General features: G+C 70.2%; 418 protein-coding genes, 3 tRNA genes, 3 rRNA genes and 18 pseudogenes (2 of these 442 cut by a window edge). 247 read left to right on the top strand and 195 right to left on the bottom strand.

What is annotated here, in order from left to right:
- On the bottom strand, window positions 1–249 hold the 5' portion of the coding sequence (locus OG978_RS19715; protein ID WP_326766492.1) for a fluoride efflux transporter FluC. The gene continues 162 nt to the left of window position 1, outside the view; the window shows 249 of its 411 coding nt (coding positions 1–249); its start codon is at window positions 247–249; its stop codon lies beyond the left edge, outside the window.
- A 105-nt stretch (window positions 250–354) separates the two neighbouring features.
- A complete protein-coding gene (locus OG978_RS19710) occupies window positions 355–810 on the bottom strand; it encodes a carboxymuconolactone decarboxylase family protein (protein WP_326766491.1) in 456 nt (151 codons plus the stop codon).
- Window positions 811–999: 189 nt separating this feature from the next.
- Between OG978_RS19710 and OG978_RS19705 the strand changes: the two genes are divergently transcribed.
- Window positions 1000–2502 carry an alpha/beta hydrolase gene (locus OG978_RS19705; RefSeq protein ID WP_326766490.1) on the top strand — a complete coding sequence of 501 codons (1503 nt, stop codon included), beginning with the start codon at window positions 1000–1002 and terminating at the stop codon, window positions 2500–2502.
- An 89-nt stretch (window positions 2503–2591) separates the two neighbouring features.
- Here OG978_RS19705 and OG978_RS19700 read toward each other — a convergent pair.
- Window positions 2592–3218: pseudogene (locus OG978_RS19700) on the bottom strand (phosphoribosyltransferase); the annotation flags it as partial.
- A gap of 118 nt (window positions 3219–3336) precedes the next feature.
- On the opposite strand from OG978_RS19700, the gene OG978_RS19695 reads away from it, so the two are divergent.
- On the top strand, window positions 3337–4152 hold the full coding sequence (locus OG978_RS19695; RefSeq protein WP_326766489.1) for an HAD-IIA family hydrolase: 816 nt from the start codon (window positions 3337–3339) through the stop codon (window positions 4150–4152).
- 17 nt (window positions 4153–4169) lie between these two features.
- On the opposite strand, the gene OG978_RS19690 is transcribed toward OG978_RS19695, so the two are convergent.
- From OG978_RS19690 to OG978_RS19680, 3 genes and pseudogenes are all read right to left on the bottom strand, one after another.
- The gene (locus tag OG978_RS19690) at window positions 4170–4967 is read right to left on the bottom strand and encodes a VOC family protein (RefSeq protein WP_326766488.1); all 798 of its coding nucleotides are present in this window, start codon (window positions 4965–4967) and stop codon (window positions 4170–4172) included.
- A gap of 92 nt (window positions 4968–5059) precedes the next feature.
- A pseudogene (locus OG978_RS19685) lies at window positions 5060–5419 on the bottom strand (helix-turn-helix domain-containing protein); the annotation flags it as partial.
- A gap of 161 nt (window positions 5420–5580) precedes the next feature.
- Complete coding sequence (locus OG978_RS19680) at window positions 5581–6570, bottom strand: ArsR/SmtB family transcription factor (protein WP_326766487.1); 990 nt, start codon at window positions 6568–6570, stop codon at window positions 5581–5583.
- 56 nt (window positions 6571–6626) lie between these two features.
- On the opposite strand from OG978_RS19680, the gene fabG reads away from it, so the two are divergent.
- Together fabG and OG978_RS19670 are read left to right on the top strand one after the other, a co-directional pair.
- On the top strand, window positions 6627–7397 hold the full coding sequence (gene fabG, locus OG978_RS19675) for a 3-oxoacyl-ACP reductase FabG (RefSeq protein ID WP_326766486.1): 771 nt from the start codon (window positions 6627–6629) through the stop codon (window positions 7395–7397).
- A gap of 2 nt (window positions 7398–7399) precedes the next feature.
- Window positions 7400–8602 carry an MFS transporter gene (locus OG978_RS19670; protein WP_326766485.1) on the top strand — a complete coding sequence of 401 codons (1203 nt, stop codon included), beginning with the start codon at window positions 7400–7402 and terminating at the stop codon, window positions 8600–8602.
- Between the two features lie 89 nt (window positions 8603–8691).
- Here the strand turns inward: OG978_RS19670 and OG978_RS19665 are convergent, their stop codons facing one another.
- Window positions 8692–9999 carry an FAD-dependent oxidoreductase gene (locus tag OG978_RS19665; protein WP_326766484.1) on the bottom strand — a complete coding sequence of 436 codons (1308 nt, stop codon included), beginning with the start codon at window positions 9997–9999 and terminating at the stop codon, window positions 8692–8694.
- Between the two features lie 243 nt (window positions 10000–10242).
- On the opposite strand from OG978_RS19665, the gene OG978_RS19660 reads away from it, so the two are divergent.
- Window positions 10243–11229 (top strand): hypothetical protein, encoded by a 987-nt coding sequence (locus tag OG978_RS19660; RefSeq protein ID WP_326766483.1) that lies wholly within the window; start codon window positions 10243–10245, stop codon window positions 11227–11229.
- A 19-nt stretch (window positions 11230–11248) separates the two neighbouring features.
- Here the strand turns inward: OG978_RS19660 and OG978_RS19655 are convergent, their stop codons facing one another.
- On the bottom strand, window positions 11249–11617 hold the full coding sequence (locus OG978_RS19655) for a hypothetical protein (protein ID WP_326766482.1): 369 nt from the start codon (window positions 11615–11617) through the stop codon (window positions 11249–11251).
- A 363-nt stretch (window positions 11618–11980) separates the two neighbouring features.
- On the bottom strand, window positions 11981–12175 hold the full coding sequence (locus OG978_RS19650; protein WP_442817716.1) for a hypothetical protein: 195 nt from the start codon (window positions 12173–12175) through the stop codon (window positions 11981–11983).
- Window positions 12176–12345: 170 nt separating this feature from the next.
- Here OG978_RS19650 and OG978_RS19645 point away from each other — a divergent pair, with 170 nt between their 5' ends.
- On the top strand, window positions 12346–13185 hold the full coding sequence (locus OG978_RS19645; protein ID WP_326766480.1) for a helix-turn-helix domain-containing protein: 840 nt from the start codon (window positions 12346–12348) through the stop codon (window positions 13183–13185).
- Window positions 13182–13391 (top strand): DUF397 domain-containing protein, encoded by a 210-nt coding sequence (locus tag OG978_RS19640; RefSeq protein WP_326766479.1) that lies wholly within the window; start codon window positions 13182–13184, stop codon window positions 13389–13391. Before OG978_RS19645 ends, OG978_RS19640 begins: the two co-directional genes overlap by 4 nt.
- A 79-nt stretch (window positions 13392–13470) precedes the next feature.
- Here OG978_RS19640 and OG978_RS19635 read toward each other — a convergent pair whose 3' ends face one another.
- From OG978_RS19635 to OG978_RS19580, 12 genes are all read right to left on the bottom strand, one after another.
- Window positions 13471–14088 (bottom strand): CAP domain-containing protein, encoded by a 618-nt coding sequence (locus OG978_RS19635; RefSeq protein ID WP_326766478.1) that lies wholly within the window; start codon window positions 14086–14088, stop codon window positions 13471–13473.
- A 471-nt stretch (window positions 14089–14559) separates the two neighbouring features.
- Window positions 14560–15339 (bottom strand): enoyl-CoA hydratase/isomerase family protein, encoded by a 780-nt coding sequence (locus tag OG978_RS19630; RefSeq protein ID WP_326766477.1) that lies wholly within the window; start codon window positions 15337–15339, stop codon window positions 14560–14562.
- Complete coding sequence (locus tag OG978_RS19625) at window positions 15336–16466, bottom strand: cytochrome P450 (protein ID WP_326770090.1); 1131 nt, start codon at window positions 16464–16466, stop codon at window positions 15336–15338. Before OG978_RS19625 ends, OG978_RS19630 begins: the two co-directional genes overlap by 4 nt.
- Before the next feature lie 430 nt (window positions 16467–16896).
- Window positions 16897–18288 (bottom strand): cytochrome P450, encoded by a 1392-nt coding sequence (locus OG978_RS19620; protein WP_326766476.1) that lies wholly within the window; start codon window positions 18286–18288, stop codon window positions 16897–16899.
- 116 nt (window positions 18289–18404) lie between these two features.
- The gene (locus OG978_RS19615; protein ID WP_093547819.1) at window positions 18405–18995 is read right to left on the bottom strand and encodes a GTP-binding protein; all 591 of its coding nucleotides are present in this window, start codon (window positions 18993–18995) and stop codon (window positions 18405–18407) included.
- Window positions 18970–19344 carry a DUF742 domain-containing protein gene (locus OG978_RS19610; protein ID WP_326766475.1) on the bottom strand — a complete coding sequence of 125 codons (375 nt, stop codon included), beginning with the start codon at window positions 19342–19344 and terminating at the stop codon, window positions 18970–18972. Before OG978_RS19610 ends, OG978_RS19615 begins: the two co-directional genes overlap by 26 nt.
- Complete coding sequence (locus tag OG978_RS19605; protein ID WP_326766474.1) at window positions 19341–19745, bottom strand: roadblock/LC7 domain-containing protein; 405 nt, start codon at window positions 19743–19745, stop codon at window positions 19341–19343. Before OG978_RS19605 ends, OG978_RS19610 begins: the two co-directional genes overlap by 4 nt.
- Window positions 19742–20971, bottom strand: coding sequence for an ATP-binding protein (locus tag OG978_RS19600; protein WP_326766473.1), 1230 nt, complete (start codon window positions 20969–20971; stop codon window positions 19742–19744). Before OG978_RS19600 ends, OG978_RS19605 begins: the two co-directional genes overlap by 4 nt.
- Before the next feature lie 373 nt (window positions 20972–21344).
- The gene (locus OG978_RS19595) at window positions 21345–22280 is read right to left on the bottom strand and encodes a GNAT family N-acetyltransferase (protein ID WP_326766472.1); all 936 of its coding nucleotides are present in this window, start codon (window positions 22278–22280) and stop codon (window positions 21345–21347) included.
- Window positions 22281–22395: 115 nt separating this feature from the next.
- Window positions 22396–22743, bottom strand: a complete 348-nt coding sequence (locus OG978_RS19590; protein ID WP_326766471.1) for a YciI family protein — start codon at window positions 22741–22743, stop codon at window positions 22396–22398.
- Window positions 22740–23675, bottom strand: a complete 936-nt coding sequence (locus OG978_RS19585; RefSeq protein ID WP_326766470.1) for a Vgb family protein — start codon at window positions 23673–23675, stop codon at window positions 22740–22742. The genes OG978_RS19590 and OG978_RS19585 overlap by 4 nt, the downstream gene beginning before the upstream one ends.
- Entirely contained in the window at window positions 23672–24019 is a 348-nt protein-coding gene (locus tag OG978_RS19580) for a hypothetical protein (RefSeq protein ID WP_326766469.1), read from the bottom strand. Before OG978_RS19580 ends, OG978_RS19585 begins: the two co-directional genes overlap by 4 nt.
- Window positions 24020–24291: 272 nt before the next feature.
- Between OG978_RS19580 and OG978_RS19575 the strand changes: the two genes are divergently transcribed.
- Entirely contained in the window at window positions 24292–25164 is an 873-nt protein-coding gene (locus OG978_RS19575) for a LysR family transcriptional regulator (RefSeq protein ID WP_326766468.1), read from the top strand.
- A gap of 132 nt (window positions 25165–25296) precedes the next feature.
- Here the strand turns inward: OG978_RS19575 and OG978_RS19570 are convergent, their stop codons facing one another.
- The 3 genes and pseudogenes from OG978_RS19570 to OG978_RS19560 form a co-directional block, all read right to left on the bottom strand.
- The gene (locus tag OG978_RS19570) at window positions 25297–26220 is read right to left on the bottom strand and encodes a hypothetical protein (protein ID WP_326766467.1); all 924 of its coding nucleotides are present in this window, start codon (window positions 26218–26220) and stop codon (window positions 25297–25299) included.
- A 387-nt stretch (window positions 26221–26607) separates the two neighbouring features.
- A pseudogene (locus OG978_RS19565) lies at window positions 26608–26910 on the bottom strand (Lrp/AsnC family transcriptional regulator); the annotation flags it as partial.
- Window positions 26862–27518, bottom strand: a complete 657-nt coding sequence (locus OG978_RS19560; RefSeq protein ID WP_326766466.1) for a TetR/AcrR family transcriptional regulator — start codon at window positions 27516–27518, stop codon at window positions 26862–26864. The pseudogene OG978_RS19565 and the gene OG978_RS19560, both read right to left, overlap by 49 nt.
- A gap of 127 nt (window positions 27519–27645) precedes the next feature.
- Here OG978_RS19560 and OG978_RS19555 point away from each other — a divergent pair, with 127 nt between their 5' ends.
- A complete protein-coding gene (locus tag OG978_RS19555; protein ID WP_326766465.1) occupies window positions 27646–28614 on the top strand; it encodes an alpha/beta fold hydrolase in 969 nt (322 codons plus the stop codon).
- Between the two features lie 304 nt (window positions 28615–28918).
- Here OG978_RS19555 and OG978_RS19550 read toward each other — a convergent pair whose 3' ends face one another.
- From OG978_RS19550 to OG978_RS19540, 3 genes are all read right to left on the bottom strand, one after another.
- Window positions 28919–30160, bottom strand: a complete 1242-nt coding sequence (locus OG978_RS19550) for a PP2C family protein-serine/threonine phosphatase (RefSeq protein WP_326770089.1) — start codon at window positions 30158–30160, stop codon at window positions 28919–28921.
- 286 nt (window positions 30161–30446) lie between these two features.
- Window positions 30447–30878 carry an SRPBCC family protein gene (locus OG978_RS19545; RefSeq protein WP_326766464.1) on the bottom strand — a complete coding sequence of 144 codons (432 nt, stop codon included), beginning with the start codon at window positions 30876–30878 and terminating at the stop codon, window positions 30447–30449.
- Between the two features lie 155 nt (window positions 30879–31033).
- The gene (locus OG978_RS19540) at window positions 31034–31330 is read right to left on the bottom strand and encodes a hypothetical protein (RefSeq protein WP_326766463.1); all 297 of its coding nucleotides are present in this window, start codon (window positions 31328–31330) and stop codon (window positions 31034–31036) included.
- 222 nt (window positions 31331–31552) lie between these two features.
- Between OG978_RS19540 and OG978_RS19535 the strand changes: the two genes are divergently transcribed.
- Window positions 31553–31705, top strand: a complete 153-nt coding sequence (locus OG978_RS19535; protein WP_326766462.1) for a hypothetical protein — start codon at window positions 31553–31555, stop codon at window positions 31703–31705.
- A gap of 54 nt (window positions 31706–31759) precedes the next feature.
- On the opposite strand, the gene OG978_RS19530 is transcribed toward OG978_RS19535, so the two are convergent.
- The 9 genes from OG978_RS19530 to OG978_RS19490 form a co-directional block, all read right to left on the bottom strand.
- Window positions 31760–32686, bottom strand: a complete 927-nt coding sequence (locus OG978_RS19530; RefSeq protein WP_326766461.1) for a hypothetical protein — start codon at window positions 32684–32686, stop codon at window positions 31760–31762.
- A 45-nt stretch (window positions 32687–32731) separates the two neighbouring features.
- A complete protein-coding gene (locus OG978_RS19525; protein ID WP_326766460.1) occupies window positions 32732–33526 on the bottom strand; it encodes a hypothetical protein in 795 nt (264 codons plus the stop codon).
- Between the two features lie 496 nt (window positions 33527–34022).
- Entirely contained in the window at window positions 34023–34652 is a 630-nt protein-coding gene (locus OG978_RS19520; protein WP_326766459.1) for a sigma-70 family RNA polymerase sigma factor, read from the bottom strand.
- 250 nt (window positions 34653–34902) lie between these two features.
- Complete coding sequence (locus OG978_RS19515; RefSeq protein ID WP_326766458.1) at window positions 34903–35733, bottom strand: hypothetical protein; 831 nt, start codon at window positions 35731–35733, stop codon at window positions 34903–34905.
- A gap of 136 nt (window positions 35734–35869) precedes the next feature.
- Window positions 35870–36388, bottom strand: a complete 519-nt coding sequence (locus OG978_RS19510; protein ID WP_326766457.1) for a copper chaperone PCu(A)C — start codon at window positions 36386–36388, stop codon at window positions 35870–35872.
- A complete protein-coding gene (locus OG978_RS19505; protein ID WP_326766456.1) occupies window positions 36388–38667 on the bottom strand; it encodes a heavy metal translocating P-type ATPase in 2280 nt (759 codons plus the stop codon). The genes OG978_RS19510 and OG978_RS19505 overlap by 1 nt, the downstream gene beginning before the upstream one ends.
- On the bottom strand, window positions 38667–38885 hold the full coding sequence (locus OG978_RS19500; RefSeq protein ID WP_326766455.1) for a hypothetical protein: 219 nt from the start codon (window positions 38883–38885) through the stop codon (window positions 38667–38669). Before OG978_RS19500 ends, OG978_RS19505 begins: the two co-directional genes overlap by 1 nt.
- Before the next feature lie 203 nt (window positions 38886–39088).
- Window positions 39089–39748, bottom strand: a complete 660-nt coding sequence (locus tag OG978_RS19495) for a DUF5134 domain-containing protein (RefSeq protein ID WP_326766454.1) — start codon at window positions 39746–39748, stop codon at window positions 39089–39091.
- Window positions 39745–41241, bottom strand: a complete 1497-nt coding sequence (locus tag OG978_RS19490) for a PepSY-associated TM helix domain-containing protein (RefSeq protein ID WP_326766453.1) — start codon at window positions 41239–41241, stop codon at window positions 39745–39747. The genes OG978_RS19495 and OG978_RS19490 overlap by 4 nt, the downstream gene beginning before the upstream one ends.
- Window positions 41242–41829: 588 nt before the next feature.
- Between OG978_RS19490 and OG978_RS19485 the strand changes: the two genes are divergently transcribed.
- From OG978_RS19485 to OG978_RS19475, 3 genes are read left to right on the top strand one after another with little or no spacing between them, the layout of a single operon-like run.
- Complete coding sequence (locus tag OG978_RS19485; protein WP_326766452.1) at window positions 41830–42885, top strand: ABC transporter substrate-binding protein; 1056 nt, start codon at window positions 41830–41832, stop codon at window positions 42883–42885.
- Window positions 42886–42941: 56 nt separating this feature from the next.
- The gene (locus OG978_RS19480; protein WP_326770088.1) at window positions 42942–43907 is read left to right on the top strand and encodes a FecCD family ABC transporter permease; all 966 of its coding nucleotides are present in this window, start codon (window positions 42942–42944) and stop codon (window positions 43905–43907) included.
- Window positions 43904–44791 carry an ABC transporter ATP-binding protein gene (locus tag OG978_RS19475; RefSeq protein ID WP_326766451.1) on the top strand — a complete coding sequence of 296 codons (888 nt, stop codon included), beginning with the start codon at window positions 43904–43906 and terminating at the stop codon, window positions 44789–44791. The genes OG978_RS19480 and OG978_RS19475 overlap by 4 nt, the downstream gene beginning before the upstream one ends.
- Before the next feature lie 365 nt (window positions 44792–45156).
- Here the strand turns inward: OG978_RS19475 and OG978_RS19470 are convergent, their stop codons facing one another.
- A complete protein-coding gene (locus tag OG978_RS19470; protein WP_326766450.1) occupies window positions 45157–46431 on the bottom strand; it encodes an LPXTG cell wall anchor domain-containing protein in 1275 nt (424 codons plus the stop codon).
- Window positions 46432–46987: 556 nt separating this feature from the next.
- Between OG978_RS19470 and OG978_RS19465 the strand changes: the two genes are divergently transcribed.
- Window positions 46988–47371, top strand: coding sequence for a hypothetical protein (locus OG978_RS19465; protein WP_326766449.1), 384 nt, complete (start codon window positions 46988–46990; stop codon window positions 47369–47371).
- A gap of 15 nt (window positions 47372–47386) precedes the next feature.
- Window positions 47387–47620: a glycosyltransferase gene (locus tag OG978_RS19460; RefSeq protein WP_326766448.1), complete on the top strand. Its 234-nt coding sequence runs from the start codon at window positions 47387–47389 to the stop codon at window positions 47618–47620.
- Between the two features lie 236 nt (window positions 47621–47856).
- On the opposite strand, the gene OG978_RS19455 is transcribed toward OG978_RS19460, so the two are convergent.
- A complete protein-coding gene (locus OG978_RS19455; protein WP_326766447.1) occupies window positions 47857–48111 on the bottom strand; it encodes a hypothetical protein in 255 nt (84 codons plus the stop codon).
- 540 nt (window positions 48112–48651) lie between these two features.
- Between OG978_RS19455 and OG978_RS19450 the strand changes: the two genes are divergently transcribed.
- Window positions 48652–49251, top strand: coding sequence for a hypothetical protein (locus OG978_RS19450; protein WP_326766446.1), 600 nt, complete (start codon window positions 48652–48654; stop codon window positions 49249–49251).
- A gap of 155 nt (window positions 49252–49406) precedes the next feature.
- Here OG978_RS19450 and OG978_RS48330 read toward each other — a convergent pair.
- Together OG978_RS48330 and OG978_RS19445 are read right to left on the bottom strand one after the other, a co-directional pair.
- Window positions 49407–49764: pseudogene (locus OG978_RS48330) on the bottom strand (IS1380 family transposase); the annotation flags it as partial.
- 407 nt (window positions 49765–50171) lie between these two features.
- Window positions 50172–50750, bottom strand: a complete 579-nt coding sequence (locus tag OG978_RS19445) for a TetR/AcrR family transcriptional regulator (RefSeq protein WP_326766445.1) — start codon at window positions 50748–50750, stop codon at window positions 50172–50174.
- 165 nt (window positions 50751–50915) lie between these two features.
- Here OG978_RS19445 and OG978_RS19440 point away from each other — a divergent pair, with 165 nt between their 5' ends.
- Window positions 50916–52403: an MFS transporter gene (locus OG978_RS19440; protein ID WP_326766444.1), complete on the top strand. Its 1488-nt coding sequence runs from the start codon at window positions 50916–50918 to the stop codon at window positions 52401–52403.
- A gap of 82 nt (window positions 52404–52485) precedes the next feature.
- A pseudogene (locus OG978_RS19435) lies at window positions 52486–52689 on the top strand (NAD(P)H-binding protein); the annotation flags it as partial.
- 514 nt (window positions 52690–53203) lie between these two features.
- Here the strand turns inward: OG978_RS19435 and OG978_RS19430 are convergent.
- Together OG978_RS19430 and OG978_RS19425 are read right to left on the bottom strand one after the other, a co-directional pair.
- Complete coding sequence (locus OG978_RS19430; protein ID WP_326766443.1) at window positions 53204–53875, bottom strand: nucleotidyl transferase AbiEii/AbiGii toxin family protein; 672 nt, start codon at window positions 53873–53875, stop codon at window positions 53204–53206.
- Window positions 53872–54219, bottom strand: a complete 348-nt coding sequence (locus OG978_RS19425; protein ID WP_266690031.1) for a transcriptional regulator — start codon at window positions 54217–54219, stop codon at window positions 53872–53874. Before OG978_RS19425 ends, OG978_RS19430 begins: the two co-directional genes overlap by 4 nt.
- Before the next feature lie 480 nt (window positions 54220–54699).
- Here OG978_RS19425 and OG978_RS19420 point away from each other — a divergent pair, with 480 nt between their 5' ends.
- Window positions 54700–55830 (top strand): site-2 protease family protein, encoded by a 1131-nt coding sequence (locus OG978_RS19420; RefSeq protein ID WP_326770087.1) that lies wholly within the window; start codon window positions 54700–54702, stop codon window positions 55828–55830.
- 134 nt (window positions 55831–55964) lie between these two features.
- Window positions 55965–56147, top strand: coding sequence for a hypothetical protein (locus OG978_RS19415; protein WP_326766442.1), 183 nt, complete (start codon window positions 55965–55967; stop codon window positions 56145–56147).
- Between the two features lie 260 nt (window positions 56148–56407).
- Here the strand turns inward: OG978_RS19415 and OG978_RS19410 are convergent, their stop codons facing one another.
- The 4 genes from OG978_RS19410 to OG978_RS19395 all read right to left on the bottom strand — a co-directional run bounded on the left by OG978_RS19410 (window position 56408) and on the right by OG978_RS19395 (window position 57879).
- Window positions 56408–56677 carry a hypothetical protein gene (locus OG978_RS19410; RefSeq protein ID WP_266914929.1) on the bottom strand — a complete coding sequence of 90 codons (270 nt, stop codon included), beginning with the start codon at window positions 56675–56677 and terminating at the stop codon, window positions 56408–56410.
- Window positions 56678–56715: 38 nt separating this feature from the next.
- Window positions 56716–56982, bottom strand: a complete 267-nt coding sequence (locus OG978_RS19405) for a hypothetical protein (RefSeq protein WP_326766441.1) — start codon at window positions 56980–56982, stop codon at window positions 56716–56718.
- A 101-nt stretch (window positions 56983–57083) separates the two neighbouring features.
- The gene (locus OG978_RS19400) at window positions 57084–57299 is read right to left on the bottom strand and encodes a hypothetical protein (protein WP_326766440.1); all 216 of its coding nucleotides are present in this window, start codon (window positions 57297–57299) and stop codon (window positions 57084–57086) included.
- A 4-nt stretch (window positions 57300–57303) separates the two neighbouring features.
- Window positions 57304–57879 carry a DUF5994 family protein gene (locus OG978_RS19395; protein ID WP_326766439.1) on the bottom strand — a complete coding sequence of 192 codons (576 nt, stop codon included), beginning with the start codon at window positions 57877–57879 and terminating at the stop codon, window positions 57304–57306.
- A 276-nt stretch (window positions 57880–58155) separates the two neighbouring features.
- Here OG978_RS19395 and OG978_RS48325 point away from each other — a divergent pair.
- Window positions 58156–58651, top strand: a pseudogene (locus tag OG978_RS48325) (DUF5994 family protein).
- A gap of 12 nt (window positions 58652–58663) precedes the next feature.
- On the opposite strand, the pseudogene OG978_RS19380 reads toward OG978_RS48325, so the two are convergent.
- From OG978_RS19380 to OG978_RS19370, 3 genes and pseudogenes are all read right to left on the bottom strand, one after another.
- Window positions 58664–59079, bottom strand: a pseudogene (locus OG978_RS19380) (PP2C family protein-serine/threonine phosphatase); the annotation flags it as partial.
- 102 nt (window positions 59080–59181) lie between these two features.
- Window positions 59182–59385, bottom strand: coding sequence for a cold-shock protein (locus tag OG978_RS19375; protein ID WP_008735947.1), 204 nt, complete (start codon window positions 59383–59385; stop codon window positions 59182–59184).
- Window positions 59386–59627: 242 nt separating this feature from the next.
- Complete coding sequence (locus OG978_RS19370; protein ID WP_189543364.1) at window positions 59628–59966, bottom strand: MerR family transcriptional regulator; 339 nt, start codon at window positions 59964–59966, stop codon at window positions 59628–59630.
- A 913-nt stretch (window positions 59967–60879) separates the two neighbouring features.
- Between OG978_RS19370 and OG978_RS19365 the strand changes: the two genes are divergently transcribed.
- The gene (locus tag OG978_RS19365) at window positions 60880–61239 is read left to right on the top strand and encodes a hypothetical protein (RefSeq protein ID WP_326766437.1); all 360 of its coding nucleotides are present in this window, start codon (window positions 60880–60882) and stop codon (window positions 61237–61239) included.
- A gap of 113 nt (window positions 61240–61352) precedes the next feature.
- Here the strand turns inward: OG978_RS19365 and OG978_RS19360 are convergent, their stop codons facing one another.
- The 6 genes and pseudogenes from OG978_RS19360 to OG978_RS19335 form a co-directional block, all read right to left on the bottom strand.
- On the bottom strand, window positions 61353–61664 hold the full coding sequence (locus OG978_RS19360; protein ID WP_326766436.1) for an SCO5918 family protein: 312 nt from the start codon (window positions 61662–61664) through the stop codon (window positions 61353–61355).
- A 58-nt stretch (window positions 61665–61722) separates the two neighbouring features.
- A complete protein-coding gene (locus OG978_RS19355) occupies window positions 61723–62121 on the bottom strand; it encodes a hypothetical protein (RefSeq protein ID WP_326766435.1) in 399 nt (132 codons plus the stop codon).
- A gap of 46 nt (window positions 62122–62167) precedes the next feature.
- Window positions 62168–63691, bottom strand: coding sequence for a DEAD/DEAH box helicase (locus OG978_RS19350; RefSeq protein ID WP_326766434.1), 1524 nt, complete (start codon window positions 63689–63691; stop codon window positions 62168–62170).
- Window positions 63692–63987: 296 nt separating this feature from the next.
- Window positions 63988–64191: a cold-shock protein gene (locus tag OG978_RS19345; RefSeq protein WP_072489439.1), complete on the bottom strand. Its 204-nt coding sequence runs from the start codon at window positions 64189–64191 to the stop codon at window positions 63988–63990.
- 1076 nt (window positions 64192–65267) lie between these two features.
- Window positions 65268–65705 (bottom strand): annotated as a pseudogene (locus OG978_RS19340) (UDP-N-acetylglucosamine 1-carboxyvinyltransferase); the annotation flags it as partial.
- Between the two features lie 20 nt (window positions 65706–65725).
- Window positions 65726–66130, bottom strand: a complete 405-nt coding sequence (locus tag OG978_RS19335; RefSeq protein ID WP_442817715.1) for an ATP-binding protein — start codon at window positions 66128–66130, stop codon at window positions 65726–65728.
- Window positions 66131–66338: 208 nt separating this feature from the next.
- Between OG978_RS19335 and OG978_RS19330 the strand changes: the two are divergent.
- Window positions 66339–66617 (top strand): annotated as a pseudogene (locus tag OG978_RS19330) (helix-turn-helix domain-containing protein); the annotation flags it as partial.
- Between the two features lie 115 nt (window positions 66618–66732).
- On the opposite strand, the gene OG978_RS19325 reads toward OG978_RS19330, so the two are convergent.
- A tRNA-Gly gene (locus OG978_RS19325) sits at window positions 66733–66806 on the bottom strand.
- Window positions 66807–67271: 465 nt separating this feature from the next.
- Here OG978_RS19325 and dcd point away from each other — a divergent pair.
- Window positions 67272–67847 (top strand): dCTP deaminase, encoded by a 576-nt coding sequence (gene dcd, locus OG978_RS19320; protein ID WP_072487843.1) that lies wholly within the window; start codon window positions 67272–67274, stop codon window positions 67845–67847.
- Window positions 67848–67853: 6 nt separating this feature from the next.
- A complete protein-coding gene (locus OG978_RS19315; RefSeq protein ID WP_326766432.1) occupies window positions 67854–68363 on the top strand; it encodes a phosphoribosyltransferase in 510 nt (169 codons plus the stop codon).
- Window positions 68364–68432: 69 nt separating this feature from the next.
- On the opposite strand, the gene OG978_RS19310 is transcribed toward OG978_RS19315, so the two are convergent.
- The 3 genes from OG978_RS19310 to OG978_RS19300 all read right to left on the bottom strand — a co-directional run bounded on the left by OG978_RS19310 (window position 68433) and on the right by OG978_RS19300 (window position 72616).
- Complete coding sequence (locus OG978_RS19310; protein WP_326766431.1) at window positions 68433–69392, bottom strand: Yip1 family protein; 960 nt, start codon at window positions 69390–69392, stop codon at window positions 68433–68435.
- Between the two features lie 184 nt (window positions 69393–69576).
- Window positions 69577–71844 (bottom strand): (Fe-S)-binding protein, encoded by a 2268-nt coding sequence (locus OG978_RS19305; protein WP_326766430.1) that lies wholly within the window; start codon window positions 71842–71844, stop codon window positions 69577–69579.
- A gap of 106 nt (window positions 71845–71950) precedes the next feature.
- Entirely contained in the window at window positions 71951–72616 is a 666-nt protein-coding gene (locus OG978_RS19300; protein ID WP_326770086.1) for a sugar transferase, read from the bottom strand.
- 360 nt (window positions 72617–72976) lie between these two features.
- Between OG978_RS19300 and dnaK the strand changes: the two genes are divergently transcribed.
- The 4 genes from dnaK to OG978_RS19280 all read left to right on the top strand — a co-directional run bounded on the left by dnaK (window position 72977) and on the right by OG978_RS19280 (window position 77203).
- Entirely contained in the window at window positions 72977–74830 is a 1854-nt protein-coding gene (dnaK, locus tag OG978_RS19295; RefSeq protein WP_326766429.1) for a molecular chaperone DnaK, read from the top strand.
- Window positions 74827–75477: a nucleotide exchange factor GrpE gene (gene grpE, locus OG978_RS19290; protein ID WP_326766428.1), complete on the top strand. Its 651-nt coding sequence runs from the start codon at window positions 74827–74829 to the stop codon at window positions 75475–75477. The genes dnaK and grpE overlap by 4 nt, the downstream gene beginning before the upstream one ends.
- A 93-nt stretch (window positions 75478–75570) precedes the next feature.
- Window positions 75571–76755 (top strand): molecular chaperone DnaJ, encoded by a 1185-nt coding sequence (gene dnaJ, locus OG978_RS19285; protein WP_326766427.1) that lies wholly within the window; start codon window positions 75571–75573, stop codon window positions 76753–76755.
- A 1-nt stretch (window position 76756) separates the two neighbouring features.
- Window positions 76757–77203: a heat shock protein transcriptional repressor HspR gene (locus OG978_RS19280; protein ID WP_072487850.1), complete on the top strand. Its 447-nt coding sequence runs from the start codon at window positions 76757–76759 to the stop codon at window positions 77201–77203.
- Window positions 77204–77303: 100 nt separating this feature from the next.
- Here the strand turns inward: OG978_RS19280 and OG978_RS19275 are convergent, their stop codons facing one another.
- Complete coding sequence (locus OG978_RS19275) at window positions 77304–78290, bottom strand: helix-turn-helix transcriptional regulator (RefSeq protein ID WP_442817714.1); 987 nt, start codon at window positions 78288–78290, stop codon at window positions 77304–77306.
- Window positions 78291–78418: 128 nt separating this feature from the next.
- Here OG978_RS19275 and OG978_RS19270 point away from each other — a divergent pair, with 128 nt between their 5' ends.
- Window positions 78419–78769 (top strand): hypothetical protein, encoded by a 351-nt coding sequence (locus OG978_RS19270; RefSeq protein ID WP_326766425.1) that lies wholly within the window; start codon window positions 78419–78421, stop codon window positions 78767–78769.
- The gene (locus OG978_RS19265) at window positions 78766–79086 is read left to right on the top strand and encodes a (2Fe-2S)-binding protein (protein ID WP_266914966.1); all 321 of its coding nucleotides are present in this window, start codon (window positions 78766–78768) and stop codon (window positions 79084–79086) included. Before OG978_RS19270 ends, OG978_RS19265 begins: the two co-directional genes overlap by 4 nt.
- Before the next feature lie 121 nt (window positions 79087–79207).
- Here the strand turns inward: OG978_RS19265 and OG978_RS19260 are convergent, their stop codons facing one another.
- Entirely contained in the window at window positions 79208–79612 is a 405-nt protein-coding gene (locus OG978_RS19260; protein WP_326766424.1) for a pyridoxamine 5'-phosphate oxidase family protein, read from the bottom strand.
- Window positions 79613–79863: 251 nt separating this feature from the next.
- On the opposite strand from OG978_RS19260, the gene clpB reads away from it, so the two are divergent.
- The 3 genes from clpB (at window position 79864) to OG978_RS19245 (ending at window position 84742) form a co-directional block, all read left to right on the top strand.
- Window positions 79864–82464 (top strand): ATP-dependent chaperone ClpB, encoded by a 2601-nt coding sequence (clpB, locus tag OG978_RS19255; RefSeq protein WP_326766423.1) that lies wholly within the window; start codon window positions 79864–79866, stop codon window positions 82462–82464.
- A gap of 379 nt (window positions 82465–82843) precedes the next feature.
- Window positions 82844–84136, top strand: coding sequence for an MFS transporter (locus OG978_RS19250; protein ID WP_326766422.1), 1293 nt, complete (start codon window positions 82844–82846; stop codon window positions 84134–84136).
- 45 nt (window positions 84137–84181) lie between these two features.
- On the top strand, window positions 84182–84742 hold the full coding sequence (locus OG978_RS19245; protein ID WP_326766421.1) for a YbjN domain-containing protein: 561 nt from the start codon (window positions 84182–84184) through the stop codon (window positions 84740–84742).
- Window positions 84743–84813: 71 nt separating this feature from the next.
- Here OG978_RS19245 and OG978_RS19240 read toward each other — a convergent pair whose 3' ends face one another.
- Window positions 84814–85983 (bottom strand): pyridoxal phosphate-dependent aminotransferase, encoded by a 1170-nt coding sequence (locus OG978_RS19240; protein ID WP_326766420.1) that lies wholly within the window; start codon window positions 85981–85983, stop codon window positions 84814–84816.
- A 737-nt stretch (window positions 85984–86720) separates the two neighbouring features.
- Between OG978_RS19240 and OG978_RS19235 the strand changes: the two genes are divergently transcribed.
- From OG978_RS19235 to OG978_RS19160, 16 genes are all read left to right on the top strand, one after another.
- Complete coding sequence (locus OG978_RS19235; protein ID WP_326766419.1) at window positions 86721–87242, top strand: DUF2617 family protein; 522 nt, start codon at window positions 86721–86723, stop codon at window positions 87240–87242.
- 94 nt (window positions 87243–87336) lie between these two features.
- Complete coding sequence (locus OG978_RS19230; protein ID WP_326766418.1) at window positions 87337–88935, top strand: polyamine aminopropyltransferase; 1599 nt, start codon at window positions 87337–87339, stop codon at window positions 88933–88935.
- 135 nt (window positions 88936–89070) lie between these two features.
- Window positions 89071–90147 (top strand): hypothetical protein, encoded by a 1077-nt coding sequence (locus OG978_RS19225; RefSeq protein ID WP_326766417.1) that lies wholly within the window; start codon window positions 89071–89073, stop codon window positions 90145–90147.
- A 25-nt stretch (window positions 90148–90172) separates the two neighbouring features.
- The gene (locus OG978_RS19220; RefSeq protein WP_326766416.1) at window positions 90173–90973 is read left to right on the top strand and encodes an aldose epimerase family protein; all 801 of its coding nucleotides are present in this window, start codon (window positions 90173–90175) and stop codon (window positions 90971–90973) included.
- A gap of 41 nt (window positions 90974–91014) precedes the next feature.
- On the top strand, window positions 91015–91554 hold the full coding sequence (pyrE, locus tag OG978_RS19215) for an orotate phosphoribosyltransferase (protein WP_266731675.1): 540 nt from the start codon (window positions 91015–91017) through the stop codon (window positions 91552–91554).
- Window positions 91555–91767: 213 nt separating this feature from the next.
- Window positions 91768–92799 (top strand): class II fructose-bisphosphate aldolase, encoded by a 1032-nt coding sequence (fbaA, locus tag OG978_RS19210; RefSeq protein ID WP_326766415.1) that lies wholly within the window; start codon window positions 91768–91770, stop codon window positions 92797–92799.
- Between the two features lie 127 nt (window positions 92800–92926).
- Complete coding sequence (locus OG978_RS19205) at window positions 92927–94102, top strand: MalY/PatB family protein (RefSeq protein ID WP_326766414.1); 1176 nt, start codon at window positions 92927–92929, stop codon at window positions 94100–94102.
- 11 nt (window positions 94103–94113) lie between these two features.
- On the top strand, window positions 94114–94917 hold the full coding sequence (locus OG978_RS19200) for an ankyrin repeat domain-containing protein (RefSeq protein ID WP_326766413.1): 804 nt from the start codon (window positions 94114–94116) through the stop codon (window positions 94915–94917).
- 63 nt (window positions 94918–94980) lie between these two features.
- Window positions 94981–96507: an MFS transporter gene (locus tag OG978_RS19195; protein ID WP_326766412.1), complete on the top strand. Its 1527-nt coding sequence runs from the start codon at window positions 94981–94983 to the stop codon at window positions 96505–96507.
- 103 nt (window positions 96508–96610) lie between these two features.
- A complete protein-coding gene (locus tag OG978_RS19190; RefSeq protein ID WP_326766411.1) occupies window positions 96611–97024 on the top strand; it encodes a DUF3151 domain-containing protein in 414 nt (137 codons plus the stop codon).
- A gap of 151 nt (window positions 97025–97175) precedes the next feature.
- Entirely contained in the window at window positions 97176–98024 is an 849-nt protein-coding gene (locus tag OG978_RS19185) for a tryptophan 2,3-dioxygenase family protein (protein ID WP_326766410.1), read from the top strand.
- Between the two features lie 13 nt (window positions 98025–98037).
- Window positions 98038–99249 carry a kynureninase gene (gene kynU / locus OG978_RS19180; protein ID WP_442817840.1) on the top strand — a complete coding sequence of 404 codons (1212 nt, stop codon included), beginning with the start codon at window positions 98038–98040 and terminating at the stop codon, window positions 99247–99249.
- A 118-nt stretch (window positions 99250–99367) separates the two neighbouring features.
- Window positions 99368–100243 (top strand): alpha/beta hydrolase family protein, encoded by an 876-nt coding sequence (locus tag OG978_RS19175; protein ID WP_326766409.1) that lies wholly within the window; start codon window positions 99368–99370, stop codon window positions 100241–100243.
- A gap of 142 nt (window positions 100244–100385) precedes the next feature.
- Complete coding sequence (locus OG978_RS19170) at window positions 100386–101660, top strand: sensor histidine kinase (protein WP_326770084.1); 1275 nt, start codon at window positions 100386–100388, stop codon at window positions 101658–101660.
- A complete protein-coding gene (locus OG978_RS19165) occupies window positions 101657–102343 on the top strand; it encodes a response regulator transcription factor (RefSeq protein WP_326766408.1) in 687 nt (228 codons plus the stop codon). Before OG978_RS19170 ends, OG978_RS19165 begins: the two co-directional genes overlap by 4 nt.
- Window positions 102344–102410: 67 nt before the next feature.
- Entirely contained in the window at window positions 102411–103643 is a 1233-nt protein-coding gene (locus OG978_RS19160) for a cytochrome P450 (RefSeq protein WP_326766407.1), read from the top strand.
- 142 nt (window positions 103644–103785) lie between these two features.
- Here the strand turns inward: OG978_RS19160 and OG978_RS19155 are convergent, their stop codons facing one another.
- The 3 genes from OG978_RS19155 to OG978_RS19145 are packed head-to-tail and all read right to left on the bottom strand — an operon-like array spanning window position 103786 to window position 106758.
- Complete coding sequence (locus OG978_RS19155) at window positions 103786–104157, bottom strand: hypothetical protein (protein WP_326766406.1); 372 nt, start codon at window positions 104155–104157, stop codon at window positions 103786–103788.
- 28 nt (window positions 104158–104185) lie between these two features.
- Window positions 104186–105820, bottom strand: a complete 1635-nt coding sequence (locus tag OG978_RS19150; protein WP_326766405.1) for an ABC transporter permease — start codon at window positions 105818–105820, stop codon at window positions 104186–104188.
- Window positions 105817–106758, bottom strand: coding sequence for an ABC transporter ATP-binding protein (locus OG978_RS19145; protein WP_326766404.1), 942 nt, complete (start codon window positions 106756–106758; stop codon window positions 105817–105819). The genes OG978_RS19150 and OG978_RS19145 overlap by 4 nt, the downstream gene beginning before the upstream one ends.
- A gap of 100 nt (window positions 106759–106858) precedes the next feature.
- Here OG978_RS19145 and OG978_RS19140 point away from each other — a divergent pair, with 100 nt between their 5' ends.
- On the top strand, window positions 106859–107407 hold the full coding sequence (locus OG978_RS19140; RefSeq protein WP_326766403.1) for a GbsR/MarR family transcriptional regulator: 549 nt from the start codon (window positions 106859–106861) through the stop codon (window positions 107405–107407).
- 179 nt (window positions 107408–107586) lie between these two features.
- Here OG978_RS19140 and OG978_RS19135 read toward each other — a convergent pair whose 3' ends face one another.
- The gene (locus OG978_RS19135) at window positions 107587–108444 is read right to left on the bottom strand and encodes a diacylglycerol kinase (protein ID WP_326766402.1); all 858 of its coding nucleotides are present in this window, start codon (window positions 108442–108444) and stop codon (window positions 107587–107589) included.
- Window positions 108445–108630: 186 nt separating this feature from the next.
- Between OG978_RS19135 and OG978_RS19130 the strand changes: the two genes are divergently transcribed.
- Entirely contained in the window at window positions 108631–109914 is a 1284-nt protein-coding gene (locus OG978_RS19130) for an adenylosuccinate synthase (RefSeq protein ID WP_326766401.1), read from the top strand.
- A gap of 56 nt (window positions 109915–109970) precedes the next feature.
- On the opposite strand, the gene OG978_RS19125 is transcribed toward OG978_RS19130, so the two are convergent.
- On the bottom strand, window positions 109971–111500 hold the full coding sequence (locus OG978_RS19125; protein WP_326766400.1) for a substrate-binding domain-containing protein: 1530 nt from the start codon (window positions 111498–111500) through the stop codon (window positions 109971–109973).
- 295 nt (window positions 111501–111795) lie between these two features.
- Window positions 111796–113274: a helix-turn-helix domain-containing protein gene (locus OG978_RS19120; protein WP_326770083.1), complete on the bottom strand. Its 1479-nt coding sequence runs from the start codon at window positions 113272–113274 to the stop codon at window positions 111796–111798.
- Between the two features lie 338 nt (window positions 113275–113612).
- Between OG978_RS19120 and dnaN the strand changes: the two genes are divergently transcribed.
- Both dnaN and OG978_RS19110 read left to right on the top strand, forming a co-directional pair.
- Window positions 113613–114770 carry a DNA polymerase III subunit beta gene (gene dnaN / locus OG978_RS19115; protein ID WP_326766399.1) on the top strand — a complete coding sequence of 386 codons (1158 nt, stop codon included), beginning with the start codon at window positions 113613–113615 and terminating at the stop codon, window positions 114768–114770.
- 7 nt (window positions 114771–114777) lie between these two features.
- Window positions 114778–115605 carry a phosphotransferase family protein gene (locus OG978_RS19110; protein ID WP_326766398.1) on the top strand — a complete coding sequence of 276 codons (828 nt, stop codon included), beginning with the start codon at window positions 114778–114780 and terminating at the stop codon, window positions 115603–115605.
- Between the two features lie 79 nt (window positions 115606–115684).
- Here OG978_RS19110 and OG978_RS19105 read toward each other — a convergent pair whose 3' ends face one another.
- Window positions 115685–117673, bottom strand: a complete 1989-nt coding sequence (locus OG978_RS19105; protein ID WP_326766397.1) for an Ig-like domain repeat protein — start codon at window positions 117671–117673, stop codon at window positions 115685–115687.
- A 141-nt stretch (window positions 117674–117814) separates the two neighbouring features.
- A complete protein-coding gene (locus tag OG978_RS19100) occupies window positions 117815–118051 on the bottom strand; it encodes a DUF397 domain-containing protein (RefSeq protein WP_326766396.1) in 237 nt (78 codons plus the stop codon).
- Window positions 118052–118069: 18 nt separating this feature from the next.
- Here OG978_RS19100 and OG978_RS19095 point away from each other — a divergent pair, with 18 nt between their 5' ends.
- A complete protein-coding gene (locus OG978_RS19095) occupies window positions 118070–118348 on the top strand; it encodes a hypothetical protein (RefSeq protein ID WP_326770082.1) in 279 nt (92 codons plus the stop codon).
- A gap of 84 nt (window positions 118349–118432) precedes the next feature.
- Here the strand turns inward: OG978_RS19095 and OG978_RS19090 are convergent, their stop codons facing one another.
- Window positions 118433–118585 (bottom strand): hypothetical protein, encoded by a 153-nt coding sequence (locus tag OG978_RS19090; protein ID WP_326766395.1) that lies wholly within the window; start codon window positions 118583–118585, stop codon window positions 118433–118435.
- Between the two features lie 24 nt (window positions 118586–118609).
- On the opposite strand from OG978_RS19090, the gene OG978_RS19085 reads away from it, so the two are divergent.
- Entirely contained in the window at window positions 118610–118786 is a 177-nt protein-coding gene (locus OG978_RS19085) for a hypothetical protein (RefSeq protein WP_326766394.1), read from the top strand.
- Window positions 118787–118805: 19 nt separating this feature from the next.
- Here OG978_RS19085 and OG978_RS19080 read toward each other — a convergent pair whose 3' ends face one another.
- The 3 genes from OG978_RS19080 to OG978_RS19070 form a co-directional block, all read right to left on the bottom strand.
- The gene (locus OG978_RS19080; RefSeq protein WP_326766393.1) at window positions 118806–120683 is read right to left on the bottom strand and encodes a serine/threonine-protein kinase; all 1878 of its coding nucleotides are present in this window, start codon (window positions 120681–120683) and stop codon (window positions 118806–118808) included.
- A gap of 178 nt (window positions 120684–120861) precedes the next feature.
- Entirely contained in the window at window positions 120862–121344 is a 483-nt protein-coding gene (locus tag OG978_RS19075; protein WP_326766392.1) for a MarR family winged helix-turn-helix transcriptional regulator, read from the bottom strand.
- Window positions 121341–121946, bottom strand: a complete 606-nt coding sequence (locus tag OG978_RS19070) for a DJ-1/PfpI family protein (RefSeq protein WP_326766391.1) — start codon at window positions 121944–121946, stop codon at window positions 121341–121343. Before OG978_RS19070 ends, OG978_RS19075 begins: the two co-directional genes overlap by 4 nt.
- 223 nt (window positions 121947–122169) lie before the next feature.
- Here OG978_RS19070 and OG978_RS19065 point away from each other — a divergent pair, with 223 nt between their 5' ends.
- From OG978_RS19065 to OG978_RS19055, 3 genes are all read left to right on the top strand, one after another.
- Window positions 122170–123543: an aspartate aminotransferase family protein gene (locus tag OG978_RS19065; RefSeq protein WP_326766390.1), complete on the top strand. Its 1374-nt coding sequence runs from the start codon at window positions 122170–122172 to the stop codon at window positions 123541–123543.
- Between the two features lie 119 nt (window positions 123544–123662).
- Window positions 123663–124433: a GntR family transcriptional regulator gene (locus OG978_RS19060; protein WP_326766389.1), complete on the top strand. Its 771-nt coding sequence runs from the start codon at window positions 123663–123665 to the stop codon at window positions 124431–124433.
- A 113-nt stretch (window positions 124434–124546) separates the two neighbouring features.
- Window positions 124547–125197 (top strand): hypothetical protein, encoded by a 651-nt coding sequence (locus tag OG978_RS19055; protein WP_326770081.1) that lies wholly within the window; start codon window positions 124547–124549, stop codon window positions 125195–125197.
- Window positions 125198–125286: 89 nt separating this feature from the next.
- Here the strand turns inward: OG978_RS19055 and OG978_RS19050 are convergent, their stop codons facing one another.
- Complete coding sequence (locus OG978_RS19050; protein WP_326766388.1) at window positions 125287–126072, bottom strand: SLATT domain-containing protein; 786 nt, start codon at window positions 126070–126072, stop codon at window positions 125287–125289.
- Window positions 126073–126428: 356 nt separating this feature from the next.
- Here OG978_RS19050 and OG978_RS19045 point away from each other — a divergent pair, with 356 nt between their 5' ends.
- From OG978_RS19045 to OG978_RS19010, 8 genes are all read left to right on the top strand, one after another.
- Window positions 126429–126764, top strand: coding sequence for a YbaB/EbfC family nucleoid-associated protein (locus tag OG978_RS19045; protein ID WP_072487886.1), 336 nt, complete (start codon window positions 126429–126431; stop codon window positions 126762–126764).
- Window positions 126765–126823: 59 nt separating this feature from the next.
- On the top strand, window positions 126824–127423 hold the full coding sequence (recR, locus tag OG978_RS19040; protein WP_266417409.1) for a recombination mediator RecR: 600 nt from the start codon (window positions 126824–126826) through the stop codon (window positions 127421–127423).
- 131 nt (window positions 127424–127554) lie between these two features.
- Window positions 127555–128214 (top strand): DUF5063 domain-containing protein, encoded by a 660-nt coding sequence (locus tag OG978_RS19035; RefSeq protein WP_326766387.1) that lies wholly within the window; start codon window positions 127555–127557, stop codon window positions 128212–128214.
- A gap of 345 nt (window positions 128215–128559) precedes the next feature.
- Window positions 128560–128937 (top strand): nuclear transport factor 2 family protein, encoded by a 378-nt coding sequence (locus tag OG978_RS19030; RefSeq protein WP_024757633.1) that lies wholly within the window; start codon window positions 128560–128562, stop codon window positions 128935–128937.
- Window positions 128938–129267: 330 nt separating this feature from the next.
- Window positions 129268–130539 carry an aspartate kinase gene (locus OG978_RS19025; protein WP_124719579.1) on the top strand — a complete coding sequence of 424 codons (1272 nt, stop codon included), beginning with the start codon at window positions 129268–129270 and terminating at the stop codon, window positions 130537–130539.
- The gene (locus OG978_RS19020) at window positions 130536–131600 is read left to right on the top strand and encodes an aspartate-semialdehyde dehydrogenase (RefSeq protein ID WP_326766386.1); all 1065 of its coding nucleotides are present in this window, start codon (window positions 130536–130538) and stop codon (window positions 131598–131600) included. The genes OG978_RS19025 and OG978_RS19020 overlap by 4 nt, the downstream gene beginning before the upstream one ends.
- Before the next feature lie 358 nt (window positions 131601–131958).
- Complete coding sequence (locus OG978_RS19015) at window positions 131959–132534, top strand: SigE family RNA polymerase sigma factor (protein WP_326766385.1); 576 nt, start codon at window positions 131959–131961, stop codon at window positions 132532–132534.
- Window positions 132535–132665: 131 nt separating this feature from the next.
- Window positions 132666–133922 carry a hypothetical protein gene (locus OG978_RS19010; RefSeq protein WP_326766384.1) on the top strand — a complete coding sequence of 419 codons (1257 nt, stop codon included), beginning with the start codon at window positions 132666–132668 and terminating at the stop codon, window positions 133920–133922.
- 95 nt (window positions 133923–134017) lie between these two features.
- On the opposite strand, the gene OG978_RS19005 is transcribed toward OG978_RS19010, so the two are convergent.
- Both OG978_RS19005 and OG978_RS19000 read right to left on the bottom strand, forming a co-directional pair.
- The gene (locus OG978_RS19005) at window positions 134018–134929 is read right to left on the bottom strand and encodes an SURF1 family protein (protein ID WP_326766383.1); all 912 of its coding nucleotides are present in this window, start codon (window positions 134927–134929) and stop codon (window positions 134018–134020) included.
- Between the two features lie 159 nt (window positions 134930–135088).
- On the bottom strand, window positions 135089–136969 hold the full coding sequence (locus tag OG978_RS19000; protein WP_442817713.1) for a S9 family peptidase: 1881 nt from the start codon (window positions 136967–136969) through the stop codon (window positions 135089–135091).
- A gap of 70 nt (window positions 136970–137039) precedes the next feature.
- On the opposite strand from OG978_RS19000, the gene OG978_RS18995 reads away from it, so the two are divergent.
- Both OG978_RS18995 and OG978_RS18990 read left to right on the top strand, forming a co-directional pair.
- Window positions 137040–137876: a class I SAM-dependent methyltransferase gene (locus OG978_RS18995; RefSeq protein WP_326766381.1), complete on the top strand. Its 837-nt coding sequence runs from the start codon at window positions 137040–137042 to the stop codon at window positions 137874–137876.
- A gap of 41 nt (window positions 137877–137917) precedes the next feature.
- Window positions 137918–138307 carry a nuclear transport factor 2 family protein gene (locus OG978_RS18990; protein ID WP_326766380.1) on the top strand — a complete coding sequence of 130 codons (390 nt, stop codon included), beginning with the start codon at window positions 137918–137920 and terminating at the stop codon, window positions 138305–138307.
- Between the two features lie 54 nt (window positions 138308–138361).
- Here the strand turns inward: OG978_RS18990 and OG978_RS18985 are convergent, their stop codons facing one another.
- Window positions 138362–138934, bottom strand: a complete 573-nt coding sequence (locus OG978_RS18985; protein WP_326766379.1) for a winged helix-turn-helix transcriptional regulator — start codon at window positions 138932–138934, stop codon at window positions 138362–138364.
- A 46-nt stretch (window positions 138935–138980) separates the two neighbouring features.
- On the opposite strand from OG978_RS18985, the gene OG978_RS18980 reads away from it, so the two are divergent.
- Window positions 138981–140390, top strand: coding sequence for an MFS transporter (locus OG978_RS18980; protein WP_326766378.1), 1410 nt, complete (start codon window positions 138981–138983; stop codon window positions 140388–140390).
- Between the two features lie 77 nt (window positions 140391–140467).
- Here the strand turns inward: OG978_RS18980 and OG978_RS18975 are convergent, their stop codons facing one another.
- From OG978_RS18975 to OG978_RS18965, 3 genes are all read right to left on the bottom strand, one after another.
- Window positions 140468–141274: an SGNH/GDSL hydrolase family protein gene (locus OG978_RS18975; protein ID WP_326766377.1), complete on the bottom strand. Its 807-nt coding sequence runs from the start codon at window positions 141272–141274 to the stop codon at window positions 140468–140470.
- A 508-nt stretch (window positions 141275–141782) separates the two neighbouring features.
- The gene (locus tag OG978_RS18970; RefSeq protein WP_326766376.1) at window positions 141783–141953 is read right to left on the bottom strand and encodes a hypothetical protein; all 171 of its coding nucleotides are present in this window, start codon (window positions 141951–141953) and stop codon (window positions 141783–141785) included.
- Window positions 141954–142097: 144 nt separating this feature from the next.
- The gene (locus tag OG978_RS18965; RefSeq protein WP_326766375.1) at window positions 142098–142559 is read right to left on the bottom strand and encodes a TetR family transcriptional regulator C-terminal domain-containing protein; all 462 of its coding nucleotides are present in this window, start codon (window positions 142557–142559) and stop codon (window positions 142098–142100) included.
- Here OG978_RS18965 and OG978_RS18960 point away from each other — a divergent pair.
- The gene (locus tag OG978_RS18960) at window positions 142546–143154 is read left to right on the top strand and encodes a hypothetical protein (protein ID WP_326766374.1); all 609 of its coding nucleotides are present in this window, start codon (window positions 142546–142548) and stop codon (window positions 143152–143154) included. The genes OG978_RS18965 and OG978_RS18960 overlap by 14 nt on opposite strands.
- Before the next feature lie 21 nt (window positions 143155–143175).
- Here the strand turns inward: OG978_RS18960 and OG978_RS18955 are convergent, their stop codons facing one another.
- The 3 genes from OG978_RS18955 to OG978_RS18945 all read right to left on the bottom strand — a co-directional run bounded on the left by OG978_RS18955 (window position 143176) and on the right by OG978_RS18945 (window position 145674).
- The gene (locus OG978_RS18955; RefSeq protein ID WP_326766373.1) at window positions 143176–143847 is read right to left on the bottom strand and encodes a TetR/AcrR family transcriptional regulator; all 672 of its coding nucleotides are present in this window, start codon (window positions 143845–143847) and stop codon (window positions 143176–143178) included.
- A 329-nt stretch (window positions 143848–144176) separates the two neighbouring features.
- Window positions 144177–144269, bottom strand: coding sequence for a CysS/YqeB C-terminal domain-containing protein (locus OG978_RS48320; protein ID WP_442817712.1), 93 nt, complete (start codon window positions 144267–144269; stop codon window positions 144177–144179).
- Between the two features lie 160 nt (window positions 144270–144429).
- A complete protein-coding gene (locus OG978_RS18945; RefSeq protein ID WP_326766371.1) occupies window positions 144430–145674 on the bottom strand; it encodes a DUF418 domain-containing protein in 1245 nt (414 codons plus the stop codon).
- Between the two features lie 206 nt (window positions 145675–145880).
- Here OG978_RS18945 and OG978_RS18940 point away from each other — a divergent pair, with 206 nt between their 5' ends.
- Both OG978_RS18940 and OG978_RS18935 read left to right on the top strand, forming a co-directional pair.
- On the top strand, window positions 145881–146450 hold the full coding sequence (locus tag OG978_RS18940) for a GNAT family N-acetyltransferase (protein ID WP_326766370.1): 570 nt from the start codon (window positions 145881–145883) through the stop codon (window positions 146448–146450).
- A complete protein-coding gene (locus tag OG978_RS18935) occupies window positions 146447–147349 on the top strand; it encodes a PaaX family transcriptional regulator C-terminal domain-containing protein (protein ID WP_326766369.1) in 903 nt (300 codons plus the stop codon). The genes OG978_RS18940 and OG978_RS18935 overlap by 4 nt, the downstream gene beginning before the upstream one ends.
- 401 nt (window positions 147350–147750) lie before the next feature.
- On the opposite strand, the gene OG978_RS18930 is transcribed toward OG978_RS18935, so the two are convergent.
- The 6 genes from OG978_RS18930 to OG978_RS18905 all read right to left on the bottom strand — a co-directional run bounded on the left by OG978_RS18930 (window position 147751) and on the right by OG978_RS18905 (window position 158237).
- On the bottom strand, window positions 147751–149022 hold the full coding sequence (locus OG978_RS18930) for a TIGR02679 family protein (RefSeq protein ID WP_326766368.1): 1272 nt from the start codon (window positions 149020–149022) through the stop codon (window positions 147751–147753).
- Window positions 149019–153263 (bottom strand): TIGR02680 family protein, encoded by a 4245-nt coding sequence (locus OG978_RS18925; protein ID WP_326766367.1) that lies wholly within the window; start codon window positions 153261–153263, stop codon window positions 149019–149021. Before OG978_RS18925 ends, OG978_RS18930 begins: the two co-directional genes overlap by 4 nt.
- Entirely contained in the window at window positions 153260–154585 is a 1326-nt protein-coding gene (locus tag OG978_RS18920; RefSeq protein WP_326766366.1) for a TIGR02678 family protein, read from the bottom strand. Before OG978_RS18920 ends, OG978_RS18925 begins: the two co-directional genes overlap by 4 nt.
- Window positions 154582–156297, bottom strand: a complete 1716-nt coding sequence (locus OG978_RS18915) for a TIGR02677 family protein (protein WP_326766365.1) — start codon at window positions 156295–156297, stop codon at window positions 154582–154584. Before OG978_RS18915 ends, OG978_RS18920 begins: the two co-directional genes overlap by 4 nt.
- A gap of 826 nt (window positions 156298–157123) precedes the next feature.
- Window positions 157124–157197 (bottom strand) — tRNA-Pro (locus OG978_RS18910).
- A 101-nt stretch (window positions 157198–157298) separates the two neighbouring features.
- Window positions 157299–158237 carry a metallophosphoesterase gene (locus OG978_RS18905; RefSeq protein WP_326766364.1) on the bottom strand — a complete coding sequence of 313 codons (939 nt, stop codon included), beginning with the start codon at window positions 158235–158237 and terminating at the stop codon, window positions 157299–157301.
- A 79-nt stretch (window positions 158238–158316) separates the two neighbouring features.
- Here OG978_RS18905 and OG978_RS18900 point away from each other — a divergent pair, with 79 nt between their 5' ends.
- Window positions 158317–158781, top strand: a complete 465-nt coding sequence (locus tag OG978_RS18900; RefSeq protein WP_326766363.1) for a GatB/YqeY domain-containing protein — start codon at window positions 158317–158319, stop codon at window positions 158779–158781.
- 107 nt (window positions 158782–158888) lie between these two features.
- Here the strand turns inward: OG978_RS18900 and OG978_RS18895 are convergent, their stop codons facing one another.
- Window positions 158889–161141: a transglycosylase domain-containing protein gene (locus OG978_RS18895; protein WP_326766362.1), complete on the bottom strand. Its 2253-nt coding sequence runs from the start codon at window positions 161139–161141 to the stop codon at window positions 158889–158891.
- A 387-nt stretch (window positions 161142–161528) separates the two neighbouring features.
- Here OG978_RS18895 and OG978_RS18890 point away from each other — a divergent pair, with 387 nt between their 5' ends.
- Window positions 161529–161879 carry a WhiB family transcriptional regulator gene (locus OG978_RS18890; RefSeq protein ID WP_326770080.1) on the top strand — a complete coding sequence of 117 codons (351 nt, stop codon included), beginning with the start codon at window positions 161529–161531 and terminating at the stop codon, window positions 161877–161879.
- Window positions 161880–161892: 13 nt separating this feature from the next.
- On the opposite strand, the gene OG978_RS18885 is transcribed toward OG978_RS18890, so the two are convergent.
- Together OG978_RS18885 and OG978_RS18880 are read right to left on the bottom strand one after the other, a co-directional pair.
- Window positions 161893–163317: an ArsA family ATPase gene (locus tag OG978_RS18885; RefSeq protein ID WP_326766361.1), complete on the bottom strand. Its 1425-nt coding sequence runs from the start codon at window positions 163315–163317 to the stop codon at window positions 161893–161895.
- On the bottom strand, window positions 163314–164300 hold the full coding sequence (locus tag OG978_RS18880) for an ArsA family ATPase (protein ID WP_326766360.1): 987 nt from the start codon (window positions 164298–164300) through the stop codon (window positions 163314–163316). The genes OG978_RS18885 and OG978_RS18880 overlap by 4 nt, the downstream gene beginning before the upstream one ends.
- A gap of 71 nt (window positions 164301–164371) precedes the next feature.
- Here OG978_RS18880 and OG978_RS18875 point away from each other — a divergent pair, with 71 nt between their 5' ends.
- From OG978_RS18875 to OG978_RS18860, 4 genes are all read left to right on the top strand, one after another.
- A complete protein-coding gene (locus tag OG978_RS18875; protein WP_003967454.1) occupies window positions 164372–164530 on the top strand; it encodes a DUF4177 domain-containing protein in 159 nt (52 codons plus the stop codon).
- Window positions 164530–165000: a RidA family protein gene (locus OG978_RS18870; RefSeq protein WP_114245273.1), complete on the top strand. Its 471-nt coding sequence runs from the start codon at window positions 164530–164532 to the stop codon at window positions 164998–165000. Before OG978_RS18875 ends, OG978_RS18870 begins: the two co-directional genes overlap by 1 nt.
- A gap of 146 nt (window positions 165001–165146) precedes the next feature.
- Window positions 165147–166085 (top strand): NUDIX hydrolase, encoded by a 939-nt coding sequence (locus OG978_RS18865; RefSeq protein ID WP_326766359.1) that lies wholly within the window; start codon window positions 165147–165149, stop codon window positions 166083–166085.
- Entirely contained in the window at window positions 166082–166912 is an 831-nt protein-coding gene (locus OG978_RS18860; protein WP_326766358.1) for an MBL fold metallo-hydrolase, read from the top strand. The genes OG978_RS18865 and OG978_RS18860 overlap by 4 nt, the downstream gene beginning before the upstream one ends.
- Before the next feature lie 71 nt (window positions 166913–166983).
- Here OG978_RS18860 and OG978_RS18855 read toward each other — a convergent pair whose 3' ends face one another.
- Window positions 166984–167658: a Crp/Fnr family transcriptional regulator gene (locus OG978_RS18855; RefSeq protein ID WP_014046869.1), complete on the bottom strand. Its 675-nt coding sequence runs from the start codon at window positions 167656–167658 to the stop codon at window positions 166984–166986.
- A 382-nt stretch (window positions 167659–168040) separates the two neighbouring features.
- On the opposite strand from OG978_RS18855, the gene nth reads away from it, so the two are divergent.
- The 3 genes from nth to OG978_RS18840 all read left to right on the top strand — a co-directional run bounded on the left by nth (window position 168041) and on the right by OG978_RS18840 (window position 171030).
- Window positions 168041–168868, top strand: coding sequence for an endonuclease III (gene nth, locus OG978_RS18850; RefSeq protein WP_326770079.1), 828 nt, complete (start codon window positions 168041–168043; stop codon window positions 168866–168868).
- A gap of 79 nt (window positions 168869–168947) precedes the next feature.
- Entirely contained in the window at window positions 168948–169736 is a 789-nt protein-coding gene (locus OG978_RS18845; protein ID WP_326766357.1) for an NUDIX hydrolase, read from the top strand.
- An 88-nt stretch (window positions 169737–169824) separates the two neighbouring features.
- Window positions 169825–171030 (top strand): MarP family serine protease, encoded by a 1206-nt coding sequence (locus tag OG978_RS18840; RefSeq protein WP_326766356.1) that lies wholly within the window; start codon window positions 169825–169827, stop codon window positions 171028–171030.
- A 107-nt stretch (window positions 171031–171137) separates the two neighbouring features.
- Here OG978_RS18840 and OG978_RS18835 read toward each other — a convergent pair whose 3' ends face one another.
- From OG978_RS18835 to OG978_RS18810, 6 genes are all read right to left on the bottom strand, one after another.
- Complete coding sequence (locus OG978_RS18835; RefSeq protein WP_326766355.1) at window positions 171138–171341, bottom strand: hypothetical protein; 204 nt, start codon at window positions 171339–171341, stop codon at window positions 171138–171140.
- Between the two features lie 106 nt (window positions 171342–171447).
- On the bottom strand, window positions 171448–172557 hold the full coding sequence (locus OG978_RS18830) for an alpha/beta fold hydrolase (protein WP_326766354.1): 1110 nt from the start codon (window positions 172555–172557) through the stop codon (window positions 171448–171450).
- Window positions 172554–173087 (bottom strand): phage holin family protein, encoded by a 534-nt coding sequence (locus OG978_RS18825; protein WP_326766353.1) that lies wholly within the window; start codon window positions 173085–173087, stop codon window positions 172554–172556. Before OG978_RS18825 ends, OG978_RS18830 begins: the two co-directional genes overlap by 4 nt.
- Before the next feature lie 44 nt (window positions 173088–173131).
- On the bottom strand, window positions 173132–174541 hold the full coding sequence (gene nhaA / locus OG978_RS18820; protein WP_326766352.1) for a Na+/H+ antiporter NhaA: 1410 nt from the start codon (window positions 174539–174541) through the stop codon (window positions 173132–173134).
- A gap of 294 nt (window positions 174542–174835) precedes the next feature.
- Window positions 174836–176833, bottom strand: a complete 1998-nt coding sequence (gene acs / locus OG978_RS18815; protein WP_326766351.1) for an acetate--CoA ligase — start codon at window positions 176831–176833, stop codon at window positions 174836–174838.
- Between the two features lie 154 nt (window positions 176834–176987).
- Window positions 176988–179582, bottom strand: coding sequence for a SulP family inorganic anion transporter (locus OG978_RS18810; RefSeq protein ID WP_326766350.1), 2595 nt, complete (start codon window positions 179580–179582; stop codon window positions 176988–176990).
- Window positions 179583–179866: 284 nt separating this feature from the next.
- Between OG978_RS18810 and OG978_RS18805 the strand changes: the two genes are divergently transcribed.
- Complete coding sequence (locus OG978_RS18805; RefSeq protein WP_442817711.1) at window positions 179867–181267, top strand: hypothetical protein; 1401 nt, start codon at window positions 179867–179869, stop codon at window positions 181265–181267.
- Between the two features lie 167 nt (window positions 181268–181434).
- Here the strand turns inward: OG978_RS18805 and OG978_RS18800 are convergent, their stop codons facing one another.
- Window positions 181435–182430, bottom strand: a complete 996-nt coding sequence (locus OG978_RS18800) for an ATP-binding protein (RefSeq protein ID WP_326766349.1) — start codon at window positions 182428–182430, stop codon at window positions 181435–181437.
- A gap of 102 nt (window positions 182431–182532) precedes the next feature.
- Here OG978_RS18800 and OG978_RS18795 point away from each other — a divergent pair, with 102 nt between their 5' ends.
- On the top strand, window positions 182533–183357 hold the full coding sequence (locus OG978_RS18795; protein ID WP_326766348.1) for an oxidoreductase: 825 nt from the start codon (window positions 182533–182535) through the stop codon (window positions 183355–183357).
- Window positions 183358–183863: 506 nt separating this feature from the next.
- Here OG978_RS18795 and OG978_RS18790 read toward each other — a convergent pair.
- Window positions 183864–184703: an HAD family hydrolase gene (locus OG978_RS18790; RefSeq protein WP_326766347.1), complete on the bottom strand. Its 840-nt coding sequence runs from the start codon at window positions 184701–184703 to the stop codon at window positions 183864–183866.
- Between the two features lie 565 nt (window positions 184704–185268).
- Here OG978_RS18790 and ssd point away from each other — a divergent pair.
- The 7 genes and pseudogenes from ssd to OG978_RS18755 all read left to right on the top strand — a co-directional run.
- A complete protein-coding gene (gene ssd, locus OG978_RS18785) occupies window positions 185269–186330 on the top strand; it encodes a septum site-determining protein Ssd (RefSeq protein ID WP_326770077.1) in 1062 nt (353 codons plus the stop codon).
- Complete coding sequence (locus OG978_RS18780; RefSeq protein ID WP_326766346.1) at window positions 186327–187475, top strand: TadA family conjugal transfer-associated ATPase; 1149 nt, start codon at window positions 186327–186329, stop codon at window positions 187473–187475. Before ssd ends, OG978_RS18780 begins: the two co-directional genes overlap by 4 nt.
- A gap of 14 nt (window positions 187476–187489) precedes the next feature.
- Window positions 187490–188353, top strand: a complete 864-nt coding sequence (locus OG978_RS18775; protein ID WP_326766345.1) for a type II secretion system F family protein — start codon at window positions 187490–187492, stop codon at window positions 188351–188353.
- The gene (locus OG978_RS18770) at window positions 188350–189162 is read left to right on the top strand and encodes a type II secretion system F family protein (RefSeq protein ID WP_442817710.1); all 813 of its coding nucleotides are present in this window, start codon (window positions 188350–188352) and stop codon (window positions 189160–189162) included. Before OG978_RS18775 ends, OG978_RS18770 begins: the two co-directional genes overlap by 4 nt.
- 58 nt (window positions 189163–189220) lie before the next feature.
- On the top strand, window positions 189221–189421 hold the full coding sequence (locus OG978_RS18765; protein ID WP_326766344.1) for a DUF4244 domain-containing protein: 201 nt from the start codon (window positions 189221–189223) through the stop codon (window positions 189419–189421).
- Window positions 189408–189791: a TadE family type IV pilus minor pilin gene (locus OG978_RS18760; RefSeq protein WP_326766343.1), complete on the top strand. Its 384-nt coding sequence runs from the start codon at window positions 189408–189410 to the stop codon at window positions 189789–189791. The genes OG978_RS18765 and OG978_RS18760 overlap by 14 nt, the downstream gene beginning before the upstream one ends.
- 149 nt (window positions 189792–189940) lie before the next feature.
- Window positions 189941–190162 (top strand): annotated as a pseudogene (locus OG978_RS18755) (Rv3654c family TadE-like protein); the annotation flags it as partial.
- A gap of 40 nt (window positions 190163–190202) precedes the next feature.
- Here OG978_RS18755 and OG978_RS18750 read toward each other — a convergent pair.
- Complete coding sequence (locus OG978_RS18750; protein ID WP_326766342.1) at window positions 190203–192812, bottom strand: DEAD/DEAH box helicase; 2610 nt, start codon at window positions 192810–192812, stop codon at window positions 190203–190205.
- Window positions 192813–192890: 78 nt separating this feature from the next.
- Between OG978_RS18750 and OG978_RS18745 the strand changes: the two genes are divergently transcribed.
- From OG978_RS18745 to OG978_RS18635, 22 genes are all read left to right on the top strand, one after another.
- Window positions 192891–193244: an STAS domain-containing protein gene (locus tag OG978_RS18745; protein ID WP_003967428.1), complete on the top strand. Its 354-nt coding sequence runs from the start codon at window positions 192891–192893 to the stop codon at window positions 193242–193244.
- A 381-nt stretch (window positions 193245–193625) separates the two neighbouring features.
- Window positions 193626–194108 carry an ATP-binding protein gene (locus OG978_RS18740; RefSeq protein WP_326766341.1) on the top strand — a complete coding sequence of 161 codons (483 nt, stop codon included), beginning with the start codon at window positions 193626–193628 and terminating at the stop codon, window positions 194106–194108.
- 357 nt (window positions 194109–194465) lie between these two features.
- Window positions 194466–196934 (top strand): sodium-translocating pyrophosphatase, encoded by a 2469-nt coding sequence (locus tag OG978_RS18735; RefSeq protein WP_326766340.1) that lies wholly within the window; start codon window positions 194466–194468, stop codon window positions 196932–196934.
- A 346-nt stretch (window positions 196935–197280) separates the two neighbouring features.
- A complete protein-coding gene (locus OG978_RS18730; protein WP_326766339.1) occupies window positions 197281–197904 on the top strand; it encodes a small secreted protein in 624 nt (207 codons plus the stop codon).
- 162 nt (window positions 197905–198066) lie between these two features.
- A complete protein-coding gene (locus tag OG978_RS18725) occupies window positions 198067–199581 on the top strand; it encodes a class I SAM-dependent methyltransferase (protein WP_326766338.1) in 1515 nt (504 codons plus the stop codon).
- 382 nt (window positions 199582–199963) lie between these two features.
- Window positions 199964–200161: a hypothetical protein gene (locus OG978_RS18720; RefSeq protein ID WP_326766337.1), complete on the top strand. Its 198-nt coding sequence runs from the start codon at window positions 199964–199966 to the stop codon at window positions 200159–200161.
- A 355-nt stretch (window positions 200162–200516) separates the two neighbouring features.
- Window positions 200517–203390, top strand: a complete 2874-nt coding sequence (gene topA / locus OG978_RS18715; RefSeq protein WP_326766336.1) for a type I DNA topoisomerase — start codon at window positions 200517–200519, stop codon at window positions 203388–203390.
- 383 nt (window positions 203391–203773) lie between these two features.
- Window positions 203774–206905: a dTMP kinase gene (tmk, locus tag OG978_RS18710; protein ID WP_326766335.1), complete on the top strand. Its 3132-nt coding sequence runs from the start codon at window positions 203774–203776 to the stop codon at window positions 206903–206905.
- Window positions 206906–207150: 245 nt separating this feature from the next.
- Window positions 207151–208356: a DNA polymerase III subunit delta' gene (locus OG978_RS18705; protein ID WP_326766334.1), complete on the top strand. Its 1206-nt coding sequence runs from the start codon at window positions 207151–207153 to the stop codon at window positions 208354–208356.
- Between the two features lie 127 nt (window positions 208357–208483).
- Window positions 208484–210028, top strand: a complete 1545-nt coding sequence (locus OG978_RS18700) for an alpha/beta hydrolase (RefSeq protein WP_326766333.1) — start codon at window positions 208484–208486, stop codon at window positions 210026–210028.
- A 118-nt stretch (window positions 210029–210146) separates the two neighbouring features.
- A tRNA-Thr gene (locus OG978_RS18695) sits at window positions 210147–210220 on the top strand.
- 1579 nt (window positions 210221–211799) lie between these two features.
- Entirely contained in the window at window positions 211800–211997 is a 198-nt protein-coding gene (locus OG978_RS18685) for a hypothetical protein (RefSeq protein WP_326766332.1), read from the top strand.
- 15 nt (window positions 211998–212012) lie between these two features.
- Window positions 212013–212207, top strand: coding sequence for a hypothetical protein (locus OG978_RS18680; protein ID WP_326766331.1), 195 nt, complete (start codon window positions 212013–212015; stop codon window positions 212205–212207).
- 153 nt (window positions 212208–212360) lie between these two features.
- Entirely contained in the window at window positions 212361–214247 is a 1887-nt protein-coding gene (locus OG978_RS18675) for an alpha/beta fold hydrolase (protein ID WP_326766330.1), read from the top strand.
- Window positions 214244–214828, top strand: a complete 585-nt coding sequence (locus tag OG978_RS18670; RefSeq protein WP_326766329.1) for a hypothetical protein — start codon at window positions 214244–214246, stop codon at window positions 214826–214828. Before OG978_RS18675 ends, OG978_RS18670 begins: the two co-directional genes overlap by 4 nt.
- Before the next feature lie 127 nt (window positions 214829–214955).
- Window positions 214956–215717 carry a class I SAM-dependent DNA methyltransferase gene (locus tag OG978_RS18665; protein ID WP_326766328.1) on the top strand — a complete coding sequence of 254 codons (762 nt, stop codon included), beginning with the start codon at window positions 214956–214958 and terminating at the stop codon, window positions 215715–215717.
- 48 nt (window positions 215718–215765) lie between these two features.
- On the top strand, window positions 215766–215945 hold the full coding sequence (locus OG978_RS18660) for a hypothetical protein (RefSeq protein WP_326766327.1): 180 nt from the start codon (window positions 215766–215768) through the stop codon (window positions 215943–215945).
- Entirely contained in the window at window positions 215870–217663 is a 1794-nt protein-coding gene (locus OG978_RS18655) for an ABC transporter ATP-binding protein (protein WP_326766326.1), read from the top strand. Before OG978_RS18660 ends, OG978_RS18655 begins: the two co-directional genes overlap by 76 nt.
- Window positions 217660–219120 (top strand): phytoene desaturase family protein, encoded by a 1461-nt coding sequence (locus OG978_RS18650; protein ID WP_326766325.1) that lies wholly within the window; start codon window positions 217660–217662, stop codon window positions 219118–219120. The genes OG978_RS18655 and OG978_RS18650 overlap by 4 nt, the downstream gene beginning before the upstream one ends.
- Window positions 219120–219263: a hypothetical protein gene (locus OG978_RS18645; protein WP_326766324.1), complete on the top strand. Its 144-nt coding sequence runs from the start codon at window positions 219120–219122 to the stop codon at window positions 219261–219263. Before OG978_RS18650 ends, OG978_RS18645 begins: the two co-directional genes overlap by 1 nt.
- A 550-nt stretch (window positions 219264–219813) precedes the next feature.
- Window positions 219814–220638, top strand: a complete 825-nt coding sequence (locus tag OG978_RS18640) for a M23 family metallopeptidase (protein WP_326766323.1) — start codon at window positions 219814–219816, stop codon at window positions 220636–220638.
- 884 nt (window positions 220639–221522) lie between these two features.
- Window positions 221523–222752 (top strand): serine hydrolase domain-containing protein, encoded by a 1230-nt coding sequence (locus OG978_RS18635; RefSeq protein ID WP_326766322.1) that lies wholly within the window; start codon window positions 221523–221525, stop codon window positions 222750–222752.
- 33 nt (window positions 222753–222785) lie between these two features.
- Here the strand turns inward: OG978_RS18635 and OG978_RS18630 are convergent, their stop codons facing one another.
- Entirely contained in the window at window positions 222786–223466 is a 681-nt protein-coding gene (locus OG978_RS18630; RefSeq protein WP_326766321.1) for a phosphotransferase, read from the bottom strand.
- A 182-nt stretch (window positions 223467–223648) separates the two neighbouring features.
- Between OG978_RS18630 and OG978_RS18625 the strand changes: the two genes are divergently transcribed.
- The 3 genes from OG978_RS18625 to OG978_RS18615 all read left to right on the top strand — a co-directional run bounded on the left by OG978_RS18625 (window position 223649) and on the right by OG978_RS18615 (window position 225594).
- Window positions 223649–225022, top strand: coding sequence for an alpha-lytic protease prodomain-containing protein (locus OG978_RS18625; RefSeq protein ID WP_442817709.1), 1374 nt, complete (start codon window positions 223649–223651; stop codon window positions 225020–225022).
- A gap of 146 nt (window positions 225023–225168) precedes the next feature.
- Window positions 225169–225357, top strand: a complete 189-nt coding sequence (locus OG978_RS18620; protein WP_326766320.1) for a hypothetical protein — start codon at window positions 225169–225171, stop codon at window positions 225355–225357.
- 42 nt (window positions 225358–225399) lie between these two features.
- On the top strand, window positions 225400–225594 hold the full coding sequence (locus tag OG978_RS18615) for a hypothetical protein (RefSeq protein ID WP_326766319.1): 195 nt from the start codon (window positions 225400–225402) through the stop codon (window positions 225592–225594).
- On the opposite strand, the gene OG978_RS18610 is transcribed toward OG978_RS18615, so the two are convergent.
- The 6 genes from OG978_RS18610 to OG978_RS18585 all read right to left on the bottom strand — a co-directional run bounded on the left by OG978_RS18610 (window position 225557) and on the right by OG978_RS18585 (window position 234500).
- Window positions 225557–227251 carry a bifunctional 3'-5' exonuclease/DNA polymerase gene (locus OG978_RS18610; protein WP_326766318.1) on the bottom strand — a complete coding sequence of 565 codons (1695 nt, stop codon included), beginning with the start codon at window positions 227249–227251 and terminating at the stop codon, window positions 225557–225559. The two genes, OG978_RS18615 and OG978_RS18610, sit on opposite strands and share 38 nt — an antisense overlap.
- A 109-nt stretch (window positions 227252–227360) precedes the next feature.
- Window positions 227361–228419: a type III polyketide synthase gene (locus tag OG978_RS18605; protein ID WP_326766317.1), complete on the bottom strand. Its 1059-nt coding sequence runs from the start codon at window positions 228417–228419 to the stop codon at window positions 227361–227363.
- A 510-nt stretch (window positions 228420–228929) separates the two neighbouring features.
- Window positions 228930–230135 (bottom strand): cytochrome P450, encoded by a 1206-nt coding sequence (locus tag OG978_RS18600; RefSeq protein WP_326766316.1) that lies wholly within the window; start codon window positions 230133–230135, stop codon window positions 228930–228932.
- Between the two features lie 208 nt (window positions 230136–230343).
- Window positions 230344–231345 (bottom strand): DUF1259 domain-containing protein, encoded by a 1002-nt coding sequence (locus OG978_RS18595; protein ID WP_326766315.1) that lies wholly within the window; start codon window positions 231343–231345, stop codon window positions 230344–230346.
- A gap of 192 nt (window positions 231346–231537) precedes the next feature.
- Window positions 231538–233697: an ABC transporter permease gene (locus tag OG978_RS18590; protein WP_326766314.1), complete on the bottom strand. Its 2160-nt coding sequence runs from the start codon at window positions 233695–233697 to the stop codon at window positions 231538–231540.
- Window positions 233691–234500, bottom strand: coding sequence for an ABC transporter ATP-binding protein (locus OG978_RS18585; RefSeq protein ID WP_326766313.1), 810 nt, complete (start codon window positions 234498–234500; stop codon window positions 233691–233693). Before OG978_RS18585 ends, OG978_RS18590 begins: the two co-directional genes overlap by 7 nt.
- 105 nt (window positions 234501–234605) lie before the next feature.
- Here OG978_RS18585 and OG978_RS18580 point away from each other — a divergent pair, with 105 nt between their 5' ends.
- Together OG978_RS18580 and OG978_RS18575 are read left to right on the top strand one after the other, a co-directional pair.
- Window positions 234606–235802, top strand: a complete 1197-nt coding sequence (locus OG978_RS18580) for a DUF2786 domain-containing protein (protein WP_326766312.1) — start codon at window positions 234606–234608, stop codon at window positions 235800–235802.
- A gap of 66 nt (window positions 235803–235868) precedes the next feature.
- Entirely contained in the window at window positions 235869–238040 is a 2172-nt protein-coding gene (locus tag OG978_RS18575) for an FUSC family protein (RefSeq protein ID WP_326766311.1), read from the top strand.
- A 30-nt stretch (window positions 238041–238070) separates the two neighbouring features.
- On the opposite strand, the gene OG978_RS18570 is transcribed toward OG978_RS18575, so the two are convergent.
- Window positions 238071–238553 (bottom strand): hypothetical protein, encoded by a 483-nt coding sequence (locus OG978_RS18570; RefSeq protein ID WP_326766310.1) that lies wholly within the window; start codon window positions 238551–238553, stop codon window positions 238071–238073.
- 265 nt (window positions 238554–238818) lie between these two features.
- Between OG978_RS18570 and OG978_RS18565 the strand changes: the two genes are divergently transcribed.
- Window positions 238819–239061, top strand: a complete 243-nt coding sequence (locus tag OG978_RS18565; RefSeq protein ID WP_037690973.1) for a DUF397 domain-containing protein — start codon at window positions 238819–238821, stop codon at window positions 239059–239061.
- A 92-nt stretch (window positions 239062–239153) separates the two neighbouring features.
- On the opposite strand, the gene OG978_RS18560 is transcribed toward OG978_RS18565, so the two are convergent.
- The gene (locus OG978_RS18560; RefSeq protein WP_326766309.1) at window positions 239154–239657 is read right to left on the bottom strand and encodes an ATP-binding protein; all 504 of its coding nucleotides are present in this window, start codon (window positions 239655–239657) and stop codon (window positions 239154–239156) included.
- 328 nt (window positions 239658–239985) lie between these two features.
- On the opposite strand from OG978_RS18560, the gene OG978_RS18555 reads away from it, so the two are divergent.
- The 4 genes from OG978_RS18555 to OG978_RS18540 all read left to right on the top strand — a co-directional run bounded on the left by OG978_RS18555 (window position 239986) and on the right by OG978_RS18540 (window position 243738).
- Window positions 239986–240867 carry a helix-turn-helix domain-containing protein gene (locus OG978_RS18555; RefSeq protein WP_326770074.1) on the top strand — a complete coding sequence of 294 codons (882 nt, stop codon included), beginning with the start codon at window positions 239986–239988 and terminating at the stop codon, window positions 240865–240867.
- 54 nt (window positions 240868–240921) lie between these two features.
- Window positions 240922–242379 (top strand): aldehyde dehydrogenase family protein, encoded by a 1458-nt coding sequence (locus tag OG978_RS18550; protein ID WP_326766308.1) that lies wholly within the window; start codon window positions 240922–240924, stop codon window positions 242377–242379.
- A 147-nt stretch (window positions 242380–242526) separates the two neighbouring features.
- On the top strand, window positions 242527–243078 hold the full coding sequence (locus OG978_RS18545; RefSeq protein ID WP_326766307.1) for a DinB family protein: 552 nt from the start codon (window positions 242527–242529) through the stop codon (window positions 243076–243078).
- A gap of 18 nt (window positions 243079–243096) precedes the next feature.
- A complete protein-coding gene (locus OG978_RS18540) occupies window positions 243097–243738 on the top strand; it encodes a PadR family transcriptional regulator (RefSeq protein WP_326770073.1) in 642 nt (213 codons plus the stop codon).
- A gap of 20 nt (window positions 243739–243758) precedes the next feature.
- On the opposite strand, the gene OG978_RS18535 is transcribed toward OG978_RS18540, so the two are convergent.
- Both OG978_RS18535 and OG978_RS18530 read right to left on the bottom strand, forming a co-directional pair.
- On the bottom strand, window positions 243759–245183 hold the full coding sequence (locus OG978_RS18535; protein WP_326766306.1) for a glutamate decarboxylase: 1425 nt from the start codon (window positions 245181–245183) through the stop codon (window positions 243759–243761).
- A gap of 209 nt (window positions 245184–245392) precedes the next feature.
- On the bottom strand, window positions 245393–246709 hold the full coding sequence (locus OG978_RS18530) for an ion channel protein (protein ID WP_442817708.1): 1317 nt from the start codon (window positions 246707–246709) through the stop codon (window positions 245393–245395).
- A 107-nt stretch (window positions 246710–246816) separates the two neighbouring features.
- Between OG978_RS18530 and OG978_RS18525 the strand changes: the two genes are divergently transcribed.
- The gene (locus OG978_RS18525) at window positions 246817–247575 is read left to right on the top strand and encodes a MerR family transcriptional regulator (RefSeq protein ID WP_326766304.1); all 759 of its coding nucleotides are present in this window, start codon (window positions 246817–246819) and stop codon (window positions 247573–247575) included.
- Between the two features lie 60 nt (window positions 247576–247635).
- Here OG978_RS18525 and OG978_RS18520 read toward each other — a convergent pair whose 3' ends face one another.
- The gene (locus OG978_RS18520) at window positions 247636–248001 is read right to left on the bottom strand and encodes a YbjQ family protein (protein WP_326766303.1); all 366 of its coding nucleotides are present in this window, start codon (window positions 247999–248001) and stop codon (window positions 247636–247638) included.
- A gap of 170 nt (window positions 248002–248171) precedes the next feature.
- Between OG978_RS18520 and OG978_RS18515 the strand changes: the two genes are divergently transcribed.
- Entirely contained in the window at window positions 248172–248885 is a 714-nt protein-coding gene (locus OG978_RS18515) for a DedA family protein (RefSeq protein WP_326766302.1), read from the top strand.
- A gap of 24 nt (window positions 248886–248909) precedes the next feature.
- Here the strand turns inward: OG978_RS18515 and OG978_RS18510 are convergent, their stop codons facing one another.
- Window positions 248910–250619 carry a threonine/serine ThrE exporter family protein gene (locus OG978_RS18510; protein WP_326766301.1) on the bottom strand — a complete coding sequence of 570 codons (1710 nt, stop codon included), beginning with the start codon at window positions 250617–250619 and terminating at the stop codon, window positions 248910–248912.
- Between the two features lie 202 nt (window positions 250620–250821).
- A complete protein-coding gene (locus OG978_RS18505) occupies window positions 250822–251316 on the bottom strand; it encodes an inorganic diphosphatase (RefSeq protein WP_003968257.1) in 495 nt (164 codons plus the stop codon).
- A 56-nt stretch (window positions 251317–251372) separates the two neighbouring features.
- Here OG978_RS18505 and dacB point away from each other — a divergent pair, with 56 nt between their 5' ends.
- From dacB to folE, 6 genes are all read left to right on the top strand, one after another.
- Complete coding sequence (gene dacB / locus OG978_RS18500; protein ID WP_442817707.1) at window positions 251373–252908, top strand: D-alanyl-D-alanine carboxypeptidase/D-alanyl-D-alanine endopeptidase; 1536 nt, start codon at window positions 251373–251375, stop codon at window positions 252906–252908.
- Window positions 252909–252957: 49 nt separating this feature from the next.
- A complete protein-coding gene (locus tag OG978_RS18495) occupies window positions 252958–254091 on the top strand; it encodes a zinc-dependent metalloprotease (protein ID WP_326766299.1) in 1134 nt (377 codons plus the stop codon).
- A gap of 198 nt (window positions 254092–254289) precedes the next feature.
- Window positions 254290–255372 carry a tRNA lysidine(34) synthetase TilS gene (gene tilS, locus OG978_RS18490; protein WP_326766298.1) on the top strand — a complete coding sequence of 361 codons (1083 nt, stop codon included), beginning with the start codon at window positions 254290–254292 and terminating at the stop codon, window positions 255370–255372.
- A 99-nt stretch (window positions 255373–255471) separates the two neighbouring features.
- Window positions 255472–256011 carry a hypoxanthine phosphoribosyltransferase gene (gene hpt / locus OG978_RS18485; RefSeq protein WP_072487175.1) on the top strand — a complete coding sequence of 180 codons (540 nt, stop codon included), beginning with the start codon at window positions 255472–255474 and terminating at the stop codon, window positions 256009–256011.
- Between the two features lie 228 nt (window positions 256012–256239).
- Entirely contained in the window at window positions 256240–258270 is a 2031-nt protein-coding gene (gene ftsH / locus OG978_RS18480) for an ATP-dependent zinc metalloprotease FtsH (protein ID WP_326766297.1), read from the top strand.
- 154 nt (window positions 258271–258424) lie between these two features.
- The gene (gene folE / locus OG978_RS18475; RefSeq protein WP_326770072.1) at window positions 258425–259030 is read left to right on the top strand and encodes a GTP cyclohydrolase I FolE; all 606 of its coding nucleotides are present in this window, start codon (window positions 258425–258427) and stop codon (window positions 259028–259030) included.
- Between the two features lie 74 nt (window positions 259031–259104).
- Here the strand turns inward: folE and OG978_RS18470 are convergent, their stop codons facing one another.
- The 6 genes from OG978_RS18470 to OG978_RS18445 all read right to left on the bottom strand — a co-directional run bounded on the left by OG978_RS18470 (window position 259105) and on the right by OG978_RS18445 (window position 264085).
- Complete coding sequence (locus OG978_RS18470) at window positions 259105–259587, bottom strand: DUF3180 domain-containing protein (RefSeq protein ID WP_326766296.1); 483 nt, start codon at window positions 259585–259587, stop codon at window positions 259105–259107.
- 114 nt (window positions 259588–259701) lie between these two features.
- On the bottom strand, window positions 259702–260313 hold the full coding sequence (gene folK, locus OG978_RS18465) for a 2-amino-4-hydroxy-6-hydroxymethyldihydropteridine diphosphokinase (RefSeq protein WP_326766295.1): 612 nt from the start codon (window positions 260311–260313) through the stop codon (window positions 259702–259704).
- Window positions 260310–260669 carry a dihydroneopterin aldolase gene (folB, locus tag OG978_RS18460; RefSeq protein WP_326766294.1) on the bottom strand — a complete coding sequence of 120 codons (360 nt, stop codon included), beginning with the start codon at window positions 260667–260669 and terminating at the stop codon, window positions 260310–260312. The genes folK and folB overlap by 4 nt, the downstream gene beginning before the upstream one ends.
- A 203-nt stretch (window positions 260670–260872) precedes the next feature.
- Complete coding sequence (locus OG978_RS18455; RefSeq protein WP_326766293.1) at window positions 260873–261355, bottom strand: nuclear transport factor 2 family protein; 483 nt, start codon at window positions 261353–261355, stop codon at window positions 260873–260875.
- Window positions 261352–262212, bottom strand: a complete 861-nt coding sequence (gene folP / locus OG978_RS18450) for a dihydropteroate synthase (protein WP_442817706.1) — start codon at window positions 262210–262212, stop codon at window positions 261352–261354. Before folP ends, OG978_RS18455 begins: the two co-directional genes overlap by 4 nt.
- A 31-nt stretch (window positions 262213–262243) precedes the next feature.
- Entirely contained in the window at window positions 262244–264085 is a 1842-nt protein-coding gene (locus OG978_RS18445; RefSeq protein WP_326766292.1) for a phosphatidylglycerol lysyltransferase domain-containing protein, read from the bottom strand.
- 138 nt (window positions 264086–264223) lie between these two features.
- Here OG978_RS18445 and OG978_RS18440 point away from each other — a divergent pair, with 138 nt between their 5' ends.
- Window positions 264224–265348, top strand: coding sequence for an alpha/beta hydrolase (locus OG978_RS18440; protein ID WP_326766291.1), 1125 nt, complete (start codon window positions 264224–264226; stop codon window positions 265346–265348).
- Between the two features lie 39 nt (window positions 265349–265387).
- Here OG978_RS18440 and OG978_RS18435 read toward each other — a convergent pair whose 3' ends face one another.
- Entirely contained in the window at window positions 265388–266575 is a 1188-nt protein-coding gene (locus OG978_RS18435; RefSeq protein WP_326766290.1) for an ABC transporter ATP-binding protein, read from the bottom strand.
- Between the two features lie 129 nt (window positions 266576–266704).
- On the opposite strand from OG978_RS18435, the gene OG978_RS18430 reads away from it, so the two are divergent.
- From OG978_RS18430 to OG978_RS18415, 4 genes are all read left to right on the top strand, one after another.
- Complete coding sequence (locus OG978_RS18430; RefSeq protein ID WP_326766289.1) at window positions 266705–267415, top strand: ABC transporter permease; 711 nt, start codon at window positions 266705–266707, stop codon at window positions 267413–267415.
- Between the two features lie 3 nt (window positions 267416–267418).
- Complete coding sequence (locus OG978_RS18425; RefSeq protein WP_326766288.1) at window positions 267419–268093, top strand: ABC transporter permease; 675 nt, start codon at window positions 267419–267421, stop codon at window positions 268091–268093.
- Window positions 268094–268143: 50 nt separating this feature from the next.
- Window positions 268144–269133, top strand: a complete 990-nt coding sequence (locus OG978_RS18420) for an ABC transporter substrate-binding protein (RefSeq protein ID WP_326766287.1) — start codon at window positions 268144–268146, stop codon at window positions 269131–269133.
- A gap of 115 nt (window positions 269134–269248) precedes the next feature.
- The gene (locus tag OG978_RS18415) at window positions 269249–270265 is read left to right on the top strand and encodes a hypothetical protein (protein WP_326766286.1); all 1017 of its coding nucleotides are present in this window, start codon (window positions 269249–269251) and stop codon (window positions 270263–270265) included.
- A 38-nt stretch (window positions 270266–270303) separates the two neighbouring features.
- Here the strand turns inward: OG978_RS18415 and OG978_RS18410 are convergent, their stop codons facing one another.
- Entirely contained in the window at window positions 270304–271446 is a 1143-nt protein-coding gene (locus tag OG978_RS18410; RefSeq protein ID WP_326766285.1) for an NADH-quinone oxidoreductase subunit D, read from the bottom strand.
- 58 nt (window positions 271447–271504) lie between these two features.
- On the bottom strand, window positions 271505–272485 hold the full coding sequence (locus OG978_RS18405) for an SAM-dependent methyltransferase (protein WP_326766284.1): 981 nt from the start codon (window positions 272483–272485) through the stop codon (window positions 271505–271507).
- A 96-nt stretch (window positions 272486–272581) separates the two neighbouring features.
- On the opposite strand from OG978_RS18405, the gene OG978_RS18400 reads away from it, so the two are divergent.
- Window positions 272582–273784 carry a sensor histidine kinase gene (locus OG978_RS18400; RefSeq protein ID WP_326766283.1) on the top strand — a complete coding sequence of 401 codons (1203 nt, stop codon included), beginning with the start codon at window positions 272582–272584 and terminating at the stop codon, window positions 273782–273784.
- Between the two features lie 43 nt (window positions 273785–273827).
- The gene (locus OG978_RS18395) at window positions 273828–274502 is read left to right on the top strand and encodes a response regulator transcription factor (RefSeq protein WP_326766282.1); all 675 of its coding nucleotides are present in this window, start codon (window positions 273828–273830) and stop codon (window positions 274500–274502) included.
- A gap of 21 nt (window positions 274503–274523) precedes the next feature.
- On the opposite strand, the gene OG978_RS18390 is transcribed toward OG978_RS18395, so the two are convergent.
- The gene (locus OG978_RS18390; protein WP_326770070.1) at window positions 274524–275624 is read right to left on the bottom strand and encodes a DUF5937 family protein; all 1101 of its coding nucleotides are present in this window, start codon (window positions 275622–275624) and stop codon (window positions 274524–274526) included.
- 105 nt (window positions 275625–275729) lie between these two features.
- On the opposite strand from OG978_RS18390, the gene OG978_RS18385 reads away from it, so the two are divergent.
- Entirely contained in the window at window positions 275730–276026 is a 297-nt protein-coding gene (locus tag OG978_RS18385; RefSeq protein WP_326770321.1) for a hypothetical protein, read from the top strand.
- A gap of 53 nt (window positions 276027–276079) precedes the next feature.
- Here the strand turns inward: OG978_RS18385 and OG978_RS18380 are convergent, their stop codons facing one another.
- Window positions 276080–277297: a threonine aldolase family protein gene (locus OG978_RS18380; RefSeq protein WP_326766281.1), complete on the bottom strand. Its 1218-nt coding sequence runs from the start codon at window positions 277295–277297 to the stop codon at window positions 276080–276082.
- A gap of 190 nt (window positions 277298–277487) precedes the next feature.
- On the opposite strand from OG978_RS18380, the gene OG978_RS18375 reads away from it, so the two are divergent.
- The 10 genes from OG978_RS18375 (at window position 277488) to OG978_RS18330 (ending at window position 285764) form a co-directional block, all read left to right on the top strand.
- Window positions 277488–278444: a Rossmann-like and DUF2520 domain-containing protein gene (locus OG978_RS18375; protein WP_326766280.1), complete on the top strand. Its 957-nt coding sequence runs from the start codon at window positions 277488–277490 to the stop codon at window positions 278442–278444.
- A complete protein-coding gene (gene panC, locus OG978_RS18370; RefSeq protein ID WP_326766279.1) occupies window positions 278441–279562 on the top strand; it encodes a pantoate--beta-alanine ligase in 1122 nt (373 codons plus the stop codon). Before OG978_RS18375 ends, panC begins: the two co-directional genes overlap by 4 nt.
- Complete coding sequence (locus OG978_RS18365; protein ID WP_326766278.1) at window positions 279559–281301, top strand: L-aspartate oxidase; 1743 nt, start codon at window positions 279559–279561, stop codon at window positions 281299–281301. The genes panC and OG978_RS18365 overlap by 4 nt, the downstream gene beginning before the upstream one ends.
- Before the next feature lie 2 nt (window positions 281302–281303).
- Entirely contained in the window at window positions 281304–282347 is a 1044-nt protein-coding gene (gene nadC, locus OG978_RS18360; RefSeq protein ID WP_326766277.1) for a carboxylating nicotinate-nucleotide diphosphorylase, read from the top strand.
- On the top strand, window positions 282347–283144 hold the full coding sequence (locus tag OG978_RS18355) for a type III pantothenate kinase (protein ID WP_266417696.1): 798 nt from the start codon (window positions 282347–282349) through the stop codon (window positions 283142–283144). Before nadC ends, OG978_RS18355 begins: the two co-directional genes overlap by 1 nt.
- A gap of 138 nt (window positions 283145–283282) precedes the next feature.
- Window positions 283283–283867, top strand: a complete 585-nt coding sequence (locus OG978_RS18350) for a hypothetical protein (RefSeq protein WP_326770069.1) — start codon at window positions 283283–283285, stop codon at window positions 283865–283867.
- A 59-nt stretch (window positions 283868–283926) separates the two neighbouring features.
- Window positions 283927–284106 (top strand): hypothetical protein, encoded by a 180-nt coding sequence (locus OG978_RS18345; protein WP_326766276.1) that lies wholly within the window; start codon window positions 283927–283929, stop codon window positions 284104–284106.
- Window positions 284107–284215: 109 nt separating this feature from the next.
- Window positions 284216–284704, top strand: a complete 489-nt coding sequence (locus tag OG978_RS18340; protein ID WP_326766275.1) for a BlaI/MecI/CopY family transcriptional regulator — start codon at window positions 284216–284218, stop codon at window positions 284702–284704.
- Window positions 284705–284713: 9 nt separating this feature from the next.
- Window positions 284714–285271, top strand: a complete 558-nt coding sequence (locus tag OG978_RS18335) for an amino-acid N-acetyltransferase (RefSeq protein ID WP_326766274.1) — start codon at window positions 284714–284716, stop codon at window positions 285269–285271.
- 157 nt (window positions 285272–285428) lie between these two features.
- On the top strand, window positions 285429–285764 hold the full coding sequence (locus OG978_RS18330) for a histone-like nucleoid-structuring protein Lsr2 (protein ID WP_326766273.1): 336 nt from the start codon (window positions 285429–285431) through the stop codon (window positions 285762–285764).
- Here the strand turns inward: OG978_RS18330 and OG978_RS18325 are convergent.
- On the bottom strand, window positions 285743–286348 hold the full coding sequence (locus tag OG978_RS18325) for an SCO3374 family protein (protein WP_326766272.1): 606 nt from the start codon (window positions 286346–286348) through the stop codon (window positions 285743–285745). The genes OG978_RS18330 and OG978_RS18325 overlap by 22 nt on opposite strands.
- Before the next feature lie 428 nt (window positions 286349–286776).
- On the opposite strand from OG978_RS18325, the gene OG978_RS18320 reads away from it, so the two are divergent.
- Window positions 286777–289305, top strand: a complete 2529-nt coding sequence (locus tag OG978_RS18320; RefSeq protein ID WP_326766271.1) for an ATP-dependent Clp protease ATP-binding subunit — start codon at window positions 286777–286779, stop codon at window positions 289303–289305.
- 93 nt (window positions 289306–289398) lie between these two features.
- On the opposite strand, the gene OG978_RS18315 is transcribed toward OG978_RS18320, so the two are convergent.
- Both OG978_RS18315 and OG978_RS18310 read right to left on the bottom strand, forming a co-directional pair.
- Window positions 289399–292623, bottom strand: coding sequence for an NACHT domain-containing protein (locus tag OG978_RS18315; RefSeq protein ID WP_326766270.1), 3225 nt, complete (start codon window positions 292621–292623; stop codon window positions 289399–289401).
- Window positions 292620–292982 (bottom strand): trypco2 family protein, encoded by a 363-nt coding sequence (locus OG978_RS18310; RefSeq protein ID WP_326766269.1) that lies wholly within the window; start codon window positions 292980–292982, stop codon window positions 292620–292622. The genes OG978_RS18315 and OG978_RS18310 overlap by 4 nt, the downstream gene beginning before the upstream one ends.
- A 464-nt stretch (window positions 292983–293446) precedes the next feature.
- Between OG978_RS18310 and OG978_RS18305 the strand changes: the two genes are divergently transcribed.
- Complete coding sequence (locus OG978_RS18305; protein WP_326766268.1) at window positions 293447–294157, top strand: M23 family metallopeptidase; 711 nt, start codon at window positions 293447–293449, stop codon at window positions 294155–294157.
- Between the two features lie 18 nt (window positions 294158–294175).
- On the opposite strand, the gene OG978_RS18300 is transcribed toward OG978_RS18305, so the two are convergent.
- Window positions 294176–294760 carry a TetR/AcrR family transcriptional regulator gene (locus OG978_RS18300; RefSeq protein ID WP_326766267.1) on the bottom strand — a complete coding sequence of 195 codons (585 nt, stop codon included), beginning with the start codon at window positions 294758–294760 and terminating at the stop codon, window positions 294176–294178.
- A gap of 128 nt (window positions 294761–294888) precedes the next feature.
- On the opposite strand from OG978_RS18300, the gene OG978_RS18295 reads away from it, so the two are divergent.
- A complete protein-coding gene (locus OG978_RS18295) occupies window positions 294889–296493 on the top strand; it encodes an MDR family MFS transporter (RefSeq protein ID WP_326766266.1) in 1605 nt (534 codons plus the stop codon).
- Between the two features lie 79 nt (window positions 296494–296572).
- Here the strand turns inward: OG978_RS18295 and cseC are convergent, their stop codons facing one another.
- The 6 genes from cseC to OG978_RS18265 form a co-directional block, all read right to left on the bottom strand.
- A complete protein-coding gene (gene cseC, locus OG978_RS18290; protein ID WP_326766265.1) occupies window positions 296573–297955 on the bottom strand; it encodes a two-component system sensor histidine kinase CseC in 1383 nt (460 codons plus the stop codon).
- Entirely contained in the window at window positions 297952–298656 is a 705-nt protein-coding gene (gene cseB / locus OG978_RS18285; protein ID WP_326766264.1) for a two-component system response regulator CseB, read from the bottom strand. Before cseB ends, cseC begins: the two co-directional genes overlap by 4 nt.
- Window positions 298657–298666: 10 nt before the next feature.
- Window positions 298667–299401, bottom strand: a complete 735-nt coding sequence (locus OG978_RS18280) for a hypothetical protein (protein ID WP_326766263.1) — start codon at window positions 299399–299401, stop codon at window positions 298667–298669.
- Window positions 299389–300003 (bottom strand): SigE family RNA polymerase sigma factor, encoded by a 615-nt coding sequence (locus tag OG978_RS18275; protein ID WP_326766262.1) that lies wholly within the window; start codon window positions 300001–300003, stop codon window positions 299389–299391. Before OG978_RS18275 ends, OG978_RS18280 begins: the two co-directional genes overlap by 13 nt.
- Before the next feature lie 176 nt (window positions 300004–300179).
- Window positions 300180–301082, bottom strand: a complete 903-nt coding sequence (locus OG978_RS18270; protein ID WP_326766261.1) for an A/G-specific adenine glycosylase — start codon at window positions 301080–301082, stop codon at window positions 300180–300182.
- A gap of 145 nt (window positions 301083–301227) precedes the next feature.
- Entirely contained in the window at window positions 301228–301875 is a 648-nt protein-coding gene (locus OG978_RS18265) for a phosphatase PAP2 family protein (RefSeq protein WP_326766260.1), read from the bottom strand.
- A 214-nt stretch (window positions 301876–302089) separates the two neighbouring features.
- On the opposite strand from OG978_RS18265, the gene OG978_RS18260 reads away from it, so the two are divergent.
- Entirely contained in the window at window positions 302090–302863 is a 774-nt protein-coding gene (locus OG978_RS18260) for a hypothetical protein (RefSeq protein ID WP_326770068.1), read from the top strand.
- A gap of 107 nt (window positions 302864–302970) precedes the next feature.
- On the opposite strand, the gene disA is transcribed toward OG978_RS18260, so the two are convergent.
- Entirely contained in the window at window positions 302971–304095 is a 1125-nt protein-coding gene (gene disA, locus OG978_RS18255) for a DNA integrity scanning diadenylate cyclase DisA (protein WP_093547386.1), read from the bottom strand.
- Between the two features lie 80 nt (window positions 304096–304175).
- Window positions 304176–305588, bottom strand: a complete 1413-nt coding sequence (gene radA, locus OG978_RS18250; RefSeq protein ID WP_326766259.1) for a DNA repair protein RadA — start codon at window positions 305586–305588, stop codon at window positions 304176–304178.
- 186 nt (window positions 305589–305774) lie between these two features.
- Between radA and OG978_RS18245 the strand changes: the two genes are divergently transcribed.
- Window positions 305775–307700, top strand: a complete 1926-nt coding sequence (locus OG978_RS18245) for a BACON domain-containing protein (protein ID WP_326766258.1) — start codon at window positions 305775–305777, stop codon at window positions 307698–307700.
- Window positions 307701–307737: 37 nt separating this feature from the next.
- Here the strand turns inward: OG978_RS18245 and OG978_RS18240 are convergent, their stop codons facing one another.
- Window positions 307738–308589 carry a hypothetical protein gene (locus tag OG978_RS18240; RefSeq protein ID WP_326766257.1) on the bottom strand — a complete coding sequence of 284 codons (852 nt, stop codon included), beginning with the start codon at window positions 308587–308589 and terminating at the stop codon, window positions 307738–307740.
- A gap of 40 nt (window positions 308590–308629) precedes the next feature.
- Between OG978_RS18240 and OG978_RS18235 the strand changes: the two genes are divergently transcribed.
- The 4 genes from OG978_RS18235 (at window position 308630) to ilvD (ending at window position 313211) form a co-directional block, all read left to right on the top strand.
- On the top strand, window positions 308630–309577 hold the full coding sequence (locus OG978_RS18235; RefSeq protein ID WP_326766256.1) for a Ppx/GppA phosphatase family protein: 948 nt from the start codon (window positions 308630–308632) through the stop codon (window positions 309575–309577).
- Between the two features lie 106 nt (window positions 309578–309683).
- Window positions 309684–310511 carry a sugar phosphate isomerase/epimerase family protein gene (locus tag OG978_RS18230; protein ID WP_326766255.1) on the top strand — a complete coding sequence of 276 codons (828 nt, stop codon included), beginning with the start codon at window positions 309684–309686 and terminating at the stop codon, window positions 310509–310511.
- A complete protein-coding gene (locus OG978_RS18225; RefSeq protein WP_326766254.1) occupies window positions 310508–311215 on the top strand; it encodes a TetR/AcrR family transcriptional regulator in 708 nt (235 codons plus the stop codon). Before OG978_RS18230 ends, OG978_RS18225 begins: the two co-directional genes overlap by 4 nt.
- A 145-nt stretch (window positions 311216–311360) precedes the next feature.
- The gene (gene ilvD, locus OG978_RS18220; protein WP_326766253.1) at window positions 311361–313211 is read left to right on the top strand and encodes a dihydroxy-acid dehydratase; all 1851 of its coding nucleotides are present in this window, start codon (window positions 311361–311363) and stop codon (window positions 313209–313211) included.
- A gap of 55 nt (window positions 313212–313266) precedes the next feature.
- Here ilvD and OG978_RS18215 read toward each other — a convergent pair whose 3' ends face one another.
- On the bottom strand, window positions 313267–315465 hold the full coding sequence (locus OG978_RS18215; protein ID WP_326766252.1) for a protein kinase domain-containing protein: 2199 nt from the start codon (window positions 315463–315465) through the stop codon (window positions 313267–313269).
- Window positions 315466–315597: 132 nt separating this feature from the next.
- On the opposite strand from OG978_RS18215, the gene OG978_RS18210 reads away from it, so the two are divergent.
- From OG978_RS18210 to proC, 6 genes are all read left to right on the top strand, one after another.
- On the top strand, window positions 315598–315933 hold the full coding sequence (locus OG978_RS18210; protein ID WP_442817705.1) for an SH3 domain-containing protein: 336 nt from the start codon (window positions 315598–315600) through the stop codon (window positions 315931–315933).
- 103 nt (window positions 315934–316036) lie between these two features.
- Window positions 316037–316576: a hypothetical protein gene (locus OG978_RS18205; RefSeq protein ID WP_326766251.1), complete on the top strand. Its 540-nt coding sequence runs from the start codon at window positions 316037–316039 to the stop codon at window positions 316574–316576.
- A gap of 64 nt (window positions 316577–316640) precedes the next feature.
- The gene (locus OG978_RS18200; protein ID WP_326766250.1) at window positions 316641–317426 is read left to right on the top strand and encodes a class I SAM-dependent methyltransferase; all 786 of its coding nucleotides are present in this window, start codon (window positions 316641–316643) and stop codon (window positions 317424–317426) included.
- Window positions 317427–317458: 32 nt separating this feature from the next.
- Window positions 317459–318226 carry an ABC transporter ATP-binding protein gene (locus OG978_RS18195; protein WP_326766249.1) on the top strand — a complete coding sequence of 256 codons (768 nt, stop codon included), beginning with the start codon at window positions 317459–317461 and terminating at the stop codon, window positions 318224–318226.
- Window positions 318223–319023, top strand: coding sequence for an ABC transporter permease (locus tag OG978_RS18190; RefSeq protein ID WP_326766248.1), 801 nt, complete (start codon window positions 318223–318225; stop codon window positions 319021–319023). Before OG978_RS18195 ends, OG978_RS18190 begins: the two co-directional genes overlap by 4 nt.
- 74 nt (window positions 319024–319097) lie before the next feature.
- Window positions 319098–319907, top strand: a complete 810-nt coding sequence (gene proC, locus OG978_RS18185; protein ID WP_326766247.1) for a pyrroline-5-carboxylate reductase — start codon at window positions 319098–319100, stop codon at window positions 319905–319907.
- 1 nt (window position 319908) lies between these two features.
- Here proC and OG978_RS18180 read toward each other — a convergent pair whose 3' ends face one another.
- Window positions 319909–320493 (bottom strand): cysteine hydrolase family protein, encoded by a 585-nt coding sequence (locus OG978_RS18180; RefSeq protein WP_326766246.1) that lies wholly within the window; start codon window positions 320491–320493, stop codon window positions 319909–319911.
- 50 nt (window positions 320494–320543) lie between these two features.
- Between OG978_RS18180 and OG978_RS18175 the strand changes: the two are divergent.
- From OG978_RS18175 to OG978_RS18110, 14 genes and pseudogenes are all read left to right on the top strand, one after another.
- Window positions 320544–320666, top strand: a pseudogene (locus OG978_RS18175) (AraC family transcriptional regulator); the annotation flags it as partial.
- A gap of 272 nt (window positions 320667–320938) precedes the next feature.
- Window positions 320939–322174 (top strand): IS110 family transposase, encoded by a 1236-nt coding sequence (locus OG978_RS18170; RefSeq protein ID WP_326763311.1) that lies wholly within the window; start codon window positions 320939–320941, stop codon window positions 322172–322174.
- A gap of 191 nt (window positions 322175–322365) precedes the next feature.
- Window positions 322366–322749, top strand: a pseudogene (locus OG978_RS18165) (helix-turn-helix domain-containing protein); the annotation flags it as partial.
- Between the two features lie 639 nt (window positions 322750–323388).
- Window positions 323389–324914 (top strand): 16S ribosomal RNA (locus OG978_RS18160).
- Between the two features lie 295 nt (window positions 324915–325209).
- Window positions 325210–328335, top strand: a 23S ribosomal RNA gene (locus tag OG978_RS18155).
- 77 nt (window positions 328336–328412) lie between these two features.
- Window positions 328413–328529: ribosomal RNA gene (rrf, locus tag OG978_RS18150) — 5S ribosomal RNA — on the top strand.
- Together the 16S, 23S and 5S rRNA genes form the textbook arrangement of a ribosomal RNA operon.
- A gap of 71 nt (window positions 328530–328600) precedes the next feature.
- The gene (locus OG978_RS18145) at window positions 328601–329245 is read left to right on the top strand and encodes an HAD family hydrolase (RefSeq protein WP_326766245.1); all 645 of its coding nucleotides are present in this window, start codon (window positions 328601–328603) and stop codon (window positions 329243–329245) included.
- A 42-nt stretch (window positions 329246–329287) separates the two neighbouring features.
- A complete protein-coding gene (locus OG978_RS18140) occupies window positions 329288–330499 on the top strand; it encodes an MFS transporter (RefSeq protein WP_326766244.1) in 1212 nt (403 codons plus the stop codon).
- On the top strand, window positions 330468–331640 hold the full coding sequence (locus OG978_RS18135) for an acetoin utilization protein AcuC (protein ID WP_326766243.1): 1173 nt from the start codon (window positions 330468–330470) through the stop codon (window positions 331638–331640). The genes OG978_RS18140 and OG978_RS18135 overlap by 32 nt, the downstream gene beginning before the upstream one ends.
- Window positions 331641–331762: 122 nt before the next feature.
- Complete coding sequence (locus OG978_RS18130) at window positions 331763–332578, top strand: phosphatase (RefSeq protein ID WP_326766242.1); 816 nt, start codon at window positions 331763–331765, stop codon at window positions 332576–332578.
- 128 nt (window positions 332579–332706) lie between these two features.
- Window positions 332707–332919, top strand: a complete 213-nt coding sequence (locus OG978_RS18125) for a helix-turn-helix domain-containing protein (protein ID WP_014046653.1) — start codon at window positions 332707–332709, stop codon at window positions 332917–332919.
- A gap of 110 nt (window positions 332920–333029) precedes the next feature.
- The gene (locus tag OG978_RS18120) at window positions 333030–333128 is read left to right on the top strand and encodes a 30S ribosomal protein bS22 (RefSeq protein WP_003948845.1); all 99 of its coding nucleotides are present in this window, start codon (window positions 333030–333032) and stop codon (window positions 333126–333128) included.
- Window positions 333129–333316: 188 nt separating this feature from the next.
- Entirely contained in the window at window positions 333317–334411 is a 1095-nt protein-coding gene (locus OG978_RS18115; RefSeq protein ID WP_326766241.1) for an NAD-dependent epimerase/dehydratase family protein, read from the top strand.
- A gap of 15 nt (window positions 334412–334426) precedes the next feature.
- Window positions 334427–335494 carry a lysophospholipid acyltransferase family protein gene (locus OG978_RS18110; protein WP_326766240.1) on the top strand — a complete coding sequence of 356 codons (1068 nt, stop codon included), beginning with the start codon at window positions 334427–334429 and terminating at the stop codon, window positions 335492–335494.
- A 63-nt stretch (window positions 335495–335557) separates the two neighbouring features.
- Here OG978_RS18110 and OG978_RS18105 read toward each other — a convergent pair whose 3' ends face one another.
- From OG978_RS18105 to OG978_RS18095, 3 genes are all read right to left on the bottom strand, one after another.
- Window positions 335558–336751, bottom strand: coding sequence for a DUF5667 domain-containing protein (locus tag OG978_RS18105; protein WP_326766239.1), 1194 nt, complete (start codon window positions 336749–336751; stop codon window positions 335558–335560).
- Window positions 336752–336976: 225 nt separating this feature from the next.
- Window positions 336977–337753 carry an ECF subfamily RNA polymerase sigma factor, BldN family gene (locus OG978_RS18100; protein ID WP_326766238.1) on the bottom strand — a complete coding sequence of 259 codons (777 nt, stop codon included), beginning with the start codon at window positions 337751–337753 and terminating at the stop codon, window positions 336977–336979.
- 361 nt (window positions 337754–338114) lie between these two features.
- A complete protein-coding gene (locus OG978_RS18095) occupies window positions 338115–339068 on the bottom strand; it encodes an HAD family hydrolase (RefSeq protein ID WP_326766237.1) in 954 nt (317 codons plus the stop codon).
- A 147-nt stretch (window positions 339069–339215) separates the two neighbouring features.
- On the opposite strand from OG978_RS18095, the gene OG978_RS18090 reads away from it, so the two are divergent.
- The 14 genes from OG978_RS18090 (at window position 339216) to OG978_RS18025 (ending at window position 353755) form a co-directional block, all read left to right on the top strand.
- Window positions 339216–339491 (top strand): glutaredoxin family protein, encoded by a 276-nt coding sequence (locus OG978_RS18090; RefSeq protein ID WP_326766236.1) that lies wholly within the window; start codon window positions 339216–339218, stop codon window positions 339489–339491.
- Between the two features lie 272 nt (window positions 339492–339763).
- A complete protein-coding gene (locus tag OG978_RS18085) occupies window positions 339764–340531 on the top strand; it encodes a redox-sensing transcriptional repressor Rex (protein WP_326766235.1) in 768 nt (255 codons plus the stop codon).
- Window positions 340528–342024, top strand: coding sequence for a glutamyl-tRNA reductase (locus OG978_RS18080; protein ID WP_326766234.1), 1497 nt, complete (start codon window positions 340528–340530; stop codon window positions 342022–342024). Before OG978_RS18085 ends, OG978_RS18080 begins: the two co-directional genes overlap by 4 nt.
- Window positions 342021–343007, top strand: coding sequence for a hydroxymethylbilane synthase (hemC, locus tag OG978_RS18075; RefSeq protein WP_326766233.1), 987 nt, complete (start codon window positions 342021–342023; stop codon window positions 343005–343007). The genes OG978_RS18080 and hemC overlap by 4 nt, the downstream gene beginning before the upstream one ends.
- Window positions 343004–344674 (top strand): bifunctional uroporphyrinogen-III C-methyltransferase/uroporphyrinogen-III synthase, encoded by a 1671-nt coding sequence (locus tag OG978_RS18070; protein WP_326766232.1) that lies wholly within the window; start codon window positions 343004–343006, stop codon window positions 344672–344674. Before hemC ends, OG978_RS18070 begins: the two co-directional genes overlap by 4 nt.
- A gap of 136 nt (window positions 344675–344810) precedes the next feature.
- Entirely contained in the window at window positions 344811–345806 is a 996-nt protein-coding gene (gene hemB / locus OG978_RS18065) for a porphobilinogen synthase (protein WP_326766231.1), read from the top strand.
- 108 nt (window positions 345807–345914) lie between these two features.
- Window positions 345915–346142 (top strand): hypothetical protein, encoded by a 228-nt coding sequence (locus OG978_RS18060; RefSeq protein WP_326766230.1) that lies wholly within the window; start codon window positions 345915–345917, stop codon window positions 346140–346142.
- A 126-nt stretch (window positions 346143–346268) separates the two neighbouring features.
- Window positions 346269–346451 carry a hypothetical protein gene (locus tag OG978_RS18055; RefSeq protein ID WP_326766229.1) on the top strand — a complete coding sequence of 61 codons (183 nt, stop codon included), beginning with the start codon at window positions 346269–346271 and terminating at the stop codon, window positions 346449–346451.
- A 64-nt stretch (window positions 346452–346515) separates the two neighbouring features.
- On the top strand, window positions 346516–347715 hold the full coding sequence (locus OG978_RS18050; protein ID WP_326766228.1) for an aminotransferase class V-fold PLP-dependent enzyme: 1200 nt from the start codon (window positions 346516–346518) through the stop codon (window positions 347713–347715).
- Window positions 347700–349034, top strand: a complete 1335-nt coding sequence (locus OG978_RS18045; protein ID WP_326766227.1) for an ABC transporter substrate-binding protein — start codon at window positions 347700–347702, stop codon at window positions 349032–349034. Before OG978_RS18050 ends, OG978_RS18045 begins: the two co-directional genes overlap by 16 nt.
- 5 nt (window positions 349035–349039) lie before the next feature.
- A complete protein-coding gene (locus OG978_RS18040) occupies window positions 349040–350008 on the top strand; it encodes a carbohydrate ABC transporter permease (RefSeq protein ID WP_326766226.1) in 969 nt (322 codons plus the stop codon).
- A complete protein-coding gene (locus tag OG978_RS18035) occupies window positions 350005–350820 on the top strand; it encodes a carbohydrate ABC transporter permease (protein ID WP_326766225.1) in 816 nt (271 codons plus the stop codon). Before OG978_RS18040 ends, OG978_RS18035 begins: the two co-directional genes overlap by 4 nt.
- A 5-nt stretch (window positions 350821–350825) precedes the next feature.
- On the top strand, window positions 350826–352661 hold the full coding sequence (locus OG978_RS18030) for a glycoside hydrolase family 36 protein (RefSeq protein WP_326766224.1): 1836 nt from the start codon (window positions 350826–350828) through the stop codon (window positions 352659–352661).
- A gap of 65 nt (window positions 352662–352726) precedes the next feature.
- A complete protein-coding gene (locus OG978_RS18025) occupies window positions 352727–353755 on the top strand; it encodes a LacI family DNA-binding transcriptional regulator (RefSeq protein WP_326766223.1) in 1029 nt (342 codons plus the stop codon).
- Window positions 353756–353768: 13 nt separating this feature from the next.
- Here OG978_RS18025 and OG978_RS18020 read toward each other — a convergent pair whose 3' ends face one another.
- The 3 genes from OG978_RS18020 to OG978_RS18010 form a co-directional block, all read right to left on the bottom strand.
- Window positions 353769–353900 (bottom strand): hypothetical protein, encoded by a 132-nt coding sequence (locus tag OG978_RS18020; protein WP_326766222.1) that lies wholly within the window; start codon window positions 353898–353900, stop codon window positions 353769–353771.
- Window positions 353901–354157: 257 nt separating this feature from the next.
- Entirely contained in the window at window positions 354158–354502 is a 345-nt protein-coding gene (locus OG978_RS18015; protein WP_326766221.1) for a hypothetical protein, read from the bottom strand.
- Window positions 354503–354550: 48 nt separating this feature from the next.
- Window positions 354551–355342, bottom strand: coding sequence for a DUF4253 domain-containing protein (locus tag OG978_RS18010; protein WP_326770066.1), 792 nt, complete (start codon window positions 355340–355342; stop codon window positions 354551–354553).
- 214 nt (window positions 355343–355556) lie between these two features.
- Between OG978_RS18010 and OG978_RS18005 the strand changes: the two genes are divergently transcribed.
- The gene (locus OG978_RS18005; protein WP_326766220.1) at window positions 355557–355997 is read left to right on the top strand and encodes a hypothetical protein; all 441 of its coding nucleotides are present in this window, start codon (window positions 355557–355559) and stop codon (window positions 355995–355997) included.
- 178 nt (window positions 355998–356175) lie between these two features.
- Here OG978_RS18005 and OG978_RS18000 read toward each other — a convergent pair whose 3' ends face one another.
- The 5 genes from OG978_RS18000 to OG978_RS17980 all read right to left on the bottom strand — a co-directional run bounded on the left by OG978_RS18000 (window position 356176) and on the right by OG978_RS17980 (window position 359361).
- Window positions 356176–356838: a maltokinase N-terminal cap-like domain-containing protein gene (locus OG978_RS18000; protein ID WP_326766219.1), complete on the bottom strand. Its 663-nt coding sequence runs from the start codon at window positions 356836–356838 to the stop codon at window positions 356176–356178.
- A gap of 30 nt (window positions 356839–356868) precedes the next feature.
- Window positions 356869–357120 carry a DUF397 domain-containing protein gene (locus OG978_RS17995; RefSeq protein WP_326766218.1) on the bottom strand — a complete coding sequence of 84 codons (252 nt, stop codon included), beginning with the start codon at window positions 357118–357120 and terminating at the stop codon, window positions 356869–356871.
- Window positions 357117–357902 (bottom strand): helix-turn-helix domain-containing protein, encoded by a 786-nt coding sequence (locus OG978_RS17990; protein WP_326770065.1) that lies wholly within the window; start codon window positions 357900–357902, stop codon window positions 357117–357119. The genes OG978_RS17995 and OG978_RS17990 overlap by 4 nt, the downstream gene beginning before the upstream one ends.
- A 117-nt stretch (window positions 357903–358019) precedes the next feature.
- On the bottom strand, window positions 358020–358823 hold the full coding sequence (locus OG978_RS17985) for a HEAT repeat domain-containing protein (RefSeq protein ID WP_326766217.1): 804 nt from the start codon (window positions 358821–358823) through the stop codon (window positions 358020–358022).
- A 124-nt stretch (window positions 358824–358947) separates the two neighbouring features.
- Window positions 358948–359361, bottom strand: coding sequence for a winged helix-turn-helix transcriptional regulator (locus OG978_RS17980; RefSeq protein ID WP_326766216.1), 414 nt, complete (start codon window positions 359359–359361; stop codon window positions 358948–358950).
- 85 nt (window positions 359362–359446) lie between these two features.
- Here OG978_RS17980 and OG978_RS17975 point away from each other — a divergent pair, with 85 nt between their 5' ends.
- Window positions 359447–360259: an NAD(P)H-binding protein gene (locus tag OG978_RS17975; protein ID WP_326766215.1), complete on the top strand. Its 813-nt coding sequence runs from the start codon at window positions 359447–359449 to the stop codon at window positions 360257–360259.
- A 55-nt stretch (window positions 360260–360314) separates the two neighbouring features.
- On the opposite strand, the gene OG978_RS17970 is transcribed toward OG978_RS17975, so the two are convergent.
- The 3 genes from OG978_RS17970 to OG978_RS17960 all read right to left on the bottom strand — a co-directional run bounded on the left by OG978_RS17970 (window position 360315) and on the right by OG978_RS17960 (window position 362053).
- Window positions 360315–360788: a hypothetical protein gene (locus tag OG978_RS17970; protein ID WP_326766214.1), complete on the bottom strand. Its 474-nt coding sequence runs from the start codon at window positions 360786–360788 to the stop codon at window positions 360315–360317.
- A gap of 26 nt (window positions 360789–360814) precedes the next feature.
- A complete protein-coding gene (locus OG978_RS17965; protein ID WP_326770320.1) occupies window positions 360815–361246 on the bottom strand; it encodes a hypothetical protein in 432 nt (143 codons plus the stop codon).
- Window positions 361247–361321: 75 nt separating this feature from the next.
- Window positions 361322–362053 carry a DUF4232 domain-containing protein gene (locus OG978_RS17960; protein ID WP_326766213.1) on the bottom strand — a complete coding sequence of 244 codons (732 nt, stop codon included), beginning with the start codon at window positions 362051–362053 and terminating at the stop codon, window positions 361322–361324.
- 312 nt (window positions 362054–362365) lie between these two features.
- Here OG978_RS17960 and OG978_RS17955 point away from each other — a divergent pair, with 312 nt between their 5' ends.
- Window positions 362366–363826 (top strand): helix-turn-helix domain-containing protein, encoded by a 1461-nt coding sequence (locus OG978_RS17955; RefSeq protein WP_326766212.1) that lies wholly within the window; start codon window positions 362366–362368, stop codon window positions 363824–363826.
- A 47-nt stretch (window positions 363827–363873) separates the two neighbouring features.
- Here the strand turns inward: OG978_RS17955 and argS are convergent, their stop codons facing one another.
- Window positions 363874–365646 (bottom strand): arginine--tRNA ligase, encoded by a 1773-nt coding sequence (gene argS / locus OG978_RS17950; RefSeq protein ID WP_326766211.1) that lies wholly within the window; start codon window positions 365644–365646, stop codon window positions 363874–363876.
- 181 nt (window positions 365647–365827) lie between these two features.
- Between argS and lysS the strand changes: the two genes are divergently transcribed.
- Window positions 365828–367594: a lysine--tRNA ligase gene (gene lysS, locus OG978_RS17945; RefSeq protein ID WP_326766210.1), complete on the top strand. Its 1767-nt coding sequence runs from the start codon at window positions 365828–365830 to the stop codon at window positions 367592–367594.
- Window positions 367595–367686: 92 nt separating this feature from the next.
- Here lysS and OG978_RS17940 read toward each other — a convergent pair whose 3' ends face one another.
- The 3 genes from OG978_RS17940 to OG978_RS17930 all read right to left on the bottom strand — a co-directional run bounded on the left by OG978_RS17940 (window position 367687) and on the right by OG978_RS17930 (window position 371303).
- A complete protein-coding gene (locus tag OG978_RS17940; RefSeq protein WP_326766209.1) occupies window positions 367687–369129 on the bottom strand; it encodes a DUF2637 domain-containing protein in 1443 nt (480 codons plus the stop codon).
- Window positions 369130–369348: 219 nt separating this feature from the next.
- Complete coding sequence (locus OG978_RS17935) at window positions 369349–370218, bottom strand: DUF3558 family protein (RefSeq protein WP_326766208.1); 870 nt, start codon at window positions 370216–370218, stop codon at window positions 369349–369351.
- Window positions 370219–370418: 200 nt separating this feature from the next.
- The gene (locus tag OG978_RS17930; protein ID WP_326766207.1) at window positions 370419–371303 is read right to left on the bottom strand and encodes a DUF3558 domain-containing protein; all 885 of its coding nucleotides are present in this window, start codon (window positions 371301–371303) and stop codon (window positions 370419–370421) included.
- 170 nt (window positions 371304–371473) lie between these two features.
- Here OG978_RS17930 and OG978_RS17925 point away from each other — a divergent pair, with 170 nt between their 5' ends.
- Window positions 371474–372667 carry an RtcB family protein gene (locus tag OG978_RS17925; RefSeq protein WP_326766206.1) on the top strand — a complete coding sequence of 398 codons (1194 nt, stop codon included), beginning with the start codon at window positions 371474–371476 and terminating at the stop codon, window positions 372665–372667.
- A 257-nt stretch (window positions 372668–372924) separates the two neighbouring features.
- On the opposite strand, the gene OG978_RS17920 is transcribed toward OG978_RS17925, so the two are convergent.
- Window positions 372925–374550, bottom strand: coding sequence for an Ig-like domain-containing protein (locus tag OG978_RS17920; RefSeq protein ID WP_326766205.1), 1626 nt, complete (start codon window positions 374548–374550; stop codon window positions 372925–372927).
- Window positions 374551–374816: 266 nt separating this feature from the next.
- Here OG978_RS17920 and OG978_RS17915 point away from each other — a divergent pair.
- Window positions 374817–374948: pseudogene (locus tag OG978_RS17915) on the top strand (RtcB family protein); the annotation flags it as partial.
- 123 nt (window positions 374949–375071) lie between these two features.
- Here the strand turns inward: OG978_RS17915 and OG978_RS17910 are convergent.
- Window positions 375072–375830 (bottom strand): SDR family oxidoreductase, encoded by a 759-nt coding sequence (locus tag OG978_RS17910; RefSeq protein ID WP_326766204.1) that lies wholly within the window; start codon window positions 375828–375830, stop codon window positions 375072–375074.
- Between the two features lie 54 nt (window positions 375831–375884).
- The gene (locus tag OG978_RS17905; protein ID WP_072488097.1) at window positions 375885–376220 is read right to left on the bottom strand and encodes a YnfA family protein; all 336 of its coding nucleotides are present in this window, start codon (window positions 376218–376220) and stop codon (window positions 375885–375887) included.
- 301 nt (window positions 376221–376521) lie between these two features.
- Between OG978_RS17905 and OG978_RS17900 the strand changes: the two genes are divergently transcribed.
- Window positions 376522–376920, top strand: a complete 399-nt coding sequence (locus tag OG978_RS17900) for a hypothetical protein (RefSeq protein ID WP_326766203.1) — start codon at window positions 376522–376524, stop codon at window positions 376918–376920.
- A gap of 28 nt (window positions 376921–376948) precedes the next feature.
- Here the strand turns inward: OG978_RS17900 and OG978_RS17895 are convergent, their stop codons facing one another.
- Window positions 376949–378406, bottom strand: coding sequence for an FAD-dependent monooxygenase (locus OG978_RS17895; protein ID WP_326766202.1), 1458 nt, complete (start codon window positions 378404–378406; stop codon window positions 376949–376951).
- 127 nt (window positions 378407–378533) lie between these two features.
- On the opposite strand from OG978_RS17895, the gene OG978_RS17890 reads away from it, so the two are divergent.
- Window positions 378534–379106 (top strand): TetR/AcrR family transcriptional regulator, encoded by a 573-nt coding sequence (locus tag OG978_RS17890; RefSeq protein WP_326766201.1) that lies wholly within the window; start codon window positions 378534–378536, stop codon window positions 379104–379106.
- Window positions 379107–379197: 91 nt separating this feature from the next.
- Entirely contained in the window at window positions 379198–379683 is a 486-nt protein-coding gene (locus OG978_RS17885) for a MarR family winged helix-turn-helix transcriptional regulator (RefSeq protein ID WP_326766200.1), read from the top strand.
- A 49-nt stretch (window positions 379684–379732) separates the two neighbouring features.
- Here the strand turns inward: OG978_RS17885 and OG978_RS17880 are convergent, their stop codons facing one another.
- The 3 genes from OG978_RS17880 to OG978_RS17870 all read right to left on the bottom strand — a co-directional run bounded on the left by OG978_RS17880 (window position 379733) and on the right by OG978_RS17870 (window position 382396).
- On the bottom strand, window positions 379733–380476 hold the full coding sequence (locus OG978_RS17880; RefSeq protein WP_326766199.1) for a Mut7-C RNAse domain-containing protein: 744 nt from the start codon (window positions 380474–380476) through the stop codon (window positions 379733–379735).
- A 115-nt stretch (window positions 380477–380591) separates the two neighbouring features.
- Window positions 380592–381446 carry an NAD(P)H-binding protein gene (locus tag OG978_RS17875; protein ID WP_326766198.1) on the bottom strand — a complete coding sequence of 285 codons (855 nt, stop codon included), beginning with the start codon at window positions 381444–381446 and terminating at the stop codon, window positions 380592–380594.
- A 173-nt stretch (window positions 381447–381619) separates the two neighbouring features.
- Window positions 381620–382396, bottom strand: coding sequence for a phosphodiesterase (locus OG978_RS17870; protein ID WP_326766197.1), 777 nt, complete (start codon window positions 382394–382396; stop codon window positions 381620–381622).
- A 221-nt stretch (window positions 382397–382617) separates the two neighbouring features.
- On the opposite strand from OG978_RS17870, the gene OG978_RS17865 reads away from it, so the two are divergent.
- Entirely contained in the window at window positions 382618–383055 is a 438-nt protein-coding gene (locus OG978_RS17865) for a GNAT family N-acetyltransferase (RefSeq protein ID WP_326766196.1), read from the top strand.
- A gap of 2 nt (window positions 383056–383057) precedes the next feature.
- Here OG978_RS17865 and OG978_RS17860 read toward each other — a convergent pair whose 3' ends face one another.
- The 7 genes from OG978_RS17860 to OG978_RS17830 all read right to left on the bottom strand — a co-directional run bounded on the left by OG978_RS17860 (window position 383058) and on the right by OG978_RS17830 (window position 388988).
- The gene (locus OG978_RS17860) at window positions 383058–383588 is read right to left on the bottom strand and encodes a GNAT family N-acetyltransferase (RefSeq protein WP_326766195.1); all 531 of its coding nucleotides are present in this window, start codon (window positions 383586–383588) and stop codon (window positions 383058–383060) included.
- A 90-nt stretch (window positions 383589–383678) separates the two neighbouring features.
- The gene (locus tag OG978_RS17855; RefSeq protein ID WP_326766194.1) at window positions 383679–384503 is read right to left on the bottom strand and encodes a helix-turn-helix domain-containing protein; all 825 of its coding nucleotides are present in this window, start codon (window positions 384501–384503) and stop codon (window positions 383679–383681) included.
- A gap of 10 nt (window positions 384504–384513) precedes the next feature.
- Window positions 384514–384756, bottom strand: a complete 243-nt coding sequence (locus OG978_RS17850; protein WP_326766193.1) for a hypothetical protein — start codon at window positions 384754–384756, stop codon at window positions 384514–384516.
- A gap of 129 nt (window positions 384757–384885) precedes the next feature.
- The gene (locus tag OG978_RS17845) at window positions 384886–386034 is read right to left on the bottom strand and encodes a hypothetical protein (protein WP_326766192.1); all 1149 of its coding nucleotides are present in this window, start codon (window positions 386032–386034) and stop codon (window positions 384886–384888) included.
- A 142-nt stretch (window positions 386035–386176) separates the two neighbouring features.
- On the bottom strand, window positions 386177–387085 hold the full coding sequence (locus OG978_RS17840) for a universal stress protein (protein WP_326766191.1): 909 nt from the start codon (window positions 387083–387085) through the stop codon (window positions 386177–386179).
- A 45-nt stretch (window positions 387086–387130) separates the two neighbouring features.
- Window positions 387131–388132: an Acg family FMN-binding oxidoreductase gene (locus OG978_RS17835; RefSeq protein ID WP_326766190.1), complete on the bottom strand. Its 1002-nt coding sequence runs from the start codon at window positions 388130–388132 to the stop codon at window positions 387131–387133.
- Between the two features lie 199 nt (window positions 388133–388331).
- Window positions 388332–388988: a TetR/AcrR family transcriptional regulator gene (locus OG978_RS17830; protein WP_326766189.1), complete on the bottom strand. Its 657-nt coding sequence runs from the start codon at window positions 388986–388988 to the stop codon at window positions 388332–388334.
- A gap of 141 nt (window positions 388989–389129) precedes the next feature.
- Between OG978_RS17830 and OG978_RS17825 the strand changes: the two genes are divergently transcribed.
- Window positions 389130–389687: an NAD(P)H-dependent oxidoreductase gene (locus OG978_RS17825; RefSeq protein WP_326766188.1), complete on the top strand. Its 558-nt coding sequence runs from the start codon at window positions 389130–389132 to the stop codon at window positions 389685–389687.
- A gap of 130 nt (window positions 389688–389817) precedes the next feature.
- Here the strand turns inward: OG978_RS17825 and OG978_RS17820 are convergent, their stop codons facing one another.
- On the bottom strand, window positions 389818–390408 hold the full coding sequence (locus OG978_RS17820) for a hypothetical protein (protein WP_326766187.1): 591 nt from the start codon (window positions 390406–390408) through the stop codon (window positions 389818–389820).
- Window positions 390409–390537: 129 nt separating this feature from the next.
- On the opposite strand from OG978_RS17820, the gene hemL reads away from it, so the two are divergent.
- The 8 genes from hemL (at window position 390538) to OG978_RS17780 (ending at window position 399130) form a co-directional block, all read left to right on the top strand.
- The gene (gene hemL / locus OG978_RS17815) at window positions 390538–391854 is read left to right on the top strand and encodes a glutamate-1-semialdehyde 2,1-aminomutase (RefSeq protein ID WP_442817704.1); all 1317 of its coding nucleotides are present in this window, start codon (window positions 390538–390540) and stop codon (window positions 391852–391854) included.
- 86 nt (window positions 391855–391940) lie between these two features.
- Complete coding sequence (locus tag OG978_RS17810; RefSeq protein ID WP_326770064.1) at window positions 391941–392588, top strand: histidine phosphatase family protein; 648 nt, start codon at window positions 391941–391943, stop codon at window positions 392586–392588.
- A gap of 364 nt (window positions 392589–392952) precedes the next feature.
- Window positions 392953–394203: a hypothetical protein gene (locus OG978_RS17805; RefSeq protein WP_326766185.1), complete on the top strand. Its 1251-nt coding sequence runs from the start codon at window positions 392953–392955 to the stop codon at window positions 394201–394203.
- 67 nt (window positions 394204–394270) lie between these two features.
- Window positions 394271–394882, top strand: a complete 612-nt coding sequence (locus OG978_RS17800; RefSeq protein WP_326766184.1) for a TlpA family protein disulfide reductase — start codon at window positions 394271–394273, stop codon at window positions 394880–394882.
- A gap of 4 nt (window positions 394883–394886) precedes the next feature.
- A complete protein-coding gene (locus OG978_RS17795; protein WP_326766183.1) occupies window positions 394887–395651 on the top strand; it encodes a cytochrome c biogenesis CcdA family protein in 765 nt (254 codons plus the stop codon).
- 5 nt (window positions 395652–395656) lie between these two features.
- Window positions 395657–397438, top strand: coding sequence for a cytochrome c biogenesis protein ResB (gene resB / locus OG978_RS17790; RefSeq protein ID WP_326766182.1), 1782 nt, complete (start codon window positions 395657–395659; stop codon window positions 397436–397438).
- Entirely contained in the window at window positions 397435–398535 is a 1101-nt protein-coding gene (ccsB, locus tag OG978_RS17785) for a c-type cytochrome biogenesis protein CcsB (RefSeq protein ID WP_326766181.1), read from the top strand. Before resB ends, ccsB begins: the two co-directional genes overlap by 4 nt.
- A 49-nt stretch (window positions 398536–398584) precedes the next feature.
- Window positions 398585–399130, top strand: coding sequence for an SRPBCC domain-containing protein (locus tag OG978_RS17780; protein ID WP_326766180.1), 546 nt, complete (start codon window positions 398585–398587; stop codon window positions 399128–399130).
- A gap of 7 nt (window positions 399131–399137) precedes the next feature.
- Here OG978_RS17780 and OG978_RS17775 read toward each other — a convergent pair whose 3' ends face one another.
- From OG978_RS17775 to OG978_RS17765, 3 genes are all read right to left on the bottom strand, one after another.
- Window positions 399138–400703 carry a hypothetical protein gene (locus OG978_RS17775; RefSeq protein ID WP_326766179.1) on the bottom strand — a complete coding sequence of 522 codons (1566 nt, stop codon included), beginning with the start codon at window positions 400701–400703 and terminating at the stop codon, window positions 399138–399140.
- A complete protein-coding gene (locus OG978_RS17770; protein WP_326766178.1) occupies window positions 400696–402810 on the bottom strand; it encodes a hypothetical protein in 2115 nt (704 codons plus the stop codon). Before OG978_RS17770 ends, OG978_RS17775 begins: the two co-directional genes overlap by 8 nt.
- Before the next feature lie 149 nt (window positions 402811–402959).
- Window positions 402960–403355, bottom strand: coding sequence for a PLD nuclease N-terminal domain-containing protein (locus OG978_RS17765; RefSeq protein WP_326766177.1), 396 nt, complete (start codon window positions 403353–403355; stop codon window positions 402960–402962).
- 213 nt (window positions 403356–403568) lie between these two features.
- Between OG978_RS17765 and OG978_RS17760 the strand changes: the two genes are divergently transcribed.
- Together OG978_RS17760 and mqnP are read left to right on the top strand one after the other, a co-directional pair.
- Window positions 403569–405026, top strand: a complete 1458-nt coding sequence (locus OG978_RS17760) for a menaquinone biosynthesis decarboxylase (protein ID WP_326766176.1) — start codon at window positions 403569–403571, stop codon at window positions 405024–405026.
- Complete coding sequence (mqnP, locus tag OG978_RS17755) at window positions 405023–405940, top strand: menaquinone biosynthesis prenyltransferase MqnP (RefSeq protein ID WP_326766175.1); 918 nt, start codon at window positions 405023–405025, stop codon at window positions 405938–405940. Before OG978_RS17760 ends, mqnP begins: the two co-directional genes overlap by 4 nt.
- Before the next feature lie 30 nt (window positions 405941–405970).
- On the opposite strand, the gene OG978_RS17750 is transcribed toward mqnP, so the two are convergent.
- Window positions 405971–406594: a rhomboid family intramembrane serine protease gene (locus tag OG978_RS17750; protein WP_326766174.1), complete on the bottom strand. Its 624-nt coding sequence runs from the start codon at window positions 406592–406594 to the stop codon at window positions 405971–405973.
- 133 nt (window positions 406595–406727) lie between these two features.
- On the opposite strand from OG978_RS17750, the gene OG978_RS17745 reads away from it, so the two are divergent.
- Window positions 406728–407399 (top strand): UbiX family flavin prenyltransferase, encoded by a 672-nt coding sequence (locus OG978_RS17745; RefSeq protein ID WP_326766173.1) that lies wholly within the window; start codon window positions 406728–406730, stop codon window positions 407397–407399.
- Between the two features lie 8 nt (window positions 407400–407407).
- Here OG978_RS17745 and OG978_RS17740 read toward each other — a convergent pair whose 3' ends face one another.
- Window positions 407408–407542, bottom strand: coding sequence for a hypothetical protein (locus OG978_RS17740; protein ID WP_256088659.1), 135 nt, complete (start codon window positions 407540–407542; stop codon window positions 407408–407410).
- A 132-nt stretch (window positions 407543–407674) separates the two neighbouring features.
- On the opposite strand from OG978_RS17740, the gene OG978_RS17735 reads away from it, so the two are divergent.
- The 6 genes from OG978_RS17735 (at window position 407675) to OG978_RS17710 (ending at window position 413007) form a co-directional block, all read left to right on the top strand.
- On the top strand, window positions 407675–408130 hold the full coding sequence (locus OG978_RS17735) for an Lrp/AsnC family transcriptional regulator (RefSeq protein WP_266418001.1): 456 nt from the start codon (window positions 407675–407677) through the stop codon (window positions 408128–408130).
- Between the two features lie 97 nt (window positions 408131–408227).
- On the top strand, window positions 408228–409391 hold the full coding sequence (gene mqnE, locus OG978_RS17730) for an aminofutalosine synthase MqnE (protein WP_326766172.1): 1164 nt from the start codon (window positions 408228–408230) through the stop codon (window positions 409389–409391).
- Between the two features lie 113 nt (window positions 409392–409504).
- A complete protein-coding gene (locus tag OG978_RS17725) occupies window positions 409505–410032 on the top strand; it encodes a GNAT family N-acetyltransferase (RefSeq protein WP_326766171.1) in 528 nt (175 codons plus the stop codon).
- Between the two features lie 152 nt (window positions 410033–410184).
- A complete protein-coding gene (locus OG978_RS17720; RefSeq protein ID WP_317866102.1) occupies window positions 410185–410439 on the top strand; it encodes a DUF4229 domain-containing protein in 255 nt (84 codons plus the stop codon).
- Between the two features lie 430 nt (window positions 410440–410869).
- The gene (locus OG978_RS17715; protein WP_326766170.1) at window positions 410870–412216 is read left to right on the top strand and encodes a dicarboxylate/amino acid:cation symporter; all 1347 of its coding nucleotides are present in this window, start codon (window positions 410870–410872) and stop codon (window positions 412214–412216) included.
- Between the two features lie 161 nt (window positions 412217–412377).
- On the top strand, window positions 412378–413007 hold the full coding sequence (locus tag OG978_RS17710) for a TetR/AcrR family transcriptional regulator (protein ID WP_326770063.1): 630 nt from the start codon (window positions 412378–412380) through the stop codon (window positions 413005–413007).
- On the opposite strand, the gene OG978_RS17705 is transcribed toward OG978_RS17710, so the two are convergent.
- A complete protein-coding gene (locus OG978_RS17705; RefSeq protein ID WP_326766169.1) occupies window positions 412961–413842 on the bottom strand; it encodes a MaoC/PaaZ C-terminal domain-containing protein in 882 nt (293 codons plus the stop codon). The genes OG978_RS17710 and OG978_RS17705 overlap by 47 nt on opposite strands.
- A 56-nt stretch (window positions 413843–413898) precedes the next feature.
- Between OG978_RS17705 and OG978_RS17700 the strand changes: the two are divergent.
- The 11 genes and pseudogenes from OG978_RS17700 to OG978_RS17650 all read left to right on the top strand — a co-directional run.
- Window positions 413899–414780 (top strand): annotated as a pseudogene (locus OG978_RS17700) (AMP-dependent synthetase/ligase); the annotation flags it as partial.
- Window positions 414781–414846: 66 nt separating this feature from the next.
- Complete coding sequence (locus OG978_RS17695) at window positions 414847–415809, top strand: phosphotransferase family protein (protein ID WP_326766168.1); 963 nt, start codon at window positions 414847–414849, stop codon at window positions 415807–415809.
- A gap of 541 nt (window positions 415810–416350) precedes the next feature.
- A complete protein-coding gene (locus OG978_RS17690) occupies window positions 416351–417214 on the top strand; it encodes an isocitrate lyase/PEP mutase family protein (protein ID WP_326766167.1) in 864 nt (287 codons plus the stop codon).
- A gap of 167 nt (window positions 417215–417381) precedes the next feature.
- On the top strand, window positions 417382–417882 hold the full coding sequence (locus OG978_RS17685) for a hypothetical protein (RefSeq protein WP_326766166.1): 501 nt from the start codon (window positions 417382–417384) through the stop codon (window positions 417880–417882).
- Window positions 417883–418072: 190 nt separating this feature from the next.
- On the top strand, window positions 418073–419017 hold the full coding sequence (locus OG978_RS17680; protein ID WP_326766165.1) for an LLM class F420-dependent oxidoreductase: 945 nt from the start codon (window positions 418073–418075) through the stop codon (window positions 419015–419017).
- Between the two features lie 10 nt (window positions 419018–419027).
- Window positions 419028–419825 (top strand): SDR family NAD(P)-dependent oxidoreductase, encoded by a 798-nt coding sequence (locus tag OG978_RS17675; protein ID WP_326766164.1) that lies wholly within the window; start codon window positions 419028–419030, stop codon window positions 419823–419825.
- 159 nt (window positions 419826–419984) lie between these two features.
- Window positions 419985–421106: an LLM class flavin-dependent oxidoreductase gene (locus OG978_RS17670; protein ID WP_326766163.1), complete on the top strand. Its 1122-nt coding sequence runs from the start codon at window positions 419985–419987 to the stop codon at window positions 421104–421106.
- Window positions 421107–421273: 167 nt separating this feature from the next.
- Window positions 421274–423013 carry an N-acyl-D-amino-acid deacylase family protein gene (locus OG978_RS17665; RefSeq protein ID WP_326766162.1) on the top strand — a complete coding sequence of 580 codons (1740 nt, stop codon included), beginning with the start codon at window positions 421274–421276 and terminating at the stop codon, window positions 423011–423013.
- A gap of 22 nt (window positions 423014–423035) precedes the next feature.
- Complete coding sequence (locus OG978_RS17660) at window positions 423036–424499, top strand: aldehyde dehydrogenase family protein (RefSeq protein WP_326766161.1); 1464 nt, start codon at window positions 423036–423038, stop codon at window positions 424497–424499.
- 247 nt (window positions 424500–424746) lie between these two features.
- Window positions 424747–426312 (top strand): APC family permease, encoded by a 1566-nt coding sequence (locus OG978_RS17655; RefSeq protein WP_326766160.1) that lies wholly within the window; start codon window positions 424747–424749, stop codon window positions 426310–426312.
- Window positions 426313–426534: 222 nt separating this feature from the next.
- Window positions 426535–427710 (top strand): macrolide family glycosyltransferase, encoded by a 1176-nt coding sequence (locus OG978_RS17650; RefSeq protein WP_326766159.1) that lies wholly within the window; start codon window positions 426535–426537, stop codon window positions 427708–427710.
- A 22-nt stretch (window positions 427711–427732) separates the two neighbouring features.
- On the opposite strand, the pseudogene OG978_RS17645 reads toward OG978_RS17650, so the two are convergent.
- The 3 genes and pseudogenes from OG978_RS17645 to OG978_RS17635 all read right to left on the bottom strand — a co-directional run.
- Window positions 427733–427969 (bottom strand): annotated as a pseudogene (locus tag OG978_RS17645) (SIP domain-containing protein); the annotation flags it as partial.
- Window positions 427970–427976: 7 nt separating this feature from the next.
- Window positions 427977–428618, bottom strand: a complete 642-nt coding sequence (locus OG978_RS17640; RefSeq protein WP_326770062.1) for an endonuclease — start codon at window positions 428616–428618, stop codon at window positions 427977–427979.
- Between the two features lie 14 nt (window positions 428619–428632).
- On the bottom strand, window positions 428633–429277 hold the full coding sequence (locus tag OG978_RS17635) for a DNA polymerase ligase N-terminal domain-containing protein (protein ID WP_326766158.1): 645 nt from the start codon (window positions 429275–429277) through the stop codon (window positions 428633–428635).
- A gap of 255 nt (window positions 429278–429532) precedes the next feature.
- Between OG978_RS17635 and OG978_RS17630 the strand changes: the two genes are divergently transcribed.
- On the top strand, window positions 429533–430129 hold the full coding sequence (locus OG978_RS17630; RefSeq protein WP_326766157.1) for a TetR/AcrR family transcriptional regulator: 597 nt from the start codon (window positions 429533–429535) through the stop codon (window positions 430127–430129).
- On the top strand, window positions 430126–431145 hold the full coding sequence (locus tag OG978_RS17625; protein ID WP_326766156.1) for a DMT family transporter: 1020 nt from the start codon (window positions 430126–430128) through the stop codon (window positions 431143–431145). Before OG978_RS17630 ends, OG978_RS17625 begins: the two co-directional genes overlap by 4 nt.
- Here the strand turns inward: OG978_RS17625 and OG978_RS17620 are convergent.
- Window positions 431117–431566 (bottom strand): annotated as a pseudogene (locus OG978_RS17620) (CehA/McbA family metallohydrolase); the annotation flags it as partial. The gene OG978_RS17625 and the pseudogene OG978_RS17620 sit on opposite strands and share 29 nt — an antisense overlap.
- 219 nt (window positions 431567–431785) lie before the next feature.
- Here OG978_RS17620 and OG978_RS17615 point away from each other — a divergent pair.
- The 4 genes from OG978_RS17615 to OG978_RS17600 all read left to right on the top strand — a co-directional run bounded on the left by OG978_RS17615 (window position 431786) and on the right by OG978_RS17600 (window position 437407).
- Complete coding sequence (locus OG978_RS17615; RefSeq protein WP_326766155.1) at window positions 431786–432631, top strand: LLM class F420-dependent oxidoreductase; 846 nt, start codon at window positions 431786–431788, stop codon at window positions 432629–432631.
- Window positions 432632–432761: 130 nt separating this feature from the next.
- Window positions 432762–434243: a peptidoglycan D,D-transpeptidase FtsI family protein gene (locus tag OG978_RS17610; protein ID WP_326766154.1), complete on the top strand. Its 1482-nt coding sequence runs from the start codon at window positions 432762–432764 to the stop codon at window positions 434241–434243.
- 1125 nt (window positions 434244–435368) lie between these two features.
- Window positions 435369–436352 (top strand): ArsR/SmtB family transcription factor, encoded by a 984-nt coding sequence (locus OG978_RS17605; protein WP_326766153.1) that lies wholly within the window; start codon window positions 435369–435371, stop codon window positions 436350–436352.
- 365 nt (window positions 436353–436717) lie between these two features.
- Window positions 436718–437407: a hypothetical protein gene (locus OG978_RS17600; protein ID WP_326766152.1), complete on the top strand. Its 690-nt coding sequence runs from the start codon at window positions 436718–436720 to the stop codon at window positions 437405–437407.
- Between the two features lie 24 nt (window positions 437408–437431).
- On the opposite strand, the gene OG978_RS17595 is transcribed toward OG978_RS17600, so the two are convergent.
- The 4 genes from OG978_RS17595 to OG978_RS17580 all read right to left on the bottom strand — a co-directional run bounded on the left by OG978_RS17595 (window position 437432) and on the right by OG978_RS17580 (window position 440473).
- The gene (locus tag OG978_RS17595; protein ID WP_326766151.1) at window positions 437432–438079 is read right to left on the bottom strand and encodes an HAD family hydrolase; all 648 of its coding nucleotides are present in this window, start codon (window positions 438077–438079) and stop codon (window positions 437432–437434) included.
- A complete protein-coding gene (locus OG978_RS17590; RefSeq protein WP_326766150.1) occupies window positions 438076–439029 on the bottom strand; it encodes a helix-turn-helix domain-containing protein in 954 nt (317 codons plus the stop codon). Before OG978_RS17590 ends, OG978_RS17595 begins: the two co-directional genes overlap by 4 nt.
- A gap of 335 nt (window positions 439030–439364) precedes the next feature.
- Window positions 439365–439610 (bottom strand): DUF397 domain-containing protein, encoded by a 246-nt coding sequence (locus OG978_RS17585; protein ID WP_326766149.1) that lies wholly within the window; start codon window positions 439608–439610, stop codon window positions 439365–439367.
- On the bottom strand, window positions 439607–440473 hold the full coding sequence (locus tag OG978_RS17580; RefSeq protein WP_326766148.1) for a helix-turn-helix domain-containing protein: 867 nt from the start codon (window positions 440471–440473) through the stop codon (window positions 439607–439609). The genes OG978_RS17585 and OG978_RS17580 overlap by 4 nt, the downstream gene beginning before the upstream one ends.
- A gap of 134 nt (window positions 440474–440607) precedes the next feature.
- Here OG978_RS17580 and OG978_RS17575 point away from each other — a divergent pair, with 134 nt between their 5' ends.
- The 4 genes from OG978_RS17575 to OG978_RS17560 all read left to right on the top strand — a co-directional run bounded on the left by OG978_RS17575 (window position 440608) and on the right by OG978_RS17560 (window position 443300).
- A complete protein-coding gene (locus OG978_RS17575; protein ID WP_326766147.1) occupies window positions 440608–441120 on the top strand; it encodes an ATP-binding protein in 513 nt (170 codons plus the stop codon).
- 64 nt (window positions 441121–441184) lie between these two features.
- Window positions 441185–441361 carry a hypothetical protein gene (locus tag OG978_RS17570; RefSeq protein ID WP_326766146.1) on the top strand — a complete coding sequence of 59 codons (177 nt, stop codon included), beginning with the start codon at window positions 441185–441187 and terminating at the stop codon, window positions 441359–441361.
- Window positions 441362–441369: 8 nt separating this feature from the next.
- Window positions 441370–442581 (top strand): JmjC domain-containing protein, encoded by a 1212-nt coding sequence (locus OG978_RS17565; protein WP_326766145.1) that lies wholly within the window; start codon window positions 441370–441372, stop codon window positions 442579–442581.
- Complete coding sequence (locus tag OG978_RS17560; protein ID WP_326766144.1) at window positions 442491–443300, top strand: aldo/keto reductase; 810 nt, start codon at window positions 442491–442493, stop codon at window positions 443298–443300. Before OG978_RS17565 ends, OG978_RS17560 begins: the two co-directional genes overlap by 91 nt.
- On the opposite strand, the gene OG978_RS17555 is transcribed toward OG978_RS17560, so the two are convergent.
- Window positions 443288–444127: a hypothetical protein gene (locus tag OG978_RS17555; RefSeq protein WP_326766143.1), complete on the bottom strand. Its 840-nt coding sequence runs from the start codon at window positions 444125–444127 to the stop codon at window positions 443288–443290. The genes OG978_RS17560 and OG978_RS17555 overlap by 13 nt on opposite strands.
- A 246-nt stretch (window positions 444128–444373) precedes the next feature.
- On the opposite strand from OG978_RS17555, the pseudogene aac(6') reads away from it, so the two are divergent.
- A pseudogene (gene aac(6') / locus OG978_RS17550) lies at window positions 444374–444840 on the top strand (aminoglycoside 6'-N-acetyltransferase).
- 49 nt (window positions 444841–444889) lie between these two features.
- On the opposite strand, the gene OG978_RS17545 reads toward aac(6'), so the two are convergent.
- Both OG978_RS17545 and OG978_RS17540 read right to left on the bottom strand, forming a co-directional pair.
- On the bottom strand, window positions 444890–445693 hold the full coding sequence (locus tag OG978_RS17545; protein ID WP_326766142.1) for a MerR family transcriptional regulator: 804 nt from the start codon (window positions 445691–445693) through the stop codon (window positions 444890–444892).
- Window positions 445686–446222: a VOC family protein gene (locus tag OG978_RS17540; protein WP_326766141.1), complete on the bottom strand. Its 537-nt coding sequence runs from the start codon at window positions 446220–446222 to the stop codon at window positions 445686–445688. Before OG978_RS17540 ends, OG978_RS17545 begins: the two co-directional genes overlap by 8 nt.
- Window positions 446223–446387: 165 nt before the next feature.
- On the opposite strand from OG978_RS17540, the pseudogene OG978_RS17535 reads away from it, so the two are divergent.
- The 4 genes and pseudogenes from OG978_RS17535 to OG978_RS17525 all read left to right on the top strand — a co-directional run bounded on the left by OG978_RS17535 (window position 446388) and on the right by OG978_RS17525 (window position 448196).
- Window positions 446388–446757 (top strand): annotated as a pseudogene (locus OG978_RS17535) (type II toxin-antitoxin system RelE/ParE family toxin).
- A gap of 2 nt (window positions 446758–446759) precedes the next feature.
- The gene (locus tag OG978_RS17530) at window positions 446760–447128 is read left to right on the top strand and encodes a helix-turn-helix domain-containing protein (protein WP_326766140.1); all 369 of its coding nucleotides are present in this window, start codon (window positions 446760–446762) and stop codon (window positions 447126–447128) included.
- A 4-nt stretch (window positions 447129–447132) separates the two neighbouring features.
- The gene (locus OG978_RS48315) at window positions 447133–447231 is read left to right on the top strand and encodes a DUF6191 domain-containing protein (RefSeq protein ID WP_442817703.1); all 99 of its coding nucleotides are present in this window, start codon (window positions 447133–447135) and stop codon (window positions 447229–447231) included.
- Window positions 447232–447245: 14 nt separating this feature from the next.
- Window positions 447246–448196, top strand: coding sequence for a GNAT family N-acetyltransferase (locus tag OG978_RS17525; protein WP_326766139.1), 951 nt, complete (start codon window positions 447246–447248; stop codon window positions 448194–448196).
- Between the two features lie 74 nt (window positions 448197–448270).
- On the opposite strand, the gene OG978_RS17520 is transcribed toward OG978_RS17525, so the two are convergent.
- Entirely contained in the window at window positions 448271–448969 is a 699-nt protein-coding gene (locus OG978_RS17520; RefSeq protein ID WP_326766138.1) for a tectonin domain-containing protein, read from the bottom strand.
- Between the two features lie 247 nt (window positions 448970–449216).
- The gene (locus tag OG978_RS17515; RefSeq protein WP_326766137.1) at window positions 449217–449450 is read right to left on the bottom strand and encodes a hypothetical protein; all 234 of its coding nucleotides are present in this window, start codon (window positions 449448–449450) and stop codon (window positions 449217–449219) included.
- 157 nt (window positions 449451–449607) lie between these two features.
- On the opposite strand from OG978_RS17515, the gene OG978_RS17510 reads away from it, so the two are divergent.
- Window positions 449608–451585, top strand: partial view of a bifunctional FO biosynthesis protein CofGH gene (locus tag OG978_RS17510; RefSeq protein WP_326766136.1) — the 5' portion only. Its footprint extends 605 nt past the window's final position; only the first 1978 of its 2583 coding nucleotides appear in the window; it begins with the start codon at window positions 449608–449610; its stop codon lies beyond the right edge, outside the window.

Raw genomic sequence — 451585 nt, 5'->3', positions numbered from 1 at the left:
GAACCCGCCGAGCACCCCCGTACCGAAGAACGGCCGCACCAGCCGGTGTGCCGTCCACGCCTCGCTGATCACCACCGTGAACACGCCGATCACCGCGCATCCGACGGCGTTCACGACCAGCGTCGTCCACGGGAAGCCGCCCGGGGCGGTGGGCCAGAACAGCGCGGCCCCGTAGCGGGCGGATGCCCCGATCGCGCCGCCGAGCGCGACCACCGCGACGACGGAACCTTGGGGATTCCGGGCTCCCATGGGCACATGTCTCCTGCCTGCTGCACGCACCAGGCTATCGCCGCCGCCCTCGGCGGGCCCACCGCACCGTCGGCGGGCCCGCCGGCCTCTTCGTCGGTGTGTGGCCTACCAGGTCTTGCCCGGGGGCTGCTTGGTGGTGACGTTGATGCGGTTGAAGAGGTTCGTCAGACCGATCGCGAGGACCAGGGCGGCGAGCTCCTTCTCGCTGAAGTGGCGGGCGGCCTCGTCCCAGATGGCGTCGGGCACCGGGTCGGAGCGGTCGCTGAGCCGGGTCGAGTGCTCCGCGAGCGCCAGCGCGGCCCGCTCGGCGTCGGTGAAGTACGGCGCGTCGTGCCAGGCCGACACGGCGAAGAGCCGCTCGTCGCTCTCACCGGCCTTCCTGGCGTTGCGTACGTGCCCGTCGACGCAGAAGGTGCAGCCGTTGATCTGGCTCACCCGCAGACCGACCAGTTCGAGCGTGGTCTCCGGCAGTCCGCCCTTCTGGATGGCCTTGACCAGGCCCAGCACGGGTGGCAGGGCCTCGGGAAGGACCTCGGCCGGGTTCTGGATACGTGCCTGCATGACGTCTCTCCTTCGATATCCGTCGCGGCCGCGTTCTCGCCGCGCCCTCACTGCACTGACGGACGGCGAAGCGGAAGTGTGACAAGCGGGCCGTTTCCGCCATCGCCCCGTCGACCGGGGGCTATCCCCACCGCGCACCGGCATGCCTCCCGGATGGGCCGGGGAGCCCGGCTCAACAAGGCTTGCTGCATGACGACTTACCGCAAATCCGCCGCGTTCCTCGCCCTGTCCGTCACCGCTGTCGCCACCGCCATCACCGGGGCCGTGACCCCGCCTGCCCACGCCGAGGGCGCCGCACCCGCGCTCTCCTGGCGGCCCTGTGCCACGGCCGGCGGTCCCGCCGCGCAGGAGTGCGCCGAACTGCCCGTACCGCAGGACTACCGGGACCCGGACGGCCCGCAGCTCTCCCTCGCGGTGACCCGGGTACGCAGCGACCGGCCCGCCGCCCGGCGCGGGACTCTGATGGTGATCGCCGGCGGTCCGGGCTCCTCCGGGGTGCAGCGGGTGACGGAGAAGGGGGAGCGGCTGCAGCGGGAGACGGGCGGGCGGTACGACATCGTGAGCCTCGACCCGCGCGGGGTCGGCGGCAGCACGAAGGCGAGCTGCGGGCTCGCCCCGGAGGACCGGGAGCTGGTGAACCTGCGGTCCTGGCCCGGCGCCGACGGCTCGATCACCGAGAACGTGACGCGCTCCCGGCGCACCGCCGAGGCCTGCGCCCGCAACGGCGGCCCGGTGCTGCGGAGCTTGACCACGGCCAACGAGGTACGGGACATCGACCGCTTCCGGCAGGCGCTCGGCGAGGAGAAACTGTCGGCCTGGGGGAGCTCGTACGGCACCTATGTGGGAGCCGTGTACGCGCAGAAGTACCCCCAGCACACGGACCGTTGGGTGCTGGACAGCAGCGGCGACCCCGACCCGTCGCGCGTCGGGCAGGGCTGGCTGGCCAACATGGCGGTGGGGGCGGACGACCGGTTCCCCGACTTCGCACGCTGGGCCTCGGACCCGGCCCGGGACGAGGAGGGACTGCGACTCGCGCAGCGGGCCGAGGACGTACGGCCGCTGGTGCTGGATCTGGCGGCGCGGCTGGACCGTGAACCGAGGGAGTCCACCACGCCGGGCGTCCCGCTGACCGGCAACCGGCTGCGCCAGGCGCTCCAGATGGCCCTGTACGACGACGACGCCTTCGCCGAGCTGGCGGAGCTCGTCCAGGCGGCCCGGGACACCTCGGTGACGCCGGTCCTGCCCGCCGCGCTGAGCGGGCCGCTCCCGGACGCGGACGCGGCGGTCTCGATCGGCGTGGTCTGCAACGACGTGCGTTGGCAGGGCACGGTCGCCTCGTTCCGGCGCGCCGTCGCCGCCGACCGCGTGCAGCACCCGCTGACCGCCGGGGTGCCGGCGAACGTCACCCCGTGCGCCTTCTGGAAGGACGTCCCCGCCGAGGAGCCGACCAGGATCACGGACCAGGGACCGTCCAACGTCCTGATGATCCAGGGCCTGCGCGACCCGGCGACCCCGTACTCCGGCGCCCTGAAGATGCGCGCGGCCTTCGGGGACCGGGCCCGTATGGTCGCCGTCGACCACGGTGGGCACGGCATGTACCTGGGCAACGGGAACGCCTGCGGCGACCGCGCGGTCACCGAGTTCCTGACCACAGGGACGCGGCCGGAGCGCGACGCGTACTGCGCGGACTGATCGCGACGGGGCCGCGACCCGGCGGGGCCGCGACCGGGCGGAGCCGGCCCCGCTCAGTCGCAGCCCGGCGTCACATGTCCGCTGTTCCTGGCCTGTGCCAGCAGGGAGACGACCTCCTCGTCGGACGTCTGCGAGAAGTCCCGGTACCACTCGCCGACCGCGTAGAACAGGCGCGGCATCGACAGGCACACCACCTCGTCCGCGCTCCGGCGCAGCCGCACGACCGCATCCGGCGGCGCCACCGGCACGGCCGCCACCACCCGCGCCGGCTGCTGTGCCCGTACCACCAGGCAGGCCGCCTCGGCCGTGGCGCCGGTCGCGATGCCGTCGTCCACGACGATCACCGTCCGGCCTTCGAGCGGGGTCCGCGCCCGCCCGGCCCGGTACACCTGCGCCCGTCGTACGAGCTCCGCCTCCTCGACCCGTTCGACCGCCGCGAGATCCTGCTTGCCGGCCCACAGTCGCCCGACGACGTCGTCGTTGACGACCCGCACCCCGCCCTCGCCGATGGCGCCGAACGCCACCTCCTCGTGGTGCGGTACGCCGAGCTTGCGGACGACGATCACATCGAGTTCGGCACCGAGTGTCTGCGCCACCTGGAAGGCCACCGGGACTCCGCCCCGGGGCAGTCCGAGCACGACGGGGTGCTCCCGCTCAAGGTGGCGGAGCGCCTCGGCCAGCTGCTGGCCCGCGTCGACGCGGTCGGCGAACAGCACGGCGGTTCACCCCCAACCAGGGGAGGCAGGGCAACGCATACGTACGTGCCCCACCGGCTTCCCTACTTCGAAACAACCCCATGTGCGGCGACCCCGCAACTCGGGCAAGGTCTGTTGTATGGGACGAAACGGAGCGGTCCTGATCGATATCGACGGGGTGCTCACGGTGGCGTGGAAACCGCTGCCCGGAACCGTCGCGGCGATGCGGCGGCTGCGCGAGGCGGGTGTCCCGCTGGCCCTGGTCACCAACACCACCTCCCGCACCCGCGCCTCGATCGCCGCGGAACTGGCGGGCCAGGGCTTTCCCGTCGCGGCCGAGGACATCCTCACCGCCCCGGCCGTCACCGCGGCGCACCTGCGCGAACACCACCCCGGCGCCCGCTGTCTGCTGATCAACTCCGGGGACATCCGGGACGATCTGACGGGCGTGACCCTGGTCGACGAGGACGAGGCGTCCGGCCACGACGAGGCGCCGGACGTCGTCGTCATCGGCGGGGCCGGGGACGCCTTCGGCTACGCGGAGCTGAACCGCGCCTTCCGCCACCTGCAGCGCGGCGCCGAGCTCGTAGCCATGCACCGGAACCTGTACTGGCGCACGGCCACCGGGCTCGATCTCGACACCGGGGCCTTCCTCCTGGGGCTGGAGCGGGCGGCCCGCGTCGAGGCGGAGATCACCGGCAAACCGGCCGGATCGTTCTTCGCCGCGGCCCTGGCCCACCTCGGCGTCACCGCGTCCGAGGCCCTGATGGTGGGCGACGACATCGAGTCCGACGTGCTGGCGGCCCAGGCCGCGGGGCTCACCGGGGTTCTCGTCAGAACCGGCAAGTACCTCCCCGAGACGCACCGGGCGGCCGAGGGCACCCCGGACCACGTGATCGACTCCTTCGCCGACCTTCCGGAACTGCTGGAGCGGCTGGAGCGGCCGGGGGAGTGAGGGCCGGGTGACCCGCCTCAGGACACCGGTGACGTCTTGGGCACCTCGCCCTCGGTCGTGTTCACGTCGATGACGGAGAACGCCGCACCCTGCGGGTCCGTCAGCGCCGCGAACCGGCCGAACGGCATGGTCATCGGGCCGAACCGCAGCACCCCGCCGCGCTCGGTGGCCTTCGCCACCGCCGCGTCGCAGTCGGCGACGGTGAAGTACACGTTCAGGAACGGAGGCACCTCGGGCGGGAACTCGTCGCCCATCTTCATCCGCCCCATGACGGTCTTGTCGCCCAGGTTGAACATCCGGAAGTCGACGTGCTCGTCCTCCATCTTCACCATCGAGTACGGGAAGACGGCGGGGAAGAAAGCGTCGGACTTCTCGGGCTCCCGGGTGAAGACCTCCGCCCAGCAGAACGCACCGGGCACGGCCTGTGCCTCGAAGCCCTCGTGGGTACCGGCCTGCCACACGCCGAAGGCGACTCCGCTGGGGTCGCGGGCCAGCAGCATCGTGCCGAACTCGCCGACCTGCATGGGGTCCATCAGCGTCTCGCCGCCGTTGTCCCGGATCTTCGCGGCGGTGGCCTCGGCGTCCGGTGAGGCCAGGTACAGACACCAGGCCGACTGGCCCTCCTGGCCGGGCATCGGGGGCACCACCGCGGCGACCGCCTTGCCGTTGGCGTACGCCTGCGTGTAGTTGCCGAACTCGGACGAGGACTCGCCGAACGTCCAGCCCAGCACATCACCGTAGAAGCTCTTCGCTCCCTCCAGGTCGGCGAACGTCGCGTCGGCCCAGCACGGTGTGCCCTCCGGTTGTACAGCCATGACCCTGACTCCTTCGCGCTCGGTGGGTGGTCCGATTTGTCACGCTAGCCAGCGGACCGCTTCCCCGCGCGCTGGGAACGCGGGCCCCAGGGCTACCCAGGCGTGCTCCGGCCCTGCGGCGGGTCCACCCGCACCAGGCCCGACTGGTAGGCCATGGCGACCAGCTGGGCCCGGTGCCGGGCGCCCAGCTTCGTCATCGCCCGCCCGACGTGCGTGCGTACGGTCAGCGGGCTGACGTGCATCCGGGCGGCGATCTCGTCGTTCGACAGGCCCTCGGCGGCCTGCGCCATGACCTCGCGCTCGCGGGCGGTCAGTACGTCCAGGGACTCGGGCGCGGCGACACCGCCTTCCGGGCGGGCCAGGTAGCGGGTGATGAGGGCCCGGGTGGCGGTGGGCGACAGGAGCGTGTCGCCCGAGGCCACCGTCCGGATCGCGTCCAGGAGTTCCTCGGCCTCTCGCATCGCATCGTTGGAGAACGACCTCGTAGCCACCCGCACCAGCCTGCGTCGCATGATCCGCGACGAGAACCGCTCCTGGCGACCGCCGAGCGCGCGCCACGCGCGCCGAGGTGGGCTGACGGATCAGCGAACAGCCGGTCCTCGCTTCATCGGGCTCAGGGGGGCTGACGCTGGCCGGTCAGTTGGTCGCCGAGGGGGCTACGGCGGTACAGGACCTGTCGTCCGGCGCGAGCCCGGGTGACGAGGCCGGTGGCGTACAGGACGCGTAGGTGCTGGGACACGGCGCTCGGGGTGACCCTGAGGCGGCGGGCGATCTCGACTGTGGGCAGCGGCTCATCGAGGAGGCTGAGCAGTCTCGATCGGGGCGCACCCAGAAGGGACACGAGGGCAGTCGCGTCAGCGATGGGCGCTGGGACCCAGAGCGTCGCCACTCCGCGACTGGGGTACGCCAGCATCGGCGGTTCCTCTGGGCTGACGGGGGGCGCGGGCTTGTGAGCGAACACAGACGGTACGAGCAGCAGCCCTCGGCCGGACGCCGCGACGCGGTGTCTGCCGATCATCTTGTCGATGTGCAGCACGCCGTTGTGCCATCGCAGATTCGGGTGCATGTCGGCGAACAGCAGGCGGGCGCCTCCCATGGCCAGTCGCCGCGCACGGTAGGTCATGTCGGCTTCCAGCAGCAGCTGCATTTGCGGCCACATCGGCTTGATGGCGGCCTCCCAGTACTGCCGCAGGAGCTCGCAGAGGGCGTCGCGGAGTCTGACGACCGGCGCGTCGTCGGCAGCGGTGGCAGCGTGCAGAGCCCTGGGGAGCGGGTCCGGCGCGTGCGTGGCCAGCAGATCGCGGCGGACCAGATCGGGGGAGGTCTGGCGGACGACGGCCAGTTCTTCTTCGAAGGCTGGGGCGAATCTTGCAGGCCGCGGCGTCAGGAAGTCGGGAAGGGTGCGCCTCGTCGCTACCAGGGACATGAGCAGGTCGGTGTCGAGCGCGCTGAGTCTGCCGAGAACGGACCTGCGCCATGGGAGGTGCAGCGCGGACAGTCCCGGCTCGCGCAGCACCCGCAGGCTGAGCACGGTCTCATGCAGGGGCGACACGGCGAACCGCGTGTCCGCGAGGTCCTCGACCCCAAGCTCAAAGCTGATCATTAAGCCAGAAGCTACATCGATGGGCAGCGGAGTGCGGGTGCCGTGAACTTCCACGCATGACACATACAGCTCACGCACAGCGCGTAGCGATCGTCACCGGAGCGGCACGCGGTATCGGCGCAGCTGTGGCCAAGCGACTTGCGCGAGACGGCTTGGCAGTCGGAGTGGTCGATCTGAACGAGGCAGAGTGCGCCGCTACCGTCAAAGCCATCACGAGCAGCGGCGGGACAGCGGCAGCGGTCGCCGCCGACGTCGCTGACGAGATGGCCGTGACCGCTGCCGTCGCCCAGATCGCAGCCGAGTTGGGGTCACCGACCGTGCTGGTCAACAACGCCGGCATTGGCGGCCCTGACGTCGGCGTCGCGGAGATGACCACGCAGCAGTGGGACGCGGTCACGGGGGTCAGCCTGCGGGGGGCGTTCTTCCTCACACGGGCCGTGAGCCCGCACATGATGGCGGCCGGCTGGGGCCGGATCATCAACATGTCGAGCATCTCCGCGCTCGGCGATTCCGGTCGCGCCGACTACGCCAGTGCAAAGGCCGGTCTCATCGGCTTCACCAAGACGCTCGCCCTCCAACTCGGACGACAAGGCGTCACCGCCAACGCCATTGCTCCCGGCTTCATCGTGAGCGACATGACCAGGACCTCCGCCCGGCGACGAGGCCGCGCCTTCGAAGAGCACCAACGCCTCGCCGCGCAGTCCATCCCGGTCGGCCGAGTCGGCCAACCGGAGGACATCGCGCATGCCGCGTCCTTCCTCACGAGTCCCGGGGCGGGGTTCGTCTCCGGCCAGGTCATCTACGTCGCAGGCGGGCCGGTGGACTGAAGATGAGCCGCCGGTTGGTCCTGATCCTGGCCGTGACCTGCGCCGTCGGCGTGGGCAACATCTACTTCCCGCAGGCGATCAGCCCGCTGGTCGCCGCCGGACTGCGCGAGTCGCCCGATTCCGCCGCCCTGCTGGTGACCGCCACCCAGGTCGGCTACACGGCCGGGATCTTTCTGCTGGTGCCGCTCGGCGACCGGCTCCCCTACCGCCCGTTCCTCGTCACCCTGCTCGCCCTTACCGGCGCGGGCCTGCTCGCCGCAGGCTGCGCTCCAGCCCTGCCGCCTCTCGTCGCCGCCAGCGCGCTCATCGGCGTCACCACCGTGGCCGCCCAAATCGTCGCTCCGCTGGCGGCCGGGCTGGTGGCCGCCGACCGCCGCGGAGCGGTGATGGGCACCTTGTTGAGCGGGTCAATCGGCGGCATGCTGCTGGCCCGCACCTTCAGCGGGACGCTCGGCGAATGGCTGGGGTGGCGCGCCCCCTACTTGGTGGCCGCAGTCTTGGTCCTGCTCCTCGCGACCGTCCTGGCCTACACGCTGCCGGCCACGACTCCGCCGTCGCACCAGCCGTACCCGGCACTCCTGGCTGAGTCCCTGCGCCTGCTCCGCAACGAGCCGGATCTGCGCCGCTCCTGCCTCTACCAGGCAACGGTCTTCGCCGGGTTCTCGGCCGTCTGGACCTGTCTGGCGCTCCTTCTTACCGGCCCGGCCTACGGCCTGGGCGCCCAGGCGGTGGGGATGCTTGCCCTGGTCGGCGCGGCGACCATGCTGTGGACCCCGTTCGCCGGACGCATGGTGGACCGCAGGGGGCCCGATCCTGTGAACCTCGTCTGCATGCTCGGGATCCTCGTCTCAGCTGCAGTCCTCACTGCGGGCGCCCAGGGCGGAGCACTGGGTCTCACCGCCCTGATTCTCGGCACGCTGCTGCTCGACGTCGCGATGCAGTCCGGCATGGTCGCCAACCAGGCCCGGGTCTTCACCCTGCGTCCCGACGCCCGCAGCAGGCTCAACACCGCCTACATGACCTGCGCTTACCTGGGCGGCAGCGCGGGTTCCTGGCTCGGAGTACGCGCCTACGGCCAGGCCGGGTGGCGGGGCGTGTGTGCGCTTGTGGCGTTGCTCGCCGTACTCGCCCTGGCCCGCCACCTCGTGGCGCTGTACGGCCGAAGGCCCCAGTTGGACGAGATCCCAGCCACGAGTCGGCGTTGACCCGTTGTTCACTTGCAGATGACCAACGTCCGTTTCCGGTAGTCCATCGCATCGCCGTGCCCTACGTCCCTGACAGCTGCACAGTGCGTTCACATGGCATCCGGCCACGGGGCCTCCGCGACCTCGGCGTCGGCGGGCAGCGCGGGCACGATCGCTCCGGAGCGTACGAGCACCCGGTGCAGGTCCGGCATCGGCACCGCGGTGACATCCGTCCCCCGGTCCGCGGACATCGCCGCGAGCGCACCGGCCGCCTGCCCCGTCGCCATGGCCGTGGCCTGCACCCGCAGCGCGGAGTTCGCCGCCTGGTCGGACCCGATGCAGCGCCCCGCGACGACGGCGTACGGGTTGTCGTTCGGGACCATCGCGTCGCGGGGCACGGTCGGGACCACCCCGTGGCGCAGGTAGGTCTTGTCGATCCCGTCGCCGTCCGGGCGGTGGATGTCGATCGGATAGAAGCTGTTGCACACCGAGTCGGCCCAGACGCGCCCCGCCAGGTAGTCCTCCCCGGTCACGGTCGTGCGGGCCGCGATCGTGACGCTCTCGCGGACCCCGACCTCCGACGCGCGGAAGTCGAGCCGGAGGTCCTCAAGACCCGGCAGGGTGCGCAGGAAGCGGTAGATGCGCAGGACCGCCGCCCCGCCCGCGAGCTCCCCGGCGGTACGGCCCTCGCTGGTCGCGCCCTCGATCCCGACGAGATGGATCGCGTTCTCGCCCCGCTTCGCCAGGAACGGCAGCAGTGGACGCCCCCGGGAGCCGAGGTCCGAGGGGAGCAGCGCCCCCGACTCGACCGCCTCGGCGTGCCTGCGGTCGAGCTCTTCGTGGTCGAGGCCGTCGACGTCGTAGCCGGACAGCCGGATGTCGATGGTGCCGGGCTGACGGTCCTGGTTGCGCCGACGCCCCAGCCCCGCCAGGCCGATCACGTCCGCGTCACCGGTGCAGTCGACGAGCCGCCGGGCGGCGAACGATTCGAGCCCGTCCTTGCCGCACAGCTGGAGCTCCCACCGGTCACCGGTCCAGCGCGCCGACGCGGGCATCGTGTGCAGCCGCAGATCGATGCCGCTGGTGTGGACCTCCTCCAGGAGCAGCGCTCCGTACAGCGGTGCGTTCACCCGCACCTGGCGCTGCCAGTGCGGGCGGTCGTCGTCGCGGAAGTCCGGCAGCTCGTCGCCGCCCAACTCGACGGCCCTGCGCACGAGTTCCCAGCCGATCCCGGCGATGACCTGCTCGCCCCAGGCGTGGAAGAGCCCCGGGAACGCGACATTGGCGCTGGTGGTCGTGCCGCCCAGCCCGGCGTTCTTCTCCACCAGCAGCGTGCGCGCGCCGAGCCGGGCGGCCTGGACGGCTGCCGGGACCCCCGAGGGTCCGCCGCCTATGACAACGATGTCGTACGTTCGCATGGAAGTCTCACGCCTCAGTCGCGGGATTGATACGTTTCAATCGTACCGATCGAACCCCGCCGCAGACGAGGGGCACGTGTCATCGCGCGAAGTTCCGTCCGCGTGGCGGGAGATGGAGAAGGTGCGCTACGGTGACCACATCATCACGCTCTGTGTGCTACCGCGCACATAGGGCGGCCCCCGGCGGTGCGACAACACCAATCCGAGGGCCTACACAACCAGTGGAGAACGGACCCACCGGAAATGTTGCGTCATGCTATCGCGCCCTCCGCGCGCTATACGAAGGCATCGCACGATGTCGTCCGCCATCCGCGTCTGAGCAGTGACGCGAAGATCCTTCTCCTGTACGTCCAGGGCCTCCCCGGCGATGCCAAGTGCAAGCCGTTGGGCGAACTCGCCCGCAAGCTGGGCATCAAGGGCCGCGCGTACCAGAAGGCGAAGGGACAGCTCGTCGAGCACGGCTACGTCCACGAGTGGCGGAGCCAGGGCGAGGGAGGCCGCTGGCTGACCGAGCAACTCGTCGCGAACAACCCCCTGACGAGTGAGCAGGCAGGACACTTACGGGGAGCCCCGCCTACCGCCTCGCCCACCGCCCTTCCCGCAACCCCGCCACCGAGTACGCAGTTTCCGACGGTCGGCGAACCGGCCCCTCGGGTGGTCGGTGGCTATAACCCGGTAGAAGACCACAGTGATAAGACAACTCCCCACCCACCCTCCGAACCTGAGCCCACGACAGTTTCCACACCCGAACCGACCCCGCAGGCCACCACAGCAGACCCCATCCAACTGGCCCGAGCGGAACGGGTCCTGCTCTCCCTGCGCCACACCCGCCGTGAACTGCACCTGGGCGTACGCGAGGCCCGCGACCTCGCCGCAGAGGCCGTCAAGTGGCTCGAACGCGGCCTGAGCGAATCCGACCTCCGCCACGCCCTGCTCGCCGAACGCCCGCAGGACGGCGTCCGCTCAGCCGTCGGCTTCCTGCGCTACCGCCTCGTCCAGAAACTCCCCGAGCCCCCGGTCCAGCACCAGCCCCAAGAACGCCCGCCCCTCCCCGAACTCGTCGAATGCACAGGCCCCGGAGACCCACACGTCTTCCGCCCCCTGTTCGGCGAATCCGAATGCCCCTCCTGCCGAAGCGCCGCCGCCGCAGCCGAGCCCGAACCCATCCCCTGGCGCGAACGCATCGCCAGAATCAACGGCACACCGGCAGCTCTACCGGCTGAGGCCTGACCGGAGACGAAGGCCCTGCCTAGGGGGCGTGGTGCGGCAGCGGGACTCCGTGGGTCGTGAATGCCTCGGTGAGGGACGCGTACCGGTCGGCGGTCAGCCGGTCGCGCTTCCAGATCACCTGTGCGGTCTGCGTCGTACAGGAGATGGCCGACCGCAGCCCGCCCGGACGTCCGGCGCGGAGCTCTTCGCGACGCGGGGCGAAAGCGTCGCGGACCTGCTTGTTCAGTGCGCTGAAATGTGCGGCGGAGAGCTTCGGCACGGCGGAATGGTCGTACGCGCCCGATGCCACCGCCACGGCGGTGGCCTGCCGGATCGCGTCCAGCGTCCGTTCGGGCAGCCGGGCTGCCACGGCGACGAAGGACGCCACCTCAGGGGGAACCATGGACATGCGCCCACCGTATCCGGCGGACGATGCGGCGGGACTTCCGGGCATCCGGCAGGCGGGATTCGCCCCGTGGAGCCGTCGTACTTCTTGCCTTGCCAGTTCGGTCATCAGTGCCGCGAGCGGGTCCGTCACGTCCCATGAGTGTGCGGCGGGATGCTGACCGAACAGCGTGCACACCCTTGTGTGCCGGACGGGCAGTCGGCGGATGACGGCGCCGCACGGGGGCAGTTCGGCAAGGCGGTACGCGCGGTGCGTGGTGTCACCGGTCCAGAACAGCCACAGGTCCCGCGTGGCAGGTGTCTCGGCCGGCCAGAGTTGTGCAGCGTGCTCGGGCCAGGAACTGTGCCGGCACGTCGGGATTCGTGCTCACAGTCCGCCCCGGCTGCTTCTGAGGTTCCGCAGCGCGTTTTCGGTGGTCAGGCGCTCGGCGGGGGTGAGTGCGCGGACCCACTCGGGGTCGGCTTCCCACTCGGCCCCGCCACCGACCGGCCGAAGAGACCAGTAGGGGCCGGAGAGCCCGCGGAACTCTCCGAGTCGGCCGCCATTCTTTCCATCTGCCATGAGGGTTCCGGGGGTTGGAACGTCGGGGGGTTCCTGACCGTTCGGTGAGCCGCTCTCTGCGGACACGGACCGCTCCTCTCCGTAGTGGTTCCACTACCAGGGGCACCCAGCGTGGCCTACAGTCGGGGTCCCTTCAACTAGCCAGAGGGGAAGGAAGGGGCGAGTAATACATGGTCAACCGCAAGGAGTTAAGTCCTGGACGGAGCCCGCAGGCGGCCTACGGGGCACGCCTGCGCAGTTCGCGTGAGGCTCGCGGCTGGAGCCAGGAAGAGCTGGCCGGGCACGCGGGATATTCCAGCCAGCATATTTCCGCTGTGGAAACTGCCCGCAAACCGCCAACCCTGCGATTTTCGCGCAGCCTGGATTCCGCCCTCGGGCTCGTCGGGACGGCAGACGCCTTCGAACGTGCATGGGGGGAAATCCGGAACGGCAGCCTGCTGGAAGGCTTCCCCGAGTACGTCGGCTATGAGGGCCGGGCCGCGGAGATCCGGCTGTACGAAGTGGGCGTCATGCCCGGCTTGCTCCAGACGCCTGAGTACGCGGCAGTACTCGCGGAGAGTGCCGTCAAGCGGGGTGCGATCACGAGCGACCAGGCGATGGAGCGGGTCTCGGTGGTCGCCGAGCGGCAAGCCGCGCTCGTCCGCACGCGTCCGCCGCTGGTCCTGGCGGTGCTGGACGAAAGCTGCATCCGTCGGCCCGTCGGCGGCCCTGCCGTCATGGACGCGCAACTGGCGCGATTGGTCGAGTTCGCCGAGCTGCCGAACACCGTGCTCCAGATCGCCCCGTTCGACATGGCGGAGCGCCGACCCTTCAATTTGCCGCTGTACATACTGACGCTGCCGGACCGTCAGCTCATGTCGTACGCGGAGTCCGCCCACCAAGGCCATCTGGACCGGGAAAGCACTTCGGCACTGCCCATGTTGACGGCCTACCATCAACTACAGGCCGAATCGCTGTCCCAGGCGGCGTCCGTGGCCATGATCAGCCAGTTACGAAAGGGCTCCCCGTGACGACCGAATCCCCCCGCTGGTTCAAGTCTTCGTACAGCGACAACGGCGGCGCCTGCATCGAGGTCGCCGCCAACCTCGTCGGCTCGCTCGGCGTGGTCCCCGTCCGCGACTCCAAGAACCCGAGCGGCCCGGTGCTGAACGCCTCCGCCGCCTCGTTCGCCTCCTTCGTGGCGGGCGTCAAAGACGGAGAGTTCGGCACCGTCTGACCAACCGCCGCAACGACGAAAGCCCCGCCGCGCTCCCGGAGTCGGGAATGTGGCGGGGCTTTGGTCACGCTGCCGGGACTCAGCCCGAGGCCGTCCCGAAGTCCTGCGTCCAGTAGTCACCGGGCTGGGCGAGGCCCACGCCGATCTCCTTGAACGAGCAGTCGAGTATGTTGGCCCTGTGGCCGGGGCTGTCCATCCAGCCCGCCATGACGCTCTCGGGGGTGGAGTAGCCGTAGGCGACGTTCTCGCCGTACGAGCTCCAGTCGTAACCGGCGCGCGTTATCCGGTCGTCCGGGGCCGAACCGTCGGAGCCCGTGTGGGACATGTTCTCGTGGGAGGCCATGTCCGCGCTGTGGGCCTGGGCGGCCTTCGTCAGCTCGGCGTTCAGGGTCAGCGGCGAGCAACCCGCCTTGTCGCGCTCGCTGTTGACGAGCTTCAGCACGCGCGCGGCGGCATCGGTGGCCGGGGCGGCCGGGGTGGAAGCCGCCGGGGCGGACGCCTTCGGTGCGCTCACGGGTGCTGCGGCCTGCGGCGCGCCCCGGTGCTCGGTGTGGGTCCACTGCTGCGACGCCTGGGCGGCGGGCCGCTCCTGCGGGGCGTAGCAGGCCATGGCGGCGGTGGGGATGCCCACGGCGCCCGCTGCGACGACAGCGATGATTGTCTTCCGGTAGGACGTCTTCCTGCGGTGCTTCCTCATGTATGTGACCTCGCTCGATGTTCGCGGAGCAGCCCTGTGTGGTCCGGCTCCGCGCAGCTCCCGCGCCCGGCTTCGAAGGCGCCTTGCGGTCGTCATTGTTGGAAGGGCCTCGAAGCGGGGCAACAAGCGGAAGTACTATCCCGGACCGTAGACCCGGACAGCGCTTGAAACGGGCGCACAGGCGTGCTGTGCGGGCCGCCGGGACCCGGTGGAGGCGCTGCTGCCCCGTCAGGAGCCTTTGCTCCGTCGAGGAACGGGCGAGCGCGCCGGGTGGACCGAATGCCATCAAAGCATGCACGGATATATCACCGCCAAGGCGGACAATATTCGCCGTGTCGCCGAGGGGCCATCTACTATCCGGCGACCCGAGCCCCGGTAACCCCTGTGGCCGATGTCACTGGTGTGACGGGGGCACCGGGACCGCGGAGACGTCGGCCGGCCTCGGCCGGGAGGCCGATGGGCACCCTGCCCCTACCGTCGCCGGGTCGCCGCGGCGACGGTGGCCATGAGCTCCGCGTCCAGTACCGACGGATCGGCCAGCCGGGTCGGGGCGGCGTACGAGTTGAGCAGCGCCTTGGTGACGCGCAGGGCGGCCTCGGGGCGGCGCACGATCGGCTTGGACCACGCGGTGACCGCCGCGTCGAGATCGCTCTCGGGCACGATGCGCTGCAGGACCGACAGCTCGTGCGCCTCGGCGGCGTCGAAGGCGCGTCCGGTGAGGATGAGTTCGCGGGCGCGGGCGGCGCCGACCTCGTGGATGAGCCGGGGCAGTACGCCGCCCCAGGCGGTGGGCAGCCCGAGCGCCAGCTCCGGCAGCCGGAAACCGGCGGTGTCGGCACCCACGCGCAGATCGCAGGCGAGGGCCAGCGCGAGACCCGCGCCGATGGCCTTGCCCTGGATCCGGGCGATGGTGACGGCCGGGTTGGTGGAGATCGCCTCGCAGACCCGGCGGGCCTTGTCACCGGCGATCCGGATGCCCCGACCGGTGGGGTCCTCGTCGAGCCAGTCGGCGAACTCGTTCCGGTCGCCGCCCAGACAGAAGTCGTCGCCGGCCCCGCTGAGCACCAGCACCCGGACGTCCGGGTCCGGTACGGCCAGGACCCTCAGCAGATCGTCCAGCATCGCCTCGGTGACCGCGTTGCCGGTGGCGGGGGAGTCCAGCTCCACGCGGAGGACGGCGCCCTCGCGCTCGGTGCGCACCGTGCTAGGCCGCCGGTTCGGGGACAGGTACTGCGACAGCGAGAGCTTCATATCGCCACGCTCAGCGAGGTGACCCGCCGGAAGACCAGCCGGGACGCGTAGTCGGCCGGCGCGGCGGTGCGCAGGGTGGGGAAGCGTTTCAGCAGCTGCGTCAGGAGCGTGCGCGCCTCCAGGCGGGCGAGGGCCGCGCCCAGGCAGTAGTGCACCCCGCCCCCGAAGGTCAGGTGCGTCCCGGTGCGCCGGACGTCGAAGGCGTCCGGGTCATCGTTGCGCCGGGGGTCGTGGTTGGCGGCTCCGTACATGACGTGGACCATGCTGTCCTTGGCGATCGGGACGCCCGCCAGCACGGTGTCGTCCGCCGCGATCCGGGTATTGATGTGGATCGGCGGGTCGTACCGCAGGACCTCGTCGACGGCGGCGTCGATGTATCCGGGGTTCTCCCCGAGCCACTCCCACCTGCCGGGTTCCTTCAGGAGCAGATCCACCATGGCCGACAGCAGTGTGGCGGTGGTCTCCAGCGAGGCGATCGTGACGAACATGGTGAGCCGGTAGAGGATCTCGTCCGCCGCCTCGCGGTCGGGTTCCCGGGCGTCCCAGAAGTGGATCCAGCCGGTCAGGACATCGTTGCCGGGGTTGGCCCGGCGCTGTTTCACCATATCGGTGAAGTAGCTGCGCAGATGGACGGTCGCCTCGGCGGACACGGCGAGCTGGCTCTTGGTGGGCAGCAGCTCCTGGGCGTGCACCTGGTTGTGGGTGATCTCCAGGATGTGGGCGTAGTCCTCCGGCGGTATCCCCAGCCAGGAGCCGATGGTGCTGATCGGGAGCTGCTCGCTGACCGTACTGACGAAGTCGGCCTCGCCCCAGCGCAGTTTGTCGGCCAGCTCGTCGAGGAGCCGGGTGACGTGCTCCTCCACCTGCGGGGTCAGCCGCGCGATGGTCGACCGGTCGAAGAGGTTGCCGAGACTGCGGCGCTGACAGGTGTGCTCGGGTGCGTTGAGCCGCGAGAGGGTCTTGGTCATCTCCTGCGTGGCGACGGCCTCCCAGCGCTCGGTGTCCGCCTGGCGTTCCTGCCAGGCGAAGTCGGGCGCCAGCCAGTTGCGCCCGCGCAGCACCTCGCTGCACGCGTCGAAGCCCGTGACGAAGTACGCGTCCCAGGGAGCGCGTACGACATCGCCCATGGACCTCAGATCGGCCAGCAAAGGGTAGGGATCAGCCTGCCCCTCCGGTGATTTGAGACGTCTCAGGAGGGAGATGAGGGCACGGCGGTCGACGGGGGGACTGTCTGTGCCACATATTGCGCTCACGCAGAGTTCCTTGACCTGGGCTCATGGTTACCGGCAGAACCTACCCCTCCGCATATGTCAGCCATGCGTGGATCATTGTTGCCCGTATCACAGAGAAACCCTGCCTCGATCCCTTGCCATTTGCCGCGTGCGCCTCAACTCCCTCTTCGGTCACTCCAGTTGTACGTGTCAAAGACCGGGTTATGCGTACAAGTCCTCCGTCACGCCCCGGAAGGCGTCCGTCACATCCGGAAGGCGTCCGCCACGCCCGGAGGGCGCCCGAGGGCTCCGGAGGAGGACGCCCATCACCGTCCGTGACTGTCCATCACACCCGGAACACGTCCAGGAAGGAACTCCACCAGCCCTTGGTCTTCTTCTGCGGCTCCGCGTGGTCGTAGTGCGCGGCCGGCGTCTCGTCCGGGGCGGCGTTCCGGGACGGAACGGGCGACTGCGCCGCCGAAGTCGTGGTCCGGCGCGCCGGGGCGGCGCTGAAGTGGACCGGCAGCGACACCAGGGCCCGGTGGAAGGGCCCCGGGCGCCATTCGACCGCGGAGGGCGGCACGGCGAGGGTGAGGTCGGGCACGGTGTTGAGGATCTTCTCGATCGCGGTGAGGGCGATGAGCTGGGCGGGAGACTTCGCCGGGCATACGTGCGGGCCCGCGCCCCAGGCCAGATGGGCGCCCTTGCTCAGGGTCTGGCGGGCGTCGGTGAGCGCGGGGTCGCTGTTCGCGGCGGCGAAACTGATCAGTACCGGGGTGTCCGCCTTCAGCGTCACACCGCCCAGGTCGATGTCCTGGACCGGGTAGTGCGTCGCGTAGTTGGCTATCGGCGGGTTGTTCCACAGCACGTCGTCGAGGGCGTCCTCGACCAGCATCCCGGTACCCCGCCGCTGCGCGGCCCCGGTGTCGCTGGACAGCATGAGCAGCAGCGCGTTGGCGATCAGATTGCGCTCGGGCTCGACCCCCGCACCCATCAGCATGACGAGCTGGTCCTTGAGCTCCTCGTCCCGCAGCCCTGCCGGGTGCTGGATGAGCCAGGAGGTGATGTCCTCGCCGGGCTGCCGCCGCTTGAGCGCGACGAGCTCCATCAGGCACTCGGTCAGCTCGGCGTTGGCCCGGAGCACGTCCTCGCCGTCGAAGATCGCGGACATGCTGCGGGTCAGCCGGTCGCCGATGTCGCCGGGGCAGCCGAAGAGCTGATTGAACAGCAGCAGCGGCAGCAGCTTGGCGTAGTCGCCGAGCAGGTCCGCGCTGCCGCGCTCGATGAACTGGTCGATGAGGTAGTCGGCGATCCGCTCCACATCCCGGCTGAGCCGGGTGGTGTTGAGCCGGCCGAGGCTCTCGGTGACCGCCTTGCGCAGCCGAAGGTGCTCGGTGCCGTCCGTGAACAGGCAGTTGGGCCGGTACGCCATCATCGGCACCACCGGGCTGTCCAGCGGTACGCGGCCCTCCCGCAGCGCCGCCCACCGCCGCGAGTCCCGGGCGAAGTAGGACGGGTTCTGCAGCACCCGGAGCGCGGCCTCGTGCTGCACGACCAGGGTGGCCTCCACGCCGGGAGCCAGCTCGATCGGAGCGGCGAGTCCGTGCGCCCGGAATTCGTCGTACACGCGCTGCGGATCGGACGCGAACTCCGGCCCGTAGAGCGACGTCTGGCGCTCACCGCGCATCGGGCACCCGGTGGGGGCGCTGTACGGGGTGGATCCCGGCGACGAGTCCATGTGTGATTCCTCGATGTGATCGCGGGCCCCGGAGGGCCCGGACGGCGGACGGAGAACGGGGCCCGGAAACCATGGCCCGACTCATGCCATTCGAATGGCAGTCGGACGACAGCTTCTCAGGCCACGTGTGCCAGAAGGTGCTGGACCAGAGTGATCAGGGCCCGCGCGGACGACTTCTCGTCCCGGGCGTCGCAGTACACGACCGGGGTGTCCGGCAGCAGATCGAGAGCCTCGCGCAACTCCTCCTCGGCATGCCGGGAGTACGGATCGAAGCTGTTGACCGCGACCGCGTACTCCAGCCCGTACGTCTCGACCAGGTCGATCACCGGGAAGGTGTCGGCGAGACGGGCCGGATCGACGAGGAGCAGCGCGCCGAGCGAGCCGCGCGCCATGTCCTCCCACAGCTCCACGAAGCGCTGCTGGCCCGGCGTGCCGAACAGGTACAGCACCAGCTCGTCGCTGAGCGTCAGACGGCCGAAGTCCAGCGCGACCGTCGTGGTCACCTTGTCGGGTGCGCCCCGCAGATCGTCGATGTGCGCGCCGGCCTGCGTCATCCGCTCCTCGGTGCGCAGCGGAGTGATCTCGGAGAGGGTGCCGATGAGCGTCGTCTTGCCCACGGCGAAGTGCCCGACGACGAGGATCTTCGCCGCACGCCGCACCGCGTCCGGCACATAGATGCTGTCAGCCGAACCGGACGTGGAGTCCATGCAACACCTCTTCGAGGATCTTCCTGTCAACGAGCTGAGCCGGCGGTGGCGCCTTGCGGCGCATCAGATGACCCTGTTCCGCTAAGTCGTTCAGCAGCAGCCGCGCCACACCCACCGGCTGCCCGAGGTGGCCCGCCACCTCGGCCACCGACAGATAGCCGCCGGAGCACAGCTCCCAGATGGCCCGGACCTCGGGGCTGGGGTTCGGGGGCGGCTGCCGGTCGGGTGCGATGGTGACCAGGGTGACGAGGGAGAGCCCCTCCGCATCGGGCAGGCCGCGCCCGCCGGTGATGACGTAGGACCGTACGAATCCGCTGCTGACCGCCTGCTCCTCGCCCGGCATCGTCATGCGTCGATCCCCGCGTCCTGGCGGGGAGGTGTGGTCATCGCCTTCCCCAGCGCGGTGACCTGTTGCTGCATGCGGAAGGACATGGCCTCCATGTCCACATCGGCCGCGGCGGCCGCCGCGAGGTAGGCGCCGGTACCCGCCGCGATCAGGAAGATCCAGCCGTGGTCGTACTCCAGCAGCGTCTGACGCCAGCGGCCCGGGGCCTGGGCCCCGATGAAGGGCGCGACGGCCCGGCTCAGCGACTGCATGGAACTCATCGCGGCCGCCACGGTCTCCGCGTCGTCCCGGCCGATCTCACTGGAGTTGGCCAGCAGCAGACCGTCGGCGGAGACGAGGATCGCATGCCGTGCGCCGGGCACCTGGAGAACATCGTTGAGCACCCAGGACAGATCGGGGTTCACTGGAACTCGGGTCCTTCCGTCGTCGTCATGTCACGCCCGGACCGTGTTCCGCGCTGGAACGCGCCCAGACGGGAAGCGGTCTCCTCGTTGCTGCGCACCGGCCCGGGCTCGGCCGACGGCACCACGGACACCGGGCTCTTGCGACGGCGCTTGGGCAGGCCACCGGCGGTGGTGGCGGCGGGCCCGATGGGCTGCGGAGCGGGGGCCGGCTGCGCGGCCGGCGGGAACAGCGGTGTCGGAGACGGCGCGGGCGCCTGACGCCGGGGGAGTGCCGCCACGTCCGCGTCGTAGTGGCCGACGGCGACCGGGGGCGGCGAGGGCACATCGCCGGTGAGCAGCTCGTCGGGCAGAAGAACCACCGCGCGTACACCTCCATAGGGCGATACGGAGTCCACCGAGACCCTGAACCCGTAGCGGGCGGCGAGCACGCCGGAGACGGCGAACCCGAACTGCGGGGGAATGCCCAGGCTGGAGACGCTGATCGCGGCCTGCGGCGCGAGGAGAGCTGCCGCGCGGTCCTTCTCCTCCTGGCCCATGCCGAGACCGGCGTCGTCGACGATGAGGCAGACGCCCGTCGGGACGGCCTGGATGTTGATCTCCACCGGGGTGCCGGGGGCGGAGTAGTTGGTGGCGTTGGCCAGCAGCTCGGCGAGGACGACCGCGACGGGTTCCACGGCCTTGCTGACGACCGAGAAGTTCACCTGCCCGTTGACCCGCACCCGGTCGAACTGCCGGATACGGCCCTGGGCGCTGCGGGCCACGTCGAAGACGGAGGCGACGGTCTCCCGGCGCCCGAGCCAGCCGCCGCACAGCACCGCGATGCCCTGCGCCCTGCGCCCGAACTGGCTGTTGGCGTGGTCGATGGCCATCAGGTCGGCCAGCATGCCGGGGTCGTCGCCGTACTTCTTCTGGGCGTTCTCGATGACCACCTGCTGCTCGTCCGCAAGACCCTGGAGGGTACGCACGGCGGCCTTGAGGACCGCCTTGGTCTCCTCCTCGGCGTCCTTGCGGACGTCGGCCAGCTCGGCGGAGTACTGGTGCGTCAGACCTGTGTGGGCGACGTGTAGTTCGTCCCGTTGCCGTTGCAACATGTCGCGTTGCTGATGGAGTTCGGCGTTCTGTCTGCGCAGCCCGATGTTGGTCTTGCGAGCCCGCATAACGGCACCCACGGCGACCAGCGCAACGACAACCAGCGCCCACAGAAGAGGGCCCTGTGCAAATGTCATGAGACTCACTTCAAGTGCCATGGCTATGGATACGGCTTGACACTCCCTCATGTGCCACAGGCACCGGGCTGGTCGAGCCACGGCTTGCGCCACCCAGGGAAGGCCCCTCCGGATGTGGGGCCGAGGAGTTCATCCCTCCCGGAATGCCCCCATACGCCATCAGCCCACTGGAAGTAAGATGATCTTAACATCGGTCAGGCAGGCAATTGTCAAGACCGACACGCCAGTTGCACTCCTGACGCGAAATGTTCACATCCGGGGTGCCCGAGGCGGCCCGGAGAGCAGGCGGGTGGATCGCGGTGCGATCGCCACGATCGTGGCGATGCGCATCGACGTCGCCTGATCCGCATCGCGGGTCAGGCCCGTGGCAGGGTCAGTCCCAGACCAGGTTGAGGGAGCGTTCGAAGTTGACGTATCCGGCGCGGGCGAAGGACTTCGCCATGGGGACGTTGCCGAGGTCCGTCGAGGCCCTGATCCGGTCGACGCCCTCGGCGGCCAGGATGCGGGTGCCCTCGGCGAGGATGTCGTCGATGTAGCCGTTGCCGCGGTGTGCGGGCAGGACACCGATGTACGCGATAATCGGGTGGTAGCTGTTGCGGGCCGGAACCACGAAGCCCACCGGACCTCCCCCATCGGGGAGTTCGGCGATGCGCCACCACTCGTGCGGGCTCTTGAACCCGGCGAACTCTCCGTCGTAGTGCCGTTCCGCCGCTTCGCGCGGGCTCAGTCCGGATGCCAGGTCCGCCTGGCCGTGGGCGTCGAGGGTGCCCTCCATGACCGGGGTCATCAGGGCGATGAGGTCCTCGCGGTGGGCCACCGGGCGGAAGACGAGACGCCCTCTGGACTCCGGGAGCAGGGACGACGGGGTCCACTGCAGCCGTAGGCGCTCGACCAGCAGCCGTGCTCCGGTGCTCTCCAGCACGCGCGTGCGGGATTCGACCACCTCGCGGGCCGCGGGGTCCTCATGCCAGTCGGGCGGGACGAAGCGGCCGTACTCCGGCAGCTTCGCGCCCGCCGGGAAGACGGTCGACGTCGCCGTCTCGAACAGCCGCAGGCCGATCTCGTCGCGGTCGGCCCGGGGCAGCGTGTCGTCGATGTCGAAGAAGTCGAACTGCAGCGGGACGTCACCGCCCGGGGTCGTCCACCAGGCGAGCCGGGCGAGGAGACGGTCGCCGTCCAGGGCCACCCATGCCCACTCGGGGCGGCGGCAGCCGTTGGCGAAGTCCGCGGTCAGTTCGTGGTCGAGAACGTAGGAGAGCCGGCAGAAGAGATCGATCTCCTCGGGGCCGGTCAGAGGCCGGTAGCTCACCGATGTCAGTTTCAAATCAACTCCTGTGAAGGGATACAGCGCTCCGGGCCCGGTATGTCGTGCTGGTCGGGCACGTTGGGTGTCCGTGCCGTGGGCGTCGAGGGCCGCATGCCGCTCAGGCCGATTCGAGGATCGGGCGGATTTCGAGCGCCTCGGGGGTGGGGAAGCCGCCGGCCAGCTCGATGGCCTCGGCGTGGTCGGCCACCTCCAGCACGAACCAGCCGCCGAGGGTTTCCTCGCCGCTGTGCACGGGCCCCTCGGTCACCGCCGCGGACCCGTCCGCCGTCTTGCGCACGGTGACAGGGCCTTGGTGCTCGGTGTCGAGGGCGTCGCCGCCCGCCAGCTTGCCCGCTGCCGCGAGCTCGCCGATCCAGGTCTCGTACGCCTTTCGGTAGGCGGCGCGGTCGGCCTGGATCAGGGCGCGTGACGCATCCGTCTCGAAGATCACGAGGGCGTATTTCATGGGGTGTTCCTCTGTTCGGTGTTCTTGGTGGTGAGGGTGGTTCCGGTGGTGGTCGGTTCGATGCGGGCCAGTGCGCCCGTCTCCAGGGCCGTCCACAGGGCGCCGTCCGGGCCCACCGTGATGCCGTGCGGCTCGGAACCCGGGGTCGGCAGGTCATGGACGGTGACCGTGCCGTCGGAGGTGAGCGAGCCGACTCGGTTCCCACCCCATTCGGTGAACCAGGCCGTTCCGTCTGCGTCGGTCGTGACGGCGTGCGGCCTGGCGGAGCGGTCGGGCAGCGGGTACTCGGTGATGCGGCCGTCGGGTGTCAGCCGGCCGATCTGACCGGCCGCGATCTCGGTGAACCAGACACTTCCGTCCGGGCCCACGGCGATCCCCACCGGTGCGGCCGCCTCGGTGGGCAGCTCGTGGACCGTGATGCGGCCGTCCATGCCGATACGGCCGATGGCGTTGGCCTGGTTCATGGTGAACCACATCGAGTCCCCGGCCGCGGCGATGGCGGAGGGGAACGCTTCGGTGCGGGGCAGTGGATACTCGGTGACCGTGCCGTCGGTGGTGACGCGGCCGATGCGGTCGGCGGCGGTCTCGGTGAACCACAGCGCGCCGTCCGGCCCCGCCGCGATGCCGAAGGGCCCGCACTCCGCGGTCGGCAGCGCGAACTCCGTCACCTGGCCGGCGGGCGTGATCCGCCCGATCCGGTGCCCCCGGTACTGCGTGAACCACAGCGCACCGTCCGGCCCGTTACAGATGACCGTCGGACCGCTGTCCGGGGCGAGCTGATGACTGGTCGGCTCCTGTCCCGGGATCAGCCGGCCGATCCTGCCGCTGTGCACCAGGGTGAACCACAGCGCGCCGTCCGGGCCCGTGGTGAGCGCGTACGGGCCGCTCTCGCGGTCGGACACCGCGAACTCCTCGACGGTTCGGGGCGTCACTGCTGCTCCAGATCTTCGGTGGCGGCGATGCACTCGATGTCCTTGGGGGATCCCGCCATGATGGTCCGGGCGTGCTCGGTCACCAGCGCCCCCATCGACGGGTGGGCGGCGCCCGTCATCAGGAACCGGGTGCCCGTCGTGATCCCACAGTACTTGCCGGTGATCAGCCGTTCGGGACCGTACGCGTACAGCACGTTGCGCTGTGCGAAGTCGGTCGCGCCGTCGGGGTCGCCGTAGTAGGTGAAGTCACCCGCCACGACCTTCGTCCCGTCGACCAGTGGCTTGAGGAAGACGACACGCTCGTGGGCGGACAGGGGGTGGACGGTGCTCGGATCAGGTGTCACGCGGGAATCTCTCCGTGAGGGTTCGTACTCGGCGGGCGGAGCACAGGGCGGCGAGGTCTCACGCCCGATGAGGTGCGCGCCTTCCGGGCCATCGGCCGACTTGAGCGGGCATCTCCTGCCGCCTCGCGCCGGCTCGTGTCACCCGAGGGAAGCCTCCCGGCCTGGTCCCCAGCATGCGCACCGGGGCAGCCCGGGAACAACGGCCGGTCTTGTTATGGTCGTTAACCCATAGGTTAACGACTCCGGGGCCCGGAATGGAGTCGGGGGACAGGGTGGAACTGCGGGACATAGAGATCTTCCTGACGCTCGCGGAGGAGCTCCACTTCGGCCGCCGCGCCGAGCGCCTGCATGTCTCCCCGGCCCGTGTCAGTCAGGCGATCAAGAAGCAGGAACGCGCCATTGGCGCCCAGCTCTTCGAGCGCACAAGCCGCCAGGTGCGGCTGACCCCCGTCGGAGAGGCGGTGCTCCAGCGGCTGAAGCCGGCATATGAGGGTATCCAGGACGCCCTGGCGGAGGTGATCAACGTCGCCCGCCAATCGGCCGGCACGCTGACGCTGGGGGTCATGGGCGCACAGATGCACGACATGGCCCCGGTCCTGACCCGCTTCCGGTCCCGGCACCCGTCCGTCGAACTCCGTTTCCGGGAAGTGTTCTTCAGCGATCCGTTCGGAGCCTTGCGGGCCGGCGAGGTCGACGCGGTGACCACGTGGCTGCCGGTTCGCGAGCCGGACCTGACCGTCGGGGCGCTGCTGCGCGAGGAACCCCTCCATCTGATGACGGCCGCGGGCCACCCGCTCGCCCAACAGGAGTCGTTGAGCATGGAGGTGCTCGGCGATCACATCGTGCCGCGCCTGAATGGCCCCATACCCGCCTACTGGGAGGCCGCCGTCCTGCCCGCCCGCACTCCGGCCGGACGCCCCGTCCGCCGCGGCCCGGCCGTCACCACCTTCTACGAGATCCTTGCCCTCGTCGCGGCAGGCGACGCGGTCTGCCCCGTCCCCGACGAGGGACGGCGCTACAACGCGCAGACCGACGTCGTCTACCTCCCCCTCCACGACGCTCCGCCCGTCCAGTGGGCCCTGATCTGGCGCACGGACCGCGCGACCCCGCTGGTACGTGCACTCGCCCAGGCGGCGACAGACTGAAGGAACTCGATCGCGCGTCGGAGATGTGCCGGCGCCGGCCCCCCGCCCCGCCCGCGATCGGTCGCTCCGCCGGCCGACGCGTCGCATCGCGGGCGGGCCCACCCGCGATGCGACGCGTCATGTGTCAGTGGGTCAGGACTTGACCAGGGTGATCGAGGTGGTGTTGTCACCGGCGTTGACGGTCACCGGGTAGTCGCGGTCGTCCGCCGAGCCGAAGCCGCGGAACATGGCGGTACCGGGGCGGAAGGACAGCCCGGGCTCCATCGCGGTGACGGGAATGGTGACGTTCCACGGAACGGGGGCGCCCGGGGTGCAGTCGACCGTCTCGCCCTCGTACCTGCCGACCGCCTCGCCGCTCTTCTGAGTCTGGGCGACCAGGCCCGAGAGCGATATGCGGGCCGGCTTGTTGCAGGTGGCCGTGCCGCCGACGGTGACCTCTCCGGTCTTGCTGTCGACCTTGCCCTCGGGGTTCAGGCCGAGCCCGATGGCCAGCTCGGCCGGGGGCTCGGCGGTGCGGGCGTGGACCTCGCCGCGCAGGGGCAGCGTGGAACCGTTGCAGTACTGCTCGAAGGTGGCGTCGAGCTCGCGGATGTAGCCGTAGGGGCCGTAGGAGATGTGGGAGACGGTGAAGGAGCCGGTGCTGGTGTTGCACCAGCGGTCGTCCGCGCCGAACTCCAGCTGCGGGTCCTCCGGTTGGGCGTAGGGCCAGCGCGATGCCCCGGTGTAGGTGGCGCCTTCGGTCAGCTTCTGGCCCTCGGGGGCCTGGAGGTGGAGGGACCAGCGCTTGCCTTCGGGGGTGACGATCGTGACCCCCACGGCGCTCTGGGCGGTGGGTCCCGAGACGTCGAACATCTCGACCGACCCGGCCGTGAACTCCTGGGACTGACCGTCGGAGACGAACTCACCCGCCTCGCCGCTGAACGCCAGCGACCCGGAGACCGCCTCGTGGGCCTGCGCGGTGCCGGACAGTGGAGCCGCCGCCACTGCCAAGGCCATCGCCGCCGTGAGAACGGCCGCCGCACGGGCCGCCCTGCGCCCGGTCATGCTGCTCTTCATCAAGCTTCTTCCTCCTGGGAGAACGTTGCCCGTCCCGGTGGACCGGAACGGGGCTGCACACACGTCACCGCATGGCAGGTACCGGTCGGACCGGACCCAGGGGGGCGGCTGCAATCTCTCCTCGGCGACGCGGGAAGGAAGCTAACAGCACCCACTGACAACACCGATGAGGGGCATGCGGAACGTCATCAGCGGGGGTGGACGGGGCGGGCGGAGGCAAGCGGAGGACGATCAGCCCACGCAGGGGACGAGCACGCGGCTCCGACCATTCCAAGCTCGACCACTATCCGAGACGGTCGGTCTTGAATAGTGGATGCGATGCCATAGTTTCAACCTGCACGCACCAGGAAGGAACAGGGAGGACCGCAGTGCGCCGTTGGATGATGCGGTCGCGGTCCTGACCTTCACGAGCACCGATGCGCTGCCGGCGATGACATGTGCCTCAAGGATCTCGGGGAGCGCGGCGAAGTGCTCGGCCGAATCACCCATCCAGGACGTGGAGTCGACCGTCACGTAGGCCAGTACCCCGTATCCCACCGCCGCCGGATCGACCTCGACCGCGGTACGCCGGATCACGCCGCGCTCCCGCAGCTTCCGGACGCGTTCGTGAGTGGCGCCGGCCGAGAGCCCGACGGTCTTGCTCAGCGCGGCGTATGGCTGGGTGGCGTCCTGCTGGACCGGGGCGGGCAGCCACCCGAGGACGTGAAGATGCGGTCCAGGTGGTGGCGCAGTACCTCGGTGGCCGACTCCGGCTGCCGCTGGCCCACCAGGATGCTGGTGCCCATGGCCGCCGCCATGGCGAGCAGGCCGATGGCCTCCGTGCGTGCGTCCACGCCGGGATCGGCCAGGCCGGCCTCCTGGGCCTGACGCAGCAGGCCGGTCAGGGCGTCCTCGGCGGCGTCGGGGTTGTCGATGAAGGGCTGGGCGGCCAGCGCCTCGTCGGTCACGGACAGGATCGCGTACGAGGTGTAGAGGAGGTGGAAGGTCCGGCTCTCCTCGTCGGTGGGGAGAGAGGTCAGCAGCAGCGCCTCGGCGGTCGCGCGCGGCCCGGGGTCCGCGCCAACGGCCCGGAGGCGGGCGCCTACTCGTGCGGTGAACCGGTCGGTCAGGTGCTGGAGCCCGTAGAGCAGCAGCTTCTCCTTGGTCCCGAAGTAGTACTGCACGAGCCGCAGCGATACGCCGGCCTCGGCCGCCACGTCCCGCATGCCGACCGCGTGCAGTCCGCGCCGTCCGGCGACCCGGACGAGCGCCTCGGCGATCTGGCCCCGCCGTTCCTCGTGGTCCACGCGTTTCGGCATCTCTCGTGTCTCCACCCGTCGGTCGTGCCTGCGCGGTCCGGCTGCCCGGACCTCTTCATGGTACCGCCGTACCAGCATAGTGATACGGTCGTATTACGAAGGATGAATCCTCATCGGAGGTGCTGCCGTGCCCGAGAACACAACCCGCGTCCGCCGTGATGTCGGCCGCTATGTCAACGATGCCCTGCGCGACCGGTACTTCGCCGCCTGTGAGGCCGTCTACGCGCTGGGTGCGCCGGCCCGTTCCGAGACGGACGTCGAGACCGGCTTCGGCACCACGCACGTCTACCGGTACGGCCCCACCGACCCGGCAGCCGAGACCCGCACTCCGGTCGTCCTGATCCACGGTGCCGGAGGCTGCTCCGCGCAGTGGTACCCCAACACCCGGGCGCTCGGCGCCGAGCGCCCCGTCTACGCCCTCGACACCCCTGGCGACCCCGGCCGCAGTGTGCACCGGGAGCCCATGTGGCAGCCCGAGCGCGCCGCCCAGTGGATGGACGAGGCCCTCGACGCGCTCGGCCTGGACCGGGTCCACCTCGTCGGCTCCTCCTACGGAGGCTGGCTCGTCATCAACCAGGCACACCTGCGGCCCGGCAGGCTCGCCTCCGTCACCGCCCTCGATCCGGGCGGCCTGGAGAAGGTGGGCCTGCGCTTCTTCGCCTGGGTCTTCGCCAGCCTCTTCGCCACCTTCGCACCCAAGGCGCTGCGCCCACGCCTGGCGGCCTGGCTGGAGCAGCCGGTCCTCATCGTGCCGGAGTTGCGCGCGATGGTCCGGACGGGCGTACGGGCCTTCCGCATCCGCCGCCCCGCGCCCCTGCCGCTGTCCGACGAGCAACTGGGCTCCATCCGGACGCCGTTCAACCTGATCATGGGCAAGCGCAGCCTGCTGGTGCACCCGCAGCGGCAATTGGAGCGGGTGCCACGCCTGATCCCCGGAGCCCGCGCCGACATCATCGCCGCGACCGGTCATGGACCGCAGCTCGACTTCCCCGACCTGGTCAACGCCCAGATGCTGAGCTTCATGGAGGACGTCGACGCCCTCGGCCTCGGCCTCGACCCGTCCGCGAGCCGGGGCGGCGGTCCTGCTGTCGGCTGAAAGGCGCTGAACGGTGTAAAGCTCCCCCGCTACCCGCTACCCGCTATCCGCGACCGCGCAACCAAGCGACCCGGCCGGCGACGATCGGCCTGCTCCGAATGGGGCCCGAGGGTTGCCCCCGCCGACTTGGCAAGCGAGCCGGCCGCGTCGAGGACCGTAAGAGCAGGATGCGTGCTGTGGCCGCCCGGCCACGTGGCCGGGGACCCGGAAATCAGGGGTCATGGAAGGCGCGGCGACGACGACCACTTCGCCCTCTTGGCGGTGCCGTCGCCCCGCCCCCTGTCGGTGGGCGGCGGCTGTCGGCTCAATCGAGGGTGGCGAGATGATCGGCGTCGCCGCCGCGCCACTCGATGAGGAAGATGGTCGCGTCGTCGCTGGTGACGCCGCCTCGTTCCTGTTTCAGGGCGTGGGAGAGCGCGCGCACCACCGGCCGCACCGCCGTGTGGTCACGGACGGCTCGGTTGGTCCACTCGATGAGTTGCTCCTCACCGAACTCTTCCCCACCGGCTTGATGCTCTTCGATCAGGCCATCGGTGAAACACAGCAACCGGTCCCCGGGCTGCAGCATCCGCTCGCTGACCACCGGCTCCTCACCGCCGAAGCCGACCGGCAATGTGGTCGGGCTCTCCAACCGGTCCACCACGGCGCGGCCACGGATCAGCAGCGGTGCCGGGTGGCCGGCATTGACCCATTGCAGCCGGCCCGTGGCGGTGTTCAGACGCATCATCTGCGCGGTGACAAAGTGATCGTTGCCGAACTGCTCACCGATGGCCCTGTCCATGAATGCGTACACCTGGGACAGGCCGGTGTTGGCCCGTCGCGTGTGGCGGTAGGCCCCGATGGCCACCGTCGCCATGGTCGCCGCGTCCAGGCCGTGGCCCATCGCGTCGATCATGGCCACATGAAGGATGTCGCCGTTGAGGGCGTAGTCGAAACTGTCGCCGGCCACGTCGTACGCGGGCTCCAGAATTCCGGCTACCTCGACCTGCGGAACCGTCATCGACAGCGGAGGCAGCAACGACCACTGGATCTCTGCGGCCACGCTCATCGAGGTGCGGCGTCGGGCCTGGAAGAACAGGTCGGTGTAGGCGTCCTTGGTCACGATCATGTCTGCGACCAGCCCGGCGAGTCTGCGCAGCAACCGCCGGTCGTCGTCGTCGATGCTGTCCAGGGTGATGGCCATCGCCCCGACCTGGTCACTGCCGTCCAGCAGCGGCAAATACATCCGCACGGTGCCGTCCTGCGGTACCTCTACCGTTCTGCGGCTCAGGAACGCCTCCCCGGCGGGGGACCCCTCGACCGGTTCGGGGCCCTCAACCATCAACCCCCGGCCCGGCAGCGGCACCAGCAGCGTCTGTTCGTAGTCCTGCAAGAGGATCGAGACGTCCCGGCCACCGACCCTGGCCACCTCTTCCGCAACGAGCGGGGCGATCAACTGCGGCGGCATCTCGTGAGCCCGGTCCAGCAGCAAACCCAGCAACCGCTCACCAAACCCCTCTGACCGGTCCACCCCGAATTTGCCCGGCTTTCGCCCGCCTTCGGTCATCGGTGCTTGCATCCCCTTCATACCGCGGCATGGGAATTCAGTGGGTGGTCGGTTGTGTGGCGTCGGTACTAAGCGGTGCCACCCCGGATGGGGAGCAGCTTCTCCCTCCCTCCAGGTGCGGGCGCCTTCAGCGCCGACATGGGGCCTGACCAGGCCAGGCGCTGGCGGGGCGGCCCGTCCGGGGGCGCACGGGGCACCGTTGCTGACCGCTGTTTGCCGTGCTGAAGGGCACGGATGGGGCACGACGGCCGCGGACCGCACTGCCGTCATACTCGGTGGGGGCGCCTCACCGTTCCCGTTCCACCAACTCCTTGAAGTGCTCGAGGTCGTCCCGTACAAGCCGTTCGATCGCGGTCGCCTGGGCGAATCCCTTCGGCCCGCCGAACGCCTCCTTGACGGTGCCCGGGTCGTACTCGATCCGGGCCTGGACTCGGGTGTGCTCCTGGTCGATGGGCAGCAGTGAGAAGGTTCCCGCCAGGTCGGGACCGCTCGTGGTCTGCCACTCCATCCTGTGTTCCTTGCCACGGTCGGTGATCTCGGCTTCGAACTCCTGAACCCGGCCGCCGACGTCGACGTCCAGGCGCGTCCGGTGCCCGTCCTCCGAACGAGCCTCGCGTACTCCTTCGACGAACCGCGGATAGGTCTCCGCACGGTGGAGGCGTTCCCAGGCCGCAGCGATCGGAATATCGACGTCTATCTGTTCTTCGAGAGTGCTCATCGGCCACCTCGCAACTCGATTGACGGTTTACGGGGCCATATCTCCATTGTCGCCTCCAGAGGGTCGATGGGGGCCGGCGTCGATGTCCGTGGGCCGGCGGACCGGTGCTGTCCGTCCTCGGCGTTCCGGGGCACGGGCACAAGGACCGCGGGGGTTCAGGCGGGCCCGACTCCGAGTTCGCGGCCGCGGTAGAAGCCTTCCTGCTCCTCGACGATGTAAGGGGCCATGGCCTCACGCCGCTGCGTCTCGGCCGCGGAGGCCCGCCAGGAGTCGCACGCTTCCTTGGTATCCCAGAACGACACCCCGGTGATCTCTTGCCCGTCCTCGGACCAGTACGCGTAGGCGCGGCGCAGCTCCCGCGGGTACGGGTCCGGGCGCCAGGCCCTCTCGAACTCCTCCAACGCGCCCGGCTTGATGCGGCGTGTCGTCACCCAGACAAAGTGCTCCACCATCGCGGCCTCCTCCGGAACGCCGGTACGACTTGATGGCGCCCTCTCGAGCCATCGTAGGTTTGTGGCACCGCTTCCGCCCCTGCTGCCGGGGGAGCGCGGTCGCCCCAGGTCGCTGAGCGGGCCCGAGCGACGGGCAGGAGCTGACGAGCAGGCGTCGGTGTCGTACCCCATCATCAAGGGAAGTCGGCTGTTCCAATCGCCGAAGGCGAAGGCGGTGAAACCGTGCTCCTGATTCACGGCAGCACATGTGACTCCGGTGACGGGCCGCCCCGGTGCGACCCGTTCACGGCGTCGCACCGGGTGATCGTGGCCGAGTTCGACTTGCCGGTCCTCGGCTGGATCGCGGCCCTGCCGGCCCCGGCCGCCCACGGCTGACCCGTCATGGACCTCAGCCCGACGTGTCCGCACTCAAGGTGAGCGGCGCAGCCGTTACTTCCTGTCGAGTTGGAGCGAGCCGCTGTAGTCAGCCGTGATCGTGTGGCCGTAGAACGGGTCCGTGCCGGTGGTGCGGGCAATCACGGTGGCCTCGCCGCGCTGGAACGGTGCGCTGCCCGTGGGCGTCGCCTGCGCGGTCCACGGTGTGGGTTCGCCCGGCACACACGCCACCTTTGTGCTGTACGAGCCGCGGACCGTGGAGGCGTCGACGGTCTGGCTCACTGTGCCGTACGACTCGACCGTGACAGGCGAATTGCATGTGACCGTGCCGTGGACGACAGCCTTCCCGGTGCCCCTGTCGGCGATGCCGTCGGCGGCGACCTGCAGCCCAACCACGGTCTCGGCGGGCGGCTCCGGACTGTTCAGGCGAACTTCGCCGCGCACCGACTCTGTGGCTCCCGGACAATGCTGCTCGAAGGAAGCGTCGAGAGCCTTCACATAACCGTGGGTCGCGAACTCCACGGAGCGGATGGTGAAGGAGCCCTCGGCAAGACAGTCCCGGCCGTTGCCTCTGAGCTCGATCCGGGGCTCGCCCGGGGCCGGATTGGCCTTGGCGCCGGTGTAGGTGCCGGGCACCAGCGGCTGGGACGGGCCCCACGGTGCCTCAAGGTGCAAGGACCACGTGTCGCCGTTGGCACTGTCGACAAACACGCCGACGCCGGTTCCGAGACCGTCGCTGGTGGTGTAGCCCTGGACGGTCATTCCGTCCTGGGAGCCCTCGCCATCGGTGTAGGAGTACGACTGTCCGGCGCTGATGTACTCGCCGGCATCCCCGCTGAAGGCGAAGGTTCCGGACTCGACGTCGTATGCCTGTGCAGTGCCGCCGCCCAGCAGGCCCGACGCAACAGCCGTAAAGGCCAGCGCGGCAGCGAGGCCGGTGGTGATGCGCGTGTAGGCGTTCTTGTGCGCGCGGAATCTCAAGAAAACTCCAAGGGTAGATAGAGGGAGTGAAGTGCGGCAGCCGGTTCAGCTCTTGCGGAGGGACACGTTGGCCGTCCCGAGGTCGGTGACGACCGTGTGCTCGTACACCGGATCAGTTGCCTGCGCCTTGAACTCGACCGTGGCATCACCCCTTTCGAAGGGGACGCCGCCGACGATGGTCCCGTCCGCCGCCCAGGCGGCAGGCGTGCCCGGTGTGCAGTCCACCCGCGTGTAGTACGAGGCAGTCGCAAGGCCACCCTTGGCCACGACTTGGTCGATGCTGCCGTTCACCAGCACGTTGACCGGTTCGGTGCAGGTCACGGTGCCGTGCACGGCGGGTTTCCCGCTTGCTCCGACCGTGCCGGAGGCGGCGATGTCGACGCCCAGCGTCAGCTCCGCGGGCGGCAGTGGGTTGGTGAGGTGGACCTGGCCAGTGAGCCCGGGGTCAGTGCCCTCGCAGTTCTGCTCGAAGCTCGCGTCCAGAGCTTCCACATAGCCGCGCGGTCCGAGGACCAGGCGGTCGATGGTGAAGGATCCCTCGGACTCACAGCCGTAGAACGTGCCGCTGACGGAGAGCTTCGGCGCACCGAGCGTCGGTGTATCGGCGGCGCCGGTGTATGTTCCCGGGGCCAACTGCTTCCCGTACTCCGCCCCCATGACGACACTCCACCGATCGCCGCTGGCGCCGTCTTGGACGATGACGGTGATCTGGTTCCCGTCGTTGTCCCAGCCGGCGTACATGGCGTCGGCCGAACCTTCGCCGTCGGTGTACGAGTAGGAGTAACCGCCGCCGACGGGGTCCCCGACTTCGCTGACGACATCGAACGTCCCGGATTCCACCTCGACGGCATACGCCGGAGAACTCGCCAGAAGGCCCGTTGTCACCGCCCCAATGGCCAGGGACGCTCCGATGGTCCGGGCGAGCCGGGTGAACGCGCGTAACCGGACAAACATGTTCTTTATCCCCCAAGGGTGATTGATGAGCTTGCTGGGAGCTCCTGCCGTGGGGGGCGGCGTGAGGAGTATCCCAACCCCGAAGCGATCTTCACAACCCTGCGCCCACTCCGTGATCAAGGGGGTGGCCGGGCCCACCGGCTTCGACCGCCGGCGTGATCAGGTCCGCCACACCTCCCGCTGCCTGGCCTGCGCCTGGACCTACTCCACCGACACCTACGCAACACCCGCCGCGCCGGTCCGGCGGCCCGCACTGTGTACGGTGCGGGGCCGACTACCGAGGGGGTGCGCGCCCGCGTCGCGCGCGCCCGCCCCGGTGGTGTGCGCTAGGGCCTGTCCGGCGGATCAGCGCCCTGTCCGACCCTGATCCGCCGGGCAGGCCCTAGGCGGCCGGCGCCAGGGCCTCCGCCTCGCCGCGCTCCAGCTGTGCGGTCAGGGCGGTACGCGCGCGGGCCACCCGGGAGCGGACCGTGCCGACCGGGCAGCCCGCCGCGCGGGCGGCCTCCGCGTAGGAGAGCCCGAGCAACTGGGTGAGAACGAACGCCTGCCGACGGTCGTACGGGAGCGCGGCCAGGAGTTCCTGGAGCGCCACCCCTTCCTCGAAGCCGGGCAGCCCTGTCGGCTGGGCGCGCTCGACGGTCGCGCGCCAGTCGTCGGTGTCGGCGAGCAGGGGCCGCGCGGCGGCCCTGCGGAAGTCGTCGACGACGGTGCGGCGCGCGATGGTGAGGAGCCAGGTACGGGCCGAGGAGCGGCCCTCGAAGCGGTGCAGAGTGCGCAGCGCGCGCAGGAACGTGTCCTGCGCGAGGTCCTCGGCGGCCTGCGGGTCGGCGGACAGGTGGGCCACGTACCGCACGACGTCGCGGTGCAGGGCCCGTACGAAGGCGTCGGCAGCCTCGCGGTCCCCGGCGCGGGCGGCGAGCGCCCAGCCGGTCGAGACGGTGTCCTCCGCCGTCCTGTCGCGCGGGACGGAGGCGCACTGTGACCCGCGCGGGGCGGGCAGTGTGGTGTTCATCGCCAGGTGTGTCCTTCACGGATCGGTCCGGCACCCGGGCGTCCGGTCACGGCGCGGGGTCGCGCACCGCGGCTACGGCGCGCGGGGCGGCGCGGGGGACGGGGTCCGGGTCTCCGGTGAATGGGGCACCCGGGCCCTTCGGGGCCGGGTGTGCCGGAGGACTCCCGCTGCGTGCGGGCGCGGCGGCGGACCGGTCGGCGACCGGTCGCGTGCCAGGGGGTGTACGTCCTCCGGAATGCCTGCCGCGTCCTCAGAACGCGGCGAGCACCCCGGGCGGCCCGCGCCGGTCCCGCGCGCGAGCGCACCGCAGGCCCAGCGGCAGCCGGTCGCTCAGGCCCCGGTGGGGGCGCAGGCGGCGGCGCGGGGTCGGCAATGGCGCTGTGAGAAGGGGATGAAGGGGAGTGAGTAGCCAGCCCGCGACCGCGCGCAGGACCTGGAAGGCGGCGCGTTCGCCGCGGGCCAGCCACAGGCCGCAGACGAGGGCGGCAAGGACGTGCGCGGCGAGCATCCCCGTCGAGGACATCCCGGCCATGTCGTGGCCCAGGTGGACCATCGAGCCCATGTGGCCCATGGCGGAGGCGTGATCCATGCCGGCCATGTGTTCCATGCCGGTCATCGCGCCGCCCGCGGCCGAGTGGTCCATGCCTGCCACGTGGTGCATGCCCGCCATGGCGTCCGTCGGCGCCGCGCCCGCTCCGGCCTCGTACGAGCCCGTACCGCCGTACTCCGTGCTGTCGCCGTCCGTTGAGGACAGGTTGTCGTACAGGAAGCGCGTGGGCGATGTCGTGGTGGCGGTCCGCGTGACCGTACCCCCGATGGTTCCGAGGGCGGACTGCGCGGCGGCGAAGGCGTTGTGCAGCACGCCCTGGGTCGCGACGGCGAGGCCCGTGACAAGCCAGGGGCCGCGTTCGCGGGCGGCGAACCACCAGCCGGGAACCGCGAGCGCAAGGAAGCCGGTGGCGAGCACCCAGAAGGGAATCGGGGCCTCGGACATGAGGACGTGCCCGGTCGCGGCGAGCGTGACGGAGACGGCGGCGAACATCGCCGCCCTCACCGCGCGTCCGACCGGTCCCGCTTCCATGGCGCCTCATCCTCCCATCGCGGGGGGCCGGGCGACATGGCAGGGCGTCCGGCTTGCCGTCAATGCCGGAAACGCGCCTGCTGGAGCGGAGTTCCGGCATATGCGGCGGGAACAGGAGGCGGTGCGGGGCATGGCGCTACGGGCGAAGAGGGCGGTCCGGCTCCGTACCCGGCCGGACCACCACCGCCCGGACCTTCAACGGCTTCCCGTGCGCGAAGCGCAGCGTGAAGGAGACCTCTTCGCCGGGCCGCCACGTCCCCTTCGGCCGTACGGTCACGTCGATCCCGTGCGGGGTCATCGTGAGCCCGTCCTCGGCCGGGACGGTGGCGGAGTCCACCGGCTGCCGGTAGGCGGCGCGGGAGGACGTCATGCGGTGTTTGCTCAGCGCGGGAGGCGCGGCCGTGTCGGGCGAGGTGACCTTCACGAGCCGGTCGGCGGAGCCGCCGTCGTTGGTGAGGGTGAAGAAGGCGGCGGTCTCAGGCGTCGAGCCGAGCGGCTGGTAGACGTACGCCTTCGTGACGGCCACGTGTGGCGGGCTCCCGGCACGTCCGCTCGCCGTCCAGGCGCCGAGACCGGAGAGGGCGAGGGCGCAGGCGAGGACGGGAACGCCGACGGCGGCGAGCGGGGCGCGCAGGCGCGCGGAGGGAACGGGCATCAGAAGGCCGCCCTCGGGGAGGGGCGTCGGCGCCGCGCGACGGCGGCGGGCTGCCAGCGGCGCAGGCGGAGGCTGCCGAGGACGACGAGGACCGAGCTGAGGGACATCGCGGCGGCGGCGAGCATCGGGTTGAGCAGGCCCACCATGGCGAGCGGGATGGTGACGACGTTGTAGCCGAAGGCCCACAGCAGGTTGCCGCGGATGGTGGCGAGGGTGCGGCGGGCGAGGCGCACGGCGTCGGCGAGGGCTTCGATGTCGTCGCGGACGAGGGTGACATCGGCGGCGCCGATGGCGACATCGGTGCCGGTGCCCATTGCGATGCCGAGGTCGGCCCCGGCGAGTGCCGCCGCGTCGTTGACGCCGTCCCCGACGACCGCGACCCGCTTCCCCTCCGCGCGCAGCGCGCGGACGAGTTCCGCTTTGCGCTCGGGGGTGCAGCGGGAGTACGTCTCGTCGATGCCGAGCGCGGCGGCGACGGCCCGCGCGGGCTCCTCCTGGTCCCCGGTGGCGAGGACGGGGTGCACGCCGAGGCGGCGGAGCCGGTCCACGGCGTGGTAGCTGCCGGGGCGTACGACGTCGCCGAGCGCGAGGACGGCCTCGGGCCGCCCGTCGACACGTACCAGGACGGGGGTGTGGGCGGCTTCCAGTGCGGTGGCGAGGGCCGCGCCCAGCTCCTCGGGCAGCTCGCCCCCGGGGGCGCCGACTTCGACGAGCCGTCCGTCCACGTGTCCGCGCACGCCGTTGCCGGGCGTCGCGGTGAAACCGCTGAGTGCGTCGGGCCGGACTGCGCCCCCGGCGAGGGAGCGCTCGGCGTGGAGGACGAGGGCCCGGCCGAGCGGGTGCTCGGAGCCGGTCTCGACGGTCGCCGCGAGCCGCAGCACCTCCTGCGCGCCGGGGCCTTCCGCGCGCGCGGTGAGGGCGGTGACGGTGAGGTGGCCGGAGGTGAGGGTGCCGGTCTTGTCGAGGACGACGGTGTCGATCTGCCGGAGGGCTTCGAGGGCTTGCGGTCCCTTGACGAGGACGCCGAGCTGGGCGCCTCGGCCAGTGGCCGCCATGAGGGCGGTGGGGGTCGCGAGCCCGAGTGCGCAGGGGCAGGCGACGACGAGGACGGCGACGCATGCCGTGAAGGCGGGCTGCGGGTCCGCGCCCGCGCCGAGCCAGAAGCCGAGCACGGTGACGGCGAGGGTGAGGACGACCGGTACGAAGACCCCGGCCACAGTGTCGGCGAGCCGCTGGGCGCGGGCTTTCCCGGCCTGGGCCTCGGTGACGAGGGCCGTGATGCGGGAGAGTTGGGTGTCGGCGCCGACGGCCGTGGCGCGTACGAGCAGGAGCCCGCCCGCGTTGACCGAGCCGCCCGTGACGGCGGAGCCGGCCGCGACCTCCACGGGCTGCGTCTCGCCGGTCACGAGGGACAGATCCACGGCGGACGTGCCCTCCACGACCTCACCGTCCGTCGCGACACGCTCCCCGGGCCGTACGAGGAAGACCTGGCCCACCGCGAGGCGCGCGGCCGGGATGGTGCGCTCCACGGCCCCGTCCCGTACCGTCACCTCCTTCACGCCGAGCTCGGTGAGCGCGCGCAGGGCGGCCGAGGTGCCGCGCCGGGCGCGGGCCTCCAGGTGGCGGCCGAGGAGGACGAAGAGCGGGACGCCGACCGCCGCTTCGAGATAGACGTGCGCCATCCCGTCCGAGGCGGTGGGCAGCAGCGTGAAGGGCATCCGCATGCCGGGGGCGCCGGCACCGCCGAGGAAGAGCGTGTACGAGGACCAGCCGAAGGAGGCGAGGATGCCGAGCGAGACGAGCGTGTCCATCGTCGCCGCGCCGTGCCGCAGCCCGCGCCAGGCCCGCTCGTGGAAGGGCCACGCGCTCCAGAAGGCGACGGGCGCGGCGAGCACGAAGCACAGCCACTGCCAGTTGCGGAACTGGAGCGAGGGCACCATCGACAGGACGAGGACGGGGACGGCGAGCAGCGCGGTCACCAGCAGCCGCTGCGGGACACCGGGGCCGGTCGCCTCGTCGTCCCGGTCCTTCCCGGACGCGGGCGGCTCGAGGAGGCGGGCGGTGTACCCGCCCTTCTCGACGGCGGCGACGAGCGCGTCCGTACCGAGATCCGCCGGGTGCTCGACGCGGGCCGTACCGGTCGCGAGATTGACGGTGGCGCGCACGCCCTCCAGGGCGCCGAGCTTCTTCTCGACCCTGCGCACGCAGGCCGCGCACGTCATGCCGCCGACGACCAGATCGGTCGTGGCGAGGGCGCGCGGAGCGGTCTCCCGGCCCATCAGTGGCCCGTCCCGCTCATGCCGCCCATGTCGTGCGAGCCCGGGGCGTCATCCTGGTGCGAGACCCCGCGCATGTCGGGGGCGACCGGCCCGACGAGGTGCCCCACCCCGTACGAGACGGCGAAGAGCGCGACGAGCAGAAGCAGGAAACCCCCGAGCGGCGCGTACGGCACGGGGGTGGAACGCCGTCCGGCGGAAGGCGTCACCGAGTGGTCCATGAGGGAGGCTCCGGCGAGAGTGCGGGTCGTACGGTCCAGAGGTCGGCCGGACCGGGCCGCGAGTTCCTCCGCAGTCGAGTGATGTGCATCACATAACGGACACCTGTCACGCGCGTCCCAGGAGCATCACGGTCCGGGACGCGCGCCCGGCGCCCGGGGCCGCACGAGCCGAGGCCCGTTCAGCCGGCGTCGATTCCCGCGGATCACACCATCACGACGAACATCACCGCCATGCCCAGCGCCATCAGCCCGTGACAGCCCAAGTCCCACGCGGCGTGCACCGCGCCGCCCGAGGCCGCGCCGCTCGCCGTGCGGGGCGCGAGGCGGCCCGTGTCGAAGCCCTTCGCGAGCCACCACAGTGCGAGCGCCAGCAGGACGAGGGCGAGCAGTCCCGCGCTCCAGCGGTCGCCGGTGTCGCTGAGGGTCATCGTTGCGGTCGCGCCCGGGGCCGACATGTCCATCCCGGGCATGTCGTGCGCGTGGCCCCCGCCTGTCGCGTCCATGGACATGGCCGAGGACATCGCGGCGACCATCCACGCCATCGCTCCGGTCATCGCGGCGTGCGGCAGTGCGTTCACGAGGGTGCGCGCCCGCGGTTCGGTTCTGCTCGGCAGAGCGAGGGCGATCAGCACGAACCAGGCCGCGGCGGCGGAGAAGAAGACCACCTGCGGCGTGCCGGGCAGGTCCATGCCCCAGGACCAGGACATCGCCGACATGGCGAGGGCCATGACCGCGTGCAGAGCGTGGGCGAGCCGCGCGGTCCATGGGTGGGAGCGGGCCGCGAGGGCGCGCCACAGGCCGTAGGCGGCGAGCGCGCAGAAGAGCAGCGTCAGAATCCAGCGCAGCCCGGTGGCGGCGATCATCGGGCCATCTCCTTCGGTGTCTCGGCGCGCGCTTCCGTGCGCTCGCGCTCGCGTCGGCGTGCCTGCGCGACCGCCAGGTCTCCGAGCAGGAAGCAGACCAGGGGCAGCCCGAACAACGGCAGGTAGTAGGCGAGGACGGCGGCCGCGACGACGAGCGGCGCCATGACCCTGCCCGGCACCCGGCGCCAGGCTCCCCGCGCCGGCGGACGGCCGAACCGCGTCCCGCTCGCCCGGGTGGGCCTGCGTAGCCACCACATGCGGTAGCCCCAGAAGAGCATCCCGATGAGCGCGACGGCGATGAGCGCGAGGACGATCTGGTTGGCGAGACCGAAGAGCAGGCCCATGTGGGCGTCGATGCCCCAGCGGGTGAGCTTGGCGAGGACGGGGAAGTCGTCGAAGACCAACTTGTCCGTGACTTTGCCGGTGGTCGGGTCGATCGCGATCGAGTCCTGCTGCTCCGGCCAGTGCCGCGTGTTCTCGCGGACGACGTACGCGCTCCTGGTGTCCGCGGGCGGGCTGATGACGAGCTTGCCGAGCAGCCCCTCGGAGCGGGCGATGCGGACGGCTTCGTCGAGATCGACCCTCGCGGTGGCGGCATCCGCGGAGGAGTCACCCGAGTCCGCCCCCGTCGAGCCGCCGTGCGTGCCGTGACCGAGGGTCGAGGAGACGGAGGGCGTCGCCCCGCCCAGCGAGTCCTGGATCTTGCCGATGTTCGCGCCCGCGTGCGCCGACCAGGTCAGCCCGGTTGCCGAGAGCGCGAGGAAGCCGATCGACACCCACAGCCCGACCGCCCCGTGCCAGGACAGCGTGCGCCTACGTCCCTTCGGGCCCCGGCGCGGCACGAACAGCTTGCGCAGCCGCTCCCGGCTGCGCGGCGCCCCGAGCCACAGCACGAGCCCGCCGAGCACCTCGACCCACAGCCAGCTCGCGGCGATCTCGCTGTAGTTGCGGCCGAAGTCGCCGAGGTTCAGGGTGCGGTGCAGACCGTCGAACCAGGACCGCACGGGCAGCCACTCGCCGAAGGTGCGCAGCGTGCCGCGCACCTCTGCGTCGTACGGATCGACGAAGGCGGTCTGTGCGTAGCCTTCGGGCAATCCCTTGACGTCGAAGGTGACCCGGGTCGTGTCGCTGTCCCCCGCACCCTTCGTGACGGAGACGAGCTGCCCGTCGGGTATCGCCTCGCGGGCGGCGTCCACCTGAGCGGTGAGCGGCTTCGGTTCGCCGTGCGGGGTGACCTTCAGCTCGTGGCGGTAGACGACGGACTCGATCTGTGGGGTGGCCGTGTAGAGCAGTCCGGTAACGGCCGCGACGAGGAGGAACGGGCCGATGAGGATGCCCGCGTAGAAATGCAGGCGGAGCAGGAGGGGGCGCAGCCCGCTCCAGGTGCCGCCGCCGTTGCTCGGCGCGGACGTGGTGAAGTCCTCGACCGGGGCGGTCTCCTCGGCCGAGCGTTGCCGGGGCGGTGGTGACGCGGCAGGCGTGGTCTCGGTCATCGATTCTTCCTCGTGCGTGGACCGGTGGGACGGTGACGTACAGGAGTCGGTGCGAGAGGTGCGAGAGTTCCCGCACGCAGGGCGTGATGCAGGTCACAGGGTGGTGTGCGGTGCCGCCGCGCGCCCGGACGGACCTGTGGCAGAAGTTGTCCGAGAGGCGAAGTGCGCTGAGTGGCGAGGGAGTTGGCTCAAGGAGTCGGTTCGAGGCGGCCGCTGGTTCCCGGTACTGGCTGGGGCGATCCTCACGGGCGAACCTGGCCCGGCACCTCCTGTCCGACCAGCGGGTACGTGCCAGATCGACGCCGCCGGGCCACGGGGAATGTGCCTTCCCGAGCGTGGTCCGGTCCCTCGCCCGTCGGTCGCGGGCTGTCGCCATGCCCGCCCCCGGTACGGACCGGAGGCCCGCCGGGCCGGGCGCCGTCCCCGGTCCGGTCGCTCCGTGCGTACGGCCTTCCCCGCGCCCACCGCGCCGGGCAATCGCCTACATCACGTACATCACACCCCCGACCGCCGGGAACTTCCCCGCCCCTGCCCCCGACTCCTGCAACAGCGCCTTGACGCGCCCACTTGATCACCGAGGAGAACCCCATGCCGACACCCAGGCCGGCAGCCGTCGCCCTCGCCACCCTCCTGTGTCTCGCCGCGGCCGGCTGTTCCGAATCGGACTCCGGCTCCGGCGCGGACGGCAAGAAGACGGGCGCCGCCCAGAAGGCGTCCCCCGCCGCGCGGGGCGAGTACCCCGTCACTCTCAAGAACTGCGGGCTGAACCAGAAGTTCGACAAGGCCCCCAGCCGGGTCGTCGTGATGAACGGGGCCTCGGTCGCCGAGGTGTCCACGCTGCTCGCCCTCGGCCAGGGGGACCGGATCGTCTCCAACCAGCAGTCCTACGGCATGTCCGAAGTCCCCGGGCGCGCCGAGGAGATAAAGAAGCTGCCCACGGGCGGGGTGAAGCCGAACGACGCCTTCGACATCCCGCGCGAGGCCATGATCGGTCTGCGTCCCGACTTCGTGCTCTCCACCATGTCCTACGGTTTCGATGCGAAGAACGGCTTCGCCACCCGCGAGCAGCTCAAGGAGGTCGGGGCGCGCACCTACGTCTCGCCCGAGGGCTGCGGCCAGGACAACCTGAACATGACGATCGACGACAGCTACACACTGCTGCGGGACATGGGCAAGGCCTTCGGCGTCGAGGACAGGGCCGAGAAGCTCGTCGCCACCGAACGGCAGAACATCGCCGACGTGGCGGAGAGGGTCGGCGACGCGAAGAAGCCGAAGGTCATGGTCATCTTCTCCAACATGACGATGGGCGGCAACGACTTCAGTTCCGTCGCCGCCCACGGCATCTACAACGACATCCTCGCCAAGGCCGGCGGCAGCAACGCCTTCGCGAGCGCGTCGAAGACCTCCTTCGCCGACCTCAGCAAGGAGAAGGTCGCCGCCACCGACGTGGACGCCCTCGTGGTCGTCAGCTACAACGACCCGGACCCGACGGCATACGCGAAGAAGCTGCTCAAGGAGTTCCCCCAGTGGCCCGCAGCCAAGAAGAACAAGTTCGTGGTGCTGTCCGACTCGATGTACCTCGGCCCCAGCAACGACATGGCGGTCGAGAAGATCGCCAGGATGCTGCACCCCGAAGTCTTCTGAGCCGTCTTCCGTTGTGGACCTGCGTCCTCGTGCTCACCGCCGCGCTGCTGGTCTCGATGGTCCTCGCCGTCGGCATCGGCACGGTCAACGTGCCGGTCGGTGACGTGTGGACGGTCCTCGTCCACCACGTCACCGGCCGGGGGCCCGTGGACGACGTCGCCCTCGACCAGATCGTCTGGCAGTTCCGCACCCCGCGTGTCGTCCTCGCGGCGGTCGTGGGGGCGGGACTCGCCGTCTCCGGCGCCGTCCTCCAGACCCTTGTCTCCAACCCGCTCGCCGATCCCACGGTCCTCGGTTTCTCGCACGGAGCTTCGCTGGGCGCGGTCCTCGTGATCACGCTCGGCGGGGCGGGGCTCGGCGGACTCGGCGTCTCCGGAGCGGCGTTCGTGGGGGCACTCCTGGCAGGGATGCTGGTCTTCGCGCTCGGACAACGCAGGGGACGGCTCGCGCCCACGCGGCTCGTGCTCGCCGGGGTCGCGGTCGGCTACGTGCTGCTGTCGGCGACGAGCTTCGTGCAACTGCGGGCCACACCGAACGAGCTGCGCGGCGTCATGTTCTGGATGCTGGGCAGCGTCGCCGGCGCCCGCTGGAGTCAACTGCCCACCGTCACCGCCGTGGTGGCGCTCGCGGCGACGCTGCTCGCCCTCTTCGGGCGGCGCTTGAACGCACTGCTCGCCGGGGACGAGTCGGCGACATCGCTCGGCGTGGACGTGCACCGCACCCGCGCGGTGCTGCTCGTGTTGAGCGCACTCCTGACCGGGACCGTCATCGCCGTCGCGGGCGGCATCGGCTTCGTCGGCCTGATGATCCCGCACCTGGTACGGCTCGCCCTCGGCGCCGACCACCGCAGGCTGCTCCCGCTGAGCGCACTCCTCGGGGCCGTCTACCTCGTACTGGTCGACCTGCTCTCCCGTACCGTCAACCGGCCCAACGAGCTGCCGTTGGGCATCCTCACCGCACTGCTCGGCGCACCGTTCTTCCTCTGGCTGCTGCGCCGCAACAAGGGGCTCGACGCCGCATGAGACTCACTGTGGACGGCCTCCACGTCACCCTCGACGACACCCCGGTCCTGCACGACGTCGGACTTGACGTGTTGCCAGGCCAGATCGTGGGCCTCGTCGGCCCCAACGGGAGCGGCAAGTCCACCCTGCTGCGTGCCGTCTACCGTTCGCTGCGGCCCGTCGCCGGGGGCGTCGAGGTGGGCGGGCGGGATGTGTGGCGGCTCTCCTCGCGGGCCGCAGCCCGGCACGCCGCCGCTGTCCTCCAGGACGGTGCGGGCGCGGGCGGCCTCACCGTCGCCGAGACGGTGGCGCTCGGCCGCACCCCGCACCACGGGGTGCTGGGACGCGACGGCGAGAGCGACCGGCGCGTCGTCGCCGGGGCGATGGAGAGCTGCGGCATCGCGTCGCTCGCCGACCGGGACTTCTCTGCCCTCTCCGGCGGCGAGCGCCAGCGCGTCCTGCTCGCCCGGGCCCTCGCCCAGGCTCCGGAACTCCTCGTCCTGGACGAACTGACCAACCACCTCGACATCCGGGCCCGGTTCGAACTCCTCGGCCTGATCCGGAACACCGGCGTCACGACCCTCGCCGTGCTGCACGACCTCGACCTGGCCGCCCGGCTCTGCGACGGCCTCGTTGTCCTCCACCACGGCTGTGTCATCGCCGCGGGCCCGGTCCTCGACGTCCTCACTCCGGACCTCTTTCACGAGGTCTTCGGGGTCCGCGCCCGCGCCGAACGACACCCGGACGGTGTCATCCGGGTCACGTACGAGGCGGACCCGCTCGCGGCGACTCGATCCGGGGCGACGCCCAAGGACACGATGGTGCGCGCCGCCCGAGAAAGTGAACACGAGCAGCAGGAGAAAGGGGCAGGGGCAGGTGGTGCAGAGGCGGTGCGTGACACCTAGAAACGTCTGGACAACCAAAAGAGCCCAGGTCGCCGGCCTGGACTCTCTTGCAAGAGCGGGTGACGAGAATCGAACTCGCGCTCCGAGCTTGGGAAGCACCTGGTGTTCGGAATTCTGTATCCGTTCCGAACTGCGAAAACACAACCGTGTGGGGGGGAATCCTCGGTCCCTCATTGGGTGTTGCTGCTCACCGCTCCGACTGGCACGTAGTGGTACGGCCGGTCATGGATTCAGGACTGGGCGTCTTGGAGGTCCTGGGAGGGTGTGGACTCCGTCGGCGGTGCGACTGCTGCGGGTGACGGCGAGAAAAGGGGTGGTGACCGGCGCGTGGGGCGGGGTGCCCGGTCGGCATCCCGCCTCATGCGTCAGGCGTGTGAGCCGGCCTTGCGACGGCGTACGAGGAACACCGCGCCCCCGCCGATCGCTACGGCTGCGCCGCTCGCGAGCGCAAGCTGCGACATCGCGGAGGACGAGCCCGTGGCAGCGAGGCTGCCGCTCACCCGACGGGCCGGCGCACCGCTCTGCGCCTTGAGGTCCGAGGTGTTCGGCTCGGTCGTGCTGGGCTTGGCGTCGTCGACCTTGCCGGGCTTGCTGCCCGCGGCGGCGATCAGGAACTCATAGCCTTCGAGGTCCGGGTTCCCGCCGCAGGTGCCGTCGTCGTTGAAGTAGTCACCGGCGACGAAGGTGACGCCGTTGCCTGCGGGGGCCGAGGCGTCGATCGTGAGGCGCATCTTGATGTCGGCGTGGGTGCCGGCCTTCAGCGGGCTGATGGCGTCCATGTAGTGCTTGTTGTCGACGGTCTTCCACTTCGAGGACGAGGCGGAGGACCACTGCAGGTGCACCAGGTCGTCAATGGTCTTGAGCCCGCTCCGGTCGGTCGCGTGGACGTAGGCGAACGGGAGCACCTCGTCCATCGTCTTGTCGGTGCCGTTGGTCACCCGGAGATTGAAGACGACCTTCGTGCCGGCGACGACGGTGGACGGCAGACCCGTGACGACCGTGGTGAGGTCGGCCTCGGGGACGCAGTCCTCACCGTCGTCGCCGCCCTCCTCCTTCGCCTTGGCCAGCGCCTCGTCGGCGGCGGTCTTGTCAGCGAGCGCCGCCTTGGTGGCCTTCTGCGCCTGGTCCAGCTTCCGGGCCGCGGCGACCCGTTCGTCGTCCCGCGCGTCCAAGGCTTCCACGGCCTCGACGTCGGCGGTGGTCTTGGCCGCGGCGGCGGTCTCGGCGTCGGCCTTCGCTTCGGTGAGCTTGGTCGCGGCAGCGGTCTTCTCCTCCTCGGTGGCCGTCTCCGCGAGGGCGTCGACTGCGGCCTGGGCGTCGAGGACCGCCTGGTCGGCGACCGTCTTCGCGGTGGCGGCCTCCACCGCCACGGCCTTGGCGGCCTTGGCGGCCATGGCCAGAGGACTGGTGTCGGACAGGGCTGCTTCCAAAGCCGCCTTGGCGGCACTCTCGGCCTCTACGGCGTCGTCGTACGCTGCCGTCGCGGCGGCAGCGGCCTTTTCCAGCTCCGCGATGGACGGCTTGTCCTGCGTCTGCGCTGTCGGCTTGTCGTCGGCGAACGCGGGGGTGACCGACAGCAGGAGGGCAGGCATGGTCACTGCGGCGGCAACAGCTGTGGCAAGAATCGGGCGAATCTTCACAAGAGCCCTTCGGTGTCCGAAAAAGAGAAGAAGGGGTCGCAGCGGAATGGGACACGCGGATGCGACTTGAGGTGATCGTATGGCCAGGGCAAGGGGGGATCATCACGAGTTCTTCACCTGTTTCGGCCACTACCACAGCACCGTGACCGACAGAAAAGGCAAAAGGGTGCAGTTGTATTCACTGCCTGCACTTTCACTGTGATCAATGCCACGGGGCCCTGGACGCGGTGTTCTGTGCGTCCCCGGCGCAGCTACGGCAGCACCTGGCGCGCGGCGGCAGGGGAGGGAGCCGAGGCTCACCCGCCGTACCCACAACGCTCCCGGCCCTGTGACGGTGAGGCGGTCGAGGACATACAAAACGTTCAGGGGGCCTTGAGTACGCCGACGATCACGGCGATTCGTGCCGGGTCGATGACCCCTGGTACGAACACCCTGCCGCAGTCCGCTCGTTGGCAGGCCGCTGCCGGGGTCTGCGGAAGGCCGCGGTTGACCGCTGCCAACCGCCCTGACCGGCACGTAGTGGCACGCGCCGGTCGGGGCTCGTACCCTGCGTTTCGTGCGTGGCGAACTCTCGCAGGAAGGCTCGGCCCACCTCGTCGCGCAGGCCCGGCCGACCGCGCTCGTCGCCGGCCTGCTGCACTCCGTCTCCGCCACCGGACTGGGGGTCCTCGCCGGCCGCCCCCACTACGGGCTCGCCGTGTCGGAGTTCGTCCGAGCACGCGCACCCCGCACCGCCGGAACCCGCCTTGCCGTGATGTACCCACCCTTCGCTTCGCCCGGACCGGGTACGGACGCGGTCCGCACCGGCTCCGTACTGATGATCAAGCCGATCCCGGCGAAGGGGTCGGAGCTACTGCACCAGCTCGTCCGGCTCATGCCGGAACAGAACTTCACCCTGGTCGAAGGCTGGTGGGACACCGCTGCCGGCTTCGCCGCCTAGCCGAACGTGACGTACGTGCCCCGCGTGTACGACATGGAGCCCCTGTACCGCAGCCACCGGCTGCTGCTGGCCCCGTCCGCTGTGGAAGACGCCTTCCCCCGCGTGATCACCGAGGCCGCGCTGCACGGCGTCGCGACCATCGGAACCGATCGGGGTGGAATCCCCGAGGCCATCGGCGACGCGGGCTCATGGGCGCGCGTGATCCGGAACGCTGACCACGAGGCGCTGGGCATGAGGCGCTGGGCATGAGGGCTCTGGGCCGGGCGTACTTGTGGCCGTGCAGTCCGGCTCCTTTGAGGAGCTGCGCGGCTGCCTTCGCCGCCTGCTCGGTGACCGGTTCCACCTTGATCCGCGACAGCGTCCAGTTGAGGCGCGGATTGCGAGAGCGGCTGACCTCCACGATGGTGTTCGCCCCGATGACAAGGTCGGCACCCATATTGTGGAACACCTTCAAACATTGCGAGGAACTTGCGGTCCTGTGCGACTCAGGCCGAAAGTCCTTCCGCGTCCTTGGAGGAGGCAGCGGCACCGGAGATCTTCGACTGGGCCTCCGTCAGTTCCTCGTCACTGAATCCCCCGTGCTCTTCTTCATGGCGTCGCAGGTCGCCGCCCAGCAACTGGTGCCGGATCTGGCGTGCCACTGCTTCCGCCACGTAGCCGGAAATGTTGTCCGTGAGCTTGTGGAGCTCCGCCACCTGGTCGCTGGGCAGGGTGACGGTGATGCGGGTCGTTGAGGACATGCGGCAAGCATGCTGGAGTATGCGCCTCTCGTTGCCGCCCTCTGAAAGAGGAGAGGCGAAACGCGCGAGCCGGACGGAGATGCGGTGCGCACGGTTTTGTTCTGCGGGGGGCACCGGTGCTATTCCTTCGACTCCGCCTGGGCTGTGGGTGAAGAGACGGCGGCCCCGCGAAGGCGGCCGTAGGGGCGAGGCGTGAAGTGCCTGATCGGAGAGGTGACCGCCGTGGTTCGCTCGATCGGGTCGCCGGGTCGCCGGTCGCCATTCGACCAAGGCCGCTCCCATTTCACTTGGCGGCCGACTTAGTTCGAAAACCCGGACGAATCGGTGAGTCACCTCTTGGATGGATCTCACCGTATTTCTCTGCGGGGCTGTGTTTCGTCGGTGATTCGAGAGGATTTGTCTGCTGTTCTGTCGGAAGAAATTACTCGGCGGGTTGACTGTACTATCGTGAGCGCGAAGGTGTGCGTAAAGGGACTGGCTGTTCGCTTTCGTGGTACAGTTCTAATGAATTTATAGGACGCCGCGAAAAAGGGGAATGGCGTGAATACCGAGAAGGTTACGGCTCGACGTCTTACGGCCGGAGAGGTCTCAGAATTGGACCTCCAGGACGACGTCTTCGTCTCGGCGGGGATGGATGGCCTTCCTCTCGACTGCTACGCCCCGGCTTTCCTCACGAAGCCGGGTAAGAATTTCGAGGGAGGGTCCTTCACTGCGAGGACGATCTTCGGTGAGGAAATTCATGTTCTCCCGGACAATGCCGAAGAGCGCGGGATCTGGATTGCCGACAAGGCAGGGGAAGAAATCGAGGTTCTCCAGAGTGCCGGTGTCCTCCTGAACCTCGCCCTCTTCGTGCCCGACGGGAACAAGGAATCTCTGGATTCGCTCTACTCCGCCGCACGGGACGCGTTCGGCGCGGGGATCGTTCAGCGCTGGAGCGAGGAAACCGTCGCGGTGCCGGACGTCAAGGTCGATCTGTACGAGGAGCCGGCCCGGGGGCGGAAGAACACGAACAGCCAAAATCGCGACCGCCGTGCCCTGGACATCTACCCGACCCGAGTGCGGTTCCTGGAGCCCAGCGATGGCTGGAGGTTCATTGTCGAACCGCACAAGGAGATCGTCGATGACACACCGACGATCTGACCCGATGGCAGGTTAGCCTCGATTTTCGCGGGAGCCCGTCAGCTTGCTGACGGGCTCTTCTTCGTTTGTTGGGGCGTGTAGGCAGGCCGCTGACCCGATTGTCGCGTTGGGCGGGCGCCGGGGTTCAGGCTCGTCGGGCTAGATGGATCTGCTGATCAACCGGGGTTCGGGAGGGCGTCGAGTCGCTTGATCGTGCTGGTGATGACATCGGTCCAGTCCAGTGGCGGGTGAATCGCAGGCGTCGTCGGCGGGCGGTGGTCATCAGCTGGGTGGCGGCTGAGAAGAGGCGGAGTCGCACACGGCGGGATTCCCGGAGCCGGGCCGGCCAGGCGGGCGAGCTGGACGATCTCCAGCCAGACCTGGTTCTGGGCCGTGCCGTGCGTGGGCCGGTGGCGCGCGCATTGCTGATGCGGTCCGCGGCGCGGCACGGCCCTGTCGGTGTCGCAGTGCCGACTGCGCGATCGGAGTGTCCTTGGTGTTGGTGGCGAAGCGGGTGAGCCGCAGGCCGCCAGCCTGTCGGCCAAGCGGCGTCATGTATGCCATTGATACAGGTCGGATGGGTCCCTATGGCATGCGAATGGCACGCGCCATGAAAGCGGTCTAGATAACAAACAAGGCCCAGGTCATCGACCTGGGCCTTCATCATGGAGCGGGTGACGAGAATCGAACTCGCGCTCTGAGCTTGGGAATCACTCGGCGCTCAGGCGCAAATATGCCACCTGACCTGTGGGAACAGGCTGATGCCGCCCGGGTCCGAATGTCGTATCGGCACCCATTCTGACCGCTCTTTACCGCCGCTACTGGCACGTTATGGCACGGCCGCAGCCGATGCGGCCCGCAGATCGCCGCCTGGCGGGTGACGTAGAAACCAGGCTCCGTACCGGCTGCGTCCGCTTCGGGCGTGTTGGGTGCTGGGCACCTCATGTCCCCGGATGGTTCAGGGTGCGCACGAACTGCTCTGCGAGCTGCTCGGTGTCGATGTTGTCCGCGCTGCGCCCGGACAGGATGTGGAAGAAGGGCGGGCCGATCAAGAGTGCGGTCGCCTGTTCGAGCGAGAGGGTGGTGCCGCTCGACTTCCGTGCCGCCTCTACGACCTCTGCCGCGCTTTCCCCGAGGATGTCGCGGGAGGCGAGCAGCGCGGCGACGTCTGCGTCGTGCTGGGCTTCCCCCATGAGGGCGCGGTAGGCCGCGCCTGCGTGGGAGCGGGACAAGAAGGTGACGAGCGCGTCGAGATATGCCTTGAGGTCCTTGCGGGGGTCGTCGCTGCCGGACACGGACAGTTCGTGCCGGGCGTCGATAGCGCTGGCCTCATAGAGGACTTCCGCCTTGTTCGACCACCAGCGGTACACGGTCTGACGGCCCACGCCCGCCCGCTCGGCGATGCCCTTCATGGTCAGGGCCGCGTACCCGACTTCGACCAGAAGGTCGTCGACGGCGTGCAGCACGGCGACGCGTGCGCTTTCGCTGCGGGGCCGTCCGCGGCCACTTCCATCCACCATGCCGCCACTCTATACGAGGCACGGTGTCTCGCATGTGTTACTTTTACGGTGCACGGTGACTCGTAAATGAGTGTCCGGCCTTCGCTCGCCCGGTCCCGGGAAGGGCCTGCCGGGCGGTGTCCGGCCGTGCTCCGTCTACTGCAATCCCAGAAGGAATCGAGAGCAATGGCTCCCATACCGGAGGGCGCTCTGCGCCCGGCGCGGCGGTCCGGCCCGGTGCTCGCCTGCGTGAGCGTGTGCACTGCCCTGGTCGTCGGATTCGTTGCGGCGATCAACCTGGCAGTGCCGCAGCTGGCCGCGAGTTCACTGAAACCGACCTCGTCGAACCTGCTGTGGATCGTCGACGCCTATGTCGTGATCTTCGCCTGCCTGGTCATCCCTGCCGGTGCGGCCGGCGACAAGCTCGGCCGCAAGGGCGTCCTCATGGCGGGGCTCGGAATATTCGCGTTCGGCGCCGTTGTGTCGGCCATGGCGCCGAACGTGGCGATCATGCTGATCGGGCGCGCCATTGCGGGCCTCGGCGCCGCGTGCGTCCTGCCCAACTGCGTCGGCGTCCTCCTGCACGCCACCGCCCCCGAGCGGCGCCCTCACGCGCTGGCCGTCTGGGCGGCGGCCACCGGTATCGGCGGCGTCGTCGGCAACGTCGGAGGCGGCGCGGTGCTGAGCGCGGGCTCCTGGCGCGCGTTGTTCGAGGCGGTCGCCCTCATCGCGGCCTGCTGCTTGGCGTGGGTGGCACGGTCCGCGCCGCGCAGCGCTCGGCTCGAGCGCACCCTCGACCTGCCCGGCACGCTGTTGTTCGTGGCGGCCTTCGTGGCACTGCTGATCGGAATCATCGAAGGGCCCGAACTGGGCTGGGGCAGCACGGTCGTCCTCATCGCCTTCGCCTGCAGCATTCTGCTGAGCCTGTGTTGGGTGCGTGTCGAGCTGCGCGCCCCCCATCCCATGCTCGACCCACGGCTGTTTCGCAGCGTGGCGCTCAGCAGCGCCGGCCTCGGCATGACCATCACATTCTTCGGAAGCTTCGGGCTCTTCTACGTCAACGCCTCACTCCTGCAATACGGGCGCGGCTTCTCCGTCCTGCAGGCAGGGCTCGGGGTCATCCCGCTGACCGTCCCGCTCCTGGTGGGCACCCGCTACGTTCCCGGGCTCATCCGCCGCATCGGCATCCCCGCGACACTCTCCGCGGCCTTCGCGCTCACCAGCGCCGGCCTGCTCGGCCTCTCGTATGCCTCGACCATGGCCTACCCCGTGTACGCGGCCGGTCTGTTCGTCATCGGGCTCGGCATCATGCTGGCCGCGCCCTGTCTGACCGCTCAGATCGCTTCTGCCCTGCCCGTGGAGAGGGCGGGCATCACCGGAGGTCTGCAGTCCGCGACCCGCGAACTGGGCAGCGCTCTGGGTGTGGCTGTCGTCGGCACCATCCTCACAGCCGGGTTCACACACCACCTGCCTGCCGACCTGAGCCGGCACACGCCGCTCCCGCGTACGGTGCGGGAAGCGCTCACGCTGGCCCCGGCCGACCACACCGCCGTCACCGAAGCGTTCACCCACGGCGCCAACACCGCGCTGCGCGCCTCGGCCCTCGTCGTGCTCCTGGCCGGAGCCCTGGTCGTCGCCGGCGCCCGCCGCGCCCACCGGACCGCCCCGCGGTAGCAGAGGGGCCTCACGCCACCTGACTCGGCGCTGGCCTCGTGATCAGGGCACGCTCACCACCAGCGCGAAGGAGGACAAGCTCATGCGTGCATTTGTCGCTGGAGCGACCGGTCGGATCGGATCCGCCGTTGTCGACGAACTCATCTCGGCGGGCCACCGGGCCACCGGCCTGGCCCGATCCGACCAGGCCGAGCAGGCTCTCGCGGCCAAGGGCGCCGGCGTCGTCCGCGGTGACCTGGACGATCCCGCCTCGCTGCGGCGAGGCGCCGCCCAGGCGGACGCGGTCCCGCAGCCTCGGCCTGCCGGTCGACTTCGTCGCCCCACAGGACGCCGGAGCCCATTTCGGCTTGGTCGGCAGCTTCTTCGCCTCCGCCATGACTGCGTCCAGCAACGTGACTAGGCAGCTTCTCTCCTGGGAGCCCACCGGGCCGTCCTTGCTCGCGGACATTGATGCAGGTGCTCCCACCTATAGCACCGCCCGAAGGAGCCAGCACCGTGCCCACGCATCCCTGCACCCTCGCAGAACCACGTGTCGGCGGCGCCCTGACCCGCATGTTCGAAGCCGCCGCCCGTGACGATGGGACCGCGGCTCGTCTGTGGAGCATCCAGCCACGGCGCTTGCTCAGTGGGCAGGTTGCTGACCTGCTTGTTTGGTGCTCAGAAGTGGGGATGGTGTGGGTTCTGGTGGCCGTGCTTGACCGCTGTTGTCCGCTCCGAAGGGCACGGATGGGGCACGGCGGCCGAGGGGCGGGCAACTGCCGCGAAGTATTCCTGTCGAGTGGTCGGTATCCGTGAGGGCGTCAGTCCTCGTGCGGAGTCTCCAGCTCCTGGAGCCGTTCCCCGATGTCGTCGGCCCATGTCTGTGCCCACTGCCGCAGCCCGGTGATCGCTTGCTCGTCGAGTCCGTAGGCGGCGAATTCCGTGTCGTCGATCCAGTCGGCTCCGCCCAGCCGAGCTTGAAGCTCGCTGAGGTCGAAGGAGTCGCGGGCATGGCGCCGGCCGAGCTCTTCGAGTTCGACGGGGTTCCAGCGGTCCGTGGCGGCCTGTACATCGATCAGATCCCTGGCGAGTCCACGGTCGGCCAAGGCGCGGACCTTGGTGCCGACGACATCTTCGAGGGACAGCACCAAGCCGTGCTCGGTGTGTACGGGTGGTCGCCAGAGTGCTTCCTTGAGGATGTCGACCTCGCACTCTTCACGGCTGGCAGGATCGGTGACGATCAGACGTGCGGACAGCGGGTCTGTTTCCAGGGCTCTTACGCGCCATCCGCGCTGCTCCAGTCCGGTACGTACGACGGTAGCGATGTCCTCCATACGATCTGGGTTCTCGGTTGCGACATCGAGGTCCTGGCTGAGCCGGTCGACCAAGCCGTGTGCCTGGACCGCATAGCCGCCGGTGAGCGCGAGGGGGTAAGTGCCGCCCACAGCGAGCACGTCTGCAAGCAAGCGGCGGTGCAGGTCCGTGAGATTCACGCAGCGGCCTGAGTGCTGTGAGCCAGCTCGCCGAAGGCGCTCTCCCAGACCTCACGGACATCACGGCTGACCAGTGTGCGCAGTGCGGGCCACAGGCCGACGAGAAGGTCCCGGTTGAGGTATTGGACCAGGTCGTCGTGCTGGCCCTCGGCCAGGACGATGCGGTAGTAGCTCATCCGCAGCCGAGGACGGTCGAGGTCGAACGTGGTCAGCCCCGACCATGCAAGGTGGAGCGGCAGACTCACTGCGCCGTGTTCGGGGCCGGCAAGCTCGGAGAGCGCTGCGGGTAGGCGCCGGGCGAACTTCGCACGACGGAGATCGGAAAGACCGGGCTGTGATGCCATACGTCGATTATCCAGGAAGAGCCGACAGCGAGCTGCTTGATCCGTATACAACACTCCTGCGAGCAGGAGACGGGCCCCACCGGCGCCACCCCGCCCGGGGCGAAGCTGCCAACAGAAAAGCACCGGGCCGTTGGCCTGGAGCTCTTTCATGGAGCGGGTGACGAGAATCGAACTCGCGCTCTGAGCTTGGGAATCAACCAGCACGTGATCGCCAGACATGTTCCTGAGCAGCGGAAACGCTGCACAGGTGTGTTGCTGGCCGACGGCCGGACGGTGCCCTGTGGTGACCGCTTTTTCCCCTACGTGGGCGGGCGGGCTCTTCGGGTAGTTCGCCGGTCAGCAAGCTCGTCCCGGGCCCTGGGTGACTGCGGGAGATTCCGAGAGCGACAATTGTGGGTAGGCGCCGTGCTGGTCGGTCCATGGAGTCGGGTCGCAAAGTCCTGTCCGGTGGACCGGGTGCCGAGCCGGCGGGAGACGACGATGAACGGCTCGGTCCGTGTCGGACAAGTTGTCGGGGTACCACTGCGGATGCACTGGAGCGTGCCGCTGCTGGTGGTCCTGTTCGCGTACGGTCTTGGCCGCCAGACCCTCCCCGCATGGACTCCAGGGCGCTCGGATGCGGTGTACACCTTCGCCAGTGCCGTGGGGGCCGTGCTGCTCATGGGCAGCCTCCTGCTCCACGAGACGGCACACGCTGCGATTGCCCGCAGGAAGAAGATCGCGGTACAGGATGTGACGCTGTGGGCGCTGGGCGGGGTGACCCGGATGGGGCGACCGCCGACGGCCGCGGTGGCTTTCGCAGTGGCGATCAGCGGGCCGCTCACCAGCCTGGCCATCGGAAGCGCCGCGCTCGGAGCGGGAATCGGGCTGCACGCGATGTCCGGCTGGGCGGTGCCCGCCGCCGTTCTCGTGTGGCTCGGCTGGGCGAACCTGTTCCTGGGCGCATTCAACCTCCTTCCCGCTGCGCCGCTCGACGGCGGAAGGGTGGTGCAGGCGCTGTTGTGGTGGCGTACCGGAGACCGGGAACGTGCGGATCGGGCGGCCTCCCGAAGCGGTCAGGTCGTGGGCGGGCTGCTGATGGCCTTCGGCTGGATCTCCTTCCTGCGCGGGGCGCCGGGCGGGCTGTGGCTCGTCTTCGTCGGTCTCTTCATCACGGTCGTCGCCGGCGCCGAACGGCAGCGCGCCGTGATCCACACAGCACTGCGGGGCATCAAGGTCGCCGATGCCATGTCCAGCCCGGTGACCACCGGCGCCGACTGGCTGACCATCCGGCATTTCATCGACGAGGTGGCAGTGAGCTCCCGCCATTCCGCCGTGCCGCTGCTCGATTTCGAAGGCCGTCCCAGCGGGATCGTTCAGATACGCAAGCTTGCCCGGATACCGGGAGCGCGCCGGGAGGCGTTGCGCGTGCACGAGGTGGCGATCCCGCTGTCACAGTGCGCGGTTGCCGCCCCGAGTGATCTTCTGAGTGAGGCTCTCGACAAGCTCCGCCCGGGTACTGGCATGCGCATTCTCGTCGTGGACGGGCACCATCTGGTGGGGATCGTCACCGCGAAGGACATTTCACGGCTGACCCAGCAGCACGCGCTGGGGGGCCGAGGGACAGACTGAGCCCTGCGCGACCTCGTAGCGGAAGCCCGCTCCGATTGTCAGGGCCGTCCGTGCCGGAAGTGCACGAACCAGTTCTGGGCTGCAGTCCGGCAGGGCAACACCATCTGAACGGAACACTCTGCGCCGCTGCCGACGTGCACGTCTACGCGTACGGGACCGCCGCACAGGACGCGGCCGGCGGGGTCCGCATCGATGTGGGCCAGGTCGGCCGGCCTCCGGGAGAGGGGCGTCCGAACCGTGCCCACCTCCTGGCCCCGGGGCTCCTGGACGCCTTCGCCCCGGAGGACCGATCCGCCGGCTGTGAGGCGGCGACATGACGTCGGGCGCGTGGGCCTTATGGCGGCCGTCGTCGCAACGGCCCCAGCGCATTCACTCCGCCGGGGCCGCCCCTTCCGGATCGTCACACGTGAGAGTGCTCGATCCAGATTCAATTGTACGACTGCGGGCCGGATAGGCCGGGAGGGGAGAGCGGGCCATCGGGCAACCCCGTCCCCCTCGTTCCTGTGCGCAAATGGGGCCGTGCAGGCCGTGCGTGCCGGGCCGAGCGGTGGACGGGCCGGCCCTCGGACAGTCCGGCTCAGTCGCGTTCTTCTTCGGCCTCCATGCGGCGGATTCCCTGGTGGGTCAGGGAGACCATCGCGGGTGTGTTGCCCGGTTCCCAGTCGACAGTGATCAGGCCCTCGCCGGCGAGGTAGGTGCAGGCGGCGGCCAGGTCTTCCTCCGGGATGCGCAGGTCGTTCCGCAGCTTCCGCCCAAGAACTCCGAGGAGACGGTTGCCTTCGGTGGCTTCGTAGAGGGCGGTCAGGACGCGCTCGCGGTAGACCTGCCGCTCGCGGAGGGTCGCCATGATCGAGTCCTTTCGTGCACGTGAAGGTCCGATGCTCCTCAGACTTCGTCGCCCTGGGCGCTGGTGTGCGCGGACGGTCTGCTGGTGGTGAGCCAGGAGCGGGCGGGGCCTGCGGCGGATTCGGTGTCCACGGTGAGGTGGAGCCGGGTGCCGCCTTCGGGGGCGGGGTAGCTGCGCTGTTCCGTTCCGGCGAAGCAGCGGCGGATTACTTCGGCGACCGCGCGGGCGGCTTCGGGAGTTGCGGCGACGATCCGGATCTCGGCGTGTCCTGCCTGCGGCAGGGCCTCGTTCTCGACGGCGTACAAGACGGTGTGCTCCCTTCGGGGCGAAGTGAGAGGCCGACGGGTGGGTGTCCCGGGTGCCGGGTGCCCCACCCGCGGCCTTCGGTCGGGGGAGTGGTCTGAGGTCAGAGCCAGATGCCCGTGAGCCTGCGGCTGGAGGCTTGCCCTGTCGAGCTGTGGTGGCCGTGGTCGTGGCCGGGTGGCCGGCTGATGGCCGGGAAGGGATCGCTGAAGTGGTAGACCGCGATGCGTGCGTCGTGCTGTTCGTTGAGCCGGTGGATCAGGCGCATGCCGAGCGCGATCAGGAGGGCGCCTGCCGCGAGCGTGATCAGGGTCTCCATGTCGTCATCTCCGCGTGTTCCCCGGCAGGGGCTGCTCCGCGCCGGGACACCTGTGACGGAGGGGCGGCAGGGCGGACCCGCCATCGGTCTCCCAGACTTCCTGGCTGCTTCGGGCGTCCCGCATACGGCGGCCGGTCGCGGCTTCTTCGGACATCAACACACCGGCGGTGAGGACGCTGCCGGGGACGGCAGCGGCGGTCATCAGCCGGGCGGCTGCGGCGGGCTCGGTCTCGGGCGGGATCACCAGCAGGTCGCAGCGGCCTGCGGTGCGGGAGAGCAGGATCACCTTGTCGGGATCCTGTTCGGTGAACCAGCCCACGTGCACGATGTGCCCGGTGACAGGAACCTTGTGCGGGACGACGGGCCAGCGGGTGGGATTCACCATGGCACGCGTGATGCGTCCCCAGCGCCCATCCAGCGCTTCGACCAGGGACGGAAGCTCGGTGAACAGGTCCTGCGAGTAGGGCCACCAGGCACCGTCCAACTGGCCGGCGAGGGTGGTCTTCGGCGTGAGGGAAATGCGCGTCGGGAGCGCGGGAGCTAGCGCCCGTGCCACTCCGCGTTCGACGGTCGTGGTCATGATGCGGACCCGTCTCCGGGCCGTCCTGCAGGGCGGCCCAGTGTCTTGATCGCCGGAAACGACGTCCGCGGAGCGGGTGTTCGAGTTACTCCCGGTATCTTCAGCGTACTCCGCGCCGCGGTCGGGCGAGCCGTTCTGGCCAGGTGTTTTCCGACCGGGAACACCGCCCGGCTGATGCTCGTGGGCATGACCACAGGTACGCGGAGTACGGTATTAGCGCGGCGGTATCTCGCCGGCCATGAGGTGTCGCGGCCCCGCGCAGGCAGGCGGACCGCCATGGCCGAATCTGACACCCCCACCCCTCGGAAGCTCCTTCCGGACGAGATCCACCGAGTGGTGAATCCCGGCACGGCCCTGCACCGGCTGCGGACGACGCACTCCCGCGAGGGCGTCCTCGACGGCGCGTGGTGGCCCCGCTCCCGGGACGTTGCGGCCGAGCTGCCCGCCCCGATCCAGGCGCTCACCACGCACCTCGGCCCCGTCACGCGGGTCGGCCTGGACACGGACGCCTGGGAGGAGGTCCCGACTCGTGTCGTTGTCGACGACCGGGTCGTGCACCTCGACTCCTTCCCCCGTCGGCGACGACACCGTCCTCATCACCCGTGGCGACAACGACCACTTCGCCCTCCTGGTGGTGCCCCCGGACACGACACCCGACGCGGCACGTGACGCCATGGCCCGTGCGGTCGACGCCGGTAACGTCACCCGGGCCGCCGAGATCCTCGTCGCCACGCTTTCCGAGCGGGTGACCCACCGCCAGGAGTCGGCGTGACACGTCCCTCCGTCATCCTCGCCACTCGACCAGGACGAGCGTGGCGTCGTCCGAAGTAGCTTCGCCGCGTGCCCGCTTGAGGGTGTGGGAGAGGTCCCGTGCCACCGAGCGGACCTGCCGTTCCGCCTTCTCCAGTTGGTTCACCCAGTCGATCAGCTGGTCCTCGCCGAACTCTTCCTGTCCGCTCTCGTGTTCCTCGATCAGCCCGTCGGTGAAGCAGAGGACGCGATCCCCCGGTTCGAGCGTCACTTCGCTGACCTGCGGCTGTGCTCCTCCGAAGGCGACGGGCAGGGTCGTGGGGCTGTCCAGGCGGCCTACGACGCGGTGCCGGCGAATCAGCATGGGGGCGGGTGCCCGGCGTTGACCCACTGGAGGCGGCCGGTGTTCGTGTCCAGCCGCATCATCTGCGCGGTCGCGAAGTGGTCGGGCGATTGCGTGAGCGAGCCCCGGACCGGGGCGGTCCGGGGCCGCCATAGCCTGCCTGCGGCCGGACCCAGGAGGATCCCGGTTCCGCCGGAGGGGTGGGAAGGTCAGGCCGGGTTGATGTTCTCCGCCTGGGGGCCCTTCTGGCCCTGGGTGACGTCGAACGTCACGACCTGACCCTCCTGGAGCTCACGGAAGCCCGAGGAGTTGATCGCCGAGTAGTGGGCGAAGACGTCCGGGCCGCCACCGTCCTGAGCGATGAAGCCGAAGCCCTTCTCCGCGTTGAACCACTTCACAGTTCCTGTAGCCATGTCTCATGCCTTCCAGTCGATTAACGTCTTCCGCTGCATGCGGAAGGCGGAGGTGATCGCCCTGGTTCCTGCGGCACAGCACAGCAAAACGCCCACACCGAAGGGGTGGGCAGAGGGAACTTCCGAACCACGACAACTCACCGGGACGGTACACGTCCGCACACTCCGTCACCAGAGGAATCGCCTGCATCTGTGCGCGGTGCCCGCCGGTGTCCTGTGGTGTCCGGCGGGCGCGCACCGCCTCAGTCCTCGGTCGGCGGCTCTGCCGATTCGGCGGCGCGGCGGTACTCGGCGTTGATGCGTTGCGCCTCTTCGAGCTGGTCTTCCAGGACGACGATGCGACAGGCGGCCTCGATGGACGTGCCCTGGTCGACCAGTTCGCGGGCGCGGGCGGCGATGCGCAGTTGGTAGCGGGAGTAGCGGCGGTGTCCGCCCTCCGAGCGCAGGGGGGTGATCAGGCGGGCTTCGCCGATGGCGCGGAGGAAGCCCTGGGTGGTGCCGAGCATCTCGGCGGCCCGGCCCATCGTGTAGGCGGGGTAGTCGTCGTCGTCAAGACGGCCGTACGAGTCGTCTGCTGTCACTTGCACCTCTCTTGTGGAACGCATGGAGGGGCCCTGGTGCCGAACGGCACCAGGGCCCCGAAGGAACTACTACACCACCTGCCGGCCCTGTTACTGCACCGGCATTCTGTGTCCGCAGCCCCGACCTGGCTGCTGTCGGGAATGCGGGGATCGCGGTTGCTTGACCGGAGACCACCTCACTATCGATGTCCTGCGGTACCCGGGCTCAATGCTCCGGCCCGGGCGATCCTGATGGCGCGGGCTCCTCCGTTCTTCCCTCGGTGATCAACTACCTACCATGGGGCACTGCGTACTGCTGGTGATGCGAACTGCTCAGCGGCCTGTGACAGCGCCGCTCTTCGGCAGCCAGCCCCGTTGCCCTTCCTGCGTCTGCTCTGGCTTGGAACCCCACTGCCGAACTTCCCGGTGCGCGCGTCCGCAGCCGACGCCTTCACCGAGGTACCGCTCAGTCACTTCACTGCTGGGTACTGCGAACTGCACTCACGGGTGCCGCAACTTCCATGACAGCGGTCCCGCTCCGGCGGCCCCTCACTGCGGGCCACCCGGTCCGGCCGTCAGTCCCGTCGCCGTCCTGCAACAACCCTGGCTTCGAAACTCCACTGCCGCACCGTCCTGCAACTACATGTACTGCCGGCAGTTCTTCTCTGCCAGGCCCTGCTGTCTCTCTGGGGTACGAGAGAAACCATAACCACGCCACCACTCAATGTCTACTCCGGCCAACAGAGGTTTTCGCGTGTCCCGTGAGGAGGTAATTGACCTCGCCGGAGGCTCCGGCTGGCCCGTGGCCAACCGGCTCGCCAGAGCGACCGCGGTCACCCGCCGGGTCTCTGAGGGGAAGACAGTGACTGCCCGTCTTGCTCGGCAGCACGACCGGTCGAGGGGACGGGACGACTCGTGAATAGGATCGGCTCTCATGTCGAAGCCTGACGAGCTGCTCGTTGACGTCGCCACGCTGGTGGAGTCCGGGCACAGCAATCAGATGTCCCTGACCGTGGTCAGCGGTGGTGCTGTCATCACCGGCCGGCTGGCTCCCGAAGCCGTGTGGAGGCAACGGGTGTCGGAAGTCCTGACGGACTCGTCCCGTCTGGGCGAGTTCTCCGCCATGTTCACCGCTACGACGCGGGGGGATGGGCCGCCCGCCTATCTGCACTTCCATATGGCGCGGATCCTTCAGGGCACGGTGGGGATCCCGGAGACGGGTGGGATGTACCGCGTCTCGATCGCGGATGTCAGCGCCTGGACCATGGGCGACTTCAGCTACTCCGATCACTGACGTCGCGCCGCGTAGAGAAACTCACCGGTACGCGAGAGGGTCCGACCAGCGTGTGCCGGTCGGACCCTCTTGGCTGTTCGGGTGTCAGCTCGCGCTTCTCATCGGTCAGACGGTCAGACGGCCGCCGGGACGCCGAGCATCGCGGAGGCGTGCTGGAGCGGGCTGAGGGCGCGGGTGGGCGCGGCGGCCTGGGGAAGGCTGCGGCAGGTGAAGCCGAGCTTGGTCATGGCACGGAGGACTTCGTCGGCGCTGAAGTCGCGGCGGTCCTGGCGGGTGATGACCTCGCCGACCTGCTTGACAGGGTAGGCGCGGCGGCCGATGGTCACGGACTCGCCGACGACCTCCTCGGGCTTGACGCCCTTCATGGAGTCCAGGACGCCGCTCCTGGTGAGTTCGAACGGGAAGCGGGCGATAACACAGCGCACGATGCCTCACAGGGATCACAGAGAGAGGAAGGAGATTGTTCCGCCGTGGTGAGACGGTTCAGAGGGCCAGGGCGAGGACGCCCGACGCGCTGTCCTGTTCGTCCACGGCGGACGGGGTAGCGGGTCGGCGGTGGTGCGTGGCGTGCTCGGCCATCATGGTGGCGGGCGAGGTGTGCGGCCCGCGGTCGCCGAGGATGTCGCGCAGCTGGAGCCGGTCCGTGTAGGCGGGGCTGTCGCGGACGGTGGTGAGCTGGGCCTGGGTGACCAGTCCGGTGCACAGACCGTCGTTGTCGCAGACCATTAGGTGTCCGGTCCTGGCGCTGGCCATGACGGACAGGGCCACCTCGACGGTCATGTCGTCGCAGACCTGTGGCCCGGCCGTGTTCATGGTGTCGAGCGCCGTCCTGGGCACGGGGGTGGCGTTCGCCGAGTGGGGCTGCATCTGGACCAGCGTCACAACGTACCTCCTGCAGAGATGGGTCAGTTTCCTGATCACGAAGGTTCTAGGCCGCCGCATCGAAGGTGGACTGCCGCATGGTCCCGCGCCGGGCAGCCGAAGCGGGGCTGCGTCGGCCGGGTGAGGCCGCGCCGCGCTTGCGCCGCTCGGGTACCGGCGCGGTGATCGTCACGGGAATGCCGGAGGGGGTCCGGGCGCCGGTGATCCGGCTGAGTGCCTCTTCGCCGGAGCGGACCTGGGTGGTCTGGGGCACGATGCCGGCGGCCGTCATGAGGCGGGTCATGTCGCGGCGCTGGTTGTTGGTGACCAGGGTGACGACACTGCCGGACTCGCCGGCCCGCGCGGTACGGCCGCCGCGGTGGAGGTAGTCCTTGTGGTCGGTCGGCGGGTCCACGTTCACGACGAGGTCGAGGTGGTCGACGTGAATGCCGCGCGCCGCGACGTTCGTCGCGACCAGGACGGTGACGTGCCCTGTTTTGAACTGGGCGAGGGTGCGGGTGCGCTGCGGCTGCGACTTACCGCCGTGCAGGGCGGCAGCCCGGACACCGCTGGCGAGGAGGTCCTGGGTGAGGCGGTCCACGGCGTGCTTGGTGTCCAGGAACATGATCACCCGGCCGTCGCGCGCCGCGATCTCCGTCGTCAGCCGGTGCTTGTCGGCACCGTGCACGTGCAGGACGTGATGTTCCATCGTGGTGACCGCACCCTGGGATGGGTCCACGGAGTGGACGACGGGGTCGGTGAGGTAGCGACGGACCAGACGGTCGACGTTACGGTCCAGGGTCGCAGAGAACAGCATGCGCTGGCCCTCGGGGCGGACCTGGTCCAGGAGCGCGGTGACCTGCGGCATGAAGCCCATGTCGGCCATCTGGTCGGCCTCGTCCAGGACGGTGATGGCGACCTGGTTCAGCCGGCAGTCACCGCGGTCGATGAGGTCCTTGAGGCGGCCAGGGGTGGCGACGACGACTTCGGTGCCGCCCCGCAGAGCACTCGCCTGCCGGCCGATCGGCATCCCGCCGACGACAGTGGCCAGGCGCAGCTTCACAGCGCGGGCGTAAGGGGTGAGGGCATCGGTGACCTGCTGAGCGAGTTCCCGGGTGGGTACCAGAACCAGGGCCAGCGGCTGACGGGGCTCGGCGCGCTGCCCGGCGGTGCGGGCCAGCAGGGCCAGGCCGAAGGCGAGAGTCTTGCCGGAGCCGGTCCGGCCGCGGCCCAGGACGTCACGGCCCGCCAGAGAGTTCGGCAGCGTCGCGCCCTGGATCGGAAACGGCATGGTCACGCCCTGCGCGGTGAGCGCGGCCAGCAGGCTCCTCGGCATGTCGAGGTCGCTGAACACCTCGACTGCGGGCAGCGCCGGAGTGATCGTCTCCGGCAGGGCGAACTCTCCCTGCATCGCGGCGGGCCGCCGGCCACCCGAACGGCTCGGACCTGCCGAACGGTTCGGACCTGCCGAACGGTTCGGGGCGGACGAACCGAAGCGACTGCCCCGAATCGAACCAGCAGTGGAGTCGTACCCGTGGCCGCCGTTGCGGCGGGCACGGGAGGAACGGCTGTTCGTGCGTGTGGGGTTCATGCAGAACCTTCCTTGATACGGCGCGTATCAAGGAATTCCGCAGCGTAAGAGCAGCGCGGGGAATCACAGGCACGGACCGAATGGAATGCGAACGTGGCCCGCGGGAAATCCGTGTCGACGTACGCGAAAATGGGAGATGGCGTGCGAAATAGAATCCGGTGCATCGCCGGGCGCGGCTCCGAGGAGCCTGTGCGCCTCAATATTTTATTCCCGTGGGCGAACCACTGCGGAAATGCGTGCAGCTGGGGCCCGCACCCCGAGGGATGCGGGCCCCAGCTACGAAATGCGCGCCAGCGTCAGGCGGAAACGATGTTCTCGGCCGTCGGGCCCTTCTGGCCCTGCGCGATGTCGAAGCTGACCTTCTGACCTTCCTGCAGTTCGCGGAAGCCCTGGGCGGCGATGTTCGAGAAGTGGGCAAACACGTCAGCGCCGCCACCGTCCTGCTCGATGAAGCCGAAACCCTTTTCCGCGTTGAACCACTTCACGGTGCCAGTAGCCATGTCATATCTCCTTTGGGCAGTACACCGGAATCCGTACTGTACGGAAACCGCGTCGCCGCGATGATGCCCCGCCCGGAAAATGACCGGAAATACAAAGCGCTTCCCTGTGGCATGGAGGCCGACCGGAGGTGCTTGAAGTCTTTTTGGGTACCAAAACTGCAACCGAGTCCGACAGTAGCACGCCGTGGTGGCTTGTGTGTGTCAAATATTTCCCCGTACGTTCTGCGGCAGAAATTCTCCCAGTAGGGGCCGTTAAATTCTGTGGCCGCCGGCACAGGTATTCATTTACCTTGAGTGCAGCGTTCTTCGAAAGTAAGGAGGTCAATCGGTTGCGACGTCTGCAGTCCATCGGAACCTGTGTCTGCGGGCCCGGGGCTCCGGGGAGCCCTCCCAACAGCTCGCAGGAGACCTTGTGGCCGCGAGCCTGCCGGCATCGTCCGGTCAACCGTCCTTCGGGATCGAGCAGCGGTACTGAGCTCCCTCCCGCCGTGGAACCGGTCGTGAGCTTCCAGGAGCCCCCGGCGATGTCATCGGCCCACCCCTGAGACTCATGGACGCCGTTCGGGGGTCTGGTGGTTGTTGAGTCCGTACGCGGCGCGTTCGATGTCATTGATCCAGTCTGTGTCAGCAAGCCGGACTGAAGGTCTGAGACCGGTGAAGCGGAATGGCTTCCAGACGGCGCTGGCGGGACAACAGCCGGTGCGGGCCATGCGGGGCCCTCCGAGTAACACCCATGAACAGTGCGGCATGACAGCGCTACTGCCCCAGGGGCGGATCCGGCCCGAAGTCGGCGACCTGCATTGTGGCGGCGCCTCCGGGCGGGCTATTGAGTACGCCACGGACACGTACCGGGATGCCGGAGTCATGGCAGCGGATTGCCTCGTGATAGCCGGCGTCGGGAAGGTCCATCCAGACCGTGCGGCTGCGTCGCTGGATGAGGGCTTGGACGCCCACCCTGCCTGTCTCGTCGTCCGGATGTCGGTTGAGGTGGGTGACCAAGCCGAAGATCACGTTCTCGCGGCTGTAGACACTAGTCTTGAGCTGGTCGGACACCCGTTCCACGATCGCGATGGCATCTCATCCACGCGGACGCGGTCGCCGAAGGCTTCATACACCTTGAAGTGCTGCTCCATGCCGCGGTCGCCGATCCGGCAACCGCCCGGCCAGGGAAGCCGGGCCCGGCCGCACCGGGCGATCAGAGCGGGGACGAGGTAGTACGAGGCACGGATGCTGGACGCGGCCTCGCCCAGGCCGCCGGGCGTCGGGGTCGCCTCGCCGGGGAGAACGAGGACGGTGTGGCTGTCACCGACCGGATGGGCGGTGTCCCAGCCCGACTGCCGCAGTAGGTCAAGCAGCGTCTGGACGTCGGAGCTGGCAGGCACGTTGTCGAGACGGATGGGGCGAAGGAGGGCTGCCGCAGCCGCGACGAGCGGGAGCGCGGCGTTCTTCGAACCGTCGACCGTCACAGCACCGGCGAGGGGCCGACCGGGCCGGATCGCGATGACCTGAGACATGACGACGGGGACGCGGGTACTCACGTACAACTCCTCTGCATAGGAAGGGACAAGGCGGCAGTAGCCCCGGCAGGAGGTGGGGCAGCCATGTCGATCTCGGCCCAGCAGCATTTACCGGACTCCGTCGACGCCGTGCCGAAGCGGTCTGCGAGGACGCCGACGAGGAAGAGACCGCGTCCGCCTTCGCCGTCCTCGTCCGGCAGCGCCGGTTTCGGCAGAGTGCGGCTTGCGTCGCTGACCTCCACCCGCAGAACCGCGTCGGAGAGCTGGGCTACGACGCTGATCGGCTGATGCCCGGCGTAACGGACCGCGTTCGTGACGAGCTCGCTGACGACCAGCTCGGCCGTGTGGACGGCTTCCGACGTTGCGGGCACCGCCGGCCAGGCGGCTATGGCCTCCCGCATCTGGCGTCGTGCCGTGGGCACGGCTACCGGTGTTGGCGGGAGAGCGAAGGTGAGCTGGTGCGCTTCCACGAGCGGCCTCCAGGAGTCGGATCGACCACCCCAAGGAACCGCCCTGGATGCTCCGTTCGCGACGCTCTGTGCCCGTACCGCATCGTCTATGCAGAAGCTGCATGACGCCCCTGTACCACCCGCCTACGCTCGACCGCAGGGGCATGCTCGATGCGGACGGATGGCAGACGTGAAAACCGAGGCCGAGAAGATCGGCGAGACGATCAAGCACGCCCGACAGCGCACCGGCCGCTCGCAGACGGACGTTGCCTCCGCGCTGGGCTACCACCAGTCGAAGCTCAGCCGCCTGGAGAGCGGACGGGGGACGGAAGACACCCGGGTCTTACGCGCCGTCGCCGCCGAACTCGGCATCCCGCTCCACATCCTCGGCCTGAGCGACCCCGCCCCGTCAGCAGCACTGACCGACGATCCCGAGACAGAAGACATGCGCCGCCGCACCCGCCGGAACTCAACCTGACGTCCCGTTACAGCGCGTATGGCACGCGAATGGCACGCGGGCCCGGAGTGGTCTAGACAACAAACAAGGCCCTGGTCTCCGACCAGGGCCTTCGTCGTGGAGCGGGTGACGAGAATCGAACTCGCGCTCTGAGCTTGGGAAGCTCATGTTCTACCATTAAACTACACCCGCGAAGCGTTCCGCTCGGGCGGCGCTACCGTCCCACACTGTACCCCATGCCAGGTCCCCGGCGTTTGAGCCGTGGGGCCTTTTTGTTGTCGGTGGAGGGTGGATGCGGGTGCCGTGGGCGGGAGTTGGGGGCGTAGCGTGGGTGGTCGGAGTGCCGTGTGGAGCGGCGTCCTGTTCATCCCCTAATGTGGCTTTCTCGTCCAAGGCTTGTTGGGGAAGGGACTTGATGGACTCCATGGAGCGCACCGTCGTCCGCTGTGCCGAAGGGCACGTTTTCGCTACCGCTTCGTTCCCGATGCAGCAGCTCGGGGCCGGGCGGATCGGTCCCGGGCGGCTTATTCGCTGTCCGCGTTGTGCGCGGTTGCGGCATGCCGTGCCCGTGGTGTTCGAGCGGCGGTAGCGGCGGCGGCAGGCGCGCGGGTGGTCCCGGATTGGGGTGGGCCCGCGCGTTCTGCGTATCCTCGGGGCGTGCTTCTCTCAGATAAGGACATCCGGGCCGAGATCGACGCCGGACGTGTGCGCATTGATCCGTTCGACGCGTCGATGGTGCAGCCCTCGAGCATCGATGTGCGGCTCGACCGCTACTTCCGGGTGTTCGAGAACCACCGCTATCCACATATTGATCCGGCCGTCGAGCAGGCCGATCTGACTCGCATGGTCGAGCCGGACGGGGATGAGGCGTTCATCCTGCACCCCGGTGAGTTCGTGCTCGCTTCGACGTACGAGGTCATCTCGCTGCCCGACGATCTTGCGTCGCGGCTGGAGGGCAAGAGTTCGCTGGGGCGGCTCGGGCTTGTGACGCATTCGACCGCAGGGTTCATCGACCCCGGTTTCTCCGGTCATGTGACGCTGGAGCTGTCGAATCTCGCGACGCTGCCGATAAAGCTGTGGCCGGGGATGAAGATCGGGCAGCTGTGCATGTTCCGGCTGAGTTCTCCGTCTGAGTTCCCGTACGGCTCCGAGCGGTACGGGTCGCGCTACCAGGGCCAGCGCGGGCCGACCGCGTCGCGGTCGTTCATGAATTTCCATCGGACCCAGGTGTGATGGCCCATGAGCGGTGACGTGGACGACGTGCGGGAGAACCTGACCTACGAGGGGTTCGGTCGTGCCGTGCGTGAGCTGGCGCAGACCGTGGCGGACGACGGGTTCGAGCCCGATGTCGTGCTCAGCATCGCTCGCGGCGGGGTATTCGTCGCCGGCGGGCTCGCCTACGCCCTGGACTGCAAGAACATTCACCTGGTGAACGTGGAGTTCTATACCGGGGTGGGCACCACCCTGGAAATGCCGGTCATGCTGGCGCCCGTTCCGAATGCCATCGACTTCTCGGACAAGAAGGTCCTGATCGCCGACGACGTCGCCGATACCGGGAAGACGCTGAAGCTGGTGCGTGATTTCTGTATCGATCATGTTGCCGAGGTGCGCAGTGCGGTCATCTACGAGAAGCCGCATTCGCTCGTGAAGTGCGAATACGTGTGGAAGAAGACCGACCGCTGGATCAACTTCCCGTGGAGTGTGGACAAGCCCGTCGTGCGGCGCAGCGGGCAGGTTCTGGACGCCTGAGCAGGATGTGAAGAACCCCCGGCACATTGCGTGTGCCGGGGGTTTTCGGTGTCCGTGGGCGGGCGTGCGTCAGATCGTGCCCAGCTTGATGATCGACAGCAGTGCGATCAGCTGGATCGCGGACGCGCCCAGCGCCTTCGGCCACGGCAGGTCGTGCGATTTGCTCACCATCGAGGTGAAGAGCGCGGCCGAGGCCAGCCAGGTGACCCAGCCGAGAATCTGGACCAGGGAGTTCTCGCCGCCGAGGAAGAGCGCGAATATCAGGCGGGGCGCGTCCGAGATCGACATGATCAGCATGGACAGGCCCACCGTCGGCTGCCACGCGCCGTCGCCGCCCAGCTGGCGGGCGAGCGTGTGCGTGACCGCGCCCAGGACCAGGCCGCCGATGACGAAGCCGATGCCCGTGATGACGACGTAGGGCACCGCGGTGGAGATCGTCGCGTGGATCGCGTCGTCCCGGGCCTGGTCGAAGCCGAAGAGCGCGAGCAGGCCGTACAGGAACGTGACGATGAGCGCCGGACCCCAGACGGGGTAGTCGCGCATCTGCCAGAACGTCGGTCCCGGGCGGAGCACGATGCCGGTGAGCAGCTCCTTCCACGGCAGCCGGGGGCCCACGGGCTGGGCGGGGGCCTGGCCGGCGCGGTAGGTGTCGCCGGGGCCGTAGGGGTCCTCGCCGATGCTGAACGCCTGGGTGTGACCGGGGGAGTTGGCGTACGGGTCGCCGTGCTGAGGGGAACCGTGGGGGTGCTGGGGCTGCTGGTTGTACGGGTCGCCGAAGTACTCCGGTTCACCGTGGCCGCCGCCCTGGCCGCCCTGGCCGCCGCCGTTGTAGCCGTTGCCGTTGTTGCTGTAGCCGCCGTTGCCGCCGTTGTTGTACGGGGGTGGGGCCGCGTTACCTCCTGCCGGCGGCCAGGGCTGCTGGCCGTACGGCGGTGGTGCCTGTGTGCCGTACGGCTGCTGCCGCGGTTGCTGTTGCGCTTGCTGCGGGGTGCGGTTGTCCCGGCCGCGTCCGATCCTGAATCCAGCCACGTCACCGAACGTACCTGGTCCGGGCCGCTGCGGTCAGAGGGCCTGGGAAACCTGCCCGCCATTGCGGCCGAGCTGTGACATCCCCTAGGGGAACCCCGGGGGGACAGCCCCAGGGGCGGAAAGCAGAAGCGGCCGGTCCCGCCCCGAGGCAGGTCCGGCCGCTTCTGTCGCGCGGCTTACCGGGTCACTTCACCGGCTCCGGCTCCGGCTCGTCCGCCGGCTCCGCCTCCCCGGCCGGGTCGGCCGGGGTCTTCACGGAGTCCAGCAGCAGCTGCGAGACGTCGACCACCTGGATCGACTCCTTCGCCTTGCCGTCGTTCTTCTTGCCGTTGACCGAGTCGGTCAGCATGACCAGGCAGAACGGGCAGGCGGTGGAGACGATGTCGGGGTTCAGCGACAGAGCTTCGTCGACGCGCTCGTTGTTGATGCGCTTGCCGATCCGCTCCTCCATCCACATCCGGGCACCACCGGCGCCGCAGCAGAAGCCGCGCTCCTTGTGGCGGTGCATCTCCTCGTTGCGGAGGCCCGGGACCTTCGCGATGATCTCGCGCGGCGGGGTGTAGATCTTGTTGTGACGGCCCAGGTAGCACGGGTCGTGGTACGTGATCAGGCCCTCGACCGGGGTCACCGGGATCAGCTTGCCCTCGTCGATGAGGTGCTGGAGCAGCTGGGTGTGGTGGATGACCTCGTACTCGCCGCCGAGCTGCGGGTACTCGTTGGCGATGGTGTTGAAGCAGTGCGGGCAGGTCGCGACGATCTTCTTCGACGACTTCGGCTTCTTCGTCGCCTCGTCCTCGTCATCCTCGCCGAACGCCATGTTCAGCATCGCGACGTTCTCCTGGCCGAGCTGCTGGAACAGCGGCTCGTTGCCCAGCCGGCGGGCGGAGTCACCGGTGCACTTCTCGTCGCCGCCCATGATCGCGAACTTGACGCCCGCGATGTGCAGGAGCTCCGCGAAGGCCTTGGTGGTCTTCTTCGCCCGGTCCTCCAGGGCGCCCGCGCAGCCGACCCAGTACAGGTAGTCGATCTCGGACAGGTCCTCGACGTCCTTGCCGACGATCGGGACCTCGAAGTCGACCTCCTTGGTCCACTCGACGCGCTGCTTCTTCGCCAGGCCCCAGGGGTTGCCCTTCTTCTCCAGGTTCTTGAGCATCGTGCCCGCCTCGGACGGGAACGCGGACTCGATCATCACCTGGTAGCGGCGCATGTCGACGATGTGGTCGATGTGCTCGATGTCGACCGGGCACTGCTCCACGCACGCACCGCAGGTGGTGCAGGACCACAGCACGTCCGGGTCGATGACGCCGTTCTCCTCGGCCGTGCCGATCAGCGGGCGCTCGGCCTCCGCGAGAGCCGCGGCCGGGACGTCCTTCAGCTGTTCCGCGGACGCCTTCTCGTTGCCCTCCATGTCCTTGCCGCCGCCGGCCAGCAGGTACGGGGCCTTGGCGTGCGCGTGGTCGCGCAGGGACATGATCAGGAGCTTGGGGGAGAGCGGCTTGCCGGTGTTCCAGGCGGGGCACTGCGACTGGCAGCGGCCGCACTCGGTGCAGGTGGAGAAGTCGAGCAGGCCCTTCCAGGAGAAGTGCTCGATCTGCGAGACGCCGTAGACGTCGTCCTCGCCCGGGTCCTCGAAGTCGATCTCCTTGCCGCCGGAGGTCATCGGCAGCAGCTCGCCGAGCGAGGTCTCACCCTTGGCGTTGCGCTTGAACCAGATGTTCGGGAAGGCCAGGAAGCGGTGCCAGGCGACACCCATGTCCTGCTTCAGGGCGACCGTGATCATCCAGATGAAGGAGGTCGCGATCTTCAGGCCGGCGAAGAAGTAGGTGAGGTTCTGGAGGGTGGAGACGTCCATGCCCTCCAGCCAGTTGACGACCGGGTACGAGATGAAGAAGGAGGACTCGTAGCCGTCGACGTGGTGCTGGGCGCCTTCGAGGGCGTGCAGCATGAAGATGCAGACGCCGACGATGAGGATGACGGCCTCGACGAAGTACGCCTGGCCGAAGTTGGACCCGGCGAAGCGGGACTTGCGGCCCGGCTTGCGCGGATGGGCCAGCTGGCGGATCACGATCAGGGTCAGGATGCCGAGCACGGTCATCGTGCCGATGAACTCGACGAAGACGTTGTACGGCGCCCAGTCGCCGATGATCGGCAGGATCCAGTCGGCCTTGAAGAGCTGGCCGATCGCGTTGACGATGGTCAGCAGCAGCGAGAAGAAGCCCACCGCCACGAACCAGTGCGCGACACCGACGATGCCCCAGCGGTTCATCCGGGTGTGGCCGAGGAACTCCCTGGCCACGGTGACGGTGCGCTGTGCGGGCTCGTCCGTGCGGGTGCCCGCGGGCACGTTCTGGCCGAGCCGCATGAAGTTGTAGATCTGCAGGAGGGCGCGGAGGAACAGGGCCACGCCGACCACGATCAGAACCAGCGACACGATGATCGCGGCGAGTTGCATTTGGGGGCTCCTCGGGCCTGCGAGGGTGGAATCCAGCGTCAGGGTGGAATCCAGCGTCAATGAGCGGGTACTGGCGATTATCCGGGATTACTAAGCAGTAACTTAATCAGTCTGTGCTGACACTACCGAGTTCTTCTGCCGCGCTGTAGCCGGACAGGCGGTGATCTGTGTCGCTCAGGCGTGCCTTCCCGCGCCGGACGAGCCCTCGGGCCGCCTCGCGCAGCGGAGTGTGTACGGCGCTCGCCAGGATGGCCAGGTCAAGCCCCACCCCGTGGTGCTCGGCGTAGTGCTGGTCCAGCAGGGCCGGCTCGTCCCATGGCATTCCGGAGCGGGAGCGCACCTGTGCCAGGCCGGTGAGGCCCGGTTTCAGTTCTTGCCGCCAGTGTCTCGCGGCGGGGGAGGTGCCGGAGCCGGGGGTGCAGGTTCCGCCCTGGATGCGGGGATCGCCCCCGTCGTCCGGTGCCAGGGGTTCCGGGCCGACCAGGGAGAGGTCTCCCCGTACGACGTGCGGCAGCCTGGAGAGCAGGTCGAGCCGGAGCCGCCGGGTGCGCAGCGAGCACATGACGAAGACGTGGCCGTCCAGGCCGACCCGGGGCGAGTGGGCCAGTACGCCGCCGGGGGGCCGCCGCGCCGCCAGGGCGAGGGCGCCCGCGGCGAGCAGGGGGGAGGTCAGGGCCAGGAGGGCCGAGCCGAGGGTCAGGTCCAGTACGCGCTTGGCCGACGGTCGCTCCCGGTGCCGCTCCTGTTGCCACGTACGTACACGCGCCCGCATTCGCACCCGTGCGCGTACCGCCTGCTGCCTCTGCTGTGTCTGCATCGTTCGCACCTGCCCGGGGTTCACGGCGGATCGAGTGCCGGTTTTGCGTGGCTCACGGCATTTTGTGACAGAACGATCCCACGAGGTGATGATGGGGAGGGGCTGCGTCGCCAGGGGGCGGGGAGTGTCGCGCGCGAACGGGCCGTACGCGCCTCGCGCATGCCTTCTCGTACGCGCCTCATGCGCGGGAATCCGGCTGGCGCGGGGGGCGTGCACGATAGTTGAGTCTCCTCGACTCAGGTCTGTTGACAGTGGGGCGGGTGTCGTGCATCCTTGAGTCAGATCCACTCAAGTAGTCAAGCTGGAGGAATTGAAATGGCACGTGCGGTCGGCATCGACCTGGGCACGACTAACTCCGTCGTCAGCGTTCTCGAAGGCGGCGAGCCCACCGTCATCACCAACGCAGAGGGCGCCAGGACCACGCCGTCCGTCGTCGCCTTCGCGAAGAACGGCGAGGTGCTGGTCGGCGAGGTCGCCAAGCGCCAGGCAGTGACCAACGTCGACAGGACCATCCGCTCCGTCAAGCGCCACATGGGCACTGACTGGAAGATCGACCTGGACGGCAAGAGCTTCAACCCGCAGCAGATGAGCGCCTTCATCCTGCAGAAGCTGAAGCGGGACGCCGAGTCGTACCTGGGCGAGAAGGTGACCGACGCGGTCATCACCGTCCCCGCGTACTTCAACGACTCCGAGCGTCAGGCGACGAAGGAGGCCGGCGAGATCGCGGGCCTGAACGTCCTGCGTATCGTCAACGAGCCGACCGCCGCCGCGCTGGCGTACGGGCTCGACAAGGACGACCAGACGATCCTCGTCTTCGACCTCGGCGGTGGCACCTTCGACGTGTCGCTCCTGGAGATCGGTGACGGCGTCGTCGAGGTGAAGGCCACCAACGGTGACAACCACCTCGGTGGTGACGACTGGGACCAGCGCGTCGTCGACTACCTGGTGAAGCAGTTCGCCAACGGGCACGGCGTGGACCTGTCCAAGGACAAGATGGCTCTCCAGCGTCTGCGCGAGGCCGCGGAGAAGGCGAAGATCGAGCTCTCGTCCTCGACCGAGACCACGATCAACCTGCCCTACATCACGGCGTCCGCCGAGGGCCCGCTGCACCTGGACGAGAAGCTCACGCGCTCGCAGTTCCAGCAGCTCACGGCCGACCTCCTGGACCGCTGCAAGAACCCGTTCCACAACGTCATCAAGGACGCGGGCATCCAGCTCTCCGAGATCGACCACGTCGTTCTCGTCGGTGGCTCCACCCGTATGCCGGCCGTCGCCGAGCTCGTCAAGGAGCTGACCGGTGGCCAGGAGGCCAACAAGGGTGTGAACCCGGACGAGGTCGTCGCCATCGGCGCCTCGCTCCAGGCCGGTGTCCTCAAGGGCGAGGTCAAGGACGTCCTGCTGCTCGACGTCACCCCGCTGTCCCTCGGTATCGAGACCAAGGGCGGCATCATGACGAAGCTCATCGAGCGCAACACCACGATCCCGACCAAGCGCTCCGAGATCTTCACGACGGCCGAGGACAACCAGCCGTCCGTGCAGATCCAGGTCTACCAGGGCGAGCGCGAGATCGCGGCGTACAACAAGAAGCTCGGAATGTTCGAGCTGACCGGCCTGCCGCCGGCCCCGCGTGGCGTCCCGCAGATCGAGGTCGCGTTCGACATCGACGCGAACGGCATCATGCACGTCGCCGCCAAGGACCTCGGCACCGGCAAGGAGCAGAAGATGACCGTCACCGGTGGCTCCTCGCTGCCGAAGGACGAGGTCAACCGGATGCGCGAAGAGGCCGAGCAGTACGCGGAGGAGGACCACCGCCGCCGCGAGGCCGCCGAGTCCCGTAACCAGGGTGAGCAGCTCGTCTACCAGACGGAGAAGTTCCTCAAGGACAACGAGGACAAGGTCCCCGGCGACGTGAAGACGGAGGTGGAGACCGCGCTCACCGAGCTGAAGGAGAAGCTCAAGGGCGAGGACACCGCCGAGATCCGTACCGCCACCGAGAAGGTCGCGGCCGTCTCGCAGAAGCTCGGTCAGGCGATGTACGCCAACGCCCAGGCCGACGGCGGCCCGCAGGGTGACCCGCAGCCGGGCGCCCAGCAGGCCAAGGCCGACGACGATGTCGTCGACGCCGAGATCGTGGACGACGAGAAGGACGCCAAGGGCGGTGCGGTGTGACCGAGGAGACTCCGGGCTTCGAGGAGAAGCCTGACGTCCCCTCCGGCGCCACCCCTGACGGAGCTGAGCCGAAGGACGCCTCTTCCTCTTCGGAGGAGGGGGCGGCCCCGGCCGGGGACGCAGTACAGACAGTCGGTCTGACGGCCCAGCTGGACCAGGTCCGCACCGCGCTCAACGAGCGCACGGGCGACCTCCAGCGGCTTCAGGCCGAGTACCAGAACTACCGCCGCCGCGTCGAGCGGGACCGGGCCACGGTCAAGGAGATCGCCGTAGCGGGTCTCCTGTCCGAGCTCCTGCCCGTGCTCGACGACGTCGGCCGCGCCCGGGATCACGGCGAGCTCGTGGGCGGGTTCAAGTCGGTGGCCGAATCACTTGAGACGGTCGTCGCCAAGCTGGGCCTGCAGCAGTTCGGCAAGGAGGGCGAGCCCTTCGACCCGACGATCCACGAAGCGCTGATGCACTCGTACGCGCCGGATGTCACCGAGACGACCTGCGTGGCGATCCTGCAGCCGGGGTATCGGATCGGCGAGCGCACCATCCGCCCCGCGCGGGTGGCGGTGGCCGAACCCCAGCCGGGTGCGACACCGGCCGCAGCCAAGGAAGAGAAGGCAACCGACGAGGAGAGCGGTGGCACCGAGGAGGTCTGACATCCCGTCTGACCACCTCGCTGCCCACCGCCCGGCCATGCGACCGGCCCACGGGCCGGTCGCATGGCCGATCGTCCGGAAGGAGGGACGTCGATGAGCACGAAGGACTTCGTCGAGAAGGACTACTACAAGGTCCTCGGCGTCCCCAAGGACGCCACCGACGCCGAGATCAAGAAGGCGTACCGGAAGCTCGCCCGTGAGTTCCACCCGGACGCCAACAAGGGTGACGACAAGGCGGAGGAGCGCTTCAAGGAGATCTCCGAGGCGAACGACATCCTCGGTGACAGCAAGAAGCGCAAGGAGTACGACGAGGCACGCGCCCTCTTCGGCAACGGCGGCTTCAGGGCCGGCCCCGGAGGCGCGGGAGGCAACTTCAACTTCGACCTCGGGGACCTCTTCGGGGGCACCCAGGGCGGTGGCCAGGGCGGCGGAGCCGGCGGTTTCGGCGGCGGCGGTCTGGGCGATGTCTTCGGCGGCCTGTTCAACCGGGGCGGTACGGGGACGCGGGTGCAGCCGCGCCGCGGCCAGGACATCGAGTCCGAGGTGACGCTCAGCTTCACCGAGGCGGTCGAGGGGGCCACGGTCCCGCTGCGGATGTCCAGCCAGGCGCCCTGCAAGGCGTGTTCCGGCACCGGTGACAAGAACGGCACCCCCAGGGTCTGCCCGACCTGTCTCGGCACCGGCCAGGTGTCGCGCGGCACCGGCGGCGGCTTCTCGCTCACCGACCCCTGTGTGGAGTGCAAGGGCCGGGGCCTCATCGCCCAGGACCCGTGCGATGTCTGCAAGGGCAGCGGACGGGCCAAGTCCTCCAAGACCATGCAGGTCAGGATCCCGGCGGGCGTCTCGGACGGCCAGCGGATCCGGCTGCGCGGCAAGGGCGGTCCGGGCGAGCGCGGTGGACCGGCCGGCGATCTGTACGTCGTGGTCCACGTGGACGCCCACCCGGTCTTCGGCCGCAAGGGCGACAACCTCACGGTCACCGTGCCCGTCGACTTCACGGAGGCGGCGCTCGGCGGCGAGGTGAAGGTGCCCACGCTCGGCGGCCCGCCGGTCACCCTGAAGCTGCCCGCCGGCACCCCCAACGGGCGTACGATGCGCGCCCGCGGCAAGGGCGCCGTACGCAAGGACGGCACCCGGGGCGACCTGCTGGTCACCGTCGAGGTGGCGGTGCCCAGGGACCTCGGCGACGAGGCCAGGGACGCGCTGGAGGCCTACCGGAAGGCGACCGCGGGCCGTGACCCGCGGGCGGAACTGTTCCAGGCGGCGAAGGGAGCTTGAGGTGGACGGCCGACGACGCAATCCGTACGAACTGACCGATGAATCACCGGTGTACGTGATCTCGATCGCGGCCCAGCTCTCAGGCCTGCATCCGCAGACACTACGCCAGTACGACCGTCTCGGCCTCGTCTCGCCCGACCGCACGGCCGGGCGCGGCAGGCGCTACTCGGCCCGCGACATCGAGCTGCTGCGCACCGTGCAGCAGCTGTCGCAGGACGAGGGCATCAACCTCGCCGGCATCAAGCGCATCATCGAGCTGGAGAACCAGGTCGCCGCGCTCCAGCAGCGCGTCGCCGAGCTCTCGGCGGCCGTGGACGGCGCGGCACAGGCGATGCAGCAGCGCGAGGCCCAGGTCCACGCCTCGTACCGGCGCGATCTGGTGCCGTATCAGGACGTGCAGCAGACCAGCGCGTTGGTGGTCTGGCGGCCGAAGAGGCCGAAGGACTGACCGGGCTGTACAGGGCCGGGGAGTCGACTTTCGGGTCGGCTCCCCGGCCCTTTGCCGTACGCCGTCGCGAAGGGGAGAAGCTGCTTGCGGGGTGGGGCCCTCAGTTCTGTTCCTCTTCCAGGATCCCCGACCGCGCTATCAAGTAGCCGAGCTGGGCCCGGCTGTTGCTGCCGAGTGCGGCGGCGAGTTTGGCGACGTGGGCCCGGCAGGTGCGGACGTTCATGCCGAGACGGCGGGCGATGGAGTCGTCCACATGGCCTTCCACGAGGAGCTGGGCGATGGAGCGCTGCACCCCGCTGATGCCCAGGGAGGTCGGTTCGTACTTGACCTCCTCCCGCAGTGGAGCAGCTCTGGTCCAGAGCTGCTCGAACACGTTGGCCAGGTACTGCACGAGCCCGGGGTGGCGGAGTTCCAGGGCGACTTGGTCGTCGTCGCTGGCCGGGATGAAGGCGACGGTGCGGTCGAACACGATCAGGCGACCGATGAGCTCTTCCAGCGTGCGTATTTCCACGTTGTCGTCGGTCATGCGTTCCGCGTACGCGAGTGTGCTGGGGCTGTGGCGCGCGGTGTGCTGGTAGAGGGTGCGCATGCTGACGCCGCGGTGGATCACGGACAGGCCGCGTTCCAGCGACTTGCTGAGACGATGCTCGGTTCGGCCGCCGCCGGGCTGGACGGTGAGCACTTCGGTGCGGCACTCTGCGGTGGCGAGATCGAGGGCCGCGTTGATCCGGTTCCCGCCCTCCAGCACGGTGATGGCGTGGGTGCTGGGCGGCCCCAGAGTGCTGATGTCCATGAATGGCTCGAACGATTCAGTCAGTTCGACCGAGTGCCGGCGCCGTTCCAGGATCTCGCGCTCGATGGGATGCAGCTGTTGCGCAAGAGCGGTGGACGGCGGAACGGGCCGGAGCCAGGCCGGGTCGTCCGGATCGGGATGCAGTAGCGCGAACTCCATCAGACAGGGCGCCGGTTCCACTTCGGCGCGGGCGATGCGTCCCAGACGCAAAGCACTGGCGTAAAGACGTCCTCCCGCATCGCACAGTTCGGTGATCCCATGAGAATGTGTCGGCTTTGTGTTGCTTGTGGTCATATCGTCACCCCCCAGGTTCCTGAACATGCAAGAACATGATGCATCTACGCAGTGGTGCTCGCGTGCCCAGGTGAGACATCGTCTTAGGTGCGGGGGAGAAGAATCCACAAGTGAGGACGAAGCCGACTATGTATAAGCGAATGCATCGCTCGGCGCTTGCCGTCTCGTTCGTCGCGGCCCTGGGCATCGGGCTGCTGGGCGGCAGCGACATTGGCTGGAGCGAGGACGGTGTCGCCAGTGGTGACATCGGGTGGGCCGTCCAGGCCGCAGCCAACGGTGACATCGGGTGGCCGGTCGCACCTGCCAAGTCGTCCGACATCGGGTGGGTCGTCCAGGCCGCGGCCAACGGTGACATCGGGTGGCCGGTCGCACCTGCCAAGTCGTCCGACATCGGTTGGGTCTCGCCCGCCAAGTCGTCCGACATCGGCTGGGTCTCGCCTGCCGGTACCGGCTCCGCCACGGCCCGCACAGGCGCATGACCATCCCGCCGGACGACCGGACCTTCCGGCGAGAGATGGCCACGGCCTACCGATCGGGCTGGCATTTCATCGATCTCGTCACTGCCATCCCCCACTCTGGCGACTCGTTGATGGTCACTCTGTTCGGCGACCCCATCGTTGTCGCACGTGAAGAAGACGACGAAGTACGTGCCTACCGTTGCCTCCGCAAGCCGCGTGGAGCCCCGCAGCCCGTTCGCTGTGCGATTCGGTACGACATGATTTTCGTCAACCTCGACCGGCGGGACCACCAGCTGTTCGAGCCAGAGACTATTTCCGCCACCCCCCGCAGTGCCTGAGCGATCCCCCGTCGTTCCATGTCGCTCAGTCACTCCCCCACACAACGGCGCCATCGTGACCTGAACACGGTGGCGCCGTTGTGCTTTTTCCGGCCGGGCGCGGTCCCCGCCCGCGGCCCGGTCAGGCCCTGCCGAGCGCCCGGTCCACGGCGATCTCGATGACGATCCGGTCCGGGTTGGGCTTCGGCGTGCGCTCGTAACGTTCCGCGTAGCGGCGTACGGCGTCGGCCACCGCCTCGGGGTCCGTGCGCACCGTCGCGAGCCCCTCCAGGGTCGCCCAGCGGCGCCCGTCGATCTGGCAGACGGCGACCCGTGCGCCGTCCGGGCCCGCGGCCAGGACGTTGGCGGCCTTCCGGGTGTTCTTGCCGGTGATGACCCGCGCCAGCCTCGTCTCGGGGTCGTACGTCACGCCCACCGGCACCACGTGCGGTGTGCCGTCGGGGCGGGGTGTGGTCAGGGTGCACACATGGCGCGCTCGCCAGAAGGCGAGGTACTCGGGGCCGGGGTTCGTCACGTCGACTGCCATGGGGACAGCGTAGGCAGTGCGGGCGCGGTACCGAATCGGACGTGACCCGCACTGCGGTGGCGGAGGACCGGTGCGGCCGGTTCACTCGGAGCAGAGAGCCTGCGGCCGAGCCCATGGATCGGCAGTCCAGCCCAGGGATTGGCCCCGGACCGGTCCGGGCACATAGTTGAGTGGAATAGACTCAACTTTGTACACGTTGACCTAGTCAGTGTTATGGACGGGCCAGTCACCGCAAGGAGGAGAAAGCGCACGTGGACGCCGAGCTGACCAACAAGAGCCGGGACGCCATCAACGCGGCCACCAGCAGGGCCGTGAAGGACGGGCACCCCGATCTGACCCCCGGGCATCTGCTGCTCGCGCTGCTCGCGGGCGAGGACAACGAGAACATCATCGATCTGCTCGCCGCCGTCGAGGCCGACCAGATCGCCGTACGCACCGAGACCGAGCGGCTCCTGGGCGCCCAGCCCAGCGTCACCGGGTCCACCGTCGCCCCGCCGCAGCCCAACCGCGAGCTGCTCGCCGTCATCGCCGATGCCGCGCAGCGCGCGAAGGAGCTCGGCGACGACTACATCTCCACCGAGCACCTGCTGATCGGCATCGCGGCCGAGGGCGGCCGCGCCGGTGAGATCCTCAGTGGGCAGGGGGCCAGTGCGAAGAGGCTGCTGGACGCATTCGAGAAGAGCAGGGGAGGGCGCCGGGTGACCACACCCGACCCGGAGGGCCAGTACAAGGCGCTGGAGAAGTTCGGTACGGACTTCACCGCGGCCGCACGCGAGGGCAAGCTCGACCCGGTCATCGGGCGCGACCAGGAGATCCGTCGCGTCGTCCAGGTGCTGTCCCGCCGCACCAAGAACAACCCCGTGCTCATCGGCGAGCCCGGCGTCGGCAAGACGGCCGTCGTCGAGGGGCTCGCCCAGCGCATCGTCAAGGGCGACGTCCCCGAGTCCCTGAAGAACAAGCGGCTCGTCTCGCTCGACCTCGGCGCGATGGTCGCGGGTGCCAAGTACCGCGGCGAGTTCGAGGAGCGGCTGAAGACCGTCCTCTCCGAGATCAAGGAGAGCGACGGGCAGATCGTCACCTTCATCGACGAGCTGCACACCGTCGTCGGCGCGGGCGCCGGCGGCGACTCCGCCATGGACGCCGGCAACATGCTCAAGCCGATGCTGGCCCGCGGCGAGCTCCGCATGGTCGGCGCGACCACGCTCGACGAGTACCGGGAGCGGATCGAGAAGGACCCCGCCCTGGAGCGCCGCTTCCAGCAGGTGCTGGTGGCCGAGCCGAGTGTCGAGGACACCATCGCGATCCTGCGCGGGCTCAAGGGCCGCTACGAGGCCCACCACAAGGTCTCCATCGCGGACTCCGCGCTGGTGGCCGCAGCGACCCTGTCCGACCGCTACATCACCTCCCGCTTCCTCCCCGACAAGGCGATCGACCTGGTCGACGAGGCGGCGTCCCGGCTGCGCATGGAGATCGACTCCTCGCCGGTCGAGATCGACGAGCTCCAGCGCGCCGTCGACCGCCTCCACATGGAGGAGCTGGCCCTCAAGAACGAGACCGACCCCGGCTCCCGGCAGCGCCTGGAGAAGCTCCGCCGCGACCTCGCCGACAAGGAGGAGGAGCTGCGCGGCCTCAACGCCCGCTGGGAGAAGGAGAAGCAGGGCCTCAACCGCGTCGGTGAGCTGAAGGAGCGCCTCGACGAACTGCACGGCCAGGCCGAACGCGCCCAGCGCGACGGCGACTTCGACACCGCGTCCAAGCTTCTGTACGGGGTGATCCCGGGCCTGGAACGGGAGTTGGCCGAGGCGTCCGAGGCCGAGCAGGAGGCCGCGAAGGACACCATGGTCAAGGAGGAGGTCGGCCCGGACGACATCGCCGACGTCGTCGGCTCCTGGACCGGTATCCCCGCCGGACGCCTGCTGGAGGGCGAGACCCAGAAGCTGCTGCGCATGGAGGACGAGCTCGGCAAGCGCCTCATCGGGCAGGGCGAGGCCGTGCGGGCGGTGTCGGACGCGGTACGCCGTACCCGCGCCGGAATCGCCGACCCCGACCGGCCCACCGGCTCGTTCCTCTTCCTCGGCCCGACCGGTGTCGGCAAGACGGAGCTCGCGAAGGCACTCGCCGACTTCCTGTTCGACGACGAGCGGGCCATGGTCCGCATCGACATGAGCGAGTACAGCGAGAAGCACAACGTGGCGCGGCTCGTCGGCGCCCCGCCCGGATACGTCGGCTACGAGGAGGGCGGCCAGCTCACCGAGGCGGTCCGCCGCCGCCCGTACAGCGTCGTGCTGCTGGACGAGGTCGAGAAGGCCCACCCCGAGGTCTTCGACATCCTGCTCCAGGTCCTCGACGACGGCCGGCTCACCGACGGACAGGGGCGGACGGTGGACTTCCGTAACACCATCCTGATCCTGACCTCCAACCTCGGCAGTCAGTTCCTTGTCGACCCCCTGGCCAAGCCCGAGGAGAAGAAGGAGCGGGTCCTGGAGGTCGTCCGGGCCTCGTTCAAGCCGGAATTCCTCAACCGGCTCGACGACCTGGTGGTCTTCTCCGCGCTGTCCGGCGAGGAGCTGTCGCACATCGCGCGGCTCCAGATCGACCGGCTCGCCAAGCGCCTGGCCGACCGCCGGCTCACCCTCGACGTCACGCCCGAGGCCCTGGCCTGGCTGGCCGAGGAGGGCAACGACCCGGCCTACGGGGCACGGCCGTTGCGCCGCCTCATCCAGACGGCGATCGGCGACCGGCTGGCGAAGGAGATCCTCTCGGGCGAGGTGACGGACGGGGACACCGTCCGGGTGGACCGGGTCGGGGACGACCTGCTCGTCGGCCCGGCGACCTCGGACAGGACCTCGTAGACGGCACATGGCCTGTTCGATGCCGCGTCCCCGGCCGGAGGACCATGTGTCCCGGCCGGGGACATGCCGTCCGCGCCGCCGCACAAGGGGCGTTGGATTGCGGTGATTTCGTGAGAAGAGGGAAAAAGTCACCGCCGTCGGTGATCCATTGTTCAACATCGATATCGCGCCAAACGCCTCGCTCCGCACCGATGGGTGGCATCTCCTGCCCCGGCTCCGCCCCGGGCTGCATCACCCGCCTCTGACAAGGGACTTCTACGCGGTTGCGGGCAGGGTCCGCCCGGCGGTGCGCGAATAATCAGGACACCTCGGGGCGTCCGTCGTCGCCTGCTCGCAAGTAGGGTTAGGGGCCGAATTCAGCAGTAGGTAGCGTGCCCGCATGAACGAGCGGACGGGCGATGAGATAAATCCGGGGCCCAAAAAGCCCAGATCTGACAATCTCTTTCACCTTGGCGAATTCCGTACCCTCTGGGCTGCTTACGCCCAGTCGATCCTGGGTGACCAGCTGGCCCGCGTGGCCCTGTCGTTGCTCGTGTTCGAACGCACCGACTCGCCAGGATGGACCGCGGCGACGTATGCGCTGACCACCCTGCCCGCGCTGCTGTCCGGGGTGCTCCTGTCCGGCCTGGCGGACCGTTTCCCCCGGCGTACGGTCATGGTCAGCTGCGACCTGGTGCGGATGGTGCTGGTCGGGCTGATGGCCCTGCCCGGGATGCCCTTGCCGCTGCTCGCCGGGCTGCTGGTGCTGGCGCAGCTGGCCGAGGCGCCCTTCGGCGCCGCCCAGGGCGCGCTGCTGCCCACCGTGCTCGGCGCGCAGCGCTACGAACGCGGCCAGCGGATCATGCAGATCACCCACCAGGTCGGACAGCTGGTCGGCTTCGCCGGCGGAGGTCTGCTGGCCGCGTGGCTGGGCAGCAACCTTTCGCTGGGCGTGAACGCGTTGACCTTCCTTCTCTCGGCGATGCTGGTCAGGTTCGGCGTGAAGGCCCGTCCCGCGGCGAGTGCCGACGCCCGCAAGACGCGGCTCGGCGCGCAGGTCGGGGGTGCGGCCGCGCTGATCTGGTCGGACCGCAGGCTCCGGTCGCTCCTCGCGCTGGGGTGGCTCGCGGGGTTCGTCGTCCTGCCGGAAGGGCTGGCCGCCCCGTTCGCGGACGAGGCCGGCGGTGGCGCCTACTCGGTGGGACTCCTGCTCGCCTCGCATCCGGCGGGCATGGTGCTGGGAGCGGCCCTGCTGGGTCGGGCCAAGGTCGGCGACGAGTCGCGGCGCCGCCTGCTCGGGCCGTTGGCGATCGGTGCGAATCTGCCGCTGGTCGCCTACTGGCTCGACCCCGGCGTGGGCGCGGCCATGTTCCTGCTGCTGGTGGCCGGGGTGTGCTCCGCGTACCAGATCACCGCCGGGGCCACCTTCGTGCTCCTGACACCGGTCGACCGGCGCGGCCAGGCGCTGGGGCTCGCCAGGTCGGGGGTGACCGCCATGCAGGGGATCGGCGTCGCCCTGGGGGGTGTGGCGACGGAGCTGTCCGGCTCGTCGGCGAACACCATCGGAGCGTCCGGACTCCTCGGGGTGCTGTGCGCGATTCTTGCCGCCGCCGCTTGGTCACGGGCGCGGGGAACCCGAGGCGCAGATGATTCCCCGGAGGGCGTAGACCCCCTGGCGGCGAAACGCGGCTAGGGTCGTCGGCAGGAAACCACGAGCGATCCACAGGAGTACCCAGCGATGTCTATCGATCCGTCCTCGATTCCGAATTTCGGGGGCCAGCCCGAACCGCAGGCGGCAGGACCCGAGGGCCCCGTTGTCCCTGACCAGGACCTCGTCAAGCAGCTCCTCGAGCAGATGGAGCTGAAGTACGTCGTCGACGACGAGGGCGACCTCGCGGCGCCGTGGGAGGAATTCCGCACGTACTTCATGTTCCGGGGCGAGGACGAGCAGCAGGTCTTCTCGGTCCGTACGTTCTACGACCGCGCGCACGCCGCGGACCAGCGCCCGGTCCTGCTCGACGCGATCGACGACTGGAACCGCCGCACCCTGTGGCCCAAGGTCTACACGCACACCCACGAGCCGGAGGAAGGCTCCGAGGACACCGAGGTCTCGGTCCGTCTGATCGGTGAGGCGCAGATGCTCATCGGTACGGGCGTCAGCCTGGAGCACTTCGTCTCGTCGACGGTCAGCTGGGTGCGCGCCTCGATCGAGTTCGACAAGTGGCTCCAGGAGCGCCTGGGCCTGGCCCCGGCCGAGGAGAAGACGGACGACGGGGACCCGGTCCCTCCGGGCGCCTGAGTCCCGTACAACAGTGACAGCCCGCCCCGGGGCGGCGGTCCTCGCGACCGCTGCCCCGGGGCGCGTCGGTTTCAGGGCGCCAGGCGTCGCAGGCGGCCGACCGCCTCGTCAAGGACGTCGTCGCGCTTGCAGAAGGTGAAGCGGACCTGGCTGCGGCCGGCGTCGAGGTCGTCGTAGAAGACGGAGTTGGGGATGGCGACGACGCCGCAGCGTTCGGGGAGCGTGCGGCAGAAGGCGTAGGCGTCCTTCTCGCCGAACGGGGTGATGTCGGTGGTGATGAAGTACGTGCCCTGGGGCCGGTGGACCTCGAACCCGGCCGCGCGCAGGCCGTCGCCGAGCAGGTCGCGCTTGCGGCGCAGGTCGGCGCGGAAGCCGTCGAAGTACGAGTCCGGCAGCCGGAGAGCCTCGGCGATCGCGTACTGGAAAGGGCCCGCGCTGACGAAGGTCAGGTACTGCTTGGCCGTCCGGACGGCGGCGATGAGCGGGGCGTCCGCCATGACCCAGCCGACTTTCCAACCGGTGTACGAAAATGTCTTGCCGGCCGACGAGATCGAGACCGTGCGGTCGTGCATGCCGGGCAGTGAGATCAGCGGGATGTGTTCGCCCTCGAAGACCAGGTGTTCGTAGACCTCGTCGGTGATCACGAGGAGGTCGTGCTCCACCGCCAGTTCGGCGATCGTGGTCAGTTCCTCGCGGGTGAGGACCATGCCCGTCGGGTTGTGCGGACTGTTCAGCAGCAGCAGCCGGGTGCGGGGCGTGATCGCGTCCCGGAGGGCGTCGAGGTCGGGGCGGAAATCCGGGGCGCGGAGGGTCAGCGGGACGCGGACGCCGCCCGCCATGGCGATGCAGGCGGCGTACGAGTCGTAGTACGGCTCCAGGGCGATGACCTCGTCGCCGGGCTCCAGCAGCGCCAGCAGGGACGCGGCGATCGCCTCGGTGGCGCCGGCGGTGACCAGGATCTCGGTGTCGGGGTCGTGGGCGATGCCGTAGCGCCGCTGCTGGTGCTCGGCGATCGCGGTGCGCAGCTCGGGGACGCCGGGGCCCGGCGGGTACTGGTTGCCGTGCCCGTCGCGCAGCGCCCGGACCGCGGCCTCCCGGATTTCTTCGGGGCCGTCGGTGTCGGGGAAGCCCTGGCCGAGGTTGATGGAGCCGGTCCGTACGGCAAGCGCCGACATCTCCGCGAAGATCGTCGTGCCGAACCCGGCGAGGCGGCGGTTGAGCAGCGGTCGTCCCTGTGTCATGGCTGTCATCCTGCGCGGAAGCTCTGGAGTTGCTCAAGTCTGCTTTGGCCGTTCGGGGGTCGGGGCATCCCCTACACACACGCAGGAAGCGCGTGGAAGCGGGGGACCTCGCTTCGGGGGACGGAAGGGCGTGAGGTCGGTGAAGGTTTTCGTCGGAGTGTTGATCGCGGTCGGTTTGATCGTGCTGTTCGTCTCGATGCTGGTGCGAGGCGGGAACAGGGCGAAGGCGGGCAGGCGTGGCGGGCGGCGGGGGGCCGCCGGCGGCAGCGCCGCGGGGGGCAGTTGGTGGGCGGGGGGTGACGGCGGCGGTGGTTCGTCCTGCGGAAGCGGCAGTGGGCACTCCGGAGGCCATTCGTGCGGCGGTGGTCACTCCTCGTGCGGTGGTGGTTCGTCGTGCGGCGGCGGCGGCGGCGGCGGGGGCGGATGCGGCGGAGGAAGCTGACCCGGACTATTGATTCCGAAGGTGTCCGGCGGGTGAACTCCCGCCGGGCACCTTTTTGTTGGGGCTTTTCGCGAGTTGCCCGTGAACAGATGATCCGAGAGGCCCCCGAGGGGATGGAAACCGCGGCAAGTTGGGTAAAACCGCTGTGGATGCGACCTATTCGTGGTTCCCTCGGTTGAGAGAACATTCAGCCCTCGGACCCCAGTTGGACCTGATCGGGCGCTACCCCTCCTACGTACATCACGTCGGGGGCGTCCCCTGTCCATGCGTCCATGCTTGCTTGCGGAGCCGACCCATGCTCACGACCCTCCAGACGGCTTATTCCGATACCCGCGCTGCCGACCTGGCCTGGGCGCTGGGGCGCGAACCGCTCCCCGCCCTGGCCGTGCTCGATCTCGATCTCGCCGGTGCCAGGCTGCAGATGCGCCTGCTCGGCGCCTCCCACCAGGTGCTTCTCGAAGAGGACCGCGGCACCTGTTCCGAAACCGTCGCCTGCATCCCCGGCAGCAGCACACCGCTTCCGCTCGGTGTCTCCAAGCGGCTCGGGGAATGGGAGTACGAATTCGCGGCGCGCGTCGAGACGCTCTCGGAAGGCTCGTTCGCGGGGCGCGCGCAGGAGCTCCTCGCGCTGGTGACCGACCATCCCCACGGTCTCGCCGGGACGTTCCCCGGCAGCCCGCACGCCTTCACCGCCATGTTCGCCCAGCGGGCCGAGGGGCAGGTGCGGTGGCGCACCTGGCATGCGTACCCGCAGGAGGGGCAGTTGGTGGTGACGCGCACCCGAGTGGGAGTGCGGATGCCGGTGGCGGCGCTCTGAGAGTCCCTGAGAAGTCCCAACTCCGTTGTAAGCACGCCACTTACACCCTTGTGGGTGACAGGCTGCCATGTGATCGTGACGTAGCGTTCGCATCATGATCGATCAGCAGGTGTCGCTGCGAGGGGGCGCGACGTGTCTTCCCGTGGGGCCGAGGACCGGTCGATGTCTCGTGCTGGCCGCGGTCTTCGTCTGTGCCGCCTGCGGTCTGGTGTACGAGCTCGAACTGGTGGCGCTCGCCTCCTATCTGATCGGTGATTCCGTCACCCAGGCATCGGTCGTGCTCTCCGTGATGGTCTTCGCGATGGGCGTCGGCTCACTTCTCGCGAAACGTTTGTGCAGCCATGCCGCAGTGGGTTTCGGGCTGATCGAGGCGGCTCTCGCGCTCGTCGGCGGCACCTCGGCGCTCGTGCTGTACGCGTCGTTCGCCTGGATCGGGGAGTCGCGGTACGCCCTGGTCGGGTTCTCGCTCACGATCGGCATCCTGATCGGTGCGGAGATCCCGCTGCTGATGACCCTGATCCAGCGCGTCGACCGGCAGGACGCGGGCGGCGCCGTCGCGGATCTCTTCGCCGCCGACTACGTGGGCGCGCTGGTCGGCGGGCTCGCGTTCCCGTTTCTGCTGCTGCCGATGCTCGGGCAGCTCACCGGCGCGCTGTTCACCGGCGCGATCAACGCCGCGGCGGGCGGGGCGCTGGTGCTGTGGGTGTTCCGGCGGGATCTCACCTCGCGCTCCCGCCGGCTGCTGATCCTGCTCAACGTGGCGGTGATCGCCGTGCTGGCCGTCGCCACCGTGCTGGTCGACGACTTCGAGCGGGCGGCGCGGCGTGCGGTGTACGGGGACGGGGTGCGGGTCGCGGTGCAGACCGAGGTCCAGGAGGTGGTGCTGACGGGCTCGGGCCGCAGCTCCCTGGATCTGTATCTGGACGGGCGGCTGCGGGTCAGCGCGCGCGACGAGTACCGCTACCACGAGGCGCTGGTGCACCCGGCGATGAACGGGCCGCACGCCAGCGTCCTGATCCTGGGCGGCGGCGACGGCCTCGCCGCCCGGGAGGTGCTGCGCTACACGGATGTACGCGACGTCACCGTGGTCGAGCTCGACCAGGGCGTCACCCGGTTGGCCCGTACCGACCGGGCGCTCTCGGAGCTGAACGGCCACGCGTACCGCGACCCCCGGCTCACGGCCGTCACCGCGGACGCCTTCAACTGGCTGCGGACGGCGCACGGCGGCTATGACGTGGTGATCTCGGATCTGCCCGACCCGGAGATCTCCACCAGCACGAAGCTCTACTCGGCGGAGTTCTACGGCCTGGTCGCCGAGGCGATCGCGCCCGGCGGCCGGCTGGTGGTGCACGGGGGCCCGCCGGTGTCCCGGCCGCGTACGTTCTGGACGGTCGAGGCGTCGATGAGAGCGGCGGGCCTGCGTACCCGCCCGTACCGGATCAGCGGCCGGCTCTCCGATTCCGCGGCCGGCCCCGACCGGGCCACGCACCGGGCGCACTCCGCGCACGGCTGGGGCTTCGTCCTCGCCGGTCCGGGAGAGCGGCCGGAGCTCGGCCTCGCCCTGAAGACCCCGGCGCTGCGGTCGATGACGGAGCCCGAGCTGGTGAACGCGGGACGGAAGATGGAGAGCGTACGGCTGCCGGGGCTGCCGCCGTCGACACTGGTGCATCCGCGGTACTGGGAGGAACGGTGAGCCGGGTGCCGGGTGCCGGGTGCCGGGTGCCGGGTGCCGGGTGCCGGGTGCCGGGTGCCGTGATCCGTGTGGCCGGTGGCTTCGCGAGGCGGAACCGCTGACGCGACGGGCCGGGGCTGAGTAGGCTCGGTTTCCATGGAGCATGAGGTGTTCGTTCCGGTTCCGGTCCCGTCCCTCCGGCGGACGCTGGGTGATCACACCCGCGTCGCGCGATGCGTGCCGGGGCTGCAGCAGGACGCCGACGCGTCTGTGGGCCCGCTGTCCGGCCGGCTCAAGATCCGGGTCGACGGTCACACGATCACTTACCGCGGCACGCTGCGGCTCACCGATGCGCCGCAGGACGGCCCGGAGGGTTCGCCCCGGGGCGGGATCCTGGTGACGGGCGAGGGCACCGAGGCCCGGGGCAGCGGCTCGGCGAAGCTGACCCTGACGATCGGCCTGACCGAGCGGGACGGCGGTACGGCGATCGGCTTCACGGGTACGGCGAGCGGTGACGGCCGGCTCCTGGAGCTGGACGCGGCGGCAGCGCTCGCGGCGGCCCACCGGCTGCTGGACCGCTTTGCCCAGCAGCTGGTGACGGAGACGCTCGCGGCCGGTGAGGAGCCCGGCGAAGAGACCGGTGAGGAGCTCGGCGGTGCGCCGGGCGAGGTGCTCGACGAGGCCGAGCGGTCCGTCGGGGAAGCCGTGGAGCAGGCCATCGAGGAGGCGGCCGAGGAGGCCGACACGACCGGCGCGGCCACCGCCGACGACGTGGCCCCACCCACCCATGACGCCGCAGGGGACGAGGCACCCTCCGCAGGGGAGCCCGGGGAGCCCGGGGAGCCCGGGGAGCCCGGGGAGCCCGAGGCGCCAGGGAAGCCCGTGGAGCCCGAGGCGCCTGGAGAGCCCGGGGAGTCCGGGGAGCCCGGAAACCCACCGGGCACCGGCTCCGTCTTCGACGCGCCCGTGCCCCCGCCGTCGCTCGATCCGGTCTCCGAGGTGGAGTTCACCGCCCCCGAGGGCCCCCCGGCGGAGGCCGCGCACGCCAGGCGGACCATGATCGGCCGCAGCGCCGAGGAGGTCGACCACGCGCCGCCGCGCGGCCGGTACGCGCCCGTCCCGTCACCCGATTCGACCACCGCGGGCGCCACGCTCCGCTGGGTCGCCCCGGCCGCCGCGCTCGCGCTGGCGTCTGCAGTGGTGGTGACCCGGGCGCTGAGGCGGCGGCGGTAGCGCCCGCGCCAGTAATGTCGGTCGGGTGAGTAGCAGCGAGAAGGACGTCCGGCTGTCCGTCGGCGACACAGAGTTGACCGTGAATCCCGCCAATGGCTGTCGCATCGACAGTCTGCGGATCGGCGGCACCGAGATGCTGCGGCAGGGGGAGCGGTACGGCTGCTTCCCGATGGTGCCGTGGTGCGGGCGCACCGGGAACGGGCTGTTCCGCAACGGTGACGTCCCGCACCGGTTGCCGCTGAACTCCCCGCCGCACGCCATCCATGGCACCGGCAGGGACACCGCCTGGAGCACCGCCCGGCTGGGCGAGCGGGAGGCGGCGTTCTACTACGACCTCGCCGACCCCTGGCCGTACCCGGGCCGGGTGACCCAGACCTTCGAGCTGGCCGAGGATTCGCTCACGCTCGCCTTCGGCATCGAGACGTACGGGGATTCGTTCCCGGCGCAGGCCGGCTGGCACCCCTGGTTCCTGCGCAACCTCGGCGGCGGTGGCATGGACGTACAGCTGACCTTCGACGCGGCCTGGCAGGAGGAGCGGGGCGGGAACCATCTGCCGACCGGCCGCCGCATCCCGCCCCTGGACGGTCCCTGGGACGACTGCTTCGGGATGCCGGACGGGGTCGAGGTGACGCTCACCTGGCCGGAGCAGCTGGAGCTGACCGTGAAGAGCCGGGCCGAGTGGGTCGTGATCTACGACGAGCAGGACGAGGCGGTCTGTGTGGAGCCGCAGTCCGGCCCGCCGAACGGGCTGAACACCGCGCCCCGGTACGTCACCCCGATCGATCCGCTGGAGATCGCGACGACGTGGAGCTGGCGCAGGCTCTGACCCCGGCGGTGGTCCGCCGGGCAGGCCCTAAGCTCGTAGCCATGAGTGACGTACGTGCTGAGCTGCTCCAGCAGATCAAGGACAAGGCCGTGGTACACGGCAAAGTGACCCTCTCCTCGGGTCTTGAGGCCGACTGGTACATCGACCTGCGCCGCATCACGCTGGACGGCAAGGCCGCTCCGATGGTCGGTCAGGTCATGCTCGACGCCACCGCCGAGCTGGACTACGACTGCGTGGGCGGGCTGACGCTGGGCGCCGACCCGGTCGCCACCTCGATGCTGCACGCCTCCGCCGCGCGCGGGCAGGAACTGGACGCGTTCGTCGTCCGCAAGGCGCAGAAGGCGCACGGGATGCAGCGCCGCATCGAGGGCACGGACGTGAAGGGCCGCCGCTGTCTGGTGGTCGAGGACACCTCGACCACCGGTGGTTCGCCGCTGACGGCCGTCGAGGCGGTCCGCGAGGCCGGTGGCGAGGTCGTGGCCGTGGCCGTGATCGTGGAGCGGGGTGCGGCTCCGGCCATCGCCGAGGCGGGTCTCCCGTATGTCCACGTCTACTCGGTGGCCGACCTCGACCTGGCCTGACGTCTGGCTTGACCTGCGGTTTCTTCCGGGGGTGGGTGGTTTCACGTGAAACCACCCACCCCTTCCGCATGTCCGCGCTCCGCGCACCGGAGCGCTCGGGCGATGGGCCGGGTGGAGCCGGAGCGAGAGTCTGGGAAGATGGGGGCGACGATGACGTCGCCCCCAGGTCAGGGAACCAGCAACGCACACCCGCATATCCCAAGGAGCGGTCAGATGCCCATCGCAACCCCCGAGGTCTACGCCGAGATGCTCGACCGGGCGAAGGCAGGCAAGTTCGCCTACCCGGCCATCAATGTGACGTCGACCCAGACCCTGCACGCTGCACTGCGCGGCTTCGCGGAGGCGGAGAGCGACGGCATCGTCCAGATCTCCACCGGTGGGGCGGAATTCCTGGGCGGCCAGTACAACAAGGACATGGTCACCGGCGCCGTCGCCCTGGCCGAGTTCGCGCACATCGTCGCCGCCAAGTACGACATCACGGTCGCGCTGCACACCGACCACTGCCCCAAGGACAAGCTGGACGGTTACGTACGTCCGCTGCTCGACATCTCCGCCGAGCGCGTCGCCAGGGGCGAGAACCCGCTGTTCCAGAGCCACATGTGGGACGGTTCGGCCGAGACGCTGGCCGACAACCTGGCCATCGGCCAGGAGCTGCTGGCCAAGGCCGCCGCCGCCAAGATCATCCTTGAGGTCGAGATCACCCCGACCGGTGGCGAGGAGGACGGCGTCACGCACGAGATCAACGACGAGCTGTACACCACCGTCGACGACGCGCTGCGTACCGCCGAGGCGCTCGGCCTGGGCGAGAAGGGCCGCTACCTGCTGGCCGCCTCCTTCGGCAACGTCCACGGTGTCTACAAGCCGGGCAACGTCGTGCTCCGTCCCGAGCTGCTGAAGGACCTCCAGGAGGGCGTCGGCGCCAAGTACGGCAAGGCCGCTGGTAGCCAGCCCTTCGATTTTGTCTTCCACGGCGGTTCCGGCTCCACCGAGCAGGAGATCGCCACCGCGCTGGAGAACGGCGTCGTGAAGATGAACCTCGACACCGACACCCAGTACGCCTTCACCCGCCCGATCGTGGACCACATGTTCCGCAACTACGACGGTGTGCTGAAGGTCGACGGCGAGGTCGGCAACAAGAAGGTCTACGACCCGCGCAGCTGGGGCAAGTCCGCCGAGGCGGGCATGGCCAAGCGCGTCACGGAGGCCTGCGCCAACCTGCGCTCCACCGGCACCAAGCTGAAGTAGCAGCCGGTACGAAGTGTGGCCGTGGGCCCGGTACCCCGTGGGGTGCCGGGCCCACAGCATGTCCGAGAAGGTCTGTCCCAGAAGGCATGTCCGAGAAGGTTTTCCGAGCGAGGGGTGAGGGATCACTGTGAGTTCCAGCGCGCGCTATGACTTCGACACCGTCGTCGACCGCCGGGGCACCTGGTGCGTCCAGTGGGACGGGGTGGCGGACCGGTTCGGGGTGGACGGGCTGCTGCCGTTCACCATCTCCGACATGGACTTCGAGACCGCCCCGGAGGTGCTGAGCGCGCTGCGCTCCCGGCTCGACCACGGGGTGTTCGGCTACACCGACTGGCAGCAGGACGACTTCCGCTCGGCGATAGCCCACTGGTACGCGACCCGGTACGGCACGGAGGTGGACACCGGGCAGCTGGTGTACGGGCCCTCCGTGCTCAGCCAGCTCTCGCAGCTGTTGCAGATGTGGACGTCCCAGGGTGAGGGCGTGGTCGTCCACACCCCCACGTACGACGGTTTCCGCAAGGCGATCACCGGGCTCGGGCGGGAGCTGCGGGGCGTGCCGGTGGGGGACCTGGCCGCGCTGGAACGCGAACTCGCCCGCCCCGACAGCAAGGTCCTGGTCCTGTGCTCGCCGCACAATCCGACGGGCCGGGTGTGGACGGAGGCCGAGCTGGCCGAGATGGCGTCGCTCGCCGCGCGGCACGGGGTCGCGGTGATCAGCGACGAGATACACGCGGACTTCGTGCATGAGGGGCATGCGCATGTGCCGTGGACGCGGGTCGGGGGCGACGGGCGCTGGGCGCTGATCACCTCCGCGTCGAAGGCGTTCAACTTTCCGGCGCTGACCGGTTCGTACGGGCTGATCGGCGATCCGGCCGACCGGACGGAGTTCCTGCGCCGGATGGAGACGGCCGAGGGGCTCGCCTCCCCGGCGGTGCTGTCGCTGACCGCGCACATCGCCGCGTACCGGGAGTCGGAGGCGTGGCTGGACTCGCTCCGTGAGTACGTCGCCGGGAATCTGGCCCTGGTCGCGCAGCGGCTGGACGAGGCGTTCCCGGAACTGGGGTGGCAGCCGCCGCAGGCCGGCTATCTGGCGTGGATCGATCTGCGGCCCGCGGGTGTCGACGGCGACGAGGCGTTGCAGCGGGTGCTGGTCGAGCAGGAGAAGGTCGCGGTGATGCCGGGCGGGGTGTACGGCGCGGAGGGCTTCGTGCGGCTGAACGTGGGGTGCCCGCGCGCCAAGGCGGAGGCCGGGGTGGACGCGCTGATCCGGGGCGTGCGGGCCGTGACGGCGCGGGCGTCGTAGGCATGCCGCCGATGGATGTGTTCGAAGCCGCGCGCAACGGCGATCTCGCGGCCGTACGGGCCGCCCTGGACGCCGGATTCGATGTCGCCGCCGTCGACGAGCACGGGTGGAGCCTCCTGCACCAGGCCGCGACGGGGGCGGAGGCGGACCCGGCCCGCGCGGCCGCCGTCCTCGCCGCGCTGCTGGACGCCGGAGCGCCCGTCGAGCATCCGGGCGGTGACGGGCGCACCGCCCTCTACCTCGCCGCCGAGTTCTCGCAGTCGCCCGAAGCGGTCGAGCTGCTGATCGCCCGCGGGGCGGATCCCGACGTCACCGACGGCCACGGCAACAATGTCACCGTCAACGCCTGGGTTCCGGAGGTCGCCGCGCTCCTGGCGGCCGCCGCCGGAGTCGAGCCGCCGGTACCGGACGAGGCGGAATCCGCGCCCGAGCGGAAGCTGTCGCGGGCAGAGTGGCGCGCGGCGAAGAAGCGCATCGGGGAGGTGCTGGACGGGCTGGACGCGGCGGGGTTCGTCGCGCTCGCCGAGGCCGGCACCACCCAGTCCGACGGCTTCGACGACTGCTCCGAGGCCGCCGAGGAGCGGGACCGGGGCCCGGACGGACTCGTGGGGTTCTGCTTCTACACGCGCCAGGACGCCGAACACGCCCGGGAAACGGGACACCTCCTCCTGGCGTTCTGGGGCGCACCGGACGGCAGCCCCCGGAAGATGGAACACGCCGGTGAACTCGTCGTGCGGGCGTTCCGCGGAGCCGGCTTCCACGTGCACTGGAACGGCTCGGGCGACAGCCGCCCGTCCGTCGACCTGACCGGCTGATCCGGTGCCGGGAGGGCCGCCGCCCCGATGGCCCTCCCGGTACGGAGCGGGGATGCTGCTCGTATGCCTGACGCAGCCGAGACGGGAAGCATCCGCGTCGCCTCCGCCACCGGACGCTGGGTCGTCCTCACCACCGTCCTCGGCTCCAGCATGGCCATGCTGGACTCCACCGTCATCAACGTCGCCCTGCCCCGTATCGGCAAGGACCTCGGCACCGACCTGGCCGCCCTCCAGTGGACCGTCAACGCCTACATGCTGACCCTCGCCGGGCTGATCCTCCTCGGGGGCGCCCTGGGCGACCGGTACGGGCGGCGGCGGGTCTTCGTCGTCGGGGTCGTCTGGTTCGCCGCCGCGTCCGTGCTGTGCGGCGTGGCGCCGAACGCCGCCGTCCTGATCGCCGCCCGCGCCCTCCAGGGCATCGGCGGGGCGCTCCTCACGCCCGGTTCGCTGGCTTTGATCCAGGCGAGCTTCCACCCCGACGACCGGGCCCGCGCGGTCGGGCTGTGGTCGGGGCTGGGTGGGGTCGGGGCCGCCGTCGGGCCGTTCGTCGGCGGATGGCTCGTCGACGGGCCGGGCTGGCGGTGGGTGTTCCTGCTCAATGTGCCGCTCGCCGCGGTCTGTGTGCCGGTGGCGCTGCGCCACGTACCGGAGTCGCGCGACCCGCACCCGCACGGGCGCTTCGACGTGCTGGGTGCCGTGCTCGGGGCGCTCGCCCTCGCCCTGGTGACCTATGCGCTGATCGAGGCGCCGGGGCAGGGGGCGTCCGGGGTGGTGATCGGGGCGGCCGTCGGCGGGGTCCTGCTCGGGGCGGTCTTCGTCCAGGTGGAGCGCACCCGGGCGGAACCGATGCTGCCGCCCTCGGTCTTCGCGTCCCGGCAGTTCACCGCCGTCAACATCATCACCCTGTGCGTGTACGCGGCGCTCGGCGGCTACTTCTTCCTCTCCGCGATCCAGCTCCAGGTGGTGGCCGGGTACTCGGCGCTCGGCGCGGGCACGGCCCTGCTGCCGACGACCGTCCTGATGCTGCTCTTCTCGGCCGCCTCGGGCGAACTGGGGCAGCGCATCGGGCCCCGTATCCCACTCACCGCCGGCCCGCTGGTCGCCGCCGCGGGAATGCTGCTGATGCTGCGGGTCGGGCCCGGATCGAACTCCGTCTCCGGCTACCTCACCGATGTGCTTCCCGCGGTCGCCGTCCTCGGCGTCGGCCTCGTCACCCTGGTGGCCCCGCTCACCGCGACCGTCCTGGCCTCCGTGGACACCGCACGGGCCGGCCTCGCCAGCGGGATCAACAACGCGGCCGCCCGCGCCGCGGGCCTGATCGCGGTGGCCGCGCTGCCGCTGCTCGCCGGAATGGGCCCGGAGGCCTACCGGAACGCCGACGAGTTCGCCGCGACCTTCCGCCGGGCCATGCCGATGTGTGCCGGGCTGCTCGTGCTGGGCGCGGCGATCGCCTGGGCGACCGTACGGAAACCCCTCGTCACGGCCGACGAGAAGGAGCAGGCGCGGCCCGAGTGCACGGTGCACTGCGGGGTCGTCGCACCGCCCCTGGAACCCGCGCACGAGGAGTCGGAGCACCCGGGCGCGACCTGACCGCCCGCCCGGCGCCCGGGTAACCCCGGCACGCATGTGCCAGGCACACCCAGGCCCGGTGCCCGGGTACCCCGGCACGCATGTGCCAGGCACACTTGAACCCATGTCGATCCACGAGAACCTGCTCGGGGGCCCTCCCCCGACCCACCTGCCCGACGACCCGGAGCCGCGTGAGCTGCTCGCGAGCGGCACGGCCCCCGCCGATGTCGCCGCGAAGTACCCGACCTCCTCCCTGGCCTGGGCACAGCTCGCCGACGAGGCGTTCGACGGCGGCCGCGTCGTCGAGTCGTACGCCTACGCCCGCACCGGTTACCACCGCGGCCTCGACGCACTGCGCAGGGCCGGCTGGAAGGGCCACGGCCCCGTACCGTTCGAGCACGAGCCGAACCGCGGCTTCCTGCGCGCCCTCCACGCGCTGGCGCGGGCCGCCCAGGCGATCGGCGAGCAGGAGGAGTACGAGCGCTGCTCGACGTTCCTGCGCGACTCCTCGCCCACCGCCGCCGAGACGCTCGGCTAGAACCCCTCGTCGGACCCCGCGGACGCCGTACGTCCGCGGGGTCTGCGCGCTCCCGGAGGCGTCCGTCTAGGATGCGGACAGGGGACCGGAGCTCCATCACCTCACGGAAGGGGCGGACCGCTACCCGGAAGCTTGTGTCGAGGAGACAGCGATGTCGACGATCCACCCCGACCCCGAAGCCACCGGTGCGCAGACCCCGCACCTCGACTTCGCGGGAACGACTCCGTACGAGGACTACGTCCAGGCGGATGTCCTGACCCATCTCCAGCACCCTCGCTCCGATGATCCGGGCGAGATGGTCTTCCTGGTCACCACCCAGGTCATGGAGTTGTGGTTCACCGTCATAGTCCACGAGTGGGAGACGGCCGCGCACGCCCTGCGCGAGGACCGGCTGACCGTCGCACGCGACGCGCTCAAGCGGTCGGTGCGGGAGCTGGAGGCGCTCAACGCCTCCTGGACCCCGCTCGCCCAGCTCACCCCCGCCCAGTTCAACTCCTACCGCTCCGCGCTCGGCGAGGGCTCCGGTTTCCAGTCGGCGATGTACCGGCGGATGGAGTTCCTGCTCGGCGACAAGTCCGCGTCCATGCTCGTGCCGCACCGGGGCGCGCCCCGCGTCCACGCCGAGCTGGAGAAGGCGCTCGCCGAGCCGGGCCTGTACGATGAGACGCTCGCCCTGCTCGCCCGGCGCGGGTACGCCGTACCGCAGTCCGTGCTCGGCCGGGACCTGACGCAGAAGTACGAGCCGTCGCCCGAGGTCGAGGCGGTCTGGGCGGAGATCTACGCGGACCCCGAGCACCACGACGACCTGGTCCGGCTCGGCGAGGCGCTCACCGACGTCGGCGAGCTGGTGTGGCGCTGGCGCAACGACCACCTCGTCGCCACCCGGCGCGCGATGGGTTCGAAGACCGGGACCGGCGGTTCCGCCGGGGTCGCCTGGCTGGAGAAGCGGGCCACGAAGAACGTCTTCCCCGAGCTGTGGACGGCGCGCAGCCATGTCTGAGACCTCCGCTGCCATGCCCGAGAACTTCGCTGCCATGTCTGAGTCCTTCGCCGCGCGGGCCGCGGCACTCGACGCCGCCGACCCGCTCGCGGACCGGCGGAAGCTGTTCACCCTCGACGACACCGTCTACCTCGACGGCAACTCGCTCGGCGCACTGCCGGCGCACGTGCCCGCCCGGGTGCAGGAGGTCCTCACCCGCGAGTGGGGCGAGCTGCGCATCCGGTCCTGGGACGAGAGCGGCTGGTGGACCGCGCCGGAACGGATCGGTGACCGGATCGCCCCGCTCGTCGGCGCCGCCGCCGGACAGATCGTCGTCGGTGACTCCACCAGCGTGAACGTCTTCAAGGCCGTCGTCGCCGCGACCCGGCTGGCGCCGGAGGGGCGCGACGAGATCCTCGTCGACGCGACGACCTTCCCCACGGACGGGTACATCGCCACATCGGCGGCCCGGATGACCGGCCACCGGATCGTCCCGGTCGCCCCCGCCGAGGTGCCCGGCGCGCTGGGCCCCCGTACCGCCGCCGTTCTGCTCAACCATGTCGACTACCGCACCGGCAGGCTCCACGACCTGCCCGGACTCACCGCCGCCGTGCACGAGGCGGGCGCCATCGCCGTCTGGGACCTGTGCCACAGCGCGGGCGCCCTGCCCGTCGGCCTCGACGAGCACGGCGTGGACCTGGCGGTCGGCTGCACGTACAAGTACCTGAACGGCGGCCCCGGTTCGCCCGCCTACATCTACGTCGCCGAGCGCCACCAGGCGGCCTTCGACTCGCCCCTGCCGGGGTGGACGTCGCACGCCGACCCCTTCGGCATGACCCCTGAATACACCCCCGCCGACGGCGCGGTACGAGGCCGGGTCGGCACCCCCGACATCGTCTCCATGCTGACGCTCGAAGCATCGCTGGACGTGTGGGACGGGGTGTCCATCGACGAGGTACGGGCCAAGTCCCTGGCGCTGACGGACTTCTTCCTGATGTGCGTCGCCCAGTACGCGCCCGAGGGCCGGGTCCCCTCCATCACACCCCCGCGTGCGGAGCGCGGCAGCCAGGTCGCGCTGCGCTGCGAGGACGCGGAGCAGGTGATGAGCGAACTCATCACCCGGGGCGTCGTCGGGGACCTGCGCCGGCCGGACGTGCTGCGGTTCGGATTCACGCCGCTGTACGTCGGGTTCGCGGACGTGGAGCGGGCGGCGCGGGTGCTGGGTGAGGTGCTGGCCCAGCAGTAGGGGATGTCCGCGGACATCCCCGGAGCCGTGATCCTCGGCGGGGACGGGAACCTTCCGTACTGGTACCGTCCCCGCAGGTCAAGCCAGTTGGGCTCAGCTACAGGACGGTTGGAGCAGCATGTCGGATTCTGCCGCGCGCGATCGGGACGCCGCCGAGGCCGAGTCGGCCTTCTCGCATCCACCGGTCGCCCCCGACGCGTCCGCCGCCTACGGCAGCCACCCCGACCAGCTGATCGACTTCTATGCCCCGCGTGACGGGCGGGCCGGGGCGCCGGTCGTGGTCGTCCTGCACGGTGGGTCGTGGCGGGCGCCGTACGACCGGCAGCATGTGTCGCCGTTCGCGGACTTCCTGGCCCGGCGCGGGTTCGCCGTCGCCAGCGTCGAGTACCGGCGGGGCAGCGAGATCCCGCAGCAGCGGGGTTCCGGTCCGGTCGCGGGCCGTTGGCCGGAGACCTTCGACGATGTCGCCGCGGCGATGGACGCGCTGCCGGCGCTGCTGGCCCGGGAACTTCCGGAGGCCGATGCCCGGCGGATCGTCGTCACCGGGCACTCGGCCGGCGGGCAGCTGGCCCTGTGGGCCGCCGCCCGGCACGTACTGCCCGAGGGGTCGCCGTGGCGGCTGCCCGCGCCGCCGCAGCTGCGGGGTGTCGTCGCCCTCGCGCCGATCGCCGACTTCACCAGCTCCGTCGAGCTGGACGTGTGCTCGGGGGCGGTCGGCCAACTCCTCGGCGGCGAGGAGGACTTCGCGGAGCGGGCCGCGCACGCCGACCCGGCCGTGCTGCTGCCCACCGGCATCGCGACGACCGTGGTGCAGGGCACCACCGACTTCGATGTGCCGCAGGCGGTCGCGGAGGCGTTCGTCGACGCGGCGGCGAAGGCGGGCGAGACGGTGGGGCTGACCCTGCTGCCCGACGTCGGCCACTACCCGCTGATCGACCCGGCTGCGGACGCGTGCGCGGTGGTGGCGGAGGAGCTCGCACAGCTGGCCTGGTGAGCGGGGGGACAGCAGTACGGAGGAGTCCGTAGTACTTGTGACGGACGGCGCAGGATCCGTATCACTGCTGACGACCGGGCCCCGGCGCGCCCCCTACCGTGGCAGCGTGACCGAGACCAAGAGCAGAAGTCCGGAGTACCGGATGGCCGCAGGGGCGATAGGCGGCCTCCGGCAGGCCCTCTTCCACGATGCGTTCGCCTACCGTTCGATGCCGCGGCTGCGGATGGACGGGCCGGTGATCCGTCGGCTGCCGAAGCGGTTCCGGACGCGTGCCGTGTGGGCACCGCACGCGCTGGTGGTGGCGGCCGCGCTCATCGCCTTCCTGACGGGGATCGCGGTATCGGACTTCCCCCTCGCCGAGTTGCTCGCGGTGTTCCCGGCCGTCTGTGTCGTGATGACGCTGGTCAGGCCGGTCGGGGCGTTCTGGATGTCGTTGCTGCTGACCCCGGTGACCGCGGTGGTCGGGCACGGCGGGTGGCCGTGGGGGCCGAGCTCGTTCTTCGCGCACCTGGTCGTGCTGGTCGTCGTCGCGGCCAGGACCGGGCCGCGTGCCGCCGCCTGGATGTGGGGCCTCACCGTGCTGCTCGGCACGGTCATGGAGAACGCCGTCTGGCGGCCCGGGACCACCACCGTGGGCATGGCCCTGGCCTCCGCGTTCGCCCTGCTCGTGGTCGCCATGGTGCAGATCCGCCGCGACGCGGAGCGCGAGGTCACGGTGCAGCGCACCGTGACCGCCGTCGAGCGCGACCGGCGCACGCTGCTGGAGGAGCGCACCACCATCGCGCGTGAGCTGCACGACGTGGTCGCGCACCACATGTCGGTCGTCGCGATCCAGGCCGAGGCCGCCCCGTACCGGGTGGAGAATCCGCCGCCCGAGCTGGAGCAGGCCTTCGTCACGATCCGGGAGAACGCCGTCGCCGCCCTCACCGAGCTGCGCCGGGTCCTCGGTGTCGTACGGGCCGAGGACTACCAGGCGCCGGACGCCCCGCAGCCCACGCTCGCCCAGCTGGACGGGCTCCTCGCCAATGTGGGCGAGGCGGGCCTGGCGGCGGAGAAGACGGTCACCGGTGCGGTACGTGAACTGCCGCAGGGGGTCGAGCTGTCGGCGTATCGGATCATTCAGGAAGCCCTCAGCAACACGCTGCGGCACGCACCGGGCGCCGCCGCCAAGGTGGAGATCGGCTATGTGCTGGGCGGGCTCGGGCTGCGTATCGTCAACGGGCCGCCCACCGGTCCGGTGAAGCCTTCGCCGGGGGCCGGTCATGGGATCACGGGGATGCGGGAGCGGGTCGCGATGCTGAACGGCGACATGACGGCCGAGGCGACGGGCGAGGGCGGGTACGAGATCGCCGTGTTCATCCCCGTGCAGGCCGGTTCCGAGCCCCGGGAACAGCGGGAACAGGCGGACCAGGCATGAGTGCTCCCACCACCCCCACCGTCCCGTCCATCCGGGTGCTGATCGTGGACGACCAGATGATGGTCCGCGAGGGCTTCTCGGTGCTGCTCAACGCCATGCCGGGGATCGAGGTCGTCGGCGAGGCCGTCGACGGCCGGCAGGCCATCGCACAGGTCGCGGCCCTGCGCCCCGACGTGGTCCTGATGGACATCCGGATGCCGGAACTCAACGGCATCGAGGCCACCCGCGAGATCGTCGCCGCCGACGCGGACGCCAAGGTGCTGGTGCTGACCACCTTCGACCTCGACGAGTACGTGTACCAGGCGCTGCGCGCCGGGGCGTCCGGCTTCCTCCTCAAGGACGCCTCCGCGCGCCAGCTCGCCGACGGGGTACGGGTGGTGGCCGCGGGCGAGGCGCTGCTCGCCCCGACCGTCACCAAGCGGCTGATCAACGAGTTCTCGAAGATCGCGGAGAGCCCGCGCCCGCCCGCCCTCGCCCGGGTCGGCGACCTCACCGAGCGCGAGACGGAGGTGCTCGTCCTCATCGCGCAGGGCCGGTCCAACTCCGAGATCGCCTCGCATCTGGTGGTCGCCGAGTCCACCATCAAGACGCATGTGAGCCGCATCCTGGTGAAGCTGGGGCTGCGCGACCGCACCCAGGCGGCCGTCTTCGCGTACGAGGCCCGGCTGGTCACACCGTCCTGAGGGCGCCGGGCCCACGCGAAGGGTGGGTGAGTGGTCGGCGGCCGTGGGATGCGGTTAGCGTCCGCCTATGCACCCGTCTCCCCGTTCCGCGGCCGATGCCCCCGCCTTCGACCCCTGGTCCCCGGCCTTCGTCGCCGACCCGTACCCCGCCTACGCCGCGCTGCGCGCCACCGGCCGGGTGCACCGCTTCGAGCCGACCGACCAGTGGCTCGTCCCGCACCACGCCGATGTGTCCGCGCTGCTGCGCGACCGCCGCCTGGGCCGGACGTATCTGCACCGCTTCACCCACGAGGAGTTCGGCCGCACGCCGCCGCCCGCCGAGCACGAGCCCTTCCACATCCTCAACGGGCAGGGGCTCCTCGACCTGGAGGCCCCCGACCACACCCGGATCCGGCGCCTGGTCTCCAAGGCGTTCACCCCGCGTACGGTCGAGCAGCTCGTCCCGACCGTGCGGCGGCTGGCCGCCGAGCTGGTCGACTCCTTCGTCGAGGCGGGCGGCGGCGATCTGCTCACGGCGGTCGCCGAGCCGCTGCCGGTGGCCGTCATCGCCGAGATGCTCGGCATCCCGGAGTCCGACCGGGCCCCGCTGCGGCCCTGGTCCGCGGCGATCTGCGGAATGTTCGAACTGAACCCGTCCGAGGAGACCGCCCGCTCCGCCGTCCGCGCCTCGCTCGACTTCTCCGCGTATCTGCGCGAGCTGATCGAGGAGCGGCGCAAGAACCCCGGTACGGATCTGATCTCCGCGCTCATCGCCGCCCACGACGAGGGGGAGCGGCTGAGCGAGCAGGAGATGATCTCCACCTGTGTGCTGCTGCTGAACGCCGGCCACGAGGCGACCGTCAACACCACCGTGAACGGCTGGTGGACGCTGCTGCGCCACCCCGAGCAGCTGGCCGCCCTGCGTGCCGACCACGGGCTGCTGCCGACGGCGATCGAGGAGCTGATGCGGTACGACACCCCGCTGCAGATGTTCGAGCGCTGGGTCCTCGACGACATCGAGATCGACGGCACGGTCATTCCGCGCGGTTCGGAGGTCGCCCTGCTCTTCGGCTCCGCCAACCGAGACCCGGCCCGCTTCGCCGCCCCGGACACCCTGGACCTGGCCCGGCAGGACAACCCGCACATCACCTTCGGCGCGGGCATCCACTTCTGCCTGGGCGCCCCACTGGCCCGGGTCGAACTGGCCGCGTCCTTCGGCGAGCTGCTGCGGCGCGCCCCGGAGATGCGGCTGGCGGCCGAGCCGGAGTGGAACCCGGGCTATGTGATCAGGGGCCTGAAGGAACTCCGCGTGGAACTGTGACGCACGCGGAGCGGTGACGGAGCCGGGCGGCGGGCTGCGGAGCCGGGTGGCGGACTGCGGAGCCGGGTGGCGGACTGCGGAGCCGGGCGGCCGGAGTCGGGCGGCGGGTCGGGGCTCGGCGCCAAGCTCCCGGCGCACGCGCTCAGCATCCCGGCCCGCAGGCCAGAGGCGGGCCCTCCAGTACGTCGAAGGCCACTCCGAAACCGGCGAGGGCGGCGAGCACCGCCGCCGCCCCGAGCGCCCGGCGCCACTTCCGCCCCACGAGGGCGACGAGGGTGAGCCCGGCCGCGATGCCGCCGAGCGTCATGACCGGCAGCCCGAGCCACAGCACGTTCCACTCCGACTCGCCCTCGAAGCCGCCGAAGATGCCATGCCTGCCGTACGGCGCCCAGGCGAGCATCCCGGCGGCCCCGCCCGCGGCGACGACCAGGCATCCGGCGATCCCGCGGACGGCTTCGTTTCGGTTCCCCATGAACGGGGTGACGCGGGGACGCCACGGCGAGGTTGCACTCACCGGGGACTCCCCGCCCCCGCGCCACCGGTTACGTCAGGACATCGCGTCTGCGCAATGCCCCCGTCCCGGCCCCGACCAGCACCGCCGCGACGGCGGTGAGCGCGAGCACCGGGCCCCAGTCCATTCCCGTGCCACCCGGCAGCTTCGGCAGATGCGTGAACGGGGAGACGTCCATCACCGCCTGCGGCATATCGACGGCAGGCCCGAGCCACCCCAGCGCCAGACAGATCCCGGCGACGCCCCAGGCCGCCACCGCCGCCCTCGGGAACGCCCCGTACAGCAGGACCGTCACCCCGCCCAGCAGCCAGATCGCCGGCAGCTGCACCAGCGACGCACCCAGCACGGCCGGGAGTTCGTGCCCGTAGCCGACGGCCAGGCCGAGGCCGCCGACCGCCATGAGCAGGGCCGCACCGCCGAACGCGATGACCAGATGACCGGCCGCCCACCCGATCCGGCTCACTCCGCCCGCCAGCACCGGCTCGGCGCGACCGGCGGTCTCCTCGCCGTGCAGCCGCAGCACCGACGCGACGATGTACAGCGCCGCCACCATCCCGAGCACGGAGACCATCGCGGCGAGGAACGCGTCGGTCAGCCCGGCCTGTCCGCCCATCCGCTCGAAGATCTCCCTGGTCTTCGCGTTGTCACCGACGAGATCGGCCGCCCCGCCGGTCAGTCCGCCGAATACGACACCGACCACGGCGAAGGAGAGCGTCCACCCGGTCAGCGCACCGCGCTGGAGCCGCAGCGCGAGCCCGAACGCTGTGGAGATCCGCCCCTGCGCGGGCCCCGGTCTCGTCGCCAGGAAGCTCATGCCGACATCGCGCCGCCCGGCCAGGCCGTACGCGAGGACGGCCTGGACCGCGACGGCCGCCGCGAAGACGAGCAGCACCCACCAGCGCTCGTCCGCGTACGCCCGTACGTTCTCCGCCCAGCCGATGGGGGAGAGCCAGGTCAGCGCGGACGAGCCGTCGTCCGCCGCCGAGTCGCCCGCCGCCTTCAGGACGAACGCGGCACCGATCACGGCCGCCGTGAGCCCCTTGGCGAGCCGGGCGCTCTCGGTGAACTGCGCGGCGATCGCGGCCGTGCAGGCGAACAGCACACCGGTCCCGGCGACCGACAGGGCGAGGGCCACCGCACCGGCGCCGCCCGCGCCGGACCCCGCCAGGCCCGCCGCGATCACCACCGCCAGCGCCGCGTTCGCGATCACCGCGGCGAGCAGCGCGGCGGTGATCGGTGCGCGGCGTCCCACCATCGCGGAGGAGAGCATCTCCTGGCGGCCGGTCTCCTCTTCCTCCCGGGTGTGCCGGATCACGACAATCAGGCTCATCACAGCCGCCAGCACCGCTCCGAAGGCGGCCATCCGCCAGCTCACGAGCCCGCCGACCGAGTCGTCGAAGACCGGCCCGTACATCGCCCGGAGCGAGCTGTTGCCGTTCATCGACGCGGCGAGTTCGGCGCGCTGTGCGGCGGTGCCGTAGAGCGAGCCGAGGGAGCTGCTGACGGAGGAGAAGGAGCCGCCGAGCACGAGCACCCAGACCGGCATCATGATCCGGTCGCGCCGCAGCGCGAGCCGCAGCAGGGTCCACGTCCCGGCGAGCTGCCCGGTCGCGGCCCGGGTCCGGCGCCGGGCGCCGGCCGGGGTCGTCATGGTCACGGCAGTCATCGCGCCGCCACCCCCACACCCTCGCCGCTGCCGGGCGCATCCGCCCCGTCCGCCCCGTCCGTCGCGTAGTGGCGCAGAAACAGCTCCTCCAGTGTGGGCGGGGTGCTGGTCAGCGTCCGTACGCCCGACGCGGTGAGCGACTTGAGGACCGCGTCCAGCTTGTCCGTGTCGACCTGGAGCGTGACCCGCATGCCCTGGACGTCGAGGTCGTGGACGCCGGGCAGACGGGCGAGCCCGTTGGGCGCAGCGGCCAGATCGGCGCTGATGTTCGTACGCGTCAGGTGGCGCATGTCCGCCAGTGAGCCCGTCTCCACCGTCCGACCCTGGCGGATGATGCTGACCCGGTCGCAGAGCGTTTCGACCTCGCTGAGGATGTGGCTGGAGAGCAGGACCGTCCGCCCGCGCGCACGCTCCTCGGCGACGCAGTCCTGGAAGACCTCCTCCATCAGCGGGTCGAGTCCGCTGGTGGGTTCGTCCAGGATCAGCAGATCCACATCGGAGGCGAAGGCGGCGACGAGGGCGACCTTCTGGCGGTTGCCCTTGGAGTACGTACGCCCCTTCTTGGTCGGGTCGAGCTCGAACCGGTCGACGAGGTCGGCGCGCCGGGCCCGGTCGAGGCCACCGCGGAGGCTCCCGTACAGGTCGATCACCTCGCCACCGGAGAGGTTGCGCCAGAGCGTGACGTCACCCGGGACGTACGCCACCTTCCGGTGGAGCTCCACCGCATCGCGCCACGGGTCGCGGCCGAGCAGCTGGGCGGCGCCGGAGTCGGCCCGCAGCAGCCCCAGCAGCACCCGGATGGTGGTGGATTTCCCGGACCCGTTGGGCCCGAGGAAGCCGTGGACCTCGCCGGTCTCGACGGTGAGGTCGAGACCGTCCAGTGCGTGTGTCCGACCGAACGACTTGTGCAGTCCGGCCACCGTGATTGCCTTCGTCATGTTCTGAACGTACGCTACTTTCACAAACTTGTGAAGTTAAGGAAGCGTATAAAGTTGGCGTTACGGCGGGGGCCGGGAAAACAGGGGAGACGATCGGGCGATGACCAGCGAAACCGAACAGAACATGCGCTCCGGGCGTGACGCGGAGGCCGTTTCGCGGTTCGTGGAGCGGTTCGCGTCCGAGATGACCGAGGCCGGGATGCAGCGGATGGCGTCCCGGGTCTTCGCCGCGCTCCTCGCGGACGACGACGGGGCCATGACCTCCTCCGAGCTCGCCCTGGCGCTGCAGATCAGCCCGGCGGCCGTCTCCGGCGCGGTCAATTACCTCACGCAGGTCAGCATGGTCGGCCGCGAGCGCGAGCCGGGATCGCGCCGGGACCGCTACCGCTTGCTCGACGAGGTCTGGTTCACCACCTTCGCCAGCCGCGACCGGGTGCTGACCCGCTGGGAGAGCACGCTCAAGGAAGGCGTCCGCATCCTGGGCGAGGACACCCCGGCCGGTGCCCGCATCGCCGAGACGGTGGCGTTCTTCGAGTTCCTGCAGGCGGAGCTGGTCGGGATGATGGACCGCTGGCACGAGCACCGCAAGACGCTCGACTTCACGGCCGGGACGGACGCGCAAGCGCCTGACGGACGCGCAAGCGCCTGACGGACGCGCAAGCGCCTGAGGGGCGCGCAAACGTCTGACGGGGCACGCGGGTGCCTGACGGACGCGCAAACGCCTGACGGACGCGCAAGCGCCTGACGGGGCACGCGGGTGCCTGACGGACGAGCACACGCCTGACGGGCGCGCACACGCCTGACAGATACGTGAACGCCTGACGGGCGCTACCCCTCCGCCACCGGCAGCATCAGCCCCCAGGCCCCCGCCCGCACCGTCCACGTCCTCGTCCGGACCGGCCCGCCGACCTGTATGTCCGCCCGGTAGCGGAAGTCCGCGCCCGAGACCGTGACGGCCTTCGCCTCCGTCGTCACCGGGTCGGCCGCCGGCGGGCGGATCACCACCTCCGCGAGGCCCCCGTCGCCGCCCTGCGAGGTCACGGTCACCGATTCGACCGGGCGGTCCAGATCGTTCAGCAGCACGCCGTCCGCCTCGACCCGCAGCCGGTGCGTGGGCGGCGGGGCGGCGGGCGTCGAAGGAGCGGGGCGCACCAGGGTGCGGACCAGGTTGCGGCAGGTGTCCCAGACCGCGGTGACCCCCGTGTGCGCCGCCGCCGCGCCCGGCAGCGCGCTCAGGGCCGGGATGTGCAGCGCGCCCAGGACCACGCCGTCGCTGTCGTCGACCAGCAGGTCGAGCCTGCGCGCGGCACCGTCCAGCGCGGTGCGCGCCGCCGCCACCGCACCCAGGGGCACGCCGAGCGAATGGGCGAGTTCCAGCGCGGCCGCCGTGCCGACCGGGATCAGCGAGAGCACGCTCCCGGCCGGCTCCCGCTCCCGGTGCAGCTGGGCCACCGCCCGCCGCAGCGCCCGGTCGTCGCCGACCACCACCGGCCGCCGACTGCCCCGGCGGGACAGGGCCCGGGCGAATTCCTCGGGCCCGTCGGGCAGGCAGATCTTGGCGTGCGAACCGGCGCTCAGCACGTCCTTCGCGATACGCACGGACTCGCCGTCGGTCCGGCGGGCGACCGGGTCGATGACCACCAGCAGCTGGTGCGCACCGTCGCCGGGGGGCTGGGCAGCCGACACCTCGGTCCTTCCTCGGGTAGCATCTTGGTGCAAGAGCCCCTTGCGCTATTGCGCCAGGGGCTTCGTCTATTCCGGGGCACCCGGTTCGACGGTTCAGGCCTTGTCGTACATCGTCGTACGGCATGTACGACGTTTACGTACGCCCCCTGACCTTGGACATGCCCCGCCCGGAAGGGGTGTACGCCTGTGCCCGCACTTGTGCTGCTCGGTGCTCAGTGGGGTGACGAGGGCAAGGGAAAGGCCACCGACCTCCTCGGTGGATCCGTGGACTATGTGGTGCGTTACCAAGGCGGCAACAACGCCGGCCATACGGTGGTCGTCGGTGACCAGAAGTACGCACTGCATCTCCTCCCCTCCGGAATCCTTTCGCCGGGGTGTACCCCGGTCATCGGAAACGGTGTCGTCGTCGACCCGGCCGTCCTGCTCTCCGAGCTGAGTGGGCTGAACGACCGCGGCGTGGACACGTCCAAGCTGCTGATCAGCGGCAATGCCCATTTGATCACCCCGTACAACGTCACGATCGACAAGGTGACGGAACGGTTCCTCGGGAAGCGCAAGATCGGTACGACCGGTCGCGGTATCGGCCCGACGTACGCCGACAAGATCAACCGTGTGGGCATCCGCGTCCAGGACCTCTACGACGAGTCGATCCTGGAGCAGAAGGTCGACGCGGCCCTGGAGCAGAAGAACCAGCTCCTCGCCAAGGTCTTCAACCGCCGCGCCATCGAGTCCGGCAAGATCGTCGAGGAGATGCTCCAGTACGCGGAGCAGATCAAGCCCTACGTCGCCGACACGACGCTGATCCTGAACGACGCCATCGACGCGGGCAAGGTCGTCCTCTTCGAGGGCGGTCAGGGCACGCTGCTCGATGTCGACCACGGCACGTACCCCTTCGTCACCTCGTCGAACCCGACCGCGGGCGGCGCCTGCACCGGTGCCGGCGTGGGCCCGACGAAGATCAGCCGGGTCATCGGCATCCTCAAGGCGTACACCACCCGCGTCGGCGCCGGCCCGTTCCCGACGGAGCTGCTCGACGAGGACGGCGAGGCGCTGCGCCGGATCGGTGGCGAGCGCGGTGTCACCACTGGCCGTGACCGTCGCTGCGGCTGGTTCGACGCGGTCATCGCGCGGTACGCGACCCGGGTCAACGGTCTCACCGACTTCTTCCTCACCAAGCTGGACGTGCTGACCGGCTGGGAGCAGATCCCGGTGTGCGTGGCGTACGAGATCGACGGCAAGCGCGTCGAGGAGCTCCCGTACAGCCAGACCGACTTCCACCACGCGAAGCCGGTCTACGAGATGCTGCCGGGCTGGTCCGAGGACATCACGAAGGCCAAGACCTTCGGTGACCTGCCGAAGAACGCGCAGGCGTACGTGAAGGCGCTGGAGGACATGTCCGGCGCCCCGATCTCCGCGATCGGTGTCGGCCCCGGCCGCACCGAGACCATCGAGATCAACTCCTTCCTCTAGGAGGCCGGACGGGGGAGGGCCGGGACGATACGTCCCGGCCCTCCCCCGTTCCGTTCTCAGTCCTCGCCGCAGATCCGCAGCCCCTTCGGCGTCGCGCACGGCAGGTGCCCGTGCGTCCGGATCACGTCCTGACCGTTGCCCCGGCTCAGGTAGCCCAGGAAGCTGGAGGCCAGGGAGTCGGCGGGCGGCCGGCCGTAGGTGTAGGCGTACTCGATCTCGCGGTACGGGTACGTGCTGGAGCCGATCGTGTCGACGGACGGGGTGGCGGAGTCGATGGCGAGCTGGTGGGCTCCCGACAGTTCGGAGCCGGAGCGCAGTTCGCTGTAGCCGATCGCGCCGTCCAGCCGGCCGACGGTGGCCAGGACCTGTTCGGTGGAGTCGAGTTCGCAGCGTACGACCCTGGCCCGTACGTCGTCCTTGGTGGCACAGTCGCGGGAGGACTGGGCGGGTTCGTTGCGGCCGAGCACGCGGCGTTGGAAGACCTCGCGGGTGCCGGAGTTGGCGTCCCGGCTGACCAGGAGGACGGGCAGGTCGGGGCCGCCGAGGGTCTTCCAGTTGCGGATCTCGCCGCGGTAGATCCGCCGGATGTCGGTGAGGCTCAGATTCTTCAGCGGTACCCGGTCGTTGACGACGAGGTGGAAGAGCGAGACGGCGACCCGGTTCTCGCGCAGTTGCGGGTAGCCGTCCGGTTTGGGGCCGTCGGAGAGGGCGATCAGCGCGGGGGAGCCGGACTTCCCGGCCTCGGCGCCCCGGTCGGCGAGTTCCCGTATCCCGGCGTTGCTGCCGTGCGGGTCCACGCGGATGTCGGAGCCTTCGCACTCCTTCTCGTACTTCTTCGCCAGCTCCTTCAGGACCGGTTTGAAGGCGGTGGAGCCGGTGACCTTCAGGGTGCCGCGGGCGCAGCCCATCGGGGGCGGGGTGTCGTCGCGCACCAGGATGATCGAGGCCAGCGTGACGACGCAGACGGTCAGCGCGACGGTGATCAGCCGGGCGGCCCGGCCGAACAGCGGAGGCTTGTCGTCGGGGCGGACCGCGCTGTTCGGTGTGACCTCGCCGTCCCGGATGCCGCCGACGATGCGGACGGGGCTGCCCACGGCCGCCCCGGTGAGCAGCACCAGCAGCTTGAAGTGTTCGCCCCGGTTGAGCGGTACGCGCGGCAGCCGGATGAGCGGTCCGCTCTCGCGCAGCCCGGCGGCCGCGGTGAAGTGCTCCATCAGATGGTCGGCGCCGGGCGAGTGCGTGACCGCGACGCCGCGGACCGTGCGGCCGGTGAACTCGGCGGTCAGCCCGTGGAGTTCACGTCCGGTGTAGTCGTTGTCGGCGATGGACTGCGAGCCGTCGTTCTCGATCCGCAGCAGGACGAGCGTGGCATCGGCCATGTCCGGTGTCTCGTTGAAGAGGCCGAGCCGCACATTGGCCCGCCCCTGACTGACGTCGCTGCCGATCGGGGTGTCCATCTGGACGCGGTAGCCGATCCGCTTGCGGCGGGGTACCCGTCGCTCGTACCAGAGCACTCCGACGGAGGCCAGGACACCCAGTACGGCGGTTGCCACGGCCACGATGTTCTCGGCGCTGAGCCACTCCACGGTTTCCTTGTACTCCCCTCGTCGAATGCGTCGCAGGTACGGCGGTGCGGGTCCGGTGCTCGTCGGGCTTTCCGGGTCACCGTATGTGCGCCATAAGGGAGTTGGGGGTGGCCGGCAGGTCCTGTCGGACGGTGTTCGCCCGTCGTTCGCCTGCTGGTCCAGACCTTGACAGGTCCAGACTATTGGGGCTTGAGTGGCGGGACGTCCAGACGGCCCGCTGAGGTGTTCGGCGTGCCCATCGGCACGGCACCGGGCTCCCGGCTGGGCTGCTGACACACCGTCCGGCGCATCGTCCTCACCGGGAGACGGCGACCTCCTCGATGTCCAGCGCCCGGAAGGCGAGCCACAGGTCGTAGCGGGCGCTGGGTGCCTGGAGCAGCGAGCGGCCGAGGGTCGATTCGAGCCGGGTCAGACGCTTGCGGACGCCCGGCACGGAGATGTCCAACGACTCAGCCGTCGCGGCGAGTTGGGCTTCGCATCGCAACCAGGTGCGGAGGGTGTGCCACGGGTCGGCGGCGTTTTTGGGAGTACCGGGCCCGGTGAGCGGGCGCAGTTGCTGGGCCGCCCATTCCCGTACGGCCGGGGCGCCCAGGATGTCGTCCAGGCCGAGCGGCGGCCGGTCCGTCTTCTTGTCCCGGCGGGCCTTCCTGGGTGTGGCGGGGGTGGCCCGGATGCGCAGGGCCAGGTCCAGGGCGGCCTGGTCGCCGACCCGGTTCACGTCGAGGCCGAGCAGTTCGCCGATCAGCCGGAGCCGGGCGGCCAGGGTGTTCCGGTGGATCTTCAGATGCTGGGTCGCGTGCGAGGAGAACGCCAGCCAGGAGGCGAGCGTCGCCGCGAGTTCCTGGCTGCCCGGGTCCTGGCTGCGCCGCGGCAGATACGTGAGCAACGGGTGCAGCAGCTCGTCCGCCCACTGTGCGCCGGCCGCCCCGGCGGCCACGGCCGGATCCGGCGCCGCGCCGAAACGGGCATGCCGGTCCGGCAGTCCACGGGCCACGGCCAGTGCGTGGAACGCCTGCCGGTAACCGGTCGCCGTGTCGGGCAGCGGTACGTCCTCGCTCACCCCCACGACGCACTCGGTCACCACTTCGGCGACCCGGAGGCCGAGCCACCGTTCGGCCGCGTCCGCGTCCGCCGGTACGACGAGGATCAGATGGCGCGCGTAGACCGGACACCGGACGATCCAGGACCGGCCGCCGGAGAGCTCCGCGCAGATCCGCGCCACCTCGTCCCGGCGGCCGCCCGGACACTCCACGACGTAGACCCGGGCGGGGTCGGGCAGCGTGGGCTTCAGGGCGCCCGCCACCTGGTGCGCGATGGACAGCTGCCCCGTCATGAGCAGATGCAGCACCGCTTCCCTGCTGCGGGACTCCGCGAGGTCGACGCGGCGCCGTTTGCGTTCCACGGCCTCCGCGGCCCAGCACATGGCGAGCGGCATCGCCACGTCGGAGAGCAGGATGACGAGTCCGTCCGGCAGCGGGCGCGGTGCGACCACGGCCAGGATCGGGGCGGCGGCGTCCGGCGGGCCGTCCAGCGGGAACAGCAGCGCGGTGTGCGAGCCCCGGTCGAAGGCGAAGGAGCGCGCGTCGAGCCCCGACAGGTCCTTCGCGTACTCGCCCGCCAGCGCGGCCGCCTCGACGCCCGTACCGTCCGTGCTGCGGGTCACGCCGTGGAGCACGGTGCCGTCCCCGTCGAGCAGCCCGGCCCAGCCCGCCGCCCGGCCGGACACCCAGTGCAGAAGCTCCCGGGATCCGCCCGACCGGGCCAGCCGGTACATCCGCAGTACGTCATCGGCCCGATCCCGCGCGTGCACAGATCCTCCACTCCTGCCCAAAAACCGGAATGCAGGCTACCGGTTTGATTGTGCGTACTGATACCCACGGCGGCCCACACAGTGCGAATTGAAGCTTCCGGGTATGTACCCGAGGACCTAGAGTCCGAACACGGTTGCGGCACCCCTTGGGGGAGGGGTACGGGGGCGACAGCAGCGGCTCACGGGGGTGGCCGCTGTCGCGTCGGCCGCAACCGTTCTTCTTCTTCCGTTGTCAGTGGCGGCCCCTAGTGTCGGCTCGCGATCGCGTCCGCGATCGGAGTCGACCGGGAGAGGCCGCCGCCATGGAATTCCGCATTGAGCGCAGCGCACTGACCGATGCCGTGGCCTGGGCCGCCCGGGTGCTGCCCACGCGCTCGCCCGTTCCGGTGCTGGGCGGGCTGCTGCTGGAGGCGGCCGACGGCCGGCTGCGCATCTCGGGGCTGGATTACGAGGCGTCCGCCTGTATCGAGGTGGAGGCGGAGACCGTACAGGCCGGGAAGGTGCTGGTCATGGGCCGCCGGCTGCTCGATGTCTGCCGGGTGCTGCCCGAGAAGGTGGTGGAGTGCGCGGTCGAGGGGTCGCGGTTCTCGCTGGCGAGTGACGGTGCCCGGTTCGGTCTCTCGGTGCTGCCGCTCGACGACTACCCGGCACTGCCGTCGCTGCCGGAGGTGCTCGGTGAGGTGGACGCGGAGGAGTTCGCGGCGGCCGTCGCCCATGTGGCGGTGGCGGCGGGCCGGGACGACACGCTGCCGACCCTGACCGGCATCCGGCTGTCGCTGGACGGCGACACGATGACGCTCGCCGCCACGGACCGCTACCGGTTCGCGGTGCGCACCCTCGCCTGGAAGCCCGGCGCGGCCGGTGCCCCGGCCGGTGTCCCGGACGACGTCCTGGCCGGTGCCCCGGCCGATGTCGTGGTCTCCGCCCGCAGGCTCACCGAGATCGCCCGCTCCTTCGGCCGGGGCGGCATGGTCCGGCTCGCGCTGGACGGCGGCTCGGCCGGTTTCGAACTGGCCGGGATGCGTACGACGGTGCGTCTGCTCGACGGCCGGCTGCCGCGTCACGACAAGCTGTTCGCGATGACGGGCGCGGTCGTCGCGGAGACGGACCGGGCGCCCCTGGTCGAGGCCGTCAAGCGGGTCGCCGTGGTCGCGGAGGGCGGCAGCCCGCTCCAGCTCGCCTTCTCCGACGGCTCGGTGCTGCTCCAGGCGGGTTACGAGGACGATGTCGCCTCCCAGCGCCTGCCCGCCGTGATGGAGGGCGCCGAAGACCTGACGGTCGCCTTCAACCCCGCGTATCTGATGGACGCCCTGGGCTCGTTCGACACCCCCGTGATCAGGTTCGAGCTGATGGGCCCCGGCCAGCGCGCGATGGTCACCGGCCGGACGCCCGGCAAGGACCTGGAGGGCTCCCGACCCGCTCACCAGCATCTGCTGATGTCGGCCAAGCCGCTGGTCTAGGAGCGTCATGGACTCCGTGCGGTGGAGCACCCACACGGTCGAGATCCGCGGCGACGTCGTGACGAAGCGGTACCGGAAGGGCGACGTCCGCGCCCTGCTCGACCGCGAGTGGCGGGCGCTGACTCTGCTGGACGCCCATGCCCCGGGCCTCGCCCCCGCACCCATCGCCGTCGATCGCGACGCCGTTCCGCCGACCGTGGTGATGTCGCGGGTGCCGGGGGTTCCGCTGCGAGGAGCCCCGGTGGACGCGAAACGCCTGTCGGCGATGGCCGAAGCGCTCGACGCGCTGTACCGGGCCGTTCCGCACGACCGGCTCGTACGGGTGCCGGTGCGCCCGGACCACGAAGCCGGGCTGATCGCGCGACTGCACACCTGGCACGGCCGGAACCCACCACCGGCTGCCGGGGCCGCGGTGCGCGAAGCCCTGCGCGAGGGCATGGCCTGGCTGGACGGCCGGGACCGGGCCGCCGCGCCGGGGGACCCTGTGCCGGTATTCGGTCCCGGTGACGGGAACCTCGCCAACTACCTCTGGGACGCGGAGATGTCACGCATCGGGGTGGTCGACTTCGAGGACTCCGGCCGCAGCGACCGTGCCTTCGAGCTCGCGGAGATCACCGAGCATGTCTCCGGCTGGGTCGACGGCGGCTTCGACACCGCCGCCTTCCTCGCCTGCTTCGACCTGAACGCCCAGGAACGTGCCCGGTTGCGGGAATGCCGCCGACTGCTGGCGCTGACCTGGCTGTTCATCCTCTCCGCCGATGACCCCGCGCACCCCAGGAACCCGCCCGGCACCGCGGAGCGACAGGCGCTCCGGCTGCGCGAGCTGCTGGGCTGACCGGTGCGGGGGCGGAGAGGGGTGCGGGGCCGGGCAAGCCTTCCCGGCCCCGCACCCTTCATCTCGCCTGCGGAACCGGCTACTTCGTGAAGATGAAGTACTGCCAGGCCCCGTGCGTGGTCGAGTTCACCGTGTCGCCCGAGGTGCCGTTGACGTACGAGGCGCGGACGCGCATCCGGTAGCCCGTGTCATGGGTGCCGGTCAGCGTCACGAGGGACTTCCCGTTGGTGCCGAGCTTGAAGTACTCCGAGCCCGCGTCGTACCACTTGCCCTGGTAGTACAGCTCCAGGGACAGCTTGTGCGAGCGGTTCTTGTAGTACGTCATCGTCGTCGTGAAGACCGGGTTGGTCTTCTTGTGGAAGTACCGGTACGACGTCTTGCCGATCTTCGCCGTCTTGTACTGCTTGGAGATGGCGGTCGAGACCTTCACCTTGGCGAACGCGGTCGACGTGACCTTCTTCGAGGTGTACCGGCCGTCGCCCTTGAAGATCGCGGTGACGGTGGTGTCCCGGGTCATGTCGACCGTGGTCGACAGGTTGCCCTCGGAATTGACCTTGCCGGTCTTCACCAGCTTGTTCGGCTTGTCCGGCCCGAACGGGTCCACCCACAGCTCGACGGTGCGGTTCTTGTACGTCTTGCCGAGGTGCGCGGTGAACGACACATCGGTGCCGTAGGAGTACAGCGCCTTGTTGTGGTTCAGGGTCAGCGAGGTGACCGTCCGGGGCACGGCGACCTTGTCGGAGCCGGACGCCGCGGAGTGGGTCGCGTCGCCCGCGTACGACACCTTGTACGTGACCTGGCCGCCCGCGGTCGGGGTGTCGGTGAAGGAGAAGCTGCCGTCCGACTTGAGCGCCACCGCGGGCAGCGCCTTGCCCTTGGGCGACTCGATGTCGGTACGCGTGACCGTGGCCTCCGCGCCCGCCGGGAACGCGCCCTCGGACTTCACCCGTCCTGTGACGGTCAGCTTCTTGTTGAGCGCCGAGTTCGCCGGGGCGTTGACCGTGACGGTGCTCGCGGACTTCACGGCGTCGGTGAGCACCCGCAGCGAACGGACGCCCGCGCTGTTCTCGGTGACCGCGAAGAGCCGACTGGTGTCCGGAGCCCAGGCCAGCCCGGCCGGCACCAGGAGGTCCGATCCACTGCTGGTCCCGGTGTTGGGGAAGTCGTACGTCCGGATCGGCTTGGTGGTGTCCTGTTTGTAGACGTACACGTCCGGCTCGTACGAGCCGTCGATGCCCGCGGCGACCGTGCCGTTCGGCGCGATGTCCACGGCGTTCGGGTACGCGTCGGACGGGTACGTGGTCCCGGGCGTGAGGTCCGACGTCCGGTAGGCCTGGTGGTGGTACGGGTACCCACTGGCCACCACGACCTGCTCGCCGTCCGGGCTCAGCGCCAGGTCGCGCATGTTGCCCCCGTCGGTGGACACCTGCGCGGTCCGCGTGGCCGTCCCCGAGGCGACGTCGTACACGGCCAGTTGTGTCGGGCTCTGGCCCTCGATACCGGCGGCCAGCGTGCCCGGCGCACCCGGCGTGGACGCCAGGGTCGGGGCCGCGTACCAGGTGCGGTTCGGCTCCTGGTCCAGGGTGACGACCGGCTCGGCACCGGACAGGTCGAGCGACCCGATGTTGCCCTCGGCCGCCGCCCCGTAGCCGAACCAGAGCTTGCCGCCCGCCAGCGCCGGGTGGGCGGGCTTGGTGTTCGCGCCGGTCGCGTAGCGGGCGGACTCCACCAGAGCGGAGGTGTCGATCGCCGCGATGGCGTCGGCGCCGCGCACACCCGCGTACAACGTGCCGGAGTCGGCGGACAGTTCGAGGCCGGTCACGCCCGGCAGCGACGGGATCGTACCGACGACGTTGCCGCTGTAGTCGGTGGCGAGGACCTTGCCACCGGTCGGGTCACTGATGAAGACCCGCTGGTGCACGCCGTCCGCGACGACGTCGCCGACGGAGGCGGCGGGAAGAATCTTGGAGGAGTCGGCAGCGGCCGGATTCGCCGCCCCGCCGACCAGAACCACTGAGCTGAAGAGGACCGCGAGCGAGGTCGCGGTCGAGATTCTGCGCGTACGCAAAATGATGTACCCCCACGGTAAGAGAGGGCCGCATGGCACCCAGAGATGAGAGAGGGGTGCGGCCCAGGAACGCAGGGTATGCCATGACGTCCACAAGTCGTACACATTTGCTGGGCCGGACGACTTCGGCCCAGCAAACCGTCAGTTCGCCCAGGTGAGGAACGTCGACCAGGCGCTGGGAGCGACCGCGAAGGTGGGGCCCTGCGGCACCTTGGAGTCCCGGACGTGGACGGTGTGTGTGCAGGCAGCCACCTCGATGTACTCGCCGCCGCTGGAGCTGCTGCACGAGGACTTGCGCCAGTCGAGGGCGACTTCGATGCAGTTGCCGCCGCCGATCAGCGCCCTTGCGCAGTCCTCCGTCCGGAACAGGCCGTGCACGATGTGAATCGCGTGCAGATGGAGGCGATCACGGGAGGCGAGCCGGGGCCCGTCGTCACCGAGGCGAACGGGCAGCGGGCGGTGTACTTCCTCGTTCCGGCGGGGAGTACGGCCCGCAAGGCCTGGCCGGCCGGGGGCACTCCGCTGAACGCGACGGCGGGCCGGATCAGTTACGTACCGATCCCGGCCCTGAGCGGCCGTACATGGCCGCTGGCGTGGCGCTTCCCGCCCACGGAGCCTGGCAGGTTCGTCCCTGCGCTGTTGCTGCTCAACGCGGCGTCTGCCCTGCTGGGGTGAACGGCTGCGGGCAGCACGAAACGGCCGACACCCGGACCGGCCCCGCGAACGGGACCGGCCGGACGTCGGCCGAACCGAGGAGGGTCAGAAGCCCGGGAAGCCCGTGGGCGCGGTCCGGCCCGGGACGTAGTCGAAGTTCGGGGTCAGCGTGCCGAGCAGGCTGCCCGCGCGCGGACCCGGGCGACCGGTCACCTCGGCGAACATCTGCGACGCCTCGGGCGTGATGCGGAACGGCACCTTCTCCAGCCGGAAGCCCGCGGCATGGCGCTCACCCTGACCTCCGCCGGGCTGCTGCTGGCCGGCGGCGGCAACAGGCTCGCCGCCCTGGGCGAGCGGCGCCTGCCCGCCCTGCGGCGCTACACCCCGTACGGGAGCGTCCTGACCGCGCTGGCCGTCCTTGCGGTGGGGATCGGCCTCACGGTGCGCAGCCTGGTCTGAGCGGCTCGGCCCGGTCCGCTCAGTCGTCCTTCGTGTAGGTGAGCTGCTCGCCGCTGTCGTTGTTCTCGCGGCGCAGGGAGCCGTCCGGGAGCAGGGTGAGCGTGGTGGCCTTGCCCGCGGTGCAGGACGTCATGGGTTCGCCCACCGTGACCGTGGAGGGGCCGACCTCGACGGGGCCGCCCGGGGACGGCTCCGTGGTCAGGTCCGCCTGGAAGACGCAGTGGTAGGAGCCGCCCGTGTCGAGCGGGCCGTCCGCGGTGAGGGTGAGGACGCTCTCGCCGACCGCGCCCTGCTGGATGACGAGTTTCCGGGTCGAGTGTCCGGCCGCGTTGTCGATGGAGCCCGACCAGGTGCCGAGGTAGCCGGACGGGATGGGGCCGTCGCTGTTCTGCTGGTCGTCGGTGGTGGAGGGGTCCGGCGAGGACGGATCGTCGGTCGCGGGGGAGCCCGAGGAGGTGTCCGAGGAGGACGGGGAGCCGGTGGGGGACGCCGTGGTCCCCGGCGCCTTGCCGTTCATGAGCGCGTAGACGGATCCGCCCGCTCCTATGGCCACGAGCACGGCGACGGCGACGAGCGCGATGGTCGAGCCCTTCCCGCGGCGGGCGGGTTCGGGGCCGGGCTGCGGGGCCGTGGGGTAGGTGGGGCCGTACGGGGGCGTGGGGCCGAATCCGGGCTGCTGCTGCGGCTGGTGGTACTGCTGCTGTGGATATCCGTAACCGGCGTGGTTCTGCTGGGGGCCGAAGCCCTGGCCGGGGTGCGGCTGGGCGGGCAGTGGCGGGTAGCCGTAGGCGGGGGCCCCGGGCGGAGGGGCGGACGCGGGTGCGGGCGGCGGGGTCGGGGCGCCGGCCGTCGTGGGCGGCGTGTGCACGGGGCGGTCCGCGGGAGGCGTGGAGGGCGTGGGGGGCGCGGGCGCCGGGGGGCTCTTGTCCGTCACGGGAGCCGGCCCGGCCGCCGCCTCCTCCTCCGGGTCCTCGGAGTCCAGCAATTCCACCGCGTGGCGCCCGAGTTGGGCGATCAGTGCGCCCGGGAGCCAGGGTTCCGCAGTGTCGCCGTCGGCCAGGCGCTCCAGGATCGCGTCCGTCGTCGGGCGGGCGGCCGGGTCCTTGTGCAGGCAGTCCCTGATCAGTTCGACGAGGTCCACGGGGACGCCGGTCAGGTCCGGGTCTTCCTGCGCGATCCGGAACATCTGCGCGTGCACTCGGCTGTCGGAGGTCCCGAACGGGAGCCGGCCGGTCGAGGCGTACGCCAGTACCGAGCCGAGACAGAACACGTCGCACGCCGGGGTCACCCGCTCGCCCCGCACCTGCTCGGGCGCCATGAAGCCGGGCGATCCGACCAGGGCCCCGGTGCGGGTGACGCCGCCGTCGGTGACGGTGTCGAGTGCCCGGGCTATACCGAAGTCGATGACGCGTGGCCCGTCGATCGTCAGCAGGATGTTGGAGGGCTTGAGGTCGCGGTGGATGAGCCCGGCGGCGTGTATCGCCTGGAGGGCGTGGGTGAGACCGGCCCCCAGGATGTGGACCGAACGCTCGGGCAGGGGCCCGTACGCACCTGAGGCCGCCCCCTCGGGGGTGCGCGAGCGGCCGGTGACGGTGGCGTGCAGGGAGGGGCCGGCGACGTATCCGGTGGCGACCCAGGGCACGGCGGCCTCGGTGTCGGCGTCCAGTACGGGGGCGGTCCAGGCGGAGCCGACCTGGCGGGCGGCCCGTACCTCGTGGCGGAACCGGTCGCGGAACTCCTGCTGTTCGGCGAGTTCGCCGCGTACCAGCTTGATCGCGACGGTGCGGCCGCGGTCGGACCGGGCCAGATAGACCTGGCCCATGCCGCCGGCGCCGAGCCGTCCCAGCAGCCGGTACGCACCGATGGCGCGCGGATCCTGTGGCGTCAGGCTCTGCATGGCGCTGACACGTCCTTCCCCCGGGATTGAACTGACCGTGCCTGGCGTGGCTCGCTCGATCATAGGGATCCACGCAGAGCGTGGCCGGGCCGGTTGCGGCTTCGGCCGGGAACACGCAGAGGACCCGTCCTGGGAGGGGCGGGTCCTCTGGGGCGGCGGAGGCCGGGCGAGGGGGTGCCTATGCCTCGGCGACGGCATCCATGGCGGCGGCCAGCTGCTCCAACACCCGTACGGTCTCCGCGAATTGATCCTCGCCCAGCTCGGCGGCGAGCCGGGCGGCGAGCGCGGTGTGGCCGGGATCGATGCGCCGGACCGCGGCGCGTCCCTCGTCGGTGGGGCGCAGCAGCTTGGCGCGGCGGTGGGCGGGGTTGGGTACGTACTCGGCGAGGCCCTTGCCGACCAGCAGGTCGGCGACGCGCTGCACGCCCTGCCGGGTCATGCCCATGATGCGGGCGATCCCGGAGATGGGCAGGGGCTCGCGGAGTACGGCCCCGAGGACCTGCCACCAGGAGGCGGTGAGTCCGGCGGGCTTGGCCAATCGCTCCGAGACGGAGAGGAATTGGCCACTGAGCCGGAAGACGCCGAGCGCGGTACGGCTCAGCAGTTCCTCGTTCGCGGGTTCCGGGCCGGCGGGCTCCCGATCCGCGGGTTCCTGGCTCATGAGCCGGCGCTCAGGACCTCGTAGGCGGCCGCGTCCGAGTCGTGGAACAGCCGGTACCAGGCGTCGAGCTTCTCGCCCTCGTACACCCCGAGCCGTGCGAAGACCTCGCGGGCGAACGCGACCGGTTCGGTCGGCCCGGCCGTGATGAGGTCGCCGTCCGTCACCGCGTCCGCGTCGACGTAACGCTCGCCGCCCCTGTACCCCGTGGCCGCGAGGTAGAAGGAGACCGCGCTCGTGTGCGCGCGGTCGTCGAGCAGACCCTCGCGGGCCAGGCCCGCAGTCGCACCGCAGATCGCGGCGACCGGCACCCCGGCGTCCAGGAAGCCGCGCGCCGCACGGGCGAAGGGGGCGAGCGTGTCACCGGTGTCCCAGAGCCCGGCGCCGGGGAGCACCAGGAGCGCGCTGTCCTCGGGGCTCAGGTCCGCGAGCGCGAGGTCGGGCAGGACGCGCAGCCCGCCCATGGTGGTGACGGGGCCGGTGGCGGGGCCGACCGTCCGCACGGTGAAGCCGGCCTGCGCGAGATGGGCGGTGGTGTGCCCCGTCTCCCAGTCGGCGAGAGTGTCGTACACGGCCAGGTGCACGGTCCTGTGGGTGTCGGTCATGGCGCCTCCTCGGCGGAACTGTCCCGTCGGCCTCGCTCTCCGACGACGGCCACGAGTGACCATCGAGAGCATGCCAACATGTTGTCATTGTGACAGCTTGCTGTCAATCCATTCCAGCGGGCCGACCCGTGCGCCGACGACCCGACACCCTGCCCACCAAAGCGCCCCACGCCATACAAGGTGGCCATGTCGGGCCGCTCCCGGCGCGGCCTACGCTCTCCGCATGACCCCTCATGCCCCTCATGCCCCGCATGTCGACCCCGCTGCCGGCGCGGCCGTGAAGGCCGCCGACCGCGCGCACGTGTTCCACTCCTGGTCCGCCCAGGGCCTGATCGACCCGCTCGCCGTCGCCGGCGCCGAGGGGGCGTACTTCTGGGACTACGACGGCAACCGCTACCTGGACTTCACCAGCGGCCTCGTCTACACCAACATCGGCTACCAGCACCCCACCGTCGTCGCCGCGATCCAGGAACAGGCGGGCAAGCTCGCCACCTTCGCTCCCGCGTTCGCGATCGAGGCGCGCTCCGAGGCCGCACGCCTCATCGCCGAGCGCACCCCCGGTGACCTGGACAAGATCTTCTTCACCAACGGCGGCGCCGAGGCCGTCGAGAACGCCGTCCGGATGGCCCGGCTGCACACCGGCCGAGCGAAGGTGCTCTCCGCCTACCGCTCGTACCACGGCGCCACCTCCACCGCGATCAACCTGACCGGTGACCCGCGCCGCTGGCCGTCCGACAACGGCTCGGCGGGCGTCGTCCGCTTCTGGGCGCCGTTCCTCTACCGCTCGCCGTTCCACGCCGAGACCGAGGCCGAGGAGTGCGCCCGCGCGCTCCAGCACCTGGAGGACACCCTCGCCTTCGAGGGCGCCGGCAACATCGCCGCGATCATCCTGGAGACGATCCCCGGCACCGCGGGCATCATGACGCCGCCGCCCGGCTATCTCGCGGGCGTCCGCGAGATCTGCGACCGGTACGGCATCGTCTTCATCCTCGACGAGGTCATGGCCGGCTTCGGGCGTACCGGCAAGTGGTTCGCCGCCGACCACTTCGACGTGGTGCCGGACCTGATGACCTTCGCCAAGGGCGTCAACTCCGGTTACGTACCGCTCGGCGGTGTCGCGATCTCCGCCGAGATCGCCGCGACCTTCGAGACCCGCGCCTACCCCGGCGGACTGACCTACTCCGGTCACCCGCTGGCCTGCGCGGCCGCCGTCGCCACCATTCACGTGATGGAGGACGAGAAGGTCATCGAGAACGCCGCCCACATCGGCGAGACGGTCCTCGGCCCCGGCCTGCGCGAACTTGCCGAGCGCCACCCGTCGGTCGGCGAGGTCCGCGGCCTCGGCGCGTTCTGGGCGCTGGACCTGGTCCGCAACAAGGAGACCCGCGAGCCGCTGGTCCCGTACAACGCGGCGGGCGAGGCCAACGCGCCGATGGCGGCCTTCGGTGCCGCGGCCAAGAAGAACGGCCTGTGGCCCTTCATCAACATGAACCGCACGCACGCCGTTCCGGCCTGCAACGTCACCGAGGCCGAGGCCAAGGAGGGCCTCGCGGCCCTCGACGCGGCGCTGTCGGTCGCGGACGAGCACACAGCGTGATCCGGGCTCGCAGGGCCGCGTAACACGCGGCCCGTGGCACGACGCCTCTCCCCTGCCCGGATCCGGGCACAGCGGCCCTGGCTTAAGGTGACCGGAGGCGAAAAATGGGGAGGGGCGCCATGTGCGCGAGCGGAGCTGTGACCCGCAGCACGCTGCGGCAGCAGATCGCGGACGCTCTGCGTGACGAAGTGCTCGCCGGGCGTTTGCAGCCGGGGCGGGAGTTCACGGTCAAGCAGATCGCCGAGCAGTACGGCGTCTCGGCGACACCGGTGCGCGAGGCGCTCTTCGATCTCTCCGCGCAGGGGTTGCTGGAATCGGACCAGCACCGGGGTTTCCGGGTACGGGAGTTCACCGTCGCCGACTACCGGTCGTTGGTCGAGGCCCGCAGCCTGGTCATCGACGGAGTCATCCGCAGCATCTTCTTCGGCTCCGGACTCCCGTCCACGCAGTTGGCGAAGTACCGGGACTGTCTGGTCTCCGTACGCCGCAGGGCCCAGGAGGCCTCACGGGCGGCGCGGGGCGGCGACCTCGACATCCTCATCGGCTACGACCTGCGGTTCTGGCGCGAGCTGCACGCGCTCGTGGGCAACGCGTACATCAACGACTTCCTGCACCGGCTGCGCGTCCAGGCCTGGGTGTTCGCGGTGCCGTACCTGCGCCATGACGCGCGTGCCCGGGACTGGCTCTGGCACGGCCATTCGGACCTCGTCGCGGCGATCACGCTCGGCGACCACGACGCGGTCCGCGGTGTGATGGACGACTACAACACCCACGCGCTGAACTGGGCGGACCGGCTCGCGGCCGGTGCCCTCGAACATCCGGGGCGCGGCGGGCAGTCGACCGGGCGGCCGAGCGGGCAGGCCCCGGACCCCCGGACGCCGGAGGCGTAGCCCCGCCCCGTCTCTCCGTCGCCACCGGCCACTGTGCGCAACGCGCCCATCGCATTACGCTGGCCCGACCATCATGAACATTCCGATGTGCACCCGTGGGAGAGCGAGACTTCATGGCCTGTGACCTGTGGCTGGTTCCCCTCGTCGACGTGCTGTGCCACAGCCCCGACAATCCGTTCGCCGAAGAGATTGCCGTCTACGACAAGGCGTTGGGCGAGGCCGGACTGCCGCCCGTCCCCGTGTACGCCTACATGCCGGGCCTGACGGGCGACGTCGCGCCGATCGCGGGCTTCGACTACGACGCCCTGCACTTCCTGCGCCGCGCCTTTCTGCTCCAGCTCAGCGGACTCGCCGTCACACCGGTCGGCGAACTGGGCGGGGACTACGAGCAGTTGCTGGAGATGTTCGAGGCGACGGCCCAACAGTCCCACCTGGTCTGGCACTACGACCACGCCGGGGCGTACGTCCCGCTGGACTTCGCCGCCCCGCTCACCAACGACGACCTGCTGGAGGGCGGCGGCCCGCTCGGCTCCTCGCACGGACTGCTGCGGGAGCTGGAGTACGTCGCTCCGTCCATCGGCATCGACCCGGCGAACCCGCCGGCCGCCCCGCTGCCGCCCGCCGCACCGACCTCCCTGGAGGAACCGGCGGCCCCGATTCCGTACGACAACAGCCCGTTCGCCCGCGAGCGGCACGTCTGGCTCGGCCTGCACGCGGCGGCCACCCGCAGCCTTGCCCAAGGCTCCATGATCATCTTCAGCTAGCCAGTGCCCGTCCCGGCAGGCTTTGCCCCGTCGCGCGGGCCGAGAGGCTCCGGCTTCGATGCTTCCTGGGCGACCGAGCACCTCCGGAGTCACCGCGGGGACTCCGGGGGGCGCTGGCGCGGCATGTTCGGCCGGGCCAGCGTCTGCAGCGGGAACCGCCCCGACAGCACCCCCTGATCCGAACGCCCCCCGCTCCCGGTGCCCAACGACAGCGCCTGCATCCCCATCGGCGCGGGCCCGGACCGGAACTCCACCATCCAGTCCGCGGTCTCGGTGCGCACGAGCTCCGTGATGTCCTCCGAGAACCGCCGCAGCACCCCCAGGCACCGCTCGGCCGCCTCGCTGGCCGTCCCCTCGGTCGGGCCGAGCACCTCCCGTACGCACTCCGACGCCCAGTCGAACTGCAACACCTGAAGGCGCCGCTGCACGGCCTGGGCGGTGGCGAGATTCCTTATCCAGCCGGAGGTGAGGCCGAAGTACTGGTCGCACGCCATGCATGCGGCGCCCAGCAGCAGCGACAGATAGCCCCAGCCCGCCGCCCCGTCCAGCGCCCCGGTCAGATCGAGCAACGGCAGCGCGGCACCCGCGACCGCCCCGATCGCGGCGCCGATCCGCAGCGACCTGGCCCCGCGGCGCTTCCACACCCGGTCGCCCAGATACCAGTCGGCGGTGCGCAGCGCGTCGGCCTCGACCCAGCGGTACAGCTCGTCGAGGCGGTCGGCGGGTTCGCCCCAGTCGCCGAGCGGGAACGGCGTACCGGTCAGATCCCGGCCCCGGGCGTCCCGGCCGCGTGCGCCGGAGCCCGAACCGGAGGAACCGGTCGAACCGGGCTCGTTGCGGGGCGGCCCTTCGGGCTGCTTCTCCGGCTGGCTCACCGGGTACTCCTCTGCGTTCTGCGTAGCGGCGCCTGATGTGGCGATGTGTTCGAGACGGCGGGGTGCTCACTGCTTTCCGGCGTGGCCGACAGTCCCGCGTAGGTAACCTTGCGTGACGACCGGTGCGCCTGTGTGTCCTGATGCGCATGCCCTTCCTACCGCCGAATGGTGGGCCATGGGGTAGAGAACGCGGTATTCCCGGGTGCGCAGGGCCTGTGATCAGGTATAGGAGGCCCGCAGGGGCTGCCTGAAACTCACCCGAAAGAGTTGCGCGCCAGTGGGTGGGGCGCGCTGCCCGGTGACCACGTAGGCTCGGCGTACCGAAACATTTTGTCGTCGAATTGCCAGGAGTGACCGTGATTCCCGGTGGTGGTCAGCCCAATATGCAGCAACTGCTGCAGCAGGCCCAGAAGATGCAGCAGGACCTCGCCGCGGCCCAGGAGGAACTGGCCAGGACCGAGGTCGAGGGTCAGGCGGGTGGCGGTCTCGTGAAGGCGACCGTGACCGGCTCCGGCGAGCTCCGCAATCTGGTGATCGACCCGAAGGCCGTCGACCCGGAGGACACCGAGACGCTCGCGGACCTCGTCGTAGCCGCGGTCCAGGCGGCGAACGAGAACGCGCAGCAGCTCCAGCAGCAGAAGCTGGGCCCGCTGGCCCAGGGCCTGGGCGGCATGCCCGGTCTCCCCTTCTGACCTGCTGAATCCTCCGGCACGGCTCATCAAGGACAGGACAGGAAAGGAAGGCGTTCCCGTTGTACGAAGGCGTGGTTCAGGACCTCATCGACGAGCTGGGCAGGCTGCCCGGCGTCGGTCCCAAGAGCGCGCAGCGGATCGCCTTCCACATCCTGCAGGCCGAGCCGACCGATGTGCGCCGCCTCGCCCATGCCCTCCTGGAGGTCAAGGACAAGGTCCGGTTCTGTTCGGTCTGCGGCAATGTCGCCCAGCAGGAGCAGTGCAACATCTGCCGGGACGCGCGCCGGGACCCGTCGGTGATCTGCGTGGTCGAGGAGCCGAAGGACGTCGTCGCGATCGAACGGACCCGTGAGTTCCGGGGCCGGTACCACGTGCTCGGCGGCGCGATCAGCCCGATCGAGGGCGTCGGCCCGGACGATCTGCGCATCCGCGAGCTGCTCGCCCGCCTCGCCGACGGTTCGATCACGGAGCTGATCCTGGCGACCGACCCCAACCTGGAGGGCGAGGCCACCGCGACGTACCTGGCGCGGATGGTCAAGCCGATGGGCCTGCGGGTCACCAGGCTGGCCAGCGGCCTGCCGGTGGGCGGCGACCTGGAGTACGCGGACGAGGTCACCCTGGGCCGCGCCTTCGAGGGGAGGCGCCTGCTCGATGTGTGACGCCTTTACGTCTTCCGATGTTCTTCCCGTGACCGTTTCGAGGACCGTTCCCGCGACTCACGGCGGCTTTACGTTCAGCGACGCTATGTTCTACTCACCGTTCGCGACCGTGCCCACGGGAGGTCCCCTCGATGTCTGACGCCACGCTGAACTCCGTCACGCAGGACCCGGACGACTTCGCCGTCCAGATCGCCGACCAGATCAAGACGTTCATCGTCGCGGTCACCGAGGTGTCCAAGGTCGAGGAGCCCGAGGAGGCCGTCCCCGTCCTGCTGCTCCAGGTCTCCCAGCTCCTGCTCGCCGGGGGCCGGCTCGGCGCGTACGAGGACATCGTCCCCGACGAGCGCTACGAGCCGGACCTGGGCGCGGAGCCGGACGCCGACGGGCTGCGCGAGCGGTTCGCCGCCCTGCTGGAGCCGATCGACGTCTACTCCGAGGTCTTCGACCCGTACGAGCCCCGCAAGGCCCCGGTCCCGGCCCGGATCTCGGACGACCTGGCCGACCTGGTCACCGACCTGCGCCACGGCCTGGCCCACTACGAGGAGGACCGCACCACCGAGGCCCTGTGGTGGTGGCAGTTCTCCTACTTCTCCAACTGGGGCTCCACCGCCTCCGCCACCCTGCGCGCCCTCCAGTCCCTGATCGCCCACATCCGCCTCAACCAGCCCCTCCAGGAACTGGACGGCCTGGACACCGACTCGGAGACGATCGACGACGACCTCGCCGAGGAGGCCGGCCGCGTGATGGCCGAGGAGATCGCGGGACCACTGGGGCTGCGGCCGGTGCAGTAGCGGGCCGTCAGCCCCCGTCGCACCGCAGATCGCCGTCGCGCATCAAGCCCAGCTGCGCACCGTTGTCCGTACGCGGCACCCGCCACAGCCCGTCCGCGCCCTGGCGGGTGCCGGTGAACGGAATGCCCGGGTCCAGGTAGCCGACGATGTCGGTCCACGGGTTCGCGCCCGCGTAGGTGGGTGCGGCGGGTCGCCCGGCGGCGGACTTCGTGCGGCGTGTGGAAAATGCCGACGATGTTGTCCGTGCCCGCTGCTAGCTAGTGCTGTGACCGGGATGGTTCACCGTGGTCGGGACACGGCTCACGGGAGGAGCGCGGTCCGCGAGGCGACTGGTATTACTGGTGCATGCAGGAAGAGACCGCGCGGTCCGCGATCGACACGTTCATCTCCGCGTTCAACGCCTCGGACGACAGCTATGTGACTGCGCTGCTCTCCCAGGCCCTAACCTCGGACGTGGTCTTCTGGGGACCGTTGGGCCGCAGTGAGGGGATCGAGGCGGTCGAGCGGTTCGTGCTGGACATCCGGCGCCACCCCGCGGGGACCGGCACGATGGTGCGCTGTTCGGCGGTGGACATGCCGGACGAGTGGGCCCGGTACCAGTGGGTCTTCACGACGCCGGATGGAGGCCCCCGCCTGGCGGGAACGGACGTCGTCCATCTGCGGCGGAGCCTCATCGACCAGGTCATCGTCTTCGCGGGGGAGATCGAGCCGTCCGCCTCCTGAGTCATTCTCCTCTGGCGCCGTCCTTCTCCTGAACCGGCCCCGTTCGGGGCGTTGAGCGAGACCGCCGTGGGGATGCTCGGACACGGCGTGGAGCCCTGCCTCACCTGCTGACCGTGTTCCCTCGTGTGGCCCGGCCCTCATGTGTGGGCTGGGCCACATAATGGAGTGGTGGGGTGATCGGCGGGCAGCAGCCTCGTACAAGCGGTCCGGGGCGACACGCCGATGATCACGTGCTGAGCGGGACATCTCACCATGTGGTATCGGCGGGGCGTTTCCGGACCGCTCGTTAAACTGAGGCGACCGCAGTAATGGACTGAGCGAGGAGCGCACGTGGGCCTTGTCGTGCAGAAGTACGGAGGCTCCTCCGTAGCCGATGCCGAAGGCATCAAGCGCGTCGCCAAGCGAATCGTCGATGCCAAGAAGAACGGCAACCAGGTGGTTGTCGTGGTGTCAGCGATGGGCGACACGACGGACGAGTTGATCGATCTCGCCGGGCAGGTATCCCCGATCCCTGCCGGGCGTGAGTTCGACATGCTGCTGACCGCCGGGGAGCGGATCTCCATGGCCCTGCTGGCGATGGCGATCAAAAACCTGGGCCACGAGGCCCAGTCGTTCACCGGTAGCCAGGCGGGCGTCATCACCGACTCGGTCCACAACAAAGCGCGCATCATCGATGTGACGCCGGGCCGTATCCGTACGGCGCTGGACGAGGGGAACATCGCGATCGTCGCGGGGTTCCAGGGTGTGTCCCAGGACAAGAAGGACATCACCACCCTCGGTCGTGGCGGGTCCGACACCACCGCCGTCGCGCTCGCGGCCGCGCTGGACGCCGAGGTCTGTGAGATCTACACCGATGTGGACGGTGTCTTCACCGCCGACCCGCGGGTCGTGAAGAAGGCCCGGAAGATCGACTGGATCTCCTTCGAGGACATGCTGGAGCTGGCCGCGTCCGGCTCCAAGGTGCTGCTGCACCGGTGCGTGGAGTACGCACGCCGCTACAACATTCCGATCCACGTCCGCTCGTCCTTCTCCGGACTGCGCGGAACCTGGGTCAGCAACGAGCCGCAAGGGGACCAGAAGGTGGAGCACGCGATCATCTCCGGAGTCGCCCATGACGTCTCCGAGGCCAAGATCACCGTCGTCGGCGTGCCCGACAAGCCGGGCGAGGCCGCCGCGATCTTCCGCACCATCGCGAACGCGGAGATCAACATCGACATGGTGGTGCAGAACGTGTCCGCCGCGTCGACCGGTCTGACCGACATCTCGTTCACCCTGCCGAAGGCCGAGGGCCGCAAGGCCATCGACGCCCTGGAGCGCAACCGCGGCACCATCGGCTTCGAGTCGCTGCGCTACGACGACCAGATCGCGAAGATCTCCCTGGTCGGCGCCGGCATGAAGACCAACCCGGGTGTCACGGCGGGCTTCTTCGAGGCGCTGTCGGACGCCGGTGTGAACATCGAGCTGATCTCGACGTCCGAGATCCGTATCTCGGTGGTCACCCGCGCCGACGACGTCATCGAGGCCGTGCGCGCCGTGCACACCGCCTTCGGTCTCGACAGCGACTCCGACGAGGCCGTCGTCTACGGGGGCACCGGCCGATGACCGCGCGCCGTCCTTCGCTCGCGGTCGTCGGAGCGACCGGGGCGATCGGCGGCGTCATGCTCCAGATCCTTTCGCAGCACGCGGATGTCTGGGGCGAGGTGAAGCTGGTCGCCTCGCCGCGTTCGGCCGGCCGCAAGCTGGTCGTGCGCGGCGAGGAGAGCGAGGTCCTCCAGCTCACCGAGGACGTCTTCGACGACGTGGACGTGGCGCTGTTCCTGGTGCCCGACGATGTCTCCGCGCAGTGGGCGCCGATCGCCGCCGCCAAGGGCACGGTCGTCATCGACGACTCCGCCGCGTTCCGGCTGGACGCGGACGTTCCGCTGGTCGTGCCCGAGATCAATCCGCACGCCGCACGGATCAGGCCGCGCGGCATCGTCGCGAGCCCGAACTGCACGACGCTCGCGCTGATCGTCGCGGTCGGAGCACTGCACGCCGAGTTCGGCGTGCGGGAACTGGTCGTCTCCTCGTACCAGGCGGTGAGCGGGGCGGGCCGGGACGGTGTCGCGGCGCTGCGCGAACAGCTGTCGATGGTCGCCGGTACGGAACTGGGCACGAAGCCGGGGGACGTACGCAGGGCCCTGGGGGACACGGAGGGCAGCCCCTTCGCCGCCCCGGTGGCCCTCAATGTGGTGCCCTGGGCCGGGACCGAGGCCGGGGACGGCTGGTCGTCGGAGGAGATGGCGATCCGCGAGGAGTGCCGCAAGATCCTGGACCTGCCGGGCCTGCGGATCGCGGCGACCTGTGTGTACGTACCCGTCGTCGCGACGCACTCGATGTCCGTGCATGCCCGGTTCGAGAACGAGATCGCGGTCGACCGGGCCCACGAGATCCTGGCGACGGCACCGGGTGTGGTGCTGTACGACAGCCCGGCGGCGGGGGACTTCCCGACGCCGTCCGACGTCGTCGGCACCGATCCGACCTGGGTCGGGCGAGTGCGCAGGTCACTGGACGATCCCCGGGGTCTGGAACTGTTCGTCTGCGGCGACAACCTTCGCAAGGGTGCGGCGTTGAACGTGGCACAGATCGCCGAGTCGGTGGCGGCGGAGTTCCCCCGGTCCTGATCGAACCTGTTTTGTACTCTCTGTGAATGCTCTGTGAGTAAGTTGAAGGTCTCAACCTCTTGAGCTGGGGTGTCGGGGTATCCGACGATGACTTTCGGCCTGCTGCAACCACCGGCTGCGGAGCACGCGTCTATGCGGTCACCTCTGGCGCGGCGGGGCGCACATTCGGGGTATTCGGGGAAGAGCAGGTACGTATGAGGGCATGTCGCACAGCGCCAAACGCGGTGCCGCGCGCGTACAACCCTGACGGGGGGAAACGTGTCCAACTGGCGTGGCAGAGGTTCTCGATATCACAGTGGTGGGCCCCTTGCGCGGCGCTTCGGTGCGTCCGCTCCGACGGCCCCGCGCACCCGGCGGTATGCCGGTGATTGCGCCCATGCCCGCGGCGCGTCCCGCACGGCTGCCCGCGCAGCGCGAGGGCGCTGAGGAGAGCGTGGCTGCCGGAACCACGGTCGACCATCTCACCGAGACCTATCGCGCCCACTACCGGTCGCTGCTCGGTCTCGCGGCCCTGCTCCTGGACGACACGGCCTCCTGCGAGGACGTGGTGCAGGAGGCGTTCATCCGGGTGCACTCGGCGCGCAGCCGCGTACGGGATCCGGAGAAGACACTCGCGTATCTGCGCCAGACCGTCGTCAACCTCTCGCGTTCCGCGCTGCGCCGCCGCATCCTCGGGCTGAAGCTGCTCTCCAAGCCCATGCCGGACATGGCGAGCGCGGAGGAGGGTGCGTACGACCAGCTGGAGCGGGATGCGCTGATCAAAGCGATGCGGGGGCTGCAACGGCGCCAGCGGGAGGTACTGGTGCTGCGTTACTTCGCGGACATGACGGAGGTCCAGGTGGCCGAGACGCTGGGGATATCCCTGGGCTCGGTCAAGGCCTACGGTTCGCGGGGGATCGCGGCGCTGCGCGTCGTGATGGAGGCGCAGGCATGAGCGGCCGCGAGTACGAGAACGGGCCTGAACGTGAGCACGGCCCTGAACGTGAGCACGGCCCTGAACGTGAGCATGGCCCTGAACGTGAGCATCGGCCTGGGCGTCGGATTGACCGGACTGGAAACGGAATTGTGAACCACGGGCCGGAGAATGCCTCGCGGGTGAACCGGGACGAGGACGCAGCGGGGCCGGCCGGGGCTGACGGGGCCGATGGGGGGACCGGGGCTGACGGGGCCGCTGAATCTGCCGGGGCGGCTGAGACCGCCGAGCTCGGCAGTCTGAGCAGTCTCTTCGGCTCGGGTCCGGGCTCGGGTCCGGGCTCGGGTCCGGGCCCGGACGGCGGTCCGGGTGCCGGTGACGGTATGGACCTCGACGAGGTCCAGCTGCGCCGCATGCTGCGCGGCGCCGTCCAGAGCATCGAGCCCAGCGACGGCACGCTCGACCATCTGCAGCGCGCGGTTCCCGTCCGGCGGGCCAAGCGGCGCCAGGCCGTCGTCGGCCTGGCGGCTGCGGCACTGCTCATCGGCACCGCGGTCCCCGCCTTCGTCCACGTCGCGAACTCCGACGGTTCGAACACCGCCAACCCCGCGATGGCCGGGCACGGCGAGCAGGCGCAGGGCGGCAACAGCACCGACACCGGCTCGCAGTCCGGCGGGAAGGGCAGCAGCGGCGACACCGACGGACAGGCCGATGACGGCCGGGACCAGCCCACGAGCACGAGCAGCCCTTCCGACAGCCGTGGCCAGGGTGCCGACGGACACCTGTCCGGCGCGGGCGCCGATCCGAGCAGCTCCGCGGTGGCCGCCATGCCGACCTGTGAACCGGGGCAGCTCGGTGTCGCCTCGGCCGAGACGGGCGCGGCCGGTGCCGACGGCACGGTCTACGGCACCTTCCGGATCGCCAATGTCTCCGGCACGGACTGCTCGGTGAGCAGCAGCGGCAGCGTGGGCTTCCAGGCGATCGGCGCGGCCGACCCGGCCAAGATCGCGGTTGTCCAGCACACCGCGGGTGACGCGGCGGCCGGACTGCCCGACCCTTCGCAGGAGCAGGGGACGGTGCTGCTGAAGCCGTCGATGGCGTACGAGGTGAAGTTCGCCTGGGTGCCGAGGGACACATGTCCGACCGTCGGAGGCTCGCCGAGCCCGACGCCGACCGACGACCCGGGCGGTGCGAGTGGCTCCACGGCCGCCGGCACTGGTACGGGAAGCGACGACGGGACGTCGGAGACGGTCACGCAGTTCGGCAGCGAGGAAGGCGGCGGGACGCAGGACGGCAGCGTCGCGGTGATGCACACGCCGGAGCCCGGGTCGCCGGTCGCGGAGACGAAGATCACCAACGCCTGCTCGGGCACGATCTACCGGACCGGGGTGCTGGCTCCCGCGACGTGATGCCGGACGACGTATGACATGAGGGGCCCGCCGGATCGACGATCGACCGGCGGGCCCCTCATGTGTGCATGTCTGTTTCTGTGCCTGCGCGTGTCTCAGACCGCGCCGGTGCCCACGGCGTCCTTGCCGGACTCGGCCCCGGACTCGGGCTCGGTTCCGGACTCGGGCTCGGTTCCGGACTCGGGCTCCGACCCGGCCTCTGCTTCCGCTTCCGCGACGAGGCCCAGTTGCAGGTCGCGTGCCGCTTCGGCCTCGCGGCGGACCAGCCGGAACCACATGAAGAGCACGAACCCGGCGAAGACGAACCACTCACCGGTGTAGCCGAGGTTCTGGAAGGCCTTCAGATCGAGCCCGGTGCCCTGCGCCACGGCGGCCGGTACAGGACGCAGCGCCCCGGCCGCCTTCTCTCCGCCACCGCTTCCGGCGCCGGTTCCGGCACCCGTGTTCTGGAGCGTCACCCATGCGTCGTAGACGTCGTACGGGACGAGGTTGACCAGCGACGCGGCGCTGATCATGCCCAGCTGGCCGTCGGGGAGTCCGCCTGCCGTGTCGACCCCAGCGGTGCCGGCGTTCTCGGACGCCTGCAGATCGCCGGTCACCGTGACCTTGCCGGTCGGCGCTGCGGGCACAGCGGTGTGGCCGGGCTTGCCGGGCAGCCAGCCGCGTACCACCGGCAGAGCCTTGCCGCTGTCCGTACGGAGCATGTTCAGGACGTAGAAGCCGCTCTTGTCGTCCAACTCCCGTCCGGGTACCAGGAACTGGTCGGCGTACCGGCCGGTGGCGGTGGCGGGGCGGCCGGAGGTCACCGTGTCGACGGGCAGGAGCTCGTCGATCGGCTTGGCGGGCCTCGTGCCCGGGGCGGGCTGCTTCTCGGCGGCGTCGTGCGTCTGCACGCGGTCCTCGAAGCGGCCGAGCTGCCAGGTGCCCATGAAGACGCAGAACGGGATGGCCAGCACGACGAAGAGGTTGATCCCCCACCATCGCGGGGTCAGCAGGAACCGGTACACCCCTCCACGGTACGGTCCCCGCTCCGGTCGCCCGGAGCGGGGTGCCGACTGACGGCCGTGTCCCCGGCTTCGCATCGGCTTCGTGCCGGCTTCGCGTCGGCTCAGTGCGGGCTTCGTGCGGGATGGCCGGGCGCCCCGTCCGTCCACCCCGTCCGCCCGCTACGCGCCGGACTGGCCGGTCCCCGGGGTCAGGTGGCGCTGGGCGAAGTCCAGTTCCAGGCGGACCTGCTTGATCCGCTCCTCCACGACGAGCGAACCGTGTCCCGCGTCGTACCGGTACACCTCGTGCACCGCGTCCCGGCCCTTCAGCCGGTCGACGTAGTTCTCGACCTGGCGGATCGGGCAGCGCGGGTCGTTGACGCCCGCCGAGATGTAGACCGGCGCCCGGACCGCGTCGACGTACGTCAGCGGGGACGATGCCTCGAAGCGCTCGGGAACCTCCTCCGGCGTGCCGCCCAGGAGCGTGCGGTCCAGAGCCTTCAGATCCTCCATCTCGTCGTGGTACGCCGTGACGTAGTCGGCGACCGGGACCGCCGCCAGGCCGAGGGCCCAGTCGTCCGGCTGCGTTCCGACGCCGAGCAGGGTCAGGTAGCCGCCCCAGGAGCCGCCGGCCAGGACCAGCTTCTCCGGGTCCGCGAGGCCGGACTTCACCGCCCACTCCCGCACCGCGGCGATGTCCTCCAGCTCGATCAGGCCGACCCGGTGCTTGAGCGCGTCCGTCCAGTCGCGGCCGTATCCGGTGGAGCCGCGGTAGTTGACCCGGACGACCGCGTAGCCGTGGTCCACCCAGGCGGCGGGGCCGGAGGCGAAGGCGTCGCTGTCGTGCCAGGTCGGGCCGCCGTGGATCTCGAAGACGGTGGGGAACGGCCCCTCGGCCGGGGCGGCGGGCCGCTGCACGAGCGCATGGACACGGCCCCCTGGCCCGTCCACCCACACGTCCTCCACCGGCACGGACGCCGGGGCCTTCGGGCCGGGCGGATCGAGCACCACCGCACCCGAGGTGGACCGGATGACGGGCGGCTGCGCGGCCGAGGACCAGAGGTACTCCACCGCGCCGTCCGGCCGGGCCGTGGCACCCGACACCGAGCCCGCGGGGGTCTCCACCCGGACGGGGGCGCCGCCCGCCTCCGGCTCGTACCGCCACAGGTCGCTGCGGGCCTCGAAGCCGTGCACGATCAGCAGCGCGGAGGCGTCCGGATACCACTCGGCGACCACGTCGCCGGGCAGGTCGATCGCGAGGTCCGTCTCCTCGCCCGTCGTCGGATCCCAGATCATCGGCTCCCAGCGGCCCCGCCGCTGGTGCCCGACCAGGAGCCTGGTGTCCCCGGCGACGGGGGCGAAGCCCAGCACGGACAGGCCCAGCTCCTTCGTGCCGCCCTCGGTGTCGTCCAGCTCGGCGACCGTCGTCCCGTCCGGCCGCACCACGCGCAGCGCGGAGTGCATCGCATCGCCGTGCTCGGTGTGCTCCAGGGCGATCAGCGTCCCGTCATGACTGAGGTCACCGACGCCCGCCGACTCGCGGTGGCGGTAGATCTCCACGGGCGCCGCCCCGGGCCGTACGACATGGATCGTCGTCCCGTCCTCGTCGGTCGAGCGGCCGACCACCGCCGTGCCGTCCCGCCCGATCGCGAGTCCGGCCGGGTACGAAGGGCCGAGACCGGGCGTCGCCGGTTCGTCACCCGGCTCCCCGTCCTTGCCGCCGTGGAACGGCTGGCGCATCCACACCCCGAACTCGTCGCCATCGGTATCGCTGAACCACCAGACCGACTCCCCGTCGGGTGTCAGCACCCCGTCCGTCGTGCCATTCGGCCGGTCGGTCACCTGGCGCTGCTCGCCGGTGGCGCGATCCCATGCGTACAGCTCGTACGTCCCCGTGGCGTTGGAGACGAACAGCGCGCGGTCGGGAGCGTCCTCCGCCCAGTCGGGCAACGACACCCGCGGCGCCCGGAAGCGCTGCTCCCACTCCGGTGCGGAAGCGGCCGCTGCCGCAGCGGGGGCCTGGGCGGAAGGGGCCGTCGTCGAGCCAGTGATCTCAGTCATGTCCCCCATTCTGCGTTGGAACGCCGACAATTCGTTCGCTTCGTCCGCAGCCTGTGGATAACCTCCCGGCATGCATGCACCGACCCCTGCCGACTGGCACGAGGCAAACCGCGCGCACTGGGACGAGCGGGTCCCCATCCACGCCACGAGCGACTTCTACGACCTCGATTCGTTCCGCGCCGGCAAGGACGCCCTGCGCGACTTCGAACTCGCCGAGGTCGGGGACGTCACGGGCAGGACGCTGCTGCATCTGCAGTGTCACATCGGCGTCGACACCCTCTCCTGGGCCCGGCACGGCGCCGCACAGGTCGTCGGCCTGGACTTCTCCGAACCGGCCGTCGAGACCGCGCGTGCCCTGGCCCGCGAGCTCGGCTTCGGCCAGGACCGGGCGGCGTTCGTCGCGGCCGACGTCCACGACGCCGCGGAGGCCGTCCCCGACTCGTCGTACGACATCGTCTACACCGGCATCGGCGCGCTGAACTGGCTGCCCGACACCCGCCGCTGGGCCGAGACCGCCGCGTCGCTCGTGGCGCCGGGTGGCTTTCTCTACCTGGCGGAGTTCCATCCGATGACGGACTGCCTCGACGACTCCACCGGGACGAAGGTCGAGCACGACTACTTCAGCCGCGACGCCTGGGTGGACGAGACGCCGGGCACGTACGCGGACTTCGACGCGCCCACCGTCCACAACCGCAGCGTCGAATGGCAGCACCCGATCGGCGAGGTGGTGTCGGCGCTGGCCGCCGCCGGGCTGCGGATCGAGTTCCTGCACGAGCACGACGCCTCGCTCTTCGCCCGCTTCTCGGATCTGGAACGGCAGGGCGACGGTTTCTACCGCTTCCCGGCCGACCGGCCGCGCATCCCGCTGATGTACTCCATCAAGGCGTCGAAGGCGGCCGATTCCTGAACCAGGGCCGATTGTCAGTGGTGGGGTTCAGACTCGGAACCATGACTACGACCGCCGATCTGCGCGCCGTGGTGGAGACGTACTGGAGCGCGGCCGACGCCCGCGACTGGGACGCCTTCGCCACGACGCTGGCCGACGAGGTGTTGTACGACCTGCCGCAGACCCGTGAACGCATTCGCGGGAAGGAGCGGTACCTGCGGTTCAACCGGGAGTACCCGGGGGACTGGCGCGTCCGCGTCGAGCGCGTGGTGGCCGACGGCCAGGGGCAGCAGGCCGCCGTCCGTACGCGCTTCACGGTCGGCGCCGAGGAGCTGCACGCCATTCACTTCTTCGTGTTCGACGCGACGGGGCGGATCAGCGAGATCACCGACTTCTGGCCCGAGCCGTACGAGCCCCCGGCGGGCCGGGAGCACCTCGTCGAACGGTACTGACGCCCCTGCGGCCGGGCTGCCCCAGCCGATGCCCGCCTCGTGCAGACGCGGCCCTCAGCCGTCGGACGGGCTCGGCTCCCTGGGTCCCGAGCGGTCCCACCCGGGGGAGCGGACATCGACCATCAGCGTGTTCATCACGACTTCCTCGCCGCAGGTGCGGCAGATCCACGCCGCGTCAAGATCGTGCGCGTGCGTGCCTGAGTGATCGTGTGCGTTCGCGCCTGCGTGCGCATGTGCGTCCCCGGCCGGCTCGTGGATCATGACCACCGGCCGATCCTCCAGCACCCACCGGTCGCCCCAGTCCAGCAGCGCCCGGATGACCGGCGCGAGATCGCGTCCGGAATCGGTCAGGTGGTACTCGTAACGCGGCGGGCGCTCGCTGTAGGGCCGCCGCTCGACCACTCCTGCCTGCTCCAGTGAGCGCAGCCGTGCCGCGAGACGGTCGCGGGGTGCGCCGGTGTTACGGGCGATCGCCTCGAACCGGTGGTTGCCGAAGAAGATCTCGCGCACCGCGAGCAGCGCCCATTTCTCGCCCACCACGTGCAGCGCTGCGGCGGCCGAGCAGGGCCGACCGGGCAGCGTGACCGTCGGGGCGGTGCGGGCGTGGGGTTCCTGTGCAGCACTCATCACCACAAGGTTGCCATCTCAAACTCACTGGCGCTACCTTGCCGCCATGACAGTTGGAAAATCAAACTCACCCCCCTCCGCCTCACCCCCCTCGCGGGCCACCGTCTGGATCATTTCGGCCGGTGTCTTCGTCGTGAATCTCGACCTGTTCATCGTCAATGTCGCGGTCCCCGCCCTCGGTGACGCCTTCGACGGCAGCTCCCTCGCCTCGCTGTCCTGGGTGCTCAACGCGTACGCGATCGTCTTCGCCGCCCTGCTCGTCGTCGCGGGCAGGCTCGCCGACCGGTACGGCCATCGCCGCGGCTTCCTCCTCGGGCTGGCGGTCTTCACCGCCGCCTCCGCGCTCTGCGCCCTCGCCCCGGGAGTCGGCTGGCTGGTGGCCGCCCGTGCGCTGCAAGCCGCCGGAGCCGCCGTGCTCATGCCGACGTCCCTCGCCCTCCTGCTCGTCGACACCCCGGCGGAGCGCCGCCCCCGGGCCATCCGGAGCTGGGCGGCGATCGGCGGCATCGCGGCCGGTCTCGGCCCGGTGGTCGGTGGCGTGCTCGTGGAGGCCGACTGGCGCTGGGTCTTTCTCGTCAATGTGCCGGTCGGCGTGATCGGGCTCTTCGCGGGCGTACGGCTGCTGCCTGACGCCCGTCCGCACCGCGAGGGGCCCTTCCCGGACCTCGTCGGGGCGGTGCTGCTCACCCTCGCGATCGGCGCTCTGGCGCTCGCCCTGGTCAAGGCCGATGCCTGGGGCTGGAGTTCGCCGGGGGTCCTGGGATCGCTGATCGCGACGGCCGTCCTCGCCGCGGGCTTCTGGGTACGCTCCGCCCGGCACCCGGCCCCGGTCGTCGAACTGCCGATGCTGCGTACCCGGGTCTTCGCGACGGCCACCCTCGCGGCTCTGCTCTTCACCGTCGCATTCGCGGCGATGCTGCTGACGTCGGTGCTCTGGTGCCAGCAGGTGTGGGGATACTCGGCGATCCGTACCGGACTCGCCATCGCGCCGGGGCCGTTGGTCGTGCCCCTGCTCGCCGTCCTGTCGGGACCGGTCGTCCGCCGGCTCGGGGCGGGCCGTACCGCGGCACTCGGCTGCTTGCTGTTCGCCGCCGGGCTGGCCTGGTGGGCCCTCGCGCTCGATACGGCTCCGCACTATGCGAGCGGCTTCCTCCCCGGCATGGTGGTCACCGGCATCGGCGTCGGCCTCGCCCTCCCCACCCTGGTCGGTGTGGCCGTCGCGGCTCTTCCGCCCACCCGTTTCGCCACCGGATCGGCCGTCACCACGATGGCCCGCCAGACGGGTTCGGTGCTGGGTGTGGCGTTGATGGTCACGCTGCTCGGCGCGCCGGACGGGCCGGGCGAGGTGCTCGGCGCGTTCCGCCACGGCTGGTGGGCGGCCGCGGCCACCGCCGTACTCGCCGCATTCACCGCCCTGAGCCTGCATCGGCCGGGCGCCACCCCGGCCCCCGCCTGACCGTGGCAGCAGTGCGGCGGGCTTCCGGGAGAACCCCCGGCGGCCCGCCGCACTGCTGCACCTCCGTCGTCCGCGTCCTACGCGGCCGAGCGGAAGGCGGGAAGGTAACCGCCGGACTGTCCGGCGGACTTGGGGTGGTACGAGTTGTAGATCGGGAACGACACGCTGTGGAGCCACGCGTCACCGGAGCACAGCTCGTGCCCGGTGAACTCGTCGACCACGCTGGAGAACGTGAACCCGGCGTCGGCCGCCTGCTTGGCGATGACCCCGTTCAGCACGTCGGACGCATTGTTGATGGCCGCCCGCTCCTTCTCCGAGAGCCCGGCGATGCAGCTGCCGCTCAGCTGGTAGAAGCGCGGGTAGCCCAGCACCACGACATGGGCCTGCGGGGCCCGCGAACGGATGGAACCGTAGAGCGAACTCAGGCCGGACGGAAGCGAGTTCTGCATCTGCGACACGGCCGAGCCGACGCTGCTGAGGCAGGTGGCCTCGCCGGACAGCACGCAGTCCTGCATGACATCGGCGAAGCCGACGTCATTGCCGCCCGCGGTGACGCTGACCAGACCGGTGGACGAGTTCAACGCCCCCAGCTGGGTCCCGGCCACCGAACCGGTCGTGGCGCCCGAACAGGCCACGAAGGCAAAGGAAGAAGGCGAGTTGGCGGCCGCCCAGAGGTAGGGGTAGGCGTTGGTGCTGCGGCGGCAGTCGCCGCTGTCGGACAGGTAACTCCCCGCACCGACGCCGGCGGAGTACGAGTCACCGAGGGCGACGTACCCGTCGGCGGCGGCCGAGGAGTCCGCCGAGGCCGGCTGGGCAACGCCCAGCGCGGCCACGGCGGCGAGGGCCAGAGTGGATGCGGACGCCCAGAATCTCCGTACTGACATGGCTGTCAGCCCTCCGAAGTGTGGGGGGTGGGTGGGGGGTTGATTGAGCGCCACGTTTCTAGCAGCTATTGGTACCGGCCGGTAATAGCTGCGGAAGAACTGGTCTGATATGCCCGAATGATCGTTCGGGGGTCATAGCTCCGCGCGTAGATAAACCTCCGGCCGTGACCCGAATGGGTGGTGTATCGGCGGGAGTTCGCGCGGCGTCGCGCGGCGTCGCGCGGCCGGTTGACGGGCGCGCGGTCCTACGGGATGCGGCAAGCGGATCCGCTCGGCATCCCCCTCAATGCCCCCTCGGTACCCCCCTCGGTACCCCCCTCAGTGCCAGCCGGCGTCCCCCAGGGGCCCCTACGGTGCCTCCCCTCGGCAGGCACCCGCAACAGGCGGGTAACCGCAACAGGCAGGAACCCGCAACAGGCGGGCACCCACAACAGAAACCGCCCTCTGCGGTGGCGATCCCGTGAAGGGGATGCCGCCGCAGAGGGCGGTTGTCGTGGTTCTAAGAGGATCAGTTGTGGCCGAACCTCCGCTGCTTCCGGTGGGAGACCTGTTCTGAGATCGAGCGCACCGTCTCCTGGGCAGCCGTTGGCTGCGTCTGCTCCTTCGTCTCCGGAGCAGCGCTGCGTTCGTGGCCGCCAGTGCGGGCACCGCGGTTCTGCCGACTCTGCTTCTTGCCCACGATCGTGCCTCCTGTTGCGGATCTCGGACGATGGGCCATCACCAGACTCGCATGTGGGTAAGAAAGGTGCATTTTGGGTGGTGGTCGTCGAGTGCGACTCCCTCCGGGGTGCGACTCCCCCGAAACGCGCCCCCCGGCTCCAGCTCACTCGTACTGGCGGCAACGGCCGGGAAAGACGGCCCGGACGCGTGCCGCGATGAGGTCGAGAGCGGCGCGGGAGGCGTCGGCGTCGGGGTCGGACCCGATTTCCAGGGCCAGGCCCTCGGCCAGGCAGTGGAGTTCGAGGGAGGCGAGGGCCGGATCGGTGTCGTGCGGAACCTCGCCGCACTCCTTTCCGTTGTGGACGGCCGTGGCGAGCATCGAGCGGATGAGCCGGCCCGTCTCGGCATGGGCGCGCGCGAGCTGCGGACTGTCGATGGTGCGGCCCAGGAAGGCCAGCACCACTCGGTGTGCCGAGCGGCGGCGCGGGTCCACCGGGAGCCATTCGGCGAGTCCTTCGACCACCACGTCGCGAATCGGCAGTCGCTGACGCGTGGCGCGTTCCCCGAGCGCCGAAACCCGGTCGAGGATCTGCCGTACGACGCGTTCGTGGGTGAACAGCAGCATCGGCCGCTACGGCCTCGGCTGGTCGGTCGGGACGCTCAAGGGAACCGGCGAGCGCATGGTCTGGAAGGACGGAGCGCTGCCCGGCCACCACGCCATGGTCGTCATGCTGCCCGACAGCGACCGGGCCGTGATCGTCCTGCAGAACGCCTACCACCAGCTGCGCGCCCAGGAGTTCGGTGACGCGGCGTTCGGAGTGGCGCGGATGCTGTCCGGAGCGGCCCCCCGCACCACGCCGACGGACCCGCTCGTCATCGCGCTGCCGTGGGCCATGGCCGGTCTCGCCGCTGTGCTGCTGCTGTGCGTGGCGGGCCCGGCCCTGCGCCGACTGCCCGGACGACGCGCGGCGGCCCGCGCCCGCTCCCGGCGCAGGATCGTGCTGACCGCCACCGCGTCGGTCACCGGGGCGCTGACCCTCGCGGCGCTCCTGTGGTGGCTGCCCTCGTCCCTGGGCGGCACACCGGCCATGGCGCTGTTGTGGATCCCCGATGTGGGGTGGGGCCTGGTGGCCGCCTTCGTACTCGCCCTGCTGCTTGCCGCGGAGCGTACGGTCCTCGCCGCCCTGGACCTGCGGTGGCAGCGGGCCGCCGCGCCGTAGCGCCCCTGCCACCGGTGGGCGTCAAGCCACGGCGTAGTCGGCGAGGGCCGGTTCGAGTACGTCGAAGGCGCGGGCCGCTTCCTCCCCGACGATCCCGGCGATCTCGGGGTTGGTGCGGCCGGCGAGCGTGAGGTCCTGGATGCGCCGGAACAGGGTGCGCTGCACGGCGCCGAACAGGGCTGCGGCCGTGCGTGTGGTGATGTCGTCGGCGGTGGATCCGGTGGCCTCGGCGAGGGCGTCGGCCAGTGCTTCCTCGCGTTGGTCGTGCAGGCCGCGCAAGCAGACCGAGAGGGTGGGGCTGTCCGCGATCATGCGGGAGAACTCCGGCCCCGCGAAGCCGCAGACCGGATCCTGTGCCGCCACCGCGGCCTCGAAGGCGCGGCGCAGTGCGGACAGGGCGGATTCACCGCTGTCCCGGGAGGCCACGGTGCGCGCCAGGCTCGCGATGAACTCGTCCTGGTGGTCGAGGGCCAGGTCCTCCTTGCGCGGGAAGTAGTTGGTCACCGTCTTCTTGGCGACGCGGGCCGCGGCGGCGATCTCCGCGATGGTCGTCTTCTCGAAGCCCCGCTCGATGAAGAGCCTGGTCGCGTGGTCGGAGATCAGCTGCCGGGTCTCCCGCTTCTTGGACTCCCGCAAGCCCATCGGCTCGGTGTGCTCCGGGGCACTCGCCTTCGCGTCTGTGTCGATACTCATGGGCAAATCTTACCCTCGTGGCATTTTTATGCTGACCCCCTGTGGTTGCTGGTCTAACGTTGCGTCCGGACTGCCTGTACGCCGGGTTCGGGGTGGCCGCGCCCTTCACTCTGATCTGGCACGACGCCGACATCGCCCGCCAGGCGCTTGCGGCCGTCGTCCGGGACGCCGAGAAGGGGCTCACCTACTTCGAGGAGATCGTGCAGCTCCTCGAAAGCCACGGCGTCACAGTCCTCTGCGGTGGCGCGGCGGACTTGCCTGACAGCCAGGGCCTTGAACTGCTCGTGCGTGGCATCCCGTCCATCCGCTCACGCCGAGGACCAGGATTCCTATTCGGCTTCCACCTGCTGGACGCGGCGCCACCACTGCCGCTTGCCCGTGTCGTGTACGACCACGCCGAGCCCGGCCAGTTCCTTCCGCAATTCCGCGATGCCCTTCTCCCCTTTCCTTTTCAGGGCCGAGGCCCGCGCTTTGAAGAACGGGTATCCGTGAGCTCGAAGGCCTTCCGCGAGCTGCTTGATCGACGGCAGGTCCGTGCCCTCGTTCTTGCTCTGCAGTCGTGACCGGCCGGGGTGCCCGGGTTCAGCCCGGCAGACGCCACGGTGGTACTGACAGCGTGGTCCAGGCGCGCAGCAGCCATTCCAGCGGGCCGTAGGCGTGGTGGCGCAGCCACCATCGGGCGGCCACTGCCTGTGCCGCGAACAACGTCAGGGCGATCGCCGCGACGCCGATGGGTGCGACACGGCCGATCAGGGCGGCCCCGAAGCCGGTGAACAGCAGGGCACAGACCAGGGATTGACCGAGATAGTTGGTCAGCGACATGCGGCCCGCCGGCGCGAGCGCGGTGACCACGGCCTGGCCGCAGCGGCCACCGGCGAGGCGAAGCACCGTCGCCGCGTAGGCGGCGGCCAGCAGGGGAGCCGTGATCACGTCGAGGCCCATGGCGAAGAGCTGGTACGCGGACTCGGGGTGGTTCAGGCTCGCGTCCGCGTACACGATGCCACCCAGCAGCCCGACCGTGAAGCCGGCCCACTGGAGTCGCCGCAGGAGCCGCTGGTGCCGGTCGGTGTCCGCGAGGGCCCGTCGGCGGCCGGCCGCCAGGCCCAGCAGGAAGGCGGCGAGTGCGGACGGCGCCTGGAAGAAGATCAGCAGAAGGGCCACGTCCGGCAGCTTCTGGAGGTGGGCGCCGATGATGGATGCCGGTCCACCGCGCAGGGCCTCGGTCGCCTGGGCCGCGGCGGACGCCGTGGACGCGGGGATCGTGCCGCCCCCGCCCGCGTGCCCGACGGCGAGCGCGAGGAGCGCGTATCCGACGGCGGTCACCGCCAGCAGCACCACCGCGATCCGCACCGCGGTACGGGGCTGGACACGGCGCAGTGCGAGCAGGACCACGCCGAGGATGGCGTACAGGGTGAGGATGTCGCCGGGAAAGAGGATGACGGCGTGCACGACGCCGATCACGAACAGCCCGGTCAGGCGCCGCAGGAGGCGTGGTGTGAACCGGGCGCCGCATCGCTCGGCCGAGTCGATCTGCAGCGTGAAGCTGTAGCCGAACAGGAACGAGAACAGCAGGAAGAACTTCGCCTCGAAGAGCACCGCCACCAGCCCGCGGACGGCCTCGCTCAGCGGCCCGCCGAGACCCGGGTCCTCCAGGCCGGTGCCGTGATAGGCGGAGGCCATGTAGGTGATGTTGACCATCAGGATGCCGAGCAGTGCGAAGCCGCGCAGCGCGTCGACCTGCGCCAGCCGGGCGCCGCCGCTCGGCCGCTGTTCCCCTGCCGTGGGGAGGGGATGCGGGGGGCTCTCCGTAAGCGGTCGGGCTCTCACAGGGACTCCAATCTATCGAATTAAAAACGGTCGTACCGAATACGAGCGTAATCTCAACGTACTATGATTGTCGACAGGGGGCGCACGGTGCCCCGCTTCGCTTCGGGAGAGGGAGGACTGTGGGAGTGCCGCAGGAGCCGACGGGCTGGGGCGACAGTGGCGTCCCCTGCCTGCACAGGGGGATCCCCGAAGGAGTCGAACGGCAGGTGGCCGCCCTGTACTGGGAGGCGTTCGGCCGCAAGCTCGGCAGCGCGCTCGGCCCGCCCGCGAAGGGCCGGGCGTTCCTTGCCTCCCATCTGCACCACGACCGCGGTATCACCGCGCTCGACGGCACGGGCCGCGTCGTCGGCGTCGCCGGCTACGACCTCGCGGGCCGTGCGCTGTCCGGCGGCTCGGCGCGTGACGTGCTGTCCGGCTACGGCCCCCTACGAGGGCTGCCCCGGCTCGCCCTCCTCGCCCTGTTCACCCGGAAGCCCGCCGAGGGTGAACTGGTGATGGACGGCATCTGCGTGGCAGCGGCACATCGCGGCGCCGGCATCGGCGGCCTGCTGCTGCGTGAGATCGCCGCCGTGGCCGCCGAGAACGCCTGCTCCCGGATCCGGCTCGACGTCATCGACGTCAACCCGCGCGCCAAGGCCCTGTACGAACGCCACGGCTTCAGTGCCGCACGCACCCAACGGACCCCGTGGCTACGGAAGCTGATGGGGTTCGGTGCCGTCACCACCATGCACCGGCCCGTCACCCCCGACGACCTGGGCGGAGGAAGCCCCCGATGAATCACGCACGGCAGGACCACGTACACCGTCCGGAGATCCCCACGCGGCTGCTCGTACACGCCCTGGTCCGTGAGGACGGGACCGCCGACGCCGGTGAGCTCTACGCCGTCGCCGGACTCCTCGGCATGACCGACCAGCAGGTCCGGCTGTGCATCAAACGCCTTGTCGCCGAAGGCCGGTTCACCCAGGACGGGCGGGGCCGCAAGGCCGTACTACGGGCTGTCGCCGATGCCGCGACCGGCGCCGTCGCTCCCGACACAGACCATGTCCGTCACGCCTACCGGCAGGACCGCGGACTCGCGCCCTGGGACGGCACGTGGCACCTGTTCGCCTTCGCCATTCCGGAAGCGCGCCGCACCGCTCGCGACACCCTGCGTGAAACCCTGCTGCACTTGGGCGCGGCCCCCGTTCAGGGCGGCCTGTACGTCGCCGCCAACCCCATCGCCGATCTGGTCGAGGCCCAGGCCCGCCATCTCGACGTACTCGACGCCGTCACCTTCCTCACCAGTACCGACCTGCGCATCGGAGACATCGATGACCCCCGCCAACTGGCCGCCACCATATGGCCCTTGGACGAGATCGCTGCCCGGCACGAACACCTCGCCGCCTTTGCCGGGACCTGCGCCGACCGACTGGCCCACGGAGCGGACCTGTCCGGGGTCGAGCGGCTCACCCTCGCCGTCGAACTCGCCGTGGAGTTCAGCCGCGCCATGACCCCCGATCCGCTGCTGCCCCCGGAACTGGTGCCCCGGCCCTGGCCCGGCAGCCGCGCCCGCCGGCTCGCCCAGGAATGCTGGACCGCTCTCCGGGCCCTCCCCGCCGCGCAGGGCAACCCCACGTCACTGCCTCGCCTGTTCCGCCTCTACGGCGACGCGATCATCGAGCCCGACGGGCGGTGATGCGCGTGCCGGAGGGCGAGCCAGGACGGTGCCAGACCGTGACGGCGCTCGGAGCCGCGTCCCGGTTCACGCCCGCCTCCGGGCGATCAGCCAGGCTGCGGCGCCTGCGGCGGCACCCACAATGACCCCCACGGGAAGACGGTCACTCTGCTTACGCGGTGATCGCGGCTGGGAGAAGCCGACCAAGATCTTCTCCCGGATTTCGCCCAGACGATCTCCAGAAACCACTCAGGGGCGGGTGGGGCCGGCACCGGGTGGGATGCTGTTTTGCCTGGTCAGGGCGTGGGGGCGGGGTGGTCTCGGGCAGTCTGGAAGGGGCTTGGGGAGAGGGTTGGCTCCCAAACGGCTCCCAGAATCCGTGGCGCGGCCCGGGCCAGGCCAGACCGTTCGCTCCGTCTCCACTACGTGGGGTCGGACAGATCCCCCACCAGCAGGTCAAGAGTCGCCTCCTCATGAAGTGCCACGCCGAGCGCGGCCATGGCAGGCGCGAGCCCCGGGTCCCAGTCCGCGTCGACCGGGCGGCCTTCAAGAGGTAGTTGTGGGACACCCTTTGCCTGGCTGGCAGCGGCGAGGCGTTCGTAGTCCTCGGCGCCCATGCGCCACGGCAGGGCTTCGTAGCGGCGGATGATCCGGTTGGCCAAAGTGATGCCCGGCCAGTCGAAGTCGCCGTGGTAGGCGAAGCGGCAGCCGGTGGAGGCGAGGGCGTCGAGGAGGGTGAGGACCACCGTCGCGGCGCTGCCGGACGTGCAGACCAGGGCTCCGGCACAGCCCGCATCCGCCGCGGCTTCCACCACGCGCGGGTTCTCGCAGATGTGGACGACGGTTCCGGCCGGCAGCTGGAGCCGCAGGTCGAGCAGATCGCGCGGTGTCAGGTGGGTCTCGGCGTGGTGGTCGGCCCGCTCTCGCAGTGACCTCGCACGCCAGTCCTCGCCAACGGGCCGGAGTCCGTAGGTCAGCACCGTGCTGGAGACCTCGTCCGGTGTGACGGAGACCAGCCGCCACAACGCGCGCCGGCCGGCTGCGTTGCTGGGCAGGTCCGTGTTGTGGGCCAAGGCGATGCCGCGCTGGACGAGGCGGGCGAGCCAGGTGCCGTCGTCCAGGCCGTGCGCCGAACCGGTCACCGCTGCGGCAAGCTCGCCACGGCCCCGCGTGCCGGTGCGTTCCGGATCGAGCAGCACGGTGAGCACCCGGACCGCTTGCTGAAGCGTCCGCACCGCCGCTTCGGGCGTCACTCCTTTCGGAACGCCGGTGCGGCGCAGCACGTCGGACCACTGCCTCGTCCACTCCTGCCGGGCGAGCAGGGAGGCGTCGAGGGACGCGGTGAGCGATGTCCAGACGTGTTGCCGCTGTGCCGCGTTCTCCTCGCGGGCCGCACGGCGATCGGTGAGCGGAGGACCGAGTTCCTCCAGGACCTCCCTGAGCCCGAGCCCCGCAGCCGAGGCCCGCAGGCGTTCGTCGAGCGCGTCGAGCCTCACGGTCACGGCCGTACCCGTAAGGGGCTTGCCCAGCAGGAGTGACAGGTCGTTCCGTTCCTGGGCGCTCACCGCGGTCAGCCGGAGGGAGCCGGTGGACTGTACGCCGTTGCCCTCCAAACGTCTGCGTGCCGCGCTCCAGAGTCGGGTGAGACCGGGGCCTGCCAGCCAGTCGCGTGTGGCGGGTGGAAGTCCGCTCATACCGGCGCCAGACGCCGGTGGCGACCGTTCCATGTGTAGTGCAACGTGGCCACCCCGCGCACATGGGGGTCGCGTAGGCACTCGTAGATGTGCAGGGACGGGACCTCGGCCCAGTTGCCCATCAACCGCTCGCTCGTGAGGACGAAGTCGAGATCCAGATCGACGAGGATGCGGCCCAGGCGCCCGTGCGTGGGTTCGTCGACCTTGGCGAAGGCGTCGTCCAGGAGGATCAGCCGCGGCGCGTGCGGGGCCGAGTCGGCGAGGCTGGTGAAGTGGGCGGCAGCGGCGGCGAAGAGCACGAGGTACGAGAGCACGCGCTGCTCTCCCTGGCTCAGGCCGGTGCGGCCGGTCAGCTTCCTCCTGCGTCCGGGGGCGGCGTCCTCGACCACGAAGGTGTGGAAGGTGAACCATGCGCGGTAGTCCAACGCGGTCCGCAGATGGGCCGTGTAGCCGGCCGAAGGTTCGGCGCGCCGAGCATCCTCGATGCGGCGTTGCAGTACCTCGCGAAGCTGCTCGGTCTGCTCGCGAGTCCGGAGGCTCGACGGGCTGCGCAGCAGTTCGACGGCCACCCGCACGTCGGCGTCCACGTCCTCGTCGAGCTTCCAGAGCAGTTCCACGCCGAGGCCGTGCGAGGTCCGTACGGTCTTCAGAGTGTCGTTGAGAGCCGCGACCAGGTTGGCTGCCGTGATGACCTGCGCGGAGAGATGGTCGCCGAGCTCGCCGGTCAGGAAGCGCTGGAACACCTCGCTCTCGCGCTCGGTCAGCCGTCCTCTCGCCTCCGCGGACTGCACAGCGATCCGCTCGCCCACGACCGCGACATCGTGCGAACCGTGGTCGTCGAGCAGACGGCACACCTTGATGCCGTCGCGCTCGTCGAGCTGTGCGTCGTAGCCGCCTGCCAGTTGATCGCGCAGCGCTGTGTGCCGTTTGAGGAGAGTGCCGTCCGATACCTCGTCCTGCGAACCGACGAGGACCTGGTCCACTGCCTCCGCCAGTGCACGCAGCGCGCGTAGGCGGTCACGGACGTCCGAACCGGGGTCGTCCGAGACATGGTCGGGCAGAGACGACCGGTCCAGCCCCGCCCCGTTGACGACCTCCGGACGGCTGAGAGCATCGCGGAGAGCGCGGCCGGTGTCGATGACCGTCGCCTCCTGCTCCGCCAGTTCCTCGCGTAGACGCTTCTCCTCCTCTTCCGCACGCACGCGTTGATCGCGCAGTTCGTTGTGGGCACGCTCTCTCGCCGGGATGGCGCCCACGGCGTTCGTGATGCGCTCCTTGGCCGCCTGCTCGTTGGCGAGGATCTTCTCCTCGGACGATCCGACGGCCGCCTCTCGGGTCCGGAGGTCCTGCTGCGCGGTGCGTAGTTGCCGGTGGCGAAGCCGGTAGCCCTCTTCCGCCTCCGAGCGTCCCTCGCGGGCCCGCGCGTACCGACGGTCGTCCGCCTGACTTCCGCCGAGCCGAGCGACCGTACCGCTGACCGCCCTGCGCAGGTGACCGATACCGGTGAGCAGGGAAGCCAGCGCGGTGCGTACGCGGTCCAGGGCGGCGGCATCGGTGGGCAGGTCATGGGCGGTCGCGGTGGCGTCCGCCTCGGTGCGCGCCGAGACGGCGAGAGCGCGGGCCTCCTCGGCCAGCCGTGCCGCACGGGCTGCCTTGGCGGTCACGTCTCGCAACGCCCTCTCCTCCGAAGTACTCATGCTCCAGGCGTCGGAGAGCTGCTGCGCCCGAGGGAAGTCGCGTTCCGCAAGAATGAGGGCCCGTCGCCTGGAATCGGCTGCGGCGAGTTCGTTACGGGCTTCGGCCAGCCGCCGTTCCGTCTGCCTGAGCCGGTCTTCCAGTTCGGCCAGTGCGCGCCGCCGGGTCTCGGCCCGCACGGCTGCGCCCACGTACTCGGCGACGCTCTTGTGGTGCCGGCCGCGCAGGGCTCCCAGACGCCAGCTTCCGTCGAAGTGGACCGCACTGGCGGTCGTGGTCTCCGAGGCCGGTGCGAGCGCGATGGCTGACAGCAGGCATTCCACCTGCGCGGACGTGATGCCGCACTCCGGATGCGGGACCGGGCGCAGGGCCGAGGCGAGGTTCTGCGCTACCGGCAGCGGTTCGGGGCCCGGCTGCAGAAGGGTGTCCCCGGTGAGGGGGTTGAGAAGGGCACCACCCGCGCTGACCCACGCATCGAGGATCCCACTCGCCTCCAGCGCCGCCTCCAGGCCGCCCCGTTCGGTGGAGGCCAGGTGCTCCGCGAAGTCCACCAACCGGTAGAAGGGCGCGCCGCCGGCCGGATCCCTCTCCGCGGTGCGGTGGTACGGGGACGGAGGCTCGGGGTCGGTACGCCGTTCCCAGTCCTGCCTCTCCTTGGTCAGGCGGTCGATCTCCTCGACGAGCCGGCCGACGCCGAGCGCCAGCGCGTCGCGGTGCCGGATGAGGGCATCCGCGTACGGCTCCAGGGTCGCGTGGGCTGTCTGCCGCGCGCGGGTGTCGATGTCTGCCGGGAGCGTGCGGTCCGAGAACGGCGCGTCGGGGTCGGTCGCGCAGGCCACTTCAGCGAGGACGGCATCCAGCGGCGGGCAGTCGGGCCCCGCTGCGGTCCGTGCGCCCTCCACCCACGCGGCGACCTCGTCGGCGTACCCTCGACTCTCCTCCGCGACCTTCTCGCGGTTGACTTCGAGACGGTCGGCGGCCTCCTCCGCCTCGCCCTCCAGCCGTTCCCGCTCCCCGTCGGCCTGCGCTGCCCGGGCTCGGGCTTCATCGGCCTGCGAGGAGAGACGGGCCACCTCCTGGACCATCCGTTCCCGGTTCCGTACGACGGCTTCGGCATCTCCCAGTTGCCCCTGCCAGGACCGCAGCCCAGCCTCCGTCGTGGCCGTGTCCACGCGCACCACCGGCCGGTGCCGTACGATCTGCGGTTCCCCGTCCGGGCTGGTCAGTTCCGTCTGCGTCGACGGGGAGTGGACCGTGCGCGGCAGAGCCACCGCGTCGCCGAGATGTCCGGCGGGAAGCCCCGCCCTCTCCGCCTGGGCCAGCAGCTCCCGGTGTTCGGTGGTCAGTTCGGTGAGTCGGCTGCCCAGGTCCTCGACACCCTCGGCCAGCCGTTCGGCCACGCCCTCTTCCGCCTCGTGCGCGCTGCGCAGAGCGGCGAAGGCGGTCATGGCCGTGGTGTGCAGGGCCTCCACCGTGCTGCGGCGTTCCGACAGTTCGCGCAGGCTGCGGTAGGCGTGGCTGTCGTGCAGAGCGGCAAGGTCCGTCCGGGCGGACTCTTCCTCCTCGCGGAGCGTCTCCAGCCCGGCTTCCGATTCCTTCTCCTGTCCCTTCAGGGCGCCCGTGTGCTGTGCGGCGTCCCCGGCCTTCCGGCGTCGTCCGGAGAGGGTGTCCAGTTCCCGGCTCACGTCCCGGGCCGAGGCGCGCAGGACACCGGCGAGGTAGCGGCGGTAGTCGGCGAGGAACGTGCGCAGCGCCGCGTCGGTACGTTCCAGGCGGGCCAGTTCGCCCCGCACGGTGTCCAGGTCGTGGAGGTTGCGCGCCACCTTCTCGACCACGTCCTCGTCGAGCCCGGGCAGGGTCTCGCTCAGCAGAACGGCCAGGCCGCCGTGCTCGATGCGGTCCCCGACCGTGGGGCGCCGCAGCCGGTGCAGGAGCTGGGTGAGGTTGCGGTAGCGCGTCGCGTCCGTGATCCCGAAGAGGTCCCGGGCCACGCGGGCACGGTGCTCGACAGCCCGGTCCGTCGTGTTGTCGGAGCCGACGATCTCCTTGAGCCGGTCGAGGGCAAGTGGCTTGCCCGCCTCGACCAGGCGCAGATCCTTACCGACGCGCAGTGTGGTGACGAAGAAGGTCGGCACCGCCTTCTGCGCCGACTTCGAGGCACGGACGGCCGCGCCGAGCGTCAGATAGCGGTGGTCGCCGCCCTCATCCGTACCTCGGAACTCCACCCACAGGTAGCCGAGGCGGTTGGTCTGCTCGAAGCCGTCCAGCATCAGCCAGGCGAGCGTCGTCCGCCCGGTGCCGGTTGCGTCCAGGGCCCGGGAGTCGCCGTCCAGGAGGTACGGGAGCAGCATCTCCAGGGCCTTGGACTTGCCCGCGCCGTTCTTGCCGCGCAGCAGCAGCCGCCCGTCACCGAACGCGAACTCCTGCTCGTCGTACTGCCAGACGTTCTGGATGCCCGCGCGGTGCAGCCGGAAGCGGGTGCTCGCCGTCGTCGTCGAGGGGCCGGAACGCGGAAGCGGGACGAGGCCGCGCGCGTCGGTGGTCATAGCGGCAACTCCTGCTGTGCATCGGTGGCTTCGGGGCTCACGCCGGTCGTACGCACGGTGACGCGGGTGGCGTATCGGGCTGCCGCGGCGAGCAGTACCCAGCCCTCGCCGCCGGGCCGGGCTTCACGGACGTCGGTGACCTGGCGGCCTTCCGGCAGCTCTCCGGCGTATCCCTCCGGCAGCCCCTCTCCCTCGGATCGCAGCGGACCGGCGGGGGCGAGCAACCGCATACGGGACAGCAGGTCCAGCACGGCTTCGCGCAGGGCGCGGAGGTCTTCGAGGTAACCGCGCTGCCAGTTGCTGCGGCTTCCGTACTCGGCGACCAGATCGGCCAGCAGCTCATCCATCACGCCGTCCGGAACGGCCACCCCGACGACGAGCACGCCGCCGGTCGCCGGATGTCCGGGCTCGGGTGGGCGGAGCCGTTCCACCAGCCGTTCCACCAGCAGCAGTGCGGCCTGGGCGACGGTCCCCGTCCCGGGAAGGTGGAGATCGGTCAGCTCCTCCTCGGGGTCGACCAGTGCCACTCCCTCGGCGCGGATCTCCGTTTCCAGGCCCAGGAGTTCGAGGAACGCCTGGGCTTCCCGGCGCTGGCGGGTGCGGAGCCAGTCGCGTTCGGCGTCGGTCAGCTCGTCGAGGTGGACGACGGGTGTCTCGACGAGCATCCGGCGCACGTAGGTACGCGGCCCTCCGAACCCCGGGTCCGCCGCTCGCCGGACCAGGTCGGCACCGTCCCGCGACTGGGCGAGCGGTCCGGCCACGATGACGCGGGCGAGCTCCCGGTCGACTGTGATCAGCGCCTCCCCGTCGGCCTCCTGGGCGATGACGCCCACGTGGCCATGCGTCTCGATGAGGACGCCCCACTCGACGAGCTGGCGCAGAGCCGCGACCAGGGTCCGTTTCCCGGCTGCTCGGCCCGTCTCCTCCAGCTCGATGTCCGCGTCGGCCGCCGCGGCCCGGATCTCGGCGACGAGCTGCGACAACAGCATCTGCTCCGGTGCGGTGACCAGCACCGACAGGGCCAGCGCGAGGCAGGCGTAGGTGTGCGGCGTGAAGGGCGTGCCGGTGGACCGCACGAGCCGGTGTCCCGACCGCGCTCCCAGCCCGGCCTTGAACAGCCGGGCATAGGAACTGTCGACCAGGAGGCGGTAGCCGAGCACCTGCTGGAACCGCCCGCCCAGCCAGTCGGCGTGTCTGCGGACCAGCGGGAAGAGGTCGGCGTGCGGGCCGTCCGACGTGACCAGCGGATGGGCGAGCAACAGCCGTGCGGCGGTACGGCGTTCGGTGGCCAGGGCCACGTCGTGGGCGGAGGGGAGAGTCACGACACACTCATCTCCGCTGTGTCGGCGTGCGCCGTGCCTGACTGCGCCACACTCGCCTCGCCCCCGGTCGACTCCTCTTCGCCCGCCTCACCGTCCGCTGTGGCAGCCGTCCTGCGGACGACCAGCTTCAGGTCGTCCAGCAGCAGGTCCCCGTCGGCCGAGCGGAGAAGCGTCCGCGTGCCCGCCGTACGGTGCACGGTGAGCCGGATGCCCAGATCGGCGTCCTCGCTCCACGCCGCGTCCAGACCGAAGCCCGGCATCTCCTCCCCGCCCGCTTCGGCGCGCCGCTTGAGCTGCGCGTTCCCGAGTGCCGTGGCCAGCAGTTCCAGGAGCAGGCTCAGCGCCGCCGAGGTGAGCCGTACGCCGTCGAAACGGCCGGACGCGCTGCACAGCTCGTCAGCCGCCGCCCTCCTGTCCGCAGCCCGCTGACGTGCTGCCTCCCGCAGCCGTTCCTTCTGCGCGGAATGGTCCTCCACCGACGCCGTCCGGCCTCGCTGCGCGCGGCTGCCCCTCTCGCGCAGCGCGACCGGGACCTCGACCACCGGGCCGGTCCACCAGCTGGTGTAGGCGGGCACCACCTCGTCGGTGGCGGGCGGTATGCCCAGGTGGCGGGCACCGTAGAGACCGAAGGCCGCGACAGCGATGTCGTGCGCGTCCTGCGGCGCGGCCTCGTCGAACCACCGGGCCAGCCGCAGCAGGTCCCGGCGCCGCGACATCTCCCCGGTGGCCGAGCGCAGCATCCGCCTGGCGTTGGCCAGCAGCGATTGAAGGGCCCGCAGGGTGGCGTCCCGCAGCTGGTCGACCTGGCTGCCCTGCCCGTCGGTGTCCCTGAACCAGCCCCGCAGCCCCTCCCAGTCCGCGAGTTCGCGTCCCCGGCTGCGCTGCACCCGGGACTCCGTGCGCCCTTCGCTCTGCGACGAAAGCCCGGCGAGGCCCTGGGCGTGGGTGTCCAGCCGGTCCAGCAGGGCCGGGAGACGGGGCCACAGCGTGTCCAGTGCGGCCGAGATGCGGGGCGCGCGGAAGGCCACGTCCTCCGTGATCGCCTCGACGTAGTCCAGGAGCAGTTCCTTGAAACCCTGGTACTCGCCGCTGTCCAGGTCGTACCGGGCGAGCACCTGGCCGAGGTAGGCGTAGAAGTCCCGGACGGAGTCCGCGAACTCGGCGAACTGCACGAACAGCGTGCTGACCCGCTCCAGCCCGTCCTGCGGGGCGATGCCGCCCGGCTCGGTGACCAGCTCGGCCAGCTCCCGGAGCCCGCGCTCGACCAGGGCCAGCAGCTCGTTGCTCACCTCACGGGCGGCGTCGGCCTCGGCCAGCACCCCGTCGGCGTCCCGCTGGACGTGCTCGCCCAGCCTCGACAACTGGTAGCGCGCGCGGGAACGCTGGTACTCGGTGATGCTGGACGCCTTCACCGTATGGCTGCCGCGCAGGAGGTTGCCCCACCGCTCCAGCTGCTCCAGCCGCGCTGTGAGGGTGTCGCCGTCGAGTCCCGCACCCGGCCCGCCGGACTCACGCAGCTTCGCCATGACGTCCGGGACAGCCGGGTCCGCCAGGAGCGTCCCGCAGAAGACCCGCATGATCGCGAGGTACTCCAGCCGCTCCGGCGCGCTCAGGTAGGCGTACGCGTCCAGGCGTCGGCGCGTCTCGTCGGTGCCGGGTGCCGAAGACGCGTCACCGGATTCCGGCGGGGTGCCGGGTGCGGGTTCCTCCATGTCTGCGAGGTTACGTGGAGGGTTCGGCAGACGACGCGGGGTGGCCGGAATTGGTCCGGGAGGCTGCTGATGTGTGGCTCGGCGCACGTTCACCCTCCCGCTGGGAAGGGCGAACGTGCGCTGTGGGAGGCCGGTTCCGGCCACTGGCCGACTTCGGGTCCTACTCGTGCTGCGTCTCGTTGGCCAGACTGCTGGACGGGGGCGACGGGGGAGGGGAGGCGTGCATGGCGGCTCGGCGCGGACGAGGTGCGGCTGTGCGGAGGCGGAAGGCGGTCCGCCTGAAGCGGGTGGCTTTGGGCGGGGGCGCTGCGACAGTCCTCCTGATGGTGGTCTGCGGTCTGGCCCTGTCTCGTCGGGGCATTGGTGCTGGGCGGCGTGGGTGCATCCGTCTGGTGGCTCCGGCGTACGGACCGAGAGGCCCGCGAGCGGGACCGTCTGTGGCGGCAGGCCGACAGGGTTCGGACCGGGCGCCGGACGCTCGCCGAGATGGACGCGATGACGGGCACGGAGTTCGAGGAGCGAGGAGGAAGGCGGCATCCAGCCATCTCCGCTCCCTTGCGGCGCAGGGATACCGACGGCGGCTCACAGCCGGTCCGGACAGTCACACTGAACGGGCCGCCCTGCCCGAGTACGCGAACGTTGCGCAGGCCCCCAACCTGCACCTGCTCTGACGGCCAAGGGGAGGCAGCCCCGGGGCCCTCAGCCTGCTGGAGTCGGGAGCCGAATGTCGAGGTCGGCTCCCAAACGGCTCCCAAGACGGCCCCAGGAACGAGTCAGGGACCTGATCCACTTAGTGGATCAGGTCCCTGACCTGGTGTTTCAGCTGTCGGGGTGGCGGGATTTGAACCCACGACCTCTTCGTCCCGAACGAAGCGCGCTGCCAAGCTGCGCTACACCCCGATCGCCGCCGGTGTCCCGGCGACATCGATTACTTTAGCCCACCCGCGCCCGCAGACGAAATCCGGTTTATGCGCAGCTGAGGGCGAGGGGGCCGTGGGTGCTCAGTCCCGGGCCGTCAGGGTCAGCAGGGTCGCCTCCGGGGGGCAGGCGAAGCGGACCGGGGTGTAGCGGTTGGTGCCGCAGCCCGCCGAGACGTGGAGGTAGGCGCGGCGGTCCTCGACGGAGTGGGTGGAGAGGCCCTTGACCCGGTCCGTGTCCAGGTCGCAGTTGGTGACCAGGGCTCCGTAGAAGGGGATGCAGAGCTGGCCGCCGTGGGTGTGGCCGGCCAGGATCAGGGGGTAGCCGTCCCTGGTGAAGGCGTCCAGGGAGCGCAGGTAGGGGGCGTGGACCACGCCGATGGAGAGGTCGGCGCCGGTCTCGGGGCCGCCGGACACCTCCGCGTAGCGGTCGCGCTTGATGTGCGGGTCGTCCAGGCCGGTGAAGGCGATCTCCAGGCCGTCGATCTTGAGGCGGCCGCGGGTGTTGGACAGGCCCAGCCAGCCCGCCTCGTCGAAGGCGTCGCGCATCGGTTCCCACGGGTTGTGGAGGACGCCGACCGCGGGTGCGTTCCCGTTGAGGCCGTGCTTGCCCTGGGCCTTTTCGAGGAGGTAGCGAGCGGGGTTGCGGAGCTTGGGGCCGTAGTAGTCGTTGGAGCCGAAGACGTACACCCCCGGGAACTCCATCAGCGGACCGAGGGCGTCGAGCAGCTCGGGCACGGCCTCGGGGTCGGAGAGGTTGTCGCCGGTGTTCACGACGAAGTCCGGGCGCAGACCGGCCAGCGACTGCAGCCAGGCGCGCTTCTTGCGCTGGCCGCTCACCATGTGGACGTCGGAGACCTGGAGCACGCGCAACGGGCGTGCCCCGTGCGGGAGTACGGGGATGGTGACCCGTCGCAGGCGGAACGAGCGGGCCTCGAATCCGGCGGCGTAGGCGAGACCGGCTGCGCCGATCGCCGCGCCGACTGCCGTGACTTTCAGGGGTACTCCGTAGCGTGCGCGCATGCGCCCATCGTCGCAGACACTGTGCGGCCAGCAGAAAACCGGCGGGCGCCGGTCGCCCCGTACCTGCCACAATCAGCACATGACCACGCTCAAGTCCAAGCTCAAGGAAGACCTCACCACGGCCATGAAGGCGCGTGACGAGCTGACCTCGGCCACGCTCCGGCTGACGCTCACCGCCATCACGAAGGAGGAGGTCAGCGGCAAGTCGGCCCGCGAGCTCTCCGACGACGAGGTGCAGAAGGTGATCGCCAGGGAGGCGAAGAAGCGCCGCGAGGCGGCCGAAGCCTTTGCCCAGGGCGGCCGGACCGAGCAGGCCGAGCGTGAGAAGGCGGAGGGCGAGATCCTCGACGCGTACCTGCCGAAGCAGCTGAGCGATGACGAGCTGGGCGCGATCGTGGCGTCCGCCGTCGAGGAGGCCAAGGCCGCCGGGGCCGAGGGGCCGCGCGCGATGGGCGCCGTCATGAAGATCGTGAACCCGAAGGTGGCGGGGCGCGCGGACGGCGGCCGGGTGGCCGCCTCGGTGAAGAAGCTCCTCGCGGGCTGAGCCCGCGCGGCGTACGTATGACGTATGTGTAGGGACAAGGGACATATGAAGGTGGGTGCCCCGGATCGGGATCGATCCGGGGCACCCACCTTCATATGAGCTGCGGCTCAGGGGCCCTGCGTGCCGCCGTTGGTCTGACCGCGGTGGCCGCCGCCGGTGTTCCCGCCGATCAGGTCCGGCGGGATGGTGATGCCGGGGAACGGGTTCTTGTCACCGGGCTTCTTGCCCCCGGCGCCGGGCCTTCCCTCGTCCCCGCCGCGGTCCCGGTCCTCGTCCCGGTCGTCGCCCTTCGGCGGGTCCGGGATGTTGACCGTGGTGAAGGGGGGAGCGGCCACGCCGTTGAGGGCGCCCGTCATAGCGTCACGCCAGATCGGCCCGGGGACCTGACCGCCGTACACCTTGTCCTGGTACACGCCACCGATCGTGATGCGTTCCATCTCGACGCTCTGGGACGGGCTGCCGACCCAGACGGCGCCGGACATGTTCGGCGTGTACCCGACGAACCAGGCGTTCTTACGGGCGTCGGTCGTACCGGTCTTGCCCGCGTTGTCGCGGCTCTGGAGACCCGCCTCCTGACCGGTACCGGAGTCGACCACACCGCGCAGCAGTGTGTTGACCGTGTCCGCCGTCGTCTGCGACATCGCCTGCGAGCAGGAGGTCTTGGGCACGGGGAGCGAACTGCCGTCGGCCTTGTTGACCGACTCGATGGCGATCGGCGTGCAGTACGTACCGCGGTTGGCGAAGGCGGCGTACGCGCTCGCCATCGTCAGCGGCGACAGACCGTTGGAGCCGAGGGTCAGGGTCGACGGGTTCTGCGGGAGCTTGGAGCCGTCGCCCTGCACCACGCCGAGCTTGTCGGTAATCTGCGAGACCGGGCACATGCCGATGTCCTGGAGCATCTGGACGAAGTAGGTGTTGACCGACTTCTCCATCGCTTCCCTCAGCGCGTACGGGCCCTTCTCGGTCTCGCTCTCGTTCTCCACGTGATACTTCGGCACACCGTCGTTGACCCACGGCTTCCCGCAGGACCGCACCGTGTTCGGATAGTCCATCTCGTACGGGGACGGATAGACCTGCGTGGCCGGCTTGCCACCCTCTATGGCCGCTGCGGCGAGGAACGGCTTGAACGTCGAACCGGTCGGGAAGCCGTAATTGGAGCCGCCCATGGCCTTGTTGACCGAGTAGTTGTACTGGGTCTCGTTGGTCCCGAAGCCGTACGGCTTGGACTGGCCCATGCCCATGATCTTGCCGGTGCCCGGCTGGACCAGTGTCACGGCCGTCGCGACCTTGTCCGACTTGTAGACGTGGTTCTTGATCGAGGCCTGCACCGACTGCTGGGACTGCGGGTCGAGCGTCGTCCGTATCGTCAGGCCGCCCCGGTTCCAGATCTTGGCCCGGTCCTCCTTGGTCTTGCCGAAGACCGGGTCGGTGAGGAAGACGTGGCGTACGTAGTCGCAGAAGAAGCCGGCGCCGCTGACGGCCGTGATGCAGCCGTTCTGCGGCTTCTTGACCTTCAGCTTGATCGGGGTCGCCTTCGCCTTGTCGGCCTGGGCCTTCGAGATGTCCCCGACGTCCGCCATGCGCTGGAGCACCATGTTGCGGCGCTTGGTGGCCTCGGCCGTGTCGTTGACCGGGTCGTAGCGGCTCGGCGACTGTACGACGCCGGCCAGCAGCGCGGACTCCTCCAGCGTCAGGTCCTTGGCCGACTTGGAGAAGTAGCGCTGGGAGGCGGCCTCGATGCCGTAGGCCTGCTGCCCGAAGAAGGTGATGTTGAGGTAGTTCTCCAGGATCTTCTTCTTGCCGAGCTCTTCCTCGACCTGGATCGCGTACTTCAGCTCCTGGACCTTGCGGCCCATCGTCTGCTGGGTGGCCTGCGCGACCTTGTCCGGGTCGTCGCCCGCCTCCTCGACGAAGACGTTCTTCACGTACTGCTGGGTGAGGGTCGAGGCGCCCTCGGCGGTCCCGCCCGTCTGCACGTTGCGGTTCAGCGCGCGCAGGATGCCCTTGAGGTCGACGGCCCCGTGCTCGTAGAAGCGGGCGTCCTCGATCGCGACGATCGCCTGCTGCATGAACGGCGAGATGTCCTTCAGCGGGACCACGGTGCGGTCGCGCGAGTACACCGAGGCGATCATTCCGCCCTTGTTGTCCAGGATCGTGGTGCGCTGGCTCAGCGGCGGAGTCTTCAGGTTGGCCGGGATCTCGTCGAATCCCTCGACCGTCCCCTTGGTGGCCAGACCCAGTGCTCCGGCGGCCGGCAGCGCGATGCCCGCGAGCACAACTCCGGAGAGTGCGGCGACACCGAGGAACTTGGCGGCCTGCTGGGTCGTCGAGAGACCCCCGCCCGAGCGCTTCTTTGGCATGGGGGCAGCCTACGTTCTCATTCGCCGGACACACGTATATGCCTTGGCCTAAGCTGCTCTCAACTGTCACAGCAGTCCGGTTCCGCATCAACCCCTGTGCACGACTCGGCCACAAGCTCAGGCGCTTCCCGAATTCGCCTCGTGTGTCACTGAACGTCCGTTGTGATCCAGGTGAACTGTCCCGATTCTGCCGGGATAGTCGCGTATGCCCTCGCCTCACTCCCCTGGGTGATCTGCCGCATACGCATAGTCCGTTCGGGCCATTCAAGATTGGGCCCGAAGGGGGTGTTGTGCTGTCGCCACCTTCCGTAACGTCCTCAACTGGCAGCGGTGAATATGCCGCTACCGCCGTGGGGGAGCCTCGATTCGGGAGAGGACGGCGCCGTGATGGGCTGGGTAACCGACTGGAGTGCGCAGGCAGCCTGCCGCACTACCGATCCGGATGAACTATTCGTACAAGGGGCAGCGCAGAACAGGGCCAAGGCGGTGTGCACCGGATGCCCGGTGCGGACCGAGTGCCTGGCCGATGCGCTGGACAATCGCGTCGAATTCGGCGTGTGGGGTGGAATGACCGAGCGGGAGCGCCGCGCATTGCTGCGCAGGCGGCCCACCGTCACGTCCTGGCGCCGGCTGCTGGAGACCGCGCGCAGCGAGTACGAGCAGTCGACGGGCATCCTGCCCGTGACGATCGGACTGGACGACGACGAACTGCACGAGAGGTACGCCGCGGTGGGATAGGGCTGACGGGCGGCTACACAGCTCCGGCCGGGGCAGAACCGGTCGCGAGCCGGTCCCCGATGGCCCGGAGTCCCTCAAGGTCGTGTACGTCACCGGGCAGCGCGGCCACTTCGGTCACGGCGACCTCGGGGTGCAGCGCGGTGAAGCGGTCGCGTGTGCGCTGTTCGCGCGCGACCACCTGCATCCGTTCGGCATGCAGCCGCAACAGACCTGCGGTCAGCTCCTCGACGGAAGCGGTCCCGGGTGTATCGGGAACGTGTCCCGGCGTCGGCTCGCTGTCTTCGGTGTCCTCGTGCTCGGAGTTGTCGGGCGTGGGAACGGCCTCGGGAGAGGTGGCCGACCGGTCGGTCCGGTCACGAAGTCCAGCCTTCCCGGCCGTCTGATCCACAATGCCGACCCCGTCAAGATTTTCCGCGGCGGCCAGGGCGTGCTCGGCGGAGAGCCGGGCGGCATCGCTGCCATGGACCCGGTTGAGCACCAGACCGGCCAGCGGCATCTCCTCCGCGGCCAGCCGTTCCACGAAGTACGCCGCCTCGCGCAGCGCGTCCCGCTCCGGCGTCGCGACGACGAGGAACGCCGTGCCGGGTGCCTGCAGCAGTTTGTACGTGGCGTCGGCCCGGGTACGGAATCCGCCGAACATGGTGTCCATCGCCGCGACGAAGGTCTGTACGTCGCGCAGGAACTGACCACCGAGCAGTTTGCCGAGGGTGCCGGTCATCATCGACATGCCGACGTTCAGGAACTTCATCCCGGCCCGGCCGCCCATCTTCGCCGGGGCCATCAGCAGCTTGATGAACTTTCCGTCCAGGAACGAGCCGAGCCGCTTCGGTGCGTCGAGGAAGTCCAGCGCGGAGCGCGACGGAGGGGTGTCGACGATGATCAGGTCCCACTCGTTGCGCGCGCGCAGCTGCCCGAGCTTCTCCATCGCCATGTACTCCTGCGTGCCCGCGAAACCGGCCGACAGCGACTGGTAGAAGGGGTTCTCCAGGATCGCGCGGGCCCGCTCGGCGTCCGCGTGCGCTTCGACGATCTCGTCGAAGGTCCGCTTCATGTCGAGCATCATGGCGTGCAGTTCCCCAGCGCCCTCGCCCTCGATGCCCGGCACCCGGCGCGGGATGTTGTCCAGCGAGTCGATGCCCATGGACTGGGCGAGTCTGCGGGCCGGGTCGATGGTGAGGACGACGACCTTGCGGCCGCGCTCGGCCGCCCGTACGCCCAGTGCTGCCGCGGTCGTGGTCTTGCCCACGCCGCCCGAACCGCAGCACACGACGATCCGGATGTCCGGATCGTCGAGCAGCCCGTCGGTGTCCAGAGCGGGAGCGGGTGCTGGGGAGCCGGCTGTGTCCACCGACGCGGACGGATCCGTCGGCGCGGCCGTGTCCACCGAGGCGGCCGTGTCCGGTCTTGCGGTCGTGGCCGCGTCCGTGCGCTGTGTCATGTACCCACCCCTTGTCCCGCCCCTTCGCTCACGCCCTGCTTGCGGAGCTCGGTCGCCAGGTCGTAGAGACCGGCCGGGTCCATCCCCTCGCCGATCAGCGGGAGTTCGTACCCCGGCAGCTCCAGGCCCGCGAGCACGGCACGCTGCTCACGCTCCAGCTCGACCCGCTGGGCATGCTCGGCCGCCTGCTCGACCAGGGGGCGCACGAGCCCCGCGGAGCCGGTCACTCCGGCCCGGGTCAGCGCCTTGGCGATCTCCTTGCGGCGGCCGCCCGCCGCGGTGCGCAGGGTGTCCTCGTCCAGCAGATGGGGCCGCACCATGTTCACGATGACCCGGCCCACCGGCAGTTCGGCGGCCCGCAGCTCGGCGATGCCGTCCGCGGTCTCCTGGACCGGCATTTCCTCCAGCAGCGTCACCAGGTGGACGGCGGTCTCGGGGGACTTCAGCACCCGCATCACGGCCTGTGCCTGATTGTGTATCGGGCCGATCCTGGCCAGCCCCGCCACCTCGTCGTTCACATTGAGGAAGCGGGTGATGCGTCCGGTGGGCGGGGCATCCATGATCACGTAGTCGTAGACGTACTGGTTCTGCTTGTCCTTGCGGCGTACGGCTTCGCAGGCCTTGCCGGTCAGCAGCACGTCCCGTACGCCGGGCGCGATCGTGGTGGCGAAGTCGATCGCGCCGAGCTTCTTGAGCGCCCGGCCCGCGCTGCCCAGCTTGTAGAACATCTGGAGGTAGTCGAGAAGGGCGCGCTCGGCGTCGATCGCGAGGGCGTACACCTCGCCGCCGCCCGGCGCGACGGCGATCTTGCGCTCCTCGTACGGAAGGGACTCCGTCTCGAAGAGCTGGGCGATGCCCTGCCTGCCCTCGACCTCCACGAGAAGGGTGCGCTTGCCCTCGGTCGCGAGGGCAAGCGCGAGGGCGGCGGCGACCGTGGTCTTACCGGTACCGCCCTTGCCGCTGACGACCTGGAACCTGCTCACGTATTCGAGCCTAACCAGTCGCACCGCAGGCTACGCACGAGGTTGCGCGTGCCAGGTATTACAGTCGGGCCATGACCAAGTGGGAATACGCGACCGTGCCCCTTCTCGTGCACGCGACCAAGCAGATTCTGGACACCTGGGGCGAGGACGGCTGGGAGCTGGTCCAGGTCGTTCCCGGCCCGAACAACCCCGAGCAGCTCGTGGCCTACCTGAAGCGGGAGAAGGCGTAGTGGCGGGCGCCGTCGAGGCGAAGCTCGCCGAGCTCGGGCTGACGCTGCCGGACGTCGTGCCGCCGCTGGCCTCGTACCAGCCGGCCGTGCAGTCGGGGGTGTACGTGTACACCTCCGGCCAGTTGCCGATGGTGGACGGCAAGCTCGCGGTCACCGGCAAGGTCGGTGCCGAGGTCACGCCCGACGAGGCCAAGGAGCTGGCGAAGACCTGCGCGCTCAACGCGCTGGCCGCCGTGAAGTCCGTCGCGGGCGACCTGGACCGGATCGCCCGTGTGGTGAAGGTCGTGGGCTTCGTCGCCTCGGCGTCCGACTTCACCGGGCAGCCCGCCGTGATCAACGGCGCCAGTGAGCTGCTGGGCGCGGTGCTGGGCGACAAGGGCGTGCACGCGCGCAGCGCGGTGGGCGTCGCGGTGCTGCCGCTGGACGCACCGGTGGAGGTCGAGGTCCAGGTCGAGCTGGTCGGGGCCTAGGGGTCTTTCGCTGCTTTTTCCGATCCCGTCCGGTCGTGACGACCGGGCGGGATCATCTGTGTACGGGGCATGTACGGGGATGCACGGGGCATGTGCGGATCAGTGCACCTCTCGAACATCGGCGCGGTTCCGGATAGCCTCCGGCCATGTCCAATGGTCAGTGGTACCCACCGGAATGGCCCGACCGGATCCGGGCACTTGCCGCAGGTGAGCTGACGGCCGCGCCCCCGAAGCGGGCCGCCACCGTGATGCTGCTCCGGGATTCCGCCGCTGACACCGAGGGCGGCCCCGCTGTCCACATGCTGCGCCGCCGGGCCTCCATGGCTTTTGCCGGCGGGGCGTACGCCTATCCGGGTGGCGGGGTCGACCCGCGCGACGACGACCGGCTCGTCGGCTGGGCCGGGCCCGCGCTGGAGATCTGGGCCGAGCGGCTCGGCGTCGGGACTCCGGCCGAGGCCCAGGCCATCGTCTGCGCGGCGGTCCGGGAGACGTACGAGGAGGCGGGCGTCCTCCTCGCGGGTCCGAGCGCCGGCACGGTGGTCAGCGACACCACCGGTGCCGACTGGGAGGCCGATCGGGAGGCACTGGTCGCCCGGGAGCTGTCCTTCGCCGAGTTCCTGGACCGGCGCGGTCTGGTGCTGCGCTCGGATCTGCTGGGCGCCTGGGCGCGCTGGATCACCCCCGAGTTCGAGCCCCGCCGCTACGACACCTGGTTCTTCGTCGCCGCGCTCCCCGAGGGCCAGCGCACCCGCAACGCCTCCACGGAGGCCGACCGCACGGTGTGGATCGGGCCCGGCGAGGCGGCCGACGGATACGACAGGGGCGAGCTGCTGATGATGCCGCCGACCGTGTCGACGCTGCGGGCGCTGAGGCCGTACGGGACGGCCGCCGAGGCCCTGAAGGCGGCGGACTCCCAGGACCTCACGCCCGTACTGGCACAGGCGAGGCTGGAGGGCGGCGAGTTGGTGCTGAGCTGGCCGGGACACGACGAGTTCACCAAGCACATCCCGAGCGGGCCGGCCGGTGGCGGTTCCGGTGCGGGTTCCGAAGCGGGTTCCGGTGGCGCGGGAGGCGAATCCGTATGAGCAATGCGGCTGCGCTGCCCGGACAGCCACGCGGCACAGTTCTGTCCGGCCCTGCCACGGCCCGCGCCGTCAACGTCCTCGCCCCCAACGCCTCGCCGATGACGCTGGACGGCACCAACACCTGGATCGTCGCCGAGCCCGACTCCGATCTCGCGGTCGTCATCGACCCTGGCCCGCTGGACGACATACATCTGCGGGCCGTCATCGACACCGCCGAGCGGGCCGGCCGCCGGATCGCGCTCACCCTCCTCACCCACGGGCACCCCGACCACGCGGAGGGCGCGGCACGGTTCGCCGAGCTGACCCGTACGAAGGTGCGTGCGCTGGACCCGGCGCTGCGGCTCGGCGACGAGGGGCTGACCGCGGGCGACGTGATCACCACCGGTGGTCTGGAGCTCCGGGTCGTGCCGACCCCCGGGCACACCGCGGACTCGCTCTCCTTCCATCTGCCCGCCGACCGGGCGGTGCTGACGGGGGACACGATTCTCGGGCGCGGCACCACGGTCGTCGCGCATCCGGACGGGCGGCTCGGCGACTACCTCGACTCGCTGCGGAGACTGCGTTCGCTGACCGTCGACGACGGCGTGCACACGGTGCTGCCGGGGCACGGTCCGGTGCTGGACGACGCGCAGGGCGCGGTCGAGTTCTACCTCGCGCACCGCGCGCACCGGCTGGCCCAGGTGGAGACGGCGGTCGAGGCCGGGCACCGCACGGTGTCGGAGGTGGTGGCGCAGGTGTACGCGGACGTGGACCGGTCCCTGTGGCCCGCCGCGGAACTCTCGGTGCTGGCTCAGCTGGAGTACCTGGGCGAGCACGGGCTGATCTGACCTGCGGCGTAAACGCGGCAAGGCCCCGCCGGGCGGCGAGGCCTTGCGCGTCGTGAGGAGAAGGTGTCCGGCTAGCGGGACCGCTTCGCCAGACGCTCCACGTCCAGCAGGATCACGGCGCGCGCCTCCAGGCGCAGCCAGCCGCGTCCGGCGAAGTCGGCGAGTGCCTTGTTGACCGTCTCGCGGGAGGCGCCGACCAGCTGGGCCAGCTCTTCCTGGGTCAGGTCGTGGACGACGTGGATGCCTTCCTCCGACTGGACGCCGAAGCGGCGCGACAGGTCGAGGAGGGCGCGGGCGACACGGCCCGGTACGTCGGAGAAGACCAGGTCGGACATCTGGTCGTTGGTCTTGCGCAGGCGGCGGGCGACGGCGCGCAGCAGGGCCGTGGCCACCTCGGGGCGAGCGTTCAGCCAGGGCTGCAGGTCGCCGTGGCCGAGGCCGAGGAGCTTGACCTCGGTCAGCGCGGTCGCGGTGGCGGTGCGGGGGCCCGGGTCGAAGAGCGACAGCTCACCGATCAGCTCGCCGGGGCCGAGGACCGCCAGCATGTTCTCGCGTCCGTCGGGGGAGGTGCGGTGGAGCTTCACCTTGCCCTCGGTGACCACGTAGAGGCGGTCGCCCGGGTCGCCCTCGTGGAAGAGCGCGTCGCCGCGTGCGAGGGTCACCTCACTCATCGAGGCGCGGAGCTCCGCGGCCTGCTCATCATCGAGCGCCGCGAAAAGCGGGGCGCGCCGCAGAACGTCGTCCACGAGTTCTCTCCTTGTCGGCCTGTTCAGGGAACCGTGGTCCCCATCATGCCGGACGGTAAAACAGTGCGATCAATCACAAACCAGTTTGACGCACGGGCGTGCCGAATCGTGCGGCAGGGGGCCGATTGGGGGCGGATACACGGTGACAGGGGCAGATGTCAGTGCGTGGCTCTAGGCTGGCCAGGTGTCCAAATCGCCGGTGAGAGCGCAGGCCAAGGGGGCTGATGGGGTGTCGGGAGGCCGTGATTCCGCTGTGGGCGAACAGGGTGCGATTCGCCCGAAAAAAGCGACAAAACGCCCCGTGGGGGAGTCGGCGGGGAAGCCGGCTGTGAAGGAAACGGCGAAGGAAACGGCGAAGGAAACGGCGAAGGAAACGGCGAAGGTGAAGCCCGCAGGAGCCACAGCCACAGCGGGAGCAGGGGCAGGAGCGAGAGCGGGGCGGAAGCCGGAATCGCGTCTGGCGATGGTGCGCCGTGCCCGCAGGATCAACCGCGAGCTTGCCGAGCTCTACCCCTACGCCCATCCCGAGCTGGACTTCAGGAACCCTTTCGAGCTCCTGGTCGCCACGGTCCTCTCCGCCCAGACCACCGACCTGAGGGTCAACCAGACCACCCCCGCGCTCTTCGCCGCCTACCCCACCCCCGAGGACATGGCCGCGGCCGTCCCGGAGGAGATGGAAGAGCTCATCAGGCCGACGGGTTTCTTCCGGGCCAAGACCAAGTCGCTGATAGGCCTCTCCGTGGCGCTCAGGGACAATTACGGCGGCGAGGTGCCGGGCCGGCTCGCCGATCTCGTCACGCTTCCGGGGGTCGGGCGCAAGACCGCCAATGTCGTTCTGGGCAATGCTTTCGGTGTCCCCGGGATCACCGTCGACACCCATTTCGGCCGTCTGGTCCGCCGCTGGAAGTGGACGGAGCAGGAGGACCCGGAGAAGATCGAGGCCGAAATCGCCACGATCTTCCCCAAGAGCGAGTGGACGATGCTCTCGCACCGGGTCGTCTTCCACGGCCGCCGCATCTGCCATGCCCGTAAGCCCGCCTGCGGTGCCTGTCCGATCGCCCCGCTCTGCCCCGCGTACGGCGAGGGCGAGACGGACCCGGAGAAGGCCAGGAAGCTGCTGAAGTACGAGATGGGCGGTCAGCCGGGCCAGCGGCTGAGCCCGCCTCCGGACTACCCCGGCAAGCCCGCGCCGGCCCTCGGGGCAGGCTGACGTACGGCGCAGCCCCTGGGCGACCCGGACGGCCGGAACGAAATGCGTGATGACAGGCGTTGTGAGACGAGGGGTGCCTATGAAGACGCACGAACAGAGCACGGAAGCGGCGGCCGCGCCCGCTGCGGGAAACCCGGCAGCGGTCAGTCCCGCAGCGGCGGTCGCAGCGGCCACCGCCACGGCGGGCGCCGGTGAGGACGCCGCGATCACCGTCACGACCGAGGGGCTGCCCGCCTGGCTCGACCCCGTGGCCCGCGCCGCGCAGACCATCGAGCCCGACCAGCTCAGCCGCTTTCTCCCGCCGGAGAGCGGTGCCGGGCGGCAGTCCGCCGTACTCGTACTTTTCGGCGAGGGCGAGCGCGGTCCCGAGCTGCTCCTCATGGAGCGATCCGGAAGCTTGCGTTCCCACGCCGGGCAGCCCTCCTTCCCCGGCGGCTCCCTGGACCCGGAGGACGGCGACCAGGCGACGACAGGGCCGCTCAGGGCCGCCCTGCGGGAGGCCCAGGAGGAGACCGGCCTCGAACCGCACGGGGTCCAGCTCTTCGGCGTGCTGCCCCGGCTCTACATCCCCGTGAGCGGTTTCGTCGTGACGCCGGTCCTCGGCTGGTGGCGCTCGCCGAGTCCGGTCGGTGTCGTCGATCCGGGTGAGACGGCCCGGGTCTTCACCGTTCCCGTGGCGGATCTCACGGATCCGGCCAACCGCGCGACCACGGTTCATCCGAGCGGCCACCGGGGCCCGGCATTTCTGGTCGAATCCGCCCTGGTCTGGGGTTTCACGGCCGGAGTGATCGACCGGATTCTGCACTTCGCGGGCTGGGAGCGCCCGTGGGACAAGGCCAAACAGGTGCCGCTCGACTGGCGCGCATGACAGGCTGACTCCCGTGCTGCGCTGTCCGGCCCCGCCCGGACCCAGTCGAAGGAACGGGCCCGGTGACGAATCTGCGAGGCTATAGACGGTGAACTTGCTGGACATCCTGCTGCTGGCCGGCGCCGTGTGGTTCGCGGTCATCGGCTACCGACAGGGGTTCGTGGTCGGCATCCTGTCGGTGATCGGGTTCCTGGGCGGCGGTCTCGTCGCCGTCTATCTGCTGCCGGTCCTGTGGGACCAGCTGACGGACGGCTCCGAGGTCTCGTCGACGGCAGCCGTCGTCGCCGTCGTCATCGTGATCGTCTGCGCCTCGGTGGGCCAGGCATTCACCACCCACCTGGGCAACAAGCTCCGCCGGTACATCACGTGGTCGCCCGCGCGCGCCCTCGACGCCACCGGCGGCGCCCTGGTCAACGTCGTCGCGATGCTGCTGGTCGCCTGGCTGATCGGCTCCGCGCTGGCCGGCACCACGCTGCCGACGCTGGGCAAGGAGGTCCGCAGCTCCTCGGTCCTGCTCGGTATCTCCCGGGTGATGCCCGCGCAGGCCTCCACCTGGTTCACGGACTTCTCCTCGGTCCTCGCGCAGAACGGCTTCCCGCAGGTCTTCAGCCCGTTCGCCAACGAGCCGATCACCGAGGTCAAGGCCCCGGACCCGGCGCTGGTGGGCAGCCCCGTCGCGGCCCGCGCCAAGAAGTCCATCGTCAAGGTCGTCGGCACGGCCCCGGGCTGCGGCAAGGTCCTCGAAGGCACCGGCTTCGTCTTCTCCGGCCGCCGGGTGATGACCAACGCGCATGTCGTCGGCGGCGTCGACGAGCCGACCGTCCAGATCGGCGGCCAGGGCCGGCTGTACGACGCGAAGGTCGTCCTGTACGACTGGCGGCGTGACATCGCCGTGCTCGACGTACCGGACCTCGACGCGAAGCCGCTGCGGTTCGCCGACACCGATCACGACGCCCGGACGGGGAACAGCGCCATCGTCGCGGGCTTCCCGGAGAACGGCTCGTACGACGTACGGGCAGCGCGTGTCCGGGGCCGGATCAACGCCGGCGGCCCGGACATCTACCGCCGGGGCACCGTCCACCGCGATGTGTACTCGCTCTACGCGACGGTCCGTCAGGGCAACTCCGGCGGACCGCTGCTGACCCCCGAAGGCGAGGTGTACGGCGTCGTGTTCGCAAAGTCGCTCGACGACCCCGACACCGGCTACGCGCTGACGGCCGACGAGATCCGCCAGGACATCAAGCGCGGCCGCTCCGCCAACCAGCAGGTCGACAGCCAGGCGTGCGCGCTCTGAGTGCCTGCCCGGCAGGACCCGGACGCGGCGCTGCCCGCCGAGTCCGGAAGAGGCTTGGTGAAGTCCCGCCCGGCCGGTGAGTGTTCACCGGCCGACCGGGGCGGACATCATCCGCGTGGATGGCGCAGCCGCGCCGAGACCCAGCGGGCCCGACGGCGCAGAATGCGCGGAATACCGAGCCGGGGGTCGTGCAGAACATGCATATCGTGCACCCGGCCCGGGGGGCCGCCCCCCTCGTGAGTGCTCAGACCCGCCGTGGCGGTCGAGCGGCGGTTGCGTGCTGTGTCACCGAAGTCGTGCGTCCAGCCCATACCGGGACGTCTGCCCGTGCCTCATGGTCGGTAACCGCCCATCCGTCAGCCAATTGGCCTATGCGCCGGGCAATTGGCTGTTCGTCGGACAACTGTGCCCGTACGGCTACCGGTCGGGCTCGGGATCCTTGAGCCAGTTGATGAGTTCGGCCGAGAACCCGGCCGGATCCTCCTCGTGGGGGAAGTGCCCCAGACCGTCGAAAAGTCGCCAACGGTACGGCGCTTCGACGTACTCGCCGGACCCCGCCGCGCTCCGCGTGCGGATCGCCGGATCGAGTGAACCGTGCAGATGCAGCGTCGGTACCCGCACCGGCAGTTTCATCCGCCGGTTGAACTGGATTCCGTCCGGACGGGCGAGGGAACGCACCATCCAGCGGTACGGCTCGATCGAGCAGTGCGCCGTCGACGGGATGCACATCGCGCGCCGGTAGACGTCCACCGTCTCGTCGTCGGGGAAGTCCGGGGTCCGGGGGCCCGCCCATTCGTGGATCAGCCGGCCGACCAGCGCCGCGTCGTCCGCGACGAGCTGACGCTCCGGCACCCACGGGCGCTGGAAGCCCCAGATGTACGAGCCGGCCCGGGACTGCGCGAAGTCGGAGAGCATCGAGGAACGCCAGCGGCGCGGATGCGGCATCGAGGAGACCATGAGGCGGCGTACCAGCTTCGGACGCATCACCGCAGCCGTCCAGGCGAGGTAGCCGCCCATGTCATGGCCGACCAGGGCCGCGTCCGGTTCGCCGAGCGAGCGGATGACGCCGGTGATGTCGAGCGCCAGGTTGGCGGGGTCGTAACCCCGGGGCGTACGGTCGCTGCCGCCGACCCCGCGCAGATCCATCGCGACGGCCCGGAAACCGGCGTCGGCCAGCGCGGTGAGCTGGTGGCGCCAGGTCCACCAGAACTGCGGGAAGCCGTGCAGCAGCAGCACCAGTGGCCCCTCGCCGAGCTCGGCGATGTGGAAGCGGGCGCCGTTGGCCGCCACGTCCCGGTGGGTCCACGGCCCGTCGATCCGCACGGGCCCGCCGGAGCCGACCGGGGCGGTCGAGCCGACCGGGACCGTGGAGCCTGTCGGGTCGTTCGAGCCTGTCCGGCCGTCCCTGCCCGCGGGGGCTGCCTGACCTTCCGGGTGTGTCTGACCTTCCGGACCTGCGGGGCCTACCGGGCCTGCGGGGCCTTCCGGGCCTACCGGGCCGAATGTGCTGGAATCGGGGACCGTCATGTGGACGAGCGTGCCACAGCGGAGGCCTTGTCCGGGACCGGAGCCTTCTCCATGGCCTTGCCCGTCAGCGTGCTGCCCGACACGACCGGACGGCTCGTCCCCGCCGTGACGGCGGGCCGCGGGTGCGGCTTGACGCCCTGCAGCACGGCTGCCGTCTGCTTCGCCGAAGCGATGGACTTCTCCGGCGGCTTCAGCTTCTTGAGCTTGGCCACGGCGAACAGCGCGAGCAGCAGCGCCAGCACGATGAAGGCGCCGCCCACGATCAGGAACGACCAGGCGAGCCCGAGCCCCAGGTTGTGGATTCCGTACGCTGCCGCGAAGCTCAGTACCGGCACCGCGAACAGGATCAGCACGCCCGCGACGATGAACGCCACGCTTCCGACGACGCCGCGCTTGACGTCCTGTCGTACCTCGGCCTTGGCCAGGGCGATCTCGTCGTGCACCAGTGCGGACATCTCGGCTGTCGCCGCGGCGACCAGCTGCCCGAGACTGCGGTCGGCGCTGCCCGCGTTGTTGCCGGGGTCGCTCATCCCTGACTCCCTCTCCTGTCCTGCTCAACACATCTGGTGTCAGATCATGCCGGACTGTCCGGCTCGCTGCTCGCTGCCCCCGCCAGTTGGGCAAGGCGGCGGTGCTCGGCCGCCTTCTTCTCGTGGATAGCGGCCATCCGCAGGTGGTACTCCGGGTCGTCCTGCTCGTAGACGTCGGGCACCCCGTCCTCGTCCTCGTCGAGCTCCTCCGCCTCGTACAGCGCCCGGTATCTGCGTACCCGGAGTTTGAGCAGTACACCGGAGAGTACGGCGGCCGTCAGGGAACCGACCAGCACGGCGGCCTTGATCTCGTTGATCATGTCCTCGTCGCCGACGAAGGCCAGCTCACCGATGAGCAGCGAGACGGTGAAGCCGATGCCGGCGAGCGTGGCGACCGCGAAGACATCCGCCCAGGCCAGGTCCTTGTTCAGTTCCGCCTTGGTGAAGCGGGCAGCCAGCCAGGTACCGCCGAAGATGCCCACGGTCTTGCCGACGACGAGGCCCAGGACGACACCGAGCGTCTCGGGCCGGGTGAAGACGTCCGCCAGCGCGCCGCCGGAGAGAGAGACGCCGGCCGAGAAGAGGGCGAACATCGGTACGGCGAAACCGGCCGACAGCGGGCGGATCAGGTGCTCGATGTGCTCGCCGGGCGAGTGGGTCTCGCCGTCCCGACGGGTGCAGCGGAGCATCAGGCCCATGGCGACACCGGCGATGGTGGCGTGGATGCCGCTGTTGTACATCAGGCCCCAGATGACCAGGGCGAGCGGTACGTAGATGTACCAGCCGCGCACATTCCTGCGCAGCAGCAGATGGAAGACGGCCAGGCCGATGAAGGCGCCGATCAGCGCCACGAAGTCGATCTTCTCGGTGAAGAAGACCGCGATGATCAGGATCGCGAAGAGGTCGTCGACGACGGCGAGGGTCAGCAGGAAGGCGCGCAGCGAGTTCGGCAGCGAGGTGCCGATGACCGCGAGGACGGCGAGCGCGAAGGCGATGTCGGTGGCGGTGGGGACGGCCCAGCCGTCCGTCGAACCTCCGCCGACCACGTTCACCAGGGTGTAGACGACGGCCGGAACCGCCATTCCGCACAGCGCGGCGACGACCGGGAGGGCGGCCGCCTTGGGGTCGCGCAGTTCGCCCGCGACCAGTTCCCGCTTGAGCTCGACGCCCGCCACGAAGAAGAAGATCGCGAGCAGCCCGTCCGCCGCCCAGTGCGCCACGGAAAGGTTGAGGCCCAGCGCCTCCGGCCCGAAGTGGAAGCCGCTGACGGACGCGTAACTGGAGCCGAAGGTGTTCGCCCACACCAGGGCGGCTATCGCGGCGACCAGCAGGATGACGCCGCCGACGGTTTCGGTGCGCAGGGCGTCGGCGAGGTAGTCCCGCTCGGGGAGGGACAGCCGCCCGAGGAAGGTGCGATGGGAGGAAGAGGGGGGTGCGGGGGTGGGCGCGGCCACGAGTGGAGACCTCCGGGTCGGTACGGCAGCGATGGCATGGCTGATGCACTTGCCGACCAGACTTCCCGGCACACCCTGTGGAGATTTCTTATTGCTTTGTTGACGCAGCTGCCACTGTACCCGGGGTGCGCGGGGCTGTATCCGGTGATCTTCACCTTAATTGCCCGAGGGGCATCCGGCGCGTCTTGGGCTCTAGGAGTCGTTGCCGGATGCCCCTCGGGGACGTACTGCTGCTCGCTGCGGTTCAGTTCTCGGAGGCTGCGGTCAGTTCTCCCGGAGCCTCGGAGGCGGTGGTCAGTCCTCGGAGGAGGACGACGGCAGCTGGGTCTGGATGAGAGCCATGACCGAAGAGTCGGTCAGCGTGGTGACGTCCCCCAGCTCGCGGTTCTCGGCGACGTCGCGCAGCAGGCGCCGCATGATCTTGCCGGAGCGGGTCTTCGGCAGCTCGGCGACCGGCAGGATCCGCTTCGGCTTGGCGATCGGGCCGAGCGTGGCACCGACGTGGTTGCGCAGCTCCGCGACCAGCTCGTCGGAGGCTTCGGCCGTACCGCGCAGGATCACGAACGCGACGATGGACTGGCCGGTCGTCTCGTCGGCGGCACCGACCACGGCTGCCTCGGCGACCGAGGGGTGCGACACGAGCGCCGACTCGACCTCGGTGGTCGAGATGTTGTGCCCGGACACGAGCATCACGTCGTCGACCCGGCCGAGCAGCCAGATGTCGCCGTCCTCGTCCTTCTTCGCGCCGTCGCCCGCGAAGTATTTGCCCTCGAAGCGCGACCAGTAGGTGTCGATGAAGCGCTGGTCGTCGCCCCAGATGGTGCGGAGCATCGACGGCCACGGCTCGGTGAGGACGAGGTAGCCGCCCCCGCCGTTCGGAACCTCGTTGGCCTCGTCGTCGACGACCGTGGCCGAGATGCCGGGCAGGGCGCGCTGGGCACTTCCCGGCTTGGTCTCCGTCACGCCCGGCAGCGGCGCGATCATCATCGCGCCGGTCTCGGTCTGCCACCAGGTGTCCACGATCGGGCACTTGTCGGCGCCGATGTGCTTGCGGTACCACATCCACGCCTCGGGGTTGATCGGCTCACCGACCGAACCGAGGATCCGGAGACTGCTCAGGTCGAACTTGGCGGGGATGTCGTCACCCCACTTCATGAACGTACGGATCGCGGTCGGCGCGGTGTAGAGGATCGTTACGCCGTACTTCTGCACGATCTCCCAGAAACGCCCCTGGTGCGGGGAGTCGGGCGTGCCCTCGTACATGACCTGCGTCGCGCCGTTGGCCAGCGGGCCGTAGACGATGTACGAGTGGCCGGTCACCCAGCCGATGTCGGCGGTGCACCAGAAGACATCGGTCTCCGGCTTGAGGTCGAAGACCGCGTTGTGGGTGTACGCCGCCTGCGTCAGGTAGCCGCCGGAGGTGTGCAGGATGCCCTTCGGCTTACCCGTCGTGCCGGAGGTGTAGAGGATGAAGAGCGGCTGCTCCGCCTCGAAGGCCTCGGGGGTGTGCTCGGCGGACTGCCGGCCGGTGATCTCGTGCCACCAGACGTCGCGGCCCTCGGTCCATGCGGTGTCCTGGCCGGTGCGCTGCACCACGAGGACGTGCTCGACGCTGTCGATACGGGAGACGGCGTCGTCCACGGCGGGCTTGAGCGCGGACGGCTTGCCGCGGCGGTAGCCACCGTCGGCGGTGATGACGACCTTGGCGTCCGCGTCCTGGATGCGGGTGGCGATGGCGTCGGCGGAGAAGCCGCCGAAGACCACCGAGTGGGCGGCGCCGATGCGGGCGCAGGCCAGCATCGCGATGGCGGCCTCGGGGATCATCGGCAGATAGACGGCGACCCGGTCGCCCTTGCCGACGCCGAGCTCGACGAGCGCGTTGGCGGCGCGGGAGACCTCGTCCTTGAGCTGTGCGTAGGTGATGGCGCGGCTGTCGCCGGGCTCGCCCTCGAAGTGGATGGCGACCCGGTCGCCGTTGCCGGCCTCGACGTGGCGGTCCACGCAGTTGTACGCGACGTTGAGCTTGCCGTCCGCGAACCACTTCGCGAAGGGCGGGTTGCTCCAGTCGAGCGTCTCGGTCGGCTCCGTGGCCCAGGTCAGGCGACGGGCCTGCTCGGCCCAGAAGCCCAGCCGGTCCGCCTCGGCCTGCTCGTACGCCTCCGCTTTGACGTTGGCATTGGCGGCCAGATCGGCAGGCGGTGCGAACCGCCGCTCCTCCTTGAGCAGATTGGCCAGGCTTTCGTTGCTCACGACATCTCCCATTCCCAGGGTGTCCGTTGTGTCCCGGGGCATAGCTCATCAGGCCAAAGGCCGGGTGACAAGTGCCTGCCCGGAATTGGTTTAGACCTGTGTCTCGTGTATGGAGACACGGTCCCGCATCCACAAGCGGTGCAGCGCGGCGCGGAGGCGGGACCACAAGGTCTCACGGACCTGGGGCGAATGCGGTTCAGACGCCGGTGCGTTCCAACTCGCCGGGCCCGGAGGGATCGCCGGGGTCGCCGGCCCTTCCAGGGTTGGAGGGGCCGCTGAGGCTGGAGGGGCCACCGGGCTCCACGCGGTCGAAGACCTCGTCGAGCTCCAGCCCGTTGCTCGCCCCCTCAGTCAGCAGGTAGGCCTGTGCCTCGCCCACATGGAAGTACATGCCGTGCAGCCGGAGCGTGCCTTCGGCCAGCCGCCGCGCCACCGATTCGTGTGCCCGCAGATGGTCCAACTGCTGGACCACATTGGTGAGGCAGAGCTGCTCCAGCGCATCGGTCGGCAGCCGTCCGGAGATCCGGGCCCAGGCGTGGTGCCGGGACGCCATCCGCTCCAGGCTCGGCAGCCCATGTCTCAGCCACCGCCACAGGGACGTGGGCGGAGTCTCCGGGTCTGGTTTGGCGCCGAGCAGCGCCTGCATCGCTCCGCAGCCGGAGTGCCCGCAGACGGTGATGGACTCCACCTTCAGCACATCCACCGCGTACTCGATCGCTGCGCCCACCGAGTCGTCACCCGACTCGGCGTTCGGCAAGGGCACCAGATTGCCGATGTTCCGCACGGTGAACAGATCGCCCGGGCCGCTCGCCGTGATCATGCTGGTGACCAGGCGGGAGTCCGCGCAGGTGATGAAGAGCTGGGACGGGCGCTGCCCCTCGATGGCCAGACGGGCCAGCTCATCGCGCACCAGCGGAGCGGTGTTGCGCTGGAACGAACTCAGCCCGCTGATCAGCCGATTGCCGCCGGTCCGGCGGGGGGTCGCGGGGGCCGGGCCGGGACCTGGGGCGGGCGCGGGGGTGTTGCTGGTGTGGTTGGTGCCGGTGTCGGCGCCGGGGTCGGCGTCGGAGGGGCTGCCGGGACCGCGGTCGGCTTCGGGCGTACGGCCGGGCCCGTCGTGGCAGTGATGGTTGCGCCACGGTGTCCAGGGGCGGCAACAGGAGTGCGCGGCCGAGGAGGGCTCGGCGATCCGGCCGCCGGACCTGCCGGTGAACATGACCCTGCCGCCGTGGGCGGTCTGGGCGATGCTCCAGTCCCGGATCGCCTCGTACGCCGCATGGTCCATGAAGAAGCCGTCCAGTTCGACGACGGCATCCCCGCCCTGGGGCAGCTGGCCGAGCGTACGGCTGAGCCGGGGCACCGCGAGGAACGTCAACTGGCCTCGTACGACGACCAGATGCTGTCCGCCCTGATTAGTGACCGTGATCCGGGTCTGGGCCAGACGGTGCAGGGCGATCGCCACCGCCACCGCGATGCCGATCGCCACGCCCTTGAGTACTCCGAAGAGGACCACGCCGGTGATCGTCGCTCCGTACACCAGGAATTCGCGGTGTTTATGGACGTTGCGGATGTGGGCGAAACTCACCATCTGGATGCCGACCATCATCACCAGCGCGGCGAGCGCGGCCAACGGGATCCACTCCAGCACGGTGACCAGCAGTCCGGTGGCGAGCAGCACCCAGACGCCGTGCAGCACGGTGGAGGCACGTCCCGTCGCCCCGGCGCGTACGTTCGCCGAACTGCGTACCGCGCCCCCGGACACGGCCAGCCCGCCCACCAGCCCGGACAAGGTGTTGGCGATGCCCTGGGCGCGCAGCTCACGGTCGAGATCGGCGCGTCTGGCGGGCAGCGCGGGCGAAGCGGGTGAGCCGGGTGAGGTGGTCGGAGCCGAGATCGAGGGCGAAGGCGCGGCCGACAGCTTGTCCACGGCCACCGCGGCGAGCAGCGACTCCAGGCTGGCCACCAGCATCACCGTGAACACGGCGGTGGCCAGGGCGAGTACGGGGCCGTGCGGCATCTCCGGCAGGGCGTGCGAGCGCCAGGACGGCAGATCGACCCGGGCGATCCCGGGTGCGACGATCGCAGCCACCACCGTGGCGGTCACCACCGCGGCGAGGGCGGCCGGAATCCGTCGTACGGTGTTGCCGATCCGGCCCGGAAGCCGTGGCCACAGGACCAGAACGGTGATGGTCAGCACGCCGATGAGCGGGGCGGCCGGGCTCACCCGGCTCAACTGGTCGGGAAGTGCGAGGGCGTTGGCGACGGCTGAACTCTGCGGCGAGCCGCCGAGCACGATGTGCAGCTGGGCGAGTGCGATGGCCACGCCGATTCCGGCGAGGGTGCCGTGGACGATGGCGGGGCTGACGGCGAGGGCACTGCGCGCCGCCCGCAGCGAGCCGAGCAGGATCTGCAGCAGTCCGGCGCCGATGGTGATCGCGCAGGTGGTGCGCCAGCCGTAGATCTGGATCAACTCGGCTGTGACCACGGTCAGTCCGGCGGACGGTCCGCTGACCTGGAGGGGGGTGCCGCCGAGCAGTCCGGCGACGATGCCGCCGATCGCGGCGGAGATGAGGCCGGCCTCCAGCGGGGCGTCCATGGCGACGGCGAGGCCGAGCGACATGGGTACGGCGAGCAGGAAGACCGTGATCGATGCGGACAGATCTGCGCCCGCGATGCGGAATCGTCCACCGCGCGGTGGCGGCGGGCTGTGTGGTCGCTTGACTCCCGAGGCGCGTGGTGGGCGCGAACTACGGGATGTGCGGTTGTGACGAGTGGGGACGCAAGCAGACATGTTCCCGTCTCCTCCGGGGCAGCGCGGTCGCGGAATGCGAGGGACGCGGCCGTGGGTCACGGCGTGCAGCGGCGGGATTTCTCAACTCTCAGTAAACAGATCGTAATGGAGAGTAAAGATCTGTGTCCATGGTTGGGATCAAATGGACTATTTAGTCATCCATTCAAGTGAATAAGCATCTTTTCATTCGGCCTGTCGTGCTGGCCCGACGGAGCCGTGTGCGAACTTGACCGCGCCGTGTCGGCACTTCGACGCGAATTACCTGCAAGGAAGACGGTGGGTGGATGATGGCTGCCGCGAAGAGAGTCGTGACGAAGAGAAACACCGCGAAGAGGGCTGCCGGCGGGCGGGTCGCCCTGGGTGTCGTGGCCGTCGCGCTGACCGCGGGAGCAGCCGGGTGCTCCTCCGGTTCCGATGCCGGCCGCGGGGCCGCCGGACCGGAGGCGGCGAAGAAGGCTGCCGGAGCGAAGAAGGCTGCCGGGGCGAAGAAGAAGGCCCCTGAAGCCGTGGCCGCGCCCAAGAGTGTTTTCCGGCTCATCGGTGACGGTTCCACCGCATTCACCGGCAGCCAGCCGAAGCAGCCTGTGGCCAAGCGCCTGGCGCCCGGTCAGAAGCCCCCGCAGTTCGTGGTGTTCTCGTGGGACGGTGCGGGTGAGGACAGCCAGAAGCTCTTCTCGCACTTCCGTGAGGTCGGCAAGAAGTACCACGCGAACATGACGTACTTCCTCAGCGGTGTGTACATGCTGCCGGAGAGCAAGCGGGAGCTCTACGACCCGCCGAAGCACAACGCCGGCAGCTCCGACATCGGCTTCAACGACACCGAGGGAATCCGGAACACCATCACCCAGGTGCGCGGGGCCTGGGAGGACGGCGACGAGATCGGTACCCACTTCAACGGCCACTTCTGCGGTCCCGAGGGCGGCGTCGGAACCTGGTCCGTCGACCAGTGGAGGAGCGAGATCGGCCAGGCCAAGTCCTTCGTGAAGAACTGGAAGACCAACGACCCCGGCCTCGATGGGGAGAAGCCGCTTCCCTTCGACTACGACAGGGAGCTCGTCGGCGGCCGCACCCCTTGTCTGGAGGGGCAGAAGAACATGGTGGCCGCAGCGCGGACGATGGGCTTCCGCTACGACTCCAGCGGGGTCAACAACCAGGTCTGGCCGAAGAAGAAGGATGGCCTCTGGGACCTCTCGCTGCAGCTCGTCCCGGTGCCGGGCCGCGAGTTCGAGACCCTTTCGATGGACTACAACTTCATGTTCAACCAGTCCGGTACGACGCAGGGCGACCCGGACATGCACGAGTACTGGGGCAACCAGATGCGCGACGGCCTGCTCCAGGCCTTCGACCGCTCGTACGACGGAAACCGCGCCCCGCTGATCATCGGCAACCACTTCGAGTCCTGGAACGGCGGCACCTACATGCGCGCCGTCGAGGAGACCATCGCGACGGTCTGCACCAAGGAGGGTGTCCGCTGCGTGTCCTTCCGGCAGCTGGCCGACTGGCTGGACGCGCAGGACCCGGCGACGCTGGCGAAACTCGGCACGCTCGATGTCGGCCAGGCGCCTGAGAAGGGATGGACCGCGTTCCTCGACGGAGCGGGGACTCCCGGAGCCGGCCGGGCAGCGGGAGCCGGGGGAGCCGACAGGGTTCACGCGGGGTCCGGCGCGGACAAGGTCGGCCGCTGAGCTGCGCGGCCTTCGGCTGTGGCCGGTGCGTCATGCGCCGGACCGGCCGGGCAGCAGGGCCGTGTGTCAAGCGCCGGACGGGTCGGAGAACCGATCCCGTCCGGCGCTCGAAAATGTGACGGCCCGCGCCTGGCGGATCGAACCCGTCCGGCGGAGGTGCCAAGGGCTCAGGCGGGCTGAGTGGCGCCGTCCTGCGCGTACCGCTCGTCGAGAACGAAGGCGGGGTCGACCTGGGCAGCCAGATCGGCGCCCGTCTTCTCGTTGCCCCAGCTCTCTGCGTTCTTCAGATGGAAGTGGACCATCTGCCGCGTGTAGCGCCCCCAGTCCCGCTGCTCGTACGAGTCCTCCGCGGCATTCTGCAGCGCCTGCAGGGCCATCCGGTTGTCCGCCTCCAGCAGTTCGAAGCGAGCGGGGCGGCCTTTCTCCATCGACCGTACCCAGTCGGAGTGCCCGACGCTGACCAGCAGGTCGTCGCCCACCTCGGCGTGCAGAAACTCCAGATCGTCCTCGCCCTGCACCTTGTTGCCGATGACCTTCAGCGCGACCCCGAAGTCCCGCGCGTACTCCTTGTACTGGCGGTAGACCGAGACGCCCTTACGGGTCGGTTCCGCGACCAGGAACGTCATGTCGAAACGGGTGAACATCCCCGAGGCGAAGGAGTCCGAACCCGCTGTCATGTCAACGACGACATAGTCGTCGGGGCCGTCCACGAGATGGTTGAGGCAGAGCTCGACCGCACCGACCTTGGAGTGGTAGCAGGCCACGCCCAGATCGGACTCGGTGAACGGCCCGGTGGCCATCAGCCGGATCTCCCCGTCGTCGAGGCGGACCGCACGGGCGCACGCGTCATAGATCGGGTTGTCCTCGCGGACCCGCAGGAGCCGTGAACCCTCGCCGGGCGGAGTCGTCTTGATCATCGTCTCGCTGGAGGCGATACGGGGATTGCTGCCGCGCAGATACTCCTTGATCAGAGGCAGGTGCGCCCCCATGGCGGGCAGCGCGGCGGCCTCCTGGTCATCGAGGCCGAGCGCGGCCCCGAGGTGCTGGTTGATGTCGGCGTCCACCGCGACGACATGGGCTTCATTGGCGGCGAGGTGGCGGATGAAGAGCGAGGACAGCGTCGTCTTGCCGCTGCCGCCCTTCCCTACGAAAGCGATCTTCATGTTCACCTAGGGTAGCGGCGTGATCGCGGTCGGTTGTCGCGCTTCGTGAAGAAGCCCACTCCCGGGTGGTATCGGTGTAGGGGGCGCGTAGCCTCGCTACCTATGAGTACGACTGCCTCTGATCCGCTCGCCGCCCTGGGTTCCCTGCCGGGGGTCGCCGACGCGGTGGACTCCGTACGCAAGGCCGTCGACCGGGTCTACGGTCACCGCGTCATGCGGCGCCGCAGCAACGAGGTCACCGCGGAAGCGGCGCTGCGCGGTGCCCGCGGTTCGGCGGCGCTGTCGGGCGCCGACTGGAACCTGGAGGAGGTGCGCCGACGCACCGACTTCAGTGGTGACGGTGAGGCGCATGTGATCGGAGCGGCCCTGAGGCTGACCGCCGAAGCGGGCCAACTGCTCTCCATCTGGCGGCAGTCGCCGCTGCGGGTGCTGGCACGGCTGCATCTGGTCGCGGCCGGCGGGGCGGCACCCGACGATGCTGTCGGCCGGCCGAGGCTGGCGGGCGAGCCTGTGGACGAGCCGCTGGTCGAGGCGCCGCTGCCGGACGCCGACGAGGTGGCCGGGCGGTTGGAGGGGCTCTCCGGGCTGATCCTTTCGGGTACTTCGGCGCCTGCGCTGGTGACAGCGGCCGTCGTGCACGGTGAAATGCTGGCCCTGCGCCCCTTCGGCTCGTACAACGGCCTTGTCGCGCGGACCGCCGAGCGGATCGTGCTGATCGGGAGCGGGCTCGACCCCAAGTCGATCTGCCCCGCCGAGGTCGGCCATGCCGAGCAGGGGCGGGCGGCGTACATCGCGGCGTTCGAGGGCTATCTGTCGGGAACGCCGGAGGGGATGGCGGCTTGGATCGCGTACTGCGGACGCTCCGTGGAACTGGGTGTCAGGGAGTCGACGGCGGTGTGCGAGGCCCTGCAGCGCGGAGCCGCGTAACAGGCGAACGGCTTGGAACGGCTGGACCCCGGCCCGGGGTGGTGAGTCCGCGGGGTGCGGCGCGATAAATCCACCGGAGTAACTTCATCGCGGTAACTTCACCGAATTGTCTTCACGGCGTCGACTTCAATGCCCGACAAAAGGGTTGCGGCGGTACCGTCCTCGGTACCGCCGCTGGCATGTCTACCCAGTTACCATGCGTCCTCGATATATGCCCATCAGGTCGGGGTGCTTTGCCCGTTCCCTGGTGCGGCTGGCCCGTAATCGACGGGTCGACGTCGCGTGGGTGCTCGGTTTTCATGCTCGGTCCGTGGGGCCATATCTGCGTTACAGGTAATCCTCTCGGATGTCCTTGGTCTCGCGGGCCGTTGAGTCATTTGTACTCCAGAGCCGGGGTGAGCGGTAGTGCTGGCCCCACTTCTTTACTTTTAGGTTCAATTACGGGCGAGTTGGATAATTCGTGCCAACCGGCCCGGCGCGTGCCGGGCTGCCGCCCAGGTGGTGCGTCAGGCGGAGGCCGTGGCGGCGCGGCGGCGGGAGGTGTACCAGACCAGTCCTGCTGTGACGGCGGCTGCGCCCACCGCTGCCGCCGCGACCAATGCCGGCCGTGGTGGCAGCGAGAACGTGGGCAGTCGCTGCTTGAGCCGGACCGGCCTGTCGAAGACGAGAATCGGCCACTCGCGGAGGGTCGCTTCGCGCCGCAGCGCGCGATCGGGATTGACCGCGTGCGGATGGCCGACCGACTCCAGCATCGGTACATCCGTGGCGGAGTCGCTGTAGGCGTAGCAGCGTGAGAGGTCGTACCCCTCCGACACCGCGAGGGCCCTGATCGCCTCGGCCTTGGTCGGCCCGTATGCGTAGTACTCGACTTCGCCGGTGAAGCAGCCGTCGTCGCCGACGACCATTCGGGTGGCGACGACCCGGTCGGCGCCGAGCAGCTCGCCGATCGGTTCGACGACCTCGGCGCCCGAGGTCGAAACGATCACCACATCGCGTCCGGCGGTGTGATGCTCCTCGATGAGCGTCGCCGCCTCGTCGTAGATGATGGGGTCGATCAGATCGTGCAGGGTCTCGGCGACGATTTCCTTCACTTGCTGGACGTTCCAGCCCTTGCAGAGTGCGGAGAGATATTCCCGCATCCGCTCCATCTGGTCGTGATCTGCACCCCCGGCAAGGAACACGAACTGTGCGTACGCAGTGCGCAGTACAGCGCGGCGGTTGATCAGTCCGCCTTGGTAGAAGGACTTGCTGAAGGTCAGCGTCGAAGACTTCGCAATGACCGTCTTGTCCAGGTCAAAGAAGGCGGCTGTGCGCGGCAAGAAGCGGTTTTCCACAAGGCAGAGCATAGGGGGACATCATTCGGCGTAAACTCTGGCGCGTGGGTTTGCCTGAGAAGGCTCTCGGGTACACCATGGAAGTCACGGATCGTTCGCGACCGTGCTAACCCGGTCCGGCTCCTCCCCCCCCGAGTCGGCCGTGGGGACGACCCCCGCTCTCCCCCCCGGCGGGGGTCGTCGCATGTCCGGACGCATTTCTGTCGTTCGGAATCAGGCATTCCGCCTCCGTTTCGGCCACGACGGCCCGCTTCTCGTTCCGTCTCCACCACCATGACTCGTCACGGTGCGTAGTGGAAGTGCTGCGCTCCGGAAGTCGCCGGTATGAGCGACAGGGATATTCACAACGGTGGAGTTGTCCACAGTTTTCGAGCAAGATCCACACGATTTTCCGAAGCGCTGCACGGTGATTCCAGCCGCGAAGTCCGCGGGTTGTGGAATCGCCGATCCCGGAACGCTCCGAGATCACCGCGAACCGCGATGAAGGTGCAGTGAGAAGGGGGCGGAGATCGTGGCCGAGTCCATCGCACGGGATCCTCTGCTAGCCGCCGGAGCGCGGCGGGGCGGACCGCTGATCGTGACCGAGGATGTGGAACTGCTCGACGATCTGCTGCGGCTGTGTGCGGCCGCCGGCGCGGAACCGGAAGTTCATCACTCGCTGCCCGAAAACAGAGGCAGCTGGGAGCGGGCTCCGATGGTTCTCGTGGGCGACGATGCCGCCCAGCGATGCCGAGGTGCGGTGCGCAGGCGGGGCGTGATGCTCGTCGGCAGGGAACAGGACGCCCCGGATGTCTGGCGTCGAGCCGTGGAGATCGGGGCCGAATATGTGCTGAGGCTGCCCGATTCGGAGGGCTGGCTCGTCGACCAGATCGCCAATGCGGCGGAGGGAGTGGGCCGGCCGGCGCTCACCGTGGGGGTGATCGGCGGCCGGGGCGGCTCGGGTGCGTCCACACTGGCCTGCGCCCTCGCGGTGACCGCGGCCAGGGCCGGGCGGCGGACCATGCTGATCGACGGCGACCCGCTCGGCGGTGGCATCGATGTGCTGCTCGGTGGCGAACGGGCCGAGGGGATGCGATGGCCGGATTTCGCCCATTCCAAGGGGCGGGTCGGCGGGGGTGCGCTGGAGGAGTCACTGCCGGCGCTGCATGGGTTGCGGGTGCTCAGCTGGGGCCGCGACGACTGGGTGGCCATCCCGCCGCAGGCCATGCGGGCAGTGCTGGCCGCCGCACGCAGGCTCGGCGGGGTGGTGGTCGTAGATCTGCCGCGCCGGGTCGACGAATCGGTGGCCGAGGCGCTCGCGCAGCTGGACCTCGGGCTGTTGGTGGTCCCGGGGGAGCTTCGCGCGGTCGCGGCGGCGAAGCGTGTGGCGTCCATGGCGGGGATGGTCCTGGACGACCTGCGGGTGGTGTCCCGCGGGCCGTACGCGGCGGGCCTCGACGAACGATGGGTGGCGCGGGCGCTGGGGCTGCCGCTCGCCGGTGAACTCCCGCTCGACGCCGGGCTGCTGGCTGCTCAGGACGGCGGTGCGCCGCCGGGCGGTAGTGCGCGCGGTCCGCTGGCCAGGTTCTGCGCGGCCTTCTGGGATCGGGCGCTCGCACCGGAGGGCGCTGGGGGACGCGCCGATGGAGGTGCGTCATGACGGAGATGCTGCTCGACGCCGTACGGCAGCGGCTCGCGCAGAGCGGTGCGGCGCCGACGCCGGCCGGGGTCGCGGCCGCGCTGCGGGCCCAGGGGCGGCTGCTCGGGGACGCCGAAGTGCTCGGTGCAGCCGATGAGTTGCGTGGCGAGCTGGTCGGGACCGGGGTGCTGGAGCCGCTGCTCGCCGATCCGGTGGTGACAGATGTGCTGGTCTCCGCGCCGGACCGGGTGTGGGTGGACCGGGGCGGAGGTCTCGAACTCACCGGGGTGACCTTCACGGACGCCGCCGCGGTACGCAGGCTGGCACAGCGGCTGGCCGCCGTGGCGGGGCGGCGGCTGGACGACGCCCGCCCCTGGGTGGACGCGAGGCTGCCGGACGGCACCCGTATGCATGCCGTGCTGCCGCCGGTGTCCGTCGGCTCGACGTGCCTGTCGCTGCGGGTGGTGCGGCCCAGGGCCTTCTCGCTGACGGAGCTGGTTGCGGCGGGGACGGTGCCGCCGGGCGGTGACCGGGTGTTGCGGGCCTTGGTGGAGGCCCGGGTCTCGTATCTGATCAGTGGAGGGACGGGTGCCGGGAAGACGACTCTTCTGTCGAGCCTGCTGGGTGCGGTCGGGGCGCGGGAGCGAATCGTGCTCGCCGAGGACTCGGCGGAGTTGCGGCCGGGCCATCCGCATGTGGTGCGCCTGGAGTCGCGCCCCGCCAACCAGGAGGGGGCGGGCCGGGTGACCCTCAGGGACCTGGTGCGGCAGGCGTTGCGGATGCGGCCCGACCGGCTGGTGGTCGGGGAGGTCCGGGGCGCCGAGGTCACCGAACTCCTGGCCGCGCTGAACACGGGCCACGAAGGCGGTTGCGGGACGGTTCACGCCAATGCGGCCGAGCACGTACCGGCCCGTCTCGAAGCCCTGGGGACGGCGGCGGGGCTGGACCGGACGGCGCTCCACAGCCAGTTGGCGGCCGCGCTGTCGGTGGTGATTCATCTCGTGCGGGACCGGGCCGGGCAGCGGCGGATCGCCGAGGTGCAGGTTCTGGAGCGGGACGCGGCAGGGCTGGTGGTGACCGTGCCCGCGCTGCGCTGGGGTGCCGATGGATTCGTGCGGGAGCAGGGCTGGGAGCGGTTGCGGTCGCTGATCGGGGGTGCGTTGTGACCGGGGGTGTGCCAATGGGGCTGTCGGCGAGCGCGAGCTGTGCGGTGGTTCTGTGCGTCGGGGTGGCGGCCTGGTTCGTGGTGGCGCAGGACCATGGGCGGCGGAGAGCCCGGGTGCTGTTCGTCGACGGGGCGGTTCGGTCGCCGCTGCGTGTGCGCTGGGAGCAGGTCTGGGCGCGGTCGCGGGAGTGGTCGGGGGAGCGGCGGGAGTGGCTCTGCCTCCCCGTGGCGCTGGTCGTCGCCGCGCTGGGGGAGTCCGTGCTGCCGCTGCTGGCCGGGGCGGTGGCGGTGCCGCTGGTGCGGCGGTGGCTGCGGAGGCGAGCCCTGGGCAAGGAGCGGGAACGCCGGGCGGCCGGGGTGGTGGCGCTGTGCGGCGCGGTCGTGGGTGAGCTGCGGGCCGGACACGAACCGGGGCAGGCGTTGCTCGTCGCCGTCCGTGGCACCGGGGTGATGGGGGCGGCTGAGGCCGGTGTGACTGCTGCGGCGCGATTCGGCGGTGATGTGCCGGGGGCGCTCGGGCAGGCGGCACGGGAGCCGGGTCTGGACGGGCTCGCCGGGGTGGCGGCCTGCTGGCGGGTGGCGGTCGACGGTGGGGCCGGGCTCGCGGCGGGTCTGGACCGCCTGGAGGGCGCGTTGCGGGCCGAGCGGCGCAGACGGGAGGAGCTACGGGCCCAACTGGCCGGTGCCTGGTCGACGGTGGCCGTGCTGGCGCTGCTCCCGGTGCTGGGTCTGGGGCTGGGGGCGGCGCTCGGGGCGGATCCGTTGGAGGTGCTGCTGCACACCCCGGCCGGGCTGGTCTGTCTGGCGACGGGCGGGCTCCTGGAGGCGGCCGGACTCTGCTGGGCAGCCCGGATCGTACGGGCGGGGGAGGCGGCGTGAGCGGGGTCACCGGCGAAGCCGTCCGCCTGGCGGCGGCAGTGTGCGCGGTGCTGAGTGCGGTCGTCTGTCCCGCCCTTGCCCTGGCGGGGCTTCGGAGGAGGCGGACGGTGCGCCGCCGGGGCGCGGCACTGCTGGCGATCGACCGGCCGAAGCGTCGGCGCGAGCGCAGGAGTGGGCGCGAACCCACGGCACCCGGTGCCCGGACGAAGGAGTGGATCGCGCCACTGGGCGCTGCGGCGGCGGGCTGGGTCCTGGTCGGCGGCCTGCCGGGGTGCGTGGCAGGGCTGGTGGGGGCCTACGGCGCCTGGCGGTGGCAGCGGGCCCGAAGCAGCCCCGAACCGGGGGACGGGCTCGCGGAGATGGCGGAGGCGGCACGTCAGCTCCCGCTGGCGGCCGACCTGTTGGCGGCCTGCATCTCCGCCGGAGCCGGGCCGCGGGAGGCGGCGGAGGCGGTGGGGGAGTCGCTGGGCGGGCCGGTCGGCGTGCGCCTGGCACGGACGGCCGCGGAGATCCGTCTCGGTGGTGAACCTGCGGCGGCCTGGGGGCGGTTCGGGGAGATACCGGGTGCAGGTGCGCTGGCCCGCTGCCTGGAGCGGGCGGGGTCGACCGGGGCTCCGGCGGCGGAGCCGGTGGCGCGGCTGGCCGAGGCGATGCGGGCGGAACGTGCGAGTGCGGCCGTGGCACGCGCCCAGCGGGCAGGTGTGCTGATCACCGCTCCCGTCGGGCTCTGCTTTCTGCCCGCATTCCTGACAGTCGGGGTGGCGCCCGTGGTGATCGGTCTGGCGACCGGACTGCTTCACACCGGATGACCGAAAAGCATAAGTAAACTTCCATTCAATATGAATTAAGAATTTCGCGGGGGTCGGAATGGTGCAGCGAATCAGGGACTGGGTGCGCGGCATGGCACGCCGAGTTCGGTCGGACAGCGGAATGACGACATCCGAATATGCGGTGGGGACGATCGCGGCCTGTGCGTTCGCGGCGGTGCTCTACAAGGTGGTCACCAGCCAGCCGGTCATGTCCGCACTGCAGTCACTGCTGAAGGACGCGCTCGATGCGAAGTTCTGAGAGCGGTCCCAGGGCGTGCGCCGGAGGGGATCGGGGTGCGGTGACGGCGGAAGCGGCCATGGCGATTCCGGTGCTGGTGGTGTTCGCCCTGGTGCTGGTCTGGGCGCTGATGGCTGCCTCCGCCCAGATCCGGTGCGTGGACGCGGCGAGGGCCGGGGCGCGGGCGGCGGCCCGTTCCGAGCCGGAGGCGCAGGTGCTGGAGGTCACCCGTTCGGCGGCACCCGGCGGGGCCGAAGTCGCGATGGAACGGGCCGGGGAGCTGTGGCGGGTACGGGTGGCGGCGTCGCTGCCGGGGCCGGGCCCGCTGGCCCTGACGCTTCACGCGGAAGCGGCGGCACTGGCCGAGGCCACGGTGGGGGTGGCGCAGTGAACGGGACGGGCGAGAAGGGCAGGGAGCACGGTCGCGGTCATGCTCGCGATCGGCGCCGGGATCCGGACCGGGGTCCGAGCCGGAGCCCGGCACGCGGATGCGCGGGGTCGGCGGATGGGGACAGGGGCCTGGCCACGGTGTGGGTGGCGATGACCACGGCCACGTTGTGCGCGGTGTTCGCGGTCGTGCTGGCCCTCGGGCAGGTGGTGACCGTTCGGCACCGGGCGGGCGGTGTGGCGGACCTGGCGGCCCTGGCGGCGGCCGACCGGGCCCTGCAAGGCCCTGGGGCGGCATGTGGGGCCGCCGAGAAGGTGGCTGCGGCGCAGGGGGCCGTGGTGGTCCGGTGCGCGGTGCGCGGGGAGATCGCCGATGTGACGGCCCGAGTGAGTTTCGGGCCGTACGAACCGGCGGTCAGGTCCAGGGCCGGCCCTCCGGCGGCTGCTCCCGGCTCTCCGGCGGCTGCTCCCGGCTCTCCGGAGCCTCCGCCATTGCCTCTGGAGCCGACTCCGGATCCTCCGCCTCTGGAGCCGACTTCGGCACCGATGGCTCCGCAGGGCCCGGCTCCCCGGGAGCCGGGGGTGCGTATCGCAGGAGTTCGGTGAGGAGGCGCAGGGCACCGCGTTTGTGCAGGGGTTCGTTGCCGTTGCCGCACTTGGGGGACTGGACGCAGGAGGGGCAGCCCGCCTCGCACTCGCAGGACGCGATCGCCTGCCGGGTCGCGGTCAGCCACGTACGGGCGGTGTGGAAGGCCCGCTCGGCAAATCCGGCACCGCCCGGGTGGCCGTCGTACACGAAGACCGTGGGCAGCAGGGTGTCCGGGTGCAGGGGCACGGAGACGCCGCCGATGTCCCACCGGTCGCAGGTGGCGAAGAGCGGCAGCATCCCGATCGAAGCGTGCTCCGCGGCGTGCAGGGCGCCGCCCAGGATCTCCGGGTTGATACGGGCGGCGTCCAGCTGGTCCTCGGTGACCGTCCACCAGACGGCGCGGGTGCGCAGGGTGCGGGGCGGCAGGTCCAGTTTGGTCTCGCCGAGGACCTCGCCGGTGATCACCCTGCGCCGCAGGAAGGAGACGACCTGGCTGGTGACCTCCACGGAGCCGTAGCAGAGCCGCCCGTCACCCCACGGGATCTCGGTGTCGGTCTCCAGGACGGCGATGGAGGTGGTGTCGCGTGCGGTGGTCGAGTACGGCGGGGCGGCCTCCTCGACCAGGGCCACCGAATCCTCCAGATCCAGCTTCCGGACCAGGTAGGTGCGGCCCTGATGGAGGTGGACGGCGCCCTTGTGGACGGCGGTGTGCGCGGCCGATTCGTCGACGGTGCCCAGCAGCCGGCCGGTGCCCTCCTCGACGATCTGGACGGGGCGGCCGCCCTCGCCACGGATGTCGGTGAGATCGGCGGCGCGCTCGCGGCGGGTCCAGTGCCAGCCCGATGCCCGCTTGCGCAGCAGTTTCGCGGCTTCCAGCTGCGGCAGCAGCTCGGCCACTGCCGGGCCGAAGAGCTCCAGGTCGGGCTCGGTGAGGGGGAGCTCCGCGGCGGCGGCGCACAGATGAGGGGCAAGGACGTACGGATTGTCCGGGTCGAGGACGGTCGACTCCACGGGCTGCTGGAACAGCGCCTCGGGATGGTGGACGAGGAAGGTGTCCAGCGGGTCGTCGCGGGCCACCAGGACGGCCAGGGCGCCCTGACCGGAGCGCCCGGCACGGCCCGCCTGCTGCCACAGCGACGCCCTGGTGCCGGGATAGCCGGCGATGACGACGGCATCCAGGCCGGAGACGTCGATGCCGAGTTCGAGGGCGGTGGTGGCGGCCAGGCCGAGCAGCTGCCCGGAGTGCAGGGCGCGCTCCAGGGCGCGGCGTTCCTCGGGGAGATAGCCCCCGCGGTACGCGGCGACCCTGGCCGGCAGGGAGCGGTCCACCTCGGCGAGGCGCTCCTTCGCGATGACGGAGATCAGCTCGGCGCCGCGCCGGGAGCGTACGAAGGCGACCGAGCGGACTCCCTGGAGGGTGAGATCGGTGAGGAGATCGGCGGTCTCGGCGGTGGCGGTACGTCGGACAGGGGCGCCCTTCTCGCCGTGCAGGTCGGTCAGGGGCGGCTCCCACAGTGCGAAGACCAGCTCGCCGCGGGGCGAGGAGTCGTCGGCGACCTCCTTGACCGGGAGACCGGTGAGGCGGCCGGCCGCGACGGAGGGTTCCGCCGCGGTGGCGGAGGCGAGGAGGAAGACCGGATCGGCGCCGTAACGGGCGCACAGACGGCGGAGCCGTCGTACCACCTGGGCGACGTGGGAGCCGAAGACACCACGGTAGGTGTGGCACTCGTCGATGACGACGAAGCGCAGGGCGCGCAGGAAGGAGGACCAGCGGGGGTGGGACGGGAGTATCCCGCGGTGCAGCATGTCGGGGTTGGTCAGGACGTAGTTGGCGTACTGACGCACCCAGTCGCGTTCCTCGACCGGGGTGTCGCCGTCGTAGACCGCGGGCCTGATGGCGTTGCCGAGCGGTGCCGCGAGCTGCTTCACGGCACGCCTCTGATCGGCGGCCAGGGCTTTGGTGGGGGCCAGGTACAGGGTGGTGGCGCCGCGGCCGTTCGGGGCCTCGGAGCCGTCGAGCAGGGCGCTGAGGACCGGGGCGAGGTAGGCGAGCGACTTGCCGGACGCCGTGCCGGTGGCGATGACCACGGATTCGCCGTCCAGGGCGTGCTCGGCGGCGGCCGACTGATGCGCCCACGGGTGATCGATTCCGGCCTTCTGGATCGCGGCGACAACTTCCGGCCGGATGCGATCGGGCCAAGTGGCATGAGTTCCCGCACGCGGGGGCAAGTGCTCCGTATGAGTGATGCGCGTCGACCGGCCCGCCACTGCGGCGAGCCGGTCGAGGACCATGGCGGGAGAGTGACTGGTGTCGCTGTTCCCGGGTGGTTGACTGGGGCGGTGATTCTTGGCCATCGACACCGAGTGTGTCACTGGCATGACGGACAATGGTCCCAAGGCGTCGTGCATGGCTGCTGGTAAGTGATTGAATGCCATCGCGGCTGGCGATCCGTTCCCTGGCTCCGCCGGGGAGACTGAGGGGCGACCGCTCGATAGCAAGGTGCTGGAGGATCCGTGGACCTGTCCTTGTCGACTCGCAATGTGTCCGGCCCTGGTGGCGACCGTACGGTCGTCGAGGTCGGTGGCGAGATTGATGTGTATACCGCGCCCAAGCTGCGCGAGCAGTTGGTCGAGTTGGTGAATGACGGCAGCTACCACCTGGTTGTCGACATGGAAGGCGTCGACTTCCTCGACTCCACCGGCCTCGGCGTGCTCGTGGGCGGCCTGAAGCGTGTCCGGGCTCATGAGGGCTCGCTGCGCCTGGTCTGCAACCAGGAGCGCATTCTCAAGATCTTCCGGATCACCGGTCTGACCAAGGTGTTCCCGATTCACACCACGGTCGACGAGGCCGTTGCGGCCACCGACTGACAGTCGGCCCGCGGTCGGTCAGCCGGCCGGATCGGCCGAAGATCGGTTTGGTGCGCAGTCGGCGCACCGGCGGCCCGCCAGGCGGTCGGTGCGACGAGCGCGTGCCTGCTGGCCGACTGCCGCGAGGTGGGCCGATCGGCCGGTCGGGCAGCTGGCAGGACCGGCGATCGGACATCGGGGAGCCGGGTGACCGGCGCCCCGACCGGCCGGACAACCCGACCGGCCGGTGTTCGACGTGATGCGGCCGGTTCGGCCGGTGGTCTGTCGTTCGGCAGTCCGTCGGCCGACAGCTGTACGTCGGTTCCGGAAGAAGAGCAGGGACGCCGGGCAGCGCGCCCGGGCGCCCCTGGGATGCACGCCCGTACGTCTGAGGGGGATCGCATGGCCACCGTTGAACTCCGCTTCAGTGCCCAGCCCGAACACGTCAGGACGGCCCGCCTCGTGGCAGCCGCCGTGGCGCGCCGGGCAGGGGTCGATGAAGCCGTGCTCGACGAGGTCAGACTCGCTGTCGGTGAAGCCTGCAGCCGAGCAGTCGGGCTGCATCGCAGCCATGGCATCACCGCTCCTGTCTCCGTCGCCCTGATCGAGGAGGAGAAGTCCTTCTCCGTCGAGGTCGCCGACGAGGTGCCCGGACCTGGGGCCGACCCCGGTCTCGGCGGACCCGCCGGAGCCTCCGCGACACGCGGCGCCACGCCCGGTGCTGGGCTGGATGAGCCGGATCACGAGAGCGACGCCGACGGCGAGGACGAGATGGGTCTCGCGGTCATCAGCGGTCTTGTCGATGATGTGGAAGTCAGATCGGGAGCCAACGGCGGAGTGATCCGCATGAGCTGGCCGAAGACGCCCGTGACCGCGCTGCAATGACGATGCTCCCCTGAGGCGTCACGGGCGCCAGCAGGCGTCGTGGGCGGCCCGTTCGTCCCTCGCCCGTCCCGGCCCACCCATCCCGGTCCGGCCGGATCCCGGAGCCCGGATCCCTTCCCGATCCATTTCTTGATCCGTCTTTCGAGGCCCTGCTGAGCAGGGCCTTTTTCTTTTATTCGTGATCAATGATCTACGGAAAATGTGCCTGCCCCATTACTGCATTCGGGTCGATCCGGTAGGTCGATCATTTATTGATCGGCCGATGAAGGTCAATTGCATTTACCGCGCACTGTTTTGATCAGCTCCCGCTCCCTACAATCCGTCCACGTCTTGAGCGCTGAGCGTCAAGGAGGACGTATGGCGGAGTTCTTCAACACCCCACTGGCAGGACCGGCGCAAGATTCCGCATTCTTTGCACCTTCCGGCCGATCCACTTCTCTGGCGGCCGCGGTTCTCACCGATGACAATCGCGTCATCGTGATCGTCGTCGCGGTCGTCGCCGTCGCTGCCCTGGTCGTCGCCAGACTGCTGGTGCGCCAGGTACTGGCGGCCGGCGAGGGCACCGACCGCATGAAGGAGATCGCGGCTGCCGTCCAGGAAGGCGCGAATGCCTATCTGGCACGGCAGCTGCGCACCGTCGGCATCTTTGCCGTCGTGGTCTTCTTCCTGCTTCTGCTGCTACCGGCCGACAACTGGTCGCAGCGCGCGGGCCGTTCGTTGTTCTTCCTGGTGGGTGCGCTTTTCTCGGCGGCCACCGGATACATCGGGATGCGGCTCGCCGTACGCAGCAATGTCCGTGTGGCCGCTGCTGCGCGTGAGGCGACTCCGGCGGAAGGAGAGCCGGAAAAAGATCTCACCGCCGTTTCGCACAAGGCGATGAAGATCGCCTTTCGTACCGGTGGCGTGGTCGGCATGATCACCGTGGGCCTCGGCCTGCTCGGCGCGTCCTGTGTCGTGCTCGTCTATGCCGCCGACGCCCCGAAGGTGCTGGAGGGCTTCGGTCTCGGTGCCGCGCTGATCGCCATGTTCATGAGGGTCGGCGGTGGCATCTTCACCAAGGCCGCGGACGTCGGCGCCGACCTCGTCGGCAAGGTCGAGAAGGGCATCCCGGAAGACGATCCGCGCAACGCCGCCACCATCGCCGACAACGTGGGCGACAACGTCGGTGACTGCGCCGGAATGGCGGCCGACCTCTTCGAGTCGTACGCCGTGACCCTCGTCGCCGCGCTCATCCTCGGCAAGGCCGCCTTCGGTGACGCAGGGCTGGCCTTCCCGCTGATCGTTCCGGCGATCGGCGTGGTCACCGCGATGATCGGGATCTTCGCAGTCGCCCCGCGGCGCACCGACCGCAGCGGAATGACCGCCATCAACCGCGGATTCTTCATCTCCGCGGTGATCTCACTGGTGCTGGTGGCCGTGGGCGTCTTCGTCTACCTGCCGTCCTCGTACGCGGATCTGGACGGTGTCACCGACGGCGCCATCACCTCGCACGGTGGCGACCCGCGGATCTTCGCCCTGGTCGCCGTCGCCATCGGCATCGTGCTGGCCGCCCTGATCCAGCAGTTGACCGGCTACTTCACCGAGACCGGCAGGCGCCCCGTCCGGGACATCGGCAAGTCCTCGCTGACCGGTCCGGCCACCGTCGTACTCGCCGGTATCTCCATCGGTCTGGAGTCCGCCGTCTACACGGCGCTGCTGATCGGCCTGGGCGTCTACGGGGCTTTCCTGCTCGGCGGTACGTCGATCATGCTGGCGCTCTTCGCGGTGGCCCTGGCGGGGACCGGGCTGCTCACCACCGTCGGTGTCATCGTCGCCATGGACACCTTCGGCCCGGTCTCGGACAACGCGCAGGGCATCGCCGAGATGTCCGGTGACGTCACGGGCGCCGGCGCGCAGGTCCTCACCGACCTGGACGCCGTCGGCAACACCACCAAGGCCATCACCAAGGGCATCGCCATCGCCACCGCCGTCCTGGCGGCGTCGGCGCTCTTCGGTTCGTACCGCGACGCGATCGCCACGGCGGTCGACGACGTGGGGGCCAAGGCCGGGGAGATGACGCTCAGCCTGGACATCTCGCAGCCCAACAACCTGGTGGGCCTGATCCTCGGTGCCGCGGTCGTCTTCCTCTTCTCCGGACTCGCGATCAACGCGGTGTCGCGGTCCGCCGGGGCCGTGGTCTACGAGGTGCGGCGGCAGTTCCGCGAGCATCCCGGGATCATGGATTACAGCGAGAAGCCGGAGTACGGGCGCGTCGTCGACATCTGTACCAAGGACGCCCTGCGCGAGCTCGCCACACCCGGCCTGCTGGCCGTCCTGGCGCCCATCGCCGTCGGCTTCACGCTCGGTGTCGGAGCGCTCGGTTCCTATCTCGCGGGCGCCATCGGAACCGGCACCCTGATGGCGGTCTTCCTCGCCAATTCCGGTGGCGCGTGGGACAACGCCAAGAAACTCGTCGAGGACGGTCACCACGGCGGCAAGGGCAGCGACGCCCATGCCGCGACCGTCATCGGTGACACGGTCGGCGACCCGTTCAAGGACACGGCAGGGCCGGCGATCAACCCTCTGCTCAAGGTGATGAACCTGGTCGCCCTGCTCATCGCGCCGGCGGTGGTGCAGTTCAGCTACGGGCAGGACGCGAGCGTCGGCGTGCGGGCGGTGGTGGCGGCGCTCGCCGTCGGAGTCATCGTCGGTGCGGTCCACGTCTCCAAGCGGCGCGGAATCGCCGTGGGCGACGGTGAAGATCCCGGGGACGGGGACGGGGACGGGGAGGGGGACGGAGGAGGAGACAGGCCGGTCAAGTCACCGGGCCAGGCCGCCGTTTCGTGAAACGGCGGCCTGGGCGGTGCGGTGACACATAGCCGACCGCAGATCAATGGCCGGGCGGGCGAGGCATTCTGATGCTTCGTCCGCCCGGCCGCATCTCCGCCGCATCTCGGTCGAACCCCGGCCGAGGCGCCGGTCTGCCGTCGGACCGCAGCCGATCCGTACTCCGTTCGTGTGCTTGTTCGTGCACGTGTTCCGAGCGGCGAGGGCTGTGCGGGTGAGTTGTATCTCCCTCATTTCCCTTGGTGCAAATGGCTACAAAAGGCCACTCATCGGACGCCCGGCACCCGGACGGAGGGCGCTCGCCGTGTAAGTTCCGGGGCCGAGAGCCTTGGAAGGGACCGATCCGGTGAACAAGAAGCTTGCGGCCGCGCTGTCCGGCGGTGCGGTACTGGTACTTACGCTGTCGGGCTGCAGCAGCGACGACAACAGCGACGAGGTGAACGACTGGGCCAAGAAGGTCTGCGACCAGGTCCAGCCCCAGCTCCAGAAGATCGCGAACGCCAACGCCGCCATCCAGCAGCAGACCGCGGACAACAGCAAGCCCGCCGACGTCCAGAAGACCGACTCGGCCGCCTTCCAGCAGATCTCGCAGGCGTACAAGGCACTGGGCGCGGCAGTCGACTCCGCGGGCCCGCCGCCGGTCGACGGCGGTGAGACCACGCAGAAGGAGGCCGTGAAGGAGCTCGAAGCGTCCTCCGCGGCGTACGCGAACCTGCAGAAGAAGGTCGATGCCCTCGAAACGAAGGACCAGGCGAAGTTCGCCGATGGACTCAAGGGCATCGCGGACGAGCTGAACAAGATCAGCACCAGTGGTGACGAGGCGTTGAAGAAGCTTCAGTCCGGCGAGGTCGGCACCGCGATGGCGAAGCAGAAGGGCTGCCAGAAGCCGACGGCCTCGGTGCCGCCGAAGGCCGCCACGTCGCCGTCCGCGTCCACGGCGCCGTCCGCCTCGCCCAGCAAAAAGTCGTGATCGGGCGGCAGCAGCGGTTGTTGTGACGCGCGGCCGGTCTGGCTGCAGGACCGGTGGCGCCGATGGCCTGCCGCGCCGGCGACAGGTCGCACGGACGGCCCGGCTGCCCCCGATGGGCGCCGGGCCGCTGCCGTTGTCAGTGGGAGCGGCCACAATGGGTGGGTGAGTACGACCAGTCTCCCCGTGCCCGACCGTTCGCCCCGGCTCCGCGAAGCCCTGCTTGCCGCCGCCTTCACCGCCGACGGGCTCCTCGACCTGCTCGGTGCGCCCGCCTACGCCGCACTCGCCCGGAGCGAGACGGTCCCGGCGCTGCGTGCCACCCGGGGCGATTCCCCGCTCGACACGCTGGTGCGGCTCTTCCTGCTCCAGCGCCCCGTGCCGTACGAGCGGGCCCGTGCCGCGCTCCCGCTGGCCGAGTGCGTCGAGGACGGCTGGGTGACACACGTAGGCGACGAGGTGCGGGCCACGGTCGACGTACGGCCGTACAGCGGGCCCGAGGGGCAGGACTGGTACATCGTGTCCGACCTGGGCTGCGCCGTCGGCGGTGCGGGCGGCGTCGGTTCGCGCGAGGAGGGCGTGGTCCTCGGCGTCGGCGGGGCGTCCACCACGCTCGCCGGAATCACCGTCCGTACGCCTGTCGCCTCCGCGCTCGACGTCGGTACGGGTTCGGGCATCCAGGCGTTGCACGCCTCGCAGCACGCCACCCGGGTCACGGCCACCGACCTCAACCCGCGTGCGCTGGACTTCACCCGGCTGACGCTCGCGCTGTCCGGAGTCGCCCCGGCCGAGCTGCGCCAGGGCTCTCTGTACGAACCGGTCGGCACCGAGACGTACGACCTGATCGTCTCCAACCCCCCGTTCGTCATCTCGCCCGGCGCCCGCCTCACCTACCGCGACGGCGGCATGGGCGGTGACGACCTGTGCCGGACCCTGGTGCAGCAGACGGGCGACCGGCTGAACGAGGGCGGATACGCCCACTTCCTCGCCAACTGGCAGCACGTCGAGGGCGAGGAGTGGCAGAACCGGTTGAGTTCCTGGGTTCCGTACGGCTGCGACGCCTGGATCGTGCAGCGCGAGGTCCAGGACGTCACGCAGTACGCGGAGCTGTGGCTGCGCGACAGCGGCGATCACCGTACGGACCCCGCCGAGTACGCCGCGCGGTACGACGCCTGGCTGGACGAGTTCGAGGCCCGCAAGACCAAGGGCGTCGGCTTCGGCTGGATCACCCTGCGCAAGTCCGCCGCAGCCGCCGCCGGCAATCCGTCCGTTGTCATCGAGGAGTGGCCGCACGCGGTGGAGCAGCCGCTCGGACCGGCCGTCGAGGCCCACTTCGCCCGTCAGGACTACCTCCGCGAGCAGGACGACGCGGCGCTCCTGGCCGGGCACTTCACCCTGGCCGCCGAGGTCGTGCAGGAGCAGGTCGGCCTGCCGGGCGCGGAGGACCCGGAACATGTGGTGCTCCGTCAGAACCGGGGCATGCGGCGTGCGACGAAGGTCGACGCCGTCGGTGCCGGCTTCGCAGGCGTGTGCGACGGGACGCTGCCCGCCGGCCGGATCCTGGACGCGATCGCCCAGTTGATGAACGAGGACCCGGTACTGCTGCGTGACCGGACCCCGCAGGCGATCCGGCTGCTGGTCGAGGAGGGCTTCCTGGAGCCGGTTCCTTCGGCGAGCTGATCGGCACCGACCCGGCCCGGCAGGTCCGGTGGTGCTGCCGGTCTTCCCGGGCTCCGTTCCCGTTCGGGCGCGTACTGCCGTACGTACGGAAGGGCCTCGCGAGCAGCGGCTTCGGGCTCGCAGCCGCGGGCGCGTCGCGGAGGGGGCGGATTCCGGATGGGGCTCCGGGTGGCACTCCCGGCGGTGCTCGGGACGGCTCGCCGGCCGGACCGTGGTCCGGTCCCCGCCCGCGGTGTCCGTCCCGCGTTCGTTAGGCGGAGGCGGAGGCGGGCGAATCCGGCCATTCACCCGGGGTTCGCATCGGCGACGCCCGGGGGTGGCAGCCTCCCCCTGGCCGGACGGCACACGCCCCGGCCGGGCAGGGACAGGGAGGCGTACGGGCATGGAGAGCGGACCTGCGGTCTTCGCCGGAGCGGCATTCGCGCTGTTCGGCACTGCGCTGCTGCTGTGGACGGGGGCGCGCGTGCTGCACCGTGCGCCGGTGGCGCACGGTGTGAGCCCCGTCGCCTCCGCCGCTCTCGCCACTGTGTTCGGCGTACTTTTTCTCGTCCTCGGCGTGTGGTGCTTCACCCGCATCTGATCCACAGCCCACCGGCCGCATCTGATCCGCAGCCCACCGGCCCGGCCGGGAACCCGCGGGGCACGGCAGGCAGTGGCGGGGAACACGCCCGGACCGTACGCAGCCCACCGCCGACGCCCGCAGCGCCGCCACATCACCCGGAAACCCGCAGGCAGCGACCGCGTACACGGCGGACCGGGCGGTCCGGGCGGCAGGAATGGCGGAAGTCGGGTTACCGTTCGAGTGGCCGTTGCGGGCTTTTGCCGTTTGACACGGGGGCGGGTTGTACCGTCACACTCCGCAGCGACAGCACCGTCGGCAGCGTCATAGCGCTGCCCGGATGCCCACCGAGCGTCGACCGGAGAGAAGAGCGAAGTTGTCCCCGACCAGCGAGACCGCACAGGGCGGCCGCCGACTCGTCATCGTCGAGTCGCCTGCCAAGGCGAAGACGATCAAGGGCTACCTCGGCCCCGGATACGTCGTCGAGGCGAGCGTCGGGCACATCCGCGACCTGCCGAACGGCGCCGCAGAGGTTCCGGACGAGTACACCGGCGAGGTCCGTCGGCTCGGCGTCGACGTCGAGCATGACTTCCAGCCCGTCTATGTCGTCAACGCGGACAAGAAGGCCCAGGTCAGGAAGCTCAAGCAGCTCCTCGCCGAGTCCGACGAACTCTTCCTCGCCACCGATGAGGACCGCGAGGGCGAAGCCATCGCGTGGCACCTGCAGGAAGTCCTGAAGCCCAAGGTCCCGGTCCACCGGATGGTGTTCCACGAGATCACCAAGGACGCGATCCGGGCCGCCGTCGCCAACCCGCGCGAGCTCAACCAGCGCATGGTCGATGCCCAGGAGACCCGCCGTATCCTCGACCGCCTCTACGGCTACGAGGTCTCGCCGGTCCTGTGGAAGAAGGTCATGCCGCGCCTGTCGGCCGGCCGTGTCCAGTCCGTGGCGACCCGTCTCGTCGTCGAGCGGGAGCGCGAGCGCATCGCCTTCCGTTCCGCCGAGTACTGGGACCTCAACGGCACCTTTGCCACCGGCCGCACCGGTGACGCCTCCGACCCGTCGACTCTCGCCGCCCGACTCAGCGCCGTCGACGGCCGCCGCATCGCCCAGGGCCGCGACTTCGGTCCGGACGGGCAGCTGAAGTCCGGCTCCGTCCAGGTGCTGCACCTGGACGAGACGAACGCCCGGGCCCTGGCCGCCGCGCTCGCCGACGCCACGTTCGCCGTACGGTCCGTCGAGTCGAAGCCGTACCGCCGCTCCCCGTACGCCCCGTTCCGTACGACGACCCTCCAGCAGGAGGCGAGCCGCAAGCTGGGCTTCGGGGCCAAGGCCACCATGCAGGTCGCGCAGAAGCTGTACGAGAACGGCTTCATCACCTATATGCGTACCGACTCCACGACCCTCTCGGACACCGCGGTCACCGCTGCCCGGGCGCAGGTCACCCAGCTCTACGGCGCCGACTACCTGCCGGACAAGCCGCGCACGTACGCCGGGAAGGTCAAGAATGCGCAGGAGGCGCACGAGGCGATCCGCCCCTCCGGCGACCGCTTCCGCACCCCCGCGGCGACCGGCCTGAGCGGCGACCAGTTCCGGCTCTACGAGCTGATCTGGAAGCGGACCGTCGCCTCCCAGATGAAGGACGCGGTCGGCAACTCCGTCACCGTCAAGATCGGCGGGCGGGCGAGCGACGGCCGGGACGCCGAATTCTCCGCGTCCGGCAAGACGATCACCTTCCACGGCTTCATGAAGGCGTACGTCGAGGGCGCCGACGACCCGAACGCCGAGCTCGACGACCGCGAGCGGCGTCTCCCGCAGGTCGCCGAGGGCGACGCGCTGTCCGCCGAGGAGATCTCGGTCGACGGCCACGCCACCAAGCCGCCGGCCCGCTACACCGAGGCCTCGCTGGTCAAGGAGCTCGAAGAGCGCGAGATCGGCCGCCCGTCGACGTACGCGTCGATCATCGGCACGATCCTGGACCGCGGATACGTCTTCAAGAAGGGCACGGCGCTCGTCCCGTCGTTCCTCTCCTTCGCCGTGGTCAACCTGCTGGAGAAGCACTTCGGCCGGCTCGTCGACTACGACTTCACCGCGAAGATGGAGGACGACCTCGACCGCATCGCGCGCGGTGAGGCCCAGGCCGTGCCGTGGCTCAAGCGCTTCTACTTCGGCGCGGGCGCCGACGACACGGCCGGTGCGGGTGCGGCCTCCGACGCGGGCAACGGCGACGGCGACCACCTCGGCGGTCTGAAGGAGCTCGTCACCGACCTCGGTGCGATCGACGCGCGGGAGATCTCCTCCTTCCCCGTCGGCAACGACATCAAGCTCCGGGTCGGCCGCTACGGGCCCTACATCGAGCGCGGTGAGAAGGACGCCGAGGGCCACCAGCGCGCGGACGTGCCGGAGGACCTGGCGCCCGACGAGCTGTCCGTGGAGTATGCGGAGGAGCTGCTGGCCAAGCCGAGCGGCGACTTCGAGCTCGGCGCGGACCCGGTCACCGGGCACCAGATCATCGCCAAGGACGGGCGCTACGGCCCGTACGTCACCGAGGTGCTGCCCGAGGGCACCCCGAAGACCGGCAAGAACGCGGTGAAGCCGCGGACCGCCTCGCTCTTCAAGTCCATGGCCCTGGACACGGTGACGCTGGCCGACGCGCTCAAGCTGATGTCACTGCCGCGTGTCGTCGGTGAGGACGCCGAGGGCGTCGAGATCACCGCGCAGAACGGCCGCTACGGCCCGTACCTGAAGAAGGGCACGGACTCGCGTTCGCTCACCTCCGAGGACCAGCTCTTCGACATCACGCTCGAAGAGGCCCTCGCGATCTACGCCCAGCCCAAGCAGCGCGGCCGGGCCGCCGCCAAGCCGCCGCTGAAGGAACTGGGCACGGACCCGGTGAGCGGGGCTCCGGTCGTGGTCAAGGACGGCCGCTTCGGCGCGTACGTCACCGACGGCGAGACCAACGCGACCCTGCGGACCGGCGACAGCGTCGAGGACATCACGCCGGAGCGCGGCTTCGAGCTGCTCGCCGAGAAGCGGGCCAAGGGGCCCGCCAAGAAGAAGACGGCGAAGAAGGCCCCGGCCAAGAAGACCGCGGCGACCGCGAAGAAGACCGCCGCCAAGAAGACCACGGCGGCCAAGAAGACCGCGGCGAAGAAGACGACGGCCGCGAAGACGACGGCTGCGAAGAAGACGACCGCCAAGAAGGTGGCTGCGACGAAGAAGGCGACTGCGGCGTCCGTGGAGGACTGACCTGAGCGGGACGCGTCGCGTGGCGTACGCCGGAGGGGGCTGGGTGTTCCAGCCCCCTCCGGCGTTTGTGTGGGGTCCGGTGGGGTGGGGCGGGGCGTGCCGGGTCTCGGGGCGGGAGTGCCGGTGAGGTGGACCGGTGCGGCGGGGCTGTTCCCCTGCCCGCCCCTTCCCGTAACCGGGGGCTCTGCCCCCGGACCCCCGCTCCTCAAACGCCGGAGGGGCTGGAAGTGCGGGAGGGGCTGGAAAGGGCGGGGCGTCGGGCGGAAGCGGAAGCGCCGGATATCGGGCTGGGAGTGCCTGGTGGGCCGGGGAGGGTGTGATCGGGCGCCCGTATGTTCGGGCGGGGCCTCCGGGGACCCCACCGCTCCGGATAGGCTGGGCGGATGACGCGAGCCGAGCAGCCAACGGTCGTGAGCCCCACCTCCGACACACTTGCCGCAGACTCACGCGAGCGCGCCGTACGAGCCCTGTTGCGTGTTCCCCCGCTGAAGCGGTTGTGGAGCGCGCAGCTCGTCGGCAGTACCGGCGATGCCCTCGCCCTTCTCGTGCTGGTGCTGATGTCGCTGCAAGCGGCGGTCCTTGAGGGCTCATTCGGAGCCGGGTACCGAGGCGCGGCCTTTGCCGTGGCCGCGGTGTTCGGTGCCCGGATCCTTGCCACCCTGCTCTTCGGAGCCGTACTCCTCGGGCCGCTGACGACGCTCACCGCGCCCGGAGGACCGCTGGACCGGCGGTGGCTGATGATCGGGGCGGACGGGCTGCGGCTCGCGCTGCTGGTCGTCGCGCCGCTGTGGATCGACTGGATGCCCGACAAGGCACTCATGATGATCCTCATCACCGTCTTCGTCGTCGGCGCGGCCGAACGCCTGTGGACGGTCGCCAAGGACGGCGCCGCCCCCGCGCTGCTGCCCGCCCCGCCCCCCGAGGGGGCCGCGGTGCGCCCGCTGCCCGACCACCTCGACGCCCTGCGCCGGCTCTCCATCCGTACCGACTTCGCCGCGATCCCGGCGGCGGCGGCCGTGCTGCTGATCGCCACCCTCGTCGGCAACCTGCTGGGCTCCGGCCTGGAGTGGTTCTCGATCCACCAGGCGGCCCTCGGCTCGTACGTGGCGGCCGGGCTCTTCTCGGCGTCGATCTCCACCCTGTACTTCCTGGAACTGCCCGGTACGCAGACCCCCCGCCCGCGCTCGCCGCTGGAGGGCCTGCGGCGGCCGTCGACCGGCAGCGGACCCGACAAGGGCCGCACCGGAGCCGTCCCGCTGGTCGTCGGCGCATCGGCCGCGGTCGCCGGGGCCATCGCCGCGGCCGCCGCCGTCTCGGTGCTGCACGCCGCCGACCTGGGCGGCGGACCCGTCACCTTCGCGCTGCTGATCCTCGCCCTGACCGGCGCCACGGGGGTCGGCATCCGGACCGCGGGGAAGGTGCTGCCCACCCTGTCGCGGCGCCGGCTGCTCGCACTCGCCACCGCCGTCACCGGCATCGCGCTGCTCGCCATGGGCCTCGTGCCGGACACGGCGACCGTGCTGATGATCGCGGTGCTCGCCGGTTACGCCGCGGGCGTCGCCGCCCACACCGGTCATGTCCTGGTCGACCAGGAGACCGAGGAGTTCCGCCGCGCCAGGACCACCGAGCACCTCCAGGCCGTCGTACGGGTCCTCATCGCGATCGGCGCGCTCGCGGGCCCGCTGCTGGCCGCCGCGATCGGCACCCACCGGCTGGTCTCGGGCGACTTCGTCTTCGAGCACGGTGGAGCGGCCTTCGCCCTGATGCTGATCGGCGCCCTGCTGCTGCCGGTCGCCGTGATCGTCCTCGCCAAGACGGACGACCGCTCCGGGGTACCTCTGCGCCGCGATCTGCGTGAGGCGCTGCGCGGCGGCGACCCGGCCGTCGCCCCCGCTGCGACCGGCTTCTTCATCGCCCTGGAGGGCGGCGACGGCGCGGGCAAGTCCACCCAGGTCGAGGCGCTCGCCGAGTGGATCCGCGCCAAGGGCCACGAGGTCGTCGTCACCCGCGAGCCGGGCGCGACGCCGGTCGGCAAGCGGCTGCGCTCGATCCTGCTCGACGTGTCCTCGGCCGGGCTGTCCAACCGGGCCGAGGCACTGCTGTACGCCGCCGACCGCGCCGAGCACGTCGACTCGGTCGTCCGCCCCGCGCTGGAGCGCGGCGCGATCGTCATCTCCGACCGCTACATCGACTCGTCCGTGGCCTACCAGGGCGCGGGCCGCGACCTCTCCCCGACCGAGATCGCCCGGATCTCGCGCTGGGCGACGAGCGGGCTCGTACCCAACCTGACGGTGCTGCTGGACGTCGATCCGGAGACCGCGCGGGAACGGTTCACCGAGGCCCCCGACCGGCTGGAGTCCGAGCCGCCGGAGTTCCACGCCCGGGTGCGGGCCGGCTTCCTGACGCTGGCCGCGGCCGACTCGACCCGCTACCTGGTGGTGGACGCGGGCCAGGACCCGGAGTCGATCACCACGGTCGTACGCCACCGGCTCGACCAGCTCCTTCCGCTCTCCGAGGCCGAGATCAAGGCCCAGGAGGAGGCGCGCAAGGCCGCCGAGGAGGAAGCCAGGCGCAAGGCCGAGGAAGAGGCGGCCCGCAAGGCCGAGGAGGAGCGGCTGGAGCGCGAGCGGCAGGAACAGCTCGCCAAGCTCCGTGCCGAGGAGGAGGAGCGCAAGGCCCGCGAGCTGGAGGAGGCCCGCCGGCGCGAGGCCGAACGCCAGGCGGAGGAGGCCCGGCAGCGGGCCGAGGAAGCCCGCCGGGTGGCCGAGGAGGAGCGGGTCCGGCGAGAGGCCGAGGAAGCGGCCCGTGAGGCCGAGCAGGCCAGGCTGCGCAGGCAGGCCGAGGAGGAGGCGCGGCTGCGCAGGGAGGCCGAGGCGCTGCGGCTGGAGAAGCAGCGCAAGGCCGAAGAGGCGCTGCTGCGGGCCGAGGAGGCGCGCAGGCGTGCGGAGGCCGAGGCCGCCGCCGCGGCGGAGAAGGCCCGTGCGGAGGCCGCTGCGGCGGCGTCCGTACCGGAGAACGAGATCACCGTGCCGACGCCGATCGTCAACCCGAACGACGTGACGCAGCAGGTGCCCGCGCCGGACAGCACGTCCAGGTCCTCCGACGACGCCGAGACGGCGATGATCCCCAAGATCCAGGACCGGTCGGAGCGGCCCGGTGCGGCGGACGAGACCGCGGTCCTTCCTCCGGTGCGGGACGCGGATCCGGCGGACCGGATTCCGCGGGGCATGTTCCGCGACGAGCGCCCGGCGGGCTCCGTACCGGAGAGCGAGAACGAGCGCACCCGCGAGCTTCCGCAGATCGGCGATCCGCACACGGGTGCCTCGCAGCAGCCGGCCCAGGATCACTGGGAGGGCGAGGAGCGCGTCGCCCGCCGTCCTCGTCCCGACTGGGCCGAGGAGACCCCGCTGGACGATCTGCCGACGCTGGCGGACGAGCTGCTGGGCGATCACCGCGACCAGCACGACGACGGGGACCCGGGCCGCTCGGGCCGGGGACGCCGCCCGCGTCGCTGATCCGTGACGGCTGTCGGGCGGTCAGTACCGGCCCGGCCCTGCTCGGCAGCCGGACCGGGGGGCTGCGGTCCGGTTGCCGCCGGACCGCCTTGTTGCCGGGATTGTCAGAGCCGTCCCCCACAATGGGAGTCGGATCGGGGAATCCGGACGGATCGACAAGCAGCGGCAAGCAGTGACATCAGAGCTGCGCGGCGGCACCGCACGACGGCCGCGCAGCGCGCACACCACCGGAAGGGCGGTGACCCATGACCGTATGGGACGACCTGGTCGGCCAGGACCGGGTGCAGGAGCAGCTCGGCGCCGCCGCCCGGGACGCCGATGCGCTGGTCACCGCCCACTCCGCGGGGGAATCGGTCCCTCCGGGGTCGAAGATGACCCACGCCTGGCTGTTCACGGGGCCGCCGGGCTCCGGCTGCTCCACCGCCGCCCGGGCCTTCGCCGCCGCCCTCCAGTGCACCAGCCCCGATCGCGCCCTGGGCGGCGCACCCGGATGCGGCTTCTGCGACGGCTGCCACACCAGCCTCATCGGCACGCACGCCGACGTCGAGGTGGTCCGTACCGACCTTCTCTCCATCGGTGTGAAGGAGACCCGCGACCTGGTCCGCCGCGCCCAGCTCTCCCCGGCCGTCGGCCGCTGGCAGGTCATCGTCCTGGAGGACGCCGACCGGCTCACCGAAGGCGCGGGGAACGTACTGCTGAAGGCGGTCGAGGAGCCCGCGCCCCGCACGGTGTGGCTGCTCTGCGCGCCCTCCCTCGAAGACGTGCTGCCCACCATCCGCTCGCGCTGCCGTCACCTCACGCTGCGCACACCCCCGGTCGACGCGGTCGCCGACGTCCTGATCAGGCGTGACGGCATCGATCCGGAGCGGGCCGCGTCCGCCGCCCGGGCCACTCAGGGCCACATCGGCAGGGCGCGCCGCCTCGCGACCGACGAGCGGGCCCGCTCGCGTCGCGCCGCCGTGCTCAAACTTCCGTTGCGGGTCGAGGACATCGGGGGCTGCCTCAAGGCCGCCCAGGAGCTGATCGACACCGCCACCGATGACGCCAAGCAGGTCTCCGAGGAGGTCGACGTCAAGGAGACGGAAGAGATGAAGGCCGCGCTTGGTGCCGCCGCCGGGGGACGGCTGCCGCGCGGTACCGCAGGGGTGATGAAGGAGCTGGAGGACAGGCAGAAGCGCCGCAAGACGCGTACGCAGCGCGACAGCCTCGATCTGGCGCTCACCGATCTGACCGGCTTCTACCGTGACGTACTGGCCATCCAGCTGGGCTCGCGGATCGCCATCGCCAACGCGGACGCGGAGGACGCCCTCGACCGCATCGCCCGCTCCTCCACGCCCGAGCGGACCCTGCGCCGGATAGAGGCGGTGATCGCCTGCCGCCGGGCGCTGGACCGCAATGTGGCGCCGCTGCTCGCGGTGGAGGCGATGACGATGGCGCTGCGCGCGGGCTGACACCGCCCGCTCCGGGTGCGGCCGCCCCTCGGCATCAACCCATCCGCACCCGCCCGTTCACGATCGCTCATTCACCCGTACGAGGAGCGAATCGGGCGAACCGTCACGCGGCGACTACGCTCCGAGGATGGACACCAGGCGCTCGCTCCGCATTCTGGCCACCGTGCTCGGCACTGCCGGCCTCCTCATCTCCGGCTGCACCAGCGGCGGTTCGACGAGCGCCTCGCCGACCACAGCGCCCGCATCGTCCGCGCCGGCCGTCCCCGCAGCGCTCAAGTCGTACTACGCGCAGCAGCTGAAGTGGCGGAACTGCGGTGTCGAGGGGTTCCAGTGCACAACGATGATCGCGCCACTGGACTACAAGAAGCCGGACAGCGGCGACATCAAGCTGGCCGTCGCCCGTAAGAAGGCCACCGGACCCGGCAAGCGGATCGGCTCCCTCCTGGTGAACCCGGGCGGCCCCGGCGGTTCGGCCATCGAATATCTCCAGAGCTACGCGGCCGTCGGCTACCCGGCCCAGGTCCGGGCCCGGTACGACATGGTCGCCATCGACCCGCGTGGAGTGGCCCGCAGCGAGCCCGTCGTATGCCTCACCGGTCCGCAGATGGACACCTACACCCAGGTCGACCAGACGCCGGACGACGCCGGCGAGGTCACCGACCTGGGCGGCGCGTACAAGCAGTTCGCGAGCGGCTGCGAGAAGCGCTCCGGCGAGGTCCTGCCCCATGTCTCCACCGTCGAGACCGCCCGCGACATGGACATGCTGCGAGCCCTGCTCGGCGACGAGAAGCTGCACTACGTCGGGGCGTCGTACGGCACCTTCCTCGGCGCGACGTACGCCGGACTCTTCCCGGCCCGGGTCGGCCGTCTGGTCCTCGACGGTGCGATGGACCCGTCGCTCAACGCCGTCGACTTGAACCGCGACCAGACCGCGGGCTTCGAGACAGCGTTCCAGGCCTTCGCCGCCGACTGCGTGAAGAAGGCGGGTTGCCCGCTCGGCACCACCTCGACCGCCGATGCCGCCACCCGTCTGAAGCGGCTCTTCGCCGACCTCGACGCCCGGCCGATCGACACCGGCGACTCCCGCAGGCTCACCGAATCCCTGGGCACCACGGGGGTCATCGCCGCCATGTACGACGAGTCGGCCTGGCCCCAGCTCCGCGAGGCCCTCGCCGCCGCCCAGAAGGGCGACGGCTCCGGCCTGCTCTCCCTGTCGGACGGCTACTACGAACGCCGGCCGAACGGCACGTACGCCAACCTCATGTTCGCCAACGCCGCCGTGAACTGCCTGGACCTGCCGCCCGCCTTCGCCGACGCCAAGGCCGTCACCCGGGCCGTTCCCAGCTTCGAGAAGGCATCCCCGGTCTTCGGCAAGGCCTTCGCCTGGGCCGCCCTGAACTGCGCCCACTGGCCGACCCCGCCCACCGGCACCCCCCACCGCATCGAGGCGAAGGGCGCGGCCCCGATCGTCGTGGTCGGCACGACCCGCGATCCGGCCACCCCGTACAAGTGGGCCGAGTCCCTGGCCGACCAGCTCTCCTCCGGCACCCTCCTCACCTACCAGGGCGACGGCCACACGGCGTACGGCCGCGGCAGCGACTGCATCGACACGGCGATCAACACCTACCTCCTGGAAGGCACCCCGCCGGCCAAGGGCAAGAAGTGCTCCTGACCCCCCCGCCTCCCCACTGACCTGCGGAAATGGACCGAAGTAGGGCTGGTACGGAGCACCCCCGGAAACTGTGTAGACTTGGCGACGCTGCTGATCGCACCATGGTGCGACAGGGCGTGCCGCCTTAGCTCAGTTGGCCAGAGCAACGCACTCGTAATGCGTAGGTCTCGGGTTCGAATCCCGAAGGCGGCTCTGTGGAAGCCTCAGGACTCACTCGCCGTGACCTGGGGCTTTTGCTTTTACTGGATACGACGGCGGCGCTTGGCGCGGGCCGTCTGACTGCCGGTGGTCTCAGTCCTGGTCCCAGCGGGGCTCGGAACCGGCTCCGCCACGCATTTCCTCCTGCGCAGCTGCGGTCACGGAGGAACGGGACGAAGACAGGCGGGATCGGGACGGCGTTCCGGCTCTTCTTGGTCTTGGGCCGGGTGAAGACGAGGCCACCCTCCTTGCGCTGAGGGCAGGCGCTCGCGTGCCTTGTACATGCCTTGGGGCAAGGGTTTGGGCAACCGCGCTTGTAACCCCTGTGGGTGGCGCAGTCCGGCGGGCAGAGCTCAAATCGGTGGAGGCGCGCCCCGCAGGCGTGCGGGGCACCGCATCCATGGCGCCATGTGAGCCGCTGAAGCTGCCACTCGGGGCGGAACAGCTCTGCCTCCAGGTCCACGTATGGCCAGCGCAGGCCGAGCGTCTCACCCTGCCGGAACCCCATACCGACGCCCACGATCCACCGCATGAAGGTGGGCCGCTTCGAGGCCGCCGAGAGGAACGCCTTGGCCTCGTCCTTGGTGAAGGGGTTGGCCTCCGTCTCGTCGACGCTCGGAGGGTCCACGAGCGTGGCGACGCTTTCCCCGATGATGCGGCGCCGGTGGGCAATCTTCAGCACGCGGGACAGGATGCGGTGCACCTTCACCGCGTGGGAAGGCGCGTGCCCGGCATCGAGCAGCGCCCGGTACATCCGTTCCAGGTGCTCGGGTTGCAGCTTGTCGATCCGGTGTTGACCGACCCCCGGGATGATGTCGTTGCGGGTCTTGGACCAGTAGTCGTCCAGGGACCGCGACTTGAGCTTCAGGCTCGCGATGTCAGTGAGGTAAGTCTCCATCCACTTCGCTACGGTCGGCTTCCGGCCCGCAGCGGGCGCGCCCCTGGTCGCGCTGGCGCTCCAACTCCTTCACCTTGCGCTTGATTTCGGGCTCCATCCACTCTCTTTGTGGTTGATCAATTCTCGCCAATGTGGCTCGTGGTCATGCGGCGGCACGCTCGGGCGGCAGCTTCGGGCTGTTCTGTAATGGCGCAGGTTTCAGCCAGTCATGAGCGGGGCGCTTCTCGGTTCACCATCGGCAGAGTTCCCTGATCAAGCACACTGGAGGGGTTCGGCCCGCTGCGGAAATTTCCAGCCATGCAAAACTTCTCACACCTGAACCGGAGTGCAATACTCCAAAGTTCCACACATGTCATGTGATGTACGTCACTCGCGTTCTGCTTGATCCCGGCAGGTAAAGGGTTCCTATAGTTGGTGGCGCAACGGGGAGCAATAATGATCACCACGCTGAAGCAGTGACGTAATGATACGGGGCTACATCCGGCAATTCTCCTGTTCCATCGGAGATTTTGCGCGGCTGTCCGCATTGCATTTTCAGCTGGCGTGCATGCAAATACTCATCCGAGTCTTTTGTGTGGCACTCACCCTCCGAATATTTCGGCAACCGTATCGCCGAGGGATCTGTTTTTCGTTGCGAAAGATCCGACCATTGATTGAATTAGAAGGGAGAATGTCATGGGTGAGGTAGCAGCATTCATGAATAGACAGGAGATGTCCCCTCTCGAGGAGGGTATGGTCAAGGCCGACGGCACGCCGATCATGGCCACCCCTGCGGCTGTCGTCGCCGTTCCGGCCGGCGCCAAGATTGCGGCGGCGGCGGTGGCGTTCACTATCCCCGTCGGTGCGTACGTCACCGGGCGCATATTCGGCTGAGGCGGGGAGATCTCGATGAACCTGATCACAGAGAGCGCGCGCAAGTCTGCGTCGCCCACCCTGTCCGAGGCGCAAGGCGACAAGGTCGTGCGGATGATGCCGGTGGCCTTCACCCCGAGCGTCGTAGCGCTGTGCCCCTACGCGGCCGGCGGCCTGGCCGCGGGTGCTGCGGTAGTCGGTGCCTACGAGGCCGGGCGCGCGGCCGGCTGAGTCCCACCCCGATGCCTGCGCTCTGAGCGCGGGCCTGTAACGGCACCTGTGGAGTGACATCCCGTGGGTGTGACGAAGCTGTCGGGCCGCGCTCCAATCGCGGCCCGACAGCTTTCCCATGTTAGCCGACCCGCTGACGAGTCAGGAGGAATCTTGAGGTACCTGAAAAAGATCAGCTCGGCAGTTTTCGGCCCCGTGCCGATTTCCCGAGACGGGGCGTTAGGGGTATCGGAGAGGTTGGCGGCACTCACGACTTTGTCCTCTTCTCTCGAGTACCTGCACCAGCACAGACACATGGAACCCGGTGGGCTGAATGACTGGGAGATCATGAAGAGGACCCCGGAGGCCAAGAACGTAGCCCTCCGCAAGGTCGCGGACGTGGTGAGCGGAAAGAAGGTGACGCTGGCGCTGCATGCGACTCGGGCGGCAGTCAGTTTCGGCATGTTATTGCCTGGGAATTCGCGATGGCGCGGCGCTGGGAGCCTTTTCCTCAGTGGCACCAATTGCCTGATGCAAGCTCGCCACCGTTTCGGAACTGACGGATCGGACCAGGTGGCAAACTTGGTTCAGAGCGTGACCGGTGTGGCGCGGTTGGCAAAGAAGCAGGAAACTCAGGACGCGCTTCTGTGGTACATCGGAATGCAGGCGAGCATGTCCTATGCCATCTCCGGCTGGGTCAAGCTGGTGGGCGACAAATGGCGGGATGGAACAGCCCTTCCGGGAGTGATGCGGACGCGTACCTACGGTTCTGAACCGGTTTACCGCCTGACGCAGCGCTATCCGAAGACGTCCAATTTCGTTCAGCACACGACCTTGGCAATGGAGTGCTTCTTTCCGCTCGTCTATGTCGCCGGCGGCCGATTCACACGTCCGTTTCTGGCTGCTGCCGGCAGTTTTCACGTGGCCAACGGCTTCATCATGGGGCTCGGGCGGTTCATGACGGCATTCCCCGCGATGCATCCGATGGTCGCATACACCACGGCACCCAAGACCTACGTTGCTGTCACAGGGCGCGACGACCGGGCGGCCAAGGCGGCAGCCCTGCTGCTGGCTGGGGGAGTCGCTGCCAGTGTCGTGGTCGCGGCTCAGCGCAGGGCTGTGGTTCTCGAAGGCTGGCCGACCTCCCGGAAGGTCGTGACCCGGCACGGCAATGAGCTGATGTACGAGACAGGGGGCCCGGAGTCGGACGCTCCGGTCCTGGTGTTCTGCGCGGGACTGGCCTCGACATCGGAGCACTTCGCGTGGATCACTGAATGGTTCGCGCACGGCTCGGATCATGCCGTGGTGTCCTACGCACGGGCGGGTTATGCAGGGAGCCGCCGCCGCACCAAGGCAACCTACGAACTGGCGGAGTCGGTTGATGACTTGGAAGACCTGGTACGCGCGGTCGTACCGGAGAATCGCAAGGTGGTGCTGGTCGGGCACTCCCTGGGCGGCGAGCTGATCCGGCGAGTCGCTGAGCGCATGCCGGATCGACTAGTCGGCCTCGTCTATCTCGATCCGTCGCACCCTGCGGAACTCCAACGTTCGGATCGGCAGCGTGCTGGAGCGAAGGACCTTCGAGTCACGCTGACTCACGTGGCCCGCTACGTTCGGTTCGGCACGGGGGTGCTGATGAGTCGGCCAGGTTGGGTCGACAGATTGCCCCCGGCGTACCGCGAGAAGGTGTTCGCGCAGTACACCGATGCCCGGCTGTGGACAGCGGGCAAGCGGGAATGGCTGGCCGTCGAGAAAGAGTTCACCGAGTTCACGGGGGCCATCGATCCGCTTACCACACCTGCTTTGATCATCGCCGCGCAACAGACCGTGGACCAGGATCCGGAGCAGTTCCTGCTCTACAACGAGCTGGCTCGGGTCCATCAGGGCCAGGGCGAGCGGGGCGCGGTCGAAGTCATCGAGGGAGCCGATCACGACTCCATGCTGACCGAGGCGCGCTACGCCCACCAGGCGGCCCGGCTCATGGCCGAGTTCCTGGCCGCAGAGCGCCGGCGCGACGAGGCCGATGCGGTCGCCGCTCACGAGGGAGGTGCTGAACGATGAAGCCTGCTGCGCTCTTGAAGGAGGCGTTCACAGGGCCGGGCTCCCTCGCGAGATGGGTGGGAGCGGGCATGCTGGTGACGACACTGGCCGCGCAGCATCCTCATCTCGTCTTTGACCGTGCTCGCATCAAGGATCTCTTCTCCATGGTGCCGAACTGGAAGTTCTTCGCCCCGAACCCGGCGGTCCACGACTTCCACTACACCTACCGCACCCTTGATCTGGACGGCGAGACCAGCGAGTGGCGCGAGATCGAGATGATCGCGTCCCGAAAGCTGTATCAGGCGTTCTGGTTCGCCTCCCGCCGTCCGGAGAAGGCGGTCTTCGACATCTGCACCGCCATCCTGCAGGAGGCGCAGAAAGGTGGAGTCCGCCAGGCCCAGAAGCTGTCCTCCTATCAGCTGCTGCTCGAGTTCATCCGGCGAACCGTCCGTGAGGAACAGGGCGAGGAGACAGTGAGGGGATTCCAGTTCGCGGTCGTCCGCGCCGCGGGGCACGACCGCAGCGAACAGCCGGAGACCCTCTTCGTCTCGCCGTACACGCAGATGAAGACGCCGACACCGCAACACCTGGTCGTCGCATAGGCGACAGGGCTTGCACGACCACAACGGTGTGACGCGGCGCCCTGCCACCGCGCGGGGCGCCGCATACCAAGGCCACCCTGACTCGGTGTGGCCGCAGCCCGGAGCTCGGTAAGGAACAGACACGTAGATGAACGGTCACGTAGACGACATCGGCTACGGCAAGCAGTTCGCCAGCTGGTATGACCGCCTTTTCCCCAAGGACGCCAACGCCGTCACCACCGCGGAGACGCTCGTCCGCCTTCATCCCGACCCTGAGAAGGGCACCCTGGAGTTCGGCGTGGGCACCGGCCGCATCGCCATCCCGCTCTCCCAGAAGGTCGGCCACATCATTGGCGTCGACTCTTCACCGGAGATGCTGGCGCTGCTGGCCGACGCTCCCGGAAGCTCGGACGTCACAGGTGTACACGCAGACATTCGCTCGTACAGCGACGACCGCGCTTACGCTCTCGTGTACGCGGTCTGTGGCGTCCTGTCCATGCTCCTGACCCCAGAGGACCAGCAGAAGGCCGTACAGCGGGCGGCCGGGCTCCTGTCACCCGGGGGCCGCCTGGTGATCGAGAGCGGCAACCGGCCAGCCGTCGAGGCAATGCACGAGGGCCTTGCGCGAACAACCCTGTTCGTCCCGTATCCAGAACCTGGCACGGGGCTGCAGACGCACTCGACCCTTCCCCCTGGATCTGATCTCTGGCAGTGCTCCCACGTCTGGTACGAATCCGACGGAACCACCCGCGTGGGGAGTGAACTCGCCCGTCTGACCACCCCGGACGAGGTCGACACCTACGCCGTCGAGGCCGGGCTCACTCCCGAAGCCCGGTACGCCGACTGGCAGTTGTCTCCGTACACGTCCCAGTACCCGATGTTCCTCACCACTTATCGGAAGGGCGTATGAGCCGGAGCTGAACCGCCTGTCTCCGTGCCACGAACAGGGAAGGAAATCATGGTGACAACCAATCGAGTGGTGGCGTTCGTCGTCGCCTTCATCGTCGCCGTGCCGGTCATGCTGACCGTCTTTCGCGAAAGCGGCGAAATCACCAGGGCCAGTTGGGCCAAGAGCCTCATCTTCGGCGGCAGCATTGCCGCGATTGCCGCGATTGCCTTGGGCAGGAGCAGGCAGTGAATGTATCTGCCGTCGTCTGCCGCCATCGGCTGCTGCTCGGCGCGGGCATCCTGCTGGGCCTGGTGGGAACTGCTGCAACGCTTCTGCAGCCCTTGCTCATCGGCGACCTGATCGAAGCGGTAGCCGTGGAAGAGCCAACCTTGCGGCCGATCCTGCTCCTTGCGGGACTCTTCGTCGCAGACGCGCTGCTTGCCGCCACCCACTTTTATCTCATCGGGCGAGGCGGCGAGAACATCGTCTTTGACATGCGGGCCACCCTCACCGCGCGCCTCCTGCACTCCCGCATCCGGGCGTTCAACCGGCTCGAACACGGTGACGTCTTCACCCGTACCGTCGCCGACACCTCGTTGGCACGCGTCGCGCTGTCCTCTTCCGTATCTCAGATGATCACCTCCGGATTCACGGTCGCGGGCTGCGTCGGCGTCATGGTCTGGCTCGATTGGCGGATGCTCTTGGCCACAGCAGGGTGCCTCGGAGCGGCCTCGGTGATCGGGCTCGGTCTGGCGCGAGCCGTGCGCAAGGCCGCGGTGACAAACCGCGAGGACACCAGCAACTACGGCTCGGCACTCCTGCGTGTTCTTGGTGCCCTCACCACAGTGAAAGCCTCCCGCGCCGAGGAACGCGAAGCCGAACACATCGGAGAACTGGCCGACGCCGCGCGGGCGAGTGGTATCCACGTCACCCGCCTGTCGGCGATGCTGATGCCCGCGATGAACGTCGGCACCCAGGTGTCCCTTGCCGTGGTCATCGCCTGGGGTATGTCCCGTACCGCCACGGGCGCTCTGCCCATCGAAGACCTCACCGCGTTCATCATGTACCTCTTCTACCTGGTGTCCCCGCTGGTGATGCTGTTCATGTCGCTCGGGGAGATCCAGCAGGGCCGGGCCGCCATCGATCGAGTAAACGACCTGGCCCGCATCGAGGCCGAGCCCACCGAAGGGGCTCCGGCCTCAACACCCGTTGCGGGGACGCCTGCCGTCGAGTTCAAAGACGTCACGTTCTCCTACAGCGACACCGCCGCGCCTGCCCTGAGTGGAGTGTCGTTCTCGCTGCCGACCACTGGCGTGACCGCGATCGTGGGTCCTTCCGGGGCGGGCAAGACTACCCTTTTCCAGCTCATTGAACGCTTCCAGGTGCCCGATGCAGGATCGGTCTGCATGGCCGGCACGGACATAGGCACCATGCGCCTGGACGAACTACGGTCCCGAATCGGTCTCGTCGAGCAGGACGCTCCCCTGATGCGCGGAACTGTCAGGGAGAACCTCACCTACGCCCGCCCTGATGCCACTGCTGCGGACATCGACGAAGCCCTGTCCGCGGCTCACCTCGCTGACGTCGTCTGCGCTCTGCCGGACGGCCTGGACACCCACCTTGGAGAGGGCGGCATCGGCCTGTCCGGCGGGCAGCGACAGCGCCTCGCTATAGCCCGCGCCCTGCTCACCCGCCCGGACGTACTGCTGCTGGACGAAGCCACCTCGCACCTCGACTCCGACTCCGAGACAGCGCTGCGTGCGGCAATCTCGGCCATCGGTGCGCGGTGCCTCGTCCTCACGATTGCGCACCGTCTCTCCACCACCATTGGCGCCGATCGCATCCTCGTGATCGAGGACGGAAAGCTGCGTGCCACTGGTACGCACGCCGAGTTGATGGAGGGCGACACGACGTACAAACGCCTCGCCAGCAGGCAGATGACTCCCGTCGGAGGAGGTGCGCGGTGACCGACGCGGCGATCGTGGGCACGGGTCCCAATGGACTCGCCGCCGCAGTGACCCTCGCCAGGGCCGGGCTCAAAGTGACTCTGCACGAACAGGCCGACACCCCTGGCGGTGGTCTGCGCTCGATGCCGCTGTTCGACAGCACCGTCGTCCACGACATCTGCCCGGCAGTCCACCCGATGGCCGCAGCCTCCGCGTTCTTCCGGGCATTCGACCTGCCGTCTCGCGGCGTCCGTCTGCTCCAGCCCGATCTCCCCTACGCCCACGCCCTGCCTGGCGGCCACGCGGCGGCAGCCTGGCGGAGCATCGCCCGCACCGCCGAGCACCTAGGTCCCGACGGGCGGCGCTGGACACGTTTGCTGGGCCCCCTTGCACAACGGTCCACCGCTGTGGTCGACCTGTTCCTCTCAGATCTGCGCTCCTTGCCACGCGACCTCCTCACCCCTGCGTTCCTGGTGCCCCGGGTCCTGGCGCACACCACGAATCGCACACCGTTCACGACCTTGGAGGCCAGAGCCCTGCTGACGGGCGTGGCCGCCCATGCCGTCGGAAGACTGCCTTCGCTGGCGTCAGCGGCGGTAGCCCTGCTACTGGCCCACACCGCCCACGCCAGTGGCTGGCCACTGCCGGAAGGCGGAAGCACCCGCATCGCCGACGCGCTCGTCGCCGACGTAACCGCCCACGGTGGCATCATTCACACCGGCCACCGTGTCAAGGATCTGGCGGAGCTTGGCAATGTACCCCTCGTCCTGCTGGACGTGAGTCCCAAGGAGTTCCTCGCCATCGCCGGCGACCGACTCCCCACCGCGTATCGCCGAGCTCTGCGCCGCTACCGCTACGGCCCGGGCGCGGCCAAGGCCGACTTCCTTGTCAGCGACCCCATCCCGTGGATCAACCCCCTCTTGCGACAGGCCGGCACAGTGCACCTCGGTGGCACACACGCCGACATCGTCCGACAGGGGAACGCCACCGTCGCAGGTCAGCAGATCCCTGCCCCCTTCATGCTGGTCGTCGACCCGGCCGTCACCGACCCGACCCGGGCCTCCGGAAGCAAACGCCCGGTGTGGGCGTACGCGCATGTGCCCAACGGAGACACGCGCGATCCGGTCCAGATGATCCGTGCACGCATCGAGGAATACGCCCCCGGGTTCACGGACACGATCACCGCCTCTCGCGGCCTGTCGGCAGCCCAGTACGCGACGTATAACCCCAATTACGTCGGCGGGGACATCGCCTCCGGTGCTCTGACCCTGCGCCAGACCCTGGCGCGCCCGGCACTGCGCCGGGATCCGTACACCACTCCCCTGCCGGGCGTGTACCTGTGCTCGGCCTCAACCCCGCCAGGCCCGTCCGTCCACGGCATGTGTGGTTACTTCGCCGCGCTCTCTGCGCTCCGACGCCACCACGGCGTAAGGACATCGCCCGACCTGTCCCCGAAAGAGAATCAGGAGTTTTTCTGATGCGTACACGCGTCTGTGTAGCCCCCGCAGTGGCCGTCACCGGCCTGGTGCTGGCCATCGCGGCGCCGGCCTCCGCGAGCGAAAACACGTCGGCCAGCACCGTCGAGTGGGCGACGGAGTTCGAAACGGCCGCCGCGGCATGACAGCGATGGACCGAGCAGGGGAGCTCCGGCATCACGCGCGACTTGGTACTCAGCGGAACATTGTCCAACGCCTGCGACAACTGCTACTCGCTGTGGACGAGGTTCGTGTTCGACCTCGCTCCAGGACCTGCCCGCAAGCAGGCCCAGATATGCGGTCCCGGAACCGTCGACGTCGCTGTGCGCCAGGCTTATCAGCCCACTACCACCGGATACGTCACAGTCTGCAAGGGCAGAGAAAACACGAACGACTGCGCCTCGTGGCAGAACGTCACCTGGTGGCCCATCAACCAGACCTGACGTCCCCTTCCCGCCGCAGGTTGTCGGCGAAGTCGGCATCGCTGCACCCGAGGCAGGGAAGGATCGGACCATGGCTGGCACGACTGCCTTCATGCCCTCAACGAGGATTGGCGGGGGAGGCCACCCATCGTTTCGGGCTTCCCTGGCACGGCGTCCGCGCGATCAGCGGTACAGCAGGTGACCTGCGCAACCTCAGGAGCTCCGGGGCTCATTCAAGCAACACAATCGAACCCCTAATGAACGAGGTGCACTCTTGCTGACGTCCCTTTGGAAACGCCACGGCCTGTTCATCGCTGTCGGGGCACTCTGCATCCTGGTGAACAGCCAGGGGCTGGGGCCGCTGTGGTACTCCGGGGTCATCCTTCTGCTGCTCGGCGGGTTGTTGCGCTGGGTCCTGTGGCGCAATCAGCATCCGCCGCAAGGACAGACGCCGATCCTGGTCGATGTGCCCGTCACCGGACGATGGCGGGCCATCAACGGCCCTGGCACGAAGGTCCCCAGCCACACGCACAGCCATGCGCAGACGTACGCCATCGACCTGACATACCACCCGTCCGAAGAGCCCACGCCCGCATTCCGCTGGCTCTGGCCGCTCGGCAGCCGTCCGCACCAATACCCCGCTTTCGGTAGTCCTGTTCTGGCTCCTGGCGACGGCGTGGTCGTAGCGATCACCGACGGTCAGCGCGATCACTTCTCCCGCACTTCACTGCCTGGCTTCGTCTATCTCTACCTGGAGGGATTCGTACGCAGCCTGGGCTGGCCGCGCCACCTTTGGGGCAACTACATCATTCTCGAGCTGGGCGAGGGCGTGTACGCGGGTTTCGCGCATCTCAAGCGCGGCTCCCTCCGTGTGGCCGTGGGCGACCGGGTCACCGCCGGTCAGCAGCTCGCCGAGTGCGGCAACTCCGGCAACTCTTCCGAACCCCACCTGCATTTCCAACTCATGAGCGGCCCGGACTCCGAGACCGCCTACGGCCTGCCCTTCGAGTGGCGCTACCGGGACGACGACGGCGCCGAACACAACGGAGTGCCCAAGGACGCCGTCTACTTCACCTCACTGGAGTCCCAGTCCCATTAGTGGTGCTGCCGTCCGCGCCAGACGGCGCGTGACGATCCATGGCGAGCGCATGGGCACCGCCTACAGCCTGCCCGTACGGTGCTGGACTTCCGGCACGCGCAGGCATGCCCCCGAGGACCGGGCCATCGACGATTCGGAGCTGATCGAATGGTGCGGTGGAGGGCAGTACGACTGGAACAAAACCGCAGGCGTTCGGCGACCTGCCAGAGGTATTCAACCAGGGCTGCGTGAGCGTTGCGTGAGCGGATGGTGCAGTACCGGCCCCCACAGGATGGATCGCTCGTCAAGTCAAACATCGCTGACCAGGCAAAATCAGATCGCCGAACACCACCCAGAACCACCCGCCATGATCGCGCAGGCCCTCGTAATGCGTAGGTCTCGGGTTCGAATCCCGAAGGCGGCTCAGAGAAACCCCAGGACTCACTCGCCGTGACCTGGGGTTTTTCCTTGTTCAAGGCGTGGTGGGTCGCACAGCGTCAGTTCCGAACGGTGGTCTCGACGACTGCGGTGCTCTCGCGGGTACGTGTCCGGGTGGCGAGCTGGGCCGTACCGGGGACGGCGAGCGCTCCATAGGTGGACACCGGCACTGGTTGCCCACGGTGCTGGTCACCTGTCCGAGCCAGAAGGCCAGATATTGCCGGCTGCGGAACAGGGCGCGCATTTCAGGTCGAGGTCGAGGCATAGCCCTTGTCACACTGGAACGAAGGGAGAGCGGGGCCACAGCCGTCACGCCGAGCAGAACACGTGTCCGGTCCACGAGTGCCGAAGCCTTCCGCAACGCCGGGCGGTACACCACTGCTTCAGTGATTTCCCGGGTCGCCCGGCCGATCGCCGGGGCCTACGCTGCTTGTGGAGTTCTGTTCTCTCGTGACGGGAGTCGGCCCATGATGCGCTCGGACATACGACTGCGCAGGGGGGCCGCAGCCGCGGTGGCGGCCGGATTGCTGGTTGTTTCGGTGCCGGTGGGGAGTGCCTGGTCGGAGGGGGCTCCGTCACCTTCCGTGCCCGCTTCGTCGGCAGCGTCCGTATCGCCTTCCGAGGAATTCCCGCAGATCACCCCCGCCGTGGCCAAGCGGCTGGACCGGGCGGTCCGGCAGGTTCAGAGCGATGCGCGGGTGCCGGGGGTCACGGTCGGGCTGTGGGCTCCCGGCAAGGGGAGTTACGTCCGGGCCTTCGGGGTCGCCGACAAGAGTTCGGGCGCGCCCATGGCGACCGACCTCAACATGCGGGTCGGCAGCGTGACCAAGACGTTCACGGTGACGGCGATGCTCACCCTGGTCGACCGGGGGAAGGTCGGCCTCGACGATCCGATCGGGAAGTATGTGAAGGGTGTTCCCAACGGGGACCGGATCACGTTGCGCGAACTGGCGGGGATGCGCAGCGGGCTCTTCAACTACTCCATGGATCCGGACTTCTTCAAGGCGTTGACGAGCGACCCCCAACGGCCGTTCACCCCGCAGGAGTTGCTTGCCTACTCCTTCAAGTACCCCGTGCAGTTCCAACCGGGTGAGAAGTTCGAGTACAGCAACACCAACGCGATCCTGCTGGGGCTCGTGGTGGAGAAGGCGGGCGGTCTGCCGCTGTCGGAGTACCTCGAACGGTATGTCTTCGAGCCGGCGGGCATGCATCACACGTTCCTGCCGCGCGGGGCGGTATTCCCGGCCCCGCACGCCCATGGGTACACCGACCAGACTGCGAGCGGCAGGACCGAGGACGCCACGGACTGGAACCCTTCCTGGGCATGGGCCGCCGGGGGCGCGATCTCCGACCAGCGCGACCTGCGCACCTGGGCCCGGGTGCTGGCCACCGGCACGCTGCTCAGCCCGGCCACACAGGCCGAGCGGCTGAAGACGGAGCCCAGCAATCTGCCGGACACCGGCTATGGCCTGGGCATCTTCAACGCCCATGGCTGGATCGGACACAACGGCTCGCTGCCGGGGTACGAAGCCCTGGTCGTCTACCTGCCGGAGTCGAAGGCGACCCTGGTCGTGCTCCTCAACACGGATACCGACTACCAGGGTTCGGAACCGAGCACCCTCTTCGGCGAGGCGATCACCCGCATCGTGACCCCGCAGCATGTCTATTCGCTGCCGGCCCAGCCTGCCGGACGGTGAGCCGGGCGGTGAGCCGGGCGGCGGAGCCGGGGTTCAGGTCGTCAATTCTGTGATCAGGGATGTCGCCCGGTCGATGAGGGCCACCTCGTGCGGGCTCATCGTCGGGTTGGCCGCGCGGTGCGAGGCGGCCTCGGCGAGGTGGTGGGCGGGGATGCCGCCGGACGCGGCGAAGTGCGGCAGCAGTGCGTTCAGCAGCGAGCGGGCGCCTGCCGATTCGGGGTGCCGGGGGTCGACCGCTGCCTGGGCCAGGATCAGGGACGACATGGCCCGGTCCGCGGCCGGAACGCCCTCTCTGGTGTTGCTCCAGTCGATCACCACCGGGCCCCGGTCCGTCAGCATCACGTTGTCCGGGTGCAGGTCGAGGTGGAGGATCCGGTCCTCGGGGTGCGGGGAGAGCCGGGCCGGGACGGTGTGGAGTTCGGCGAGGAGGCCGGCCAGCATGGCTGCCGCATCGGCCGACGACAGCTCGCCGGTCATCAGGGATTCCAGCATCGTCGGGCCGGTCAGGCGTTGCAGTACCAGGTCGCAGGGGGGTGTCTTCGAGTCCCGGGGGCCCAGGCGGGGGACCGGGTAGCCGTGCGCGCCGAGGTAGGACATGACCATCCATTCGTGAGTGGCGTCCATGCCGTCGCGGTAACGGCGCAGGACCCACTTCTCGTCGAGTGCGTACACATCGGCGGATCGTCCGGCACCCAGTAGCTCACGTTTTCGCATGGGGCGAACCTACGGGGGTCGGCGGCGGATGTGGATGTCCGCGGCCCGACCACGGAGCAGAGGGACCGTTGTCGCTGGTCAGGGGCCCCATAACGCGAAGTGAGGGGGTGAACGGGATCTCCTGGGGATGACGTGTACGCGGCTACCTTGGCGGCAATTCCCCCGAAGTCAAGGAGAGTTCCGTGGAGAGATCCATGCTCCGCAGACGTGCCCTGGCCGCGTGTACCGCCACCGTGGCCGTCGGTGCGCTCGCGCTGGCCGGTCTGACCGGCAGCGCATCCGCCGATCCGGCTCCCCAGCTCCGCACCCCCACCGCCACGGGGACCGGGCAGCTCTCGCCCGGTCTGCTGAAGGCCATGCGACGCGACCTCGGACTGACCGCCGCCGAGGCGCGCAGCCGGATCGGCCACGAGACCCGGGCGACGGTTGTTGCCGCCGGGCTGAAGCGCTCCCTCGGCGCGGACTTCGCCGGGGCCCGGGTGAGCGGTGACGACGCGGCCCTGACCGTGGCGACCACCGATGCCGTGGACGCCGCCCGGATCCGCGAGGCCGGTGCCAGGCCCGTCGTCGTCGAGCGCAGTCAGGCCGAACTCGACGCCGCCAAGGCCGCGTTGGACCGGGTGGCGCTGCGCGGCTCTCCCGAGGGTGTGCCCGTCTGGTACGTCGACGTGGCCACCAACCGGGTCGTCGTGCAGGCCGCCCGTACCTCGGCCGCCGGTGGATTCCTCGCTGCCGCGGGGGTGTCGCGCGATGTGGTGACGGTGCGGCAGACGGCGGAACAGCCACGTACGTTCGCTGATCTGCGGGGTGGTGACGCGTACTACATGAACGGCTCGGGGCGTTGCTCCATAGGCTTCCCCGTCAAGCGCGGCAGCGGCCAGTCCGGCTTCGTCAGCGCCGGTCACTGCGGAACGCCCGGGGTCGGCACCAGCGGATACAACCAGCAGGCCCAGGGCTCCTTCCAGGGCTCCACCTTCCCCGGCCGCGACTACTCCTGGGTCGCCACCAACACCAACTGGACGCCGCGTGCCCTGGTGAACGGCTACGGCAACGGCGATGTGACGGTCACCGGGTCCACCGAGGCGCTGGAGGGGGCGTCGATCTGCCGCTCCGGCTCGACGACCGGCTGGCACTGCGGGACGGTTCAGCAGCGCAACACCAGCGTCACCTACCAGGAGGGCACCGTCTCCGGGGTCACCCGCACCAATGTGTGTGCCGAGCCCGGCGACTCCGGTGGTTCGTTCATCTCCGGCAGCCAGGCGCAGGGCGTCACCTCCGGTGGCTCCGGCAACTGCTCCCAGGGCGGTACGACGTACTTCCAGCCGGTGAACCCGGCGCTCCAGGCCTACGGGCTCACCCTGGTCACCAATGGCACCCCGACCGACCCGCCCACCGACCCGCCGACCGAACCGGGCGGCAGCTGGGCGGAGGGCACGACGTACGCGGCGGGCGATGTCGTGACGTACGGCTCCGACAGTTACCGATGCCTCCAGCCGCACCAGGCGCAGCCCGGCTGGACGCCGCCGAACGTGCCGGCTCTCTGGCAGCGCGTCTGAGGGCCGTTCCGTAAGCCCTGGCGGCGGGGCCGCCACCGGATACCGCGCCCGCCCGCCCGGCCTCCACTCCACGCCTCCCGGCCGGGCGGCGCGCACCCCCTGCTCTGCGTCATGCACGTGCCCTTCCCCCACCCGAGGAATCAGCCATGACCCCAGAACCGACCGAAGGCCCCGGCGGCGACCGCCGGATCAGCCGCAAGACACTGCTCAAGGCGGCGCTCGTCGCCGGCACCGGGCCGGAAGCGCTGTCGGCCCGGCCCCTTCCTCGCCCCGGTTCTTGTCGGGGGCCGGGTGCCGGGCATCGGAGTAGCCTGGATGCGTACGGCTCCCGGTGAGCCGCTCGTGTCGGCCTGCGCATCGAAGGGGGCCGGTATCGCATGGACACCTTGGTCACTGTCGTGGTCGTCCTCGCGATGATCGCGATCGCAGCGTTCGTCATTCATCTGCTCAATGCCCGGCACCGGCATCAGCATCTGCGTCCGGTGCATTACGACCACGGGCTGGCCGGGTTCGACGAGGGGCCGGACACGGGGCCTACTTCGCGTCCGAATAACGCTCCACCACCGCCGTAGTGAACGGGAAACGGACCGGCGTCTCGCCGAAGACGGTCCGCCCGGCCAGCTCACCGGCCGCCCGGATCGCCGCCACCACGGCCTCGGCCTCCTCCTGCGGGCAGTGCACGATCACCTCGTCGTGCTGGAAGAAGACCAGCTCCGCCCGGAGACCGGCGGAGCGGAGCGAGCTGCGCAGGGCGGCCAGGAGCAGCAGCGCCCAGTCGGCCGCGCTGCCCTGCACCACGAAGTTACGGGTGAAGCGGCCCCGCGCGCGGGCGTTCGACGATGCGTAACCAGGGGTGAACTCACCGTCGGCGGGGAGTGGTTCGGCGCTCTCCTGAGGGATGCCGGCCTCCTCGTCCGCCCCGCTCCCGGCCGCGGGCGGACTGGTCCGGCCCAGCCACGTCCGTACGAGACGTCCTTCCTCGCCCGCCTTCGCGGCATCGTCGACATAGGCCACGGCCAGCGGGAATCTGCGGCGCAGGGCGGCCAGGTTCTTCAGGCCGTCGCCCGAGGTCTGGCCGTAGACCGCGCCCAGCAGCGCGAGCTTGGCGTGCTCCCGGTCGCCGTGGAACGCCCGGTCCGACAGCGCCGTGTACAGGTCGCCGTCCTGGCCCGCCACCTCCATCAGGCCGCGGTCGCGGGAGATCGCGGCGAGCACCCGGGGCTCCATCTGGTCGGCGTCCGCGACGACCAGGCGCCAGCCCTCGTCGGCGACGACCGCCTGCCGTATCACCTTGGGGATCTGCAGCGCCCCTCCGCCGTTGGTCGTCCAGCGGCCGCTGACCGTGCCGCCCGGCTGGTACTCGGGGCGGAAGCGGCCGTCGCGCACCCAGTCCTGGAGCCAGCTCCAGCCGTGCGCCGTCCAGATCCGGTACAGCTTCTTGTACTGGATGAGGGGCTCCACCGCCGGGTGGTCCAGCTCCTCCAGCTCCCAGCGGCGGGTGGACTTCACCTTGATGCCCGCCTGCGCGAACGCCTTCACCACGTCGGCGGGGAGGTCGGGGCGGACCCGTCTGCCGAAGGCGGCCGACACCTCGTCGGCCAGCTCGGCCAGTCTGCGGGGCTCTCCACCGCCCGCGTAACGCTCGCCGAGCAGTTCGGCCAGGACGTCGCGGTGGACGTCGGCGCGCCAGGGGAGGCCGGACCTGTTCATCTCGGCGGCGACCAGCATGCCGGCCGACTCGGAGGCCGTGAGCAGGCGCATCCTGCCCGGGTGCTCGGTGGCGTCGTGACGGCGGAGCTGGTCGGCGTACACCTGGAGCAGGTCGTCGAAGGGCAGCCGCGTGCCGGACCGGGGCTCGAAGAGCGAGGACTGCGAGCCGGGCTCCGCGGAGCGGGGCGGGGGGTCGGGGGGTACGGGGGCGTTGCGCAGGCGGGCGTGGGCGGCGGCCGCGGAGCGGGGTTCGCCGAGGCGGCCCTCATGGGCGAGGAGGAGGGATTCGGCGACTTCGATGTCGTAGCAGCGGCTCACGGGGACGCCGGCCGCCAGCAGCTGCGGGTAGATCTCGGCGGTGGACCGCCACACCCAGCGGGTGACGTCCGGGCGGGAGCGGACCGCCGCCACGAGGTCGGGCTCGGCCACGACCGGGGCGGCGGGCAGGCCGGTGGGGGCCAGCGGGGCGAGGAGGGCGCCGCCGGTCTCCGTCATGGCCAGGGCCCAACGTTCGGTCATGTCTTCGAGTCTGGCACCCGGCACTGACAACGGACGGTGGGCGGGCGGTGCGTGTCCCCCGGTCCGCAGGTGCCGTGGGACGGTTCCGGGACCGGGGGAGCGGAGGGCGTCAGGACTCGGATTCGGATGTCCAGGTGCCCAGGGAGATCTCGGCGGTGATGCCGGGACCGAAGCCCGCCATCAGGCCACGGTGGCCGTCGAGGGCCGATGCCTCGTCGAACATGCGGCCGAGGGCGTCGAGCACCACGGCGCTGGCTATGTTGCCGTACTCGGTGAGCGTGGCGCGGCTGAAGCGGAACGCCTCGGGCGGCACGTCCAGGAAGTGGCTCAGGTCGTCCAGGATGCGCGGGCCGCCCGCGTGGATGATGTAGAAGTCCATCTTCCCCGCGTTCCACTGGTTCTCCTCGGCGACTGCCTCCAGGGCCGGTGCGAGGGGCTCCATGGTTCCGGGCACCCGCTTGTCGAGCTGGAAGTGGAACCCGGTGGACCGGACCGCGTAGGAGATCCAGTCCTCGGTGGCCGGGATGACGAACGAGCCGTTGCGTTCCAGGCGGACTCCGGTGCCACCGCTGCCCCGGAGCACTACGGCGGCTATGCCGTCGCCGAACAGCCCGTTGGAGAGCAGCGATCCCACACTCAGGTCGGTGGGCTGGTAGCACAGCGAGCAGAACTCGCAGGCGACGATCAGCACATTGGCGTCGGGGTACGCCGTGCAGAAGTCGTGGGCCCGGTTGACCGCCGCACCGCCCGCGGCGCAGCCGAGCTGTGCGATCGGCAGCTGCCGGGTCTCCGGCCGGAAGCCCATCTCGCCGATGAGCCACGCGGTCGGCGGCGGCATCATGAAGCCGGTGCAGGAGACGTAGACGATCAAGTCGATCTGCCGCGGCTCCAGTTCCGCCTGGTCGAGCGCCCGGCGGACCACCGCCGGCACCCGGGCCTTGGTGTGCTCCTCGTAGGTGATGCTGCGGGCGTCGAAGCCCGGGTGCTGCAACACCTTGTCGATCGGCTGGATCAGATGCCGTTTCTGCACCCCGGTGTGTTCGATCAGACGAAGGACCAGGTCGATCTGCGGATGGTCGCCGTGCAACCGTTCAGCCAGCTCAAGGGTTTCCTCGTTGGTGATGACGTACTCGGGAACCTCGATGGCCGGCTTGCAGAGAACCGCCATGGAACTCCTCCTAGCGGACATGGTCCACACGGCCGGGCCCGAAGGATTCCGGGGCGTTCGCCGACCCGGAGACGGCCACCGCGGCTCCGCGCACGCGGCGTTGCGTGGACGTGGAGCACTGGTGGATTCCGGCGCCGGGTCAGGTAACCCTGGAACGGACGCGGACGGGCCGACCGTCGAAGACTGAGTTCAAGCCGTTCGTGGGCGGAAGCGGATCCGCCACGGCTTGGGTGGCCGTCGGACTCACGCTACGACAGGCGGATCGGGGCCGCACGTCGAGCGCACGCAGCGGGGATTTCGCACGGGCAGGGGCCCCGCTCCGGGCCGCCCCTGCCCGCTGGGGAGCCACCGGGGCGCCCGGCGGGCCGGCGCCCCGGAGCGTTCCGGGTTGCCGCCGGCCGCGGGCCGACGCATCATCGATGACGGCCCGCCGTCGGCCGACGGCCACGGCGGGTGAGTCACGCGCCGTAGGCGCGCGACGCCCCGGATCGCTGCCGGGGCACCCCTGGATCACCAGGTGACGGGCAGTTCGAGGGGATAGCGCCAGATCGACGTCTTGTTCCACCGCACTTCCTCGGCCGGCGTCGCCAGCTTCAGGGCCGGGAAGCGCTCCAGCAGCGTTCCGATGGCGACCTCGAGCTCCGTGGCCGCGAGCGGGGCGCCGAGGCAGTGGTGCCCGCCCCACCCGAAGGTCATGTGGGACGGTCCCTGACGCTCCAGGTCCAGCTCGTCGGGGCGCTCGAACTTCCGGCCGTCACGGTTGGCCGTCAGATAGGAGACGTGCACGATGTCCCCTTCCCGGATCCGTACGCCGCTCAGCTCCACGTCCTCGGTGGCGACACGGGGGATGCCGACACCCTTGCGGAAGGGGATGAAGCGCAGCAGCTCCTCGATGGCCTGCGGGAGCATGTCGGGGCGATCACGCACCATGGCGAGCTCGTCGGGCCTGGTGAGCAGCGTGTAGGCGATGTTTCCGATCTCGTACGTGGTGGTGTCCTGGCCGGTGATCAGCAGGACCATGGCCATGACGGTCAGTTCCTGGTCGTTCAGGATCTCGTCCCCGTCGCGCGCGGTGGCCAGCGCGCTGATCAGGTCGTCGTCCGGGTTCGCGCGCCGCTCGGCGGTCAACTCCTCGAAGTAGCCGCGGAGATCGGCCTTGGCGCGTACCGCGGCGTCCTTGTTCTCGACGGTGGTGTCCATCATGGTCCGGGCGTGGGCGCGCAGTTGTGCGCGGTCGGCCTCCGGAATGTCGAGGACCTCGCAGATGGTGGTCAGGGGCAGCGGGGCCGCCAGATGCTCGAACAGGTCGGCGGGGGCGCCGTGCTCCTCCATGCGGTCCAGCAGCTCGTCGACCACATGCTGTGTGCGTACCCGCATGCGCTCCATGTGGCGGGGCGCGAAGCCCTTGGAGATCAGGCTGCGCAGGCGGCTGCTGCCCGGCGGGTCCATCACGTTGATCGCTTCGTCCTGGACGATCGGTTCGGGGGTCATGCGCGGGAAGTTCCGGCCGATGATGGCGCTGCGGCTGAAGCGCCGGTCGGTGGTCACCGTACGCACGTCGTCGTAGCCGGTGACGAGCCACGCCTCGCCGTCGCCATGCGGGAGGCGGATGCGGGAGACGGGTCCTTCGGTCATCAAGTGCCTGAGAGCCGGGTCGAATTCGAGGGCCTCGGCGTAGTCGAACGGGCAGTGCCGTGCGCCGGCTACTGGTTCCATGCGGAGCTCCAGACGGGGATCTGACGGGTGGTTCATGGAAGGTGCGGGCTGGACGGGACATGGGTGCCCGATCGCCCGCAGGGCCACGCGCCGCTCCGCGCCGATTGGTCCATATGCAGAACGGATTCGACGATCCCGGTCGCTGGACCGGCGCAACGCGGTCCAGCGACCGGGCCCTGTGCGACTGGTGCAGCCGGTGCGGCCGGTCTCAGCCGCCCGGTACGACGTTGGTGGCGTCCACCGCGGGGCGCAGCGCGCGGGCGAGCTCGACGCCGTCGCCCACCGCCCAGAAGTGGGTGAAGAACAGGCGGGGGCTCTCCGACAGATGGTGGTTGTGCAGCTCGACGAGCTTGATCCCGCCGCGCCGCAGTGCCTTCAGCACGTGCGGGACCTCGTCGGCGAGCATGGCGCAGTCGCCGCTGAGCGCGGCCCGGCCGCCGCCCAGCGGCTGGAAGTTGAACGCGCTGGTCGAGCCCAGGCCGGGAGGCAGGACCAGATGGCCGTCCGTGATGGTCTCGCGGCGGACGAAGAGAATCTTGTAGAGCCCGCCTTCGGTGGATCCCTTGGCACCCAGCGCCGCCTCCATCCCGGCGGTGTCCAGGTCGACCGGGGCCGACGGCCGCGGCGGCTCCGGGGCCGGGGTGCCGGTGCGGTCGAAGCCCGCGCGCAGCCCGCGGGCCAGGGCCACCGCGTCGTGGCCGTGTCCGTGGACATGGATCCACCAGATGTCGGGGGTCTGGGAGAGCAGGTGCTTGTGGAGCGCGGTCTGCTCGATCCCGTTCGCCTGCCAGGCGTCGGTCACCCGCTGCAGCTCGTTCTCGGTGACCACCACGTCGCCCATGACCATCGTGCTGCCGTCGGCGTAGCGGACGAAGGCCACATGCGTGCCCAGTGCGAGCCCCGGTGTGACGAGGACGCCGTCGGAGACCACCAGGAGATCCCGCCGGGGGAAGGCCGTGTGGTAGGTCGTGTTGCGCAGCATGTTGCCGGGGCGGCCCAGCGCCTGCGCCACGTCCGCCCAGTCCGCCATCTCGGTCGGGACCGGCTCGACCCGCTTTCCGTGCTCCGCCCCGGTCGTTCTGTTGGGCAGCGTACAGGCGGCGACGGGGCCCGCCGCGGTCAGTATCGGCGCGAGCGCGGCGGCGGCCAGTACGCGCCGCCGTGACGTGAGCGCCCCTGCGTTCGTGCCCTGCTGTCGGTCTCCGGTCATCACTTGATCGTCTCCATCCGCGTCTCCATTTTCGCCTCCATGGCGAGATGAAAGCATGCGAAATCGCGATGAAAGGATGAAAGCGGATATATCGTCAGCGGGTGGGGCTGGATGGGCTACGGGCGGGGCTGGATGGGCTGAACGCGGCGTCCGGCCGGGTTCCGGACCCCTTGTTCCGCCCCACTCCGCGCTTCAGCCCACCGGAAGCGAGCCCCGCCGCACCGCCCCCGGCAGCAGCGCCGCCCCCACCGCGACCAGGGCGCACACCCCCGCCGCGCCGCCCATCAGCACCCACTGCACCGACACCACGACCGGCGCCGACACCGAGGCCAGCGCGGCGGCCAGGCCCGCCAGGTGCACCCCGGCCACGGCGAGGCCGAGCAGCGCCCCGAGCGCGACCGCGAACAGGGTCTCCCCGGCCACCACCGCGAGGACCCGCGGCCGGGTGGCGCCGGCCAGCCGGAGCGCGTCCAGCTCCGAGGACCGTACGGACCCCGCCATCAGCATCGTGTTGGCCAGCGCGATCACGGTGTAGACCAGCGCGATGCCCAGGATCACGGCCAGACCGGTCCGGGTCTGCGGACTCGTGCGCGGATACGTCGCGTCCAGCCACTGCTCCGTCGGCCGCACCGTGCCGCCGGTTTCGCGCAGCCGCTCCGTGACCCGAGCGCGGTCGGCGCCCGGCGAGAGGCGTACGTCGATCCGGTCCACGGCGGCCGCCGGGGCGTTCGCCCTGGTCACGTAGGCACCGTTGTTCCCCGTTCCGAGCGCCAGTACCGCCACGATCCGCAAGGAGGCGGGCCGCCCGTCGCCGAGCCACACCCGTACCGTCGAGCCCACTGTGTGCTGTTCCCACTCCTCGTTCACCACGATCGAGCGGTCGTCCAGATCCCGGATGTCGCCCGCCACCACCGGCAGCCGCCCGACCCGCGCCAGGGCCTTCGCGTCGTTCACCGCACGGGCCTCGGAGGTGATGAGGGCGGAGCCCTCCTCGCGTACGTGGACGGCGGTCGGCGCGGAGGCGGACAGCGTGGCGCCGGGCACCGGACGGGCCCTCAACTCCTCGCCCGTCACGACCAGATCGGCCCTGGTGTGCGCCCGCGCCTCCGCCGCCTTCGCCGCCGACGCCGTCATCGCGGAGCCGGCCACCGAACCCGCCAGCGCCACGGTGATCAGCACCGGAGCGGCCACCGCGGCCGTACGCCGCAGCGCCGCCGAGGTGTTCGCGGTCACCAGCATCCCGGTCGCCCCCGGCAGCCGGACCAACCGGGCCAACGGGCGCACGAGCAGCGGCGAGAGCAGGGCGACGGCCGTGATCAGGACCATCGGCTGCGTGATGTACGTCTTCCGCTTCAGCAGCGCGGACGGGTCGGTGGCCAGGGACTTCGCCATCAGGAACGCGGCCCCCGCGAGCAGGGCGAAGCCCAGCAGCCGGCGGACCGGCGGGAGCACGCCCGTATCGACATCGGCCTCGCGCAGCGCCTCGGCGGGGCCGGTCCTGCCCGCCCGCCGCGATGCCACCCAGACCCCCGCGAAGGCCACGGCCAGGCCGGACCAGAAGGCGGCGTGCAGCGGCCAGGCGGCCGGACGGATGACGAACCAGGACGGTGCCATGCCCTCGTCGACGAGGAGCCCGGCGAGCAGCGGCGCACCCAGCCGGCCCAGTACGCACCCTGCGGCGGAGGCCAGGGTGCCGACCACGGCGGCCTCCGTCAGCAGCAGCCGCCGCAACTGGCCCGGCGTGGCGCCCGCCGTGCGCAGCAGCCCGAACTCCCGTCGGCGCAGCGCCACCGCGAAGGCGAACGTCGACGCGACGACGAAGACCGAGACGAAGGCGGTGAGGCCGCCCGCGGTGCCGAGCAGGACGTTCGCGGTCAGCAGCCCCTCGGCGTCCCGCTCGGTGGCCGGGTCGGCCCGGCGGCGGTCGTCCCCGGTGAGGACCAGCGCGCGGTCGCCGACCACCTGGCGCACCTCGGCGACGGGCGCGTCCACGCCCACGGCGTCGGGATCGTGCCGAGCGCGTACGGCGTCCTTCCCGTCGTCCCGTGTCACCGGGCCGAGCGCCCGGAGGTCGCGCAGGAGTTCGGTATCCACAGGGTGTGGATGAGCGAGCTTGCGGCTGATCTTCTTCGTGGCCGGCCCGCGCCGCACCTCGACGGTCAGGGTGTCGTTGCCCATCACCACCACCGGCACCGCGGCGAAGCGCCGCGGTGCCCGGTCCGGGGCGTCGAAGGTCGAGGCGAGGCCGAGACTCATGGTCGCGATCAGCCCCACGCCCAGCGCGAGCGCGACGAAGGTGCCGATCAGCGCGGTCCAGCGGGTGCGCAGGGAGGCCAGGGCGACGGTCAGCACGACGCCTCCCGCACACGATCCGTGACGGTCCCGACAACGGTCCGCTCCCCGGCGGTACGGCGCCCCGCCGCCATCCAGGCCGCGATCCGCTCGGCGCCGAGCCCGGTCAGATCGTCCGCCACCTGCCCGTCGACCAGGAAGACCACCCGGTCCGCGTACGCTGCGGCCACCGGGTCATGGGTGACCATCACGATCGTCTGCCCCTCCAGGTCCACCAGCTCCCGTAGCATCTCCATCACCCCCTGGCTCGTCGCGGTGTCCAGCGCGCCGGTCGGTTCGTCGCCGAAGAGCACCGCGGGCCGGGTGATCAGGGCCCGCGCCAGGGCCACCCGCTGCTGCTGACCACCGGACAGCTCGGCGGGCCGGTGCCCCGCCCGGTCGGCGAGCCCGACCCGGGCCAGGGCGTCCCGTACCTCGGTACGGGACGGGCGGCGGCCCGCGAGCCGCAGCGGCAGCGCGACGTTCTGGGCGGCGGTCAGCGAAGGGAGCAGGTTGAACGCCTGGAAGACGAAGCCGATCCGGTCCCGGCGCAGCAGCGTCAGCCGGCGCTCGCTCAGCCCGGTCAGCTCCACCCCGCCCACCTCGACGGTGCCGGAGGTCGGCCGGTCGAGCCCGGCCGCGCAGTGCAGCAACGTGGACTTGCCGGAACCGGACGGGCCCATGACGGCGGTGAAGGTGCCGGCGCGGACGGTGAGGTCGATGGAGCCGAGGGCGTCGACCTCGCCGTAGGCGCGGCGCACGGAGCGGAGCCGTACCGAGTCGGCGGCGCTCGCGGGAGCAACGGATGCTCGGGAGGAAGTCATGCGTCGATCGAACCGTTTCCGCGCCCCGCGATCACGACCACCAGAGCCCGTCCCCCGGGTAGGGCCAGCCATACCCCGCCGCACCACCCTGCCTACCCTGACCTCATGGAACCGGTGATCGACCAGGCATTCGCGGCAGCCCTCTACTCGGACGGCGACGCCGGTCTCGACACCGGCGCCTCCCGCCTCGCCGCCGATCCGACGGCCGACGCGGAACTGTTCCGGCGCGGCGAGGAGTTCGTCCGCCGGGCCTGGGAGCGCGGCTGGCATCCCGCCGATGTCGTACGCATCGTCCGCCGCGAACTCGACGAGACCGCGGCCTGCCTCGCCGCCGGGCTGATCACCTCGGAGACCGCGCGGTACGAGCGGCTGCCGCCCCGATGGCGGTCCCAGCTCGACGGGCTCCCCGAGGCGCCGCCCCGTAACCGTCCGGACCGCTTCTCCTACGCCTCCGCCGTCCTCGGCCTGTACCGGCTGCTGCTCCGGCTCCCCGCCATCGAACCGGTCGGGCCCCCGCCCGGCATCTCCCCGCACGGGCTCCGGCTGCCGCCCGCGCACGACGAGCCCCGGATGCTGACCCGGATCCGCGCCCTGCTCGCCAAGGCGGAGGCGACCGGCTTCCCCGAGGAGGCGGAGGCCCTCACCACCAAGGCGCAGGAGCTGATGGCCCGGCACTCCATCGACGAGGCCCTGCTCGCCGCCCGTACGCACAGCAAGGAGGCGCCGGGGGCGTGCCGGATCGGGGTCGACGCGCCGTACGAGACGGCGAAGGCGATCCTGCTCGACGCGGTCGCCGCCGCGAACCGCTGCCGTGCGGTGTGGAACAGCGACCTCGGCTTCTCCACGGTGGTCGGCTTCGAGCCGGACCTGGACGCCGTGGAACTGCTGTACACCTCCCTGCTGGTCCAGGGCACGGCGGCGATGACGAAGGCGGAGGCGGGCCAGCGGGCCGGTGGACGCAAGCGGACCAAGACCTTCCGGCAGTCGTTCCTGATGGCGTACGCCCAGCGGCTGGGCAGTCGGCTCGCCGCCGACACCGCTCGCGTCACCGCCGAGGCCGAGGCCGGGACCGGAGCCGGAGCCGGATCGACGGGGCCCGGCGACCCCGATCTGCTCCCGGTCCTCGCCGCCCGCGACATGGCCGTCACGGACACCGCCGAGCGGATGTTCCCCGAGACCACGACCACACGGGTCCGGGGCGCCACGGACCTGGACGGATGGACCCATGGCACGGCTGCCGCGGACCGGGCGCGGATGGGCGGGAACGGTCCGGAGCTGCGTGGCGGACTGGGGAATCGCTAGGAACCGTTCCCGCGGGCCGACTTCCGACAACTCGGACCAATCGGTAATTCCGGTTAGGCTCTGGGCATGAGCTGGCTCCGGGCGCTGAAGGAGACCGCTCGCTCGGGGCTGTCGATCGAGCGGCAGCGTCTCGAACCGCTCATCGCGATCCGTGGCGCGGCCGGTCTCGCCCTCGTCATCGGGGTCGGCCTCGCGCTCTTCGGGCCCGTGGTCGCCGCGAGCTCCGCGTTCGGCGCGTTCCAGGCGGCCATCGCCACCTTCCAGCGCAGCTGGCGCCCCCGGCCCGTACTCGCCCTGGTCTCCGGGGCGAGCCTCGCCGTGTCGACGTTCCTCGGCTATCTCACCGGCTCCCGGCTGCCGCTGTTCCTCGCCCTGCTGGTGCTCTGGACGTTCGTCGCGGGCCTGGCCTGGGCGGCGGGGCCGACCGCCGGCATCATCGCGGCGTCGAACGTGGCGATCATGCTGGTCACGGTCACCCTGCCCACCTCCATCGCCAACTCGGCCGTGCACGCCATGATGATCCTGTTCGGCGGGCTGGTGCAGGCGGCGCTGATCGTCCTGTTCCCGGTACGGAGATGGGGCGCCCAGCGCGACGCCCTCGCCGACGCGCTGGCCGCCGAGGCCGACTACGCCCGCCGGCTGCGCCACGACCCGCTGGCCCCCTTCGACCCGGTGCCGCTGATGACGGCCCGCAGCGCGGCCGCGGTCACCCCGCGCCAGGCCCGCCGCAGGCCGCCCGAGCTGCGGGGCTCCCGAGGGGTCGCCGAACGGATCAGGCCGGTGCTCGCTTCGCTCGCCGACCCGTCCCTGGGCGTGCCGTCCGAAGGGCCGGAGCGGGAACGGGTCCGCGAGCTGCTCGCGGCCGCCGGATCGCTGCTCGACTCGGCGGCCCACGCGATCCGCCACGGCGATCCGGTCGAGCTCGCCCCGTCCGCCGTCGCCGTGCTGAAGACCCCGGACACCAGAACGCTCCTCACCGGCCCGCCGCTCCGCGCCGCCGACCGGCTCGGCGCGCTGCTCTCCGACGTCATCGAAACGGCCGAGGGCGAGGGTACGAAGGAACAGGACGCCAAGGCCGAGGAGGCCGCCGAGGCCATCAAGGCCGGCGCGGACGGGACACCCGCCGCCCCGCACCGCCGCCGCCCCACCCTGCTGCGGCTGGTCCCCGTCGTCGTGAAGGCGATGCGCGCGGAGCTGCGCCCGGGTTCACCGATCCTGCGGCACGCCGTCCGGGTGTCCGTCGTCGCGGCCGTCGGCTATCTCATCGGCACCGCGCTGCCGTTCGGTCACGGCTACTGGGCTCCCATGGCCGCCGTCATGGTGATGCGGCCGGAGTTCTCCCAGACGTACGGGCGGTCCGTGGCCCGGTTCGGCGGCACGATCGTCGGTGTCTCGCTCGCCACCGCGATCGTCCAGACCACCAGCCCCGGGGTGACCACGGCCTCGGTGCTCTCCGTGCTCTGCGCCCTGCTGATGTATCTGCTGATGCGTACCGGGTACGTGGTCGGCCAGGCCTGCGTCTCGGCGTATGTCGTCTTCCTGCTCGGCATGGCGGGCGACGACTGGTCGCAGACCGTACTCGAACGGGTCGTCCTCACCCTCGTGGGCGGCCTCCTCGCGATGATCTCGTACGCCCTGTACCCGGCCTGGGAGACACCGAGGCTCCGCGGCAGGCTCGGCGACTGGCTGAAGGCGGACGGGCGGTACGCCGCCTCGGTCGTCGACCAGTACGCCGAACCGGCCGAGCGCGGCCACGACGACGTACGTTCCGCACTGCTCGACACCCGCGAGGCCCGGATCGCCTGGCAGGAGGCGCTGGCCACCGCCCAGCACGAACCGGTGCGCAACCGCGGCCTCTCCCGCGCCGCCGCCGACGACACCCAGCACGCGCTCGCCCAGCTCGGCCGGGCCGCGATGCTGCTGGAGGCCCACCTCCCGGGCGGCGGCGCCACCCCCGTACAGGACGCGGCGCACCTGGCCGAGGCGCTGCGCCGGGCCACCGAACAGGGCGCGAAGGCGGTGCGGGAGCGGCGGGTGCCGGACTGGTCCGAGGTGCGCGAGGCACTGGCGGAGTGGGACGCGCGGCAGCGCGCGGACGAGGGGAACGCGGACCCCTTCGTACGGGAAGGGGCCCAGCTCCTCCTCGAAGCCCTGGAGGAGTTCTCCCGGGGGCTGGACGGGAAGCCGAAGAAGAAGTCGAAGCCGGACCCGAACCCGCCTGCGGATCAAGCGGGTTGACGGGGCGGTACAGGGGCGGTACAGGGGCGGTCAGGGGGTCGGCAGACCCTCCAGTTCGGGCAGGCCGGACGGCAGGGCACCCGGGTCGGTCTTGGCCAGGGTGTCCTTGACCCCGCTGCCCCAGGACACCACGACGGTCTTGCCGTCGTTGGACTCGACGGTCCCCGTGGTGCGGTCGTCGGCGCCGTCGACGCACTTCAGCGCGAGCGTCACCTTGTCCGCGTCCTGCACGGTGCCCGTGCAGGCGTGCTTCTCGGTGACGAGCACGGCCTTCCCCGACGCCACCGACAGCACGATCGCCTTGCCGTCGCTCTTGCCGGCCCAACCGCCCTCCAGGGCCGCGGCGTCGGTCTTGGAGCCGCTGTCGTCGCCGGGAGCCGGGCTGGACTGTTCGGCGCCGGAGCCGACGCCCGGGTCGTCGCTCTTCTTGCTGTCACTGCTGCAGCCGGTCAGTGCCACAGCGGAGAGGATTCCGGCGGCGATCACGGCGCCGGTTCGTACGAACCTGTGCATCTGTAATTCCCCCTTGTCGACGAAAGACCGAGTCAAGTTATCAGCGCGATCCGCCAGGATGGAGAGCTCGACCCGGGGTAGACGGAGCCGAAACGGCATCCAGCACGTCTGTCCATACGGAGTAAAGCTGTAACCGCGAGAACACCCCGCGTGCACGTGCATCCGCGCATGCATCTGCGCATGCATATGCCCATGCAGGGAAATTTGAACACAGCTATGATCCGAGACAGTTGACACTTGCACCTTGCAACTCGGGGAGCGTCCTGTGCACCACGTGTACAACGGCATGGCGGCCACAGAGCTTCGCGGAGTCGTCTGGCAGAAGAGCAGACACAGCAACTCCCAGGGTTCCTGCGTGGAGTTCGCGAAACTGCCCGACGGAGATGTGGCGATGCGGAATTCGCGCCACCCCGACGGGCCGGCGCTGGTCTATACGCCCGCCGAGATAGAGGCGCTGCTGCTCGGGGTGAAGGACGGGGAGTTCGACCACCTCATAGCGGGCGGCTGATCACATCTCACATCCCGCGGGCCGGTCGTCCGGCCCGGATCACGGGCTGTCGTCCGCCCCGGACCGCCGGCCGCTCATCGCGGCCGGGCGGGTCACACGCCGTCGGAGAGCCGGAACAGCGCCCAGACCACCTTGCCGCGCGCTGCCGACGGGGCGTTCGGGTTCTCCGTCTCCGGGGCAGGGGTGGGGTGCCAGCCCCAGGAGTCGCTGAAGGACTCCACGAGGAAGAGGCCGCGGCCGGATTCCGCGCAGTCCGCTGCCTCGGAGGCGATCGGGCTCTCCTGGCTGGGGTCGCGCACGGCGCACACCAGGCGCGAGCTCCAGCGCATCAAGTGCAGCCGCACGGGCGGGTCCTGGGGGTCCGACGCGGTGCTGTCCGAGGGCAGGGCGTGCCGCAGAGCGTTGGTGACGAGTTCGGAGACCACCAACGCGACGTCGTCGAAGCGCTCGGCCAGTCCCCATCCGTTCAGCGTCGTCCGGGTGAACCGCCTTGCTCCGCCCACGGCTTCGTAGCGGGCGGGCAGCGTGCAGGTGGCCGATCCGGAGACAGCTGAGGGATCGATGGGGGGAAGCCCCTGCCGTAACGGCTCGAGCATCGTCGATCCATTCGTCCCCATGCGAGGCACTCCCGGGATTCGCGGCTGTATCGGTACTGCGGGGGGTACAGCGGCACAACACGAACGAGCACGCAGGTGCGCGAGCCCCATGGTTCCCAATGCGTTGGGCAGATGCAAGGGCAGATGCACGTGCACGCGCCTGACCTGTCCGAACCCGTGCCGGTTCTTGGTCATTTCTTCCCGCGCGTATTTTCGCAGCTTTCTGGAAGGCTTCTCATTTCCGTAATCGAATGAGTACGGGCTGAAGCGTTTTGATGGCAGAATCCGGCACTTGGGGTTCAGGGGGAGCCCCGGTGCCCAGGAAGCGATGGGGAGGACCGGACCAGTGGCGGCAGGCGAGTCGAGTGGATCTGTGGTGCGGCGCATCCTGCTGGGCTCGCAGCTCAGGCGGCTGCGCGACTCGCGCGGCATCACCCGTGAGGCGGCCGGCTACTCCATCCGGGCCTCCGAATCGAAGATCAGCCGCATGGAGTTGGGACGGGTGAGCTTCAAGGCCAGGGACGTCGAGGACCTGCTCACGCTCTACGGAGTCACGGACGAGGCGGAGCGCGACGCTCTGCTCGGCCTGGCCCGTGAGGCCAACGTGGCGGGCTGGTGGCACAGTTACGGAGACGTGCTGCCCGGCTGGTTCCAGACATATGTCGGCCTGGAGGGAGCGGCATCGCTCATCCGGGTGTACGAAGTCCAGTTCGTCCACGGCCTGTTGCAGACCGAGGCGTACGCGCACGCGGTCGTCGCCCGGGGCATGGGCGCCGCGCCCGCCGTCGAGATCGACCGACGTGTGGCGCTGCGACTGGAACGCCAGAAGGCCCTCGTCTCCGAACGCGCACCCCATTTCCATGCCGTACTGGACGAGGCGGCGCTGCGCCGGCCGTACGGCGACCGTGAAGTGATGCGGGCGCAGTTGCGGCACCTGATCGAAATGTCGGAACAGCCCAACATCACTCTCCAGGTCATGCCCTTCAGTTTTGGCGGGCATGCCGGAGAGGGCGGTTCCTTTACGATGCTGCGATTCCCGGAATCCGATCTGTCGGACATCGTCTATTTGGAGCAGCTGACAAGTGCGCTCTATCTGGACAAGGCCGAAGAAGTCGCTCAGTACGAAAAGGCCATGACGCGACTGCACGAGGACAGCCCGGGTCCCGAGGAGAGCCGCGATCTGCTCCGCGGTCTGCTCCAACTCATCTGATTCGTCAGTACGATGGCGGTTCGACGGGAGTCTGCACCTGAGTTAAGGGATCGCATGTCCTTCTTCTACGAGCTGGCCGACCAATACATCGACGGTGAGTGGCGGACCGGAACCGGCTCGTGGGACATCATCGATTTCAACCCCTACAACGGGGAGAAACTCGCCGCGATCACCATCGCCACCGCGCAGGAGGTCGACCTGGCCTACCGCGCCGCCGAGCGCGCCCAGCGGTCCTGGGCCACCACCGGACCGTACGAGCGCCGCGAAGTCCTGGAACGCGCACTGCGCATCACCGCGGAACTGCACGACGACATCGTCGACGCGATCATCGACGAACTGGGCGGCACCCGGGTCAAGGCGGAGCACGAGGTCCGGGTCGCCCAGGAGTTCCTGCGCGACGCGATCCATCAGGCACTGCGCCCGCCGGGCAGCCTCCTGCCCGCCCTGGCGGACGGCAAGGAGAACCGCCTCTACCGGCTGCCGGTCGGCGTCATCGGGGTGATCAGCCCCTTCAACTTCCCCTTCCTGGTGGCGATGAAGTCCGTCGCGCCGGCCCTCGCGCTCGGCAACGCGGTCGTCGTCAAGCCCAATCAGAACGCGCCGGTCGTCGGCGGTGTGCTGATCGCGAAGATCTTCGAGGACGCCGGGCTGCCCGCCGGACTGCTCAACATCGTGATCACCGATGTCGCCGAGATAGGGGACGCGTTCATCGAGCACCCTGTGCCCAAGGTGATCTCGTTCGCGGGCTCGGACCGGGTCGGCCGCCACGTCGGCGCCGTCGCTGCCGGGCACTTCAAGCGGACGATCCTCGAACTCAGCGGCAACAGCGCCCTGGTGGTGCTGGAGGACGCGGACATCGACTACGCGGTCGACGCGGCCGTCTTCAGCCGCTTCGTGTACCAGGGGCAGGTCTGCATGGCCGCCAACCGCATCCTGGTGGACCGCCGCGTCGAGCGGGAGTTCACCGAGAAGTTCACCGCCAGGGTGGCCGCGCTGAAGACGGGTGACCCGCGCGACCCGGAGACCCGGATCGGACCGGTCATCAACACCTTGCAGGCCGACGCCCTGACCACCCTGGTCGACCAGGCGATCGCCGAAGGGGCCACCGCGCTCGTCCGCGGCCGGACCCGCGGCAACCTCGTGGAGCCGACCGTCCTCGCCGGACTCCCCGAGGGCTCCCCGCTGCTCTCCCAGGAGATATTCGGCCCGGTGGCGCTGCTGGTGACGTTCGACGGCGAGGACGAGGCCGTACGGATCGCCAACGACACCCCGTACGGGCTGAGCGGCGCCGTACACACCCGCAGTGCCGAACGCGGGGTGCGGTTCGCGCGGCGCGTGGTCAGCGGGATGTTCCACGTCAACGACTCCACCGTCCAGGACGATCCGCAGGTGGCCTTCGGCGGCGAGAAGTCCTCCGGGATCGGCCGGCTGAACGGTGAGGCGACCGTCGAGGCCTTCACCACCCAGAGGTGGATCTCCATTCAGCACGGCCGGACCGCGTTCCCCTTCTGACCGCCGATCCGTCTCGTCACCGATCGGTCTCGTCACCGATCGGTCTCGTCGCCGATCCGCTCGGAGTTGCGGACGGAAGCTGACCGCAAGGGTCCGTAACTTGGTCGGTGTCAGGAAGAACCGGCACGGATCATCAAGGCGGACACCATGGTCACTCACGTTCCCGCGGAGAATCCCGGCGACGAGCGCGGCGCGCTCCTCTCCTTCGTCGAGGCGCAGCGCGGCGCGATCCGGCGCTCCCTGATCGGGCTGACCGAGGAGCAGGCGGCGAGCCGGCCCAGCGCCAGCACGCTCTCCCTCTCCGGGCTGCTCAAGCACGTGGCCGAGACCGAGCTGAACTGGCTGCGCATGGCCCAGCAGCGGCCGAACGAGAACGCCCGCACCGAGGACACCTGGGCGGACAGCTTCCGGCTCGTCGGCGACGAGACGGTGGAGCAGATGCTGGAGTTCTGGGACGGCGTCGCGGCCGAGACCGAGAAGTTCATCCGCTCGGTGCCGGACATGAACGACACCTTCCCGCTGCCCGAAGCCCCTTGGTTCCCGAAGGACGGGCGGTGCTCGATGCGGTGGCTGCTGGTCCATCTCGTCGAGGAGATCGCCCGGCACGCCGGGCACGCCGACATCATCCGGGAGTCGCTGGACGGCCGTACCGCGTTCGAGCTGGTCGCCGAGGCGGGGGGCTACTCTAATCAAAGTTGAGTAGAAGGGGTGCGTGAGATGTCCGCGATCCGGCTGCTGGTCCTCTGTGCCGTGCGCCAGCACGGTCGGGCGCACGGCTATCAGGTCCGCAACGACCTGGAGTACTGGGGCGCGCACGAGTGGTCCAACGCCAAGCCCGGGTCGGTCTATCACGCGCTGAAGCAGATGGCGAGGCAGGGCCTGCTGGTCGCCCACGAGACCGCCCCGAGCACGGCGGGCGGCCCGCCCCGTACCGAGTACGAGATCACCGAGCGGGGCGACGAGGAGTACTTCACGCTGCTGCGCGCGGCGCTGACCTCGTACGACCAGAAGCCGGACGTGCTGTCGGCGGCGCTCGGCGGCATCGTCGACCTGGAGCGGTCCGAGGCGGTCGCGCTGCTCAAGGAGCGGGTCGCCGGTCTCGTGGCCTGGCGGGCCGAGGTCACCGGGTACTACACGCCGGAGGCCGGGCCCGAGTCGATCGGCCACATCGGCGAGATCATGAACATGTGGGTCCACTCGGCGGACGCCGGGGCCGAGTGGACGCGCGGGCTGATCGCCCGCATCGAGGGTGGGGCGTACACCTTCGCGGGGGAGGGCGAGCCCTTCGTCGGGGTGCTCGCCGAGGGGCAGGAGAACCCGTACGCGACGGGTGTCCCGGATCCCGGCGACGACGAGTGATCAGGCGCTGATCCAGGCTCTCAGTGGTGGAACGCCGTCGCCATGTCCCTGTCGCGGCTCAGCGGGTGCGGCTGGCGGCGCAGGTCGGGAAGGATCAGCGCGAGGTCCTCCAGCAGCAGCTCGGCGAGGTCCGACGAGAAGCCGTTGCGGCACACCACCCGCAGCACCGCCAGGTCCTGACGATTGGCCGGGAAGGTGTACGCGGGCACCCGCCAGCCCTGTTCGCGCAGCCGCCGCGACACGTCGAAGACGTCGTACGCCTCCACCTCCGGCGCGGTCGTCAGCGCGAGTACGGGCAACTGGTCGCCCCGGGTGAGGAGCCGGAAGTCGCCGATCGCCTCGATCCGCTTCGCGAGCCCGCAGGCCACGTCCCGGGACGCCTGCTGGACGGCCCGGTAGCCCTCGCGGCCCAGCCGCAGGAAGGTGTAGTACTGCGCCACCACCTGTGCGCCGGGCCGGGAGAAGTTCAGCGCGAAGGTCGGCATGTCGCCGCCCAGGTAGTTGACCCGGAACACCAGCTCCTCGGGCAGCTCGGCAGGCGAGCGCCACAGCACCCAGCCGACGCCGGGGTAGACCAGGCCGTACTTGTGCCCGGAGGTGTTGATGGAGGACACCCTCGGCTGCCGGAAGTCCCACACCAGGTCCTCGTCCAGGAACGGCGCCACCATCGCCCCGGAGGCCCCGTCCACATGTACGGGGATGTCGAGGCCGGTACGTTCCTGAAGGGCGTCCAGCGCCGCGCACAGCTCCGCGACCGGCTCGTACGAACCGTCGAAGGTGGAGCCGAGGATGCCGACGACGCCGATGGTGTTCTCGTCGCAGAGGTCGGCCGCGGCCTGCGGGTCGAGGTGGAAGCGGTCGCCTTCCATCGGGACCAGCCGCGGCTCGACCTCCCAGAAGTTGCAGAACTTGTCCCAGCAGACCTGCACATTGATGCCCATGACCAGGTTCGGCCGGGCGGCCGCCGGGTAGCGGTCGGCGTTCCTGGCCGCCCAGCGGCGCTTCAGCGCCATTCCCGCGAGCATGCAGGCCTCGCTGGAGCCGGTCGTCGAACAGCCCACGGCGGCCGAGGGATCGGGGGCGTTCCAGAGATCGGCGAGCATCGCCACACAGCGCCGCTCCAGCTCGGCCGTGCGCGGGTACTCGTCCTTGTCGATCATGTTCTTGTCGCGGCACTCGCCCATCAGCACCCCGGCCTGGGGCTCCATCCAGGTGGTGACGAAGGTGGCGAGGTTGAGCCGTGAGTTGCCGTCGAGCATCAGCTCGTCGTGGACCAGGCCGTACGCGGTCGACGGCGGCATCGGCCCGTCGGGCAGCCGGTGCCGGGGTGGCGCCGACTCCATGCCGGCGGCCGGGTCGGCCTCCCCGTAGAACGGGTTGAGGGCGAGTCTGCGGCGGGCGTCGGACGGTTCCGTGCTCTGGGACGAACCCTTGTGGAGAGGCATCGGCGGGCAGCCCTTCTCGGCTCTCGGCGGTCTTTCGTGACTCGCGACGGTCCGGTCGGTGTGGTGCCGTCAGCTCTCGGTGGCGACGTCGACGGGCGTGGGCATTGCCGAAACTCCCGACGGACCTGACGGGGCAAATCCATACGGCTGCGACGATACGGAAGGGCCGGGCATCCGGCGCGGCGGCGGCGGGGCGGCCCGGGACCGGCTCACCTCAGCGGCGTACCGTCCTCGTGCAGCTGCATCTGCGGCCGCCCGGTCACCAGCAGCCAGGCGGGCAGCGACGCCACGCACAGCATCGGGAGCACGGCCGCGTCGCCGACCAGCACCGCCGCGGTGAACAGGCTCAGCCAGCCCTGCCGGGTGATGGCCAGCAGAATTCCCAGCACCCCGCAGGTCACCGCGAGCGCCACCGGCACCGACGGGACCAGGGCGTGGGCGCAGAGCCCAAGCGCGACACCCACGAAGACGGCGGGGAAGATCCGCCCGCCCCGGAAGCCGCAGCTCGCCGCGATCAGCAGCGCGGCCGTCTTCACCACGGCCATGACCGCGAACTGCACGGCCGACCAGCCGCTCGGGTCGGCGGCGAGCTCCTTCACCTCGTCGAGCCCCTTGAACAGGGTGAGCCGCCCGCCCAGCGCGCCCAGCAGGCCGAGCAGCAGCCCACCCGCGGTCAGTGCCAGGACCGGGTGCTTCAGGGCCCGGAAGAACCGGTGCACGTGCGGGAACGCGTACACCGCCAGCAGGCCGAGCACCGCCCCCGCCAGTGCGATGACGACCGAGGAAAGCAGGTCGCCCCAGTGCGGCTGGGTGTAGGCCGGCAGCGACAGGTCGAAGCTGGGATGGGCCAGCAGCGTCATGGTGAGCGCACCCGTGGTGCCCGCCGCGAGCGGGCCGAAGAGGCGGTCCCAGAGTGCGCCCGGCCCGGCGTGGGAGGCGAGGACCTCGGAGAGGATCAGCGCGGCGGCCACCGGGGTGCCGAAGAGCGCCCCGATGGTGCCGGCCGCGGCGAGCGAGAGCCAGAGCGCCGCCGGTGTGCCGGGTGCGAAACGGTGGCCGAGCCAGTAGGCCAGCGCGATGTTGGCGGCCGTGATCGGGTTCTCCGGGCCGAGGCTGACCCCGCCCGCCAGGGTGAGGACCGTGACGAGCAGCAGCCCCGGAACCACGCCGGGCGGCAGCGGCGGATCGACCAGCCCGGTGGTCGCCGGATCGGGGCCCGCGTGACCGGGCACCGCCCGGATGAGCAGCCCGACCGCCAGCCCGCTCGCGGTGAGCATCACGATCATCCAGAGCGTGGAGTAGCGGCCGACGGAGAGCGCGTCGGGGAGTGTCTCCCAGAGCACGTCCTGCAGCTTGTCCGCGAGCAGGCTGATGCCGAGCAGGACGAGGGCGCAGAGGACCCCGACGGTCAGTGCGGGCACGATGACGGGCAGCAGTCGGCGTACGGGGGTGGATTCGGGAGCGGGTCCAGCGGAAGCGGAGGAATCGGTGGCCACCGGCTCACCATAACGGCGTAAAAGGAACATAACCCCTCGAATGGCGCCGGGTTGGCGGCAATTCGGGCTTGCACCTCACGTCACGTCAGGGCCCAGGCTCGGGGACGTACCCGATCGGAGAAGGGAGCGGGGGAGTCATGGAGTACCCCGTGGGACAGGTCGCCGTATTCGCCGGAGTCACGGTGCGCACCCTGCATCACTACGACGGCATCGGACTGCTCTCGCCCAGCGCGCGCAGCCGCGCCGGGCACCGCCGTTACGACGACGGCGATCTCGACCGGCTGCAGCAGATCCTGTTCTACCGGGAGCTCGGCTTCCCGCTCGACGAGATCGCGGTACTGCTCGACGATCCGCACGCGGACCCGCAGGAGCATCTGCGGCGCCAGCACCGGCTGCTCTCCGACCGGATCGCCGAACTGCGAAGGATGGCCGACGCCGTCGAGACAGCCATGGAGGCACGGAAGATGGGCATCAACCTCACACCCGAGGAGAAGTTCGAGGTCTTCGGGGGCAAGGACCCCGAGGCGCACGCGGAGGAGGCCGAACGCCGCTGGGGCGGCACCGCCGCATACGCCGAGTCGCAGCGCCGGGCCGCCGGGTACACCAAGGACGACTGGAAGCGGATGCAGGCGGAGGTCGCCGAATGGGGCGCCGCCTACGACGCGCTGATGGAGGCCGGGGAGCCGGCCACCGGCGAGCGGGCGATGGGGCTGGCCGAGGCCCACCGGCTGCACATCGGCAAGTGGTTCTACGAGTGCACGGCCGAGGCGCACCGGGGGCTCGGTGAGATGTATGTGTCCGACGAGCGGTTCCGCGCGTTCTACGACTCGATGCGGCCGGGCCTGGCCGAGCACCTGCGGGACGCGATCGACGCCAACGCCCGACGCCTGGAGTGACCGCCGCGGGGTGGGGGCGCCCGGGGGTGGGGGCGCTCCCCACCCCGCGGCCGCGCCCGCTCAGCTCTTGCTGATCACGACCGCGGTTCCGTACGCGCACACCTCCGTGCCCACGTCGGCCGCCTCGGTCACGTCGAAGCGCATCATCAGCACCGCGTTGGCGCCCCGGGCCTTCGCCTGCTCGACGAGCCGTTCCATCGCCTGGTTGCGGGTCTGGACGAGCGTCTTGGTCAGTCCCTTCAGCTCGCCGCCGATCATGGACTTCAGCCCGGCACCGATCTGGCTGCCCAGATGGCGGGAGCGGACGGTGAGGCCGAACACCTCCCCGATCACCTGCGTCACCTGGTGGCCCGGTACGTCGTTCGTCGTGACGACCAGGACGTCCGACAGGTCCGTCTGCCCGCCGCCGTAATCCTCAATGCCCATCGTGTGGCACCTCCTGGGGACAGCTTTGTACTGGTTGACCCGGTATGCATCCCCGGCCGGCCCGGTGGGTGCCCTCGCAGGGGCCATCTGGAACCCGGGGGTGTCATCCTGCGTTGATAGCTTTGGGCGGCCACGCAGCCGCCATCGATCGATCCAGGAGCCCCGGACCCTTGAATACGCTTGCGCTCGGCCCGAGCTGGCTGGACCCGGACTATCTGATCAACACATTCGGAATTCCCGGCGTCCTCCTCATCGTCTTCGCCGAGTCCGGACTGCTGATCGGCTTCTTCCTCCCCGGCGACTCGCTCCTGTTCACCACTGGTCTGCTGGTGACCACCGGCCAGCTGGACACCCCGCTCTGGCTGGTCTGCCTCCTGGTGGCGCTGGCGGCGATCATCGGTGACCAGGTGGGCTATCTCTTCGGCCGCAAGGTCGGCCCGTCGCTCTTCAACCGCCCGGACTCGCGCCTGTTCAAGCAGGAGAACGTCGAGAAGGCGCACGACTTCTTCGAGAAGTACGGACCGAAGTCGCTGATCCTGGCCCGCTTCGTGCCCGTGGTTCGTACGTTCACACCGATCATCGCCGGTGTGAGCCGGATGAACTACCGCTCGTTCATCGTGTTCAACATCGTCGGCGGAGTGCTCTGGGGCGTCGGCGTCACGCTGCTCGGCTCGGCCCTCGGCAAGATCGACTTCGTCCACGAGAACATCGAGGCGATGCTCATCCTGATCGTGCTCATCTCGGTGCTGCCGATCGCGATCGAGTTCCTGCGGGCCCGCTCCAAGTCGAAGAAGGAGGCGGCGTCCGGCGGCGGCGAGGGCCACGGCCCGTCCGCCGGGGGCAGCCCGTCCTCGGGCCAGCGCGGTCGGCACGCCAAGCGCTGACGCGGGAGGAGGCCGCCCGCGGGCTCAGAAGCCGCGCGTCCGTTTGGCCGCGCGGCGGTTCGCCCCGCCGACCGCTCCCGGCACCCGCATGAAGAGCCGGGAGATCTCGCTTCCCAGATTCACCCCGATCGCGATGGCCAGCGCCGTGGCCACCGCGGTCGACAGCGAGGCGAGCCCGGCGTTCACCCTTCCCTGTGCCACGGCCAGCAGACCGAAGTACGTGGCCGAACCGGGCAGCAGCGGGCCGATCGCCGCCGTGATGAACGGCAGCGACGAGGTGTACCGGTAGCGCGAGAGCAACTGCCCGAACAGACCCACCAGACCGGCCGCCGTCGCCGTCGCCGCCACCGCCGAGATATTGCCGGTGCGGGCCATCGCCCCGTAGATCACCCAGGCCACACCGCCGTTGAGGGTCACCACCAGCACCGTGGACCGGTCCTGCTGGAGCAGGATCGCGAAGGCGAAACAGAGCGCCATCGACGCCAGGATCTGCACCACCGGCCGGTCGTGGGCGATGAACCTGGCCTCGGGGTTCAGCTCGGCGCCCAGCTGAAGCCCCAGGTACAGCACCAGCAGCACCCCGACGACGATGCCGATGAACAAGTACATGACTTCGAGCAGACGCGCGGCCGCGGTGATGTAGAAACCGGTCAGCCCGTCCTGCACACCCGCCACCAGGGCCCGCCCCGGCAGCAGCGCGAACAGCCCACCGGTGATGACCGCGGACGGCCGCACGTCCGACCAGTGGGTGAGGGTCAGCGCCACCCCCAGTGCGGCCGGCGGCATCGCCGCCGCCACGAACTGGTAGAACTCCGGCAGCCCGCGCCCGGCACACAGCCAGGCGAGCCGGTCGCCGAGCATCGCGCCGACCGCCGCCACCAGGAACACCAGCGGACCACCGCCGAGCAGCACCGACGCCGCACCCGCGAGACCGCCGGCGGCCAGCGTCAGCACCCAGCCGGAGTACGGATGCCGGTTGCGCCGGATCTCCGCCAGCCGCCGGTAGGCATCCTCCAGCGAGACCTCGACGTCCTCGGTGGTGATGTCGTCGATCAGCCGGAAGACGGCGGCCAGCCGGGTGTAGTCGGTGGCGCGGCGGCGTACGGTACGGCTCGCCGTCACCGGGTCGTCGACCAGCGACGGCTGGTGCGTGATCGACAGCAGGGTGAAGGTGACCGTGGGCTCGCAGCGGTCCAGGCCGTAGCTGCGGGTGACCGCGAACATGGCCGCCTCGACGTCCTCGGCGCCCTCGCCGCCGGCCAGCAGCAACTCCCCGATACGCAGCGTCAGGTCGAGCACGCGCGGCACCGCGGGCCCCGTCTCGTCGGGCTTCTGGACCGTCTCCGGCGCCGGGCGCTCGGCGACCGGCATCCGCAGCATCGTGCGCATCCGGTCCTGCCAGGGGGCCTCCTTGGTCAGCCGGATCATCGGGCTGCCGTGGGCCGGGGTGAAGGCGGGCGGCGAGTGCTGGGCGCTGTAGGTGCGCGGCGGGGCGAAGGCCGAGCCGATCGTGTCCGAACCCGTTCCGGCCCCCGGGGCGGAACCAGAAGCGGAACCTGCTCCCGACCCCTGGGGCTCGGTCGTCAGACCGGCCGGAATGGCGAATTCCGATGTCGGCTGGTCGTCCTCGGGGGCGGACGTGGGCCTGCCCACCCCGGCCGGCGGGACGAAGGCGCTGCGCGCCTCGTCGGACTGGGGCTTCTGGTCCTCCGGACCGCCCTGTTCCGCCACCACTAGATCTCGCTCCTCATCGGCTGCGCTTGTGCCCAGTATGGCCACGGACCCGGGCACGGGTGCGAAGAGGGCGGTTCACGGTCACGCAGGGGGCGCTTCACAGGCCGGGCGGACATGCGGAACGGGCGGCACTCCGACGAAAGGAGTACCGCCCGTTCCCGGCACGGAACCGTGGAAACGGAACCGTGTCACGACCCTCGGGTCAGTGCGCGCCGCCCTGCGCCTCAAGGCGCTTGTAGGAGGCCTCGATCTCGGCCTCGGCCTCGGCGCGGCCGACCCAGTCGGCGCCCTCGACCGACTTGCCGGGCTCCAGGTCCTTGTAGACCTCGAAGAAGTGCTGGATCTCCAGGCGGTCGAACTCCGACACGTGGTGGATGTCGCGCAGGTGCTCCACCCGGGGGTCGGAGGCCGGCACGCACAGCAGCTTGTCGTCGCCGCCGGCCTCGTCCGTCATCCGGAACATGCCGATGGCGCGGCACTTGATGAGGCAGCCGGGGAACGTCGGCTCGTCCAGGATGACCAGCGCGTCCAGCGGGTCGCCGTCCTCGCCGAGGGTGTTCTCGACGAAGCCGTAGTCCGCCGGGTAGCTGGTCGAGGTGAAGAGTCGACGGTCCAGGCGGATCCGACCGGTCTCGTGGTCCACCTCGTACTTGTTCCGCGAACCCTTCGGGATCTCGATGGTGACGTCGAACTCCACGGGTGGCTCCTCCATGATCAACACTTACGACTGGTGATTAAGTGTCCCCCACGCAGATGTGTGCTCGCGAAAGGGGCTGGTCAACGGTGGACGAGCCGGTGAAAAGACCGTCGGTCAACCCGCTGGACAAGCTGAGCAGGCTCACCCCTCGGGGTGCCATGATCAGGTTGAAGGGACTGAACGACCGACAGTTCACCGCCGTCTCCGCCGGCCTCGGCCTGGCGCTCGCGGCCGGCGTCGTCCTTGCCGCCGGCCCCTGGGACTCGGGTCAGCGTAAGGCCGAGGCGGACTGGGCCGCCGCCCGGAACCGTACAGGTGGCGCACATCACGAATCCGCCGCACCGTCCGGACCGGCGCCCGCACCCAGCGCCCCGGCCGTTCTCGCGGCCCTCTCCTCCGCCGTCGACAACTCCGCCCCGGACGCCCGGGACACCCCGAACGGCGCAGCCGCCGCCCTCCGTGCCACCTTCGGCCCGCTGTTGAAGGACCCCGCCCTGGGCACCCGGCGCACCGCCGTCGTCATCGACACCGCCAGTGGCGAGCGGCTGTACGGCCAGGGCGCCGATACGCCCATGACGCCGGCCTCCACCGTCAAGATCGCCACCGCGGTCGCCGCCCTGAGCGCCCTCGGCCCCGACCACCGCATCGCCACGACGGTCCGGGCGTCCGCCGACTCCCGCACCATCGCCCTGGTCGGCGGCGGCGACCCCACCCTCGACAAGGCCGCCCTGCGCAGACTGGCCACCGACACCGCCCGCGCCCTGAAGGACCGGGGCGTCGAGAAGGTCCGCCTCGCGTACGACACCTCCCGCTACTCCGGGCCGGCCCGGCACCCGATCGGCCGCAACGAGAACATCGCGCCCGTCAGCGCCCTGATGACCGACGAGGGCAGGCTCGACGACACCGACAGCGGACCCGCCCCGCGCAGCGACGACCCGGCCGGAGACACCGCCCGTACCTTCGCGAAGCTCCTCGACGACGCCGGGATCGCCACCGGGTCCGACCCGAAGCCCGGCCGCCCGGCCGCCGGATCCCGGAAGGTCGCCGAACACCGCTCCGCCCCGCTCTCCGCCCTCGTCGAACGGGCCCTGACCAACAGCGACAACGACATCGCCGAAGCGCTCGCCCGGCAGACCGCCATCGCCGCGGGCGAACCGGCCGACTTCGCCGGCGGCCGACGGGCCGTCACCGCACAGCTCAAGAAGCTCGACCTGCCGCTGAAGGGTGCGGACCTCGCCGACGGCAGCGGACTGAACCGCAAGGACAAGGTCACCGCCGGACTGCTGGCCGGCCTCCTCGCCCGCGCGGCCGACCCGGACCACCCCGAACTGCGCCCCGTCCTCACCGGCCTCCCCGTGGCCGGATTCAGCGGCACGCTCAGCGACCGCTACACCGGGAAGTCCGCGGGCACCGGCCTGATCCGGGCCAAGACCGGCACCCTCACCGGCGTGAACACCCTCGCGGGGACGGTCGTCGACCGGCAGGGCCGGCTGCTCGCCTTCGCCTTCCTGGCATCCGGTACGAACTCCCCGTCGGACGCCCAGTCCGCCCTCGACACCCTCGCCACCAGCCTCGCCTCCCGCACCCATTGAGCCGGTCAACACCGCACCGCGGACGGAGCCGAGCACGTACGGTTGACGCATGACGAGCATCGGTGGTGCCGAGATGGTCGACTGGAATCTCGCGGTCGCGACCGCGACCCGACTTGTGCGGCCGGGGCCGGAGATCAGCCGCGAGGAGGCCCGCGAGGTCGTTGCGGAGCTGCGTCGGCATGCCAAGGCCGCGGAGGACCACGTCCGTTCCTTCACCCGGATGATCCCGGAGGGGACCGAACCGGAGGACACCCCGGTCCTGGTCGTGGACCGGGCCGGCTGGATCAAGGCCAATGTCGCGGGCTTCCGCGAACTGCTCCGTCCGTTGCTGGGAAAGATGCAGGACCGGCGCTCGGGCGGCCCCGGCGGCGCCGTGCTCGGTGCGGTCGGCGGCAAGGTGACCGGCGTCGAGGTGGGGATGCTGCTGTCGTTCCTGGCCTCCCGGGTCCTCGGCCAGTACGAGACGTTCGCCCCGGCCACCCGCGAGCTCCCGGCCTCGGCCGACGGCGGCGGCCGACTGCTGCTCGTCGCCCCGAACATCGTGCACGTCGAGCGCGAACTGGACGTCGACCCGCACGACTTCCGGCTCTGGGTCGCGCTCCACGAGGAGACCCATCGCACCCAGTTCACCGGAGTGCCCTGGCTCCGCGACCATCTGCAGGGCGAGATCCAGTCATTCCTCGACGAGACCGACATCGACCCGATGACCGTGCTGGAACGGCTCCGCGAGGCCGCCCAGTCCCTGGCCGGGGGCCGCCCCGAGGGCGAGGACGGCGAGGACGGCGGCCGCAGCCTGGTCGAACTCGTCCAGACGCCCACCCAGCGCGAGATCCTCGGCCGGCTCACCGCCGTGATGTCCCTGCTCGAAGGCCATGCCGACTACGTGATGGACGGCGTCGGCCCCGAGGTGGTCTCCTCCGTCGGCGAGATCCGGGAGAAGTTCCAGCAGCGCAGGGCGCGCGGCGCCGGCCGCCTCGACCAGGCGCTGCGCAAGCTCCTCGGACTCGACGCCAAGCTGCGCCAGTACCGCGACGGCGAACGGTTCGTCCGGGCCGTGGTCGACGAGGTCGGCATGGACGGCTTCAACCGGGTCTGGACCTCGCCGAACACCCTGCCCACCAAGGCGGAGATCGCGAAACCGGCGGACTGGATCGCGAGGGTGCACCGTAAGGCAGAGTCCTGATCATGGCCGGTCCGACGGCGGGCGACAGGATGAGAACGCGCCGGTAATCACCCATCCGAGGGACCGTAGGGGCATGGGAAGGCGTGCAATGCTCGATGGACGGCTTGCCTCTGTCACCATCGACGCACTCTGAGTGACGGCACACTTCCCGTCCGGCACTTCGAGGCACCTCCCCAAACTTCACGAAGGGCACCGGACATGGGTCCCCATCCTGCGGTCGCGGCGATACGCCTGGCGGTCCGCCGCGTACTCCACGACGTACTCACCGAACACACCCGAAGCGCCGACCACACCCGGCGCACCCCGCACCCCGAGCTCGCCGAAGCCGGTGCGGGCAGGCAGCGCGCCGCACTCCCCGAACGCCCCGACACTCCTCTGGTGCTGGTGGCATGCTCCGGCGGCGCCGACTCCATGGCCCTCGCCTCCGCCCTCGCCTTCGAGGCCCCCAAACTCGCCGTCCGGGCCGGCGGGATCACCGTCGACCACGGCCTCCAGGACGGCTCCGACACCCGGGCCGCCGAGGTCGTCGACCGCCTCACCGCCCTGCACCTCGACCCGGTCGAGTCCGTCGCCGTGCAGGTCGGCCACGAAGGCGGCCCGGAGGCCGCGGCCCGTGACGCCCGCTACGCCGCCCTGGACGCGGCGGCCGAGCGGCACGGCGCCGCCGCCGTACTGCTCGGACACACCCGTGACGACCAGGCGGAGACGGTGCTGCTCGGCCTCGCCCGAGGCTCCGGCATCCGCTCGCTCTCCGGCATGGCCGCCGCGTCCGGACCGGCCGGCCGCTACCGCCGCCCCTTCCTCCAGCTCGACCGGCAGACCGCCCGCAAGGCCTGCCTCGTCCAGTCCCTGCCCGTCTGGGACGACCCGCACAACATCGACCCCGCCTACACCCGCTCCCGGTTGCGCCACGAGGGCCTGCCCGCCCTGGAGAAGGCGCTGGGCAAAGGGGTCGTCGAGGCCCTGGCCCGTACCGCGCAGCTCTCCCGCGACGACGCCGACGCGCTGGACACCTGGGCCGCCGAGGCCGACCGCGCCGTGCGGGACGACGCGGGCCGTCTGGAGTGCGCCAAGCTGTACGCGCTGCCGCCCGCCGTACGCCGCCGGGTCCTGCGCCGGGCCGCCATGGAGGCGGGTTCCCCGGCCGGTTCGCTCTTCGCCCGGCACATCGAGGAAGTCGACCGTCTGATCACCGGCTGGCGCGGCCAACGGGCCATCAACCTGCCCGGACGGGTCGAAGCCATGCGTCAGGGTGGCAGACTGGTCATTCGGCAGAGCTGAAGCACAAGCGGCTGACACGCAGGCGAGCGGCCACGCAGGTGCGGGGCAACACCCCGGACCCGGCAGGCAGAGAAAGAGACGCGGGTGAACGAGAAGGACATGGGCACCGACCTTCAGTCGGTGCTCCTCACCAAGGAAGAGATCGACGCGAAGCTCGTCGAGCTGGCCGCGAAGATCGACGCGGAGTACGCGGGCAAGGACCTGCTCATCGTCGGCGTCCTCAAGGGCGCAGTGATGGTGATGGCGGACCTGGCGCGCGCGCTGTCCACCCCCGTCACCATGGACTGGATGGCCGTCTCGTCGTACGGCGCGGGCACCCAGTCCTCCGGAGTGGTCCGGATCCTCAAGGACCTGGACACCGACATCAAGGGCAAGCACGTCCTGATCGTCGAGGACATCATCGACTCGGGCCTGACGCTGTCGTGGCTGATGTCGAACCTCGGCTCGCGCGAGCCCGCCTCCCTGGAGATCTGCACCCTGCTGCGCAAGCCGGACGCGGCCAAGGTCGCGCTCGACTGCAAGTGGGTCGGTTTCGACATCCCCAACGAATTCGTCGTCGGCTACGGGCTCGACTACGCCGAGAAGTACCGCAACCTCCCCTTCGTCGGCACGCTCGCCCCGCACGTCTACGGGGGCTGACCTCCTCCCGGAGCCCTTCGCCCGGCCCCCGGGGTGCCCGGGGCCGACCGGAACCGACGGCGGGGAACCTTTTACCGGTTTCCCGCCGTTGAGTCTTCGAAGGCGGGTTTGACAGACGTCCCCGGCGGTCGCGGGTGACAATGCTGGGGTACCGTCCGAAGAACAGTCTTTTCTCACAGCAGCATTTACCTACGGGCAGGAGGGACGGGGCGGCTTCGCCCCGTATGGATGGACGTGAAGCGATACTTCCGTGGGCCGGTCATGTGGATCGTGCTGGCCGTCCTCGCCGTGGTCGTGTTGATGACAGTCGTCGGCTCGTCGGGCGGCTACAAATCGGTGGACACCGGCAAGGTGATCCAGGCGATCAGCAAGGACCAGGTGGCGCAGGCCAAGCTGACCACCGGTGACGATCAGATCATCAAGATCGAGTTGAAGAAGGGCCAGAAGCTCTCGGGCGAGTCCGGCACCAAGTTCCAGGCGAGCTACATTGGCAACCAGGGTGTCCAGCTCGCGGACACGCTGCAGCAGAAGTTCGAGAGCGGCAAGATCGACGAGGGCTACACGGTCTCGCCGTCCAAGCAGTCCCCGTTCATCTCGATCCTCCTCTCGCTGCTGCCGTTCGTCCTGATCGTGGTCGTCTTCCTGTTCCTGATGAATCAGATGCAGGGTGGCGGCTCCCGGGTCATGCAGTTCGGGAAGTCCAAGGCCAAGCTGATCACCAAGGACACCCCGAAGACGACGTTCGCCGATGTGGCGGGGTCGGACGAGGCCGTCGAGGAGCTCCAGGAGATCAAGGAGTTCCTCCAGGAGCCGGCAAAGTTCCAGGCCGTCGGCGCCAAGATCCCCAAGGGTGTCCTGCTGTACGGGCCTCCCGGTACGGGCAAGACGCTGCTCGCACGCGCCGTCGCCGGCGAGGCGGGCGTCCCGTTCTACTCGATCTCCGGTTCCGACTTCGTCGAGATGTTCGTCGGTGTCGGTGCCAGTCGGGTCCGTGACCTCTTCGAGCAGGCCAAGGCGAACGCCCCGGCGATCGTCTTCGTCGACGAGATCGACGCCGTCGGCCGGCACCGCGGTGCCGGTATGGGCGGCGGGCACGACGAGCGCGAGCAGACGCTGAACCAGCTGCTCGTCGAGATGGACGGCTTCGACGTGAAGGGCGGCGTCATCCTGATCGCCGCCACGAACCGGCCGGACATCCTCGACCCGGCGCTGCTGCGCCCGGGCCGTTTCGACCGCCAGATCGCGGTCGACCGGCCGGACATGCAGGGCCGCCTGGAGATCCTCAAGGTGCACCAGAAGGGCAAGCCGGTCGCGAAGGACGTCGACCTCGGCGCCGTCGCCCGTCGTACGCCCGGCTTCACCGGTGCCGACCTGTCGAACGTGCTGAACGAAGCGGCGCTCCTCACGGCGCGCGCCGATCTGAAGCTGATCGACAACGGGATGCTCGACGAGGCCATCGACCGCGTCGTGGCGGGCCCGCAGAAGCGGACCCGGATCATGTCCGAGAAGGAGAAGAAGATCACCGCGTACCACGAGGGCGGACACGCCCTGGTCGCGGCGGCTTCCCCCCAGGCGGACCCGGTCCACAAGATCACGATCCTCTCCCGTGGCCGCGCCCTCGGTTACACGATGGTGCTCCCGGAGGAGGACAAGTACTCCACGACGCGCAACGAGATGCTCGACCAGCTGGCCTACATGCTGGGCGGGCGCGCGGCCGAGGAGCTGGTCTTCCACGACCCGACCACCGGCGCTGCCAACGACATCGAGAAGGCCACCGCAACGGCCCGCTCGATGGTCACGCAGTACGGCATGACGGAGCGGCTCGGCGCGATCAAGTTCGGCGGCGACAACACCGAGCCCTTCGTGGGCCGGGAGATGGGCCACCAGCGCGACTACTCGGAAGAGGTCGCGGCCCTCGTCGACGAGGAGGTCAAGAAGCTCATCGAGACCGCCCACAACGACGCGTGGGAGATCCTCGTCGAGAACCGCGACGTGCTGGACAACCTCGTTCTCCAGCTCCTGGAGAAGGAGACGCTCGGCAAGGAGGAGATCGCCGAGATCTTCGCCCCGATCGTGAAGCGCCCGGCCCGTCCGGCGTGGACCGGCTCCGCCCGGCGTACGCCGTCGACGCGGCCGCCGGTGCTCTCGCCGAAGGAGCTCGCCCTCACCAACGGCGCCACCACGGCGAACGGCTCGGTCGTCCCCACGGACACCGTCCCGGCCGCCGAGGTCGTCCCGGAGGACCGGCCCGAGAGCTGATCCCGTTCTCCCCGGTGTGGCCCCTTTCACGGGAGTCGCACCGGGCCCGGAATGGAAGCCGCGCCCCCACAGGTTCTAGCCTGTGGGGGCGCGGCTTTTTCGTACGCCCGTGCGGAGGTATGCGCGGGTGACAGCTCAGAGGAACGAGGCACAGATGACCGACCCGGTGACGCTGGACGGCCAGGGTTCGATCGGCGAGTTCGACGAGAAGAGGGCCGAGGCCGCCGTACGCGAACTCCTCATCGCGGTGGGCGAGGACCCGGACCGCGAGGGGCTGCGCGAGACGCCGGGGCGGGTGGCACGGGCGTACAAGGAGATATTCGCGGGCCTCCACCAGGAGCCCGAGGACGTCCTGACGACCACGTTCGACCTCGGCCACGACGAGATGGTGCTGGTCAAGGACATCGAAGTGTTCAGCACCTGTGAACACCACCTGGTGCCGTTCCGAGGGGTCGCACATGTCGGGTACATCCCGGCGACCAGCGGCAAGATCACCGGCCTCTCCAAGCTGGCCCGGCTGGTCGATGTCTACGCCCGGCGTCCGCAGGTCCAGGAGCGGCTCACCACGCAGATCGCCGAGTCCCTGATGGAGATCCTGGAGCCGCGCGGGGTCGTCGTCGTCGTCGAGTGCGAGCACATGTGCATGTCGATGCGCGGTATCCGCAAGCCCGGGGCGAAGACGCTGACCTCGGCGGTGCGCGGACAGCTCCGCGACCCCGCGACGCGCGCCGAGGCCATGAGCCTGATCATGGCCCGCTGACCGGACTCCCGCGCAGTCGAGTGACAGAGCTCGGTGGCCGTGGAACCTGTCCGGCCCTGATCCGCCGGACAGCCCTACGCGGCCGCCGAGCTCTTGTCGTTGTCCTCGTCCTCCGGGAGCTTGCAGACGCGCTCCAGCCAGAGGGCCGCGGCGACCACCGCGATGCCTGCCAGGACGGCGAAGCCCGCGTAGATCGCCTGGTCGCGGCGGGCCGGGATGTCGAGGGAGCCGAGCAGGAAGACGCCGGTGCCGCCGTACATGCCGGAGACCAGGGAGACGACCAGGGCGCTGGCCTGGCCGAAGACGACCGCCCGGGCCGCCATCAGTGGCTCGACGCCCTTGGCCCCCGGCCGGCGCTCGCGCTGGGCGCGCAGCCGGGAACGGATGGAGAGCGCCGTCGCCAGCAGGATGACGGCGATCACCGCGAGCACGATCGGCGCGGCGAGGGGAACGCTCGGCAGGTTGCCCAGGGAGTCCCAGAGGCGGGCGCCGCCCCAGGAGAGCACCCCGGCCGCGGCGAAGAGGCCGATTAGTACCCCGAGCCTGAGTTGCTTCACCGAGTGATCCGCCCTTCGCCGCCAGTGATCCGTGTCGCCCGTGACACCGTCGCCCGTGGCCACCCTCGCCGGTGATCCCTGGCGCCGGTGATCCGTTTCCGTCGAGACTAACGACTACTCGGGCAGACGGAGTTCCAGATCGGCCCGGGGCAGCACGCCGTCCCGGCCGACTCCGGCCAGCAGCTCCGCGACGGGGCCGGCGCCGGGCAGCTGGGCCTCGGGGTCGATGTCGTGCCACGGGGCGAGGACGAAGGCCCGCTCATGGGCCCTGGGGTGAGGGAGGGTGAGCGCCGGGTCGTCGGAGACGACATCCGCGTACGCCACGATGTCGACGTCGATGGTGCGCGGGCCCCAGCGCTCCTCGCGGACCCGGTCGAAGGCCTCCTCGATGGCCTGGCCGCGCTCCAGGAGGGAGGACGGGGGGAGCGTCGTCTTCACGACGATCACGGCGTTGAAGTACGAGGGCTGGGAGCCGGGGGCGACGCCCCAGGGCTCCGTCTCGTACACCGGGGAGACCGCTTTGACCCGCAGGCCGGGGGTGTCCTCCAGGGCGTCTATGGCGCCCTGGAGCGTCTCCAGGCGGTTGCCGAGGTTGGAGCCCAGGGAGATCACGGCGCGCTTGGGGTTGGACAGGGTGGTGTCCGCCGCGTCCACCTGCTCGACCACGGAGGCGGGCACCGGCTGTACGGTCGGGTCGCTCTGCCCTTCGGTGGAAAACGCAGTCATACTCGGCTCCGGGTGATGGTGATGGTCACATCGTCGAAGGGGACGGTGATCGGCGCATCCGGCTTGTGCACCACGACCTCCACCTCCTCGACTCCTTCGTGCTTGAGGCACTTCTGGGCGATGCGCTCCGCGAGCGTTTCGATCAGATCGACCGGTTCACCCTGCACCACCTCGACGACCTCCTCCGCGACGACGCCGTAGTGCACGGTCTTCGTCAGGTCGTCGGAGGCCGCCGCGGGGCGGGTGTCCAGGCCGAGCACCAGGTCCACGATGAACGTCTGGCCCTCTTCCCGTTCCCTGGGAAAGACGCCATGGTGCCCACGGGCCTTGAGGCCGCGCAGCGCGACACGATCCACGCGAATCACTCCTGCTGTCGTTGGTCGTAGAGACACGGGGCCGTGTGCGGACGGCAAGGTGCCCTCTTTCGAATCTACCTGCGAGCACCGACAGTGCTCGCCCGCGGGGGCCGTGGACGCGGCCTCACGGGACTGGTAGCCGCGTATACCCGCGCCACCCGGATCCAACCCCCTTTTGGGGCCGTACCCCATCGACCACGTGGTCAGGAGGGCGTCTCTTCGTCCTCTTCCTCACCGGTTTCGGTCAGTACGGGCGAGCCGTGGTGGGACCAGAGCTTCCAGCCGTCCGGTGTGCGCCGGAACACATTGGTGGCCACGACGAGTTGGCCGACCAGTGGACCGAGCGCGTTGCCGTCCTCCGCGGGGCCGCCGCTGAGGATGTTCTCCGTGCAGGTCACCAGGGCCGTGTCGCCGGTCATCGAGATCCCGACGTCGGTCAGGAAGAACTGGATGTACTCGGTGTTCGCCATGATCAGCGCGTAACTGCGCAGCACCTCGCCGCGCCCGGTCAGCACCGGCCAGCCCGGGTGGACGCAGGAGACCGTGAGGTCCTCGCCCGGCAGCCAGAGCCCGGAGAGCTCCTCGAAGTCGCCGCGCTCCATCGCCTCGTAGAAGGTGGTGTTGGCCTGCTCGACGGCCGCGATGTCGGCAGCCGCCTCCGCGTGCTCGTCGCGGGGCCCGCTCACGCGGCTCCCTCGACGGCGCGGGCGACCCGTACGGCGTCGGCCGTGGCCCGTACCTCGTGGACCCGGACGGCCCAGGCGCCCGCGTGGGCGGAGAGCGCGGAGATCGCCGCGGTGGCGGCGTCGCGTTCGCGGGCGGGCGGCGGTGCGGCGCCGTCGCCGGCCAGCACATGACCGAGGAAACGCTTGCGGGAGGCGGCGACCAGCAGCGGGCGGCCCAGGGCGCGCAGCTCGTCGAGGTGGGCGACCAGGGAGAGGTCGTGGCAGGCGTCCTTGGCGAAGCCGAGACCGGGGTCGATCACGATCCGTTCCGGGTCGACCCCGCCCGAGACCACGGCGTCCATCCGCTCCCGCAGCTCCGCGACGACCTCGGCGACGACGTCCTCGTACATCGCCCGGCTGTTCATGGACTCGCTGAAGCCGCGCCAGTGCATCACGACGAACGGGGCGCCGGCCGCGGCGACGACGCGGACCATGTCCGGGTCGGCGAGGCCGCCGCTCACATCGTTGACCAGGGCGGCTCCGGCCGCGACCGCCTCCTCGGCGACCCGGGCCCGCATGGTGTCCACGGAGACCGTGACCCCTTCGGACGCCAGGCCCTTGACCACCGGGACCACGCGCCGCAGCTCCTCCGACGCGTCCACCCGGCTGGCGCCGGGGCGGGTCGACTCGCCGCCGACGTCGATCAGGTCGGCGCCCTGGGCGACCAGGTCGAGGCCGTGTTTGACCGCGGCCGTGGTGTCGAACCAGCGGCCTCCGTCGGAGAAGGAGTCCGGGGTCACGTTCACGACACCCATGACCGCACAGCGGTCCCACTCCGGCAGGCCCTGGACCGTGCCTCGTCCACGCAACGTACTCATGCGACCAGCGTAGGCCCCGTACGGAGCGGCGCTACGCCGCGCGCGCGTGCTGCTCCCGGCCCGGCGCCTGGGCGTGGGCGCAGGGGCGGGGCCGGCGGGCCGGGAAGCGGCGGGCGAAGGGGCGGGGGAGGGCGAGGTTCACGAAGCCCTCCGCCTGCATGGTGGCGAGGGAGATGCGGGGCAGGTCGCGGGCGGCGCGGTAGACGACGAAGCGGGGCTCCCAGCGGGGCCGGAACTTGGCGTTGAACTTGTACAGCGACTCGATCTGGAACCAGCGGGAGAGGAAGATCAGCAGTCCGCGCCAGGTCCGCAGCACCGGTCCCGCGCCCAGCTTCTCGCCCCGGGCGAGGGCCGAGCGGAACATCGCGAAGTTCAGCGAGACGCGCTCGACCTCAAGCCGGGGGGAGGCCTGCAGGGCGGCGACGATCAGCAGCTCGTTCATGCCGGGGTCGGCGGAGCGGTCGCGGCGCATCAGGTCGAGGGACATGCCGTCGCGGCCCCACGGGACGAAGTGGAGTACGGCCTTCAGGTCGCCGTAGGGGGAGTCGTCGGTGTGCTCGTCGGCCTTGTGGGCGGTGGCGATGACGCAGTCCCCGTCGGCCGCGTCACCGATCCGGCCGAGCGCCATGGAGAAGCCGCGCTCGTTGTCGGTGCCGCGCCAGTCGGCGGCGGCCCGCCGGATGCGGGCCAGTTCGGCCTCGCCGATGTCGCTCACGCGCCGGACCCGGGTCTCGTAGCCGAGGCGTTCAATGCGCTTCACCATCTGGCGTACGTTGCGCATCGCGCGCCCGGCGAGCGAGAAATCCGCGACATCCACCACCGCCTCGTCGCCGAGTTCCAGGGCGTCGAGGCCGGTCTCCCGGGTCCAGACCTCGCCGCCGGTCTCGCTGCAGCCCATCACGGCCGGGGTCCAGGAATGGGCCCTGGCCTCGTCCATGAACCGTTCGATGGCGCCGGGCCAGGCCTCCACGTCGCCGATCGGGTCGCCGCTGGCCAGCATCACCCCGGACACGACCCGGTAGCAGACGGCGGCCTTGCCACTGGGGGAGAAGACGACGCCCTTGTCGCGGCGGAGCGCGAAGTGGCCGAGCGAGTCGCGGACGCCGTGCTTCTCCAGGAGGGCGCGCAGCCGGGCCTCGTCGTCCTCGGTGAGGCGGGCGGCCGGGTGCTCGGGGCGGAAGGCGAAGTAGATGGTGGTGACGGCGGTCAGCAGTCCGAGGGCGCCGAGGGAGTACGCCACGGTCCAGGAGGTGTCGCCGGTGTAGTCGACGGGCCCCTCGAAGCCGAGCATGCCGTACAGCACGTGCTGGAGCCGGTCGGCGATGCTGGGGCTTCCCAGGACCCGGCCGGGGTGCGCGCTGACGACGACCAGCCCGAGGGCCAGCGAACCCGCGCCGAGGAGCACGAAGTTGGCCAGGGCCCGCCAGCGGCTCCTGGGGTCGGGGAGCGCGGCGAACTCACCGCGGTGCCGGACCAGCAGCAGGCAGAGCCCCAGCGAGACGAGCGTGCCGATGACCGAGTGCCGGTAGGCGAACTGCGCCAGCGCACCGGCCGGGAGCAGTACGACGGCGGCCCGCCAGGCCCGCCGCTTGCGCCGCTTGAGGCCGTGGGCGAGCAACAGCAGCAGGACCCCCGCGCTCAGCGAGAGCGCGGCGGCGAACGGCCCGAGGGCGCCGGGGAGTACCTCGGCGAGCGTGTGCATCCGGCTGTGCCGGAAGCGCGGGAAGACGCCCGCGGCGACATCGATCAGGCCGACGACGGTGCAGGCGGTACCGACCAGCGTCGGTACGGATTCGGGGCGCGGGCCTCGGACCAACTTGCGTACGGGGGTCGGAACCGATCCCGATTTATCCCCATCTAGCGTGACAGACATCGCTTCCCGTGGTTCCGCGAGAGATTCTTGAGTCCTTCGGCCGTAGCCCTCCGGACGATGTGCGACTTGTAGGACGAGGCTTCCGGACCCGGGGTTCACCCGCTGGGCGGAAATTTCCAGACAAGAAAGCTCACCCCCATGGGTCTTACCAGCAATATCTTCCTGGGCTTGGTCATCGGGCTGGCCGTGGTGTTCTTCGCCGCCACGGTCTGGCTCTGGCCCCGGCTGGCCCGCCGCAGCGTGCGCGCGGTGTTCGGCAGGGTCGGCCTGCTGCTGGTGACCCAGGTGATGGTGTTCTCCTCGGTCGGTCTGCTGGCCAACAACTCCTTCCTCTTCTACGGATCATGGGCCGACCTGCTCGGTCAGAAGCAGGACCTGGGCGTCGTCACGGACCATGCGGCCGGAACGCTGGCGGCCAAGAACATCGTCCGGGTCGGGATGCAGCTGCCGGACGTGCCGGGCGCCTCGCGGCCGGCGAAGAGCGGGCGGATCGACAAGGTCGTGATCTCGGGCAAGCGGTCGGGCATCGAGAGCTCGGCGTACGTGTACCTCCCGCCCGAGTACTTCCAGCCGGCGTTCGCCCGCCGGAAGTTCCCCGCCGTCGTCGTCCTCACCGGCTACCCGGGCATCCCGGAGAACCTCCTGAAGGGCCTCGGGTATCCGCGGACGGCGCACGCGCGGGTGAAGGCCGGCAAGGCGCAGCCGATGATCCTGGTGATGCTGCGGCCGACGCTGGCGCCGCCGCGGGACACCGAATGCGTGGACATAAAGGACGGGCCGCAGACCGAGACGTTCCTCGCCGAGGATCTGCCGCAGGTGGTCTCGGACGGGTACCGGGTGGGCAAGTTGGCCCACAACTGGGGCATCATGGGCAATTCGACCGGTGGTTACTGTGCGCTGAAGATCGGTCTCCACCACCCGGACCGGTTCGCCGCGAGCGTCGGGCTCTCCGCGTACTACAAGGCGGCTGAGGACCCGACGACCGGCGACCTCTTCCACGGCGACCAGGGAGCGCGCAACCGCGCCGATCTGATGTGGTCCCTGGACCACATGCCGAAGCAGCCCGACTCGTCCTTCCTGGTCACGACGTCCAGGCACGGTGAGGGGAACTACCGCTCCACGCAGCGGTTCATCGCCAAGGTGAAGTCGCCCGCCCAGGTTTCGTCGATCGTGCTCGACAGCGGCGGGCACAACTTCAACACCTGGCGGCGGGAGATCCCTTCGGCGCTGGACTGGATGAGCAGCCGGCTCAGCGAGAACTGATACGGGGAGCTTCCGGGTTCCCGGCCGACGGCTCCCGGCTCACCGCGCGGCGGTGTTGGTGACGCTCTCCACGGTCTCGACCGCCACCTCGGCGCGGGGGACCTGCTGTGCATCCGCGTCGATCGAGCGGCGCAGCGCCTCGTGCAGCCGGGCCGGGGTGAGCACACCGAGGAACCGGCCGGTGCTCTCGGCGTCGATGACGGCGATCCAGCCCGCGTCGTGCTGGAGCATGGTGGCGAACGCCTGCTTGAGCGGGGCGCCGACGGGCAGCCACGCCTCCATCCTGCGGGCGTGCGCGCGCACCGTGCCCTTGGCCGCGGCGGCGGAGCCGTCGGCCGGGATCCAGCCGTGCAGGTTGTCCTGGCCGTCCAGTACGACGGCCCAGCGCGCGCCCTCGGCCCGCAGCCGCTCGGTCGCCTTCGCCAGGGAGTCGTCGAGGTGGACGACGGGCGGCTGGTCGAGGTCGCCCTCCTCGATGGGGGTGACGGAGAGCCGCTTGAGGCCGCGGTCGGCGCCGACGAAGTCCGCGACATAGGGGGTGGCGGGCGCGCCGAGCACGGTGGCCGGGGAGTCGAACTGCTCGATGGAACCCTGCCCATAGACCGCGATCCGGTCGCCGAGACGGACCGCTTCCTCGATGTCGTGCGTGACGAACAGGACGGTTTTACGGACCTGTTCCTGAAGTTTCAGGAATTCGTTCTGCAGCCGTTCCCGTACGACCGGGTCGACCGCGCCGAAAGGCTCGTCCATCAGCAGTACCGGCGGGTCCGCGGCCAGCGCCCTTGCCACGCCGACGCGTTGGCGCTGACCGCCGGAGAGTTGTTCCGGATAGCGGTCGCCATAAACGGAAGGGTCAAGTCCGACAAGGTCGAGGAGTTCGGCCGCGCGTTCACGTCCCTTTCCCCGTTTCCAGCCCAGGAGATGGGGGACGGTCGCGGTGTTCTCCAGGACCGTACGGTGCGGGAAGAGCCCCACCTGCTGGATCACATAACCGATACGGCGGCGCAGCCGGACGGGGTCGATGGCGGATATGTCGTCCCCGTCGAGGAATATCCGGCCCTCGGTCGGTTCGATCAGCCGGTTCACCATCTTCATGGTGGTTGTCTTGCCACACCCCGACGGTCCGACGAGCGTGACCAGTTCACCCTCGGCGACCTCGAAGGAAAGGTCGTCGACGGCGGTGGTGCCGTCCGCGTACCGCTTGGTGACGTGCTCGAAACGGATCATGGTTCCCCATTGTGGCGCGTGTTCTGTGAAGGACGTGTTGCTGAAATACAACGGCCCCGGCGATTGTCAGTGGTCGAGGATAGGGTCACCAGGCATACGTACGAAGCGGTGACCGGGAGGTGGGGACGGATGGCCGCGGGACAGAACTGCCTGGTGACGAACGACTGGATCTGCGCGGAGTATCTCCGTTCCCGCAGCCAGGAGTTGACCGATGCGACGGTCCAGCACATCTGGATCACCGCGGTCTCGGTGGCGATCGGACTCCTGGTGGCCTTTCCGCTGGCGCTGCTCGCGCGCCGCGGCCGCCGTTTCGCCGGACCGGTCCTCGGACTGACGACGGTCCTCTACACCGTGCCTTCGCTCGCCATGTTCTCGCTGCTGCTGCCGCTGTTCGGGCTTTCCGCCGCGCTGGTGGTCACCGGTCTGGTGCTGTATTCGCTGACCATTCTCGTGCGGAACATCATGGCGGGCCTGGAAGCCGTTCCCCAGGAGGCGAAGGAAGCCGCGAAGGGGATGGGGTACGGGCCGGTGCGGCTGCTGTGGGAGGTCGAACTCCCGCTGGCCATGCCCGCGTTGATGGCCGGTGTGCGGATCGCCACGGTGTCCACGATCGCGCTGACGACGGTCGGCTCGATCATCGGCAGAGGCGGCCTCGGCAACCTCATAGGAGACGCGCTCCCCAGCTTCTTCAAGGCCCAGGTGCTCACCGCCTCGGTCCTGTGCGTACTGCTCGCGGTCGTCGCGGACCTGCTGCTGCTCGGTGTGCAGCGGCTGTTGACCCCCTGGACCCGAATACGGGCCGCGCACGCGGGCGCGGACACCGTGGCAAAGGCGGTCTGACCCATGGGAGTTCTCGGCGAGGCCTGGACCTGGCTCACTACCGGCGCCAACTGGTCGGGGGAGAGCGGCGCGGCCCACCGGCTCGGTGAGCATCTGTACGTCAGCGGCGTCTCGCTCGCCCTGGCGTGCGCGGTCGCGCTGCCGGTCGCGCTGTGCCTGGGGCACATCGGGAAGGGGGGCACGCTGGCCGTCAACCTCTCCAACGTGGGGCGGGCGATCCCGGTCTTCGCGGTGCTGGCCCTCTTCATGGTCTCGCCGCTGCGCAACGCCGGATACGTGCCGACGGTCATCGCGCTGGTGCTGTTCGCCGTGCCGCCGCTGCTGACCAATGCCTACGTCGGGATGACGGAGGTCGACCGGTCGGTGACGGAGGCGGCGCGCGGCATGGGGATGTCCGGACGGCAGCTCTTCGTACGGGTCGAGCTCCCGCTGGCCTACCCGATGATCATGACCGGGCTGCGCTCCGCCGCGGTCCAGGTGGTCGCCACGGCGACGATCGCCGCGATGGTCGGCCAGGGCGGCCTCGGCCGGATCATCACTGCCGGGTTCAACACGTACAACACGCCGCAGGTGGTCGCGGGGGCGGTGCTGGTCGCCGTGCTCGCGCTGCTGGTGGAGGCGGTGCTGGTGGGCCTGGACCGGCTGCTGTCGCCGCTGCGCCGCCGCCGGACGGCATGACGGCGCAATCTCATCCCATTCAGACCTGTTGCTGTGGACGGAGAACAACAATGAGCAGGACCTCGCGCATAGCCGGCGCGGTCATCGGCATGGTGGCGCTGGCCGGCTCGCTCGCCGCCTGCGGCGGCGACAGCCTGGAGAAGGACAAGGACAAGTCGGGCTCGGCGTCCTCCGGAGCCACGGGCTCCGGCAAGAAGGGTTCGCTCGTCGTCGGCGCGGCCTCCTTCACCGAGTCCAAGGTGCTCGCGGAGCTGTACGCGCAGATTCTGCGCAACGCCGGATACAGCACCTCGATCACCACGGTGGCGAACCGGGAACTGTACGAGCCGTCCCTGGAGAAGGGCGAGATCGACGTCGTCCCCGAATACGCCGCGACGATCGCCGAATTCCTCAATGCCAAGGTGAACGGCACGAAGAAGGCCGAGAAGGCGCCGGTCGCCTCCGGAGACACGGCGGCCACGGTCGCCGCGCTGGAGAAGCTCGCCACCCCGCGCGGACTGAAGGTGCTCCCGGCCGGCGCGGCCGTCGACCAGAACGCCTTCGCGGTGACGAAGGAATTCGCAGAGAAGAACAAGCTCAAGACCCTTTCCGACCTCGGCAGGTCGAAGGTCGCAGTGAAGATCGCCGCCGGTGACGAGTGCGAGGTGCGGCCGTTCTGCGCACCGGGTCTGAAGAAGACGTACGGCATCGATGTCACCGGAATCGACCCCAAGGGAGTCGGTACGCCGCAGTCCAAGCAGGCGGTCAAGGACGGCAAGGACCAGTTGGTCCTCACCACCACCACGGACGCGGTGCTGGACAGCTACGGCCTGGTGTTCCTGGAGGACGACAAGAAGCTCCAGAACGCCGACAACGTGCTGCCGGTCCTCAATGCCGAGGACGCAGGTTCGCAGGACATTGCCGACGCGCTCGGGAAGCTCACCAAGGCGCTCACCACCGAAGATCTCGCGGAACTGAACCGCAAGGTCGACGCGGAGCGCGCAAAGCCCGCGGATGTGGCCGCGGAGTATCTGCGCTCGGAGAGCCTCGTCCTGAAGTAGGAATCGGGGGGAATGGGGCCGTCGGGCGGGAGAATGGGGGCCGTCAGGTAACCGGGAGGGAACAGATTGGCAGGCGGTCCCCCAAGTGCCCCGTACACACGGTAAATTTCAGGCCATGCCACGTGGACGTCATCGCCATTCGCCACCTCTGCACAGAATCCTTCCGCCGTCGGCAGTCGTCGGAGTCTCGGTTCTCTGTGCCGGAAGCACCTGGCTGCTCGCCGAGCCCCTGGTCCTGCGGGGGCTGGCGGCCGCCGCGGCGGCCGCCGCCGTGACCGGTGCGTATCTGATGCGCAGCTGGGACCGGGAGGCCGGCCGTCGGGTCGCGGAGCTGACGCGGGCCCGTGCCGGTGACGAATGGCGGGCCGAGGAGCGGATCGCCGAGCTGGAGTCCGACCTGGAGGAGTCGCGGGAGCTGCGCGCGAGGCTGGAGACGAAGCTGCGCCGCAAGCGCGTGGAGCTCGCCAACCTGCGCGGGGAGCACGCCGCGCTGCTGCGCCGGTACGCCAACGCCGAGACCGAGCGGGCCAGCGCGCTGGAGGGTCGCAGGCAGCTCGCCATCGAGGCCGCCGCCGCGCCCCGCGAGCTGCCCGCCGCACGCAGCACCCCGACGCCGGCCGCCTATCTACGGGCCGCCCAGGCGCTGGAGGACCTCTCGCGCAACGGGGCGCTCCAGGAGGCGCGCCGTACCGCCGAGCAGGCCAGGAAGCGTGATCTCGCCGAGCGGTCCCGGGAGGCGGAGGAGCGGCAGGGCAAGCACGCCGCGGACGAGAACCCGACCGGCGCGCAGCACCTGCGCCCGCCGGCCGCTCTGCCCGCGACCCGGCCGTCCGCCGCGCTGCCCCCGGCGCGCACCGCACCGGCCGCCACCGCAGTCGCCCCGTACGCGGCGTCCCGCCGCCATCCGGTGCCGCAGGGCAGCTTCGACTTCTTCGGTACGCAGAAGGCGGCGCGCGCCGCGATCGAGTCCGTGCAGAACGAGGACCTCGCCGACGTGGTGGGCGAGGAGGCGCTGGCCGCACACCGTACGGGCACGGCCGAGAACCGGGTCGTCGGCGAGGTCATCGACCTGACCGCACACGACGAGACCGAGCAGCTGGACGTGGCGGAGCTGCGCAGCGCGATCTCGTAGCCAGGTGGTGGCCGTCCCGGGCCCCGGGACGGCGGCCGCTACTTGTCGATGTCGCCGACGACGAAGAAGAGCGAGCCCAGGATCGCCACCATGTCGGCGACCAGCGTGCCCGGCAGCAGCTCGGTGAGCGCCTGGATGTTGTTGTACGAGGCGGAGCGGAGCTTCAGCCGGTACGGGGTCTTCTCGCCCCGGGACACCAGGTAGTAGCCGTTGATGCCGAGCGGGTTCTCGGTCCAGGCGTAGGTGTGACCCTCGGGGGCCTTCAGCACCTTGGGCAGCCGCTGGTTGATCGGGCCGGGCGCCAGGTCGGCCATCCGGTCCAGGCAGGCGTCCGCGAGGTCCAGGGCGTTGTGCGTCTGCTCCAGCAGGCACTCGAAGCGGGCCAGGCAGTCGCCCTCGGTGCGGGTGACCACCTTCAGGGTGTCCTGGAGCTCCCCGTACGCGAGATACGGCTCGTCGCGCCGCAGATCGAAATCGACGCCCGAGGCGCGGGCGATCGGCCCGGACACCCCGTACGCGTGCACGGTCTTTGCGGAGAGCACGCCCACGTCGCGGGTGCGGCCCCGGAAGATCTCGTTGCCGAGCACCAGGTCGTCGTAGACGTCCATCCGGGACCGGACCGAGGCGACGGCGTCCCGGGCGCGGCCGAGCCACCCGGCCGGGAGGTCCTCCTTGAGGCCGCCGACGCGGTTGAACATGTAGTGCATCCGGCCGCCGGAGACCTCCTCCATCACGGCCTGGAGCTCCTCGCGCTCGCGGAAGGCGTAGAACACCGGGGTGATCCCGCCGAGTTCGAGCGGGTACGAACCGAGGAACATCAGATGGTTCAGGACCCGGTTCAGCTCGGCGAGCAGGGTGCGGGTCCAGACCGCGCGCTCCGGGACCTCCATGCCGAGCATGCGCTCCACGGCCATCACGACGCCCAGCTCGTTGGAGAACGCCGACAGCCAGTCGTGGCGGTTGGCGAGCATCACGATCTGCCGGTAGTCGCGGGCCTCGAACAGCTTCTCCGCGCCGCGGTGCATGTAGCCGATGACCGGCTCGGCGTGCTGGATGCGCTCGCCGTCCAGGACGATGCGCAGTCGGAGCACGCCGTGGGTGGAGGGGTGCTGGGGACCGATGTTGAGCACCATGTCGGTGCTCTCCGCCGCGCCGCCGATGCCGACTGTCGTCTCCGTCATGCGGCCAGTATCGCGTGAACGCGCCGGGGTTCCGAGCCCAGGGCCGCGGGCCCCGTTCTCAGCCCCTGCGCTGCATCAGCCAGCCGAAGTCGCCGAGGCCGCCCCGGGCCGTGAGTTCCGCCGCCTCGCCCGCCGAGGCGAGCGCCCGTACGTAGCCGGCCGGGTCGGTCGACGCCAGGGCCAGGGGCGGGCGTTCGCCGTCGACCCCGAGGCGGTGCAGCGCCTCGCGCTGGCTCAGGAGCTCGGGCGGTGCGCCGGCCCCGGACCCGGCCGCCGCGCACGCGTCCAGCGCCACGTGCGAGGTGAGGTCGCAGCTGCCGTCCGGCACCGGCCGGACCTCGCGGCCGGCCCGGAAGCCGGTCAGGGTGCCGAAGGGGGGCCGCGCCTCCCGCGCATGGGCGTAGTCCACTGCCACGGCGAGCCCCCCGGCCAGCGTGGACACCGCCCGCGCCCAGGCCTCGTCGCGGGGGCGGCCGATCTCCGCGCGGCTGCCCGGCCCGGCCGACGGCCACCAGCGGCGCAGCCACTCGGCGTCCGCCCCGGTCACCGGCTCACCCAGCCGTTCCGTACCGTCCTGCGCCCGGACGAGGGCATACCGGTCGACGCCGTCCGCGTCGGTCTCGGCGACCTCGGTCGGGACGTTGTCCAGCCACTCGTTGGCGAACAGCAGGCCGTACGTCCGCGGCGGCGGTTCGGCGCACCACTCGATCCGGGGATCCAGGCCGGGCGGACGGGCGGCGAGGTCCACGGCGTACGCCCGTACGGCGAGCCCGTCGGCGCCCTCGGCCGGCAGCGCCGCAAGCACCCCCGTCAGCAGCTCGCCCCGCCCGGCGCCCAGGTCCACCAGGTCGACCGAGCCCGTTCCCAGTTCCCGTGCCGTCCTGACCAGCAGCCGGGCGACGGCGGAGGCGAAGAGCGGGGACGCGTGGACGGAGGTACGGAAGTGGCCCGCCGGCCCTTCGGGGCTCCGGTAGAACCCCCCGTCCCCGTACAAAGCGGTCTCTGTTGCCGCCTGCCACCCACGCCACTCATCCGTCACGTATCCAAGTCTCCACCTTGGGGAGTACGGTCCCAGGAGCCGGATCGGCCCTTCGGCTGACCCGTGCGCCCATTGCCTGTCCCTACGCTGGGTTACGTGCAGCGCCTCTACGACTTCATCCGCAGGCACCCGACGGGCGTCGACAGCTTCTGGGCCGTCGTCCTCCTCGGGCTCTCCGGCATGTCCATGGTGGCCATCCCGAAGAGCGGCATGGAGCGCATCGCCGCCGTTCCGATCACCCTCGGCTTCTGCCTCGTCGTGGCGTTGCGCAGGCGTGCGCCGGAGAAGATGCTGCTGCTCGCCATCGTGATGGGTGTGGCGCAGCTGGTCACCGGGTTCGGGCCCGGCGTCATGAACTTCGCCATGCTGGTGATCGTCTTCACCGTGGCCACCGTCGGGGAGCGCTGGGCGTCCTGGCTCGCGCTGGTCTGCAGCCTGTGCGCGGCGGGTCTGTCCAAGCTGCGCTGGCCGGGCGAGGGGCTGCGGGCCGGCTGGGCCGAGGAGACCTTCATCGTCGTCGTGCTGACCGTGCCGTTCGTGCTTGCGTGGGTGCTCGGCGACTCGATGCGGACCAGGCGCGCCTACTTCGACCAGCTGGAGGAGCGCGCCGCCCGACTGGAGCGGGAGCGCGAGGCGCAGTCGAAGGTCGCGGTGGCGGCCGAGCGGGCCCGTATCGCCCGTGAACTCCACGACGTCGTCGCGCACAACGTGTCGGTGATGGTGGTGCAGGCCGACGGTGCGGCGTACGTCATGGACGCGGCCCCCGACCAGGCCAAGCAGGCCCTGGAGACCATCTCCAGCACCGGCAGGCAGGCGCTCGCCGAGATGCGGCGGCTGCTCGGGGTGCTGCGGACGGGCGATGCGCAGGAGAGCGGGGAGTACGTCCCGCAGCCCGATGTGGACCAGATCGAGGACCTGATCGAACAGGTCAGGCAGACCGGCCTGGCCGTCGACTTCAAGATCGAGGGAACCCCGCGCCCGCTGCCCAGCGGGGTCGAGCTGACCGCGTACCGCATCGTGCAGGAGGCCCTGACCAACACCCGCAAGCACGGCGGCCCGGACGCGGGGGCCAGCGTGCGTCTGGTCTACTTCGACGACGGGCTCGGACTGCTGGTCGAGGACGACGGCCGGGGCGCGGCGCACGAGCTGTACGAGGACGGCGGCGCCGACGGCGCGGGCCACGGGATGATCGGTATGCGCGAGCGGGTCGGCATGGTCGGCGGCACGCTGGACGCCGGGCCGCGCCCCGGCGGCGGCTTCCGGATCAGTGCGCTGCTGCCGCTCAAGCCGGCCCACTAGATCTTCGGACCTTTCGCAGGACAGACAGGAGACAGGACACCTCATGGCGATCCGCGTGATGCTCGTCGACGACCAGGTGCTGCTGCGCACCGGCTTCCGGATGGTGCTCGCCGCCCAGCCGGACATGGAGGTCGTGGCCGAGGCCGGCGACGGCGCGGAGGCGATCGAGAACCTGCGCTCCACCGCCGTCGACGTGGTGCTGATGGATGTGCGGATGCCGAGGCTGGACGGTGTCGAGGCCACCCGGCGCATCTGCGCGCAGCCGGACGCGCCCAAGGTGCTCATCCTGACCACGTTCGACCTCGACGAGTACGCCTTCTCCGGGCTGAAGGCCGGGGCCAGCGGCTTCATGCTCAAGGACGTGCCGCCCGCCGAGCTGCTCGCCGCCATCCGCTCCGTGCACAGCGGCGACGCCGTCGTCGCCCCGTCCACCACGCGCCGGCTGCTCGACCGCTTCTCCCCGCTGCTGCCGAGCGGCACCAGCGAACCGCAGCACAAGGACATCGCCAAGCTCACCGAACGCGAACGCGAGGTGATGCTGCTGGTCGCCCAGGGCCTGTCGAACGGCGAGATCGCGGCACGCCTGGTGCTCTCCGAGGCGACCGTGAAGACGCACGTCGGCCGCATTCTCACCAAGCTGAACCTGCGCGACCGGGTGCAGGTCGTGGTCCTCGCGTACGAGACGGGGCTGGTCCGGGCCGGTGGTGGGGCGGTCTGACCGGAGCGGCCCGGCGGCGGTTCAGCGCAGGATGCCTTCCAGGAAGTCGCTGCCGAGCCGCGCCACCGAGGTCAGGTCCAGCTGGTGCAGTACGTACCGGCCGCGCCGCCGGGTGGTGACCAGGCCCGCCTTCTTCAGCACCGCGAGATGCCGGGAGACCTCGGGCGCCGTGATGCCGTGCGTATCGGCGAGCTGGCCGGTCGTGTGCGGGGAGCGGGCGAGGTGGCGGCAGAGACGCATCCTCATCGGGTGGGCCAGCGCCTCCATGCGCAGCTGGAGCAGTTCCACGGATGCGGGGGAGGGCAGCTCGGGCTGGTGCACCGGGTAGTGGATCACCGGGCGCCAGCCCGGTGCGTGCAGCAGGTTGAGGTGCGGCCAGCCGAAGGTGGACGGGATGAGGGTGAGACCGGGGCCGACGGCGCTGGTCCGGCCCTCGGTCAGCTTGTCGGCGCTGATCCGGGTCCCGGCCTCGTCGACGGTCAGCGCCGTGGACACCGCGGCCATCGCCTCGCCGAGCCCCTTGCGCCGCAGCAGGTCGTTCTTGTGCCGGGCGTCGGCGGCCAGCTGGACCTGGACCCGGCGCCAGGTGTCCGCGAAGAACGCCCGGTCGCAGTCCTCGAACAGGCGCCGCACCCAGCGGCGCACGGGGGCCGGACCGGCCAGCAGCTGCTGGGCGAACTCCACCTGCCGGGGGCCGCGCGCCGCCGCCATCTCCAGGGCGCGGGCGCGCATCGTCGGATCGGTGAGGGGGGAGGGCGCGCCGAGCCCGTACCGGCTGGTGCAGGTGAACTCCAGGGCGGCGGCGACGAACCGCTCGTCGTCGAGCCGGTCGAGGATGTCGAGGTCCTCGGCGAGGTTCGCCCCCGTCCTGCCGTTGCCGCCGCGGACCCCGGCGAACGGCATGAAGACGTCCGAGAACGTGTGGCGCCACAGGAAATCGGCCTCGTGCAGCCGGTCGGCGAGGTCCGGCTCCAGTGCGCTGGAGGTCGCCGTCGCCCAGCCGTGCAGGCCCGGGTGGTGCCCCGGCTCGGAGAGGGCATGCAGGGCCAGCCCCAGCTCGGCGAGGGGGGAGGTCTCGAAGACGATGCGGTCGGGCGTCAGCCCGGCGATGTCGATGTGCACGCTCACCCCTCCATAGTGCGGGGTGCCCGCGGGAGGTATCGCGCCATTTGACGGTGGTCGTCAATCGGCGGGCGGGGCGGGCCGGGACCGGCACACGCTGTGGCCATGGACGCCATTCAGCAGCACATGATCGACAGCTACCGCGCAGCCCAGCGGGGAGAAGTGCCGCCGCCGCTGCCGGGCCGGCACGACTGGGGAGTGGTGCGCGAGGCACGCGACCGGCGCCGCTTCGACGCGGTGATCGCGGGCCGCCCGGCGCGCGGTCGCCTGCGGGCGGCGCTGCGGTCCCTGCTCACCCGGAGCCGCGGCGCCGGCGGTTCCGGCACTTTCGGTCCTTCCGGCCGCTCCGGTCCTTCCGGCCGGTGCGGCAACTCCAGCCCGTCCGGCGCGGGCTCCTGCTAGGGCCTGATCCGGACGAAGGGCCCTAGGCCCAATACCGGTTACCGGTATTGGCCCTAGGCCAGCCGCTTCACGAACTCCCGCACCGCGCCCCGTACGTCCTCAGCGGTCCACTCCAGCCCGTCACGCCCCACCGTCACCTCGGTGAACGACGTTCCGGGCGGCCCGGCAGCCGCGGGGTGCCACCGGTGGAAGAGCACCACGCCCGTCTCCTCCGCCTGCCGCACCGCAGCCTCCGTCAGGACATCCGCCCGGTACGGCAGCCACACCTGGAACTGGTGCGTGTGCGGCGGCTCCGGATGCACCCGGAACCACCCGACGCCGGCCGCCGCGAAGCCCTCCGCCAGCGCCCCGGCCACCACCTTCGCCTGCGCCACGTACGAAGGCAGCCGCGGCAGCTCCTGATCGAGGCCGATCAGTGCGGCGAGCGCCGCGGGGAACTGCTGGAAGAGCTGCCCGCCGTACCGGTGGCGCCAGGTGCGGGCTTCCTCGATCAGTGACCCGGGACCGGCCAGCGCGGCCCCGGAGATTCCGCCGAGGGTCTTGTAGAACGACACGTACACGCTGTCCGCGAGCGCCGCGATCTCCGGCAGCTCCCGCCCGAAGTGGGGGGCGCACTCCCACAGCCGCGCGCCGTCGACGTGCACCACCGCATCGCGTTCCCGTGCGGCCGCCACCACGGCCTCCAGCTCCTCCCACGTAGGCAGGACGAAACCGGCATCGCGCAACGGCAGCTCCAGCATCAGCGTGCCGAACGGCTCGTCGAAGTCGCGGATCTCCTGCGCCGTGGGCAGCCGGGGATCGGACGTCGGGTGGACGGTACGCAGCCCGCTCACCGCCCCCAGCGCGCCGCGCTCGTGCACCTCGGGGTGGGCGAGGGGGTGCAGTGCCACCGTGGGGTTGCCGGTCCGCCCGGCCCAGCACCGCAGCGCGACCTGCTGCGCCATCGTCCCGGTCGGGAAGAACGCGGCGGCCTCCATGCCCAGCAGGCCCGCGATCCGCTCCTCCAGCTCGGCGACGACGCCGTCGCCGTAGATGTCCGCGGGGCGGTCGAGATCGGTGACGGACCCGGCCCCGGCCGCCAGCGCGGCCAGCCGTTCACCGAGCGAGAGGTGCATGGGCGCCCTGACCAGGGCCCGATCGGCCGCGCGCCAGGCGTTGATCCTGCGCAGCCGCTGCGCATCCCCCTGTTCCTCCTGATCACCCGGCGATGTCGACCGCGACTGCTCGTCCACCTTCTGCGACTGCTCGTCCGTGTCTGCTGTGTCTGTCATGGGACGATCATCACGCAGCGCGCAGCCCGGACCCGCACGATTTACGGGCGCCCCCGGCTCCGGGCCGCGCACCCCGCCCGGACTTTTCCCACAGGCTGTGGACGGCCAGGAGTCCGGGCGAAACGCTGGCGTAGCATGCAGAGGAATCGTCCGGTACCCCCCGCGGACTGGAACGGAAGGCCACCGCCGCGTGAATGCAACAGCCCCCCATGACCCCCTCGACGCGAGGAACCGCCCCGCCCGCCTCACGGTCGGCGTCGTGGGCGCGGGCCGTGTCGGCCCCGCTCTCGCCGCGTCCCTGCAGCTCGCCGGGCACCGGCCGGTCGCCGTGTCGGGCGTCTCCGACGCATCCGTGCGCAGGGCGGCCGCGCTGCTGCCCGACGTACCGCTGGTGCCGCCCGCCGAGGTCCTCGCGCGCGCCGAGCTGGTGCTGCTGACCGTCCCCGACGACGCGCTGCCCGGCCTGGTCGAGGGCCTCGCCGAGACCGGTGCGGTGCGGCCGGGACAGCTGATCGTCCACACCTCGGGGCGGTACGGGACACAGGTCCTGGACCCGGCGCTGCGGGCCGGCGCCCTGCCGCTCGCCCTGCATCCGGCGATGACGTTCACCGGCACCTCTGTCGACGTCCAGCGGCTGGCCGGCTGCTCCTTCGGCGTGACCGCCCCCGAGGAGCTGCGGCTCGCCGCCGAGGCGCTGGTCATCGAGATGGGCGGCGAGCCCGAATGGATCGCGGAGGAGTCCCGTCCGCTCTACCACGCGGCGCTCGCCCTCGGCGCGAACCACCTGGTCACCCTGGTCGCCCAGTCGATGGAGCTGCTGCGTACGGCCGGGGTCGCCGCCCCCGACCGGATGCTCGGCCCCCTCCTCGGCGCCGCGCTCGACAACGCCCTGCGCTCCGGCGACGCCGCGCTGACCGGCCCCGTGGCCCGCGGTGACGCCGGCACGGTCGCCGCACACATCGGCGAGCTGCGCAGGCACGCCCCGCAGACCGTGGCCGGATACGTCGCGATGGCCCGCGCCACCGCCGACCGCGCACTCGCCCACGGCATGCTCAAGCCGGAGCTGGCCGAGGACCTGCTCGGGGTCCTGGCCGACGGCACGGGCACCGGCACCACAGGCGGCACCGGATCACAGGAGCCCCGATGACCGACACGACCGGCAAGGCCGACACGACCGACACGACCGACACGACCGGCAAGGCCGACACGACCGGCAAGGCCGGCAAGGCCGGCACCCCGCGCCCCGCCGCGCCGCAGGCGCCCCCCGCGGCCGCCCTTCTCCGTACCGCGGCCGAGCTCGGCGCGTCCGCCCCGCTCAAGGGAGTGCGGGCCGTCGTCATGACCATGGGCGCCCTGCACGAGGGCCACGCCACCCTGATCCGCGCCGCACGCGCGGCCGCGGGCCCCGACGGCCAGGTGGTCGTCACCGCGTTCGTCAACCCGCTCCAGTTCGGCGAGGCCGCCGACCTGGACCGCTACCCCCGTACGCTCGACGCCGATCTCGCCGTGGCGGGCGCCGCCGGGGCGGACGCGGTCTTCGCGCCGTCCGTCGACGAGGTCTACCCCGGTGGCGAACCGCAGGTCCGGATCTCGGCGGGCCCGATGGGCGAGCGGCTCGAAGGGGCCTCGCGCCCCGGACACTTCGACGGCATGCTCACCGTCGTCGCCAAGCTCCTCCACCTCACCCGCCCCGACGTCGCGTTCTTCGGGCAGAAGGACGCCCAGCAGCTGGCGCTGATCCGCCGCATGGTGCGCGATCTGAACTTTCCCGTGGAGATCGCCGGCGTGGAGACGGTCCGCGAGCCGGACGGCCTCGCGCTCTCCAGCCGCAACCGCTTCCTGGACGCGGAGGAACGGCACACCGCCCTCGCCCTGTCCCGGGCCCTGTTCGCCGCCCGTGACCGGCTCGCCGCCCAGCAGGCGCTGCACGCCCGCGCGCAGACCACCTCGGCCACCACCGGCCGGGCCGCCGCGCTCACCGCGCTCGGCGAGGCCCGCGCCGCCGCCGACACCCAGGCCGTGGCCCTGGCCCGCCCGGTCGACGGCCCCTCCGCGGTACGGGCGGCCGCGCTCCTGATCCTCGACGACGCGGCGGCCGGACAGCCCCCGCTCGCCCTGGACTACCTGGCGCTCGTGGACCCGGCCGACTTCACCGAGATCCCCGACGACCGCACCACCGGTAAGGCGATCCTCGCCGTCGCCGCGAGGGTCGGCAAGACCCGGCTCATCGACAACATCCCGCTGACCTTCGGAGCCACCACGTGACCGGAATACGGCTGACCGCCCCCGCCCCCGGCTGGTCCATCGACGCCGACGTCGTGGTGGTCGGCTCCGGCGTGGCCGGTCTCACCACCGCACTGCGCTGTGCGGCGGCGGGCCTCGCCACCGTCGTCGTCACCAAGGCCCGTCTCGACGACGGCTCCACCCGCTGGGCGCAGGGCGGCATCGCGGCCGCCCTCGGCGAGGGCGACACCCCCGAGCAGCACCTGGACGACACCCTGGTCGCGGGCGCGGGTCTGTGCGACGAGGCGGCGGTCCGGACCCTGGTCACCGAGGGCCCGGACGCCGTGCGCCGGCTGATCGGGACCGGCGCGCACTTCGACACCACGGAGAGCGGCGACATCGCGCTGACCCGTGAGGGCGGCCACCACCGCCGCCGCATAGCCCACGCGGGCGGCGACGCGACGGGCGCCGAGATCTCCCGCGCCCTGGTCGAGGCGGTCCGCGAAGCCGCCCTGCACACCGTGGAGAACGCGCTCGTACTGGACCTCCTCACCGACGCCGAGGGGCGTACCGCGGGCGTCACGCTGCACGTCATGGGCGAGGGCCAGCACGACGGCGTCGGCGCGGTCCGCGCCCCCGCGGTGGTCCTCGCCACCGGTGGCATGGGCCAGGTCTTCTCCGCCACCACCAACCCGGCGGTCTCCACCGGCGACGGCGTGGCGCTGGCGCTGCGGGCCGGCGCGGAGGTCTCCGACCTGGAGTTCGTCCAGTTCCACCCGACGGTCCTCTTCCTCGGCTCCGGCTCCGAGGGCCAGCAGCCGCTGGTGTCGGAAGCGGTACGGGGCGAGGGCGCCCATCTCGTCGACGCGTCCGGCACCCGCTTCATGCTCGGACAGCACGAGCTGGCGGAGCTGGCCCCGCGCGACATCGTCGCCAAGGGCATCACCCGCCGGATGGAACTGCACGGCACCGAGCACATGTACCTCGACGCCCGCCACTTCGGCGCCGAGATGTGGGAGCAGCGCTTCCCCACGATCCTGGCGGCCTGCCGCGCCCACGGCATCGACCCGGTCACCGAGCCGATCCCGGTCGCCCCCGCCGCGCACTACGCCTCCGGCGGCATCCGCACCGACCTGCGGGGCCGTACGACGGTGCCCGGCCTGTACGCCTGCGGCGAGGTCGCCTGCACCGGCGTGCACGGTGCGAACCGGCTGGCGTCCAACTCCCTCCTGGAGGGCCTCGTCTTCGCCGAGCGCATCGCGGCGGACATCGTCGAGGACCGGCCCAGCGCGGGCGCCGCGGAGGCCGGCGACGGCCGCGCGCCCTCCCCGCTGATCGCCCCGGAGGCCCGGTCCACGATCCAGCGCATCATGAGCCGGGGTGCCGGAGTGCTCCGCTCCGCGGAGAGCCTGGCCGCCGCCGCCGACGAGCTGGAGGCCCTCCACGACAGCGCCGCCCTGGCCGTGGAGGCGGACGAGCCCAAGGTCGCGGTGCCCGGCGTCGAGGCGTGGGAGGCCACCAACCTGCTGCTCGTCTCGCGCGTCCTGGTCGCCGCCGCCCGGCAGCGTGAGGAGACCCGCGGCTGCCACTGGCGCGAGGACCGGCCCGAGCGCGACGACGAGAACTGGCGCCGCCACCTCGTCGTGCGGATCGCTCCGGGGCGTCAACCGGTCCTCCGTCGGACGGAGACCGAGGCATTCGGGCCCGTACGCCCCGCGCAGGCACCAGACTGCGCAGCAGCACCCCTGACCCACCCCGCCGACGTCACCGAGGAGACGTAACCGTGAGCACGCCCGAAGAGAATCCGCGCCCCACACCCGTGGACGTACCGCTGATCCAGATCGGCGCGCCCGCACCGTCCGCGGGCGGCTGCGGGGACGGCTGCGGCTGCGGCGGGGACGAGTTCTACGAGCTCGACCCGCTGGAGTGCGGCCTCGACCCCGCCCTCGCCCAGCTCCTCGCCGACGCGGGCCTGGACCCGGTCCAGGTCGAGGACGTCGCGCACGTCGCCATCGAGGAGGACCTCGACGGCGGGGTGGACGTCACCACCGTCGCGACCGTCGCCGAGGACGCCGTGGCCACCGGTGACTTCACCGCCCGTGAGGCGGGCGTCGTGGCCGGTCTGCGCATCGCCGAGGCCGTCCTGTCCATCGTCTGCACGGAAGAGTTCGCGGTCGAGCGCCACGTCGAGGACGGCGACCGGGTCGCCCCCGGCCAGAAGCTGCTGACCGTCACCACCCGCACCCGCGACCTGCTCACCGGCGAGCGCAGCGCGCTCAACCTGCTGTGCCGGCTCTCCGGCATCGCGACCGCCACCCGCGCCTGGGCCGATGTGCTCGAAGGCACCAAGGCCGAGGTCCGCGACACCCGCAAGACCACCCCGGGCCTGCGCGCCATGGAGAAGTACGCGGTGCGCTGCGGCGGCGGCGTCAACCACCGCATGTCGCTGTCGGACGCGGCACTGGTCAAGGACAACCACGTCATCGCGGCCGGCGGCGTGGCCGAGGCCTTCAAGCGGGTACGGGACGAGTTCCCGGACGTACCGATCGAGGTCGAGGTCGACACCCTGCAGCAGGTCCGCGAGGTGCTCGACGCGGGCGCCGACCTGATCCTGCTGGACAACTTCACCCCGCTGCAGACGGCCGAGGCGGTCGCCCTGGTCGGCGGCCGCGCGGTCCTGGAGTCCTCCGGCCGGCTCTCCCTCGACACCGCCCGCGCCTACGCGGAGGCGGGCGTCGACTACCTGGCCGTCGGCGCGCTCACCCACTCCTCGCCGATCCTCGACATCGGCCTGGACTTCCGCGACACCGACGGGGCCGGCGCCTGATGCTGCTCACCATCGACGTCGGCAACACCCACACCGTCCTCGGCCTGTTCGACGGCGAGGAGATCGTCGAGCACTGGCGGATCTCCACCGACGCCCGCCGCACCGCCGACGAGCTCGCCGTGCTGCTCCAGGGCCTGATGGGCATGCACCCGCTGCTCGGCATGGAGCTGGGCGACGGCATCGAGGGCATCGCGATCTGCTCCACGGTCCCGGCCGTCCTGCACGAGCTGCGCGAGGTGACCCGCCGCTACTACGGCGACGTCCCCGCCGTCCTCGTCGAGCCGGGCATCAAGACCGGGGTGCCGATCCTGATGGACAACCCGAAGGAGGTCGGCGCGGACCGCATCATCAACGCGGTCGCCGCCGTCGACCTGTACGGCGGTCCGGCGATCGTCGTCGACTTCGGCACGGCCACCACCTTCGACGCGGTCTCCGCCCGGGGCGAGTACACCGGCGGTGTCATCGCCCCCGGCATCGAGATCTCGGTCGAGGCGCTCGGCGTCAAGGGCGCCCAGCTCCGCAAGATCGAGCTGGCCCGGCCGCGCAGCGTGATCGGCAAGAACACGGTCGAGGCGATGCAGTCGGGCATCATCTACGGCTTCGCCGGCCAGGTCGACGGCGTCGTCGCACGGATGAAGAAGGAGCTGGCGGCCGACCCGGAGGACGTCACCGTCATCGCGACGGGCGGCCTTGCGCCGATGGTGTTGGGCGAGTCCTCCGTCATCGACGAGCACGAGCCCTGGCTCACCCTCATCGGCCTGCGCCTGGTGTACGAGCGGAACGTGTCCCGGCTGTAGCGGATACGGGCCGTACCTGCGGGAACGGCCTTCGGGGACGGGGGCCGCCGCCGCGCCGCCGACGGCCAGTTAAGCCGATTTTGTCCATTTAGCACGTATTGTCGCGTCATGCCCACGCCTTACGGATCACGCGGCGGCATGGCGTTCAGCGCGGACGAGCTGCGTGTGCTCCGTCGCGCCCTCGCCATCGCCCTTCACCCCATGCCCCTGCCGGACGAGGACGTCCAGGACTGCCTGCGGCTGGCCGGTGCCGTGGACGAGGCGGTCGGCGAGGCGGGACGGCTGCGCACGTTCCTCCTCGCCGACCTCGTCCGCTACCGCAATGCCCTCCCCGGCTCCGTCAGCGGCTACCTGGAGCTGCTCCAGGACGCCCTGGCGGGCGGATACGACCCCCGCCCCGACGACCTCGCCGCGCTGCGAGCCCTGCGCCACAGACCGGTGGCCGCGGCGCTCCTGGAGCGCTGCCGGATGCTCGCGGAGCGGTCGGTACGGGCCCGCCTCGCCGGACGCGTCGCCTCGGCGAAGGCCCCCGCGCCGCGCAGCCGGCTCCTCGCCCTGCCCGGCGGCCGGGCCGCCGACGCGGAACCCGAACGACCCAAGGCCCCGGCCGAACCGGCCCGGCCCGGCCGGCCGTCCGGGCGCCCAGCGCCGAAGCCCTCGGAGGTCTTCCCGCCCCGCCGCCGCCCGGTCCCGCCGCCGCAGCAGCAGCGCGTCGCGGGGTAGGGCCTGTCCGGCGGAGGGGCGGCGCGGAAGTCCGTACCGGCCTCGCTACTCTGGACGGCATGGACTACGTATCCGCGCTCGTACCCCCCGTGGTGATGGCCGCCTTCTTCATCGGCCTTGTCGTGACGATCGTCAAGAGCCAGGGCGGTCCCAACAAGGCCAAGGAGGACGCGGCCGTGGACCTGGCGATCGGCCGCGTCGAGTCGGCCCAGCAGGCCCCGCGGACCGACAGCGCCTGACCCCGGCGCTCCGCAGTAGACAAAGGGCGCACGACTCCTGAGGAGTCGTGCGCCCTTTTGCCGTGCAAATAAACCGGTCATTCCAGGCATCTGGCACTAAAGTGACATTGTGCCCCGCCAATTGGGAGATCTGGAAGACGCCGTGATGACACGGGTCTGGCAATGGAACCGTCCGGTCACCGTGCGGGAAGTCCTTGAGGACCTTCAGCAGGAACGCTCCATCGCCTACACCACCGTCATGACGGTAATGGACAATCTCCATCAGAAGGGCTGGGTACGCAGGGAAGTCGACGGCCGCGCATATAGATATACGGCGGTCTCCACCCGCGCCGCCTACTCGGCCGCACTGATGAACGAAGCATGGTCGCGCAGCGACAACCCCGCGGCCGCTCTCGTCGCCTTCTTCGGCATGATGTCCGCCGAGCAGCGCGAGGCCCTCCAGGACGCCATGCGGATCGTCCTGCCCAACCTCTCCGGGGCCCCCGGGCCTCCGTCCGGCGAACGGGCCGATGAACGGGCGGATGAACGGGCGGATGAACCGGCCCGCGAACGGGCCGAGGATCCGGCCGATGGGGCGGGCCCGGAGGCCGGGCGATAGCGTCGGGGTATGTCCCCAGAGCTTCCACAAGCCGATTCCCGTACCGAACCGGCGGTCATAAGCACGGCCATCACAGTCCGACGTGCCAGGACCAGCGATGTGGTATCGGTCCGCAGCCTCCTCGACGGGTACGTACGTGAAGGCATCCTGCTCGACAAAGCGACCGTGACGCTTTACGAGGACATCCAGGAGTTCTGGATCGCGGAACGCGACGAGGACGGCCGTGTCATCGGCTGCGGCGCACTGCATGTGATGTGGGAAGACCTCGCCGAAGTGCGTACTCTCGCCGTCGATCACAGCATCAGGGGCGCGGGAGTCGGCCATCAAGTGCTGGACAAGTTGTTGCAGACCGCCCGCTGGCTGGGCGTGCGACGGGTTTTCTGTCTCACCTTCGAAGTCGACTTCTTCGCGAAGCACGGCTTCGTGGAGATCGGAGAGACACCGGTCGACGGAGATGTCTACAGCGAGCTGCTGCGTTCCTATGACGAGGGTGTAGCAGAGTTCCTGGGTCTCGAACGAGTGAAGCCGAACACCTTGGGCAACAGTCGGATGCTTCTGCATCTGTGACCGTCATCTGTGACCGCCACAAGAAGCCGGAACCCTATGTCCGAATCGCGCATGTTTCCCGTCTTCCCGGGATCGCGAACCTCTCCCGGGGGTTTGTGTTTTTCGAGGAAAAGCGGTTTCCTTTCCGCGTACTGCATTTTCGATGAAAGGGAATCCAGTGGCACAGAAGGTTCAGGTCCTTCTTGTCGATGACCTCGACGGCGGCGAGGCGGACGAGACGGTCACGTTCGCTCTCGATGGCAAGACGTACGAGATTGACCTCACGACGAGCAACGCGGACAAGCTCCGTGGTCTTCTTGAGCCGTACACCAAGGGTGGTCGGCGTACGGGTGGCCGCGCGGCGACCGGCCGTGGCAAGGGCCGCGCCGTTGCGGGTGGCAACAAGGACACTGCCGAGATCCGTAAGTGGGCCCGCGAGAACGGCCACAATGTGAATGACCGTGGCCGTGTTCCCGCGGAGATCCGCGAAGCTTACGAGAAGGCCAACGGCTGAGCCGTCGACCCATACGTCGACGGCCCCGTTCGGGCACGCATCAACCGGGCCCGGTGGCATTCCGTCGCCATCGCGTCCACCAGCCGTACGAGATCGGGAGCACCCCCACCCCTGCTCCCGAGGCCGGCGAGGGCCGGGAGTTCCGACCCTTCCTCGTGCCGTAGCCCGGGGGGCCGCAGCCATGCAGCGGTCCCCGGCCGGCCCGCCATCCGTCCCGGCGGCACCGGCGCGGTGATCCGGCCGCCCGCACCGATGGCGGTCAGCGAGAGGGCGACGCCTCCCCACTCCAGCCAGTCGAGCAGCCCGGGCAGCTCGTCGGCGCTTCCCACCGCGACCAGCAGGCTCATCCGCGCGCCCGACAGCGCCACGGGCCCGGTGCGGTCCAGCCGCCGCAGCGCCGCGTGGCCGACGGCCGCGGGAACCTGGAGCACGTCGAACCGCAGCCCGGTCAGCAACCGCACCGGTGCGGTGCCCGCCGTCGCCCAGCCGAGCTCGCGTTCGTACCACTGTGCCCAGCGGGCGCAGTCGCCGCTCTCGCGCTCGCCGGTGACCAACAGCGCAGCAGGCGGGATGGTGATGGCCATGCCGGGAGAACGGCCCGGACGTCTCCGGAGTTACGCAGAGTCCGCGCGCGGGTGCGCAATGTGTCCGGGATGGGGGCGTAGGGACGCATTCGGGAGCGCGAATGTGTTCGCCCGTAGCGGAGGGAACCGGCGCGCGCCGCATGGACTGTCTGTAATTGCGGGTAAGACATCCCTAGTGGGGAGGGGCGACACGCAGGTTCGGGCATCTCACGTTCGCCATGGGCGTACTGGCGAAAGGGGTATCTGCCTGGCCTGCGGGAACAACGTCTCGCACCATCGGGTTGGAGAAGTTGTCGGCGTTCGGGGCAGGAGGCCAAGGACGGTGTCGGCAGTTGGAATGAGCGGTCCCCGCTTGCGGGACTAAGCTGCGGAAGGACAGGGAGGGGACCGACCCCTTACTGCCTGACCGCTCTGAGGAGCGATTAACGATGTTCGAGAGGTTCACCGACCGCGCGCGGCGGGTTGTCGTCCTGGCTCAGGAAGAAGCCCGGATGCTCAACCACAACTACATCGGCACCGAGCACATCCTCCTGGGCCTTATCCACGAGGGTGAGGGTGTCGCCGCTAAGGCCCTGGAGAGCCTCGGGATTTCGCTCGAGGCGGTCCGCCAGCAGGTGGAGGAGATCATCGGCCAGGGCCAGCAGGCCCCGTCCGGGCACATCCCCTTCACGCCCCGGGCCAAGAAGGTCCTGGAGCTGTCGCTCCGCGAGGCCCTTCAGCTCGGCCACAACTACATCGGCACCGAGCACATCCTGCTCGGCCTGATCCGCGAGGGCGAGGGCGTCGCCGCCCAGGTCCTCGTGAAGCTGGGCGCCGACCTGAACCGGGTGCGGCAGCAGGTCATCCAGCTGCTCTCCGGGTACTCGGGCAGCAAGGAGGCGGCGACCGCGGGCGGCCCCGCGGAAGGCACGCCCTCCACGTCCCTGGTGCTCGACCAGTTCGGCCGGAATCTCACCCAGGCCGCTCGCGAATCCAAGCTCGACCCGGTCATCGGGCGCGAGAAGGAGATCGAGCGGGTCATGCAGGTGCTGTCCCGCCGCACCAAGAACAACCCGGTTCTCATCGGCGAGCCCGGCGTCGGCAAGACGGCGGTCGTCGAAGGACTGGCGCAGGCCATCGTCAAGGGCGAGGTGCCCGAGACCCTCAAGGACAAGCACCTCTACACCCTCGACCTCGGCGCGCTGGTCGCCGGCTCCCGCTACCGCGGTGACTTCGAGGAGCGCCTGAAGAAGGTCCTCAAGGAAATCCGCACCCGCGGCGACATCATCCTGTTCATCGACGAGCTCCACACCCTCGTGGGTGCGGGTGCCGCCGAGGGCGCGATCGACGCCGCGAGCATCCTCAAGCCGATGCTGGCCCGCGGCGAGCTGCAGACCATCGGTGCCACCACGCTCGACGAGTACCGCAAGCACCTGGAGAAGGACGCCGCTCTCGAGCGCCGCTTCCAGCCCATCCAGGTCGCGGAGCCGTCGCTGCCGCACACCATCGAGATCCTCAAGGGTCTGCGCGACCGCTACGAGGCCCACCACCGCGTCTCCATCACGGACGAGGCGCTGGTCCAGGCCGCGACGCTGGCCGACCGGTACATCTCGGACCGCTTCCTGCCGGACAAGGCGATCGACCTGATCGACGAGGCCGGTTCCCGGATGCGCATCCGCCGGATGACCGCGCCGCCGGACCTCCGCGAGTTCGACGAGAAGATCGCGGGCGTCCGCCGCGACAAGGAGTCCGCGATCGACTCGCAGGACTTCGAGAAGGCCGCTTCCCTGCGCGACAAGGAGAAGCAGCTCCTCGCCGCGAAGACCAAGCGCGAGAAGGAGTGGAAGGCCGGCGACATGGACGTCGTGGCCGAGGTCGACGGCGAGCTGATCGCCGAGGTCCTGGCCACCGCGACCGGCATCCCGGTCTTCAAGCTGACGGAGGAGGAGTCCTCCCGTCTGCTGCGCATGGAGGACGAGCTCCACAAGCGCGTCATCGGGCAGAAGGACGCCATCAAGGCCCTCTCGCAGGCGATCCGCCGTACGCGAGCCGGTCTGAAGGACCCGAAGCGCCCCGGTGGTTCGTTCATCTTCGCCGGCCCGTCCGGTGTCGGTAAGACGGAGCTCTCCAAGACGCTCGCCGAATTCCTCTTCGGCGACGAGGACGCGCTGATTTCCCTCGACATGTCGGAGTTCAGCGAGAAGCACACGGTTTCCCGCCTCTTCGGTTCTCCCCCCGGTTACGTGGGTTACGAAGAGGGCGGCCAGCTCACCGAGAAGGTGCGCCGCAAGCCGTTCTCCGTCGTCCTCTTCGACGAGGTCGAGAAGGCCCACCCCGATATCTTCAATTCCCTGCTCCAGATTCTGGAAGACGGTCGCCTGACCGACTCCCAGGGCCGGGTCGTGGACTTCAAGAACACGGTCATCATCATGACGACCAACCTCGGGACCCGGGACATCTCGAAGGGCTTCAACCTGGGCTTCGCTGCCCAGGGCGACGTCAAGACCGGCTACGAGCGGATGAAGAACAAGGTCAACGAGGAGCTCAAGCAGCACTTCCGGCCCGAGTTCCTCAACCGTGTCGATGACACGGTCGTCTTCCACCAGCTCAGCCCGGAAGACATCATCCAGATCGTCGACCTGATGATCGCCAAGGTGGACGAGCGTCTGAAGGACCGCGACATGGGCATCGAGCTCAGCGCCGAGGCCAAGACGCTCCTCGCCAAGAAGGGCTACGACCCCGTGATGGGCGCCCGGCCGCTGCGCCGGACGATCCAGCGCGAGATCGAGGACATCCTCTCCGAGAAGATCCTCTTCGGTGAGCTGCGCCCCGGTCACATCGTGGTCGTCGGCACCGAGGGCGAGGGTGAGGAGAAGGCGTTCACCTTCCGCGGCGAGGAGAAGTCGGCGCTGCCCGACGTCCCCCCGATCGAGCAGGCGGCAGGCGGCGCGGGCCCGAACATGTCGAAGGACGTGTGAGGACGCCCCCGAGCGCCTGAGCAATAACAGAAGGGGCTGCCCCGGAACCGTACGAAACGGTCCGGGGCAGCCCCTTTGGCGTGCGTGCCGTGGTCACCGGTCCACGTCGAGGCCCTCGCCGCCCGTGATCTCCGCGTCGCCGGTGACGGTCACCCGGCACTCGGGCATCGCCTGCAACGGGGACAGATCGACGTATCTGACATACGTGGGCGGAGTGAGCATCAGCCACTTCAGAGCGGGGAACACCCGGGGGATCTGTTCGAGCCCGTGCATGTCGGTGTCGAGGCGGATCACCAGATCCTCGACGGAAGGAACGGGCTCCTCGTCGCCGAACTCCGTCAGGAGGGACGCCAGAGTCAGGGTGACGTGGGCCACCTGTGGCGCCTGCCGGAGTGCGGCAAGCAGCGGCCGGACCGGCGAGTAAATGTCCAGTTCGAGCTCCTGCAGGTGTGTCCAGCCGTCGAGCGAGTCGACCTCCAGCGAGAAGGTCCCGTCGACGGTCAGTGAGCGCAGCCTGGGGTGGGCGGGCAACTGGGACAGCCGTACCGCCGTCACGTGGCTGAGCCGCAGGAAGCGCAATTCCTTCGAAGCCGTGGCGGCCAGCGCGGTGTCGGGGACACGGCTCATGTCCAGATAAACCATCCTCAGCGCAGGGAGTCCGGCAAGTGGGCCGAGGTCCCGTACGGCCGGACAGTCCTTCAAGGACAGGTTCCTGAGCTCTTCGGCGCAGTCCTCCAGGAACGAAAGGTCCGTCATACAGGGGTTCCGCTGGAAAGTCAGATCAGTCCAGGGCCTCTCGCGCAGGCTGGCGTGGAGTTCGACGGAGGTGAAGCACCCGTTGATCACCAGGTCCGTGGCAGACGGTAGATGGTGCAGTGCGGCCAGCTTCTCCTGTGAGTCGACCCGCAGGAAGTCGAGCGCCAGGTCGAAGGCGGAAAGAACCTGCCGTGCGTACGTCTCCACCGGATATCTGCCCCAGCTCCTCACGAACGGATAGCTGAGCTCCGGGTGCGCGAGTGCCCAGCGGCGGGCGTGCGGCATGGCCTCCGCCCCGCCGATCTCGTTGATCAGGTCGATGAAGGGGCGGGCTTGTTCCTTGGTGGGTACGTGTGCCGGGTCGGGCAGATGGTCCAGAGCGGCCGGACCGAGGCGGGCGAGCAGCCGTACGTCCCCGTCGTTCCTCGGCGGGAACAGCGCCCCGACGGCCGTGCGGACCCTGGCCCGTGTCGTCTCGTCCAGCCAGGTCGCGTGCTGCGCGCAGAGCGCGGCCAGCACGACGATCTCGTCCCGGGTGACGGTGTCGCCGGGGCCGGGCTCCAGGTCCAGTAAGCCATTGACCAGTACAGGGTGTTCGCGGCGGCCGCAGTGGCCGGCCGACAGCAGGATGACGTCGTACCAGTGCTGCGCGCCCGCCCGGCCGAGCAGCTCGTTCAGCTGGTCGCCCTCGACGAACTCCTTCGCGGCGAGGAAGTCCTGGAAGGTGCGGTGGGCGAACTGGTAGACGCCGTCGGCACGCTCCTGGAGGACTCCGCTGCGGTTCAGCAGATGGGTCAGGATCGCCTCGGCCGAGCCCTGGCCGCGGAGCCGTTCCATGCCCGGCAGGGCACGTTCCAGCTGGTGCAGTGCCGCTGAGCGGTGGAGCTCCGACTGGCCGCCCCGCACCAGCCAGATCGCGATGCGCTGGAGGAGCTGGGCCTGCTCCGCCACTTTCATCGTGATGCCTTCGGGGGCCTCGATCCTGCGCTGCTTGTCGCGGTCGCCGAGCAGCATGGTGAGGGCCGAGTCGTACAGGCTCCATCGGGTCTCCGGCAGGATGCCGTGGCGGCGGCGGTGCAGGGCACAGATCACCGCGCAGAGCAGCGGCGTACGGGCCAGATTGCGCAGGGTCCGGTTCTGGGCGAACTGCTGGATCAGGTCCCGTTCCAGCGCGCCGAGCGTCTCGTGGTCGTCGTCGTCCAGGCGGGCGGCCCGGTGCCAGGCGGCGACGAAGGCCTCGATGTCCTCGTCCCGCATCGGCAGCAGCCGCAGCTCCTCGAAGTCCTGGGACATCAGCCAGCCCGGCTCGACGGCCAGCGGGCGCACCGTGGCCACACAGCGGATGTCCGGGTACCGGTCCAGGAGACGGGACAGCCACTCGTGCGCCTGCTCGCGGTCGTCCCGCGGGACCTCGTCCAGGCCGTCGACCAGCAGCAGCGCCCGGCCGGACTCCAGTACCCGGCCGACCCAGCCCTCGGGGGCCTCGTCGATCACCAGCCGGGCCGCGTCGGGCAGCTGCGCGGGGGCGGGGAACGTGCCGCCCTGGGCGCGCAGGGTGCGCAGCGGTACGACGAATGGGACCAGACCGTTGAGCGGGGCCAGCTGCGGGCCGAGCGTGCCGGCCGAGGCATGTGCGGCGAGCCACCACAGCAGCGTGGTCTTGCCGGCGCCCGCGTCGCCGCGCAGCAGGACCCGGGGGCGGTCGGGGAGCAGTGTGTCGATTCGCTGCGGCGGTGGACCTGTCTCCCCGGGGTTCTGCTGGGCCTCCAGGCTCAGGTACGCGGTGTCCAGGTCCCACTCGGAGTCGCGCCGTCCCAGCTCGTCGAGGCCGAAGATCTTCGTGCGGCGGTACGCGGCCCCGAGCGCCGCCGCGTACTCCTCCTCGTACCGCGCGTCCCTGGGGAAGCGGCCGTGGACCCGCTCGTGGCGCAGTGCCGTGCCGGTCTGCCGGTAGACCAGCTCGAACGGCCGCGAGGCGACGAGCGGGGCGATCGGTACGCACTCCACGCGCCGGCCGCCGCGCTGCCGGGGGATCTGCCGGGCGATGCCGATGAGGACGTTCCCGGCGAAGACCGGGCCGCCGGACATGCCTCGTAGCGACGGGGGCTCCGAGTCGCTTCCCGCGGGCGGCGGTCCGTCCAGCTCGCAGACCAGTAATCCGCGCAGGTGTCCGGCCATCGGCAGGGCGGTGGCCGTGTACTGGTCGGCCTCCAGATGCCGCTCGGGGCCGTACCGCTGGATGTCGGGGAAGCCGGTGATCTCGCAGCCGGAGAGCGCCTGCTCGGCGTGGAGGACGCCGAGCCGCGCCGGGGCGACCGGGAGCACCGGGTCGGGGGTCAGCAGGAGGGCGGCGTCGAGGTCGTGGTCGATCCAGGCGATCGCCGCGGTGGCGTGGTCCGCCCGCCCCGGGTGGGCGATGGTGGCCCGGCTGCCGCCCTTGACCACATGGGCGCAGGTCAGCACGAGCCGGTCGGTGAGCAGGGTGCCGCTGCCCTGGACCGTTCCGGCGCCGAGGACGACGACCGTACGTGCCGCGGGCGCGGTGGGCGGCGCGGTGCTCACGGCTGTGCCGTCCCACGGCCGAAGTGGGCGGTGCTGCCCTGGTCGCCGTGGCCGATCTGCCAGGGTCTGCCGGTCGTGGCGTCGCGCGGTTTCAGGGTGAACGCGACCTTGTGGGTGCGGCCGGTCGCGCGGGAGGCGTCGGCGCCCGCTTCGACCACCCAGGCCTTGACCTTGCTTCCGCCCTTGATCTCCTTACGGAGTTCGAGGGTGAACTCCATCTGGATGTCGCCGACCTCGAAGGCCACGGGGCGGCCGGTGGCGCGGCCCGCGGCGTCGATGAGCTGGTTGCGGATCGACTCGACGGCATCGGCGAGCTCGATGCCGTCCATGTCGCCGGTGTCTGCGGTGCCGCTGGCCATGGCCTGTCCCCCGGGGTCGAGCTGGTCGTCGTGTCAGCGTTTCAGCCTAGTCAGGGCACAGGCCGAAGGTCCCGAAACGGACAGCCTTCGGCCCACCGGTGGTGACAAGGCGCACAGCCCGTTTTGGGCCTACTAGGCGCGGTAGGAGAGGGCGTCATAAGCGCCGCAGGGACCTTCGGCCCTGCGGTGGAGGGGGCTTTCGGTGCCGGAGGGGTAGAGGCCTGGATCGCTGACATATGTCCGATTCAAACGGTTTGGAACTGGGGTTAAACCTGTCCGAAACCAGAGTTTCGACGGGTTGGGTCGCGGGTCGCGCCAAACCTGCGGCGGCGAATTCCCGAGGTGTCGGATACGGCTTTTGTTCGTAGATGGGGTATTTGAGCAACGGCCGGGGCGCGGGTTACCAAGGAATGGCCAGCCCGGCCGAAGCGCCGGGTCCAGTCATCTCCGGAGGTTCTCCGCTTATGTCGAAGCGCGTTTCGTTCCAGCACTCCCGCCGCCCGTCCCTGTCCCGTGTCCGTGGCGCCGTCGTGGCAGCCGGCCTGGGGACGTCGATGGTTCTCGGTGTGGGCGCTGCGTTCGCGGCCGGCTCGGCGGGTGCCCCGGACTCCGTGAACCTGATCAACAACGGCGCGGCCGAATCGGTCGCCGAGCAGGCGGCCGTGCAGGGCAAGGTCGCCGAGAAGGCCGCGGCCAAGAAGGCGGCGGCGGTCAAGAAGGCGGCCGCGGCGAAGAAGGCCGCCCTGAAGAAGGCCCACGGCTGGGAGGCCCCGGTGAGCCGCTACGAGCTGAGCGCGAGCTTCGGCAACGACGGCAGCCGCTGGGCCCACAAGCACTCCGGCCAGGACTTCGCCGTGCCGATCGGCACCAAGGTCGAGGCCGCGCACACCGGCACCGTCGTGAAGGCCGGCCCCAACGGCGGCGGCGACGGTCCCGCGTACGGCAACGCCGTCGTGATCAAGCACGCCAACGGTACGTACTCGCAGTACGCCCATCTGTCGCAGATCGACGTGCACATCGGCGAGACCGTGAGGACGGGCGAGAAGATTGCGCTCTCCGGCAACACCGGCAACTCCAGCGGCCCGCACCTGCACTTCGAGATCCGGCACACCGCCGACTACGGCTCCGCGGTCAACCCGGTCGGCTTCCTGCACAAGAAGGGCGTCACGGTCTGACCCGACCGGGACGGCTCCTTACTCCGCGGCCTCCTGGCCGTGTGCCCGGGTGACCAGTTCGAAGGCGACTTCGAGGACGGCCTTGCGCTTCTCCTCGGGGTTGCCTTCGAGGTCCTTGAGGGCGAACATGCCCGCGTGCGTCGCGAAGAGCGCGGTGGAGCAGCGCACCTGGTCGGCCAGTGAGGCGCCGGGATCCTGGATCAGGTCGATCAGGGCGACGACGCGCTCCTTGATGGTCACCCCGATGCTCAGCTCCCGTACGGCCGCCTGGTTCTCCTGCATGAAGCGGAACAGCGGGGCGGCGGCGACCAGGACCTCGCTGTAGCGGCGCAGGATCTCCTTCTTCGTCTCCAGCGTGCGCGGCTGTTCCTTGCCCCAGGCGAGCAGCTCCTCGACCGGGCGGTTGAGGTCCTCGAAGATGCTGACCAGGATGTCTTCCTTGGTCTTGAAGTGGTAGTACAGCGCGGCCTTGGTGACGTCCAGCCGTTCGGAGATCTCGCGGAGCGAGGTCTTCTCGTAGCCCTGTTCGGCGAAGAGCTCCAGAGCGACGTCCTGAATGCGCTGGCGCGTGTTGCCACGGCGCTGCTGCGGCGTGCTCCCCATGAAGCTCTCCTTTGCTGGAAACTTACTTGACGCCCGGCTAGTTGGGGGTCTACTTTCCCCAGTGTAGTTACTAGCCGGGCGGCAAGTAAGTGCCTGGCCCGCACAGGGGATCAGGGGAGTGGGGACCAATGTCCGATCTGAAGAAGGCGGCCGGCGGGAAGGCGGCCGGCGCCGACCGGCCGACGGGGAAACCCGAGACGCAGCAGCGCAGCGTCCGGGTGGTGATGCTCGCCCTGATGATCACGATGCTGCTGGCCATGCTGGACAACCTGATCGTCGGCACGGCCATGCCGACCATCGTCGGCGACCTCGGCGGCCTTGAGCATCTGTCCTGGGTCGTCACCGCGTACACCCTGGCCACCGCCGCCTCCACCCCCATCTGGGGCAAGCTCGGCGACATGTACGGGCGCAAGGGCATCTTCCTCACGTCCATCGTGATCTTCCTGATCGGCTCGGTGCTGAGCGGAATGGCCCAGGACATGGGCCAGCTGATCGGCTTCCGGGCGGTCCAGGGACTCGGCGCGGGCGGCCTGATGGTCGGCGTCATGGCGATCATCGGCGACCTCGTCCCGCCCCGCGAGCGCGGTAAGTACCAGGGCATGATGGCCGGCGTCATGGCCATCGCCATGATCGGCGGACCGCTGGTCGGCGGCACCATCACCGACCACCTCGGCTGGCGCTGGAGCTTCTACATAAACCTGCCGCTGGGCGCGGTCGCCCTCGCCATGGTCACCGTCGTGCTGCACCTGCCGAAGCGGACGGGAGCCAAGTCCAAGGTCGACTACCTCGGCGCGGGGCTGCTGACCCTCGGCATCACCGCGATTGTGCTGGTGACCACCTGGGGCGGCACGGAGTACGACTGGAACTCCGCCGTGATCATGGAGCTCACCGCGATCGGTGTCGCCTCGCTCGTCGGCTTCCTCTTCGTCGAGACGAAGGCCACAGAACCGATCATCCCGCTGCACATCTTCCGCAACCGCAACTTCACCCTGATGTCCGTCGTCGGCTTCATGGCGGGCTTCGTGATGTTCGGCGCGGTGCTCTTCCTGCCCCTGTACCAGCAGTCCGTCCAGGGCGCCTCGGCGACCAACTCCGGTCTGCTGCTCCTGCCGATGCTGCTGGCGATGATGGTCGTCTCGCTCATCGCGGGACGGGTCACCACCAGCACCGGCAAGTACAAGATCTTCCCCGTGGTGGGCTCCGTACTGATGGTGGCCGGTCTCTTCCTGCTCTCGCGGATGGACGTCGACACCACGCGGTTCACCTCCGGCGTCTACATGGCGGTGCTCGGCGCGGGCATGGGCTTCCTGATGCAGATCACGATGCTCGTCGCGCAGAACAGCGTGGAGATGAAGGACATGGGCGTCGCCTCCTCCGCGACGACCCTCTTCCGTACGCTCGGCAGCTCCTTCGGCGTCGCGATCATGGGCGCCCTGTTCACCGGGCGGGTGCAGGACGAGATGGTGGCCCGCGGCGGCGGGGCGGCCACCGCGGGGTCCGCGCAGCTGGACGCGGCGAGCCTGGCGAAGCTGTCGGCGCCGGCGCGTGAGGCCTACCAGTTCGCGGTGTCGTCCGGCACGCACATCGCGTTCCTCGTGGGCGCCTCGGTCGGCCTGATCGCCGTGATCGCCTCGGTCTTCGTCAAGGAGGTGCCGCTGCGCGGGGCGGGCCCGGAGGCCAAGTCGTCGGACGACGCACCGGCCAGCGCCGCCAAGCAGCCCGAGGCCGTCTGATCCTGAGCGGTGTATGAAAGGAGGCTCCCGGGGCGCGCCCCGGGAGCCTCCTTTCATATCCGCAACCGCCGTATCCGGCTCAGCCGCCGGACCGCCCGCGGCCGGACTTCGCGCCCCGTGCGTCCTCGCTGTCCGGGCCCCGCTGCTCGGCCACCTGGAGGATCGGGAAGCTGCCGGTGTTCGTCGGCGCGTGCTCGGGCAGCCACAGCACCGCGATCGCCCCGCCCGTGCCCTCCGCGGCCCCTTCCGGCGCCGCGTTGCGGAAGGTCAGCCGGGCCCCGAGGACCCGCGCCTGACCGGCTGCGATCGTCAGCCCGAGACCGTGCCCGCGCCCGGCCCGGTCACTGCTTCCGGTACGGAACCGGCTCGGCCCCTCACGCAGCAGCGCCGCCGGGAACCCGGAACCGTGATCGCGGATCCGCACCACCCGGCCCTCGACCGTGACCTCCACCGGAGTGGCGCCGTGCTTGGCGGCGTTGCCCAGCAGATTGCCGAGGATGCGTTCCAGCCGACGCGGATCGGTGCTGACCCGGGACTCGTGGACGACCCGCACCCGCACATCCGGGTCCAGCAGCGCGATCCGCCGACTGACGAACTCCCCCAGCGCGATCTCCTGCAGCTCGGCCCGCTCCGAGGCACTGTCCAGCCGGGCCACCTCCAGCACGTCCTCGACGAGCGTGCGCATCGCCTGCGCCCGGTCCCGCACCAGCTCGGTGGGGCGGCCGGGCGGCAGCAGCTCCGCCGCCGTCAGCAGACCGGTCACCGGCGTACGCAGCTCGTGCGCGATGTCCGCGGTGACCCGGCGCTCCGCCTCGATCCGCGCGTTCAGCGCATCCGTCAGCGCGTCCACCGCACCGGCCAGCTCATCGGTCTCGTCCTGGACGACACCGCCGACGGCCTCCCTGACCCGTACATCCGTATTGCCCTGCGCGACCCTGCCCGCCGCGGCCGCCGCCTTGCGCAACCGGCGCGACAGCTGCCCGCCGATCAGCACGCCCAGCGCACAGCCGCCGAACACCACCGAGACCGAGCCGATGATCAGCGCCCGGTCGAGATCGCGCATGATCGTGGAGTTGCGGCCCGTGAACCGGGTGTGCAGCGAGAGCACGTCGCCCTTGCCGACCGGCACGGCCGCCCACACGTCGGGCACTCCCTTGCCGGACACCTCGACATGGGTGGCGCGCCGGTTCCGGCCGGTCTCCGTGCGCAGGCTGCGCGGCATCGTCGGGTCGTTGAGCTTGGCGCCGAACCGGGGGTCGGCCTTCTTCGTCTTCGTCGCCTCGTACAGCAGCTGTGCGTACGTCAGCCGCTCCAGCTGGACCTCGCGGGCGTTCTCCAGCATCGAGACCCGGGCCGCGTTGTGGACGACGAAGCTGAGCGCGACCGCGGTCAGCGCTCCCACCGCCGCGATCGCGATGCTGATCTTCCAGCGGACTCCCGTCCGCAGCGCCGGCCGCTTCATGGCCTGAGTTTGTAGCCGAAGCCGCGGACCGTCTCGATCCGCTCCTGGCCGATCTTGGTGCGCAGCCGCTGCACATGGACATCCACGACCCGGGTGTCACCGCCCCATCCGTAGTCCCAGACCCGTTCCAGGAGCTTGTCGCGGGAGAGCACCGTGCCGGGCGCCGCGGAGAACTCCAGCAGCAGCCGCATCTCGGTCGGGGTCAGCGCCACCTGCTCGCCGCCGCGGTGGACCGCCATGCCCTCGGTGTCGACCTCCAGCTCACCGAAGACCAGCACCCCGCCGACGGGCTGCGCCTCCGGCTCCCCGTTTCCCGGCCGGCCGCCCGAGGCATGGCCGAAGCGGCGCAGCACGGCACGGATCCGGGCGACCAGGACCGCCCCGTCGAAGGGCTTGGTGACGTAGTCGTCCGCACCGGCCTCCAGGCCGAGCACCACGTCGATCGAGTCCGCGCGGGCCGACAGCATGATCACCGGCACCGTCGACTCGTCGCGGATACGACGGCAGAGGCTGACCCCGTCGAGCCCCGGCACCATCACGTCGAGCAGGGCGATGTCGGGGCGGTCGGCCCGGAACGCTTCGAGGCCCGACAGGCCGTCGGGCATGGCGGTGACCACGAAGCCGTCGCGCTCCAGCGCCAGCTGGGTGGCCTCGCGGATGACGTCGTCGTCCTCGACGAACAGGACGTGGGTCTCGGCCATCAGACTGCTCTCAGCTCCCCGCCGGTTCGGCGGCCTCCGGAAGGGCCGCTCCGCCGCTGCCGACGGCTCGGTTGAAGTCGTTGTGCACCCGGTCGTGCTCGTTGAACCGGTTGCCCGCCCAGCGGTAGGTGATCACTTCCTCGCCGGAGGGGTATGCGACCGAGTCCTTCTTCTCGTACACCTGGGTCGTCACCACCAGATCACCGCGGTCGATGGTGCCGTAGACCGCGGGCTGCTCGATGGTGAACACGTTCTCGTAACGGCCATTGCTCCGCGGGCGGTACACATAGGTGCCGACGCCCACCGAATCGCCGCAGGTCATCACGTTGACCACGACATCGGCCGAGGAGCCGCCGGTCATGGTGCCGTACGAGGTGTCCACCGGGTACTCGGAGCCGGTGCAGGGCTTCAGATCCGTTCGGACCCGCTCGCTGACCTTGCGGTCCCCCTTGAGCAGCGTCACGGGATCGATCCGCGAGGCGGGCTTCGCGGAGGAGGACGGCTCGTTGCTCGGCGTGACCTGGGCGACGGGCTGGGATCCGGCCGGGCCCTCGTCCCGGGTGCCGGTACCGCCGGTCGAGCAGCTGACGGTGAACAGCCCGAAGGCGGCGAGGCCGACCAGAGTCGTGGCGCTCGCCGCCCGGCCGGTCAGGACCCGGCCACGTCCGACGGTGGCCGCGCGGCCACCGTCGTCCCTTCCCCCGCCACGGTCTCCGCCGTCGCCGCTGGCTGTCAGGCCGCGCAACGCTCCCGCCCCCGTTCGTCCATATGCCTGCCCGCCCGCGTCCGCGCACATACCGGAGCGCGGTCGGCCGCCTGGCGCTGCTCCTCGGCGAGCAGGGCCTCCCTGCTCGCCGCCTCACGGCTCTCCAGCTCCTGGCGCAGCCGTGCCAGCGCACGGTGCAGCGTGCTCTTCACGGTACCGGCCGACATGCCGAGCGCCGCAGCCGTCTCCTCCGTACTCATCTGCTCCCAGTGTCGCAGCACGACGACGCTGCGCTGCTTGGGAGCCAGTACGCCCAGCACATCCATCAGCAGGGCGCGGTCGGCGCGCTGCTCGGTGCCGTCCTCGACGCTCGCGTCGGGCAGCTGCTCGGTGGGGACCTCGTCCAGCTTGCGGGCCCGCCACCACTCGGTACGGGTGTTGATCATGACGCGGCGCAGGTAGGCGTCGGCCAGGGACTTGTCGGCGATGCCGTCCCAGCGGCCGTACGTACGGACCAGCGCGGTCTGGAGCAGGTCCTGCGCATCCACAGGGTCGGGTACCAGCCGTCGTGCGCTGCGCAGCAGCGCGTCGTGCCGAGTGCGTACGTAGTCCTCGAATTCGAGCACCTCGCCGTGCGCCATTCCAACCGCCTCCGTCCCCGTGGATCCCCGTAGAACCGCCGTCAGCCATCGTTCGGTCGGGCTGACGTCGAAGACGCTACGGAGCTGTTGTCACGGGGTTGTGCGGAGCAGCCATACGCCGACGCACGGCTGTCCATCGGTTGTGTAACAGCGGGGGAGCGGGACGGGTACGGATCTCAGCTCAGCGGCAGCCGGTACTGCCCGCCGGCCAGCGGTTCGACCAGGCCGTCGGCGACCAGGCCGTCCAGTGCGCGGGCGCGTTGCACCGGTTCTTCCCACACCGCGTCCAGCGCCGACTGCGGTACCGGTGTCATGGCCTCGCGCAACACGGCGAGCAGCCGTCCGCGCACCTGCCGGTCGGTGCCGGCATAGGTCTGACCCCGGCGCGGGGGCCCCTGGTGGGCGGGCTTCCCGGCCAGCCGCCAGGCACACTGCCCGGCGATCGGGCACCGTGTGCAGTCCTCGTTCTTCGCGGTGCAGACGAGGGCTCCGAGCTCCATCGTCGCGGCGGCCCAGCGGGCCGCCCGTTCGTCCTCGTCGGGGAGCAGCGCGCGGGCGAGCTTGCGCTCGGCGGCGGTGGTCGCGTTGGGCGGGTACTGGATCCCGGACGCGGCCCGGGCGAACACCCGGCGCACGTTCGTGTCGAGCACGGCATGCCGCTGCCCGTACGCGAACGAGGCCACGGCCGCCGCGGTGTACTCACCGATCCCGGGCAGCGCGAGCAGTTGACCGTGCTCGCTCGGTACGTCGCCGCCGTGTCGTTCAGTTATTGCCTGCGCGGCCCCGTGCAGGCGGAGGGCCCGGCGGGGGTAGCCGAGCCGGCCCCAGGCGCGGACCGCCTCGCCGGGCGGTTCGGCGGCCAGGTCGGCCGGGCGGGGCCAGCGGGCCAGCCACTGCTCGTACACCGGGAGGACCCGGCTCACGGGGGTCTGCTGCAGCATGAACTCGCTCACCATCACACCCCAGGCGCCTGCTTCGGGGCGGCGCCAGGGCAGATCGCGGGCGTGCTGGTCGAACCACCCGATCACGGGGGAGTGGAGGGAAGTGGGGGGCGTCTGTGTCGCAGTCATGGCAGTCATCGCACCGTCGATCCTGGCACGGAAGGGCAGACGACGGTTCCGCGCACGGTGGTGTCGCTCCTCCTGAGGGCCCTTGGGGTGATAATGCCACCCGTCCGCGCCCCGGCGGTCCGGCAACCGGCCCAAGCGGGCGCCCCCGGGGCCGTCAGTGCCGCTTGCCCCGTCGCCGGGAGCGGCGGGCGGGCGCCGCGCCCGGCCCCGAAGCCCAGGCCGCCACCGGAGCCCCGCTGCTCCGTACCGTCCGGGCGAGCGACTGTGCCGGGCGGCGCAGTACGGCGACCACCAGGGCCGAGACCGCGGCGCCGAGCAGCAGCCCGACCGCCACGTCATGCGGATAGTGCACCCCGACGAAGACCCGGGAGAAAGCCATCAGCAGCGCCATCGGCACGGTGAGCCAGGCCAGCCGGGGCCGGGCGATCGCCAGGGCGACGGCCGCCGCACCGGCGATCGCGGAGTGGTTGCTGGGGAAGGACCAGTCGCCCGTCGGCGGGCAGGCCACCAGCGAGGCCGCCGCGCCGGCGACCGCCCTGCACGGGCGCTCCTCGTCCACCACCGACTTGAGCACCTCGCTGGCCACATAGCCGAAGGCCGTCGCGACGGGCGCGAGCACCGCCAGCGCCAGGGCGCCGTCGCCCTGGCTCCGGGCACGCCACCACCCGGTGATGAACAGGACACCGAAGAGCAGGAGCCCGAGCTCCGTCCATATCTCGGCCAGATGCTGCACCCATGACGGCATGTCATGTGCGAAGTCGGTGATGTCCCGGTAGAGCGGGGCCGTAACTGAACTATCCATGTGACAGAGGGTAGTCAATGAAACCGGGAGTTCATCCGGGCGTTGTCCGGAGGTCAACTCGGCGGCGATATGGGGCCGGAACGGGCCGCCCGTGATGATGATCCGTAAAACTTGAGGTCCAGGGCGGCGGGTGGGGCGGGAGTTGGCACCGATCTCTCGTACAGTTTGAGCCGTGGGATCTTTGCGTAATCCGATCGGGCCGCTTCCCTCCACCATCTACTGGCGACGGAGGGCCGTAGCGGCGACGCTCGTTGCGCTGCTCGCGCTGCTGATCGTATGGGTCGTCACCTCGGGCGGGGACGAGAAGAGCAAGGACGACTCCCGGCCCGCCGGTTCGGGCCCCGCGCAAGAGATCACGCCGGGACCCGACGGCTCGGGCCCGGCCATCAGCCAACAGCCCGGCGGGCGCGACGAGTCGGAAGACTCGGGCGGCACCGGCTCGGACGGCGGCGGTACGGACGCGGGCTCCGGCGGCGGTTCGGGCGACGGCGGTACGGACGCGGGCGGTGGATCGGACACCGGAGCCGGTGGCGCGAGCGGCGGCGGCGGGACGGCAGGCCAGCAGGTCCCGGCCTCCTCCCCGCTTCCCGACTGCACCCCCGCCGCACTGCGGTTGAGCCTGAGCACCGAGCTCAGCTACAGCCCCGGCGAGAAGCCGAAGTTCAAGCTGGTCGTCAAGAACACCTCGGCCACCACCTGCAAGGCCGACCTCGGGCCGAAGAACGCGGTGCTCACCATCACCGAGGCCGGCGGCGACGACAACCAGGTGTGGTCCTCCAAGGACTGCCCGCGCGACGCGGCCGTGCTGCTGCTGAAGGTTCCGGCGGGCGAGACCGTCGTCCACACCGTGGAGTGGGACCGCGGGAAGAGCTCCCCGCAGTGCGCGACGCCGCCCGCGGGGACGGCGGGGCCCGGTACGTATCTGGTCGAGGCGAAGGCGCCGGGCGAGCCGGTGCAGCGCGCCTCGTTCGTCCTCGCGAAGGACTGAGCGCGCGTACGCCGGGGCGGGCCCGGGAAACGCGGCGGGGCCCGGTCTCCCGGGCCCCGATCGTCCTGCGCCTGCTGTTGCGCTTACCGGCTCTGCGCGTACCGGCTCTATACGTACCGTTCGAGGATCGACGACTCGGCCAGCCGTGACAGCCCCTCGCGCACGCTGCGCGCCCGCGCCTCGCCGACGCCGTCCACCGTCTGGAGGTCGTCCACGCTGGCGGCGAGCAGCTTCTGCAGACCGCCGAAGTGCTCCACCAGCCGGTCGATGATCGCCCCCGGCAGCCGCGGCACCTTCGCCAGCAGCCGGAAGCCGCGCGGCGAGACCGCCGAATCCAGCGTCTCGGGCGAGCCGCTGTAGCCCAGGGCCCGTGCCACGACCGGGAGTTCGAGCAGCTCGGTGTGGGAGAGCGCGTCGAGCTCGGTGAGCGCTTCGGCGACCGTACGGGACCGCTTCGCGGTCGGCTCCGGCACATAGTCGCGCACGACCAGCTCGCGCTCCGGCTCGACGCCCGCGATCAACTCGTCGAGCTGGAGCGAGAGAAGCCGGCCGTCGGTGCCCAGCTCGACCACGTACTCCGCGATCTCGGTCGCGATCCGGCGGACCATCTCCAGCCGCTGCGCGACGGCCGTGACATCCCGGACCGTCACCAGGTCCTCGATCTCCAGCGCGGAGAGCGTGCCCGCGACCTCGTCGAGCCGGAGCTTGTACCGCTCCAGGGTGGCGAGAGCCTGATTGGCACGGGAGAGGATCGCGGCGGACTCCTCCAGGACCCGGCGCTCCCCGTCCACGTAGAGCGCGATCAGGCGCATCGACTGCGAGACCGAGACGACCGGGAAGTTGCACTGTTTGGAGACCCGGTCCGCCGTGCGGTGGCGGGTGCCGGTCTCCTCGGTCGGGATGGAGGCGTCCGGCACCAGCTGCACGCCGGCGCGCAGGATCTTGGTCATGTCCTTGTCGAGGATCAGCGCGCCGTCGAGCTTGGCCAGCTCGCGCAGGCGCGTCGCGGTGAACTCCACGTCCAGCACGAATCCGCCGGTGCACATCGATTCGACGGTTTTGTCCATGCCGAGCACGATCAGCCCGCCCGTGTTGCCACGGAGGATGCGCTCCAGGCCGTCCCGCAGCGCCATTCCGGGCGCCACGGCGCTCAGCGAGGCGCGCATCAGCGCCTCATTACCGGTGCCTTGGCCGGACTTTCCGGGCGATGCTGCCCGGTCGTTGGCTGCCACTGCACTCCTCCGGTCACAGGTTTGCGGTGCCCTTACGTCCCTCGTACCGTTCGTACGGACGGGCGAGACCAGGGCAAAGTCTACCGGCGTGCGCTCTCCTCCTGGGGGGCCTGTGCGCGAGACCGGCGCGGGAGGACTCTCAGCGCATCACCCATGTTGGCGACTTCTGTGACCTTCATACCGGCGGGGACCTTGCCCGGGTCGGTCGGAACCAGTGCGTGCGTGAAGCCCAGACGGTGCGCTTCGGCCAGTCTGCGCTGGACCCCCGTAACCCTTCTGACCTCGCCCGCGAGGCCCACTTCGCCGATCGCCACCAGGTTCTTGGGCAGCGGGGTGTCGCTCGCGGCACTGGCCAGGGCCAGCGCGACCGCGAGGTCTGCGGCGGGCTCGGAGAGCTTCACGCCGCCGACCGTCGCGCTGTAGATGTCCCGCTTTCCCAGCGAGCTGATCCGGCCGCGCTGCTCCAGGACCGCGAGCATCATCGACACCCGGGAGGTCTCCAGACCCGAGGTGGTGCGCCGGGGCGAAGGGATCTGGGAATCGACCGTCAGCGCCTGCACTTCGGCGACGAGCGGCCGCTTGCCCTCCAGGGTGACGGTCAGACAGGTGCCGGGCACGGGCTCGTCGCGCCGGGTGAGGAACAGCCCGGAGGGGTCGGCGAGGCCGGTGATGCCCTCGTCGTGCAGTTCGAAGCACCCCACCTCGTCGGTCGCGCCGTACCTGTTCTTGACGCCCCGTACGAGCCGCAGGCGGGCATGGCGGTCGCCCTCGAAGGACAGCACCACGTCGACGAGATGCTCCAGCAGCCGCGGCCCCGCGATCGCCCCCTCCTTGGTGACATGGCCGACCAGGAGCGTCGACATGCCGCGGTCCTTGGAGGCCCGGATGAGGGCCCCGGCGACCTCCCGGACCTGCGCCATGCCACCCGGCGCCCCGTCGATCTCGGGCGAGGCGACGGTCTGTACGGAGTCGAGGATGAGGAGCGAGGGCTTGACGGCGTCGAGATGGCCGAGGACCGCGGACAGGTCGGTCTCGGCGGCGAGGTACAGATGGTCGTTGATCGCCCGGATCCGGTCGGCGCGCAGCCGCACCTGGCTCGCGGACTCCTCGGCGGTGACGTAGAGCGTGCGGTGCTCGTCGCTCGCCGCCTTGGCGGCGACATCCAGCAGCAGCGTCGACTTGCCGACGCCCGGCTCGCCCGCGAGGAGCACGACGGCGCCCGGGACGAGACCGCCGCCGAGCACCCGGTCCAGCTCACCGACGCCGGTCGACCGGGCGGTGGCCTGCCGGCTGTCGACCTGGGCGATGGGGAGCGCGGCGGCACTGACCCGGCCGGCCGCGGTGGTCCGCACGGCGGGGGCGCCGCCGAACTCCTCGACCGTCCCCCACGCCTGGCATTCGGGGCAGCGGCCGAGCCACTTGGCGGTCGTCCAGCCGCATTCGGTGCAGCGGTAGGACGGCCGGTCCTTCGCGGTTTTCGTACGGGCAGCCATGGCGCAACCGTATAGGTGGGGTACGACAATGCCGCCGGGCGCGGTCGGGTGGTGGCGTTCCGGGGGTGCGGCGCTTCCGGCGAAATAGGGAATTCCTGTCCCCTTTTGAGGGATACGTTCACCCGTAAGGATTAAAAGTGCTGAAGGGGAGCGAAAGGTGTGCCCCGTGCTGCCTACGGTCGCAAGGTGACGAGCAGCGGTCTGGAGCCCCCCACGCACACCACCGGCGCACACCGGGCGCGGCGCAGTGCGCCCCGTGTCTCGACGCACTCTTCGCCGCGTCGGCCGCCTGCCCGGTACGAACCGCATCTCGACGGCCTGTTCACCTACTGCCTCTCCGTGCTCTGCGACCACGACGCCGCCACCGAGGCGCTCGGCGGTGTGCTCGCGATCGCGGAGCGGCAGGACGGCCGGTGCCCGGAGGGCGAGGAGGAACGTAAATCCTGGCTGTATGCGCTGGCCAGATGGATGTGTCTGCGCAAGCTCGCCGAGCAGAAGCAGGGCCATCAGGCGCACCGGCACAAGGCCGGGAAGCAGCCGGGGAGACTCGCCTCGAAGCAGGCGTCCCAGTCGAAGCCCTCGAAGCAGTCGAAGCAGTCGAAACAAGAGATGAAGCGGGCGGGCGGGCCTCCGGGCAAGCAGCCGGTCGGCACGGCCGCCCAGGGGGCGCGCGCCGGACGCCGTACGCCCCCGGTCGTCGCCGCGAAGACCCCCGCCACCGCCGCATTCACGCCGGGCGGCGCCCCCGTCGCCCCCGCCCGCGCCCCCGAGACCGAGGCCGCCGCCGAGGCGCACCGTCGTGAACTCGCCCAGCTGGCCTGGCCCGAGGCCGCAGGCACCACCCCCGAGCAGCGCGAAGCGCTCGAACTCGCCGTACGCCACCGCCTCGCCCCGCGCGCCGTCGCCTCCGTCCTGGGCCTCGACCCGGCGACCGCCCGTGAGCTCCTGGCCGCCGCGGCCTGCGAGGTGGAGCGCACCCGCGCCGCCCTCGCCGTCGTCGAGACCGGCAACTGTCCCACCGTCGCCCGGCTCACCGGCGAGCACCGCGTCCTGCTCTCCGCCGCCCTGCGCCGCGAGCTCGTCCGCCACGTCGACGACTGCCCCCGCTGCCGCAGGGCCGCCGAACGGGCCGGTGCCGAGGGCCCCTGGCCGGGCGCCGCCGTCGCTCCGGCCGCCGCGCTGCCGGTCGTCGAGGCGCCCCGGCCCTCGGCGTACGTCGCGATGGTCCACGCCCAGCGCAACCGCTCCGGCGGCCCGCGCTTCGACCGGGCGGGCTTCCCGATGGACCCGAAGGACCACGCCGCCCGCCGGGACCGGCTGCGGGCCAGGGTCGTGACGACGACGGTGGTGGCGACGGTCGTCGCCGCCCCGGTGATCGCGCTGTGGACGGCCTACCGCGGCGCGCCGCAGACCGGTGAGGGCCACGAGGGCTCGTCGGTCACCGCCACCGAGAGCGATGCCCGGCACGACCTCGACGGCACCGCGGACGGTCACTACGAGAACGCGGGCAATGCCCGCCCCCAGCCCGCCGCCCGCTTCGTGGACGGCCGCGTTCCGGACGTCTCGGCGGAGGTGATCGGCTCGGGTCCGGGCCGGGACGGCGTCGGCGGGCTCACCGTCGAGGCCCGCTCGTCCGGCGGCACGACCCTGATCCGGCTGACCGCGTCGGGCGGAGCGCCCGTCGCCTGGTCGGCCCGCGCTGATGCGTCCTGGGTGCGGCTGAGCCGCTACTCGGGCACGCTCGCTGCGGGCGAGAGCGTCACGATCCACGCCCTCGTGGACCACTGGCGGGAGCCGGCCGGCCCGTGGAGCGCGCGCATCGCCCTCGCCCCGTCGGGTTCGGCAGTGGTGATCCGGGGGAACGGAGCGCCGCCGCCCTCGCCCGGCGGCCCGGGTCACCCGGCCGAACCCTCCGCCACCCCCGGCCCGTCGGAGCCGCCCACGTCCTCGCCGGATCCCAATCCGTCGACCGACCCGACACCCGGGCCGAGCAACCCCACGCCGTCACCGACGGACCCGGGCCCGACCGATCACCCGTCGCCGTCCCCGGACCCGTCGGACACCGCGACCCCCACCGACCCGGGGCCGGGCACGACGACCCGGACGGGCTGAAGCGGGCCGGCGTGACGGCCGGCTCACGCCCCGGCCGTCACGCCGGATCGACCGGATCCGCCGGGTGCGGTGCCATCGGCAGCAGTGAGGAAAGCCGCTCCTCGCACAGTTCGACGAGCCGCTCGTACGCCTCCTTGCCCATCATCTCGGTGAGCTCGGGCCGGTAGGAGACGTACACCGGCTCCCCGGCCCCGTGCGCCGAGGTCGCCGAGGTGCACCACCAGTGCAGATCGTGACCGCCGGGACCCCAGCCCCTGCGGTCGTACTCGCCGATCGACACCTGGAGCACCCGCGTGTCGTCGGGCCGGTCGATCCAGTCGTACGTACGCCGGATCGGCAGCTGCCAGCAGACGTCCGGCTTGGTCTCCAGGGGCTCCTTGCCCTCCCGCAGCGCCAGGATGTGCAGGGAGCAGCCCGCGCCCGCCGCGAATCCCGGCCGGTTCTGGAAGATGCACGAACCCTTCCAGCGCCGCGTCTGGCGTTCCCCGTCTTCGTCGACCTCGACCCAGCCCGTCCCGGTACCGACGTCGTGGAACTGCCACAGATCGGGGGTCAGCCGTTCGACATGGCTCGCCACCCGCTTCTCGTCGTCCTCGTCCGAGAAGTGCGCCCCCAGGGTGCAGCACCCGTCGTCCGCACGGCCCGCCTGGATGCCCTGGCAGCCGCTGCCGAAGATGCAGGTCCACCTAGAGGTCAGCCAGGTCAGGTCGCAGCGGAAGATCTGTTCGTCGTCCGCGGGGTCCGGGAACTCGACCCAGGCGCGTGCGAAGTCGATCCCCGTCTCGTCTTCGGACCGGTTCGGTCCGCTCACTTCCTGTCGCTGCATCTCCTGCTTCGTTTTCTGTTTCTTCGTGTTTTTGCCCGGCTTCGCCTTTTTCGTCTTTGGCACGCGCCAAGGGTAAGTCCGCAGTCCCGGTAGCGTTCCGGGTATGAGACTCGGAGTCCTCGACGTGGGGTCGAACACGGTGCATCTGCTGGTGGTGGACGCGCACCCCGGCGCACGCCCGCTGCCCGCGCACTCGCACAAGGCGGAACTGCGCCTGGCCGAACTTCTCGACGAGGACGGGGCGATCGGCCCCGACGGTGTGGACCGGCTCGTGGCGACGGTCTCCGACGCGCTCCAGGCCGCCGAGGACAAGGGGTGCGAGGACGTGCTGCCGTTCGCCACGTCCGCGGTGCGGGAGGCGAGCAACGCCGATCAGGTGCTGGCCCGGGTGCGCGAGGAGACGGGCGTCGACCTCGTCGTCCTCAGCGGCGCGGAGGAGGCCCGGCTCACCTTCCTCGCCGCGCGCCGCTGGTTCGGCTGGTCGGCCGGGCGGCTGCTGGTCCTGGACATCGGGGGCGGTTCGCTGGAGATCGCGTACGGCATGGACGAGGAGCCGGACGCCGCGGTGTCGCTGCCGCTCGGGGCCGGCCGGCTCACCGCCGGGTGGCTGCCGGGCGATCCGCCGGACCCGGCGGAGGTGAAGGCGCTGCGCCGCCATGTCCGGGCCAGGATCGCCCGCAGCGTCGGGGAGTTCACCCGCCTCGGGCGCCCGGACCATGTCGTGGCCACGTCCAAGACCTTCAAGCAGCTCGCCAGGATCGCGGGCGCCGCACGCTCCACCGACGGCCTGTACGTACAGCGCGGCCTCACCCGCAAGGCGCTGGAGGAGTGGGTGCCGAAGCTGGCGGCGATGACGACCGAACAGCGGGTCGATCTGCCGGGTGTCTCCGAGGGCCGGGCCGCGCAGCTGCTCGCCGGGGCGCTGGTCGCGGAGGGGGCCATGGATCTGTTCGGGGTCGACGAGCTGGAGATCTGCCCCTGGGCGCTGCGCGAAGGTGTCATCCTCCGCCGCCTGGACCACCTGCCGACGGAGCGGGCCGCGCTGGGCTGAGCGCGCCGGGCGGAGCGCCGCCGGCCGGCCGGAAGCCCGCCATGGCCCTGCTCACTTTCCGTCGGGGACCCTCGGCGGGGCGTGCCACTGCCCGTACTCTGTCCCAGTGGCAGAACCAGTGGTGCGCATCCCGGATGCGAAGGTCGCCCTGTCGACGGCTTCCGTCTACCCGGAGTCGACGGCGACGGCCTTCGAGATCGCCGCGCGCCTCGGTTACGACGGTGTCGAGGTCATGGTGTGGACCGACCCCGTCAGCCAGGACATCGAGGCACTGCGGCGGCTCTCGGACTACCACCAGGTGCCGATCCTGGCCGTCCACGCGCCCTGTCTGCTGATCACGCAGCGCGTCTGGTCCACGGATCCGTGGGTGAAGCTCCGGCGGGCCCGTGCCGCCGCGGAGAAGCTCGGGGCGACGACCGTGGTCGTCCATCCGCCGTTCCGTTGGCAGCGCAATTACGCGCGTGACTTCGTCACCGGGATCTGGCGCATGGCGGACGAGACCGATGTGCGGTTCGCCGTCGAGAACATGTACCCCTGGCGCTACCGGGACCGCGAGATGCTCGCGTACGCCCCCGACTGGGACGTCACCAACGACGACTACCGCCACTTCACCGTGGACCTCTCGCACACGGCGACGGCCCGCACCGACGGCATGGCGATGGTCGACCGGATGGGCGACCGGCTCGCCCACATCCATCTCGCCGACGGCAAGGGCTCCAACAAGGACGAGCACCTGGTGCCCGGCCGCGGCGACCAGCCCTGTGCCGAACTCCTGGAGCACCTGGCCCGTACCGGTTTCGACGGCCATGTCGTCATCGAGGTCAACACCCGCCGCGCCATGTCCACCGCCGAACGCGAGGCCGACCTGGCGGAGGCGCTGGCCTTCACCCGGCTCCACCTGGCGTCGTCCCCGACCCGGGCGCCGCGCCCATGACAGGCGACCCCACAGGTCCCACGGGCCCGGACCGCCCCACCGGCCCCGACAGTCCCACGGGCCCGGACCGCCCCACCGGCCCCGACAGCCCCACAGGCCCCACCACCCCCAAGCGTCGCGGTCGCCCCTCCCGTACCGCCGAGACCACCGGTCCCGACGCGCGCACCCGCATCCTGGAGGCGGCCCGCACCGAATTCGCGGAGCGCGGCTACGACAAGACGTCGATCCGGGGCATCGCCAAGGCGGCGGGCGTCGACTCCGCCCTGGTCCACCACTACTTCGGTACGAAGGACGAGGTCTTCGCGGCCGCCATCGAGCTCTCCTTCGAGCCGGCCCTGGTGATCCCGGCCGTCCTCGGCAACGGCACGGACGGCCTGGGGGAGCGGCTGGCCCGCTACTTCATCGCCGTATGGGAGAACCCGGCGTCCAGAGCCCCCCTGCTGGCGATCATGCGGTCCGCGCTGACGCACGAGGCGGCGGCGAAGGTCCTGCGGGGCTTCGTCCTGCGCCGGCTCCTGGAACGCGTCGCGGAGGCACTCGACGTACCGGATGCCACCTTCCGCGCGGAACTGGCGGCTTCGCACATGCTCGGGATCGCGATGCTCCGCTATGTGATCCGGGCGGAACCGCTGGCTTCGGCGGATCCGGAGCAGATCATCGAGATGGTCGCACCGACGCTGCAGCGCTACCTCACGGAATCCTGAGGCCCCTGAGACCTCACGGCACGGCACTCCACCGACCCGCCCACCCACCGAGCGCTTCATCCCGCATTTCGGACACTGTGTCCAGATCTTGGAGCCGGAGGCGTACGCTCGGAGACAGTCTTCAACGTCGAAGGAGCGAGAGACGATGCCCCAGCTGAGGTCCCGCACTGTCACCCACGGCCGCAACATGGCGGGCGCCCGCGCCCTTATGCGGGCCTCGGGCGTAGCGAGCGAGGACATCGGCAAGCCGATCATCGCGGTCGCCAACTCCTTCACCGAGTTCGTCCCCGGCCACACGCACCTGGCCCCGGTCGGCCGGATCGTCTCCGACGCCATCAAGGCCGCGGGCGCCGTGCCCCGCGAGTTCAACACCATCGCCGTCGACGACGGCATCGCGATGGGCCACGGCGGGATGCTCTACAGCCTCCCCTCCCGCGACCTGATCGCCGACAGCGTCGAGTACATGGCCGAGGCCCACTGCGCCGACGCCCTGATCTGCATCTCCAACTGCGACAAGATCACCCCGGGCATGCTGATGGCCGCGATGCGCCTCAACATCCCGACCGTCTTCGTCTCCGGCGGCCCGATGGAGGCCGGCAAGGCCACCCTCGTCGACGGCACGGTCCGCAAGCTCGACCTGGTCAACGCGATCAGCGACGCGGTCGACGAGAGCATCTCCGACGAGGACATCCTCCGCATCGAGGAGAACGCCTGCCCCACCTGCGGCAGCTGTTCCGGCATGTTCACCGCCAACTCGATGAACTGCCTGACCGAGGCGCTCGGCCTCTCCCTCCCCGGCAACGGCACGGTCCTCGCCACGCACACCGCCCGCAAGGCGCTGTACGAGGAGGCCGGCCGCACGATCGTCGAGATCACCAAGCGCTACTACGAGCAGGACGACGAGACGGTCCTGCCCCGCTCCATCGGCACCCGCGCCGCGTTCGACAACGCCATGGCGCTCGACATCGCGATGGGCGGCTCCACCAACACGATCCTGCACCTGCTGGCCGCCGCCCAGGAGGCCGAGCTCGCCTACGACCTCGGCGACATCGACGCGGTCTCGCGCCGCGTCCCCTGCCTGTCGAAGGTCGCGCCCAACGTCGCCCCCGGCGGCACGTACTACATGGAGGACGTCCACCGGGCCGGCGGCATCCCCGCCATCCTCGGTGAGCTGCACCGCGGCGGCCTGCTCGACGAGGACGTGCACTCGGTCCACTCCGCCACCCTCGCCGAGTGGCTGAAGAACTGGGACGTCCGCGGCGGTTCCCCGTCCCCCGAAGCCGTCGAGCTGTGGCACGCGGCCCCCGGCTGCGTCCGTTCCGCGACCGCCTTCTCGCAGTCCGAGCGCTGGGACACCCTCGACGTGGACGCGGCCGGCGGCTGCATCCGCGACCTGGAGCACGCGTACTCCAAGGACGGCGGCCTCGCGGTCCTCAAGGGGAACCTCGCCGTGGACGGCTGTGTCGTGAAGACGGCGGGCGTCGACGAGTCGATCTGGACCTTCGAGGGACCGGCGGTCGTCTGCGAGTCGCAGGAGGCGGCCGTCGACAAGATCCTCCGCAAGGAGATCAAGGAGGGCGACGTCGTCGTCATCCGTTACGAGGGCCCGCGCGGCGGCCCCGGCATGCAGGAGATGCTCTACCCGACCTCCTTCCTCAAGGGCCGCGGCCTGGGCAAGAGCTGCGCCCTGGTGACCGACGGCCGCTTCTCCGGCGGTACGTCGGGCCTGTCCATCGGCCACGCGTCGCCGGAGGCCGCGTCGGGCGGCACGATCGCGCTGGTCGAGGACGGCGACCGGATCAGGATCGACATCCCGAACCGTTCGATCGAGCTCCTCGTCGCCGAGCCCGAGCTGGCCGCCCGCCGCGAGGCGCTGAACGGCGTCTACGCGCCGAAGGACCGCGAGCGCAAGGTCTCGGCGGCGCTGCGCGCGTACGCGGCGATGGCGACGAGCGCGGACCGGGGCGCGGTGCGAGACGTGTCCAAGCTGGGCTGAGACGTGTCCGAGCCGGGCTGATCAGTCCGCTGACCGACGAGGACCCCGCCCGCTCTCACCAGCGAGCGGGGTCCTGTCCGTCCACGGCGAACACGGACCCGTCGGGCGCGGTCCCGAAGACGGTCCGGCCGGCGGCGACAGGGGCGGGCAGCGCCGAGGAGTACGTGAGCCTCCCGTTCCGCAGCCGTGGGCTCGTCTGACCCAGCAGTTTTCCGTGCTCGGTGTCCACGGCCATCAGCCGCCCGTCCGCCGCCGAGAAGTACAGCCGGTTCCCGGTGGCGAGAACGGGCGCGGAGGTCCGCCCGGCACCGGTCTCCGGCTGCCAGCGCATCGTCTTGCCGCCCTCGGCCGGGCGGGTGTCGACGGCGACCAGAGTCCCGCCGTGCGCCAGCAGATAGGCGGTGTCCCCGCCCAGCACGATCTCCGGCTCGTTCATCCGGAACGGCAGTGCCATCCGTACGACGTTCCGCTCCTCCGGTTCGTAGCGGACGAGCCCGACGGTCTGGGCGTCCCCGTTCATGGCCGTCATGACGAGCGCACCGTCCGAGGTCCCCACCGGAGTCAGCATCCCGTCCAGCCGCCGCTGCCACGCCGTGCGCCCCGTCGTGGCGTGGACGGCCGTGACCAGCGTGGTGGACCCGTAGGCGGAGTGCTCGAACGCGTAGGTCAGCCCGGTGCCGGCGTCGTACAGCGCGTAGTCCGGGCGCTGGTGCCCGGCGAGCGCGTGCCGCCAGAGGGACACACCGGTCGCGGAGTCGAGCGCCTCGGTCGTGCCGTCCTCGGCGACCAGCAGGAGCGCGTCACCCGCGTCGAAGGGGGTGCCCACGTACGGGGAGAGATCCGCGTCCCAGACCTGTTCGCCCCTGGCGGGGTCGTACGCCCGGAGCTTCCCGCCCGGCACCGCCGTATGCACCAGACCGCCGGAGACCGACACCACGCCGACCGACGGGGTGTCCTCCGCGGCGCGACGGGACCACAGCACCCGGCCGTCAGCGGGGTCCAGCCGGGTGACACCGATGCCGCTCGCCGCGCAGTACAACGCCGCGGGCGGGTCGGACGCCTCCTCCCCGGAGCGGCCCGCCGGGGTACAGACCGGCGTCGCCTTGCCGGCGGTCCGCAACGACGTCCGCCACGGGGCGAACTCCTCCGCCGAGCCCTTCGCCCCGCCCGACTCGCCGGAGCCGCCCGAGCCGCCGAGGTCGAACCCCGCACCGGCGGCCCACATCCCGCAGGCCCCCATGACCAGCAGCGCCGCGGTGGCCGCCAGCCACCGCCGCTTGCCGCCACCGTCCGGGGCCGCTTTCCTGCCCCGCGCCGCGGCGCCCGCGCCCACATGCGTGTCCGCGTCGGCTCGCGCCGAGGATTCCGGGACGGGTGCCGCAGTGGTGACCGGCCGCCGCTGCGACGGTATGAACGCGGCGGCCTCGTACGAGGGCGGGCGCAGCGTCGTCATGATCTCGTCGGGGGTGGGCCGCCCGGCGGGGTCCTTCGTCAGGCACTGCCCGATCAGCGGAGCCAGGTCCGCCGGCACCCCCGCCAGATCGGCCTCGTCGTGCACCACCTGGTAGGCCACGATGTACGGGCTGTCCGAGTCGAAGGGCCCCCGGCCGGTCGCCGCGTGGACGAGCACGGCCCCCAGGGCGAACACATCGGCGGCGGGCCCGACTTCACGCGGCCGCTGGAACTGCTCGGGCGCCATGTACGGCGGCGAGCCGATCAACTTGCCCGTCTCGGTGCGCAGATCGCTGTCGTACGGCCGGGAGATCCCGAAGTCGATGACCTTGGGCCCGGAGTCGGCGAGCAGCACATTGCTCGGCTTGAGATCGCGGTGGATCACACCGGCCCGATGGATGTCGCGCAGCGCCTCGGCGAGCCCCGCCGTCAGCCTGCGCAGTTCGGCGGGGGCCATCGGCCCGTTCCGCTTCACCTGGTCGGCGAGCGTGGGGCCGGGCACGTACAGGGTGGCCATCCACGGCCGTACGGCATCCGGATCGGCGTCGACGACCGGTGCCGTGAAGGCGCCGCTGACCCGCCGGGCCGCCCCGACCTCCTGCCGGAAACGTGCCCTGAACTCGGGGTCCGCCGCGTACTGGTGGTGCACCACCTTGACGGCGAGCTGCAGCCCGGAGGCGGAGCGCGCCAGGTGCACGACTCCCATGCCGCCCGCGCCGAGACGTGCCTCAAGGCGGTACTGCCCGGCGTACTCCGGATGCTCCGCTTCCGGATTGGCTCCGGTACCTCGCAGCGGCGGCATCGCCCACCCCCGTGTGTTCGTCCGCAAGCGCGACGCACGGAGCCTAGTCGATGGTGCGTGCGATACGGATGGGGCTTGTAGCCTGCGCGTCGTACACGTCGTACACACCATCTCTCAACGGGGGAGGGCCTCATGGCCATGGATGAGCACACCGAGGGCACGACCGACGTCACGACCGAAGCCACCGAGGACATGGAGACGCTCGCCGGGTCCGACGACGTCACCAGGTACCCGATCGCGCCCGGCTACCGCGTCAACGTCCGCACGGGTCCGGGCACCAAGTACGGGATCGTCAGGACCCTTCCGTACGGGATGAAGGTGCCGGTCTACTGCCAGAAGCCGGGGGAGCGGGTCACCGGCCCGTACGGCACCTCGAACCTCTGGGACAACATCGCCAACGGCCAGTTCGTGGCGGACGCCTACGTCGACACGGGCAGCGACGGCTACATCGCACCGCGCTGCGACTGACGGGAACGGCGGCCGGGATCGCGACCGGCGTGGTGACGGGAACGGCGACCGGGATCGCGACCGGCGCGTCCGGGACCGCGACCGCCCGGGGATAATCGACTTCGTGAGCGAGAACAGCGAAGCCCCCGGCCCCGGCGCCACGCCCGGCTCCACCACGCCCGGCCCGCAGCCCGAGCCCCTGCGCTTCTTCGGTACGACCTGGGTCGACCACAGCGGGGGCTACGGGCTGCGACGCGCCGGGGCCGCGGTCGGCTCCCTGGTCGCCGCGGTCGCCGCCTGCTTCGTGCTCCGCTTCGCCTACCAGGGGCTGCAGATCGCCGACGTCGGCAGTTTCGTCGGCATCCTGGTCGTCCTGATGTTCGCCATCTGCAGCGCCATCGCCTTCCGCAAGACCTGGGAAGGGTTCAGCCGCCGCCCCGCCGACCCGGCGCGCGAGGCCAATCTGCGCGGTCTCAAGACCATCGGCTTCGTCGGCTCGCTGATCGCGTACTTCCTCCGTACGTTCCGGGAGGCCCCGGGCGAGCAACTGCACCGCACGGAGTACGAGACGGCCCTGGCCCGCTACGAGAAGCGCCGCTCGGCCCGCACCGGAAACCCGGCGGCCCGCAGGACCGGCAAGGGCAAGCGCCCCAAGCGCAAGTAGGACGGCCCCGGGCGGAAGCCACGCGTACACCGGCGCGGGCCCGGCGCACGCGCCACGATGAACCATGCTTCCCGCCGATCCCGACGCATCCGCCACCCCGCCGCGCGCGCTCTCCTTCGACCGCGCGGCCGCCCAGTACGCCGCAGCCCGCCCCGGCTACCCGCCCGCGCTCTTCGACGCCGTCGAGGAACTGGCCCACCGCCCCCTGCACGGCGCCCGCACCGTCGACATCGGCGCCGGCACGGGCATCTCCACCCGCCTCCTCCACGAGCGCGGCGCCCGGGTCATCGCCGTGGAACCGGGCGCCGGCATGGCGGCGGAACTCCACCGCTCGCTCCCGCACCTGCCCGTCGTGCGCGGCGACGGCAACCACCTCCCCCTCGCCACCGCATCGGCCGACCTGATCACGTACGCCCAGTCCTGGCACTGGACGGACCCCGCTCTCGCCGGCCCCGAGGCGCTGCGCGTCCTCCGCCCCGGCGGCGCACTCGCCCTCTGGTGGAATGTCGCCGACCACTCCGTCCCCTGGATCGCCGGGCAGGACGCCCGGCTCCGCCGCTTCTTCGGCGCCGACGACTCCGCCCACGGCTCGCCCGTCCGCTCCCGCGACCTGCCGTCCGGGCTCGACTTCGCGTACCGCCGCGTGTCCTGGACCCGACGGGTGTCCGTCGACACCCACCTCGCCAACCTCGGCAGCCACTCCGCCTTCCTCGTCCTCGGCGAGGAACCCGCGCGGCGCTTCCTCGCCGAGGAACGCGACCGGCTCGCGGAACTCTTCCCGGACGGCACGGTCGAGGAGAGCTACACGGTCGACCTGGACGTGGCGGTGAGCCCCGGCCCGGCCTCTTGACGGGCGGACACCCCGGGATCAATATTCATCACATGATGAATTCTCGGGGTGCCGCCGTCGAGGCCCATGGCCTCACGGTCGTACGAGGCGACCGCACCGTCCTGCGCGGCCTCGACTTCACCGTCGAACCCGGCAGGATCACCGGCCTTCTCGGCCCCTCCGGCTGCGGCAAATCCACCCTGATGCGTGCCGTCGTGGGCACCCAGGCCAAGGTCACCGGCACCCTCGACGTGCTCGGCAGCCCCGCGGGCCACCCCACCCTCCGGCCGCGCATCGGATACGTCACCCAGGACCCGTCCGTCTACACCGACCTGACCGTCAGGCAGAACCTCGACTACTTCGCGGCGATCCTCCAGCCCGGCCGCCGACAGCGGGGCGCCCGCCGCACCGCCGTCGCCCGCGCCATCACCGAGGTCGACCTGACCAGCCACGCCGACGCCCTCGCCGGCACCCTCTCCGGCGGCCAGCTCGCCCGCGCCTCCCTCGCCGTGGCCCTGCTCGGCACCCCGGAACTCCTGGTCCTCGACGAACCCACCGTGGGCCTGGACCCCGTCCTCCGCCGCGACCTGTGGAACCTCTTCCACCGCCTCGCCGCCGACCACGGCACCACGCTCCTCGTCTCCTCCCACGTCATGGACGAGGCCGAGCGCTGCCACCGCCTGCTCCTCATGCGCGAGGGCGAGATCCTCGCCGACGGCACCCCCGAGGCCCTGCGCGCCGCCGCCCGCGCGGACACCGTTGAAGAGGCGTTCCTCCACCTGGTCGACCAGGCCGCCACCCGTCAGGAGCCCGCCCGATGAGCACGACGCCCGCCACGAAGCCCACCCCGACACCGTCCCCGGCGACCGGCACCCCGCGCCTGAGCCCGGCCCGCGTCCTCGCCACCGCCGCCCGGGTCCTGCGTCAGCTGAGCCACGACGCCCGCACCGTCGCACTGCTGCTCCTGATCCCGGTCGTGATGATCACGCTGCTCCGGTACGTGTTCGACGGCAGCCCCCGCACCTTCGACGCCATCGGCGCCTCGCTCCTCGGCATCTTCCCGCTGATCACGATGTTCCTGGTGACCTCGATCGCCACCCTGCGCGAACGCACCTCGGGCACCCTCGAACGCCTCCTCGCGATGCCGCTCGGCAAGGGCGACCTGATCGCCGGCTACGCCCTCGCGTTCGGCGCCGTGGCGATCGTCCAGTCCCTCCTGGCCACCGCGGTCTCGGTCTGGGCACTGGGCCTGGACGTCACCGGCTCCCCGTGGCTGCTGCTCCTGGTCGCCCTGCTCGACGCCCTGCTCGGCACGGCACTGGGCCTGTTCGTCTCCGCCTTCGCCGCATCCGAGTTCCAGGCCGTCCAGTTCATGCCCGCCGTGATCTTCCCGCAGCTCCTGCTCTGCGGACTGTTCATCGCCCGCGACCGGATGGCCCCCGTCCTCGAAGCGATCTCGAACGTCCTGCCCATGTCGTACGCCGTCGACGGCATGAACGAGGTCCTGAGCCACACCGACATCACCGGCGACTTCGTCCGCGGCATCCTGATAGTGGCGGGCTGCGCCCTCCTCGTCCTGGCCCTAGGCGCCGCCACTCTCCGCCGCCGCACCGCCTGACGGGCCGGTGCGAGGATGGCGCTAACGAGCACCGAGCACCGAGAACCGTCAGCACAGCCCGGAGGGTGAACCACATGACCCAGACAGTCGCAGTCCTCGGCACCGGCAAGATCGGCGAGGCCCTGCTCAGCGGCATGATCCGGGCGGGCTGGCGCCCGGCGAACCTGCTGGTCACCACCCGCCGCTCCGAACGCGCCGAGGAACTCCACAACCGCTACGGCGTCGACTCCGTCACCAACGCCGAGGCCGCCAAGCGCGCCGACATTCTCATCCTCGCGGTCAAGCCCCAGGACATGGGCCGGCTCCTCGACGAGCTCGCCGGGCACATCACCCCCGACCGCCTGGTCATCAGCGCGGCCGCGGGCATCACGACCGCCTTCATCGAGGGCCGCCTCGCCGCGAACACCCCGGTCGTACGCGTCATGCCGAACACCCCCGTCCTCGTCGACGAGGGCATGTCCGTCATCTCGGCCGGCAGCCACGCCACCACCGACCACCTCGCCGCCGCGGAGGCGATCTTCGGCGGCGTCGGCAAGACCCTCCGCGTCCCCGAGTCCCAGCAGGACGCGGCAACCGCCCTGTCCGGATCGGGCCCCGCGTACTTCTACTTCCTCGTCGAGGCAATGACCGACGCCGGCATTCTGCTCGGCCTGCCCCGCGCCCAGGCCCACGACCTGATCGTCCAGGCCGCCATCGGCGCCGCGGTGATGCTCCGCGACAGCGGTGAACACCCCGTCAAGCTGCGCGAAGCCGTCACCAGCCCGGCCGGCACCACCATCAGCGCCATCCGCGAGCTGGAGAACCACGGCGTACGGGCTGCCCTCATCGCCGCCCTCGAAGCCGCCCGCGACCGCAGCCGCGAACTCGCCTCCGGCAACGGCTGACCTACTCCGCGGCGGCGATCAGCTCCGCACTGCGCACCACCTTCGCGAACCCACCGCCGTGCAACGACACGGCGGTGGCCCGCGCCAGCTCGTCCGCGCTCTGCGTCCACCCCCACGGCCCGGTCAGGTCGAAGGTGTGCGTCGCATCGAGCGCGAAGAACACCTCGTACCCGAGGTTCCCGCCCATCCGCGCCGTCGTCTCCGCGCACATATTGGTCTGGATCCCGGCCACCACGAACTGCCGGATCCCGCTCCGGTCCAGCCATTCCGCGAGATCGGGCGTCCCGTAGAAGGCGGAGTTCACGCTCTTCGTCAGCAACAGCTCGGGCCCACTGCCCTTCCCGCGCCGCTCCTCCACATACCCCTTGAAGTCGTTCCCCGGCTGCCCCACCCGCAACGGCGAATCCGGCTTGGGCGAGTCATGCCGTACGAACACCACGGGCCGACCGCTCGCCTGCCAGGCGTCGATCAGTCCGGCGATGTTCCGATCCGCCCCGGGATTGTTCCGCGGCCCCCAGTACGCCTCCTCCTCGAAGCCTGCCTGCACGTCCACCACGATCAGCGCTGCGTTCTCTGCGATCTCCATGTGAACGATCCTGCCGTCCGGCGACCCCATGGCCCAGAGGTCAGAAAGCCATCGACCTCTGCCTCCACCTCGTACGCACGACTTACGGAGCCGAGACCGCGGCGACGATCGCCCGCTCGATGGTCACGGCCCCGTTCCGCACCGGCACCCAGGCCCAGTTCATCGAGCACCCCGTTACCTTTTCTGTGGCCCCGAAATGGGGCGCCTGGCCCCCGGGTCCGGTATGGCTGTGTGCCCCCTGTCGAAGTCGATGACCTGGGGGGTGTTGCCGCCGGGCTTCGGGGCACCGCTTGACCGCTGATGAGGGGCCTGACGACTGCCTGGTCCGGTGCAACGCCGGACCTCTTCACGGGCGGGATGTCTGCGTAACGTGGTTGCCGGCGTGTGGTGCCGCAGGGACGGCCGGGACGGATGCGAAAGGCACGACCGAAGAGGGGCATCGCGCATGGCCGACACCGTCATCGATATCTCCGGCATAGGTCTGTTCCTCGGCCTGGACCTGGGCAAGGAGTTCCACCACGCCCGCGGCCTGACCGGGCAGGGCAAGACCGTCCACGACAAGAAGCTGCCCAACACCGAGGCCCGCCTGCGGGAGTTGTTCGACAAGCTCAGGGCCAAGTTCGGCACCGTCCTGGTGATCGTGGACCAGGTCGCCAACATCGGCGCGCTGCCACTGACCGTGGCCCGCGCGACCGGCTGCCGGGTCGCTTACCTGCCGGGACTCTCGATGCGCCGGGCCGCCGACCTCTACCCGGGCGAAGCCAAGACCGACGCCCGCGACGCCTTCGTCATCGCCGACACCGCCCGGACCATGCCGCACACCCTGCGCGCGGTGGACCGCGACGACGAGAAGCTGGCCGAGCTGACCATGCTCACCGGCTACGACAACGACCTGGCCGGCGAGGTCAACCGCACCTCCAACCGGCTGCGCGGCCTGCTCTCCCAGATCCATCCCACCCTGGAGCGGGTGGTCGGCCCCCGGCTGGGCTACCCCTACATCCTGGCCCTCCTTGAACGGCACGGCTCCCCGGCCAGGCTGAAGAAACTGGGCCACGCCCGCTGCGAGGCCCTGCTCAAGGCGCACGGCTCGCGCAAGGCCCACCACCTCACCGCGGAGATCTTCGACGCGCTTGCCGAGCAGACCGTCATCGTGCCCGGCACCGAGGCCAGCGCGCTGATCGTGCCCGGACTTGCCGCCCAGCTCGCCGCCGCCCACACCCAGCGCCGCCAGGCCGAGCAGGAGATCGCCGCCCTGCTGGAGGCCCTCCCTCTTTTCCACCTCCTGACCTCCATGCCCGGCATGGGCGTCAGGACCACCGCCGCCGTGATCGTCGCCATCGGCGACGGCACCACCTTCCCCACCGCAGGACACCTCGCCTCCTACGCCGGACTCGCCCCCGCCACCAAGTCCTCGGGCACCTCCATCCGTGGCGAGCACGCACCCCACCGCGGCAACCGACTCCTCAAACGCGCCCTCTTCCAGGCCGCGTTCGCCGCGATCGGCTGCAAATCCGACCGCTCCTCCCGCACCTACTACGACCGTCAACGCGCACGCGGCAAGACCCACACCCAAGCGATCCTCCGCCTGGCCCGCCAACGTGTGAACGTCATCCACGCAATGATCCGCACCGGGGCCCTCTACGAACCACGAACCCCCGGCGACATCGGCCTCGCGGCCTGACAGCACCACCGCCCCTCCCTTCCTGACCCCATCACGCGCGCACCGGCACGGCCACCCCCGCCGTGCCGGCCACCGGGCTGCCCATCAGGCACCCGATCCGCCGGGAACGTCCCGCTTCGCGGGACGTTCCCAAAAACCAGCACCAACTCCCACGAACCGACCCTGACAGGGTTGACGAAACAGATAGGGGCACCCCCCCCGCCGACCGCGACGCCGACACCCTTGCCGCGGTACGCGCCTTCGCCCTGGCCCATCTGGCCGAACCCCACACGGTCGCCGACCTCGCCGCCCATGCCGGAATGTCCCCCCGCTCCTTCGCCCGCCACTTCCAGGCCACCACCGGTACGACCCCGCTGCGCTGGCTGATCACCCAACGCATCGCCGCAGCCCAGAAGCTCCTGGAACGCACCGACCTCCCCCTCCCGGAGGTCGCCCGCCGCACGGGCTTCGGCAGCGAGATCACCATGCGCCAGCACTTCGCCACCCACCTGTCCACCAGCCCCCGCGACTACCGCCTGGCCTCCCACCAGGACCCGGGCCCGCCGGAGGTTGACACGGCCTGGCCAGATCCGTAGTGTGCTCCGAGTTGTCCGACGTGAGCGCCGACTCCGGTCGGTCCCCGGACAACCATTCCGCAGTAACCGCATCGAGTCGGCGACGTCTGTCGCAGGACTTTCTGCGCGCATTTGCGAAATGAGGAATCCGCGCTCGAAGGAGCGCGACCCCGATTAGCGTCGAGGCCCAGGATTCCGCTAAAGTCTCACTCGTCGGAACGGCCCAACAGCCGGGAAGGCAAACCCCGCTGACTGGGAATCAGGCCCGAAAGGATCTGATAGAGTCGGACTCGCCGGAAAGGGAAACGCGAAAGCGAAGAACTGGAAAGCGAAGCAAAGCCCCGTTTCGACCGGGAATCGGACACGAAAGAGTCTGATAGAGTCGGAAACGCAAGATCGAAGGGAAAAGCCCGGAGGAAAGCCCGAGAGGGTGAGTACAAAGGAAGCGTCCGTTCCTTGAGAACTCAACAGCGTGCCAAAAGTCAACGCCAGATATGTTGATACCCCGGCCTGCTTCGGCAGGTTGGAGGTTCCTTTGAAAGTCCTACGAGGTCACTGACCCGGTAGGCAATTTACACAGCGAGGACGCTGTGAACGACCGGTCTTATTCCGTCCGGTCGTTCCGCTCTCGTGTTGTGTTGTCCCGATCACGGGAAAACATTCACGGAGAGTTTGATCCTGGCTCAGGACGAACGCTGGCGGCGTGCTTAACACATGCAAGTCGAACGATGAAGCCCTTCGGGGTGGATTAGTGGCGAACGGGTGAGTAACACGTGGGCAATCTGCCCTTCACTCTGGGACAAGCCCTGGAAACGGGGTCTAATACCGGATAACACTCTGTCCCGCATGGGACGGGGTTGAAAGCTCCGGCGGTGAAGGATGAGCCCGCGGCCTATCAGCTTGTTGGTGGGGTGATGGCCTACCAAGGCGACGACGGGTAGCCGGCCTGAGAGGGCGACCGGCCACACTGGGACTGAGACACGGCCCAGACTCCTACGGGAGGCAGCAGTGGGGAATATTGCACAATGGGCGAAAGCCTGATGCAGCGACGCCGCGTGAGGGATGACGGCCTTCGGGTTGTAAACCTCTTTCAGCAGGGAAGAAGCGAGAGTGACGGTACCTGCAGAAGAAGCGCCGGCTAACTACGTGCCAGCAGCCGCGGTAATACGTAGGGCGCAAGCGTTGTCCGGAATTATTGGGCGTAAAGAGCTCGTAGGCGGCTTGTTGCGTCGGTTGTGAAAGCCCGGGGCTTAACCCCGGGTCTGCAGTCGATACGGGCAGGCTAGAGTGTGGTAGGGGAGATCGGAATTCCTGGTGTAGCGGTGAAATGCGCAGATATCAGGAGGAACACCGGTGGCGAAGGCGGATCTCTGGGCCATTACTGACGCTGAGGAGCGAAAGCGTGGGGAGCGAACAGGATTAGATACCCTGGTAGTCCACGCCGTAAACGTTGGGAACTAGGTGTTGGCGACATTCCACGTCGTCGGTGCCGCAGCTAACGCATTAAGTTCCCCGCCTGGGGAGTACGGCCGCAAGGCTAAAACTCAAAGGAATTGACGGGGGCCCGCACAAGCAGCGGAGCATGTGGCTTAATTCGACGCAACGCGAAGAACCTTACCAAGGCTTGACATACACCGGAAAGCATCAGAGATGGTGCCCCCCTTGTGGTCGGTGTACAGGTGGTGCATGGCTGTCGTCAGCTCGTGTCGTGAGATGTTGGGTTAAGTCCCGCAACGAGCGCAACCCTTGTTCTGTGTTGCCAGCATGCCCTTCGGGGTGATGGGGACTCACAGGAGACTGCCGGGGTCAACTCGGAGGAAGGTGGGGACGACGTCAAGTCATCATGCCCCTTATGTCTTGGGCTGCACACGTGCTACAATGGCCGGTACAATGAGCTGCGATGCCGCGAGGCGGAGCGAATCTCAAAAAGCCGGTCTCAGTTCGGATTGGGGTCTGCAACTCGACCCCATGAAGTCGGAGTTGCTAGTAATCGCAGATCAGCATTGCTGCGGTGAATACGTTCCCGGGCCTTGTACACACCGCCCGTCACGTCACGAAAGTCGGTAACACCCGAAGCCGGTGGCCCAACCCCTTGTGGGAGGGAGCTGTCGAAGGTGGGACTGGCGATTGGGACGAAGTCGTAACAAGGTAGCCGTACCGGAAGGTGCGGCTGGATCACCTCCTTTCTAAGGAGCATCTAGATTCCGCAAGGAATCCAGTGCCACTACGTCGGCAAATGTCCGACGGTGGTTGCTCATGGGTGGAACGTTGACTATTCGGCACGACAGGTTGTTTTTCACTAGTACTGCTTCGGCGTGGAACGTGGGGGACGGCAGGTCGGGTCGGGCACGTTGTTGGGTATCTGAGGGTACGGCCGTATGGTCGCCTTCAGTTGCCGGCCCCAGTGAACCTGTTCTTCGGAGCGGGGTGATGGGTGGCTGGTCGTTGTTTGAGAACTGCACAGTGGACGCGAGCATCTGTGGCCAAGTTTTTAAGGGCGCACGGTGGATGCCTTGGCACCAGGAACCGATGAAGGACGTGGGAGGCCACGATAGGCCCCGGGGAGCTGTCAACCGAGCTTTGATCCGGGGGTGTCCGAATGGGGAAACCCGGCAGTCGTCATGGGCTGTCACCCGCTGCTGAACACATAGGCAGTGTGGAGGGAACGAGGGGAAGTGAAACATCTCAGTACCCTCAGGAAGAGAAAACAACCGTGATTCCGGGAGTAGTGGCGAGCGAAACTGGATGAGGCCAAACCGTATGCGTGTGATACCCGGCAGGGGTTGCGCATGCGGGGTTGTGGGATCTCTCTTTCACGGTCTGCCGGCCGTGAGACGAGTCAGAAACCGTTGATGTAGGCGAAGGACATGCGAAAGGTCCGGCGTAGAGGGTAAGACCCCCGTAGCTGAAACATTGACGGCTCGTTTGAGAGACACCCAAGTAGCACGGGGCCCGAGAAATCCCGTGTGAATCTGGCGGGACCACCCGCTAAGCCTAAATATTCCCTGGTGACCGATAGCGGATAGTACCGTGAGGGAATGGTGAAAAGTACCGCGGGAGCGGAGTGAAATAGTACCTGAAACCGTGTGCCTACAAGCCGTGGGAGCGTCGCTGTATGTGCTTGCACATGCAGTCGTGACTGCGTGCCTTTTGAAGAATGAGCCTGCGAGTTTGCGGTGTGTTGCGAGGTTAACCCGTGTGGGGAAGCCGTAGCGAAAGCGAGTCCGAACAGGGCGTTTCAGTAGCACGCTCAAGACCCGAAGCGGAGTGATCTAGCCATGGGCAGGTTGAAGCGGAGGTAAGACTTCGTGGAGGACCGAACCCACCAGGGTTGAAAACCTGGGGGATGACCTGTGGTTAGGGGTGAAAGGCCAATCAAACTCCGTGATAGCTGGTTCTCCCCGAAATGCATTTAGGTGCAGCGTCGTGTGTTTCTTGCCGGAGGTAGAGCACTGGATAGGCGATGGGCCCTACCGGGTTACTGACCTTAGCCAAACTCCGAATGCCGGTAAGTGAGAGCACGGCAGTGAGACTGTGGGGGATAAGCTCCATGGTCGAGAGGGAAACAGCCCAGAGCATCGACTAAGGCCCCTAAGCGTACGCTAAGTGGGAAAGGATGTGGAGTCGCAGAGACAACCAGGAGGTTGGCTTAGAAGCAGCCACCCTTGAAAGAGTGCGTAATAGCTCACTGGTCAAGTGATTCCGCGCCGACAATGTAGCGGGGCTCAAGCGTACCGCCGAAGTCGTGTCATTCGTACATGTATCCCCAACGGGAGTACGGATGGGTAGGGGAGCGTCGTGTGCCGGGTGAAGCAGCCGCGGAAGCGAGTTGTGGACGGTTCACGAGTGAGAATGCAGGCATGAGTAGCGATACACACGTGAGAAACGTGTGCGCCGATTGACTAAGGGTTCCTGGGTCAAGCTGATCTGCCCAGGGTAAGTCGGGACCTAAGGCGAGGCCGACAGGCGTAGTCGATGGACAACCGGTTGATATTCCGGTACCCGCTTTGAAACGCCCAGTACTGAGCCCATTAATGCTAAGTCCGTGAAGCCGGCCCGATCTCTTCGGAGTTGAGGGTAGTGGTGGAGCCGATGAACCAAGGTGGTAGTAGGTAAGCGATGGGGTGACGCAGGAAGGTAGTCCAGCCCGGGCGGTGGTTGTCCCGGGGTAAGGGTGCAGGACGCACGGTAGGTAAATCCGTCGTGCACATAGTCTGAGACCTGATGCCGAGCCGATTGTGGTGAAGTGGATGATCCTATGCTGTCGAGAAAAGCCTCTAGCGAGTTTCATGGCGGCCCGTACCCTAAACCGACTCAGGTGGTCAGGTAGAGAATACCGAGGCGTTCGGGTGAACTATGGTTAAGGAACTCGGCAAAATGCCCCCGTAACTTCGGGAGAAGGGGGGCCATCACTGGTGAGGAGACTTGCTCTCCGAGCTGGGGGTGGCCGCAGAGACCAGCGAGAAGCGACTGTTTACTAAAAACACAGGTCCGTGCGAAGCCGTAAGGCGATGTATACGGACTGACGCCTGCCCGGTGCTGGAACGTTAAGGGGACCGGTTAGCTGACTTTCGGGTCGGCGAAGCTGAGAACTTAAGCGCCAGTAAACGGCGGTGGTAACTATAACCATCCTAAGGTAGCGAAATTCCTTGTCGGGTAAGTTCCGACCTGCACGAATGGCGTAACGACTTCTCGACTGTCTCAACCATAGGCCCGGTGAAATTGCACTACGAGTAAAGATGCTCGTTTCGCGCAGCAGGACGGAAAGACCCCGGGACCTTTACTACAGTTTGATATTGGTGTTCGGTTCGGCTTGTGTAGGATAGGTGGGAGACTTTGAAGCGGCCACGCCAGTGGTTGTGGAGTCGTCGTTGAAATACCACTCTGGTCGTGCTGGATGTCTAACCTGGGTCCGTGATCCGGATCAGGGACAGTGTCTGATGGGTAGTTTAACTGGGGCGGTTGCCTCCTAAAGAGTAACGGAGGCGCCCAAAGGTTCCCTCAGCCTGGTTGGCAATCAGGTGTTGAGTGTAAGTGCACAAGGGAGCTTGACTGTGAGACCGACGGGTCGAGCAGGGACGAAAGTCGGGACTAGTGATCCGGCAGTGGCTTGTGGAAGCGCTGTCGCTCAACGGATAAAAGGTACCCCGGGGATAACAGGCTGATCTTCCCCAAGAGTCCATATCGACGGGATGGTTTGGCACCTCGATGTCGGCTCGTCGCATCCTGGGGCTGGAGTCGGTCCCAAGGGTTGGGCTGTTCGCCCATTAAAGCGGTACGCGAGCTGGGTTTAGAACGTCGTGAGACAGTTCGGTCCCTATCCGCTGCGCGCGTAGGAATATTGAGAAGGGCTGTCCCTAGTACGAGAGGACCGGGACGGACGAACCTCTGGTGTGCCAGTTGTTCTGCCAAGGGCATGGCTGGTTGGCTACGTTCGGAAAGGATAACCGCTGAAAGCATCTAAGCGGGAAGCCTGCTTCGAGATGAGTATTCCCACCCCCTTCGAGGGGTTAAGGCTCCCAGTAGACGACTGGGTTGATAGGCCAGATGTGGAAGCCCGGTAACGGGTGGAGCTGACTGGTACTAATAGGCCGAGGGCTTGTCCTCAGTTGCTCGCGTCCACTGTGTTAGTTCTGAAATAACGAACGGCCGTGTTTTTCCGGTGTTGGTTAATTTCATAGTGTTTCGGTGGTCATTGCGTTAGGGAAACGCCCGGTTACATTCCGAACCCGGAAGCTAAGCCTTTCAGCGCCGATGGTACTGCAGGGGGGACCCTGTGGGAGAGTAGGACGCCGCCGAACAATCATTGTGGAAAGCCCCGTGCCCTTGTGGCACGGGGCTTTTCTGCGTTCCGAGCGTCTAGGCTCGAACCATGCGCTACGAACTGGTCATCTTCGACAACGACGGTGTGCTCGTGGACAGCGAGCCGATCTCCAACACCATCCTGGCCGAGTACCTCACGGAGCTCGGCCACCCCACCTCGTACCAGGAGAGCCTTCGGGACTACATGGGGGCCGCCGTGCACCGGGTGCACGATCTCGTCGAGGAACGAACCGGGGAGAAGCTGCCCGCGGACTTCGACGAGACGCTCCACTCGCGGATCTTCACCGCGTTCGAGCAGGAGCTGGAACCGGTGGCCGGGGTCGGGGACGTGCTGGGGAAGCTGGTCGCCGACGGGGTTCCGTACTGTGTCGCGTCCTCCAGCAGTCATGAGCGGATCCGGGTCGGGCATCGCAAGACCGGGCTCGACGAGTGGTTCGAGGAGGAGTGGATCTTCAGCGCGGAGGACGTGGGGCAGGGAAAGCCGGCGCCCGACCTGTTCCTGCTCGCGGCCGAGCGGATGGGGGTTCCTCCCGAGCGGTGCGTCGTCATCGAGGACAGCCCACTCGGAGTGGAGGCGGCCAGGGCCGCGGGGATGGATGTGTACGGGTTTACGTCGATGATGCCGGCGGACCGGCTCGCCGGGGTGACCGGGCATTTCTCCGACATGAGTCAACTCCGGGAAATGCTCGCCTGATTCATCTACCCACTGGTAGAAACTGGCCTTACGCTCGCGGCCATGACAGATGCTCGCTTGCGGCACGGCAGGGCCTCCCTCACGTTGAGCTTCTTCGTGCAGGGAGTCACCTTCGCTCTGTTGGTGACGCGGATTCCCGCGATCCAGGACCGGTACGGGATATCCGACGGGCTGCTGCCCGTCTTCCTGGCCGCGGTGCCCATCCTGGCCGGGGCGGGCAGCGTGGTCACCGAGAAGGTGGTCGCCCGGGTGCGGCCCAGGGTCGTGCTGAGGTGGGCACAGCCCGTCGTGATGCTTGCGCTCCTCGGTACCGGGGCCGGGAACGCGCTGTGGGAGGCGGCCCTGGCGCTGGGCGTGTTCGGGCTCGCCGTCGGGGCGCTCGATGCCTCCATGAACATGATGGGGGTCAGCCTCCAGCGGGCGTACGGGCGCTCCATCATGCTCGGCTTCCATGCCGCGTACAGCCTGGGCGGGATCGCCGGAGCGTCCATGGCGTGGGCCGGGGCGCACTGGGATCTGTCGCTGCTGGTCTCGTACCTGCCGGCGGTCGTGGTGCTGCTGCCTGTCGCGTTCATCGGGAGTCGGTGGTACACCGAAGGCGCTTCGGCGGAAGCGAAGGCGAAGGCGGGGGAGGGGCAGGGCAAGGGGGCGGCCTCGGTCTCCTTCAAGTTGCTGATGCCGCTCTGTCTGGTGATGAGCTTCGCGTACATCGGGGACTCTACGGTCTCCAACTGGAGCGCCAAGTATCTGCAGGACGTGCTGGGGAGCTCGGAGCAGCTGTCGACCCTTCCGTACAACGTCTATATGGTGACGACGCTGCTGGGGCGGGCCGTCGGGGACCTCGGGGTGCGGCGGTTCGGGGCTGTGACCGTGGTGCGGGGCGGGAGTGTGCTGGCCGCTGCCGGGTTCGTCGTGGTGGCGGTGGCCGGTGGGGCGTGGACCGGGATGCTCGGGTTCACCATGCTCGGGCTCGGGCTCTGCGTGATCGTGCCGCAGACGTTCGCCGCTGCCGGGCGGATGTTCCCCGGGGCGAGCGATACGGCCATCGCGCGGCTGAATGTCTTCAACTACGTGGGATTCCTGGTCGGATCGCCCTTGGTGGGGGCGCTCGGGGACGCCTGGAGCTACCGGGGGGCGATGCTCGTACCGATGGTGCTGGTGCTCGCGACGCTGGTGTACGCCAAGTCGTTCGACGCGGAGCCCGCCCGATACGGTGGCGGGCATGAGCGGCCGCGCACAGTTGATGTGGGATGACGCAGTAACGGGATACGACTTCGGGGAAAGTCATCCGATGGACCCCGTCAGACTTTCCCTGACCATGGGGCTGGTCCGGGCGTTCGGGCTCGACGGTGCGGTGGATGTGGTGGCGGCCAAACCCGCCGGGGAGTCCACGCTGCGGCTGGTGCACCGCGAGGACTACGTGGCCGCGGTGCGCGCCGCCTCGGCGGATCCGAAGCACGCCGATCAGAAGTACGGGCTCGGGACGGTGGACGATCCGGCCTTCGCGGGGATGCACGAGGTGTCGGCGCTGATCGCCGGGCAGTCGGTGGCGGCGGCCGAGGCGGTGTGGCGCGGGGACACCGCGCATGCCGTGAACTTCACCGGCGGGCTGCACCACGCCATGCCGGGCGGTGCGGCGGGGTTCTGCGTCTACAACGATCCGGCGCTCGCCATCGCGAGGATGCTGGAGCTGGGCGCCGAGCGGATCGCGTACGTCGATGTGGACGTGCACCACGGTGACGGGGTGCAGGCGGCCTTCTGGGAGGACCCGCGGGTCCTGACCGTATCGCTGCACGAGCACCCGCGGACGCTCTTCCCGCAGACCGGCTGGCCGGAGGAGACCGGCTCGGGAGCGGGTGAGGGCAGTGCGGTGAATGTGGCGCTGCCGGCCGGTACGGGGGACGCGGGGTGGCTGCGGGCGTTCCATGCGGTGGTGCCGGAGCTGCTGGCGGACTTCCGGCCGCAGGTGCTGGTGAGCCAGCACGGGGCCGATACGCATTTCGAGGATCCGCTCGCCCATCTCGCGGTGTCGCTGGACGCGCAGCGCGCGGTGATGTCGGCCTGTCACGATCTCGCCCATGAGTATGTGGAGGGCGGGCGCTGGGTGGCGCTCGGCGGGGGCGGTTACGCGGTGGTCGATGTGGTGCCGCGGTCCTGGACGCATCTGGTGGGGATCGCCGCGCATGCTCCGGTGGACCCGGAGTCGATGATTCCGTCGTCGTGGCGGGACGAGGTCTATGCCCGGACCCGGCAGTTGGGGCCGGCCCGGATGACGGACGGTCGTACTCCTTCCTGGAAGTCGTGGGAGGAGGGGTACGACCCCGCGGACCGGCTGGACCAGGCGGTGCTGGCGACGCGGCGGGCGGCGTTCCCGTTGCGGGGGCTGCTGACCTGAGCCGGGCGGGGGCGGTCGAGATGCGGGTGTTTCCGTGCGGTGGCGCGTAATGGTTACGCCAACTGTGGGGCGTAACCGGGCTTCCGGCCCCCCGTCCGAGTGATTGGGGGAGCATCGGTGGGGTGTTGAGCACCGGAGCGCTGCGTGCGCATCTGCTGGCGGCCCGGCTGGCCGGGCCCGTGGCCACCTCGCGGGAGGTGAGTCTGCGGAGTTATCGACTCTTCGCGGCCCGGGACCCGCGGGTGACGCTCGGCCTCGACCCCGGGCGGGGTTGGGAGGAGCACGATCTGCTTCGTCTGATGGCCGACAAGTGCGGGGTTTCGGACGATCCTGCTCATGTCTCGGGGCCTGATGTGATCGACCCGGAGCGGACCCTGGCAGGTCTGGATGCTTTCGCCGAGCGGCTGTCGCATGCCGCGGTCCGGCGGGCGCCGGTGCTGTTCGGTACCGGTCATCCGCACCGGTTGCTCGGTTTCTACGCAGCGCTGGCAGACGCCATGTCGGCGGCCGGGTGCCGTGTACTCACACCCGCGCAGGGGCGATGTATCGACATAACGACCCGGTTCGGCGTACGCACGTGCAGCCTCGACTACGTACGAGGAGTCGCGATGGTGCGCGAACCCGGCGCGCGTTCTCCCGGTGGTGACACCGGCGCGCATACCCATTCCCCGCTGCCGGTCAGGGTCGTCCTGGAGGCGGCCGCGGAGGGTCGCGGGCGGTTGCCGGAACTGGTCGTCGGGGACCACGGCTGGGTCTGCGGGGCAGGTCAGCTGGGCATTGAGGCGATCGGCCTGGCCGATACGGACGATCCCGCGCTGTTCGTCGGGGAGGCCGAGGGCCGGGTGGCGGTCGCCGTGCCGCTCGACGACGCCGTGCCGGCCGCGTACTACCGGCCGCTGACGCGCTATGTACTCAATCGGGCGTTTCTGTCACGGTAGGCGGCCGATCGTCTCCCCTCTTCCCCACTCGCATCACCCGCCCCTAACCTGGGGAGTGAGCGCACAACGACGAAGAGTCACCGGAGGGGAAGCCGGTGCGCGTCTCGTGCGGAAGGTACAGGTGGGTCATGGCTGCTGGCAGCGAGAGGCCTCTCAACGAGGTCAAGTTTCTGACCGTGGCGGAAGTCGCCTCGGTCATGAGAGTGTCGAAGATGACCGTGTACCGCTTGGTGCACAGCGGTCATCTGCCGGCGATCCGGGTGGGCAGGTCCTTCCGGGTTCCGGAGCAAGCGGTTCACGAGTATCTCCGCGAGTCCTTTGTGGGGGTGGAGTCCGCCTGAGGTTCACCTCGGATTACGCCCCTCACGCGCTGGCGGGTAGGCTAGGCCGACGTAGGTCGTGTGGGCCCAGACGCCCCGCACCAGTGAAGAAGAAGTGAGCGAGGGTAGTCGTGGGCTCTGTTATCAAGAAGCGGCGCAAGCGGATGGCCAAGAAGAAGCACCGCAAGCTGCTCAAGCGCACGCGCGTTCAGCGTCGCAACAAGAAGTAAGCGAACGCGGTTCGTGAATCCGCAGCCCTCCCGCCGATCCGGCGGGAGGGCTGCGGTGCGTTGTGGGGGGGCAGTCGCCCGCATTCGGGCCAAAGACTTGGGGGAAGGCCGCCGCGCGGTCATCACAGGGCAACATCCACCCGCTACGGTGACGGCCAGGGGAAACCTTTCGACGGAAGGCGCTGATCTTGGGGAAGGTCGTGCTGGTCACGGGAGCGGCCCGGCAGCTGGGGGGCCGCTTCGTGCGGCGCATCCAGCGTGATCCGGGAGTGGACCGGGTGATCGCCGTCGACGCGGTCGCGCCCGGACACGAGTTGGGCGACGCCGATTTCGTGACGGCGGACATCCGCCAGCCCGCGATCGCCAGAGTCCTCGCCGAGCACTCCGTCGACACGGTGGTGCATCTGGACGTCTCGGCCAAGGCGGTCGGCACGGGCGGCCGGACGACGGTCAAGGAGACCAACGTCATCGGCACCATGCAGCTGCTCGGCGCCTGTCAGAAGGCGCCGAGCGTGCGGCGGCTGGTGGTCAAGTCCAGTACGAATGTGTACGGCTCGGCGCCGCGCGACCCGGCGGTCTTCACCGAGACCACCCCGCCCAAGTCCCTGCCCAGCGGCGGCTTCGCCAAGGACGTGGTGGAGGTCGAGGGGTACGTACGGGGCTTCGCGCGCCGCAGGCCGGACGTCGCCGTGTGCGTGCTCAGGTTCGCGAACATCCTGGGGCCCCGGGCCGACTCGCCGCTCGCCGACTATCTGTCGCTGCCCGTGCTGCCGACGGTGTTCGGATACGACCCGAGGCTCCAGTTCGTGCACGAGGACGATGTCGTCGACGTACTGGGCGTCGCGTCGGGCGAGCCGGGACGCGGGACGCTGAACAGCGGCACGTTCAATATCGCCGGGGACGGGGTGCTGCTGCTCTCGCAGTGCTCGCGGCGCCTGGGCCGGCCGACGATGCCGTTGCTGCTGCCCGCGGTCACCTGGGTCGGCCAGGCGTTGCGTACGGTCGGCATGACGGACTTTTCGCCGGAGCAGATCCGGCTGCTCACCCACGGCCGGGTGGTCTCCACCGTCCAGATGCGCGAGACCCTCGGCTTCCACCCCCGGTTCAGTACCGCGGAGACGTTCGCGGAGTTCGCGCGCAGTCAGGGGCCCGGACTGCTGCCGCCCGAAGCGGTGGGCAGGGCGGTCGACAGACTGGCCGTCATGCCGTTCGCCGGGGCGGGCGGCGATGTTCCGGGGATCACCGGGACCGGCGACACCGAGCCGGCCCCCAGCGCCAGGTAGAGGAGCGCACCGACGATGGCGGATGCCAAGGTCATTCCGTTCGACGACGACCGTTCGCGGACGGGCGGCTCAGCGCGCCCCGCACGGCGCCGGCCCGCAGGGGGTGGCGGCCGGGGCCAGGGGTCCACGGCGGCCTCCGTGGTGGGGACCGCGGCCGTGAGCGCCCTTCCGGGGCAGCAGGACGCCTCGAAGCCGCAGGAGGAGCCCGAGCGGGCCGGGCAGCCCGCGGAGCGGGACGATCGCGGCGGCTGGGACCGGCGGATCGCCGGCGGGCTCGCGTTCCTGCGGCGGCGGGTCACGGGTGACTACGACGTCGACGAGTTCGGGTACGACGAGGAGCTGACCGATCAGGTCCTGATGTCGATGCTCCGGCCGGTGTACGAGAAGTACTTCCGGGTCGAGGTGAAGGGCATCGAGAACATCCCCGCCGAGGGCGGGGCACTGATCGTGTCCAACCACTCGGGGACGTTGCCGCTCGACGGGCTGATGCTCCAGGTCGCCGTGCACGACAACCATCCGGCGGGCCGTCATCTGCGGCTGCTCGCCGCCGATCTCGTGTTCATGCTGCCGGTGGTGAACGAGCTGGCCCGTAAGGCCGGGCACACGCTGGCCTGTGCGGAGGACGCGGAGCGGCTGCTGCGGCGGGGCGAGGTCGTCGGGGTGATGCCGGAGGGGTTCAAGGGCATCGGGAAGCCGTTCGGGGAGCGGTACAAGCTGCAGCGCTTCGGGCGTGGCGGCTTCGTGTCCACGGCGCTGCGGGCCGGGGTGCCGATCGTTCCGTGTTCGATCGTGGGGGCGGAGGAGATCTACCCGATGATCGGCAACTCGAAGACGCTGGCGCGGCTGCTGGGCTTTCCGTACTTCCCGATCACGCCTACGTTTCCCTGGCTCGGGCCGCTCGGGGCGGTGCCGCTGCCGACGAAGTGGACGATCCAGTTCGGGGAGCCGATCTCCACGAGCGGGTATCCGGTGGAGGCGGCGGAGGATCCGATGCTGATGTTCAACCTGACGGATCAGGTGCGGGAACAGATTCAGCACACGCTGTACAAGCTGCTGGTGCAGCGGAGGTCGGTGTTCTTCTGAGGGGCGTGCCGGTACGCGGAGGGGGACGGCTCGCCGAGCCGTCCCCCTCCGTCCGAGGCGGCGCTAGTCGTTCTTCAGGTCCTCGCCGTTGATCCCCAGGCCCGGGAGGAGGCCGGGGAGGAGCGGCGGGAGGGTCACGTCCGGGGTGGGCGGGGTACTGAACCGGCCGTCGGCGGACGGGAGGGTGCCCGGAGGCGGGGTGCCGAGGAGGCCGTCCGTGCCGCCGCTGATCAGGCCCTCGGACGAGGCGCTGCCCGATCCTGACGGGTGGGGCGAGGAGCTGTTGTCCGTACGGCCCTGCGAGGCCTCCGGTGACGTGGGCGCCGAGGGGGCCGTACGCGAGGGTTGCGTGCCCTGGTCCGCGGTGTCCGACTGCTGTGAGCCGCCGTTGCCGTTCGGGGTGCGGGGCAGCAGCGACTGCAGCGGCTGGACCTCTTCGTCTATGGCGTCGAAGACGGAGCTGACCTGGTCGCCGACGTCCGTCAGCTGTACGGGCAGCCGGCCGCGGAGGCTGCTCCAGCTCTCGCGGTGCGAGCGGGAGAAGGAGTCCAGGGTCTGGATGGGGCCGATGGCGCCGTTCTGCTGGTACGCGGAGTGGAGCAGGCGGTGGCCCTCGCTGGCGTCGTGCGTCATGCCGTTGAGCGTGCGCCTGACTTCGCCGAGCTGTTCGTGGTCCAGGTCGCCGGAGCGGGCGCGCTCCATCAGCCGACGGGCCTCGCTGAGCCGGGTCGACGCCTGGTCCAGGTAGGCCTCGCCGCGGTCGGCGTCGCCGCTGGCCATGCCGAGCTGGATGTCCTCCATGCCGCGCTTGAGCCCGTACAGCGAATCACCCGGCAGGGCGTCGGAACTGGCAGCGGCCACTCCGCCGAAGGCCCCCGCCGCCACACCGACGGTGAGTCCGCCGGCCGCGAGGCCCTTCGTCCAGCGTGAACGCGGACGCAATTTCCGGAGCGGGGAGGCCCGGTGGGCTCCCTTGGTCCGCTGCTCGGGCACCGTAGGGCCCGCGGACGCACCGCCCTCGGTGAACATGGCCTCCATGGCGGCGACGAGCTGGGCTCGCTGCACCACTTTGACCTCGGGATCCAACTCCGGCCGCGGTACCTCACCGAGGCCGTTCGCCAGGGCCAACAGCGGTCCGTGGGCGGCCGGTTCGGCCGGTCCCTCGGGCTGTTCGGCCGCCGCACCGCGGAGCGACTGCTCCTCCAGGGCCTGGGCGAAGGCGTTCGCCCGCCGGTGTGCCGAAACGTTTGCGATCACTGGCGGCACCTCCTCTCGTCATGACGGTCGACTCCCCTGGTGGTCCGGAAGGTTGCACACCTTGAGCGCTTCCACACGAATGAGTGAGTGTCGGCGGACATGGGGTGACGACAGGGGGCCTGCAACCGGCACAACGAGGGGCGCGGCACTTGGGTTACGCACGAAGGATGATCGGACCAGTGTGTGATGAGCGTGTCGCCGAGAGTGATTCGGCCGGGGGTGGGGTCAGCGGGCATCTTCCGGGAGGAGCCGGGCCAGCGTGCGGACGGCGCGGTACTGCAGGGTCTTGATCGCGCCCTCGTTCTTGCCCATGACCCGGGCGGTCTCGGCGACCGAGAGGCCCTGCAGGAAGCGCAGGGTCACGCACTCCTGCTGCTGGGGGTTGAGCCGGCGCACGGCCTGTAGGAGCGCGGCGTTGGAGAGGGACTCCAGGACGGAGTCCTCGGGACTGCGCTCGACCTCGTTGGCGTCGAGCATTTCGCCGGTGGTCACTTCCAGCCGGAAGCGGCTGGACTTGAAGTGGTCGGCGACCAGGTTGCGGGCGATGGTGACCAGCCAGGCGCCGAAGTCGCGGCCCTGCCAGGTGAACGTGGAGATGCGGCGCAGGGCGCGCAGGAAGGTCTCACTGGTGAGGTCCTCCGCCGTCGCCTTGCCGCCCACGCGGTAGTAGATGTAGCGGTAGACGGTGTCGCTGTACTGGTCGTAGAGGCGGCCGAAGGCGTCGGCCTCGCCGGCCTGTGCGCGCTCGACGAGATCCATCATGCGCGCGCTGTCGCTGTCGGCGGTGGGCCGACGAACGGTGGACGTGGTCGTTGCGCCGCGGTTGCTGCGTCTTCCGACCGCCGCACTGCGTTCGGCCAGGGCGTAGCAAGGGCCGGCAGGTGCAGGGGTGGCAAATGCGGGTACGGCGTACGCGGTGGGGACGAAGCCGCGCAAGCGGTCGGCGACCGTTGCGCGCAGCGTAGCCAGGCCCGAGGCGTCAACCCCGACGTGTGGGTACACGGGACTCCCAGAGGCAGAGCTTCCATCACGTGCAGTGCGAAACCGTCACTCGTCGTAGTGAGTGGTGGGTTCCGGAATGCGTCTGAGGAGAATAACGCTTCGTACAGGCAGTGCTACGCCCAGTTGCTCAAATCATCGATTACGTCGCTTCTGTAGCGACTAAACGACGCATTAAGTGGCACATCGTGACCGTTTATTGATCGAATTGCTTCGGGATCTGCCTGCCGGGGCGACGGGTTGTGGCCGTGTGCGAGCAAGGCGACTGGCCGGAGCGGTCGGTGGGTAAGGGGTTCCGGTCGGCCGCGCGGGTCCGGGCGTGGCTCGCCCGGCCCACGGAGGGGCCGGGCGGGGCGGGGGTGCGTCAGCGGCGGCGGCGGTGCAGGGCGACGGCGGCCGCGGTGCCGCCCGCGATGGCGCCCACGCCGGCCGCGGCCGGGATGCCGACCTTGGCCGCCTTGCGGCCCGTCCGGTAGTCCCGCAGCCGCCAGTCGCGCGCGCGGGCGTGCTTGCGGAGCTTGGCGTCCGGGTTGATCGCGTACGGGTGTCCGACCAGGGACAGCATCGGGATGTCGTTGTGCGAATCGCTGTACGCCGCGCAGCGGTCGAGGTCCAGGCCCTCGGCGGCGGCCAGGGCGCGGACCGCCTCGGCCTTCGCGGGGCCGTGCAGCGGCTCGCCGACCAGGCGGCCGGTGTAGACGCCGCCGACGGATTCGGCGACCGTGCCGAGCGCGCCGGTCAGGCCGAGGCGGCGGGCGATGATCGTGGCGGTCTCCACCGGGGCCGCGGTGACCAGCCAGACGCGCTGTCCGGCGTCGAGGTGGGCCTGGGCGAGGGCCCGGGTGCCGGGCCAGATGCGGTCGGCCATGTACTCGTCGTAGATCTCCTCGCCGATGGACATCAGCTCCGAGACGCGGTGGCCCTTGACGATGGACAGGGCGCTGTCGCGGGCGTCCTGCATGTGCTCCGGGTCCTCGACGCCCGCCAGTCTGAACCAGGCCTGCTGCCAGGCGAACCGGGTCAGCTCGCGGCGCTGGAAGAACTTCCGCTTGTACAGGCCGCGGCCGAAGTGGAAGATCGCCGCGCCCTGCATGACGGTGTTGTCCAGGTCGAAGAAGGCGGCGGCCCGGTCGTCGCCGACGACGGGGAAGGGTGCTTCCTCGGCCTCCGCCTTCGTGGCGGCGTCCTGCTCGGTGCCGGGGGGCTGATCGGCGGGGAGGGTGGACCTCCGCGCTGCCTCAGCTGCTGCCTCGCCGGCCAGCACGCTCCGTGCTGTCGCGGGGCGCCTACGGGGTGTGAGCCATCCAAGAGCGGCCATGCCGTGAGCATAGCCAGTCGGCTCGGCCCTTCCCGACCTGCCGGGATGCCGCGGCGTGAACTCTTGGCTGAGGGTCTGTCGAACGGGCGATTCCGGGCATACCGGATCAAGGGCGGAACAGGTCCCCTCCCGGCGCAGAATGAAGGCATGAGTGCCTTGTTGCGACGTACGAAGAAGAAGCCCGCGGAACGAGTGGTGACCCTGGTCGGGAAGCCCGGGTGTCACCTCTGTGACGACGCGAGGCAGGTGGTGCGGGAGGTGTGCGAGGAGACCGGCGCGTCCTGGGAGGAGAAGGACATCACCCGGGACGAGGAGCTGTACCGGGAGTACTGGGAGCAGATCCCGGTGGTGCTGATCGATGACGAACAGCACACGTTCTGGCGGGTGGACCCGGCGAGGCTGCGTGAGGCACTGCGTTCGTGAGCGAAAGCCGGTTACCATCGTGGGCGTTTTGAGTGCTCTCGGGGGAGTGGTTGTGAGGAGTGTGTGCCGCTTTGCCCCCTTCGGGCCCGCAACGGGCTGATGCGATCCTTGGTTCCGGGATCGCGCGACGAATGTGCGTGACCCCGGTCACTTTGACCGGACAAAACGGACACTATCTTTGTGCACGTGTTCACAAAGACATAGCCTGCATTCGACGGGGCGGTCCGGGGAAATGCGGCCGCCTGCAGCCCCGCTCATCCCGCAGGAGCACCGTGGCAACTGGCCGAACTCACCGACCGGCGACCCGTAGCCGAGGAATTCCCGAGGCCACCGTCGCCCGACTTCCGCTGTACTTGCGCGCACTGACCGCGCTCTCCGAGCGCTCGGTACCCACGGTCTCGTCCGAGGAACTCGCCGCGGCGGCGGGGGTCAACTCTGCCAAGCTCCGCAAGGACTTCAGCTACCTCGGCTCGTACGGGACGCGCGGTGTCGGGTACGACGTCGAGTATCTCGTCTACCAGATCTCCCGCGAACTCGGGCTCACCCAGGACTGGCCGGTCGTGATCGTCGGTATCGGTAACCTCGGCGCCGCGCTCGCCAACTACGGCGGTTTCGCCTCCCGCGGTTTCCGGGTCGCCGCGCTGATCGACGCCGACCCCGCGATGGCCGGAACGCCGGTCGCCGGGATTCCCGTCCAGCACGCCGACGAACTGGAGCGGATCGTCGGCGACAACGGCGTGTCGATCGGTGTCATCTCGACCCCGGCCGGTGCCGCGCAGCAGGTCTGCGACCGGCTCGTCGCCGCGGGCGTCACCTCCATCCTGAACTTCGCACCGACCGTGCTGTCCGTGCCCGACGGCGTCGACGTCCGCAAGGTCGACCTCTCCATCGAGCTCCAGATCCTCGCCTTCCACGAGCAGCGCAAGGCCGGCGAGGACACCACCGAGAGCAGCCCGGACCCGGCCGCACCCCCTGTGCGCTCGGTCACCGGCGGCCGGAAGGGACCCGACGGGGACATGCCCGCCGTGATGCCGGCATGAGTCTTCTTGTCGTAGGGCTGAGCCACCGCAGCGCCCCGGTCTCCGTGCTGGAGCGGGCCTCGCTGGCTGCCGAGACGCAGGCCAAGCTGCTCCAGGACACCCTCGCCGCGGAGCCCGCGGTCGAGGCCGCCGTGCTGGCCACCTGCAACCGCATCGAGCTGTACGCCGACGTGGACAAGTTCCACGCGGGCGTCGCCGAGCTGTCCACGCTCCTCGCCCAGCACAGCGGCGTCGGTCTGGACGAGCTCACTCCGTATCTCTATGTGCACTACGAGGACCGGGCCGTCCACCACCTCTTCTCGGTGGCGTGCGGGCTGGACTCGATGGTCGTCGGCGAGGGCCAGATCCTCGGCCAGATCAAGGACGCGCTGGCGCTGGGGCAGGAGCTCCACACCGCGGGCCGGCTGCTGAACGACCTGTTCCAGCAGGCCCTGCGGGTCGGCAAGCGGGCCCACAGCGAGACCGGGATCGACCGGGCCGGGCAGTCGCTCGTCACCTTCGGCCTCGAACAGCTCGCGGCCGGCGCGGATGTCGCCGACTGGGCCGGGGGCAAGCGCGCCCTGGTGATCGGCGCGGGCTCGATGTCCTCGCTCGCCGCCGCCACCCTGGCCCGTACCGGTGTCGCCGAGATCGTCGTCGCCAACCGGACCCGGGCCCGTGCCGACCGGCTCGTCGAGATCCTGGCCCAGCCCGGGGGTACGGGCGTGGCCGCCCGCGCCGTGGAGATGGCCGCGGTCCGCGACGAACTGACACGTGCCGATGTCGTCGTCTCGTGCACCGGCGCGACCGGTCTCGTGCTGACCGCCGGGGCTGTCGCCGAGGCGCTCGGCCTGGACGTCGACGACGCCGTCGAGACGCCCGCCGCCGCGCCCGCGGTGCCCGCCCCCGCCGATGTCGACCGGCACGCCGCCTGGGTGGAGAACGGCAGCGCCGGTACGGTGCGCCAGGCCGTCCGCCGGGCCACGGTGCCCGCCCAGGGCACCGGCCCCGTGCGTCTGGCCCTGCTGGACCTCGCCATGCCGCGCGACATCGACGGCGCGGCGGCCCGGCTCGACGGGGTGCGCCTCGTCGACATCGAGTCGCTCGCCGAGGCGTCGGCGGACGCCCCGATGGCCGCCGATGTGGACCAGGTGCGCACCATCGTCGCCGACGAGGTCGCCGCCTTCGGCGCCGCCCAGCGCGCCGCCCACATCACCCCGACCGTCGTCGCCCTGCGCACGATGGCCGCAGGCGTGGTCGCGGGCGAGATCGCGCGGCTCGACGGACGCCTCCCCGACCTGGACGAGAAGCAGCGCGCGGAGATCTCGCAGACCGTGCGCCGCGTCGTCGACAAGCTCCTGCACGCGCCCACCGTGCGGGTCAAGCAGCTCGCCAGCGAGCCCGGCGGTGCCGGGTACGCCGATGCGCTGCGGGAACTCTTCGACCTCGACCCGCAGACGGTCGCCGCCGTCTCCCGGGCAGACCTGAACGACCCGAATCGAGGGCGGTCATGACCGACAACTCAACCCCGGTCGCGGGGGCCGACAAGCCGCTGAGGCTGGGCACCCGGCGCAGCAAGCTCGCCATGGCGCAGTCCGGCCTCGTCGCCGACGCGGTCAGCGAGGTGACCGGGCGCGCCGTCGAGCTCGTCGAGATCACCACGTACGGCGACACCTCGCGGGAGCATCTCGCGCAGATCGGCGGCACCGGTGTGTTCGTCGCGGCGCTGCGCGACGCGCTGCTGCGCGGTGAGGTGGACTTCGCCGTCCACTCGCTCAAGGACCTGCCGACCGCGCAGCCCGAGGGCCTCGTGCTGGCCGCGGTGCCGGTGCGCGAGGACCCGCGCGACGTACTGGTGGCGCGGGACGGGCTGACCTTCGAGCAGCTGCCGTCCGGCGCCCGCATCGGTACCGGCTCGCCGCGCCGCATGGCGCAGCTCAACGCGTACGCCCGAAACCACGGCCTCGACATCGAGACCGTGCCGATCCGGGGGAACGTCGATACGCGTATCGGATTTGTCCGAAGCGGTGAGCTGGACGCGGTGGTACTCGCCGCGGCCGGGCTCAGCCGTCTCGGCCGGACCGGTGAGGTGACCGACTTCCTGTCGGTCGACACCGTCCTGCCCGCTCCCGGCCAGGGAGCACTGGCGATCGAGTGCGCTGCGAGCAGCGCCGACCTCGCCGCCGCGCTCGCCGAGCTCGACGACCCGTACACCCGGGCCGCCGTGACCGCCGAGCGTGCCCTGCTCGCCGCCCTGGAGGCCGGTTGCTCCGCACCTGTGGGTGCGCTGGCCGACCTCCTGGTCGACGGACAGGCTGTCAACGAACTGCGCCTGCGCGGTGTCGTCGGTTCCACCGACGGTTCCTCGCTGGTGCAGCTGTCCACCACCGGTCCCGTTCCCACGTCGCAGGACGACGCGGCGGCCCTCGGTCGCGAGCTCGCGGCCGAGATGCTTGCCAAGGGTGCGGCCGGTCTTATGGGGGAGCGAGCACTTTGAGCCCCACCGGCCACGCCGCAACCGACTTTCCGACCCTGTCCGCACAAGGGCACGTCACCTTCCTCGGCGCCGGTCCCGGTGACCCGGGACTGCTGACTCTGCGCGCCGTCGAGGCGCTTGCGAGCGCGGACGTCCTTGTCGCCGAGCCGGACGTCCTCGGCGTCGTTCGCTGCCATGCGCGGGCAAGCGTAAGCACCCCTGAGCTGACGGTTGTTGACGCGCAGTCAGCAGCCGCCGGTGTTCCCGTTCTCAGGGATGCGGCCAATCTTGTCATGGAGGCAGTGAGGGGTGGCAGGCGGGTCGTCCGTGCGGTCTCCGGCGACCCGGGACTGGACGGGAACGCCGGTGCCGAGATGCTCGCCTGCGCCGCCGCCGGTATCCCCTTCGAGGTCGTGCCGGGTGTCGCCAACGTCGTGGGCGTGCCCGCGTACGCCGGTGTGCCGCTGCGTGACGCGCAGGGCGCGGACGTCAGGTTCGTCGACGCCCGTACGGCGTCCGACCGCTGCTGGACCGAGGTCGGCGCGAGCGATGCCACGGCCGTCATCTCGACGACGCTCGACTCGGTGGCCGCGGCCGCCGGCGAGCTGGTCTCGGCGGGCCGTAAGCCCGACACCCCGCTGACCGTGACGGTCGCCGGTACGACGACCCGCCAGCGCACCTGGACGGCGACCCTCGGGACGATCGCCCAGGTCCTGAAGCAGGCGAAGGTCCTGCCGTCGCCCGAGGGCCACCGGCCCGTCATAGCCGTGGTCGGTGAGCGCAGCTCCGCAGCTCAGCGCGACCAGCTCGCGTGGTTCGAGTCCAAGCCGCTGTTCGGCTGGAAGGTACTCGTTCCGCGTACGAAGGAGCAGGCCGCGTCGCTCTCCGACCAGCTTCGTTCCTACGGTGCCGTGCCGCACGAGGTTCCGACGATCGCCGTCGAGCCGCCCCGTACGCCCCAGCAGATGGAGCGTGCGGTCAAGGGCCTGGTCACGGGCCGCTACGAGTGGATCGCCTTCACCAGCGTCAACGCCGTGAAGGCCGTCCGGGAGAAGTTCGAGGAGTACGGGCTCGACGCCCGTGCCTTCGCCGGGATCAAGGTCGCGGCCGTCGGCGAGCAGACCGCCGCCGCGCTGGTCGACTTCGGTGTGAAGCCGGACCTGGTGCCGTCCGGTGAGCAGTCCGCCGCCGGTCTGCTGGAGGACTGGCCGCCGTACGACCCGGTCTTCGACCCGATCGACCGGGTCTTCCTGCCGCGTGCCGACATCGCCACCGAGACGCTGGTGGCCGGGCTCATCGAGCTGGGCTGGGAGGTCGACGACGTCACCGCGTACCGCACGGTCCGCGCCTCGCCGCCGCCCGCCGACACGCGTGAGGCCATCAAGGGCGGCGGCTTCGACGCGGTGCTCTTCACCTCGTCGTCGACCGTGCGGAACCTGGTCGGCATCGCCGGCAAGCCGCACAACGTGACCGTCATCGCGTGTATCGGCCCGGCGACGGCGAAGACCGCCGAGGAGCACGGTCTGCGGGTCGACGTCCTCTCCCCGGAGCCGTCGGTGCACAAGCTGGCCGAGGCACTGGCCGAGTTCGGTGCGCGGCGCCGGGACGCGGCGAAGGAGGCCGGTGATCCGGTGACGCGGCCGAGCGAGCGGCGTCCCGGCGCGCGGCGTCGTCGTACGACGACCTGACCTGCGCGGTCGCGGTGTGTGAGGGGCCCGGTTGCTTCGGCAGCCGGGCCCCTGCCCGTTTCGCGGCCCGTTTCGCGGTCTTTTTCCGGCACAGGTGTCGGTAAGACGGTGATGTGTACGGGTCTAATCTCGAAGGATGACTGTGTACGGAAACTTCCCCGGCTCCCGCCCCCGGCGGCTGCGGACGACCCCGGCGATGCGGCGGATGGTCGCCGAGACACGGCTCGACCCGGCGAATCTGATCCTGCCCGCGTTCGTGCGCGAGGGCATCGACGCCCCGGTCGCCATCTCGGCCATGCCCGGCGTGCAGCAGCACACCCTGGACACCCTGCGGAAGGCCGCCGTCGAGGCGGTGTCGGCCGGGGTCTCCGGAATCATGCTCTTCGGCGTTCCCGCGGACGAGAAGAAGGACGCCCGGGGCACGGCGGGCACCGACCCGGAGGGCATCCTCCAGGTCGGGCTGCGTGCGGTGCGCGAGGAGGTCGGTGACGACCTCGTCGTCATGTCCGACCTGTGCCTGGACGAGTACACCGACCACGGCCACTGCGGTGTGCTGACCGAGGACGGCCGCGTCGACAACGACGCGACGCTGGAGCGGTACGCCGAGATGGCCCAGGTCCAGGCCGACGCGGGCGCCCATGTGGTGGGCCCCAGCGGCATGATGGACGGCCAGGTCGGTGTCATCCGCGACGCGCTCGACCAGACGGGCCACGAGGACGTCTCGATCCTCGCGTACACCGCGAAGTACTCCTCGGCGTTCTACGGGCCGTTCCGCGAGGCCGTCGGCTCCTCGCTCAAGGGCGACCGCAAGACGTACCAGCAGGACCCGGCGAACGCCCGTGAGTCGCTGCGCGAGCTGGCGCTCGACCTGGAGGAGGGCGCCGACATGGTCATGGTCAAGCCGGCCGGGCCGTACCTCGACATCCTCGCGAAGGTCGCCGACTCGGTGGACGTGCCGGTCGCGGCGTATCAGATCAGCGGTGAGTACGCGATGATCGAGGCCGCCGCGGAGAAGGGCTGGATCGACCGGGACGCGGCCATTCTGGAGAGCCTGACCGGGATCCGGCGCGCGGGTGCGCAGATGATCCTCACGTACTGGGCGACGGAGGTCGCGCAGCGGCTGCGGCGCTGAACGGAAGCGATGACAGTAGGCGGACTCCAGGGATCGTCGCAATACGGAGAGTGCTGCGACGATCCCAGGTCGTGCCTGCGAGGGCTTGAACGAGCTGGTCAACGGCCGGTGCGCCGACGTGAGGCGGACGGCACGCCCGAGCCGGCCTGGGGCGGCGACAACAACCGGGGCAGCGGCCTGCACGACGCGTACCGCGTGGTCGAGAACGCCTTCAAGGAACTCGACGCCCCCGGCGAGTGGTTCTGCGGCAAGCCCACAGGGAAGCTGTATTTCTGTCCCCCGGCGGAACCGACCCCGCCCGGGCCCGTGCCGAGACGGCTGAGCAGAACAATCTGATCCGGGTGGAGGGCGACGGGCCGTCCGCCGCCTGACCTTCTCCGGTTTCACCTCCACCGGGACCCACCACACGCTCTGGAACACCACGGCCCCTTCAACTCCTGGGGCCGGGACCGCTTCTGGCCGTTGACCGCCGACGACGCCACGAAGAAGTCGTACGCGAAGCTGGACGCGATGGAGACCGCCATCGTCCGCCACAACGTCTTCGTCAACGGCGGTGCGCACTTCCACGTCGCGGACGGCGGCGGGGCCGGCCAGTCGGCCCCGCCGCAAAGCAGTTGCGCTGAACCTCTTGCTGGGGCGACCTGATCTCCCTAATCTGAACCTTCAAATCCAGGCAAGCAAACACAGCAAGCGCCGTTAGGGCAAACTTTTGAACGATCAAATTCGCCGAGCGCCCGACGCCGCCGCTGCGGCCGCCGGTCCGGCCCCCGTCCACGGTCCGATGGTGGGTTACCTCGACTACGCCAGGGTCGGCCCGCTCTCCCGCCCAGCCGCCGCTGCGCTCGCCGCCACGACCGCGCTCGCCACCCGCGTCGACCCCGCCGACCTCGACCGGCTGTTCGCCCTCAGCGACGCCGCCCAGATCTCGGCGGCCCGGCTGCTCGACGCCCGTCGGCACGAGATCGCCCTGGCCCCGTCCACCAGCAACGGCCTGTTCACCGTGGCCGCCGCACTCCATGGCCCCGGTACTGTCCTGGTGCCCCGCGACGAGTTCCCCGCCAACCTCTACCCCTGGCTCCGCTTCGCCGCCCGCGGCGGCCCCGCAGTCCGCCTCGTCGACCCGGCCGGGCAGCGGCACATCACCCCCGACCTTCTGCGCCGCCACCTCACTCCCGACGTCACCGCCCTCACCGTCAGCGCCGTCGACTCGCTCACCGGCCACCTGGCACCGCTCGCCGCCCTCAAGGAGGTCCTCGGCCCCGGCCGGCTGCTGATCGTCGACGCCATCCAGGGCCTGGGTTCCGTCCCCCTGGAAGCGGACGCCGCAGACATCCTCGTCAGCGGCGGCCAGAAGTGGCTACGGGCCGGCTGGGGAGCCGCGCTGCTACTGATCCGCGACCGGTGCGCCGAGCGCCTGGCTCCCGGGCTCGGCGGTTGGGCCGGCGTCGCGGAGCCCTTCGCGCCTCGGCATCCGGCGCCACCGCTGCCCGGGGCTGCCGCCCACCTCGCCACCAACCCGGACTTCCCGGCCGCCGCGGCCATCGGCGCAGCCATCGACGACCTGTTCGACCAGGGTGGCCCGGCCGCCGTCGGCGCCCGTATTCGCGCCACCCTTGCCGACCTGCTCGACCGCGCACGGCGGGCCGGCGCCGATGTCCTGCTGGACGGACTCGGCCCCCACGAGCGCGCCGGCATCGGCACCTTCCGCCTGCCCGGCCACGACCCCGCCACCGTCCACCGCACCCTCGAAGCGGCCGGCCTGATCACCACCCGCCGCGACGAGTGGATCCGACTGTCTCCCCACACCTCCACCCCGGGCGCCGCGGCCGACCTGCTTGCCGAGGCGCTGCACACCCTCACTCACCGCACAACCCACTATCCCCAGGAGCCGACATGTCCCACCAGCTGAGCCGCCGCCGCCTGCTCCAGCTCGCCACCGCCTCCGCCGCGGGCCTCGGCCTTGCCGCCTGCGGCGACAACGGATCGGGCGGCGCCGCCGCCGGAGGCGACGGTGACAGCGGCAAGATCACGGTCTGGAGCTGGACCACCGCGGCCGAGGGCCTGCGCAGCGTCGTCCCCTCCTTCGAGCGGGACAACCCCGGCATCAAGGTCGACGTCCAGGACGTCGGCGAACCAGCTATTTGGGACAAAATAACCGTCGGCCTCGCCTCGGGCGGCAAGGGTCTCGCCGATGTCCTGCACATCGGCGTCGACTACCTGCCCGGCTACCTGGACAAGTTCCCCGACGGCATCGCCGACCTGTCCAAGCTCGGCGCCGACAAGTACAAGGACGCCTTCGCCAAGGGCCTGTGGCCGACCGTCATAGGCAAGGACAAGGCCGCCCACGCCCTCCCGTGGGAGGTCAACCCGCTCGGTCTCTTCTACCGGAAGGACTACTTCGAGAAGGCCGATGTCGATCCCGCAAGCATCAGCAACTGGGACGACATGATCGCCGCCGGGCGGAAGATCCGCGCTGCCAACGACGTCCAACTGCTCGGGCTCGACAAGACCGGCGCCACCCAGGACATGGACTTCTTCCAGAACCTGATGCAGCTCCAGGGCGCCTTCTACTTCGACCACGAGGGCAGGATCACGCTCGCCTCCCCGGCCGCCGTCAAGGCCCTCACCGTCATCAAGCGGCTCAACGACGCCGATCTGCTCGCCGACACCGCGGGCCAGGGCACCGGGAAGCGCCTGCTCAGCCAGGGGAAGCTCGCCACCGTCGCGGACGCCGTCTGGGCCGCGGAATATCTGGCCCTCAAGTTCCCCGACCAGAAGGGAAAGTGGCGCGTCATGCAGCCGCCCGCCGCCGTTCCCGGGGGCAAGCGCAACGTCATCGTCAACTCCACCTACCTGACCGTCTCCGCCTCCAGCAAGCGCCGCAAGGCCGCCTGGCGGTTCATCGAGTACGCGCTCACCAAGCCCGCCGAGATCAACCGGATCTTCACCTCCGGGGGCGTCTTCCCCGCCCTCACCGCGGCGTACAGCGACCCGAAGTTCAGCGCGCCCCACCCCTTCTACGGCGGCCAGAAGGTGCTGAAGCCCTTCGTCGAATCGCTCGACTCCCCGTCCGAGGCCACCAACTTCACCAGCGACTACGCCCGCGCCCTCAAGTTCGCCAGCGACGCCCAGAGCCGGGTGCTGCTCAAGGGCGCCGACCCGGCCGACTCCCTCAAGGACGCCGCCGAGCAGCTCGCCCAGCAGACCGGCCGGCAGCAGGCGGCCTGACCACCATGTCCCTCGCCCCGCCCGAACGCGCTCCCGACACCGCCACCGGCGCCGCCGCCCCGGCCGGCCGCGGCCCCGTCAAGCACACCGGCCGCACCCGCCCGGACCGACGCCGGCTGCTGACCCGCGACTCCGTCCCGTACCTGCTGATCATGCCCGCCGTCCTGGGCTTCGCGGTCTTCAAGGCCTACCCCATCGTCGCCTCGCTCTGGATCAGCCTCACCACCGGCAACGGCGACGACCGGCACTTCACCGGACTCGACAACTACCAGCGCCTGCTGAACGACCCGCTGTTCTGGACCGCGCTGAAGAACACCGCGCTGATCCTGGTCGTCCAGGTGCCGCTGATGCTCGGCCTCGCCCTGCTCCTCGCCCTCGGCCTCAACTCCACCAAGGTCTGGCTACGCCCGCTCTGGCGACTCGGCGTCTTCGTCCCCTCGCTGACCGGCCTGGTCGCCGCGGGCGTGATGTTCTCCGTGATCCTCAACCGCGACGCCGGACTGCTGAACTGGGTCCTCTCCCTGTTCGGCATCGACCGGGTGAACTGGCTCGGCAGCCCCTTCTGGGCCCGCGTGGGCGTCGTCCTCGTCATCACCTGGCACTACACCGGCTACAACGCGGTGATGTACCTCGCCGGCCTGCAGGGCATTCCCAACGAGTTGTACGAGGCCGCGATGGTCGACGGCGCGGGACCGATCCGCCGCTTCGTCTCCATCACCCTTCCCCAACTGCGGCCGATCCTGCTCCTCACCGTGGTGCTCTCCACCATCGGCACCCTGCAGCTCTTCGACGAGCCGTACGTCCTCACCGGCGGCGGCCCCGACAACGCCACCTTGACGGTCACCATGTACCTCTACAACAACGGCTTCAAGTATTTCGACTTCGGCTACGCATCGGCCCTCGCCTACGCGCTCGCACTGATCGTCTCCGTGCTCGGCATCGTGCAGGTCCGCCTGATGGGAGAGCGCCGGTGAAGCGCCGCGGCCCCCTGCTCACCCTGCTGCTCGCGGGCGCCTTCGGGCTCTGCGTCGGTCCGTTCTACTGGCTTGCCATCGCCGCCACCCAGGACGACAAGGACGTGTTCTCCTGGCCGCCGAAGCTGCTGCCCGGCGGCCACCTCATGGACAACCTCCACGGGCTCCAGGAATCCATCGGACTCACCCGCGTCCTGCTCAACACCGTGCTGGTGGCGGGCGTTCAGACGATCGGCGCGGTCGTCGTCTCGGTCCTTGCGGGCTACGCCTTCGCCAAATTCGAGTTCCGCGGGCGCAACCTGTTCTTCGTCCTGCTGCTCAGCACCCTGGTCCTCCCCGACACGGTGATGCTCATCCCGATCTTCGAGATGATGATGAAGCTGGGCCTGATCGACTCCTACCAGTCCGTCATCCTCCCCGGCCTGGTCACCCCGTTCGGCATCTTCCTGATGCGGCAGGCACTGCGCTCCATGCCCGACGAACTCCTGGACGCCGCCCGCGTCGACGGCGCCGGCGAACTGCGGGTGCTGTGGCGGATCGTCATCCCGGTCAACCGGCCGGTCATCGCGGCGCTCGCGCTGTTCGTCTTCCTCGGCGGCTGGAACCAGTTCGTCTGGCCGCTGATCGCGCTGCGCAGCCCCGAGATGTACACGCTGCCCGTGGCCACCGCCACCCTGCAGGGTCTTGCGACCACCAACTACGCGCAGGTCCTGCTCGCCGCCGCCATCGCCGCCATCCCCGTGATGGCCCTCTTCCTCGTTCTGCAACGCCAGTTCATCTCCGGCCTGCTGGCCGGGGCCACCAAGGAGTGAGAACCGTGACCACCGAACAGCCCGTCCCGGCCTGGCGCCCGAACACGCCGACCGGGGCCACTCCCGACATCGTCGGTCACCGGCAGCTCGTCACCGGCCTGCTCCACTCCACCGGCGCCCCGCTCGTGGTTCACCTCACCGGGCTCGGCTGCGACCGGCTGGAGACCGCTGTCACCCCGGCCGGCGACGGCGTGGTCCTCATCGAGGTCACGGCGGCGGCCGCGGCCACCGTCCGCGCCGAATGGCGGATCCCCTGCGTCGGGGCCACCGCCTACTGGACCCCGGACACCAGGGCCTCCCACTGGCTGCCGCCGTCCTGGGCCGCCCCCCGGACCGTCTCGCTCGCCCTGGGCGCCCCCGTCACCAGCCTGGTCGGCACCGACGACCGCGCCCTGTGCACCGCCGCCGCCGGCGAGACCTCCGCGCCCGTGCGGGTCGGCGCCGGTGTGGTGGAGGAGAGCGGAGAGTTCGCCTTCACCGTCGAACAGGACCTCACCCCGGACGGGCCGCCGCTGCGGCTGCGGATCGACCTCAGCGGCCGCCACTTCGCCGCCACCCTGCAGGCCGTCACTGCTTGGTGGGCCGAGGGCCTGCACCACCCCGGCGTCGCCCCCGCCGCCCGGATGCCCTCGTACTCCACCTGGTACAGCCTCCACCAGAACGTCGACACCGCCGTGATCGAACGCCAGGCCGCCCTCGCCGCGGCCGTCGGCTGCGAGAGCATCATCGTCGACGACGGCTGGCAGACCGCCGACCGCACCCGCGGCTACGCCCACTGCGGCGACTGGGACATCAACGCGGCGGCCTTCCCCGACCCCGCGGCCCACGTCGCCGAGGTCCACCGGCTCGGCCTCGCCTACCTCCTCTGGTACGCGCTGCCGTTCATCGGCCGGCACAACGACGCCTGGGACCGCTTCAAGGGCATGATCCTGCGCGAGGAGCCCCACCTGGACGCGGCCGTGCTCGACCCCCGCCACCCCGAGGTCCGCGCCTACCTGATCGAGAAGGTCTCCCGCGCCGTCGAGCAGTGGGGCATGGACGGTCTGAAGCTCGACTTCGTCGACCGCTTCGCCGTCCCCGACCCCCCGCCCGCCCCGGCCGGTGCCGACCGCGCGGCCGTCCACGAGGGCGTGCTCCAGTTGCTCGCCGACCTCGACGCCCGCCTGCGCCGCACCCGTCCCGACGTGATCGTCGAGCACCGCCAGCCGTACATCAGCCCGGGTCTCTGGCCGTACGCCACCATGGTCCGTGCCGTCGACTGCCCGCTCAGCCCCGCCGAGAACCGCCAGCGCACCGTCGACTGCCGGCTCACCGCGGGCCCGCTCGCCGTCCACGCCGACATGATCATGTGGAACTCCGCCGAGACGCACGAGTCCGTCGCCGTCCACCTCGTCAACGCCCTGTTCTCGGTGCCGCAGATCTCCGTCGACCTCGCCGCCCAGAGCCCCGACCAGCTCGCCACCCTGCGCTTCTGGCTCGGCGTCTTCCGCCGGTACGCCGACGTCCTCCAGCTCGGCCTCCTGGAACCCGCGCGGCCGGACCTCGGCTACCCCCTGATCCGCGCCCATGACCACCGCACCACCGTGGTCGCACGCTACGCGCCGCTGCCCGTCGCCCTCCCGGACCGGCACGCTGCGGACGGTCCGCAGACCCTGCTCGTCGCCAACGCGGACAGCGACCCCGTGGTGCTCCTGACCACCACCCGGCCGGAACGGGCCCTTGCCCTCGTCCAGGACTGCCGTGGTGAGATCCTGTCCGAGACCGTGCTCGACCTTGTCGCCGGGGTGAACCCGGTGACCGTGCCGACCGGTGGCCTGCTCACCCTGACCCGCGAGCACTGACGACCGGGGGCCGGGGGCGGCCACCCGCCGCCCCCAGCCCGCCGACCACCGCCCGCAGAGGAACGATGACCGCTCGACAGGTGACCATCGAGGACGTCGCACGCGCGGCCGGAGTCTCCCGCCAGACCGTCTCGAACGCCCTCAACGCACCCCACCGGCTGCGCGCCACCACCCTCGCCCGGGTCACCGCCGCCATCGACGAACTCGGATACCAGCCCGACCAGTCCGCCCGCAGCCTGCGCACCGGCACCCGCAAGGTCATCGGCTATCCCGCCCCCGCCGACAACCCCGCCGACCCCAACCCCCTGATGGGCGGCTTCCTCCAGGCGCTGGTGACCGCCGCCGACGCCGTCGGCCACCGCATCCTGCTGTTCCGCTCCGATCCCCAGCAGGGCGCCAGGGCGGTCGCCAAGTCGTTGAACGGCCTGATCGCGGCCCGCCAGGTCGACGGGTTCATCCTCTCCGACGTCGTCCACGACGACCCCCGCGTCGACGTGCTCACCGAAGCCGGCTTCCCGTTCGCCGCCTTCGGCCGCATCGCCTCCGGCCGCCCGCAGAACTGGGTCGACATCGACTCCGCCGCCGCCACCGCCGCCCTGGTCGAACTCCTCCTCGACCAGGGCCACCGCCGGATCTGCTACCTCAACTCCGCCGCGTCCCTGCCCTGGCTCGCCGACCGCAGGGCCGGCCTCCTGCAGGCCGCGGCCGCCGCCCCCGACGGCGCCTTCGAGGTCGGCGTCCCCGACGACGACCCGGCCGCGCTCTCCCACGCCGTCCAGCGCCTGCTCAGCGGACCCGACCGCCCGACCGCCCTGGTCTGCGCAAGCGACTGGCTCGCCCTGACCGCCTACCAGGCCGTCCGCGCCGCAGGCCTCACCGTCGGCGCCGACGTCGCCGTCACCGGCTTCAACGACATCCCGCTCTGCACCGTGCTCCAACCCACCCTCACCAGCGTGCGCCTGCCCCTGGCCGCCATCGCCCACGCCCTCGTCGACCGGCTGATCACCGCCGTCGAGGACCCCACCGGAGCCCCGGCGAGCGGGCTGCTGCTTCCTGCGGAGCCGGTCGTGCGTGACAGCACGCCGGGGCGGTAGCGGCCGTCGGCCGTCACACCGGCCCGGCGGCCTTGCGCAGCAGGACCGACCACTCGCGGAGGTTGCGGCACGGCCGGGCGGCGAGCTCCGGCTCGGCCCATGCCTCGACGGTTCGGCCGAGCGGGACGAGCAGCTTGCCGCGCACCGCCGGGAGCAGGTGCGACCCCGACAGGCGCTCGGATACGGACGGCTCGCCGTGCAATTAGACCGACCGGCAATTGGGGGGTGGGAGAAGGAGCGGGGCTGGGCGCGTGCAGCTGCAAGGCGGAGGATTGAGGCATGGCGGAGCCATGGTGATTGACGACAACGCGGCAGATGCGCGCACCCAGCCCCGCGACGCCGCCCCCCGATTGCCGGTCGGTCTTAGCTGGCGGGGAATGTGTGCTCTGCCGGAGCGGCTGGTCAGGGCCAGTCGACCAGGGCCATGAACATCACCCACGCGACGAACACCGTGCAGGGTGCGAGTACGGCGAGGAAGACGCCGGCCGGTGGCCTGCGGAAGCTGCACACCCAGCTCGCGACCAGCACGGCCAGGGACAGCACCAGACCGCAGCACAGCACGGTCCAGGCGGTGCCGAAGCCCGCGTCGAACCGGTGGGCATCGGCCTCCGAGCAGGAGTCGCAGGCCATCGGGGAGAGCCCACCGAAGACCAGGGCGAAGAACGCGAGCGGGAGCGTCACCACCGTGGAGATCAGCGAGGCGATCCAGACGCGCGACGGACGGGTGTGCATGACATCTTCGGGCATGTGTACGAGTCAACTCGACGCCCGGGTACGCCACATGAGTTGTCGTACTCAGTCCCACCAGAACGACCAGGTCTCCTGGTCCAGCACCATCTTCTCGGCGTAGACGTCGAGGTCGTACGGCGGGTTCTGGTTGATGTTGTCCGGGCAGAACGCGAAGTGCTCGGCGGCGATCGCGCGGGCCTCCGGGAGGGTGGTGGGCGGTCGCCCGACCGAGACGGTCAGGGTGTCGAAGCCCAGCACCACGACCCGTATGCCGAAGCGGTCCTCCCAGGAGCGGAGCACGGCGCAGAGCCGGGCCGTGTCGTCCTCGAAGTTGACCGGACCCGACCAGCCGATCGCCGCCGGTATGTCGGCGCTGCGCCGGGCCGGGACGAGCGCCACCCGCGAGCCGGGGTACCAGCCGTCCGGGCCGACGCACTCCTCGGCGATCGCGGCCGCCAGGTCGTCGGGGGCGTCCTGCCCCTCGGCGGCCGGGACGGGGGCCAGGCCCGGCCAGTCGCCTTCGGCGGCGTCGAGCTCATCGGGCGCGCAGTCGTCCCAGTACTCGCTGAGCACTTCCTCGGCGTCGTGATCGCCGGGGTACGACGTGCTGTCCGGGATCAGGTCCCAGGTGTCGGGCCACTCGTCGCGTCGCCCGCCGTCGATCAGTACGGGAAGCAGTCCGACCGACCGCCCGGCCGCGCGCAGCGTGCGCCACGTCCCGTAGGACGCGGGCTCGTCGGCGCACCAGAGCAGCGGCTCGTGCCAGGTGCCGTCGATCGTGTCGTCCACCAGTGAGCCGGGCGGGAGTTGGAGCCCTGATGTGGCCAGGGACGGGAGCGGGTTCGGGAGCGTCGCCATGTCGGTGAGCGTACGGGGGCCCACTGACAACCGGCCGCCGGGGCGTGGACGGTCCGCGATGACGAGGCCGGTGCCCACGGCGAGCACCACGACGGTGCCGCTGCTGCCGGTGGAGGCGAGGCCGCCGCCCTTCTTGCCGGGGGCGGTACGGGGTCCCGCGATCCGCCGTTCTGGCATGCTCGCCGGTGTGGATGCGGGCGGCGTGGTTGTGCAGATGATCGTTGTGCGGTGGTCGGTGGCGTCCCGTGGCGGTGAGGGTGCCCGGCTTCGAAGTCGGGTGCCGAAGGGGTTCCTGCTGCCCGAGGGTGTCTCCGGGCCCTTCGTGCATCGTGTGGACTGTGACGAGCGGGACGGGTTCGTTCCGCGATTCCGGGCATTCGACGGTCTTCGCCCGCTGGAGAGCGAAACGCCGGTGAGGATCGCGATGGAGGCCGACGGCGGGCGCGTCTTCGCGGACCGCAACCGGCGGGCCTCCGCCCCTCCCGCCCGTCGGCTGGGGGCCGGGCGGTGGCTGCGCTGGCAGGACACGTCCAGCGGGCGTCGACGGGTCGAGATGACGGTCGTGAACGTCGCGACCGTCGGCCGCCCCCCGTCGAACCTCTTTCTCGGGGTGCCCGCGTTCAGTGTCGAATCCGTTGAATCATGGATCAAGTAGAGATGTGAAGCGAAGGCCGGGCGGGAGGGGCGGAGCGCGCGGCGAGCGAGTGACCCGGTGTGTTCCCAGGTGAGTTCGCGACCTCTCCGTCCGGCCGGTTTCGCCAGCTCGGGGAAGTCGTCAGCCCCGTCAGCCGTTGAGCGTGGCGCCCGGTCGTGAGCCGGGCGCCACGGTCCGGTTACGGGTGTGCGTGGACGACGACGAACGCGGTGCGCGCCGTGGTGCCGTCCGGCAGCGGCGCGTCCGCGGTGACGTCGCCGAGCGCCTTCGCGCCGGTCTCCTGGCCGGGCCGGAGCACCCGGTTGATACGAAGGGCCAGTCGGTGTCCGTCGGGTGCTGTCGTGACCAGGACGTCCGTGCCGTCCGGGTCGTCGGTGGCGGTCGTGGACGAGATCTCCGCCTTGACGTCCGACTCGTCGAACCGGGCGGTGACGGACGGGTCCGGGGTGTCGCTCGTGCTCTGCATCTGCGGCACGGCCTCGCCTGCGACGAGCGCGAACAGCTGGGCGACGAGGACCGGGTCACGCGTTCCGTCGTACACCCACCGCTGCCCCAGCACCCCGTGCTCGGTCGTGCCGATGAGCGCCGAGTCGGCGCCCGCGAGCGGTGCGCCGCGGTAGCTGAACGGCACCTGGTACGTGACCGGTTGGTCCCCCGAGGTGTCGGTGACCGCCATGAACTCGATCCCCACCTCGCCCTTCGGGTCGTCGAGCCGGAACCCGCCGGTCCTGGCCAGCTCGGGCTGCTGCCCCTTGCCTCGGTACCAGGGCTGTGCGGGCAGCCAGGAGGTGAGGAGTTCCAGCTTGGTGGGCGTCAGGGTGGTGCGGTGGATGACAGCCATGGCGGTGGTATTCCTCCCGGGGACGTGGGCTCAGACGAGTCGCCGGTCGGCGGCGAAGCCGGCGAAGGCCGTCCAGGTGGTGGGGGCGACGGTGAGGATGGGGCCGTCGGGGTTCTTGGAGTCGCGGATGTGGATGGCGGCGGGGTGGGCGGCGACCTCGACGCAGGCGCCGCCCTCGCTGCCGCTGTAGCTCGACTTCTGCCAGTCGTAGGCGACTTCGAGGCACTGCCCGCCCTCGTCACCGCTGTAGCTGGACTTGAACCACTTATGTGCAGTGCTCATTGCTCTCCCAGCAGACGGTCCAACAGGCCCACCGTGTCTTCGGGGCTGAGGGCCTGGGCTCGCAGCATCGCATATTTCTGGGCGAGGATGCTGACCTCGTCGGGGTCGGAGACGAGCAGGCTGCCGCGTTGTGTCTCGGAGTAGGCAACGCGCTGGAAGTCCGGCGTCTCCAGCAGGGTGAAGGGGCCGTTCAGCCCGGCATGGGTGCGGTGGTTCAGTGACAGAACCTGGAGGCAGATGCCGGGGAGTGCGGCGCAGGCCCGCAGGTGGTTCAGCTGCTCCGCATGGCCTTCGTCGTCGAGGAGTTGGAGCATCAGGACCGGTTCCCAGACGACGAAGCTGATGGTCGGGGGCGACGTCCGATGAAGGATCTCCTGGCGTTCCAGACGGGCCTCCGTCTGGAGCGCCACCTTTTCCTCGCTGAAGACCGGGACCCGGTTGCGGAACACCGCCTGGGCGTAGCGGTCCGTCTGGAGGAGACCGGGTACGACCTGGTTGTCGTACCAGGACAGCGCCAGAGCATCCCGCTCCAGCTCCAGGTACTCCTCCGCCCACGCCGGGATCAGATCGACCTCGGGCATGTGCGCCACTGCTTCCGTCAACGCGCCCTTGGTGTCCAGCAGTTCGTCCAACTTGGCGGCCAGGTCGGGCAGTAGAGCGCGTCTGCCCTGTTCGATGGAGGCGATCGTCTCCACCTGGTGGCCCGCCAAGTCCGCGAGTTGGGTCTGGGTCAGGCCGGCCGCCCTGCGGAAGACGGCGACCAGTTTGCCCACGAGTTTCATTGCCGACGCGTTCTTGCGCTTCCGCTTTCCGGGGTGCATACCGTGCGAACTTCCACCTGCGCGCCCGCGTCACGCGCGCACGACCCGTACAAGAAATCTGTACGGGTTCGAGTTCGGTCAGGACTGGGGATCGGGTGCGTTGAACTCGACGGCCTCCCGGACGTTCGCGTCCGGGTCCTGGGCCAGGCGGTGGAGGAGTTCCGTGACGCCACGGGACGACCACTTTTCGACGGCCCATACGAGGGCCCTGCGGACCCTCGGGTCCGGATGGTCCGCGAGGTGGGCCAGTTGGTCGACCGGTCCGCGTCGGCGCATTCCGAACCAGTGAAGGGTCTGGATGAGCTTTTCGGGGTCGCCGGGGCTGCCCGCCGCGGCGATCTGGCGCATGAGGACCGGGGCGGCGGGGGGAGGGCCGTCGAGCGGGTGCGGTCGGCGTTGCCGCAGGCGCTGCGAGCCGTATTCGCCGCGCACCCGGCAGCCGAAGCAGGTGCAGGGCGTCTTGCCGTTCGAGTCGGGGAAGTACCGCCAGCCGGTGACCTGGCTGACCGCGCGGATGCGGTGCACTTCGCGCCTGGTGACAGCCCGGGGGACGAACACTTCCCAGCCGCGTGGGTCGGGCAGGGCGGCGACACGGCGTACGGCTTCGGCGGCCGTGACGGCCGCGGGGTCGCGGTGGTAGCGGCCCACGGTGACGGGTTCGTCGTCCGGCAGGCGGATGTGCACGGCGACGAGCCCGCGCGGGCCGCTGCGCCTGGACAGCTCGCGCAGCCACTGGTGGGTGAGGGTGTACGAGGGGAGGACGGGGAAACAGTAGAGGCCCCGTGGCAGTGATGCGTCGCGGCCGTGGCTGATGGCCCGTATTCCGGAGCGGCGGACGCGTGCCGCGTTAGCCGAGGGTGTCAGGTGCACGAACATCGCCATGCGGCCGATGCTAGGGCCTGTCCGGCGGATCAGGGTCGGACAGACCGCGACCCCGGCCATGATCCGCCGGACAGGCCCTAGTGCTGTCCCGGTCGTAGTCGGCAGGGTGGTGGGGCCCGCTTGCTCACCGGATTCCGGAGTCGGGATGTTCGGCATCCCATTCTTGGCGTGCTTGCGCGATGGCGTCGCGGTGTTCTGCCGACCAGTCCGCGAGGGCCTTGACCAGATGCGTGAGGCTGTGGCCCATCGTCGTGAGCTCGTACTCGACCTGCGGGGGCACTGTGGGGTGCACGGTCCGGGTGATCAGGCCGTCGCGTTCCAGCCGGCGCACGGTGAGCGTCAGCATCCGCTGTGAGATACCGGGTATGGCACGCTGCAGCTGCCGGAAGCGGCGGATGCCCTGGGCCAGTTCGACGACGACCAGGACCGACCATTTGTCGCCGATCCGGTCGAGCACCTCGCGGATCCCGCACTCCTCGTGCTCATCACCGCAACTGACGACGGGCTCGGTGGTTACCCCGGTGTGCCCCACTGACATGGAAGTGCCTCCTTACGTTCCCCAGCGTAAAACCGCAGGATGATCCCGGTTACCGAAGAGAACCTACCGGAACGGGAAGACCCTGATGATCCTGGTTACTGGCGCCACCGGCGCCCTGGGCGCGTTGGTCGTCGAGCGGCTGGCCAGCCGCAACGACACCGTCCTTGGAACGCGCGACCCTCGACAGCTCAAGACCCCGCTGCCGGTTCGCCGCATCGACTTCGACGAGCCCGCCACCCTCGCCGGGGGCTTCGAGGGTGTGGATGTGCTGCTGCTGATCTCCGCGGGCTACGGCGAGGACGACACCGTCATGGCCCGGCACGGCGCCGCCATCGACGCCGCAGAGAAGGCCGGCGTGGGGCATGTCGTCTATACGAGCCTGACCGCCGACGGCGATCACCTCCCCTACGCGCTGCCGCACCGCTGGACCGAGCGTCGGCTCCAGGACAGCACCATGGACTGGACGATCCTGCGCAATGGCCTGTACGCGGAGTTGCTGGGCGGCCTCGCGGCGCCGTCGGCCGACGGGCGGATCACTGCCCCGCTCGGCGAGGGCCGCCTGGCCGCCGTCGCACGGGCGGATCTGGCCGACGCCGCGACACGTGTGACGGTGGAGGCGCCCGCTCATGCGCGGCGCATCTATGAACTCGTTGGCGAGCAGGCCATCGGCGGCGCCGATCTGGCCCATGCGCACGGCCCGCACGTCACCTACGCACCGGAGACCCTAGCCCAGGCCCGCACCCGTATTGCCGCTTCCGGCGCCGAGCCTTTCCAGGTGCCGATGCTGGTGGGCACCTACTCCGCCATCGCCGCCGGATTCATGTCCCGCACCGGCGGTGACCTGCGCCAACTACTGGGACGTGCGCCCCACTCCGCGCTCGCAGCAGCCCTCGCATAGCCCCGGAACACAGCAACCGCGCAGGTCCGGCAGGCCCTGCGGGCCGGCCCCGTGTCTACAGGCCGCAGGTGCGCGTCGCCGTGCCGGGGGCCGGGGCGTCGCGGGATCTGCGGTAGTTCAGCCAGGAGGCCGTCAGGGCGGCGGCTCCGGCGATGAAGAGCGTGACCGGGGTCCAGATCCGCCAGTGGAGCGGGGACGTGGAGTCGTACGCCCAGCCGTCGCCCGCGAAGATCGTGTCACCGGCGGCCACCTCGGCGCCGGTGATCTCGCCGGAGGCCGTGCGGCCGTCCGCGAACTTCCACGTTCCGTAGCAGTGGGCGGCGGGCAACTGCCCGCCGCCCTCCACGCATTGCGTGACGCTGTGGACGGTGGCGGGGTCGCCGGTGAGCAGTTTCTGCACGCCGTCGCCGACCCACAGTGCGACGAGGAGCGGCAGGAAGGCTGCCAGGGCGAGGGCGGGCAGCACGGTGACCAGAGCTTTCGAGCGGGCCGGCCGGGGCCGGTGGTGCTGCTCGTTCGCCTCGCGCACGACGGCCTCCTCGTTCCCCGTACCGCCTAGAGTTCCTTGCCGCAGAGGACGCGGTCGTCGGGGCCGTGGTCGGTGTCGAAGATCGGGTTCTCCGTGAAGACCGCGTCGGCCTCGCCCTCGCACGGGTCGCTGAAGCCGCCCGTGTAGGTGTCTTCGAGGATCTTCGTGATCCTGTGGGTCGCGCCGTTCTTCTTGCCCTTGGTCCGGCAGGCGGCCTCCACGACCGGGTCGCCGGATTTCCCTCCGCTGTCCACGCAGTCGCCGACCTCGATCCGGGGGCCACCGCCCCCGCCCTTGTCGCCGGGGTGCGGGGGCTTCAGGTTGCGCATGCAGGCGTAGCCCTCGCCGCTCGCCGGGGTGCCCTCCAGCAGAGCGAGGCTCAGGGGCGCGTCGATCACGAAGTCGGTGTGCTCCGAGCAGCTGGTGGCCGAGAACGGCGAGGCGCTGCCGACATCCATCCGCACGTTTCCCCCTCGGGCTCGATCTCCGATTCTACGATCGACTGCCCGTGGGGGAAGGTGAGTTGGGGCGGATCAGTACATGAGGGCGTCGTCCATTTCGCTCTGCCAGTAGGTGACGAAGCCGTTGTCGCCCCAGAAGGTGCCGGCGGGGAGCGTCAGTTCGGCGGGGGCGCCCGTGGAGCCCTGGTTGCTCTTGCCGGTGAAGTACACCCCGAGGTGGGTGCCCTTGTGCAGGTCCTGTCCGTCCGGCTCACCGGAGAGCCCGATCGAGGCGTAGGCGGACTGGCCCGGCGCAAGGGTGACCACGGCCTGCGGGATGCTGTCGCGGAGGACCGGGAAGGCGGCCTGGGCGTCGTCGAAGCGGAGCGCCGGCGCGTGGTACGCGTAGCAGGGGCGGGAGCCCGTGTTGGTCGCGGTGAGCAGCAGGTGGTTGATGGGGCGGCTCACCTTGGTGACGGTGACCTTGGTGTTCTCGCCGGTGCAGGTGACGGGGGACTTGCTGCTGTTCCCGGTGGTGCCGGTGTTGCTCTTCCCGCTCTTGCTGCCGCCGGTGGAGCCCTTGGAGGTGGAGGAGACGTTCTCGGCGGGGGCATTGGCCGTGCCGCTGCCGGTCTCCTTGCCGTCCTTGGCGTCGTTGGTGTCCTTGCCCGTGTCCGGGGTGGTGGCGGTGGTGCTCGCTGCCGGGGCCACCGCGCCTGCCTTGCCGTTGTCCGCGCTGTCGTTGCCGCCGCAGGCGGTGAGCGAGAGGGCGGCCAGGAGGGCGGTCGCGGCAAGGGCGGTGGTGCGGATGCGGTTGTTGCGCATGGTGGTACTCCCCGTGTGTGTGCTGGTGATGTCGGTCGGTCAGTTGTGGCAGATCAGGACCATGACGATCGCGGTGGACACGATCACCACTCCGATGGCCACGGCATCGATGAGCTCGATGCGGAAGTGGATTCGCACTGCGTTGTCCCGGTGGTCGCTGCGGTGTGTTCACAGATTGCGGGGCGGTGGATTCCGGCCGCAACGCCGAACAGCCCATTGGGGAAGCTGGAATGCCTGCGCGTACTGTGACCTGGGCAGATTCCACGTCCCTGGAACGGTGTTCCGGGACGGACCAGGAGGGGGAACGCCGCAGTGGCGACGCCGGAGGCCGGGGAATTCGCGGCTCTGCTGAAGGAATTGAAGGACCGTTCGGGGCGCAGTTACGGGGTTCTTGCCGGGAGACTGCACGTCAGCACTTCGACGCTCCACCGGTACTGCAACGGTGATGCGGTGCCGAACGAGTACGCCCCGGTGGAACGGCTGGCGCGGTTGTGCGGGGCCGGACCGGACGAGCTGGTGGAGCTGCACCGGCGGTGGATCGTGGCGGATGCGGCCCGGCGGCGCCCTGCCGCGGCTGCTCCTGCCGCTGCTCCTGCCGCTGTTCCCGCGACTGCGGAGCCGGTGCGGGATGCGGGTTCGGAGCCGGGTCGGGATGCGGTTTCGGACATGGTTTCCGACTCGGGTCCGGAGGCGGTTAGTGGCTCCGAGGCCGAGGCTGGGGCTGGGGCTGGTGGCGACGCGTCCGAGCTCACGCCCGAACCCGAACCCGAACCCGAGCCCGCGATCGTGACCGGAGCCGCGAGCCGGCCCAAGCGGTTCCTGTCCTCCCCGCGGGCGCGCGTGCTGCTCGCGGCCGTGGCTGTTGTCGCGCTGACCGTGCCCACCTCGATCGTCGTGAGCAATCTGTCGGGCAAGGACACCGGCGACCTCAGCAACGCCGCCGCCGTGGACGGTAAGGACCCGGACGGGTCCGTGCCCGCCCGGCCCGGCCGCGACGTGAGCCCCACCGCCTCGCCCAGCGGGGCGAAGAAGTCCGGCAAGCCCGTACCGTCCGGCTCGGCGACCGTCTCGTCCCCGCCGTCCGGCGGCGCCTCCGCCACGTCCGGTGGCCACGGCACGGGAGCCGGGTCGGGCGGACAGCAGAGCGGGGGCGTGCCGCTGAGCGCCACCATCAGCTCGTACAACTGGGAAGAGCCCTGCGGCCAGCACTACGTACTGGACCAGAAGCCGGAGGACGTGCCTCCGCCGCCCTCGCCGCAGGGCACCCGGGGCTGGGCCAAGGCGCTCGGCGGGGTGGACGGCGGCAGCATGCAGCTCGAACTCACCGTGCAGGGGAAGTCGGGGCAGGCCGTCGTGCTGAACGGACTGCATGTGCGGACGCTGTCCCGGAAGGCGCCGCTGGCGTGGTCGGCGTACTCGATGGGCGAGGGCTGCGGGAGCGGCATCACTCCGCAGTCCTTCGACATCGACCTCGACGACAGCCGGCCGAACCTCACCCCGGTGGCGGGGCAGCAGGGGGACGTGCGGGTGCCGCCGAAGGACTTCCCGTTCCAGGTGTCCTCCACCGATGTGGAGGTGTTCGACCTCAAGGTCCACGTCGAAGGGCACGACGTCAGCTGGTACCTGGACCTGGAGTGGAGCAGCGGCGGCCGGACGGGGATGCTGCGCATCGACGACGGCGGGAAGCCCTTCCGTACCAGCAGCATCCAGGCGCGGCCGAAGTACATGTACCAGTACGACACGGCCCAGTGGGTGACCAAGGAGTGGGACTGATGGTCACGGCCACCGGGCCGGTGCGTACGGGCTGACTGACGTTTTGGTCAGAGGCGCTCGGGGGTCCGGATGCCGAGCAGCTCCATGCCCTGGTGCAGGGTGCGGGCGGTGAGGTCCGAGAGGAAGAGGCGGTTCTCGGCCACATCGCCCGGCACCTCGGGCTTCAGCACCGGGCACTGGTCGTAGAACGTCGTGAAGAGCGACGACAGCTGGTAGAGGTACGAGGCCAGCTTGTGCGGCTCGTACGCGGCGGCGACCTCGGCCACGACCTCGGCGAACTGGTCCAGGTGTAGGGCCAGCGCGCGCTCGGCCGGGGCCAGCTCCAGCTCCGGGTGGGGCTGGGACTTCAGCTCGCCCGCCTTGCGCTTGATGGAGCGGGACCGGGCGTGCGCGTACTGGATGTACACGCTCGTGTCGCCGGTCAGCGAGACCATCTGGTCCAGGTCGAACTTGTAGTCGCGGGCGGCCGACGTCGACAGGTCCGCGTACTTCACCGCGCCGATGCCGACCTGCGTGGCGCGCTCGGTGATCTCTTCCTCGCTGAGGTCCTTGGCCTTCTCGCGCACGACGGTGGACGCCCGGTCGATCGCCTCGTCGAGGAGGTCCTGCAGCCGGACCGTCTCGCCCTCACGGGTCTTGAACGGCTTGCCGTCCTTGCCGAGCACCGTGCCGAAGGGGAGGTGCACGGCCTTGACGTCCTCGTTCAGCCAGCCGGCCCGGCGGGCCGTCTCGAAGACCATCTTGAAGTGCAGGGCCTGCCGTGCGTCCACGACGTACAGCAGGGTGCTCGCCTTGAGGTTCTGGACCCGGTCGCGGATCGCGGAGAGGTCGGTCGCCGCGTAGCCGTAACCGCCGTTCGACTTCTTGACGATCAGCGGCACCGGGCTGCCGTCCGGGCCCTTCACGTCGTCGAAGAACACGCAGAGCGCGCCCTCGGAGCGGACGGCGACGCCCGACTCCTCCAGGATGCGGCAGGTCTCCTCGAGCATGGCGTTGTAGCCGGACTCGCCGACGATGTCGGGGTCGCGGATCTCCATGTCGAGCTTGTTGAAGACCGAGTAGAAGTAGATCTTCGACTCGTCGACGAAGCGCTGCCACATGGCGAGGGTTTCCTCGTCACCGGCCTGGAGCGCCACGACGCGGTCCCGGGAGCGGGCCTTGAACTCCTCGTCGGAGTCGAAGAGCGCGCGCGAGGCCTTGTAGAGCCGGTTCAGCGAGGACATGGCGGCCTCGCCTTCCGCCTCGCCGCCGGCGCCCTCGTGGGTCAGCTCGCCCGGGTGCTCGATCAGGTACTGGATGAGCATGCCGAACTGGGTGCCCCAGTCGCCGATGTGGTGCCTGCGGACCACGGACTCGCCCGTGAACTCCAGGATCTGCACCATCGCGTCACCGATCACCGCGGAACGCAGGTGGCCGACGTGCATCTCCTTGGCCACGTTCGGCTGCGCGTAGTCGATGACCGTCGTGCCCGCGGCGCTGTTGTACGGCACACCGAGGCGGCCCTCGTCGTCCGCGGCGCGTGCGGCGAGGGTCTCGATGATCGCCCTGTCGGCGAGCGTGACGTTCAGGAAGCCGGGGCCGGAGACCTCGATCTCCTTGATCAGGCCGCCCGCCGGGAGCGCGGCCGTGACCTGGGAGGCGAGCTCGCGGGGGTTGCCCTTGAGCTTCTTGGCGAGGGCCAGGATGCCGTTGGCCTGGAAGTCGGCCCGGTCGCTTCGTCGCAGCAGCGGGTCCGCGGTGCCGGCATCCGGCAGAGCTGCCGTCAGGGCGTCCGCCAGCTGCTGCTGGAGCGTGGAAGCGAGGGAATTGACCGAGGCCATGGGCTGGCTGCCGTTTCCGTAGGAGTACAAGGGATCACGCCCAGTATTCCACGGGCGGTAAAGCCGTTTTCTTCGCGCGGGCCATAAGCCGTTTTCGCGCCGCCGGTGGACCTGGGAGAATGGGCGGAGCCCCTATGAGTCCCACAAGGGTGTTCCTACGAGTCCTACAAGAGAGAAGGACGTGCAGACCGTGGCTCAGAGTCAGAGCAGCACCGAGACCGACTGGGTCTCCCGCTTCGCGGACGATGTCATCGCCGAATCGGAGCGTCGTGCGCCTGGCAAACCGGTCGTCGTCGCGTCCGGCCTCTCCCCGTCGGGCCCGATCCACCTGGGCAACCTCCGCGAGGTCATGACCCCGCACCTGGTCGCCGACGAGATCCGCCGCCGCGGGTACACCGTCCGGCACCTGATCTCGTGGGACGACTACGACCGGTACCGCAAGGTCCCGAACGGCGTCCCCGGTATCGACGAGTCCTGGGCCGAGCACATCGGCAAGCCGCTGACCTCGGTGCCCGCCCCGGCCGGGTCCGCGTACCCGAACTGGGCCGAGCACTTCAAGGCCGCCATGACGGCCGCGCTGGACGAGCTGGGCGTCGAGTACGACGGCATCAGCCAGACCGAGCAGTACACGGCGGGCGCCTACCGCGAGCAGATCCTGCACGCGATGAAGCACCGCGCCGACATCGACGCCGTCCTCGACCGCTACCGGACGAAGAAGGACCCGGCCGCGGCGGGCGCCAAGGGCGGCAAGAAGCCGCAGCAGCAGAAGAAGGTCGACGAGGCCGAGCTGGAGGCCGAGGCGGGCTCCGGCGCGGCGAGCGAGGACGACGGCAGCGGCGGTTCGGCCGGCTACTTCCCGTACAAGCCCTACTGCGGCAACTGCGAGAAGGACCTCACGACCGTCACGTCGTACGACGACGACAGCACCGAGCTGAACTACACCTGCACGGCCTGCGGCTTCGCCGAGACGGTGCGGCTGAGCGAGTTCAACCGCGGCAAGCTGGTCTGGAAGGTCGACTGGCCGATGCGCTGGGCCTACGAGGGCGTGATCTTCGAGCCGAGCGGCGTGGACCACTCCTCGCCGGGTTCCTCGTTCGTCGTCGGCGGCCAGATCGTCCGCGAGATCTTCGACGGTGTGCAGCCGATCGGCCCGATGTACGCCTTCGTCGGCATCTCCGGCATGGCGAAGATGTCCTCCAGCAAGGGCGGCGTGCCGACCCCGGCCGACGCGCTGAAGATCATGGAGGCGCCGCTGCTGCGCTGGCTGTACGCGCGCCGCAGGCCCAACCAGTCCTTCAAGATCGCCTTCGACCAGGAGATCCAGCGGCTCTACGACGAGTGGGACTCGCTGGCACGCAAGGTCGCCGACGGCTCCGTGCTGCCGGCCGACGCCGCCGCGTACGCGCGGGCCATCGGCACGGCCGCGGGTGAGCTGCCGAGCACGCTGCGCCCGCTGCCGTACCGGACGCTCGCGTCGGTCGTCGACATCACGGCCGGGCACGACGAGCAGACGCTGCGCATCCTGAGCGAGCTGGACCCGGAGAACCCGCTGACCTCGCTGGACGAGGCCCGGCCCCGTCTCGACCGGGCCGAGAACTGGATCACCAGCCAGGTTCCGGCCGAGGCCCGCACCATCGTGCGCGACGAGCCGGACAAGGAGCTCCTCGGCTCGCTGGACGACCAGGGCCGCCAGTCGCTGCGGCTGCTCCTGGAGGGGCTGGACTCGCACTGGTCGCTGGACGGGCTCACCACGCTCGTCTACGGCGTGCCGAAGATCCTGGAGGGCCTGGAGCCGGACGCCAAGCCGACGCCCGAGCTGAAGGTCGCGCAGCGGTCGTTCTTCGCGCTGCTGTACCGGCTGCTGGTCAGCCGGGACACGGGGCCGCGGCTGCCCACGCTGCTGCTGGCCGTGGGCGCTGAGCGGGTGCGCAGGCTGCTCGGTGAGTAGGCTGCTGGGCGCGTAGGTGCCTTTTGTACGGAGGGCCGTCACCCGGTGATTCGGGTGACGGCCCTCCGTCGTTGTTGTTGCCGCGGGGCGGCTCAGGCGATGTGGTCCGCTTCGAGTTCGGCGTGGTAGCGGTTCTTGAACTCGGGCATCAAGCGGCGGATCAGCGCCGCGCTGCGCGGGTGCCTGACGTTGTGGCCGTCCGTGACATGTATGTCCAGGGCGTCGACGCTCGGGTAGTCGTTGTGCTGGTTCACGAACGCGGCGAACACCTCGTACGCGATCGCGGCGAACTCCGCGTCCTCCTGCGCCCACTCGGCCGGGTCCGGCTCCGGGTCCGGGGCCTGTTCCTGTACCTGCTCCTGGGCCTGCTCCGGGAGCTGCGGTTGTTCGTGGGCCTGCTGGAACTGTTCCTGCGGCTGGTGCTCCGCGCTGCGGGGGCCGGGGACGGCGCCGATCGTGCCCACGTTGCCCAGGGGGCGGGTGCGGCCGCCGGGGCCCGACGGGACCATCACCGGGGTCGGCTCCAGGCCCTCGACGTACGTCGGGTTGTAGGCGCTCTCGTACGCGTCGTCCGGCACCTGGGGCGCCGCGAACCACGGGCTCTCGTGCGAGCCGGGGCCTTCCTGGGGCCACTCCTCGGCGGCGGCCGGGTCGGAGGGGTGGTTGTACTGCTGGTACTGCGGGTGCTGCGGCCCGTGTTGCTGGTGCTGTTGGTGCTGCTGGTGTTCGTGCGGTTGGCCGTGCTCGTGTTGCTGGGCGTACTGCTGCTCGGGGGCGTACGGCAACTCGGGCTGGGGTTCGCCCGGTTCGACCTGGGCCAGGGCCGGGGCCGGGGGCAGCAGGGCCGGTTCGATGCCCGCGGCGGCGAGGCCGGCCGCGGCGGTCTCGGCCAGCGGGACCCCGTACTTCGCCAGACGCAGCGGCATCAGGGACTCGACGGGGGCCTTGCGGCGCCAGTTGCGGCCGAAGCGGGCCTGGAGGCGGGCCTGGTAGATCAGCCGGTCCTGTTCGAGCTTGATGACCTGCTCGTAGGAGCGGAGTTCCCAGAGTTTCATCCGGCGCCAGAGCCGGAACGTCGGTACGGGGGAGAGCAGCCAGCGGGTGAGGCGGACGCCCTCCATGTGCTTGTCGGCCGTGATGTCGGCGATCCGGCCCACGGCGTGGCGGGCGGCCTCGACGGAGACCACGAACAGCACCGGGATGACGGCGTGCATGCCGACGCCGAGCGGGTCGGGCCAGGCCGCGGCGCCGTTGAAGGCGATCGTCGCGGCGGTCAGCAGCCAGGCGGTCTGGCGCAGCAGCGGGAACGGGATGCGCAGCCAGGTCAGCAGCAGGTCCAGGGCGAGCAGGACGCAGATGCCCGCGTCGATGCCGATCGGGAAGACCAGCGAGAAGTCCCCGAAGCCCTTTTGGAGGGCGAGCTCGCGCACCGCCGCGTACGAACCCGCAAAACCGATCGCGGCGATGAGTACCGCACCGGCGACCACGAGACCGATGAGTATCCGGTGGGTGCGTGTCAGCTGCATCGCGGCCACCCGCGTTCCCCTCCCCGTTTCCCGTATGCGACGTCGCGCTTCGATGTGCTTCGACGTCCTGTTCGGCGTCCTGCTGCGACTTCTGGCGGGCACAGCCTGGCACATGAGGGCGCGGGGCGTTGCGCGGGGTGTTGTACGGGGCGTTGTACGGGAAGGGGCGAAGCCCGGTACTCGGGGGAGTACCGGGCTTCGTGAAACTGCTTCTGGACAGGGGCGTTGCTAGCTGGTCTTCCTGACGGACGACTTGCTGGCCGAGGACTTCTTGTCCGTCGTCTTGCGGTCCGAGGAGTCGCTGTCGGAAGACTTGGGGTCGTCCGCCTTGTCCGTGGTCTTCTTGTCCGGCGTGGCCGAACCGGAGGGCTTGGCCGAGTCCGTGTCCACGGCGGCGACCGCGGCCACTGCTTCCTTGGCAGCCTTCTCGGCGCCCTTCAGGATGTCGCCGGCGGAGGGGGCCTTCGCGCCCGCGTAACCCGCACCGTTGTAGGTGAGGGTGACGACGACGTTCCCCGTGCGGGCCACGACCGTCGCGTACTCGAAGTCCTCACTCGTCTTGGTGAGGTCGTAGGTGATCTTGGTGGCCTGCTCGCCGATGCCGCTGACGGGCGCTTCGACGACCTTCTTGGCGCCCCCGGTCGCCTTGGCCTTGGCGACCTGCTTCGTGAAGTCCTGCTGCGCGCGCTTGGCGCCGCTGCCCAGGGCCTGGTCGGAGTCGAAGCGGGTGAAGCCGACGTCGAGCCAGCGGTACTGGGAACCCTTCACGCCGTTGTCGTCGAGGCCGTTCCAGGAGCAGCCGGCGCGGTACGCGGTGTCGCTGGAGGTGGTGGCCGTGCCGTTCTTGGACTTCGCCGAGGGAACCAAGGACGTGACCGTCTTCTTGGTGATCGACTTGCACGGGTCGGGCAGCGCGGCGAACTTCGCGGGCTCGACGGTCGGTTCCGCCTTCTTGCTCGCGCTTGCCGATGCGGATGACTCGGACGAGCCCGATTCCTTCTTGTCGCCGGAGTCCGACGAGCAGCCGGCGACGACGAGCATCACCGGTACGGCGGCGCAGGCGAGTATGCGGGAGAGTCGCGGGGCTGAACGGTGCATGGTTCCTTCACTCGGGTGGCGCGGCGGGCGGGCTGCCAGGTGGCCGGGCGGGTGGTCGGCCGGTGCTCCGGAGGGTGTTCCGGGAACTGCTCCGGAGGGTGTTCCGGAGGGCCACGGTACGTCGGACCGGGACCGGATGCCGCCTCGGCCGGGGGGCCGGCGGTCGTGGGCGACGTGGGTCAGGGGCGCCCTGGACGGGGTCAGTCGTTGAACTCCTCGACCAGGTTCCGGGCCAGTGCCTGGGCCTTCTCCTGCAGTTCCCTGCTGTCGGGGACCACGGTGGAGACGGCCGGCTGCTCGGTGTACTCGACCGTCACGATGACGTTCGATGTGCGGAATACCACGCTCACCGTGCGGTGCTGTGCGGTGGAACCTGCCCGGGTGAGCAGATCGTCCAGAAATGCGCTGTCGCCGAGGTCGTCGAGGATGCGTGGCTGAAGGCTTTCGTCCGAGGCGTCGGCGCCGTCGTCGGTGTTCGCGTCGTCGTTGTTCGCGCCGTCGGTGTTCGTGCCGTCGGTGTTCGCGTCTTCGGAGACGGGGCTGGTCAGGGCGTGCGAGGCGGGGTCGGAGGCGTCATCGGAAGCGGCAGGGGACGTCTGCTTCTCGGTGCCCTTCGTGTCCTCCGCGGTCTTCGTGTTCTCGGGGGTCGCGGAGGGCGAGGACAGACCGGCGGAGGTCTCCTTCTCCGTGTACACCTCGCGGGCGCGGTCGTCGTCGCTCACCGCCGGGTCGTAGGACACGACGCGCTCGAAGTCGATGGACAGGGAGTGCGAGGAGGAGGGGTCTTCGGACTTCCAGCGGCAGCCGACCCGGCGGTCGGTGTCGTAGGTGACGGCGGCGGTGCCCTCGTACACCTTCTTCTGCTGTTCCTCGGTGAGTTCGGCGGCGCCGGGGAGCAGGTCCTTCAGCGTGGACGACGCGACGGCGCGGCAAGGCTCGGGAAGAGTGCGGTACTTGCCGGGGGCCGCGGCGGCGACGGTCTCCTCGCCGGGCTTGCTGTCGGCTGCGGAACTACCGGTTCCGGTGTCGGCGCTGCAGCCGACGACGAGCGCTGCCAGTAGCGCGGTGCCGGTTACGTAGGCCATCCGTCGCACGGTCCTGGGCTCCCTTCGTGCGAAAAACGGTTGCCGTTCGATGGCGACCGGTGGACACAATGTGTATCGCACGCGCCGCTGTGAATGCCGGTCGACCGACTTATTTGCCGACCTTGGCACCGGTTTTGCGCTTTCAGGCTTTTCGGGGGAATCGAGGAACTATGTCTTATGTAGAGGTGCCGGGCGCGAAGGTCCCCATCCGCATGTGGGCCGACCCGGCCTCGGTCGAGGACGTTGCGATGCAGCAGCTGCGCAATGTGGCCACGCTGCCCTGGATCAAGGGTCTCGCCGTCATGCCGGACGTCCATTTCGGCAAGGGGGCGACGGTCGGTTCGGTGATCGCGATGCACGGTGCGGTCTGTCCGGCGGCGGTCGGAGTCGACATCGGCTGCGGAATGTCCGCGGTGAAGACCTCCCTGACGGCCAATGACCTGCCGGGCGACCTGTCCCGGCTGCGGTCGAAGATCGAGCAGGCCATTCCGGTGGGCCGCGGCATGCATGACGAGGCCGTGGAACCGGACCAGCTGTACGGCTTCCGGGCGCCGGGCTGGGACGACTTCTGGGGACGGTTCGACGGGGTGGCCGACGCGGTCAAGTTCCGTCAGGAACGTGCCACGAAGCAGATGGGGACGCTCGGATCGGGCAACCACTTCATCGAGTTCTGCCTCGACGAGTCGGGTTCGGTCTGGCTGATGCTGCACTCCGGATCGCGGAACATCGGCAAGGAACTGGCCGACTTCCACATCGGGCAGGCGCAGAAGCTGCCGCACAACCAGGATCTGATCGACCGGGACCTGGCGGTGTTCATCGCCGACACCCCGCAGATGGCGGCGTACCGGAACGACCTGTTCTGGGCGCAGGAGTACGCGAAGCACAACCGGGCCATCATGATGGCGCTCTTCCAGAACGTGGTCCGCAAGGAGTTCAAGAAGGCCAAGGTGACCTTCGAGCCGGTCATCTCCTGCCACCACAACTATGTGGCGGAGGAGCGGTACGACGGCATGGACCTGCTGGTCACGCGGAAGGGTGCGATCCGTGCGGGTTCCGGGGACTTCGGGATCATCCCGGGTTCGATGGGCACCGGTTCGTACATCGTGAAGGGGCTCGGGAACGAGAAGTCGTTCAACTCGGCCTCGCACGGCGCCGGTCGGAAGATGAGCCGGAACGCCGCGAAGCGGCGCTTCTCGACGCGGGACCTGGAGGATCAGACGCGGGGCGTCGAGTGCCGTAAGGACTCCGGTGTCGTGGATGAGATTCCGGCCGCGTACAAGCCGATCGAGCAGGTCATCGAGCAGCAGCGGGATCTGGTGGAGGTCGTCGCCAAGCTCAAGCAGATCGTGTGCGTGAAGGGCTGAGACTCAGCAGTACACGTCCTCGACGGTGTCCCCGGACTGGCGTCGGTTCGTGTTCTTCCTGCCTGGGCCGTGCGTGTCAGCCGAGGTGTGGGACGGTCGCAGTGCTTCAGAGGTCGCTGTGGCCACGGCTGCTCCCGGATGCAATGCTCTGGCCCCCGGACTTGTCGGTCCGGGGGCCAGGCTCGTTCTCCCAGCAGGGGTCCCGATCGCTCCTGTCGAGCGATCGGGATCCTCGCAGGATCACACGTGCAGCCGTACTACGAGTTGTTGACCGTGATGGTGGCGTTCTCCGTGCCGCATGCGCTGGTAGCGGGCTCGTGCGTGGCGTCTCCGGAGTACGTCACCAGCCACTTGTAGACGCCGTCGTTGGTGGCGTCCACACTGAAGGTGTTGTTCGACGTGCTGGCCGAGCCACCGACGAGATTCACCGTCTCGGCGGGGTAGACGGGGCTGCCGGAGCAGGTGGGGTCGCTGGGACCGAACAGTTTGAACGTGACAGTTCCCGTGGGCTGCCCGCCGGATGCGGCGGTGACTGTCGCCGCGTCCTGCGGGAAGAACTTCTGTTCGGTCGTGATGTTCGCGGCTGCCTTGCTGATCACACTCGTTTCGTTGGGATCACCGCAGCTGGTTTGAGACGGGGAGTTGTTGGCGTCACCGCTGTAGCCGGCGGTCCAGTAGTAGGTGCCGGCGACGGCCGGGGTGAAGTTCCCCGAGCCGTAGTTGCCGTTGCCGTTCACCAGAACCGAGTTGGTGTAGACGGGGCTGCCGGAGCAGGTGGCGTTGTCGAAGAGATTGAAGGTGATCGTGCCACCCGCGTTGCTGGTGGCCCCGCTCAGGGTGGCTGTGTCACTGATCGGGTCGCCGAGCGTCGCGCTCGGTGTCGCGTTGGTGGTCAGTCCCGTGCAGTTGCTGATCGTCACCTTTGCAGGAGCGATGAAGTCCTTCAGCTCGGCAGGGAACGAGTTCGAGGCGCGGCTCTTCACATAGGCCGAGCCGAATGTCTGGCAGCCGCCGCCCGACGGGAAGAGCGCGTTGAACGAGATCGCTGCCTCGCCGAACGTGAACGGGTCCTTCGCCCCGAGGCCGCCGGATTGATTGGCCGGGATCGTGCTGGTGTTGACCGAACCCAGCGCATTCGGGTTCACGCCACCGCTGATGATCGAAGGCAAACCCCAGAGCGAGCCGGACCATGTGCGAATGGAGATGGTCGGAACGGTGCCGCCCTTGGCGAGGTCATAGGTGATCAGCTTGTCACCCGGGGTGCGCAGCGGCGTTTCGGTCGCATTGGGCCCGTTGTCCGCACAATTCGTCGGCGTCGCGTTCGGGTCGCAGAACTTCTGGTTCAGCTCGAAGTCCATGTTCGTCGTGCCGGACGGAACATTTTGCCTCGTCCAGAACAGTTCGAGGAACTTCGGTGACGTGTTCGTCTCCGTGAAGACGCCGAAGTTCGTCAAGTCGCTCTTGTTGGGAGGGATCGAGCCGAACACGATGGTCGGGTCCGGGTCGTTCTCATCCGAGCCCTGCCCGAAGGCGTCGTCGTTGGGTCCGCTTGGCCTGTCGGGCTTCACCAGGACCCCGGTGCGCATGCTGTTGCCCAAACCGCCTGCGAGCCAGTCGATACAGGGGGCCGCGCCATCGACCCTCAGGTTCGCGTCGGTGTCGATCTCGAAGTTGCTTCCCGACAGCACGTTCGCCGTGGAACACGGGACCAGTGCCATCGCCTGAGAATTCAGTGCCGCAGGGGCGGTGAACGCGGCGGCGAGCGAGGCAGTGACGAGCGCCGTCCTGAGTGGGCGCCTTCTCGTCATGCGGCTGCCCTCTGCTGCGACCGTCCTGTCTCTATGCCCACCCGGAACCAGGATGGCCGTACGAATCTGAATCACTCACGTTCTCCTCATCGCTGCGGGTCGGTGCGCGCTTACACAACGCTGCACTTCACCAGCCGCCACTGAGGCCAGTGGGTAGCGCGCAGGCTGGAACGTAGCATGAGAATCTGCGTACATCTGGCAATATCAGGCAGAAGGCGTATTGCTGCGTTAATTGCACCAAATAGCGGCTAATCGCTTAAATTCCCTCTGAATATGGACAGCAGGTGACTACGCTGCGGGGGCGAGAACTGGTTGCAGCAGAGTTCTTGTCTCGAGCGGGGTGCCGTAAGGACTCCGGCGTCGTGGATGAGATTCCGGCCGCGTACAAGCCGATCGAGCAGGTCATCGAGCAGCAGCGGGACCTGGTGGAGGTCGTCGCCAAGCTCAAGCAGGCGGTGTGCGTGAAGGGTTGAGGCCCCCTTGCGCAGGCGAAACGAGGGCCCCGGGCGCGGATTGCGTGTCCGGGGCCCATGCTTGCGTCCGGGGCCTGCTTGCGTTCCGGGCCGTCCGGCTGCTCTCTCCGGGCCCCGTCGGGCTCAGGCGGTGCGGTGGACCTTCGTGTTGGAGGCCTGGGCGCGGGGGCGGACCACCAGAAGGTCGATGTTGACGTGGCTGGGCCGGGTGACGGCCCAGGTGATGGTGTCGGCCACGTCGTCGGCGGTGAGCGGGGCGTCGACGCCCGCGTACACCTTGGCCGCCTTCTCGGTGTCGCCGCGGAAGCGGGTGGTGGCGAACTCCTCGGTCCTGACCATGCCGGGGGCGACCTCGATGACGCGGACCGGGGTGCCGACGATCTCCAGGCGGAGGGTCTCGGCCAGGACGTGCTCGCCGTGCTTGGCGGCCACGTATCCGCCGCCGCCCTCGTAGGTGGAGAGGCCGGCGGTGGAGGAGAGGATCACGACCGTACCGTCGCCGCTCTCGGTGAGGGCGGGGAGCAGGGCCTGGGTGACATTGAGCGTGCCGATGACGTTCGTCTCGTACATCTGGCGCCAGTCTGCGGGGTCGCCGGTGGCGACGGGGTCGGCACCGAGCGCGCCTCCCGCGTTGTTGACGAGGACGGCGAGGGTACGGAACGCCAGGGCGAACTCGTTCACCGCATCGCGGTCGGTGACGTCCAGCGCGTAGGCCGTTGCCTGGTGGCCCGCCTCGTTGATCTCGGCGGCGAGCGCCTCGATACGGTCCTTGCGGCGGGCGGTCAGTACGACGTGGTAGCCGGCGGCGGCCAGCTGCCGGGCGGTCGCGGCGCCGATGCCGCTGCTCGCTCCGGTGATGACGGCGATCGGGGTGGCGGCCATGGCGGACTCCTCGGACAGCTGATCGGTACGGGGCCAGGATAGGCAGGCGCGGGGTCAGTGGTTGCGGGGGGCGTACATGATCACGGCCATGCCGGCCAGGCAGATCAGCGCGCCGATCACATCCCAGCGATCGGGGCGGTAGCCGTCGGCGACCATGCCCCAGGCGATCGAGCCGGCGACGAAGACACCGCCGTACGCGGCGAGGATGCGGCCGAACTCGCCGTCCGGCTGGAGCGTGGCGACGAAGCCGTAGGCACCCAGCGCGATGACGCCCGCCCCGATCCAGATCCAGCCCCGGTGCTCGCGTACGCCTTGCCAGACCAGCCAGGCGCCTCCGATCTCGAAGAGCGCGGCGACGACGAACAGCGCGACGGATCGGGTGATGGACATGGAGTCAGCGTGTCATGGGAGGAGGAAGGCGCGCCGAACCGGTCGGTAAATACGGAGGATTCGGGGCGATCTGTATCTTCGGGGCATGGTAGTGACACGTAGAGCCGCACGAGCCGTCTCCGCGACAGCGTCGACGGCGGTGCTGGCTGCGACTGTGGTGCTGGGGGCGGGTGTCGCGGCTGCTGCGCCCTCCGTGGCTGTCGTCCCCTCTGTGATCCCTGAGCCCTCTGTGGTTCTCAAGCCCGCGGTGATTCCTGAGCCCGCCGGGGCCGTTGCGCGCTCCGCGGTTCCTGTGCCCTCCGTGGCCATTGCGCCTGAGGCCGATGTGTCGCACCACGGGCATGTCGTGCTGTGGGGTGCGGGGCTCGGGGTCCGGGTGCGGACCGAGAACCACGGTCCGTCGAGCCTGGCGGGTGTGACCGTGCGCGTGCGGACATCGGTGGCGCTCGCCGGACGCCAGGAGCTTCCGCAGAGCTGTCTGCGGGCCGACCGATGGACCGTGCTGTGCCGGACGGGCGACCTGCGCGCCGACGGGGCGCAGGAGCGGCGGCTCGCCCTCGAACTGCGGCTCGTGGGGCGGCCGGACGAGGTCGTCGTGTGGGTCGACACGCTGTGGAACGGCGGAGCGACCGACCGGAACTCCGGGAACGACGACCACGAGGTGCTGGCTCCGGCCACCGGGGACGAGTACGTGTTCTGAGCCCTGCCCGGCGATGCGGGGCCCGTGCTCACCGGGTGAGCGCGGCCTGCAGGGCCGCCGGGTCGGCGTGGTCGCTCGCCCAGGCGATGTAGCCGTCGGGGCGGACGAGCAGGGTGGTGGTGCGGTCGCCCCGCCAGTGGGCGTGCACCAGCGCGGCCGGTGATGCCGGGGTAGCGGCGTCGGTGGGGGTGACGAGGACGAAGGTCCCGTCGCGCAACAACTGGTGCAGGCGGCCCTCCCGCAGGCTCAGGTCCGGGGCGCGCTTTGCGGTCAGGGGATGCGCGCCGCGCGGGGCCGGGTAGGCGATCGAGATGCCGGAGACCAGGCCGATGGCCTTGTCGGAGGCGGGCCGGATCGTGGACAGCACCTTGGCGACGATGGTCCTGACCGTCCGCTGGAGCGGGGTGCGGGCCATGGCGAGGCGGACGAGCGCGCCGCTGGAGCGGAGCACCCTCGTGCCGACCGGGTGCCGTTCGGCGTGGTAGCTGTCGAGGAGCGCTTCCGGGTCGGCCGAGTGTCCCCGCAGTACGGCGGCGAGCTTCCAGGAGAGGTTGGCAGCGTCCTGGAGGCCGGTGTTCATGCCCTGGCCGCCCGCGGGCGAGTGGACGTGGGCGGCGTCCCCGGCGAGGAAGACCCGGCCCGTCCGGTAGGACGGCGTCTGGCGCTCGTCGCTGTGGAAGCGGGAGATCCAGCGGGCGTCGTGCATGCCGTAGTCGGTACCGAGGGCGAGGCGGGTGATCTCGCGCAGCTCTTCGAGGTCGACGGGGTCGCTGTCCGCGGCCTGGTGCGCGTAGTGCCAACCCATCACGCGGTGCCAGCCGTCGCCGAAGGGTGCGACGAAGGCGAAGGCCTCCCCTCCGCCGCTGACCGTCAGGAGGTCCGGCGGCTGCTCGGTGAGCCGGACATCGGCGAGGACCATCGACCGGATCACGGATTTGCCGGGGAAGGGGAGCCCGAGCGCGTTACGCACGGGGCTGCGCATTCCGTCGGTACCGACGAGATAGCGGGCGGCGAGAGCGGTCCGGCTGCCGTCCGGCTCGCGCAGCTCGGCGGTGACGGATTCCGATGCGGCGCTCTGGTGGAGCCCGGTCAGCTCCGTGTCGTACCGGAAGCGGACGCCGGCGGTGCGGGCCCGGCGCTCCAGCAGGCGCTCCACCTCGTACTGCGGGGTGATCAGCACGAAGGGGAAGCGGGTGTGCAGCCGGGAGAGGTCGAGCGAGAGCTTGCCGAAGAAGCGCAGGGAGGCGAGGGGGGTGCCCGTCTTGATCAGCTCGTCGGCCAGGCCGCGGCTGTCGAGCAGTTCGAGTGTGCGGGCGTGCACGGCGAAGGCGCGCGTCATGTTGCTCGTCTTGCGCGGGCGGCGCTCCACGAGCGTGACGGCGACGCCCTGGGCGGCGAGATCCCCGGCGAGCAGCAGGCCGGTGGGGCCCGCGCCCACGATGAGTACGTCGACGGTCTCGGGTGCGGTGCTCGGGGTGGTGGTCATGGCTGCCTCCTGGGCCCGTTCATCACAGCTGTCACCTTCGTGCCAACGAGCGTTGGTCAACGCTTGTTGGCAACGATAGTCCCGGTGCTACTGGCGTGTCAACGATCGTTGGCCTACATTTGTTGGCATGACAGAACCCGCCACCGCGCCCCGGCGCTCGGACGCCACCAAGGCCGCGATTCTCGGCGCCGCGCGCGAGCGGTTCGCCGCCGACGGATACGAACGCGCCACCATCCGGGCCATCGCCCGTGACGCGAACATCGACCCGTCGATGGTCATGCGCTACTACGGCAACAAGGAGGGGCTGTTCGTCGCCGCCTCCGCGATCGACCTGCGGTTGCCCCAGCTGGGGGCGTTGCCGGGCAAGCACGTCGGTTCGGTCCTCGTCGCGCATTTCCTGGACCGTTGGGAGAACGACGACGTGCTCACGGCCATGCTCAGGGTCGGTGTCACCAACGAAGCGGGCGCGGAGCGGATGAGGGCGCTCTTCGCCGAGCAGATCGGCGCGGTCACGGCCGGCGTCTGCCCCGTTCCGGCCGAAGCGTCCCACCGCGCGGTGCTCGTCGCCTCGCAGATACTCGGGATGGCGCTCGCGCGTTACGTGCTGCGGTTCGGGCCCGCCGTCGAGATGTCGCGCGACGAGGTGGTCGCCTGGCTCGCGCCCACCGTCCAGCGCTATCTGACCGCCGAGACGCCGTAGGGCGGCCGGGCCGGGCGGGCCGGGGTGAGGGCCCCGGATCCAGGGGGCCCGGCTCCGGGGCGAAGGGTTGTCTGCTTCGTACACTCTCTGCATGTCGCAGAAGTCCCAGCCCCACCGCAGTGCGCTGATGGCCGAGCTGACCGTCGAGTCACGCCGCTACATGGCCGCCTACGCGCTCTTCAACCAGGCCGTCGCGGACCATCTGCGGCTCCACCCGACCGATCTGCAGTGCCTCAACCTGCTCGGCCTGGAGGCGGCACCGGTCACCACGGGCCGCATCGCGGAGCTGACCGGGCTCACCACGGGATCGGCGACCCGGCTGGTCGACCGGCTGGAGCGGGGCGGGTACGTGACGCGCGAGCGTGACACCGTCGACCGGCGGCGGGTGCTCGTCGCGACCGTGCCGGAGCGGATGGCGGAGATCGGCGCGGTGTGGGAGTGGCTGAACGGGGCGTGGGCGGCGATGTTCGAGGCGTACGACGACGACGAAGTGGCCCTGCTCATCGCCCACATGCGGCGGACGGTCGAACTGAGCGCGCTGCAGGTCGAGGCGTTGCGGGAGGGCGGCGGCGCGTGACGGGGCGGGCAGCGGCTCGATGCTGCCCGGTCGTGGTGGGCCCCCGGACCTACGCGCCGTCCGCGGGCGTGGGCGCGAACTCGTGGAGCGCCTTCGTGACGATCGCTTCCAGATGGGAGTGGTGGGCGCCCCGCCAGTAGACGCGGTCGCACTCCGTGCACTGCGCGAAGACGTCGTACGAGCGCCGGGTGCCATGTTCCAGGTGGTCGCTGACCGTGTCCTTGTCGGCCGTCTTCAGCGGGCCGTTGCAGGCGGTGCACCTGGTCCAGGGGGCGAGGTGCGGGGAGAACCGCCCGAGCACGTCGCGGAGTTGGTCCTCCGGGCGGTCGCTGTAGACGTACGCCCCGGCCCAGATCTCCCGCCGGTGCAGCAGCCCGCGGTCCCGTGACAGCAGTACGCGCCGCTCGTCCGCCGACCGGGTGGCCAGCGCGGGATCGCCGATGTCCTCGCTCTCGTACGCCGCATCGACACCCAGCAGCCGCAGCCGCCGCGCCAGCGTGCCGAGGTGGACGTCGAGCAGGAACCGCAGGGGCGCGCCCGGGACGTGCTGGGGGCGTTCCACGGCACGTACCTCGACCAGTTCGCCGGCCCCCGGGATGTGCGAGACGGGCACGGGCCGGCCGTCGACCAGGATCTGTCCGGCCTCGGTGAGCGGGATGCCGAGCGACTCCACTACATGGCCGAGGGTGGAGGAGCCGTCGGTGGTCAGGGCCGTGCGTCCCCGGCGGCGTTCATGCGCGACGAAGAGCCGCAGCTCGGGGGCGACTTCGAGGTGGATCTCCGGTCCGTTCACCTCGTCAGGATGTCATCGGCCGGGGTGGGTCAGCCAGGGGGGTTTCGGTTCCCGGCGCGCGTTGGGTGCGCCGGGTGTGCTGAGTGCGCCGGGTGCGCCCGGTGCCTCGCGGGAATCAGGGGCGGAAGGCGGCGGCGTGTTCCTCGGCCCAGGCGGCGAAGGTGCGGGCCGGGTGGCCGGTCAGCTTCTCGGTGTCGCCGGTCACCTCGGCCGGGGAGCCGTCCGACGCGGCCGAGTACGCGAGCAGCGCGTCGGCGATCGGCTCGGGCAGGAAAGCGGCCATCGACTCCTTCCAGGCCGCCCCGGTCACGGTGTTGACGGTGATGGGGCGCCCGGATGCCGCCGCCAGCAGGCCGACCTGTTCGGCGGCGGTGAGCGATTCGGGGCCGGTCAGGTGGTACGCCGCGCCCTGCAGGCGGGGGTCGGTGAGAACGGCGAGGGCGGCCTCGGCGATGTCCGTTCCATCGATGGGGCTGGTGTGGCTGTCGGGGTAGGGGAGGTCGACGGAGCCGTGGGCCCGTACCGACTGTGCCCACTGGTACGCGTTGCTCGCGAAGGCACCCGGGCGGAGCAGCGTCGTGGTGAGGGGCGAGGCCGTCAGGGCCTGCTCCACCGCGTGGTGGGAGGCGGCGATCGGGTTGTCGTGGGCGTCCGGGGCGAGGGCCGAGCTGGAGGAGAGCAGCACGATGTGGCCGACTCCGGCGGTCTCGGCCGCGGAGAGGAAGGCGTCGATGCCGGACGGATCGGCGTAGAGGAAGACGGAGTCGACGCCGTCGAGGGCGGCCCCGAAGGTGGCCGGATCGCCGAGATCGCAGGCCACGACCGGTACGCCGGCGGGCAGCGCGGTGGCTGTGGCGGCGAGGTCCCCGGGGGTGCGCGAGGCGGCGCGGACGGCGTGGCCGTCGCGGTGCAGCAGCGAGACGAGCGTGGAGCCGATACGGCCGCGGCATCCGGTGACGAGAGTGGTCATGGTGGAGGAATCCCCTCTGAGGATATGGCTGCGATACGAATAATCTGCGTGACGCAGATAAATATCCAGGAGGGTGGCCCGGCCGTCAAACGTTTTCGAACGTTGCGGGCGGGCCCGGGCCCAGGGTCGGGATCGAGGCCGGGGCCCGGCGCGAAGGTCGGCTGCGGCCGGCGCTACGGCACGACGCGGTAGTGCGTGGTGATGCGCCCGCCCGCGCCCCGGTCGCCCTCGTCCAGGACGTGGAAGGCCACCCCGGGTGGCGCCGCCCGGTCGGTCAGCCCCTCGCCGCTCTCCCACGGCAGGCGCAGCGTCGACACGACTCCGGGTGCCACGAGCAGGGGGCGTCCGGCGAAGGTCGAGGACATCGCGGTGTGCGCGTGTCCGGTCAGGATCGCCGGGACGTTGTCGACGGGGCGCTCGGCGAGGAGTCGGGCGAACCGGCCGGCGTCGGTGAGGTTCGTCGAGTCCAGGTAGGGGTGGTGGACGGTGGCCGGTGGATGGTGGAACGCGGGGATCGCGGGGGTGTCGCCCAGGTCGTCGAGCGTGCGGGCCAGCCAGTCCAGGGTCTCGTCGTCGAACCGTCCCGCGTCCTCGCCGGGGATGGTCGAGTCGCAGAGCAGCAGGGCGTAACCGGCCACGTGGTGCCGTCGGTTGACGGGGGCGGTCGGGTGCGCCCCGTCGTCCGGTTCGCCGGCCAGCAGGACCTTGCGGTAGGCGCTTCGGTCGTCGTGGTTGCCGGGGCACGGAAGAGCGGGGGCGGTGAGCCCGGCCAGCAGCCGGGCCGCCTCCGCGTACTCGTCGGGGGTGCCGTGGTCCGCGATGTCGCCGGTGACCAGGACCGCATCCGGCTGTCTGGTCAGCGAGTTGAGGTACGCCACCACTCGGGTGGCCCGGTCCGTGGCCCGGTCGGTGCCGTCGAGGTGCAGATCGCTGATGTGTGCCAGCAGCATCGGGTCGTCCCTCATCCCTCGTCGCTCGATGAAGTCGAAGGTGAATCTAATGGATTATGCGTCTCCAGGCATTAGATCGGTGTGTGGAGGGTGTGCGCAAGACCCGGAACGCGGCCCCGGGCCAACGAGCCCCGGGCCCACGAGCCCCGGCCCACGAGCCCCGGCCCGTAAGCCCCGGCCCACGAGCCCCGGCCCGTAAGCCCCCGGCCTACAGTTCCCGCATGAAGATCATCGACCTCGAACCCGGCGATGCCCGCCTGGCCGACGAACTGCTTCCCGTCCTGCGTGAACTCCGCCCCCATCTCACCGAGGACCTTTTCCGGGAGGTGTACGAGAAGGGGTACGCGCAGGGACTGCGGTTCAGTGCCGCATACGACGGCGAGGGCGTCTGCGTGGGAGCGGCCGGGTGGCGCATCATCGACAACACCAGCCAGATCAGGCAGCTGTACGTCGACGACCTGGTCACCGCCGAGGCCGCCCGCTCCACCGGCGTCGGCCGTCGGCTCCTCGGGTATCTCGAAGAGCGGGCCAGGGAGGCGGGTTGTCGGCATCTCAACCTGGACTCGGGCACGCACCGCACCGACGCCCACCGCTTCTATCTGCGGGAGCGGATGGACATCGTCGCGTTCAACTTCGACAAGGCCCTCGATCTCGATTGAGGTCAGCGGCCCCCGTCGAGGTCGAGCCGCCAGTCGTTCGTCAGCAGCGCATGGCCGGGCGGGTACTCGAAGTCGCACTCGCCGATCAGGGTGAAGCCCGCCTTGCGGCACACCGCGTTCGACGCGCCGTTCCCCACGGACGGATAGGCGTGCAGAAAGCGGTGCTTGCGCTCGGCTCGGGCCTGCTCGGCGACGGCCGTCGTCGCGGCCGTCGCGATGCCAAGGCCCTGGTATTCAGGGAGGACGGCCCACCCCGTCTCGTACACCTCCTGGCCCTGCCAGGTCCGCTCCCAGAAGCCGATCGTGCCCACGGTGTCGGCCCCGTCCGTCAGGGCGATGCGGAACATCCTGCCCCGGCCCGTGCGGTCCGCGCTCAGCTCCACGTAGCGCTCGTGGCGCGCTATGAGCTGCTCCTCCGACTCGGGTCCGCCCAGGTGGTCCATCAGCTCCGGTGCGTTGGCACGGCGGAGCAGCTCCAGGTCGGCGTCCGACCAGGCCTCGATCCGTACGGTCGATGAAGCGGTGCGTTCCATACCGGAACTGTAGGACGAGGCACTGACAACCGGGCGGCGAACGGCAATTGGCGCATTGCGGCGGCGGCGGACGGGCCCGGGGCCGGGCGGTCAGCGCGGGGCGAAGGCCGTCGGGGGCACGCCGACCGTGGCCGTGAAGTCCCTGATCAGGTGGGCCTGGTCGCTGTAGCCGAGCTCCGCCGCGAGTGCCGCCCAGTTCACCTGCGGGTCCGACTCGGCCCGCTCCAGCGCCTCGTGGATGCGGTAGCGGAGGATGACCCACTTGGGGCCGACGCCGACGTACGCGGCGAAGAGCCGCTGGAGCGAGCGCGGCGACAGCCCTTCGACGCGGGCGAGTTCGGCGACCCGGCGCACCGTGCGGTCCGTGCGCACCAGGTCGACCAGGGCCATCGCGTGTTCGGCCTGCGGGTCCGGTTCCGGGCGGAGCGCCAGCAGGTACGCGTCGAGCGCCGCCACCCGCGCGTCCTCGTCCGCCGGGTCGAGGACGTCCGACGGCGGGGCGGGCGGGGTGAACACCTCGTCGGCGGGGAGCCGCCGCCCCGTCCACTCCGCGACCGGCCGGCCCGGCGCGAACGGCCGGAACCCGCCGGGCCGGAACTGCACCCCGCAGACCCGGCCCCGGCCCTCCAGCTTCTGCGTGTAGAGCCCCAGACCAATGCCCGAGACCTCCGCGAACCCGGCGTCGCCGGTACGGGCCGCCCCGCCGTCGTCCCCGTACCGCTGGAAGACCAGGTTCACGGACGGGTGCGGCACCAGGTGGGAGACGTACGGCTCGGTCAGGTCCCAGTCGATGAGCCAGTAGTGCTCCAGGTACGGCCGCAGCCCGGCGGCGGGTTCACGGCGGCGGAAACGCACCTGGGCGAAGAGCTCAGGGGCGTCGACGATGCCCCGGGTGTCGCGTCGAGGACCGGCCATGGCGGCGATCCTATGGTGCGCGGGTGTCCGGTGCCCCCGGGATGTCGTAGAGGCCGTCCAGCCTCGTGTACGCGCCGTCGACGACGCCCTCGGCGTCCACCGGCATCGCGTGCTCGGCCAGCCGCGCCGCCCGGTGCGGGCACGGGGCCGGTGGCGCCGGGCGCCGTCGCCGCCACCAGCTCTCGCACGCCGCGTGGATGCCGCCCGCGAAGACCAGTACGGGGATGGACAGGGCCAGCAGGATGTCGCCCACGGCAGACCTCCTCGCACGCGCGGGACAAAGGCAGGTGTCTTCTGCATCGGCAGGTTCGACAGGCCGGCCGGAGATCATTCTTCGGCCAATGAATGGCCGGATGCGGGTGATTGGTGGCCGGGGGCCGGGCTACCGGCTCCACACATGCAGTGCGTCGCCCGCCGCCGACACCGTGTACCAGGTGCCGTCGCCGAGGGCCGTGGGCGCGCCGGATATCGGGAACGGATACGTGATCTGCGCGGTCACCCGCATCTGCGCCCCGGCCGTGCTCACCAGCCAGTGGCGCGGCTCGCCGTACTCCTCGTCCCGCTCCGACGTACCGGCGATGACGGTCGCCTCGTCGAGGAAGCCGCACTCGTAGTCCCAGAGCGACTCGTCGGCGTCCTGGTCGTCGGGATCGGCCCCTGGGTGGCGGGGGATGGTGTGCTCGGTGTCGAGTTCGGACAGTACGGATCCGTCGTCGACCCGGTGCACGCCGAGCGTCTCCTCGTAATGAGTCACCGTCAGGAAGCGGTCCCCCGAGGGGCTCACATCCGTCAGGATCCGTTCGTCGTCGCAGAACCGCTCGACGGAGAGCTGCTCACCGTCCCACCTGCCCCACAGCATCGGCACCCCGTCCTGCCCCTCGCCGACGCACAGTCCCATCCGGGTGGGGTCGGGGTGCGGGACGTGATCCGATCCGGCCGCCACAGTCTCCGCGTCCGCCCGGCCGAGCACCCGTCCGTCGGCGGCGTCGATGACCAGCCACTCGTCCAGCGCCTCCGGGTCGGGTCCGGACGCGGCGACAGGGCCGCGGATATGGGCCCACACGAGCGTCCCGTCCGCGGAGAACACGGCCGATCCGCTGTCCGCGTACAGATGCCGGTGGTCGGTCGCGTACTCCTCGTACGTGGTGTGGAGCGTGCGGCAACTGCCGTCCCAGCAGCCGTGACCGACCTCCCAGCGCACCGCCCCTGCCGGGTCCACCGCGCGCACCGCGTGCACCCCGGCGAAGAGCGCGAGATCACCGCTCGGCGCCACCGTGCAGGTGCCGAAGTCGCGGGGCCAGGGCGCGGGGAACCGGACCGTCGCCGCGCCCGGGGAGTCGGGGTCGACGGCGACCAGCTCGGTGTCGCCGCGCTGGACGAGCAGGCGCCGGAGGCCTGCCGGCTGCCCGCTGCCGGACATGGGCCGTGCGTCCGGCCACCGCAGGAGGCGCGGGGCGTCTGCCGCGTCCCGCGCATGGTCCAGCGGTGCGGCGAGCGTGGTGACAAGGCGTGCGGCGGCGGCATCGGCCATGGGTCGGGCCCTCCCTTTCGTGCGTGAGTGTGTCGACTCGTGCATGGGTGCGTCAGTACGCCAGTACGTCGGTACGTCGGTACGTCGGTACGTCGGTACGAGGAGAACCGTAAGGCCGGTCAGTGGGCGCCCGGTTCCCGTGTCAGCCCTGGTACGTGTCCGGGACGACGGCGACCGGGCAGGCCGCGTAGTGCAGCACCGCATGGTTGACCGGGCCCAGTTGGAGTCCGAGCCATACGCTGCTCCGCCGGGCGCCGACGACCAGGAGTTCCGCGTCCTCGGCGGCTTCGATCAGTGCCTGGTGCGCTGGTCCCTGCGCCACCGCCCGGTGGATGACGGTTCCGGACCCGTCCCGCTCCGGAGCCTCCCGCGCCGTCCGCTCCCGCAGGGCCTGCAGGACCTCTTCGAGGTGTTCCTCGGCCTGTCGGCAGTGTGCGGAAGCGGGGGAGCCCGAGAGGGACGGACGGCTCAGGAGCTCGTGCGCGGGGCGGCGCCAGGCCCGTACGGCGGTGAGCTCGCCGTGGCGCGATGCGGCCTGGGCCAGTGCGAAGACGGCGGCGGCCGACGGACCGGCGGCGTCGCTGATCCCGACGACGACACGGCCGGGTTTCGCCGGTGCGAGCGGCTGCCTCGCCGGAATCACCACGACCGGGCAGTGGGACCGGCCGGCGAGCGCGAGCCCGACGGACCCCAGGAGCATCCCGGCGATCCGGCCCCGGCCCCGGGACCCCAGGACGACGAGTGACGCCTCGTGGCTCTCCCGTACGAGTGTGGCCACCGGGTCCTCGGGCTGTACGTCGGCCACCACGCTCACCTCGGGCCTGAGGTCCTGCACGCGGTCCCGGGCCGAGGCGACGAGATGCTCGGCGAGGAGCTGTTCGGCGGGACGCCCGGTGTCGGCGCTGGGCCGCAGACCCTCGTAGTGCTCCCACAGCGACGCGTGCACGACGCGCAGGGGGAGCCGGGAGCGTGCCGCTTCCGCCGTGGCCCAGTCCAGGGCCCGCAGGCTGCCCTCCGATCCGTCCACTCCGACGACTACCGGGAGCCGCATCGCTCCCACCGCCTTCTCTGCCTCTGCTCGTTACGGTTCGATTCGTTACGGTTCGATCGTCAGTACCCGGTCCACGGGGCGGCGTGGCGTGCGCGGCCCCGTGGGCCCGTATCCCAGGCGGATGATCATCTGGGGGTGCCCCGTGCCGCGGACCGGGTCACGCAGGATCCAGCGCAGGTCCGGCCATTCGAGGGGCTGTGTCGCGAACGAGGTGGACACCGCGTCCAGTGTCGCGGTGAGCAGGACGCGTTCCAGCGCCTGACCGGCGCCCAGCCAGTCCACCGGGCGGTCGCCCTCGGTGCTCAGCAGGGCCAGCTGCGGCCGGTTCTCGAACAGGACACGGGCCCGGTCGGCGAGGGCGGCGGTGCCGGTGAAATCGCGGTTGATCGCTCTCTCGGAGGCGTCGCGGGGGCCGAAGGCGTAGTCGGGGATTCCGTCGACCGGCGCGTCGGTCTTCGTGTACCGGGCCCAGTGGCGCTGCTCGGCGTCTCGCGCCGGGTCGCCGCGGTCGTATCCCTCGGCGTCCCGGATCAGTTCGAGCACGGTCTCCAGATGGCTCGCGGTCAGGAACGCGAGGTCCGCGCCCTCGGTACGGGCCGCGCGTACGAGGCGTGCGCGGACGTCGTCGGGGATCGCCTGCTCGTCGAACGGGTAGCGGCTGGTGTGCCGGTCCGCGATCGCGGGGTGGAGGGCGCGGAACTCTTCGTCGGCCTGCCCGCCGGGGGCGTCGGGGTGGCTGTCGAGGAGTACGGCGGCCAGGAACGCCGGATCCGACGGGACGGGCAGCAGTGTGGTCGCCGCCTCAAGGCCGTGGTGTGCGGCGGACACCCGCAGGTTCAGCAGGGCCGCGCCGCAGCCCACGTGCAGGGCGCGGGTGGAGGGGTCGGCCTCCGGCATCCGGCGCTCGAAGTCGGCCCGGAGGGCGATGGTGCGGCTGAGGCGTCCGTAGCGGAAGAGCCAGGGCTGGGCGTTGTGCATGGACGGTGCGGCGGTGGCATCGGCGACGAGGTCGGTCACCACCGTGTCGGTGAGCGCGTGGGTGGACATCTGACCCCCGGGGTTCGGGAACTGTCGATGTCTCTCCAGCATGTATCAAGTGCCGCCACTGCGATATGGGGCGGTATGAGTCTTTGCGAGACTTTCGCTACGAAACGAGTCCTTCGTCATGAAGCTCGTACTTCCTGCCGCCGGGCTGCCGGCGTGACCCGTCGGCCGAAGGCCTCGCTCCCTCCCTCGGCGGTCGCTCCTAGGTGGTCGCCCCGAGGCTGGTGACCAGGTGGTGCCAGGCTTCCTCCAGGCGCTCCAGCGACATACCGCGCTCGGTGGTGAGGTGGTGGACGAGGGCGGTGTCGATGGAGGCGAGCAGGGTGTGTGCGAGCAGCTCCGGATCGCCGGGCACGTTCGCCTGCCGCAGCAGCATCGCGATGTGGTTGATGCGCAGATGGAGCGCCGGGACGCTGTAGTTGCGCAGCGGGTCGCTCCGGCTGGCCAGGATCAGCGGGTGGTGATCGCTTTCGTGGCGCAGGGTGGCGGGCCCGAAGGCGTGCAGCCGTTCCGCCGCGGGGGCGTCCGGGCCCAGCGGTGGCGGGCCGGAGAGGAAGGCGGCCTGGAACTGCTTCTCCCGGTGGTCCAGGAGCGCGATCAGGAGTCCGGCCCGGTCGCCGAAGCGCCGGAAGACGGTTCCCTTGCCCACCCCCGCTGCGGCGGCCACCGACTCCATGGTCAGGTCCGCCGCCCCGCACCCGGACAGGAGCCGGGAGGCGGCGTCCAGCAGGAGCGTGCGGTTGCGCGCCGCGTCAGCCCGTAGCTGCGGGGGTTGATCGGTCGGGGCGAGCGGGAGGTTTGTCCGCGCTTCTCCCGGTTCGGGCAGCCTCGGAGGGGGAGGGGTGTCGGGGCCGGTCATGGTCTCAGCGTAACGCCCGGAAGGAATAAGTGGACCGTGGTCCGGTTAGGTGGTAAAACTTTAAACGGACCACGGTCCGCTTGATTCGACTTACTCGACGTACCTGTCTCTCCGCCTCTCTCCGCCTCCCGGGAGTTCCCCATGTCTGTACGCATCCTCGCGCTCGTCGGCAGCCTCCGCGCCGGCTCGCACAACCGTCAGCTCGCCGAAGCCGCCGCCAAGCACGCCCCTGCGGGCGCCGAGATCGAGCTGTTCGAGGGCCTGGCCGAGGTGCCCTTCTACAACGAGGACATCGACGTCGAGGGAAGCGTCCCGGCCGCTGCCGCCCGGCTGCGTGAGGCGGCGGCCCAGGCCGACGCGTTCCTGCTGTTCTCGCCCGAGTACAACGGCACCATGCCGGCCGTCCTGAAGAACGCCATCGACTGGCTGTCCCGCCCGTACGGTGCCGGCGCCATCTCCGGCAAGCCGGTCGCCGCGATCGGCACCGCCTTCGGCCAGTACGGCGGCGTCTGGGCGCAGGACGACGTCCGCAAGTCCGTCGGGATCGCGGGCGCCGTGGTCCTGGAGGACGTCAAGCTGTCCATCCCCGGCTCCGTGACGCGCTTCGCCGACATCCACCCCGCCGACGACGCCGAGGTCGTCACCGCGCTCACCGAAGTCATCGGCAAGGTGCACTCGGCTGCTTCCGTGGCCGCCTGACCGCTACGCATACGGCGGCGGTACGGGCGAGGATGCCCGACCGCCGCCGTCGTCATGTTCCGGGACGCCTGAGGGCGCCGAGGACGCCCGAGGACGCCCCTCAGCAGCACCGCGCTGAACGAACCCCGGGTCAGGGCCACACCAGGCAGTACGCCTGATGCCCCGCGTCATGCAGCCGGTGCGAGAAGTCCTGCCACTCGTGCAGGAGTTGGTAGACGTTGAACGCGTCGCGCGGGCCGCCGCGGTCCGGGACCGTGGACCAGATGAACGCCGCGGCACCCACCGACTCCTCGCCGACGCCGCGCAGCGGGTCGACAACCGTCATCGGAAGCTTGACCACCGCGTAGTCGGGGTGCAGCACGACGAGTTCGAGCGGGGGGACCTTGTGCAGGGGTATGCCCTGTATTCCGGTGAGGACCATCGCCGCCACCGTCTCCGGCTTGATCTTGGTGAACATGCCGCCCATGCCCAGCTCGTCGCCGCCGAGCTCCTCGGGGCGCATCGAGATGGGCACGCGTGCCGCGGTGGCCCCGTCGGGGGCACCGAAGTACTTGTAGGTCACCCCCACCCGGCCATCACTCCTGCTTCCGGCTCCGCCACCCTGCGCACCACCGGCCTGTATGCCTTGCTTGCGCTCCGCCTCACGCCGGTGCCGACCCCGCCGGGCAGGCTCGGGCCCCAGGTCGTCGGTCCCTTCGCCCACTCCGCCACCGCGATGCATATCTCATCCACCCGACTACTACTTAGGAGACACAGCCCCCGCCGCGCAACCCGATCATCGTGTCAGTGACCTCCCCCGCGGGCGTGCGGTGAAACACCTGTCCGCAAGACCGTCCGTGGCTCTGACACCATGGCTTGTGTGAGCTTTCCCTATGACGCCCCAGTTTCGCAGACGCTTTTCGACCGCGCGTCCCTCGTGACGCCCGGCGGCGTGAACTCTCCCGTCCGTGCCTTCCGGGCCGTGGGCGGTACGCCCCGCTTCATGGTGTCCGGCAGCGGTCCGTATCTCACCGACGCCGACGGCCGTGAGTACGTCGACCTCGTGTGCTCGTGGGGGCCGATGATCCTCGGCCACTCCCACCCGGAGGTCATCGCCGCAGTTCAGGAGGCTGTCGCCCGCGGCACCTCGTTCGGTACGCCCGGTGAGGGCGAGGTCGCGCTCGCCGAGGAGATCGTGGCCCGGATCGAGCCCGTGGAGCAGGTGCGACTGGTGTCGTCCGGCACCGAGGCGACCATGTCCGCGATCCGTCTCGCCCGCGGGTTCACCGGCCGGGCCAAGGTGGTGAAGTTCGCCGGCTGCTACCACGGCCACGTCGACGCGCTGCTCGTCGCCGCCGGTTCCGGGGTCGCGACCTTCGGCCTTCCGGACACCCCGGGGGTCACCGGTGCGCAGGCCGGCGACACGATCGTGCTGCCGTACAACGACCTGGACGCCGTACGCGAGGCGTTCGCCGCGCACCCCGGCGAGATCGCCTGTGTGATCACCGAGGCGTCGCCGGGCAACATGGGCGTCGTACCGCCGCTGGACGGTTTCAACGCCGGGCTCAAGGAGCTCTGCGCCGCGAACGGCGCGCTCTACATCTCCGACGAGGTCATGACCGGGTTCCGCACGTCGAAGGCCGGCTGGTTCGGCGTCGACGGGGTGCGGCCCGATCTGATGACCTTCGGCAAGGTCATGGGCGGCGGCTTCCCGGCCGCGGCCTTCGGCGGGCGCGCGGACGTGATGGCGCACCTCGCCCCGGTCGGCCCCGTCTACCAGGCGGGCACCCTCTCCGGGAACCCGATCGCCACCGCCGCCGGTCTCGCCCAGCTGCGACTGCTCGACGACGCGGCGTACGCCAAGGTGGACGCGGTCTCCGCGGAGATCCGCGGACTGGTCAGCGAGGCGCTCGCCAAGGAGGGCGTGGCGCACACCGTGCAGGCGGCGAGCAACATGTTCTCCGTCTTCTTCACCGACCGGCCGGTGCGGAACTACGAGGATGCGAAGCAGCAGGAAGCTTTCCGCTTCACCGCCTTCTTCCACTCGCTGCTCTCGCAGGGCGTCTACCTGCCCCCGTCGGCCTTCGAGTCCTGGTTCGTCTCCACCGCTCACGACACGCAGGCCGTCGAGCGCATCGCCGCCGCCCTGCCCGCCGCTGCCCGCGCCGCTTCGGAGGCCACCGCATGAGCGAGAACGGAAGCCGCGAGGACGAGCGAAGCCGCAAGGGCGAGGACGGAGGCCGCAAGGACAAGGACATCACCGTCGTCCATCTGATGCGGCACGGCGAGGTGCACAACCCGGAAGGCGTGCTCTACGGGCGCCGCCCCGGCTACCACCTCTCCGAGCTCGGCCGGCAGATGGCCGACCGGGTCGCCGAGCACCTGGCGGGCCGTGACATCACCCATGTCGTCGCCTCCCCGCTGGAACGCGCCCAGGAGACGGCCACGCCGATCGCCAAGACGCACGACCTGGACCTGGCCACCGACGCGCGGCTCATCGAGGCGGCCAACGTCTTCGAGGGCAAGACCTTCGGCGTCGGTGACGGCGCGCTGCGCAAGCCGGACAACTGGAAGCACCTGACGAACCCGTTCCGGCCGTCGTGGGGCGAGCCGTACATCGAGCAGGTCGTACGGATGATGGGCGCGCTGGACGCCGCGCGGGACGCGGCGCGCGGTCACGAGGCGGTGTGCGTCAGCCACCAGCTGCCGATCTGGATCGTGCGGAGCTTCGTCGAGCGGCGTCGGCTGTGGCACGACCCGCGCAAGCGGCAGTGCACCCTCGCCTCGCTGACCAGCTTCACGTACCAGGGCGACAAGATCGTGTCGGTCGGGTACACGGAGCCGGCGCGGGACCTGGTGCCGGCGCATCTGCGGGCCGGGGCGAAGCCGGTGAAGGGGAAGTCGAAGGCGTTCGGCGCGTAGCCGGCCCACGGGCCGGCGGGGGCCCCGGGCCCGGTCGTCGGGTGCTGGTTTGTCCTTGGCTGAAGTTTTTTGTCCTCAATCGCCGGACGGGCTTGATTTTTCGCCCGTCCGGCGATTTTTCGTCCGCCGGTGATTGGTCGTTCGCCCAGCGATTGGTCGTTCGTCCGGCGATTGCTGTCTTCGACGGCGGTTGAGCGCTGCTCCCGCCTCATGCCACCTGCTAGGTCATGCGTTCGAGCGCGGCTGGGGCCTGGTCCCTCAAAGAATCATGTGTTTATCAGCGGAACCCCCGTGTTGATTCCGCCATCTAAGCGTTCGGCAGTTTGTATGGACTTAAGGCAAAACGACCGCAGATGGGGTAATCATGCGCGACATCAGCCGAAGGGGTCTGCTCGGAGCCGGTCTTGGAGCCGCCGCCGCCATCGGGGTGGCGGGCTGCGGCGCCTTCGGCTCCTCCGATACGGGCCGGTCGGGGACCACGGGGGAGAAGGGTTCCGACGGAAGCACTCGAGGAACCGGGTCCACGGAGAAGGACGTCCGGGAAATCGGGGACGGTTCCACCGCGGACACCGGAAAGCAGCCGCATCAGCCTGCCAAGCCGGTCCCGCTCGAACCCGGGCAGACGCCGCCGCAGTTCGTGATCTTCTCCTGGGACGGGGCGGGCGAGGTCGGCAACGGACTCTTCCCGCGCTTTCTGGAACTCGCCAAGGATCATGACGCGGCGATGACCTTCTTCCTGTCCGGGCTCTATCTGCTGCCCGAGTCGAAGAAGTCCATGTACCGGCCGCCCAACAACCCCATCGGCGCTTCCGACATCGGTTATCTCACCGACGGTCACATCAAGGAGACGCTGAAGAACGTCCGTCAGGCATGGCTCGACGGGCACGAGATCGGAACCCACTTCAACGGGCATTTCTGCAGTGGCTCCGGATCGGTCGCGAACTGGTCGTCCGCGCAGTGGCGGAACGAAATCGATCAAGCGGTCTCCTTCGTCACCGAATGGCGCACGAACACCGGCTGGACCGACCTCGACCCGCTGCCTTTCGACTACCGCAAGGAACTGATCGGCGGCCGCGCCCCCTGTCTGCTCGGCCAGGAAAACCTCCTGCCCACGGCGAGCAAGCTCGGCTGGCGCTACGACGCCAGCTCACCCGGTGGCACCCAGGTCTGGCCCAAGAAGCGGGAGGGTGTCTGGGACCTGCCGCTCCAGGCCATGCCGTTCCCGGGGCACACCTTCGAAGTGCTCTCGATGGACTACAACATCCTCGCCAACCAGTCGCTGAATTCGACCAAGGGCATGCCCTCGCGCTATCCCGAATGGCGCGAGCAGGCCACCCAGTCGTACCTCGCCGGTTTCAACCGTGCGTACTCGACGAATCGCGCGCCCTTCTACATCGGAAACCACTTCGAGGAGTGGAACGGCGGTATCTACATGGACGCCGTCGAGGCGGTGATCAAGAAAATCGCGGGGAAGCCTGATGTGCGCCTCGTCTCCTTCCGGCAGTTCGTCGACTGGCTCGACGTCCAGACTCCGGCCGTGCTCGACAAGCTCTGCACACTGCAGGTCGGACAGTCCCCCGAAGGCGGCTGGAACACCTTCTTTAAACAGGCCTGACAACGGGCTTTACGGGCACCGAGGGGGGTGCCCGAGATCGTCGAAACCGCCATGCGAAACTTTTCACATGAGCTCTGGCCGCGCACCCCGACGCCGCTTCACCCTGCTCGCCGCCCCCGCAGCGGCCGTCGCCCTCGCCCTCACGCTGACCGCGTGCGGCGGGGACGGCAACAAGGCCGGCGGCGGTGGCAATACGAACTTCGTCACGGGCAGTGGCGGCATTTCCACCGTGGACAAGGGCGACCGCAAGGCCGCCCCGAAGCTGGACGGCGAGACCCTCGAAGGCAAGCAGCTCGATGTCGCCGACTACAAGGGCAAGGTCGTCGTACTGAACATGTGGGGCTCGTGGTGCGGGCCCTGCCGCCTTGAGGCCCAGTACTTCTCGCGGGTGGCGAAGGAGACGAAGGACAAGGGCGTCCAGTTCGTCGGGATCAACACGCGGGACGCCAAGAAGGGCCCCGCACTGAGCTTCGAGAAGGACTACGGAGTCCCCTACCCGAGCCTCTACGACCCGACCGGCAAGCTCATGCTCCGCTTCCCCAAGGGCACGCTGCGTCCGCAGGCGATTCCGTCGACCGTGGTGCTGGACCGGGACGGGAAGATCGCCGCCCGCTCCCTGGCCGCGCTCGACTCCGAGAAGCTGCACAAGATGATCGACCCGCTGATCGCGGAGAAGTGATTCCGTGCACACCCTTGCCGCGCTCCAGGGCGAGAACCAGACCATCGTGAACGGGGCGCTGATCGTCGCCCTGCCCGTCGCCGTACTCGCCGGGCTCGTCTCGTTCTTCTCGCCGTGCGTCCTGCCGCTCGTCCCCGGCTACCTCAGTTATGTCACCGGGGTCAGCGGGACGGACCTGGCGCAGGCCCGGCGCGGGCGGATGGTCGCGGGCGCCTCGCTCTTCGTGCTCGGTTTCACCGCCGTGTTCGTCTCCGGCGGCGCGCTCTTCGGCTTCTTCGGCCAGACCCTCCAGGACAACAGCGGGATCCTCACCAAGGTCCTCGGCGTGCTGATGATCCTGATGGGGATCTTCTTCATGGGCCTGATGCCCTGGATGACGCAGCGTGAGTTCCGTATCCACAAGAGACCGGTGACCGGGCTGGCGGGCGCACCCGTGCTGGGCGCCCTCTTCGGGATCGGCTGGACCCCGTGCCTCGGCCCGACGCTCAGTTCGGTGAGCTTCCTCGCGATGGAGCAGGGCACCGCCGGACGCGGGGCGATACTGACCGTCGCGTACTGCCTCGGGCTCGGTCTGCCCTTCGTGCTCGCGGCGGTCGCCTTCCGCAAGGCGCTCGGCGCGTTCGGCTGGGTCAAGCGCCACTACGCGTGGGTCATGCGCATCGGCGGCGTCATGATGATCACGACCGGTCTTCTCCTGCTGACCGGTGTGTGGGGCACGATGATGCAGCAATTGCAGGGCTGGTCCAACGGCTTCACGGTGGGGATCTGAGTTCCATGAGCAACACCAAGTCCAACCCCCCCGCCCCGGAGCGGGAGGCCCGGGACGAGCGGGACCGGGAGAACGCCCGCGAACTGGGTGCGGCCGGCTCCCAGCTCTCCACCGCCCCGCGGGAGGAGAGCGCGGCCGGTCTGCCGGCCATGGGCGTCATCGGCTGGGCCCGCTGGTTCTGGCGGCAGCTCACCTCGATGCGGGTCGCGCTGATCCTGCTCTTCCTGCTGTCGCTCGGCGCCATCCCCGGCTCGCTGATCCCGCAGAACAGCGTGGACGAGCTGAAGGTGGAGTCCTTCAAGAAGGCCCACACCACCGTCTCGCCGATCTACGAGAAGCTCCAGTTCTTCGACGTCTACAGCTCGGTGTGGTTCTCCGCGATCTACATCCTGCTGTTCATCTCGCTCATCGGCTGCATCGTGCCGCGCACCGGCCAGTTCATCGGCCAGCTGCGCAGCCGGCCGCCGGGCGCCCCCAAGCGCCTGACCAGGCTGCCCGCGTACACCACCTGGCGCACCGAGGCCGAGCCCGAGCAGGTCCGAGAGGCCGCGCTCGCGATGATGCGGAAGCGGCGCTACCGCGCACACACCGTGGGCGACGCGGTCGCCGCGGAGAAGGGCTATCTGCGCGAGGCCGGGAACCTGGTCTTCCACATCGCCCTGATCGTGATGCTGGTGTCGTTCGCCTACGGGCAGCTCTTCAAGTCCGAGGGCGGCAAGCTGATCGTCGAGGGCGACGGCTTCGCCAACACGCTCACCCAGTACGACGACTTCAAGTCCGGTTCGCTGTTCGACACCGACTCGCTCGCCCCGTTCAGCTTCAAGCTCGACAAGTTCATCGGCACGTACGAGCGCAGCGGCCCCCAGAGAGGTACGCCCAGGACCTACGAGGCCCATGTGACGTACGAGAAGGGCGCGTACGGCAAGCCGCAGAAGACCGTCATCAGGGTCAACGAGCCCCTCGTCGTCGACGGCACCAAGGTCTATCTCAACGCGCACGGCTACGCGCCGGTCGTCTCCGTCAAGGACGGCAAGGGCAAGGAGGTCTACCGGAGCGCGGTGCCGCTGCTGCCCATCGACAACAACGTCACCTCGTCCGGTGCGATCAAGGTCTTCGACGGCTACCGCGACAAGAACGGCAAGAAGACCCAGCTGGGCTTCCAGGCGTTCTTCGTGCCGACCTTCGCGGGCAACGGCAAGGGCACGATGTTCTCGCAGTTCCCGGCCGCCGACATGCCCGTACTGGCACTCAACGGCTTCCACGGCTACCTCGGCCCCGACTCCGGGCTGGCGCAGAACGTGTACCAGCTGGACAAGTCCAAGATGACGGAGTTCAAGGACGCCGACGGCAAGCAGCTCAAGCAGCGCCTGCTGGTCGGCGAGACGATGAAGCTGCCCGACGGCGCGGGCTCCATCACCTTCGAAGGCCTCCAGGAGTGGGCCAGCTTCCAGATCTCGGAGCAGCCGGCCAGCGGCTGGGCGCTCACCGGAGCCGTCGCCGCGATCGCCGGACTCGCGGGCTCGCTGTTCATCCAGCGGCGCCGGGTCTGGGTGCGGGCGGTCGCCGGTGCGGACGGCGTCACGGTCGTCGAAATGGCGGGTCTCGGCCGCAGCGAGTCCGCGAAGCTTCCCGAGGAGCTGGCCGATCTCGCGGTCACGCTCATCGCCTCGGCGCCCACAGCGCCCGACGCCGATACGGATTCATCCCCTGAATCCGATGAATCCGAACCCGATTCCGACTCCGTCGAAGAATCCTCCGAAGAACCTGCCGAAGGGGCTGAGAAGTGAATCTCGCCGCCGCAACCAACGAGAACCTGGCGCACACCAGCAATGTGCTGATCTATTCGTCGATGGCCGTCTACACCCTGGCCTTCTTCGCCTACATCGCGGAATGGGTGTTCGGCAGCCGCAGCAAGGTCGGCCGCACCGCCGCCGCGCTGACCGGGGCCGGGGCCGGGGCCGAGGGCGCGGGCGCCGCGGGCTCGGTGAAGGTGCAGGTCGCGCAGCAGGGCGGCGGCACCGCCGTGATGGACCGCCCGAAGATCATCACGCGCGCGGCGGCCGGCACCCGCGACGTACCGGACGGGCCCGGCGCGGCCGGCGGCACGTTCAAGGGCGACCTCTACGGGCGCATGGCGGTCTCCATGACCGTGCTCGCCTTCCTCGTCGAGGCCGGCGGAGTCATCGCCCGCGCACTGTCCGTGCAGCGTGCCCCCTGGGGCAACATGTACGAGTTCTCCATCACCTTCTCCACGGTGGCGGTCGGTGCGTACCTGGTCCTCCTCGCGCTGAAGAAGAACGTCCGCTGGATGGGGCTGCTCCTGGTCACCACTGTCCTGCTGGACCTCGGCATCGCGACCACGTGGCTCTACACCGACAGTGACCAGCTGGTGCCCGCGCTGCACTCGTACTGGCTGTGGATCCACGTCTCCACCGCCATCCTGTGCGGCGCCGTCTTCTACATCGGCGGGGTCGGCACCCTGATGTACCTCTTCCGCGACAGCTACGAGAACAAGCTCGCCAAGGGCGTGCAGCCCGGCTCGTTCGCGCAGTCCGTGCTCTCCCGGCTGCCCTCGGCCGCCTCGCTCGACAAGTTCTCGTACCGCATCAACGCCGCCGTCTTCCCGCTGTGGACGTTCACGATCATCGCGGGCGCCATCTGGGCGGGCGACGCCTGGGGCCGCTACTGGGGCTGGGACCCCAAGGAGGTCTGGTCCTTCATCACCTGGGTCGCGTACGCCTGCTACCTGCACGCACGCGCCACCGTCGGCTGGAAGGGCCGCAAGGCCGCCTACCTGGCGCTGATCGCCTTCGGCTGCTGGCTCTTCAACTACTACGGCGTGAACATCTTCGTTACCGGCAAGCACTCCTACGCCGGCGTCTGACCCGGTCCGTACGGGTGCGGATACCGCACCACCGGGCCACGCTGGAACCATGACCGATGCGCCCCCCGTCATCGAGCCCGGCACCAGCGAAGCCCACGGTGACCTGCACACCCTGCGGTTCACGCTACGGCTGCCCCACCCCGTTCCGCGGGTGTGGGCAGCCGTTGCCAGTTCCGGGGGGCTGCGCGGGTGGCTCGCCGCCGCCGACCCCTTCGAACCGCGGATGGGCGGAGCGATCACGCTCCGCTGGCTCAACACCGACCAGGAGGGCCGGGCCACGGTCGCCTCCGGCACCGTCACCGCCTGGGACGTCGAGCGGGTCGCCGAATACACCCTCGAAGGGCTCCGCGGCCGCATCCGCTTCCACCTGGAGCCACCGCGCGGCGACCATGTGCTGCTGCGGTTCACCAATGAGTTCCGGGGCGACGACGAGCTGCGCCTCGACTGTCTGGCGGGCTGGCACGACCACTTCCGCTACCTCGTGGACGCGCTCGACGGATACCCCGCCGACTGGTCGAAGTGGACCCCGGTCCGGTGGGCCGGGCTGCGTGAGGAGTACGTGGCGGCCGATCAGAGGTCGCCCGGCAGCCTCTGAAGCGGCGTCACGGCGCCGAGGACGGCGGCAGGCACTTCGGGTCCGGCGGCGTGCCCTCAGGCCAGGCGATCGCCACGAACCGCTGACTGGCGTCCTCGGGCGCCAGCTCCACCACCGGAACCGCCTTGTTGTACGGGTTGCCGTGGTTGTCCAGACAGATCCAGCCACCGGCCCCCGGCACCTTCAGCGAGCTCTTCACCCGCGGCCACTGCTCGCCCACGTCCGCGACCAGGGGCAGCCGCTTGCCCTCCAGGGTCGCCTGCCGGATGGCGCGCACCGCCAGCGCCATCGCGTCGTGCGCGATGATGACCTGGCCGTCGGTCAGGGCCTCGTGATCCGTCGGACCGATCGGGCCCGCGGGCTTCTTCGACACCGTGGCCAGCAGATCCAGGAAGCTCCGGTAGTCCGCCGGGGAACCGCCCGTCGCCGCCTTGCCCTTCCCCGTTCCCGCCGCCCAGGCGTCCGGGTGCGCCAGCGAGGCGTAGCGGACGGTCACCTTCCGGCGCAGCGCGCCCCGGTCGAGCTTCTTGTCGCTGCCGAGGTACGAGCCCTCGTCACCGGTCAGGATCGTGAACGCGCGGTTCTGGCAGCCGCGGGCTCCGAGCGCGTTGATGAACTGCCGCAGCTGGGTGTGGCGTCCGGCGAAGAACACCGTCTCCGCGTCCGTGTCGCAGATCAGGTGCGTGATCTGCTGGAAGGTGTTGGCCGTGGTGCCCTCGTCGTTGGGGTCGCTGCGCGAGGTGAAAAGCTGCGGTTCGTACCGTGTCCCCTTCACCAGCGCGGTGAAGGCCGCCCGCAGGGTGTCCGTGTAGTGGTCCCCGGTACGGGTGTCCTGCACCAGCAGCGCCTTGTCCTTCTTGACCTGCCCGAAGTGGGCCAGGGCGCGCGCCTCGTCCCGGTTGGTCGGCGACACCCGGGCCAGGCCGGGGAACGGATCACCCTTGGCGCCGTTGGCGATGTCGTCGGCCGTGATCGTGGTGCCGACGACCGCGATGTGCGCGGCGGTCAGTTCCTTGACCGCCGACTTGATCTGCGTACTGCTGGTGGCGACGCCGGAGACGGCCCGCAGATTGTCCGGGGCCCCGGTCATCGTCTTCAGCCGGTCCACCGTCGGCCGCCACAGCAGGTTGTTCTTCCCGGTGTTGGCGAGCACCAGCCGGATCTTCGGCACCTGCTCGTTGGAGAGATGGTTGGCCCGGTACTGCTCGGCGAAGGCGCCCTGCAGCTCGCGCTGCATCTTCGTCTGCATCGCCTCGTCCGTCGACGTCAGCGGCAGCAGCAGCGCGACCGTCGCGTACCGGCCGGGCTTCAGGCCGGCGTTCTCCCGGGCGATGGCCGCGGCGACCTCGGTCAGCTTCGGCCGCCCGAAGTCGTAGCCGTCACCGGAGATGCCTATGCACTCGTCGCTGCCCTGCGGCCGCTCGACCCCCTGCGCGCAGGAGCGGTCCTCGGGGGCGGTCAGCCGGCCGATGCCGTACCAGCCGGACGTGATCACCAGGGCGCCGGCCAGCACCGAGGTGACGACCCTCTGCCGTGTCGTGTACCAGACGTGATAGCGCAGTGGATTACGCATCCGGGCCACCGTTCCCCCGCCGTCGCCCCTGATTGCTTCCGCCCGCGCCCGGTTCTCCCGGTGGCATGGACAGCGGACGCCAGGCCCGGATGTCCCGCGGCCAGTGCGTCGCCGCGTCCCACAGCACGCTGTTGCCCGTCGGGTGCCTGCCGGACAGTTGTCGCAGTTCGTGCGCCATCTTGTCGATCACCTCTTCGTCCGGCAGGGCCAGTGGATCGGACAGCAGCCATATGCCGTGCAGCAGCCGGCGCAGCTGCACATGAAGCTCCGCGGCCGCCGGTTCGAGCCCCCTCGGTGGTGCGTTGTCCACCCGGCCGAGCGCGACCGCGCGCCGCGGATCGGGGCCGACGGACCCCCGCGTACGCGGGTACGGTGCCGAGGCGATGAAGCGCAGCGAGTCGAGCCAGCCCGGCACGTCCGGCTCGTCGAACCGCAGCCGCAGATGCCCCACACACGCCTCCGCGTCGCCCAGCACCAGCTTCTGGTGCAGCAGATGCGGGACGCTCGGGCGGCGGCCGCCGGGGCCGTACGCCCCGCGCAGCGAGACATGGACCGCCTGCCACACCGCGTAGGACGGATGGTCGCCGTCCTGGAACCGCAAGCGGTGCAGCAGCAACGACCGCAGCAGCGGATCAGCGACGAAGTGACCGGGCCCGACCGGCCAGTCGTCCGCCCGCAGCGCATCGCGCATCCGCAGCGCCACATCGCCGTCCGGCGAACCCCTGCCCAGACGGCTCTCCGCCAGCAGCCGCGCCGAGTCCTCCCCGTGCGCCGCGGCCAGCACACCGAGGAAGTCCAGCCGCTGCTCGGGCCCCGGCAGCAACCGCGCCAGCAGCTCGTCGGCCACCTGCGCCGGCGCCCGGTCCTCGCGCACCTCCACCGTGCAGTCCAGCAGCGAACCCGGCACCAGCGAGGCGGGCTCCGGCGCCTCGCCCGCCGCCAGCGCCAGCAGCTCCACCGCCAGCGGACGCCCACCCGTCAGCCGGTGCACACCACGGGCCAGCCCGGCCGGGATACGGCCCGCCCGATCGTGCCGGTCGAACGCCGAGCGCACCTGCTCCGGGTTGAGCGGAGTCAGCTCCACGGCCAGGATCCCGGACGTCACCCCCGTACCCCTGGACCAGTGCGAACCGTGCGCCACCTCCGGCAGCCGCCGGTGCACCGCGTGGCTCAGCCCCTCGTGATCCCGGACCCGTGAGGCGGCGAACACCGCGATCCGGTCACGCACCCCGGCGGCCCGCTGCCGCAGCAGCGGCTCCACCAGCTGCCGGCCCAGCGGCGTGTGCGCGTTGTCGACGAGCAGCACCGGACGGCCCCGGCGGGCGCCCCAGGCCAGGCCCCCGTAGGCCGCGACCAGGTCCGCGGTCAGCGCGAGCACCAGATGGTCCTCGGCCCGGCGGCGCAGATCGCCGCCGCGCTCGAAATCGACCGCCAGCTGCCGCAGCCCGGTCCGGCCGTTGCCGCCCGCGTGCGGATAGCTGCCGTACCAGTCCACCGAACGCCGCTGGAAGCGGCTGAACGATTCCTCCAGGACCGTTTCGACCGTGGCCTCCGCGACCATCCCGGCCAACGGGGCCACCGAGTCGAAGGCGCTGGCGGCCAGCTTCGTCAGCACCTTGGTGACCCAGCCGGTCGCCGCGTCACCGCGGCCGTCGACGGTCGCCAGCATCGGGCCGAGCGACTGCAGGTCCCGCCGGGCCCGCGTCTCGTCCTCGCGGGTCCAGGAGATGGAGGCGACCGCCACGAGCCCGAGGCTCAGCCGGGGGAACTGCACCGGTCGTGCGGCGCGCACCTTCGCCGTCAGCTGGGTGGCGAGCTCCGGCAGCGCCCCGGTGACCGGGGTCCAGCCGGGCCCGGCGTCCTCGGGCGCCACGACGGCCTCGCAGTCGACCAGGGCGACCGGGGTGATCTCCCGGTACAGATGGCGCAGTTGCTTGAGGACGGCCGTCTTTCCCATGCCGCGGCCGCCGGTCAGCACGGCGACCGGTAGATCGTCGCGGTGCTCGTAGTCGACCCGGGCGGAGCCGTACGGAGTGAGGCCGGTCAGGCGCGCCGCAAGTCCGTTGTTGCCGAAAATCGCCTCGCGCCCGTACAGCTCTCTCTCCACAGCGCCCCCAGCGTCGACGACCCATCCGATCTGTCACACCGTCAACACCAGGATATCGCCCGGGTGTTGGAGAGAGGTCAAGAATTTCGAACGATGACCGCGTCGTTCGTGGCTGCCTCGTTCATGTGCCGGGCCCGTGTGTTCGGGAGCTACTCGCCCGAGGGGCTCGGGCTCTCCCCGGTCTCGCGGCGCTTCAGCTCCTCCTCGCGGCGGCGCAGGTCGGCCTCCCAGTCCTTGAGGAGCGACTCGTCCTTCTTGTTCTCGTCCTTCAGCGCCTTCAGGAACTCCGGATTGTCGTCCGGCGCCACCCACTGCGAGCGGTGCTTGCGGTGCCATTCGGACGGCGTACGGCCATCGGCGGGCGCGTGGCGCATCTTGCCCGCGGCCAGCCAGACGATCGGGCCGACGATCCAGAACAGCAGGATGATGAAGACCCAGGCAATCTTCGGCAGGTGCTTGGCCTCGTCCTCGGGGGTGTTCAGGCAGTCGATGAACGCGTAGATCGTCAGCGCCAGAGGCAGGAGATAGATCAGGGCCCGGAACATGATGAAAGGTCCCCCTGCGGAGAGTTGGCGGGGCTTGTCCCGCCCCGGTTCGGGCCCAGAGTAACCGGTGTCGGTGACATACCACGGTGAGCGGGCGGAACCGGCGGCGAGCAGGCCGGGCCGCCGGATTCCCGGTGTGCGGGGGCGGCGGCCGACGGCCGGGGTGGGGGAGCCCCGGCAGCCACGGCAAGCGGGGATGACAAACTGGACGGCATGGCTTACGACGATCTTCGTTCCCTCCTCCGGGCCCTGGAGCGCGAGGGCGAGCTCAAGCGCATCAAGGCCGAGGTCGACCCCTACCTGGAGGTCGGCGAGATCGTCGACCGGGTGAACAAGGCGGGCGGCCCCGCGCTGCTCTTCGAGAACGTCAAGGGGTCCTCGATGCCCCTGGCCATGAACGTCTTCGGGACCGACAAGCGGCTGCTCAAGGCGCTCGGACTGAAGTCGTACGCCGACATCAGCGACAAGATCGGCGGGCTCCTCAAGCCGGAGCTGCCGCACGGCTTCGTCGGGGTGCGGGAGGCCTTCGGCAAGCTCGGCTCGATGGTGCACGTGCCGCCGAAGAAGGTGAAGCAGGAGAGCGCCCCGGTGCAGGAGGTCGTCCTCACCGGCGACGACGTGGACCTGGACCGGCTGCCCGCGCTCTTCACCTGGCCCGAGGACGGCGGCTCCTTCTTCAACCTGGGGCTCACCCACACCAAGCACCCGGAGACCGGCGTACGGAACCTGGGGCTGTACCGGCTCCAGCGTCACGACCGCCGCACCATCGGGATGCACTGGCAGATCCACAAGGACAGCCGCAACCACTACCAGGTCGCCGCCAAGCGCGGCGAGCGGCTGCCGGTCGCCATCGCGTTCGGCGCGCCGCCCGCGGTGACGTACGCCTCCACCGCGCCGCTGCCGGGGGACATCGACGAGTACCTCTTCGCCGGGTTCATCCAGGGCAAGCGGATCGAGATGGTCGACTGCAAGACCGTGCCGCTCCAGGTCCCGGCGCAGGCCGAGGTCGTCATCGAGGGGTGGCTGGAGCCCGGGGAGATGCTTCCCGAGGGGCCGTTCGGCGACCACACCGGCTTCTACACGCCGCAGGAACCGTTCCCCGCGCTGACCATCGACTGCGTGACCATGCGCAAGCGTCCGCTGCTGCAGTCGATCGTGGTGGGCCGGCCGCCGACCGAGGACGGGCCGCTGGGGCGGGCCACCGAGCGGTTCTTCCTGCCGCTCCTCAAGATCATCGTGCCGGACATCGTGGACTACCACCTGCCGGAGGCGGGCGGCTTCCACAACTGCGCGATCGTCTCGATCGACAAGAAGTACCCGAAGCACGCCCAGAAGGTGATGAGCGCCATCTGGGGTGCGCACATGATGTCGCTGACCAAGCTGATCGTGGTCGTGGACTCCGACTGCGACGTCCACGATCTGCACGAGGTGGCCTGGCGGGCGCTCGGCAACACGGACTACGCGCGCGACCTGACGGTCGCCGAGGGGCCCGTCGACCATCTCGACCACGCCTCCTACCAGCAGTTCTGGGGCGGCAAGGCGGGCATCGACGCGACGAAGAAGTGGCCCGAGGAGGGTTACACCCGGGACGGGGGCTGGCCGGACATGGTCGAGTCCGACCCGGAGACGGCGGCGAAGGTCGACCGCCGGTGGAAGGAATACGGACTGTGAGCGCCGCCGAAGCAGCACTGGGCTCAGGGCCCGTACAACCGAACAGCAAGGTCAAGGCGTTCCTGCGGCTCGTGATGATCGAGCACTCGGTCTTCGCGCTGCCCTTCGCGTACATCGCCGCCCTGACCGCGATGTTCCAGGCGGACAAGTCCATCCACTGGGACACCCTGCTGCTCGTCACCATCGCGATGGTGGGGCTGCGGACGTTCGCGATGGCCTGCAACCGGATCATCGACCGGGAGATCGACGCCCGTAACCCGCGCACCGCGAGCCGGGAGCTGGTCACCGGGGCGGTCTCGGTGAGGTCGGCGTGGACGGGGGCGCTCGTCGCCGTCGTCCTCTTCCTCGGCGCGGCCGCGCTGCTGAACCCGCTCTGTCTGGCGCTCGCGCCGGTCGCCGTCGTGCCGATGGTGGTCTATCCGTACGGGAAGCGGTTCACCCACTTCCCGCACGCCATCCTCGGTCTCGCGCAGGCCATAGGGCCGGTCGGTGCCTGGCTGGCGGTGACCGGCAGCTGGTCGTGGGACGCGGTGATCCTCGGTCTCGCGGTCGGGATCTGGATCGGCGGCTTCGACCTGATCTTCGGCTGCCAGGACGTCCAGGCGGACCGGGCGCACGGGGTGCTCTCGGTGCCGGCCCGGTTCGGCATCCCGGCCGCGCTGTGGGGAGCGCGGGTCTGCCATGTGGTGACGACCGGGCTGCTGGTCTGGTTCGGGCTGGCCACGGAGGCCGGGCTGTTCTACTGGATCGGCATGGTGATCGTCGCCGTCGCGTTCGTGTACGAGCACCGGGTGGTGCGGCCGCACGATCTGTCCCGGCTGAACCGGGCGTTCTTCTCGGTCAACGGGTTCATCGGGATCGCGCTCTTCGCGTGCGCGCTGTTGGACCTGCTGGTGCGGGGCCTGACGGCCTGATCCGCCGGACAGGCCCTGCAGGGATCGCCCCTACGGCATGAGCGGTCGGGCGGGCGTCGCCTCGCTCCGGCGGCGGAAGACGAACGCCGCTGCCACGCCCGCCGCCAGCCCGAACAGATGGCCCTGCCAGCTCACCGAGGTGTTGGCGGGGGAGAGCCCCACCAGGATCGACGAGCCCCATATCGCGCCGATCACCAGGCCGGCGCCGATGTCGAGCACTCTGCGGTCGACGAAACCCCGGACGAGCAGATAGCCGAAGAGGCCGAAGACCAGGCCGGACGCGCCCGCCGTGTTGGAACCGCTCGGTGAGACCAGCCAGACGCCGAGCCCGTCGACCACGATGATCATCGCGGCCACGGCGGCGAATCTGCGGACGCCGCTCAGCGCGGCGAGGAAGCCGAAGACCAGCAGCGGCACGCTGTTGGAGGCGACATGGCCGAAGCCGAAGTGGATGAAGGACGCGGGCACCACGTCCAGCAGCTCGCCGGCCCGGCGGGGCTCGATCCCGAACGTGTCCAGCGAGTGGCCCATCGAGGCGTCGACGACTTCGAGCAGCCAGAGGAACGCCACCCAGCCCAGCATCAGCTTGGCCGCGGTCTTCGCGCGGCCGCCCGCACTCCACGCCGACGCGGACCGATCCGACGATGCGGCCATCGTGCCCCCCCTGCCGTCCCCAGTCGTTTCCTGTCGTCGTCCCTGTCCCCACCCCTGGAACGCCCGAGGCACCTTACTCAGTTCCGGTTTCGTACCGCCGGATAGGCTCAGGTGTGTGGATTCCGGGACTTCAGTGAGTCAGCACCAGCGGCAGCCTTGGATTGTCGGGGTTTCAGGCGCTTCGGGCACCCCTTTCGCCGCCGCCGTGCTGCGCGGTCTGCTGGCCGCGGGGGAGAGCGTCGATCTGGTGGTGAGCCGGGCCTCACGGCTGACACTGCTGGACGAGACCGGGATCGCGTTCCGCGACGGGCACTGGCAGGAGGATCTGCGCAGCTGGCTGGCGCGCGGGGCGGACGGGAAGCCGCACAGCTTCGACGTGGACGTCGAGGGCGTCCGCCACTGGGCAGCCGGCGATCTCGCGGCGGGACCGTCCTCGGGGTCGTACCCGGCGAAGGGGATGCTGATCGTTCCGGCCTCGACGGCCTGTGTGGCCGGAGTGGCGCTCGGGCTCTCGAAGGATCTGCTCCAGCGGGCCGCGAGCGTGACGCTCAAGGAGCGGCGGAAGCTGGTCGTCGCGGTGCGGGAGACTCCGCTGAACGGGCAGACGTTGAAGCATCTGGTGAGCCTGGACGAGGCGGGCGCCGTGGTGCTGCCCGCCTCTCCGGCGTTCTACGCGGGGGCGACGCACATCCAGGATCTGGTGGACTTCGTCGCCGGGCGGGTACTGGACGCGGCCGGGGTGCCGCACGACCTGTACCGCCGGTGGGAGGGAGAGCTCGGTGGCGGCTCCCGCGACAGCCTCTGAGGCTGTGGTCAGCGCTTCTTCATGGTGCGCGGCTTGCGGGTCCGGTCGACCCGGTGCGCGGCGGCGGGCTGGTGGGCACGCGAGCGGTTGGCCAGGTCCTGCAGCTCGCGCATCCGGGCGTAGGCCATCTCGATCGAGTACACGGTGTTCTCACTCCTGAAGATTCGAAAGCATTTTTTGGATGTTCGGAAAGATTTGCAGGCGATGAAGCCTGCGTGCCTTAGATTCTACACGTAAACTCGCGATACTGCTGAACAATGGAAGGTTCCAGTCACATGGACGCGGTGGACAGGCAGCTCATCCAGGCCCTCAGGGAGAACGGCAGGGCCTCGTACGCCGAGCTGGGACGGCTCGTCGGGCTCTCCGGGCCCAGCGTCACCGACCGCATCAACCGGCTGGAAACCGCCGGTGTCATCACCGGCTACCGCGCCACCGTCGACGCTGCGTCCCTGGGGCTCGGGGTCACGGCCCTGATCGGCATCTCGCTCTCCGACGCGGCCGATCACGAGGACGTGGCGCGTCGGCTGAAGGATCTCGCGGAGATCGAGGACGCCTGGTTCATCGCGGGCGACGACTCGTACATGCTCAAGGTGCGCGTCGGTGACGTGGACGGCCTGGAGAAGACGATCCGCCGGCTCAGCGGTACGAGGGGCGTCTCGCGCACCCGTACCACGATCGTGCTCTCCACCAAGTGGGAGAACCGGGTCGGGGAACTTCCCGACGAGTCGTAGGCGTAACGTGGTGGAGCCCCCGGGTGACCGGGGGTTTCGCCCGGTATCAACGGTCACCGGGAAACGCACAGCACGTCGACAACTGGGAGGCAGCCGCATGGACGTCGGGCTCAAGCGCGAGCTGGAGGAGAAGGTCCGCGCAGGGGAGCGGCTGACCCGTGAGGACGGCATCGCCCTCTACGAGTCGGACGACCTGGCCTGGCTCGGCGGCCTGGCGCACGAGGTGCGGACGCGTAAGAACGGCGACGTCGTGCACTTCAACGTCAACCGGCACCTCAACATGACCAACGTGTGCACCGCGTCGTGCGCCTACTGCTCGTTCCAGCGCAAGCCGGGCGAGAAGGACGCGTACACCATGCGCATCGAGGAGGCCGTCCGCCTCGCGAAGGCGATGGAGGGCGAGAACCTCACCGAGCTGCACATCGTCAACGGGCTGCACCCCACCCTGCCGTGGCGTTACTACCCGCGCTCGCTGAGCGCGCTGAAGGAAGCCCTGCCGCAGGTCTCCCTCAAGGCGTTCACCGCCACCGAGATCCACCACTTCGAGACCATCTCCGGGCTCTCGGCCTCCGAGATCCTGGACGAGCTGATCGAGGCCGGTCTGGAGTCGCTGACCGGCGGCGGCGCGGAGATCTTCGACTGGGAGGTCCGCCGGCACATCGTGGACCACGCCACCCACTGGGAGGACTGGTCGCGCATCCACCGCCTGGCGCACGAGAAGGGGCTCAAGACCCCGGCGACCATGCTGTACGGGCACATCGAGGAGCCCCGGCACCGCGTCGACCACGTGCTGCGGCTGCGTGAGCTCCAGGACGAGACCGGTGGCTTCCAGGTCTTCATCCCGCTGCGCTACCAGCACGACTTCGTGGACATGAAGGACGGCAAGGTTCGCAACAAGCTCCAGGCGCGCACGACGATGGCGACCGGCGCCGAGGCGCTGAAGACCTTCGCGGTCTCGCGGCTGCTCTTCGACAACGTCCCGCACGTCAAGGTCTTCTGGGTGATGCACGGCGTGCAGACCGCCCAGCTCGCGCTCCAGCACGGTGCGGACGACATGGACGGCTCGGTCGTCGAGTACAAGATCACGCACGACGCGGACAACTACGGCACGCCGAACAAGCTGGGCCGCGAGGACCTGCTGGACCTGATCCGTGACGCGGGCTTCCGGCCCGTCGAGCGCAACACGCGGTACGAGATCATCCGCGAGTACCCGGGCCCGGACGCCGGGCGGCGCGAGTCGCCGCAGCCGATGCGCGTCTGACCCGCGAGGCCCTGGCAGCTCAGGTGTTACGGGAGCCCCGGCCTTCGGCCGGGGCTTTCTCGCGTGCTGGACATGGTTTGAGGCCGTCGGTCGGTAATAGTTAATCTGCACTTATGGCGCTTACTTTTGAGCTGGACCCCAAGTTCGACCGCACCCTGCGGGACGGCATCGCCGAGCTGTGGACCGATGTCTCCAACGCGGACGGCGCGGTCGGCTTCGTACCGCCCGTCACGACCGACGACGTCCGGCCCGAGCTGGTCAAGCATCTGGTCGCCATGGCCGAGGGGCGCACCCGCCTGCTGATCGGCCGCGACGAGGAGGGCGCCGTCGCCGCCACGGCCTTCCTCGCCCTCAACACCCACCGGCTCATGACCCACTGGCTCTGGCTCTACACGGTGATGGTCCACCCCCGCCACCAGGGCAAGGGGTACGGCCGCGACCTCATGGACGCCGCGGCGCAGGCGGCCCGCGGGATCGACGGGATCGAGGCCGTCCGGCTCACCTGCCGCGGCGGTACCGGCGTCGACACGTTCTACGCCTCGTGCGGATACAAGGAGGTCGGGCGGGTGCCCGACGCGATCCGGGTGGCCGACGGGGACGACCGCGACGACATCATCATGCTGCTGCCGCTCGGCCGCTGAAGCGCGTCCCGCCTCCTTTGGTGGAGCCCTCCGAACTGATCGATTCCGGGGCATGCTTCACTGGTCGGGCAGGATCGAAGGACCGTCATACGTTGAGAGAGAGGCCAACTGTGTCCGCTGCCAAGCCGAGCGCGACAATTCGGTACACCGCGATGCGCCTCAGTATCTTCGTCGGCTGCTTCGCCGTCGCAGCCGTGGCCGTCCACTTCGGCCTGCTGCCCTCCGGGACGAACGGCTCCAATCTCGTCTGGGTGATTCTGCTCGCCCTGGTCCTGTCCGCGCCGCTCAGCTACGTGCTGCTGCGCAAGCAGCGCGACGAGATGTCCGAGCAGATCGTGTCCACGGTCGACCGCGCCAAGGAGCGCCTTGAGGCGAACCGGACCCGCGAGGACCACGTCACCCCGTGACGACAGTGACGACGACGTGAGGGCTGCGTAAGGGCTACGTAAGCTTCCTCACATCCGCACTGTTTCCGTTCGAAACCCCAGCGCCGGAGCGTCCGCTCCTGTACTGGGGTTTTGTCGTTCCCGCAGGGCTCCGGAGCGTGGTGGCGGCGGTGGCGTCGGGCAAGCGAGGTCAAAGAAGAGCTTTGAGTTCCTCAAAGTTCAAGTGTTAACGTGTTCGACATGAAGACAGCAGTGCGCCATCAATTCGCCGCGAGCGTCCCGCTCGTGGAGCGCCTGCATGTCGATCTCTGCCGCTGTATGTCCGCGGTCTGTTGCCGCAACGTCTGAACCGGCACCATGCAGCGGCGCCGCCCCTGACGCGGGCGCCGCACCCCCGTCCCCCGCACAGTCGTCCCCGTGCGCCCCGATGCGTCACATCTGGAGTGTGTCCGTGTCCGCGAACCCCGCGTCCACCGCTGCCGGCAGTCCGTCCGGCTCCGGTTTCCGTATACCCAAGGTCCCGTTCTGGGCCCAGATAGTCGCCGGTCTCGTCCTCGGTGTCGTACTGGGCTGGCTCACACGTACGTACGACATCGACTGGCTCTACACCACGCTCGACAAGGTCGGCCACATCTTCGTCCAGCTGCTGAAGCTGGCCGTCGCGCCCCTCGTCTTCTTCGCGATCCTGGTGTCGATCACCAACCTGCGCAAGGTCAACAACGCCGCCCGGCTGGCCACCCGCACCCTGCTCTGGTTCATGATCACCTCGCTGATCGCGGTCGCCATCGGCCTCGCCATCGGCCTGATCACCAACCCGGGCTCCGGAACGGGCCTCACGCCGAAGGACGGCAAGCTGCCGGAGCACGCGGGCTCCTGGCTCGACTTCCTCACCGGCATCATCCCGGACAACGTGATCACGCCGTTCACCGAGCTGAACGTGCTGCAGATCGTCTTCATGGCCGCCGTCGCCGGTATCGCCGCCCTCCAGCTCGGCGAGAAGGCCCAGCCGATCCTCACCCTCAGCGAGTCCGTCCTGGAGCTCCTCCAGAAGGCCCTGTGGTGGGTCATCCGCCTCGCCCCCATCGGCACCGTCGGTCTCATCGGCTACGCGATCGCCGACTACGGCTGGGACCTGATCGGCAAGTACGCCACGTTCACCGCCGACGTCTACATCGGCTGCGCCCTGGTGCTGTTCGGTGTGTACCCGCTCCTGCTCGCCACCGTCGCCAAGCTCAGCCCGGTGCAGTTCTTCAAGGGCGCCTGGCCGGCGATCCAGCTGGCCTTCGTCTCCCGCTCCTCGGTCGGCACCATGCCGGTCACCCAGAAGGTCACCGAGCGCCTCGGCGTTCCGAAGGAGTACGCCTCCTTCTCCGTCCCGTTCGGCGCCACCACCAAGATGGACGGCTGCGCCGCGATCTACCCGGCGCTGGCGGCGATCTTCATCGCGCAGATCTTCGACGTGCAGCTCGGCGTCGGTGACTACATCCTCATCGCGTTCGTCTCGGTGATCGGTTCGGCGGCCACGGCCGGTCTCACCGGTGCGACGGTCATGCTGACCCTCACGCTGTCGACGCTGGGCCTCCCGCTGGAGGGCGTCGGTCTGCTCATGGCCATCGACCCGATCCTGGACATGATGAGGACCGCCACGAACGTCGCAGGTCAGGCGCTGGTCCCGGTGATCGTCGCGGCCCGCGAGAAGATCCTCGACCACGACGCGTACAACTCGGCCTCGTCCTCCCCGGTCGATGGCGACGAGGTGCGCGAGACCGAGCCGGAGCGGGTGCCGGTCGCCGCGTAACCGCTCACGCACGACACACGGCAGCGCCCCCGGTCCGCCTTGCGGCAGGACCGGGGGCGCTGCCGTGTACTACGGGGCGGAGGCCCGCGCCGTACCCTTACCGGGGAGTGGCACACCGGGGGCGGGAGGAAGTCGACGTGGGTGCTGTGAAGAGCAAACGGATGCCGCGGGCCGTGCGTGAGCAGCAGATGATGGATGCCGCCGTGCAGACCTTCGGGCAGCGCGGGTACCGGGCCGCCTCGATGGATGAGATCGCCGAGCTGGCGGGGGTGTCCAAGCCGCTCGTCTATCTGTATCTCAACTCCAAGGAAGAACTCTTCACCGCGTGTATTCGGCGCGAGGCGAAAGCGCTGGTCGAAGCGGTGCGGGCGGGGGCGGAGCCGGGGCTTCCGGCCGATCGGCAACTGTGGTCCGGGCTGCGGGCGTTCTTCACGCACACGGCGGAGCATCCGGACGGCTGGGCCGTGCTGCACCGCCAGGCGCGTACGCACGGCGAGCCCTTCGCCAACGAGGTGACGGCGATGCGGGGCGAGATCGTTGCTTTCGTGACGGAGCTGATCGGGGCCGCGGCACGCGAGGCGCACCACGATCCGGCGCTGCCCGACCGCGATGTGTCGGGGCTCGCGCAGGCGCTCGTGGGGGCCGCGGAGTCGCTCGCCGGGTGGGCGAACGAGACCCCGGGCGTCTCGGCGAAGGAGGCCGCGGCCACCCTGATGAACTTCTCCTGGGCGGGGCTGGAGAACCTTATGAACGGCCGTCCCTGGCAGCCGCCGAACCCGTCCGCCCGGTGAGGTGGACGCGGCCGTTGCCGCGCAGCTGGAAGCCGGTGGCGTCCGCCGCGTAGGTGACGGTGGCGGGCAGCAGGACGGGGGCCTTGAAGTCGGCCCGTACCCAATGGACTTCATCGGGCCGTGGCGTCTCGGCCAGGCAGCGGGCGACGGTCCACATGCCGTGGGCGATGGCTCGGGGGAAGCCGAAGAGCCGGGCGGTGAGAGGGTGCAGGTGGATGGGGTTCCGGTCGCCGGACGCGGCGCCGTAGCGCCGTCCCAGATCGCCGGGCAGTCGCCACTCGGCGACGGCGGGAGGCTCGGCGGCGGGAAGCCCGGCGGCGGGGGGCTCTGTGGCAGGGGTGCCGTCCGTCGTCCCGGGTGGGCGATCTGTCCGTGGGGTGCTTCTCGTGTGCCGGGAGAGGTAGCCGCTGCGGGACTCCCGGACCAGCTCGCCCGCCAGCCGCGCCTCGGTGACCATCGTGACCTCGGTGCCGCGCCGGTGTGGCGTCAACTCCTTGGCGTACACCGTGAGTTCGAGCGGGTCGGCGGGGTGCAGGGTCCGGTGGCGGGTGACCTCGATCCAGGTGTGGACGAGGCCGACGACCGGCAGCGGGAACTTCCGGGCGGTCATCAGCCGCATGGTGGCCGGGAAGCCCAGTACGTGCGGGTAGGTGAGCGGCAGCGGTCCCGGGTCGGTGTAGCCGCAGACCCGGCGGTACGCGGCGAGCGGGGCGGTGGCGATCGGCGCGGCCGGGAGTACGGCCCGGTCGGCGGGCAGGGTGGCGCCCGGGCGGCCGGCCCTCTTGAACGGGGACGTGACAGCTGCCCGTACAAGTGACACGTTCACATTCGGCACAGGGTCACGCCCCCAGCAGGCTCTGGCCGCAGACGCGCACGATCTGGCCGTTGACGGCCGTCGAGGCCGCCGAACACGGCACCGGCCCCGGCCCCGGGGTGGGTCTGCGGGCCGCCCGCGCCCTGTACGACCCGCTGGTCTACCGCCGGATCCGGGCCGCGCTCGGCGGCCGTGTCCGGTACGCGATCTGCGGCGGCTCCCCGCTGGGACACCGGCTCGCGGCGTTCTACGCGGGCGCGGGCATCGAGATCTTCGAGGGCTACGGCCTGACGGAGACCACCGCCGCCGCCACCGTCACCCCGCCGCTCAAACCGCGCCTGGGTACCGTCGGCTGGCCGCTGCCCGGCACCGCCGTGCTGATCGCGGACGACGGCGAGGTGCTGCTCAGCGGCGGTCAGGTGTGCCAGGGCTACTGGGACGCCGAACGGGGCCGGCCCGTACCCGTACAGGAAGGCGGCTGGTTCGCCACCGGAGACCTGGGGGCGCTCGACGAGGACGGCTATCTCACGATCACCGGCCGCAAGAAGGACATCATCATCACCTCCGGCGGCAAGAACGTCACTCCGGCACCCCTGGAGGACTGGCTGCGCGCCCACCCCCTGGTCAGCCAGTGCATGGTGGTCGGCGACAACCGCTCCTTCATCACCGCCCTGATCACGCTGGAGCCGGACGGGCTCGCCCACTGGCGGCAGATGAAGAAGAAGCAGCACGTGCCGATGCGGGAACTCGTCGACGACGACGAGCTGCGTACGGCGCTGCAACGCGCCGTCGACGAGGCCAACCGGCTGGTCTCCCGCGCGGAGTCGATCCGTAAATTCGCCGTCCTGCCCGTGGACTTCACCGAGGAGGGCGGCCATCTGACGCCCTCGCTGAAACTGAAGCGGGAAGCGATCGCACGGGACTTCGAGGAGGAGATCGAGGCGCTGTACCGGAAGTGACTCCGCTCTGCCGTTGCCCGGACCGCTGACCGGTGTCCACCTACCGGCCGTCGGTACGCTCCTCGTATGGGTGAAGCGGCAGGCAACGGCACCGGCTGGGCGGCGACGCGGGCGTGGGTCGGGAAGAACCTGGCGCCGGGGGAGCGGATCGAGGGCTCGGAGCGACTGCGCGGCGGATGGTCCTCGCAGATGCGCCGGTTGGACATCTCCGGTCCGCAGGGCAGGCGTTCGCTGGTCCTGCGGTCCTTCGTCAAGCCCTTCTTCGTACGCCATGCGCCGGGGCTGCTCACCCGTGAGGCGGACATGCTGCGGCTGCTGGGCGATACGGACATCCCGGCGGCGCGGTGCGTGGCCGTCGATGCCCGGGGCGAACACTGCGACCACCCCTCGCTGTTGATGACGCTGCTGCCCGGTGAGGTGCGGGTCGACGACGCCGGGGCGGCGGAGCGCATCGGGCTGCTGGCGGGGCAGTTGGCCGCCATCCACCGGGTCGCGGTCACCGACCGGACCCGTCCGCGCGACTACGAGGCGTGGACCGCGCCGGACCGGGTGCGGGTGCCCGAGTCCACCGGCCGGCCGCTGCTGTGGCGGCGGGCGGTGGACGTGCTCCGGCGCGAACCGCCCGCGTACGCCCCGCGGTTCCTGCACCGCGACTTCCACCCGGGCAATGTGCTCTTCGGCGGCGCGGGGGCGGACCTGCGGATCAGCGGGGTCGTCGACTGGGTCGAGACCTCCTGGGGCCCGGCCGACCTGGATGTCGCCCACTGTTCGACCGCGCTGGCACTGCTGCACGGCGTCCCGGCCGGGACGGTCTTCGCCGGGCGGTACGAGGCGGCGGGCGGTCAACTGGCCGACAGTGCGGCGGACCACCTGTACTGGCGGCTGCTGGACGCGCTCGCCTACGCCCCGGACGCGGAGAAGCTGGCGGGCCCGTGGCGGGAGCTGGGACGGACCGATCTGACGCCCGAGGTGCTCACGGAGCGTCTGGAAATGTATGTGGAAAGCCTGCTCGAACAGTTCGACCGGTAGACGCCCCGTCGGTGGCAGTCGGCGGGATGGAACGTTCCTGCCGGAGTGGTCCGGCCAAGCGTCGGACCATTCCTTCCGGCCATGCCGCTCCGGCATTCCCGCCTGCGTCAACACGGCGCATTCATAAGGCAGTCGACGCATTCCCGGGTTGTTGTTTCGGATGATCCGAAAGAAGCGCCCCCTGAATTCGTCGCGCGTTCAACAGGCGCCCGGCGTACGCCCGGGAAGCTTCGTACGCAAGGTCAAATTCGGCGTGTTCCTGGGTAAAGGTACAGTCACGGCTGTATAGATATACGCGTCTTCGCAAGAGGGCAGTTCTGTGTCCCGTGCGGCATCCATGCCGCCGCCTCTTCCGCATGTGAGTGCCGCGCGTAGTGTCCCCGCGCCCGCGGCATCAGTGCGTCGCCGGAGCCCGCAGCACCCGGGTCGGCATGGCTCAACACCTGTTTCACCCAACGGAATCACCGAACCGACGGCTCGGCCCATCGGCGATGCGCGGAGCGTCGGTTCATGAATCAACGAACAATGGCAAGGAGACGCTGTGCGCTACGGAACCGTGCTGAGGGAAGAAGTCCGATCTCCGGGAACGACTCCCCTCATCGGCATCTACGACATGTACTCGGCCTCTGTCGTGGCCCGGCACTACGACGGATTCTTCGTGTCCGGATTCGGCTTCGCCGCCTCCCACTACGGGCTCCCCGACATCGGCTTCATCGCCTGGCCGGACATGGTGGCCTTCGTGGAGCGGCTGCGGCTGGCCTTCCCCTCGCACCACCTGCTGGTCGACATCGACGACGGCTACGTCGATCCCGAGGTCGCCTGCCACGTGGTGCAGCGACTGGAGCGGATCGGCGCTTCCGGCGTCATCCTGGAGGACCAGAAGCGCCCCCGCAGGTGCGGTCACGCGGACGGCAAGCAGGTGCTGCCGCTGGAGGAGTACCTGGAGAAGCTCAACCTCGTGCTGGAGAGCAGGCGGGACCTGGTGGTCGTCGCCCGCACGGACGCCACGGAGGAGGCCGACATCCTGCGCCGGGCCGAGGCGCTGGCCGAGACGGACGCCGACGTCGTCCTGGTCGACGGAGTGCGCAGCGTCGAATGGATCAAGCGCATCCGGAAGGTGGTCGGTGACAAGCCGCTGCTCTTCAATCAGATCGCGGGCGGCAAGTCGCCCAGGCTCTCGCTCTCCGAACTGACCGACCTGGAGTGCCAGGTGGCCATCTACAGCACTCCCTGCCTCTTCGCCGCGCACGCGGCCATCGACAGCGCGCTGACGGATCTCAAGAAGGCCGACGGGCGGCTCCCCGAGTTCGTGGCCGCCGAGGGGATCGGGGTGCAGCGTTCGACGGAACTGCTGGAGAAGAACATCAGCAGGCACCACTCCGACCGCGAGTCCGTGACCGTCTGACGCGGACGACGCGCCGGGAGCGGGCGGCCCGGCCGTATCCGCTCCGCCCGAACGCCGGGGCCCCGTGGAGCACCCCCACGCTCCACGGGGCCCCGGCACCACACGAACCACAGCGATACAGGCCGCACGGGCCAGGACCGTGCGGCCGGGAAAGAAGGACACGGACAATGGGAATCACCTCGTCCAGGGCGCGTGCGGCACTGGCTTCGGTCGTCCTCGGTGCGCTCTGCCAGGGCCAGTGGGCCGCCGGTACCGCCTGGGCCGACGCCCCGGACGGTGGCATGGAGACGCACCACGGACCTTCCCTGATCACCATCGACAACTCCAACGCCGACTCCTGGCTGGAGGTGGACCGCACGCTCAATGTGCTGGGCCCCTTCAGCAAGGGAACGGCCGGCAGCGACCACGACGGCGGCGGGGGCGCGATCGACCAGAACGTGTCGGGTTCGCAGGGCGTGGGCGTCCAGGCCGCACCGGACGAGAACGAGGACGAGGACAACGAGGACGAGGGCGGGAACGGGGGCGCGGCGGCGCCGGGGAGTGCGACGGGCCCCGGCACCGCGGCGGCCCCCGAGAGCGCGGCGACCGGCGGGGACGACGACGAGGGCGACGCCGATACCGAGGCCGCCCGCCCGCCGGAGGCCTCCGCCGTTCCGCCCCTGCTCTGATCTCTCCACCACTACGAGCACGAGCCGCTGAGGGACAACCGGATCACGGTGCTCTCGTGCGAGGGCGGGTTCCCGTTCCGGGACGCACGCGGCCGACAGCCCCTTGCCTGATGCGGCGTCAGGCATGACGATGGCCCCCGCGCCCGTCAAGTGACGATGCGTCAGATTGTCTCGGGGAGGAGGCCGTCCGGTGCCGATATCACCCACCGGGCCGCTGTCGTACGGGATGCAGCTGCCGATCCAGTCGCAGAGCACCATCTACGCCGAGGGGTGGGAAGCGGCGGCCGGCCCGGCCGACCTCGCCGCGATCGCCCGCACCGCCGACCGCACCGGCTTCGCCTATCTGGCGAGCTGCGACCATGTCGCGATCCCCCGGCGGCTCGCCGGGGTCATGGGCACCGTCTGGTACGACCCGGTCGCCACCCTCGCGTATCTCGCCGGGATCACCGAGCGGGTCCTGCTGATGAGCCATGTCGCTGTCGTCGGCCTGCGGCACCCGCTGGCCACCGCCAAGCAGTACGCCACCCTCGACCACCTCTGCGGCGGCCGGCTGATCCTCGGCGTCGGGGCCGGGCACGTGCCGGAGGAGTTCGAGGCGCTCGGGGCGGACTTCGACGGGCGGGGCGGGGTGCTCGACGAGACCATCGACGCGCTGAAGGCGGCGCTCGGCCCGCAGGAGTACCCGGAGTTCGCGGGGGAACGGTTCTCCTTCGGCGGCCTCGGGCAGCTGCCGCGTCCGGCCCAGGAGCGGGTGCCGGTCTGGGTGGGCGGCTCCTCGCCGGCCGCGGTGCGCCGGGCGGCCGTGCGGGGCGACGGCTGGCTGCCGCAGGGCGATCCGCGGGAGAAGCTGCCCGCGCAGATCGCCCGGCTGAAGGAGTTGCGGGAGGCGGCCGGGGTCGAGGACCCGATCGTCATCGGAGCGATCACCGAGCCGCTGTACGTCGGTGAGCCGGAGTGGTCCGTCGGGCGGCGCACCCTCACCGGAAAGCCGGAGGCCCTCGCCGAGTCGTTGCGCGCGTACGGGGGCATGGGCGTCCACCAGATCCAGGTGCGGTTCCGCAGCCGGAGCCGCAGCGAACTGACCGACCAGATGGCGGCGTTCGCCGCCGAGGTCGCACCCCATCTCGACAGGTAGGAGTCAGGCCATGGGCAAGCTGGACGGGCGGGTCGTACTCATCAGCGGTGCGGCGCGCGGACAGGGCGAGCAGGAGGCGCGGCTCTTCGCGGCGGAGGGCGCACGGGTGGTGATCGCCGATGTGCTCGACGAGCAGGGCGAGGCGCTGGCCGAGGAACTCCGGGGCGAGCTGGGGAAGGATGCCGCCCGGTTCGTCCACCTGGACGTGAGCCGGGAGGAGGACTGGCAGGCCGCGGTCGCCGCCGCGAAGGACGCCTTCGGGAGGATCGACGGGCTGGTCAACAATGCGGGGATCCTCCGCTTCAACGAGCTGGTGAGCACGCCGCTGGAGGAGTTCCAGCAGGTGGTGCAGGTCAACCAGGTGGGCGCGTTCCTCGGGATCAAGAACGTCGCGCCGGAGATCGGGGCGGCGGGCGGCGGGACCATCGTCAACACCGCCTCGTACACGGGGCTCACGGGCATGGCGTTCGTGGGCGCGTACGCCGCCACCAAGCACGCGGTGCTCGGGCTGACCCGGGTGGCGGCGGTGGAGCTGGCCGCGAAGGGGATACGGGTCAACGCCGTCTGCCCCGGGGCCGTGGACACCGCGATGACCAATCCGGCGGCGCTGGACCCGGCCGCGGACCCGGAGGAGTCCAGGGCGGCGGTGGACGAGCTCTACCGCAAGCTGGTGCCGCTGGGGCGGATCGGGCAGCCGGAGGAGGTGGCGGCGCTGGCGCTCTTCCTGACCTCGGAGGACTCCTCGTACATCACCGGGCAGCCGTTCGTCATCGACGGGGGCTGGTTGGCGGGCGTCAGCCTGTTCTGAACCGGTCTCCCGAGCCGGTCCTCCGAGCCGGCATTCGAGCCGGTCTTCCGAGTTGGCCTGACGATGCGTCAGGTATTGACGGGTGCGGGTGCCGGTGGAACAGTCGGACGCATCACGATCTGACGGAGTGTCAGAAACGAATGAGGACGGTGAACCCCCTTGGAATTCGGGCTCTTTGTACAGGGGTACGTGCCCGCCGCGCGGGCCAAGGTCGACCCCGGGGCAGAGCACAAGGCGCTGATCGAGGAGACCGAGTACGTCATCCAGGCGGACAAGTCCGGCTTCAAGTACGCCTGGGCCTCCGAGCACCACTTCCTGGAGGAGTACTCGCATCTCTCGGCCAACGATGTGTACCTGGGCTACCTCGCCCACGCCACCGACCGCATCCACCTCGGATCCGGCATCTTCAACCCGCTCGCCCCGGTCAACCACCCGGTGAAGGTGGCCGAGAAGGTCGCCATGCTCGACCATCTGTCGGAGGGGCGCTTCGAGTTCGGCTCGGGGCGCGGGGCCGGCAGCCACGAGATCCTCGGGTTCATGCCGGGCATCACCGACATGAACCACACCAAGGAACTCTGGGAAGAGACCATCGCCGAGTTCCCCAAGATGTGGCTCCAGGACGAGTACGTCGGCTTCCAGGGCAAGCACTGGTCGCTGCCGCCCCGCAAGATCCTGCCCAAGCCGTACGGGAAGTCGCACCCGGCGATGTGGTACGCCGCCGGGTCGCCGTCCTCGTACGCGATGGCGGGGAAGAAGGGGCTCGGCGTGCTGGGCTTCAGCGTGCAGAAGGTCTCCGACATGGAGTGGGTCGTCGAGTCCTACAAGAACGCGGTCAAGGAGGCCGAACCCGTAGGGGACTTCGTCAACGACAACGTCATGGTCACCTCCACGGCCATCTGTGCCGAGACGCACGCCAAGGCCGTCGAGATCGCGGTCGGCGGCGGGCTGAACTATCTGCAGTCGCTGCTCTTCCGCTACCACGACACGTTCCCCCGGCCGGAGGGCATCCCGGAGTGGCCCGAGCTGCTCCCGGAGTACACCGAGGAGATCATCGAGCTCCTGATCGCCGAGGAGCTGATGATCTGCGGTGATCCGGACGAGGTGCTGGGGCAGTGCAAGCGGTGGGAGCAGGCGGGGGCGGACCAGCTGAGCTTCGGGCTGCCGATCGGGGTGAGCCGGGAGGACACGCTGAACTCGATCCGGCTGATCGGTGAGCACGTGATCCCGAAGATCGACACGGACCCGGTCCACCGGACGTCCCGCTTCCGCGACGCGGCGTAGTGGTTCCGGGGGCTCCGCCCCCGGACCCCCGCTCCTCAATCGCCGGAGGGGCTTGGTTCCGAAAGCTGCGGCGTCTTCCCGGACCGCCGCTCCGTGGAGCCGGGGTGCGTACCGCGGCCGTGCGCACCCCGGCTGCACACCCACCCACCACAGAAGGGAACCCCGTCATGCTCGACCACCTCATCCGCGGAGCGACCGTCGTGGACGGCACCGGCGGGCCCTCGTACCCGGCCGACATCGGCATCCGCGACGGCCGGATCGCCGTCGTCGCCGAACCGGGCACGCTCACCGAGGAGGCCGTCACCACCGAGGACGCCACCGGTCTCGTCCTCGCGCCCGGGTTCGTCGACCCGCACACCCACTACGACGCCCAGCTCTTCTGGGACCCGTACGCCACCCCGTCCATGAACCACGGCGTCACCACCGTCGCCGGGGGCAACTGCGGGTTCACCCTCGCCCCGCTCCACCCCGAGCGCCCCGAGGACGCCGACTACACCCGCCGCATGATGTCGCGGGTGGAGGGCATGGCCCTCAAGGCGCTGGAGGAAGGCGTCGACTGGAGCTGGTCCAGCTTCCGCGAGTACCTCGACGCCCTCGAAGGGCGGATCGCCGTCAACGCCGGGTTCATGGTCGGGCACTGCGCCCTGCGCAGGCACGTCATGGGCGCCGACGCGATCGGCGGACAGCCCACGCCCGAACAGCTCGACGCCATGCTCGCGCTGTTCCACGACGCGATGGACGCCGGAGCCTGGGGGCTCTCCACCACCCAGTCCGCCACGCACTCCGACGGCGACGGGCAGCCCGTCGCCTCCCGGCACGCACTGCCCGAGGAGCTCCTCGCCCTCTCCCGGGCCGTCGGCGAACACGAGGGCACCCAGCTCGAAGCGATCGTCGCCGGTTGCCTCGACCAGTTCTCCGACGAGGAGATCGACCTCCTCGTCGACATGACCGCCACCGCCGGACGCCCGCTGAACTGGAACGTCCTCACCATCGACGCCGCCGTTCCCGAACGCGTACCGCGTCAGCTCGTGCCCAGCGAACGGGCCCGCCGGGCCGGTGGCCGGATCGTCGCGCTCACCATGCCGATCCTCACCCCGATGAACATGTCGCTCGGCACCTTCTGCGCCCTCAACCTCATCCCCGGCTGGGGCGACATCCTCGCCCTCCCCGTCCCCGAGCGCATCGAACGGCTCCGCGACGCAGCCACCCGCGCCGAGATGCTCCGCCGCGCCGACAGCAAGGAGGCCGGTGTCTTCCGCCGCCTCGCCGACTTCGGGCGGTACGTCATCGGCGACACCTACAGCGAGGCCAACGAGGGGCTGAGCGGCCGCGTCGTACGCGACATCGCCGCCGAGCGCGGGCTGGACCCCTTCCACTGTCTCGTCGAGATCTGCGCCGCCGACGAGCTGCGTACGGTGCTGTGGCCCATGCCCACCGACAACGACCCGGACTCCTGGGCGCTGCGCCGCGCGACCTGGGACCACGAGGACGTCATGCTCGGCGGCTCCGACGCGGGCGCGCACCTGGACCGGATGTGCGGTGCCCCGTACACCACCCGGTTCCTCGGCGACTGCCTGCGCGGCCGGAAGCTGGTCCCCCTGGAGCGGGCCGTGAAGATGCTCACCGACGACCCCGCCCGGCTCTTCGGGCTCCGCGACCGGGGCCGGATCGAGGAGGGCTTCCACGCCGACCTCGTCCTGTTCGACCCGGAACGCATCGACGCCGGGCCCGCCACCCTCGTGCACGATCTGCCCGGCGACAGCCCCCGGCTCGACTCCAGGGCCATCGGCATCGTGTCGGTCCGCGTCAACGGGGTGGAGACCCTGCGCGACGACAAGGCGACCGGCGCGGTCCCCGGCACGGTGCTCCGCTCCGGGCGCGACACCCGGACGGTGAGCACGGTATGAGCGACGGGAAGGTGAGCAACGTATGAGCGACGGGAAGCGGAGCCTGTTCATCGGCGGCCGGTGGACCGAACCCGACCACGGCCACTACGAGGTGATCGACCCGGCCACCGAGGAGGTCGTCGGCCTCGCCCCCGAGGCGAGCCGCGAGCAGGTGTACGCGGCGGCGGCCGCGGCCCGGGAGGCCTTCGCCACCTGGTCCCGCACCCGCCCCGAGGAGCGGGCCGAGATCCTGGACCGGGCCGCCGGCCTGATGCTGCGCGACCTCGACGGCAACACCGCACTCGCCCGCGCGGAGAGCGGCGCCACCACGGCCACGGCACGCGGCATGCAGGTCGCTGTCGGCGCCGCCCGCTTCCGCCGGTACGCCAGGGGCGCCCTGGAACCGGTCGAGGAGGCCGTCGCGCCACAGATCAACGAGGCCGGGCCGATGGGGCGGGCGGGGGTCTTCGGGGCGCTCGCCGTCCGCCAGCCGGTCGGCGTCGTCACCTGCATCACCTCGTACAACAACCCCTGGGCCAACCCGGCGGGCAAGGTGGCCCCCGCGCTGGCCATGGGCAACACGGTCGTCGTGAAGCCCGCCCCGCAGGACCCGCTCTCCGTCTACCGGATGGCCGAGGCGCTCGAAGAGGCGGGCGTTCCGCCGGGTGTCGTCAATGTCGTCACCGCTTCGGGCCCCGAGGCGGGGGAGGCCGCCGTCGACTCTCCGGACGTCGACATGGTCAGCTTCACCGGCTCCACCGCCGTCGGGCAGCGCATCGCCGAGGTGTGCGGGCGCTCCATGAAGCGGCAGCTGATGGAGCTGGGCGGGAAGGGCGCCGCGGTCGTCCTCGACGACGCGGACCTCGATTCCGCGGCGGCGGGCATCGGCACCACGTTCTCCTTCTACAGCGGCCAGATCTGCACGGCCCCGACCCGGGTCCTCGTCCAGCGCGGTGTTCATGACGCCCTGCTCGGGAGGCTCGCCGCGTACGCCGGCCATCTGAAGGTGGGCGACCCGGCGGCCAGGGGCACGGTCGTCGGCCCGGTCATCTCCGCCGCCCACCGCGACCGCGTCGAGTCGTATGTCGAGCTGGGCCGGAAGGAGGGGGCGAGGGTCGTCACGGGCGGCGAACGCCCGGCCGGGCTCGACCGCGGTTTCTACGTAGCCCCGACCCTCCTCGCCGACTGCACCAACGACATGCGCGTCGTCCGCGAGGAGATCTTCGGTCCGGTCGTCGTGGTCGTCCCCTTCGACGAGGAGGAGGAGGGCATCGCGCTCGCCAACGACAGCGACTACGGACTGATCGACTACGTCTGGTCCTCGGACGTGGCCCGCGCCTTCCGGGTGGCCCGTCGGCTGCGCGCCGGCGGGGTCGGGCTGAACACCATCGGGCGGAACATGGAGGCCCCGTTCGGCGGGTTCAAGAAGAGCGGTGTCGGGCGCGATGTCGGCTCGTACGCCCTGCACGCGTACGGCGAACTCCAGTCGATCGTCTGGCCCGGCTGAACCGGCACGCCCCCGTGGGTGTCCGCTGAGCGGACACCCACGGGAAAATTTGAACCACCGCAAAACGGACAGTGCTGCGATTCCCGTACGGTGCTGCGATCGGGTCTCGGCCTCGCATCGCAAGGTGGCATTCGCGAAAGACCTTCAATTAATCAAGGTCTTTCCGTATTGTTGCCTGGAATTCAAGGGTGAGACGGCGGAGTCTCATTCTCCGGATGTGGAAATCGTAGCGTTTATCGTCCTTTTCATGACTCAGCTGGACGCGCGGCCACGGGCCGGAGACACGGTACGGGGCACCACCCCGGCCGACGGCGGCGTACGCGGCAAGGGCCTGGGCGGGAACTCCGTCGGCCTGATGGGCAGCGCCGTCATCGGCATCTCCACCGTCGCCCCCGTCTACTGCCTCACCTCCACCCTCGGCTCCACCGCGGGAGAGGTCGGCGTGCAGATGCCCGCCGTCTTCCTGGCCGGCTTCCTGCCGATGCTGCTCGTCGCCTTCGCGTACCGCGAGCTCAACAAGGCGATGCCGGACTGCGGTACCTCCTTCACCTGGACGGTCAAGGCGTTCGGCCCGCGCATCGGCTGGATGTGCGGCTGGGGCCTGGTCATCGCGACGATCATCGTCCTGTCGAACCTGGCGGGCGTCGCCACCTCGTACTTCTGGCTCCTGGCGGGCGAGATCACCGGCAGCGACTCGATCGCCGCCCTGGACGACAACAAACCCGTCCACATCCTCACCTGTCTCGCCCTGATCGCGATCGCAACGGCGATCAGCTACCGGGGGATGACGGCCACCAAGGGCATCCAGTACGCGCTGGTGGGCCTTCAACTCGTCGTCCTCGCGCTGTTCGTGGCGATGGCCGTGCAGAAGGCGCAGAGCGGGGAGTTCGCCTCGTCCCTGGACTTCTCCTGGTCCTGGCTGAACCCGTTCGCCGTGCAGTCGTTCGCCGCGTTCACCGCCGGCCTGTCGCTGTCGATCTTCATGTTCTGGGGCTGGGACGCCTGTCTGACCGCCAACGAGGAGACCACCGGCAGCGAGAAGACCCCCGGGCGGGCCGCTCTCATCGCGATGATCGTGCTCGTCGGCTCCTACCTGGCGACCGGCGTCGCCGCCCAGATGGCCGTCGGCTCCGGCACCTCCGGTCTGGGCCTCGCCAACCCCGGCACCTCCGACAACGTCTTCGCCGCGCTCGCCGGCCCGGTCATGGGCCCCGGCCTCGGCATCCTGCTCTTCGTCGCCGTGCTCGCCTCCGCCGCCGCGAGCCTGCAGACCACCTTCATCCCGGTGGCCCGCACGGTGCTCGCGATGTCCACCTACGAGGCCCTGCCCGCCTCGTACGCCCGCGTCCACCCGCGCTTCCGGACCCCGGGCAAGGCCACCGTCACCGCGGGCGTCGCGACCGGTGTCTTCTACACGGTCATGACCCTGGTCAGCGAGCACGTCCTGGTCGACACGATCTACGCGCTCGGCCTCATGATCTGCTTCTACTACGCGCTGACGGCGTTCGCCTGCGCCTGGTTCTTCCGCGCCGACCTGACCCGCTCCTTCCGCGACCTGGTCTTCAAGGGCCTGTTCCCGGGCGTCGGCGGCATCCTGCTCACCGCGGTCTTCGGCAAGACCCTCTACGACATGTGGGACCCGGCGTACGGCTCCGGCTCGTCGGTCTTCGGGGTCGGCTCGGTGTTCGTCATCGGCGTCGGGCTGCTGCTGCTCGGTGTGGTGCTGATGCTGGTGATGCGGCGCCGCAGCCCGGCGTTCTTCCGCGGCGAGGTGCTGACCAAGGAGACCCCGTCGCTGGTCGTGGAGGACTGAGCGGCCCGGCAGGGCGTCCGCCGAAAATCCCGTGCGCGTGCGTACGGGGACGGGCTAGGGTCCCGGGCATGTTCTTCATGCATCAGCTCTACGGCTGACACACGGGCGGGGCATGTACCCCGTCCCGCTGATCCCGAGTGCGCCCACGGTGGTTTCCGCCCGTGGCCGGCGCACCGGATCGCTGTGTCCCCTTCACCGCAGACCTGAAAAGAGTGATCCTCCATGTCACGTCGCCGTGCCCATGTCGCGATGATCGGCATCCCCGCCGTCAGCCATGTCCTGCCGAGCCTTGAGATCATCCGCGAGCTGGTGGCCCGCGGCCACCGGGTGACCTACGCCAACGACCCGGCGGTGGCCGCTCTGATCGAGGCGACCGGCGCCGAGTTCGTCCCCTTCGACTCCGGACTGCCGGTCGCCGACAACGACTGGCCCGACGACCCCATCGCCGCGATGGGCGTCTTCCTCGACGACGCGGTCCAGGCCCTCCCGCAGCTGCGCGCCGTCTACGACCACGACCCCGCGGACCTCTACCTGTACGACATCGGCGCCTACGCCGCCCGCGCCCTCGCCGAATCGCAGGGGCGGCCCCTCATGCAGCTCTCCCCGACGTTCGTCGCCTGGGAGGGCTACGACCAGGACGTCGCGGCGCACCTGTGGCAACTGCCGGGCGCCGACGCGTACCGGGCGAAGTTCGCCCGCTGGCTCGCCGACTGCGGGGCGTCCACCACCGACATCGACGCCTTCGCGGGCCGGCCCGCGCACACCCTGGCGACGATCCCGAAGGCGATGCAACCGAACGCCGACCGGGTCGACACCGACACGGTCACCTTCGTCGGCCCCTGCTTCGGCGCGCGGGCGGACACGGAGACCTGGACGCGTCCCGCCGGTGCCGAGAAGGTGCTGCTGGTCTCCCTCGGTTCGGCGTTCACGAAACGGCCGGAGTTCTACCGCCAGTGCCTGGCCGCCTACGGCGACCTGCCCGGCTGGCACGTCGTGCTCCAGATCGGGAAGTACACGGACCCGTCGGAGCTCGGCAACATCCCGCCCACTGTCGAGGTGCACTCCTGGGTGCCTCAGCTCGCGATCCTGGAACAGGCCGACGCCTTCGTCACCCACGCCGGAATGGGCGGCAGCAGCGAAGGGCTGTTCACCGGTGTGCCGATGATCGCCGTGCCCCAGGCCGCCGAGCAGTTCATGAACGCGGACCGGCTCGTCGAGCTGGGGGTGGCCCGCCGCATCGACACCGACGAGGCCACTGCGGAGGCCCTGCGGACCGCCCTGGTCGAGCTCGTCGCCGATCCGGAGGTCGCCCGCCGCTCGGCGCTGCTCCGCGCCGAGGCGCGGGCCGAGGGCGGGACCTCGCGGGCCGCCGGCCTGATCGAGGACATGCTGGGCTGACCCGCCGGCCCGCTCGGCCGGCGCGCCAGTAACCCAGCGCGTGCACCCGCTCCTTGGGGACGGCCAGGTCCTTGCGTACGTACGCGGACAGGGACCTGGTCGTCGCCGTGTCGCAGGCGATCCAGACGTACGCGTCGGAGGCGTCGGCCCCCAGCAGGCCGGGCAGTGCCGCCTTCACCTCGGCGACCGGTCCGGCGCCCCGGTCGCGGCGCGGCACCGGGTGCAGGGTGTGGTGGTCCGGGTCCAGGCGGAGCGCGGCGCGGTCCTCAGGCCTGCGCCCGGACATCGTCCACGATGTGCTTGTCGAGTGCCGCGCGCACCAGGGCCGCCGCGAGCACGGCGACCCCGTGCCCGTCCGTCGGCTCCGCCAGCTCCGCCAGCTCCGCCAGTTTCGCCGGGGAGGCGGGCAGGCCCAGCCGTTCGGCGCCCTGGAGCGCCTTCCCGTCCACGAACGGAGCCACCTCCGGCCACACCGCCTGCACCTCGCGCACGAAGATGTCCGCGCCGGCCGGGCCGATGCCCGGGGTGCGCCGCAGCCCGGCCCGCAGGGCGTCCAGGTCGCCGTCGGCCGCCTCGCGCAGCCGCCGCAGATCGTCCCCGTAGTCGTCCAGCAGGAGTTGCGCCCCCTCGCCGAGCTGGGTGGCGGTCCGCTCGTCGTAGCGCCGGTAGCCGCCCTCGCCCAGTGCGTCCACGCGCTGCTGCCAGGTCGCCGCGGCCATCCGGTGCGGCGAGCGCATGCCGTGGGCGAACAGCGCACGCGCTGCCGACACCGCCACGGAGGCCCGGATGCGGGCGCTCAACAGGTCGCTGAGGACCAGGAGTTGGTACAGAGGCTGCGGTGTGTTCCGCAGCCGGATCCCGGCCTCGGCCGCGTAGGTGGTTCCGTAGCGGTCGAGCAGGACCTCCATGGTGCCGCGTGCGGTCACGGGGACCCGCTTCCCTCCTCGGCGGCGACCTGTGCCAGGGTGCGCCCGGTGCGGGCCGAACGTGCGAGGTACGGGTCCGGCGCGTCCGGCCCGTCATGGGTGGCCCGCCCGTCCTTGGCCTTGATCAGCAGCCACACCTCTTCGCCCGGGGTGCCCTGCTCGCCGCCGCCCTTGAAGCGGGTGAGCGCGAACTCGCCGTGCAGCTTGGTCCCGTCGAGCCAGAACGTCGCGTGCCCGTCCTCCAGGGACTGCTCGAACGGCACGGGCGCGCCCCAGCGGTCGTGGCTGAGCGGCCGGTAGGTGCCCTGGTCCCAGACGATCACCGTGCCGCCGCCGTACTCGCCCTTCGCGATGACGCCCTCGAAGGTGCGGTACTCCAGCGGGTGGTCCTCGGTCGGGACGGCCAGCCGCCGCTCGCGCGGGTTCTCCGAGGGGCCGCGCGGCACCGCCCACGACTTCAGTACGCCGCCGACCTCCAGGCGGAAGTCGAAGTGCATGCGCCGCGCCTGGTGGATCTGTACGACGAAGCAGGGTGCCGCGCCCGTCCGTTCACCGTTGCCGTGCGGTTCCGGCGTCAGGTCGAAGTGCCGTTTGCCGCGGTAGTCCCGGAGTCGGTCGTCGTTGTCGTCGGTCGCATCCATCCCGACACCTCCTACGGCAGCCCCCGCCCGGTGCTCCCTTCCACTGTGACGCCCCCGGCCGCGAAGCGCACCGGGACGGGTTCCGGTGCCGGTCCGCGCCGAAGGTATCTCGCTGTCAAGTATCTTGACGTCGAGATTGTTGGCGGTCGTGCAGGGCCGGGCCTGCACGCGGCGGCTCGGTATCGGCTCGCCCCGGGTCGGCGCCGCCCTCATTGTTAGGTAGACTGACCTACCTAATTAAGGAGGCGGACGGACATGGATGACGCGAAGGCCGTGAAGCGGCGGCGGGGGGCGGCGCGCGGCCGGATCCTCGATGCCGCCGCGCGCCGGTTCTACGCCGACGGCGTGGCGGCGACGGGGATCGACGCGATCACGGCCGAGGCCGGCGTCGCCAAGATGAGCCTCTACAACAACTTCGACTCCAAGGACGACCTCGTCCGCGCCTACCTCCAGGCCAGGCACGAGGAGTGGCTCGACCTCTACCGGCAACGGCTGGCCGAAGTGCAGGGCCCGGCAGACGCCGTGCTGGCCGTCTTCGACGCCTACGCCGACCATGCCGAACTCGCCTACGAGCACGGCTTCCGCGGCTGCGGACTGCTCAACGCCGCCGCCGAACTGCCCAACGGGCACGAGGGCCGGACGGTGGTCCGCCGGCACAAGGAGCAGATCGAGAGCCTCCTGTCCGCCCACCTCCAGGAGCTGCTGCCCGGCCAGGAGGAGAAGGCCCGGGTCACGGCGGAGCACCTGGCGTTCCTGCTCGAAGGGGCCATTGTGCGCGCGGGCCTCGAAGGCGACAGCGGACGGATGCGGAGTGCCCGGGACCTGGCGGCAGCCCTGGTGGGCACCCTGTGACCCGGCCCGCCCGGCGCACCGCCGGACCGGGCCTCGGCGCACTCGCGGTCCTGCTGGCTTCGGTGCTCTGGGGCACCACGGGCACCGCGGCGACCTTCGCACCCCAGGTCGGGCCGCTGGCGATCGGCGCCGCCGCGATGGGCCTGGGCGGCCTGCTCCAGGCGCTGCTGGCCGGGCGCGGCATCGCACGGGGCCGCGCGGAGCTGAGGGCGCAGTGGCGGATCGTGCTCGTCGGGGGAGCGGGCGTGGCGCTGTATCCGCTCGCGTTCTACACCTCCATGCACCTGGCCGGTGTCGCGGTCGGCACGGTCGTCTCCATCGGCTCGGCCCCGCTGGCATCGGCCCTGATCGAGCGGCTCGCCGACGGCCGGCGCCTGTCCCGGAGATGGATGGCCGGAGCCGCGCTGGGGCTGGCCGGCACGGTGCTGCTGTGCGCGGCCGAGGCCGCGCAGGCCGGAACCGGAACCGGCGCGGGCTCCGTCCGGCAGACCGTCGTGGGCGTCGGGCTCGGGCTGGTCGCGGGCGTGACCTATGCCGTGTACGCGTGGGCGGCGCACCGCCTCATCACCCGCGGCATCACCTCGCGGGCGGCCATGGGGGCGGTGTTCGGCCTCGGCGGGCTGATGCTCGTACCGGTCCTGCTGGCCACCGGCGCACCGCTGGTCGCCTCCTGGACGAACGCGGGCGTCGGGCTCTACATGGCGCTGGTGCCGATGTTCACCGGGTACGTCCTGTTCGGCTTCGGCCTGTCCCGCATCCCGGTCAGTACCGCGACGACCCTGTCCCTGCTGGAGCCCGCCGTGGCGGCCGTCTTCGCGGTCCTGGTCGTCGGCGAACACCTCCCCGCCCTCGGCTGGACCGGCATCGCCCTCGTCATCGCCTGCCTGGGCGTGCTGACCGCCCCGGCCCGGCCCGTCCGCGTACGCGCACGCGGCGGCGCGGCCCCGGTCTCCCGGCCCCGGGCCACCGCACCCGCCCGGCCTGCCCCTACCCCTCCAGGAACACCGGATTGGTGAGCGCCGCCAGTGCCCCCGGCAGCCCCGGCACCGTCGCCGGATGCCGGACCTCGGCCCGTACATAGGCCGCGTAGGCCGGAGTAGTACGCCACTCCACGGTCCCCGTGCCCGACTCGGGGAGCCCGGCCGTGAACAGCGTGCCCTGGTCGGTGACGAAGTGCGCCGTGCAGCCGGGTGCCCCGGTCACCTCCAGCCGGACGGTGACCGGGGTGTCGTCCCCGTCCACCCGCAGCCGCTCGCCGATCCCGGCATGCAGCCCGCGCCCGCCCGAGACGCCGAAGGCGAGCGTGACGGCGGACGACTCGGCGATGTACGAGTGCCCGGCCCGGATGCCGGCCACGATCGCCTCGCGCGACAGTTCTTCGGCGAGGACGACGGTCTGCGGCAGCCCCACCACGTCCGGCTCACGGTGGACATGCGAAGGGCTCCCCGGTTGTCGTGGGTGGCGAGGAATGACGCGCACCCGAAACCCTGGCGGCCGGCGGTGAACTCCGGAAGAACGCCGGAATACCTGAACGGGCCGCCCCCTCAACTCCCCGATTCCCCAATTCCCCCCGGCTCCCGCATGCTCGGCTTTCCGCACCGCACGGCATACGTTGGGTTCTCGTCCCTCACCGGATCACGACGGAGGTGTCCTCAGATGCGGATCGCCACAACGATCTTCCTCACCGATGAGACGATCACGCCGCTGCGGCTCGCCCGCGAGCTCGAACAGCGCGGCTTCGGCGGGCTCTACCTGCCCGAGCACACCCACATCCCGGTGAGCAGGGACACCCCCTACCCGGCGGGCGGCGAACTCCCGCCCGAGTACGGCCGCACCCTCGACCCCTTCGTCGCCCTCGCCCAGGCCGCCGCCGTCACCGAACGCCTCACGCTGGGCACCGGCATCACGCTCGTCGCCCAGCACGACCCGATCGACCTGGCGAAGCAGGTCGCCACCCTCGACCATCTCTCCGGCGGCCGGTTCACACTGGGCGTCGGCTACGGCTGGAACGTCGAGGAGGCCGCGGACCACGGCGTGGACTGGCCGGCCCGCCGCGACCTCGTCCGCGACCGGCTGGCCCTGATGCGCGCCCTGTGGTCGGACGAACCCACGGCGTACGAGGGCGAGTTCGTCTCGGTCCGGGCCAGCCATGCGTACCCGAAGCCGGTCCAGGAGCCCCGCGGCCCGGTGAACGGCCCCCGCACCCTGATCGGCGGCGCGGCGGGCCCGAAGCTGTTCGCCCACATCGCCGAGTACGCCGACGGCTGGCTCCCCATCGGCGGCCGGGGCCTGACCGAATCCGTGCCGAAGCTCCGCGAGGCCTGGGAGGCGGCGGACCGCGACCCGAAGCACCTCCAGGTCGTCCCGTACGCGGTCCTCCCGAGCGCGGGCAAGCTGGCGCACTACGCGGACCTGGGCATCGAGGAGATCGTCCTGCAGCTGCCCCCGGCGGGCGAGCCGGAGGTGCTGCGGGCGCTGGACGCGTACGCGGAGTATCTGTGACGGCCTGCGTAGACAGGGGCCGCCCGAGCCTCAGTCGGCTCGCAGATGGTTGCGGGTGCAACCATTTGCCCGTGTTCGGCATCTTCCTCAGTTAGGGATCGAACGTTCGTGAGTACGGGAGTGGATCAGGATGAACAGGCCGTTGCGGCACATAGCCATATTCTGCGGGCTGCTGGTGATGGCGCTGCTGCTGCGGGCCAACTGGCTCCAGTACGTCAAGAGCGAGCCCCTGGCCAATCATGAGAAGAACCGCCGGGTGAAGATCACCCAGTTCGCCACCCCGCGCGGCGACATCATCGTGGGCAGCGACGCGATCACCGGTTCCAAGGCGGTCGAAGGAACGGACTTCAAGTACCAGCGGACCTTCAAGCAGGGCCCGATGTACGCCCCCGTCACTGGATACGCCTCCCAGGCGCAGGGCATGTCCCTCCTGGAGAAGACGTACGACAGCATCCTCAGCGGCCAGGACGACCGCTTCGCGTTCCGGCACGCCAAGGACATCATCACCGGCGAGCAGCGGCGCGGCGGTGATGTGATCACCACGATCGACCCGAAGGCGCAGAAGGCCGGCTACAAGGGACTGACCGACCTCGGCGCACGGGGCGCGGTCGTCGCGTTGGAGCCGAGCACGGGGAAGGTCTTGGCCCTCGTCTCCACTCCCTCGTACGACCCGTCCGTCTTCGCCGGGAACTCGTTCAAGGAGGGGGACAAGTTCCAGGCGCTCGTCGACGACAAGAGCAAGCCGCTGGCCAACCGCCCGCTGCGTGAGACCTTCCCGCCCGGTTCGACGTTCAAGATCCTCACCGCGGCCGCAGCCCTGGAGAACGGCGTGGTCACCGACGTCGACGCGGCATCCGACGCCGTCTCCCCGTACCCCCTGCCGCTCTCCACGAACAAGATCGGCAGCGAGGCCGGCGACGCGGTGTGCAACAAGGCGTCCATGAAGACCGCGATGCAGTACTCCTGCAACAACGTCTTCCTCGACGCGGCGTCCAAGGTCGGCGACGAGAAGATGCGTGAGACCGCGGAGAACTTCGGCTTCAACGCCGATGTCTACGACAAGGAATTCGGCGACATGCTCGCCACCAAGAGCCTCTACCCGAACGAACTGGACAAGCCCGGAACCGCGCTGACGGGCATGGGGCAGGGCAGCCTCACCAGCACCCCGATGCAGATGGCCATGGTGACGGCCGCCCTCGCCAACGACGGCAAGCTGATGCAGCCGTACATCGTGGACGAGCTGCGCGGCCCCGACCTGTCGGTCCTGGAGAAGCACGAGCCGAAGCTCAAGAGCCAGGCCGTGTCCGAGGAGACGGCGAAGAAGGTCCAGGAAATGATGGAGTTCACGGCCAAGGAGGGCAGCGCCCAGCGGGCCTTGATCGACGGAGTCACGGTCGGCGGCAAGACCGGCACGGCGCAGCGCGGTGTCGACGTGAACGACGAGGTGCCGTACGGCTGGTTCGTCTCGTACGGCGAGGCCGACGGCAAGTCGGTGGCGGTTGCGGTGTTCATCGACCCGACGGCCATGGACATCTCCCGATCGGACATCTCCGGTGGCCGGCTGGGCGCGCCGATCGCGAAGAGCGTGATGAAGGCGGTGCTGGGGAAGTAGCCCGCGACCCGCAACCGAGGTGAACGCAAGGGCCGGGCGACCCGCACCAGACGGTGCGGCGCCCGGCCCTCGTGCGTACGGGCGCCCGGCGTTCGCCGGCTGTTGCCGAACGTCAGCGGGCGTCAGCGGGCGTCAGTGGAGCATCAGCGGGATTGGCCATCATGGGGCCGCCGCGGTCGTCGGCCCACGCGGGCCGACGACCGCAGCGGCGTGGTCGCGAGGGAACTTCATGGCATCCCCCGCCACGAATGCCTCGCATACGCGCCGTCCGGAATGTGACATTCAGAGAGGGAACGTTGAGAGCAAAGATCGCCAAAATCGCGGCGGCCGCATTACTGGCCGTCGGCTCCGCTGCCGTGATCGTCGCCACCGCCTCCGCTTCGGAGGACGCCGACACCCCCGTCCCGGCATCGAGCACGTCAGGGCAACCGGAACCCGCCCCCACCCTGACCGAGTCGCCCCGTTCCACTCTCGCCCCGGAACCGGGCAGCACAACGGCATCACCTCCGGGGCCGGGCAGCACAACAACGCCGCCCCCGGAGCAGAGCAGGACAACGGCACCGCCCCCGGAGCCGGACCGGACGACGACACCGCCCCCGGAGCAGGGCGAGTCACCGGACCAGCCGTCGCAGGACTACAGCGGAACGGCGAGTTTCTACAGCCCCAACGGGGTGCCGGGGGCGTGCGGCCAAGCCATCGGGGACAGCGATTTCGTTGTTGCGCTCGACTACCGCATGTTCGGATCCGGATCCCCGGCTCTTCAGTGCGGAAGGAAGGTCGTAGTCACGCACAACGGAAAGTCCATAACCGCGACGGTCCTTGACGCAAGCCCGACTTCGCCAATGTATGGCCTCGATCTGACGCCCGCCGCATACCAGGCGCTCGCTTCCCTCGACCAGGGGTCGATCGACGTCACTTGGCGTTTCGTGGAGTAGTCGGCGCACTCCCGAGCAGAGGTTCTCGGTAGGTCTCAAACGGCGGGACCCGGCCGACCGGGTTCCGCCGCGCGAATTTCAGGGTGGCCAGAATCTCTCAGGCTTCGCTGCGGCCGGTCGCGCCGCCGTGGCCCGGAGCCCCGTGCGTGTCAGGATTTCCGTCGAGCTCGATGGCCAACGGGGGGAAGCCATGCTGCGTATCCACTTCACGGGCAGAGATCTGGAGAACGTGCGCATCGCGCGCCGTCCCGACCCGCTCTGGGAAATCGTGTGCAGCCTGTGCCGCCTGCAGAACCGCGAGGGCGCGCTCGCCTTCGACCCGTGGCGGCAGGCGGCCGGCGGACTGCTCCGCCGGGGCGGAGCGGCCCGGGACGCGGCGTCGGCGCTGCGCAGTCTGGTGCCGCGTGCCGCCTACTTCCCGGACTTCCTCACCCCGTCCGTCGACGACGGCCCCGATGATCTCCGCTCGGGCATCGACCGGGTGCTCGCGACACCGCGACGCCGATTACGCCACGAACTGGCCCTGCTGTCGGCGAGCGGCGGACGGCCGTGGGCGGGCGCGGAGCTGGCCCGGGGCGACGTCGCGGCGCTGACCGCCCTGGGCGGCAACCTGCGCACGTACCACCGGGAGTTCATCGCGCCACTGTGGCGCCGCATCGGCGCTGCCACGGCGGCCGACACGGCCCTGCGCACCCGCGCCGTGGTGGACGGTGGGACGCGGGCGCTGCTGGAAAGCCTGCGGCCGATGGCGGTCTGGGAGCCGCCCGTGCTGACCGTCAGCTATCCGGTCGAGCGCGATCTGCACCTGGATGGCAGAGGGCTGCTCCTGGTCCCGTCGTACTTCTGCTGGCGGCAGCCGATCACCCTGGCGGACGACGGGCTGCGGCCGGTGCTGATCTACCCGGTCGACCGTACGACTGCCCCGCCCTCCGCGTCCCCGGCCGCACTGGCCCGATTACTGGGCCCGGCCCGCGCCGCGCTCCTGTACGAGACCGCTGCCCGCGACTGCGCCTCCACTTCCGAGCTGGCCGAAGCGACCGGATACTCGCTGCCGAGCGTCAGCCAGCAGCTGGCCGTGCTGCGGGAGGGCGGGCTCGTCGCGAGCCGGCGGGACGGCAAGTGGGTCCGGCATACGGCAACTCCAGTGGGCCGCCGATTACTCGAGGGCTGCTGACCGACGATTTTGGCTGGCCCAAAACGACGCGCGCACCGTTCTCCCGCCGCCGCAGACTGCTGGGGAACCGCACGGGAGTCGGCCGTCAACTCGGCTGCCGACAAGAGGGTGGCCCGCGAGCAGAAGGGGGTCTCGTGGAGCCCCGTCTGGTCGGTCCGCAACTGCTGACGCCCGGCCCGGGTCCGGAACGCTGAGCTCCTGGACAGCGGCATCGGTGCGGATATGCATGGAATGCCTTCTTTGTACCCGACCGGTCCTGCGGTGTCACGCCCTGGACGTGCCCGAAATGACAGGTATGGGGCCCGTCGGTACGTTCGCCGCAGGTTGGCCGTCCGGCCGACGTCTCTGAGACGGAGAGAAGTGACATGCCTACGCGTACCTTCGCTGTGGCGGCCGCCGTGGTCGGCGCAGCGGCCCTTGCCACCGGCATCACCTATGCGACTGACGGAGCCACCCAGGCCGAACCGGCCGCCGCGCGGGTCGAGCAGCCCGTTCACCGGGCCGCCCAGCCCGCCCGGCAGGCCGCCCCCGCACCGGCCCCCCTCGGAAGCGAAAGCGGAACGGAGGGCGAGGGGGACAAGGGGGACAAGGGCTCCGACCGCGAGGGCTCCGACCGCGGAGGGCGCGACGACGAGGGCGGCGGCCGGGGCGGGCGCGACGACGGCGGCGGCGGCCGGGGCGGGCGCGACGACGACGGCGGCGGCCGGGGCGGGCGCGACGACGACGGCGGCGGCCGGGGCGGGCGCGACCGCGGCTACGACCGGAAGGGGGAGGAGAAGATCTACTTCAACGAACGGGAGTACTCCGCCTATCCGGGGGGCTGCGTCCCCGCGGCCAGCGGGCTGGGATCGAGCAGCTTCAGCATCTACAACGACAGCCGGCACGCGGTCGAGGTCTTTCGTGGGTTCGCCTGTGACGGCGGTGCTCCGGTCGCCACGGTCGGCCCCTACGGCAGCACCTACGGTGTCGTGACCCCCAACGTCCAAGGCGGCGGGTTCATCAACAACGGCGTCGCGGGCAGCTTCCGGGTGATCGGCTACGACGAGGAGTGGTGACGGGGCCCGAAGCCCCGCGAGCTATCAGCTCCCGGACAGCAGCGACGGCAGCTTGTGCATGTCGTCGAAGACCACGGTGTCCGGCCCTTCCAACCAGTGCGCCGGGGTCAGCCCGCCCGCGAAGCCGAACGCCCGCATCCCGGCTGAACGGGCGGCCTGCACACCGTACTTGCTGTCCTCGACGACCACACAGGCGGCGGGTTCGACACCCATCCGCCGGGCCGCATGCAGAAAGAGATCGGGGGCGGGCTTTCCGCGTGAGACCTCGGTGGCGCTGAAGATGCGCCCCTCGAAGTGTGCGTAAAGCCCGGTGTGGCCCAGGGTGTGGCGCATCTTCTCGTGGCTGCCGCTGGACGCCACGCAGGTGGGGAGCGCGATGGCGGCCAGTGCTTCGTGGATGCCCTCCACCGCGACGAGTTCGGTCTCGACGGCGTCGCGGTGGAGGTCCTCGAAGCGCTTCTGCCAGGTGGCGGACGCGCCGGGCAGCGTTGCGTCGACCAGTTCGCCGATGGACTTGTTCGACCGCCCCACGAACTTCTCGACGACCTCCTCCGCCGTCAGCGGCCACCCCAGCTCGGCGCCCACCTGGACCTGGATGCGTACGGCGATCCGTTCGCTGTCGACGAGAACGCCGTCGCAGTCGAATATGACGAGTTCAGGAGCAGTGATCATCCGCTCAGGATAGGGAACGGGGCGTGCGGATCGTCGGCCGCTTCTTCCCGGCAGTCGCGGCAGTTGCCTGGGGTGGGGGACCGGAAGGCCCGCTCACAGCGGTCGCAGTTCTGGAACAGGACGGTGGGGTGATCCGGGGCCGGCGGGGGCGGGAGAAGAGCGGTGAGCCGGTACCGGAGCAGCTTGGCGGGGCGCTTGAGGGGCTGGGGCAGATCGTGGGTGAGGGCATGCCGGAGAGCGGCGGGCGTGGCACCGCGCTCGAACCAGGTCGCGGCGGCGGGGGCGAGGAGGACGACGTCCTTCTCGGTGAGCGTGATCGCGGCCGAGTGCCGGTGGAGGTCGGTGAGCAGCGCGGTGGCGGCGCGGAGGTACTGGGGGAGCGGGTTGCGGGGCTGGGGGAGCGGCGGGGGCTCTGCCGTGGCGGCCCTGGGGACGGGGGTGGGGGCGGGAGCGGGGGCTGATGTCGGTGCCGGTGCCGGTGCCGGTGTGGGGGCCGGTGCCGCCATCGGTGTGGGAGCCGGGCGGCTGGGACGGCGGCGCGTCCTGGAGGCCGGACTCGGGGCCGGGTGTCGCTGCGCGGCGCCGGTCGGCTGGTTGTAGGAGCAAGTACGCGTGACGACCCGCCCGTTGGAGAGGCGCTCGCGGGTACGGCTCAGGTAGCCGTGAGCCTCCAGTTCGCGTAACGCGGCGGCGATACGGGCCTCGCTCTCGGGGAGGCGGTCGGCGAGGGTCTTGATGTCGATGCGCGCCCCGGCCGGAAGCGACTGGATGTACGTCGAGAGCCCGATCGCGAGCAGGGAGAGCTCGCGGTGCTGGGCGAGGTGGTTGCCGATGACGGTGAAGCGGCTGGTGTGCCGGGAGTTGATGTGCATGACACCGGATGTCGGCGTGGCGCCCCCGCGAACGGGAGACGGGGCGCGCGAGGGCGCGCTAACCTGCTGTGTATCCATCAGGAAGCTCCGAACTTCCTCGGTGGTCAGGCCCTCGGCTTGGGAGTCGCATTCCTAGCCGGGGGCCGACGCGTGTCTGGGGTTGTCGCGGTGAGCATATGCCAGCGAACCCCTGTGAAATCCAGCTCAGTTGGCGAACCTCACCCGTGTGAGTGACGGGCTCCTGTACGTGGCTGGGGAGGGGTTGGGTTGGGAAAGTTTCTTCTTCCCAAAGCCTTTAAAAGCCTTTTTACGTCGTGGCCCGCCGCGTCGCGGTCAGCCGGGTCGCGGCGCACCGGGTCGCGGCTGTCGCGACCCGGTGCGGGACGGGGCGAGCGGGGGCTGACCTGGGGCGATCAGCCCTGCTGCGCGTACGCGACGAACGCGGACCAGGCGCCGGGGGCGAGGTCGAGGTGGGGGCCCTGGGTGTTCTTGGAGTCGCGGATGTGGATGGTGGTGGGGCAGGTCGCGACTTCGACGCAATTGCCGCCTTCGCCGGTGCTGTGGCTCGACTTGCGCCAGTCGTAGGCGACCTCGATGCAGTTGCCACCTTCGCCGTCGCTGTGGCTGCTCTTGAACCAGTGCAGTTGCTCGGTGTTCATAGCTCTCCCAGCATCTTCTCGATCAGCATCAGGGACTCCCTCGGGGTGAGAGCCTGCGCTCGGATGATCCCATAGCGCTCGCTGAAGACGCGGACCTCCTCGGAGTCTGTGATCAGCCGTGGATGCCCGTAGAGCTCTGTGTAAACCGCTTGCTGCCGCCCCTTGGGGGTGATCAGCGTGAACGTGCCGTCAATCGCGGCGTGTTCCTCGCGATGCGTCGGCATGACCTGGATTTCCACCGTCCGCAGCCTTCCGATGTGCATGAGCCGTTGCAACTGCTCTGCGTGGACGGCCCCGCCTCCGATTGGGCGCCGCAACACGGCCTCTTCCAGTACGTAGCTGAAGGTCGGCGCAGGCCAGCGCTCGAAGATCTGCTGCCGATCCAACCGGTCTGCGACGCGCTTCTCGATGGTCGCCTCGTCCAGCAACGGGCGGCGCTGCGTGAAGACGGCCCGCGCGTAGGCCTCCGTCTGGAGCAGGCCGGGCACGACCTGGGCGCTGTACTCGTGCAACGCGGCCGCATCCGCCTCAACCCGCGCGTAGTTCCGGAACCAGTCCGGATGCCGGGTACGCGCCCGCGCCAGCGCCTCCCGTACCTCGTCGACGGCGGCGCACAGCACCCCGCCCGCATTGAGGAGCGGGTCCACGCGGATCAGGAACTCCGGCTGCGGCGTCCGTACGCCCCGTTCCATCGCCGAGATCAGGTCTTCCCCGCAGTGGGCCGCGAGGCCCAGGTCCTTCTGGCTCAGGCCCGCGCGTTCGCGCAGCACCTTGATCTGTTTGCCCAGCGCTTTGAAGAGGTGCGCCGTTCCATCCGATTCGGCCGGCCGCTCCGGCCTTTCTTCGCGTTCCGCGTTCGCCATCTTCCCCGCACCGCTCTCTGTTCGCCCGGTCACGGCCGACGCCCCGTACGGCCGACAGGGCGTGCCCGTACAGCTACTCGGCGTCGTGGTGTCACTGCTGGTCAGCGTACGAGCAACCGGACACGCTGAGTCACATGAACGCCGAAATCACCCTTGTGGGCGCCGAGTTCGTCCAACGCTTCAGCGCCACCCGTCGGGGCGCGCGGCTCGCCCGGCGGCTTGCTGTGCACCAACTCGACGCGTGGGGCGTTCCGTACGGGAGCGAGCTCTCCGGGGACGTCGCGGTGATCGTGTCCGAGCTGGCGGCCAACGCGGTGCTGCACGGGCTGGTGCCGGGGCGGGACTTCGAGCTCCGGCTCGTCGCTCTCGCGGGCACGCTCCGTATCGAGGTGTCGGACGCGAGGGGCGAGCGGGGGCCGGAGGTCAGGCCCTCCGGCCCCGGCGCGGAATCGGGGTTCGGCCTGCACCTGGTCGGGGCGCTGGCGACTTCGTGGGGCGTGAAGGACCGGGTCGTCGGCAAGACGATCTGGGCGGAGCTGTCGTGCCCACGAGACCGCCGCGCCACCCAGCCCGGTGGCATGGCGCCACCGGCAAACGAGGGTGAACGCTCCGCGCATTCGTCCGAATCCCGCTCTACTGCCATCTGAGGGACGCGGGTTAACTCGAACCTTCGCCCGGAGCTGGGCGGGTACGGCTGAGAGGAGAGCGTAGATGGCAGACAAGGCGTCCACACAGGTAGCGGGGACCAGCCCCGCGCTTCTGATCGCTGTGGAGGAGTTGGCGACCGCGCACGACCGCAGCGAGTCCGAACGGTCCGACGTCACCAGCTCGCAGAACAGCGCGGGCGATGACGGGGACAACCGCGACCTGAACCTTCCGAAGGAATAAGAGAACCCATGGAGCACCGGCTCGTCACCCACATCGAGAAGGCTCTCGGCTGGGACGGGCCGGGTTCCGTGGGGACCGCGTTCGCACGCGGCCGTCTCACGGACCCGGAGCTGCCCGCCCGCCTGCTGACCCCGCACAAACTGCTGGATCTGATCAAGCGGCGCCACCTGTCCAGTCCGCAGCTCCGCTGCTACGCAGAGGGCGACGAGATACGCCCGTCTACGTTCCTGTCCACCAACGTCAACCGGCGCAGGCAGGCCGTGAGCCAGGCTGACATGGCGGCCCTCGGGCGGATCCTCAACGACGGGGGCACCGTGGTCCTGGACCACGTGGACTTCTTCGACCCGACGCTGGAAGTCGCCTGCCGGGCCCTGGGCCGGTGGTCCGGCGAACTGACCTCCGCCAACGCATACCTCGCGGTCGGCGAAACCGACGGATTCCATCTGCACTGGGACGACCACGAGGTCATCGCCGTGCAGCTTTCCGGCGAGAAATCGTGGGAGGTGCGCGGCCCGTCCCGGCCGGCGCCGATGTACCGCGATGCCGAACGCAACCGCACGCCCTCCGAGGAAATGTTGTGGAAGGGCACCATGCGGGCGGGAGACGTCATGCATATTCCCCGCGGCTTCTGGCACACCGCCACCCGCCTCGGCTCCGGCAGCGGTGGCCACTCGCTGCATGTGACGTTCGGGTTCACCAAACGGACAGGCGTCACGTGGGCCAACTTTCTGTCCGACGTCGCCCGCGCCGATGATGCGTTCCGCCGCGACCTGGAAGGCGCAGAGGGAAGCGCACACGAGGTGCTGACGGACAAGCTCAGCGCTCTGGCCGCGGCCTACAGCCCCGCGCGGTACCTGGACGGACTGCGGTCCAACACCCCGCCCGCACGCCACATGCCCTACGTGACCGCCTTCGGCCGAGCGGAGAGGGTCGCGGCCGTCACCGAGTTCGCCCCTTCCATCGTTCGCGTCGGCGACACGGTCGAAGTCAGCGGCGGGGGCAAGCGGCTGACCTTCCACGCGCGCGCGGAGCCGGGTCTCCGTGCGCTCCTTTCGGGTCACCCGGTCTACCTGGACGGTGCCGACGTGGACACCACCACCCTGGCCGACCTGCTCATCACGGAGGGGCTGTGCGAACCACTGACGGAAATGTCGTCCTCGGGCTATACCGGTCTGGTCACCCCCATGACGTACTCGAAGCAGCTGCCGACCTCGGCGTAGCGCACCTCGACACCGCCTCGAACTACCTACGCCATCGCTCACACGAGGTACTGAAGACGCAGGCCGGTGATCTCCTGCCGAATTTCACGATCTCCACCAAGGTCGGGTACTTCCCCGGGGAACACTCCCTCGACCCCGCCCGGCTGCGCGCCGGAGTCGAGCGGGCCGCGAAGGAGCTGGGACGGGAACCGGACGCGGTACTCCTCCACAACCCCGAGCACTCCCACCCCGACGCCGAGATGCTGGCGCAGGCGTGTGCGGTCCTGGCCGGTGCTGCGCAGGCGGGGCTGTGCGGGAGGTGGGGCGTATCCAGCTGGAATCCGCGCCCGCTCGTGGGCCTGGACACACCCTGCCCCGATGTCCTCATGGTCCGGTCGGGACTACTGGTGGGTGTCGACGTCCTTGAAGCGGCCGAGGCCATCGTGACGCGGTGGCGGCCGTCGCAGGTGTGGGGCATGAGCCCCTTCGGCGGCAGTGCGAACGAGGCGGTGTGGGGGAAGTTCGACCCGCGGATCTTCCTGCGGGATGCCCTGTCGGCCACGAGGGTCCAGGCGGCGTTCCGTTCCGCCTACGGCCTGCCCCGGGTCGACGCGGTCGCGGTCGGCACGGACAACGTCGAGCACCTGCGGGAGCTGGTCGGCGCCCTGGCATACGAGGTCGACGACCAGGTGGTCCAGGAGTACCGGCAGCTCCTCCGGGCCCGCCGTCAGCCCGTCTGAAGTTCCTCCACCACCCGCTCCGCCGTCTCCCGGGCGGCCCCCAGACGGGGGTCGTCCGGGTCGGCGTAGGGGCCGAGGATCTTCGCGGCGACGAACAGCGTCATCAGCCTGCCGTCCCGGGTATCCAGATCGTCACGCCGTTCGCTGCGGACGCGTTCGGCCAGAGCCGGGACGGCGAGGGAGGCGCCCCACAGATTTGCCGCGTCCAGGCCGCGCGGGGCCATGCCCCAGTCCTCCCAGTCGAACGCGCAGAACACCGGCCCCGTCATATTCGCCCAGTTGAAATCCGCATGGGCCGGACGCTGTTCGACCACGACTGTATCGACGCCGGGGAAGACACTTTGGATCGTTCCCGTGACCAGTTCCTGCGTGAGGGTCTCGGTATCCGGCGTCGCGATCCGGTTGGTGTGCTGCGCGGCGAGGGCATCCAGGGAGGCATTCATCGCGGCCCACCACTCCTCGGACAGCTGCGGATCCTCCGCCACCACGGCGCTGCCCACCGGTGTCCCGGGCAGCAGCTCCGTCTCGTCCGCGCGCCACATCACCGGCTCGGCCTCATCCCGCCACGCGACCCCGGCGAACCAGGCCGGCTTGGCGATCCCGCGCAGGGCCTCCGCGGACGCGGTGCCGTCCCCACCCTGAACACCGATCCGGTCGAGCCCCCGCCGCTCGATACGCACCCACGTACCGCGGTCCGTACGCGCCCCCACAGACCGACGCTTGCGCACCACGGTCTCGTGCCCCAGGCACACCCCCAGCGACCGCTCCACACGGTCCAGTACGGCTTCCACACGCTCTTTCCGCAGATCCACCGAACGCAGCGTCATACGCCCGAACGTACCAAGCCCCGGGCACAGCGCACCGAGTCCGACACAGCCCTGCTCTGCGGACCGCTCACGCCGCAGCATCCACCCCGGACCGCCTGGCCGGGGAAGTCAGCACCCGCCGCATCTTGTATCCAATCGGTGCCCGCGCGTGAGTCGACTTCCTGCGACGTGAACAGGGCGGAGTGCCCACGAGAGCTGGACGGCAATGCCCCGGCGTTCTCCGTACCCCTCGGGGAGAATGAGGGCATGGAGTTACGTGGGGACAAGGTAGTGCTGCGGCCGATGGTGATGGTGAGATCCTCGAAAGGGTCGTGAGGGAACCGGAAGTCGCGGCGTGGTGGTCGCCCCCGGACGGCTACGAGCGAATGCTGGCCGTCGTTTTCGAGGGCGAGGTCATCGGCGCCGTCCAGTTCAATGAGGAGAACGATCCCGAGTTCCGCCACGCGGGCATCGACATCTTCCTGACGGCGAGGCACCACGGGAAGGGCCTCGGTACCGACACGGTACGCACGCTGGCCCGGTGGCTGGTGCGGGAACGCGGCCATCACCGGCTGACCATCGATCCCGCCGCGGCCAACTCCGCGGCGATCCGCTGCTACGGCAAGGTCGGGTTCAAACCCGTGGGAATCATGCGGGCGTACTGGCGGGACCACCGGACAGGGGTCTGGCAGGACGGTCTGCTGATGGATCTGCTCGCGGACGAGCTGGTTTGAACTCCTGTGTGGCCCGCAGTCCGTCGATGGACGCTTCCGGATCCGCGCTCTACTGCCAGGTCGCGGTGTCGGGGTCGATGCCGTGGGCGCGCGCGTCGGCGTCGACGATGCGACGGAACCATGTGGCAAGGCCGGCGCGGATGCCGTCGTAGTGGGCGGCGAATGCCGGCTCGGCCTCATACATGCGGCCGAGACAGACCTGCATCTGTCTGGTGAGGGGAAAGTACGAAGCGAAGACTTCGCGGTGCCGTTCGACGAGTTGAATCGCTTCCGGGCTACCAGGCGTGATGCCGGCGTCCATCGCATCCCCGAGGGCGCGGTCGAGGGCGGCGACGGCGTCGGCGATGGCCTGCCATTCCTCCGGACCGCGAGAGGCCGAGCGTTCGGCGTACTGCCGCCATTGCGTCGTGTCTCCCCAGCGCTGACGGGCTTGGGCGGGCCCGTCCGGGTTCCACTGGGGGCCGAAGATCGCGGCCTGCTGCTCTGCGGTCAGCAGCAGGCCGCGCTCGTGGGCGTCGATCATCCGATCCAGTCCGGTGCTGAGCTGCTGGAGGCGGTCGATCCGTTCCGCGACCTGGGTGCGCTGCGCGCGCAGTGCGCCGGGTACGTCTGCGGTCGAGTCGTCCAGGACGGCCTGAATCCGGTCCAGGCCGAGACCGATCTCACGGTAGACGACGATGCGGTGCAGGCGTTCCAGGTCACCAGCGGTGTAGAGCCGGTATCCGGCAGCCGTGCGCAGCGACGGTCGCGCGAGACCGATCTCGTCCCAGTGGTGCAGCGCGCGGACCGTCACGCCCAGGCGCGTCGAGACCTGACCGACGGGCAGGCCGTCGGCGTCAGTGGAATCAGGCATGCTCCTGATTGTCTCCGCGACCGACGCCGGGTGGGGTGATCCCGATGGCCTCAAGGTTCCGCGCCTCCTGACTGGCCGGATCAAAGGGCTTCGCCGCAGTGAGAACGATCCGTGCGTTCTCGGGGGTGACCACCTCCACATCGCGGGTGTTCCAGGGGGTGTCCCGTGGACCGTCGACCGAGTCCGGGCGCAACGCACGACAGGCCTCCACAAGGGAATCGACCTGGCTGAGCACGCACGAGAAACTGAAGCTCATCGCTGGTGCCTGCTCCGGAACGCTCGCCGTCGTGACGAGGAGTACGTCCTGGAACGCCCACCGGCGCAGATGCACAAGCCTGCCGGGGATGCTGAACAGCTCGAAGAACCCGAGCCCACGAATCCAGAAGTCCACCGACGCCGCCAGATCGCTCGTGGGGATCGTCGCGAACGCGGGCATTCCATAGATGCCACGGAACAGCTCCGGCGGAACCGCATCCGGGCCGGGAGTGGGTACGGGGCTCATCTCAAACGCGTTGTAGTGGTCGCTCATGCACCTCACCATCCGGCCTCACGCAACGTGAGGGTCAAGCCGAGTCCGCGAATCCTGCCCTACCTCAACGATGCGACCACCGAGCTCGTCCATGCCGCGCCCCGCCGACGTGGCGAGGAATCCGCTCGAATCCCGGCCTATATAAGTTTCTGTATAGTTTTTCCTGTGGAATTACCTTGGCGAATCGAGATCGAGCCCGAGGTTCGGCAGTGGCTGGCGCTGCTTGCTGATGCTCAGTACGACAAGGCCGAACGGGCAGCTGACATGCTCGCGGCGAAGCCCACAACTTTGGGCGAGCCCCTACTCCAGGCACCTTGGCGGCAAGGTGCGTGAGTTGCGCTTCACCATGGACGGCAGCGCGGTGCGCATCACCTACTGGCTTGCCCCCGAGAAGCGAATCGTGCTGCTGACGGTGTTCCGGAAGACCAAACAACGTGAGACTGCCGAGGTCGAGCGCGCCCAGCTGGCCCAAAAGGTGTGCGAGGCGGATCATGGTGCGGCCGCGCACACATACGACCGGAGCGAGGAGGCATAGTCGTGGATCACTCCCAGTGGAAGACACGGCAGACCAGAAAGCTTCTGGGGGAGAGGGTCGAGGAGTCGTCCGCCTACGTCGAGGCCGGGTACGCCTTCGCGCTGGGGCAGGCTGTCCATGACCGGCGGACCGAACTCGGGCTGTCGCAGACCGAGCTGGCCCGTCGCGCGGGGATGACGCAGCCGCAGATCTCCAACATCGAGGGTGGCGATTCCGTTCCGACCCTGGCTCTCCTGACGCGCCTGGCCAAGGCCCTGGACGCGTCGCTCACCATCGACCTGGACGGCGATACCTCGGCGTTCTCCTTCACCGCGCACGAAGGCGGCGGCCCGGGTGGGATCGGAGCGGGCGGGCGCTCCTCAGCGGCCTGAGGACATGTCGGATGGCGCACCGCCGCGCATGGGCGTTGATCTGGACGCCGGTACGGCCGTGATCCGGGCCGGAAAACGGGTCGACGGCTCTGCGGAGCACTGACACAGTGGCGCAGCATGGCGAACTACGAGCTCGTGACCGCCGCGGACGTGCAGCTCATGCAGGCTTTGGCGCAGCGTGTCACCGCTATCCGACCGGACCTGGTGAACAGTGACGCGACGCTCGGCGAGCTGGCTTGGATCTGGGGCAAGGGGCGTGCCGGCGATGGTGCGAGCTGGACGCGTCGGCTGTGGTTCTCCGGCGGGGATCTGGTGGCGTGGAGCTGGGCCTTTCTTCCGCACCGGGTGCGGCGGAACGACGGGTCGGTGAAGGATGTCACCGGCGCCTACCTGGCGTATCAGGTCCACCCCGACCACGCCGGGCTGGTTGACGAAGTGATCGACTGGTACGACGGTACGGCGGCGGGCCTCGAACGTACGGTGTTGCCGAGCGCCGCCGATGGGTTCGCCCTGAAGCGATGGGCGGCGCACGGCTATGAGACCGACCCGGACTCGCTCGGCGACACCGGGTCCTGGACCCAGTTCAACGAGCGGGACCTCACCGACGTGGAACAGCCCGTCCTGCCGGACGGATTCCGGTTCCGCACCGCCGACGAGGCCGGGCCGAAGGCCGCGGTCCAGGCCCATGTGGACGCGTGGGCGCCGTCCGTGTACACGGCCGAGGCCTACCAGGACGTCCGGCAGACGGCGCCGTACCGCGGCGACCTGCACATCCTGGTGGAGGCGCCGGACGGCACGATGGCATCGTCGACGATCATGTGGCTCGACGAAGCGAACAGGACCGCTGAGTTCGAGCCGGTCGGGACGCATCCGGACTACCGGCGTCGGGGGCTGGGGCGGGCGATGCTTCTGCACGGGATGCGTCTGGCGCGGGCGGCCGGGGCAACGCATATGACGGTCGCCTGCCTGGGTGCGCCGGGGCATCCCCAGGCGCGCGGGCTGTACTACAGCGTCGGGTTCCGGGAGTTCACGCGGGACGTGCCGCTCATCAAGGCCCCGACTGCCTAGACGACAGTCCCCAACGGGGACGAAGGCGGGCCCACGCGCACCACGCGTGGGCCCATATCCGTTGGTGTTTGAGATCAGCTCGGCTGGTCTCCGGTGTACCGGTAGATTCCGCCTGCTGAGTTGACGTGCCACACGGTGCCGTCGGCTGCCGCGCCGATGTCGGCGGCGTTGCCGGGGATGCCCACCCATGGGTTGGAGTCGTAGCCCGTGTACCGGTACATCTGGCCCCTGGAGTTCACGCCCCAGACGTGGGTCCGGGATCCGACCGAGATGCGGGTCAGGCCGCCTGAGACGGCGACCCAGTCCGTGGATCCCTGGTCTCCGGTGTACCGGTAGATTCCGCCTGCTGAGTTGACGTGCCACACGGTGCCGTCGGCTGCTACGCCGATGTCGACTGCCTTGCCGGGGATGCCCACCCACGGGTTGGAGTCGTGGCCTGTGTACCGGTACATCTGGCCCAGGGAGTTCACGCCCCAGACGTGGGTCCGGGATCCGACCGAGATGCGGGTCAGGCCGCCTGAGACGGCGACCCAGTCCGTGGATCCCTGGTCTCCGGTGTACCGGTAGATTCCGCCTGCTGAGTTGACGTGCCACACGGTGCCGTCGGCTGCTACGCCGATGTCGACTGCCTTGCCGGGGATGCCCACCCACGGGTTGGAGTCGTGGCCCGTGTACCGGTACATCTGGCCCAGGGAGTTCACACCCCAGACATGGGTTCTGGATCCGACCGAGATTGAAGTGAGACCACCGGAGACGTTCTTCCAGTCAGCCATGTTCCTGTCCCCTTACCTCGAACCTTGCGAGGGGAATCTTGCTGCTCGGAGGGGCCACCCAAACGGCCTGATATGCCGATGGGCTGCAGAGATAATCCAAAAATCGCCGTTTGGGTTTCTTTGCCCCTCGGGCTGCTGGGCGGGTGGTCCACTCGCCTCACCACGAGGAGGCTGAATCAGCTGTAACCCACAAGGGAACAAGCGTGGCGCCCGGACTCCGGTCCGCCCGGTGATCCGTACGAGCCGATCAGCCCCAGGTGAGCGGGTCGAGATGGAGGTAGAAGCGCAGGCGGTCGTGGTCCAGGGCGGATCGCCATGGCGGCGACTTCAACCAGCCCGGCATTTCCAGCTCGGGTCCGCAAGATCCCCGCCCAGCCACCACACCGGCGTGCGGCAGGGCGTGATCCGAACGAAACGGCTGGTTGCCCGGCTGCTTCGTGGCCCTGTCCCGCAGGGTGTATCCGCCGCCGTCGATCGCCATGCCGGCGGTGGGCCGGCCACCGGCTCCACGGAACCGCTCTGAGCGGCGGAATCCGGGATGCCCCGGTCCCCGGTCCCGGCGACGGCTGGAGCGGATCGACCCGTGCCCGGCAGATGCCCTGGTCCGGGGCGCGGGCCTCGCTCGTATGCTCGGGTTCATGACCGATCCTCAGCGCGGACGTCCGACCACCAATTCCATGCGGCGTGCCCTCAAGCGGGCCCGTGACGGTGTCGCTCTCGATGTGGCCGAGGCCGCCGTTCTGCTCCAGGCGCGGGGCGACGACCTGACGGATCTCGCCGCCTCGGCCGCCCGGGTGCGGGACGCGGGGCTCGACGCCGCAGGCCGGCCGGGGGTCATTACGTACTCCCGCAAGGTGTTCATTCCGCTGACCCGGCTCTGCCGCGACAAGTGCCACTACTGCACCTTCGTCACCGTGCCCGGCAAGCTGCGGCGCGAGGGGCACGGGATGTTCCTCTCGCCCGACGAGGTGCTGGACATCGCCCGCAAGGGCGCGGCCATGGGGTGCAAGGAAGCGCTGTTCACGCTCGGGGACCGGCCCGAGGACCGGTGGCCCGAGGCACGGGAGTGGCTGGAGGCCGAGGGGTACGACGACACCCTCGCGTACGTACGCGCCATGGCGATCCGGGTGCTCGAAGAGACCGGGCTCCTCCCGCACCTCAACCCGGGCGTGCTGAGCTGGACCGATCTGCAGCGGCTCAAGCCCGTCGCCCCGTCCATGGGCATGATGCTGGAGACGACGGCCACCCGTCTGTGGTCCGAGCCGGGCGGCCCGCACCACGGCTCCCCGGACAAGGAGCCGGCCGTGCGGCTGCGGGTGCTGGAGGACGCGGGGCGCTCCAACGTCCCGTTCACGACCGGCATCCTGATCGGGATCGGCGAGTCGTACGAGGAGCGCGCCGACTCCCTCTTCGAGCTGCGCAGGACCGCCCGCGCCTACCACGGCATCCAGGAAGTCATCGTCCAGAACTTCCGCGCCAAGCCGGACACCGCGATGCGCGGCATGCCGGACGCCGAGTTGGAGGAGCTGGCCGCCGCCATCGCCGTCGCCCGGCACATCCTCGGCCCGTCCGCCCGCATCCAGGCCCCGCCGAACCTCGTCGACGCCGAGTACGCGCTGCTCATCGGCGCCGGGATCGACGACTGGGGCGGGGTCTCGCCGCTCACGCCGGACCATGTGAACCCCGAACGCCCCTGGCCGCACATCGACGAGCTCGCCGCGAAGACCGCGGAGTCGGGGTTCGCACTGCGTGAACGCCTCACCATCTACCCGGAGTTCATCCGGCGCGGCGAGCCGTGGCTCGACCCCCGCCTCCTCCCGCACGTCCGCGCGCTCGCCGACCCGGAGACGGGGCTCGCCCGCGAGGGTGCCGTCCCCGCCGGGCTGCCCTGGCAGGAGCCCGACGAGGAGTTCGGCGCCAGCGGCCGCACCGACCTGCACCGCACCATCGACACCGAGGGCCGCACCGGCGACCGCCGCGAGGACTTCGACGAGGTGTACGGGGACTGGGAGGCGCTGCGCGAGGCCGCCGCCCCCGGCATGGTGCCGTCCCGCATCGACGGCGATGTGCGCCAGGCGCTGAGCCAGGCCGCCGACGACCCGACGAAGCTCACCGACGAGCAGGCGCTCGCCCTGCTCCACGCGGACGGCCCGGCGCTCGACGAACTGTGCCGGATCGCGGACACCCTGCGCCGCGACGTGGTCGGCGACGACGTCACGTACATCGTCACCAGGAACATCAACTTCACCAACGTCTGCTACACCGGCTGCCGGTTCTGCGCCTTCGCCCAGCGGCGCACCGACGCCGACGCGTACACGCTCTCCCTGGACCAGGTCGCCGACCGGGCCGCGCAGGCGTGGGACGTCGGCGCGGTCGAGGTCTGCATGCAGGGCGGCATCCACCCCGACCTGCCCGGCACCGCGTACTTCGACATCGCGCGGGCGGTGCGGGAACGCGTGCCCGGCATGCATGTGCACGCCTTCTCGCCCATGGAGGTCGTCAACGGCGCCACCCGCACCGGCATGTCCATCCGTGACTGGCTGATCGCCGCGAAGGAGGCCGGGCTCGGCTCGATCCCCGGCACGGCGGCCGAGATCCTGGACGACGAGGTCCGCT

Origin of the sequence: Streptomyces sp. NBC_01591, assembly GCF_035918155.1 — a bacterium.
In the GTDB taxonomy this organism is placed as follows: Bacteria; Actinomycetota; Actinomycetes; order Streptomycetales; family Streptomycetaceae; genus Streptomyces.
This window is presented reverse-complemented; position numbering and strand designations above follow the sequence as displayed.

What these genes read in the sequence shown, in the direction of transcription:
- OG978_RS19710 (WP_326766491.1), bottom strand. Translation starts at nt 810, where the DNA reads ATGCAGGCACGTATCCAGAACCCGGCCGAGGTCCTTCCCGAGGCCCTG.
- OG978_RS19705 (WP_326766490.1), top strand. Translation starts at nt 1,000, where the DNA reads ATGACGACTTACCGCAAATCCGCCGCGTTCCTCGCCCTGTCCGTCACC.
- OG978_RS19695 (WP_326766489.1), top strand. Translation starts at nt 3,337, where the DNA reads ATGGGACGAAACGGAGCGGTCCTGATCGATATCGACGGGGTGCTCACG.
- OG978_RS19690 (WP_326766488.1), bottom strand. Translation starts at nt 4,967, where the DNA reads ATGGCTGTACAACCGGAGGGCACACCGTGCTGGGCCGACGCGACGTTC.
- OG978_RS19680 (WP_326766487.1), bottom strand. Translation starts at nt 6,570, where the DNA reads ATGATCAGCTTTGAGCTTGGGGTCGAGGACCTCGCGGACACGCGGTTC.
- fabG (WP_326766486.1), top strand. Translation starts at nt 6,627, where the DNA reads ATGACACATACAGCTCACGCACAGCGCGTAGCGATCGTCACCGGAGCG.
- OG978_RS19670 (WP_326766485.1), top strand. Translation starts at nt 7,400, where the DNA reads ATGAGCCGCCGGTTGGTCCTGATCCTGGCCGTGACCTGCGCCGTCGGC.
- OG978_RS19665 (WP_326766484.1), bottom strand. Translation starts at nt 9,999, where the DNA reads ATGCGAACGTACGACATCGTTGTCATAGGCGGCGGACCCTCGGGGGTC.
- OG978_RS19660 (WP_326766483.1), top strand. Translation starts at nt 10,243, where the DNA reads ATGTTGCGTCATGCTATCGCGCCCTCCGCGCGCTATACGAAGGCATCG.
- OG978_RS19655 (WP_326766482.1), bottom strand. Translation starts at nt 11,617, where the DNA reads ATGTCCATGGTTCCCCCTGAGGTGGCGTCCTTCGTCGCCGTGGCAGCC.
- OG978_RS19650 (WP_442817716.1), bottom strand. Translation starts at nt 12,175, where the DNA reads ATGGCAGATGGAAAGAATGGCGGCCGACTCGGAGAGTTCCGCGGGCTC.
- OG978_RS19645 (WP_326766480.1), top strand. Translation starts at nt 12,346, where the DNA reads ATGGTCAACCGCAAGGAGTTAAGTCCTGGACGGAGCCCGCAGGCGGCC.
- OG978_RS19635 (WP_326766478.1), bottom strand. Translation starts at nt 14,088, where the DNA reads ATGAGGAAGCACCGCAGGAAGACGTCCTACCGGAAGACAATCATCGCT.
- OG978_RS19630 (WP_326766477.1), bottom strand. Translation starts at nt 15,339, where the DNA reads ATGAAGCTCTCGCTGTCGCAGTACCTGTCCCCGAACCGGCGGCCTAGC.
- OG978_RS19625 (WP_326770090.1), bottom strand. Translation starts at nt 16,466, where the DNA reads ATGGGCGATGTCGTACGCGCTCCCTGGGACGCGTACTTCGTCACGGGC.
- OG978_RS19620 (WP_326766476.1), bottom strand. Translation starts at nt 18,288, where the DNA reads ATGGACTCGTCGCCGGGATCCACCCCGTACAGCGCCCCCACCGGGTGC.
- OG978_RS19615 (WP_093547819.1), bottom strand. Translation starts at nt 18,995, where the DNA reads ATGGACTCCACGTCCGGTTCGGCTGACAGCATCTATGTGCCGGACGCG.
- OG978_RS19610 (WP_326766475.1), bottom strand. Translation starts at nt 19,344, where the DNA reads ATGACGATGCCGGGCGAGGAGCAGGCGGTCAGCAGCGGATTCGTACGG.
- OG978_RS19600 (WP_326766473.1), bottom strand. Translation starts at nt 20,971, where the DNA reads ATGACATTTGCACAGGGCCCTCTTCTGTGGGCGCTGGTTGTCGTTGCG.
- OG978_RS19590 (WP_326766471.1), bottom strand. Translation starts at nt 22,743, where the DNA reads ATGAAATACGCCCTCGTGATCTTCGAGACGGATGCGTCACGCGCCCTG.
- OG978_RS19570 (WP_326766467.1), bottom strand. Translation starts at nt 26,220, where the DNA reads ATGAAGAGCAGCATGACCGGGCGCAGGGCGGCCCGTGCGGCGGCCGTT.
- OG978_RS19560 (WP_326766466.1), bottom strand. Translation starts at nt 27,518, where the DNA reads ATGCCGAAACGCGTGGACCACGAGGAACGGCGGGGCCAGATCGCCGAG.
- OG978_RS19550 (WP_326770089.1), bottom strand. Translation starts at nt 30,160, where the DNA reads ATGACCGAAGGCGGGCGAAAGCCGGGCAAATTCGGGGTGGACCGGTCA.
- OG978_RS19545 (WP_326766464.1), bottom strand. Translation starts at nt 30,878, where the DNA reads ATGAGCACTCTCGAAGAACAGATAGACGTCGATATTCCGATCGCTGCG.
- OG978_RS19540 (WP_326766463.1), bottom strand. Translation starts at nt 31,330, where the DNA reads ATGGTGGAGCACTTTGTCTGGGTGACGACACGCCGCATCAAGCCGGGC.
- OG978_RS19520 (WP_326766459.1), bottom strand. Translation starts at nt 34,652, where the DNA reads ATGAACACCACACTGCCCGCCCCGCGCGGGTCACAGTGCGCCTCCGTC.
- OG978_RS19515 (WP_326766458.1), bottom strand. Translation starts at nt 35,733, where the DNA reads ATGGAAGCGGGACCGGTCGGACGCGCGGTGAGGGCGGCGATGTTCGCC.
- OG978_RS19510 (WP_326766457.1), bottom strand. Translation starts at nt 36,388, where the DNA reads ATGCCCGTTCCCTCCGCGCGCCTGCGCGCCCCGCTCGCCGCCGTCGGC.
- OG978_RS19505 (WP_326766456.1), bottom strand. Translation starts at nt 38,667, where the DNA reads ATGGGCCGGGAGACCGCTCCGCGCGCCCTCGCCACGACCGATCTGGTC.
- OG978_RS19500 (WP_326766455.1), bottom strand. Translation starts at nt 38,885, where the DNA reads ATGGACCACTCGGTGACGCCTTCCGCCGGACGGCGTTCCACCCCCGTG.
- OG978_RS19495 (WP_326766454.1), bottom strand. Translation starts at nt 39,748, where the DNA reads ATGATCGCCGCCACCGGGCTGCGCTGGATTCTGACGCTGCTCTTCTGC.
- OG978_RS19490 (WP_326766453.1), bottom strand. Translation starts at nt 41,241, where the DNA reads ATGACCGAGACCACGCCTGCCGCGTCACCACCGCCCCGGCAACGCTCG.
- OG978_RS19485 (WP_326766452.1), top strand. Translation starts at nt 41,830, where the DNA reads ATGCCGACACCCAGGCCGGCAGCCGTCGCCCTCGCCACCCTCCTGTGT.
- OG978_RS19480 (WP_326770088.1), top strand. Translation starts at nt 42,942, where the DNA reads ATGGTCCTCGCCGTCGGCATCGGCACGGTCAACGTGCCGGTCGGTGAC.
- OG978_RS19475 (WP_326766451.1), top strand. Translation starts at nt 43,904, where the DNA reads ATGAGACTCACTGTGGACGGCCTCCACGTCACCCTCGACGACACCCCG.
- OG978_RS19455 (WP_326766447.1), bottom strand. Translation starts at nt 48,111, where the DNA reads ATGTCCTCAACGACCCGCATCACCGTCACCCTGCCCAGCGACCAGGTG.
- OG978_RS19445 (WP_326766445.1), bottom strand. Translation starts at nt 50,750, where the DNA reads ATGGTGGATGGAAGTGGCCGCGGACGGCCCCGCAGCGAAAGCGCACGC.
- OG978_RS19440 (WP_326766444.1), top strand. Translation starts at nt 50,916, where the DNA reads ATGGCTCCCATACCGGAGGGCGCTCTGCGCCCGGCGCGGCGGTCCGGC.
- OG978_RS19425 (WP_266690031.1), bottom strand. Translation starts at nt 54,219, where the DNA reads ATGGCATCACAGCCCGGTCTTTCCGATCTCCGTCGTGCGAAGTTCGCC.
- OG978_RS19420 (WP_326770087.1), top strand. Translation starts at nt 54,700, where the DNA reads ATGAACGGCTCGGTCCGTGTCGGACAAGTTGTCGGGGTACCACTGCGG.
- OG978_RS19410 (WP_266914929.1), bottom strand. Translation starts at nt 56,677, where the DNA reads ATGGCGACCCTCCGCGAGCGGCAGGTCTACCGCGAGCGCGTCCTGACC.
- OG978_RS19400 (WP_326766440.1), bottom strand. Translation starts at nt 57,299, where the DNA reads ATGGAGACCCTGATCACGCTCGCGGCAGGCGCCCTCCTGATCGCGCTC.
- OG978_RS19395 (WP_326766439.1), bottom strand. Translation starts at nt 57,879, where the DNA reads ATGACCACGACCGTCGAACGCGGAGTGGCACGGGCGCTAGCTCCCGCG.
- OG978_RS19375 (WP_008735947.1), bottom strand. Translation starts at nt 59,385, where the DNA reads ATGGCTACAGGAACTGTGAAGTGGTTCAACGCGGAGAAGGGCTTCGGC.
- OG978_RS19365 (WP_326766437.1), top strand. Translation starts at nt 60,880, where the DNA reads ATGTCGAAGCCTGACGAGCTGCTCGTTGACGTCGCCACGCTGGTGGAG.
- OG978_RS19350 (WP_326766434.1), bottom strand. Translation starts at nt 63,691, where the DNA reads ATGAACCCCACACGCACGAACAGCCGTTCCTCCCGTGCCCGCCGCAAC.
- OG978_RS19345 (WP_072489439.1), bottom strand. Translation starts at nt 64,191, where the DNA reads ATGGCTACTGGCACCGTGAAGTGGTTCAACGCGGAAAAGGGTTTCGGC.
- OG978_RS19315 (WP_326766432.1), top strand. Translation starts at nt 67,854, where the DNA reads ATGAGCGGTGACGTGGACGACGTGCGGGAGAACCTGACCTACGAGGGG.
- OG978_RS19305 (WP_326766430.1), bottom strand. Translation starts at nt 71,844, where the DNA reads ATGCAACTCGCCGCGATCATCGTGTCGCTGGTTCTGATCGTGGTCGGC.
- OG978_RS19300 (WP_326770086.1), bottom strand. Translation starts at nt 72,616, where the DNA reads ATGCGGGCGCGTGTACGTACGTGGCAACAGGAGCGGCACCGGGAGCGA.
- dnaK (WP_326766429.1), top strand. Translation starts at nt 72,977, where the DNA reads ATGGCACGTGCGGTCGGCATCGACCTGGGCACGACTAACTCCGTCGTC.
- dnaJ (WP_326766427.1), top strand. Translation starts at nt 75,571, where the DNA reads ATGAGCACGAAGGACTTCGTCGAGAAGGACTACTACAAGGTCCTCGGC.
- OG978_RS19275 (WP_442817714.1), bottom strand. Translation starts at nt 78,290, where the DNA reads ATGACCACAAGCAACACAAAGCCGACACATTCTCATGGGATCACCGAA.
- OG978_RS19270 (WP_326766425.1), top strand. Translation starts at nt 78,419, where the DNA reads ATGTATAAGCGAATGCATCGCTCGGCGCTTGCCGTCTCGTTCGTCGCG.
- OG978_RS19265 (WP_266914966.1), top strand. Translation starts at nt 78,766, where the DNA reads ATGACCATCCCGCCGGACGACCGGACCTTCCGGCGAGAGATGGCCACG.
- OG978_RS19260 (WP_326766424.1), bottom strand. Translation starts at nt 79,612, where the DNA reads ATGGCAGTCGACGTGACGAACCCCGGCCCCGAGTACCTCGCCTTCTGG.
- OG978_RS19250 (WP_326766422.1), top strand. Translation starts at nt 82,844, where the DNA reads ATGAACGAGCGGACGGGCGATGAGATAAATCCGGGGCCCAAAAAGCCC.
- OG978_RS19245 (WP_326766421.1), top strand. Translation starts at nt 84,182, where the DNA reads ATGTCTATCGATCCGTCCTCGATTCCGAATTTCGGGGGCCAGCCCGAA.
- OG978_RS19240 (WP_326766420.1), bottom strand. Translation starts at nt 85,983, where the DNA reads ATGACACAGGGACGACCGCTGCTCAACCGCCGCCTCGCCGGGTTCGGC.
- OG978_RS19235 (WP_326766419.1), top strand. Translation starts at nt 86,721, where the DNA reads ATGCTCACGACCCTCCAGACGGCTTATTCCGATACCCGCGCTGCCGAC.
- OG978_RS19230 (WP_326766418.1), top strand. Translation starts at nt 87,337, where the DNA reads ATGATCGATCAGCAGGTGTCGCTGCGAGGGGGCGCGACGTGTCTTCCC.
- OG978_RS19225 (WP_326766417.1), top strand. Translation starts at nt 89,071, where the DNA reads ATGGAGCATGAGGTGTTCGTTCCGGTTCCGGTCCCGTCCCTCCGGCGG.
- pyrE (WP_266731675.1), top strand. Translation starts at nt 91,015, where the DNA reads ATGAGTGACGTACGTGCTGAGCTGCTCCAGCAGATCAAGGACAAGGCC.
- fbaA (WP_326766415.1), top strand. Translation starts at nt 91,768, where the DNA reads ATGCCCATCGCAACCCCCGAGGTCTACGCCGAGATGCTCGACCGGGCG.
- OG978_RS19200 (WP_326766413.1), top strand. Translation starts at nt 94,114, where the DNA reads ATGGATGTGTTCGAAGCCGCGCGCAACGGCGATCTCGCGGCCGTACGG.
- OG978_RS19195 (WP_326766412.1), top strand. Translation starts at nt 94,981, where the DNA reads ATGCCTGACGCAGCCGAGACGGGAAGCATCCGCGTCGCCTCCGCCACC.
- OG978_RS19190 (WP_326766411.1), top strand. Translation starts at nt 96,611, where the DNA reads ATGTCGATCCACGAGAACCTGCTCGGGGGCCCTCCCCCGACCCACCTG.
- OG978_RS19185 (WP_326766410.1), top strand. Translation starts at nt 97,176, where the DNA reads ATGTCGACGATCCACCCCGACCCCGAAGCCACCGGTGCGCAGACCCCG.
- kynU (WP_442817840.1), top strand. Translation starts at nt 98,038, where the DNA reads ATGCCCGAGAACTTCGCTGCCATGTCTGAGTCCTTCGCCGCGCGGGCC.
- OG978_RS19175 (WP_326766409.1), top strand. Translation starts at nt 99,368, where the DNA reads ATGTCGGATTCTGCCGCGCGCGATCGGGACGCCGCCGAGGCCGAGTCG.
- OG978_RS19170 (WP_326770084.1), top strand. Translation starts at nt 100,386, where the DNA reads ATGGCCGCAGGGGCGATAGGCGGCCTCCGGCAGGCCCTCTTCCACGAT.
- OG978_RS19165 (WP_326766408.1), top strand. Translation starts at nt 101,657, where the DNA reads ATGAGTGCTCCCACCACCCCCACCGTCCCGTCCATCCGGGTGCTGATC.
- OG978_RS19160 (WP_326766407.1), top strand. Translation starts at nt 102,411, where the DNA reads ATGCACCCGTCTCCCCGTTCCGCGGCCGATGCCCCCGCCTTCGACCCC.
- OG978_RS19150 (WP_326766405.1), bottom strand. Translation starts at nt 105,820, where the DNA reads ATGACTGCCGTGACCATGACGACCCCGGCCGGCGCCCGGCGCCGGACC.
- OG978_RS19145 (WP_326766404.1), bottom strand. Translation starts at nt 106,758, where the DNA reads ATGACGAAGGCAATCACGGTGGCCGGACTGCACAAGTCGTTCGGTCGG.
- OG978_RS19140 (WP_326766403.1), top strand. Translation starts at nt 106,859, where the DNA reads ATGACCAGCGAAACCGAACAGAACATGCGCTCCGGGCGTGACGCGGAG.
- OG978_RS19120 (WP_326770083.1), bottom strand. Translation starts at nt 113,274, where the DNA reads ATGTACCGGCTGGCCCGGTCGGGCGGATCCCGGGAGCTTCTGCACTGG.
- dnaN (WP_326766399.1), top strand. Translation starts at nt 113,613, where the DNA reads ATGGAATTCCGCATTGAGCGCAGCGCACTGACCGATGCCGTGGCCTGG.
- OG978_RS19110 (WP_326766398.1), top strand. Translation starts at nt 114,778, where the DNA reads ATGGACTCCGTGCGGTGGAGCACCCACACGGTCGAGATCCGCGGCGAC.
- OG978_RS19095 (WP_326770082.1), top strand. Translation starts at nt 118,070, where the DNA reads ATGGAGGCGATCACGGGAGGCGAGCCGGGGCCCGTCGTCACCGAGGCG.
- OG978_RS19085 (WP_326766394.1), top strand. Translation starts at nt 118,610, where the DNA reads ATGGCGCTCACCCTGACCTCCGCCGGGCTGCTGCTGGCCGGCGGCGGC.
- OG978_RS19080 (WP_326766393.1), bottom strand. Translation starts at nt 120,683, where the DNA reads ATGCAGAGCCTGACGCCACAGGATCCGCGCGCCATCGGTGCGTACCGG.
- OG978_RS19075 (WP_326766392.1), bottom strand. Translation starts at nt 121,344, where the DNA reads ATGAGCCAGGAACCCGCGGATCGGGAGCCCGCCGGCCCGGAACCCGCG.
- OG978_RS19070 (WP_326766391.1), bottom strand. Translation starts at nt 121,946, where the DNA reads ATGACCGACACCCACAGGACCGTGCACCTGGCCGTGTACGACACTCTC.
- OG978_RS19065 (WP_326766390.1), top strand. Translation starts at nt 122,170, where the DNA reads ATGACCCCTCATGCCCCTCATGCCCCGCATGTCGACCCCGCTGCCGGC.
- OG978_RS19060 (WP_326766389.1), top strand. Translation starts at nt 123,663, where the DNA reads ATGTGCGCGAGCGGAGCTGTGACCCGCAGCACGCTGCGGCAGCAGATC.
- OG978_RS19055 (WP_326770081.1), top strand. Translation starts at nt 124,547, where the DNA reads ATGGCCTGTGACCTGTGGCTGGTTCCCCTCGTCGACGTGCTGTGCCAC.
- OG978_RS19035 (WP_326766387.1), top strand. Translation starts at nt 127,555, where the DNA reads ATGTCTGACGCCACGCTGAACTCCGTCACGCAGGACCCGGACGACTTC.
- OG978_RS19030 (WP_024757633.1), top strand. Translation starts at nt 128,560, where the DNA reads ATGCAGGAAGAGACCGCGCGGTCCGCGATCGACACGTTCATCTCCGCG.
- OG978_RS19020 (WP_326766386.1), top strand. Translation starts at nt 130,536, where the DNA reads ATGACCGCGCGCCGTCCTTCGCTCGCGGTCGTCGGAGCGACCGGGGCG.
- OG978_RS19015 (WP_326766385.1), top strand. Translation starts at nt 131,959, where the DNA reads ATGCCGGTGATTGCGCCCATGCCCGCGGCGCGTCCCGCACGGCTGCCC.
- OG978_RS19000 (WP_442817713.1), bottom strand. Translation starts at nt 136,969, where the DNA reads ATGACTGAGATCACTGGCTCGACGACGGCCCCTTCCGCCCAGGCCCCC.
- OG978_RS18995 (WP_326766381.1), top strand. Translation starts at nt 137,040, where the DNA reads ATGCATGCACCGACCCCTGCCGACTGGCACGAGGCAAACCGCGCGCAC.
- OG978_RS18990 (WP_326766380.1), top strand. Translation starts at nt 137,918, where the DNA reads ATGACTACGACCGCCGATCTGCGCGCCGTGGTGGAGACGTACTGGAGC.
- OG978_RS18985 (WP_326766379.1), bottom strand. Translation starts at nt 138,934, where the DNA reads ATGAGTGCTGCACAGGAACCCCACGCCCGCACCGCCCCGACGGTCACG.
- OG978_RS18980 (WP_326766378.1), top strand. Translation starts at nt 138,981, where the DNA reads ATGACAGTTGGAAAATCAAACTCACCCCCCTCCGCCTCACCCCCCTCG.
- OG978_RS18975 (WP_326766377.1), bottom strand. Translation starts at nt 141,274, where the DNA reads ATGTCAGTACGGAGATTCTGGGCGTCCGCATCCACTCTGGCCCTCGCC.
- OG978_RS18965 (WP_326766375.1), bottom strand. Translation starts at nt 142,559, where the DNA reads ATGCTGCTGTTCACCCACGAACGCGTCGTACGGCAGATCCTCGACCGG.
- OG978_RS18955 (WP_326766373.1), bottom strand. Translation starts at nt 143,847, where the DNA reads ATGAGTATCGACACAGACGCGAAGGCGAGTGCCCCGGAGCACACCGAG.
- OG978_RS18935 (WP_326766369.1), top strand. Translation starts at nt 146,447, where the DNA reads ATGAATCACGCACGGCAGGACCACGTACACCGTCCGGAGATCCCCACG.
- OG978_RS18930 (WP_326766368.1), bottom strand. Translation starts at nt 149,022, where the DNA reads ATGAGCGGACTTCCACCCGCCACACGCGACTGGCTGGCAGGCCCCGGT.
- OG978_RS18925 (WP_326766367.1), bottom strand. Translation starts at nt 153,263, where the DNA reads ATGACCACCGACGCGCGCGGCCTCGTCCCGCTTCCGCGTTCCGGCCCC.
- OG978_RS18915 (WP_326766365.1), bottom strand. Translation starts at nt 156,297, where the DNA reads ATGGAGGAACCCGCACCCGGCACCCCGCCGGAATCCGGTGACGCGTCT.
- OG978_RS18905 (WP_326766364.1), bottom strand. Translation starts at nt 158,237, where the DNA reads ATGCGCGCACGCTACGGAGTACCCCTGAAAGTCACGGCAGTCGGCGCG.
- OG978_RS18900 (WP_326766363.1), top strand. Translation starts at nt 158,317, where the DNA reads ATGACCACGCTCAAGTCCAAGCTCAAGGAAGACCTCACCACGGCCATG.
- OG978_RS18895 (WP_326766362.1), bottom strand. Translation starts at nt 161,141, where the DNA reads ATGCCAAAGAAGCGCTCGGGCGGGGGTCTCTCGACGACCCAGCAGGCC.
- OG978_RS18890 (WP_326770080.1), top strand. Translation starts at nt 161,529, where the DNA reads ATGGGCTGGGTAACCGACTGGAGTGCGCAGGCAGCCTGCCGCACTACC.
- OG978_RS18885 (WP_326766361.1), bottom strand. Translation starts at nt 163,317, where the DNA reads ATGACACAGCGCACGGACGCGGCCACGACCGCAAGACCGGACACGGCC.
- OG978_RS18875 (WP_003967454.1), top strand. Translation starts at nt 164,372, where the DNA reads ATGACCAAGTGGGAATACGCGACCGTGCCCCTTCTCGTGCACGCGACC.
- OG978_RS18865 (WP_326766359.1), top strand. Translation starts at nt 165,147, where the DNA reads ATGTCCAATGGTCAGTGGTACCCACCGGAATGGCCCGACCGGATCCGG.
- OG978_RS18860 (WP_326766358.1), top strand. Translation starts at nt 166,082, where the DNA reads ATGAGCAATGCGGCTGCGCTGCCCGGACAGCCACGCGGCACAGTTCTG.
- OG978_RS18845 (WP_326766357.1), top strand. Translation starts at nt 168,948, where the DNA reads ATGAAGACGCACGAACAGAGCACGGAAGCGGCGGCCGCGCCCGCTGCG.
- OG978_RS18835 (WP_326766355.1), bottom strand. Translation starts at nt 171,341, where the DNA reads ATGGGCTGGACGCACGACTTCGGTGACACAGCACGCAACCGCCGCTCG.
- OG978_RS18830 (WP_326766354.1), bottom strand. Translation starts at nt 172,557, where the DNA reads ATGACGGTCCCCGATTCCAGCACATTCGGCCCGGTAGGCCCGGAAGGC.
- OG978_RS18825 (WP_326766353.1), bottom strand. Translation starts at nt 173,087, where the DNA reads ATGAGCGACCCCGGCAACAACGCGGGCAGCGCCGACCGCAGTCTCGGG.
- acs (WP_326766351.1), bottom strand. Translation starts at nt 176,833, where the DNA reads ATGCCCCGGGACACAACGGACACCCTGGGAATGGGAGATGTCGTGAGC.
- OG978_RS18810 (WP_326766350.1), bottom strand. Translation starts at nt 179,582, where the DNA reads ATGTCTGCTTGCGTCCCCACTCGTCACAACCGCACATCCCGTAGTTCG.
- OG978_RS18805 (WP_442817711.1), top strand. Translation starts at nt 179,867, where the DNA reads ATGATGGCTGCCGCGAAGAGAGTCGTGACGAAGAGAAACACCGCGAAG.
- OG978_RS18800 (WP_326766349.1), bottom strand. Translation starts at nt 182,430, where the DNA reads ATGAAGATCGCTTTCGTAGGGAAGGGCGGCAGCGGCAAGACGACGCTG.
- OG978_RS18795 (WP_326766348.1), top strand. Translation starts at nt 182,533, where the DNA reads ATGAGTACGACTGCCTCTGATCCGCTCGCCGCCCTGGGTTCCCTGCCG.
- OG978_RS18790 (WP_326766347.1), bottom strand. Translation starts at nt 184,703, where the DNA reads ATGCTCTGCCTTGTGGAAAACCGCTTCTTGCCGCGCACAGCCGCCTTC.
- OG978_RS18780 (WP_326766346.1), top strand. Translation starts at nt 186,327, where the DNA reads ATGACGGAGATGCTGCTCGACGCCGTACGGCAGCGGCTCGCGCAGAGC.
- OG978_RS18775 (WP_326766345.1), top strand. Translation starts at nt 187,490, where the DNA reads ATGGGGCTGTCGGCGAGCGCGAGCTGTGCGGTGGTTCTGTGCGTCGGG.
- OG978_RS18765 (WP_326766344.1), top strand. Translation starts at nt 189,221, where the DNA reads ATGGTGCAGCGAATCAGGGACTGGGTGCGCGGCATGGCACGCCGAGTT.
- OG978_RS18760 (WP_326766343.1), top strand. Translation starts at nt 189,408, where the DNA reads ATGCGAAGTTCTGAGAGCGGTCCCAGGGCGTGCGCCGGAGGGGATCGG.
- OG978_RS18750 (WP_326766342.1), bottom strand. Translation starts at nt 192,812, where the DNA reads ATGGCATTCAATCACTTACCAGCAGCCATGCACGACGCCTTGGGACCA.
- OG978_RS18740 (WP_326766341.1), top strand. Translation starts at nt 193,626, where the DNA reads ATGGCCACCGTTGAACTCCGCTTCAGTGCCCAGCCCGAACACGTCAGG.
- OG978_RS18735 (WP_326766340.1), top strand. Translation starts at nt 194,466, where the DNA reads ATGGCGGAGTTCTTCAACACCCCACTGGCAGGACCGGCGCAAGATTCC.
- OG978_RS18720 (WP_326766337.1), top strand. Translation starts at nt 199,964, where the DNA reads ATGGAGAGCGGACCTGCGGTCTTCGCCGGAGCGGCATTCGCGCTGTTC.
- tmk (WP_326766335.1), top strand. Translation starts at nt 203,774, where the DNA reads ATGACGCGAGCCGAGCAGCCAACGGTCGTGAGCCCCACCTCCGACACA.
- OG978_RS18705 (WP_326766334.1), top strand. Translation starts at nt 207,151, where the DNA reads ATGACCGTATGGGACGACCTGGTCGGCCAGGACCGGGTGCAGGAGCAG.
- OG978_RS18700 (WP_326766333.1), top strand. Translation starts at nt 208,484, where the DNA reads ATGGACACCAGGCGCTCGCTCCGCATTCTGGCCACCGTGCTCGGCACT.
- OG978_RS18685 (WP_326766332.1), top strand. Translation starts at nt 211,800, where the DNA reads ATGGGTGAGGTAGCAGCATTCATGAATAGACAGGAGATGTCCCCTCTC.
- OG978_RS18680 (WP_326766331.1), top strand. Translation starts at nt 212,013, where the DNA reads ATGAACCTGATCACAGAGAGCGCGCGCAAGTCTGCGTCGCCCACCCTG.
- OG978_RS18670 (WP_326766329.1), top strand. Translation starts at nt 214,244, where the DNA reads ATGAAGCCTGCTGCGCTCTTGAAGGAGGCGTTCACAGGGCCGGGCTCC.
- OG978_RS18665 (WP_326766328.1), top strand. Translation starts at nt 214,956, where the DNA reads ATGAACGGTCACGTAGACGACATCGGCTACGGCAAGCAGTTCGCCAGC.
- OG978_RS18660 (WP_326766327.1), top strand. Translation starts at nt 215,766, where the DNA reads ATGGTGACAACCAATCGAGTGGTGGCGTTCGTCGTCGCCTTCATCGTC.
- OG978_RS18645 (WP_326766324.1), top strand. Translation starts at nt 219,120, where the DNA reads ATGCGTACACGCGTCTGTGTAGCCCCCGCAGTGGCCGTCACCGGCCTG.
- OG978_RS18635 (WP_326766322.1), top strand. Translation starts at nt 221,523, where the DNA reads ATGATGCGCTCGGACATACGACTGCGCAGGGGGGCCGCAGCCGCGGTG.
- OG978_RS18630 (WP_326766321.1), bottom strand. Translation starts at nt 223,466, where the DNA reads ATGCGAAAACGTGAGCTACTGGGTGCCGGACGATCCGCCGATGTGTAC.
- OG978_RS18620 (WP_326766320.1), top strand. Translation starts at nt 225,169, where the DNA reads ATGACCCCAGAACCGACCGAAGGCCCCGGCGGCGACCGCCGGATCAGC.
- OG978_RS18615 (WP_326766319.1), top strand. Translation starts at nt 225,400, where the DNA reads ATGGACACCTTGGTCACTGTCGTGGTCGTCCTCGCGATGATCGCGATC.
- OG978_RS18610 (WP_326766318.1), bottom strand. Translation starts at nt 227,251, where the DNA reads ATGACCGAACGTTGGGCCCTGGCCATGACGGAGACCGGCGGCGCCCTC.
- OG978_RS18605 (WP_326766317.1), bottom strand. Translation starts at nt 228,419, where the DNA reads ATGGCGGTTCTCTGCAAGCCGGCCATCGAGGTTCCCGAGTACGTCATC.
- OG978_RS18600 (WP_326766316.1), bottom strand. Translation starts at nt 230,135, where the DNA reads ATGGAACCAGTAGCCGGCGCACGGCACTGCCCGTTCGACTACGCCGAG.
- OG978_RS18595 (WP_326766315.1), bottom strand. Translation starts at nt 231,345, where the DNA reads ATGACCGGAGACCGACAGCAGGGCACGAACGCAGGGGCGCTCACGTCA.
- OG978_RS18585 (WP_326766313.1), bottom strand. Translation starts at nt 234,500, where the DNA reads ATGACTTCCTCCCGAGCATCCGTTGCTCCCGCGAGCGCCGCCGACTCG.
- OG978_RS18580 (WP_326766312.1), top strand. Translation starts at nt 234,606, where the DNA reads ATGGAACCGGTGATCGACCAGGCATTCGCGGCAGCCCTCTACTCGGAC.
- OG978_RS18575 (WP_326766311.1), top strand. Translation starts at nt 235,869, where the DNA reads ATGAGCTGGCTCCGGGCGCTGAAGGAGACCGCTCGCTCGGGGCTGTCG.
- OG978_RS18570 (WP_326766310.1), bottom strand. Translation starts at nt 238,553, where the DNA reads ATGCACAGGTTCGTACGAACCGGCGCCGTGATCGCCGCCGGAATCCTC.
- OG978_RS18560 (WP_326766309.1), bottom strand. Translation starts at nt 239,657, where the DNA reads ATGCTCGAGCCGTTACGGCAGGGGCTTCCCCCCATCGATCCCTCAGCT.
- OG978_RS18555 (WP_326770074.1), top strand. Translation starts at nt 239,986, where the DNA reads ATGGGGAGGACCGGACCAGTGGCGGCAGGCGAGTCGAGTGGATCTGTG.
- OG978_RS18550 (WP_326766308.1), top strand. Translation starts at nt 240,922, where the DNA reads ATGTCCTTCTTCTACGAGCTGGCCGACCAATACATCGACGGTGAGTGG.
- OG978_RS18545 (WP_326766307.1), top strand. Translation starts at nt 242,527, where the DNA reads ATGGTCACTCACGTTCCCGCGGAGAATCCCGGCGACGAGCGCGGCGCG.
- OG978_RS18540 (WP_326770073.1), top strand. Translation starts at nt 243,097, where the DNA reads ATGTCCGCGATCCGGCTGCTGGTCCTCTGTGCCGTGCGCCAGCACGGT.
- OG978_RS18535 (WP_326766306.1), bottom strand. Translation starts at nt 245,183, where the DNA reads ATGCCTCTCCACAAGGGTTCGTCCCAGAGCACGGAACCGTCCGACGCC.
- OG978_RS18530 (WP_442817708.1), bottom strand. Translation starts at nt 246,709, where the DNA reads ATGTTCCTTTTACGCCGTTATGGTGAGCCGGTGGCCACCGATTCCTCC.
- OG978_RS18525 (WP_326766304.1), top strand. Translation starts at nt 246,817, where the DNA reads ATGGAGTACCCCGTGGGACAGGTCGCCGTATTCGCCGGAGTCACGGTG.
- OG978_RS18520 (WP_326766303.1), bottom strand. Translation starts at nt 248,001, where the DNA reads ATGGGCATTGAGGATTACGGCGGCGGGCAGACGGACCTGTCGGACGTC.
- dacB (WP_442817707.1), top strand. Translation starts at nt 251,373, where the DNA reads ATGTGTGCTCGCGAAAGGGGCTGGTCAACGGTGGACGAGCCGGTGAAA.
- OG978_RS18495 (WP_326766299.1), top strand. Translation starts at nt 252,958, where the DNA reads ATGACGAGCATCGGTGGTGCCGAGATGGTCGACTGGAATCTCGCGGTC.
- tilS (WP_326766298.1), top strand. Translation starts at nt 254,290, where the DNA reads ATGGGTCCCCATCCTGCGGTCGCGGCGATACGCCTGGCGGTCCGCCGC.
- hpt (WP_072487175.1), top strand. Translation starts at nt 255,472, where the DNA reads ATGGGCACCGACCTTCAGTCGGTGCTCCTCACCAAGGAAGAGATCGAC.
- ftsH (WP_326766297.1), top strand. Translation starts at nt 256,240, where the DNA reads ATGGACGTGAAGCGATACTTCCGTGGGCCGGTCATGTGGATCGTGCTG.
- folE (WP_326770072.1), top strand. Translation starts at nt 258,425, where the DNA reads ATGACCGACCCGGTGACGCTGGACGGCCAGGGTTCGATCGGCGAGTTC.
- folK (WP_326766295.1), bottom strand. Translation starts at nt 260,313, where the DNA reads ATGACTGCGTTTTCCACCGAAGGGCAGAGCGACCCGACCGTACAGCCG.
- folP (WP_442817706.1), bottom strand. Translation starts at nt 262,212, where the DNA reads ATGAGTACGTTGCGTGGACGAGGCACGGTCCAGGGCCTGCCGGAGTGG.
- OG978_RS18445 (WP_326766292.1), bottom strand. Translation starts at nt 264,085, where the DNA reads ATGTCTGTCACGCTAGATGGGGATAAATCGGGATCGGTTCCGACCCCC.
- OG978_RS18440 (WP_326766291.1), top strand. Translation starts at nt 264,224, where the DNA reads ATGGGTCTTACCAGCAATATCTTCCTGGGCTTGGTCATCGGGCTGGCC.
- OG978_RS18435 (WP_326766290.1), bottom strand. Translation starts at nt 266,575, where the DNA reads ATGATCCGTTTCGAGCACGTCACCAAGCGGTACGCGGACGGCACCACC.
- OG978_RS18430 (WP_326766289.1), top strand. Translation starts at nt 266,705, where the DNA reads ATGGCCGCGGGACAGAACTGCCTGGTGACGAACGACTGGATCTGCGCG.
- OG978_RS18425 (WP_326766288.1), top strand. Translation starts at nt 267,419, where the DNA reads ATGGGAGTTCTCGGCGAGGCCTGGACCTGGCTCACTACCGGCGCCAAC.
- OG978_RS18420 (WP_326766287.1), top strand. Translation starts at nt 268,144, where the DNA reads ATGAGCAGGACCTCGCGCATAGCCGGCGCGGTCATCGGCATGGTGGCG.
- OG978_RS18415 (WP_326766286.1), top strand. Translation starts at nt 269,249, where the DNA reads ATGCCACGTGGACGTCATCGCCATTCGCCACCTCTGCACAGAATCCTT.
- OG978_RS18410 (WP_326766285.1), bottom strand. Translation starts at nt 271,446, where the DNA reads ATGACGGAGACGACAGTCGGCATCGGCGGCGCGGCGGAGAGCACCGAC.
- OG978_RS18395 (WP_326766282.1), top strand. Translation starts at nt 273,828, where the DNA reads ATGGCGATCCGCGTGATGCTCGTCGACGACCAGGTGCTGCTGCGCACC.
- OG978_RS18385 (WP_326770321.1), top strand. Translation starts at nt 275,730, where the DNA reads ATGGACGCCATTCAGCAGCACATGATCGACAGCTACCGCGCAGCCCAG.
- OG978_RS18380 (WP_326766281.1), bottom strand. Translation starts at nt 277,297, where the DNA reads ATGACAGACACAGCAGACACGGACGAGCAGTCGCAGAAGGTGGACGAG.
- panC (WP_326766279.1), top strand. Translation starts at nt 278,441, where the DNA reads ATGACCGACACGACCGGCAAGGCCGACACGACCGACACGACCGACACG.
- OG978_RS18355 (WP_266417696.1), top strand. Translation starts at nt 282,347, where the DNA reads ATGCTGCTCACCATCGACGTCGGCAACACCCACACCGTCCTCGGCCTG.
- OG978_RS18350 (WP_326770069.1), top strand. Translation starts at nt 283,283, where the DNA reads ATGGCGTTCAGCGCGGACGAGCTGCGTGTGCTCCGTCGCGCCCTCGCC.
- OG978_RS18345 (WP_326766276.1), top strand. Translation starts at nt 283,927, where the DNA reads ATGGACTACGTATCCGCGCTCGTACCCCCCGTGGTGATGGCCGCCTTC.
- OG978_RS18335 (WP_326766274.1), top strand. Translation starts at nt 284,714, where the DNA reads ATGTCCCCAGAGCTTCCACAAGCCGATTCCCGTACCGAACCGGCGGTC.
- OG978_RS18325 (WP_326766272.1), bottom strand. Translation starts at nt 286,348, where the DNA reads ATGGCCATCACCATCCCGCCTGCTGCGCTGTTGGTCACCGGCGAGCGC.
- OG978_RS18320 (WP_326766271.1), top strand. Translation starts at nt 286,777, where the DNA reads ATGTTCGAGAGGTTCACCGACCGCGCGCGGCGGGTTGTCGTCCTGGCT.
- OG978_RS18310 (WP_326766269.1), bottom strand. Translation starts at nt 292,982, where the DNA reads ATGGCCAGCGGCACCGCAGACACCGGCGACATGGACGGCATCGAGCTC.
- OG978_RS18305 (WP_326766268.1), top strand. Translation starts at nt 293,447, where the DNA reads ATGTCGAAGCGCGTTTCGTTCCAGCACTCCCGCCGCCCGTCCCTGTCC.
- OG978_RS18300 (WP_326766267.1), bottom strand. Translation starts at nt 294,760, where the DNA reads ATGGGGAGCACGCCGCAGCAGCGCCGTGGCAACACGCGCCAGCGCATT.
- OG978_RS18295 (WP_326766266.1), top strand. Translation starts at nt 294,889, where the DNA reads ATGTCCGATCTGAAGAAGGCGGCCGGCGGGAAGGCGGCCGGCGCCGAC.
- cseC (WP_326766265.1), bottom strand. Translation starts at nt 297,955, where the DNA reads ATGAAGCGGCCGGCGCTGCGGACGGGAGTCCGCTGGAAGATCAGCATC.
- cseB (WP_326766264.1), bottom strand. Translation starts at nt 298,656, where the DNA reads ATGGCCGAGACCCACGTCCTGTTCGTCGAGGACGACGACGTCATCCGC.
- OG978_RS18275 (WP_326766262.1), bottom strand. Translation starts at nt 300,003, where the DNA reads ATGGCGCACGGCGAGGTGCTCGAATTCGAGGACTACGTACGCACTCGG.
- OG978_RS18270 (WP_326766261.1), bottom strand. Translation starts at nt 301,082, where the DNA reads ATGACTGCCATGACTGCGACACAGACGCCCCCCACTTCCCTCCACTCC.
- OG978_RS18265 (WP_326766260.1), bottom strand. Translation starts at nt 301,875, where the DNA reads ATGGATAGTTCAGTTACGGCCCCGCTCTACCGGGACATCACCGACTTC.
- radA (WP_326766259.1), bottom strand. Translation starts at nt 305,588, where the DNA reads ATGGCTGCCCGTACGAAAACCGCGAAGGACCGGCCGTCCTACCGCTGC.
- OG978_RS18235 (WP_326766256.1), top strand. Translation starts at nt 308,630, where the DNA reads ATGAGACTCGGAGTCCTCGACGTGGGGTCGAACACGGTGCATCTGCTG.
- OG978_RS18225 (WP_326766254.1), top strand. Translation starts at nt 310,508, where the DNA reads ATGACAGGCGACCCCACAGGTCCCACGGGCCCGGACCGCCCCACCGGC.
- ilvD (WP_326766253.1), top strand. Translation starts at nt 311,361, where the DNA reads ATGCCCCAGCTGAGGTCCCGCACTGTCACCCACGGCCGCAACATGGCG.
- OG978_RS18215 (WP_326766252.1), bottom strand. Translation starts at nt 315,465, where the DNA reads ATGCCGCCGCTGCGAGGTACCGGAGCCAATCCGGAAGCGGAGCATCCG.
- OG978_RS18210 (WP_442817705.1), top strand. Translation starts at nt 315,598, where the DNA reads ATGGCCATGGATGAGCACACCGAGGGCACGACCGACGTCACGACCGAA.
- OG978_RS18200 (WP_326766250.1), top strand. Translation starts at nt 316,641, where the DNA reads ATGCTTCCCGCCGATCCCGACGCATCCGCCACCCCGCCGCGCGCGCTC.
- OG978_RS18195 (WP_326766249.1), top strand. Translation starts at nt 317,459, where the DNA reads ATGATGAATTCTCGGGGTGCCGCCGTCGAGGCCCATGGCCTCACGGTC.
- OG978_RS18190 (WP_326766248.1), top strand. Translation starts at nt 318,223, where the DNA reads ATGAGCACGACGCCCGCCACGAAGCCCACCCCGACACCGTCCCCGGCG.
- proC (WP_326766247.1), top strand. Translation starts at nt 319,098, where the DNA reads ATGACCCAGACAGTCGCAGTCCTCGGCACCGGCAAGATCGGCGAGGCC.
- OG978_RS18180 (WP_326766246.1), bottom strand. Translation starts at nt 320,493, where the DNA reads ATGGAGATCGCAGAGAACGCAGCGCTGATCGTGGTGGACGTGCAGGCA.
- OG978_RS18170 (WP_326763311.1), top strand. Translation starts at nt 320,939, where the DNA reads ATGGCCGACACCGTCATCGATATCTCCGGCATAGGTCTGTTCCTCGGC.
- OG978_RS18145 (WP_326766245.1), top strand. Translation starts at nt 328,601, where the DNA reads ATGCGCTACGAACTGGTCATCTTCGACAACGACGGTGTGCTCGTGGAC.
- OG978_RS18140 (WP_326766244.1), top strand. Translation starts at nt 329,288, where the DNA reads ATGACAGATGCTCGCTTGCGGCACGGCAGGGCCTCCCTCACGTTGAGC.
- OG978_RS18135 (WP_326766243.1), top strand. Translation starts at nt 330,468, where the DNA reads ATGAGCGGCCGCGCACAGTTGATGTGGGATGACGCAGTAACGGGATAC.
- OG978_RS18125 (WP_014046653.1), top strand. Translation starts at nt 332,707, where the DNA reads ATGGCTGCTGGCAGCGAGAGGCCTCTCAACGAGGTCAAGTTTCTGACC.
- OG978_RS18110 (WP_326766240.1), top strand. Translation starts at nt 334,427, where the DNA reads ATGGCGGATGCCAAGGTCATTCCGTTCGACGACGACCGTTCGCGGACG.
- OG978_RS18095 (WP_326766237.1), bottom strand. Translation starts at nt 339,068, where the DNA reads ATGGCCGCTCTTGGATGGCTCACACCCCGTAGGCGCCCCGCGACAGCA.
- OG978_RS18090 (WP_326766236.1), top strand. Translation starts at nt 339,216, where the DNA reads ATGAGTGCCTTGTTGCGACGTACGAAGAAGAAGCCCGCGGAACGAGTG.
- OG978_RS18080 (WP_326766234.1), top strand. Translation starts at nt 340,528, where the DNA reads ATGAGTCTTCTTGTCGTAGGGCTGAGCCACCGCAGCGCCCCGGTCTCC.
- hemC (WP_326766233.1), top strand. Translation starts at nt 342,021, where the DNA reads ATGACCGACAACTCAACCCCGGTCGCGGGGGCCGACAAGCCGCTGAGG.
- hemB (WP_326766231.1), top strand. Translation starts at nt 344,811, where the DNA reads ATGACTGTGTACGGAAACTTCCCCGGCTCCCGCCCCCGGCGGCTGCGG.
- OG978_RS18045 (WP_326766227.1), top strand. Translation starts at nt 347,700, where the DNA reads ATGTCCCACCAGCTGAGCCGCCGCCGCCTGCTCCAGCTCGCCACCGCC.
- OG978_RS18040 (WP_326766226.1), top strand. Translation starts at nt 349,040, where the DNA reads ATGTCCCTCGCCCCGCCCGAACGCGCTCCCGACACCGCCACCGGCGCC.
- OG978_RS18025 (WP_326766223.1), top strand. Translation starts at nt 352,727, where the DNA reads ATGACCGCTCGACAGGTGACCATCGAGGACGTCGCACGCGCGGCCGGA.
- OG978_RS18015 (WP_326766221.1), bottom strand. Translation starts at nt 354,502, where the DNA reads ATGCCCGAAGATGTCATGCACACCCGTCCGTCGCGCGTCTGGATCGCC.
- OG978_RS18010 (WP_326770066.1), bottom strand. Translation starts at nt 355,342, where the DNA reads ATGGCGACGCTCCCGAACCCGCTCCCGTCCCTGGCCACATCAGGGCTC.
- OG978_RS18005 (WP_326766220.1), top strand. Translation starts at nt 355,557, where the DNA reads ATGATCGTTGTGCGGTGGTCGGTGGCGTCCCGTGGCGGTGAGGGTGCC.
- OG978_RS18000 (WP_326766219.1), bottom strand. Translation starts at nt 356,838, where the DNA reads ATGGCTGTCATCCACCGCACCACCCTGACGCCCACCAAGCTGGAACTC.
- OG978_RS17995 (WP_326766218.1), bottom strand. Translation starts at nt 357,120, where the DNA reads ATGAGCACTGCACATAAGTGGTTCAAGTCCAGCTACAGCGGTGACGAG.
- OG978_RS17990 (WP_326770065.1), bottom strand. Translation starts at nt 357,902, where the DNA reads ATGAAACTCGTGGGCAAACTGGTCGCCGTCTTCCGCAGGGCGGCCGGC.
- OG978_RS17985 (WP_326766217.1), bottom strand. Translation starts at nt 358,823, where the DNA reads ATGGCGATGTTCGTGCACCTGACACCCTCGGCTAACGCGGCACGCGTC.
- OG978_RS17980 (WP_326766216.1), bottom strand. Translation starts at nt 359,361, where the DNA reads ATGTCAGTGGGGCACACCGGGGTAACCACCGAGCCCGTCGTCAGTTGC.
- OG978_RS17975 (WP_326766215.1), top strand. Translation starts at nt 359,447, where the DNA reads ATGATCCTGGTTACTGGCGCCACCGGCGCCCTGGGCGCGTTGGTCGTC.
- OG978_RS17965 (WP_326770320.1), bottom strand. Translation starts at nt 361,246, where the DNA reads ATGGATGTCGGCAGCGCCTCGCCGTTCTCGGCCACCAGCTGCTCGGAG.
- OG978_RS17960 (WP_326766213.1), bottom strand. Translation starts at nt 362,053, where the DNA reads ATGCGCAACAACCGCATCCGCACCACCGCCCTTGCCGCGACCGCCCTC.
- argS (WP_326766211.1), bottom strand. Translation starts at nt 365,646, where the DNA reads ATGGCCTCGGTCAATTCCCTCGCTTCCACGCTCCAGCAGCAGCTGGCG.
- OG978_RS17935 (WP_326766208.1), bottom strand. Translation starts at nt 370,218, where the DNA reads ATGCACCGTTCAGCCCCGCGACTCTCCCGCATACTCGCCTGCGCCGCC.
- OG978_RS17930 (WP_326766207.1), bottom strand. Translation starts at nt 371,303, where the DNA reads ATGGCCTACGTAACCGGCACCGCGCTACTGGCAGCGCTCGTCGTCGGC.
- OG978_RS17925 (WP_326766206.1), top strand. Translation starts at nt 371,474, where the DNA reads ATGTCTTATGTAGAGGTGCCGGGCGCGAAGGTCCCCATCCGCATGTGG.
- OG978_RS17910 (WP_326766204.1), bottom strand. Translation starts at nt 375,830, where the DNA reads ATGGCCGCCACCCCGATCGCCGTCATCACCGGAGCGAGCAGCGGCATC.
- OG978_RS17905 (WP_072488097.1), bottom strand. Translation starts at nt 376,220, where the DNA reads ATGTCCATCACCCGATCCGTCGCGCTGTTCGTCGTCGCCGCGCTCTTC.
- OG978_RS17895 (WP_326766202.1), bottom strand. Translation starts at nt 378,406, where the DNA reads ATGACCACCACCCCGAGCACCGCACCCGAGACCGTCGACGTACTCATC.
- OG978_RS17890 (WP_326766201.1), top strand. Translation starts at nt 378,534, where the DNA reads ATGACAGAACCCGCCACCGCGCCCCGGCGCTCGGACGCCACCAAGGCC.
- OG978_RS17885 (WP_326766200.1), top strand. Translation starts at nt 379,198, where the DNA reads ATGTCGCAGAAGTCCCAGCCCCACCGCAGTGCGCTGATGGCCGAGCTG.
- OG978_RS17875 (WP_326766198.1), bottom strand. Translation starts at nt 381,446, where the DNA reads ATGACCACTCTCGTCACCGGATGCCGCGGCCGTATCGGCTCCACGCTC.
- OG978_RS17870 (WP_326766197.1), bottom strand. Translation starts at nt 382,396, where the DNA reads ATGCTGCTGGCACACATCAGCGATCTGCACCTCGACGGCACCGACCGG.
- OG978_RS17865 (WP_326766196.1), top strand. Translation starts at nt 382,618, where the DNA reads ATGAAGATCATCGACCTCGAACCCGGCGATGCCCGCCTGGCCGACGAA.
- OG978_RS17860 (WP_326766195.1), bottom strand. Translation starts at nt 383,588, where the DNA reads ATGGAACGCACCGCTTCATCGACCGTACGGATCGAGGCCTGGTCGGAC.
- OG978_RS17855 (WP_326766194.1), bottom strand. Translation starts at nt 384,503, where the DNA reads ATGGCCGGTCCTCGACGCGACACCCGGGGCATCGTCGACGCCCCTGAG.
- OG978_RS17845 (WP_326766192.1), bottom strand. Translation starts at nt 386,034, where the DNA reads ATGGCCGATGCCGCCGCCGCACGCCTTGTCACCACGCTCGCCGCACCG.
- OG978_RS17840 (WP_326766191.1), bottom strand. Translation starts at nt 387,085, where the DNA reads ATGCGGCTCCCGGTAGTCGTCGGAGTGGACGGATCGGAGGGCAGCCTG.
- OG978_RS17835 (WP_326766190.1), bottom strand. Translation starts at nt 388,132, where the DNA reads ATGTCCACCCACGCGCTCACCGACACGGTGGTGACCGACCTCGTCGCC.
- OG978_RS17830 (WP_326766189.1), bottom strand. Translation starts at nt 388,988, where the DNA reads ATGACCGGCCCCGACACCCCTCCCCCTCCGAGGCTGCCCGAACCGGGA.
- OG978_RS17825 (WP_326766188.1), top strand. Translation starts at nt 389,130, where the DNA reads ATGTCTGTACGCATCCTCGCGCTCGTCGGCAGCCTCCGCGCCGGCTCG.
- OG978_RS17820 (WP_326766187.1), bottom strand. Translation starts at nt 390,408, where the DNA reads ATGCATCGCGGTGGCGGAGTGGGCGAAGGGACCGACGACCTGGGGCCC.
- hemL (WP_442817704.1), top strand. Translation starts at nt 390,538, where the DNA reads ATGGCTTGTGTGAGCTTTCCCTATGACGCCCCAGTTTCGCAGACGCTT.
- OG978_RS17810 (WP_326770064.1), top strand. Translation starts at nt 391,941, where the DNA reads ATGCGGCACGGCGAGGTGCACAACCCGGAAGGCGTGCTCTACGGGCGC.
- OG978_RS17805 (WP_326766185.1), top strand. Translation starts at nt 392,953, where the DNA reads ATGCGCGACATCAGCCGAAGGGGTCTGCTCGGAGCCGGTCTTGGAGCC.
- OG978_RS17800 (WP_326766184.1), top strand. Translation starts at nt 394,271, where the DNA reads ATGAGCTCTGGCCGCGCACCCCGACGCCGCTTCACCCTGCTCGCCGCC.
- resB (WP_326766182.1), top strand. Translation starts at nt 395,657, where the DNA reads ATGAGCAACACCAAGTCCAACCCCCCCGCCCCGGAGCGGGAGGCCCGG.
- OG978_RS17780 (WP_326766180.1), top strand. Translation starts at nt 398,585, where the DNA reads ATGACCGATGCGCCCCCCGTCATCGAGCCCGGCACCAGCGAAGCCCAC.
- OG978_RS17775 (WP_326766179.1), bottom strand. Translation starts at nt 400,703, where the DNA reads ATGCGTAATCCACTGCGCTATCACGTCTGGTACACGACACGGCAGAGG.
- OG978_RS17765 (WP_326766177.1), bottom strand. Translation starts at nt 403,355, where the DNA reads ATGTTCCGGGCCCTGATCTATCTCCTGCCTCTGGCGCTGACGATCTAC.
- OG978_RS17760 (WP_326766176.1), top strand. Translation starts at nt 403,569, where the DNA reads ATGGCTTACGACGATCTTCGTTCCCTCCTCCGGGCCCTGGAGCGCGAG.
- OG978_RS17750 (WP_326766174.1), bottom strand. Translation starts at nt 406,594, where the DNA reads ATGGCCGCATCGTCGGATCGGTCCGCGTCGGCGTGGAGTGCGGGCGGC.
- OG978_RS17735 (WP_266418001.1), top strand. Translation starts at nt 407,675, where the DNA reads ATGGACGCGGTGGACAGGCAGCTCATCCAGGCCCTCAGGGAGAACGGC.
- mqnE (WP_326766172.1), top strand. Translation starts at nt 408,228, where the DNA reads ATGGACGTCGGGCTCAAGCGCGAGCTGGAGGAGAAGGTCCGCGCAGGG.
- OG978_RS17725 (WP_326766171.1), top strand. Translation starts at nt 409,505, where the DNA reads ATGGCGCTTACTTTTGAGCTGGACCCCAAGTTCGACCGCACCCTGCGG.
- OG978_RS17720 (WP_317866102.1), top strand. Translation starts at nt 410,185, where the DNA reads ATGCGCCTCAGTATCTTCGTCGGCTGCTTCGCCGTCGCAGCCGTGGCC.
- OG978_RS17710 (WP_326770063.1), top strand. Translation starts at nt 412,378, where the DNA reads ATGCCGCGGGCCGTGCGTGAGCAGCAGATGATGGATGCCGCCGTGCAG.
- OG978_RS17695 (WP_326766168.1), top strand. Translation starts at nt 414,847, where the DNA reads ATGGGTGAAGCGGCAGGCAACGGCACCGGCTGGGCGGCGACGCGGGCG.
- OG978_RS17685 (WP_326766166.1), top strand. Translation starts at nt 417,382, where the DNA reads ATGGGAATCACCTCGTCCAGGGCGCGTGCGGCACTGGCTTCGGTCGTC.
- OG978_RS17675 (WP_326766164.1), top strand. Translation starts at nt 419,028, where the DNA reads ATGGGCAAGCTGGACGGGCGGGTCGTACTCATCAGCGGTGCGGCGCGC.
- OG978_RS17665 (WP_326766162.1), top strand. Translation starts at nt 421,274, where the DNA reads ATGCTCGACCACCTCATCCGCGGAGCGACCGTCGTGGACGGCACCGGC.
- OG978_RS17660 (WP_326766161.1), top strand. Translation starts at nt 423,036, where the DNA reads ATGAGCGACGGGAAGCGGAGCCTGTTCATCGGCGGCCGGTGGACCGAA.
- OG978_RS17655 (WP_326766160.1), top strand. Translation starts at nt 424,747, where the DNA reads ATGACTCAGCTGGACGCGCGGCCACGGGCCGGAGACACGGTACGGGGC.
- OG978_RS17650 (WP_326766159.1), top strand. Translation starts at nt 426,535, where the DNA reads ATGTCACGTCGCCGTGCCCATGTCGCGATGATCGGCATCCCCGCCGTC.
- OG978_RS17640 (WP_326770062.1), bottom strand. Translation starts at nt 428,618, where the DNA reads ATGGAGGTCCTGCTCGACCGCTACGGAACCACCTACGCGGCCGAGGCC.
- OG978_RS17635 (WP_326766158.1), bottom strand. Translation starts at nt 429,277, where the DNA reads ATGGATGCGACCGACGACAACGACGACCGACTCCGGGACTACCGCGGC.
- OG978_RS17630 (WP_326766157.1), top strand. Translation starts at nt 429,533, where the DNA reads ATGGATGACGCGAAGGCCGTGAAGCGGCGGCGGGGGGCGGCGCGCGGC.
- OG978_RS17615 (WP_326766155.1), top strand. Translation starts at nt 431,786, where the DNA reads ATGCGGATCGCCACAACGATCTTCCTCACCGATGAGACGATCACGCCG.
- OG978_RS17610 (WP_326766154.1), top strand. Translation starts at nt 432,762, where the DNA reads ATGAACAGGCCGTTGCGGCACATAGCCATATTCTGCGGGCTGCTGGTG.
- OG978_RS17605 (WP_326766153.1), top strand. Translation starts at nt 435,369, where the DNA reads ATGCTGCGTATCCACTTCACGGGCAGAGATCTGGAGAACGTGCGCATC.
- OG978_RS17600 (WP_326766152.1), top strand. Translation starts at nt 436,718, where the DNA reads ATGCCTACGCGTACCTTCGCTGTGGCGGCCGCCGTGGTCGGCGCAGCG.
- OG978_RS17595 (WP_326766151.1), bottom strand. Translation starts at nt 438,079, where the DNA reads ATGATCACTGCTCCTGAACTCGTCATATTCGACTGCGACGGCGTTCTC.
- OG978_RS17590 (WP_326766150.1), bottom strand. Translation starts at nt 439,029, where the DNA reads ATGGATACACAGCAGGTTAGCGCGCCCTCGCGCGCCCCGTCTCCCGTT.
- OG978_RS17585 (WP_326766149.1), bottom strand. Translation starts at nt 439,610, where the DNA reads ATGAACACCGAGCAACTGCACTGGTTCAAGAGCAGCCACAGCGACGGC.
- OG978_RS17580 (WP_326766148.1), bottom strand. Translation starts at nt 440,473, where the DNA reads ATGGCGAACGCGGAACGCGAAGAAAGGCCGGAGCGGCCGGCCGAATCG.
- OG978_RS17575 (WP_326766147.1), top strand. Translation starts at nt 440,608, where the DNA reads ATGAACGCCGAAATCACCCTTGTGGGCGCCGAGTTCGTCCAACGCTTC.
- OG978_RS17570 (WP_326766146.1), top strand. Translation starts at nt 441,185, where the DNA reads ATGGCAGACAAGGCGTCCACACAGGTAGCGGGGACCAGCCCCGCGCTT.
- OG978_RS17565 (WP_326766145.1), top strand. Translation starts at nt 441,370, where the DNA reads ATGGAGCACCGGCTCGTCACCCACATCGAGAAGGCTCTCGGCTGGGAC.
- OG978_RS17555 (WP_326766143.1), bottom strand. Translation starts at nt 444,127, where the DNA reads ATGACGCTGCGTTCGGTGGATCTGCGGAAAGAGCGTGTGGAAGCCGTA.
- OG978_RS17545 (WP_326766142.1), bottom strand. Translation starts at nt 445,693, where the DNA reads ATGCCTGATTCCACTGACGCCGACGGCCTGCCCGTCGGTCAGGTCTCG.
- OG978_RS17540 (WP_326766141.1), bottom strand. Translation starts at nt 446,222, where the DNA reads ATGAGCGACCACTACAACGCGTTTGAGATGAGCCCCGTACCCACTCCC.
- OG978_RS48315 (WP_442817703.1), top strand. Translation starts at nt 447,133, where the DNA reads ATGTCGGATGGCGCACCGCCGCGCATGGGCGTTGATCTGGACGCCGGT.
- OG978_RS17525 (WP_326766139.1), top strand. Translation starts at nt 447,246, where the DNA reads ATGGCGAACTACGAGCTCGTGACCGCCGCGGACGTGCAGCTCATGCAG.
- OG978_RS17520 (WP_326766138.1), bottom strand. Translation starts at nt 448,969, where the DNA reads ATGGCTGACTGGAAGAACGTCTCCGGTGGTCTCACTTCAATCTCGGTC.
- OG978_RS17515 (WP_326766137.1), bottom strand. Translation starts at nt 449,450, where the DNA reads ATGGCGATCGACGGCGGCGGATACACCCTGCGGGACAGGGCCACGAAG.